Consider the following 442,157-nt stretch of genomic DNA (forward strand, 5'->3'; position numbering starts at 1 on the left):
GTTCTTGTTTCCGAGCACGAATTCCACGGCGCGGTACTGGTACGACTGGAACCCCGATGAGTTGCCGAGAACGCCCCTGAACTCCGCATACTCCGCCGGCGTCAGTGTCGCCAACACCGACCACTGCTCGGTCAAGGTGGCCTGAATATGTTTGACACGTGCGATCCGCTTGAACGCAACCCGAATATCGTCGGCAGCGATCGCTGCTCTGGCCGCCCGAATCTCGTGGAGAAACAGCTTGAGCCACAACTCGCTGGTCTGGTGCTGAATGATGAACAAGAGTTCGTCGTGGTGTTCCGGCTCGCTCACCGGGTGCTGCGAATCCAGGAGGGTGTCGAGTCCGAGGTAGGCCCCGTAACTCATCTTCTCGGAAAAATCGGTGACGACGTCGTCTTCGATCTTTCGTGTGCCGTCCGTTGCCGACATCTGCGGTCTCCTTGTCAGAATTTCGCCGGGGTCTGCGGAACGATCATGGCCACCAATGCGGCAGCGCTCGTCGCTCCGACCAGGACTCCGAATGCAGCCATGTACGAGAACTGGTCCACCATCCATCCCATCACGAGCGGGGTGATGAAACCGGCGAACTGACCACAACCGTTGATCAAACCCATTCCGGAACCGAGGAATTCGGCCGGAAGTGCCCGCAACGGCATCGCGAAGATCGACATCGAACACAGACCGCTGATGCCTAGAGCCAACGTCTCGTAGAACGTGAACATCGCGACGGTGTCAGCGGTGGTCATCAGGAACAACAGGACTGCCGACGTGGCCATACACGGAACCAGAAGGATCCTGGCCCGGTCGTGGAAGTACTTGTCCACCAACCGCCCGCCCACAATCGTGGCCAGCGCCGTGACGATGAAGGGGATTGCGGCAAAGATTCCCGTGTCGATCAGCGAGAGTCCCTTGTCGTTGAGCAGATAACTCGGCACCCAGGTCATCAGCCCGTACGCGGACATGTTGGCCAGGCAGAACAGAATCGCGAACTTCCACACCGACGCGGACTTGAACACGGCGGCGCGAGAGTGCTCGCTCGCCAGAGGTTGCAAGGCTGCCTCGGGATCTTCCGAGATTTCCGTGTCCAGCGGTGCGGGCAGCACCAACCACACCACCGTGCCGATCACTGCGCCGACGATCGCCACCAGCCAGAACGCGTCACGCCACCCCACGGCCATGAGGACCGGCGCGATGATCAGCGGTGCGATGCCGGGGCCGAGGTTGTTGGCGCCGAGCATGAAACCCATCGCGGTCGCCCTGGTTTTCGGACGGGTCCGCTCAGCCAAAGCCTTGAACGACGCCGCTGGAAAGAGCCCCTGGCTGATGCCGAACATCGCACGCATTACCATCAGCGAGACGAGACCCCACGCGAACCCTGTCAACGCTGTGAACACCGACCACAGGATCAAAGCAACGATCAACAGGGGCCTGGGTCCGAAGCGGTCGGCCAACATTCCGCCGGGGACCTGCCCGAGCATGTAGAAGATCGCGAATACCGAGACCACGCCACCCAACTGCGTACTGCTGAGCGAGAATTCGTCGCCGATCATCGGAAGCGCAAGCCCGATCATGACGCGATCCACCATGTCGATCAACCAGATGGTACTGAGCAGCCCCACCGTAACGGTGGTCGTGCGACGAATCGACTTGTTGTCCATCATTTTTCGAACCGAACCGTCGCTCACCCGCGACGGTGCTTCCACTGTGACGCGTTCCGCCTTCATCAAGCCTCCCGAATTGTCTTGTGCCGCATGGACTGGAACATTGAAAAGACTGATGAAGTGTGACAGCGAACACGTCTACCGCATTGGTCCGTTTCACCAATAGCCGAAGCAACGTTTGGTCGGTCGGAACATGTTCTGCCCCAGGAGATGACAAATGCCGCCGGCGCACACGGCGTCGGCGGCATTTCGCGATGGAGTCGCTACTTCATCACGTGCGATTGGCGACTGCCACGATCGTCGAGACGCCTGCGGCTGCAAGCCGGGCATTGACAGTGATCAGACCGAGAATGTCGTCGACGCTGCCGAGTGTGTGCGAAATCGTACGATCCGAAATCCGTCGCGAGCCGGGAACAGCCTCGGCGAGTTCAGCTCCCGTGGTGGTGGGGTGAACGATCTCGAGGGTCCATTCGTCACGCAGCTCGACCGGCTTCAGTGTGTCGGCCTTACGCACTGCGCGCTCGGCTCCTGCTCGGATCTGCTCGCACGCCAGCGACGGCGGCAGCGAATTGGTTGCCGACCATCCATGTGCCTTCTTGACCTCGACGGTCTCGGTTGTCGGCGATGCCGCGTCGACCAAGCCGCAGATGATGTCGTCACCCGTCACCAGGCCGACGGGAACGCCCTGGGTGGCAGCGTAGAGGGTGTTGACGTCGGTCTCCGAGACGGACTTGCCGTCGAGGCGGACGTCGGCGAACAAGCTCGAGAACGTGTGCGCCAGGACGCCGGGCCCACCGGCTGGTGCGTGATAGCCGACAAACAGAGCGACGTCGTGATCGGACGTCAGTCCCTCCGCCATGCACTGCATCTTCGGTGTTCCGAAGATCAGACGCGCCCGTGGATCCAGGTCGGCGTGAAGCAGATTGTCCATCGTTCCGTGGCTGTCGTTGACCAGGACGCTCGTCGCACCGGCGTCGAACGCACCGGCGATCGCGGCATTGGTCTCGGCGGTCATGAGCATCTGCGCACGGTGGTAGCCGCCACCGCCGCGGATCGTCTGATCGAGCGTCGCGATACCCGCGATACCCTCCATGTCCACCGAAATATAGACGTGCATTCCTGTCCTCCATCGATCTCAATCGGCTGAATTGATAACTTCGCTTTCACCTTCACACTCGAGCGCATCCGTTTCTTGTCCGCTCGAACGGTGAGTCGGCCTCCATTTGGGACGTTCACACCAGAATCCGATACCCGAGCCGTGAAACCATCGGGACATTCGCCGGGCCAGGCGGTTCGACCAACGACAGGAGTGCAGCGCTGATGCAGGTCCACGACATCGTGTTCACCGGCGGCCGTGTCGTCGATCCCGCATCGGGGACCGACGAGGTTCGGGGCATCGCGATCACCGACGGCAAGGTCTCGGCGTGGGGTCGCGACGCGATCGAAGCCCGGCAGACGATCGACGTGACCGGTCAGGTCATCTGCCCCGGATTCATCGACCTGCACAGCCACGGACAGGAAATCGCCGAGCAGCGACTTCAGGCATTGGACGGAGTCACGACGGCCCTCGAACTGGAAGCCGGCGTCATTCCTGTTGCAAAGGCATATGCCCGGGCCGGCGCCGAGGGCCGCCCGATCAACTACGGCTACGCGACGTCGTGGGCGCACGCCCGAATGATCGAACTCTCAGGGGCCGATCCCGACGGCGACATCAGAACGCTCCTGCACCATCTCGGTTCCCCGAGCTGGCGGGGCGAGCCCACCGCCTCCCAGCGCGCCCACATTCTCGAACTCCTCGAAAACGATCTGGCCGCAGGCGCTCTCGGCATCGGCGTGGTGGTCGGGTACGCGCCGAAATCCGATCCGGTGGAGTACCTACAGGTGGCGGATCTCGCGGCCCGAGCCGGCGTTCCCACCTATACCCATGCGCGCCCGCTCATCTCGGCCGATCCGTCGAGCCCGGTGGATGGTGCCGTCGAAATCGCCCGTGCAGCAGCCGAAACCGGCGCACACATGCACTACTGCCACGTCAACAGCACCTCGGGAATGCACGTCGACCACGCGCTGTCGGTGGTGGCGCAGGTTCAGGCAGCCGGATCGCGCGTCACGACGGAGGCGTATCCGTACGGTTCCGGGTCGACGGCCGTCGGAGCTGCGTTTCTCGATCCCGACAAGCTGCACCTGATGAATCTGACACCACGGTCGCTGACATTCGTACCCACCGGTGAACGTATCGCGGACCGCAAGCAGCTGGAACATCTTCGGGCCACCGACCCCGGTGGGTTGGTGCTGGTGGAGTTCCTCGACGAGAACGACACCGTGCAGCGCGAATTCCTCGAACGGGCGATGACTTTCGATCGCGCCGCCATCGCGAGCGACGCGATGCCACTGACCTGGCCCGGCCGTTCGCCTGCCGACTCATTGCAGTGGCCACTGCCGGAGAAGGCACTCGGCCACCCCCGCGGCGCAGGCACCTATGCACGTGCGATTCGTACGCTGTACCGCGAGCGTCGGCTGCTGTCGCTGTCGGAGATCATCGCGCGCTGCTCGTTGATCCCTGCGCAGATTCTGGAGGAGTCGGTTCCCTCGATGGCGACGAAAGGCCGGATCAGCCCCGGTAGCGACGCGGACATCCTCGTTTTCGACCCCGAGCGAATCACCGACAACGCCACGTACATCGACGGCACCCGCCCCTCCACCGGTATCAGCCGCGTGCTGGTCGGCGGAGTACCCGTCGTCGAAGACGGTGTCGTGGTCCAGGACGCGTTGCCTGGTCGCCCGGTACGCCGCTCGTAGCCGGATCTCATTCTGACCTGCATAGTTCTGACAGAAAGTCACCACACATGAACACATCGTCTGCAATCAACGGCACAATCGATGCCATGACGGATTTCGCGAACCCCCCGATCGGTTGGCAGCACAAGGCCTTCGGCACCGACCTCGAAGGTCGCGACGGTTCCGACCTCGAGCCGCTGGGGATCTCGGCACTCGACGGCAACCTCCTGCTACCCGTGATGACACTCAACCGTGCAGCGATCGCGCACAATGTCGACCTCATGGCGCAGTTCTGCTCCGACCACGATGTGGATCTGGCGCCTCACGCGAAGACCACGATGAGCCCCGAACTGGTTCGACGGCAACTCGACGCCGGGGCTTGGGCGATGACAGCCGCAACCGTTGCGCAGGCACGCATTCTGCGTGAGTTCGGTGTGGACACCATCATCATCGCCAGCCAGGTTCTCGATCCCGCCGGTATTCGGTGGATCTGCGACGCCCAGGCCACCGACCCCGATTTCTTCGTCACCACCCTCGTGGACTCGGTCGAGAGCGTCCGCCTGATGGAACAGTTGATCGCGAAAGTCTCACCGGCCAGCCGTATCCGGGTTCTCGTCGAACTCGGCTACGACAGCGGACGCGCGGGCGCTCGCACTGTCGAGCAAGCACTCGACGTCGCACGCGCAGCATCGCAGGCACCTTCGTTGATACTCACCGGAGTCGAGGGGTTCGAGGGCATGATGCCCGGAGCCTCGGTAGCAGCCCGCCGTATCTCCGTCGATTCGTATCTCAAATCCGCGCGGGTTTTCACGGAAATCTGTGTGGCCGAGAACCTGTTCGAGAACAACTCCGCGAAGGCTCCCCAGCCACTGGTCACTTTCGGCGGCAGTGCGTTTCACGATCTGGTTGTACGCGAGCTGGCCGGCCGATGGGCACTCGACAACGGTGTACGCATCGTGCTGCGCAGCGGTTGCTACATCACTCACGATCACGGTCTCTATGCCGAAACTTCGCCGTGGGCTGACGGTCCGCGAACTCTGCAGGGAGCCGCAGAGGTCTGGGGCGTAGTGCTCTCCATACCTGAACCCGGACGGGTGATCCTGGGCTTCGGCCGCCGCGATGTCGGTTCCGACGCAGGCTTTCCCATAGTCCTGTGGCGCCGACGCGACGGATCCAACCGATCAGCGCGAGAGCTGACGATCACCGCACTCAACGACCAGCACGCGTACGTCGACGTTCCGGATGACTTCGACGTGAAGGTCGGCGATCTGCTCGGTTGCGGAATCTCGCATCCCTGCACCACATTCGACAAGTGGTCACTGATTCCCGAGGTCGATTCGGATTACCGCGTCGTCGGCACGGTGCACACCTACTTCTGAGGGGACCGGTTGCGGCAATCCGGCGTCAGTCGTCCTTCGGGTCACGCGGCAATTCGACGCGGAACGTCGTCCCCTGCCCGAGGGAGGTCTCGACGCTGACGGTTCCGTCGTGCGCTGCAACCAAAGCCGAAACGATGGACAGGCCGAGACCGGCGCCCCCGGTCTCACGGGTGCGAGAGGTGTCGGCGCGGTAGAAACGCTCGAAGATCCGCGCGGCATCCTCGTCACTCAAACCCTGACCGGTATCCGAAACCTCGACCACCGCGGAGTTCTCGGTCGTACCGACACGAACGGTGACCTGCGCATCCGGCGGAGTGTGTTTGATCGCGTTGCCCACCAGATTGGCAACTACCTGACGCAGCCTGGCCTCGTCACCATGCACTTCGGGCAGGCCTGGGCCGCCGGCCATCTGAAGTTCGACAGTTCGATCCGGTGCGATCGCTCGTGCCGCCTGTACCGAATCCGCCGCAACTGCAAGCAGATCCACAGGCTTTTTCTCGAGTGGACGCTGTTCGTCGAGTCTTGCCAGCATGAGCAGATCTTCGACCAGAAGTCCCATCCTCGACGCCTCGCCCTCGATCCGGTTCATCAGCGTTTCCGTATCAGTCATGGCGCCTTGGCGATACAACTCGGCGAACCCACGAATAGTCGTCAAGGGTGTGCGCAACTCGTGGCTCGCGTCGCCGACAAACCTACGCATCTTCTCCTCGGAACGCCGTGCCGATTCCTCCGAAGCCTCGGTCGCGGCAAATGCGTGTTGAATCTGCGCGAGCATTCCGTTGAGCGCCACGGACAGTCGACCGACCTCGGTGCGGTCATCGCGCTCCGGAACACGTCGATGAAGGTCGCCGGCGGCAATGGCAGCGGCAGTCTCCTCCACCTCGACAAGCGGACGGAGGCTCCGACGAACCACGAAATACGCTGCGCCGCCGAGGATCAGCAGGACAACCAGGCCGATGCCGAGTTGCAGGCCGACCAAGTCGTCGACGGTCTGCTCGTTATCCGTCAGTCGCACACCGATAGTCGTGGTCGTGCCGTCGCGGACCGTCGTGAGAACCCGCCAGTTCACGTCCGAACCGTCGCTCGATCCGACGGTGATCGGGCCGTTGGTGGAATCTTTCGACAGGTCGGGTTCGGTCGTCGTCGACTTGTCGTTCAGGATGATCACCCGTCCGTCCGGGGTCACGGTCCGAACGAAGAAGGGGCTGGGTGGGCGGGTGCCCGGGCCGACGTCACTGGGCGGCTGCAGATCTCTGCTGTGCGGCTTTGCCCAACCGTCGACCGCTTCGTACAGCGTTTTGTCGGTTCGCTGGGTCAGTGAATTCTCGAGAGCAGAAGTGACCGCTACACCCGACGCCAACAGACCCAGCGCGGCCAACACCAGCAAGGCCGCAACCAGGGTGAAGCGCAGCGGCAGTGAATGGAGACGGAAACGACCCCGCTTCGGAAGCTGATCGTTTTCCGCGGCGGCGATCATTGCCGCGGTTCACGCATCACGTAGCCGACCCCACGCAATGTGTGAATCAGCGGTGTCTCCCCCGTGTCCACCTTGCGCCGCAGGTAGGAAACGTAGGACTCGACAACTCCGACCTCCCCACCGAAGTCGTAATTCCAGACGTGGTCGAGAATCCGCGGTTTGCTGAGAACCGTCCCGGCGTTGACCATGAAGTATCGGAGCAGTGTGAACTCGGTGGGCGAGAGTGCAACCAACTCGCCCTTCTTCCAGACCTCGCGGGTGTCGTCGTCGAGTTCGATGTCGGCGAACTTCACCCGCGGCGACTGCTCCGGCGCGACCCCGCGACCGGCGCGGCGCAGGATGACCCGCAACCGCGTCACGACTTCTTCGAGGCTGAACGGCTTGGTCACGTAGTCGTCCGCGCCGAGGGTCAGGCCGCTGATCTTGTCGTCGAGCGAATCCTTCGCCGTCAGAAACAGGACGGGCGCGTCCACACCGTCGGCGCGCAGGCGTCGAAGCAGACCGAAGCCGTCCATCCCGGGCATCATGACGTCGAGAACGATCGCGTCGGGACGGAATGTCCGTGCGACGTCCAGGCCTTGGGCGCCGCTCGAAGCAGTTGCCACCTCGAAACCCTGGAATCGGAGGCTCACGGAGAGCAACTCCACGATGGTGGGTTCGTCGTCGACAACGAGGATGCGGGCTTCGGGGGTCTTGTCGGTCACGAGAACCATCTTCTCCCCTGCCACTGGATTCCCGCTGTATGTTCCCTGGGAGCTTCCTGTGAACGGCCGGGTGCAGGTGAAAAGCTGACAGCAGGATCCCGGCAAGGATCCAGGCTTCGATCGGCTGGCAAGGCACACGTGACATCAGCGGATTCAGCTACTTCAACGCACGGTCGATGGAGACTGCATTCGCGGACGCTGCGGTGTGGGTCGCCGACGCAGTTCAGACAAATTTGGCCGGCTACGACTTCGTTCAGTGGCCGAGTCGAGGACGCCATCTGCTGGTTCCTCGACTTCGGGACGGGGAACCGGTGTGGATGGATCCGCACGGCGATGTGACGATAAGTCGTATCGGCGAGTTGTGCAAAAATTCGACGAATTATGCAGCAACGTAGCCCAGTTCAAATCGCTCAGCTCTACGGTCCTGTGGCGTCCGCGCTGGTCGGCGGTGTGGTGGCCGCGTACGCAGTGGCCGAGTCCCGAGTTGACGACTTCTCCTTCTCCGACGCCGGCGTTATCTCGGTGGTGATCACGCCGCAGTGGGCGGGAGCAACTGCCGCGGTGGTTGCGGCCGTCGGCGTAGCGCTACTGCATCGCTGGGGACGTGGCGGTCTCGCGAGTGTCTTCGCTGTAGTCGGCGCCCTCGCCATCGCGCTACCTGCATTCGTCCCCGTCTCCGCCCAGATTTCGGTGACTCTGAACGCAATCGGAGCAGGCGCTTTCCTCGCGGCAGCGGCATTTCCGACGAAGGGTCACCGCGGAGCACAAACCGCTCTCGGACTCGGCGTAACCACGACGACCCTGTACTTCGGCGCAGCGGACTTGTGGCGCGATCGCGTCCCCAGGTGGTCGCTCACACTTCCGGGCGATTCCTACCCCGTGCCGTCCACGGTTCCCGTCTGGATTCTGCTCGCCGCAACTCTTCTCGTGGGTGGAGTCGCCGCACTCTCACGACCGAATCAGGAGCCGGGCGACATCGACGCACGCCTGGTGAAGCTGGGAGTTGTTCTGCCCCTGGTATTCACGGCTCTCTATGTGTGGTTGGGCTCGACGACATCACCTGGGTCATGGGTGATCGCGGTGGTATTGGCGGTTGCCGTTACCGTCGCACTGGCTTGGCGGTTGCCGCCACACGACGGTCGTTTCGTACTCGTCGGAATGGCAGTCAGCGCGGTTTCGGTCAGCTCGATTTCCTTTCCATCCGACTGGACCTGGGCGATGCCCGCGGGAGCTGCTGCCCTGGCGTTGGGCGTCGTCGTCGACTGGAGAAGACCGATGCCGCAACTCGGGCTGGGACTCCTTGCCGTGACTGCACTCTCGGGATTGCTGGATGCCGCCCCGACCACGGTTGCCTACGTCCTCGTCCTCCCGCTTGCGCTGGGACTGGCCGTCACGTCATGCATGCCTGTTGCCGTCGGAGCAGTCTCGAGCGGGGCGATGTTGCCCGTCGCTTTCACGTTGTTCTCGGTTTCACCGACCTTCTTGGACCCGGGCTCGCGGGAATTCGGGTGGTCTACCGGTGTGCTCGTCGAACACGGACCGGCCGCCGTGAACACGCCGATTCCTCTGACTGTTCTCGCTGCGACGGCGACGATCGTGGTGGCCGTGTCGACCATCCATCTGAAGCGGGTTCGAACGGCGGTGGTGACCTAAATCGCCAGCTGATCGGGTCGGAACGCAGAATTCTGTTGCTATGGTTGGGTGGTCAACGACGACATCCGGACGAGCGCACCGTACCCGGCCAGCGAAAAGACGGTGCCTTGGGAGTTGTTCACCATGGCATGGATCGTGCTCGTCATTTCCGGACTTTTCGAAGCTGTCTGGGCTACCGCACTCGGTAAGTCCGACGGATTCAGCAAGATGTCGCCCACCATCGTCTTCGTCCTCGGCCTGATCGTCAGTATGGCCGGCCTCGCGTATGCAATGCGTACCCTTCCCATCGGGACTTCCTACGCGGTCTGGGTCGGCATCGGCGCCGCCCTGACTGTGGGATATGCGATGATCACCGGCGCGGAGTCCACGTCGATCGTCAAGATACTGCTGATCCTGGGCATCGTCGGCTGTGTCGTCGGTCTGAAGGTCCTTCACTGACCGGCGATCCTGGTGAGTGTTTGTGTGTTACCGGTTACAGTTAACGCATGAAACTGCTGGAGATGCTCACGCTTCCCCTACGCGCGGGCATTGCAGCCGCAGAGATCAGTTTGGGAATCGCCGAGCTGACGGTCACGACAGTTCGTATCGCCGTCGGTAATACCGGCGCCGTGACGGCGGGTGCTGCCGGCTTGGCAAGCCCCCGCGGACCCATGCAGATGATCCAGCAGTTGTCATCGCTCACCGCTGACGATCGGCCCATCGGGCAGGCCTTGGCCCCCGGTGGGCCACTCGATCGACTTCTCTCTCCCGGCGGCCCGGTCGACAAACTGACTGCACCCGACGGCACTCTCGAACGACTGCTCGCTCCCGGCGGACCACTCGAAAGACTTCTTGCCCCCGGCGGACCGCTGGATAGGGTGCTCGCCGAGAACGGCGCATTGGAACGCTTGCTCGCGCCGGACGGTCTCCTCGACCGAATGATGGCGGAGGACGGTCCGCTTGAACGCCTGACAGCGCAAGACGGTGCCGTCGAACGCCTGACTGCCAAGGACGGTGTCATCGATCGCGCACTGGCCGAGAACGGCATCCTCGAAACACTCCTGGCAGAGAACGGCGCCTTCGAACGGCTCATCGCCGAAGGCGGCCCGCTTGACCAGATCGTTGCACTGTCCGACACCTTGACTTCCCTCGCTCCCAACCTCGAGCGGATGAGCGCGAGCATCGAGGTCCTTCAGGAAACCGTCGGAATCCTCAGCGCTGCAGTCGGTCCACTCGGAGAACTTGCCGGCAAACTTCCCAATCGGTGGCTCAAGAGCAAGAGCGACCGCCCAGGGCCGGACCTTCCGATCGAATCGGCATAACAAACCGTTACTCGCCGATTACGCGGTCAGTTGTTGATCACGATGTTGAGGTTGATGATGATTCCGCCGAAAGTCAGGATCGTGTTGGCCAGGCCAACGGTCATTCCACTGTTCAGAGCCGCGATCAGTCCGTTCATCGTCGTATCCCCTTCACTGTCTACGGGTTACGCGTACAAGATTGTGCGCTGGCGCTGACAATAGGCCAAGTTCGTGACCTGCGCGCCATTGCGGAGAAAACTTGTACCCCGGTCGCAGTTTCCACGTTAACTGTTGCAGGACAACATAATTCCAAGATCGGCGCACTACCCGCTAACGGCCGAATCAAACATCACGATTGGGCATACGCAGACCACTTCACATAACCGTCCGCCCCATCAGACACTTGTCCACCGAAACAGAGTGCACAACAGTTAGTCCGGTGCAACAATGAGACGAATCGGACATGCCTGCGACGTGATGGGGAAGGGTGGTTGAGACAATGACGGCGCCGCGCATCGCCAGAGGACACCGCGGCCCCACCGGGGGCCGAAATTCCGCGTCGCAGGACAGCCTGGACGCCGCCTCGGACGCCCTGCAATCGCTGTACGCGCACCTCGATCCACATGCCCAGGCCGAGCAATTTCTCGAACAAGTCTGCAGGCATGCCGTCGATCTCATCGCCGACGCCGACATGGCCGGAATTACCATCGGCGGTTCGGACACGACATTCCGAACCGTAGCCGCCACCCACCAACTTGTTCGCACCGTCGACTCGATCCAATTCCGACTGGACTACGGACCGAGTGTGACGTCGTCACGCACGGGAACCGTTGTCCGCGCACATGCCAGCGAAGCCCACAGCCGGTGGCCTCAATTCGCAAGCGCGGCAAAGGCAGTCGGCGCCGTCAGCTTCTTGTCCATGCCACTGCCTGGCCGGGAACGCCCGCTCGGAACCCTCAATCTCTACAGCCACGACCTCCGAGGTTTCACCGGCGCCGACGTGGCATTGCTCCAACTGTTCGCCGTGACCTCGGCCTACGCGCTGCACAGCTCGCAGCGCCTCGACATCGCCAGAAAGCACGCAATGGACCTCGAGCGAGCACTCGAATCGCGAGGCGTCATCGAACAGGCCAAGGGCATCATCATGGGCACCCACCACGTCGACGCCGACCGAGCCTTCCGCATTCTCATCCAGGACTCGCAGCGCAGCAACGTCAAACTGCGAGTGATCGCCCAGCAGTACATCGACGGCGCGATCGACCCGCGCCAGGCTACGAACAAGCCCGAGACCAACTGAACCGGGCGCCTATCGGCACCTCAGCAAATACAGAGGCACCCACCACATTGGTGAGTGCCTCCTCTTTCGGAGCCTCCTGTCGGGATTGAACCGACGACCTTTCGCTTACAAGGCGAGTGCTCTACCACTGAGCTAAGGAGGCGAAGACCGACGCGTTGCCGCGACTGACTTTGCGGAGCCATCATATCCAAGCCGTCACGGTGGCCGCGCGCGGGTCACGTTAGATAGCGTGGGCCCCATGCGCAACTCCCACTCCGCCCCCTGATGGCGAAATTCACCGAAGTACTCACACGCCTGACGGGAAACCGGCAAGCCACCGTCGACACGGTCACGTCGGCTCCCGCACCGCTTCAACCGATCGACCTGACAGACGACGCCGTCGTCGCAGAGGTCCTGGACCTCGCGGTTCGGGTGGGCGAAGTCCTCCTCGCATCCGGAACCGCGGCCATGGACACCGCTGAGCAGGTGCAGTTCATCGCCGCCACGTACGGCCTTGCCCAGTGTGACGTCGACGTCACTTACAACTCGATTGTGCTCTCTGCCTATCGCGGCCCGACGCGACCGCCGGCGAGCACGATGCGCATCGTCCACTACCGCTCGATGGACTTCACGCGGCTGGCGGCCGTCGACCGTCTGACACGTCGTATCCGCCGTGAGGCGATCACACCGGACCAAGCGCACGACGCGCTCACAGCCATCACGACGGCGCCGCACCCGTACAACCGATGGACCGCGACCATGGCCTGGGCTGCGATGGCGGCTTCGGTCTCCGTCCTGCTCGGCGGCGGGTTCCTCGTTGCCACAGTCGCGTTTCTGACGACGATGGTCATCGATCGAGTCAACCGCGTACTGAACCGGTTCGGATTACCGTTCTTCTTCCAGCAGGTTGTCGGTGGTCTCATCGCGGCTGCGCCCGCCGCCACGCTCTATACATTTCAGGACCAGCTGGGGATCAGTATCCGGCCGTCGTTGGTCATCGCGGCCGGAGTGGTCGTTCTACTGTCCGGGCTGTCGTTGGTGGGCTCGGTCCAGGACGCGATCATGGGTGCACCCATTACAGCTGTCGCGCGATTCTTCGAAGTGGTGATGATGACGGGCGGCATCATCGCGGGCGTCGCAATCTCGTTGAGAATGACCGGGATGTTGGGTTCGACGCTTCCACCGATCAATGTGGAAGTCTCCACCATCACGCAGTTGCCGATCCTCATGCTCTCCGGTGCGTGTGCGTCGGTGTTCTACGCGCTCGCCTGCTACGCCGAGAGGCGTGCACTCACCGCGGCGTTCCTGGGCGGTGCGGCAGGCAGTGGTGTGTCGATCTTCGTGCAGACACTCGACGTCGGTCCCGTGATCGCCGCCGCAATCGCCGCAACCGTGGTCGGTCTTGCCGGTGGTCTGATGGCTCGCCGCGCACTGACGCCTCCGCTGGTTGTCGCGGTCGCAGGCATCACTCCGCTGCTCCCCGGTCTGTCGCTGTACCGAGGCCTGTACGCGCTGCTCAACGACCAGGTACTGATCGGATTGACTGCCTTGCTGTCGGCCTTCGGCATCGGCTGCGCCCTGGCCGCGGGCGTCACGCTCGGCGAATGGGGAGCGCGCACGCTGCGTCGTCCACGGATTCTGATGCGCGTGGACTCGCTACGTCGCCCGATGGTCCGCAAGCGCAGGCGTCGAGTTCCCGTCACCGAGAAGTAGGCGTCGTTCAAGCAGAAAGAGCTGGGCACCTGACGGTGCCCAGCTCTTTTCTGTTCACTCGGGGGGGTTCCGAGCGGTGAGAGAATCAGCTCTCGACTGCGTGCTTTCCACCGGCAGCCTGATCGGCTTCCATGGCCTCACGCAGGCTCTTCGGACGCATGTCGGTCCAGTTGGCCTCGACGTATTCGAGGCACGCCTTGCGGCTGTCTTCACCGAACACCACTCGCCAGCCGGCGGGGACCTCGGAAAACGTGGGCCACAGCGAGTGCTGGTCCTCGTCGTTCACCAGCACGTAGAAGCGGCCGTCTTCGTCATCGAAAGGGTTAGTGCTCATCTCGCCTCACTCGTTACGTACGTGTCTTGTGCGCCCAGACTAGCAAGCGCACCAGTTCGGTTCTGGTGGCTCAGCACCGACGCCAGAATCTCCCCCGCCCGCACTGCCACGTTCGACAGCAGCGACGACGTCAATCCGTGAGTCTGTTCTGTCCCACCCTGCAGATAGATACCGCCTGTCACGTCCTCCGTTACAGCCAGTCGATAATCCCGACTGACGTTACGCGGAACGGACGAATCCGGCACGAGTTCACCCAACAAATCGTCCAGAGGTGCCGGGGTGAAACCCGTGGCCAGAATGAGTGCGTCGCACGCCAGCGTGTCGGTCAAGCCGTCGAGATTGCTACGGACAGCCAGTTCGATGCCGGATTCGGTCTCCACGGCACTCGTGATCTCCGAGGCCCGACGCATGAACAGTCGCCGCGGCCCACGAACCATCTCCTGATACTCGGTGGCATACAGCTTGTTGATCAGTTCGATGTCGACGACCGAGTAATTGGTACTGCGGTGCAAATCGAGAAGTCGGCGTCGTTCCGCGGCGTCTGCACCGTGCAGCTGATCGACGGCTTCGGGATCGAAGATGCGGTTCGCGTACGGGCTGTCGTCTGCCGGGCTGTAGCCGTAGCGGGCAAAAACACTGTGAACTTCGGCGTTCGGGTAGTTCGCGTGCAGGTAGTCCACGATCTCCGCGGCACTCTGGCCGGCGCCGAGAACGACGAACCGGTTGTGTACGGGCTCCGGCATTGCTTCGAGATGGAAGAGGAACTGGTGATTGTGGAAGCACCGCGACGAAGGCGTCGCCCACTCCGGGATCCGCTCTTTCAGTCCGGCTCCGACAACGATGTTGCGCGCGATCACCGTTTCACCGTCGGCGGTGCGAACCGCAAAGCGATCGACAACGCCGTCGGAGTTCTTGATGCCCTCGACCCCGTCGACGGTTGTACCGAACTGCACGTCCGCGTCGACTCGTCGAGCTGCCCAGCACAGGTAGTCGTTGAATTCGTGGCGCGTGGGGAAGAAGGTCTGGTGGTTGACGAAGTCGACCAGTCGACCCTGCTCGAACAGATACGAGAAGAAGCTGTATCCGCTCTGTGGATTCCGGAACGTCACCAGGTCCTTCGGAAACGCGATCTGCATGGTGGCACCGTCGAGCAGCATCCCGGGATGCCACGCGAACTGAGACTGCTTTTCGAAGAACCGCGCGTTCACCCGATCAACGGCCGCACAATTTGCATTGTGTTCTTCGACAGCAATGGCCAACGCGAGGTTGGCCGGACCGAACCCGACGCCGACGATGTCGACAATGGCAGGTTCGGCGCTGGAGTCTCTTGGTGATTCACTCATTACAGGTAGTCCATCCCCGACGGAACGACCTGGTACGGCCGCCAATCGATGTCCCGAAGTAAGTAGCAAAGGCTACCCTTAATGAGGTGAGGGTATCAACACTGTGAGCCCCCGTATAGCGGTCGACCCCACGGAGCGATGCGACGTATGTCATAGTTTCGCCCCCTCGCTCGCGTCATCCCCTTCGGCGGCGACTGCAGCCTCGATCACGTCGACCAACTGACCTGCCCATACGCGGACTGCACCCGCATCGACGCGGTCGGCACGGAACCCGAGAGTTGCAAAGACAGGCCCATCGCCCACCGGCTCGTAAAAACTCAACGTCACATCCGCATGGGGCACTCCCACCGGAATCGGTACGAGAGAACCGAAGTCGCCGAGCCCGTCCAAATCCGCCTGCTGGTGATGGATCACCATCACCTGAGGTCTCATGGACGCCGGATTACCCAGCGCCTGCTCGACATACACATATGAGACGTCCTGATTGCTCAGCGCTTCCAGATTGTTTTCCCGGATGCGAGCCAGCAATTCTGCAAACGTCGGACTACCGGACGTATCCGTGCGCAGGAGAACAACATTGAAGAACGATCCGATCATCGGTTCGAGACGGGGATCCGACCTGCCCGCAACCAATGAACCGATGGGAAGATCAGTACCCGCGCCGGCCTTCGTGAGAACGCTGGCCAGTGCGGCCTGCAGGACCATGAACATACTCGTGCCGGTGCGCGCAGCCAGGGCGTCGATTCCGGCGTGCAGACCCGCGTCGATGTCGACGGCGATCACGTCACCTCGAGGCTCCGAGTCACCTTCCGGCAACGGAAGATTCACACTGGTCGGTATTCCGTCGAGCGCATCCCGCCAATATGCAAGTTGCTTCGACGCACGGCTGTCGACGTCTCGGGGGTCTCCCAACAGCTCGTCCGACCACACGGTGTAATCGGCGTACGTCAATGCAAGCTCGTCCCAAACCGGTTGATCTCCCTGCGACCGGGCTGCATAAGCAGAGACCAGATCTCCCAACAGCGGCACTACTGACCACTCGTCGACGGCGATGTAGTGCATGACGAGAAGCAGTGTCCTAGAGCCGTCTTCACCGAGCACCAGATGAACCCGCAACGGTGATTGCTCACGCAGATCCATCGGAAGTTGAGCCAGTTCGAACACCACTCGACCCACATCGCCGGCGCCGACATCGACCACATCGACAGTCGGACGCACCGATTCTCTTGCCACGACGATGCCGTCGACCTCGACGAAGGTGGTCCGCAGGGGTTCGTGCCGCGAAGTCACATCGTCCAAGGCGTGCCCGAGAATCTCCGGATCGATCTTCGATTTCAGGGTCAGCGCCAGAGCGTGGCTTGCTTGCGGTTGCGCGCCGGACGCGCGGAACAACTCCCATTGACGACGTTGCGGCGCAGACAGACCCATCGTCTCGGGACGTTTCGCCGCCGGCGCCAGGATCGGACGCCTACCTTCCGAACGCGCGACGACGGCCGCCAACTCCGCAACACTCGGCGCGTCGAATACGTCTCGAATACTGACGTCCACGCCGAACGCTTCCCGAATGCGACCGACCAGTTTCATCGAAGCCATCGAATGGCCGCCGAGTTCGAAGAAACTGTCGTGGACTCCGACGCTCGGTAGCTGCAGGATTTCCGCGAACGCAGCCGCAACCGTGGACTCCACTGCCGTGCGAGGAGCAACATCACCCGCCAGCTCCGACCAGTCCGGAGTGGGCAACGACTTGCGGTCGAGCTTTCCGTTGGGCGTCAACGGCAGCGGACCGTCAAGGGCGACAACCATGGTCGGAACCATGTAGTCGGGCAACGACAGTGCCGCGAGGTTCCGCACTGCCGTCGTGTCGACGACGACACCGGGTTCCGGTGACACGTAACCGACCAGGCGCGTGATTTCGCCCTGCCGATCCGCGACGACCGTTGCCTGCTTCACCGAAGGATGGGCACTGAGAGCTCCGATGATTTCGCCCAACTCGATTCGGAAACCGCGGATCTTGACCTGATCGTCGACGCGGCCGAGGAAGTCGATGTTCCCGTCAGAGCGCCACCGCGCGCGGTCCCCGGTGCGATACATGCGATCGCCCGCGGTGAAGGGATCGGCGATGAATCTCTGTGCCGTCAGATCGAATCGGCCCAGATAGCCTCTCGCCAGGCCGCGTCCCGCGATGTACAGCTCGCCGGATACTCCCGGCGGAACCGGACGCAGTTGATCGTCGAGCACGTACGCCTGTTCGTTGGGGTCAGGGATTCCGATGGGCACGGGACCGTTCCAACCGGGTTCTGCCTGCCACAGTGTGTTGTTCACCGTGGCTTCGGTGAGTCCGTACGCGGCAAGCAAATTCAGCCGCTCCGCCCATCGCCCGATCAGCTCCGGTGGCACCGTCTCGGTTCCGACCAACACGGTGCAGCCCTGCGGCACTTCACATCCTGCCGGCAGAGCGGCCAGCAACGAGGGAGGGATGATCGCGTGGGTGACACGATTGCTCGTCATGAAATCGGTCAGCGCCGGACCGGCAACTCGTGCATTCTGCGGCACGATCACCAGGGTGCTGCTCGTGCACAGTGCCATCGCCAGCTCGAATACCGCGACGTCGAAGCCGACCGAAGCGAACTGCATCACCACCGAACCCGGTACCAGTCGCATCCGAACCTCGGCTGTGGCAACAAGACTCGGAATACCGTCATGGGAGAGGACGGCTCCCTTCGGCTTGCCGGTCGATCCCGAGGTGTAGATGACATAGGCAGCGTGGCTGACGCCAACTGGTGGCCGGGGAGTTTCGACGATCACTGCCTCGTCCAGTTCCGCACGGATCAGCGGATCGTCCAGGAGGATTCGCTCGACGCCGACCACATCCTCGATCCGCGAGCTTTCCTCCGCAGTGGACAGAAGTACCGAGGCGCGGGAATCGGTGAGCATGTATGTGATGCGCTCGCTCGGGTGACTCAAATCCAGGGGTAGATACGCGGCCCCCAGCTTGAGCACGGCGAGGACCGACGCGACCATTTCCACCGAGCGCGGGACGGCAAGCCCCACCACGTCTTCGACCGACACTCCGCGGCGATACAGCACGCCGGCGATCCGATCACACTGCTCGGAGAGTTCGCGGTACGTGGCCTGCCCCGCCTCGTCGCGCACCGCAATCGCCTCGGGCGTAGCAACGACTCCACGCGCGAAAGCGTCGTAGAACGTCTCTTCCGGCACGTCGACGGCGGTGTCGTTGAACGAGGTGACAACTTGCTCGAGTTCGCCTGGCAAGAAGATGTCGATGTCGCCGATCTCGATGTCGGCCGATTCCACGACTGCCGCGATCACCGATTCCAATCGGCTCGAAATTCGCTGTGCTGTTTCGCGATCGAAGAGGTCGCTGCCGTATTCGAGTCGGACGTCGATGCAGCCTTCGTCGCCGAGGTACTCGGTGAAGTTGAACACCAGATCGAACTTGGCCGTGTACTCCTCGAGTTCGAACGAATCGCCGCCCATCTCCTCGCGGCTGTGATAGCCGACCATGACCTGGAACAGCGGATTACGTGCCAAAGTACGCGACGGATTGAGGCGCTCCACCACCGTTTCGAAGGGAACGTCGGCGTTGGCGAAGGCCTCGAGATCTCCCTCGCGAACGCGATCCACCAACTCCCGGAACGTCGGATTACCTGACGTATCCGTGCGCAGCACAATCGTATTGACGAAGAAGCCGACCAGTTCGTCGAGTCCCTGCTCACTACGTCCGGCGACGGGAGCGCCGAGGGGAAGGTCCTCACCCGCTCCAAGCGCAGTCAGCAACGCCGCCGACGCCGCGTGCAGAACCATGAACATCGAACTCCGGCTCTCGCGCGCCAGATCTCGCAGTGCAGCAGTTGTCTCCACGCCCAACCGTGTCACCACTGCACCACCGGAGAAACTCGGTCTGGCCGGTCGACTCCGGTCGGCGGGAAGCAGCAGTTCTTCGGGGGCTCCGTCCAAACTCTTCGCCCAGAAGTCCAACTGCGTGCTCAGGATGCTCGACGGATCGTCGGCGCTGCCGAGTAATTCCCGTTGCCACAGGGTGTAGTCCGCGTACTGAACCGGTAGCGGTTCGAAAATTGGATCTTCGCCCTGGATCCGAGAGGAGTAGGCCGACATCAGATCGCGCAGGAATGGCCGATCGGACCATTCGTCCGTTGTGATGTGATGCAGGACGATCACGACGATTACGGCACCGTCCACCTCGGCACCGTCTACTCGGATCAGACGGGCGCGAATCGGAATCTCGTCAGACAGGTCGAACGGACGACCCACTGCCACGGCAATTTCACCGGCGACACCGGATTCGTCTCGATGAACTGTCTCGACCGGAATCGTCGCCGATTCGAGAATTATCTGCTCCGGCGATCCGTCCACCAACCGGAACACCGTACGCAGGGATTCGTGTCGTTCCACGACGTCGCCGAGCGCCGCGGCGAAGACGTCCGCGTCCAGTGCGCCGTCCAAACGGAGCACGATCGGGAAATTGTAGGCCGCGGAGTTCTCCTCCATCTGTCCGATCAGCCACAATCGCTGTTGAGCGGCAGAAAGAGGAAGGTGGTCCGGCCGCGGCTTCGCTACCAGTACCGGTCGCGTCGCTCCCTGCTCGGCCACAATACGTTCCGCAAGTTCCGCCACCGTCGGCGCTTCGAAGAGATCACGCATGGTCAGACTGTTCGGAATGGCGATCCGAGCTCGACTGATCAGCTTGGTGGCCAGAAGCGAGTGCCCACCGAGGTCGAAGAAGTTGTCGTCGACCCCGATATCGCCCACATCGAGTACGTCGGAGAAGAGGTCGCAGAGGACCTCTTCCGTGTGGTTACGCGGTGCGATCGACTCCCCACTCCGCTCCCCCAGCACCGAATCAGCGGTGGGCAGTGCCTTGACGTCGAGCTTGCCGTTGACGGTCATCGGTAGCGTCTCCACCTCGATCACCACGGCCGGAACCATGTAGTCGGGTAGGAGAACTCGCGCCTGCGCGCGGTAGTCGTGCCCGGCGCCGAGTCGCACGGGCGTCACGTAGCCGACGAGCCTCTTGACTCCACCTGCCCCGACGTCGACCACCACTGCCGCTTGCCGCACATGTTCGTCGGATTCGAGAACGGAGACGATTTCGCTCGGCTCGATGCGGTGACCTCTGATCTTCACCTGATCGTCGGTGCGGCCGAGGAAGTCCAGGTTGCCGTCACCGCGTCGCCGCACGAGATCCCCGGTGCGGTACATACGTTCTCCGGTCCCAGCCGGATCTGCGACGAAGCGCTCGGACGTGAGCGCGAAGCGTCCGAGGTAGCCGCGAGCCAAACCGGCTCCGGCAATGTACAGTTCGCCGGCAACTCCATCGGGGACCGGACGCAGCCAGCCGTCGAGAATATGCGCGGCGGTGTTCCAGATCGGTTTGCCGACGGTCGGGGTGTCACTGTCGGACGTTCCGCCACCGAGCGTGTTGATCGTGTATTCCGTCGGACCGTAGAGGTTGTAGCCCACGGTTCCCTCGGTGTCGCGCAGCCTGTTCCACACCGAATCCGGAACGGCTTCACCGCCGAGCAGGACCAACGGCGGGCGGTGGTGTCCCACACCGTCGTCGAGAAGCCCGCTGTCGATCAGGTGCGTCGCGTAGGTCGGTGTCACGTTGACGACGTCGATGTCCAGTGCGTCGCAGTATGCAACGAGTGCCTCGGCATCACGACGCAGATCTTCGTCGCAAATGTGCACCTCGTGGCCTTCCACGAGCCACAGAAGTTCCTCCCACGACATGTCGAAGGCGAAGGACACGGTGTGCGCGATCCGCAGGCGCCGGCCCGCCGCGGCGATCACGGGTTCGAAAATCGCCTCGCGGTGGTTGAACTGCATGTTCGTCAAGCCGCGGTAACCGGTGACCACGCCCTTGGGCTTGCCGGTCGAACCGGAGGTGTAGATGACGTACGCGGGGTGGTCGAGTCGATGCGGTGCCCCCGGGGCGAATGCTCCGAGTTCCGACGCGGAGAGTGCCCGCGCCGAGATCGTCAGTCTCCTTGCTGCTGTATCAGGTTCGTCGATCACGATAGTGCGGACGTCCGCACCTTCGAACCTCGGTGAGGCCGAAACGGTTGTCAGCAACACGACAGGATCCGCGTCGTCGATCATCACGGCCAACCGTTCGGCCGGATGGTCGAGTTCGAGGGGTAGGTAGGCAGCACCCGTGCGCAATACCGCGAAGAGCGCGACGACCATGTCCACAGAACGTGGTAGGCCAAGAGCGACAATCTTTTCCGGGCCGGCGCCGCAATTGATCAGCAACCGCGCCATCCGGTTGATCTCGCCGTCGAGATCGGCGTAGGTCATCCGGCGCTTCCCGAACACGAGTGCCGTGTCGTTCGGTTGCGCCGACGCGACTTCTTCGAACAGGTCGGCAATGGTGCGCTCCGGCAACTCCCGGATCTGCGTCTGCTGCGCTACTGCGGGAACCGGAGACGCAACAACCGATCCCGCCATGTCCTGCGACCAACTCTGCAGCAGGTCGACGAAGTGACCCAGTAGGTCCTCGGCCCGGCGCGCGGTCACCAGATGCGGATGGAACTCGAACTTGACGTTGACGGTGGCACCCGGTGTGACCACGACGGTCAGCGGATAGTGCGTGTGATCGATACTGTCGCTTCCACTCACGTCGTGAGCGGCGTTGAGCGCGTGGACTTGCCTCTCGTCCACGAAGTTCTGCAGGACCATCAGCACGTCGAAGAGTTGACGATGCTCGGAAACACGCTGGATCGATGCTAAACCGAGGTAGTCGAAAGGCATCAGCGAAAGTCGATCCGCCTGTGTCCGACGAAGAAGTTCCTCGACGCTCTCGTTCGGATCCAGTTGCAGCCGAACGGGAACGGTGTTGAGGAACATGCCCACCACGGTGTCGATTCCCGGTACCTCCGGCGGCCTTCCGGCAACCGTGGAGCCGAAGACGACGTCCTGTCGACCGGTGGCCGACGCCAGCACGAGGGCCAGCGCTGCATTCAGTACCGTGTTGAACGTGACGCCGGACGCGGCAGCGCGCTCACGCAACGCACGCGAAAGCGTTTCCGACAGAACCGCATCGCGGCGATCCGGAAGCTGAACTTCGACGCCGGGCGCAGGCTCGGCAACAAGCGTCGGCTCCTCGAGTCCTGCGAGCGCTCCGCGCCACCCCTCGTCGGCGGCTGCACCGTCGCGATCGGCCAACCAGGCGAGGTATGTCTCGAACGACCCCTCGGGTTCGCCGAATGCGCTGTCGTCGCCGCCGGTATCGTAAAGCGCCAGAAGCTGACTGACGACAAGGCCGTTGGACCAGCCGTCCCACAGCAGGAACTGCCTGTTGATCACCAGACGATCCTGGCCGCCGGGCAGATGCAGCACACTCATACGCCACAGCGGCGGCGCGGTCAGGTCGAATGGCGTCACTCGGTCTTGGGCGGCGACGGCCTCGGCACGCTCACGAGCAACCGAGTCGTCGAGTTCACGGAGATCGTGGACGACGACCGGAACATCGAGTCCAGCGCTGAAGAACTGCACCGGCTCGTTCAGCCCTTCGCTCACGAAACCCGCTCGCAACGTGGGATTTCGTCGTTGAAGTGTCCGGGCGGCCGCAGCCAACCTGTCGACATCGAGGGTGTGCCCGAAGTCCATCGAGAACTGTGCCGTGTAGATGTCCCCACCACTGCTGCTGTCGCTGCTGCCCGCGTAGCCGGCTTGGAAGTACAGGCCTTCCTGCAACGGTGAGAGTGGGAGGATGCTGCTGACACCTGCCGGACTCGCATCGGCTATCGCGTCGATCTCGGTCTGACTCAGGTCGAGCAACGTCACATCGGACGGGGTCAGAATGGGAGGCCCGGCGTGACGCGCGGCCGCAGCCGCCAGATCGCCGAGGGCCGAAACCCAGCCGTCGGAGAGTGACTGCGCGTCGTCCTCGGACAAATCTTCACTTGCCCAGGCAAACTCGGCGCGGAGCCCCGAATCCACACTGACGACATTCACGATCAGTCGGTACGGGCCTCCCATGTCTGCGTCGGGATCGGTGGACAAGGCTTCGGATTCCGCTGCCAAGGACCATGCTGTCGATCCTGCTGTCGTCGTACGTCCGAGATAGTTGAACAGGATCTGAGATTCGGAGCGCCCCGCCAATGTCGATGCCGTGCGGGCATTCACGTATCGCAGCATCCCGTAGCCGATACCGCCGTGCGGAGCCGCCCGCAGGCTCTCCTTCACCTCGCGTAGCGTGTCCACCGGGTCGATTCCGCCGTGCAGTCGCATCGGGGCAATCGTGGTGAACCAGCCGACTGTTCGCGACAGATCGATGCCCGCCACCAACTCCTCGCGGCCGTGCCGTTCGAGATCGACCAGCAATTCGTGCTCACTGCGGCCGGTGGAGCGGCGCCAGCGATCGACGGACATCGTCAGCGCTGCCAACAGAACATCCGTTCCCTCGGCACCCACCATTGCCGCAACCGATCCAAGTGCTGCCTCGGAGATTGCTCCGTCCACCGTGACCGTGCGCCTCGAGCCTCCGGATACGACGGCATCGCCCGCGGCGTCGGGGATCAACTGCGCGCCCGGAGCGGTCACGGTCAGCCAGTGATCGAGTTCGGCGAATCGATGAGCACTGTATGCGTGTTCGGCCACCGTACGGGAGAAGGTACGGAGCGAAGTTCCGACGGCATCCAGTGCGGCGGGCTCTCCGGCTTCGACTGCCACCCAGGCCATCGCGAGATCCTCGAGCACGGTTCCCCAGGAAACCCCGTCCACGACCAGGTGGTGCGCGACTATCGCGAGTCTGCCCAGACTCTCAGCGCCGCAATCGAACCAGACCACCGAGACCATCCGCCCTGCAGACGGATCCAATCGACTGGTCGCAGTTTCAGAGTGCTCAGTGACGAGTCTTCGCAACTCGGAGTCATCCAGTCCCCGAGCATCAACGCGTTCGACCAGGTTCGCTGCCCGGACACTACCGGGTTCCTCGATCCGCGCCGACCACATCCCGCGGTCATGTCGGATCAAGGTTTGGCGAAGTCCGTCGTGGTGATCGAGCACGGCCTGCAATGCGCCGGTGATCGAACCGAGAGATGTTGCCGGAGAGTGGATCAGAACTGCCTGGTTGAAGCGGTCGGTACCACCCGTCCATTCGGACAAGCGGTGAACCACCGGCAGCGGAACCAGCTCACCCACGCCGATGTCGGCCGTGACGGTGGCATCCGAGGTGGCGACATCACCCACCGCTGCAGCGATCGCAGCGGGAGTGCGCAATTCGAAGATCTGACGCGGGGTCAGCACTACCGAATCACGACGAGCCAGGTTGACCAGTCGGATCGCCAGGATACTGTCGCCGCCGAGAGTGAAGAAATCGTCGCGCACCCCGACACGGGGCAGTCCGAGAACCGTCGCGAAATGCCCGGCGAGGAGGTCTGCAACGCCCGAGGAAACCACTCCCGTCAAGTCGCCCACCTGTGCCGCAAAATCCGGTGCAGGTAGTGCTTTTCGGTCGAGCTTGCCACTCGGGCTCAGCGGCAGCGACTCGAGCCGCACGAAGGCACTTGGCACCATGAACTCCGGTAGCACTGACAACAACTGAGCTCGAACCGCAACATCATCAGCATCTCCGACCAGGTAGGCGACCACCTGTGCGCGGTTGCTCGGACCGTCGGTTCGGACGATCACGGCACTTGCCGTGACTCCGGGGCACAGCGCCAATTGCGCTTCGATTTCGCCGAGTTCGATTCGGAATCCACGAACCTTCACCTGCTCGTCGGCACGGCCGAGGTACTCGAGAACGCCGTCGGCATTCCACCGCACGATGTCACCGGTCCGGTACATCCGCGAGCCGCCGTCGCTGTACGGATTCGCCACGAATCGTTCGGAGGTCAATCCCCCACGTCCGTGGTAACCACGCGCCAGTTGTGGCCCTGCCAGATAGAGCTCACCGGTGGCACCGGCCGGGACGTTCTGCAGGTAGGGATCGAGAACCAACAGGCCGGTGTTGGCGGCAGGTGCGCCGATCGGGACGCTGACGGCGTCTGCCGGAGTTTCCTGCACCGACGGCTGCCAACTGACGTCGACGGCGGCCTCGGTGGGGCCGTAGAGGTTGTCCACCAGAGTATTCGGCAGGATCTCGGAGACCTTGCGTGCAACGTGAGCGGGCAGTGCCTCACCGCTGCAGTTGACGATCTCGAGCGAAGAGCACAGTGCTGCTTTCGGCTCCGCGAGAAACACGTCGAGCATCGACGGAACAAAATGCACTCGGGTCACGGAATGTTCGACGATGACGTCGGCCAGATAGCCAGGGTCCTTGTGCCCGTCCGGCTCGGCCATCACGAGAGTTGCCCCCACCAGGAACGGCCAGAAGAATTCGGGAACGGAGACGTCGAAGCTCGACGGGGTCTTCTGCAGCATCCGGTCGGAGACGTCCATCGGACGTATCTGCTGTGCCCAGAGCAATCGGTTGACCACACCCTCGTGGTTGACCACAACGCCTTTGGGGCGACCGGTCGAACCCGAAGTGTAGATCATGTACGCGGCATCCGCGGGCGATCCTGGGACACTCAGCGGATCGGCGGGGAACTGCGCCGACTCCGATACCGTCACCCGCGGAACCGAACCCGAATCGAGTGAAGAGTCTTCCGACACCACGACGCACACAGGATCGGCGTCACCCAGCATGTACGTCAGCCGCTCCGCCGGGTAGCCGGTGTCGAGGGGAACGTATGCTCCCCCGGCCTTTCCGATGCCGAGTATCGCGACCATCAGATCAAGAGAGCGAGGCAAGGCCACCGCTACCAACGATTCGCGTCCGACGCCACGTTCGCGCAGCAGATGCGCAAAACGATCAGCGCGAGAGTGAAGTTCGGCGTAGGTCAACGACTCTTCACGGAAGATCACTGCGGTGGCTTCGGGCGTACGCCCGGCTTGATCCTTCAGCAGCTCGGTCAGCGTTGCGCGCGGCCGATCCAAGGCCGTGCCGACGCTCCCCGGCTGTGCGGGTGCCAGCGCGATCCGGCCGATGACCTGATCGAGATCGCGCGAGAGCTCGGTGAGTACGACTGCGAGAGTTTCGGCCAGCGACGCAGCGGCGTCGCCGTCCACCTGAGCAGCGTCGTACTTGAGCTCCAACGCCAATCGATCGCCGGGGACGACGATCAGGGTCAACGGGTAGGCCGGTCGCTCGTCGAATCGAATTCCCGTCAGTCGCACCGAGTTCGTCGGATCAGCGATTGCCGTGTCACCGAGTGGATAGTTCTCGAACACGACGAGTGATTCGAAGTCCTGCTCCAGTCCGCCGGTCCGTCGCAGTTCGGGTAACCCCAGGTACTGATGGTCGAGTAGTTCCGATTGTTCCCTCTGCCAACGGGAAAGCGCTTGCGCGGCTGTCTCTGCCGGATCGAACCGCAACCGAGCCGGCACGGTGTTGATGAACAAGCCCACCATGGACTCGATGCCGGGCAGGTCTCCACCGCGTCCCGATACGGTCGATCCGAACAGCACGTCTGTTCGGCCGGTCATTCGGCCGAGCACCAGCCCCCAGGCGCCGTGCACGAGCGTACTCAGCGTCAGGCCATGGGAGCGTCCGTTGATCGCCAGTGCGCGAGTATCACTGTCGGACAGCTCGACTCGGGTGGCACAGACGCCGCTGCTGCCCGCGCTCGGCGCGGGAAGTTCGACCGCGGGCCCGGGAGAGTTCAGCGCTTCTCTCCACACCGCTGCCGAGGCCTCGTGATCGTGGCGGGCCAACCATTCGAGATAGCTGCGGTACGGCGCCGGAGTCGGGAGCACCACGCCGGAGTCGCCAACGCTGTACGACGCCATCAGCTCCCGCAGCATCACCGGAACCGACCATCCGTCTGCGACCGCATGGTGAATCGACTGCAGCAGAAGGTACTTCTCCGAAGAGGCACGGACAAGCGTGTAACGGACGAGCGGCGGTTGCGCCAGGTCGAACCCGCGCGCGCGGTCGGCGGAAAGCAGTTCATCGACATCGGCGCCGGCCACCTCGACTACCGCCATCTCCACGACAGCGCTCGGGTGCACCACCTGCACGACCCGGCCGTCACCCAGGACCGAGAATCCGGTGCGCAGCGCCTCATGCCGATCGACGACGGATTGCAGCGCGCGGTGCAGCGCCGCACTGTCCACGGCTCCGGTCAGTTCCACAACCTGTTGCACGACATACTGATCGGCCCCCGGATCGGCAAACGCCGAATGGAAGTAGATCCCTTCCTGCAGCGGAGTGAGTGGGAGAATCTCTTCAGCCTTCGGTAACCCGTCCACGTCTGCCTGAGCGAGCGCCACCAGAGGGTAGTCCGAGGGTGTGGCTCCGCCGAAGGCTGCGAGCCCGGACACGGCCTCGAGCGAGTCCAGCCACAACCGCGCAAACTTGTCGATATCGCTACGCAGGAAGATGTTCGACGCCCAGGTCAGGGTGGCTCGCAGTCGTGGTCCACCGGCGGCGTCCTCGGCTACGACGTCGACAGACAACGCGTGTCCCAGCGGCATGGACGGATCGGCAGCACCGTCCATCGACACCGGGAACCAGTCCCCCTCCGCTGCAGCAGTACGTCCCAGGTAGTTGAGCACCACCTCCGGCGCTGCGACGCTACCCAACTGATCCGAGCTGCCCAGGTATCGCAATGCTCCGTACCCGAAGCCGGCGTTGGGGACGCGTCGAAGTTGCTCCTTGACGCTCTTGAGAACCCCCGCCAACTCGCCGCTCGCTTCGAGATCCGGAGCGGCTGTACCGATCTCGAGCGCCACCGGGAACACTGTGGTGAACCATCCGACGGTACGAGTCAGGTCGACGTGCGCAGCGCCGTCACCGCGAACGATGTCCTCGTCGCGTCCGTGCCCCTCCAGGTCGATCGTCACCGATCCGGCACCGCTCCAACGGGTCAGCGCCACGGCAAGTGCGGTGACCAGCACTTCGCTCACATCGGCTCCGAACGCCCGTGGGACACTGCCCAACAGCTGATCTGCAAGTTCTGGAGGTAGGGTGATCGACCGCGCTGCAGCGGTGCGCGCGAGGTCAACTGCCGGGTCGAGTGCCCGACGGCCGAGAGATGCCCGTTGTGCGGACGTCACCGAGTCCCAGAACTCGATTTCCGAGTCCAGTCGCCCGGCTCCGACCGCATCCGAGACGAGTTCGGCGTACCTTCGCACCGACGTGCCGACCGGAGCGAGTGCGGGTTCGTCGCCATTCATCGCTGCGATGCCGGCGCGCGCGAGGTCCTCGAGGATGATGCGCCACGAGACGCCGTCGACCACCGCGTGGTGGATGACCAGCAACAGCCGTCCGGGACCGGTCACAGGGCGGAACAGAACAGCGCTGACCATCGTGCCGTCGGCCGGATTCAGACGGCCGACAGCTCGCTCGGTCTCGGCGACGATCAGCGGTCCGCATTCTTCGAGCGGTGCCGGTAGTGCACGGGTCTCGAAGACCACAGCCACTTCGTTTGTCTCCGGGACGAGCAGTCTTCCTTCGGGCGTCAACGTCGCACGAAGTGCATCGTGGCGCGCCACCAGGGCGTTGAGCGCCGCCTGGACATGCTCGGACGTCAAGGCTGACGGCGTCTGAATCAGCGCTCGCTGGTGGAAGGTTCGTACTGCGTCCGACACTCCGAGAACCCTGGCGGCAATCGGCGTCGTAGCTACGTGGCCGATCGGTTGGTCCGCGTGGTCGACGATCTCAGCCACTCGGGAGGACTGGGCACGCGCCATAGCCTCGGCGGTGCGCAGTTGGAACACCTCGCGAGGACTGATCGACAAACCGGCAGCACGAGCCGCGGTCACGAGTGAGATCGCGACGATGCTGTCGCCGCCCAGTGCAAAGAAGTCGTCGGTAACGCCGACCGAATCGAGGCCGACTGCCGACGCGATCAACGTGCAGAACTGTTGTTCGACTTCGTTTCTCGCGGCGACGTGTGCACTCAGTTCGGCGAGATCGGGCTCGGGTAGCGCGCGACGGTCGAGTTTGCCGTTTGCCGTGAGCGGAAACTTGTCGAGGACGGTGACGGTGGTCGGGACCATGTAGTCGGGCAGCTTGCTCGCAGCCCACTCGCGAAGCTCACGTGAGTCGATCGCGAGGTTCGTCCCCGACGCTGCGCTCACGTAGGCGGCGAGATACTTTGCACCTGTTGGTGCTTGGCGCACCAGAACTGCCACGTGACGCACTGCGGGGTGCGAAATCACGGCGGCTTCGACATCCTCGAGTTCCAGGCGCATGCCGCGGATCTTCACCTGATTGTCCGTGCGTCCGAGGAAGTCGAGGGTGCCGTCGTCGGTCCATCTGGCCAAGTCACCGGTGCGATACATCCGGGATCCGGCCAGATCACCTGAGACGAAGGGATCCGCGACAAAGCGAGATGCGGTCAGCGCCGACGCGCCGACGTATCCGCGTCCCAGCAGGAAGCCCGCGGCGTAGAGTTCGCCGCCGGTGCCGATCGGAACCGGCTGCAGGTCGCCGTCCAACACGTACAGGCGAGTGTTGGGGTTCGGCCGCCCGATGGAGGTCGCGATTCGTTCCGCGTCCTCTCGGTAGATCACATGGGAGACACCGATGGTCGCTTCTGCCGGCCCGTAGCCGTGATACAGCGTCGTGGACAGTTGGGCACGGAACCGGTCGAAGAGTTCAGGCGTGAGAACCTCACCGCCGCACCACACGTGCTTCAACGAATCGAGCTGATCGGTCTCGTTCGCCAGGTCCAGCAGTATGTCGAGCATGGACGAGACCAGGTAGACGAAGGTGACCGATTCTCCGGCGATCAGGTCGAGCAGGTATTGCGGGTCGCGTTCCCCCTCGGGCTTCGCGATCACCAATCGACCGCCGGAGACGAGCGGGAGCAGGATCTCGTTGATCGAGATGTCGAACGAGAGTGGGGCTTTGAACAAGGAGGCATCGCCGGACCCGAACCCGAGAATCCGCTCCCGTTGCCACAGCAACCTTGCGCAGATTGCCTCGTGGCGGATCATGGCGCCCTTCGGACGTCCGGTCGAACCGGACGTGAAGATGACGTATGCGAGTTGGGCACCGTGAATACGAATGTCGGAGGTCATTGTCTCGGATAGGTCCGAGGGCCCGTCCTCGTACGCCCACGCGGAGAGATCGACCGGAACGGAGTCGTCTACACCGTCCGAGGTGAGCACCAGTGTGGCGCCCGCGTCGGCAAGTACCGATTCGCGGCGTTCGGCAGGCCATGACGGATCCAGTGGCACGAAGGCACCACCGGCACACATGACGGCCAACAACCCCACCACCATCTCGGCGGATCTCGGAAGCCCGATCGCCACAACGGTTTCGGTCGCGACACCGCGAGAGATCAAGTGCGCGGCGAGCTGTGATACCCGACTTTCGAGTTCGCCGTACGTCAGCCGGACGTCCCCGTCGACCACGGCGACAACGCCCCGATCGACAGAGAAGCTGCTGCGCAACAAATCCGGCACCGTCGTGATTGGCTGCGGCTCTGCGGTGTCGTTCCACCCGTGGAGCACGAGTTCTCTCTCCGCGAGCGACATGGGGTCGAGTGCCGAGATCGGAAGCTGCGGCTCGGCTACGAATCGATCGAGGAACTGTTCGATTCTCGCGGTGTGATCGGCCAACTCCCTGTCGAATCCGGCCGGGGCGCGGACGTCGATCTCGATCGGCTCCCCGTCCTGACCACCGCGCACACTCAGATCCAGGTCACTGACTCGACCGGTTACCGAATTACGCACGCGCACCGGGCATCCGCCGAAGGTGAGTGTGTGTTCGAACATCATCGAGTTGATGCCGGGGCCGAAGACCTGACGGTCGGGATCGATCGCCCGAATGTCGCGAGCAAGATCCTCACCCCGGTACCGCCCGTGCTTGAGAATCGAGACCAGGGCGGTGTCGAGACGAGTTGCCAACTGGCCGATGCTTTCCGAGCGTTCTACCCGAATACTCAGCGGCAAAATCGTCGACGCCATCGAAGGAGTGCGACGCATGTCGCGCCCCACCCGAGCGGCCATCGGTACCGAGACGACAACGTCGTGCTGTCCCGTGGTCCGCGCAATGTACGCGATCAGCGCGGCCATGGGGAGACGAGTTCGTCGAATCCCGGCGTCGGCCGCATAGCGATAGAGCTGTGCCGCGCGATCAGCGTCGAGCGTGAGCATCGCTGAGATCGGCGGCAGCGAATCATCCACCTGCCCATGCAGAATCCGCGTCGCTTCCGGTCCGGATTCAACGCGCTCGGCCCAGTACTGACGGTCGGTCTGGAATCGCGGAGAGTTCCGGTAATCCAGATCGGCTGCAACCACGGCGTCGAGTGACCACTGCGGCGCGGCAGTCCCGAGATTCGGATCGTCGTATCGCTCGGCGACGTCGGCGACGATGAGCGAGATGCCGTACCCGTCGACCACGCTGTGGTGATAGCGCTGATACCAGATGACTCGGTCGTCAGCGGTCAGCAGAAGCACCTGCCGGAACAGCAGATCGTCCGGACCGAAGACCCGAGCCATGTCGGTGTCCATCCACGACTGCGCAGTCGAATCGGGATCCGCCTCTGCCCGAAGGTCGAGAATTTCCACGTCCCAGCGCGCATCCGGAATCGGCACCTGGATCAGCTGGTTGTCGGCATCGACCTCGAAGTGCACGAACAGCGCTTCGACGCGTCCGACGCTGGCCTCGATCGCCGCTGCCGCGCGCTCGATGTCGATCGTGCCGTCGACCTCGACGACAAGTCCGATGTTGTAGACCGGACTGCTCGGATCGACGTTCTGAGCAACCCACACCTCACGCTGAGCGGCCGTCGCCGGGAGCGCTGCGTCCAGATCGGCACCGCCCGATACCGCCGGGTGAGCTACCTGAGAGTGGTCAGACATCAAGAATCCGATCATCGTCGTTCATGCTCATCGAACGACGAACACCCTCGCAAGTTTAGGGTAGGCTACCCAGGAACGTGAAGGTGCGCTCCCGCCCTTGTCAGACCTGTTCCCACGGACCGAATTCGAGCAAAACGTCAATTGCTGTCTTACCGTCTTGCGGCCGAACGACATGTTCGAGGGCATAGACCCTCGATCCCTCCGCAGCGCGAGCGAGATCGGAAATACCGGGCAGAATGGTCGGTTCGGGTGGACCGCCCACACCACGATGGAAGTTCTCGATGGAATGCCCCAAATAGAGGACCCGTCCGCCGGGCGTCAGCCACTCCCCGACGCGATTCAAGGTTGCGGCCAGATGGTCGACCTCGAGGTGAAGAAAGCTGACCAACACTAGGTCGACCAGCCCTTCCGGCTGCCACTCGGTCGCGTCGCCGACCTGCCAGTCGACAGCCTTGTCCCCGTCACTCGCCCGTGCCAGATCGATCGCCACCGACGAGTAGTCGACCGCAGTCACCGACCAACCTTGCCCAGCCATCCACCGCGCGTGACGGCCGTCGCCGCAGGCCAGATCGATCGCGGTGCCCGGTCTCAGATCGGAAATTCTTGTTGCGACGGTTCCCGCCGGGTCGACTCCCCATGGCTCCGTCACCGCTCGGTATCGCTCGTCCCAGTCGCGTGCGTCCATGATTGCTCTCCCATATCCGTTTCACCGTTTCAGATCGGACGGTGCCCCCAGCAGCATAGAGAACCCTCGAATGTGACAGATCGATACCCGTGGGGGTATACAGGTGACGGACAGGAATACCCCCACCCGTATCAGGAGTGAAGATGTCAGCGACCAGAACAGTCACCGCGGACCCACCCACCCGAGCCGACGGCATACTTGCGCGTCTCGGTCGATCGATGGCGACTCACACCCGCCTCGTCGTCGGCGTCTGGTTGATCGCGTTGATCGCACTCGGCGCCGCAGCACCCAGCGTCTTCACCTCCCTGGCCGGCGCGGGTTGGCAGGCAAACGGATCCGAATCCGTGCAAGTTCGCGAGTTGGCCGAGCAGCATTTCGGTGGAAATTCCTCCGCCGCAGTACAAGTGGTCGTTCACTCGGATTCTCTACCCATCACGGATCCGTCGATGCAGCAAACCCTGGCCGCGGCAACGGAAATCTTTTCCGCGGACCCTCGCTTCGGCGAAGTGATCGCCCCGCAGCCCGGTATGACCATCAGCCCGGACGGACATACCGGCATCATGGTCGCGGGCGCCAACGCGAGTACCGACGAGATGGTCAGCGCGGTAGACGAACTCGGCAAGAAGCTCACGGGCTTGTCCACCGACACGATCGAGGTGTACCCGACGGGTGCGTCGGCGTTGTGGAGCGATTTCAACAAGGCCAATCACGAAGCCATGATCAAAGCCGAAATGATGTCGTGGCCCGTCACTCTCGCGATCATGGTGTTGGCCTTCGGCTCCCTGGTTGCCGCGGGTCTACCACTACTGCTGACGCTTGCGGGCCTGGTCGCTTCGGCGGGCGGGCTTGTAATCCTCAACGAGATCACGCCGATTTCCGTGTGGGCCATGAACTTCGCGATGATGTTCGCTCTCGCGCTGGGCATCGACTACGCACTCTTCCTCGTCGCCAGGTTCCGGGATGCATTGCGAGCCGATCCGGATCCAAGGGCCGCCGTGGCTCAAACCATGGACACCGCCGGCAAGGCTGTGGTCCTTTCCGGCCTCACAGTTCTGGTCAGTTTGTCTGCGGTTCTCATCGTTCCAGCCCCGGCCGTACGCACGATGGCTGTCGGAATCATGCTCGCTGTGATCTTCGTTCTCGCCGCAACACTCACCCTGTTGCCTGCCGTGCTCGGCAGGATCGGCGCGAAGGTCAACGGCGGTTCTCTACCGTATGCAAAGCGCCAGCAGCACCGCTCCCCGATGTTCGCAGGTTGGGCATCATTGCTGCACAAGCACCCGTGGCCATTCGGCTTCGGCGCCTTACTCATCCTGATCGCACTCGTTGTTCCGGTCTTCGGACTGAAGGTGGCAATGCCCTCCATCGCCGTGGTTCCCGAGGACGACCCGGTTCGCCAGGGCTATGAACTGGTGCAGCAGCAATTCGGGGACGGCGCCCCGGGGATGTTGCAGATCGTCACGTCCGCCGACGATGCAGCCGACACCTCACGAATTGCCATGAGCGTTGACGGCGTGGCCATGGTCACCCCAGCGCAACAAGCTGCCGACGGGTCCGATCTTGTTATGCTGCAAGCAGTTCCCACCGTCGACCCGTCAGATCCTGCGATGGAAACCATCCTTGCCGACCTTCGGTCGCAACTGCCGGAATCGGCGCTCGTCGGCGGCGCTCCGGCCGAAAATCTCGACCTTCAGCAGGCACTCGACGACTACCTTCCCATCGTCGTGGTCGTGATTCTGACGCTCGGATTCCTGTTGCTGCTGATCGCCCTCCAGGCGCCTTTGATCGCCTTGATCGGCACGCTGGTCAGCCTGCTGTCCACTGGGGCCGCATTCGGAATCGCGAAGCTGATCTTCCAGGACGGTCACGGAGCAGGCCTGCTCGGCTTCGATCCCCAGGGGTTTCTCAACGGGTGGGGTCCGGTCTTCTTCTTCGCCATGATCTTTGCGATCGCGATGGACTACACCGTGTTCCTGCTTTCGAGTGCCAAGGAGCACTACGAACGCACAGGTGACCCCGAGATCGCACACATCGACGGCCTCGCGCATTCGGGTCGGGTCATTGCGGCGGCAGCAGCGGTGATGGTTGCGGTCTTCTTCACTTTTGCGCTCGCAGATCCGCTGCCGCCCAAGGAGATGGGCATCATCCTCGGCGTAGCTGTGCTCCTGGACGCAGTGCTCGTCCGCTTGGTGCTGCTGCCCGTTCTCCTACGCCTCACCGGCCGGGCAGCCTGGTGGGCGCCGGCATGGCTGCGTCGCGTCCTGCCGAACATCAGCTTCTCGCATGGCTGATCGTGTACCCGACATCACTGTCCTACTGATACCCCCAGGGGTATGATGGGGACAGGAGAAATCAAAGCCGGCGACAGTGACAGCCCACGACGAGGAGTGCGCAATGACAACACCCACAGAACCGATAGCGATCGCAACCAAGGTCACCGGAACCTTCGACGACGTCGTCACCCGCACGCGTGGCGCTCTCGCCGAGCAGGGCTTCGGCATCCTGACCGAGATCGACATGCAGGCAACACTCAAGGCGAAGCTGGACGAGGACATGGAAAAGTACCTGATCCTGGGTGCCTGTAACCCGCCGTTGGCCCATCGGGCAGTTTCGGTGGATCGTCAGATCGGCCTCCTGCTGCCGTGCAACGTCGTCGTCCGCGAAGATACGACTACCGAGAATTCGTTCTTCGTCGAAGCGATGAACCCTGCTCTCATGGTTCAGGTTTCCGGCGAACCCGGCCTCGAGTCCGTGGCAGCCGACGCAGCCGTCAAGTTGCGCGCGGCCGTCGACTCGCTGATCTGACACCGCAGTCGGATCAAACACTGAATCAAGCAGTGACATGCCCCCAGGGGTACCCTTGACCGCAGCACGAACACTCGAGAAGGGGCCACCATGACCGGCGACGAAGAGAGCATTGCGCTCGTATTGAACAGACTGCGTCGTGCCCACGGCCAACTTGCCGGGGTCATCTCGATGATCGAGAACGGCCGCGACTGCAAGGACGTCGTCACGCAACTCGCCGCCGTGTCCAAGGCGCTGGACCGAGCAGGGTTCAAGATCGTCGCTTCCGGGCTGCGTGAATGCCTGAGCGGTGACAGCGCGGAAGGTCAGGAACCGATGACCGAGGCCGAACTCGAGAAGCTGTTCCTGGCACTGGCCTGAAACATGAGAAGGGCCTGACCTGCAGTTAGCAGGTCAGGCCCTTTCTCGCGTGCGGAAAACTACTTCGCCAGGAAGTCGATCAGCACCTTGTTCACGGCCTCCGGACGCTCGAGGTAGCCGTAGTGCCCGGCGTCGGGAATCTCTTCGTACGACGCCGTCGCGATGCAGTCCGCCACCTCGCGGGAGAGGTAGGGCGGGATCATGCGGTCGTCGGCGAAAGCGACGGACAGGCACGGGCGCATGATCGACTTGTACGCACCCCGTCGATCGAAGGCGCGGTCCATACCGAGCTGTGCGCGAACACCCGGTGACGTTGCGCCGCCGGTGAACTCGAAGATATCCATCCAGTCGCGCGCCGAGTGATCGTCTGCCAGCGTGGCCGGCGAAAGGTTCATCACCGCGGTCACTGCGGCACGGTACTTGGCCGGCAGAGCGACTCCACTGTCGAACAACTGGCGCTCACCCTCGGTCAGGACCTGCTGGAAATGATCCATCCGGGCGTGACCGGCGAGGAACACTGCTTTGCGAACCAGATCGGGCCTGGCGAGCGTCAGTTCCTGCGCCACCCGGGCGCCCATCGAGGTTCCGATGACATGGGCCGGACCGCCACCGAGGTGCTCGATCAGTCCGGCGGTGTCTGCGACCATGTCGGGCATCGTGATGCCGCCGAGGCTCTCGCCGGACGGTGCGATTCCGCGGTTGTCGAAGGTGCATACTCGGTAGCCTGCGGCCACCAGTGCCGGAGTCTGGTGCAGATCCCAGACGCGGCCGGGGCTGCCGGTCCCCATGATGAGCACCACCAGATCTCCATCACCCTTGACCTGGTAATTGATGGGGATTCCGTTGATTGTGGCGACCGTCATGTCAGCCTTCCTCCTCGTACGTGTGATCAACAATTTTGGTTGGATAGCCTAAGCTGATGGGCGGTCGTGTGACCGCAACCCCAGCCCATGCTCGTCCAGGAGGACCCCCGTTGAGAGTCGCTACGCTCGGATACCAAACCTGGGGCCACCGTACCCTGCAGGCCTTGATCGACTCCGATCACGAGGTCGTGCTGGCAATCACACACCCGAAGAGCGAACACGTCTACGAACAGATGTGGGCGGACTCGGTTGCAGATCTGGCGGCCGAGAACGGTGTACCCGTTCACGTGGCGAACAAGCCTGACGACGCCTTCAAAGCCGCGCTGGCCGAAGCAGCTCCCGACATCATCGTCGCCAACAACTGGCGTACCTGGTTGCCTGCGGAGGTCTTCGACGCACCCAAGTACGGCACCCTCAACATCCACGATTCGCTGCTGCCCAAGTACACGGGATTCTCCCCGCTCATCTGGGCTCTGATCAACGGCGAAGAAGAAGTCGGGCTCACGGCGCACCTGATGGACGAGGAACTCGATGCGGGCGACATCGTGCTGCAGCGTTCGACGACGGTCGGCCCGACCGACACCGTCACCGATCTGTTCCACCGCACGATCGACATGATCGGCCCCATCACACTCGACGCCCTGGATCTGATCGCGTCCGGCCGTACCGACTGGACGCCACAGGACCGATCGCAGGCCACGTTCTTCCACAAGCGCGCACCGCAGGACAGCCACGTCGACTGGTCCTGGCCCGCCGAGGTCATCGAGCGTTTCGTCCGGGCACAGTCCGATCCGTACCCCAACGCTTTCGCCGAGTTCAAGGGCCAGCGCATCCGCATCCTGAAGGCGTCCGTCTCACGCGGGCACTACGGCGGAACCCCCGGCCGAGTGTTCATCCAGGAAGACGACGGCATGGTGATCGTCGCGGGCCCCGACGCGTGGTCGGGCAAGAACAAGGGACTGCGGATCGAGCGCGTCCGACTCGACGACGGCAGCGAGTACACCGCCGCCGAGTTCTTCCCCCACGGCGGCGGGTACCTCACCTGATCGCCGGATCAGACCCCCTCAGTACAAAATCCAGTACAAACCCCTCAGTCGCGACCTTCCCAGGCCGCCCACAGTTGTGCGTAACGCCCGCCCGCGGACACCAGTTCGCGGTGCGGGCCTTCTTCTACGATCTGTCCGTGTTCGAGCACGATCACTCGGTCGGCGCCCGCAGCCTGCGTAAGCCGGTGTGCGACAACCAGAGTGGTGCGGCCCTCCGTAGCGGCGTCGGCAGTCGCTTCCAGTTCCCGCGCTCCGGCGCTGCCCGCCTCCGCTGTTGCCTCGTCCAGTACGGCGACGGCGGGATCGGCCAACACCAGTCTCGCCAAAGCCAACTGCTGCGCCTGCGCCGCTGTCATCTCGTGTCCGCCTTCGCCGACGACGGTCAGCATTCCCTCGTCGAGAGCCTCCACCCACTCGTACGCGCCGACCGTCCGCAGTGCCGCGGCAACGTCCTCGTCCGAGGATTCGGGAGCCGCCAATCTCAGATCCTCGATCAGGGGTCCGGCAAAGACATGGACCTCCTGACTCACGATCGCGATGTGGCGTCGTAGGTCGTCGAGGTCGGCAAGCGGGACACCGCCGATCGACACCCGGCCCGACGTCGGAGTGATCGAACCGGCAGCAATCGCCGCGAGCGTCGTCTTTCCGGCTCCGGTCGAACCGACGAGCGCCACGCGCTCCCCCGCTCGCAGTGTGAGGCTCACTCCGTGGAGAACCTCATGACCACCGTCGTAGCTGTGCCGAATGTCATCCAGACGCAGCGAACCGTCGGCCGGAACGGAACCTGCATCCGTCGAAGGCTCCGTTTCCTCGATCTCGACGACGCCGACCAGTCGCGCGAGGCTGGCGCCGGCCGACTGCACTTCGTCGAAGGTGTAGAGCAGCGAGCCGATCGGGTTGAACAGGCGGTGGAACAGCAGGGCAGCAGTCGTCGTCTGGCCGACTGTCACGACGTCCTCACGGACCAGCAGGAATCCGACGACGAGAATCATGGACAGGCCCACGAATTCGGCGCGGTTACCTCGACCGGCGAACCTCGTGAACAGGCCGAACACTCCGACTGCCAGATCGCGCGCTTTTGCCGACGCCGCATCGATCTGCCCGAGGTGTTCCTTCTCGAGGCTGTACGCGCGGACCGTCTTCGCACCCTGGAGACTGCTGATCAGCGCTTGTGAACGAGCGCCCATCGCTACCCGCTCGGCTGCGTAAACAGGAGCCGAGCGTGGCAGGTACCACTTGAGCGCCAGCGCGTACATCGGCAGCGCGACCATTCCGGCCAGACCGAGTCGCCAGTCGAGTCCGAGCATGGTCACCATGCTCAGAGCCACGAGCAGAACCGCCGCGATCATGCCGGGAACCACGTCGGACACGGCCTTGGCGATCACCGACACGTCGTCGCCGACACGCGAGAGCAGATCGCCCTTACCGACCTTCTCGACGGTCTGGATCGGCAGTCGCAGTGCCCGGTCCACGGTCCGCTCTCGCAGATCCGCCAGGATCGTCTCACCGAGCCGCTTGATCAGATAGGCAGCCACACCGGTGAACACACCGCCCACGATTGCGGCAGCGGCGATGATCACGACCACCCCGACGATCGTCGACGTGGGCGCGTTGTCCCGGACCCGGTCGACCAGGACGCCGAAGACGTAAATCGGCACCAAGGCCATCGCCGACGCCGAAGCCGCGACGATCAGGACCAGCAGGCTCTGCATCCGGTGTTCGGTCAGCGCCGCCCGCAACCACTTCCAGGTCTGGCGACCACTCGCGATCGGCAACAACTCGCGCTCTGTCACCTTCTCTGCGTTCTCCCCGGCCGGCATTTCGGTTGTCGTGTCCGTGGCCGTCACCGCAGCACCGCTCCTCGGTAGTTCGCGTCGCCGCGAGAGAGTTCGGAATGTGTGCCGATCGAGGCGATCACTCCGTCGTTCAACACGATCACCCGATCCGTCACGGCCAGCAAGGCGGGGCTGCTGGTGATCAATACCGTCGTGTGGATGCCACCGGCACCCTCGTGCCGCAGTTCTGCGATTCCTTCGGCGATCGACGCCTCGGTAACCGCGTCCACCGCCGTCGTCGGATCGTGCAGGACCATCACGGGTGCCTGTGCCACCAAGGCGCGCGCGAGGGCGACGCGTTGCCGCTGGCCTCCCGACAAACTGGCGCCCCGATCGGTCACTTCGAGGTCGAGACCGTCCGGATGTGCGTCGACGACATCCGCCGCTGCCGACGCCACCAGAGCACTCTGGATGTCGAGAGCAGCGGCATCACCGGCGCCCGCGGTGACGTTCGACGCAAGCGACCCGGAGAACAGATCGGTGATGTGCGGCTCCACCAACACCGTCCGACGTGCCAATCGCAAGTCCATGTCGGACAGGCTGATTCCGCCAACCCTCACCACTCCGCGATACGCGTCCTGCGCCAGCTGACCGGACAGGACCGCGACAAGGGCGTCGGCGTCCTGCGGTTGGTAAGCCACGACGCCCAGCAGTTCTCCGGCAGGCAGATGCAGATCGATGCCCTTGAGCGATTTGTACTCGACTCCGTCGAGAGTCAGGTCGGTGCCTTCCAGTTCGGTCTGCGAACCCGCGCCACGCAGTGGCTCCGCGTCCAAGACCAGTGCCAGTCGATCCGACGACGCTCGCGCCACCGCGAAGTATCCGGGAATGGACGCAAGCAAGCCGAGCGGTTCGATGATGAACTGCGCAAGCCCCACCACGGTGATCAGTTCACCGACCGTGATCCGGCCCTGCAACGCGAAGTATCCCGCGAAGCCCGCAACACCGACCGCGAGCAACGCACTGACGGTCGCGGCAACGCCGGTGTAGATACCGGTCGCCTTGGCCGTGCCGATCGTCGATGCGAGCGCTTGACGGCTGACCGTGCGGTAGCGCGCCGACGCGGTCTTCTCGCCGCCGATACCGCGCAGCGGACGCAATCCGCTGACCAGATCCGTAGCCATCGCCGACGCCCGAGCGATCGACGCCTGCTGGCCGGTGGCCCTCGACGTGATGAGAGGCGCCGCCAATTGCAGCAGACCGAGAATGACCGGCGTTCCGATCAGAACGGCCAGCCCCAGCCAGAGGTCGATCCACACCAACGCCACCGCCGACGCCACCGCAGCTGTCAGGGCCGCAGCGGCGCGCGGGACGATGTCCGCGATCCACGAAGTCTGCTCGGCATCGGATGTCGAGACTGTCAGCAATTCACCCGAACGCAGATCGGTGCGCACCCCACGCGGATCGAGGACGCGGTGCGCCACCTCGAGCCGGAGGCGATGAGCCTCCTGCTGCATCGCGGTGACGATGAAGCGTGCGCCGAAGCGCCAGGCGGCCGTCAGAACGAGAAAGAGAGCCGCGAGACCGACGATGGAGACGATCAGGGCCGTGGTGTCCGAAGTCTCCACCGCACGGTCGATGATCACACCGATGGAGATCGGCACCGCCGTCTCGGTCAGTTGGTGCAGACAGACCAGAACCGTGCCGATGGCGAGCGGGCCACGGTTACGGACGAGGACACGTCGCAGAATCGCAGCACCGCTGTGATTGCCACTATCCGGCTCGTCCGAGTCGACGGTCACACTCGAGGGGGTCGAACTCATGGAACTCCAAGCATCGATGGAAGCGATAAAGTTGAGTACAGAGATAAGTAAGTCGACCCTAATACATGAGCAACTAGCGTCGACACGCCCAGTTCTCATAGAGTCGCGAGTAAGAACCATTGCTTGCGCCGTGCAGGCAAGCACGAGAGGAACATGATGGCTGAGAACACGACCGTCGAAACCGAGATCGCGGACGAGGACCTCGAGCCCGTAGCGGACGAAACTGCTCGTCAGGCACAGCGCGTCGTCGCTGCCTACGCGGAAGATGCCGACGAGTGCAGGATGCTGCTCTCGATGCTCGGTATCTCCCCCGCCGCCAAGCTCGACTGAATCTTTCCCTCACCGACCGAGAAGGAACCACGTGCCTGTCAGTCCGGATTCGACCAGTTCAACCCTTTCTGACAGCGCACCTGCTTCTTCGACCGGTGAAGCCGTGTCCGGGCAGGCTGAGTTCGTTGTCGTAGCGAACCGCCTGCCCGTCGACTTGGAACGGCTTCCCGACGGCACCACCCGCTGGAAGCGAAGCCCCGGCGGACTGGTCACCGCTCTCGAGCCGATCCTGCGCAGCAATCAAGGCGCGTGGGTGGGCTGGGCGGGGGTGGCGGACGCCGAGCTCGACCCCATCGTCGAAGACGGACTCGAGCTCTACCCCGTGCCGCTGAGCGCCGAGGAGATCAACGAGTACTACGAGGGATTCTCCAACGCCACCCTCTGGCCGCTCTATCACGACGTCATCGTCAAACCCGAGTACCACCGCGAATGGTGGAACGCCTACGTCGAGGTGAACCGGCGATTCGCCGAAGCCACCTCCAAGGCAGCGGCACAGGGCGCGACAGTCTGGATCCAGGACTACCAGCTGCAGTTGGTACCGAAGATGCTGCGGATGCTGCGCCCCGACCTGACCATCGGCTTCTTCCTGCACATTCCGTTTCCCCCGGTCGAGCTGTTCATGCAGATGCCGTGGCGCACCGAGATCGTCGAAGGCCTCCTCGGCGCCGACCTCATCGGCTTCCACCTTCCGGGTGGCGCACAGAACTTCCTGTACCTGGCCAGACGCCTTGCCGGGCAACAGACTTCACGTGGAACCGTCGGCGTCCGCTCCAAACTCGGTGTGGTGCAAGTAGGTTTCCGTAGCGTCCGCGTCGGCGCCTTCCCTATCTCCATCGACTCCGGCAAGCTCGACGAGCTCTCGCGCACCAAGGCAATTCGAGACCGCGCCAAGCAGATTCGCAAAGAACTCGGAAACCCCAAGCACATCATGCTGGGCGTCGACCGCCTCGACTACACCAAAGGCATCGACGTCAGGCTCGCTGCGCTCCACGAACTTCTCATGGAGAAGCGCATCGATCCCGCCGACACCGTCATGGTGCAGCTGGCGACCCCGAGCCGCGAACGCGTCGAAAGCTACGTACAGATGCGCGGAGACATCGAGCAGAAGGTCTCCCGGATCAACGGCGAGTTCAGCGAAGTCGGCCGCCCCGTCGTCCATTACATCCATCGGCCGATCCCACGCGACGAACTGGTCGCGTTCTTCGTCGCCGCCGATCTCATGCTCGTCACGCCGCTGCGTGACGGCATGAACCTCGTCGCGAAGGAATACGTCGCCTGCCGCAGTGATCTGGGTGGTGCATTGCTGCTCAGCGAATTCACCGGTGCCGCAGCAGAACTCCGCCAGGCATTCCTGTGCAATCCTCACGACCTCGACGACGTCAAGGATTCGATGGAGAAGGCCCTCAATCAACCGCGCGAGGACGGCCGGCGCCACATGCGTGCGCTACGTCGTCAGGTCCTGACGCACGACGTCGACCGCTGGGCGCGCTCGTTCCTCGACGCGCTCGCACACGGCGGTGCCGCAGGCCCGGCGCTGATCGCCCCGGCCGAAGCACAAGACCACTGAGGACAGTGCACAAAGGCTGGGGCCGCGGAGAGTGAATCTCCGCGGCCCCAGCCTCTTTCGTACCCGACTCCAGCCTTCGTGTGTTTGATCAGAAGGGTTGGACGTTGTTCACGAGCCAACGCCCGTCCTGCTTCTCCAGACTCATCTTCACGCGACTGCCACTGGCAACGGCTTCGGGCGATTCCGAAGACGTCGTGATCTGATTGAGGAACAGCATCGTCGTCGCGCTGTCTGCCTCGGCGTCGAGAACCGCGGCACCCTGGACGACTACCTGAACGGTCAGCGACTTTTCCTTGGCTCCCGGAATGATCACCGATTCGATCAGGTTGGTGAACGTGCCCTGGAAATCGCCCGTCAAACCGTCTGTGGCCGCGTGCAACTGCTGGTCGACGTTGTTGTAGTCGTACTGGAACATCGCTACCGCCTGATCGGAAGAGGCCTGTGCCACTTCGTCTCTGGTCTGATCGATCGCTGCGGTGTCACGCGTTCCGTCCGGACCGAAGTAGAGATACGCCGACACTGCCGCCAACGCGATGGCCACTGCACTGATGACGCACAGGATGATGGCGAGCGGTGAGGCGCGCTTCGGCTTCGGCGAAACTTGCTTGGACGTCTCGGGGTTCACTTCTGGGGTCATGGCACAAACTCCACATTCGAGGCAAGCAACTGCCCGTCGACGTCGCACATGGTGATTCGGAGTCGGTAGTTGCGTTCAGCGGGCGCTTCGTCGCCGTTCTTCTGCATCGCACGCACCGCGACCAATGAAGTCCCGCAATCGCCGTCGGATTTCTCGAACCCGGCTTCGAGCACCTCGCCGTCGGTCTGAACTCCGGCCTGCCCGAGGACGTTGACAAACGAATCCTTGCGTCCGTCGAACTGCGACTTGAACTCGTCGGTGGTGCCGGCGAGGAACTTGTCGAGGTCGGCAGCCGCTGTATCCGCGTGCAGTGTCGTCAGATTCAGTGCGGTGGTCCGGGCACCGGCCACGTAGCGGGCTCGGTCCTCGTCGGCATTGGACGCCTTGTTCCGGTCGACGAGAAGAAACACCGTCAGGGCCGCAAGAGCAACAGCGATCACCGAAGCAACGGCGATCCCGACTACCAGCCCGGCCTTGGGCTTCGAACGAACAGGGGTGTCCACAGCAGTTTCTGCGGGGGTTTCGGCGGTACCGGTCGGCTCAGCCTCGGTCGTGACCTGATCACCGCTGACGACCTTCTCAGGTGGAGTATCGGGCTTGCCCAAAGCAACTGGCGCCGCCGCCTTCTGCTCAGCTGGCTTCTGCTCGGCCGGCTTCTGCTCGGCCGCCTTCTGCTCGGCTGGCTTCTGTTCGGCCGACTTCTTTTCGGTGGGCACTACTACCGCGGCAGCGTCTGCATCCGCACCCGTGGGTCCGGCGCTGCGGGACGCGCGACGGCGCACCCGCTGCCCGGCCTGTGGATCTTCGTCTGTCATCAACCCTGCTGACCCTTCATGAACTGTTCGAGACTGACGTCGCCGCCACCGAGGTTCGGTTGCGAGTACGTCCTTCCGTCCGGCCCGATGTACGTGCCTGTAATCGGATCGTACCGACGAGCCGAGACCGAAGGCGTCGACGTGTACGAGCTCGGGGTCGCGGTAATCGGTTCCGGAGGCCCGGATTGCGGGTTCGTGCCCATCGGCACGTAGCCGGAACGGCACTGTTCGACCGTCGGCGCACGACGTCCCGGATACTCCTCGCAGGGAAGGTTTCTCGCGCCGCGCACGGCGATCGGCGAATCCTGGGCAACCTGGCAGAAGAGATCCGACGGCGTCTCGATCGGTGATTCGTCCTTCGGACTGCGCCACTGCTCTGCGGGCAGGAATCCTGTAGTGCACGGCGGCGGGTCGTTGACCTCCATGTGGAAGTCCACCAGTGCACCATCCGCAGCCGGGCCGGAGCCTGCCACCGTGACCAGCGCCGCGGCCAGCGGCGGGTAGATGACCAGAATCTGCTCGATCGCGTTGTTGTAGATCACGCCGACCTGTCCGACGGACACGAGGTTCGCCAGAAGAATCGGCAATGTCGGCTGCATGTCTTGCAGAAGAGCATTCGCCTCCGCCGCTGCCGCCGGCCCCTTCTGGATGACGGCACGCAGATCAGGGTCGCTGGCTCGGAGCTGATCGGTGAACGTCACCAGATTGCTTGTCCAGGAACGGATGGCGTCGCTGCTGACCACCTGGGTGTCCAGGAGTGGACCGGCCTGCTCGATCAGGGTCTTGGTCGCGTCGGAGTTGTTGTTCGCCTCCTCGACGAACAGCCGAGCCGAGTCGATCAGCTTCTGCAGATCCGGGCCGGCACCGTTGAACGCCTTGAAGGATTCGTCGATGACAGTCTTGAGCTTGGTGTCGGAAATGCTCTGCAGCAACAGATCTGCCTGATCGAGCATCGCGCCGACATCCTGCGGAATGCTGGTTCGGTCTTCGGGAATCACCGATCCGTTTTCCAGATGCCCGTCGACCACGATCGCTCCGGAGCTGTCGGTGTGCGGAATCAGATCGACGAACTGCTCGCCGATCGCCGACACACTCTTGACCGCAGCGTCGACGTCCGAGGGCACCTTGACGCCGCTCTCGAGGGACAGACGCGCATTCACGCCCGTTTCCGACAACTCCACCGCGTTCACGACGCCGATGGTCTGACCGCGGTAGGTGACATTCGAGTTCTTGTACAGCCCACCGGTGGCGGGCAATTCGACGGTGACGTCGTATCGGCCGATACCGACCATAGCGGGAACACGCACGTACTGAGTGGCCATCACTATCAAACCGACGACCGTCAAGACGGCGAAGATGATGAGCTGGATGCGGACGAACTTTGTGAGCATCATGGTGCCGGTGCCCCCTGAGGAAGTCCTGGAATGTTGATCGGCGGAAGTCCCGGAATCTGAATGGTATTCGGATCCGCTGCCGGGGCCTGCGCAGCGGGAGCCTGTCCGGCGGGAGCTTGGGCCGGCGGTGCGGCAGGCTTGAGCGGATCGCTCAACGGGTTGCCTGTCTGTCCGGCGAGCCCGGCCTGCTTACCCAACACACCTTCCGGGCCGGAGAGTGTTCCGGCCAACGGAGTTCCGGTGAGGAAGTTCGCGTCGAGTCGGGGCAGCGAGATGTCGATGGTCATCGCCAGGTTGGCATAGTCACCGCGGATGACGTTGTCGATTCCGTTCTGTGGGAACGGGAACGTCAAGAGGACTCCGAGAACCTGAGTGAGAGCGTTACCGGAATCCGCCAAGGCCTTCAGAGTCGGCGAAAGAGCCCGAACGTTGGTCGCGAAATCGTCGCCGCTCTCCTGGATGACACGGCTCGCCACCTCGCTGAGACCACCGAGGGAGGTCAACGCGTTGGTTATGTCCTGACGCTGAGCGACAAGAATCTCGAGTGCCGGCGGAATACCTTCGAGCGCTTTGTTCAAGGTGTCGTGCTGTGCCTGGACGGTCGAGGACAGTCGATCGAGTCCTTCCATCGCCGAAACGATGTCGCCTCGTTGCTTGTCCAGACTTCCGACCAGCTGATCGAGCTGAGGCAGGAGGTCTCGAACGGAATCTTCACGCCCACCGAGAGCGGCGTTGAGTTCCTTCGTGATGTCCTGAACCTGAGCGAGACCGCCGCCGTTCAGTACCACCGACAGCGACGACAGCGTCTGTTCCGTCGTCGGGTAAGCGCCCGCCCGCTCGATCGGAATCAGGTCACCGGCTTCGAGTCGGCCCTCGGGCTCTTCTCCAACCGGCGGCGCCAACTCGATGTGCTGAGAGCCGAGCAAGCTGGTCTGACCGATTTTTGCCGTCGCGTTGGCCGGCAACTGAACCTCGGGATTCAGCGACACCGTCACCAGAGCGTGCCAGCCTTGAACCTCGATGTTCGAAACGCTTCCCACTGCCACGTCATCCACCCGGACGGGCGAATTCTGCGACAGCGTAGTCACGTTCGGCATCTCGATCTGAACCTCGTATGCGCCTTCGCCCCGGCCTTGAGTGCCTGGCATCGGCACCGAGTTGAGACCGTTCCATTCACAACCGCTGGCGCCGAGAGCCACTGCCGTGGCCAACACCGCAACCGTGGTCTTGCGAGCTACCCGCATCAGTTCCCTCCGCCCATGTTGAAGAGTTCGGCGAGATCCTTGGGAACACTCGTCATGGGAGCACCCGACATCGGTCCTGCGACGGTTTCCGGCTGATTCTGACTTGCCGCTTCCAATCCCGGTTCGGTGTAGACGATCTGATCCGGGAAAGCCTGCACGCCCGCGACCGGGTTGAACAGGAATCCGGGGTAGTTGCCGATCATCGTGCTGAGCACCGGCCCGAGGTACTGCTTACACAGGTCGGCACTGTTCTGGGAGTTACCACTCTCGATACCTTCGATGGAACCACAGATCCACTGGATCGGATTCTTGAAGTTACTCAGTGCAATTGCGCCGGTCATACTGCCCTGAGCCGGCTTGTAGATCTGATAGAAGTTGGCAAGCGACGTCGGTCCGGAGTGCAGAACCTGCTCGATCTCCGGGCGCTTGTCCGTCAGTACCTGAGTGGCATCGGCGAGACGCGCAACCGATTCGCTCAGTCCCTCGCTGTTGTCCTTGACGAACCGCTGGACGTCGCCGACGGCCAGGTCGAGATCACTGAGGGCTGTACCCAACTCGTCGGAGCTGCTTGCGAGAACGCTTGTCACCGAAGCGAGGTGACCGCTGAACTGCACGATCTGCTCGTTGCTCGAGGACAACGCAGTGACAAACGCCTGCAGGTTCCGAATGGTGGAGAACAAATCGGTCCGGCCTTCGGACAGCGTGTGCATCGTGGCCGAGAGTTCGCGCAGCGTCGACCGAATCGACTCACCGTTACCGTCGAGGTTCGTTCCCACGGTGTCGATGAATCGACCGAGGGAACCCTGATCGTCCAGACCCTCCGGTCCGAGTGCGTCCGACAGTTTGGTCAGTTCGGTCTTGATCTCGTCCCACTCCACCGGAACGGCGGTGCGCTCGATCGGGATCTCGCCGCCGTTGGGCATCTGTTCCCCGCCGGAGTACACGGGGGTCAATTGCACGAAGCGTGCGGACACGAGGCTTTGAGCAACGATGAGCGCCTTGGCATCTGCCGGAACGTCGACGCTCGAATCGATCTTCATCTCGACGTAGGTGTCCCGATCACGCGGTTCGATCTTGGTCACCTTGCCGACGTTGACACCGAGCACTCGCACGACATCGCCCTCGTAGAGACCGGTGGTCGAGACGAAGTGCGCGGAGATCTTGGTCTTGCCCAGGCCTGGGATGAAGAGGTAGGCCGCACCGGCGACGAGCAGCGCGACCAGCACACCCGCTCCGATCAGCACCCACTTCTTGCGTGGGTTGGTGGAGCCCTGTGGATCCTGTGAAGTCATGGTCTCGGTCATTCTCCCGGCCCCCTGATCGTCGGTGGAATACCGGGGAAGAAGTCTTCCAGGTCGCCCGGAACCTGCTCGGGCGCGACGCTGGTGTCCACCAGGGTCTTCCACCAGTTGCTCGGCAGAATGTTGATGATGAAGGCGTCGAAGAACGGGCCGCTGGCCACGGTCTCACCGAGCGCGGTGATGTACGGTCCGAGTCCGTCGAGCGCTCCCGCGATGTTGTCCTTGTTCTGCTGGAGAACCTCGGCGACCGAATTCAGCTTCTCGAGGGTCGGCCCCATCTGAGCCTCGTTCTCCTGCACCAGCGCTGACAGTTGACGTGAGACTGCGCCGGTGTTGACGATCAGTTCGCTGATCGCGTCACGCCGCAAGCTCAGTTCGGCAAACAACTTGTTGCCGTCGACCAGCAACGAATCGATCTGACCGCTTCTGTCGGAAAGGATCTTGGTGACATCTTCGGCCCGCGAGAGCAATTGGAGCAGGCTCTCGTCGCGTGAGTTGATGCTCTGCGAAAGCCGCGTCATTCCGTCCAACGCGGTGCGCAGTTCGGGCGGAGTATCGGCCAGCGTGTCCGAGATCGCGTTGAGCGAATCGTTGATCTGTTCCGTGTCGAGTTCGGACACCGTTGTCCCGAGGTCACCCAGAGCGTCGTTGAGCGAGTACGGGGAGTTGGTGCGCTCGATAGGAATCGGCGTGTCCGTCCGCAACAGTCCGGATCCTTCCGGCCGTACCGCCAACGACTTTCGCCCGAGAACCGTGTTGGTCTTGATATCAGCCGCTGTCTGCTCGCCCAGGGCGACACCGTCCTGAACGGTGAAGGTGACCAACACCTTCTGGTCGTCGAGTTCGACGTCGCTGACCTTGCCGACCTTCACGCCGGCCATGGTCACGTCGTCGCCGGTGACCAGGCCGCCGGCATCTTGGAAGTACGCCGAGTAGCGAATGCCACCGTTGATGAACTGGAGTTGATCGTATTGAAGCGCGGCACCGACGGTTGCCACCGCCAGGACGAGACCGATGACACCGATCTGTACCGGATTACGTTCACGGGTTGGGGTCATGAGACTTTTGCGCACCTTCCCGTGTCCTGAACTGCCGTGGGCAAGATGATCGTCGTCCCGTCGGGTCCGGAGAACTTGAAAGTGTTGGCGCACAGATAGAACTGGAAGAACGCTCCGTACGTGCCCACTCGGATCAGCTTCCGGTAGTCGGACGGCAGACGATCGAGAGCGGTGTTGATGTCGTCCTTGCCCAGGTCCAGCTGCGTCATCGTTCGGTTGGTCTCCCCGATCAGCGTCTGGATGTCCGGACGTGTCGCCTGCAGCAACGACGCGAGATCTCCCGTGGCACCGGCGATCTCGGTGATCGAATTACCGATCGGGCCACTGTCCTTCGCCAATCCACTGACCAACTGCTGGAGCTGATCGATCGTGGTAGAGAACTGATCGCCCTTGTCGTTGATGGTGCCGAGTACGTCGTTGAGATTGGTGATGACGTCCCCGATCAGCTGGTCTCGGTCCGCCAACGTGCTGGTGAACGAACTGGTGTTTCCCAGCAACGAAACCAGCGTTCCGCCCTGGCCCTGGAGTACCTGCAGCAGGGCCCCGGAGAGGTCGTTGACCTGCTGCGGGTCGAGCGAACGAAGCAGCGGCTTGAATCCGCCGAGCAGCAGATCCAGATCGAGAGCGGGCGACGTCTGATCGACCGGAATGGATCCACCTGACGAAAGCGTCTCGGTGGAACCGGCGCCCTCGAGCAGTTCCATGTAGCGATCGCCCACCAGGTTCTCGTAGCGCACAGTCGCTTTGGTGCTCTTCATCAGCGAGTACTTGGTGTCGACGTCGAACTCGACCTCGGCCTGGTTGGAGTCACCGATGGACACTCCGGTGACCGACCCGACCGGAACACCGGCGATACGTACCTTGTCGCCGGACTTGAGTCCCGAGACGTCCGAGAAAGTGGCGTGAAATCCGTTGCTGCTGCTGAAGCGCACCTGACTGAAGACGATCGCCAGTCCGGCGAAGATGACCGCCATGACGACGGTGAAAATCAGCAGCTTGACCGTGGTCGGTCTCATCACTTCCCGTCTTCCTGCTCGTAGGAGTCACCGAAGAGATACTGGAAAATGGTCGGCACGGTAACGCGCAGTTCGGTGTTGGGAACGAAAGGCACGTTGCCGGTGTTGGTGACTGCGAACGGTGCATGCCCGTCGACCTTCGGATCGAATTCGGGCAGACCATAACAATTGGGTCCACCGGAGGCCGCGACCTTGGGGAGAGATTGCGGATTCTGGTACGCCTCGGCGCCGTACATGAAGCTCGCACTCAGCATCAGCGCCGCTTTGTCCCCGGTGCCTGCCAGTGGCTCGAACTTGATCCGACCGTCGTTCAACCCGACGATGAAGCACGTCAGACCCGACGAGTACTTGTCGAGCAGGGTCGTCGTCGCGGTCAGAGTGTCGAGGGCGGTGGTCAGGTTCTGCTCGTTGTCGGTCAACAACGCGTTGCCGGTGTCCGCGAGGCCGGTGACGTTGAGCAACAGCAAGTCGAGGTTTGCCTGCTCGGCCACGATCGATCCGCTTGTCGCGGTGGCATTGTCGAGGATGCGCATCAGATCCGGTGCCACGTCGGCGTACAGATTAGTGACATCGGCGGCGCCGACCAAGTCTTCCTGGAGCTGCGGCAGAACCGGATTCATCTTCTTCAGATAGTTGTCACCGAGCTCGAGAACCTCACCCAGCGACTCGCCGCGCCCGTTGAGTGCAGTGGAGATCGCGCCGAGTGTGGCGTTGAGCTTTTCCGGTTCGATCTTCGCGAGCACGTCCGAAAGATGTTCGAAGACACTGTTGAACTCGACGGTGACGCTGTCCGAAGCGATGACAGCACCCTCCTGGATCGGCTGGGTCGACGGATCGTCGGGAATCACGATGTTGACGTACTTCGCACCGAACACCGTGGTGGTCTTGATCTCCACCCGGGCGTTCGACGGAATCTTCGACATCTGGCCCGGATCCATCGCCAACTTCAGGTTTGCCTGGTCCCCAACGAGTGAGATCGACTCGACGCGGCCGACCTGCACTCCGCGCAACTTCACCTTCGCATTCGGTTCCATGACCAGGCCGGCACGCGTGGACGTCACGGTGATGGGCGTGCTCTTGGTGAACCCACCCGAGAACATGGTGAGAGCAACGGCGACGATCGCCACGAGTCCGAGGACCAGGCCGGCTGCGGCCAACTTCTTGTGCCATCTGGGTACGGTCATCGCTTGCCCGCCTATCCCGACAGGTTGAAGTTGCCGGACCCGCCGTAGATGGCGAGTGAGATGAGCAGGGTGACCGTGACGACCGCGATCAACGAGGCGCGCACTGCGTTACCCACCGCGACACCGACGCCGACCGGGCCACCGGTTGCGTTGAAGCCGTAGTAGGTGTGGATGAGCATGACGGCCAGCGCCATGACTATCGCCTGGGCGAACGACCACAGTATGTCCGTGGGTATCAGGAAGGTCGTGAAGTAGTGGTCGTACACGCCGCCGGACTGGTTGTAGAGGAACACCGTCGCAAAGCGGCTGGCGACGAACGACGCGATGACCGCCAGTGAGTACAGCGGGATGATCGCGATCATGCCGGCCATGACGCGGGTGCTGACCAGATACGGAATCGACGGGATCGCCATCGTCTCCAGCGCGTCGATCTCTTCGGAGACGCGCATCGCACCGAGCTGCGCGGTGGAGCCGGCGCCGATGGTCGCGGCGAGGCCGATTCCGGCGATGACCGGCGCTGCGATGCGAACGTTGATGAAGGCGGCGAAGAAGCCCGTCAGTGCTTCGACGCCGATGTTGCCCAGCGAGCTGTAGCCCTGAACGGCGATGGTGCCACCGGTGAACAGTGTCAGGAATCCGACGATCACGACGGTGCCACCGATGACGGCGAGCGCACCGGTGCCCATGCTGATCTCGGCGATCAGTCGCAGAGTTTCACGTGGATAGCGCATCAGCGCCTTGGGAGCGTGACCGAGAGCCTTCGCGAAGAACAGCGCTTGATCACCGATGCTGTCGATACTGCGAGAGATCGAGCCGATCTGTCGACGTGTGCGCGGGAAGCGTCCCGCTGCGGCCAACGCCATCAGATCTCCTCCCGTCTGTCGTTTGTCGTTCTGTCCACTTCGATCTCTCCGACTGCCGTGGGCCTCATCCGGCCGTCAACTTGATACCGATGGTCGTGATGAGCACGTTGACGACGAAGAGCGCCATGAACGCGAACACGACGGTCTGGTTGACCGCGTCACCGACGCTCTTGGCGCCGCCTTTGACGTTGAGTCCGAGGTAGGCCGCAACCAGGCCGGCGATCATGCCGAACAGCCCTGCTTTGACCATGGAGAGCATGAGCTCACCGAATCCGGTGAGCAGTGTGATGCCGTTGACGAACGCGCCGGGGTTCACGTCCTGGATGAACACGGAGAAGACGAAACCGCCGAGGATGCCGATGGTGCAGACCAGTCCGTTGAGGAGCAGCGCCACTCCCGTCGACGCGAGCACCCGGGGAACGACCAACCGGTGGATCGGATTGATCCCGAGCACCTTCATGGCGTCGATCTCTTCGCGAATGGTTCTGGCCGAGAGGTCCGCGCAGATGGCGGTTGCGCCGGCGCCGGCGACGATCAGCACGGTGACGATGGGGCCGACCTGTGTGACGGTACCGAGCGCAGCGCCGGCACCGCTGAGGTCGGCTGCACCGATCTCGCGCAAGAGAATGTTGATGGTGAAGCTGACCAGCACAGTGAACGGGATTGCGACCAGCACCGTCGGCACCATCGAGACTCGGGCCACGAACCAGGCCTGATCGATGAACTCTTGCCGCTGGAAAGGGCGGGAGAAGACTGCCCTCAAGGTTTGGGCGGACATCTGAAAGAAGCCACCGACCGCTCGTAATGGCACCTCGACGAGGTCTACCATTCGCCCTCCTCGTCCTTGGTTGCCGCAGTACTGTCTGTTCTCATAGTCCAGCCCCCGACAGCTTGTGACTCAGGTCATATTAACTAGAACGTGTTCACCTGTCAAAAACAAGTGTCCAACTCTAAGGAGTAGCCTCACGGCGCCGATCCGAAACCGGAAGATCGGAGACATGGGAAGCATCCCTTTTCGATGCGATTTTCGCCGAAATATCCTGGAAATTAATACTTTTGAATGATCGGCGCCTTTCGGCGCCAGGTTCGAAATTCAGCCATGCGAGAGCCTTGACTGGGCACGCCGATCGAATATCGCATCGTTCGCAGGAATGCAAAATTGGAACACAGTCCAGTTTTTTCGAGACCGTTGGTCTCGTTACAGAACGCAGGCAAACTGCCGCGCCCACCGACTCGTGAACACGCTATTTCTACCAGGAAGTGGACACGTAGACCGTCTGAGTGTGAACAACGGTTCTACGTGTCGCGCACCCGAGAATCAGCGCCGTCGATCAGCCCAACGCGCGCAGGGCCGCCGATGCCGAGAACATCTTTGCCGGGTCACGGTCAGCGAAGTAGTCACCCATCACCGCGGACAGCGTTTCCGGCGACCAAGAATCTCCCTCGGCGTCGAACCGCTGCTCGACGACGGGCGCCGCCATCAGCGCAACCATCGGTCCGTACACCACGAATACCTGACCGTTGACGGCGTCGGCCGCCGGTGACGCCAGGTACGAGACGAGCGATGCCACATGCTCGGGCGAGAGCGGATCGATGCCGTCGGCCGGCGCGTCACCGAACACACCTTCGGTCATCGACGTCCGTGCCCGCGGGCAGATCGCGTTGGCCCGAACGCCGTAGCGCGAGAGCCCACGTGCGGCCGACAACGTCAGCGCCGTGATTCCGGCTTTTGCAGCGCCGTAGTTGGGCTGCCCTTCCGGTCCGAGAAGGCCCGCCTCCGAAGAAGTGTTGACGATGCGCCCGTACACCGGCGCCCCGGCTTCCTTGGATTTCGCCCGCCAGTAGGCAGCGGCGTTGCGGCACAGGAGGAAATGGCCGCGAAGATGAACTTCGAGTACCAGATCCCAGTCTTCGTCGGACATGTTGAACAGCATCCGGTCGCGTACGACGCCGGCATTGTTGACGACGATGTCGACACTGCCGAACTGCCCCTGCGCTGCTTCCATCAGTGCGTCGGCGGTAGAACGCTCACCGACGTTGCCTGCCACGAATTCGACTTTGGCGCCGAGACCGCGGATCTCCTCGAGCGTTGCTTCGACGGCCTCGTTCGGGGCCAGATCGTTGACGACCAACGACGCACCGGCCTTCGCCAGACCGATGGCCTCGAACTTTCCGAGCCCCGATCCGGCACCGGTCACGATGGCGACCTTGCCTTCGAGACTGGTTTCTGGGCTGTTCACAGCATTCATCGAAGCGCTCTCCCGGTTCTCTGCGGTCGTGTGTCGAGTTACCCGGCTCGATTGCCGTGACCCACGAGTTCGCAACTTTAGAACGTGTTCTTGTTTTGGGCAACCATCGTCACGGATGTTCGGTCAGTGCCGCGCGCGGGCACTGAGCGATCGCGGAACGGACATCCTCCCAGCGATCCTCCGGTGGGCGCACAGAACTGATCACGAGCTCCTCGTTGTCGTCGAGGTCGAAAATATCGGGCGCGATCCCGACGCACACACCGTTTGCCTCGCAACGGTCCAGATCAACCCTGACCTCCATGGCGATTCCTCTTCTCTACTCACAACTGCTCACACGAACACGGATACGAAACGAGTGCCGCAGGGCTGTGCCGCACACCGTTCCTGGCGATAACACTAGAACCTGTTTCAGTCGTGTGCAATGATTCGAAAAAGTACCGAGAACGGACGTCGAACGATCCGCCGGAGACGGCGAGGGCGCCCCTTGTCGCCGATGAACGCATCGATAGAACCTGTGTCAATCGAATGGTTGACGCTTTGATTCGTATCTCTATGGAGAGGTAACCATGCACATCACCTACACCCCTGAGCAGCAACAGCTCCAGGAGGAGTTGCGTGCCTACTTCGCACAACTGATGACTCCCGAGCGGCGTGAAGCGCTCGCCGCCACGACGGGTGAGTACGGCGAAGGCAATGTGTACCGCGAAGTCGTCGCGCAGATGGGCCAGGACGGCTGGCTCACGCTGGGTTGGCCGAAAGAGTACGGCGGACAGGAACGCTCCGCGATGGACCAGCTGATCTTCACCGACGAAGCTGCCATCGCCGGTGCGCCGGTGCCGTTCCTGACGATCAATTCGGTAGCGCCGACAATCATGCATTTCGGTACGGACGAGCAGAAGGCCTTCTTCCTGCCCAAGATCTCTCGCGGTGAGCTCCACTTCGCGATCGGCTACTCCGAGCCCGAGGCCGGCACCGACCTGGCCTCTCTGCGCACGTCGGCGGTCCGTGACGGTGACGATTACGTCATCAACGGGCAGAAGATGTGGACCAGCCTGATCCAGTACGCCGACTACGTGTGGTTGGCGTGCCGCACCGATCCGGAAGCCAAGAAGCACAAGGGAATCAGCATGCTGATCGTCCCCACCACGGCAGAAGGCTTCTCCTACACACCGGTTCACACCATGGCCGGCCCCGACACCAGCGCCACCTACTACCAGGACGTACGGGTCCCGGCGTCGTCGATCGTGGGTCAGGAACACGGCGGCTGGGCACTGATCACCAATCAGCTCAACCACGAGCGCGTTGCCCTCACCTCGGCCGGACCGATTCTGACCGCGCAGCGTGAGGTCCGTGAGTGGGCACAGAACACCAAGCTGCCCGACGGCCGACGCATGATCGACCAGGAATGGGTGCAGATCAATCTGGCTCGCGTGCATGCCAAAGCCGAGTACCTGAAGTTGATGAACTGGGAAATCGCCTCCGCAACCGATCACGCTCCCGGCCCCGAAGCTGCGTCCGCCAACAAGGTGTTCGGTACCGAATTCGCCACCGAGGCTTACCGCTTGCTGATGGAAATCCTCGGATCCTCCGCCACGATCAGGCAGAACTCCCCCGGAGCCCTTCTGCGCGGCCGCATCGAACGTATGCATCGTTCTTCGCTGATCCTGACGTTCGGCGGCGGTACCAACGAAGTGCAACGCGACATCATCGGAATGACAGCTCTGCGGCTTCCCGCATCGAAGCGATAAGGACCCACGATCATGGAATTCACCCTTACCGAGGCCCAGCAGGACCTGTCCGGCCTGACACGATCCGTAGTCACCGAACTGGTCACCAACGATCGCCTTCGTGAACTCGACGCCGCGGAAGACCGCTTCGACGCCATCTTGTGGAACGCTCTGGCCTCGGCCGGCGTCCTCGGTGCGGCCCTTCCGGAGTCGGTCGGCGGAGACGGATTCGGGGTCCTCGAGCAGTGCAGCATCCTGGCCGAACTCGGACGCGGTGTTTCAGCCGTTCCGTTCCTGACGTCCATCGTCGGATCCGCCGCAGCGATAGCGGAATTCGGCTCGGACAAGCAGCGAGACGAATGGGCGAGCGCCGCCGCCGCCGGCGAGAAGATACTCACCGCGGCCCTCGCCGAGGAATACAACGACGACCCGGCCCACCCCGTCACGCGTGCCGAGAAGACCGCCGAAGGTTGGCGCATCGACGGAGCCAAGATCACCGTCGACAGTGCACCGCTCGCAGATCTGTTCCTCGTCCCCGCCATCACCGAGGACGGCGTCGCGGTCTTCCTCGTCGAACCGTCGGACGCGGGCGTGAGCATTACCAGGCAATCGACCACAGATTTCTCGAGCGCGGGTCTCGTCGAATTCGATTCGGTGCAGATCCCGGCCGATCGTGTTCTCGGCTCGGTTGCCCAGGGATCGGACATCGCGGCGTGGATCGTCGAGCGAATTCAGCTCGGTTCGACCGCCTACCAGTACGGAGTGCTCGATCAAGCGTTGAAGCTGACCGCCGAATATGCCACCGAGCGTGTGCAGTTCGGTCGACCGATCGGTAGTTTCCAGGCCGTGGCCCAGCGCCTCGCAGACGGATACATCGACGTCAAGGGTGTCCGTCTGACTCTGTGGGCTGCCGCGTGGCGTCTGAGCGAAGGACTTCCTTCCGACGGCGCTGTACAGACGGCCAAGTTCTGGGCTGCAGATGCGGGACACCGTGTCGGGCACACTGCGGTTCACGTTCACGGCGGTGTCGGTCTGGACGAGGACCATCCGGTTCACCGCTACTTCCTCGCGGCCAAGCATCACGAGTTCCTGCTCGGCAACGCAACGGATCAGCTTCGCGCGCTCGGCAAGGTACTTGCCGCAGTCCCTGCCTGAGTGCGTCCCACCGAGTGGAAATCCATGACCTGGTCCGAGACGAATCGATGATGATGCAGCTATGAGTCAGAGCCCCACTGTTTCCGATCTACTCCTCGGAGTCAGCGAGATCGACGACCGCGGTCTCCGTTTCGAGGACCAGGTCATCACCTGGCGCGAGCACGTTCAAGGCTCGTTCGATCGAGCAGCGCTGCTGGACACGCTGCTCGATCGAACGCGCCCCAGGCATTTCGGACTTCTGATGGAGAACGTCCCCGAGTTCTCGTTGCTGCTCGGAGCGGCATCGTTCTCGGGTTCGGTCGCCGCCGGGCTGAACACGACTAGGCGCGGCCCGGCATTGGCGCGAGACATTGCGCTCTCCGACTGCCAGGTCATCTTCACCGAGAACAACCAGGCACATCTACTCGACGACATCGATCTCGGCGACGTCCGGGTGATCAACGTGGATTCTCCGGCCTGGGCGGAATTGTTGGCGCCCTTCGCCGATACGCCGGCCTACGCGTCGACGGCGCAGCCCGACGATCTGTTGATGCTCATCTTCACTTCCGGAACCAGCGGTGATCCCAAAGCGGTTCGGTGCACGCACCACAAGTTGGCCTCTCCCGGCGTCATGCTTGCCGATCGTTTCGGGCTCGGCGCCGACGACGTCGTCTACATGGCGATGCCCATGTTCCATTCCAACGCGATGATGGCGGCGTGGACGGTCGCGCTGCACGCTCGTGCGGGAATTGCCATGCGACGCAAGTTCTCCGCTTCGGGTTTTCTACCCGACGTTCACAAGTACGGAATCACGTACTCCAACTACGTCGGAAAGCCGTTGTCCTTCATCGCTTCCACCCCCGAGGTGCCGAACGAGCGGGACAACACCTTGAAGATCATGTACGGCAACGAGGGTTCGGCGCCCGCCGTCGCCACCTTCGTCCGGCGCTTCGACGCTCGCGTCATCGACGGGTTCGGTTCCACCGAGGGCGGCATTTCGATCTCCGCGGCACCGGTTCCCCGGCCCGGCGCCCTCGGACTGCTCCCGGACGGCGTCAAGATCCTCGATCCCGAGACCGGAGCGCCATGCCCGCCTGCAGTCTTCGATGCCGACGGCCGGATCACCAACGCCGACGAGGCAACTGGTGAACTGGTCAATGTCACCGGCCCAGGCACATTCGCCGGGTACTACAAGAACCCGGAAGCCGACGCCGAGCGAATGCGCAACGGCCAGTACTGGAGTGGCGATCTGGCGTACACCGACGTCGACGGTTACGTCTACTTCGCGGGACGCAGTTCCGGTTGGCTGCGAGTGGACGGCGAGAACATCGGTGCCGCACCCATCGAACGCTCCCTGGTCGGTTACCCGGGCTTCGCGCAGGTGTCCGTGTACGCAGTCCCCGACAGCGACGTCGGCGACCGCGTCATGGCGTCGGTGATTCCGGTCGGCGATGTCGACAACTTCGACCCGGCAGCCGTAGCCGAATACATCGATTCCCGGCCGGAACTCGGGCCGAAGCAGAAGCCGACCTTGATCCGAGTGTGCAGTGAGTTCCCGAGAACGGCGACGTTCAAGGTGGTCACTCGAACGCAGAGCGCCGAACGCTGGAACACCTCCGATCCGGTGTGGATCCGACGGCGTGGAGAATCCGACTTCCAATTACTCACTCCCGAAATGGCACTCGGCCTCGAGAAGACGCGAGAGCCCGTCTAGCCCGATATCTCAGTAGTGCTGAGCAAGCGGTTTGTGCGCCGACACCGTTTTGTAGAACTCGGTGAGCCGAAGCTGTGATGCCGCTGCATCGTCGATCACCACCGTCGCGTGTGGATGCAGTTGGAGGACCGATGCCGGGCACACCGCGGCCAGCGGCCCCTCGACGGCAGCGGCAATCGCAGCGGCCTTGTGCTCGCCGGTCGCGATCATCACCAGATGCTTTGCTTCGCAGATAGTTCCGAGGCCCTGGGTGATCACGTGCCGTGGTACGTCGTCCGGACTCTCGAAGAACCGGGCGTTGTCGGTTCGAGTCTGTTCCGTCAGCGTCTTGACCCTGGTCCTCGAATTCAGTGAGGACGTCGGTTCGTTGAAACCGATATGACCGTTGCCGCCGATGCCCAGAAGTTGAACGTCCACCGGACCATTCGACGCAATCGCCCGGTCGTAGGCCGCCGCGGCGGCAAATGGATCCGGCGCGGTTCCGTCGGGGCTGAATACCCTTGCCGCGTCCAGGTCCAGGTGACTCACCAGCTCGGTGCGGATCACCTGGGCATACGACTCCGGATGGCCTTCCGGCAGGCCGACGTATTCGTCCAACAGGAACGCCTGCACGCCGGCAAAACTCAACCCTTCCTCGCGGTGACGGCGCGCGAGTTCGCGGTACACCGAGAGCGGTGAAGATCCTGTCGCCAGGCCCAAAGTCCGTGCACCTGAATGCACCGCGTGTTCGAAGATGTCGGCAACAACGGTGCCGGCCGCCTCCGCACTGTCGACAATGACAATTTCCATCGGTTGATTCCTCAGCTTTCGGTGTAGTTCATGAGCCAGTTCCCAGCGGCCATGACGGCGCGCGTTTCGAGTTCTGGACCGGTGACGATCAGATCGGCCCGGCAACCCGGCACGAGATCGCCGACTATTCCGGCCAGCCCCATCAGCGCAGCAGGCGTTGCCGTCGCTGCGATGACAGCCGAAAGCAGATCGACGCCCGCGTGATTGACGGCTCTGCGGACAATGTCCATCAACCGACTCGTCCCGCCGGCAATGGCCGTGTCCCCCTGGCCGGCCAGCCGCGCCACGCCACCGACCACGTCGACGTCGAGAGGTCCGAGTGGGTAGCGCCCGTCGGGCATTCCCGCCGCAGCCATCGCGTCGGAGACCAACGCGATCTGATGCGGACCGACCAGATCGAACACCGTCGCCACCGTCTCGTCGGCGAGATGTACTCCGTCCCCGATCAACTCGACCGCCATCTGTCCTTTCGCGGCCGCGGCAAGACACGCCGCCACTGCGCCGGGAGCGCGATGATGCATCGGAGCCATACCGTTGAACAGGTGAGTGGCACTGAGCGGTGCATGCGCCGAGTGTGCGATCGAACGTGTCGCAATCGGGTTGGACGCATCGGTGTGTCCGATACTCACGACGGCCCGGTGACGCTCCAGCAATGAGGCAAGTTCGCCGAAGTGTGCTGTCTCCGGAGCGATCGTCATCGAGCGGATGTGCCCGCGGCCGGCTTCGAGCAGCGACTCGAGCAGAGCCGGGTCGCCGTCGAGAATGCTGTCGGGATCCTGGGCGCCACAACGGAGTACCGACAGGAATGGACCTTCCAGGTGAATTCCGGCCAGCGTGCCCTCGTCCACCAGTCCTGCCAGGAGCTCGATGCGACTGCGCAGGATCTGCGGCGGCGCGGAGACGAGCGAGCCGATCACCGAGGTCGTGCCGTTCGTCCGGTGGTGATCGGCAGCCACGGTGGATCCGAACTCGTCTGCCTCGGGGAAACCGAATCCGCCGGCGCCGTGGCAGTGAACGTCCACCAACCCCGGGATGATCGTTGTCCCCGCAGCTGCCCGTTCGGGTAACGGATCGGTTCGCTGCGACGCGGGCCCGGCCCACACCACACGATCACCGGAAATCTCGACGACACCGTCCGGAAGCAGTTGCCCACCGGTCACCAGTTGTCCACGAAGAATTTGTCCACGATGCATCACGACATCACCTGCGGTACAACGGGAACTTCGGTATCCGCGATCGACAACTCACGGAGCACGGCGTCCGCGAGCACGTAGTGCCCTTGTTCGTTCGGATGGAATGCGTCAGCCAGGAGAGCCGGCGGTGGGCCCTCGGGAGAATGGGCCGTCCACTGCGCGTAGTGGTCGACGAACACCACGCGCGTCGAGGCGGCAACCTGCCGCACGACCTCGACGTACTGAACCAATCCCGCTCTGGTGGGCGCATTCTCGACGTCGATCGGTGGCGGCGTCTGCAGGATCGGCACCGCACCGATCGCTCGTGTCCGGAAGATCGTGTCCAAGAGGTCGTCTCGAAACCGCTCCAGTCCTTCTTCGCCATCCAATGCGTCATTCGTACCGAGCATGATCAACACCACCGAGGGTTCGAACACCTCGATGCGGTGTGCGAAACCCGCACGCACATCGGAGGATCGATTGCCGCTCACCCCGGTGTTGACAAGGACGTGGTTGAACAAGGAAAGCTCACCACGGATGCGCTCGGCGCAGTGTTCGACGTAACTTCGATGACCGTCGGTGTGCGTCAATCCCTGAGTGATGCTGTCGCCGGTGAAGACCCACCGTATCGGCGTCGAGGAGTCTACGAGCAAAGTCTCCAGTCGAATCCGTTCAGCAGTCCTGGACTTCAAAGCCTTCGACGTCGGGGTCACACCCTCTGCCTTCCGGCGCCCGATACTGCGGCTGCAAATTTCGACGTGATGAACGCCGGATCCGTGATTGCGGTTCCGACAACCACCGAGTCTGCACCCAGGGCGATGGCGCGTGCCGCATCCTCCGGGCTGTGGTACCGCCCCTCGGCGATGAGGACTGCATCTGGAAGTGCCTGCCGCAGTTCCGAGATCAGCTCCAGGTCCGGGCCGGCCAGCCGTCGGCTGTTCTCGGTATATCCCGCCAGTGTGCTGGAGATGACGTCGGCGCCCGCCGCGGCGGCAGCGATGCCGTCCTCGAGTGTTCCACAGTCGGCCATGACGAGGCCGCCGCGATCATGGACCGCGTCGACGGTGTCGGCAAAGGTCAGCCCGTCCGGACGAGGCCGCAGCGTGGCGTCGGCAGCCACGATCTGCGCACCCGAATCCACGACTTCGAGGGCTGATTCCCTTGTCGGCGTGATGAACACGCCCTCCGAGCCGATCTTCGTCAAACCGATCACCGGTACCTTCACTGCCGACACGACTGCGGCGACATCCGGGGTTCCGCCCACACCGCCGCAGCGGATCGCCACTGCTCCGCCGTCGACCGCGGCGCGGGCCATCCTCTCGATGGTCCCGGTGTCGCGCAGGGCATGGCCGTGTCCGGCCTGACAGGACACGATCAGCTTCCCGCTGATGATCGTGAGCAATTCTTCCACAGTCACGGTGTTACCTCGATTCGTGTTGCGGCGGCCAGTAGCGCAGCGCCGACGAGCGGCGCATCGGTGCCCAAACGGGCAGGAAGAATGGCAGTTTCGGCAATGGGGCCCATCGCTTCCACCCGGAAAGCGGAGGTCAGCGGCGACAGGAGGTCGGCTCCGATCTGGGCTGCACCGCCGCCGATGACGATCACCTCGGGATCGAATGCGGTGGCGACGCCGGCCAGGACGCGGCCCAGCAGAGTACCGGCGTCGGAGACCACGGCACGGGCGATCGGATCGCCCGAGTGCATGAGCGCCACCACTGCCTGTAACGGTTGAGTGGGCACACCCGCCCGCGCTGCGTACTCGGCTGCCATCGCCGGGCCAGACGCGACTGCCTCGAGGTGATCGGTTCTGCCGCAACCGCAACCTATCGCCCCGGAAACCGGAACCAACAGATGCGCGAGTTCGCCGGCTGTTCCGTGGGCACCGTGGTACAGCTGACCGCCCACGGTCAACGCGCCACCGATTCCGGTACCGATCGAGACGAACAGTGCAGAGGTTCGACCGCGTCCGGCGCCGATCATGTTCTCGCCGTGGGCCATCGCGCGCACGTCGTTGTCCACCGTCACCGGTAGGCCTGAGTGTGCCTCGAGTTCTCCGCGAACCTCGGCGCCACTCCATCCGGACAGAATGTCGGAGGCGAACACGACGCGGCCACGCACCCGATCGATGATTCCCGGTGCACCGACTCCGATTCCGGCTACCGTGTGATTCGCCCTCAGACGGTCGATCAACGCGGTAGCGGTCCCGAGAACGGCTTCCCTACCCGCCGTCGGTGTTGCCGCACGAACGGTGTCGATCACGTCTCCGTCGGACGTCACCACCGCGGCAGCCACTTTGGTGCCGCCGATGTCGATACCGATCCATCGCTTCTGCCCAGATGTCATGTCAGAGGAGCCCGGCCTGTTCCAGAACGACCTTGATCGTTGCGGTCTCGGACTCGTCGAGCGAGAGCATCGGCGCGCACATCGTGTTGCCGGTGATGACGCCGCGCAGGGCCAGAGCCGTCTTGAACGCGCCCAGACCCGCGGCACCGGCACTGACGCGACCCGGTGTCGGCGCCTCGACGATGGAGAACAGATCGGTGAGTCGATCCTGCTCGGCCTTCGCTGCGGCCCAGTCTCCTGCCTGCGCAGCGCGCCACAGTCGTACGTAGCCGTGCGGGTCCACGTTGGCCAGGCCGGGCACTGCGCCCGAAGCACCCATCAGCAGGCATCCGTCGACGACTACCTCGTGCCCGGTGAAGACGGCGAAGTTTTCGAGCCCGGCCGACTGACGGAGCAACATACGGAAACTGACGTCGTCGCCGCTCGAATCCTTCACGCCGGCGATGACTCCCTCGCGACCGAGCTCGACCAGCATTGCCGGGCTGAGCTTGCTGTGGACACGAACCGGGACGTCGTAGGCGAACAACGGAAGATCCACTGCGGCGTGGATGGAGCGGAAATGCGTTGCCGTCTCGGCTGCATCGGTGATCGCGTAGAACGGCGCCGTCGCGACGATGGCATCCGCACCAGCCTCGCGCGCCTGCTCGGCGACGGCGATGACCCGGTTGGTGGTCATGTCGTTCACTCCGACGAGGACCGGTACCTGGCCGCCGACGTGACCGATGGCCGTCTGCACCACCTGGGCGCGCTGAGCGTCGGTGAGGTAACCGACCTCACCCGAGGAACCGAGGACGAACAAGCCGTCGACTCCGGCTTCGATCTGCAGTGAGAGCAGGCGTTCGAGCGACGTGGTGTCGACCTCGCCCTCGAGCGTCAGTGGTGTGACGATCGGCGGGACGATTCCGCTGAAGGTGGTGGTTTCCGTGCTCATGGGGTCTCCATATGTTGGTTGTCGGATTGAGTTGTGGGTGCGGCTGTCAGGGAGAAACGGAGACCGGCTGACCGCTCGAGGCGGACAGATAGGCAGCATCGATCACGCGCATCGACGCGCGGGCGTCTGCCACGGTGTAGTCGGGTTCGGTCCGTGTGGGAAGTCGATCGAGCACGTGAGAGAGAAAGCTCGACACCGCGTTGTCCGAACCGAAGCCGCCGATGGGTAGTGCGGTCACGTCTCCCGAGGCCGCGAAGTGGGTCACCGCGGGTTTGTCGTCGTCGGAACTCGCGTATCCGTGGGATCCGAGGACGCGAACCGTCGCGGTATTCGCGCCGAAACCCGGTGCTGCGGGGATTCTTCCGACGGTCACCGTCGCGGTGACGCCGTTTTCCAGGGCGAGCGAGATCAACGCCGTGTCTTCGACTCCGAACTGCTGGTGGCCCCCGCCGTAGAGTGTGCTCGTCTCGGCGTACACCTCGGTGACGTCCAGGCCGGTGAGGTATCGGAGGTAGTCGGCGGCGTAACCGGCGAAGTTCACTACTTCTCCCCCGCCGGAAAGCGCGGGATCCACCACCAGTTCGGGACGCTCGACAGACGTCGCGAAATGTGTTCCGCTTGCGAGGAACTCGATGTCGACGTGGCGCGGCAGTCCGAGATTTCCGGCGTCGATCCATCGGCGCAGTCGCCGGAGCGCAGGTGAATGAGTGCGGTTCACCACCGTGCAGATTCGCCCGTTCGACCGTGCGGCTTGCTGAACCGCCGCGGCCTCCGCCTCGTCGACGCCCACCGGCTTGTCCACCAGGACGTCGAGTCCGGCGTTCAATGCGGCAATCGCAAGCCGCGCATGCCTGGTCGGCTCACTGCAGATGATCGCCAGGTCAATCCGTTCGGGGTCGAGCAACTCGCCGAGTTCGTCGATCCACTCGATGTCTGCGGCCTTTGCCATCGCGATCCCGTCCTCACGAATCCAATCGGAGACCGAGGATTCGTCGGAGGCCCCGACCAGGCTCACTCGAGGATCGGATCGCAACAGGTCCGCATAGGAGCCGGCATGCCTGACGCCGCTGACAAATCCGACGCGGATCGAACCGGTGCCGGTCATTGGTTTTCTCCGATCGAGACAGCGCGGCCGGTGTCGAGCGATTGCTGGGCAGCGATGGCAGTCGCGAGAGCTGCACGCACCTGCCAGTTCTCGACTATCGGGCTCGCGGAACCGTCGAGAGTGGCGATCCAGTGACGCATCTGATGCGACATCGCGTCCTCGATCGACGACGGCGGCGCGTTGGTCGTGTCCGTCATCAGTCCCGGGTCGTCGCCGGTGTCGTGCGCGAGCGTGCCGGAAGTCCCCGACACCACGATCCGACGCACCATCTTTCCCGATTGTGGTAGCGCGTAGGCCAATTCGATCAGAGCCAGCGATCCGTCCTCGAAGCGAACGGTCAGATGGAAGCTGTCGTGCACGGGCATCCCCGCCGCGAAGGTGGGGAAACTACGAGCGAACACACGGGTCGGACGACGACCGATCAGCCACGTCACCAGATCGAGTGCGTGGGTTCCGTTGTGAACGGGGTGACCACCCGAACGTTCCTTGTCGTGTTGCCAGCCTCGCCAGCCCCCTGGCCAGACATGGCCGGAGTACCAACTGAGATGGATCAACCGGGGGTCGCCGATGGCACCTTGTGCAACCGAGTTTCCGATCGAGGTGATCGACGGCTGGAATCGTACGGTCTGTCCGACCATCAGTGAGGTGCCGCCACCTTCGGTGGCCTCGACCATGGCGTCGAAGTCCGCGACTGTCAGCGCGGCCGGCTTCTCCACGTGCACATGCTTTCCCGCGCGGCCCGCGGCTATCGTCACGGGTGCGTGGTCGGGAGTGGCCCCGACGACGTTGACCGCCTGCACGCTCGGGTCGGCGAGAATCTTCGCCAGATCGGTACTGGCCTTCGCGCCCGGCGCCAACGCCGCAACCGATGCGGCCCGGTCCAAGTCACTGCCGAATACGTAGGCGACTTCGACCGACGGGATGCGCGCCAAGGCGCTGACGTGGTCCCGCGCGATTCCGCCGCTACCGATGACGGCTACACGCACCGTCACTTGGCACTTCCCGAGAGCGCTGCCGGTTCGCCGCCACCGAGTCGCACCTGTTCGGCGACGACGAGTGCGCGTTCACGTGCGTACGTCAACGGCGAGTCGGGATCAGCCTTGCCGTCGAGAACTGCTGCCATCTCGTCGATTTCGGCACGAATCGCAGCCTGCATCCACAGCGAGGATCCTCCGTTACCCGAGTTGTACTTCTGCGTCCTGCTCGCAGCGTCGATCAACGATTGGTTCTCGGCGTCGATGTCGAAGATCGGCCACGACTCTTCGACCTGTCCCCCGCGCAGTCGGCTGACCCGGCCGGTGTGGAAGTCCGCGTGGACCGAACCTTCGGTGGCATCGACCGTCAGCTGCCACGACGAAGTGTGTGAACGCGTCGAGATGGTGTGTCTGCCGATCGCGCCGCCGGCGAACGACACCACTGTGTTGCGGAAGCCGTCGTCCGCGGTGGCGATGCTCGACACGGCAGTCACCTCGCCGCCGAGCCAGCACATCAGGTCCAGTTCGTGAATCTCGTGAGTCAGTTCTCCACCCGTTCGGCTCTTGTCGAGCTTCCACCACTGTGGATCTGCGCCGTCGGTGTCGATCCAGCGTGAGCGAGACGTTTCGATCGCAGCGACCTCGCCGAGCTCCCCCGACGCCAGCAGGTCCGCCAGACGTCGTACACCCGGCATCATCCGCATGATGTGCCCGACCATCAACGGCGAACCGCTCGCGTCAGCGCTCGCGATCATGTTCTGCGCATCGACCAGTTCGACGGCGAGTGGCTTCTCGACAAAAACTGCCTTGCCGTGTTCGAGCGCCGCGATGGCAGGTTCGGCGTGCGCGTGATTGGGCGTCGCGACGACAACGAGGGCCAACTCCGGGTGAGCGGCCACCGCGTCGTGATCGTCTGTCGGGGTTGCCGAGAACTCTGCGGCGACGTCCTTGGCCCGCTCGAAGTCACGGTCGCACAGCATCGTCAGTTCGAAACGTGGATGGGCAGCCAGCTCGCGAGCGAGGGAACTACCGAAGAATCCGCAACCGACCACACCGACTTTGTATCGGGTCATGAAGTCTCCAAAGATTGGATGAGGGATGTCCTATGTTATACGGCCAGCGTCATCGCTCGTCAATTCGACGCCGGTAACACAGTCTTCATCTATGCAGGTGAGCGCACTATTTTTGGCTCGAATCCGGCGAAACATCGAAGTTCGGCGCCGCCAGTTCCGAAGATTCTCTAGACGCTTTCTGATCCACAATGTAAGTTACGCAACATCGGACGTCGAACATAGGACATCCCCTATCCACTCCCTTGATGTCCCGCTCCCCGCCTTGGAGGCCGCCTTGAAGAACGAACGACCGCTGAGCTCCGCGTTCACCCGCCGAGACCTGTTCCGGTACACCGGGCTACTGGGAGCTGCAGCAGGTATCACCGCGACTCTCGCGGCCTGTGGCGGCGGGCCGTCGTCGACCTCGGTTGTCGGCGGTTCCGCGAGCACCGGCGATCTGACCACCGCCATCGGATACGGCAACGACCAGAGCTTCGACCCGATGCAGACTGCATCCGGTTTCCTCATGGCAGCGGTCAACCACGTCTACGAGGGACTGCTCGAAAACGATCCAGGCACCGGTGAGACGTATGCGGCGCTCGCACAGGCCGTCCCGACCGACGCCACTGCCTCGAGCTGGACCATGAAAATCCGCGAGGGAGCAACCTGGCACGACGGCACTCCGGTCACCTCGGACGACGTCGTCTTCACCTTCGATCGCATCCTCGATCCACAGCAGAACGTACTGATCCGCTCCTTCTTCTCCTCCTGGCTGCAGTCCGTCACCAAGGTCGACGACCAAACGGTGACCCTGAACTTCAACTACCCGTTCAGCGCTGCCGCACAGCGTCTCTCGATCGCCAAGATCATGCCCAAGCACGTCTTCGACGGCCACTGGGACGAGGCCAAGTCCGGAACGCTGGTCGTCGGTTCCGGTCCGTACAAGCTCAAGAGCCACACCCCCAAGAGCAACACAGCTTTCGAGGCCTTCGAGGCGTACAACGGGCCGCGTCCGGCCAACTTCGCGACCATGAACTGGCTCTCCATCGTCGACACCTCCTCACGCATCGCGCGCGTCTCGGGCAACAATGCCGGTGCACAACTCGCCGACAACATCCCCGTCGCCAACGTCCCCACTCTGACCTCCGGTGGGCGCACCGTCGAGGGCAACCCGGGCATGAACCTCATGTACCTGCTCTTCGACACGACTCAGGCACCGTTCGACGACGTTCGTGTTCGCCAGGCGATGTTCTATGCGATCAACACCCCGAAGATGATCGAGATCGCCCTCGGCGGCAAGGCAGCACCGGCCACGAGCTACCTGTACGAGCGCAACCCCGACTACGCGCGAGCGTCCACCGTCTACTCGTACGATCCGGACAAGGCCCGCTCGCTCCTCGCTGCCGCCGGTGTCAGTGGCCTCGACCTGACGCTGCTCTCCACCAACGTCAGCTGGTTGGCCGACTGCTTGCCGACCATCAAAGAGTCTTGGGACGCAGTCGGATTCAACACGACACTCGAACCGCAGGACACCAGCGCCATGGTGAGCAAGCTCAACAGCGGCCAGAAGTTCCAGATCGCCGCCGGTACGTCCAACCCGCAGGCATTCGGCAGCGACGTCGACCTTCTCGTCCGCTACACGTACAGCAAGGGCGGCTTGTGGACGAAGACCTACGCCAAGTGGGACGACACCCCCGAAGCGCAGAAGATCTACGCCACCATGGACGAAGCCACCCGCGAGACCGACCCGGCAAAGCGCAGCACCCTCGTGCAGTCGTACCTGAACCAGATCGCCGAAAATGCTGTCTACTACCCGGTTCTCCATCAGGAGCTCCTGACTGCGTGGGATCCGAAGAAGATCGCCGACGTCACTCCGCTGCCGTACCCCGGCGTCAACCTGCTTCAGGCGAAGCCGGCCTGATACCCGCCCGCTCGGCCGTTTCCCACAACTGAGAGATCCCCCGATGGCAAGAGTCCTCCCCATGCTGATCAGGCGATTACTGATACTGATCCCCCTGATCCTCGGCATCATCGCGTTCGTCTTCATCGTGATGCAGTTCGCGCCCACCGATCCCGCAACCGCGGCGTTCAACGGTGGCAACCCGACTGCGGAACAGTTGCAGCAGTTCAAGGAAGAGAACGGACTGCTCGATCCGCTTCCGCTGCAATACGTTCACTTCGTGACCGATCTGGTCAGCGGCAACATGGGTGACAGTCTGATTTCCGGTACCCCGGTGTTGGATTCGATCTCCACCGCTCTGCCACTGACCATTCAGCTCACGGTTCTCGGACTGGTGATCGCCATCGTGCTCTCGCTGATCTTCGGCGTCACCAGCGCACTGTTCCGCGATCGTTGGCCGGATCAGGTCATCCGAGTGATCTCCCTCGGCGGTGTGGCGGCACCGTCATTCTGGTTGGCACTGCTGATGATTCAGTACCTTGCTGTCCAACTCGGATGGTTCCCTACCGGTGGCTACGTCAATCCGAGCGACTCCGTCAGCGACTGGCTCTGGTACATGGCGCTCCCGGCGCTGTCCCTGTCACTGCCCGTCGCAGCACAACTCACGCGCATCATCCGCACGTCGATGGTCGAGGAGTTGGACAAGGACTACGTCCGGACCGCGATCGGCAGCGGCCTGCCCTATCACGTGGTGATCGGACGGAATGTGTTGCGTAACGCGCTGATCAACCCGCTCACCGTCCTGGGCCTCCGTGTCGGTTACCTCCTCGGTGGCGCTGTGGTCATCGAGCAGATCTTCGGCCTGCCCGGCATGGGTCAGCTCATGATCAACGGCGTCACCAACGGTGACCCCGCAGTCGTTCAGGGAGTTGTCATCGTCATCGCGGTCGGCTTCGTCGTCGTCAACCTCGCCGTCGACATCCTCTACCTGCTCGTCAATCCACGACTTCGGAGCGCAGCATGATGAGAAGAAAACTCACCGAGAAGCTTTCGCGACCCGGCATCACCTTTTCTCGCTTCCCCCTCTCTGCCTGGCTGTCGATGGCGGTTCTCGCGATCATCGTGCTCGCCTGCCTCTTCGCGCCGCTGATCACGCAGTACACCCCACTCGAACAGGCGGTAGGTACCGCGGGCCCCAGCGCCGACCACTGGTTCGGTCAGGACAGCCTCGGCCGAGATCTGTTCAGCCGCTTGCTCTACGGCGGACGCTGGTCGCTGACCATCGGTCTCGGTTCCACCTTCCTCGCACTGTGCGCCGGCGCTCTCATCGGATCGGTGGCCGCAACGAGCCGAAAAGGCGTCGACGAGACCATCATGCGAGTGCTCGACGTGGTCATGGCGTTCCCGGGCATTGCGCTCGCTGCCGTACTCGTCGCGGCCTTCGGTGGTTCGATCCCGGTTCTGATCGTCACTATCGCGTTCCTCTACACACCGATGGTGGCTCGCGTCGTTCGCGCGAATGTTCTCGCTCAGTACGGTGAGGACTACGTCGCGGCCGAAAAGGTCATCGGCGCAAGAACTTCACACATCGTCGTCAAGCACGTCGTAGCCAACTGTGCTGCGCCCGTTCTCGTCTTCTGCACTGTCATGGTCGCCGACGCCATCGTGCTCGAGGCCAGCCTGTCGTTCATCGGAGCAGGTGTGCGTCCCCCGGACCCGTCGTGGGGATCGGTGATCGCCGACGGCAAGAACATGGTCCTTCTCGGTGGTTGGTGGGCAACGGTGTTCCCCGGTCTGCTGATTCTTCTGACGGTGCTATCCCTCAACGTGCTCGCCGAGGGCCTGACGGACGCGATGGCCGATCCGAGTCTGAAGAAGACCAAGAAGACGCCCTCCGCACTCCAAGCAGCGCAGACCGCCGCAGCGGGGGAGACCTCCAACGAACTCATTCTGGAGGACGAAGCCGCATCGGTCGTCAACACTCCGGAGTTGATCGACGACTTCGCCGACCCGAGCGTCGTGAAAGATGTCCTGAAACCGGCCGCCGAGCCGACTCCTCTCGAAACTCACCTGAAGATCCTGGCCGAAACCGAGCGATCTCGGTCCGATCGTCTTGTGTACGAGGGCGATGCCGCACCACTCCTCGAGGTCCGCAATCTCACGATCCGGTTCCCGGAACGCTACGGAGACACGGCGATCGTCGACAACGTGAGCTTCACCGTCCGCCCGAACGAGACGATGGCGCTCGTCGGCGAGTCCGGTTGCGGAAAGTCGCTCACGTCGCTGGCGATCATGGGTCTGCTACCCAAGACGGCAGTGGTGACCGGCGAGATCCTGTTCGACGGAGTCAACGTCCTCGAGCTGAACAACCGGGAGCGAAACAAGCTACGCGGACACGACATGGCCATGATCTACCAGGATGCGCTGAGTTCACTGAACCCGGCGATGCTGATACGCGCGCAGTTCAAGCAGCTCACCAAGCGCGGCGGTACCCGCACAGCCGAGGAACTGCTCGAACTCGTCGGACTCGATCCGGTGCGCACTCTCGCCAGCTACCCACACGAGCTTTCCGGTGGTCAGCGCCAGCGCGTTCTGATCGCCATGTCGCTCACCCGCAGTCCACGGTTGATCGTCGCGGACGAGCCCACCACCGCCCTCGACGTCACCGTCCAGGCCCAGGTCGTGGACTTGCTCAACGATCTTCGGGAAAAGCTGGGATTTGCAATGGTCTTCGTCAGCCACGACCTGGCACTCGTAGCCTCCCTGGCCCACAAGATCACGGTGATGTACGCCGGTCAGGTCGTCGAGTCGGCGCCCACGAGTGATCTGCTCGTCGATCCCCGCCACGAATACACCCAGGGCCTTCTCGGTGCCGTTCTCTCTATCGAGGACGAAGCGCCGCGACTGCATCAGATTCAGGGAACTGTTCCCTCGCCCGGAAACTTCGCGGCGGGTGACCGTTTCGCCGAGCGTTCCACTCGCCCGGACTCCGACCCCCTCCGTAAGCCGGAGATGGTCCGGGTCGACGGGACCGAGCATTGGTTCGCCGACCAGTCCGCGACTCCCATACGTACAGAATCGGAATTGGAGAGCGTGCGATGACTACAGCTGAAGCACCCATCCTGGAACTGAAGAACATTCACGTCGTCCACAAGACCCGTTCGGGATCACTGTTCAAACCCGGCACGGTTCACGCGGTCAACGATGTCAGTATCGACGTACGACGAGGGATGACGATCGGCATCGTGGGCGAGTCGGGTTGTGGCAAGTCCACTCTGGCCAAAGTCATGGTCGGACTGCAGAAGCCGACGTCGGGCGACGTGGTCTTTCGCGGCCGAAGCGCTCTGACCCGGTCGGCCGGCGTGCGCAAGGAGTTCGGCCGGGCGATCTCGATCGTCTTCCAGGATCCGGCTACCGCGCTCAATCCCCGAATGACGGTGGCCGACATCCTCACCGATCCACTCGACGTCCACGGCATCGGCAACCGCGCGAGCCGAACCGCCCGAGTTCGCGAGCTGGTCGGTTTGGTCGGACTCCCCCAATCTGCGCTCGAAGTCATCCCGAGCCAGATCTCCGGCGGTCAGCGGCAACGTGTCGCGATCGCGCGTGCACTCGCGCTCGAACCTGACGTCATCGTGGCCGACGAGCCGACGTCGGCGCTCGACGTCTCGGTGCGAGCGCAGATCCTGAATCTGCTCAGCGACATCAAGGCTCGGTTGGGGCTCGGCATGGTGTTCATCTCGCACGACATACAGACGGTGCGGTACGTCTCCGACACCATCGTCGTCATGAACGCCGGGCGGATCGTCGAGCAGGGAACGGCCCAGGAAGTATTCGACAGCCCGTCCGATGCGTACACGGCCAAACTGCTGGGTGCGGCGCCCAGCCTCCTGCAACGCACCGTTGACGTGGGTTGACCAATGGAGCGGATGACCGGACATAGGATGAAGGACGTTCGTATCAGAAAAGGGGAATCGATGTCTGTCCGGAGTGGCACACAGGGCGCTCGTTTCAGCGCGCAAAACCGCATGCGCGCACTTCAGACGGACATCATGAACTTGATCCTCGAACGCAGGCTCTCCCCCGGCGACCCGATGCCCACCGAGGCCGAACTGTCCGAGGAATTGGGTATCGGCCGAAACACGCTCCGGGAGGCGCTCAAGGTTCTGCAGGCCTTGGGCGTCGTCGAGATCCGTCACGGCTTCGGAATGTTCGTCGCCCCTAGCAACTTCGACGCTCTCGCCGACGGCCTGACCTTCCGTGGCCGGTTGTCCTTGCAGGGCACCGGGCACGAGGCGATGGAACTGGTCGACATTCGTCAGGCACTCGAGACCGGACTGATCGGTGCGGCGATGGCCGAGATGACGTCGGCCGACCACGCCGACCTCGACGAACTCGTCACCGGCATGGAGGTCCGTGCCGCTGCCGGGAAGAACTTCTCCGACATCGATGCGACCTTCCACTCCCGCCTGTACTCCCCTCTCGACAACCAGGTCCTCGGTCAGTTGATGGACGTCTTCTGGCAGGTGTACAGCGAGATACAGCAGGCCATCGGGCATTCGGATACGCCACTGATCGACATCGCGTCGAAGCACCGTGCGATTCTCGATGCGATCCGTACGGGTGATGCAGTCGAGGCGGCGCACACTCTCGATGTGCACTTCGGTGGCCTGCGCGAGCGGATCGCCAGTCTCCATGCGTCCGAAGCGCAGTAATTTCGAAACACGTGATTTTGCTCCGCTGGCTCACCATCGCGCCCGTTCTTCCGGCAAAATTACGGGTATGAAGAACCCGAACCTGACGCCTTCGCGCGTTCTCGCAGTTGTCCTCGCTGCCGCCCTGGTCATTTTCGTGATGGCACGCCGCCGCGACGACGGCGCCCTCAGCCGCGGAGAATGGTTGTCGGACACCGTCGGACCGGACGACCTCGCCGGCTGAAACGACGTGTGCCCTCGGCCGAAACTCGGCCGAGGGCACACGCACGTGTCATCTACTACTTCATCGAATCCAGTCGGGTTCGCGCGTCCTCGAACCCGGATACCAGCTCTGCCATGACCTCGGCGACCGGGCGGATCTCGTTCATCCGTCCCACGATCTGACCGACGGGCATTGCCACAACTTCCGGGTTCTCCGATGCAGCGATTCTCTGATGAGCGTCGCTGACCAGAAGGTTCTGCAGCGGCATCGGCAAGGGCGCCGGTGCTCCCGGGTTCGACCAGGCTTCCGTCCACTTGGTCTTGAGCAACCGAGCGGGCTTACCCGAGTAGATGCGCGAACGAACGGTGTCGGCCGACGTCGCGCCCAACAGTGCACGCTGAATAGCGGACGGGCCCTCGCCCGATGCACTGCCGAGTTTGTATTCGGACGTGGTGAGCCAGTACGAGCCCATCCACACTCCGGACGCACCGAGTGCAAGTGCGGCAGCCACCTGACGGCCGCTGCCGATACCCCCGGCAGCCAGCACAGCAGCTGAATCACCCAGTGCATCAACGATTTCCGGAACGAGAACCATCGACGCAATTTCGCCGGTGTGACCGCCTGCCTCGTAGCCCTGCGCGATCACGATGTCGACACCGTTCTCGACGTGACGACGCGCATGCTCGACGGCGCCGGCCAGCGCTGCTACCGGTACGCCCTTCTCGTGCGCCTGATCGATGACGTCCTTCGGCGGTGATCCCAGCGCATTCGCAATCAACGCAATCCGGTGTCCCAGAGCAACATCGACGTGTGACCGCGCCACCGAGTGAAGCCATCCCAGTACGCCGGTCGCATGCTCGACGTCGTCGGAAAGCGGCGGCACACCGAGCTCGTCGAGCGTGCGGTTGACGAAGGCGCGGTGCTCCTCCGGAATCAGCTTGTCGAGATCGACGGCGCCGCCCTCGGTCGGCACCTTGGCCGGCATGACGATGTCGACGCCGTACGGCTTACCGTCGGTGTTCTCGTCCATCCACGTCAGTGCGGCTTCGAGCTCTTCCGGGTCGTTGAACCGGACGCAACCGAGCACGCCCAGACCTCCCGCGCGGCTGATCGCGGCCGCGACGTGCTCGGAAGGAGTGAATCCGAAAATCGGGTATTCGATGCCGAACTTGTCGGCGAGATCCGAACGCATCAGGCTTCCACGCTTTCGTTTGCGGACGCCACAGGAGCGCCGTTTCCGTTGTGATCATCGGCCTCGCGCGATTCCGTTTCGGCCTTCGCCCAGCGGTAGTCGGGCTTGCCTGCCGGGTTGCGCTTGATCTGGTCCACGAACCACACGCTGCGCGGAACCTTGTATCCGGCAATCTCTTTGCGTGCTGCGGTGGCGATGTCGTGCAGCGTCGGCGACGTGCCTTCGCGTACCTGGACCACTGCGGCAACGCGCTGACCGAAGCGCTCGTCGGGGATACCGACCACCAGGACGTCGAAGATGTCCGGGTGCGCCTTCAAAGCGCCCTCGACCTCTTCCGGGTACACCTTCTCGCCGCCGCTGTTGATCGACACCGAACCGCGGCCGAGCATCGTGACCGTGCCGTCGGCTTCGACCTGCGCATAGTCGCCGGGGATCGAGTAGCGAACGCCGTTGATGGTGCGGAAGGTTTCGGCCGTCTTGACCTCGTCCTTGTAGTAGCCGAGCGGGATGTTGCCCTTGCGAGCGAGCATGCCGCGCTTGCCCGATCCGGGTTCGACCTCGTTGCCGTCGTCGTCGAGAACCGTTGTGGAGGCGTCGATCTTGACCGTCGGACCGCCAGTGTGCTTCTGGCCCTTGCTCAGCACGGCGAGTCCACCGAAGCCGGTCTCGGATGCTCCGATGGAGTCCGTCAGCAGGCGGTTGGGCAACAGTTCGAGGAACTGCTCCTGGATACTCGGCGAGAAGAGTGCAGCACTGCTGGCCATCACGTAGAGCGTCGAAAGATCGTACGGCTCACCGGTCTCCGGGTTTCCGGCGATGAGTGCGTCGAGCATCGGACGGCCCATCGCGTCACCCGTGATGAAGATCAGGTTGACCTTGTGCTTGTCGATGTTCTGCCACACCTCGTGGGCGTCGAATTCCGGGTGCATCAAACAGGTTCCGCCGCCGAAGAGGCTGTGGAATACCGCCGACTGCGAACCGCCGTGAATCATCGGGGGGATCGGGTAGCGGATCATGCTCGGGTTGGCGGCGCCGACCTTCGCCATCTCGTACTCGTCCTCGACCGGAACTCCGGTGACGAAGTTGATGCCTCCGCCGAGAACACGCCACCAGTCCTCGTGACGCCACATGACGCCCTTGGGACTTCCGGTGGTGCCGCCGGTGTAGAGCATGAAGATGTCGTCGTTGCTGCGCTCTTCGAAATCACGCTCACCCGAACTCTGCGCGAGTGCGTCCTCGTAGCCGATGCCGAAAGCACTGAAGTCCAGATCGGTGCCGTCCTCGACCACGATGACGGACTTGACCTTGGGAGTGTTCGGCAGGACGTTCGCGACCTTGTCCGAGTAGCGGCGCTCGTGAATGAGCGCAACCATGTCGGAGTTGTCGAAGATGTACTGCAACTCGTTCTCGACGTACCGGTAGTTGATGTTGACCATCACGGCCCGGATCTTGAAAACCGCGACCATGGCCTCGATCGCCTCGATGACGTTCCGGCAGTAGATGCCGACCTTGTCACCCGGCTGAACGCCATGTTCACGCAGGTAGTGACCGAGGCGGTTTGCTCGGTCCTCCAACTGTGCATAAGTCATCTCGCGGTTGTCCGAGACCAGCGCAACGCGGTCCGGAACGAGGTCGATTGCGTGCTCTACGAAGTCTGCGATGTTAAGGGCCACGAGTTCAAAGTAGAACGTGTTACCGTTTCTGGCAAGACCCAATTTGAGAGCCAGCTCACAGACCCGCCAGGAGCCATCAGTGTCCACTTCGACGACCGAAAAATCAGACATTTCGGAAACCGCGCCGCATTGCCTCGTGGAGAAGCGTGGCCACGTTCTCATCGTGACCATGAATCGCCCCGAGCGTAAGAACGCCATCACCGGCGAGATGATGGCGATCATGGTCGACGCCTGGGATCAGGTCGACAACGACCCCGAAATTCGTGTCGCCATCCTCACCGGTGCGGGAGGCGACTTCTGCGCCGGCGCCGACCTCAAGAACATGTCCGCCAAGCCGCCGGGAGATTCCTTCGCGGGCGGTGGCGTCGACATGTCCAAGATCGAAGGCCTCCTCAAGGGCCGTCGGTTGACCAAGCCACTGATCGCCGCCGTCGAGGGTGCAGCTATCGCCGGCGGAACCGAAATCCTGCAGGGCACCGACATCCGCGTCGCGGGTGAGAGCGCCAAGTTCGGCGTCTCCGAAGCCAAGTGGGGGCTCTTCCCGCTCGGCGGTTCCGCAGTGCGTCTGGTGCGACAGATTCCGTACACGATCGCGGCGGACATCCTGCTCACAGGTCGTCACATCAAGGCTCCGGAGGCCAAGGAGATCGGGCTCATCGGCCACGTGGTCCCGGACGGCCAGGCCCTCGACAAGGCGCTGGAGCTCGCGGACCTGATCAGTGCCAACGGCCCCCTCGCCGTGCAGGCGATTCTCAAGACCATCCGCGACACCGAGGGCATGCACGAGGAAGAGGCCTTCCAGATCGACGCACAGCTGGGTATGAAGGTGTTCATGAGCGCCGACGCCAAGGAGGGCCCGCGGGCTTTCGGTGAGAAGCGGGCGCCCCAGTTCAAGGGTGTCTGACCCACCCCTTCCCTCCCTCTCGGTGCACCCTCTCGGTGCACCCGTGCCCTATCCCGTCCCACTCTGCACAGCACCGCTCCCCACACCACCGCTCTGCACACCACCGCTCTGCACACCACCCCCCCGATCGCGTGAACGTATCGCTCCCCTTCTCTGACAAGGGGAGCGATACGTTCACCCTCCGGGTCTGGCACTGATTGACACCCTCGGACGCGGCCGTGACGCGGCCAGCGCAAAATGCGCACGCAGGTCGCTTATCACGCGCTCGGGCTCTGCGCGCAACGCGCTCGGCACAGTCGGAAGCACGATGATGCCCGCGTTCTGCATACGAGTCCGACGCTCGACCGTCGCCCGGTAGTCCCCAGGTGACAGATGCCAGTCCAGTGAATCGATGTCCCACGCAAAAGCCACAGAATCGATCCACCCGTCGGGCATTGCAATGAATTTCCCGTTTGCGTCGCAGATCTCACGGTTGAATACCATTTCGGGCAGCCCGGTTCTCCTCCACAGCTCGCGGGCCTCTGCCTCCGGCACCGAATGCACGTTGGCATCCACCTCCCGCAAAACTTTACGGGGCAATGCGCTACCGCGAATACTTCCGGCTTCCAACTCTTTGGACAGATCACGAACCACAACGTCACCTCGTTGAACGACGTCTGCAATCAACGCGCGAGCACTATCCAAAGTCTTGCATCGCCGTGCAGCATCGAGTACCGCCCGAACCAGTGGCGCGCAATCAATTCCGCTGCGTGTCAGTGGCGTCGGCAGCCTTACAGTCCTTTCGACCACGACGAATCCGGTCGATTGCACCCTGCGATGCATGGGCATCAAGATTTGAACCTCGCCGGAGTGCGGACGATAGCCATGCTGCGCCATGGCGGCTTTTCCAGTGACCATCGATCCGCGGCCGCAGAACATCAATGCAGCGATCGTGCGCTGGCGCGGCGTCGGATAACCGTTCCCCAGCAGAACTATGCCGGGAAGCATTCGCTGCCAAGTACCGCCCGTGCGGCATCGCCCGGCAATCGCTGTGTCCGACACACCCAGTCTGGTCAGCTCTGCCACGCGAATTACGCCATCCGTGCTCGCAACGATCAGCAAACTCGGATCGTCTCCCCATTCGCCCCTTCTCATGGAGACATCATGGGCTTTCCCGGCCGCGCAGGCCCTTGCCAATCAGGCATTTACACCGACCTGTGGATAACCCTCCGCCCTGTGAACGTATCGCTCCCCCTGTCAGAGAAGGGCAGCGATACGTTCACGCGATGCGGTAGATGGCTGGCGACGGCACCAGCGCTCGAAAAAAGGGGGGTACCGCTCGAAAATGGGGGCGCCCGCTCAACCACCCACCGCGGCCGCGAGCTCTCGCACATGGTCGGCGTCGCGGCAGGTCACCAGCAGCATCGTGACTCCGGCTTCCTCCCAACGCTTCACGTCTGCGCGCACCTCGTCGACGTTGCCGATGATCATGGTCTCGGTGATCATCTCGTCGGGGACGACGGCAGCAGCTTCGTCCTTGCGGCCCGACATGAAGAGGCGACCGATCTCGTCGACCTCCTTCTCGTAGCCCATCCGCTTGTAGACCTGCGCGTGAAAGTTCAACTCCGGGGCGCCCATTCCGCCCACGTAGAGGGCGGTCATCGGCTTGAGAGCAGCGATGGCAGCGGCGCGATCGTCGGTCACGATGACCTGGCACGTGGCGGCCACCTCGAAGTCTTCGCGACTACGACGGGCCCCGGCGCGCGCGAACCCTTCGTCGAGCCACTTGTTGTACATCGGGGCCAGGCGCGGGGTGTAGTAGATCGCCAGCCAGCCGTCGGCGATTTCACCGGCGAGCGCGACGTTCTTCGGCCCTTCGGCGCCGAGCCAGATCGGGATGTCCGCACGCAGCGGGTGCGTAATGGGCTTGAGCGGCTTGCCAAGTCCCGAACTACCCGGTCCCGCATACGGCAGAGGGTAGTGGGGACCGGGGCTGGTGACGGGCGCTTCACGGGCGAGGACCTGGCGCACGATCGAGACGTATTCGCGGGTGCGCGCGAGCGGCTTCTCGAACGGCTGGCCGTACCAACCTTCGACGACCTGCGGTCCGGATACGCCGAGCCCGAGGATCGTTCGCCCACCGTTGAGGTGATCGAGAGTGAGCGCGTGCATGGCACAGCTGGTCGGTGTTCGCGCCGAAATCTGTACGACGGAGGTGCCGAGACGGACGTTCTCGGTGCGCGATCCCCACCAGGCGAGCGGGGTGAAAGCGTCCGAGCCCCACGACTCCGCCGCGAAGACCGCGTCGAATCCCGCGCCTTCCGCGGCCTCGATCAGTTCCGGGGCGTTTGCCGGCGGCTGTGCGCCCCAGTATCCGAGTTGCAACCCAAGCTTCATCGCAGGCCTCCACATTGCCGGTGATCAGAAGTGACTCTTGCCACAATCTCTAGAACCTGTTCTACTCGATCTTGTGACCATCGGAAAGAGCGGGGTGGCCGACAAGCCCCTGAGCGCACCATTGAATCTCCATTTCGACTACACCAGATCGACGGGACCGACCATCGGCGCGTTCGTGACTGCCCTGCGTGATCGCAAGGTGATCGGCGCACGCGGGTCGAACGGTCGTGTCTTCGTTCCGCCACCGGAATTCGATCCGGACACGGCCGAGCCACTGACCGACTTCGTCGGAGTCTCCGACGGCGGAACGGTCGTGAGTTGGACGTGGATGCCCGAACCCATCGAGGGTCAACCACTGACGAAGCCTTTCGCGTGGGCCCTGATCAAGCTCGACGGCGCGGACACGTCCATGCTCCACGCAGTCGACGTCGACTCCCCCGACGACATCAGCACCGGCCTGCGGGTTCGTGCTCGCTGGGCGTCGGAGCGGATCGGGCAGATCAAGGATATCGAGTGCTTCGAACCAGGTGAGAGCGAAAATGGAATCGCGACAGTCGATTCCAGCGCCGATCCTGTCACCATGATCACGACGCCTGTCGACCTGCACTTCATGCATTCCGCTTCGGCCGAGGAGAGTTTCTACCTCCGCGGTCTCGCAGAAGGCAAGCTCATCGGTGGTCGCAGCGGACCCGAAGACAAGATCTACATCCCACCGCGCGGCGCCAATCCCACCAACGGGAAGCCGACGAGCGAGCAGATCGAACTGCCGGACAAGGGAATTGTCACCACCTTCTGCATCGTCAACGTCCCGTTCCTCGGGCAGCGAATCAAACCGCCCTACGTGGCCGCCTACGTGCTTCTCGACGGGGCCGACATTCCGTTCCTGCACTTGATTCTCGAATGTGATGCCGCGGACGTACGGATGGGCATGCGCGTCGAAGCCAAGTGGAAGCCTCGCGAAGAGTGGGGTTACACCCTCGAGAACATCGAATACTTCCGGCCGACAGGTGAACCCGACGCCGAGTACTCCACCTTCCAACACCACCTGTGAGGCTCCTGAAATGACTTCTGCAGACATCGCAGTCGTGGGCTTTGCTCAGGCACCCCACGTCCGCGAAACCAACGGCACCACCAACGGCGTCGAGATGCTCGTCCCGTGCTTCCAGCAGCTCTACAGCGATCTGGGAATCACCAAGTCAGACATCGGCTTCTGGTGCTCCGGATCTTCCGACTACCTGGCCGGACGAGCGTTCTCCTTCATCTCGGCCATCGACTCCATCGGAGCGGTCCCGCCGATCAACGAATCTCACGTCGAGATGGACGCTGCGTGGGCCTTCTACGAAGCGTGGATCAAGATCTTGACCGGCGAGGTCGAGACCGCGCTGGTGTACGGCTTCGGCAAATCCTCCGCCGGGCACCTGCGCAAGATCCTGTCCATGCAGCTCGATCCGTACCTCGTCACTCCGCTGTGGCCCGATTCGGTCTCGATCGCAGGACTTCAAGCCCGGCTCGGACTCGACGCGGGTAAGTGGACACAAGAGGACATGGCGGAGGTTGCCGCTCGTAGCCGTCGTCACGCGCTGAGCAATCCGAAGGCTCAGCTCGCAGGTGAGGTCGACATCGAGGCCCTTCTCGCCAGCCCGTTCCTCGCGGATCCGTTGCGCGCACACGATTGTGCGCCCATCACCGACGGCGCGGCAGCAATCGTCCTGGCCTCGGGTAACCGCGCCCGCGATCTCTGCGAGCGGCCGGCGTGGATCACCGGACTCGAGCATCGCATCGACTCCCCCAACCTGGGTGCACGTGACCTGACCACCTCACCGTCCACTACGTCGGCAGCCAAGGCGGCAACGGGCGGCGAGGTCGGCAACATCGACGTCGCCGAACTGCACGCACCGTTCACTCACCAGGAATTGATCTTGAAGGAAGCGATCGGACTGACCGACGCCACCACGATCAATCCGTCCGGCGGTCCGCTCAGCGGCAACCCACTGTTCGCCGGTGGTCTGGAACGAATCGGCCACGCCGCCAAGGCAATCTTCGACGGCCAGGCGAATCGCGCTCTGGCCCATGCAACAAGCGGCCCTGTGCTGCAGCAGAATCTGGTAGCAGTCTTGGAGGGACGGAACTGATGGCCGGAACGCCTCAACTCGCGGCCGTGCTCGGCACCGGCCAAACTCACTACGTCGCAAAGCGTCACGATGTCTCGATGGCGGGCTTGGTTCGTGAAGCCATCGACGCCGCGATGCTCGACGCCAACGTCGGCTGGGACGACATCGACGCCGTCGTCATCGGAAAGGCCCCCGACTTGTTCGAGGGTTCGATGATGCCCGAACTCGCCATGTCGGATGCTCTGGGCGCAAACGGAAAGCCGTTGCTGCGTGTTCACACTGCCGGATCGGTGGGCGGTTCGACGGCTATCGTCGCCTCCAGCCTGGTCAAATCCGGTGTCCACAAGCGGGTTCTGACGGTTTCCTGGGAGAAGCAGTCCGAGTCGAACGCCATGTGGGCGCTGTCCGTACCGGTTCCGTTCAACATGCCCGTCGGCGCCGGTGCCGGTGGATACTTCGCGCCGCACGTCCGTTCGTACATTCGTCGATCGGGCGCACCGGAGCACATCGGCTACCTCGTCGCTGTGAAGGATCGACTCAACGGCAGCCTCAATCCGTATGCGCACTTGCGGCAGCCGGACATCACTCTCGAATCGGTACAGGCATCTCAGATGCTCTGGGATCCGATCCGCTACGACGAGACCTGCCCGTCCTCGGATGGCGCGTGCGCTCTTGTGATCGGCAACGAGGAAGCGGCCGCACAGGTCGAGGCCGAGGGTCGTTCGGTCGCGTGGATCCACGCGACGGCGATGCGCACCGAGCCGACCTTCTATGCCGGACGCGATCAGGTCAATCCGCAGGCCGGCCGTGACGCTGCAGCAGCACTGTGGAAGTCAGCGGGAATCACCGATCCGCTCAACGAGATCGACTGCGCCGAAATCTATGTCCCGTTCTCGTGGTTCGAGCCGATGTGGCTCGAGAACCTCGGCTTCGCGGAGGAAGGCCAGGGCTGGAAGCTCACCGAGGCGGGTGAAACCGCGATCGGCGGCAAGCTCCCGGTCAATGCCTCGGGCGGTGTTCTCTCCTCCAACCCGATCGGCGCCTCGGGCATGATCCGTTTTGCCGAGTCGGCGATGCAGGTCATGCACCGCGCCGGCGATCACCAGGTAGCCGATGCTCGCAAGGCTCTCGGCCATGCCTACGGCGGTGGCTCGCAGTACTTCTCGATGTGGGTCGTCGGCTCCGAACGTCCCACCACGTAAGCAGCAGCACACACGCCGATCAGGAAGAGGCCGAAGATGAAGTACACCGTCGGGGTTGCCATGAACCCCTTGGACCAGTTAGCCGGTATCGCCAAAACTGCCGAGGAATGCGGCTTTTCGTCGATCGCTCTCCCCGATTCACTGTTTTTCATGGAAACGCAGGCGGCGGATTACCCGTACACCCCGGACGGGTCTCGGATGTGGAATGCCGAGACCCCCTGGGTCGATCCGCTCATCGCCGCGGCTGCAATGGGCGCGGTGACCGAGAAGATCGAGTTCTACACCCAGGTGCTCAAGCTGGGTAGCCGCAATCCCGTCCTGCTCGCGCGGCAGGTCGGTTCCGTGGCCGCATTGACGAACAACCGTTTCGGCTTCGGCGTCGGAATCGGTTGGGCTCCGGAAGAGTTCGAGTGGTGCGGCGCTCCGTACAAGCGTCGGGGCGCACGTGTGGACGAGATGATCGACGTCCTCAAACTGATCCTCGGCGGCGGCATGGTCGAGTATCACGGTGAGTTCTTCGATTTCGATCGCCTGCAGATGAGCCCGGCCCCCACCAAGCCGGTTCCGTTCTACGTCGGCGGCCACACCGAGGTCGCACTCAAGCGTGCTGCGCGAGTCGGCGACGGTTGGACCTCGGCGATGATCAAGTTCGACGACCTGGTGGGTGTGATCGCACGACTACGCGAACTGCGCTCCGAGTACGGCCGCGAGAACGAGCCGTTCGAAATCCAGACGGTGTGCATCGACCGTTTCGGCAAGGACGGTTACGCAGAGCTCGAAGATGCCGGCGTCACGGACATCATCACCGTGCCTTGGGTTTTCGACGGAATCGGATTCGATGCCCCACTGGAGGCAAAGCAGGATTCGATGCGTAAGTTCGCCGAGCAGTACATCAACTGAGGAGCCGCGATGACCGACGAACACCCCGCCCGCGTCGCGGGTAACGCTTCGCGCGCCGCAGCGAGTGGCAAGAACAAGGAAGCCTGGCTGGACCTCTTCGCCGAGGACGGTTGGGTGGAAGATCCGGTCGGGCCTTCGGGCTTCGATCCCGAAGGCAAAGGCCATCACGGGCGCGAAGCGATCTCCAAGTTCTACGACATGACGATCGCGAACGCGGACAAGCTCGAATTTCTGATCGACGATTCCCTGGTGTGCGGCAACGAGAACGTCAACATCGGCAAGATCCGAACCACCATCGGCGGCTCGATCATCGACGCCGAGGGCGTGTTCGTCTACCGGGTGAACGACGACGGCAAGATCGCGTCGCTTCGAGCATTCTGGGAAGTGGACCGTGCGATGAAGACGGCACGCAAAGCCTGAGAACCCACAGTACGAGCGCGGCCCCGGTCATCGACCGGGGCCCGCGCTCGTCGTATTCGAATCAGCCTGTCGTACTTGCACCGAGAACCTCGAAATGGTTTCCTGGTTCCCAACGTCGCGTGTCGATGACGGACTGCGTCAGGCATGGAGGCGTCGTACCGCAAGGGGTCACTCATGACCATTTCGTTCAATCACACCATCATCGCCGCAAAAGACCGACAAGAGTCTGCGTGGTTCTTCACTCACATGTTCGGTCTTCCAGGCCCAGTCGAAGCCGGCTACTTTCTCGGCGTTGAACTCGAGCACGGCGTGACGTTGGACTTCGCACAGGTGGAAGAAGGCGCCGAGGTTGCGTCTCAGCACTATGCCTTCCTCGTCTCCGAGGATGACTTCGACGGCATCTACCAGCGGATACAGGCGTTGAAACTGGATCACTGGGCCGATCCGCGCCAGTCGAGTACCGGCTTCAACACCAACGACGGTGGGCGTGGGGTCTACTTCCTCGACCCGTCGGGACATTTCCTGGAAGCCATCACCAAACCGTACGGCGGCTGAATTGGAGATTGAACTACAAACGGCGGCGCCTACGGGAGATGAGGGATCCCGCAGACGCCGCCGCAGTTCCAGGTTGCCAACAAGTGGCTTCCCGGAACGTCTACTGTAGTTCTGCGTGTTCGAGAGTGCAGAGGCAACTCCCGAAAACCTACACAGAACCTACTCGCCGGTTACCAGGTCAGTATATGTCCGGATCAGTGTTTGACCGGGCAGCCCGATGTCTTGTAATCAACCTGAAACTCTTTGATGCCGTTGAGCCAGCCCGAGCGAAGGCGTCGGGGATCCCCGAGCCTGGTGATGTCGGGTAGGTGATCGGCGATCGCATTGAAGATCAGATCGATTTCCAGACGGGCCAAGTTGGCGCCGATGCAGTAGTGCGCACCGGTGCCGCCGAATCCGAGGTGCGGATTGGGGTCACGCATGATGTCGAACTTCGTCGGGTTCTCGAAGACGTCCTCGTCGAAGTTGGCCGACGCGTACATCATCACGACGCGATCGCCCTTCTTGATCTTCTGTCCGCCGAGTTCGGTGTCTTCGAGCGCGGTGCGCTGGAAGGAAGTCACCGGGGTCGCCCAACGAACGATCTCGTCGGCCGCCGTCTTGGGGCGTTCCTTCTTGTACAGCTCCCACTGGTCGGGATTGTCGAGGAAGGCAACCATGCCGTGTGTGATGGCATTGCGAGTGGTCTCGTTACCCGCGACCGCAAGCAGGATCACGAAGAAGCCGAATTCCTCTGGGGAGAGCTCATTTCCGTCGATGTCAGCTTCGATGAGCTTGGTGACGATGTCATCGGCGGGACACTTCTTGCGCTGATCCGCCATCTGGTACGCGTATCCCAGAATCTCCATCGAGGCTGCCTGCGGGTCGATGTCGAACTCGGGATCGTCGTACGACGTCATCTGGTTGGACCAGTCGAAGAGCTTCATTCGATCTTCCTGCGGCACACCGAGAAGCTCGGCGATTGCCTGCAGCGGAAGTTCGGACGCGACCTGAACCACGAAGTCACCGGCACCGCCGGCAGCCGCGGTCGTGACGATCTTTTCGGCACGCTCGGTCAGTTCCTCGCGCAGGCTGTTGATGGCGCGCGGGGTGAATCCACGAGATACCAGCTTGCGCAGCTTGGTGTGCTCCGGAGCGTCCTTGTTGATGAGAATGAATCGCTGCATCTCGACGTTCTCACGCGGGATGTCGTCGGCGAAGCGAGGAATCGCAGTGTTCTCGTGGGTCGAGAAGATGTCGCTTCGCTGCGAAACTTCCTTGACCTCTTCATGACGGGTGACCACCCAGAAGCCCTCGTCCTGGAATCCACCGATTTCCGGGGGCTGCGGATTCCACCACACGGGGGCCGTCTTCCGGAGTTCGGCGAACTCCTCGAACGGCATGCGTTCCGCGTAGATGTCGGGGTCCGTGAAGTCGATTCCCTCGGGGAATGCGGGCTGTGCCACTGATGTCTCCTGCCCTAAGCCTTTTCATCACAGGGGTGATGGGGATCCGTGATGTGTAACACGTTCTACTCTCATTGAAACACAAGCCTGCTTACTAGGAAAGGAAACGTCGGCAGGTCTTGCTTCCCGCAGAGAACCTGTTCTACTTTTTCATTACAAGGAAAGGAGCCCGCTGTGGGCACACCAGTAATCGTCGAGGCTGTCCGTACACCGATCGGCAAGCGCGGAGGTTGGCTCGCCGGTCTGCACGCCGCCGAGATCCTCGGAGCTGCACAAAAGGGAGTTCTCGACCGGTCGGGAATCGACCCGTTGCTGATCGAGCAGGTGATCGGCGGCTGCGTCACCCAGGCCGGCGCTCAGTCCAACAACATCACGCGCACGGCCTGGCTGCACGCCGGACTTCCGTGGCAGACCGGCGCAACCACCGTGGACTGCCAGTGCGGTTCGGCCCAGCAGGCGAACCATCTGATCGCCGGTCTGATCGCCACCGGCGCCATCGACGCCGGTATCGCCTGCGGCATCGAAGCCATGAGCCAGGTTCCCCTCGGCGCCAACGTCGGCGATCAGGCCGGACCGCGCCGACCCGCGACGTGGGACATCGACATGCCCAACCAGTTCGAAGCTGCAGAACGCATCGCGCGTCGACGCGGACTGACCCGCGACGACGTCGAAGCCCTCGGCGTCCGCTCGCAGGCGCTGGCCAAGCAGGCTTGGGAGGAAGGACGTTTCGACCGCGAGGTTCTCGAACTCTCGGCACCCCAGGTCGACAAGGAAGGAAACCTCACGGGCGAGACCAAGGTCGTCAATCGCGATCAGGGCCTGCGCGATACGACGGCGGAGTCCCTTGCCCGACTGAAGCCCGTCCTCGAAGGCGGGATTCACACGGCCGGAACGTCTTCCCAGATCTCCGACGGCGCGGCCGCAGTCCTGCTCATGGACGAGGACAAGGCTCGCGCGCTCGGATTGAAGCCGCGCGCCCGCATCATCGCCCAGGCGCTGGTCGGCTCGGAACCGGAATTCCACCTCGACGGACCGGTGCAGGCAACCAGCCGTGTCCTGGAGAAGAGCGGAATGAAGATCGGCGACCTCGATCTGTTCGAGATCAACGAAGCATTCGCATCCGTCGCACTGTCCTGGGCTCAGGTTCACGAACCTGACTTCGACAACGTCAATGTCAACGGCGGCGCGCTCGCTCTCGGCCATCCGGTCGGCAGCACGGGATCTCGCTTGATCACCACCGCACTGCACGAACTCGAGCGTCGCAACGGCTCGACTGCTCTGATCACGATGTGCGCCGGCGGCGCACTGGCCACCGGAACCATCATCGAGCGTATCTGAGATGACTACTCCCCCAGCCAAACCCAAGGGACTCGACGCTCCGGCGACGGTCAAGATCATCAAGTGGATGTCGAAGGCAAACGTCGCCATGTATCGCGCCACCGACGGGCGGCTGGGTAGCAAGTGGCGGGTCGGCAGCGCGTTCCCTCGCGGGCTGCCGATCTGCCTGCTGACCACCACCGGTCGCAAATCCGGCGAGGAGCGGATCAGCCCGCTGCTATTCCTCGAGGACGGCGAGAACGTGATTCTGGTGGCGTCGCAAGGCGGTCTTCCGAAGAACCCGATGTGGTACCTCAACATCAAGGCAGACCCGGTGGTGACGGTGCAGATCAAGTCTCGGATCCGCTCGATGAAAGCCCGCGTCGCGACCGAGGACGAGCGTGCTCGGCTGTGGCCGAAATTGACGGCGATGTATCCGGATTTCGACAACTATCAGGCCTGGACCGACCGGGTCATTCCCGTCATCGTGTGCGAGCCACTGAAGAATTAAACGGACTGTTTACAACAAAACGTTTACATCGACCAGGGTTCGTGCCACCCTGGGTTCATGACCGATGACCAGTTCAGACCGATCGATTCCGGCCGCGAACGCGCAAATCGCGAGTACGCCGGACTCTTTCGAATCAGCGAGCGCCACGGCGCGACCCCAAGCCAGCGCGCGCGGCAATCTCATCCGGAGATGCTCGAGCCCTACGGCGCGGTGCGCGTCGTGGCTCGTCTTGCGGGTGGCACCGACACACCGCAGCCGAACGAACCCGAGGTCGACGATGCCGACGTCATGGCCGCGTTGACTCTGATCCCCAAGGCCCGAGCCGAAATGGAACAGCTGGAAGCACTGTTCCTCGGGATTGCCCGCGAACGGGGCATGACCTGGCAGGACATCGCTTTCGGGCTGGGACTCGGAAGCACTCAAGCCGCCCGCCAGCGCTACGAACGGCTCGTTCGCCGCACCGGAGGCTGAACGCGTGCCATAACCGGCGAGTTGGAGCACTATTGACTCGTACGGTCCGCACGGCGTTTCGACAGAGCCTCGAACACAGCAAGGAGTCGCATATATGACGACGCATATTCAAGATCAAATCCTGGACCGACGCGAGATCACCTCAGCCCTCGTGCGTGCGCTGGAGCGTCGCCACGAGGTGCTGGACGCAGTGGTCGACAGCAAGGACCACCAGGAGGCACTGACCACCGTCGCGGAACTCCTCGGCACGTCGGAAGCAAATGCCGAAGCAGTTCTGAGCCTCAAGTTCAGCGCACTGACCAAGGCAGCGCGCGATCGCATCCAGGGCGAGCTGGAGAATCTCGACGCCACTCTCGAATGGACGACGCTCGATCGTCCCGCGAGCAGCGGGCAGAACTTCACCCTGCGTCCGTTCAGCGACAGCGCAGAAGACAAGGCACTGTTCACGATTCGCTCGGCCGAGCAGCTCGGCGAAGACGGCAAGCCGTGGAGCGAGGATCGGATCGAAGCCGAGCGCGTCGGCGGTCTCGGTCGGATCGACGACGAGAGCGCTGCCTGGTTCGTCGCCGAGGACGTCTCCGGTGACGGCCCGAAGAGCGTCGGCCTGGTATTCGGCGAACTCGACGGCCAAGAGGTGAACGTGGCGATCTGGATCGCGCCGGAATCTCGCAAGAAGGGCTACGGCACCGCCTGCGTGAAGCATTCGCGGCGCGAACTCGCAGCTGAGTTCCCCGGCACCGTGTTGGTGGTTCGGGCGCCCGCGTAGGCGGCACGCCGCCTGTGAGTGGTTGAGGAGTTCCTGCACTCCTTAACCACTCACGGGGCCGGAGGCCCTACGCCCCGTACACCGGCGTCGGAATCTCCGCCTTCTCCAACAGCGTTGCCACGACGGGCCCGATCTCCTTCGGGTCCCAGCGATCTCCCTTGTCCTCGCTCGGGCCGTGACGCCAGCCCTCCGCGACGGTGATCTTTCCGCCCTCTACCTCGAACACCCGGCCCGTGACGTCCTTGGACTCGGCGCTACCGAGCCAGACGACCAGCGGCGAGATGTTCTCGGGAGCCATGGCGTCGAAGCCCTCTTCCGGAGCTGCCATCGCTTCTGCCATCGCCCCGCCCGCGCCGACAGTCATGCGTGTGCGCGCAGCAGGCGCGATCGCGTTGACACTGACTCCGTAATTCTTGAGCTCGGCGGCGGCCTGGATGGTCATCTCGGCGATGCCGGCCTTGGCCGCGGCGTAGTTGCCCTGGCCGATCGAACCCTGCAGTCCTGCACCCGAACTGGTGTTGATGATGCGTGCGTCGACGGTCTTGCCTGCCTTGGCCTCGGCGCGCCAGTAGGCAGCAGCGTGACGGAGCGGCGCGAAGTGCCCCTTGAGGTGCACGCGGATCACCGCGTCCCACTCGCCCTCGCTCATACCGACCAGCATGCGGTCCCGCAGGAAGCCTGCGTTGTTCACGAGTACGTCCAGGCCACCGAAGGTGTCGATCGCGGTCTTGATCAGATTCTCGGCGCCCGCCCAGTCGGCGACGTCGTCTCCGTTGACCACTGCTTGGCCACCGGCGGCGATGATCTCCGCGACAACCTGCTCGGCCGGACTCTCACCGGTCGCGGAACCGTCGGCACCCGCACCGATGTCGTTGACGACAACCTTGGCGCCCTCGGCAGCAAATGCCAATGCATGCGCACGTCCGATACCGCGGCCAGCCCCGGTGATGATGACTACGCGTCCGTCGACCAATCCACTCATATTTGTCTCCTAATGCACTCTGCTCGGGCTTGTCGGCTCCGCTTGTGTGCTAACTTACCAAGCAATCGCTTGGTTTGGTACACAGACGTAAGGAATCCCGATATGGGCATCAGCACCTCCTCCGACGGAACCGGCATCACCACGGTCACCATCGACTACGCGCCGGTCAATGCAATCCCGTCCAAGGGATGGTTCGAGCTTGCCGACGCCATCCTCGACGCGGGCAAGGATCTCAACACTCACGTAGTGATCCTGCGAGCCGAGGGACGCGGATTCAACGCCGGCGTCGACATCAAGGAGATGCAGGCCACCGAGGGATTCGACGCGCTGGTCGCCGCCAACCGCGGTTGCGCCGCGGCCTTCGCGGCCGTCTACGACTGTGCTGTACCCGTCGTCGTGGCCGTCAACGGATTCTGTGTCGGCGGCGGCATCGGACTCGTCGGCAACGCGGACGTGATCGTCGCTTCCGACGACGCGATCTTCTCCCTCCCCGAGGTCGACCGCGGCGCACTCGGCGCTGCCACACACCTCTCGAGGCTGGTGCCACAGCACATGATGCGCACGCTCTACTACACCGCACAGAGCGTCGACGCACACACACTCAAGCAGTTCGGCAGCGTCTACGACGTGGTCCCGCGCGAGAAGCTCGACGAGTGCGCTCGCGAGATCGCCGCGAAGATCGCCGCCAAGGACACCCGCATCATCCGGTGCGCCAAGGAAGCCATCAACGGCATCGACCCGGTGGACGTCAAGGGCAGCTACCGCCTCGAGCAGGGCTACACCTTCGAACTCAACCTCCTCGGCGTGTCCGACGAACACCGCGACGAGTTCGTCGCCACCGGCAAGCCGCGCGAGAACGCAACCCAGAAGGAAGGCTGAGACAAACATGGCTAGCAAGCGTGACAAGACGAAGTCGCTCGACGAGGTAGTCGGCGAACTCCGCAGCGGAATGACGATCGGCTTGGGCGGCTGGGGATCTCGCCGCAAGCCGATGGCCTTCGTGCGTGCGATTCTGCGTTCGGACGTCAAAGACCTGACCGTGGTCACCTACGGCGGACCGGATCTCGGACTGCTGTGCTCGGCCGGCAAGGTCAAGAAGGCGTACTACGGTTTCGTGTCCCTCGACTCCGCGCCGTTCTACGACCCGTGTTTTGCCAAGGCACGCACCGCCGGTGAGATCGAAGTCCGCGAGATGGACGAGGGCATGGTCAAGTGCGGCCTCGAAGCAGCTGCCGCTCGCCTTCCCTTCCTCCCGATCCGCGCCGGCCTGGGTTCGGACGTCCGCAACTTCTGGGGCGACGAACTCAAGACCGTCACCTCCCCGTACCCCGAGGCCGACGGCCGCTCCGAGACCTTGATCGCGATGCCTGCGCTCAACCTCGATGCGTCGTTCGTTCACCTCAATCTCGGTGACAAGCACGGCAATGCCGCGTACAACGGCGTCGACCCGTACTTCGACGACCTGTACTGCATGGCCGCCGAAAAGCGATACGTCTCCGTCGAACGCATTGTCGAGACCGAGGAACTGGTCAAATCCGTTCCACTGCAGAACCTTCTGCTCAACCGCATGATGGTTGACGCCGTCGTCGAGGCACCCAATGGTGCGCACTTCACGTTGGCCGGCGAAAGCTACGGCCGCGACGAGAAGTTCCAGCGTCACTACGCCGAGTCCGCCAAGACCCCCGAGTCGTGGCAGGCGTTCGTCGACACCTTCCTCTCCGGCAGCGAAGAGGACTACCAAGCCGCAGTAAAGAAGTTTGCCGATTCATCAAAGGCAGGGGAGCAGGCAAAATGAGCGAATCCACCGTCACCCGCGCAGAGTACGTTGTTCTCGCTTGCGCTGAAATCTTCTCCGGTGCAGGCGAAATCATGGCCAGCCCGATGTCGACGTCGTCCACCATCGGCGCTCGCCTGGCTCGACTCACCACCGAACCCGACCTGCTGATTACCGATGGTGAAGCCCTCATTCTCGAGGACACTCCGGCCGTCGGAACAAAGGGCCCCGTCGAAGGATGGATGCCTTTCCGCAAGGTGTTCGACGTCGTCGCTTCCGGCCGCCGTCACGTAGTCATGGGCGCCAATCAGCTCGATCGCCACGGCAACCAGAACCTCTCCGCCTTCGGCCCGCTTCAGCAGCCGACGCGTCAGATGTTCGGTGTGCGCGGCGCCCCGGGTAACACCATCAACCACGCGACGAGCTACTTCGTCCCCAAGCACTCCAAGCGAGTGTTCGTCGACAAGGTCGACGTGGTGTGCGGTGTCGGCTACGACCAGATCGATCCCGAGAATCCGGCTTACAAGTACCTGAACATCCCCCGCGTCGTCACCAACCTCGGTGTCTTCGACTTCGGCGGACCAGGAAACACCTTCCGCGCGTTGAGCCTTCACCCCGGCGTCACCGCCGAAGAGGTAGCCGAGAACACCTCGTTCGAGGTTGCCGGACTCGCCGAGGCCGGTATCACCCGTGACCCCACCGTCGAAGAACTTCACCTCATCCGCGAAACCCTCGATCCGCGCAACCTCCGGGACCGTGAGGTCTCGGCATGACCCCCACCCTGAAGACCGCGCTGACCGAACTGGTCGGTGTCGAGTACCCGATCGTGCAGACGGGTATGGGCTGGGTTTCCGGTCCCGCTCTCACGTCGGCAACGGCTAACGCCGGTGGTCTCGGCATCCTGGCTTCGGCCACGATGACGTACGACGAGCTCGAGCACGCGATCAAGAAGACGAAGCAGCTCACGGACAAGCCGTTCGGCGTCAACATGCGTGCCGACGCCACTGACGCCCCGCAACGCGCGGATCTGCTGATCCGTGAAGGCGTCAAGGTCGCGTCGTTTGCGTTGGCTCCCAAGAAGGAACTGATCGCCAAGCTCAAGGACCACGGCATCGTCGTCGTGCCCTCGATCGGTGCCGCGAAGCACGCGGTCAAGGTTGCATCCTGGGGCGCGGACGCCGTCATCGTCCAGGGCGGCGAAGGTGGTGGCCATACCGGCGGTGTGGCCACGACATTGCTTCTCCCCTCGGTTCTCGACGCGGTCGATATTCCGGTCATCGCCGGTGGCGGATTCTTCGACGGCCGCGGGCTGGCTGCCGCACTGGCGTACGGCGCTGCCGGTGTCGCGATGGGAACGCGATTCCTTCTCACCAGCGACTCTTCGGTGCCCGATTCCGTCAAACAGGAGTATCTCAAGCGCGGACTGACGGATACGACTGTCTCCCGCAAGGTCGACGGCATGCCTCATCGTGTGCTCAACACCGACCTGGTCAACAGCCTCGAAGGTTCCAGCTATGCAACCGGTTTGATCGCCGCGGCCAAGAATGCCACGAAGTTCAAGGCCATGACGGGCATGAAGTGGTCGACCCTCGCCAAGGACGGTCTCGCAATGAAGCGGTCGGGTGACCGCACGCTGATGCAGATCATCATGGCAGCCAACACACCGATGTTGCTCAAGGCCGGACTGGTCGAGGGCAACACGGAAGCCGGTGTTCTTGCTTCGGGTCAGGTTGTCGGCATGATCAACGATCTGCCCAGCTGCAAGGAACTGATCGAAAGCATCATGGAAGGTGCCGCGGGGCGTATCGACGCGCTTGCGGCTCTTCGCTGACACAGCTCTATCCGAGTGCGTCTCCCCCACTGTGCTTTACGCGTAGTGGGGGGAGGCGCACTCTTTGCGTTTGTCGGACTATCCCGTCTTCTCCTGCTCGAACCCGTCGATCATTCCGAAATACTGCGAGATCGCTGCTGCCGCCATCTGTACGGGAGCGGCGTTCCTCTTGTCTATCGTGCCGCGAATCAAGGGCCCACAAATCGAGAGACCTACTGGCATGTGGTCGAGCACCCCGATTCGCGCGGCGATACAGCCCATCCCGGAATTGCAGATTCCGAACGCAACTGCGTGTTGGCGAACGTCATTGGCGTTGTGCGACGATGCCACCGATCTGTTGCCGGCGCTCAACAGTGACTTCCCGATGGTCGACGCTTGCGCTGGGATACGTGAGCCGACGCGAGTCTGAAGGTCGGGGACCATCAGGCTCCCGATCTTCTGGATGTAGCGCACATGGTTTCCCTCCAACACCCCGAGGTGCACGGCGTGTCCAGTCACGAAATGCAATTGCTGAAGTAGGGGCGTAACCACTCGATCCACTTTGTTTCGATACAGCGAGAGCGCGCCCAGATCTCCTAGCTTGTCGCCTATCTCGTACTCGAGTCCTTCGCGGCGTAGCCAGTTCATCCTCACGAGTTTCAGTAGCATCCGGTGCACGGACGATCGCGGAATCCCGGTTCGGCGCGCGACCTCCCCCAATGTCAGCCGAGGCGCGTCACGAAAGCAGTCCACCACCACCGACAGTCTGTCGAGAGTTGACATGGGGATGGACTCTTCGGTGATCGGTCCGACCAACATCGATGTCTCCGTTCCGGTGGCCCGCCGCTTCGGCAGCCAACATTCGTTCCGCCCATCTGAGCTTCCGTGGACACACGACGCCAGTACGTTTCCCACGCAGCGGGAGATGCATCTGCATGGGCTCTCACCAGCACCTATACCGATGATCGGTCATGTTCGTTGAGCCCGAATCCATCCCTCGTCACAGTGATGACCGGAGCCCATCAGATCATGCGGCGCCGAGCAGAACGCTTCAAAATCAGGAGGACACATGAATGCTTCATCCCCGTCGACAGGCGTGATCATCACCGGCGGCGCATCCGGAATCGGATTGGCCTCCGCCCGCGCGCTCGCGGCGATCCGACGCCCAGTCGCTCTCTGGGATATCGACGAGGCAAAAGCGGTCGATCAGGCAGCCGTGATCTCCTCCGAATTCGGCATCGACGCCATCGGAGTGGGAATCGATCTCACGAGAGCGGACGACTACGCGGCCGCATTGGCCACAACCCGTTCCTCACTTCCCTCCATCGGCGGACTTGTTCACTCCGCCGGGGTCGTCGATATCGGATCCCTCGAAGGAGTGACGCTCGACGTGTGGGAGACGGGTATCAACACCCATCTACGTCCGCTCATCCTGTTGGTTCAACAGTTGATGCCTGATTTCACGGCCAATCCCGGTTCGGCAATAGTCGGAATCGCTTCGATCAACGCAACTTTGGGCAATGCAATCAACCCTGTCTACTCCGCTGCAAAGGGTGGGATGTTGTCGATGGTCCGATCGCTGGCGGACCGACTGGGCCCGGACGGCATTCGGATCAACTGCGTCTCTCCCGGACAGATTCTGACCCCTCTGCTTCAGCCGACCGTAGACGCATTGGGTGACGGGGCATTCGAACGACGCATCCTCCTCGGCAGGCTCGGTCGCCCGGAGGAAATCGCACACGCTGTCCGCTTCCTGCTGTCCGACGAAGCAAGTTACATCACCGCAACGGAATTGGTTGTCGACGGCGGCAACGTCTCGTCGCAGCGTATGTGACTTGCCCAGAGATTTACCCCCCTTCGACTGTCGTACAACGTCGCTCGGTCCAGCCCACCGGGTGCACTCACGAAAGGAAGAACATGACAATTGCGGATGTCAATGAATCGGAAGAGGTTCGCATCATCGACCAGGGAGAACCTCCCACTCGATTTGCCCGCGGATGGCACTGCCTCGGCCTCGCCAAGGACTACAGCGACGGGAACCCGCATTCCGTCGAAGCTTTCGGTACCAAACTGGTCGTCTTCTCCGACTCGCATGGCGAACTGAAGATCCTCGACGCGTACTGCCGTCACATGGGCGGCGACCTGAGTCAGGGCACGGTCAAGGGCGATTCAGTCGCCTGCCCCTTCCACGACTGGCGTTGGGGCGGCAACGGCAAATGCACCGCGATCCCCTATGCACGCCGCGTTCCACCGCTTGCCAAAACTCGCGCCTGGACCACCCTCGAACAAGACGGACTGCTCTTCGTCTGGCATGACCCCGAAGGCAATCCGCCTCCGGCCGAAGTCGCCATACCGACAATCAAAACTCCGGACCACGAATGGACCGATTGGGTATGGAAGTCAATCGTCATCGACACCAACTGCCGAGAAATCGTCGACAACGTCGTTGACATGGCGCACTTCTTCTACGTGCACTTCTCGTTCCCCACCTATTTCAAGAACGTCTTCGAAGGACACGTCGCCATCCAGGAGCAGAGCGGCATCAACCGCGACGACATCGTGACCTGGACCGACCCCGACGTACCGAAGTTGGTGTCGAATCTTTCGACAGCGGCCTACCACGGACCGTCGTTCATGATCGACGACTTGCGCTACGTCTACGAGAACTTCACGACCGATTCGGTGCTGATCAACTGCCACTACCCGGTGAGCCCGAACAAATTCGTACTCATGTACGGCATTACCGTCCAGAAGTCCGCAGAGATGCCCGCCGAGTTCGCCGATCAACTTGTCGACGCAATGATCGGGTACATCGGCGTCGGATTCGAACAGGACATCGAGATCTGGAAGAACAAGACCCGTATCGACAATCCACTGCTCTGCACCGAGGACGGCCCGGTCTACCAACTACGCCGTTGGTACGAACAGTTCTACGTGGACGTCGCCGACATCACCCCGGACATGGTCGACCGATTCGAATTCGAGATGGACACAAGCAAACCCATCGAAGTGTGGAAGCAGGAAGTCGCTGACAACATCGCACGCAGGGCCGCCGCAGGAGTAGGGCAATGACCATGGAACCGCTGGACTGCGAGCGGTGCGGAACATACGTCCTCGTGGAGAAGAACAGCTGGCATCACACGTCGACCCAGTGGCGATCAGATTCGCGCACGGCATGTTTGGAGTACCGCGACGATGCTGAACCGCCGAGAATTCGATCCGGAAGTTGTTCCGCATTGAGAAATTCCATCAATCAGGCAGCTACCGACGGACGCATAACAGTTCCCGAATGACAATCGTCCTCGCGACCTGAAGGCTCACGTCATAGCGGCGGCCAACTGCTGAGACAACGTACCTTTGTTCTCCACCTCGACGGTGTCGCAGCCCTGCCAACGCGCAGTTCTCCGAAGGAGTTCCGCCAACCGCGGCGCAGTGTCGGCGTCCGCGGTGGGTTCGGCCCACGCCGCGCGGACAAGCAGTCGACGGTTCTGACGGTCGTTCTTCAGATCGACTCGGGCGCAGATCTTGTCGTCGATCAAGACCGGAAGCACGTAGTATCCGTGAACTCGCTTGTGCGCCGGAGTGTAGATCTCGATCCGGTAGTGAAAGTCGAAGAGCCGCAACGCTCGATCGCGTGCCCACACTACCGGGTCGAAGGGTGACAACAACGCTTCCGCACGGATGGACCTGGGACGCTTCGCTCGCGGATCGATCCACACCTCCCTTGCCTTGCCTCGACGCTCCCAGCCGTCGACGGACACCCGGCGCACACTGCCGGCATCTTCGAGTTCCTGCAATGCCGTTCGTGCTTCTGCGCTGGGCAGACGAAAGTAGTCGGCGATGTCGTCGAGGGTGCCGAGACCGTGTGCCTTCACACCCCGCAGCACCAGTTCGCGTATCGCCTCCGACCGCTCGACGTGTGCGTCGAGTATCTCGGGTGCAAGCATCTGCTCGGCCAGGCCGTAACGACGCTCGAAACCGGCGCGCCCCGCCGAGACCACCTCGCCCCAACGGAACAGCGTCTCCAGCCCGACCTTCACGTCGGACCACCCCCACCACGGACCGCGCCGTGTGTTCGCCTCGTGTTCGATCTCGCTCGCCGCCATCGGACCGTTGTCGCGCAACTCCTGCCGCAACCAATCGAGGAAGACACTCCGATCGGAAGCCCACCCGTCCTTGTCACTCAACGCTTTGGCGCGAAACTGGTCCATCCGCCAGCGGAACAACGGCCACATGTCCACCGGCAAGAACGTTGCTTCGTGACCCCAGTATTCGAGGTATCCCGAACCGGGGGTGAAGGCAAGCTGATCGAGTCTGGATTTGTCGTATGCGCCCAATCGCGCATAAACGGGTAGGTAGTGACTGCGTTCGAAGACATTGACCGAGTCGATCTGCAGCACCTGCAGCCGGTCCATCACGCCGACCAGATTGCGACGCGTCACCGTCCTGGGATGCGATTTGCCGAATCCCTGAGCGGCAAGCGCTATGCGACGGGCAGCTGCCAGTGACACGACTTCGCTCATAGTGGGCCAGACTACGCACACCCACCGACACGCTTCAGGCGGCCGAAGCCCGACGGCCGAACAGTACTGCCGACATGAACACCTGCAACATGGCCGCGTTCTCTGCGGCAGCGTCGAACTTCATCATGCGGCCGACATCCGGGACCAGGTTGAGCGCAGCGTGAACTACGAACTTCGCCTCTACTGCCGACAGCTCAGGACGAATCTCGCCGAGCACTCGCGCCCATTCGACCACGTAAAGCTTCTGGCGATTCTTCAGATCGCTTCGATGACTCGGCAGAAGGTTGTTCATCTCGGAGAAGTAGACCGACATCAATTCGTGCTGTGCAAACGACAACTCCACGTACATCGCCGACAGTGACCGGAGCACTTGTTCGTGCGAAGTCGCGGAGTCGAAGACCGCTGCCGTCGCCAAGTCCAAGCGATCTGCAGCTCGATAGAACACGGCGCCGAGAAGCTCTGCCTTGCTGGGAAAGTAGCGGTACATACCGGATGCGTTCAAGCCGGCGGCCGCGGCGATCTCTTCGATGCTGACGTCGTGATACCCGCGAGAGTCGAAGAGGCGCACGGCTTCCTGCAAGAGACGTTCACGTTTGTTCGTGGTCACGGTTCGTGGTAACGAGGACTGCTCCAAGCGGCTAGCGGTGATTGCACCCTCACCTTGATCTATCGCCAGACACGCGTCGAGCAGAACCTTCTCCATCGATCGCTGGGGCAGCAACAGGTTATGGACGGTGATGCTGCCGATGACGCTGAACATCGCTGCCACGACAAGGGTCTCGTCCCTCGCCGTCATCGCGGGTTCGGAACGCGAAAGATACCGGGCTACTCGGCGATTGACCGCACTGGCTTGCGCTCGAACGGATTTCCGATCATCGGCGTCGAGAAACCGGCTCTCCCAACGATAGATTCCGGCCGTACGCCGATTGCGGATCGTCGTTCGTATCACTGCAATCAGATCTTCGCGCAACCGCTGCGCATCGGTTGCCGCAGGCGCAACCGAAACGGCATCGAGGGCACTGGCGAGCGCTCCGGTCAACTCCAGTGCCGCGTGGCGGAACATCGCGTACTTGTTCGGAAAGTGCCGATAGAGCGCCGAACCCGAAATACCGACCGCCGACGCGATGTCGTCGACACTGACAGCAGGATATCCGCGCTCACTGAACGCGATTGCCGCTGCTGCCGCGATCTGCGCCTTGCGGTCCTTCGGTCGCCTCTTGACGGAGTCGGACCTCGGCTGCCGAACAATCCCATTCGACGTCTGCGCGTCGACGAACTGATCGTTCAGGCTCACCGTGTACCCCACTCTCCAGCCCTCACGCACGAAGCACTTCGATCCGCCTGCTCATCAGACGAGAATCAGCATAAGCATGATTTTGAAAACTCGTACACCGATTTCAGCACATCGCGCGTCTAGAGTTTCATACATGCAGGTAACGCTGCCTTTGATCAGAACACACCACTCGCCCTTCGCCACCTCCCCCGTTGCTTCCACCGAGAATCTTCGTTAACAAAACGTTGCCTGTGGCCACCAGCAGTGGGTAGGGTCACCGCTCGAAGCATCCAGCCCGCATCCACGAAGCAATCCGACTGACAGATTCGGAATATTCGTAAACATACACAGGATGTCGATATGAACAGTTCCGATATCTCCACGTCAATGAAGGAAACTCGGTCAACAGGGCTGACAGTTCGACGAGAATTTCGGTTCACATAATGCTTGCTTGGACACATATATGTGTGAGATGCTTCACAGGCAGTTCGCTCGACCGCCAGCGCTCGAACAGTTCGAACTCCGTGCCGAACACTGTTGATCTGCAAAGGAATTCAATTAGATGACGTACGAGCTGCCAGCCGCGAAGGGCCCGGTGCGAGACGTAGCGTTACAGGGGGGCTATCTGATCGGATTCTCGGTTCAGGCACTCTTCGGTCTGTTCACGGCAATCCTGCGCAGACGACTCTCGTTGCACGAGACGGTTACTCAGACCCTGTTCATCGGTCGCGTCAGCACCGGCCCGTCGCTGCTTCTCATGATTCCGATCGGTGTATTCATCGCCGTCTCGGTCGGTGAACTGGCCGGCCGGATCGGAGCCGGTGGATATTCCGGAGCTGTCGTAGCTTTCATCATCGTCGGTCAGGCCGCGGCGCTGGTGTGCGCGTTGATGATGGCCGGTGTCGCAGGATCGGCGATCTGCACGGATTTGGGTTCACGAAAGATCCGGGAAGAGATCGACGCGATGGAAGTGATGGGCATCGACGTGATCGAGCGCCTCGTCGCACCGAGATTGGTTGCGGCAGTGATCGTCTCCCTTGCACTGTGTTCGATGGTCACCTTCGGCGGTGTGATCGCGTGCTACCTGTACCACATCTACGTCCAGCATCTTCCGGCCGGAACGTTCATGGCAACGTTCAGTCAGTACGGGCGATCCTCCGACTTCGTCATGGCTTTGGTGAAGGCTGCGGTCTTCGGCATCGCTTCGACTTTGGTCGCCACCTTCAAAGGTCTACATGCAAAAGGTGGCCCACGCGGCGTTGCCGACGCAGTCAACGAAGCCGTCGTCATCGCGTTCGCGCTCGTCTTCATCGTGAACACAGTGTTGTCCGCGCTCTACACCGTAATCGTCCCGGCAGTCGGTGAATTCTGATGTCGCTCGTCGATCTCCGTGTTCGAGCACGTCAAGCGAGCAGACCCCTGCGAACCGCGGGCGACGGCCTCGTCTCCCTCGGTCAACACGTCACTTTTTACGTCCGCACTATCGCATCGATCCCCTTTGCGCTCACCAAGTACCGCAAGCATGTACTCGGTCAGATCAGCGAGGTCAGCTTCGGCACGAACTCCTTGTTGTCCGGCGGCGGCACCATCGGGATCGTCTTCGCGATGTCGCTGGCCGCGGCGATGATGTTGGGCGTCGAGACCCACCGGGGCCTCGAGCTTGTCGGGATGACCTCGCTCTCCGGCATGCTGTCCGCGGTTGCCAACACCCGTGAACTGGCCCCTGTTGTCGTCGCGATCGCGTTGGCCGCCAAGGTCGGAACGGGTTTCACCGCCCAGATCGGGGCCATGCGTATCTCCGACGAAATCGACGCGCTGGACTCGATGGCGATCCGATCGATCCCCTTCCTCGCGGGTACCCGGGTGATCGCTGCCATGATCTGTGTCATCCCGATCTACATGATCGGACTCCTGGCCAGTTACCTCTCGACCCGACTGGTCGTCGTGTTCTTCAACGGCGCATCGGCAGGTACTTACGACTACTTCTTCCATCTGGCGATCTCTCCGCAGGATCTCCTGTACTCGGGTCTCAAGGCCGTGGTGTTCGCCGCTGTTGTCGCGCTGGTTCACTGCGCGTACGGCTACTATGCCTCCGGTGGTCCGGCCGGCGTCGGGCAAGCGGCCGGGCGCGCGCTCCGGACTGCGATCCTCGCGATCGGAATCCTCGACGTACTGATGACTTTCGCGCTGTGGGGCCTCGTGCCCCAGATCCCGGGAATGGGGGTCTGAGCCGTGGACAGACTCACTACACGCACGAAGATCGTGTACGCCCTTCGCGGCGCGATCGCCATAGTCGTCACCGTCGCCGCCGCCGTGACAATGGTTCTACGCGGTTCGGGAAATCTCGAGCAGAGCACCGACATCTTCGTCGCTGTTCCAGCCACAGCCGGTCTCATCAGCGGTGAAGCTCCGGTTCGGTACCACGGCGTCAACGTCGGCCGAATCGGCGAAATCGAATCAGGTACCGCCGAATCCGTTGTGCAGTTGCAGATTCAGACCGATGACGCGTCGAAGATTCCCGCTGACGTGGTGGCTCGCGTTGTTCCACGCACGTTCTTCGGCGACATCTACATGCAGCTCGTGGACAGTCCGAATGAGCAGGGCCAGACGACTCTGGCGGACGGAGACGAGATCCACATGGACGACGGTCCCGAAGCCGTTGCGCTCTACGACGTGTACACCAAGTTGGTGGGCGTCCTCACTGCGATGCAGCCCGAGAAGTTGCAGACAGCCCTGACTGCGCTGGGCCAGGCGCTCGACGGAAAAGGAGCCGAGATCGGTACCACGATAGACAATCTCAGTGCCGCGTCCGGCGTACTGACACCCGCCGCACACCAATTCCTCGAATCGACACCCGAATTCAAGTCGGTCGTCGACGCGTTGGACCGTGCGACCCCCGACATTCTCGATACCTTGGCAGCCGCCACAACCGTCTCGAACGACATGGTCGCCAACAGAGCGAATCTCGAGTCCTCGATCGGCGCGGCCGCAGTCTTCGCCGCTACCGTCGACGATTTTGTCGGGGCGAACAACCGAAACATCATCACTGTGATCGATTCCGCCGGAAAGATACTCGCAACCACCGCGGCCAATCCCGGAGGACTGCGTTCCACCCTCGCCAATGCCAGTACGTTCGGCGCCGCGGGCGCTCGAGTCTTCGCCACCGGAAAGTTCGACATCACAGCAGTTGCCACGTTCGCCGAACCGCTCCCATACACGGGTGATGATTGCCCGCAGTACGGTGACTCGCGCGGAGCACAGTGTTCGGGCTCCAACCTGACGCCTGAACAACCCGTCAGTGCCCCGGTCGTGGGCGGCGTAGCCGAAGCGGCCCCCCTGCGGTACCTCGAAGATCAACTACTGGGCGGATCGCCGGAACCCTCGGATACCCCCAACCCGGCAACAACACTGATGTTGGGGCCGATGGTCAGAGGTAACGAGGTGACCGTCCCGTGAAGGTCCGTCCTGGCCAGGTAATTCGGTTGTCACTCTTCTGTCTCACCGGCGTCGCCTGCGCGTCGTTCGTGGCGAACACGTTGTCGGTCCCGGTTCGCGGAAGCACCGATTCGTACTCGTTCGAGTTCACCGACGTCGAAGGACTCAACCCGGGCAACCCGGTCACCATGTCGGGTGTGCGTATCGGCCGCGTGGACTCGGTTGCGTTCGCCGACAACGGAGGCGGGACGAGCAAGGCGATCGTCGACGTCGAAATCGAGTCGCGATATTCCCTCGAGTCGGATGTCCGTGCCGCCGTGCGCTACGGCGACATGCTCGGTGCTCGATATCTGGCACTGACGCAAGACGACAGCGCAACAACGGTATCCGCACGACAGCTCGAACCAGGTGACACGATACCGCTGGCGCAGACAACACCGCCGATCAACTTGACGGCCCTGATGAACGGGTTCAAACCGTTGTTCGCCGCGCTGCAGCCCGAGCAGGTCAACACGCTCACGCGAAGTTTTGTCGAAACCTTCAACGGCCAGGGCAAGGCAATGACCACCCTGCTCGACCAGATCGCGACCATGAGTTCCGGCCTGGTCGACCGTCAGGACGTCTTCGCGCAACTACTCACGAACATGAACACCCTTCTCACCTCCGTCGACGAGCGTCAACCCGAATTGGTCGGTCTGTTGGACGGTTTGAACGATCTGAGTACTTCCGTCGTCGGGCAGAACGATCAACTGGTCTCGCTCTTGGATCAGGGAAACCGCACTGTCTCGTCGTTGGCTCAGATCATGGCCGGGTCGAACGGCGCATTCGGTCAGACCGTGCAACAACTCGAAAGTGTCACCGGGAGTTGGATTGCGAGCACCGACGAGTTCAACAGACTTCTCGTCAACCTTCCCCAGTTCGCCGACGCCGCCAACCGGATCGGAAGTTACGGAAGTTTCATCAGCCTGTATCTGTGCAATTTCACTCTGAAGGCAGGCGACATGGAAGCCAACATCTTCGGTCCGACACACTCGCCGGTGTGCTCATGATGTTCCTGGTCAAGCTGATCGACGTGTTCGTCGGCATCATGCTCTTCCTGTTCAAAGGGGATCGCCGTCGCAGCGGTAGCGGCACCGCTCTCGCCCTGGGCAGTCTCGGAATCTTCGTTCTGGTGGTGGGACTCGGCGCCGCCTTGGGCATTCCGAAGCTCTGGTACAACGTACGCACGTCGGCATACACAGCCAAGTTAGCCAATGCCAGCGGGCTTTCCGACACCGATCCGGTTTACGTGGCCGGGGTTCCCGCGGGCCGAGTGGATTCGATCGACCTTGCCGGCGACCACGTCGTCGTCAACTTCCGCTTGGACAAGGACCAGCCTTTGGGAAACCAGAGCACGGCGACGGTCAGGCTCAAGACGGTCCTCGGCAAGCGCTACCTGGAGATCGTGCCGGCCGGAGTGGTCGACGACTCCGAGGCGCGGGTCATCCCGCTCTCCCGCACAACCGTGCCGTACAGCCTCGACGACGTCAGCAGTGATGCCACCACTGCGGCAACAGGCGTCGACCTACAGGCGATGGAGTCCATGATGAACACCCTTTCGCAGGTGATTCCCACTGATTCCGATCAGGTGGGCCGGGCTCTGGCCGGAATCAGCGGCGCCTCGGCGGCTTTCGCGCAGAACAGTGAACAGATCGACCAGATTCTCATCATGTCTCGTGAGCTGTCGGACATGGCTGCGGCACAAACCGATTCGATCGTCGGTACTGCGGCCAATGCTCAGACGATCGTTCGAACTCTTGCGATGCGCAAGGACGCACTGACTCAGCTGGTCGACAACCTGACAATCATCATCTCGAAGCTCTCCACCACTTTCGTCGATCGTCAGGACGAGTTCGGAGCCATGACCGACAACCTCGTCGCGGTCACCACCACGCTGAAGAACAACGCAGATCAGATCGACCTGCTGTTGACTCGTCTTCCTTCCGCGCTGCGTTCGGTCACCGATTCAACCGGCACCGGCAATTGGACCGACGTCAACGCGCCGGCGGCCGTGATCCCGGACAATCTGCTCTGCGCGCTCGGCATCATGGAGGGCTGCAAGTGAATACACGAAAAGCCGTCACGGCCATGCTGGTAGTGACCTTGGCGATCGCCCTGCCCGGTTGGTACATATTCGGACGAACAGATCAGTCCAAGACCGTCTACGCCGATTTCAGCTACGTCGGCGGAATCTACGAGGGAAGCAAGGTCACCGTCCTCGGAGTCGGCGTCGGGACGGTCACGTCGGTGGAACCTCGCGGAACTTCTGTTCGAGTAGCGATGTCGATGCCCGACTCCGTGGACCTGCCCGCCGACGCCTCGGCCTATGTCCTCAATCCATCGGTGATCAGCGATCGACACATCGAACTCGGCCCGGCGTACACCGGCGGAGAGACACTGAAAGACGGCGACCAGATTCCGATCGAACGTGCCCACTCCCCCATAGATTTCGACGGCTTGATGGGAAGCGTCAGCACTTTGGCCGACGCATTTGCCGGGGATGGGGGCAATCTCGGCGATCTCGTGAGCCGCGGCGCCGCCGGGTGGCAGGGCCAGGGCGATCAATTCAACACCGCAATTCGCAACCTCAGCACAGCAACCGGAGTTGTCGGCGCTCGGTCGGAAGACATCGGTGCCCTTGTCGACAATCTCAACACTTTGATGAATGCTCTGGACGCACGGCAGGTCAGCCTCGACGAACTTGTCGGCGACCTCGGCGTCCTGGGTGATCAATGGGCGAGCCAGAACATGGACATCTCACAGCCTCTGCAGGATCTGCAGGTGGTCTTCGACCAGTTGAACAGTTTCATGACAACTCACGGCGATGATGTCGGTGCCATAGCCGACAACGTGCGAGTTCTCGGTGACACTCTGGCTGCCAAAGAACCCGGCCTCGCCGAGTTCATGGACCTGGTGCCGTTGATGATGCAGAACCTCTCCCAGACAATCGGTCCTGATCAGCGCGGGCGCATTCGGCTCAACGTCTCGACTGCATTGACTCAGTTCGCGGTGGCGAAACCGCTGTGCGACACCTACAAGTTGCCGATCTGCACCGGAGCCGGGTTCACGAATCCGATTTCCTTCCCCCTCAGCACTTCTGATCCGCTCGGCATCGCCTCCGCGATTTCCGGCGGAGCCGTCCCCGGAGGTGGCAATTGACGCGGCAATCGGTTCGAATAATCGCCGGTATCGTGATCATCGGTGTGGGTTCTGCGGCCGTGCTCGCCTTCGGCGGCTGTAGCGCAGGCATTCAAGACCTACCCCTGGGTCGTTCGGCCGACGGTGACGCGTACAACGTGGCGCTGCAGCTGGCCGGCGCCGACGGCCTGGTGTTGGGAGCAGACGTCCGCAGCGGCCAGAAAGTCATCGGTCGAGTATCCGCGCTGTCAGCCGATGTCGTCGGAGCCGATGTGACTCTGAGTCTGGACGCCGCGACGCCATTGCCCGACAACGTCGAAGCTTCCGTCGAACTCCCGTCCGCACTTGGCAATCCGTTCATCAGACTCTTGGTGCCGGAAGTTCCGTCCGGCTCCACGCTCAGCGACGGAGACACAATTCCGGAGTCTCGCACCGAGATCGGTCCGCAGGTCGAAAGTGCGCTTGCCACCCTCGGCACGGTTCTGACCGGAAGCGGCATCGACCAACTCGATACCGTGGTGCGCGAGCTGAACACCGCGTTTTCCGGGCGCTCCGGTGAAGTTCGTTCTCTGACCGAGACCCTCACCTCGCTCATGGCAGAGGCAAGCAGTCACCGCAGCGAGTTCGACGAGGCCGTCGACCTCGCTGCCCGGGTCTCCTCCCAACTGGCCGGCCAACGCGTAGTTGTCGACAACTACCTCGATTCCGTTCCACAGGTGGTGTCGATTCTCGTGGGACAGAAGGATCAGATTGCGAGCCTGTTGAACTCGACCGTTCAGCTCGCCACCAACGCAAACACCATTCTCGACTCGTCTCCCAACGGCCTCGACGCGATGCTGCACGATGCGTCGACCGTTGTCGGGACTCTGGATTCGTTCAACTCGGAGATCGGCCAGACGCTGACGAACATGAACGGGTTGCTCGAAAACTTCACCGGTGCAGTGCAGGGTGACTACCTCGTTTTCGACGGCGCCCTGGATATTCCGGGAACGATCGACAAGCTCTGGAGCGGCGGTATGGCCGGTCAATCGATCGCACCAGCGGGAACTCTCACCGATCTACTTCAGGGAGGTCCGCGTTGAGTCGCCTTGCGCTTGTTCAACTTGTCCTGTTCGCTCTGATCGCTGCTGTGGTCATCCCTTTCGGGATCGTCTACGTGGTCGGCCCTCAGGGTTTCGGGGGTCAAATCCGGCTGCACGCCAACATGTCCGACGCCTTCGGACTGACCAAGGGCACGGTCGTCACGTATCGCGGCGTACAGGTGGGGAAAGTGAGTGAAGTCGAACTCGACGCAGGCACCCGCACGGCTCGGGTGGAACTCTCACTCAACGACAACACCGAGATACCTACCGACAGCGTCGCCAAGGTGACGATGGGGACCGCAGCCGGAATTCAGAATGTCGACATCTACCCCAACACAGACCACGGCCCGTATCTTAGGGACGGCGACGAGATCGCCATGCCCGCGGATCAGCAACCGGTCCAGATGAGCCAGTTGATGCTTCAGGCGTCCGGTGTCTTGGAAGGGATTGATCCACAAGCGATCAGCGACATCGGGACCGAGCTGGGGAATTCGTTCAACGGGCTCGGCCCGAGCTTGGCGACGATGATCGACAACGGTGGGACCATGTCGGCGCAGTTGAACGACCAGTCGGCCGAACTCGCTGCGCTGCTGTCGCGAACCTCCACGTTGGTGGAATCCATCGCGACACAATCGGATTCGTTCGTCCGGGGAATGGCAGCTGCCAAGAACTTCACCGAACAACTCGAATCCAACGCGCCGGTGCTGATCTACCTCACCGATCATTCGCCCGCCGCCCTGAACAGCGCTCAACAGTTGTTCGACAAGTACCACAACACTTTCGGAGCGGTCCTGGCCAATCTCGTCACTGTCGCACCGATCATCTCCGACCGCACAGAGGCCCTGGAAACCGGACTTGTCACGATTCCTGAAGGTCTCGCCAAACTGGCATCCATCGTCAAAGGCGATCGCGCCGACTTTGCCTTGGTTGCGACCCAGGGGCCGGTCTGCAACTACGACACCCCTCGGCGTGAGGTCGGCGATCTGTCTCCCACCAGTCCGAGTCTGGCGATGTACTGTCCCCCCGCCGACGACCTGGTCCAACGCGGAGCACAGAATGCTCCGCGTCCGAACGACCTCGGTTTGCAGAACTCGACCGTCCCGGGCACTCCGATCGGACCGCCCGTCGTCGCAGATCCGATTCTCGTCCCGACCGGAGTCGACGCCCTGAACTACTGGAGATTGATGTTGGAAGGACTGGGAAATGGCACACGGTGACAACGCACTACTCGACGAGACAGAAGCCGAGGTGGCCGAACATCCGACTTCTCCGTCGCTACTTCACCGCCTGAAGGAGCCACGCAACGCACTGATCTCACTAATGGCGGTAGCGCTGGTCGCAGCATTGGCGGTGCTCGGATTCCAGATGTACTCGGCGAATCAGGAAGACACGCTGCGGCAGGAGGCTTTGGACACCGCACGGGATTACTCAACCATCATGTCCTCCTTCGATTATCAGAACCTCGATGTCAACAAGGACACCATCGCCTCGATGTCGACCGACGAGTTTGCCGGCACCTACCGAACGATGGTGGATTCCCTGAGGGAAGTCGTTGCCGGGGGCCAAGGTCAGGCGAGCGCGACGGCGACAGACGTCGGCATCGGATCACTGGACGATTCGTCGGCCAAGGTGCTCGTGTTCGTCGACCAACAAGCCAAGAATGTCGCAGCGCCAGAGGGAAACACACAGAAGTACCGCATGGTCGTGTCCCTGGTCCGCTCGGGCGACCGGTGGCTCGTGAGCAACGTCGAGACCAAGTAACTCACCACACGCGGAGGAAGATCCATGCCCACTCACTACCTGGATTCGGAAAAGTCCGAGTCGTCGCTTCGCACCGATCAGACACGCATCACCATCACGGCCGAGCGTAGACGGTGGGCACATAAGCCCGCACACATCACCGACGCACTCGATTTCTGGTCGTTCGCCGGAGCCGCTGCCAACGTCATCCTGCAACTCGGTTGGCCCGAGGTGGCGTACGGCGTCATGGAGAGCAAGGTCGAATCGGGTGCTCTGACAGCGCATCCGTGGAAGCGTGCACGAACCACGACGCAGTACCTGACGGTCGCGATCCTGGGTGACGAGGAAGAGCGAAAGGCTTACCGCGAGGCCGTGAACTCGGTGCACCGACATGTGAAGTCGGATTCAAACAGCCCGGTCAAGTACAACGCCTTCAATCGCGAACTCCAATTATGGGTTGCTGCATGCCTGTTCATCGGTTTCGAGGACAGTCATCAGTTGCTGCACGGCAAGATGTCCGAAGAACAGGCGGAGTCGTTCTACAAGTCCGCGTCAACTTTGGGAACGACGCTGCAGGTCACCGAAGAGATGTGGCCGGCCACACGTGCCGACTTCGAGCGCTACTGGAACCTCGGTTGCGAACGCGTCGTCATCGACGAACGCACCAAGCAGTACCTGATCGACTTGGTCAACCTACAGATGATCGCGTGGCCTATACGCCTGGTGTTCCGAAACTTGTTGCGGTTCCTGACGGTCGGATTCCTTCCACCGATCTACCGCGACCAACTCGATCTCGAGTGGACCGAAGACGACCGCCGCCGGTTCGAACACCTCTTCATTTTCGTGTCGTTCGTCAACAGGTTCATCCCACGCTCCGTTCGTCAGGCCGGCAACACCATTCAGATGCGCGACATTCGCCGCCGGATCAAGGCGAGCAAGAATCTCGTCTGAGCCAGCGGCGTGTTATTCGTTGTCAATTCTGCTGCCCTACAGGTAAATCGGGCCGGTCGGTCGACAACAGATCACGGCTGGACATGGGTTCCAGCACGACTGAAAACCGGGTCGAAAAGCCGACAAACCGGGCTGATTGAGTGTCACATTCGCCGCATATCGACGCCGTCGAGGCACGTTTCAGGTGACTTACATCACATTTTATCTCGTTTATGTAACGCCGGGAGAGGTGGCGTATCGCCATGCGACCTGGGAAAACACTCTTTGATGCATTTCTGTTGCACAAACATGTGTCGACACGCCGACCCGTGACCAATCCGTAATCATCTCTTATGGTTGGTGACAGCCCGATCAACCGGGCATTACCGAATCGCCACCGCCCGTCCCACCCCGCGGTTCGGACTCGACAACATTCCTAGTGGTGGGAGCGGAGCTGAGACGGTCACCGTCCTCCGTCGGCGGGACTCGAGAGGATTTACCGAAAATGACCAAGACCACCGTTACCCGTGCACTTGCCTCTGTCGCCGCAGCCGGAGCCCTCGCAGCCGGAGCCCTCGGATTGAGCGCAGGCACCGCATCCGCAGCCACCCACGACTGGTCGGGTGTCGCAGAATGCGAATCTTCGGGCAACTGGGCCGCGAACACCGGAAACGGCTACTACGGCGGACTCCAGTTCAGCCAGAGCACGTGGGAGGCCTACGGCGGAGCGGGCAGCGCCGCCAACGCCAGCCAGGCAGAACAGGTCCGCGTTGCTGAAAACGTCCTTGCCGGTCAGGGCGCCGGCGCGTGGCCGGTGTGCGGACAGTACCTCCGCTGACCCCAGTTCGAGTAGTGCGTCACTGCCCGGTGTTCGTCGAGAATTCGACGGGCCCCGGGCAGCGTCGCACTAGCGACCTTCATGCCCCGCCTGATCCGGCCCCTCCGCCGCTGCTGTTGAAAGACATTACGGCGGTACGTGATCCGTCGGGATGACGCGGAGCGAGCGAGGTGTACTGACTCGCCTTCCGATCACGCATCAGCCCTCGGAGAGCCATCCACAATTTTTGGGCCGCCCTCGCCAACCGGTTGTGAGAACTGACCGGCGCAGCCGTAGAAGCGTACGGGATGGGGTCCTTACGCACGTAGTGCTCCATAACCCCAGCGTAGCCGTGTTTCGATGCCGAAATGTTCGTTTTCAATCGCTACCTCGCATCCCTCACGGCGACCGAACAAATCGATCCGGTGCACTCGATGGCCCATCCTTGACCAGGCGTGCAAACCGGTCGGGTAAATCGCGTGGCCGAACACTTCTCGACCACTGTGTGACAAGAGGCGGTCAACACTCCACCACTCGAAGTGCTCGACCAGCTCGGCGGCCAGCGCTTCGCGCCCCAACGACCCACAGGGCTCGAATGCGGTCGCCACCGGCACGAGGAAGTAGTCGTTGATCGCACCGCCCCAACCCGGCAATATCGCCGGGTCACGGATCTCCTCATGCCACACATGGGTGGCTGCGCCGTAGTCGCGCAAGCCGATCTCCTCGTCCAATTCGCGCGCGAGCGCCTCGGACGGGGTTTCGTCTCCTTCCAAGCCTCCGCCCGGAGGACACCAGACCGTCAGCCCTCCCCCGGGCGCGATGAATCGGTAAAGCAGAAGACGGGACTGGTCGTCAACGACCAACCCCCTGGCCGAATGCCTCAGACGCATGAGTGCCACTGTAAGCCAGCAGGTCAGGCCATAACGGCCAACTCCGGCAGTCCGGCAACCACAACCGCGAGGTTGTATCCCGACATCCGCAGTTCTCCGTTGTCTCCGGTCCTCGCGTACTCCGCATGCCCGAACGCCCGCTCGTGTTTCACTCCGTCCGGGGTGATCCCCTCGGCCGTGGACAACCGATGGAACTCGGTGCGCGTCGGATCGCCACCGAAACGGCCGAACCCCGCGATACTGTCGCCTTCCGCTTTCATGACGTAGACGTGCCGGTCGGCGATACCGAGGTCCGACTCCACCTTGGCTCGCACCCCGGGTGAACCGTAGAACACCACGTCGTCGACCGCTGCGCTTGCCCCGCGTTGCAGCGCAAGAGAAGTCGCGAGGGATCCGTAGGAGTGGCCCAACGCGGTGATATGGACTCCGTCGTTGACCGACGCGGCACGAAGACCGTGAAAGAAGCTACCCAATGCGTCGGCGGCTATGCCTGCTTTGGACGATCGACTGACGTCGAAGCTGGCCCGACCGATGTCGAACTTTCCCGGCCCGATCACCTGTGGCGCGTCGTATCCGATCCAGGCGATGGTGGCCACGCTTTCCTTTCGGCCGGCCAGTTCGAGTTGCCGCATCGCCGCGGCTCGTAATCGCGTTGCCTCTCCGACCATTCCGCGCATCGAGTCCTTGACGTTGGTGTTCAGTCCGGGAATCGTCACGGAGATGTGATCCGCTGTGTCCGGATCCCCGATCGCAATTGCAGCGAAGCCTCGTTCGCCCGAGCGCATGTCCATGAGCAGTAACCGTCGATCAGGTTCGGCGCGAAACAACTCGTCGAGCGCGTCCAGATCCTCGAGTTTGCGTTCGGCGTACCACTGGCCCGCCCCGGTGTTACTCAGTCTGCCGCCGAAGAACTCGCGGTGAAGTTCTTGCGATATTCGGACTGAATCATCTTGCAGCCGTGCTCGTTCCGATTGAATTCGATCGAGGTTGGCCGGGCTGCGAATCGCAGCAGGAATGCCGTCGAGGTTGGCGATCAGGCCTGGTGCATGACGCAACATCTGACGCTGCCGATCAGGGCTGAACGCTCGCCACTCCTCCCCCACACGCACAGCTTTGTCACGGAGGTCGGTGCCGACCTGAGACCGCAGAGACAACGCATGATGAAGATCCGCGCTGACCAGCAGTGCCTCACCGATCAGTTCTCGAACTGCGACCTCGAGCAACTGGGCGTGCACGTGGAGCGGGTGACCGTCGGCGATGGGCGCAACGGCAGAGACGGTTCCATCCTGACGAATATGCAAGTCGTCGGCGACGGCCTCTTTGCGCAGCGTATCCAGCCGTCGACGGATGTCGCGAACGCGGTGAGCGACCAGAACGCCTTCCAACCCAGCAGACAGTTGATCCAAGGCTTCGACGTCCCATACGTCGATATCTGTGAGATCCACTCGGGTCAGGACGAACGAGCAGCGATCCGAGCCTGTACTTCCGGGCGACGCAACGGAGGGACGGTCTGAGGTGGCTGTCTGCGAGGCGGCAACGCACTGAGCAGGCGCGTCGTCGTTTCGGTCACCTCACGCACCGCCTGTTCGAAGGCGTCTCGGTTCGCGTCGGACACCTTGGCTATTCCGCTCACCTTACGTACGTATTGGCGAGAGGCCGCTTCGATCTCCTCCGGCGTAGCAGCGGGCTCGAGTCCACGAAGTTCAGTGATGTTTCGGCACATAATTCGACGATAACCCTGCTCACCGACGCCGTCACGGTTCGATACATCAATGTATCCAAACTGCCACGCAGATCCGGGCATCACGGTAGTTTCAGTGAAATTCCCCCAGTGACTGGAAGTAGCCACTAACTCATGGACTCTGCACTCACCTCCGTCGGCCTACCCGCCGCACTCGCCATCATCATGTTCGGCCTCGGGCTTTCCTTGACGGTCGGAGATTTTGCCCGCGTGGCAAAAGCGCCGAAAGCCGTCTCGATTGCCCTGATCTGTCAGTTGTTGTTGCTCCCGGCCGCGGCCTTCGGTCTGGTCACGTTGTTCGACCTCGACCCACTGCTCGCTGTCGGCATGATGCTCCTCGCCGCATCACCGGGCGGCACCACGGCAAACCTGTTCAGCCATCTGTTCCGCGGCGATGTCGCTCTCAATGTGACACTCACTGCGGTCAATTCGGTGATAGCGGTGGTCACCCTTCCGCTCATCACCAACTTCGCGTTGGGCTACTTCGAACCCGAGGACGCGGACGGCACCCTCGGACTGCAGTTCACGAAGGTACTTCAGGTCTTTGCCGTCGTACTGATTCCTGTCGCCCTCGGAATGTGGGTTCGATTGCGCTCGAGCGCCTTTGCCGAGCGCATGGACAAGCCCGTCCGCATCGGATCCGCGGTGGTTCTGGCACTGGTGATCGTCGGAACGGTTGTTTCCGAGCGCGAGAACATCGCGGACTATCTCGTCGACATCGGCGTCGTCGCTGCCTTGTTCTGCCTACTGAGCCTCTCGATCGGTTACGTCGTTCCCCGGATATTCGGCATCGAGGATCGTCAGGCCATCGCCAGTTCCATGGAAATCGGCATCCACAACAGCACGTTGGCGATCACCATCGCCGTCAGTCTCCTCGACAACGTGCAATTGGCAGTGCCGGCCGCGGTGTACGGCGTTCTGATGTTCCCGCTCGCTGCAGCCTTCGGCGCCGCCATCACCCGAAAGTCACGGACCATGGCCGAAATCGACTAATATCAGGCGGTTTTCGATATAGGTGATCTGGTATCGCCAACCCTACGATCGATACGGACTCAGACCGAAGGGTATCGAAAAAATGCTGACCAACACACCTACCGTGCCGGACGAACGCGTCTGGCAAGAGCTAGTCGACGCACTTACCCGTCGCCAATTCGGCATCGGAGCCGGGATGGCAGCAGTCGCAACTATTCTGTCGTCCTGCAGTTCCAGCGACGGTTCAGGGGCCGATGATGACGCTCAAATGCGCACCGTCACCACGCCGTTGGGGACCTACGACATACCTACCAACCCCAAGCGGGTCTTGGCCGTCGACGCCCGAACCGACCTCGAGCTCGCCATTGCCCTGGAACTACCGGTGTTCGGATACAACATCTCGCCCGTCACCAAGTGGGTTCCCGCCGACGGCTCGGCCGAATACCTCAGCGACAAGCCCAATCTGGAGCAGATCCTCGGACTCGCACCCGATCTCATCATCTGCGTCAACGCCGACAACGAGTACTGGCCCGCTGCAAAGCTCCAAGCCATCGCTCCTGTCCTGACGACCGAATCGAAGCAGACGTGGCGGGAGAACCTGACCCGGCTCTCCGATTGGCTGGGCCGAACACCCACCATGGATCGCCTGATCACCGACTATGACGCTCTGATCACCGACATTCGCACTCGACACGCTTCCGCGATCGCGGGCAAAACCGTCGCAAGCTTGTCCTACAGTCCGGACAAGGCCACGATCTACATCGACAGCCTGCCCGTGTCGGAGGAAACGGGAAAGAAGAATCGTCAACCCACCGACATGACGCTCGCCGATATCGGCGGAAGAACATTGAACACAACCGGTTTCGACAATCAGGGACGACTGAGCATCGAAGAGATGGATCGTCTGCAAGGCTGCGACGCGTTCATGGTTTCTGTCACAGACAGCAATGACACCACCTTCGAACAACTCTCGGACACCAAGTTGTGGCAAAGACTTCCGGCTGTGCAGGCCGGGAACGTCACCGTTCTGCAAGGAAGTACGTACTACGGGTCCATCTACACCAACATGTACGTCGCCAAGGGCTGGGACGATCTCTATTCGACGCTCGACTGATCAGACTTGTCCGTGGAAATGCCGGCCGCTCCCGCGCGGTCGGCATTTCACGTTTCGAGGTCGATGCCCAACGCTCCGGAGAGGGTCCGCAGACAGATCACTCTCAACTCTTCCTGCGGTATGGAAGGTTGATCGAGCCAGTCGAGGCAGACAGCTCGGACGAACGCGATCCATCCCCGAACTGCAACGGCAGCGAGCTGTCTTCTTTCGCCCTCGAATCCCAGTGCATCGAGGATTCGAATCTGCTGCTGTTCGAGTTCGCGCTCGACAATCGCCCGGATACCGGCCTCGGCCGAGAGCGTCCCGACGTTGATGGCGCGCACTCCCCTGCTGTGCGACTTCACGTACGCGAAGTAGGCGTCCAACCCGGCTGCCACCTGTTCGCGCACCGGTAGCGTCGCATCGGGTGCGGTCACCTCGAGCAGGTGCTGCGATTCGCGCTCGACGATTGCGGCGAAGAAGTCTCGCTTGGTCGGAAAATAGTGGTACATCAACCCGCGCGAGACGCCCGCAATCTCGGCGACCTCTTCGATCCACACATCCTCGTACGAGCGATCGGCAAAAAGTTGCGCGCCGATGTCGAGCAACTGCGTGCGCCGCTGCTCTCGGTCCAGGCGTTTTCGTGGTGCGACCATAGGCAAGTCAGATTACTACTTGACACCGATTCAGTAAGGCGTACTTTGCGTACTAGACATCAATTCAGTAAGCGATCTCACCCCGGGGGACACACAATGAGCGTCGACACCACTCCAGAGGCGACGACCGATGCTCGGATCCCGCATCCGGCGTGGCGCCTGCCGGTCCTCGGGGACGTTCTCGGGATCAATATCCGGACACCGCTGCAGAACTCCGTGAGCATCGGCCGCGAACTCGGCCCGATCTTCGAGAGAAATGTCCTGGGAAATCGCTTCGTCTTCGCCTCGGGCGCGGACATGGTGGCAGAACTGTCCGACGAGTCCCGGTTCGCGAAGCACCTTGCACCTGGAGTCAAAGCACTCCGCGGAATCGGCGGCGACGGCCTGTTCACGGCGTACAACCACGAACCCAACTGGGGCAAGGCGCACAATCTCCTGGCACCGGCGTTCAGCCAGACTGCGATGCGCTCGTACCACCGCACCATGCTCGACGTGGCCGGCGAGTTGGTCGACCATTGGGACAGTCGTGAAAGTGACTCCCCCATCGACGTCTCCGCAGACATGACCAAGCTGACGCTGGAGACCATCGGACGCACTGGATTCAGCTACTCGTTCGACTCCTTCGAACGTGAAGAACAGCATCCGTTCGTCAAGGCAATGGTCGGCGCACTCTCCCATTCGCAGCGCACGACGTTCCTGAAGTCGACCGCCCTCGGGCGAGTGCTCGCACGTCGCGCCGATCAACGTGACGAGGTCCGCAAGGCGTACATGGCCGAGGTTGTGGACGAAGTTATCCGTGCCCGGCGGACAAGTACCGAACCGGGGCCCGAAGATCTTCTCGAACTGATGCTGCGGGCGGCACGCGAGAACGATCCCAACCGTATCGACGAACTGAACATCCGCCATCAGGTCGTGACCTTCCTCGTCGCCGGACACGAAACGACTTCCGGCGCATTGTCGTTCGCGCTGTACTACCTGTCACGAAACCCTGACGTGCTGGCCAAGGCGCAAGCCGAGGTCGACAAGGTATGGGAGGGCGAGGAGCCCGCCTTCGAGAAGATCGCGAAACTTCGATACGTACGACGCGTCCTCGACGAATCATTGCGTCTGTGGCCGACCGCTCCCGCCTACGGGCGCGCGGCGCTCGAAGACACGACGCTCGTCGGCAAGTATCCGATGAAGAAGGGCGATTGGATGCTCGTGCTCATCCCGTCACTTCATCGTGATCCGGTGTGGGGCAACGATCCCGAGGCGTTCGATCCGGATCGCTTCCTGCCTGCCAACATCAAAGCCAGGCCGGCGCACGTGTACAAGCCGTTCGGAACAGGTGAACGCGCCTGCATCGGAAGACAATTCGCTATTCACGAAGCGGTCCTCGTGTTGGGCACCATCTTGCAGAAATACACGATCGAGGCCGATCCGGACTACGAGTTGAAGGTAGCCGAACGGCTCACCCTGATGCCCGAAGGCTTCAACTTGACGGTCCGCCGACGCTGACCTCGCAAAACTGCGTCGCGCAACTCGGTTGAACAGTCCCGAATGCGGTAATCCCTGAGGTGGCAGCAGCGAGCACCGGCGCACCCTGGGAGTTCACATGACAAAGAGGCCTGCAGTGGGAATCGTCTTACTCTCGGCGGCATTGGCCACGGGAGCTTGCTCGGCAAGCGTCGGGACGCCGCAAGTGGACAAGTCCGAAGTCGCAAGTCAGATCTCCACTCAACTAGCCGAGAAGATCGGCGAGCCACCCGACGACGTGACGTGTCCGGAGAACCTCGACGCCGAAGTCGGCGCATCGATCACGTGCATCCTGACCGAGCAGGGCACCGAATACGACGTCACAGCTACCGTGACCAGCGTTGACGGTGAAAGTGCGAACTTCGACATCAAGGTCGCGGATGTGCCGAACAACTAACTGCTGTGCGCCTTTATTAACCGCCGGGGGTTAATAAAGGCGCACAGCAAGGCGTCAGAGCCGCTCGATAATCGTCGCGTTCGCGGTGCCGCCACCTTCACAGATGGTCAGCAGGCCGTAACGACCGCCGGTGCGCTCGAGTTCGTTGAGCAGGGTTGCCATCAGCTTGGTGCCGGTCGCGCCGAGCGGGTGACCGAGTGCGATCGCGCCGCCGTTGACGTTGACCTTGGCCGGATCTGCGCCGATTTCCTTGATCCAGGCCAGGACGACCGGGGCAAAAGCTTCGTTGATCTCGACGATGTCGATGTCGTCGATGCTCAGGCCGGCCTTCGCGAGAGCATGCTTCGTGGCCGGGATCGGCGCACTGAGCATGAAGATCGGGTCGTCGCCGCGTGCGCTGAGGTGATGAATCCGGGCGCGGGGCTTGAGGTTGTACTTCTCCACCGCTTCCGCCGACGCCAGCAGCAGCGCACTCGCACCGTCGGAGATCTGGCTGGCCACTGCTGCGGTCATGCGTCCGTCTTCGACGAGAACCTTGAGCGTCGCCATCTTTTCGAGGCTGGTCTCGCGGGGTCCTTCGTCGACGGTCGCGTCGCCCATGGCGACGATCTCGTTGTCGAAACGACCCGCGGCGATTGCAGCCTTGGCGCGCTCATGGCTCTGCAGGGCCCACTTCTCGAGCTCTTCGCGGCTGATGTCCCACTTCTCGGCGATCATTTCGGCGCCCTTGAACTGCGAGACCTCTTGGTCACCGTAGCGCTCGGTCCAACCGACCGAACCCGAAGTCGGCGTGTCGAATCCGTACTGCTGACCGACGATCATCGCTGCCGAGATCGGAATCTGGCTCATGTTCTGAACGCCGCCGGCAACGATCAGATCCGCGGTGCCCGACAGGATGGCCTGAGCGCCGAAGTGCACTGCCTGCTGGCTCGAACCACACTGACGGTCGACGGTCACCCCGGGAACGTGCTCCGGGAATCCCGCTGCGAGCCAGGACATACGGGCGATGTTGCCGGCCTGGCCGCCGATGGCGTCGACGCAACCGAAGATCACGTCGTCGACGTCACTGGGGTCGATACCGGTGCGCTCGACCAGTGCCTTGACGACGTGCGCACCGAGATCGATGGGGTGCACGCCGGACAGCGCGCCGCCCCTCTTGCCGATCGGTGTGCGAATGGCGTCGACGATGTAAACCTCGGACATAGCGTTAGCTCCTAGTTTCGTTGTGCAGCAATAGTTCTTGAAGTTGATTCAGCAATAGCGTCTGAAGTTGTGGCCGGATCGGAGAGCCCGTCGAGCACGATCGCGAGATATTGAGCCGCGACGGCGTGCGCCGAGAGGGATCCACCCGGGCGGTACCAGCGAACCGCGACCCACACGGTGTCGCGCATGAAGCGGAAGACCAATTCGACGTCGATGTCGGAGCGGAAGGTCCCGTCCGCGACGCCGGCTTCGAGGACGCCGACCCACAGGTCCCGGAATTCGGTGTTGCGCTCGGCCAGGTAAGCGAAGCGCTCGTTCCCGACGAGGTGCTTGACCTCGTCCTGGTAGATCGCCACAGCCGAATGTGAGGCGTCGATGGCCTCGTACGACGTCACGACCAGTGCTTCGAGCGTCGCGCGACTGTCCAACCCCGCCGCGACGATCTCGCGGTATTTTCCGAAGAGTTCGTCGAGGAACTGGTGCAGGATCTCGTCGACCATCGACTCCTTGGAATCGAAATGGTGATACAGGCTGCCGGACAGGATCCCGGCGGCGTCGGCGATGTCGCGGACGGTCGTCGCGCGCACTCCGCGATCGGCGAAGAGCCCCGCCGCGATCTCGAGCAGCTCGTCGCGGCGCCCGGACTTGCCGTTTGATTCGTCGGAATTTCGAGGTGGCGTCATGTATTCAATCCTATCCAGGGCCTTCCCCTGTGCGCGGTCAGCGAGTCCAGGGACTCCTTAACCGCGCACGGGGACGCTAGGCCCTCTGCGAAGAAACGGAGACGATCTCGCCGGTCATGTAGGTGGAGTAATCGCTGGCGAGCATCGCGATGACCGTTGCGATCTCCCAGACCTCCGCGGCGCGGCCGTAGGCCTCACCGGAAGCCAACTGGTCGAGCAGTTCCTCACTGGTGACCTTCGCCAGGAACGCGTGACGCGCAATGGAAGGCGAGACCGCGTTGATACGGACTCCGTACTCCGCTGCTTCGATGGCGCTGCACCGAGTCAGCGCCATGACGCCGGCCTTGGCTGCGGCGTAGTGCGCCTGGGAATGCTGCGCGCGCCAACCGAGAACGGACGCGTTGTTCACCAGAACACCGCCGTGGGGAACGCTCTTGAAGTACCGCAGGGCTGCGCGCGTCGAACGGAAGGTGCTGTTGAGGGTGATGTCGAGAACGCGATCCCACTGATCGTCCGTCATGTCGACGACGGGAGTTTCGCCGCCAAGGCCCGCGTTGTTGACGACGATGTCGATACGTCCCAACTTCTCGGCCGCGCCGACGAACAACGCGTCGACCTGCTCGGTGCTCGATACATCGCAGATGATCGATTCGACCTGCTGACCGGGGAATTCGGCCTTCAGCTTCTCCACCGTCTCACCGAGTCGACGCTCGTGGAAGTCGGAGACGAGAACGTCGCCGCCCTCGAGAAGCACCCTGCGCGCAGTGGAGAAACCGATGCCGGTTCCGGCTGCGGCGGTGATGATCGCCTTCTTGCCCGCGAGCAGACCGTGGCCCGGGGTTTCCTCCGGCGCAACGGAAAGCGGGGACGCGGCTTTGGTGTCAGACATTAACGAGCCTCTCGAGGAAGACCGAGCACGCGCTCGGAAATGATGTTGCGCTGAATTTCGTTGGAGCCGCCGTAAATCGTGTCGGCGCGGGTGAAGAGGAAGAGGCGTTGCCATTCGTCGAGCTCGAGGTGCTCGGGATCGGTGATGTCCGAGGCATTGCCTTCGGAATCCGCCCACGGTGCAACCAACGACGACGCACCCTGCACGTCCATCGCCAGCTGTCCCAGATCACGATGCCAGTTGGCCCACAACAGTTTTGCGACGGACGCTTCTCCGCCACCGGTTCCGGCGTCGACCGCGTCGAGAGTGCGCATCGCGTGGGCGCGCATCACGCGCAGTCCGACCCACGCGCGGGCGATCTTTTCGCGAATGTGCGGATCCTGGTCACTGCCATTGGCTTTCGCCAGGTCGACGACGCCTTGGAGCTCGCGGGCAAATCCGATCTGCTGTCCGAGCGTGGATACACCGCGCTCGAAGGTGAGCAGCCCCATCGCGATCTTCCAGCCCTCGCCGGGTTCCCCGACCACCAGATCGGCATCGGTGACGGCGTCGTCGAAGAAGACCTCGTTGAACTCCGATGTGCCGGTGAGCTGCTGAATGGGCCGAACTGTCACACCGGGCTGATCCAACGGGACAAGCAGGAAGCTCAACCCCTGGTGACGCTTGGAGCCCACCTCGGTGCGGCAGACCACGAAGCACCACTGCGCGACGTGAGCCAGTGAGGTCCACACCTTCTGGCCGTTGATGATCCACTTGCCGTCTTCGAGGCGTGCGGTCGTGGAGACGTTCGCGAGGTCGGAACCGGCGCCGGGCTCGGAGTAGCCCTGCGACCACAGTTCACTGACCGTGTTGATGCCAGGAAGGAATCGGCGCTTCTGCTCGTCGGTGCCGTACGCGATCAGCGTCGGGCCGAGCAGCTCTTCACCGATGTGGCTGACGCGAGCGGGCGCACCGGCCTTCGCGTACTCCTGATGGAAGATGACCTGCTGGGAGATGCTTGCTCCCCGCCCGCCGAACTCCTTCGGCCACCCGAGGCACGTCCACCCCGACGCTGCGAGGTGCTTGTCCCACTCGAGTCGTTGCTCGAAGAACTCGTGCTCACTGCCGGGGCCGCCCTTACCCTTGAGCTGGGCGAATTTGCCCGTCAAGTTCTCGGCCAACCACTGCGCGACCGTGGCCGCAAACTCGTCGTCCGTCATCTGCCCGTCCGGGCTCTCGCTCTGGTCCACATATGTAAGATAACCTACCAAGCACTTGCTAGGTAGCGTGTCAGGTAGGAGTCCAGTGACCGAACAACCGAGAACCATCCCATCAGCCCTCATCCGGGCCGCCGAGGAGTTCGGTGAGCGCGCGGCTATCGCCGATGGCGACACCCGACTGACCTTCGCACAGCTACATCAGCGCGTCCGCGATTTCGCCGGCGCACTGATCAACCGTGGGGTGAAGGCAGGCGACCGCGTCGTCATCTGGGCGCCCAACACGTACCACTGGGTGATCGCCCTGCTCGGCGCTCAGTACGCCGGCGCAGCCATCATCCCGATCAACACGCGCTACACCGGCACCGAAGCACTCGACATCATCGAGCGCGTCGACGCAGCTGCCCTGGTGGTCGTCGGCACGTTCCTCAAGGCCGATCGGTACCAGCAGTTGCTCGACGCCAATCCGGACCTGAGGATCCCCACCGTCATCCAGGTACCGATCGACGGGGACGACGACCGTGACGGCGTCATCGAGTTCGAGGACTTCCTCGCGCTCGCCACCGACGCCGCCCGCACCGAAGCCGACGCGCGTGCTGCGAAGGTGCAGCCAGACGACGTCAGCGACATCCTCTTCACCTCCGGCACCACGGGACGCAGCAAGGGTGCGATCACCGCGCATCGTCAGTCCATCGCTGTCGCCAAGTCGTGGGGTGAATGCGCCGAGGTCACCGCCGACGACAACTTCCTCATCATCAGCCCGTTCTTCCACACCTTCGGATACAAGGCCGGAATCCTGGTCTGCCTGTTGAACGGTGCGACGATCGTGCCGGTGTCCGTCTTCAACATCGACGACACCCTCGCATTGGTCAGCAGCGAGAAGATCAGCATCCTGCCTGGCGCCCCGACGATCTACCAGACCATCCTCGATCATCCCCGCCGCAGCGAATACGACCTGTCCTCGCTCCGCATCGCGATCACGGGCGCAGCACCCGTGCCGGTTGCTCTCGTCGAGCGCATGCAAGCAGAGCTTTTCGACGCCGTCCTCACGGCATACGGTTTGACCGAGGCAGTGGTCGCGACCATGTGCCGCACCGACGACGACCCGGTCACCGTCTCCACCAGTTCCGGCCGCGCGACAGCCGATTTCGAGGTCAAGATCGGCGACCAGGGTGAGATCCTGCTTCGTGGACCGAACGTCATGCTCGGATACCTCGACGACCCCGAATCCACCGCCAAGGCAATCGACGCCGACGGCTGGCTGCACACCGGAGACGTCGGAACCCTCGACGAGCGTGGCTATCTCGACATCACCGACCGTCTGAAAGACATGTACGTCAGCGGCGGATTCAACGTCTACCCCGCCGAGATCGAGGGCATGTTGGCTCGCCTGCCCGGCGTCCACGAGTCTGCTGCCATCGGCATCCCCGATCACCGGATGGGAGAGGTGGGCCGCGTCTACATCGCCCAACTCGACGGTGCCGGCCTCACCGAAGAGTCGGTGATCGCCTTCCTCAAGGAGAAGATCGCAGGCTTCAAGGTGCCCCGCGAGGTGCGCTTCGTAGATCATCTGCCCCGTAACCCTTCGGGCAAGGTCCTCAAAACGGTTCTGCGCGAGGAACAATCATGACCGTTCCCTTCGAAGCCGACGTCGTGACCTACGAGGTTCGTGACTCGGTCGCCGTCGTGACCTTGAATCGACCCGACTACCGCAACGCCCAGAACTCGGTGGTCACGTACGCCCTCGACGCGGCATTCCAGCGCGCCGTCGAGGACGACGACGTGAAGGTGATCGTCCTGGCAGGCAACGGACCTCACTTCAGCGCCGGACACGATCTGGGAACTCCGGGACGCGACCATCACGTCGAGTACGAGAACAAGGCCACCATGTGGTGGGATCACGTCGACAAGCCAGGCGGTGACCAGCGTTTCGCCCGCGAGATGGAGGTCTACCTGGGCATGTGCCGCCGTTGGCGGGAGATCCCCAAGCCCACCATCGCGATGGTCCAAGGCGCCTGCATTGCCGGTGGGCTCATGCTCGCCTGGGTCTGCGACATGATCGTCGCGGCCGACGACGCCTTCTTCTCCGATCCCGTTGTCCGCATGGGCATCCCCGGCGTCGAATACTTCGCGCACCCGTGGATGGTCGGTTCACGATTCGCCAAGGAAATGCTCTTCACCGGCGATCGGTTCACCGCGCAACGTGCATACGAAATCGGCATGGTGAACCGCGTCGTCGCCCGCAAGCATCTCGAGAAGGAGACGTTCGAGCTCGCCGGACGTATCGCCGAGATGCCGCGCTTCGGACTGGCTTTGACCAAGAAGGCCGTCAATCAGTGCGAGGATCAGATGGGGATGCGCAACGGCATCGACTCCGTCTTCGGTCTGCATCACTTCGCTCACGCTCACAACGCCGAAGTCGGCAAAGACTCGCTTGGTGGTCTCGACGCCAAAGCTATGGCTGCCAGTGCTCGCGCACCGCAGGAAGGAACAAAATAGTGGATCTCGTATTCGACGACGCCACAACCGCATTCCGTGACGAGGTTCGCTCGTTCCTGGAAGCGAATGTGCCCGCGACTCCCCTGAAGTCGATGGATACCGCCGAAGGCTTCGAAGAGCACCGTCAGTGGGAGCACACACTCGCCGACGCCGGCTACGCCGTCGTCTCCTGGCCCAAGGAACTCGGCGGACGCGATGCGTCCCTGCTCGAATGGGTCATCTTCGAGGAGGAGTACTACCGCTCGGGCGCGCCCGGCCGCGTAAGCCAGAACGGTATCTTCTTGTTGGCTCCCACACTGTTCGAGCATGCAAATGCCGAGCAGTTGGCTCGCATCATGCCGCGCATGGCTCGTGCCGACGACATCTGGGCCCAGGCCTGGTCCGAGCCCGAGTCCGGTTCCGACCTCGCAAGCCTGCGTTCGAGTGCGAAGAAGGTCGACGGCGGCTGGCTGCTCAACGGTCAGAAGACGTGGAGCTCACGCGCGAGTTACGCCGACTGGGGCTTCGGCTTGTTCCGCTCCGATCCGGATGCGCAGCGCCACAAGGGCATCACGTATTTCATGTTCGACCTCCGGTCGAAGGGTGTCACCGTTCGCCCGATCGATCAGCTCGACGGTGAGCCCGGCTTCGCCGAGATCTTCCTCGAAGACGTCTTCGTTCCGGACGACCCGGCCAACCCAGGTGAGTCGGGTGTGATCGGCAACGTCAACGAAGGTTGGCGCGTCGCGATGAGCACCGCGAGCAACGAGCGCGGCCTCTCGCTGCGCAGCCCCGGCCGCTTCCTCGCCACCGTCGACCGCCTGCTCGAGCTGTACAAGTCCAGCGGACGCACCGACGACAGCGCTCTGCGCAACCAGGTCGCCGACGCCTGGATCGGCGCTCGCGCTTACCAACTCAACACCTTCGGCACCGTCACCCGTCTGGCCGACGGTGGACAGCTCGGCGCCGAGTCCTCGATCAACAAGGTCTTCTGGTCCGAGTGGGATATCGCCACCCACGAGACTGCTCTCGAACTTCAGGGCCCTGAAGCCGAGTTGGCCGACAACTGGATGGACGGATACCTGTTCTCCCTGTCCGGCCCGATCTACGCAGGCACCAACGAGATTCAGAAAAACGTCATCGCTGAGCGTCTGCTCGGCCTACCGAAGGCGGACCGATGAGATTCGCGCTCGACTCCTCCCACCAGGACTTCGCTGCAAGCATCGATGCACTGCTGACCAAGTCCGACATGCCCGCCGTCATCCGTTCGTGGAACGACGGTGACACCGAGCCGGGCAAGAAGCTCTGGCAGCGCCTCGCCGAGACCGGCGTCAACGGTCTCGTCATCTCCGAAGAGCACGACGGTCTCGGCGCCGACGCCGTCGACCTGGTCGTTGCGCTCGAACAGCTCGGTCGGCACGCAGTACCCGGACCGGTCGTCGAAACGATCGCCGTGGCGCCGACGCTCCTGGCTTCCGTTGCACCGGAACGTCTCTCTGCTCTCGCCGAGGGTTCGCTGGCAACCGTCGCAGCTCCCCCGCGCACACCGTTCGCGCTCGACGCCGATGCGGTGGATCTGGTTCTGCTAGCGCAGGACGGTGCCGTATCACTCGGCGTCCCTGGCGAAGCCAAGGCATCAGTGGATCTCTCCCGCAAGCTCTACGAGGTTTCCGCCGGCGAATCACTGGGCTCCGCCGACTTCTCGGCCGCCTTCGACATGGGCGCTCTTGCCACTGCCGCGCAGTTGCAGGGCCTGGGCCAGACACTGCTCGAGGTCACCACCGAATACGCGAAGCAGCGCAAGCAGTTCGGCAAGGTCATCGGACAGTTCCAGGCCATGAAGCACCACCTGGCCGAGGTTGCCGTCTCCCTCGAGATGGCTCGCCCCCTGCTGCACGGCGCCGCCCTGTCGGTTCGCGATCAGTCGGCCGACGCCTCGCGTGACATCTCTGCGGCCAAGGTCGCGTGCGGGGATGCTGCGTACAAGGCCGCTCGCGTCGGACTCCAGGTTCACGGCGCCATCGGCTACACGATGGAACACGATCTCTCCTTGTGGCTCACCAAGGTACGGGCGCTGCTCACCGCGTGGGGCACACCGTCCGAGCATCGCGCACGCGTCGTCGAAGCGCTGGTTGCATCATGAGCATCGACACCGAAGACCAGGCAGCATTGCGCGCATCGGTACGCGATCTCCTGAGCAAGCATTCCGACTCCGCTGCCGTCCGCGCCGCCATCACCACAGAGATCGGCTACGACGCCGCTTTGTGGAGCAAGCTGTGCGAGCAGATCGGCGTCGCCGCGTTGGCGATTCCGGAGGAGTTCGACGGCGTCGGAGCAGGTTTGGGCGAGGTACACGTGGTCCAGGAGGAATTGGGCCGCACGCTGACCCCGTCACCGATGCTGGGTTCGGCGATTCTTGCCGCACAGGCACTGCTGCTTTCCGGTGACGACGACGCATGCTCACGACTGCTGCCCGGTGTCGCGTCCGGCGAGAGCACGCTGGCCCTGTGCTGGGCAGGTGCCGCGGGTTGGAGCACCTTCGGCGTCGAGGCAACCGAAGACGCGTTGACCGGCACGGCGTCGTACGTCCTCGACGGACACGTCGCAGACACCCTGCTCGTTCTCACGGCCGACGGGTTCTACGAAGTGGATCCAGCGGCCGAAGGCGTCTCCCGCCGACGCGTCCCCACCATGGATCCGACGCGAACGCTGGCGGAGGTCACGTTCTCCGGTGTTCGTGGTCGGCCACTGGAGTGGTCCGAAGATCTGGTCGATCGGATCCGAACCGTCGTTCTGATCGCCTTGTCTGCTGAACAGGTCGGAGCGGCAGCAGCGATCGTCGAACAGACCGTGGAATACACCAAGTCGCGCAAGCAGTTCGGGCGCGCGATCGGTTCTTTCCAGGCCCTCAAACATCGGATGGCCGATATGTACACGTTGGTCGAGACGGCGAGGTCGATGACGTACGCCGCCGTGGCGACGCAGTCGGCGGACGACGCGGCAGTGGCGAAGGTCTACTGCTCGGAAGCCTTGCAGCAGATCACCTCCGAAGCGGTTCAGTTGCACGGCGGAATCGCAATCACCTGGGAGCACGACGCTCAGCTGTACTTCAAGCGTGCACACGGCAGCGCTCAGCTCTTCGGTCAGCCGAGCACCTACCTGCCGAGCCTCGCGCAGGCAGCGGGCCTCTAGGAGACGTCGGTGCTTGTTCGCTCGGGATTGCGAGCGAACAAGCACCACTGGTGCCCAGTCAGTGGAATGCCCAGCAGATTAATAGCTCTGGATCGCGCAGAATCGGTCACCAGACAGCTGTCCATCCCACAGACCGGAGTTTTCTCGTGAATCGATTCGACGACAAGCGCGTCCTCATCAGCGGCGCAGGATCCGGAATCGGCCAGGCCACCGTTGCCCGCATCCTGGCAGAAGGTGGCACCGTCGTCGCCGCCGACATTTCCGAGACCGGCCTCGAACAGACGCTGAACACCGCGAAGGACGCAGGACACTCCGATCGCCTGACCACGGTGAAGGTCGACATCTCCAGCGAAGAGTCTGTTCGCGAACAGGTCGGCGCTGCGATCAAGGCTCTGGGCGGGCTCGACGTGCTGGTCAATGCGGCGGGCATTCTGCGCTCCGCGCACACCCACGAGATGACACTCGATTTCTGGAACACCGTCATCGGGGTCAACCTCACCGGAACATTCCTCATGACGAGGGAGTCCCTGCCGGCACTGCTCGAAAGCGGAGCAGGCGTCGTGGTCAACTTCAGTTCCACATCGGCGACCTTCGCCCACCCGTATATGACGGCATATGCGGCGTCGAAGGGTGGAATCCAATCCTTCACGCACGCACTTGCTCTCGAGTACAGCAAGCAGGGTCTTCGCGCCGTGGCCGTCGCACCCGGCAGCATCGCGTCGGGCATGACGTCCGATCCCGGCTTCCCGGCCGACATCGACTTCACGCTGCTCGGCAAGCTGGCCCCGGCAATCGGTGAGGGTTTCGCTCCCCCGTCCGCGGTCGCCGGCGTGATCGCGATGCTCGCTTCCGAGGACGGCTCGTTTGTCACCGGAACGGAAATCCGCATCGACGGCGGCACGCATATGTGACCACTTGCTGTGCGCCTTTATTAACCGCCGGCGGTTAATAAAGGCGCACAGCAGCGAGGCGGCATACTTATCTCGTCGCCCGGAACCGGTCCGGCGGTACGACGTGCGGTGGGGAGCCAGCGGTGAGCGAGTCAACAGGCACTACGAACCTCGAGCCCGTGCTGATCAGTCCCGTCGTCTGCGGAAAGATCCGCACCTGGTCCGAGGACGAGACCCGCTTGTGGAGCGTCGACGATCCCGCGGCGCTCGGCGCACTGTTGGGACGCGGTCTCGTAGCCCGTACGACCCTGCCGGACAACAAGTTCCGAGAGGTTGCGTTTCTGGATACCCAGACCCAGGCCCTCACTGTGCAGCCGCGCTTCGCTTCCCCTGACAGCACTGCACTTGCCGCACCGTTCAAGCTCACCGAGGCGTCGGCCCCGACGTCCGACGCTTGGGAAGATCTCGAATCGGTACTCGCGTCGGTCGCGATCTCCGCTGCTGGACGTGGCGAATTCTGGCTCGCGGAACTCGGCGGGTGGGATGCTCCGCACGAGCCGAACTGCCTCTTCACGACCGTCGACGAATCGGGACTGGCCAACGCGGTCATGGAGGCCACCCCCGCGCCCGCCGGAACCGGCGTCTGGCCGGAGGTTCCGAGCGGACAAACCGGCGTTTCCGTTTCGGCACCAGCCTCACAGGACACCATCGAGGCTGCCGGAATCTTCGCGGTATCAGCGATCGAGACGTGGGGCGTCACACCGTGGGACATCAACCTCACTTTCGGCAAACTGGTCGATTTCGCCTGATCAGCGGCGCCGACACGCGGCGGTGAGTTGTACGTCTCCCCTCAGCCGACGGCTCACGGTTCGTCACAACACGCCCGATGGCGACGACATCGGGCCCCTCGGTGGGCATACTGAGGGAACTGGGGTTACTCCCGGTCACAAATACCCGTGGATCCGCGTCGGGGCGGGTGCGGTCCGACAACACGCGAGCAGCCACAGACACTGGCGGCTCCGAAAGGTTCAATCATGGCAACCGACCAATTACAGACGGTTGTATTGCACGGCGACCAGCTCAAGTACGTCGACCAAGGCAGTGGCCCCGTTGTGGTGCTCATTCACGGCCTACTGGGCGCGCACTCCAATTGGGAGCCGCAGATCGAGACGCTCGCGCGTCATTACCGCGTGATCGCCCCTGATCTCTTCGGACATGGTGCGTCGGACAAGCCTGCCGGCGACTATTCACTCAGTGCTCACGCCGCCACCGTTCGCGACCTCCTCGAAGCCCTCGATATTCCGTCGGCCACCCTCGTCGGTCACTCCCTCGGTGGTGGGATCGCGATGCAGACGCTGTACCTGTTCCCCGACCGGGTGGAGCGGCTGTGCCTGGTGGCCAGCGGCGGACTCGGCCCCGAGGTGAGCCCACTCCTGCGCGCGGCGACTCTGCCCGGCAGCGAACTGGTACTTCCCGTTCTCGCGTCCAGGACGCTGACCGACGTGACGGACAAAGCGCTCGGACTTTTCAACAAGATCGGCCTGTTCAAGCTCGGTGCCAGCGCGAGTGAGGCCCGTAAGAGCTTTGCTTCGGTATCGGACGCGTCGACACGTCAGGCATTTCTGGCGACCGCGCGATCGGTCATCAACTACAGCGGCCAAACCGTCAATGCCACTCCGCATTTCGCCAACTTCAAGAACCTGCAGGCACTACTGGTGTGGGGCGAGGAAGACACCATCATCCCCAACGCCCACACCGAGAATGCTCGCGCCGAACTACCGCTGGGGCGGGTGGAGATATTCGAGCGCGCCGGGCATTTCCCGCACCTTGACTATCCGGATCGCTTCGACCGTGTCTTCTCCGAATTCATGACGGACTGCGGAGTCGGTATCGGCACCGGACCCAAGGCCGTCAGCAGCTGAACTAGCTCCCCGCAACCAGCTCTTCGAGGTAGCTCGCCACCCCGTCCTCGTCGTTCGTGGGCAAAATTCGGTCGGCGAGCTCGATGACCTCGGCTCTGGCGTTGGCGGGCGCCAGAGCCGTTCCGGCCCAGGTCAGCATCGCAACGTCGTTGAAGGCGTCACCGGCCGCGGCAACTTCCGACGCGTCGATGCCGTCGATCGCGCACAACTGCGCGAGAGCGCTGGCCTTCGAGACGCCCGCTGCAGCCATTTCCATGTACGGAGCCCCGGAGTGGGTCAACTCCACACCCTCGATGCCCGCAGCGACCGCAGTTCGGTACAGGTCGGCGCTGGAAACCTCCGCATGCCGGGCCACGATCTTGACCATCGGCTCCACGTCCAGCGGCAGCGTATCGGCGAGCACCATCTCGTGCAGGTGCCGGTGATGGTCCGCGAACTCGCACAGAGCGGCATACTCCGGCTCGGCAAAGAACTGCGTGGGTCCGACGTTCGCGAACACGACGCCAGGAATCAGAGCACGAACCTGCTCCATAGCTGTTGCAGCCAAAGATGTTTCGATCGAAACGGTGTCGACGATCTCCGGAGTCCCGTCCGCCAGGTCGAGAATGACAGCTCCGTTGGCACACACAGCTTTACCGCGAAATCCGCACGAGCTCGCTAACGTGTGTACCGAATGCCTGGCCCGGGCCGTCGCCCACACAACTTCGATCCCCGCGAGCCGCGCGTTCTCCATGGCCTGCGCGGTGCGCGCCGAAATCGTTCGGTCGGAGCGCAGCAGGGTGCCGTCGAGGTCGGTTGCGAACATACGAATACGGGTCACCAGACAATGATGGCAGTCCGTTCGCAGCCCTCACCAACTACGTGACATGGGCCGTTGCTCTGTCAATTACTTGCTTGGGCCTCGAGAAGGTGCCGACGCATCTCACCGAAGACCACACCCAGCCGCTCGACATCTCGCGGGCTCAGCAGGTCGAACATGCTCTCCCGTACAGCGGCCACGTGCGCCGGGCTTGCCGACGCCAATTTCTCGGCACCCTGGTCGGTCAGCTCCGCATTAGCGCCCCTCTTGTCGTCGACACACTCGACCCGGCGCACCCACCCGGCACCGACCAATCGATTTACGGCCCTGGTCACACCACTTCGGGTAGCCATCACAGCGTCGGCGAGCTCACTCATGCGCAGTTGCCGGCCGGGCGCTTCGGCGAGAGCGACCAGCAGTTCGAAATCGGTGAAGGAAATGTCGGAGTCTCGCACCAACTGCTGATCGAGCACACGCTGCAGCAGTCGCGTCGAGTCCAGATACGCCCGCCAGGCCGATTGCTCCGAGTCGGTCAACCACCGCACTGATTCCATAACGCCAGCATATCCGAAGTAGTTGACAACAAAATCAAATGAGCTATTCTCGATGTAGTTGATCAGTCAACTACTTGTTCGAAGTGAAGATTCAACCGGGAGGCGGGCGCCATGAGCGACAACAACGCAGTGCAGTTCGAGGAACGCCGGGCCGAGATCAGGGATCGACATCTGCTCCCCGCCGACAAACGACCCGCATCGACCGCACGCGGCCTGCACCATACGGCCCTGATCAGCAGTGACGTCGAACGAACCGTGAAGTTCTACCAGGATCTCCTCGGATTCCCACTCACCGAGTTGATCGAGAACCGTGACTATCCCGGGTCGTCGCACTTCTTCTTCGACATCGGCAATGGCAACCTTCTGGCCTTCTTCGACTTCCCGGGTCTCGACGTGGGCCCGTACCAAGAAGTACTCGGCGGCCTCCACCACATCGCGATCAGCGTCGAACCTGCCAAGTGGGCGAAGCTACGTACCAGACTGACCGAGGCCGGCGTCGAACTGATCGAGCACAGTGAGGTTTCGCTGTACTTCCGCGATCCCGACGGCGCTCGACTCGAACTGATCGCAGACCCACTCGGTGAGATGTACGGCAATCACGTCCTCTGAAAACTTGCTCTCCCCCATACCATTCGGAAGGCACACCATGACCTCCACTCTGTCGCAGCCGAACCTCGATATCCGTCGATCCGGGGATCGCTTCAAGTCCAATGCCGGCTGGCTGGACTCCAAGCACTCGTTCTCGTTCAGCAATCACTACGACCCGAAGAACACTCACCACGGTCTTCTCCTGGTCAACAACGACGACATCGTCACGCCCGGAATGGGATTCGACACCCACCCGCACCAGGACATGGAGATCGTCACCTGGGTACTGAGAGGTTCTCTCGTACATCAGGATTCGATGGGGCATTCGGGCGTCATCTACCCCGGTCTCGCCCAGCGGATGAGCGCTGGAACGGGAATCCTGCATTCGGAGAAGAACGATTCGTGGCGACTCGGTGACGTGGCGGGTGCGCATTCCGACAAGCACAGCGACCCGGTTCACTTCATCCAGATGTGGGTCGTCCCCGACGAGGCCGGAATCACGCCCGGATACGAGCAGTTGGAGATCGACGCCGAATTGCTTGCCGGTGGACTGGTTCCCGTCGCGTCGGGCATGGACGCGTACGCCGATCACTCGGCAATCCGGATCAAGAACAAGTACGCCGCGATGCACGTTGCGCGTCTGCAACCCGGACAGCCCGTGACCCTGCCCGACGCACCGTTCCTGCACGTTTTTGTCGCCGACGGTCAGGCCGCCATGGAAGGCGTCGGAGTGCTCGAACAAGGTGACGCGGTACGCGTGTCCGGCGGCGGAGGTCAGCAGCTCAGCTCCGATACCGGGGCAGAGGTCATCGTCTGGGAAATGCACGCCACCGTTTCGCAGGGATGACATGAAGCCCTTCTCGTACGACGCTTCACCGGCTCGAATTGTCTTCGGCCAAGGGATGATCGATACGATCGCCGAAGAAGTGCGGCGGCTCGGCCGTAGCCGAGTGATGGTGCTGGCAAGTCGTCGACTCGACGCGGTTGCCGCCGCCGTGACCGAATCTCTCGGCGACATGGCGGTGGCCCGCTTCGACGGCGCTGTGATGCATACTCCGATCGAAGTCACGACAGCCGCGCTGAGACTTGCCGAGAACCATTACGTCGACACGGTCGTGGCGATCGGCGGCGGTTCGGCAACCGGGTTGTCCAAGGCATTGGCACTACGAGCGGGGTTCGATCAGATCGTCGTTCCGACAACGTACGCGGGATCAGAAGTCACTCCGGTGTTGGGTGAAACAGAGAACGGACGCAAGACAACTCGCTCCTCTCCCCACATCAGACCGGAAACCGTCATCTACGACGTCGACCTCACTCTCGATCTGCCGCTGGATACCACCGTCACCAGTGCCGTCAACGCGATGGCGCATGCGGTTGAAGCGTTGTACTCCACCGAGTCCAACCCGATCACGGACTTGATGGCGATCGAGGCGATCTCCGGGATCGCCCGTGCGCTGCCGAGCATTGTCGATGATCCGAAAAATCTGGAAGGTAGGGCCGAACTACTGCAAGCAGCCTGGTTGGCCGGAACCTGCTTGGGCACGGTCGGTATGGGGCTTCATCACAAGTTGTGCCACACCCTCGGTGGCAGCTTCGGTTTGCCGCATGCTCCCACCCACACCGTTGTCCTCCCCCACGCGATGGCATTCAACGCGCCTGCTGTCCCGGATGTGATGTCGCGAATAGCGACTGCTCTGGGCGCATCCGATGCCGCTACCGGCGTTTTCGACCTCGTCACCGCGTGCGGCGGACCGACCACTCTGCGAGAACTGGGAATGAGTCACGATCAAATCGAAAATGCAGTCGAACTCGCCACCTCCGCCGCGTATCCGAATCCGCGTGAGATCACCCCGCCGGGCCTGAGCGAACTCCTCGAGAACGCCTGGTCCGGGCGTCGACCCGCCATCAGGTGAGAACTAATCAGGCAGTACCGCCTCGAGGCCTGACGTGTTCGAAGATCAGAATCGTCTCGGTCGCAGCAACCGCTGGATGTGCCGAGAGATTGTTGACGACGAAGTCACGCAACTGCGCCGAATCCGTCGTTGCGACGTGCAGCATGTAGTCGTCGACACCGGCAACGAAGTACACGTTGAGCACGGAGTCCAGCTTGGCGAAATCGTCGCCGAGCCGGTTGAGGTGCGACCGTGCGTTGGCCTGCAGTCGAACTGCGATCATCGCCTGCAGATCCATTCCGAGAGCGGCGGGGTCGATGTCCGCGTGAAATCCCCTGATCACGCCGTTGTCCACCAAGGCGCGCACACGGCCGAGGCATGTCGACGGCGCAATTCCCGCGATCGCAGCCAGCGCATTGTTCGGAATCCTCGCGTCTTTCGCCAGCTCTTCGAGCAGAACCCGGTCGATCTCGTCCAACTTCATTGCTGCCCGAACATGCTTCGGCGAGGCGGCCGTCTGAATACCGATTTTTGAACTTTCGCGCACCATGAATACAGCCTAGAGAATTATCTTCACTTCTCTTCACTATCTGGCGACGAAACTTCATGCTTGCCACCTGCCATTCGAAGAAACAACAGACTCAGTTCGGAGCCGTGTCATGAAGGTCGGAATCCCCCGCGAGATCAAAAACCACGAGTACCGCGTGGCCATCAGCCCAGCAGGCGTCCACGAACTGGTCGGCCGAGGACACGAAGTCGTCATCGAAACGGGTGCAGGCGTCGGCTCCTCGTTCAGTGACGAGGATTTCAAGGCCGCGGGCGCGCAGATCCTCGGATCTGCCGATCAGGTCTGGACGGACGCAGATCTACTCCTGAAGGTCAAAGAACCTATTGCAGAAGAGTATTCGCGACTCCGTAAGGATCAGGTTCTCTTCACCTACCTGCACCTGGCGGCGTCGAAGGAATGCACCGACGCGCTCCTGACGTCGAAGACCACCTCCATCGCCTACGAAACAGTTGTCGGTTCCGACGGTTCACTGCCCCTCCTCGCCCCGATGAGTGAAGTAGCCGGACGCCTGGCACCGCAGGCGGGCGCCTATCACTTGATGCGTCACGGCGGCGGACGCGGAGTGCTGATGGGCGGCGTACCCGGAGTGCGCCCCGCCAAGGTCGTGGTGATCGGTGCGGGAGTCTCCGGTAAGAACGCCATCGCCGTGGCCTACGGCATGCAGGCCGACGTCACCGTTCTCGATCTGTCGATCGCTCGCCTGCGGGAAATCGACGAGCTGTACCACGGCCAGGTCAAGACCATCACGTCCAACAGCCTCGAACTCGAACAGGCTGTACTCGACGCCGACCTCGTCATCGGCGCGGTGCTGGTCCCCGGGGCGAAGGCGCCGACTCTCGTCTCCAACAGCCTGGTGGCGCGTATGAAGCCGGGTTCTGTCCTGGTCGACATCGCCATCGACCAGGGAGGCTGCTTCGAGGATTCACACGCGACCACGCACGCCGATCCGACGTACCAGGTTCACGGTTCGGTCTTCTACTGCGTTGCGAACATGCCCGGAGCCGTCCCCCGTACGTCCACCTACGCACTCACCAACGCGACGCTTCCGTACGTCGTCGCATTGGCAGACAAGGGGTGGAAGGACGCGGTCGCGACAGTTCCCGGCCTGGGGTCAGGTCTGAGCACACACGACGGCCTGCTCCTGTCCGACAGTGTTGCAGCGGCGCATGGGTACTCGGCTACCACTCTCTGACCCACGCAGCTCTGACCCAGGCAAGGACAGCTCGAGATCGCTAGCCTTGATCCATGAGCATTCCTGACATCACGCTGAATTCCGGAACCACGATCCCGCAACTCGGCCTCGGAGTCTGGCAGGCCACCAACGCCGAAACCGAGCATGCAGTACGGTTCGCACTCGACGAGGCCGGCTACCGGCACATCGACACCGCTGCCGCCTACGGAAACGAAGAGGGCGTCGGACGAGGTATCGCCAACTCGTCCGTCGCGCGAGAGGACATCTTCCTCACCACGAAGCTGTGGAATGCGGATCAGGGCTACGAGCCGGCGTTGAAGGCTTTCGACACCAGCATCGACAAGCTGGGCGTCGACTACGTCGATCTCTACCTCATCCACTGGCCTCTGCAGGACAACGACCGACTCCTCCGCACGTGGGACGCACTCGAAAAGATCGCGGAATCGGGCCGCGCCAAGGCAATCGGGGTGTGCAACTTCGAGCCGCATCATCTGCAGCTTCTCGTCGAACGCGGTGGATTGTTGCCCGCAGTCGATCAGGTGGAACTGCACCCGCATCTCACGCAGCACGCCATTCGCGACAAGGCCGCCGAGCACGGGATCAAGGTCGAATCGTGGAGCCCACTCGGCGGTACCAGTAACGCAGGTTGGGGTAAGGCGTCCAAGCCCAACACCCTGCTCACCGACCCGATCATCACACGAATCGGTGACCGCCACAGCAAGACTGCCGCGCAGGTCCTGATCCGTTGGCACCTTCAGAACGGCCTGATCGTCATCCCGAAATCCGTACACGATGCTCGAATCGCTCAGAACATCGACGTATTCGACTTCGAACTCACCGATCTCGACCTGAGCGAAATCGACACTCTCGACGACGGCACCCGCGTCGGCGCGCATCCCGATGAACTCAACATCGGTGCACCGAACTGATCAAGCCGCTCGTTTGGTGGGGCGAAGCGCATCGAATCCGTTTCGCCTCACCATCGTTCCGAGGGTCTTCCACCACGGCCGAGCCGGATCCGGCTCGCTTCCGTCGCCCATCCGGTGCAGCTGATCGGTATGCCACTGCAGGTCGAGTGCACCGTCGAGCATCGAGATGTCGGCAACCTTCCCCAACAACTTCCGCGCTCCGAACTCAACAGTCGGCACGGTCAATCGTTCCCGATCCGATTCCAGGAGAACGGTTGCCGCGTCGGGGATCGTGATCGTCGGCCGGCCGAGGCCGATCACGTCGCACGCGCCGGAAGCCAGTGCCTCGACCATCGCCGATCGCGAGCGGAAGCCGCCGGTGACCGCCAAGGGAATGTCGCCGGCAATCGCTCGGACTGTCTCGGCGTACTCGAGGAAATATGCCTCTCGATCGCGAGTGCTCTGCTTCTGCGCTTTACCCATCATGGCCGGCGATTCATAACTGCCACCGCTGATCTCGATGAGATCCACCGACTCTTCGGTCAACGCGCGCACTACTTCTCGCGACTCGTCTTCCGAGAATCCACCTCGTTGGAAATCAGCCGAGTTGAGCTTGACCGAGACCGCGAATCCCGGAGCAACGGCAGAGCGTATGCGCCGAACGATCTCGATCAGAAAGCGTCGTCGACGCTCAGGATCTCCACCCCACTCGTCCGTCCGCTGATTGGACAAGGGCGAAAGGAACTGCGCAACAAGATAACCGTGCGCTGCGTGTATCTGCACGCCCCCGAAGCCGGAGGACTCGGCGACGCGAGCGGTTTCCGCGAACTTGTCGATGATCTCGTCGATCTCAGCGGTCGAGAGTTCTCGCGGCGTCGCCATTCCCGGAATCTTCAGCGCGATCGCGCTCGGGGCGACCGGTCTACCTCTGCTGGCAATCGGGTTGGATTGCCGCCCTGGGTGGTTCAGCTGCATCCAGATCTCGGCGCCGCCGTTCTTGGCGGTCTTGGCCCAGGCAGTCAGTGCTTCGGCATCACGATCGTCGTCGACGACGACATTGCCCGGTTCGGCGATCTGCGATCGATCGACCATGACATTGCCGGTAATCAGCAAACCGAACCCGCCACTGCCCCAACGACCGTACAGCGTTTCCAAGCGAGTGGACGGTCCATGAGTGCGGTCACCCAGAGCCTCGCTGAGCGCAGCTTTCATCGTGCGATTCCGCAGGATCTGCCCGCAGGGCAAAGTCAACGATTCTCCGAGCGTGGTCATGGATGCCTCTCGTATGAAGGGAAGAAAGTCAATGGCGTGGCGCAGAACCGAAGTGCCGCTTGGTATCGCGCACGAAGCTCGAGAAGATCAGCGAGTTGACCGGTAGCCCGCCGCGCACCGCGAGCGACAGCTTCGGACGCGGCGAGAATGCAAAATTCCACTGCAGTCTCGAACCCACTGCGAGCTCGTCGACGCGGTAGTCCTCCGCGAAGGATTGGAACAGCGGAACATTGGACTGTTCGACGTAAAACGAGTGCCGACGCGTTTCGTCGTCCCAGGTGATGAACTTTTCGCGCATCTGCATCGCACCGCCGCCCACCTCCGCGATTCGGCGCGTGCCGACGACGTAGGGGCGCGGCGAGGTATAGTGCACTTTGGTGAGCAGCCGGCACCACGACAAAGGCTCGTCCGCGGTCAGACCAGCCCAGACGTCATCCGGTTCGGCGGTGAGGTCGATCGAGTACGTGAAGATATGCGGTGCCGTGTCGAAGAAATCGACACCGACCGGTTCGAGGTCGAACCAATGTGTCATCGCCTACTCCTGCCCAATTAGCCGTTACATGAAGTTACGGATACTTGACGACCGAAGTCAACCCCCGAAGGCTCAGCCGGACCAAGCCTCAGAACGAGAGAGCCCCTGCAGTGAAGCGATGACCTGTTCGAGCGGCTCGATACTTCGAGTCGTCTGGCACACCGCCACCGCACCTTCGACCGACGTGATCGTCAGGTTTGCCATCGATTTTGCCTGCACTGCAGGATAACCCGCAGTTTCGAGTTGCGATTCGATCAACTTCTGCCATCCCAGCATGACCTCAGCCGACACTTCCGCGACTTCTGGCTCACTGGCACGCGCCAACCCGCCGGCAATCACCGGGCAGCCGATCGCGAAGTCCGAGCGTGTGAGATTGAGTCGCCAGATGTCTCCGACCGCTTCGATCACGTCGGCCGTGGAACCGGTAGCCGCAGCCGAGCTGATCCGTCTGGTGATGATCGCACCGGCCGCGCGCACGGCTTCGACCATCAACTCGGTCTTACCGCCAGGAAAGTGGTGGTAGATCGACCCACGGGGTGCGCCGCTGTGCTTGATGACGTCACTGAAGGACGTCGCGTCGACACCGTTGCGGCTGATCAGTTCAACCGCACTGCGAATCATGCGATCACGTGAGCTCAGCTCTGCCATGTCACAGATCCTTCGGCCGTCGGTACACCTGTCGACTCATACGCTACGTTATGTATGACGACCTACATAGTGATGGGATGAAACAATGAGTGACGAGACAACCGCGACCGTCGATCCGGCGCAGATGACAGGCCTCGAACTTCTCCGCTGGATGGGAACGCAGGTCAACGACCGACCCAGCATCGGACGCCTCCTCGGCATGGAGATGCGCGAGGTCAACGAGGGATCCGTCAGCTTCGCCCTGACCCCGCGCGCCGATTTCAGCAACCCGCTCGGCACTGTGCACGGCGGCATCTGCGCAACGCTGCTCGATTCGGTCATGGGCTGCGCGGTACACACGATGCTTCCCGCGGGCGTCGGCTACACGACCCTCGAACTCAAGCTCAACTACATCCGCACTGTGCCTCTCGACGGTGACGAGCTGACAGCCCACGGCAGTGTCATTCACGTGGGCGGGCGCACCGCGACCGCAGAGGGCAAGGTCCTCGACAAGAACGGCAAGTTGGTGGCGCATGGAACCACGACGTGCATGATTTTTCGCTGAGCCGACGAAGGATGGCGAGAATGTAGCTGAGCCGACGAAGAATGGCGAGAATGTAGCTGAGCCGACGAAGGATGGCGAGAATGTAGCTGCGCCCGACGTGAGCAGGGTGCGAGTGCCGATGTACGATCGGCTCGTGACCCTGCTCACTGCGCACCTCTGGTGGCCCGACCGCTGACGGTCAGCCGCAACTGCGTGCTGCCCGGACCGATATCGGGTGGTCCAGCAGGCTCCTCTCAGGATCCCCGATCCGGCAAATGCCGTACGCGTCGTCGCTACGACCGCCAAGATCAGGTACCGAATCCACGAAGGAGAGTTAGTTGACCACCACCCCACTCAACCGTTCGCTCGAGCCTTTGGGCGTCTCCATCCCGTCGAAAGTGCCGACGCACTGGTACAACCTGGCGGCTGACCTCCCCGAGCCTGTTCCCCCGCACCTGCATCCGGGCACTCGTGAGCCGCTCGGCCCCGAGGACTTGGCGCCGCTGTTCCCGATGAACCTCATCGCGCAGGAAGTCGCAACCGAGCGCTACATCGAGATCCCGGAGACGGTTCGCGAGATCTACGGCATGTGGAGGCCCTCTCCCCTGTTCCGCGCGCATCGACTCGAGCGCGCTCTCGGCACACCTGCCCGCATCTACTACAAGTACGAAGGCGTGAGCCCGGTCGGTTCACACAAGCCGAATACTGCTGTCGCGCAGGCTTACTACAACGCAATCGAGGGAACCACCAAGCTCACCACCGAAACCGGTGCGGGACAGTGGGGTGCGTCGCTGTCGTTCGCGGGCGCGCTGCTCGGACTCGACGTCGAGGTATGGCAGGTTCGCTCGTCCTTCGATTCGAAGCCGTACCGACGCATCCAGATGGAGGCGTACGGCGGAATCTGTCACCCGTCGCCTTCGGACCTGACGGAAGCCGGACGCGCACTGTTGAAGTCGCATCCCGACACCACCGGCTCGCTCGGTATGGCCATCAGTGAGGCCGTCGAGGTCGCTGCGCAGGATCCGAACACGCACTACTCACTCGGTAGCGTGCTGAACCACGTCATGCTGCACCAGACCGTGATCGGTCAGGAAGCAATGGTCCAGCTCGAAGAAGCCGGCGACGCCGTCCCCGACACCGTGTTCGGTTGCGCCGGCGGCGGTTCCAACCTCGCCGGACTCACCTTCCCGTTCCTGGGACGAAACCTTCGCGAAGGCACCAAGACTCGTCTGGTCGCCTGCGAGCCGTCGGCATGCCCGTCCCTCACCCAGGGCGAGTACCGCTACGACTTCGGTGACGTCGCCGGCCTGACGCCGCTGCTCAAGATGCACACTCTGGGTAAGGATTTCGTACCGCCGGCCATCCATGCCGGTGGCCTCCGCTACCACGGCATGTCGCCGATGGTCTCGCACGCGGTCAACCTCGGACTCATGGATGCAATTGCCGTCGATCAGGACGACGCACTCCAGGCAGGTCTGATTTTCGCCCGCGCCGAAGGAATCATCCCGGCTCCGGAATCAACCCACGCGGTTGCCGGCGCTATCGCTCACGCCCGTGCCGTCACCGAACCCGAGGTGATCGTGATCGGGCTGTCCGGCAACGGTCAGTTGGATCTTCCGGCGTACTCGCCGTACGTCTGACGCCGTCGGTGTGGTGGTCTCGTGCGTACGAGGCCACCACACTTCGTCACACCGAGCACGTGGGCTCGATCTCGCGATCGACATCGTGCCGGCCGTCCGCGAAACGAACCGATCAGTTTGATCGATCGGTTACGGTCTTTCGATGCAGCTTCGGTTGAAGGAACATTGGAAACTGGTCGCACTCGGACTGGCATTGCTCGTGGCGATCGCGTTCATCGTCGTATCGGTAATCTCCGACTCCAGTGATGCGGCATGGCCGAAGCAGAAGACAGGCGGTCCGATCGTCGAGCAAGGCGTTGTCGACGTAGACCTCTCCGATCCTCCGCAACAAGCCTGGGAACTCGATGTCCGAGCGCTCACGGACAACCCCGGGGACGTGCTGCTGTCGATGCCTTCCACGCTCGATGGCTACTACGGCTACGGCAACACGTACCAAGTCGGTGACGTGCTGGTGGCCGCGACTGCTTATCCGCTTCCCGAGACCGACGAGTCTTCGTCGAGTCAGGGAGTCGGTGCCGTCACACTCGTCGGGGTGAATCCCGACGACGGAAGTCCGCTGTGGAAAACGCGAATCGGCGGAGTCATCGGCCAGTGCAGTCAGCAGAACGAATCCACGATCATCGCGTGCTGGGGCGATCGACGGATGATCTTTGTCGATACCGCGACCGGAACTCTGATGTCCGACCTCGGAACCGACTTCGATCTCAATGGCGCCACCATCGCCGGAGACACCGTGTACACGTCCGGCGAAAGGATGGACGGAACGGTTCGAACACGAATTCTTGCCAGCGGCACCACAACCGATTTGACTGCCAACTTCGTGCGTACCTTCGAACCAAGTGAGAAGTTCGGAGCCGTCTACACGGTCCCTCACACCGACACTGTCATTGCGATGGAACAGGGCGACGGCGGGGACCCGCAGTACCGCTATCGAATCTACGATCTGCAGTCCGGCGCCGAGCGATTCCGATTCGAGGGCGATTCGCTTGTCCCTACCGGGAACGGATTGTTCCTCACCAGTGTCGGCGGCCGGTCGGGATATGCCGGAACCCAAAACCTCTTGGCTTCCGACGGATCCACGATTCGTGCGATACCGATTTCCTCGTACTCATCGTCGTCCTACCCGAGTAAGCCCTCGACGGCGGCGCCGATGTTTCTCGGCGACGGCGCCTACGATCCGGAGTCGGGTGACGAACTCTGGCGCAGTTCACAAATCGTCAACACCGCGACGGCCGGGACAGGAAGCACCATCGCCGCAGTGGTAGGAAAAACAATCCTCGTCACGTCGCCGGAGACCCGCACAATCTCGGGTCTCGACGTCGAGAGTGGCCGACAACTGTGGCAAACACCCTGGCAAGACGCGTACTGGGTTCGAAGCGGTGCGACTGATGGCGATCACTTCGTCTTCAGCGACTACACCGGCATGCATTCGATCAGGGCTCGCGACGGAAAGATGATGTGGTCGGTCCCCCTTCCGCCAGAGGTCGATCCGCGCGGAGTCGTCGTCTCGAATGCCGGCAAAAACGTGTCGTTCTCCTGGCAAAACCACTTCACCGTTTGGCGTTAGGCCGGCAACATCACCGATACCGTGTCGTACTGACCAGCCGGCTCAGCAGCAAGCAAATGGCTAGACGTGCAGCATCAATGGCCACAATCCAGTCTGGCGCGTTTGTTCAATTTCGGGGGAACGATCTCGAACAACTGCATGTATCTCCGCGACTCCCATTTCGGAAAGATCAGACCAGACCTGCAGTGAAGGGGTGCGTAAAAATCGCACCGACTCAGGTATCTGATCCAACCCAACCGTAAAGGGAGCCAACGGGATGGTCGCGAAATCCCCAATTTGCAGTCGGCAACAAATAGTCCAGTTTGCGCGCAAACATCTGCGTACCGGGGGACCGAACTCAGACCAAATTCGTCGTCATTTCGGTTTGCAAAAACGCGCGTTCTTCACGCAGCTCGACACCCATCTGGACGATTCTGCACTTTCAATGCCCGAAAAAGTTGCACTCCGCCGCATCTGCCGACAGGAGAATAGAAGGTGCCCTTTCAAACGTATGAACGTCTCAGCAGGTCAAGCCAACCCACCCCGGCCGATGTACGACGCGCTTCCTTTCCCACCCCAGAACCATCCCGCTTGACGATCGAAAGCCCCGAACTACGTTGAGCCGCTAGATTCTTCCGCAGTCCCCTCTTCTCGGTTGGGATCATCGGAGATCCAACAGCCGCGCGACTTTCAGACTCAAATGCAATGCCAACCGGTCGTCGCCGTTTGCCAAGTCTGCGCGTGTTATCTCCTGAATTCGCCGCAAACGATAGTACAAGCTCCCTCGATGCACACAGAGCGCCTCGGACGTTCGCTTTACGTCACCGGCATTGTCCAAAAAGCTCTCCAGCGTCGCGAGAAGAGCCTCACTTTTTGAGTCCTCATGGCTGAGCAAGGACTGCAAACCTGAGTGAATACTGTTCTCGAGTCGATCCTCCGACAGTTCGGCCAGAAGTCCGTAGACGCCGAGATCCCGATAATGCACAACATTTCCGAGCACCTTGACGACCTGGGCTACATCTGCGGAGCGTCTGGACTCTTCGTAGGATTCGCGCACGTCTGCAACCGAGGTTCGCGGTTCACCGATACCAACCCAACATTCGATGTTCTGGCGCCCACTTTCAGACAAGACTCGCTCCCGGGCTGCCACGATCAACGAGTCCAGATGGGTTTGAGTCGAGCGTTCGGCCACCGATACGATCAACAGACTGTGGTCGGGGCGGTCGAGTTGGATTGCACTGTTCCGCGGGAGCCTCCGACGAAGCTGATCGACGCCGACGGCAACACTCAGACGATCTCTTTCGGTCAATGTCGACTGGTCGCCAGGACGGAGCAACACAGTGACCACGACTGCTGGACCCGCAGCCAACAAGCCCTCCTCGGCCAACCTGTTTGCCGCGTCCTCGCGCAGCGACCGCTCGCCCGACAGGACGTCTCGAGTAAGTTCCCGCTCCCGACTTCGGGACAACTCGTCCAGCAACTGTTCGCGGTGGAGGATCATCGCTGCCGCATCAGCCGTGCGCCTCAAGACCTCGGCTTGATCCTCGTCAACTTCGCCCTCCGAAGTCAACAGCCAGACGAAGCCCAGCAGCGCATTGCGGTACCGGATCGGCATCCCGACCCGGCTAAGGGTCAGCCCTAGTTCTTCGTTGACGGGAACAGTGAAGAGATCGAGGGCTTCACGGCCTCCACTCGCGTAGATGAAGTCTACGATCTCGCGTGAAACATTCCGCTGTAGAACGGAATTCATTCTGACTGAATCGACGGCACTGTCATGCGAGTTGTACGCGAGCAGACGAATCTGTACATCATCGATCGCAACGGAACGGTCCAGTCGGCGCCCGGTAGTGTCCACCAAATGCTGTAGTTCTCCGACCATGGTCGAACTGTACGAGCCCCCTCTCCGGTTTGCAACATATGCCCAAATTTCTACGTAGAAAATTGAACACATGACAGTGATGCAACTAACTTTTGCGCCATAGGCTCGCTTCATGCCAAGCACTCGAGACCCGTGACGTCTTCACTCGGTCCACAAACCGGCAGAAGTGGCAGCGACGAGAGCTGTTGCAGCCGTGGGATTTGCATAGTGGGGCGCGAGGCCGGCCGGCACGATCTCCCTCAGACGAGGTCGCCTCCGACCCGAAATCGACAAACGACCTTCGTTCGCCAGTTCAACATCGAATCCCACCGACCTCTTTCAATGTCGAATACCTCGAATGACATCGGTGACCGTGATGTCGCAAAGCCGTTGCCATTCAGCATATCCCGAGAGGAATCATCATGACCGGCACAGCGAATGCTCCTGCAGGGCATCAAACCGAGACTCCACCTGGACGTCGATCGGCGCGCCGTAGGGCCCTGATCGCCGGGGCGACAGGCAACATCGTCGAATGGTTCGATTTCACGATCTACGGTTTCACTGCCGCAGTTCTCGCGACAGTGTTCTTCCCTCCGGAGTTCGGCAGTGGCGCACTGCTTGCCACCTTCGCTCTTTACGGAGTCGCCTTCTTGGCCAGACCTGCCGGCGGCATATTCTTCGGACGGCTTGGTGACCGCCTCGGCCGACGGAGGTCACTGTCCCTGGCAATTACGCTCATGGGCTGCTCGACGGCGGCAATCGGTCTCCTACCGACGTACGCTTCGATCGGTGTTGCCGCACCGCTGTTGCTGCTGCTGTGCCGATTGGTTCAAGGATTCTCGGCCGGGGGCGAATACACCGGAGCTGCCACCTTCGTCGTCGAGCATGCGCCGTCCCACCGCCGAGGCTTGTACGCAGGGATAATCAGCTCTTCGTCATTTGTCGGCAGCATCTTGGCCACGGTCACAGTCTTGTCATTCAGCTCGGTCGGCGCTGAGCACTTCGCCGACGGAGGATGGCGTTGGCCGTTCATCATCGGAGGCGTTGTCGCCATGGTGGGCCTGTTCATGAGGCTTGCCGTCGAGGAGACTCCGGCGTTCAAGGAAATGCAAGAAAACGATTCCCTTCCAAACCGCCCACTCGCAGATCTGTTCCGCAATCACTGGCGGACTCTGCTCACGTCCTTCGTGTACTTCGCCTCGCTCGGTGTCGTTACTCATATGCTGCTCGGCTACATGCCGACATTTCTGGTTCTCTCAGCCGATGTTCCGAGCACGGTTGCACTGCTGATGACAACCGGCGCTTTGGTTCTCGCAGTACCGCTGTTCATCTTCTTCGGCGCCACAGTCGACCGAATCGGCCGGAGGCCACTCGTCAGAATCGGCATGGTGATGTCAGTTTTCGTCTCGGTGCCCAGCTACATGCTCATCGGTACCGGAAACATTTTCGCGATTGCCGTTGCACTGGCTTCTCTGGTCCTCGCGCTTTCCTTACTCGCGTCCGCTTTGCTCGTAATTCTCGAAATGATGCCGACGCATGCGCGATTCACCGGCACGGCAATCCCCTACAACATCGCATATGCACTTTTTGCAGGGACCGCTCCTCTGGTGTGCGCAGCACTGGTCAACGCCACTGGAAGCGATCTGTCGCCTGCCTTCTATGCGACCGCCATCGCTTTGATCGCGCTTCCCATTCTGTGGCGAGGGATTCCGGAAACGAAAAACTGGTCTGCCACGCAGGGCAGCCCGACGAAACATTTCTGACAACGGACGCGCCACGGCTGTGATTTTTTGCGCAGCTGTCGATAGCGTTCCGATGGCCGCCACGAGAGAGTTGAGGACGACGAACACCTCTGGACTTTCAGGTGCCAAATTCATTAAGACAGAGCCGAATCCGAGAAGTCGGGATGAAGCTCTCCAGAGGAAGTCGACGGCGTCGGAATTACCAGAACCCAAGCTTGCCGGATCGAACAGCTGTGCTTTCGATCCGGCGAAGCCATCAGTAGAAAGAGAGGCCGAAAGTGCCTACCGACAAGACCGATGCAGTTGTGGTCGGAGCTGGAGTGATCGGCAGCTCCATCGCCTACGAACTGGCCGCTCGAGGCTACGAAGTCCTGGTCATCGACAAGTCTGGTGGTCCGGGCTACGGCTCGACCAGTGCATCCAGTGCGGTTATCCGGTTCAACTACTCCACATTCGACGGTATGGCTGCGGCTTGGGAGTCGCTGCATTGCTGGCAAAACTGGAACGAGCATCTCAACGCGACAGTCGACGGCGCGCTTGCGAAGTTTCGGCAATGCGGGATGGCACTGCTCGATGTCGACGTCGCGCCCCACGCGCGCACGATCGGATTATTCGAGAAGATAGGAATCGATTACCAGCTTTGGGACGCAACGACACTCGTCGAGAAGATTCCCGGTATCGACGCCGGCAAATACTATCCTCCGAAGCCAGTCGACTCGGAGTCCTTCTTCGCAGATGCCGAAACCACGCTCGGCGCGCTGTACACACCTCAGGCGGGGTTCGTCGACGACCCGCAACTGGCTGCCGCGAATCTTGCTGCGGCAGCACGTTCGCACGGTGCAGTTTTCGCATACAACACGCGTGTAGTGGCAGTCGAGCAGTTGCCTGACGGCATCTGGCAGCTAGGGCTCGACGACGGGGAAAGTGTGAAATCCAAGATTGTCGTCAATGCCGCCGGCCCCTGGTCAGGAGCGTTCAACAAGCTGTCGAACGTCGGGGCCGACTTCAAGGTTTCGGTTCGGCCCTTGCGCCAGGAAGTTCATCACGTCACCGCACCCACTGGCTACAACGACGACGAGATCCTCGGCCCGATGATCGCCGATTTGGATCTCGGAACCTACATGCGAGCCGAACCTGGAAACGGATTCCTTGTCGGCGGAACCGAACCGGATTGCGATCCGCTCGAGTGGATCGACGATCCTGATACCGCCAACCCGAATCGCACTGTTGCCCGGTTCGAAGCGCAGGTTTTCCGCGCCGCCAGGCGTTTCCCCACCCTGGAGGTCCCGTCACAACCGAAAGGTATTGCCGGCGTGTACGACGCAGCATCCGACTGGACCCCGATCTATGACAAGACAGACAGGCAAGGTTTCTACGTCGCCATGGGCACCAGCGGGAACCAATTCAAGAATGCCCCTATCGCTGGGCGCCTCATGTCCAGGATCATCGACCAGGTGGAAGCTGGACACGATCACGACGCTGATCCCCTGACCTATGTCGGGATGCACACCGGGCTCGAAATCGACCTCGGCGCATTCTCCCGCCTTCGGGCACCCAATGCCGAGTCGACCGGGACCGTCATGGGTTAGAAGTGTTGTCCGGCTTGGAGAATCGATAGCCGCGACAACTGAATAGACACGGCTGTGGGTGTCCACCACGTGGTGGACACCCACAGCCGACTTCTCCTTCAACGGCGTCTACGGAAAATCGCCCGTCGAACGTGTCAGCGTGCACATCGTCGCCGGGACGAACAGCTACCGTGCATGGCATTTTTTCAAGTAGCTCAGGAACGATGCCTGCAGCCCGGTTACGTGCGTCTCGTGCAACAACGCGGTCGAAACATCCTGCGACCGTCCCTTGCCATGCAACTGCTCCACGACGGCGAGAACGTTGCGTGACAGTCCGCGATAGATCGGAATGGGTCCAGTCAGTTCGGCTTCGTTCAGCGTGACGTGCAGCTGCGGAACAACTGAGCCCACGCCACGCTCGGGCAGTGCCTCGACCAGTGTGTGGATCTGGCTGTCGGCGTTCACAACTCCGGGACTACCCGCACCGAAGGTCGCGAATGGGGGCGCGTCGCGCAGCCATGCGTAGAGGGCGAAAAGGCCTCCGTACGAGTACCCGAAGAGTCCGTGCCCGGACTCGCTGACACGTAGCTCCGACGAGTACAGGCGAGGGTGGAGTTCGTTGGTCAGGAAGTCGAGGAAGACGTCCGCGTGGGTGTCTGCCAGCTCCTCGAGGTAGGCGTCCACATACTCCTGGGTCATTGCACCCGAGTCGCGAGCAGCGGCAAGAGTGGCCGTCATTTCGTCGCCTACCGGTTCCCCGGGCGGCACGAGATCGCGGTTGCGTAGTCGTGCCCAGTTGGCAGCTTCTTCACCGGCATAACCGACGCTGACCTGGATGTACGGGGCGATCGTCAGATACGGGTCTGCCTGCGTGACGATGAGCGGGGCGGTAAGACCTACAGCCCAGTTGCCGTCCATCACGTATATCAGCGGTAAGGGATCCGTGGAGTCCGCGTAGCCGGGGGGTGTGGTCACCCAGATGCCGTAGCTGTACCCCGACTTCGCCGTTATTTCGAAGTACTCCGTGTCTGCAAAACATCCGTGCAGCATTGCGCTCATCGAACCTCTCCCTTCACTACGTGGCCGGCCTTCACGACGAGAACAGCCATGTCCGGATCGGCGAACACCTTGGCGTCGTGGAGCGGGTCTTGCTGCCAGGCGACCATGTCCGCCTGCATTCCGACGCGGATCGTCCCGACGCTTTCCCCGATACCGAGGATGTCGGCGTTGACGCTGGTGGCCGATACGAGAGCATGCATCGGCGACTCCAACTCGGCCCGCAAGCGCAACTCCTCGCCTCGGCGCTGCTGGTGCGGCCCGATGAGGTCCGAGCCCAGGCCGATCCTCAGGCCTGCTGCGCGAGAGACCGCGAGCGCCGAGGCCATGCGTTGACGTACTCCGGCGGCGCGGTCTCGTATTGCCGGGTCCAGGTCCATGCTCTCGGTGTCCGTCAACTGCTCGACCACGGCGAAGGTAGGGACCAGAGCCACGTCATGCTCGCGCATCAGCTGGGCGGTCTCTTCGTCGATGTCGGTGCCGTGTTCCACGCACCGGACACCGGCTCGCACTGCGTTGCGAATGCCCGCATTGTTGTGCGCGTGCACCGTGACGTAGGTGCCCCGCGACGCTGCTTCTTCCACTGCCACGGAGATTTCCTCGACGGTGAACTGTGTGTCGGTGAGGCTGTCATGGCCTCCGACGACACCGCCGGTGACGCACAGTTTCAGAAATGTTGCGCCTCGGCGGAACGATTCGCGCACGTTGCGTCGTAGCTCGTCGGCATTACCCGACATCAAGGACAAGGCGCAGAGCCCGGGAATGTGGTGCATGTTCCACAGCTCGGTCGGCTCCCATGCGGCCCCGTAGTAGCCGTGTCCACCGGTCTGGCACTGCACAGGACCGCACGAGAGGACACGCGGACCACGCACCTTGCCGCTCGCAATAACGTCGACGACTCCGCCGTCGATGCCACCGACGTCTCGCACCGTGGTGAAGCCCGCGTCGAGGGCATCGCCCGCGGTGGCGAAGATGCCCGCAGCCAGTTCGGCTGCCGAGAGCTCAAACCCGAATTGCCTTCGGATCGGACTCGAAATACCCAGGTGCACATGAGCATCGATCAGCCCCGGAGTCAGAAGCATGCCGTCCAAGTCAACTGTCGTCGAACCCGACGGCGCCTGTCCGATCGCGGTGACAATGCCGCCACTCACGCACACGTCGACTTCGACCGGGTCGGTGCCCGATCCATCCGCGACCATGCCGCCGGCAAACCATACGTCAGTCAAAGGGACCTCCCGAGCATTGGAAACCACTCTCCTAAACACTGGTGAATTCGATATGCGGTACCGTACTCAACAGTGGTGAACCCGTCAATGGAGGTAGCGTGAGATCGCCGGTTGGGGAGGGTCGAGAGCGACTGTTGCAGGCACTGTTCGACGAGTTCGGTGAAACCGGCCCAAGCCCGAAGCTGTCGATGCGCCAAGTAGCGGAGCGGCTCGGAGTGCACCACACGCTGCTGACCTATCACTTCGGATCACGACCGGGGCTCCTCAGCGCCGTGCTGTCGGAAGCTCGCCGCCGTGACAACCTCGTCATCGCCGCGATGGGCAAGGATCTCGGGTTCGCGGCCCTGTGCAGGGCGATCTGGACCTTCTACTCGAACGCCGAGCACGAAGATCGAAGCCGCACCTTTTTTCACCTGGCCGGACTTGCGGTTTACGAGCACAAAGCATTTCAAGATTTCGCCGCCGACCTCGACGATTTGGCGCACCTCCTCGAAGCGGCGGCCCTCCGCGAAGGGTTCACAATGGTGGACGCAAAGCAGCAGAGCATCATCGCAACCGCATGTCTGCGAGGACTGTTGCTACAGAGGTTGCTCACCCCCGACGCCGAGGTCGACGCGGCAGCCGAGCGCTTCATCACCTCGTTGACAGCGTCCACCACGTAAACCCCTCATACACAACCGATCACCCCCGTTCGAGATCACCGGCGCGGGGGCGTTTTCCCTGGGCTCGGGCATGTTTCGGCGTGAGACGGTTCCCTGAGCCCCGGTTGAATGATGGTCGATCACCCTTTCGACATCTGTACGAGCGAAACGCCGAAAGATGCGACAAGTGAATGTATCCCGGCTCAGCAGACACACGACATCATCGACAAGTCCGATGATTCACATGAGTTTCGAAAGTCAGGATTGAATTGTGACCATTGCCTTCCGTGCCGCAGAGTTGAACAGCGCAAGTGGGATCTTCCAGCAAGCACTGCTCGGCCAACCCAGTGCAGAGCCACTCGGCGGAGACATCATCACTCGTGCAGATGTCGAGTTCACCAGTGACGACGGCCGCATTCAATCCGGAGTCTGGGAGAGCGAACCGGGAAAGTCGCGGTGGGAGTTCCTCACCCGCGGCGAGATCATCACCATCGTCTCCGGCGCCATGACCGTGGAGGAGGACGACGGCGATCCCGTACATCTCGTTGCCGGTACGAGTGCAATCTTCCCAATCGGATGGAAGGGTACGTGGACGGTCACCGAGACCGTACGCAAGGTGTTCGTCGTATACAACGTATGACCGAGAGAATCCGCAACATCCGACTTTCACGGCCCGTCGTACGGACGGATCTCACGACGCAGCCCACTTGCCCTGAGTACCTGTCGCTGCACTCCCGCCCTCACGGAATCCTCGGTGCCGATTACTCTCACATGGTTTCTGGCGCGAGTGATCGCCGTGTACAACAACTCCCGAGTCAGCAGTGACGACGCCTCGGCCGGCAACATCACCGATACGGTGTCGTACTGGCTGCCCTGGCTCCGGTGAATCGTCATCGCGTAAACCGTCTGCACCGACGAGAGTTGGCTCGGGTGAATCAGAAACGCATCACTGCCCCGCTGGAATGCGGCAATAGGCACGCCATCCTCACGCTGCACGATCACCCCGGCATCCCCGTTGTAGATCTTCGCCTCGTAGTCGTTGGCCGTCACCAACAGGGGTTGGCCCGGATACCACCGCGTCGGGTCAAGAAACTGCCCTGATGCCGTGCCGACCCACTCCATCGCCTGCTGCGCCCACCTCCCGACACCGTACGGTCCGTCACGGTGGGCGCACAGAAGGCGGTGCGATTCCAAGCCTTTCAGCGCGCCGATCGCATCACCCACCTCGGCCGACGCCGTCACCACCTCTGAACTCGCAACGATGTCGGCGCGCAATGCGTCAACATCCTCGGGCGAATGGAAGGAGACGGCTGGATCACCGCTGCGCAGGATACGCAGAACCTCAGCGGAATCTCCCGCTCGAACTGCCCTGGCCAACGACGCGATGGTTCCGTCGAAGCGGCGCCCGCGTGAGAGTTGAATGATCCCGCCCCGCAGACGATCCTGTTCATCCGCACTCAATGCCTCTTCGGAACCAGTGGCCGTGAGATCGTCACCCACCAACTGTGTCAGCGTCGGATTTCCACTGACCTTTACCGGGCGGGCGACAAGATCAGCAAGAACAGCGCCCGCGTCGACTGAGGTCAACTGATCGGGATCGCCGACGAGCAGTAGCCGGGCATCGGGGCGAACGGCTTCGAGCAGGCGCGCCATCAACGTGAGGGAGACCATCGACGTCTCGTCGACGACGACCACATCGTAGGGAAGTCTGTTGGTCGCATTGTATTTGAAACGACTCGAACTCCCCCGCTGCCAACCGAGTAGGCGGTGCAGGGTCATGGCCGCGAGTTCTTCGGGAAGGCCAAGGCTCGCGGTCTGCTCACGTACGGACTCCTGCAGCCGTGCTGCGGCTTTACCCGTCGGTGCGGCCAGACCGATGCGAGCATTCGAACCCAATTCCTCCGACAGGAGAGCGAGAATACGTGCGACCGTATGGGTTTTGCCGGTTCCGGGCCCACCGGCGATGACGGTGGTCCACTGTGTCGCGGCGAGAGCAGCTGCTATCCGTTGACGATCCGGCGCGATGGTCGGCCCGTTCTCGTCGACGAACAGCGAATCCAGCCGCGTTCGGACCGCTTTCAGGTCGGCGGGCGGCCACGTGGACGCCCGCTCGTCGAGCACTCGCCGAATCGTCTGCTCCTGCAGAAAATATCGATCGAGGTAGAGGAGTTCACCGTCGTCCGTGTCGACCAACCGGAGCGGTCTGAGAGGTCCGGCGTTTCCGCCGATCACCAGAGGGCTCAGCCGAAGGGCGGCAACGATCTCCGACGGTTCGGGCCACGGCAACGACGTGAGTTCCTCCTCCGTCGCATTGTCGACGCTCACATCACGCATCCGTTGCAGATCGAGGCACACCGAACCTGAGCGCACAGCGCGGACCGCCAACGCTGCGGCCAGCATCACCTCGTCCGACGTTTCACCGCCCAGGCTGCACACTCTCGTCGCGACATGAACATCGGCGGCAACCAGAACCCCGGCTTCGTTGAAGATTCGCACGATCCCTTTGGCGCGCTGCGCCAATTGCGCCTCGGTCATCGAATCTTCTCCCCTACTGTGTGGGACGCATCAAGACCGGCCAGCAGATCCGATAGTTCAACCGTCAGCTGAGCAGGCGGTTTCCATTCGAAGACACCGCATTCCGGCGGGCTGTCCGGGCCGAGCATCCCACGCACGAATTGATACTGCGCGCCCCCGAGATGACGGTGCGGATCGTAGTCGGGCAGGCGCCACCGCAGATACCGATGCAGTGCAACCGAATACAGCAGTGCCTGCAGCGGATAGTGCGAGCGCATCATCTCCGTCGCCATGAGTTCACGCGTGTAGTTGGCAGCCGTCAGATCGCCGCGACCGATCCGGTTGGTCTTGTAATCGACGATCACGAACGACGGGCCCGGGATCCGCAAGACTGCGTCGATACTGCCCGTCAGGAATCCGCGCATCGGTGACGTCTCGACACGGTCCAGATAGTCGGCGTACGACGCCAGAATGTCGTCGGAGGAAAGGTGGCGCCTCAACAGTTCCGATACTCCGCGGAGTGTGACACTCATCGACACCGGATCGTCGCCACCGGCCAGTGGGAGTTCGAAATCGAGTTCGGGAAGACGATCTTTCGGCGCGATCGTGGCCAAGGTTCCGAATCCCAAGGGAGTCTGCATCACCAGATACAGCGCATCCGCGAGTGCTTCGGAGTCGACCTCGGCCGCCCGTACCGAGACCGCCTCGGCGCAACGCCTCCCGAGTTCCGCTCTCAGATCTGCCACAGCCGTGTCCACCACCTCGAGCACCTCATGCACCAGCGTGCCGAATGCGGCGCCCGCGGGAAGTCCGTTCATGGGTGAAGGGAACGCCTCCAGGGGCGAGGGGGTAATGCTCCCGAGGTCTACGGAATCCTCTGGCTCGTCGTCTTTTTCGGGATCCTCGACCTCACTGCCCGTGGTCGTGACCGCGTGGTGCGCTCCGGCGGTGAGTGCCGAGTACGACGTACGACGCCACAGAGTGTCCAGGTCTCGATCGAAACGCGCCGCGGCCAGTTCGGTCACGTCCGCAGCCGCTCTGGACCAGTGGACGGGCGAGGGCGGATGGGGACCAACAGGTTCCACCGAGATCACGTCGGACGCTGCTGCCGGCCAGGTTGCGAGCCGTGCTGCGGTTGTACCGTCGTCGAGCACCTTCACTACCCGAGCAGGTTCGGCGATGCCGGGTGTACGTCCGAGCATCAACCGGTGCAGCGGCGAGCGGGAGGTCCCGTAGCTGGGTGCCCACCAGAGCACGAGTTGGCACTGCGCCCGGGTCAGCGCCACGTACAGCAGCCGCAGTTCTTCGCCCGCTTCTTCGGCCTCCGCAACAGTCTTTCTGGCGTTGTACCCCGGGCCTTCCTGCCCGCCGACGTCGAGGATGCGGCGTCCCTCCGGGTCGTGCAACAGCTGCGTCGGCGAGTTGAAGCCGCCAACGCTCTCCCAACTGAACGGGACGTAGACGATCGGGAACTCGAGCCCTTTGGTGGCATGCACCGTAGCGATTTGCACTGCGGCAGCGTCACTGTCGAGGCGGCGGCTTCGATCGGTGGCGCTCCCGGACGTCGGGTCCTTGATCCGATCGGAAAGCCAGCGAACCAGTGCGCTCAACCCGAACGCTTCCTCGGTCGCGACGCGACCGAGGAGTTGTGCGACGTGCCGCAGATCGGTGAAATCTCGTTCGCCGGACGGGGCCGCGAGTACACGCTTCTCCAGATTTGTTTCGGCAGAGATTCTTTCGAACACAGCCGCAAACCCGACGCGTGCGAACAGCCCGGAATAGGAGCGCAGTTGACCTGCAAGTTCTGCAACGACGTTGTCGCCGTCCTTGTCCAGTTCTTCGGAGGTGCGCCCGAAAATCGGCGAGAGGGCCGTCAACCGGACACGATCGGAGCGATGGGGCTGCTCGATCGCCTGCAACAGCCACAGCCACTGGGTCGCACTGGGTGTCGCGAAAACACTGGACCCTCCGGTCAATACGGAAGGTACACCGACGGCATCGAGAGCATCGCGGATCATCGCCACGTGCTTGTGGGTGCGCACCAACACCGCGACGTCTCCTGGTTCGACCGGGCGTGGATCACCGTCGACTGCCAAGCGGGCATCGCCGCCCAGGAGCGCGACCACGTCTGCTGCGACGTCGTCCGCGACGCGACTGCGAAGTCTGCCTACGGCCGGAAATCCCGAACGATTGAGCGGTCCGGCTCCGGTACGGGGCAGATGGCGTACACGCATCGGCACCGGGCCGAACAACCGAGACTTCTTGTGCGAAGCCTCCACTGAATGCGCGACGATGCCTTCGTTGCCGAGTGCGGCACCACCGTAGAGGTGTTCGAGTGCCGCCAACAACCCTGGGTCACTACGCCAATTGGTGGTCAACTCCTGGTGCGCATCCGCCTGATCGACCGCATCGAGATAACTCAGGACTTCTGCCCCGCGGAACGCATAGATGGCTTGTTTGGGATCACCGACCAGGACCAGGGTGGTGTGTCCGTGGAAGGCCAACCGCAGAATGTCCCACTGCAACGGATCGGTGTCCTGGAACTCGTCGATCAACACAACCTTGAACTTTTCGCGCACCCGACGACACGCGACGGGACCGTATTCCGGATCGGTCAATACACCGTGCAACAGCGTCAGCAGATCGTTGAAGTCGCGAATTCCTTTGGTCCGCTTACGTCGTTCGACCTCGAGGCGAGCAGCAGCCGCGAAGAGGACGCGCTGACCGGGTGCGGTCTCCTCCTCGCCGTCGGGTTCGAGAATTGCCTGACCATCGCCGACTGCGCTTCGGGCGATGGCCAGCGCGTCCTTCGTGGAGAACGGTGGAGACGAGTCCGTCCGGCTGTAGCGGCTGAGGTACAAATCCGAGACGACCTCACTGATCAGGTCGTCGACCGACTCCACAAAAGTTGTGTCCGGTTCACGTTCCCCGGCGATGCCCAGCCCGTCGAGCATCCTCTGACAGAAACTGTGGGTGGTCGTGATGGTGCCGGCGTCGAACTCCGCGAGAGCGCGCAGGAGTCGGCGACGCCGCACGCCGATCTCCTCGTCGTCAGCTGTGGCGAGGTACGCCACCAGATCATCATCCGACCGCCTCGCCGCCTCCGGGTCGACCAGAGCGGCGGACACTCCCGCGAACCGTTCTCTGGCACGCTCACGAAGTTCCTGAGTGGCGGCCCTACTGAATGTCACCAGCAGAACTTGCGATATGTCGGCGAGACCTTCGGCAACACAACGGGTCGCGAGTCCGACGATCGCGTAGGTCTTGCCAGTTCCGGCGCTCGCTTCCAACACCGTAGTGCCGGTCGGTAGTGGCCCCAATAGATCGAAGTCCACGGGTTACTCCGCTCTTTCGTTGGTCAGCAACGGATCCCACAGTCGTCGGGCGAGAACTCCGAATCGAGTCGGTTCCTCGGCCCAGACGAATTCGTCGTCCGACGGCGGATCCGCAGCCAACTCCGCCAGTGTTCGAGCTTCTCCGAAAACGTAAGCGTTGCTTGGATCGATCATCTCGCCGTACTGCCCGGTCCACTGGGTGTCCGCACCGTTTGTCGCATCGTCGACCGACTCGCCACCAAAGCGTCGGCGCGCATATTCGGCTGAAGTAGCGGCCCACATCGGCAACGGACGCTGCAGCCCCCGCTCGCGTAGGTCCACCAGTTGCTGCAGGATCTCGACCGCATTGCCTGGCGCATCGAGCACCGACCGTGCCGCTGCGATCTTTCCCCGACCCCGTCCGATCGAGACTGCATCGAGCGCACCGGGTCGTCCGTGCGCTTTCAAGGCGAGCAGGTTTATCCAGGCCGTCATCCGATGTTTAGGCGCCAGTGAGGAATACGACGCTCCCACCACTGAATTGCCGTGCACACCGGTTACCGTTCCGGTGAGACGACGCCCGTCACCGAGGTCGATGTCGACGTCGACGGCCTCGGAGTCGCCCTCGAGGTGTGGCAATGCAAGACCGGCAAGTTGGTCTACCACCCACTCGACGTTGCCCAGAACCGTGGCGCCCAGGTTGTAGGGCGGCAAAGTACCGCGGCGCCACTCGGCTGCACGGAAATCCGCCGAGCTGCGTCCAGCCAAGCGCGAGAGAAGCATTCGGTCACCCAGAGCCCAGGTGGACAGTGGATCGAGCTCGGTTGCCAGCGAATCCGCGATGTCGTCGTCGAGTTCCGGTACCCGGACGCCGAGGCGTTGGCGCAGAAAACCACGCGCGGGATGTACCAGGAAGTTCACCAAGTCGGCGATGTTAACTTCCTTCGGATGCACCTCGGGTAGCTCGGCCGACAAGACTGTCGGCAATTCGACCGGTGTTCCGGAGGCAGCCCTCGCACCGGCCAGCGCTGCCGTGTCGAAGCTGAACGGCTTGTTCGGCGCGAAGTTTCGATTGTCGAACGATTGCAACGGATGCCGTGTCAGCACCCCGTTCACAGCGTCCGGACCCACCGTCGCACTGAGTACGTCGAGAAGGCCACTGAGGGGGATCGCCGGTGGTCTGACGACACCGGTGACCGGATCGGCACCAGTATACAACAGAATCAGATGTTCGCCCGCAGACATCACGGCATCGAGAAGCAGTTGCCGGTCTTCACTGCGCAGATCGCGCTCCCCCACAACGGGATCACGTGACAAGATGTCGTCGCCGTCGACTCCACCGGTTCGAGGGAACACCTCGTCGTCGAGTCCGATCAGCACGACCACGCGATGCGGTACCGAACGCATCGGAACCATCGTGCACACCGTCAGTTCGCCGGTTCGGAAGTTGGCACGCGTCGGTCTGCCCGCGAGGCTGCGCGAGAGCATCGCGCGAACATCGGCCAGACGTAACACCGTCTCTCCGCCGAATTCCACAGCAGCTACCAGTTCGCGGTGGGCCTCCGCGCTCTGCCAGGAATCTGCGGGCGCTGTGTCGGTCAGCAGATCCAGGGCCCGCATCAGCACACGAAGCCATTCGGCCGGTGAATGTGGGCCGGCAAGATCGCGAAGCGAGACGGCCACGCGATCGACGAACTCTGCGAAACGTCCAGTCAGGTCGATGTCTGTGCCGTCCACGTCATCGAGTGGTAGCGCGAGATCCAGCCAGGCATTTTCCGATTCGTCCGCGCTGACCCCCAACAAGATTCGGTCCATGGCGGTGTTGAAGGTGTTCTGCGGAAATGCGTCGAGGCCGAACGTGGCACGCTGCCGACTACCGATTCCCCAGCGAGCACCCGCTTCCGTCGTCCATTCCCGCAGTCTTTCCAACTCGTCGTCGCCCCACGAAAAACGTGTGCGGACAGGCTCGGTCGCGGCCAGGTCGAGAACCTCACTGGCTGTGGCCCGGCCGTCGGCCAATTCGAGGAGAGAGCCGAGAACGGCCAGGACAGGATTGGTCTGACGTAATCCGCGGTCTGCCAGCCTTACTCGAAGAAGATGCCCGGGGTGGCCATGGACGCCTTGTCCGAATGCAGCACGAACCAAGGGTGCGTACGTTTCGACGTCCGGGCACATCACGAGTACGTCGCGTGGCTGCAATGTCGGGTCGTCCTCGAACAATCGGAGCAAGCATTCGCGGAGCACCTCGACCTGCCGTGCCGGCCCGTGGCAAGCGTGGACCTGAACTGTCCCATCCGGTTCCGCTGCAACGCTGGGAGCACGATCTGCGATGACATCGGCCTTGACCGTCGCCAGGAGGGATCTCGGGCCGGCTGGTTCGGGAAGATGCACCGACTCGAACTCGGCGGCACCGAGGCTGATCTGAAGTTCACGAACGTCGCGAGCAAGACTCGACAGCAACGGATTGGCGGATATCAGCGCTGACCCGTCTTCCGAACGTCGGATCGTGCTCTCACTTCGAGGCTGCATGCGCGAGCTCATCTTGGTCCACAGCGCGGGGCTGGGATGCGGGAGCCAGATGTGCACGTCCCGATTCGCACTGAGTGCGCTCAAGATCATTCGCTGATCGACCGGCAGCCGGGTCGGTCCGAAGACCGACAGGCGTTCCGGTAGGTCGACCAAGGCCGGGTCCTCGACCAGCGCGCGACTCACTTGCCCCAGTCGCTCTGCGGGCCCCGGAACGTCGATCTTGTCCGCGACGATGCACCACAGACGTGCCTGCCATTCGAAATCCTCCGACAGCGCCAATCCGTGTCCGTCGGTCAACCGCCCGGCGGCCCAGTCGATCAGCATCTGCGGGCGTTGCGCGGCATAACTGCGGAAGAGTTCGGTGACATGTGTGGCGGAGGCAAACCGTCGACCTTCACGATGGCCTTCGAGATGTTTCGCCAGGACTCCGCACCAGGGCTCGCCGAGGGACTCGTCGATCACATCGAGAACCGTCCACACCAATCGCGTCGGCGACCATGGGTCGTCGTCAGCCGTGATTCCACTGACCGCGGCCACGGACTCCGCGACCAGGCGCGCGGGTGAAGGAAACGCGATGTTCGCAGAAATTCCGTCCACTGCTGACGGTCCGGACGTGCCTAGCTGGGAGGACAGCCGCTGATTGAGCCAACGCTCGACGCCCTTGGCCGGCACCGCAACAGTTTCCCGGGCGAATGGATCCGACAGCGGTGTACGGAGGAGCGTGGCCAACGCCGAGACCAAGGTGTCCGAACGCTCGGCCCGGTACAACTTCAGCAATCTTCGCTCCCCTCACTCCGTCCAGACGTCCATCTCACCACGGCGCTGTGACAGGAGACGCCGAACCAGCCTCACGCAGCGGTGACGCGCAGGCAACATGACCGCAACCGGACGTTCGTACTGTGCGGGAATGACCAGTCCCGTCACCACACCTCGCCCCGCTGGAACCGGTCTCGACATCTCCGGCCTCGGCAAGACCTTCGAGATGGGTCGTCGGTCGGTGACCGCGCTGACCGACGTGTCCCTTCAAACCAGCGAAGGCTCTTTCCTGTCTCTGCTCGGGCCGTCCGGATGTGGGAAGTCCACCGTTCTCCGCATCCTTGCGGGCCTCGATAGTCCGACGTCGGGAACGGCCCTTGTCAACGGACAGTCGCCGGCCGAGTTACGCAAGCGCCGCGAACTCGGAATCGCCTTCCAGGATTCGGCTTTGCTGCCGTGGCGAACAGTGGCCTCCAACATCAAACTGCCCCTTCAGGTTGCCGGCATCGATCCCGACCCCGACCTGATAGCCGACCTGATCGCTCTCGTCGGCCTCGAAGGATTCGAGAAGGCCAAGCCCGCTCAATTATCCGGCGGTATGCGTCAGCGTGTGTCAATCGCGCGTTCGCTCGTGGTCAAGCCGAGTGTCCTGCTACTCGACGAACCCTTCGGCGCGCTGGACGACATGACCCGTCAACGGCTCAACATCGAATTGCTCAGGATCTGGACCGAGAAACCGGCGACCACGTTGATGGTGACTCACGGAATCGCCGAAGCCGTGTTCCTCTCCGACGTCGTTGCCGTCATGACGCCGCGGCCCGGACGGGTCCTCGAAGTCGTGCCGATCGACCTGCCGCGCCCGCGTACACCCGAGATGATGCGTACACCCGAGTTCCACGAGATCCACGACTACCTCTCCGGACTGCTCTTCGGAAAAGCTGGCGTCGCATGACAATTACCGATATCGAGAACGTCGCGACCGCGGCGGCGCAGCCATCTGTGCCGCGCCGGATCCGATTGAAGCGTCCGACGTGGTTCGGTGGTGCAGTCGGCATCTGTGGACTGATCGCTCTCTGGTGGATTCTGGCGGCAGCCGGTGTTGCGGGAGGCACGATTCCGACGCCGTGGGTGGTTGTCTCGACGATGTTCGACGACGGTTGGTCGCTGTACGGACCCAATTTCACCGTCACGGCTTCCGGTGCGCTGCAGGGCTTTCTCTGGGGAAACCTGCTGGCGATCACGCTTGCCGTGCTTGTCGTTCTCATTCCGCCCATCGAGGGATTGGCCACACAACTGGCGATCCTGAGCTACTGCACACCGCTGTTGGCGCTTGGCCCAATCATCCTGGTCGTCTTCGGCGGCCGGACCCCCACAATCTTTCTCGCCGCAATGTACTGCTTCTTCACCACGATGGTCGGCACACTCGCCGGCCTGAGATCGGCCGACAAGACGAGCCTCGATCTCGTCGCCGCCTACGGCGGTGGGCGTTGGCAGAAGTTCACCAAAGTTCAACTTGTGAGCGCACTTCCGAGCACCTTTGCTGCCCTCAAGATTGCTGCACCTTCGGCCGTACTGGGTGCAATTCTCGGCGAGTATCTCGGCGGGGTGGACAGCGGGATCGGCGTCGCACTAACGGCCGCTCAGACGTCGTACAACGTCCCGCGAACGTGGGGAATGGCTATCGCCGCCGCCTTGCTCGCCGGTCTGGGGTACGCCGTCGTCGCAGCGATCGCCCGGCTCGTCACGCCGTGGACCAGCGCTCCGGGAGCACAGAAATGACCGCGGTACGAGGAACATTGAGATTCCTCGCCCCGATTGCCATCGCCTCGGCGCTGTTGCTTGTCATCTGGGTGGTCTTCCTCAACGCCTTCCCCCAGGTCGGCCCGCGTGTGGGAAAGACGCCGGCCGACGTCTGGGAGTACCTGTTCTCCGGCCCAAAATCCGCCGACGCTCGTTCGGGCATCATCGACAACCTGTTCATCACTCTGCGCGACGCCGGTGTCGGCTTTGCCGTCGGAATGACTGCCGCGCTCGTGGTGGCATCGATCTTCGTCGTTTCCCGCACTGTCGAACAGACTTTCATGCCCGTTGCAATGCTTCTACGATCTGTTCCTCTCGTTGCGATGACCCCGATCATCGTCCTGATATTCGGCCGCGGAATCGTGGGTGTGACAGTCATGGTTGCGATAGTGGTGTTCTTCCCAGCCCTCGTCATGATCATGGTCGGTCTACGTGCCGCTCCGGCTCAGGCACAAGACCTCATCGCTGCCTACGGCGGGAGTCGTTGGACCGCATTGCGAATGGTGTCCGTGCCGTCCGCACTTCCGGCTGTGTTCGCCGCTGCACGAGTATCCGTACCCGGCGCCTTGATCGGAGCACTGATCGGCGAATGGCTCGGTAGCGGCCAAGGCTTGGGTTCGAGCATGATCAAAGCCATTCCGCGCTACCAGTACAACGAATTGTGGGCATCTATCGTGGTGATCACCGTGGTGTCGATCGTCCTCTACGCCGTGGTCGGGATCGTCGAAAGCATCGCTCTGTCTCGTTTCGGTCCTTCGGCGGGCAAGTCGTGACATCTGTTAACACGACCTCAACAAACTCTCTCTCCCAAGCAAACTGAACGAAACCGACTGGCCCTAGTGTTCCGATTCATGACGCCATTCAAGCCCGTCCGCCAGCTGGACCGCAGGGCCTTCTTCCGCTACTCCGCGCTGACCGGCATCGCAGTCGCCGGTAGTGCGTCATTGCTCGGGTGTAGCAGTGACTCCAGCAGTTCGAGTGGCGGAACCACGGACGACGGTTCCGAATTCGGAACAGTTGCAGTGCAGTTGTCCTGGATCAAGAACATCGAGTTCGCCGGTGAGTACTTCGCTCTCGACAAGGGGTACTACAAGGATGCAGGGTTCGGGAATGTAGACCTGGTGGCAGGTGGCGCAGCCGGCACCGGCGTCGAAGCCGGCCTGGACACCGGCAAGGTGTGGATCGGAATGTCCGCACCGCAGCTCACAGCCCCCGCCGTACTCGACGGACTGGAGGCAAAGATCGTCGGTGCGACATTCCAGAAGAATCCGTTTGCGATTGTCAGTTCCGCTGCGGCACCGATCAACTCACCACAGGACATGATCGGCAAGAAGATCGGCGTCCAGGATTCCAATCAGCTCGTCTTCGGAGCTCTCCTGGCAGCAAACGGCCTGACCGAAAGCCAGATGACGATCGTGCCCGCGCAGTTCGATCCGAGCCCCTTGGCGAACGGCGAGGTGGACGGCTGGGTCTCCTACGTGACCAACGAGCCGATCACACTGGCCGCCAAAGGTTTCCCCAACGCCCACTTCCTCTTCGCGGACTACAACCTGCCGTTGGTCGCCGAATCGTTCACGGTTCTCCAGTCCACCATCGACAACGAGAGGGACAAACTCAAGGCATTCCTGAAGGCCGAGATCCAAGGATGGAAGGATGCGGTCGCCGATCCGGCAGAGTCGGCACGGCTTGCCGTCGAGGTCTACGGCAAGGACCAGAACCTCGAACTCGAAGAGCAGATCAAGGAAGCCACCGCACAGAATGATCTGGTGGTGTCGGCAGATACCAAAGCCAACGGGTTGTTCACGATGACACCCCAACTGATCGAACAGAACATCGCGGCACTGTCGAAAGCGGGGCTGGAGATTACGGCGGAGCAACTGTTCGACATGTCGATCCTCGAAGAGGTGTACGCCGAGAATCCGGAGCTGATCTGACTGCCGAGCGTCAGCGAACCTCCCGCGCGAGTACGCCCGAGATGAATAGCTGTACAAGGACCTCGGCCTTGTACCGGTCATCGGACCCAGCACCGATACAAAGGTTCCCGATGCCTTTGAGCACGTTGTACGCATCGACCCGCGAAGCAGTGCCAACGGACTCGAGCGCTGCCGCGAGGAGGGAGTCACATACCGGAACGAGGCGGTCGACGAAGTAGATATGCAGAGCGTCGGACCCGGCGCTGTCTCCTTGCAGTGCACCGGCGAGCCCATGCTTGGTTACCAGGAACTCCACGAACAAAGCCACCCATGCCCGCAAAGCCGCCTCGGGCGTTGCACTCTCCGCGAGCATCTGTGGGCCCGCGTCCGCACACGCCTCGACTTGGTGTCGGTATACGGCTACCACCAACTCGGGACGCGTCGGGAAGTGGCGGTAGATCGTCCCCATGCCGACGCCGGCCTTCGCCGCAATCTCCCGCACCGGAGCGTCGACTCCGGACTCCACGAACACTGCTGCCGCCGCGTCGAGCAGCGCCTGCTCGCTTCGACGTGGGCGACCGACTTGCTTGGGAGACGCGACGCGCGACTGCTCGTCCTGGGCATCAGCCATGTGCACTCCTCGCTGACTCACAACATATGTTTGCATTACGGAACAACGCTCCGTAATGTTGCGGAGCGACGCTCCGATAAACAGTATCGCAGGGTGCAGCCTCAGCAAGGAACTTGCCATGACCTCATCAATGATCGACACTCTTAACGGCATCATCGGCGCCGGCACCCCGGTCGTCTCCGTTGCCCCCGTCGAGTTGTTCGCCCCCGATCGACCTGTCCCGCTGGAAGTACGTGTGTCTGCTCCGGCAGCAGGCACGAACCTCCCCGTTGTGGTGTTCTCCCACGGCAACGGCTGGAACCTCGATGGATACTCGCCACTCACGGCATTCTGGGCATCCCACGGATTCGTGGTGATCCAGCCGACACATTTGGACTCGCGCCGGAACGGTTTCGGGTTCGACCACCCGGTTTTCCCGACGATCTGGACCGAGAGAATCGCGGATCTCACACGCATCCTTGATCAGCTCGACACCATCGAATTTGCCGTGCCCGGGCTTGACGGCCGCATCGACCGCAGTCGAGTTGCCGCCACTGGTCACTCCTGGGGCGGGCAAACCGCTCAGTCACTCCTCGGAGCAAGGATCTTCGACGAGGCCGGCCAGGTCGGCCAGGACATGTCCGACAGTCGCGTCACCGCGGGAATCCTGTTCGCGGCAACCGGTCTCGGCGGCGAGAACCTGCATCCGTTCGCGCAGGCGAACTTCCCGTTCATGCGCCCCTCGTTCCAGGAACTGACGACGCCGACACTCGTCGTCGCGGGCGACCACGACCAGTCCAAGATGTCCAGCCGCGGACCTGACTGGTTCACCGACGCCTACACGCACAGCCCCGGAGCCACCGACCTCCTGACCTTCTACGGTGCCGAGCACGCACTCGGTGGAATCGTCGGATACGAAGTCGCCGAGACCACCGACGAGAACCCAGAGCGGGTCGCCGCCATCCAACGGATGAGTACTGCCTACCTTCGGACCGCGTTGCGCATCGATGAGACCAGCTGGCCAGCGGCCCGGGCCGCATTCAGCGACAACGCCGACCCGATCGGCCGAGTCGACACCAAGTAATGCGGCAGTGATCCAACTTATTGGCCGAAGTTGAACCTGAGATTCGCATTTATCAAGGTATTGAGCCGCTTTCGCATTCTGACAACCTCTGCCTCGGGCGGTATCGGATCGTCCAAGAAAAGCGTCCAACGCAGCATCGTGCTGTTTCCGACCGCCTCGATGTCGAATCGGATGACGGCGTCGGGTCGGTCCGGCCAGATCGACGACCAGATCACCAGCTCCGGTTCTTCAGCCCTGACGATCTCCGGTGCGATCTCGCTCTCGAGAAGTTCCAGCCAGTGCCGGGCGGGCTGGCGGTACGGATCGATCAATGCCTCGAACATGAAGCGCGCAGGCGGCGGCTGGCTCCGGCGCCTCGTCGCGACTTGCAGCATGGCACGAGCGTAACCGCCTCTCAAGGGCATACCTCTGCCTTCGCAGTGCTGGATCCACGAAAACCGGGATAAACCGGGCATCGACGGAGGACACTCAGGAGCACATCCGTCTGGGAGGGCCGCTCATGCGTAAACGCCATCAGGTTCTGTTTGCAGTGTCCGCAGCGATCGGACTGTCGCTGACGCCGATCAATGCGTCGGCAACACCGAGCACGGGAGTACACGGAGAAATCCTCGGGCAGGTGACTTTCGACGGCAAGGACTACATCCTGCGCCAGATCACCATCGACCCCGGCGGTTCCACCGGTTGGCACTTCCACGACGGGACGCTCTACGCGCTGATCGCGCAGGGCACGTTGAGCCACTACCGATCCGATTGCTCCGTCGACGGGATCTACAGCGCCGGAAATACTTTGATCGAACCGAGCGGTTCAGATCATGTGCACATCGGAAACAACTCGCAGACAACACCATTGGTACTCGAGGTCGTCTACGTCAATCCGGCGGGCAGCCCCCTCTCCGAAGATGCTGCGCCTCCCAACTGCCAACTACCCGGCTGACGGCGCCGAAGCGGTAAACCGCACCGGCATCGATTCGAGACCGGACACGAAGTTGGCGGCACGCCGCTGCAACGGCGCGTCGGTGGCAAGTGCCATTCCCGGCAGCCTGGCGAAGAGTTGCTCGAACATGATCCGTCCCTCGAGCCTGGCCAGCTGATTACCCAGACAGAAATGAGATCCGAAGCCGAAGGCCACGTGCGGATTCGGTGTGCGGCCGACATCGAACCGTTCGGCGTTCAGGAACACGGACTCGTCGAAATTTGCCGATTCGAAGAGCAGCAGCATCTTCTCACCTGCCTTCAGCTGCGCGCCGAAGAAATCGGTGTCACGGGTCAGGGTTCGAGCCATGTTCTTGATCGGCGAGGACCACCGCAGCATCTCCTCCATTGCCAAGGGAATGGCATCGGGATCGTCGACTAGCTCCCGGCGCTGGTCCGGATGGCGCAGTAGCTGTTCCATGCCGCCGCTGAGCACGTGCCGTGTGGTCTCGTCACCGCCGATCAGGATCAGCAGGGATTCGTTGACGATTTCCTGATCGGAGAGGGCTTCGCCGTCGACCGCACTGTGAATCAACGTGCTCACCAAATCGTCGGCCGGGTCGCTCCTCCGCTCGGCGATGGTTCGCATCATGTACGCGGTGAAATCGACGTACGCAACCATCATGGCCTGCAGTTGATCCTGGGAAGCGTTGCTTCCCAATGCCTTCACCAGATCGTCCGACCACCGCAGAAACAACGCGCGTTCCTCCGGACGGACACCCAACATGTCGCCGATGATGGCCATCGGCAGCGGTGCCGCCAGGTCTGCGACGAAGTCGGCTTCTCCTTTCTCACAGACGGCGTCGATCAGTTGATCGCAGATCTCCCGGATACGGCCGGCCTTGGCTTCGACCTTCTTACGTGTGAAACCCGCATTGACCAAGCGTCGACGTGTGAGGTGCTGCGGGTCGTCCATGTCGATCATCTGCGGCAATGGACCGGTTTCGGGGCGGATGCCACCGGCGTTGGAGAACAGTTCGGGATCCCGCTCGGCTGCGACGACGGCGTCGTAACTCGCGGCCGCGGTGATTCCGTTGGCGTCGTCTCGGTACACGGGCTCGTGATCACGCATCCAGGCGTATGCGTCGCGCACATTCCCGAGGTCTCCGCTGTAGAAGCGTCCGTCGATCAAATCGAAGGTCGGTCTGGTAGCCATCACTCCACCTCTCGCACAACCCTTGCCTCAATAAGTAGAACCTGTTCCTATATAGCGTGGGGCGTTTTCACCGAAGCCGGACCGGAAAACCTCCAGAAGCAGCACGCGAGCCCGGCGGAGCAACGACCAGGAGACACGCATGGACGACGACACCGCCTCAGCGGGCATACCCACTTTCACCGGCACATCGATACTGGTGACCGGCGGCGGTAGTGGCATCGGCCTGGGCATCGCTCGTTCGCTCGTTGCGTCCGGCGCTCACGTCACGATCTGCGGACGCAACAAGGAGAAACTCGATGCTGCCGCCGAATCGATCCGGCAGGCGACTGCCGCAGGATCGGTCAGCGTCTCCCCCGCCGACGTCACGATCGAGACAGACGTCGTCGCCGCTGTCGCCGCGGCGGTGTCCGTCACCGGAAAGCTCGACGGAGTCGTGGCCTGCGCCGGCGGGAACGAAACCATCGCACCGGTCACGCAACTCGACGTCGACGCCTGGCGCCGCACCGTCGACCTCAACGTCACGGGGACCATGCTGACGATCAAGCACGGCGCGCGGGCACTGGTGGCAGGAGGCGGTGGATCCATCGTCGCGATCTCGTCGATCGCCAGCAGCAACACACATCGCTGGTTCGGCGCGTACGGAGTCTCGAAATCCGGCGTCGACCACCTGGTGCAGTTGGCAGCAGACGAACTGGGCGCCAGCAACATTCGTGTCAACGCGATCCGCCCGGGGCTGACCCGAACGGATCTGGTCGCGCTCATCACCGACGGTGGCCCCATCCTGGACGACTACCTGGCCAACACGCCGCTCGAACGCGTCGGCGAGGTCGAGGACGTCGCCGGACTCGCTTCCTTCCTCCTCGGACCGCACTCCACCTGGATCACCGGGCAGATCATCAACGTCGACGGAGGCCAAATGCTGCGCCGCGGACCGGATTTCCGCTCGATGCTCGAACCCGTCTACGGCTCCGACGGACTCCGCGGGGTGGTGGCGCCATGAGCTACACGATTCTGGGCAAGAAGGTCGAGATGCCCGTCGAAGTTCGCACCGCGTCTGCCTTCATGGCGTTGTACTCGGTACCGAGCACAACCGCGCAGTCGATCATCGATTACACCGGCTTGACCGTGCTCCAGTACCGTCCCGGCCGGGCGCTGTGCGGCCTGGTTTTTGTCGACTACATCGACGGGGATCTGGGGCCGTACAACGAATTCGGAGTGACGTACATGGTGCGCAGCCACACTGCGCCTCCCGAAACCTCGGTGCTGGGAGATCTACGTTCGCTCGCTGCCGGAACTGCAGGGGCACTCATTCACGAGTTGCCGGTGGACGGCGAGTTCACCAAGGCCGCCGGCCGGGAAATCTGGGGATTCCCGAAGGTGCTCGCCGAGTTCGACACCGAGCACGTCGGCTCGGTAAAGCGCGGATCGGTCTCTCGCGACGGCAAACTCATCACACAGTTGAGTGTGAAATCCGGCGTCAGCGTGCCGGGCGGCGGAGCCAACATGTCGTTGGCCGCGTACTCACATCTCGACGGCGCCACCAGGTGCACGTCGTGGGACATGGCACCGACCGGCGTCAAATCGCGCCCTGGTGGAGCCGAGGTTCAACTGGGCAGTCACCCGATGGCGGCGGAGCTTCGGAAACTGGGACTCCCCCGCCGGGCCCTGATGACCACGACCATCAAGAGCCTGGCGATGACGTTCGGGGAGGCCACAACAATCTGAGTGTCGGCCGACGGCACCCCTTTCGGTCACGTGTGACTCGGGCTACACTCCTGGACGGTTGACCAACTCGCGTCAGACCGCTCGAAAGGACACTCGTGCAGATCACCCGACGCACCGTACTGGCAGGCGCTGCCGCCGCACCTGCGCTCGCCGCTCTGTCGACGAACCAGGCCGTCGCAGCTTCGCCGGCACGCACCGTTTCACCCGCACGCACCGACAAGTCGTCGGCGTCACTGCAGGTGGGCGTCGGAATTTCCGACGTGACCGGACCGGTCGCCGAAGTCGGCATGATGGGCTACTCGAGCTTCGATCAACGCGCCGAAGGCCTGCACCAGCGAATGCGCGCACGCGCCTTCATCTTCGAGTCCGGCGGGTCGCGGGTCGCCTACGTGTGCGTCGACAACTGCATGATCTTCCAGTCCGTTCACGACGAGGTCCTGCGCCGACTGGCCGGGAGGTTCGGTGACATCTACGCCGAGCGCAACGTCATGTTGACGGCCATCCATTCACACGCGGCATGTGGTGGGGCCTCGCACAACTACGCGTACAACCTCGCAGTTCTCGGCTTCGAACTGCAGGTGTTCGAAGCCGAGGTCAACGGCATGGTCGAGGCGATCAGCGCTGCGCACGAGAACCTGGCGCCAGGCACGGTCCGTTTCGGGCGGTCCGATCTCACCGATGCCAGCGTCAACCGATCGCGAGTGGCGTTCGATCTCAATCCCGAAGAGGACAAGGCCTACTACCCCGGTGGCAACGACCACCACATGCGTGTCATGCGGATCAGTCGGGGCAGCAAGGACATCGGGGCGATCAACTGGTTCGCCACCCACTGCGCCTCGCTCACGAACGAGAACCATCTCATCTCCGGGGACAACAAGGGCGCCGCGGCGTACTTCTGGGAGCACGACGACCAGGGCGTGCGCTACCTCGACGGCGACACCAGCTTCATTGCTGCGTTTCCGCAGACCAACAGCGGCGACATGTCACCGAACCTCTTCCTCGAGCCCGGACGCGGACCGACCGAAGACGAATTCGAGAACGCACGCATCATCGGGCTGCGCCAGGTAGCGGCAGCTCGAACTGCCTTCGACGCGGCGTCCGACACCGTCACCGGTGGCGTCGACAGTCGGATCATGTACCTGGACATGGCAAATCAGGTGGTGAGCGGAAGATTCACCCCCGACGGACGCGAGCACCGCACCGCTCCGGCCGCGATCGGCGCGGCAATGAGCGCCGGAAGCGTCGAGGACGGACCGGCAATCCCGATCTTCCCCGAGGGCACCCGAAACCCCATGATCGACGCCCTGGGCGGTATGGATGCTCCTGTGCCTCAATGGCTTCAGGATGCACAGGCGCCCAAACTCGTAGTCGTTCCGGTCGGCCTGCTGCCACCGGGAGGATGGGTGCCGAACGTACTCAAGATCCAGATCCTGCGGATCGGTCAGTTCTACATCGTCGGTGGCCCTGCGGAATTCACCATCGTCTCCGGATTACGAGTGCGTCGAACCGTCGCCGAGGAGCTTGGGGTTCCCCTCGAGAACGTCATCTTCCAGGGATACGCGAACTCGTACTCGAGCTACTGCACCACACCACAGGAATACGATTCGCAGCAGTACGAGGGCGGTTCGACGATGTTCGGTCGTTACACACTGCCGGCCTATCAGCAGGGGTATGCCGCCCTTGCAGCCGCGATGCGCGACGGCACCGAACCTCCTCGCGGCCCCGCTCCGGCCGACCTGTCCGGGTTCCAACCCAGCTTCGGACCTGGCGTCGACTTCGACGAGCCCTTGCCGGGAACACAATTCGGCGACGCAACCGTCCAACCCGGCGACACCTCACCGGGTGGGCAGGTTGCCGTCGAGTTCGTCACCGGCCACCCCAAGAACGACACTCACCGAAACGGGACCTTCTACGAGATCCAGCGCAATACCGGCGGATCCTGGACACGGGTCGCCGACGACAACGACTGGTCCACCAAACTGCACTGGCGCCGGGTCGGGAGCAACGGTTCCGTCGTGCGCATCACGTGGGATGTTCCGGCCGATACTCCGGCGGGTACGTATCGAGTCCAACACTTCGGTGCGTCGAAGGCTCGGGGTAGCGGCGCGATCACGCCTTTCTCCGGGGTGACCGCCGAATTCCGCCTCACCTGACCCGCGTGAACGTATCGCTCCCCTTGTTGGACAAGGGGAGCGATACGTTCACGCGATGGGGTCAGAGCGCAATGGACAGGTTCAGGCGGCGGTCGGGTGCAGCGAGGTGGTCGGCGTCGACGGCTCTGACGCTGCCGGGCGGTCGATCTTCGCCGCGACGAGCAAGACCAGCAGACCGGCGACGGTGACCGCCGCCCCCATCCAGATCGGGGAGGTGAAGCCGAGTCCCGCGGCGATGGTGATTCCGCCCAGCCATGCCCCGAGTGCGTTGCCGACGTTGAAGGCGGCGATGTTGGCACCCGATGCCATGGTCGGTGCTGCCAACGCGTAGTTCATGATCCGCATCTGCAGACCGGGAACCGTCGCAAAACCGAAGGCGCCCATGAAGAACAGCGAGATCACAGTCATGACCTTGCTCTCCGCGGTGGCGGCGAACACGATCAGAACGACGGTCAGGATCGCGAGAATCCAGACCAGCGCCTTCGTGAGCGAACGGTCGGCCGCCTTGGCGCCGAGGAAGTTACCGACGAACAGGCCCGAGCCGAAGAGGATGAGCAGCCACGGAACGCTGGACGTCGCGAAGCCGGTGACCTCGGTGAGGGTGAAGGCGATGTAGGTGAAGGCTCCGAACATTCCGCCGTAGCCGAGGATGGTGATGGCGATCGAGAGCCATACCTGCTTGTTGCGGAATGCCCCCAACTCTCCGCGCAATCCGCCACCGGTCGTGCTGGCGGGCGTCGTCGGGACGAGTGCTGCAATTCCGATCAGGGCGATGACGCCGATGACGGTGATGGCCCAGAACGTCGAGCGCCATCCGAGTTGCTGGCCCAGCAGCGTGCCGAACGGAACGCCGAGAACGTTGGCGATGGTCAGGCCCGCGAACATCATCGCGATGGCGCCGGCGCGCTTGTTGGGCGCGACCATGTCGGCGGCAACCACCGAGCCGATTCCGAAGAACGCACCGTGGCACAGCGCCGCGACGATGCGTCCGCCCATCATGACCTCGTAGGAGGGAGCGAGCGCGGACATCAGGTTGCCGATGATGAACAGCACCATGAGCGAGAGAAGGACCTTCTTGCGCTCGAAGCGGGTGACGGCAGCGGTCAGGAGGATCGCGCCGATCGCCACCGACAGTGCGTAGCCCGAGATCAGGTAGCCCGCGACGGACTCGGTGACCTCGAAATCAGCCGAGACCTCGGGCAGGAGGCCCATGATGACAAATTCGGTGAGGCCGATCCCGAACCCGCCCATAGCGAGGGCAATGAGACCCAATGGCATCTCGATGTTCCTTTCACAGATTTACGCGTAAGCCGTTAGCGGGCGTGTGCATTAGTTGCAGGCGCGCTATAAATAGTTGCACGCGCGCGCTACATGCGCAAGCTGGTAACCTGGAGTCGCAGGAAACGGACAAGGAGAATCACATGGGGATCGCCGACGACGCCGTCGAAATCCGTTCGCAAGGGTGGCGCACGCTCGCAGCACTGCACGGCGCCCTCGACACCGAACTGGAACGCGCGCTCCAGCGTGAGCACAAACTGTCCGTCGTCGAATACACCGTGCTCGACGCACTGAGCCGCCAGGATGGCTGGCACATGCGGATGGCTCAGTTGGCTCGCGCTGCCGCACTGAGCAGCAGCGCCACGACGCGCTTGGTCAATCGACTCGAAGATCGAGGACTATTGACGCGCATCCTGTGCGCCGACGACCGTCGAGGCATCTACACCGAGCTGACGCCGGCCGGCCGCGAGCTTCTCGAAAGCGCACGGCCGACGCACGACGCCACCCTCGAAGCCGCACTCGACGAGGCATGCAAGACACCCGAACTCGCGCCACTGGTGCGCGCCCTCCACGAGCTTCCCGTCGGCTAGAAGTCTGCCGGAAGCAGGGCACGCTCTTTGATGCCCGAGACCACCTGAGCGACAAACACACTCGCATCGACGACCACCCGCCCACCACGCGCGGGGACCAGAACGTCGACGGTGCCGCCGTGCACCTCGTTGTCTCCGATCACCGCGATGTACGGGTCACGGTGAGTGCGTGCCTCGCGGATGCGACGTCCCAACGATCCGTCAGGCGCGATCGCCACTCGAACATCGCGAGCCTCGAGATCGGCCCGCAAACGCTCAGCCTCAACCTGGTGCCGGTCGCCGACGGGCAGAATCGAGACTTGGTTGGGTGCCAGCCACGGCGGCATCCGCCCTTCGAACCTTTCGATCAAAAGCGCAGTCATGCGTTCCATCGATCCGAGCAAGCCCCGATGGATCATGACGGGGCGAGCCTTGGATCCGTCCTCAGCGGTGTACTCGAGGTCGAACCGCTCCGGTTGATTGAAGTCGAGTTGCACGGTCGAGAGTGTTTCCTCGCGGCCGTGCGCGTCTCGCACCTGGACGTCGATCTTGGGACCGTAGAACGCTGCCTCCCCCTTCGCTTCCACGTACTCGATCGAGCGTGCATTCAGCGCCCCGCGAAGGTGATCCTCGGCGTCCGCCCACTGCTCGTCGGTGCCGAGGTACTGCCCCTCTCCCCCTCTGATCGAGAGGCGGTACTTCCGTTCGGCAATCCCCAGAGTCGAGTAGCAGCGCTCGATCGCGTCGAGCGCGACGATCACTTCCGCTTGCACTTGTTCGCGACTACAGAAGACATGTGCGTCGTCGAGATTGATCTGTCTGACTCGACTCAATCCGCTGAGAACTCCGGAGAGTTCGGTACGGAACATCGAGCCGAGTTCACGAACCGGGAAAGGTAGCTCGCGATAACTACGACCGCGAGCGGCGAATACCTGAGCGTGATGGGGACAGTTAGCCGGACGAAGGAGAAATGACTCTCCGCCTATCTTCATTTCGGGAAACATGTCGTCCGAGAACTTGGACCAATGCCCAGATCTCTCGTACAACTCTTTTTTCGCCATAATGGGGGTATAGACACCCCGGCATCCGGATCGCGCTGCTTGTTCGGCGGCGAGCTTTTCGAGTTCGTTCCTGATGATCGCGCCGTCCGGTAACCAGAGTGGGAGGCCGGCCCCGACGGTGGGGGTGGTGGCGAAAAACTCCAGGTCGCGCCCGAGTTCGCGGTGGTCAACGCTCATGAGAGGTCTCCAAATCGTTCAAGGGGAGACGCACACGGAGCGACGAAACAGGAAAGCCCCGGGGCGATAACTCCCGGGGCTGAAAGGGTTCGGTCAGCAGTTGCTAAACGATGCGCCGGAAGAGAACCGGCGTCGTCGTGTTGTGCGCAATACTGACCATGTACGTGAGGTTACATCAACTTCCTACCCACCTACAGCCCGAATTGTCGGGCCTCTATGCTGACGCAACTGGGAAGGCGCAGCAGTAGCCAACGAAACACCCACGAAGAGCGAAGTTTCGGCAATCATGTCCGAACGTGAGGTTCTCGGATATGAGGAGGATGTGCGACGGTGCCGGACCACTTGCTCGAACAGTTGATCACCATTCCTTTGTTCACCGGAATCATCGGGTACATCACCAATTGGTCGGGCGTCCTGATGCTGTTTGCGCCGATCAACTTCCACGGGATCAAAGTGCCCGGCCTCAAACTGCTCTTCCCGTTCCTCCCCCGACGCGTCCAGGTGATCCCCGCGATCACCAGCGACGGCAGATTCGGTTGGCAAGGCATCGTCCCCTCGCGGGCGGAGAAGATGGCGTCGATCGCCGTCGACAAATCCCTCGCGAAAGTCGGCAGCATCGCCGATTTCTATCGCGTCCTGGACCCGGACAGCATCGCCGAGCACTTGGTGAACATCTCCCGCAGTGAAGTGCGCGGCGTGGTCACCAGAATCATGACGGCCGAGAATCCTCAGCTCTGGCACAACCTTCCGACGTCGGTGAAGGAGGCCGTCTTCCGCAAGGTGGAGGACGATCTGCCGGCCAGCGTGCGCATGATCACCGACCGCATCGAAGAGGACATCGACGAGTTCATCGACGCGAAGCTGATGGTGATCCGCTACCTCTCCTCGCACCCCAAACTGCTCAATGACATCTTCCGCACGATGGGCAACAAAGAGCTCAGGTTCATGCAGAACTTCGGCTTCTACTTCGGGTTCCCGATGGGCTTCGTGCTCGTCGGAATCCTCCATCTGGTTCCGCAGTGGTGGGTGCTTCCCATCGGCGGTGTGATCATCGGATACATCGTGAACTACCTCGGCATCACGATGATCTTCGAGCCGATCACCCCCAGCCGTTGGGTGCCGTGGCGGCAGGGACTGTTCCTGAAACGCCGCACCGAGATCATCGCCGGGTACGCAAAAACCCTCGCCGATCACGTCGTGACGCTCGAGAACATCGGCACCGAACTCCTCGAAGGTCCCCGCTCGGACCGAACGCGGCGGATGCTCGATCAGGTACTGCGCGAATCCGTCGACGACGCAGCCGGCTGGGCAAAGTCGGTGGTCAAGATGACCGTTGGTTCGCAGAGCTACAAGCGTCTGCCCGGCCTGGCCACCACCGAAGTGCTCGACCTGTACCCAAGGGTCTTCGAGGACGCGGAGTTCGCCGAGAACCAGTCGGAGAAGATTCGTGTCTTCGTCACCGAACGCATGAGCATCCTTTCACCGGAAGATTTCAGCGAACTACTACGCTCAGCCGTCAAGCAGGACGAGTGGCTGTTGTTCGTACACGGGGCCGTGCTGGGCTCGTTTGCCGGTTTCCTACACCTCGCAATATTCGGAGTATGAGCATGAGTGAGCACGACCATCGCATGATCGTCGAAGCGGAATCGTACGACTGGGCTGCGGACATCACGCCGGTCGAATCCGTCGAAAAGCGTCTGATCCGTAGCCTTGTCGGGCTGACCGCCACGACGACGCTCACGTCGATCAAGCTGACGGGTTGGGCCTTCGGAACGGCGAAGGAGGCGACACGGCAAATCGTTCAGGCTGCCGCCGAAGCCGCGGCAGAGGCCGCTGAATCGGCCAATGTTCAATCCGAACGTCGGGCCGAGAACTCCAACGGAGACGGCTCGCGGACCGAGAACCTACGGGCGGCAATGGCAACTCGTACCAATCGCAAGCAGAGCGTCGAGGCCACTCTCGCGGCGCTGCGGGCACGCGGCGACAGGTTGCTGGACCGTTCCGCGGACGTGACCGATCGTGACGATCTGCACCCGGCCTACGACCGGATCCTCGACGAGATCGCACCCGACGAAGCTCGAATTCTTCGGTTGTTGGCCACCTCCGGTGCGCAACCGAGCGTGGACGTACGCACGGCGCGGCCGTTCGGTGTCGGCTCGGAGATGATCGACGAGGGTCTGTCGATGATCGGAGAACTGGCGGGCTGTCGACATCTGGACCGCATCAGCGCGTACCTGAACAACCTGCATCGGCTCGGTTTGGTGGCGTTCTCACGCGAGCCCGTCGAGGCCGACCGGTACCAGGTGGTCGAGGTGCAGCCATCGGTGATCGAGGCGGTCAAGCGCGCCGGCCGATCGAACAAGATAGTGCGTCGTAGCATCCTGTTGACGCCGTTCGGTGACGACTTCTGTCATACCTGTTTTTCGCTGTAGGGCCTCCGGCCCTGTGCGCCTTTTTGGTAGTTACCACTACCAAAAAGGCGCACAGGGGGCTTGCCCCCTACAGCCAGGTATCTTCTGTCGTGGTCGTCAGGAACGCTTCCAGATCGTCACGCCAGGTGGCCGGAACAGTCTTGTCCGGCTCGATGCCCGTGTACTGCCCGCGATAGAAGAGCAGCGGGCGTTCGGTCTTGATCTCACTCATCGACGAAACCCGACCGAAGACGACGTAGTGATCGCCGCCGTCGTGGACGGTTTCCACCGTGCAGTCGATGTGCGCAAGGGACTTGTCGATGATCGGCGAGCCCAACGGCGATGGTGTCCAATCGATGCCGGCGAACTTGTCCGGCTCACGCGACCCGAAACGAGCACACACCGCCTGTTGTTCCTCCGCCAACACGTTGACGGCGAACTTCCCGGTCCGCTCGATTGCCGCCCACGACCGAGAACCCTTGGTGGGGCAGAACAACACCAAAGGTGGGTCGAGTGACAGGGCAGCGAAAGACTGACACGCGAACCCGACCGGCTCACCGTCGTCGACTGTCGTGATGATGGTAATACCCGTGCAGAACTGCCCGAGAACCGTGCGGAACTGGCGTGGATCGATCGCCTGCTCCGCACTCACCGACGCATCGGGCGAACTCACGGCTTCATTCCCACCGTGAAGTCGTGACCCCACAGGCTCACGGCCGTGCTTTCCCTCGCGATCCAGTTTTCGTCCTCTACCTCTAGCCCCTCACAACCGAATTCGATGTCGAACCCGCCCGGAGTTTTCATGTAGAACGAGAGCATCTCGTCGTTGACGTGGCGACCGAGAGTCGCCGACATCTTGACCTTCTTGCGCAGTGCCCGGTCGAGGCACAGTCCGACGTCGTCGGAGTTCTCCACTTCGAGCATCAGGTGCACGATGCCCGTCGGGTTGGGCAACGGCAGGAACGCCAAGCTGTGGTGACGCGGGTTGCAGCCGAGGAACCTCAGCCACGCCGGCTCGCCGTCCGCGGGCCGGCCGACCATCTGCGGAGGCAGACGCATCGAATCGCGAAGCTTGAATCCGAGTACGTCGCGGTAGAACCGCAGCGAAGCATCGTCGTCATCGGTGGTGAGCACGACGTGGCCGAGGCCCTGCTCGCCCGTCACGAACCTGTGCCCGTACGGGCTCACGATCCGGCGGTGTTCGAGAGCAGCTCCGTGGAACACCTCGAGGGAGTTGCCCGAGGTGTCCTCGAACGCGATCATCTCGACGACGCGACGGTCCTTGAGCTGCTCCGCCGTGCCTTCCTTGAACGGAACACCGGCTGCCGACAACCTGTCACGGATATCCTGCAGCTCAGCGGCATTCGCGGTTTCCCAACCCGAGACGAGCAGACGGTCCGTGTCGTTCGGAACGATGACAAGACGCGCCGGGAAGTCGTCCATACGCAGATACAGCGATTCCGCGTCGACGCCCTTGCCCTCGATCATTCCGAGGATCTTGAGTCCGTATTCGCGCCACGCAGCCATGTCGGTGGCCCCGATGCGCATGTACGCCAGAGATCGAATACCCATCATTTACCTCCGTCGAGCAGGAAGTCGGTTGCGAGCCGGTTGAATTCGTCGAACTTCTCGAGCTGCGCCCAGTGACCGCAACCGCCGAAGACGTGGAGTTGCGCGCGCGGGATCATCTTGAGCGCAACCAGTGCGCCGTCGAGGGGGTTGACCCGATCCTCACGGCCCCAGATCAGCAACACACGCTGTCGAAGCTTGTACGCCTCGCGCCAGAGCATGCCGAGCTCGAAGTCACCGCTGGAGAAGGACTTACCCATCGCCTTGGCCGCAGCCAGCGACTCGGGAGTGCTGGCGGCAGCAAAACGTTCGTCGACGAGTTCCGGCGTGATCAGCTTCTGATCGAAGACCATGATCCGCAGGAACGCTTCGAGGTTCTCCCGTGTGGGCTGGTAGCTGAACTTCCCGAGGTTCTTGACGCCCTCGGTGGGGTCCGGCGCAAACAGGTTGACACTGAGACCGCCGGGGCCCATCAGAACGAGGCGACCCGCACGGTCCGGGTAGTCGAGCGCAAAGCGAACAGCAGCGCCACCACCGAGCGAATTACCCAGCAGGTCAACGCGACCGGTGATCTCGAGCGTATCCAGAAGATCATTGAGCGCCGACGCACTGTGCACGAAGTACTGCGGATGCTCCGTCGGCTTGTCGGACTGCCCGTAACCGGGCTGATCGACGGCGATGACGTGAAAGTTCTTCGCCAACACCGGAATGTTGCGGGCGAAGTTCGACCACGATGACGCGCCTGGGCCACCGCCGTGCAGCAGCACGATGGTCTTGTCGTTTCCGACGCCCGCCTCGTGGAAGTGCAGTTTCAGATCGGGGCGCACTTGCGCGAACCGCGAAGTGGACTCGTAGGTGAGAGCTTCTTCGGTGGTTGTCACTGAGCCTCCTCTAGACCATCGTGTCGGTGATCGGCAGACCGAATTCGCCGGTTCCGAACATGACGTATGCGCGTTCGGGATCGTTCGCGGCGTGGACGCGACCAGCGTGAGCGTCACGCCAGAAACGCTGAATCGGAGTGCCGTTCTGCAGCGCCGTGGCACCAGAGTTCTCGAAAAGCTTGTCGATCGAGGCGATCGCACGGCCAGTGGCGCGCACCTGGTCGCGTCGAGCGCGCAGCCGCAGTTCCATCGGAACCTCTTCGCCTGCAAGGATCAACGCGTACTCGTCGGCGACGTTGCCGGAGAGCTGACGCCACGCGGCGTCGATGTCGCTGGACGCCTCGGCGATGCGCACCTTGGCAAACGGATCGTCCTTCGACTTCTCGCCGGCGAAGGCAGCGCGCACACGCTTGCCCTGGTGCTCGACGTGCGCTTCGTAAGCTCCGTAAGCCATTCCGACGATCGGTGCCGAGATCGTCGTGGGGTGAATGGTTCCCCACGGCATCTTGTAGACCGGCGCGGTGTTGTTCTCGAGGCCCGGGGCGGTCAGTTCGCTCATCGCCCGGAAGCTCAGAACGCGATGCTTGGGAACAAAAACATCCTTGACCACAACGGTATTGGAGCCGGTTCCACGCAGACCGACCACATTCCACACGTCGTCGATCTGGTAGTCCTCGCGAGGAATCAGGTAGCTCACGAAATCGACTGCGCGGCCGTCCTTGAACACCGGACCACCGAGAACGGCCCAGCTGGCGTGGTCACAACCCGAAGACCACGCCCACGCACCGTTGACTTTGTATCCACCCTCGACTACTTCACCCATACCCATCGGGGCGTAAGAGGACGAGATGCGAACGTCAGTGTCGTTGCCCCACACGTCTTCCTGTGCCTGCTGAGAGAAGAGGGCGAGGTGCCAGTTGTGTACCCCGATGATCGAGGAGACCCACCCTGTGGAACCACACGCGCTGGCGATCTTCTTGACCGCGGAGTAGAACAGCACCGGATCGGCTTCGTATCCGCCCCACTGCTTCGGCTGCAGCAAGCGGAAGAAGCCTGTTTCCTGGAGAGCCTTGATGGACTCGTCGGGGATACGACGCAGATCCTCGGTCTCCTGTGCGCGCTCGCGCAGTGCCGGCAGTAGTGCGTCGAGCCTCTGCATCACCTCGTGGCTGTCATGGTTACCCACTTCGACGCTCCCGTCTTCCTCGATCGGTTGGTTCACTTACACTTGAGACTAGAACACGTTCTCTTTTCTGTCGAGACGCTGACAAAGGTCCCGTTTGTGGCCGCAATGCTGTAACAAGTGCCCCCAAAATCTGGCGGAACCGGATCGAGTTCTATAACGTGTTCTACTAACAGCTAGAAGGGATGTGAGGTCACAATGGCGCAGATTCGCGAGATCGACGTCGGAACGGTGCAAACTCGTTTCGCCCGCGGTTGGCACTGCCTGGGTCTACTGAAGACCTTCAAGGACGGCAAACCGCACGCGATCGAGGCTTTCGGTACGAAGCTCGTGGTGTTCGCCGACAGCAAGGGCGACATCAAAGTTCTCGACGGATACTGCCGTCATATGGGTGGTGACCTCACACAAGGCGAGGTCAAGGGCGATTCCATCGCCTGCCCCTTCCACGACTGGCGCTGGGGCGGCAACGGCAAGTGCACCGGCATTCCTTATGCCCGCCGCGTGCCTCCGCTCGCACGCACCCGCGCGTGGACGACCCTCGAGCAGAACGGTCAGCTCTTCGTCTGGAACGACCCCGAGGGCAATCCGCCGCCCGAAGAGATCGTGATTCCTCGTATCGAGGGCGCGTACAGCGACGAATGGACCGACTGGACCTGGAACTCCATGGTCATCGAGGGGTCCAACTGCCGCGAGATCATCGACAACGTGGTCGACATGGCGCACTTCTACTACATCCACTACGCCTTCCCGACGTACTTCAAGAACGTCTTCGAAGGTGAGATCGCCACTCAGTACCTCAACACCACGGGCCGTCCCGACATCGGAATGGCCTCCCAGTACGGCGGCGACACGCTGCTTCGCTCCGAAGCTGCGTATTACGGACCGTCGTACATGGTCAATCCCCTGTGGAACAGCTACAGCGGATACGAGGTCGAGAGTGTTCTGATCAACTGCCACTACCCGATCAGCCCGGACTCGTTCGTGCTGCAGTGGGGCGTGACGGTGAAGAAGCCGACGGGTGTCTCCGACGAGATGGCCGACAAGTTGGCCGGCAAGTTCACCGAGGGCATCAGCGAGGGATTCCTGCAGGACGTCGCGATCTGGAAGAACAAGACCAAGATCGAGAATCCCCTTCTCTGCGAAGAAGACGGCCCCGTCTACCAGCTACGACGCTGGTACGAGCAGTTCTACGTGGACAAGGCCGACGTCACCGAGAAGATGACGCAGCGCTTCGAGTTCGAGGTGGACACCACCAAGGCAAACGAAGCCTGGCACGCCGAGGTCGAGGAAAACCTCGCACGCCAGAAGGCCGAGAAGGAAGCTGCAGCAGAAGCGGCAAAGAAGGAAGCAGAGGTCTAGTCGTGAGCGCCTCGATCGGAACCGACGCACGGTGGGCTCGTTGGGCCAAGGCACCGGACTTTGCCGGGCAAACGGAACGGCTCGAGGCGATCGCGGCCCAGACGATCGAGGACAAGCACGAATACCTCGACTCGGGTCTGCAGGAAGTCGACTGCAAGGCATGCGGCGCGTGCGTACTGGTTCGCAAGAACACGTACAAACACACCAGCGTTCAGTGGACTTCCGACCCGGCGCTGCGTTGCCACACCTTCAAAGAGGCAATGGCTTCCGGGCAGTCGTCGGCATTGAAAGACGGATGCCCGAAACTGCACGACAGCATCGCCGACGCGGTTAGGGACGGCACCATCACGGTGCGTGATCCCGAGGTCAGCTGACCTGATTGTGTAGAACGAGGGCCGACCCACGGGTCGGCCCTCGTTTTACGTTCCAGCGCCCGCGCGTCCGTCAGGCAGGCGGTCGCACCTTTCGTGCAGCCACCGCGTAGACGTCGCTCGACGTGGTGAGAGAGTTCTTTCCGCTGGCCGCCGGCACTCCCCCGCGTAGATTCACGGCCCAGTTGAGCGCACCCAGCGGTCCACACCCGCTGGCTCCCGGCGCCGCAAACACCGCATCCGAATGTGGGACTGCCGGGAACACTGCACCGGGGAACTCACCGATAGCTTCCGACGGAGGGTTTCCGGTTGTGGTCAGGTGAAGGTTGATCGGATTCGAAACCGAACCGATGTAGCAATCGTCACCGAGCAAGGGATTAGACAGTTTCAATCGAACAGGCATGGTGAGTTCCTGCTCGAGAACCTTCAGATCCGGGACTCCCACCGATTCCACCGTCGCGCTGATCTGAGTCAGTCCCAGCGGAGTATCGATCCCGAGAGCACCTCCGGGTACCGAAATCGGATTGGAATAGACCCCGTTGGACCCGTCCTGCTTGGCGACGAACGTCTCGATGAAACTGTTGTCCGGCTGGGTCGCGTATTTCACTCCGCCCGCAACCTTGAGGCTTCCGTCCGGGATCGGCACCGAAAGTGCGCCCAATTTCATGGTCCCTCCGCGAACTACGACGCTGGCGCACGTCGTCACCTCGAGATCCTCGATCGGGCACGTGCCCCAACCGTCGAAGGTCAACGGATCAACCGCTGCCGCACCGGAGGAACCGAGCGATCCGCTGCCGGAAGACCCTGACGATGATTCGTCGGCAATTGCCACACCTGCACCGGCCATGACAAATGTTGCAACTAGCGCGACTGTCGACATCACTCGAGATTTGTTGCGGCTCTTCATCTTCGAATTCCTCCACCGTTGACGGAAATTCACGAGAGCCACCCCCTGCGGATCGCACCTCGATCTACGCCCGGCACGCTACCGAGAAGTGAGACGCGGATTCACACATAACGACGATATTTCCCACCAAAGAACTACGGCGATCACGCTCGATCGAACTTCCGTCCTAGCCCGGAAACCGTATCGATCCTGTCGGCTCAGTTCGGTTCGACTGTGCCCGAACCGATGACCTGATCGAGGAACGGCCCGAACATCTCCCCCAGGTTCTCGGCGATCTGATCGGGGGTACCGAAAGACAACGTCACGTGACTGATCGCCAGACGCACTATCGTGCTGCCGAACATCTCGGCATGGATGCGGTCGACGTTCGCCCAACTGGTCATGAAGATCTCGGCCAACCTCGCGCTCGCATGTTCGAGCAGCGGAGTCCCGTCAGTGGTGACCAAGCTCAGCAGGTCGTGCTGCGGCCGGGGACCGACAATGCTGACCACCATCGGATCCCGTGCACCGGCGTCGAAGAAGGCACGGAAGGCTGCCGAGACCGCGCCACGCGGATCCGAATGATGCAGCGTTACTTCGCGTTCCACCTCTTCGAGGAACTCGTCGACGAAACGGATGAGGTATCCGGACGCCAATCCCTGGCGGGACGTGAACTCCTTGTACAACGTCTGCCGGCTCATGCCCGCAGCTTCCGCGATATGCGCCATCGTGATGTCGTTCCACGATTTCTCGGTCAAGAGTTCGCGTGTGGCGTCGAGCGCTGACGCACGGAGGAGTTGACGAGCTGCCTCGTGGTACGGGACACGGGCACGAGCGGTGGACATATCGGGAAGATTTCCATCGCCCGTGCTCGGTGTCAAAACGGTGGACACGCAAGCCACAGAAGTCACGAGTGCACTCAGAGCACCGGTGAGGCGACAAGACCCGCCGCAAGTTCGGTCAGATCCCTGTTTGTATCGGCAAGTACGTCGGCGCTGATGTCCGGCGAGCGTTCGATAAGGGTTCGGACGGCGCGAATGTCCTTCGGCCGGCCCACGCTCACAGCACCGACGATATTTCCGTCGCGCATGCAGATCGCAGTGAAGTCATAGGAGTCCAAGTCTCCTCGAACAATCACGGTGTCGTCCGCGCCTGGCCAACCAGCTACTTGAAGGTTGCGGCCGAATTGGTTCGACCAACTCCAAGGGACGGATTCGAAGGGTTCTTCCTTCCCGACGATGGTCTTGGCAACTGCAACTGCGTGGTCCTGCGCGGTGTTCCAGTGCTCACCACGGTGCATGCCGCCGAGAAAACCGTTGGGCACGTTGGCCACATCGCCGATCGCGTACACATCAACGACGGAGGTCCGGAGGTATCCGTCTACCGAAATCCCGTTGTCCACCGCAATACCCGCCGCAGCAGCCACATCGGTATCGGGCAAGGATCCGATTGCGACGACGGCCAAGTCCGCTGTCCACTCGCGTCCGTCACGCGCACGTGCGGCGACGCCGTCGGCACCCGTCGTGAGCGTCTCGAGGTCAACTCCCGTCTGCAAGGCGACGCCCGCCGAGACGTGCAGCGCGGCGATCTTCTCCGCTATCGACGGTGGAAGCAGCCTGGACAGGGGCACCGGTTGCGCTTCGAGAACCTGCACACTGCAACCCAAGTCGCGTGCCGTTGACGCCACCTCCGATCCGATCAAGCCACCGCCGACCACCAATAGCGAGGATCCTTCGATCAGCTGGGATTGCAAGCGTCGCATGTCTGCGATATCTCGAAGATAGTGAACGCGCTCGGAATCTTCGTTCTCCAACCGTCGGGACCGTCCACCCGTGGCAAGAATCAGAACGTCGTAGTCGATGCTGTCACCGTCGGCTAAAAGTACTGTGCGGGAATCTGTGTCGATACTCGTGACAGTTGCGCCAATCCGAAGATCGATACCCTGCTCGTTCCAGAAAGTCGACGGCCGCAACCGAACCCGATCGAACGACGCTTTCCCGGACAGTAGCTCCTTCGACAGCGCCGGGCGGCGGTACGGCTCCTCAGGTTCGCTGCCGATCAGGATGATGCTGCCGCCGAACCCTTCCTTGCGCAGGGCCTGCGCGGCACCGGAACCGGCGATGCCCGTGCCCACGATCACGACGGTGCGTGTGTCGGGCTCACTGACCGCTGTCATCAGCGGTCCACCTCCACCATTTCGAAATCGACTTTGGCGGCACCACAATCAGGGCAGGACCAGTCTTCGGGAATCTCGTCCCAGCGAGTACCCGGCTCGATACCGTCGTCGGGCCAGCCGATCGCTTCGTCGTATTCGAACCCGCACTGGAGGCAGCGGAACAATTTGTAAGCAGTGGCAGTCTCGGACATCGGTTTTCCTTTCACCGGTGGGTATTTCGATCAGGATTGCGTGACGAGGGTGAAGTCGACCTTCTCGCGGACGCCGCAGTCGGGGCAGCACCAGTCGTCCGGAATACTCGACCACGGCGTGCCGGGCGGAAAGCCTTCTCGCGCAGCGCCTGTCGATTCGGTGTACGTGTAGTCGCAGATCGGGCAGATGTAGGCGTTCATGCGTTCACCCCGTAGGCTGCGAGGATCTTGGCCCGCTTCTTCGGCGCGATGTTGACCTGGGTGATGTCACCTCGGTAGTGCTCGAGAACGCGGTGGTCCATCACCTTGCGCCACAGGGGCGGAACTGTTGCGAGCATGATCATGCTGGCGTAGCCGCTCGGGAGCTGAGGGGCCTCTTCCATACTGCGAAGCGCTTGGTAGCGCCGTGTCGGATTCGCATGATGATCGCTGTGCCGCTGCAAGTGATAAAGGAAGACGTTGGTGCAGATGCGATCACTGTTCCAGCTGTGCGCCGGCGTGCATCGCTCGTACCGTCCGCTTGCGGTTTTCTGACGTAGGAGTCCGTAGTGCTCGAGGTAGTTGATCGCTTCGAGCAGCGAAAACCCGATGAACGCCTGGATCACGAGGTACGGCGCGATGCCGATCCCGAACACTGCAAACGCGACACCGAACAGAACAACCGACATGAGCCAGGCGTTGAGCACGTCGTTCTTGATGCTCCAGTGCGTGGTGCCCAAACGCTCGAAGCGGGTCTTCTCGAGATGCCACGCCGACTTCAATCCCCCGCCGACGCTGCGCGGCCAGAAACCGTAGAGGGTCTCACCGAAGCGCGAGGTCGCCGGATCTTCCGGAGTCGACACTCGCACATGGTGGCCACGGTTGTGCTCGAGGTAGAAGTGACCGTAAGCGCTCTGCGCGAGAACGATTTTGGACAACCAGCGCTCGACGCTCTCCTTCTTGTGCCCGAGTTCGTGGGCGGTGTTGATGCCGATTCCGGCCGTCACACCGATCGTCACTGCGAGTCCGATATTGGAGAGAACGCTCAAATCCCAACGCGCCCAGATGTAGCAGGACAGGAAGAAGGCCGTGTATTGCAGCGGCAGATAGGCGTAGGTGCACCACCGGTAGAAGCGGTCGTTCTCGAGTTCGTCGATCACCTCGTCGGGCGGATTCTTCCCGTCCTCACCCGCCAGGATGTCGATGACGGGAATGAGAGCAAAAGCGATCAGTGGGCCGGTCCACCAGAAGACATTCCATCCGGTGGCGGTAACAAGCCCCACGGCGATGAAAGTTGCCGATGACGGAATCAGCGCCAACAGCCACAAGTAGCGTTTCCGGTCTCTCCAAGTTGCGAGCCGACCATCTGGCTCGGTGTACACCAACGCCGCCATCGAATTCTCCAGTTCTCGTTCGGATCAGTGAGTGCGTCCTGCGCGGTAACCCGCGACACGAACAACATCTATGTATAGAGAGTGGACAAATGATGGCGTTTTGTCAACGATTTTTGAGGTAAAAGTTTTACAAACACGCAGATTTGTACATCACTAGGATGTGGCGGCAGATCAGCGTTCAAGGAATCGAGGGCGCAAAAGTGCGCCGAAAGGCGCTCGCGCCTCAGGCGGAACGTAGGCCGCCTCGCCATGCCGGGAATACAGGTGGTCGTCCTCGTATCGCGGATGCTCGATCGGCGACACAAGTACGTGGCCGGGGTTGCCCGGCCACCACTTCGGGGAAATCCGAGCGATTGCGTGGTCGGTTCGAGCAACCAGGTCGGTCGACGAGTTGTGCTCGTCGAACTCGCCCAGCGCGAAGCGACAGAACGGGCACCGGTACCCCGGCGGCTCATGATGCAACTCGCCTGCCTTCACGTCGCGATCTTCCCACGACCTCAACGTCTGCAACCCGTGCGGAAAGCCCCAAAATGCCCGATCTGCGCGAATTTCCCCAAAACAAAAGTTCGCTTACCCATACTGAAATGACCGACTGTCCCCGACGTGAGTGGGTCCTGATGGATACCGACGTATTGGTAGCGGGCGCCGGCCCGATCGGCTTGACCACCGCGATCGAGCTGCGCAGACGCGGCATCTCATGTCGAATAATCGACCCGCTCGACGAACCGCGGCAATACGCGAAAGCCGTCGGGATTCAGCCACGCACTCTCGAACTCTTCGAGAACATGGGGGTGCTCCGCCAGGCACTCGACGCCTCGACATTGATGCGCGGTCAGATCATGTACACGAACGGCGTCGAGGTCGGCCGCGTCGACCTCACCCTCCCCGAGGACGTTCCTTACTGGTTTCTCTGTCTGCCTCAGTACTCGACGGAGCGCATCCTCACCGAGCGCCTCACCGAGTTGGGAACAACCGTCGAACGCGGAGTCGGCCTCACTGCATTCGAACAGTCCGACGACGCCGTCACCTGCACCCTCAGCGACGGCAGTACCGTGACGGCTCAGTACCTGGTGGGTTCCGACGGCGCGCACAGCGTGGTCCGCAAAGGGCTGGGCCTGAGCTTCGACGGCGGCGCATTTGCCGAGAGCTACATGCTCGGTGACGTCGAAGTCGACTGGTCGATACCCAGCGGCTACTCCGTCCGCGCCAACCACACCAGCGACGACGGAACCACCGACGATCTACTCGTCTGCATCCCACTTCCCGGACACAAGCGGTACCGCATGTCGATGCTCGTTCCGGACGAGTTGATGCCGGACGAATCGTCGAACAAAGCCGCTGTACAACACGGTTTTTCAACCGGCAAGACACCTGAACTCCATCACATCCAGGCCGTGCTCGACAGACTCTCCCCAGAGCCGACAACCGCCTCGATGCTGCGATGGTCCTCGGTATTTCGCATCAGCCACCGCATCGTCGACGCTTACAGCCGCGGACGGGTTTTTGTCGCCGGCGACGCCGCGCATATTCATCCCCCGACTGGTGCTCAGGGTATGAACACCGGGATCCAAGATGCCCACAATCTCGCATGGAAGATAGCGCTCGCAGTCAAAGGTGTTGCAACAGCAGATCTTCTCGAGACCTACGACGTCGAAAGACGACCGGTTGGTGAAGAAGTCGTCGGGATGACCGTCCGAAATGCTCGAGAAGGAATCGGTTCGGGAGAGTCCTCGATCGACACGGCAATGCGGCGCCAGGCTCAATTGTTGATCGACTACTCGGAGAGTCCGCTGAACAGCGGGCGTGATTCTTCGAGTCCGCATGTCCAACCGGGCGAACGCGCACCCGATGCGCGCGGTTTGCGCCGAGACGGTGTTCAGTACCCAATTCGGTTGTTCGACTTGCTGTCAGGAGTCGACCACACGTTACTGCTGACTTCGGACGGATCCGCGGAGAGCATCAACAGCTTGGAGAAGGTCGCCGACGCCGCAATTCGATCAGCGCACGGCTTGCTGGACGTCTACGCGATAGTGCCACCGGGAACCGTGACCGTCGACTCGCTGGTGCCGATCATCGAGGACAACGCCTCGCAACTGTGCGCCGCGTATGGGGTCGAAGGTACGGCGGCGCTGGTCATTCGCCCCGACGGCTACCTCGGATTCCGTGGTCACCCGGAGAACGTTTCCGATTACTTCACGAAATTGTTTGCCGTCAATCAGGAATGAGCGAAGCGAACATCAACCGAATCTCGGGCGAGAGCTTCATCAACTCGACGTATCCACCCAACGGCCCGGCATCGAGGTAGGAGAACTCCATGCCGGCGCCCTCTACCCGACCTTGTTGCACCACCGACATTCCGCGACGCTCGGCCTCGAGCAACGTCGCCTCGTAATCGCCTGGAACCCAAGCCATGTGATGAACTCCGACGCCGTGAGTCTCCAGGAACTCCGTGTACAGGTTGCGTCCGGACACTGATTGGATCAACTCGAGCTGTTGGCTGCCCGCATATCCGATCGACACGTGAACGACATAGTCCGCGGGCTCACCTCGATACGTTGTGGTCTCGGGACCAAAGGCGATGTCTGGCATACGTAGCCATCGCTCCACTCCCCACTGCCGAGTGAACTCCTGTTCGGCGGCCTCGATGTCCTCGACCACCCAGCAGATTTGGAAGATCGGTCCCGAGACCAACGGGGTCATGCCATTTTTCCGTTGTCCACCGAGTAGACGGCCCCGTGTATCGCCGAGGCGTCGTCGGAGGCAACGAAAGCCACCATCTTCGCAACGTCCTCGGCTTCCATCAAGCCACGCGGCGAGGCAACCTTCATGACGAGGTCGAAGTCGACTCCGTCGGGGAAGGTGAATCCGGTGACTTGAGGAGTCATCATGCCGCCGGGGCAGATTGCGTTGACACGCAGAGACTTTCCGGTGAACTCCATCGCCATCGCTCGAGTCAGTCCGATGAGTCCGTGCTTGGCAGCGCAGTATCCAGCCGAGTACGCCTGCCCTTCCAGCCCCGCGATCGAGGAGACGTTGACGATGTTGCCGCCCCGCTCCAGCAAGTGCGGCAGTGCTGCTCGGGAAAGGAAGAACGGTCCGTTCAGATTGACCGCAAGGTCATGTGCCCATTCGGAATCCGCAATATTCGCCGTATGACGAAGCGAGTGCGATCCCGCCACGTTGACGAGGATGTCGATACCACCGAGTTCGTCGACACACGCTTGCACGGCCGCATCACACTGAGCGGAATCCGAGACGTCCGTCGCCGCGAAACGACGCTCTCCATCCGCGCCGACCACCTCGACCATCGACTGTCGCAGCTTTTCCTTGTCGCGGGCGATACCGAAAACCTGTGCGCCCCTGCGGTGGAGTATCTCGGCCACCGCGCGCCCCAACCCTGAGGACGCGCCGGTCACCAAGGCCACTTTTCCGGCCAGTACGTCTGCCATGGGCTAGGAAGCCGCTGCTTCGCGCTGGAGTTCCAGCGCAATGTCGATCAACTGATCTTCCTGTCCGCCGACCAACTTGCGCTTACCTGCGCGCACCAACAGTTCCGCGGACGACACTCCGTACCGCTCGGCCTGACGCTCGGCATGCTTGAGGAAGCTCGAGTACACGCCGGCATAGCCCATCATCAGTGCCTGACGATCGAGCAGGCACTCCTGCGGCATTGCCGGGCGCACAACGTCTTCGGCTGCATCGGCGATCGCGAAGAAGTCGATACCGGTCTTGACTCCGATCTTGTCGCAGACACCGACAAACGCCTCGACCGGGGCGTTGCCGGCGCCGGCACCGAACCGACGGGTACTACCGTCGATCTGCTTGGCTCCCGCACGAACTGCCGCAATGGAATTGGCGACGCCCAGGCCCAGGTTCTCATGTCCGTGGAAGCCGACCTGAGCGTCGTTGCCGAGTTCCTGAACCAGCGCCTCGACGCGATCGGATACCTGCTCGAGCACAAGTGCGCCGGCGGAGTCGACCACGTACACACACTGGCAACCCGCGTCGGCCATGATGCGAGCCTGCTTGGCCAGCTTCTCCGGCGGAATCGAGTGAGCCATCATGAGGAATCCGACTGTTTCGAGTCCACGCTCACGCGCGAGGCCGAAGTGCTGGATGGATACGTCTGCCTCGGTGCAGTGAGTTGCGATGCGGCAGATGGACGCACCGTTGTCCTGTGCGATGACGATGTCGTCCTTGATGCCCAATCCGGGCAGCATCAGGAAGGCGATCTTCGCGTTGGTCGCCGTCTCGACTGCAGCTTTGATCAGTTCCTGCTCGGGAGTCTTCGAGAAGCCGTAATTGAAGGAGGACCCGCCGAGGCCGTCGCCGTGAGTGACCTCGATGACCGGCACTCCGGCTCCGTCGAGGGCACCGACGATGGCTCGTACTTCGTCGACGGTGAACTGATGACGCTTGTGGTGGGAGCCGTCGCGCAGCGATGTGTCGGTGACGCGGATGTCCCAGCTCGAATCGAAATGAATCATGTCGCTCATGCCTTCACACTCAGAAGCTTCTGGGCGATTTCCTCGCCCACCTTGGTGGCTGCTGCCGTCATGATGTCGAGGTTGCCCGCGTACGGCGGCAGGAAATCGCCTGCGCCTTCGACCTCGACGAACGTGGTGACCGTTGCATAGCCACCGGAAACGACGCTCGGTTTGTCGAACTGCGGTTCGTTGAGCAACCGGTAGCCGGGCACGTACTGCTGGATGTCCTTGACGACGCGGTGAATGGAGTCGGTGATCGCGGCCTGATCGGCGTCTTCGGGGATAGCGCAGAAGATTGTGTCGCGCATGATCATCGGGGGGTCCGCGGGGTTGAGGATGATGATCGCCTTGCCGCGCTGTGCGCCGCCGATGGTCTCGATACCGCGGCTGGTGGTCTTGGTGAACTCATCGATGTTCGCGCGAGTTCCCGGGCCGGCGGACAATGATGCAACGGAGGCGACGATCTCGGCGTACGCCACGTCGACGACACGCGACACCGCGTAGACGATCGGAATGGTTGCCTGCCCACCGCAAGTGATCATGTTGACGTTGGGTGCGTCCAGGTGCTCACGCAGGTTCGCGGGCGGAACCACAGCCGGGCCGACCGCGGCCGGAGTCAGGTCGACGGCACGGATACCGGCGGCCTCGTAGCGTGGTGCTGCCTCGCGGTGCACGTATGCCGACGTCGCCTCGAAGACCAGGTCCGGTTTCTCCGCCTGGCTGAGCAACCAGTCGACGCCCTCGGCGGAGGTCTCGAGTCCCATCTTGCGGGCGCGCGCCAATCCTTCACTCTCGGGATCGATTCCGATCATCCATCGCGGTTCGAGCCACTCGGAACGCTGCAGTTTGTACAACAGATCGGTACTGATGTTTCCCGATCCGACGATCGCCACACTTGCCTTGGTCATGACTACTCCTACGTGAACTGAAGAGAGACGGAACCGAGGCCGCTGAACTCGGCTCGGAAGTTGTCGCCTGGATGAGCGTCGATCGCTCGCGTGCACGAACCCGGCAGAACGATGTCGCCGGCCTTGAGCCGAACTCCGAACGTGTCGACCTTCTGCGCCAACCACGCGACAGCGGTGACCGGGTTACCGAGAACCGCATCGCTGCGCCCCTCCGCAATCCGCTCCCCGTTGCAGGTCAGCACCGCGTCGATGGCCTTGATGTCGATGTCCGACGGGCGAACTCGTTCCTTGCCGAGGATGAACCCGGCGGAGGACGCGTTGTCCGCGATGGTGTCCGAGAGGCCGATCTTCCAGTCCTTGATCCGGCTGTCGATCAACTCGATGGACGGCGCATAGGCGACAGTAGCGTCGATGACGTCTTGTTCGGTGCACCCGGCGCCCGGCAGATCTGCTCCCAGAATGAAGGCGACCTCCACCTCGACGCGCGGGAAGCAGAAGCGCGACGTGTCGACCGGACGGTCCTCGAACTCTTCCATCTCGGCGAGCAGGTGACCGTAATCTGGCTCGTCGACGCCCATCATCTGCTGCATCGCCAGTGACGAGAGTCCGACCTTGTGTCCGACTACCTTTGCGCCACCGGCAACACGACGCCTGATGTTGATGAGCTGGATCTCGTAGGCGTCGACGACGTCGATGTCCGGATACGTGGCGATCAGCGGGCTGATCGGAGCGCGATCCCGTTCCGCCGAATCAAGATGGTCGGCAAGTTCGCCGCGGATCTGCGTCGAGAGCATCGTTCAGGCCTTTCCGACTGTAGAGAATGCGGCTGCGTGCTGACCGGCTCGTCGTCCGGAGAACACGCAGTCGGCGAGCGACAAGCCGCTCACATACGAGTTGGAACAGATACCGACCGCGGTACGGCCGGCGGCGTACAGACCAGGGATACCCTCCCCGGCCTCGTTTTTCACCATGCCGGACGATTCGTCGACCACCAATCCACCGAGCGTGAGCATCGGGCACGGATTCATCATGTTGGGCTTGATCGAGACGTCGTACATCGTGAACGGCGCAGACAGTATCGGCCTGACGAAGTCCGACGGTTTACCCATCGGATCAGGTTGTCCGGCAGCGGCAGCGGAGTTGTGCGCGTCGACGGTGGCTTGAAGGCCGGCGACGTCTATCCCCGCTTTGCGGGCGACCTCGGCAATGGTGTTGCCACGCACTGCAGTACGCATCATTCCGGTGGTCTGCACCCGCTGGAACCACATCGACTGGTCACCTATCTGCGATTTCGCTTCGCGAACGAGTTCGGAATCTGCCAGCAGCCAACCGATTCCGCTGCTCTTCTCCGCCATCGCCTGACCGAGAGCGGCACCGTAACGGGACTCGTCGACGATTCGCGCACCGGATTCACCCACCAAAATGGAACCGAGAAAAGCACTCGGCGGGACGATGAATCGCCAGGCGGACACATTGCCGAGCTTGTCGGTGGCTCCCCCGGCTTCGATACCGAGGTTGATGCCTTTGCCGTCGTCCCCGGACGTGCCGAGCGGGATACCGCCCTTGTAGGCGGGGGCATGGGTGCGCATCATCTCGCGATTGGACACGAAGCCGCCGGCGCTCAGGATCACGCCGCCGCGCGCCTGGATGCGAATCCGCTTGGCGTGCTTCTTCTCGATCTTCGCGATGAGTGCGTCGAGAATCGTGCGCAACTGCGGCGCGTAGACGCCGGGCTTGGAGGACAGGGAGCCGAGCGTCGCGTGACGGCGACGAACTCCGGCAGGTGCGTCACGCAGCGTCAGTGCTTCGACGCCGATCACCCGGCCGTCCTCGATGATCAGCCGGTCCGCTCGCGTCTGGCCGAGCAACTGGACGCCCTTCGCCTCCGCGGACTTCGCGAGCGGGCCGTACAGCATCTTTCCCGACGTGCCACGCCCCTTGGCGCGATGACCACGCGGAGCAGGTTTTGCGATGTCACGGAACCCGCCGGCCGATTCGCTACCCGACAAGTAGAGGTAGTGCTTGTTGCTCGGGTACGACGTCTTGTACGGACAGAGTGAGGCCTCGAACGGCACGCCGTGACTGCGCAGCCAGTCGATCGACGCCGGGCTCTCGTCGACGAACCGGCGCAGAGTCTGCGGCGTCACCGCGTCACCGACCTCGCGGTTCAGGTAGGCGAGCATGGCTTCGGGACTGTCCTCGACACCGGCTTCCTTTTGAATCACGGTGCCGCCGCCGGCGTAGTAGATTCCTCCGGAAATCGTGCTGGCACCACCACCGAGTGCTCGGTCGATTGCCAAAACCGACGAACCGGCCGCTACAGCTTCGAGCGCCGCACTGGCGCCCGCCACACCGAACCCGACCACAAGGACGTCAACCGAAGTATCCCAGGTCACACCGCACCATCCTCAATCTCACTGCAACGTGTTTCGTTATCAATGACAACGTCCGGAAATACTTCCTGGCAGAAAGCATGGACTGACACCCCCAACATTCTATAACGTGTTCTACATGAGCAAGCAGGAATACGACATCGTCGTCGTCGGCAGTGGTGCCGCAGGTATGACAGCGGCCTTGACCGCAGCCCACCAGGGCTTGAGTGTGGTCATCGTGGAGAAAGCCGCCCACTACGGCGGATCGACCGCCCGTTCCGGTGGTGGGGTCTGGATCCCCAACAACGAGGCACTTCAAGCGGACGGTGTCACCGATACACCGGAGGCCGCACGTTCCTACCTGCACAGCATCATCGGCGACGTTGTCGCTCCCGAACGCATCGACACCTATCTCGAGCGCGGTCCCGAGATGCTCTCGTTCGTGTTGAAGAACAGCCCGCTCGAGCTGCAGTGGGTTCCCGGCTACTCCGACTACTACCCGGAAGCACCCGGCGGACGCCTCGGTGGCCGCAGTGTCGAGCCCACCCCGTTCGACGGCAACAAGTTGGGCGCCGACCGCAAGAACCTCGAGCCCGACTACGTCAAGGCCCCCAAGAACTTCGTCATCACCCAGGCCGACTACAAGTGGCTCAACCTGCTGATGCGCAATCCTCGCGGACCCCTGCGCGCCATGAAGGTCGGCATGCGATTCCTCGCAGCGAAGGCCACCAAGAAGGATCTGCTGGTTCGCGGCCAGGCACTGGTCGCCGGTATTCGACTCGGACTTCAGTCCGCCGGAGTACCCATCCTGCTGAACACCCCGCTGACCTCCCTGTACACCGAAGACGGCGCAGTTCGCGGCGTCAACGTCATCGTCGACGGCGAGGAGCAGGTCATCCGCGCTCGCCACGGAGTCGTGTTGGGATCCGGCGGATTCGAGCACAACAAGGAAATGCGTGAGAAGTACCAGCGCGCACCTATCGGCACCGAATGGACCGTCGGCGCGAAGGCAAACACCGGCGACGGTATCCGCGCAGGCCAAGAAGTGGGCGCTGCAGTCGATTTCATGGACGACGCCTGGTGGGGCCCGTCCATTCCGCTGACCGGCGGACCGTGGTTCGCTCTCTCCGAGCGCACCCTCCCGGGCTGCATGATGGTCAACATGTCGGGCAAGCGCTTCGGCAACGAGGCGGCTCCGTACGTCGAGGCGACCCATGCGATGTACGGCGGTGAGTACGGTCAGGGCGAGGGCCCCGGCGAGAACATCCCGACGTGGATGATTCTCGATCAGCGCTACCGCAACCGTTACACGTTTGCCGGTATCACTCCCCGCTCCCCCTTCCCCGGCCGCTGGCTCAAGGCCGGCATCGTGGTCAAGGCGGGAACCATCGCCGAATTGGCCGAGAAGACAGGGCTTCCCGTCGCATCGCTGACCGAAACCGTCGACCGGTTCAACGGCTTCGCACGCAACGGCAAGGACGAGGACTTCGGACGCGGTGACAGTGGTTACGACGCGTACTACGGCGATCCCCGACTGAAGAACCCCAGCCTCGCCGAAATCAGCAAGGCTCCGTTCTACGCCATCAAGATGGTTCCGGGTGACCTCGGCACCAAGGGCGGAATCTGCACCGACGTCAACGGCCGAGCATTACGCGAAGACGGAAGCGTCATCGACGGCCTCTACGCGGCTGGCAACGCGAGCGCTCCGGTCATGGGCCACACCTACGCCGGACCAGGCGCGACCATCGGTCCCGCAATGACTTTCGGTTACTTGGCCGTACTCGACATCGTCGAGCGTGCGAAGAAGGCCGAGACAACCGAAGCACCTGCAGCTGAAAAGACGGCGGTCGACCATGCCAATTGATCCGAAGATCGCACTCGGCGCCGAGCTTGCGCCACAAGAGTTCTCGTGGACCCCGTCGGACGTGCAGCACTACCACTTGGCATTGGGGGCAGGTGCTCGTCCGCTTGATCCGAACGAGCTTCGATACCTCGACGACGAAAAGCCTCAGGTACTACCCACCTTTGCCACCGTCGCCGCCAACTTCCACGCCACCGAAGCACCGAAGGTGTCGTTCCCCGGCGTCGAAATCGATCTGGCGAAGGTAGTCCACGGAAGCCAGGAAGTGACTGTCCATCAGCCGATCCCGGCAAGTGGAAGTGGCCGCACCACAACTCGAATCGCCGAGATCTGGGACAAGGGCAAGGCCGCGGTGATCGTGCAGGAATCCGTCACGGTTGACGCCGAGGGCAACCCGCTGTGGACAGCTCGCTCGTCCATTTTCGCCCGCGGCGAGGGTGGTTTCGGGGGTGAACGTGGTCCGTCGGAGTCGATTACGCTTCCGGATCGCGAAGCAGATGAGACAGTGGTGACGCCTGTGCTTCCACAGCAGGCTTTGCTGTACCGGATGTGTGGTGATCGGAATCCGTTGCACTCGGATCCGCAATTCGCCTCCGCGGCAGGCTTTCCAGCGCCTATCCTGCATGGACTGTGTACTTACGGAATGGTCTGCAAGACCGCAGTGGATACCATGCTCGACGGCGACAGCAGTCGGGTAGCCGGATTTCGGGCCCGCTTTGCCGGGGTCGTATTTCCCGGCGAGAACTTGAGTATCCAGATCTGGAAAGACGATGGGCGACTCCTGATCTCAGCTTCTGTACTGGAGCGCGAAGCTCCTGCCCTGGCTGACGTAGTTCTCACTCTTGTCTGATACCAACCTGTCTGATACCCACCTGTTAGAACTCACCGTAGTTCTCGAACCCGATGGAGTAGCCCGAAGATGACGGCACAAGACGAAAAGTTCCGACTGTCCCGACGAGGTTTCATGGCCGCTGGAGCCGGCGCCGTGGCAGCGACCGCATTCGCCGGCTGGACGCCGGCCTACGCCGTCCCCGCCGGCTCTTCCGGCTCCGCGGGTGGTCCCGTGTCCACCCTCACACCGCCGCCTGCCTTCCCCGAAGGCATCGCGCTGTACCAGCAGGCATATCAGAACTGGTCCAAAGAGATCATGCTCGACGCGATCTGGACCTGTTCGCCCAAGACGCCCGAAGACGTAGTCCGCCTCGCGAACTGGGGCCATGCCAACGGCTACACCATTCGTCCCCGCGGTGCCATGCACGGCTGGACGCCGCTGACCATCGTCAACGGTGCGCCGGTCGACAAGGTCATCCTCGCCGACACCACGGTCCACCTCACCGGAGTCTCCGTCAACGCCGGTGGCAGCCCAGCCACCGTCACCGCAGGACCCGGCGCGACCCTCGACGCCATCACCACCGCACTGCAGGCACAGGGCCTCGGGTTCGCGAACCTGCCGGCGCCCGGTGTGTTGACCATCGCCGGCTGCCTCGCCGTCGACGCTCACGGCGCAGCGCTCCCCGCCGAAGGCGAAGCACACGTTCCCGGACAGACTTTCGGCTCACTCTCCAACCTCGTCACCTCCCTGACCGCAGTGGTCTGGAACGGCAGCGAGTACGCACTGAAGACGTACGCGCGTAGCGACGCGGCGATCAAGCCGCTGCTGACTCACCTCGGACGCACCTTCCTCACCTCCGTCACCTTGCAGGCCGCCCCCAACTACCGCATGCGCTGCGTCAGCCACACCGACATCGGTTGGCAGGAACTCTTCGGCGCCCGCGGAGCGTCCGGACGCACGTTCGAGAAGTTCGTCCGCGAAAACGGTCGCGCAGAAGCAATCTGGTACCCCTTCACCGAACGCCCGTGGATGAAGGTGTGGTCACTTGCCCCCACCAAGCCGCCGTTCTCGCGTGAGGTGACCGGACCGTACAACTACATCTTCTCCGACAACCTCCCGGAGCCGGTCACCGACATGATCGGCCAGATCAACTCCGGAAACCCGGGCATCGCACCGGCATTCGGGCAGATCATGTACGCCACCACCGTTGCCGGACTCGCCGCGACGTTCTCCAACGACCTGTGGGGATGGTCCAAGGACGTCCAGTTCTACATCCGGGCCACTACCCTGCGCCTGACCGAGGGCGGCGGAGCCGTCATCACCTCTCGCGCCAACATCGGCCAGGTCATCCACGACTTCACCCAGTGGTTCAACGGCCGCATGGAGTACTACCGCTCCATCGGACAGTTCCCCCTCAACGGCCCCGTCGAAATCCGTTGCTGCGGCCTCGATCAACCGTCCGAGGTCGAGGTCGACTCGGCAGGCGCCCCCACCATCTCGGCCATGCGCCCGCGCCCCGACCATCCGGAATGGGACACCGCCATCTGGCTCAACGTCCTCGGCGTCCCCGGAACCCCCGGAATGTTCGCGTTCTACCGCGAAATGGAACAGTGGATGCGTAATCACTACAACAACAACGACGCCACCTTCCGCCCCGAGTGGTCCAAGGGCTGGGCGTTCGGCCCCGACAAGCCGTACACCGACACCCCGATCATCACCCAGGGCCTCCCCCAGACCTACCGCGAGGGCGTTCCCTCGAGCGACAACTGGGACACCGCCAACGCCGCATTCAACGCGTTGGATCCGCACAAGGTCTTCAGCAACACCTTCCTGGACCAGTTGCTGCCTTGAGGTTCAAGTACTGAGCGCACACTCTGACAACTCGACGGTCGTCGCCACTCCCCTTACTTTCGGGAGTGCGGCGGCCGTCGTGCGTTGCAGTGAGCGGGATGAAGGAGTCCCCCCGCATCCCGACGAGGCAGCTGCCTCAATCGCGATCAGGATGGATCGCCTCGTGCATACTTTCCACTGCCCTGGCGTGAGTTGAGAGCTCGGACCGAGCCGACCGAATCGTGGCGCTGTCGCTGCGTGCCCCCGGCTCGGACGACGACGAGTCCTCTCCGGGGTTCGGCGCGCCACCAGCTGGATGCTCGGAGGAGCCGGTGCGCTCTTCCCTCTCCGCGCGGGCGCGCAACAACGACTCGGACTTCGGGGTACTTCGCATCGGAGCATTGTCCCAGATCCATCTCCTATGACTCACATTGAGCGCTCTCACCCCCGGCGACCAGGCCGTTCCTGAATATCAACACCTAGAATGTTCGCAACAAAATATCTACAGTGGTCAGGGTAGACATTCTCGCGAGGCTGTTGTATCTTTTTTCTCGTAGCAAGGAACGCGTCAAGAGATGCGGGAGAGATGAACTACCCGCAAGCAGTACCGCAGGGCAGGGACGTGCCGGGGCCGAATTCGTGTGTGAGTGTGTAGTCGGACCCGGCACCCCCCTTCAAAGCGGCTACCGGATGTCTTGTGCGAGTCCGGAAGTTCGAAAGAATGCAGTTATGTAAGTAAGTTCAACCCCATCCGGCCCCCGGCGCTCCTCGCGCCGGGGGCCCCGTCCGTTCAGCGAAAGAAGCGAGCCATTCCGGCAGATACACCACCGGGGGACCCCTCCGGCAGATTCGACGACGAGAACTATCCTGCGTACAGCATGGGACATGCGGCCGAGATCCTCGGTGTCAGGCAAGCTTTCCTTCGTAGCCTCGATGCCGCGAAACTGCTTACCCCACAACGCTCTGAGGGCGGACATCGCCGCTACTCCCGCTACCAGCTGCGCATCGCAGCCCGCGCGCACGAACTCGTAGCCAACGGCACGGCGCTCGACGCGGCTTGCCGCATCATCATCCTCGAAGACCAACTCACCGAAGCCCGTCGCATCAACGCCGAGCTTCAGCAAGCGCAGGACCTGCGAGAGGAACCGGACGCGGCACCCGAATGAGGACTGCACTGGAACAGCAGTTGCGCCTATACGGTCGATCTGACCCCTCCTCCTTCCAACTGCGGTAAATTCGGCCAATTGGGACATTGCTCGGCGTCGGTTGCTCGATTTCCACATCGAAGGGATCGCAGGCATGACTTCCTCCCACCACCGCGCTCGGGTGCGGCTGTCTGCTCTGTCGATCGCCTTGACCGTTGCCATTGCAACCGCTGCGTGCAGTTCCGACGATGACTCCGCAACAAACACGGGCAGCGCCTCTCCCAGCACCTCGAGCAGTCGGGAATCCACCGAGATCACGGACATCGTCCGCCGCCAAGTGGCCGACTTGGGCCTCAGTGCCGCTGTGTTCGGGGTGTGGCGAGGCGACGACGAGATTGCTCTCGGCGCCGTCGGAGAGTCCCCTGTCGGAGTTCTGGCGACAACCGACATGCAGTTGCGCGTCGGCCAACCGATGGAACCGATGCTCTCGACAGTCCTGCTGCAACTCGACGAAGAGGGAACGCTTCCCCTCGATCAACCGATCGCGAAGTGGGAACCGAACTTTCCACGCGCAGACACCATCACTCCGCGAATGCTGGCCAACAGCACGTCGGGCATCTCCGACTACGTGACCGATCCACAGTTCCTCAAACTCTTCACGGACAACCCGATGAAGGGCTGGACTTCTCGAGAGATCCTGGATCTTGCCAACTCCCGCTCGCCGTTGTTCGAACCCGGCACCAGTTGGGCGTACGCGCACAGCGACCTGACGCTGCTCGGCGACGTCATGGAGAAAGCGACCGGAAAACCGCTGGGCGAACTACTTCAGCAGCGCGTCTTCGATCTACTCGGGATGGACCACAGCAGCGTTGTACTCACGTCGCAGATGGACGAACCGATCCTGCACGGTTACACCAATGAACGTGGAGTATTCGAAGACTCCACTTTCTGGAATCCGACGGCGTTCCTGCACAGCGGAAACATGAACGCGCCTGTCGCCGACGTCGGAAAGTGGGTGCGCGCGCTGGGAACGGGAGAGTTACTCTCCGACAAGGCTTTCGAGCAGCAGATGGCGCCGACGACTGCGGGCTTGGGAAGTATGACGGCGGACAAGTTCTTTTCCTTCGGGACCGGGCACCTCGACGGCTGGCTGGTGATGAACCCGTCGTACGGCGGTTACAACGGTCTCGCGCTCTACTACCCCGATTCGAAGACGACGATCGTCGTCTACGCCACACTCGGGCCGACAACCAACGCGGACCTCAACAACGCCGTGTCGATGGGGAAGGAGATCGGAACCCTCCTCGAGCCGGATCACCCGCCGCAGGTACCGACGCCGTGACGCCCCACACACGCTGGTCGTAAACAGCGCCGGTCGGCAACTTCCTGTTTACGCACGGATTACCTCCAGGACTTATCGCCCCATCACCATTCTCTTCAGTACCGAACGAAACGCGTCGGACCGCGGGTTGTCTCGCCAGTGAACGAGAACGTAGATAGATGGGGACAGGCCCGATGAGGAAATACGCGATGTCAGTGGCATGCACGGTTGCAGTCACAGCGGGGGTGACTCTTGTGATGTCGGTACCTGCCGGAGCGGACCCGAATGACGGTGGGTCGTGCCCGGCCGGTGCGGTATTCGCGGTCGGCGGAACGTGGGATCCGACGGGACAAACGACGCAACCCGTCACCGACCGCTACGTCGCCCAGGGTTACGCCTCCAAGCCGGTGACCTACCCCGCCAGCTTCTGGCCGCTCGGCGAACAGACGTACGACCAGAGCGTTGCCGCCGGCGCCCAGACGCTTCGCACCGAAGTCAACGCTTTCCACGCTCAGTGCCCGGGCAGCGAGATCGTCGTCACCGGATACTCACAGGGAGCACGGATTGCCGGCGACGTTCTCGGTGACATCGCACGTGACGGATCCATTCCCCAATCGCAAGTCGAAGGCGTCCTCTACGCCGACCCTCGCAACTCGGCCGGGGGCATCGAAACCGTAGTGCCCAATGTCGTTCCGGGAGCGACGATGTCCGGAGCACGCGGCGGATTCGGAGACATCGCAGTGCAGGAAGTCTGCATCGAGGGTGACGGCATCTGCAACATGCCCAAGCCGCGTGATGCGCCCGAGGTGTTCGTGGATTCGGTCTTCGGCTACTTCACGAAGCACAACACCTACACGCCGATGATGTCCGAGCCCGCTCCGCCTGCTCCCCCGGCGCTGCCGCAGACACCGTCGGTGCCACTGCAACCGGCTGACGTCGCCACTGCGATCGTGACACGGGTCGTCGAGAACATCACTCCGTATCTGAGCGCTGCACTCGCCACCGTGCTGACGAAGTAACGCGACACCGCTTGTTCGGCTGACTGAAAGTCGACCGATTCGTACAAGTCGAGAGCAACCGCTATCAAGCACCATCGATCACATGCTCACCTTCATCGTCAGATACGGGTACGTCCCGTTCATGCTCTTGGGAATCAACGGAGCCGCAATCGCGCTCGCGGCATCCGGCGCGCCGAAATGGTCACTGGTGGCATTGATTCTCTTCGCAGTGGCCTGCTCTTTCGCGGCCGAACGGGCGCTTCCCTACGAATCTTCGTGGAATGCCCCGGGACCGGACAGGTTTCGCGACGCTGTCCATGCGTTTGTCAACGAATCCCTCATCTTGGTCAGCGTCGCGGTAATCCCGTTGATGGCCGCGGTGATTCCGTTCGACGGGCTGTGGCCGAGCGGTCTTCCGTTTGTCCTTCAGGTCGTCTTCGCAGTGTTGGTTGCCGATTTCGGCATCACCGTGGTGCATTTGATCAGCCACAAGGTTGGATGGTTGTGGCGTTTCCACGCGGTTCATCACAGCCTCGAACGGTTCTACGGTATGAACGGACTGATGAAGCACCCCGTGCATCAGACTTTCGAAACCGCCGGTGGCGTCCTGCCACTGATCCTCCTCGGGATGCCCGTTCCAGTTGCCTCGGCGCTCGCGGTTTGTGTCGCTGTCCAACTCCTGCTTCAGCATTCGAATGCCGACTACCGCATCGGCCCCCTGCGTCCGATACTCGCCCTCAACGCCGGCCACCGATTCCATCACCTGAAGTGGGCGGGAATCGGTGACGTCAATTTCGGTTTGTTCACTCTGATCTGGGATCACCTGTTCCGCACTTATTCTTTCGATCCGGAAAAGCGCTTCAGCAGTGACGATCTCGGAATGGCGGCCAAGCCCGACTACCCGGACGACTACCTCGGCCAGTTGGCCGAACCGTTCCGGAGACAGAACTGACGGACGAGGGGCGGAGATTCAGCCCGCGAGTACCCGTCGCATGACGGGCTTGGCTGCAAACGCACTGGCCAACACCAACGCGATCCCCACAGCCAGGGTGACGCCCAACTGAACCAGCGCCATCGGAGTGGTCAATACGGCTGCCCCTGCCAGTGGGAAGAGGAACAGCAGTGCAGCGCCGGCACCGGCCAGTGCCATCACCACCACGGGAGTGCGAACGTGCCGCATGCGGGCGCTGTCCATCACCTCGACAGGTGTACCGGCCAGAGTCAGACTCCGATACAGCTCACGGTTGTCGAGGATCCCGGATACCTGGGTGAGCGCAGACGAGATTGCCGCCAACGTGAATGTTGCTCCGAGAGTGAACAACACCCCGGTTCTCATGTCCGCGAACAGGAACTCCTGCCCTGGCTGCAAATCCTGCCCTTCCCCGTTGCCTATCGCGGCGAGGAGAGATGTGCCTGCGGCAACAAAGCTGGCCATCGTCACACCGCTGACCGTGCGCCACACAGCCTTCGGATTGTCCAAGACCCGACGCGCCGCAATCAGCGAAGCACCGTCTTTGGCGCATTTGAGCATGATCCGTCCAAGCAGCGAAATGACGAACGGACCGACCAACGCAACAACGCCGAAGCAGAGACCAAGGCCCACCAGGATTGCCGCGATGCTTGCCGCGGAGCCCCCGAATGCACTCCATCCCACAAGAACCCCCACCCCAGCCACCGCGAAGATCATCTTCGGTGCGGCGCTGGGATTGCCCGCCGTGACGCCCAACGGGCTCACGAACACCTGGCGCATCCCGAGCATCGACGTCAAAGCAGCCAGGATGGTCATTCCGAATACGATGCCCACCAGCGGAAGTGCGCCTACCCAAAGCTCACTCCACTCGAATGTCCGACCTTGAAATCTCAAGAGAGCTACGAGCGGCAACGCGAGGAGGTATCCCACCACACCGATCAACGCACCGGCCAAGCCCTGGATACCCGATTCCGCAGCGCACAGCGCAACGATCTGGCGAGGGGTGGATCCGATGAGTCGCAGCGAGGCAAGTCGTTCGTCGCGACGGCGCGCGCCCAAGCGGGCCGCCGCCAGGCCGAGAGTGACGGCTGGAACGATCATCAACACCGAAGCAACCCCTGCGAGTGCTAGGTACGCCTCGGCTTCGGGTTCGCTCGATCTGCCCGCAAATGCACCGTAGCCGCCGAGCACCGTCAGCAACAACGTCGTCGAGGCGGCAAAGGCCGTTACGGGAAGCGCGAAGGTACTCAGGGCCTTTCGGCCTTCACCTCGCACCGTCATCAATGCAACGCGCGCTGTGGCCTTCATGCCGCCACCTGTGTCCCGACGAGCGAACCGGCCTGCATCATCATCGTGCGATCACACCACCGAGCGACTTCGGCATCGTGAGTGACGACGACCAACGCAGAACCGATCTGTTGAGCCGAATCACGCAACACCCTCATCACTTCCCAACTCGTCTGCGCGTCGAGGGCACCGGTCGGCTCGTCTGCGAAGAGAACGGCGGGTTTGGTCACCAACGCTCGCGCAATCGCCACACGTTGCGACTGCCCACCCGACATCTGACCCGGGCGACGGTCCTGCAGCCCGTCCAGTCCCAATGGCGCAAAGAAGCCGTGCGCCGTCCGCTTGGCTTCGGCGATGGACAACCCGTTGAGCACCAAGGGCAAAGCGACGTTCTCGATCGCCGGAAGCTCCGGCAACAGTTGGCCCGATTGAAAAACGAATCCGTACGACTCGCGTCGGAGGCGGCTGCGGTCGTTCTCACCGAGGTTCTCGATATGCCTGCCGCTCAGCAGGATTGCTCCCGAGTCGGGCTTGACGATTCCTGACATGCAATGCAGCAGAGTCGACTTGCCCGACCCTGAAGGACCCATGATGGCCGTAGCAGTACCGGCGCGCACTTCCAGCGATACACCTCGGAGCACTGGAACGTCGCCGTACGACTTGCCCAGCGCGTGGACCGACAGGACTGCGGGTGCTTGTGCGTTGTTCATGATTCCACCTTCTCGTGAACCCCCTCGCCAGCACATCGGCCCAGCGCACGATCTTCGAACCGAGTGCGGTCCTACCGGAGGATGACCGGACCCCGAGCTCTGTCAGGGTCGTCACTATGATTTCCGACATGACCTGGTCCGGCGCCGTCCACATGGAGCCCGGAATTCTCATGTTCACCGGCGCAGTGGGATCCGCGCACATGCATTCGCATGCCGCTGTTCAGATCATGATCGTCGACGACGGGGACGTCACGGTCACGGACGGGGACGGCCACAGTGAAGTCGTGCGGTCCGTGGTCATTCCATCCGGGGCGGTCCACGCGTTATCCGCCTCCGAGGGTGCGCGGGGACGAGCGATCTACGTGGACTCCACCACGGGGATGGGCCGGCGCATCAGGCCGCCTGTATCCGAGCACGGTGGTGTGGCCGACTGGTCGGACCGTGGGCGGACCGCAGTAGCGATGACGGACCGTGGCGCTGATTCGGATCTGGAATACGCAGCGAGGCTGATCGATTCACTGTCCGAAAGTAGACAGCCGTCGAGCGTACGCGCTCTTCACCCTGCACTCGAGCATGCTCTGACGATACTGCCCGAGCGACTTTCGGGGCCGATAACGATGACGGACACCGCCGCGCTGGTCTCCATCTCGCCCGGCCGATTGGGAAGAATCTTCAACGATCAACTGCAGATGAGTTTTTCGACCTACATTCGTTGGTTGCGGCTACGACGCGCCATGGAAGTGATGAGCGGTGGCGCAAGCCTGACAACCAGTGCCCACGAGGCCGGCTTCACCGACAGCGCCCATCTCAACCGGATCTGCCACAGCATGTTCGGACTCACGCCCAGCGCCGCGACCGGCGATCTCACCTGGAATTGACGCTGCTCCTCAACTGATGCTGCCCACCGCCGACCTCGCCAGTAGCGACAGACGACTGTAGAGGCGCGCCAACCCCGGCACGTCCCGGAGGCTGCCTGCCACTTCTTCGACGTAAGCGTCGGCGTAGATCGTCAGCCGCGCATCGACGTCATAGAGAACATCGACGACATTCGCGAAACGGCGAAGGGCAAATTCCGACGCCTCGGCGAGCACCGGCACTCCGAAGATCACCCAGTCGTCGAAGCGGGCGGCGAGCGCGAGATAATCGGCAGCCGCGGTCGAACCAGCGCACAGCACCTCGAAATCGAACCAGACGACACCGTCTCGAATCGCCGAGCACTCCAATGTGCGTGTGCCTATCGTCAATTCGACACTTTCGCCCGAAGGCCGCGTAATTCCCGAGCCGACGAGGAATTCCCCTGTCGCAAAACGGTAGTCCCCGGCACCTGGCTGTCCCGCCGTCCGATAGTCGACGGAGCCACCCAACTCGATCACCTCGAGAGTCCGTTCGATCAACTCGATCGACGGAACGAACTGCTCGTGAAAAAGCGGATTGGGAAGAAGATCGGTCGGCGGAACATTGGACGTGACGACAACAGTCACGCCTTTCGCGACGATTGTGTCGAGAACCCTTGCCATGAACATGGCGTCGGCGACGTCGTCGATGTGGAACTCGTCGAAACAGAGCACGCGGATTCCATCGACGACGTGATCCAGTGCCACGCCCATCGAGCCGAGTTCATGCGCCCGAGAGTGCAGATCTGCAAAGAACCGATGAAAGTGAATGCGCCGCTTGCCGACCGGGAGCCTGTCGTAGAACTCGTCCATGAGCATCGTCTTCCCGCGGCCGACGCTACCCCAGAGATAGATCCCACCCCCGACCTCACCGCCCGAGATCCGGGCCTGCAGTGCGTCGAGGGCTTCGCGTGCCGCCAACTGCTCTTCGTCCAGTAGCATAAGACTCCTCTACGTCTGTAGAGTCGAGGCTAGTGATCGAAGGCAAATCGAGTCAATGTGACCCTCACGACGCACCATCTGCAACATTCAACTCCGGCAGCATGCAACATCGACAACAAGGAACGACATGAAGCCTGATCGCAGAGCCCTCATCGCGGCATCCGCCGTCACGATCATCGCCGAGCAGGGCCCGCGTGCACTCACCCATCGGGCGGTTGATCAGTCCCTGGAACTTCCTGCCGGTTCGACGTCGTACTATTTCCGCACTCGCGAGGCACTACTCGAAGCAACCGCATTGCACATCGTGCACCGGTCACGTTCGATATTCGACGAACTCCGCGAGAGGCCCAGCGATCCTGCTGCCCTGACGGCCGAGTATCTCGATGATCTTCTCTCGCACCGCAGACACGAATTGATCGCGAGATATGCACTGCTCTTGGAAACTCCCCGAGATTCGGCATTGCACCAACTCCTCGAAGACAGCCTGTTTTCACGGGAGAAGGCAAGGCCTGTCTTCGACATCGTTGGCGTTGACGATCCTGACGTCGCCGCCGCAAATTTTCTGAGCCTTCTGGAGGGCTTGATCTTCGACTACTGCCTCGGAGCGCGTAGCCGAGATCCCCGCTCCTCCGAAACCGTTCGGCAACTTCGGATCCCGATCGACATCTATCTGCGCGGAGTTGGTTCCGCCTGAAAGGTGTTGGTCAGCAGAGGCTTCCGGTGCATGGCCGTTGACCAGAGAACAGTGCCGCGACAAACGGGGTACTGTCTGGAACCGAAGCCGGAACGGTTCCCAGATGATCAGTGGGATAGGTATGGAATGCAAAGTCGACACCGTTGGCAGTAAGGTCGGCCGCGAACTTCAGTGTCAGCGGTGCCGGAACATCGATGTCCGACAACCCCTGACCGATGAAGAACGGGCGGTCGTATCCTGCGGTCGGCACAGTGAGCAGGTCACGCGCAGCCTCCATGAATACTGGATTGTCCAGCGACTTCGTCAGCACCTGCCCGAGCGTGACGGTGCCGTACTTCGTGCGCGCCTCGGTGTAGCACATGTTGTTCTCGACGTCGTCGAGGATGGTCTTGCCGAGCGGGGTCAGATACGAGTCGATGTCGATATCCGGCCGCGAAGCACGCAGTCCATCAAGAACGTTCGCGATGTAGACCGTCGAACCCTTGAGCGGAAGCGCCGGGAAAGCCGGACCACCGAGCGGTAGAAGATTCTCGATGTTCGAGGGGACACCAGTGGCGACAGCGCCGCGGTAGTCCAACTCCGGCGCGTAAGCAGTGGCAAGCGAAGCGGTGAACATAGTCGCCTGCCCGCCCTGCGACTGCCCCATCGCAACCCATGCGCTCGACAGGTCGTCGTCGACCGCACGAGCGGCACGCACCATGTCCACAACGCTGTGTGCAGCGGAACGACCGTCGAGATACGGGTGAACACCGGGTGTTCCGAGCCCCACGTAGTCGGTGGTCACGACCGCGTATCCCTGCTCCAGCCAGTGACCCAGATGCGTCGCGGTCCGTTCGAGTGGAACACTGCTGCTCGGCGCACACTGATCCGCGACACCCACCGTCCCGTGCGCGTAGGAGATGATCGGCCAACCACCCTCGGGCGGAGCTCCCTCTGGGCGATACACCACACCGGTACTCGTCATCGGCGCATCCTTCGGGCCCGTCGACCAGTACGTCACCTTCGTTGCGCTCACGGCACCCGGGATCACCCGGTCGGGACCGAGCAACTCCTGACTCACGACAGCACCCGGAGCATCGTTCGGTTCCGCTCCGGCCGGCGCCGCAACTGTCAACGCCACCAACGCACTCGCACTCAGTCCGACGAGCGTCCTACACAGTCGCTTACTCACGTACTTCTCCTACCGATTGCGGTGACGATGCATATGTGGTGATCGGCCCCACATCAGCTGATCGAGTTCAGACCATAGAACAGCCTTACCATTTGGTCAACCTAAATTCCCGCTCCGCATCGACCGTCGTGACACGCCTGCTCGGGTAGGGTGGCGGTGTTCGATACGTGCAGGTCCCCCGCGAGATCAGGAGGCCGAAAGGCTCTCTCATGTCAGCACCTGATCTCCCGACCTTCCCTGCTTCGCAGCAGAAGTCGGTGGCCGCGATCCTCCGAGCAGCAGGTTGCGTCTTCGCCGAAGACGAGGCTCGCCTACTTCTTCACACCGCACGCTCTCGCGATGAACTCGACGCGATGGTCGACCGACGAGTTGCCGGCGAACCACTCGAGCCCGTCCTCGGATGGGCCGAGTTCTGCGGCTTGCGCATTCACATCGACTCCGGAGTCTTCGTCCCACGCCGGCGCACCGAGTTCCTCGCCCGGCAGGCCTGCTCACTTGTCACCACAGGAAGCGTCGTCGTCGACATGTGTTGCGGCTCAGGAGCTGTCGGTGCTGTCCTGCAGTCGACGCTCGACGCCGTCGATTTGTACGCGGTAGACGTGGAACCGGCCGCAGTGCGGTGCGCTCGCCGAAACATCACACCGCCCGAGCGTGTACTCGAGGGCGATTTATTCGGACCACTGCCGACGAAATTACTCGGTCGCGTGGATGTCGTCGTCGCCAATGCACCTTACGTCCCCACCGAATCGATCAGGCTGATGCCGCCCGAAGCCCGTCTTCACGAACCGCTGGTCTCGTTGGACGGCGGTACCGACGGACTGGACCTGCAGCGTCGCATCATCGCGGACGCCGCGCCGTGGCTACGACCTGGTGGCTGTCTTCTCGTCGAGACGAGTACGGAGCAGGTCGAAATGACTGTTGAAACATTCACTCGGGGAGGGTTTCTCACTCGGGTAGCAACCTACAGCGAGACCGCGTCGACCGTGGTGATCGGTCAGCGTTGAAGGCGATCGGATCCTGGCGTGGACCACTCCCGAGCGCGGGCGGCAAAGCCGTCGACAAAAAGCCCGAACGCGCGATCGACGCGGGCCCGGTCCCCGGTGGCCAGAAGATCCATCGACAGACCCCGCATTTGCGAGAGCAACAGAGTAGCGACAGAGGCAACATCGTCCTCGGGGCAACCCGCTTGTCGTAGACCGGCTTCCAGTGCCTCGATCCAATCGCCCACAAAACGGTCCAGGAACCGCCCGTAGCGGTCGCGGTCGCCGAGCGCGAGGGCGTAGATCTCGACCATCACCCGGAACCGCGGCAGGACCTCCGGCGTCGTACGTTCGGTCCACCACGCAGTCAGCACTGTCGCCGGATCGACCCCCGGTTTCATCGGCACCGCAATCGGAATGGACTCACCACGCATGTTCTCGATGACCTCGGAGAGCAGATTCTCCTTGCTATCGAAATGGTTGAGCAACGACGCATGCGACACACCCACGGCCTTGGCGAGCTGCCTCACCGTCAATTCCCCGACACCGTTGTCGATGACGTAGCGGGTCAGCGCGTCGAGCAACTCCTCACGTCGCCCGGCGTATCTCAGGCTGCGTTTGTCGATGCGTTCGGGCTCCGGCACATATCCACCCTACCGGCCGGAATCACCAGGTCAGCGGCTGACTGCCTTCTGATACCGACGAATAGCGAACGGCACGAAGACGATCAGCAAACCGAAAGTCCACAACAACGACGCGATGACCGGATTCTGCAGCGGCCACGCATCCGGAACCGTCATCGCAGGATTGGTATTGCCGAACAATTCACGCACCGCCTGAGTAACCGCCGACACCGGATTCCATTCGGCGATCACTTTGAGCGGGCCGGGAAGATTGGTGGTCTCGACAAAAGTGTTCGCGATGAACGACAGCGGAAAGATGACGATGAAGCTCGCGTTGTTGAATACCTCCGGTGTCCGGATCCAAAGCCCGACAACAGCCATGACCCACGACAACGCGTACGCGAAGAACAGAAGCAGCGCATAACCCGCCACCGCTTCGAGGAAACTGGAGTGAATCCGCCACCCGACCAGAAGACCGGTCAACGACATGACCACCAAACTGATGACGTTGATCAACACGTCACTCGATGTTCGGCCGGTCAGCACGGCAGACGGAGCCATGGGCAGCGATCGAAATCTGTCGATGATTCCTTTCTGAATGTCTTCGACCATCCCCAAACCAGTCCAGGTAGCACCGAATATGACCGTCTGCGTGAAGATTCCGGCGATCAGGAATTCTCGATACGACGTGCCCGGGACCGAGATCGCACTGCCGAACACATACGCGAACAAGAGCACGAACATGATCGGCGACAAAGTGGTGAACACCAACAGGTCCGGAACGCGCTTGATCTTGATCAAGTTTCGCCTGGCGATGGTCAAACCGTCTTCGAGCGCCATCTGCACGGTCATTTCTGATCCTCCAGTTCAGCCTGGTGCCCGGTCAGTGTGAGGAAGACATCGTCGAGAGTGGGCCGGCGCAGGCCGACGTCGAATACGCGGATGCCTCGTGCCGACAGAAGATTCAGCGCCGCGACCAACGCGTCGGTGCCGTCGTCGACAGGAACGGTGACGCGACGGACATTCTCTTGAACCTGAATGTCCCCCACGGCAAGCGAGCGCAATTCCTCGCGGACGATGTCGAGATGCTCGACCTCGTGCACACTCAGTTCAATGCGCTCACCCCCGACCCGCGCCTTCAACTGATCTGCAGTACCGCGCGCGATGACCGAGCCGCGGTCGATGACGGCGATCTGGTCGGCCAACCTCTCGGCTTCCTCCATGTATTGCGTCGTGAGCAACAGCGTGGTCCCCTGAGCCACCAACCCTTCGATGACGTCCCAGAGACCGAGTCGCGCCCGAGGATCGAGGCCGGTGGTCGGCTCGTCGAGAAACAACACCTGTGGCCGAGCAACCAATGCGCCGGCGAGATCCAGACGTCGCCGCATTCCACCGGAATAGCCCTTGACCGGCCGATCTCCAGCCTCGACGAGATCGAACTGCTCGAGCAATTCACGCGCTCGGGCCTTACTGCTTCGGGCGCCGAGGTGATACAGCCGCCCGACCATGTCCAGATTCTCGTAGCCCGTCAGGTACTCGTCGACCGCGGCGTACTGACCCGAAGCACCGATCTTGGATCGCAACGCCCGCGCATCCTCGACCACGTCCAGCCCGGCAACCTTGGCGCGTCCACCGTCGGGAATGAGCAGCGTCGTGAATATCCTTACCGCAGTGGTTTTTCCGGCGCCGTTGGGGCCCAACAGAGCCATCACCGAACCCTCGCGCACTTCCAGGTCGATGCCGTCCAATGCCGTGACGTCGCCGTACTTCTTGACCAGCCCCTCGGCCACAATCGCTTCGGTCATGAGCCCTCCCGCATCGGTAATCCGTCGGTAGTCCGTTCCCCAGTGTGACCCAGGAGGCCGACACATTCCAGGAAATTTCGTCAGTTGCCCGGCTGCAATCACCTCCCTGGTTTCGCCGGTGCCTTTCGGCCACGAGGTACGGAACAGACCACACGTCCCAGTCCTGTCCAATACAGCCGATAAATTTCACCGACCTTTCGACGGATATATACAGGAAAGAAAAACCCGAAATTCTTGAACAAAGACCGCTTTCAGGTATTCATGATGAACGCGGCAGCGTTACACTCGTACAGCAAGTGACACTCGGGCCGGTGACAGTTGACTTATGGTGTCGAATCTCGAATTACAAATCAGACAGAGGCCGAAAAGAATTGAATCACCGATTCAGTGCACGCGGGGAAGACTCACACTTCGGGGGATCGAGAAAGGCTGACTGTGCCATGAGTATCAGAACTCGATACATCCGAACTCCGTGGATCCGAAAAACGGCGAAATATTCCTTCGAGACCATCTGCTTCACCCTGGCCGTGATTGTCGCGGCCGCACTGATCGCCGCGTACAACACACAACCACGCTCCGCGTCGACGTACACGCCGGCCTCGTTCTCGGCGAATCCTGAATCTGCAGCGCTGCCCTTCGACATTCCACCCAAGTCGGCACTGAACGGAAAGTTGGTTTTCGCTCACTACTTCCCGCCCTATCCGGTTTCGATCGACAATGCGAATCCGTCTGGCGATTACTATGCGACACAATATCTTACGGTCAACGGCGAGAACAACAAACACGTTCGCTACGGAGGATTCCTCCGCGATCGGCCGACACCGCGGCAACCCATCGCCGATACGCAGTGGCGCCAACGCGACCTCGAAAACGAAGTTCGTTCGGCAATCGCCGCGGGCATCGACGGATTCTCCGTCGACATCATCGCCAAGGCAACCGACACCAGTTGGTGGGGTTCCACCGTGCCCACCGCCCTGATCAAAGCGGCCGCAGCAGTCGATCCGAATTTCAAGATCATGCTCATGCCTGATATGAACGGCGCGTTCAAAAACATGACCGCAGCTCAAATGGCAGCAGAGATGAAACCGTATTCGACCATGGCATCATCGTTCAAATTGAACGACGGACGACTAGTGATCTCGCCATTTCTTGCCGAAAACAAGACTGCGGGCTGGTGGTCGGAGTTCATCACTATTATGAAAAATTCTTACGGAATAAATGTGGCATTTGTTCCGGTTTTCCTCGACGCAGCAGCCAACCGGAATTCTTTTGCATCGATCAGCTACGGGATGTCGAATTGGGGTAACCGCAATCCGGCAGGAAATCCGCTCTCGGGATCGAACCCGAACTCTCCGATGGGACTTGCCGCTGCCGCTCACTCCTTGGGAAAGATATGGATGCAACCAGTCGCCTTCCAAGATGTTCGTCCGAGTCAGTCGATCTACGACGAGGCACAGAATTCACAAAATCTGCAGAACATGTGGCAGATTGCGATTGCGTCCAACAGCGAATGGGTACAGCTCGTCACCTGGAACGACTACAGCGAGGGAACGTCGTTCGCACCCAGCGCCGGCCATGGGCGCGCGTTACTCGACATGAGTTCCTACGGGTTGTACAGCTTCCGCACCGGCGCCTCACCCGCGATTGTTCGCGACACCGCGTATCTCGTCTACCGCAATCAGTCGGTCTCCGCGGTCCCCGTCAATCGCTCTGCTGCCCCTATGACACTGCGCCAATGGTCATCCCCCGCTCGCGATACCGTCGAGGTTCTCACCTTCCTGACCGCTCCCGCAGTCGTCAAAGTGACTGTTGGAACCACGATCACCACCTGCAATGCCCCGGCCGGGATGAGCAGCTGCATCGCCCCGTTGAAAGTAGGTTCCATCAAGGCCTCTGTCGTTCGCGGCACTACCGAGGTGTCTCGGGTGAGTTCGCACGCGGCGGTAACGGCCACACCGTACAACCAGAATCTCGAGTACCTGGTCGATTCCAGTCGGAGATAACGGTGACGACGAAGATCGGTTTCGGCTGCAATTGGTAGCTCGGGCCGCGAGACCGCCCCCGTCCGCTCCACCTTCACTGCCAACGTCACCGCGGCGGCCAGTGCTGATACGCCCGCTCCGATCCAGTACAAAACCGCGAACGAATGCAGTGTCGGCACAGTGCTCGCACCGATCACCACCGTCGAACCGGCCAATACCGCAGCCGCAACAGCGCTTCCGGTGGAGGTACCGACCGAGCGGAGCAAGCTGTTGAATCCGTTGGCCGACGCAGTCTGACGGATCGGTGCCGATTCGGTGATCAGCGTCGGCATGGCTGCCAGGGAAAATGCAACACCGGCGGACACCACGGCAGCGCCGATCACGATATTGACCAGCGTCGGCGTCAACAGCACACGCAAGACGTATCCGATTGCGATGACGATCGCTCCTGAGGCCAACGTGGCCTTCGCTCCCCATCGCCTCGTCACCTTCGACGACACCGGCGCCAATCCGATCATCAGAACTCCGCCCGGCATCATCGCCAGTCCGGCTTCGGCGGCTGAGAGTCCGAGACCGTCCGCCGACGCGACGGGCGACTGAAGTTCCTGAGTTGCCGCCAACGCGCTGATGAACATGGCAAACCCGAGCAAGACTGCGCAGACGTTCGAGACCAAAATCGGAGCACGAAGGGAAGTCCGCAGGTCGACCAGCGGTGCCGGCGTGTGCAATTCCCACGGAATCCATCCACAGAGCAAGACCACGCCGGACGCGATCAGAACCAGAACCTCGGGGCTTGCCCAGCCCCATTCGGTTCCTTTCGAAACGGCCAGCAGCAGTGCAGTCATAGCGAGTGTGAGGACCGTGGCCCCCAGAAAGTCGAAGCGTCCGCGACTCTTCACATCCGATTCCGGCACCACCAGAGGCAAGACGACTATCAGTACGACCCCGAATCCACCAGTGACCCAGAAAAGCGCGGGTAGTCCCCAGTGCGCCGAGATCACCCCAGCCATCGGCATTCCGAACATGCCGCCGATCCCCAACGTCGCACTCATGAGAGCTACTGCACCACTGAGCTTTTCCGGAGGAAGGACATCTCGCATGATGCTGATTCCGACGGGCAGAAGTGCCGTAGCGAACCCCTGCAACGAGCGCCCGAGGATCAGTAACCAGAAACTCTGGCTGAGCGCAGCAACCATGCAGCCGACGATCATCACGGCAAGGCAGACGAGCATCATCGCGCGCTTTCCGAACATGTCGGCGAGTCTGCCGATGAGAGGGGTCGCGACGGCACCGGTCAGCAATGTCGAGGTCACCAGCCACGAAGCGGTGGCCGACGATACTCCCGATGCCGTCGCGAACTCGGGCAGCACCGGCACCACCAAGGTCTGTTGCAGCGCGACCACCACGCCGCTCAGACTCAGGACGCCGACGACCCACCCGGTCCGCGCTTTCGCGCGAACGGTCTTGTCCGTCAAGCGTTCGAGCGAGCGGCGACTCCGGCGTCGACAGGAACCACGATGCCACTCATGTGGGCACTCGCGTCGGCGGCGAGGAACAGGACTACTCGCGTGATCTCGAAGGGATCCAGCCAACCGACCGGCTGCGCATGCAGAGTCGCGTACACGGGTTCGACGTCGTCTGCCGTCGGCGATTCGAGGTCAGGCCGCATCATCGCGTACATCATGTCGTTGTGAATCATCGGCGTCGAGATGTTGCCCGGTGCAATAGCATTCACGGTCACACCCGAGTTTGCCAGTTCGAGCGACACACTCTTCGTCAAACCGATGACGCCCCACTTGGAGGCGCCGTACGCAGCCATCTGGGTGCCACCGGAGCGACCCATCATCGAGGAAATCGTGATGATGCGACCGTAACCACGTTCCGCCATTCCACCTGACACGGCCGCAACGGTGTTGAACACACCGGTCAGGTTCGACGAGATGACTTCGTTCCACTGCGCCGACGTCATCGACGTGATCGGAGCGGGCACGGACACACCGGCATTCGCGACGGCGATGTCGACACGGCCGAACTCGGCTTCAGCGCGGGCAACGAGCGCGTCCATTGCGTCGCGATCAGCAGTGTCTGCCTTGACGGCAATGCACCGACGACCGGTGGCTTCCACCAAACGAACGGTTTCCTTCAGATCCTCCTCGTTTGCGAGGGGGTAGGCGACGACATCACTGTTCTCGCACCGGTCGCAGATCACGATGTCCGCGCCACGCTCCGCGAATGCGACAGCGTGGGCGCGCCCCTGACCGCGTGCGGCGCCGGTGATCAGTGCAACTTTTCCTTCGAAGCTGCCTTCGAGGCTGTTCATGCCGTCTCCTAGTTCGTCGTATGCAAGCGTGCGCTGTACTGCATGCGTACTCCGAACCCGCCCGAAAGAAACAGTCGATCCCGGACAGCGGGAATCCAGCCGGTTACTGGTAAACGGCGGTCTCGAATTCCAGGTATCCGTTGATGGATCCAGGGTCCGCGAACGGCAGAATCTGCGTTGCCCAGAACCCGCCGACGCCGGTCTGCCGGTCGATCCAGTAATAGAGGTTGGCAAGACCCGCCCAAGCCAGCGATCCGGCCGGCCTACCGGTGGGTGCCACCTCTTCATTTGTCATGAAGGAGTATGCCCATCCCTTGGGTACACCGGGGAAGAATTCCGCATCGTTGGACAGCGTCGGGAGAACTCCGGGCAACAACCCCACGTGCTGGCCTTCGAGCCCGTTCTGAACGGCTGCAGCTACCGTCTCCGGCGACAACACGCGACCGGATGTGCCCGCGCCGTCGTTGAGCCACATACGAATGAACTTCATGTAGTCGCCGACAGTGCCGTGCAAACCGTGACCACCCATGTGCACCTCGGGTTCGGCCGGAAGCTCGAATCCGATGAGCGGAGTGAGGCTTCCGTCGCTCTCACGCTGATGGATCGGCGCAAGTCGATCCTTCATCGACGGGCTCATCGTGAATGCCGTATCGGCCATCTCGAGAGGTTCGAAGATGCGCTCACGCATGACATCGCCGAGTCGATGACCTCGAATCGACTCGACGACCTGTCCGGCCCAGTCGATGTTGGTGCCGTACTCCCACTTCTCACCCGGGTCGAAGAGCAGCGGTGTCGTGAGCGCCGCTTTGCTACACGTGATCACGCTGGGCTGCCCATGTTCCTGCGAGAGCCGGTTGTACGACTCGTTGAAGAAGTCGTAGCCGAACCCTGCAGTGTGAAGGAGCAGCATGCGAGTGGTGATGTCACGCTTGGGTTCCCGAAGAACGGGGTTTCCGCCGGCGTCGAAACCGTCCAGGACCTTCAGCTCACCGATGTCGGGAACATAGGTCGCTGCAGGTGCATCGAGATCGAGCAACCCCTCCTCCACACATTGCAGGACAGCGGTACCGGTAATCGCCTTGGTGGTGGAGAAGAGCGCAAAGGTTGTATCGAGGGTCATCGGTTCGCCGTGACCGAGAGCCCGCTCACCGGCTGCACCCTCGTAGATGTTGCCTTCTCGATCCGTGATCATCGCGACGACACCCGGGACTCGGTCAGCCCGCTGAGTTGCTCGCGCCAGCACGTCGTCGAGGTGCTGCTTCGAAAGGGGCTTCCGCGCAATATCTTCGATCGTCACTGCATTTCTCCATCCGACTTGCAACTTGTCTTGTCGAACAGAATGTAACGGCGATCACACACCCGGCTCTGCCTCGAAACGGCAGGAAAACTGTCTCGTTTCGGCAGAACCGGGCAGAGTCTGGAGTCAGCTCTGGGGCGCTCCGATATTCACCAGCCAGGAAATACCGAATTTGTCTGTACAGGCGCCGAATTCGTCGCCCCACATCTGCTTCTCGAGCGGAACGCTGACCGTACCTGTTCCCGACAGTTGCTCCCAGTACCCGCGCAGCACATCGCCGTCGTCGCCGCTGAGGCTGACCGTGATGTTGTCGCCGGGGTTGTACGGCATGCCGGGCGGAGTGTCGGCACCCATCAGGGTGTATCCCTGATCGGTTTCGAGCATTCCGTGCATGATCTTGTCGCCGCCTTCACCGGGATTGCCGAACTCACCGAACGTGCTCAGCGCCAGCGTGCCACCGAAGATTTCTTTGTAGAACTCCAACGCCTCACGGGCATTGCCGTTGAAGCTGATGTACGGATTGAGTCGAGTTGCCATGACGTACTCCTAGCTCGTGGGATTGCTGTCACGTTCGATTTCAATCCTTGCAGAACGCTCCGACACGAAACAACGGATCACGGCAGTTCATCGAGTGCGTAAACCGATCGTCATGACCATTCAAACAACTGCCCTCAGAGTGGGTTCCGAGTCTCGGAAGGCAACTCTCCGAACCGTTTCCGGTAGGCGGCCGCAAACATGCCCAGATTGACGTAGCCCCAGGCGTTTGCGATCTCCGAAACGGTTCTCCCGTCGGAACGCAACAGTTCGCTGCGTACCCCCTCCAGCCGACGCGCGCGCAATCGTTGCCCCGGCGTGGTGTCTCGGTACCGTCGAAATCCCGCAGTGAGCGCCCGGACACTGACACCCACCGCAGCCGCGACCTCCGACGCCGTCGGCACCGAGCGAGCAAACGTATCGATGTACTCCTCTGCCGATCGCACGTAGGCCGGTTCGGCGGAGGCGACGTCGACGCCGAGTTGCAACCCGGCCTGCGTCGCCCACTCGTCGAGAAGCTGAGCCGCGATGAGTTCTTGAACCCTGGCACCCAGCCTTTCGCTCGACATCGCCTCAGGCGACTCTGCAATTGCGCGAACGACGTAGTCCATCAATGCCAGCCAACTCGAGCCCCGCCCGCCAATGGTGCACTTGTGCCGCCACAGACGGTCGTCGGGAAACGACCCGAACCATTGCATGGCGTGATCGGCGACAAGCTGATGCGGCACAGTGAGATTCAGCTGCAGATGATCTTCGTCGAATTCGACGAAGTAGTCGGTCCGGCTACAGTCGGCGACAAAGGTCTCCCCCACGGCAGTATTCACCGCAGTTCCTCCGCCGAGGGCATGTCGACCGTTGCCTCTGATAGTCGTCAGAACCAGAATGTTTCCGGCCTCAGGCGAACATTCACCGACGGAGACCGGAATCCCGTAACAGAATCTGGTGACGTCGATCTTGCCGACTGCCGCGGAGTACATGTCCGAAGCCGGCTTCAACCGACTTCCGATCGGCGTGACCGTATACGGCATGTAGATGTTGTCGGACCACTCCTTGATGCGGTCCCAGTCCCGAGAAAAGGCCTGGTGATGCTGCATAGTGGGCCGGCCGGCCGCGTCGATGAGCAAGGCATCCTCGAACATGGTTCGAGTATCGCACCAGGGCCCGGGAAGGTCACGCGAAGTGAGATGACGTGATCTCTGGCTGTACGGCGGCGGGTCGTGTTGCAGCAAAAAGCAGCGAATCCACCGCGGTCCCCCGGATCACCATGTGTGCCCTCATTCGCCCCTCCTCCTCCATTCCGATTTTGGTGAGCACCGACGCCGACGCCGAATTCTCCGGACGACACGTTGCCTGCACTCGCTGTGCTCCCAGGCGAGCGAAGGCGAGCGAAGGCGAGTCCCAGGACCGCACGCCCCGCCTCCGACGCATAGCCTCGCCCTTGGAACTTCGGGTTCACGACAAAACCGAGTTCCGCCCGCCGGTGCGCGGCGGATACTTCCCACACAGCTACCGAACCGATGACCGTTCCGTCAGCCTTCGACGTGATGGCCAGGGTGAACGTTCGACGTTCGACGAGCGCAGCTTCTAGTGCAGCGTCAGCCAGGAACGCCCTGGTCACCGCAGGGGTGTTCGGCCCCCAATCAACATATCTACAGACGGCAGGGTCGGATGCGTACTGATGGACGGCACCTTCATCCGCGGCAGTGAAATCTCGAAGAACAAGGCGTTCCGTAGTCAACGTGAACATCCAGCGATCCTAGAGCGAGCCCAAAAGCACCTCTTGACTCGAACGCATGTTCGAGTATGATTTGGGGAGGGGATCGGGGGATTCAATGAGCGTCTTGTTGTCGGATGTGGTGTCAGGTTCTGCGGTGGGGTTACGTGGACGCCTGTGGCAGTTGACTGCTGCCGAGTTGCGCGCTGCTGCGGTGTCGGCGAGCGCGGAGATTCTTCGTCTCGAAGCTGTGCGGGTGGCGGTGGTCGACGAACTCTCGATGCGCCCGGATGATCAGGTGATCGCCAGCCGCGGGGTCGGTTCGTGGTTGGCGGCCAACACGATGCTGCAGGTTCGGGACGGGAAGAAGATCGCCGCGCTGGGTGCCGCTTTGCGGCCGTTTCCGGCGGTCGCGGCTCGGTTCGATGGCGGGGATTGCTCGTTCGATCATGCCGTGTTGATCGTGGCGTTCTGTGAATCACCACCGAAAGGCATGCCGGAGGAAGCGCTCCCTCGCTGTATCGATTTGTTGTTGGCTGCCGCGTCCGGGGTGGAGGCGACGACCACGAAGGTGCGGAACGTGATCGCGACCTTGGAGCGGTTGTTCGAATCGGATGAGATTCCACCCGCCGAGGATGTCGATCTCAATGAGTTGCGGATCGCGTCGACATTGAACGGTCGGGTGGTGGTGCGCGGCGATTTCGACGCCCTCACCGGCGAAATGCTGCTCTCGGCGTTGTCGAATCTGACGATGCCCACCCCGGCACCGGACGGAACCCCCGACGCCCGGTCGGCGGCAAAACGCACCGCGGACGGGTTCACCGAACTGATCCGCCGCTACCTCGACTGCGCCAAAACCGGAACCGACGGCGGCCAACGCCCGCACGTGAACGTGCACATCAACGCCCGGGATCTCGCTGAGCATCGGGACTGCGCCGCAACACCCTCCACTGCTGATGGTGAAACGTCTGCGTCGGATCTCGATGTCGGGCACATGCCCTGGCTCGGACCACTGTCCGTATCGCAGACCAGACTCCTCGGGTGTGACTGCTTCCTCTCCACCGTCCTGCTCGACAATCACGGCGCGCCCTTGGATGCGAAACCAGGAAAGAGGTTGGTCAACGCCGAACAACGGACTGCGTTGATTGCCCGCGACAGAGGCTGCGCCTTCCCGGGCTGCACATGCGTGCCCGCCTGGACGGATGCGCACCATATCCGGCACTGGGCCAACGGTGGCCCGACGGTGATGAACAACCTGGTCCTGCTGTGCCGTTCACACCACCGACTGATGCACCGAAAATCAGGGTTCGTCGGGAAATGGGAAATCCGAATAGGAGTCGACAACAAACCCTGGTTCATCCCGCCGCCCTCGATCGACCCCGGGCAGCAACCCAGGCCGGCGAACACCACCTTCAAAACGTGAGAGGTCAAACCTCTTTGGCGACAACAGAACACGGACCGAGCACCGCATCGAAGGAGACCTCGATGCGGTGCCAACCGGCCGTGACGCTTGATGAAGCTGTGCCCACGATAATCAGCGAGTCAGCACAAGCCCCGATGTCGGAACGCCCGTTCCCGCAGTCACCAGTACATTCTCGACGGAGTCGACCTGGTTGACCGAAGTACCGCGGATCTGCCGAACACCCTCGGCGATACCGTTCATCCCGTGAATGTACGCCTCGCCGAGCTGTCCACCATGGGTGTTGATCGGAAGCTTGCCTCCGAGTTCGATTGCGCCACCGGCGATGAAGTCCTTGGCCTCTCCCCTACCGCAGAAACCGAGTTCCTCGAGCTGCATCAGAACATAGGGCGTGAAGTGGTCGTAGAAGATCGCCGTCTGCATGTCCGACGGGCGCAGCCCACTTTGTGACCAGAGCTGATCGCCGACAAGGCCCATCTCCGGTAGGCCGGTCAAACCGTCGCGGTAATAGCTGGTCATGATGTATTGATCTGCCCCGCTGCCCTGTGCGGCGGCAGCGATAACGGCAGGGGTGTTCTTCAGATCTTTGGCTCGTTCTGCCGAGGTGACGACGATGGCGATGCCGCCGTCGGATTCCTGGCAGCAATCGAGGAGATGCAAAGGTTCAGCGATGAATCGCGAGTTCTGATGGTCCTCGAGGGTAATCGGTTTTCCGTAGAAGAACGCCTTCGGATTGGTGGCTGCATGCTTACGGTCGGCGACGGCGATTCGACCGAAGTCCTCGCTGGACGCTCCGTATACGTGCATGTATCGCTGCGCGACCATCGCGACAAAGGATGCGGGAGTACCCAATCCGTGAGGATAGGAAAAGGCGTTGTCCGTTCCCGACGAATTGACCTGCGCCACAAGGCCGGAGTTCACCTGCCCGAAACGGGCACCCGATCGCTCGTTGAACGCGCGGTAAGCGACGACGACGTCTGCGACGCCGGTGGCAACAGCCATGGCGGCCTGCTGAATCGTCGCCGCAGCGGCACCGCCTCCGTAGTGAATGCGGCTGAAGAACTTGAGGTTCGGAATCCCCACCGAACGAGCCACTGCCACTTCGGTGTTGGTGTCCATGGTGAACGAGGTAAGACCGTCGACGTCGGCGGGTGTCAGACCGGCGTCGTCCAACGCGGCTTGAACAGCCTCGGCGGCCAGTCGCAGTTCACTGCGACCGGAGTCCTTCGAGAAATCCGTGGCTCCGATTCCGACGATCGCTGCCTTGCCGGACAATGCGCTCATTCAATGTCTCCGTTTTCAATGTCTCCATTCGAGCCCGACGCCGGAAATGCCAGTGTGACCTGTGCGGTGATGTGATCTCCCAGGCTGTTCTTGCCGACCACCGCGAGCGATACGAGATCCTCGTCGTAGGAGGTCACCGTTCCGGAGAGCGTCAAGGTGTCGTAGGCGTACCAGGGGACTCCGAGGCGGAGTTTGATCGACGTGAGTACAGCCCGCGGTCCTGCCCAATCGGTCACGAATCGCTGCACCAAGCCGGTGTCGGTGAGGATGTTGACGAAAATGTCTTTCGAGCCGCGTTTCTGTGCGAGATCGCGGTCGTGGTGAACATCTTGAAAATCGCGGGTAGCGAGCGCCGCCGAGACCACAAACGTCGGGTCGCCGTAAATCGAAAGCTGCGGAAGAACCTCTCCCACAGTGATATCCGTCGTCGAAGTCATCGTCACTCCTTCACCGCAGAAACCGCAGACACCGAAACCGGCTGCCAGGCGTACAGAGTCCAGGGAGTTCCCCCGGTCTCTTCGTCTCCGGGGAAGTCGAGGTAGATCGCCTCCACCTCCATCCCGATCGACACACTCGATGGATCGATACCGCGCAATTCGCCGAGCATCCGCACACCCTCGGGCAGTTCGACCAGGGCCACGACGAACGGCAACGACCGACCAGGAACCTTGGGGGCGTGGTGAACGACAAAGCTGAAGACCGTTCCCCGACCTGACGCGACCACGTAGTCGGTCTGCTCCGACTTGTCCTTCCAGATCGCGGGCACCGGCGGGTGCTGTACCGACCCGTCCGCACGCAGTTGAATACGTAACTCGTGTGCGGCGACACCGTCCCAGAAGAACTGCGTGTCGAGGGATGCTGTCGGACGCAGCATTCGAGATGCGTCCAGGTCCGCAGGCACGTCAGTGGAGGAACTCTCGCTGACTGGCGGCGCGAACTTCAAGATCCGGAACATCATCTCCGAGACCAGTTCTTCGCCGACCCGCCAGAAGCTGCGAGTAGTGAAGAACCATCCTTGACCAAGACCTGTTTTCTTGGGTCCCACAACGTCTTCCAACACCGAGGAGATGGTGACTTCTTCACCCGGCTTCAAGTAGCGGTGGTAGATCTGATCGCAGTTGGTCGCGACGACGGACGTGAATCCGGCCTCGTCGAGGATGTCCGTCATCCGGCCCAACGGATCGTCGGCTTCTCGAATTGCCCCCAGACCGCGCATCGTCCATACCTGCGCCATCGCCGGCGGCGCGACTATTCCGTCGTGTCCGGCGGCGCGGGCGGCCGATTCGTCGACGTAGATCGGGTTCTCGTCACCGATCGCCTCGACCCAGTTGCGGATCATCGGCAAGTTCACGGGGTCCCGGCCGGCGCGAGGAGCGCTTGGCCCGTCCTCTCGAACCCGCTCGGCAGCAGTGAGAATGGGATCTGACACGATTTGTTTCCTATCTCGGAACGCGGGGAAGCTTCAGGCCGGCGGTAGCGATCAATTCGCGCATCACCTCGTTGACTCCACCGCCGAAGGTGATCACCAGGTTGCGCTTGATCTGCATGTCCAGCCACTCCATGAGATCAGCTGTTTCGGGATCGATCGGATTTCCGTACCGTCCGACGATCTCTTCCGCGAGTCGACCGACTCGCTGGATGCGTTCGGTCGCAAATACTTTGGTTGCCGAAGCGTCGGCAATGTCCACCGACTCCGAATCACTCGATGCCACTTGCCAGTTGAGCAGTTCGTTGAGGCGATACGTCGCGTGAATCTCACCGAGCGCGCGTCGTACGTCAACGTGATCAAGCAGGTTTTCACGCTTGGCCCAATCGAAGACGTGGTCGTAAATCCCTGCGACACGACCTGCCGGACCGAGCATGACGCGCTCGTGGTTGAGCTGCGTCGTGATCAAGCGCCAGCCCTGATTCTCCTCACCCACAAGCATGTTCGCCGGAACGCGAACGTCCTCGTAGTAGGTGGCGTTGACGTGATGCGCACCGTCGCAGGTGATGATCGGGGTCCAGGTGTAGCCGGGATCTTTGGTGTCCATGATCAGGATGGAGATGCCGCGGTGCCGTGAATCGGCAGACCCTGTCCGCACGGCGAGCCACACGTAATCGGCGTCATGCCCGCCGGTGGTGAAAATTTTCTGGCCGTTGACGACGTACTCGTCACCATTTCGTGCCGCCGAAGTGCGCAGTGCTGCAAGGTCGGTGCCGGCTTCCGGTTCGGTGTAGCCGATCGCGAAGTGCACTTCACCGGCGAGGATCGCGGGCAGGAATTTCTGCTTCTGCTCCTCGCTGCCGTACTTCTGCAGGGTCGGACCGACGGTCTGCAACGTCACCGAAGGCAGTGGGACATCCGCCCGCACAGCCTCGTTGACAAAAATCTGCTGCTCGACTTCACCGAACCCACGTCCGCCGAACTCCACCGGCCAGCCGACGCCGAGCCAGCCGTCCTTGCCCATACGACGGATGACCTCGCGATAGGTAGGGCCATGCCGCTCCACGCGCATGATCTTGGCCTCTTCGGGCGAGATCAGCGTCGAGAAGTAGCGTCGAAGTTCAGCTTGCAATGCGCGCTGACTGTCGGTCAGATCGATGAACACCGGGCCCCCACGAGGTCGAGTCGCTGCGAAGCACCGCCGAGCAGGCGTGCCAGGTCTTTTGCAGTCGAGTAGTAACGATGAAGTGGATACGTGACGTCGACGCCCAGACCACCGTGCAGGTGGTGAAGCACCTGCATCGTGGCAGGCACTTCTTGGGCGATCCAGTACGCCATGACGTCGAGGTCCGACTGGGCGTCCAGGCCCTCCGACACGCGCCAGGACGCCGACAACGCCGCGACATGAAGGGTCCGGGAGGTGACGTACGCGTCGGCTATCTGTTGTGAGACTGCCTGGAACGTGGCGAGCGGCTTACCGAATTGCTCACGCGAGCCGACATGTGCCGCAGTGAGATCGACGGCGCCGGACACCAAACCGTCTGCAACGGCTCCGATGCTTGCCGTGGCGATCCGGTACAGCGTCTGGACGGCTTCCTCGCCGGCACCGAGAAGTTCACCGACTGCCTCGTCCATGGTGACTGCGAACTCCGGACTGCCGGACGCACTGGGAGTCGGCGTCAATGCGACGCCGGCGGCGGTCGGATCGACGAGAACGACTCCGGCGTCGGTGGGCACAAGGATTCTGTGTGCGCTCGCCGCGAAAGGCACGGCAAGCACCGTCCCGCTGACGCGATACCAGTCGCCCGACTGATGGGCGGTGGTCGACGGCTGTGCCGGGAACTGCTGACCCGGCTCACCGAGCGCCGCGGTGAACACCCGTCCGGCGCCGACTCCGGTGAGCAATTCGTCCTGTTGAGCGTCGGTCCCCAGAGCGACTATGGGGAGTACACCGAAGCCGAGGGTTGCGAGAGCCGGAATTGGAGCGGCGGCCCGGCCGACCTCGACGAGGAGGGAACCGACGTCGGCGACGGAGAGTCCCTCGCCGCCCAGACGCTCGGGCAGGGCCAGCGTGAGCAGGTCGGCATCGGCGAATGCCGCCCAGAGCGCGTCCGGCTCCAGTTCGCGGGCAAGGAGCGCGGTAGCCACCTCGGCTACCGCTTCCTGGGTTTCATCGGGAGTGAAGTCCACGCTGGCAATCCTGTCTCTGATGTAGAACGTGTTCTAGTTGTATCACCAACGTGGACATTTCTAAAGGTCTCTACTCACGCCGTCTAATCACGGGGCAGGCCCAGAATTCTCTCCGCGGCGACGGTCAACAGAATCTGCGTGGTTCCGCCGGCAATCGACAGGCAGCGCGTGTTGAGGAACTCACGCGAAAGCGGGCCCTCCACCCACCCGGCAGTACCACCCAATTCCATGGCGAACTCCGCGACATTCTGACGCTGGCGCACGCCCACCAGCTTGCGGACGCTCGAAGCCGGGCCCGGATCCTGACCATCCAATTGCCGCAGTGTCGTGCGCAATTCCAGCAGTGAGCCCACCATGGCGGTTCCGATCAGCCCACCGAGCTTGTCTGCAACCACAGGATCGGGGTCGCCGGCCAGCTCGAGCAATTCCTCCATCGCACCGCCGAGCGAAGAGCCACCGCTCATTGCGACCCGCTCGTTGGCGAGGGTCGTTCGGGCCAGTTTCCAGCCTCCGCCGAGCTGGCCGACGACGCACTCGTCCGGCACGAAGACGTCGTCGAGGAAGACTTCGTTGAACAGGGCATCGCCGGTGATCTCACGCAGCGGCGAGATCCGAATCCCGGCCGTCTTCATGTCGAGAAGGAAGTACGTGATGCCCTTGTGTTTGGGCACCTCGCGATCGGTCCTGGCGAGGCAGATGGCCCAGTCAGCTTCACGCGCAAGCGAAGTCCAGACTTTCTGGCCGTTCAGCTTCCAACCGCCGTCGACCTTTTCCGCGGTCGTGCGCAGTGCCGCAAGATCCGAACCTGCACCGGGTTCGCTGAAGAGCTGGCACCAGGTGATCTCGCCCTTGAGCGTCGGAGTCGCAAATCTTTCGATCTGCTCCGCACTGCCGTGCTCGAGGATGGTCGGCACTGCCCACCAGCCGATCACCAGATCGGGTCGGCCGATACCGACGGCCGCCAATTCTTCTTCGATCAGAATCTGTTGCGCGGCCTTGGCGCCCCGGCCGTACGGCTTGGGCCAGTGCGGTGCAAGGTAGCCCGATTCGGCCAACGCGTTGCGCTGCTCGGATTCGGGCAGCGCCACCAATTGCGCTACCTCTTCGCGAATTTCGGACCGGTCGGATTCGAGCTCACTCAAGTCGATCTGAAGGTGACGCCGTGCGCCGCCGATCGTCAATTCCGCGACGCGTGCGCGCCAATGAGACGATCCGCCCAGAATCTGCCGGAGCGACAGTGCTCGACGAAGGTAGAAGTGCGCCTCGTGCTCCCAGGTGAATCCGATGCCGCCGAGCACTTGAATGCAGTCCTTTGCCGTGTCGACAGCGGCATCCAGCGACACCGCGGCGGCCACTGCTGCGGCGATCGGAAGTTCGTCGCCCGACTCGGCAGCGACCGCACCATCCCAGGCGACGGCTCCGGCATTCTCTACGCGACACAGCATTTCGGCGCAGATGTGTTTGATCGCCTGGAACGAGCCGATGGGCTTTCCGAATTGTTCGCGAATCTTCGCGTACTCCACCGCAGTACGCAGGCTCCACGCCGCAATTCCGGCAGCTTCGGCAGCCCCAAGTACCGCCGCTAGGTCGGAAACCGATCCTGGCGCAATGTCATCGAGGATTCGGTCGGCATCGACCGTCACTCGATCGAAGGAGACTCGCGCCAGTGGTCGCGACTTGTCGATCGTGTCGACCGCTTCGTAGGTCACGCCTTCGCCGTCTCCGTCGACGAGAGCCCAGACGACACGCGAGCCTTCGTCTTCGGACACGACGCCCGCCGACACGAGTACCGATACGCCCGAATCGCCGCCCCAGGCGTAACCTCCTTCGCCATGAAGCTCGATGCCGCCGGACGCATTCGCCGTTGCCGCAACTGGACTTTCGTCCAATACGACGGCACACGGCAGCGCACCGTCGGCGAGCGTTTCGGACCATCGCTTGGCAGCGGGCGACGAACTACGCCCCACCACCAGAGCTGCGAGTGCAGTCGTGAGAACAGGACCCGGCACGAGTTCGATTGCCGCCTGCTCGAGCATTGCTGCGAGATCGACGATTTCGGCCCCGGCTCCGCCTACCGCTTCGGGAACGGCGACCGAAAATATCCCGAGAGACGCGAACTCGGACCATTTCTCCCGCCACGAAACTGCTGGTCCACGGCGTACCATGTCCATCGGCGTGGCCGAGCGAGCCCAGGCCTCTATCGATTCCTGGACCGCCCGCTGTTCATCGGTCGTGGCGATTGTCACAACTGGTTCCCGCCTCTCGATAAGTGACACAATTGTTTAGAACGTGTTCTAATATGACACCTGGCCAAGAGTCAAGGCGCGAAGGAATTTGTCGATGACCACAACATCCCGATCCCGCTCCAACGCGGTTGCTTCTGCAACGCTCGGGGACGACGATCTCAGCTCCAACGCGCAACGTGAACGCCGCAAGCGGATTCTCGACGCAACACTCGCCTTGGCGTCCAAGGGGGGCTACGAGGCTGTTCAGATGCGCGCCGTGGCCGAGCGTGCCGACGTCGCAGTCGGAACGCTCTATCGCTACTTCCCGTCCAAGGTTCACCTACTGGTGTCCGCCCTGGCACGCGAATTCGAGAAGATCGATTCCAAGGGCAAGATCCCGCCTGGAACCAGTCCGCTCGAGCGGATGCAGCTGATCCTCAGCCTCATCACCCGCGCGATGCAGCGCGATCCGCTCCTCACCGAAGCGATGACTCGCGCGTTCATGTTCGCCGACGCCTCCGCAGCGGCCGAGGTCGATCAGGTGGGCCAGTTGATGGACCGCCTCTTCGCACGAGCGATGACCGAAGAGGAGCCAACCGAAGAGCAGTTGGCGATCGCGCGCGTGATCTCCGATGTGTGGCTGTCCAATTTGGTGGCATGGCTCACGCGACGCTCTTCGGCTACCGATGTCGCCAATCGACTGGAATTGACGGTTGAACTGCTGCTCGGTGACGGAACTCGGAAACCCGAATAGACATCCTTTGTCGCATCTGTCATTTTTGCACTGATCGGCCGGAAACGTATCGAGCCAGGAGTCGCTGCATCACCTAGATTTGAAGAGGTGAGCGCACAAGATCTGTCCATCGAACTCCGCCGAGCGCTGTCAGGCGTGGCACGCACGCCGCGTCTGCTCGTAGCCTCCGACTACGACGGGACGATGGCACCCATCGTCGCCAACCCGGACAAGGCGTATCCCCGGGCGGAAACGGTGCGTGCGCTTCGCTCTCTCGCCAGCCTCGCGTCGACGACGGCTGCCGTGATCTCGGGCCGCGCCCTCAAGGATCTGGCTGCGCTGTCCCGACTTCCCGCCGAAGTGCAATTGGTCGGCAGCCACGGCTCCGAGTTCGACATCGGATTCGTTCACGCGATCGACGCCGACGCCAGGAAACTGCTCGACGAGATCGTCACCGAGTTGGGCCGAATCGCCGCCGACACCCCTGGGGCAACGGTGGAGAAGAAGCCCGCCAGCGTTGCACTGCACGTACGCAACACCAGTGCCGACGACGCCGAGAAGGCGCTCATCGCCGTCCGCACCGAATCGGCACTCTGGCCAGGCGTTCAGGTCACCGAGGGCAAATCGGTGGTCGAGTTGGCTGTCATCGCCACCGACAAGGGGCACGCACTCGACTTGATTCGCCATCAGGACGGCGCAACCGCTGCCGTCTTCATCGGCGACGACGTGACCGACGAAAAGGCGTTCAGCAGGCTTCAGGGGCCGGACATCGGAATCAAGGTCGGCAGCGGGGACACCGTCGCCGACTATCGCGTCGACAGCACCGAGGACGTCGCTGCTGCTCTGGCGTTCCTGCTCGACGAGCGTCGTACGTGGCTTTCCGGCGCCGACGCTCCGCCCATCGAGCGGCTCTCGATGCTCGCCAGTCCGCGCACCGTCGCTTTGGTGACCCCGGATGCGACGCTGACCTGGTTGTGTCACCCGGAACCGGATTCAGCGGCCGTCTTCGCACACCTTCTCGGCGGAACCGGGGCCGGCCACTTCTCGGTCGGGCCTCGACGCACAGCCTTGCCGCTGAGCCAGAAGTACATCGACAGCACGATGACAGTTCAGACCCGCTGGGCGAGCCTGTCCGTCACCGACTACCTCCCCCACGACGTCCCACAGGGACGAACCGACCTGACCCGCATCATTTCCGGTCAGGCCGACGCGATCGTCTCGTTTGCACCCCGTCCCGAGTTCGGCCAGGGTCAGGTCACGCTCGAGGTCGTCGACGAGGGCATTCGGGTCCTCGGCACCAACGAGCCGTACGTGCTCCGCTCCCCCGGTGTGCTGTGGAACATCGCCACCGACGGAAACCAGCAGACCGCCCACGCCATCGTCGAGCCGTCCAAGGGTGACGTCGTCCTCGAATTGCGCTGCGGAACAGAAGAAATCGGCCCGTCCGACGTTCCGGAGCTCGAGCGTCGAGCGACCTCGGAGGCCTACTGGTCCGATTGGGCCAAGACGCTCGAACTCCCGAAGCTGAAGCCGGACTTGATGAAACGCTCTGCACTGACCTTGCGCGGGCTGGTCCACGCCGATTCCGGTTCCATCATGGCTGCCGCGACGACGTCCCTGCCGGAAGAGATCGGCGGAGTCCGCAACTGGGACTACCGCTATTGCTGGTTGCGCGACGCCGCCCTCACCGCAACAGCTCTCGTGAGCGTCGGATCCACCGACGAGGCCGAGAACTACCTGGACTGGGTCCACCGCGTGCTCGAAACACTGCCGGGACCCGAGCGCCTGCACCCCCTCTACACGCTCCACGGGACTTCGCTACCGCCAGAGGCCGTCATCGATTCACTCCCCGGATACGCCGGCTCCCGGCCGGTCCGCGTCGGAAACGCCGCGAATCAGCAGGTTCAACTGGACGTGTTCGGCCCGATCGTCGAGCTCATCGTCGAACTGGCGAATGCACGCGAAAAGGCCGGTGATCCCGATCCTTTGAGCGACCGCGACTGGGAACTGGTGTGCGCCATGGTCGAAGCAGTGCAGCGGCGCTGGTTCGAACCCGATCACGGCATCTGGGAAATTCGCGACAACCCGCGCCACCACGTCTATTCCAAGGTTATGGGCTGGGTCACCGTCGACCGCGCCGTCGATCTTGCGACCCGCTTTTCTCGCGAGGCCCTGCCCGAGTGGGTGGAACTGCGTGACCAGATCGCCGACGAAGTACGACACAAGGGCTGGAAGGACGACGTCCAGTCGTACACCGCAGCCTACGACGGTACCGATCTCGACGCGGCGACTCTGCACATCGGGCTGTCGGGGCTGATCGATCCGACGGATCCGCGCTTTGCAGCGACCGTCGTAGCCACCGAGGCCGAACTACGCAGCGGCTCAACGGTATACCGCTACCATCACGACGACGGCCTGCCCGGCATCGAAGGTGGATTCCATCTCTGTGCCGCCTGGCTCGTCGAGGCATACCTACTGATCGGGCAACGCCTGCAAGCAGAGGCACTGTTCGACCAGTTGGTCGCGGCAGCGGGTCCCACCGGACTGCTCGCGGAGGAGTACGACCCCATCGCGGAACGCTCACTGGGCAACCACCCCCAGGCGTACAGCCATCTGGGCTTGTTGCGCTGCGCCCAACTCCTGGCGTGAGCGCTACCCCTTGATCCGACCTGATGTTCGCCCGGCCAGTAGTTCGGTGTCGAGCATCTCGACTATCGGAACGCCGGATCCGGACGGCGACATCAGGAGCGCACCGGCACGCCGGCCCTTCTCTTCCTGGGGCTGGCGCACCGTTGTCAGTGATTCGCGCAGCGCCTCGTCGACGCCGTCGAATCCGGTGATCGACAGTTGGCCAGGTACATCTATGCCCTGCCAGCGCGCCCAGTCCAAGGCGCCGAGAGCCAGCACGTCGGTGGTGCAGACCAGTGCGGTGATCTCGGGGTTGGTCGCGAGAGCTTCCGCCGCCGCCGAGTGCCCGGACTGCGATGTGTGGACGTACCGCTCGATCACGGTGAGTGAGAGTGGGTCCATGTCGGACGCCACCATCGCGTCGCGCACTCCTTCGATCCGCTCACGCTGGACGTGGAAGTGTGGGGACTTGAGTCGTTCCTGGCTGACGACGCCGTCCATCCGGTCGCGCCCCAGCCTCATGCAGAGCACGCCGATGTCGCGGTGGCCGAGCCCGATGAGGTAGTCGGCGACCTTGCGCATGGCAGCGCGGTCGTCGATGCCCACGAGGGATGCACCGGGAATCTCGCGGGGCTGGTCGCAGACGACGATCGGAATGTGACGCTCGAGCACGGCAGCGAGATACGGGTCGTCGTCGGCCACCGAGTAGACGACAAAGCCGTCGACGCCCGCCTGCTGGACCACGGCCGCAGCATCCACCTCGTCGCGCCCGGGCCCGGCCGGAATGAGCAGCAAGCCCTGGCCGGCGTCCTCACATGATTCCGAGAGACCGGCCAGGAAGCTCATGGCGGCCGGGTCGCGGAACGAATAACTGAGTGCTTCGGTGAGCAGGAGACCGACGGCGCCGGCTTTGCGAGTTCGCAAGGAGCGGGCGACCGGATCAGGTCCGGGGTATCCGCGTCGCTTGGCCGCTTGGAGCACTCGATCCCGCAGCTCGACGGAGAGCTGATCGGGTCGGTTGTACGCGTTCGAGACTGTAGTTCTCGACACATTGAGCTCGGCGGCAAGCGACGCCAAAGTGGCTTGACGGCGTGGCTGACGGGACCGGGGCATAAACGGACGTTAGCCGTAGTGCCCGCAGACGGCGCGTTGGGGCTGAACCGAAGGTGAACTACCAGCGACTATGCGCTAATGTGTAACGGTAACGGTTTCCAATAGCATTTAGCCCAGCCTTTGTTCAGGAGAAAAGCACGTGCGTTCGTCGTCGAAATTCCGCACCGCCACCGCCCTCGCGGCCGTCTCGGTCGCCGCAGCATTCGCGCTCACCGCGTGCAGCTCAACCTCCTCGAAGGACGACGGCATCACCGTCGTCGCATCGACGAACGTGTGGGGCGACGTCGCGCAGGCCGTCGCCGGCGACAAGCTGACCGTGACGTCGATCATCAACGAGCCGTCCGCGGACCCGCACTCGTTCGAGGCGACTCCCGCCGATGCCGCCAAGATCACCGACGCATCGCTCGTCGTCTACAACGGTGGCGGCTACGACCAGTTCATCACCGACGTCCTCGACGCAGGCAAGGGCGAGCAGAAGACGGTCAACGCCTACAACCTGCTCGACGGCGGCATCCACGCCGGCGAAACCGCGGGCGAATCGCATGACGGTCACACCCACGGCGCAGTCAACGAACACGTCTGGTTCGACATCCCGACCGTCGACGCCGTCGCACATTCGGTGGCCGATCAGCTGAGCGCTCTCGATCCGGACAACGCGGCGACCTACGAGGACAACGCGAAGGCATACAGCCAGAAGCTCGCCGGCGTCACAGCGATCACCGATTCCATCGCCGCTGCCCACGCGGGCGCACCGGTGGCTCAGACCGAGCCGATCGCGCACTACCTCCTGGTCGCAGCTGAACTGAAGGACGCAACTCCCGAGGAGTTCACCAGCGCCATCGAAGACGGCAACGATCCGTCACCGGCCGCAATCGCCGCAACCCGCCAACTCCTCTCGGAGAAGCAGGCCCGCGCATTGGTCTACAACATCCAGACACAGGACAAAGTGACCCAGGATATGCGCACCACCGCCGAAACCGCCGGAGTGCCCGTCGTCGAGGTTACGGAGACTCTCCCCGAGGACCTGGACTACATTCAGTGGCAGACGCAGACCGCGGAGTCGCTCGCAAACGCCCTCTCTGCCCAGTAATTATTTGCCCCACCATTTCCGAGAAGAACCGATCGGCTTGTGACAGAAACTTCCGCGAATACTCCTGTGCCCCCTGGTAACACCGTGCCTTCTGGTAACATCGCGCCTTCAGCGGCCTCCGTGCCCGCTGTGACGCTGAAGGACGCTCGATTGTCCTTCGGCGCCCGCACATTGTGGGACGGGCTCGATCTCGAGGTACAGCCAGGTGAGTTCATCGCCGTACTCGGGCCGAACGGGTCGGGCAAGACCTCGCTCCTGAAGATTCTGCTGGGCCAACTACAACTCAGCGGCGGTAGTGCACAGATCGTCGGCACGCCGGCACGGGCCGGGAACTCACACGTCGGGTACATCCCGCAGCAGAAATCGATCGACGACGGCCTCCCGCTCCGCGGCCGCGACCTGGTCGGCCTCGGCGTCGACGGTCACCAGTGGGGTACGGGCCTACTGCGTCGGGGTCGTCGCCGCAAGATCGTCGACGACGCCATCGCACAGGTCAGCGCCCAGTCGTTCGCCGACGCTCCCATCGGTTCCATGTCCGGCGGTGAGCAGCAGCGACTGCGAATCGCACAGGCTTTGGTCGGCGACCCGCGGATCCTGTTGTGCGACGAGCCGCTGCTCAGCCTTGACCTCGCCAACCAGCACCTGGTCTCGACGCTGATCGACAAGCGGCGGCGCAGCCATGACACCGCGGTGCTGTTCGTGACGCACGAGATCAATCCGATCCTGCCGTTGGTGGATCGAGTGCTCTATCTGGTGGACGGTAAATTCCGGATCGGGACGCCGGCCGAAGTGATGACGTCCGAGGTTCTCTCGGATCTGTACAACACCGACGTCGAAGTGTTGCAGGTTCGTGGCCGCCTCGTCGTGATCGGCACCGGAGACGCCATCGACGCGCTCGGCAGCGCAGGCGGACTACGCCCGGGAGAAGGCGTTCACCATTCTGATGAGGATCACCACCAGTGAGTAACAAGTTCACCGACGCGATGTCGCGGATGTTCGACGTGTCCGCCACCGTCGACCTACTGCAGTACGACTTCGTCCAACAGGCGTTGATTGCCGGTGCCATCCTCGGATTGTTGGCCGGCATCATCGGGCCGCTGATCGTGAGCCGTCAGATGTCGTTCTCGGTGCACGGAACGAGTGAGCTGTCACTGACGGGCGCATCCGCCGCACTTCTCGTCGGTGTGGGCGTCGGCTTCGGTGCCATCGTCGGATCCGTGGTCGCGGCAGTGCTGTTCGGACTGCTCGGAGCCAAAGCGCGCGACCGAGATTCGGTGATCGGCGTGATCATGGCTTTCGGCCTCGGCCTGTCGGTGTTGTTCCTCTGGGCGTACGACGGTCGCACGGGAACCAGCTTCTCGTTGTTGGTCGGACAGATCGTGGCGCCGGGAAACAGCGGTCTCGAACTTCTGCTGCTGTGCGCGGTCATCGTGATCGGCACACTCGGATTCATCTACCGCCCTTTGCTGTTCGCAAGCACCGACCCCGAAGTTGCTGCAGCTCGCGGTGTTCCGGTCCGGGCACTGTCGATCGTGTTCGCAGTGTTGGTCGGCATCACCGCAGCACTCGGCGTACAGATCGTCGGTGCTCTGCTGGTGATGTCGCTGCTGATCACCCCCGCAGCGGCCGCCGCGTACGTCACGGCAAGCCCACTCAAGGCCACGATCCTCTCCGTCGTGTTCGCCGAACTGGCAGCCGTCGGCGGCATCCTTCTCTCGCTGGCCCCCGGCGTTCCCGTCTCGAGTTTCGTCACCTCGGTCTCGTTCGTGATCTACCTGATATGCCGACTCTTCGGATCCGCACGTCGCAAGAATGCCGGACGGATTCCGGCGCACGCCTGAACACCGAGAGCCCATACCTACCTAGAATCGAGGTATGGGCTACAGCGTTGATCTGAACAGCGACCTCGGCGAGGGCTTCGGAGCCTGGACCCTGGGCGACGACGACGCCATGCTCGAACTTGTCACCAGCGCGAACATCGCCTGCGGATTCCATGCCGGCGACCCGACAACGCTGTTGGCGACTTGCGAATCCGCCGCCGCCCGCGGCGTCCGGATCGGCGCGCAGGTGGGGTACCGAGACCTCGCCGGTTTCGGCAGACGCTTCATCGACGTCTCCCCGAAGGACCTCACCGCCGACGTCATTTATCAAGTGGGGGCACTCGACGGTTTGGCTCGTGTCGCCGGATCGCGGGTCACGTACGTCAAACCCCACGGCGCGCTCTACAACGCAATAGTCCATCACCGACGGCAGGCGCGGGCCGTGGTCGCCGCCGTCGTTGCCTACGACAGTTCGCTACCTGTTCTCGGACTACCAGGTTCGGTGTTCCTGGAAGAGGCGCGCGAAGCCGGTCTCGACGTGGTCGCCGAGGCTTTTGCCGATCGTGCGTACACGGCGGAAGGCACCTTGGTCCCCCGCACCGAGTCGGGCGCCGTTCTGCACGACCCGACGCTTGTTGCAGAACGGGTTCGGCGAATGGTCGTAGACGGCGAGTTGGACGCAGTCGACGGGAGCACGTTGAAAGTCGCTGCCGCATCGGTGTGCGTGCACGGTGACAGTCCGGCAGCCGTCGACATGGCCGTGGCAATCCGCGCTCTCCTCGAATCTTCCGATGTCGAGATCACGCCGTTCACATGATCGCGATCCTGCCCGCCGGTGAATCCGCAGTCCTCGTCGAGTACGACGAACTGCCGAGTGTGCTGGGCAACTTCAGGGCTCTCGACGCCAGTCGGATCCCCGGAGTGATCGACCTGATTCCCGCGGCGCGAACCATCTTGATCGAGTACGACAACACGATCACCGCGCACCAACTGGTGGAGAAATGGGTACGTGGGGCCGTACCGATCGAACTCACAGCAGACGAGAGCGGGTCTGCTGTCGAGATTCCGGTCCGCTACGACGGCCCCGATCTCGTAGAGGTGGGCAAGCTGACCGGCCTCGGGGTCGACGGTGTGATCGATGCTCACACGTCTGCGTCGTGGACCGTCGCGTTCATCGGTTTCGCCCCCGGCTTCGCGTATCTGACCAGCAACGAGAGAAAGCTCGAAGTTCCACGTCGATCGGACCCGCGCAGGCAGGTCCCGGCCGGTGCAGTCGGGTTGGCCGGACCGTTCTCGGGCGTCTACCCGCGTAGCTCCCCGGGCGGCTGGCAGTTGATCGGAACGACGGAACTGTCGGTGTGGGATGCCGAGCGCCGCCCGCCGGCGCTGCTTCTACCCGGCACCACAGTCACCTTTGTCCGTGCATGATTTTGGTGCAAGCATGATTTTGGTGTCTTCACCGCGCTGTTGCGGGACAATGGATTCATGGCCTGGCTCGAGGTTGCGCGTACCGGCCCGCTCGCCACAGTTCAGGACCGCGGGCGGAGAGGCTACGGCGCCCTCGGGGTCGGAAGATCCGGCGCCGTCGACATGATCTCGCACGACAGCGCCAACAGACTCGTAGGCAACACTTTTCGAGCAGCAACCATCGAAGTCACCGCTGGGGGTTTCGCTATGCGGGCCGTCGGTTCGATGACGGTGGCAGCGACAGGCGCGCGGGTGCCGCTGGCCGTCGACGGACGGCCGGCACCTGACTACGCGAGCATCCATCTGGGTAGTGGCAGCATTCTCGAATTGGGTTACAGCACAACCGGGTTGAGAACGTATATCTCTGCACGCGGTGGCGTCGACGTCCCGCAGGTACTCGGAAGCAGATCCACCGACACGCTCTCCGGACTCGGGCCGCCGCCGCTCGCCGCCGGCGATCTAGTCCTCCTCGGGGCCGAGGAAGGGACGTGGCCCACCGAAGAGTTGATTCCACCGCCCGCACCTGCACTCGGCGCGGTTCCGATCGAGATCACGCTCGGCCCCCGAAATTCCTGGTTCACCGCCGCATCCGTTCACGCGCTCCTTCACACCACGTGGAAAGTCACCGAACACACCAACCGAGTCGGGGTCCGGCTACAGGGCCAAGGGCCTTTGCATCGCTCACGCACCGGGGAATTGCCGAGCGAAGGCGTCGTGACGGGATCCATCCAGGTGCCGCCAGGCGGCCAGCCCGTCGTGTTCCTCGCCGACCATCCCGTGACCGGCGGATACCCGGTCATCGCCGTCGTTTCCGACGCCGGGATTGCGTCGCTGGCACAGCTGCGGCCCGGCAGCACCATTACCTTCAAGGCCACTACTCGGCCGTCGTAGCGCTGATAGTCTCAGCCGCGCCAGCAATGCTGCCGGCGGCGCTCGGCCGTCGCCAGAACCTGAAGGACTGTCACACTATGAGCCCTAAGAGCAGCACACTTGCTCTCGGAATAGCGTCACTGATCACTGCTGCACTCGTCTTGTCCGGATGCAGCAGTTCGGAAAGCGGCGACGCCGTCTCCAGTGATACCAACACCAGTGAGACCACTGCTTCCGAAAGTTCTGCATCCTCGCCGTCTGCCGCTGCCGCGACGCCGACTTTGCGGGACGGAACACCGTTCATCGGTGAGCGGACGACGATCGAAACCGGCGACGACCCCGAAGCGCCGAGCATCAGCGTCAGCCTCCCGCCGAGCTGGACTCACGGCGAGAACATCCCCGCCGGCGTTACGGACGCGTTGTCCAGCAACAGCCAGGAACCCAGCGGTTTCATGCCGAACACCACGGTGACGGTCGAAAATCAAGGCACCGCAACAAAAGACGAGGTTCTTGCCGCTGCGCGTGAAACGATCGCCACTCTCGACGGGTGGACCGAGGTGAAGTACACCGAGATCGACGTCGACGGACAGCAGGGTTTCCGCCTCTCCGGAACCTGGACCGCCCCAAACCTGGACGTTCCGCTCTACGCCGTCATGACGGTCGTCGCTTACCAAGCCGACGACAACTCGCCGGTCTACCTGGTCAGCTTTGCAAACCAGTTCACCGACACGACGAACATGCAGACCTCCAACCAGGTGGAAGAAATCAACACCTCGATCGAATTCGGCTGAGCACCTGATGGTTTGAATACCCGATCACCGAACAACCGCGGCGGGCCGAGACTACGCCAGTCTCGGCCCGCCGTTTCACAACTCTCGCCTAGCTCGAACCGAACAGGCCGCTGAGGGAACCGAGGCCACCACTCAACGAGCCGAGCGATCCGGTTCCGCCACCGGTTCCGGGGCCAGTGGGATCAACCGGATCAACGGGATCGACCGGGTCAACCGGATCGACCACATCCGCGGCGCGGACAGTGATGGACGGGCCCAAGTTGGCGAAATTCGCACTCGACTGGAATCCGTTGCCCATCACCGTGGCACCTACCGCCAATCCACTTCCGTACACGGTTCCCGGCGCACACGAAGCAGTGACCGTGTAGCTGGTCTTCATGGTCACCGGTTTGCTGCCGTTGTTGATCCAGCCGGCACTGGTCACCTCGAGCGTCGTGGCGGTCAGTTCCGGCGTTTCAGCGGTTTCGGTCATCGTCCCGCCAACGTGAAACTTCGTGACCTTCGCCGAGCCCGGGACAAAGGTCAAGCATGCGGCATGCGTCTCGGTGAACCTGCTGATATATCCGTCGATTCCGCCCTTCTTCGACACTGTCGTGTAGGTGATCGTGTCACCGACCTTCGGGGATGCATTGTCCACGGTCCGAGTAAATGTGTAGGCACCGGAAGTTGCTGTCTCGGCAGTCGCGACTCCCGCACCCAGCGCGCTTGCGCCCACAGCAAGAGCGATCACCCCCAAACCAACACCAACGGTGGACAGATTACGATTCCTGGATCCGAACTTTGCCACGAACAATCTCCACTCTGTGAGGTTCCAGGACAACTGAATTCGTTGATTACTGAAACTTGTTGCAACCCGACTCTCGAAGTACGATACAGTCGACCTGGACATTCGCCCAGCTTTTCGTCGAAATAAGCGACAATCAGTTAACGGCAGGCAATCGACACCGAAAAGGTCCTCTCAATTCGGACTTTTCCGTAAATTCTGCCGAACTGATACATAGGCAAGCGTCCGATAGGTTTCAATGGTTACCGCGGCGCAACCTTTGAAGAGTCATCCCATCGCCGTCAGCGTGAACCCCTCGAACGGAGAATTTCATGTCACGTTTTTCAATGCGCAAAACACTTACCGGAATCGCAATCGCTGCGCTTGCCACCAGCGGACTCGTGATGACCGCAGGCACCGCGAGCGCCGATGCCACCCACCCGTCCGCGGCAACGGTCAACTCCTCCAACGTCCGAATCACCAAGAGCATCGTGGGCGACGGCGAAGTTGCACCCGGCGGCAAAGTCACCGTGCGCACGGTCATCTCCACAACAGGCCACCCCGAGCGTTACGTCGACCAGTTCGTCGACCGCTACCCCGCCACGTTCAAGTACATCCAGGGCACGGCAACGGTCAACGCGTGGCACTTGATCGGCGGTCAGAAGACCGAATCCGTCACGCCTTCGGTTGACACTGCCGCCCGAACCGTGAATGTGCCCAGCACCGGCTGGCTGATCTCACCCACCGGAAGCAAGACCGTGACGATCGAGGCGCAGTACCTCGTCGCCGACGATGCACCGATCGGTTCGTACCAGGAAATGTCGAGCTCGATCGGTATCTCGACGTTCAATACCGAACAGAACATCAGCGGCGTCTACGCCAAGATCCGCGCCAAGAACCCCGGCGAGGCGGCCGCATCGGGCTCGGCAGATCTGGGCTTCGGCTCTTCTGACGGCGAGGGCGGAACCGGTTCGGCCGGATCCTCCATCCTCGACAACCCGGCCGGCTTCATCTCCGACATCATCAGCGGTGTCCTGGCCAACGGCAGCTGATTCACTCGCTCCGCCTGCTCCACCTGTAAACACTCCGTCGGGGAATGTGTTCGAGGGTGGCATCGAGTCTTCGGACTCGTTGCCACCCTCGATCTTTTGTGGCGATCACACTCCGTCGCGCCTGCATCAAAGAACCAAATAGGAAAGCATTACCTAAGTCATTCGCGGTATGATCCACCGATGAGTTCCACAGGATTTCCGTACTGGGCTGTGCCGGCAGGCCGGTACGTTCCGCTCCCCTTCTCGATGACGACGTCCACCATCGGGCGTGATCAGAAGCGCGCGTGGCGTGAGATCCGCCATCCCGAACACGAACTCCTCTGGGGCGCTTCCGGCGAGATGAGCGCGTACATCGACGACGTTCGTTGGCAGATACCACCGACGGTCGGCATGTGGATTCCGGCTGGAACTCCACGGCGCATCACGCTCGGCGCATCCACCGAGGCTCGTTTCACCTATTTCCGGCCCGAGTCGTTCCCCCACCCGTGGACAAAACCCGCGATCATCGGCATCGACGACGTCGTCAAGACGATGCTCATCCATCTGCACCAGCGAAATATGCCTACCGAGGCTCGCTTGCGCGCCGAATCCGTAGTCTTCGACACGCTCGCGCCCATCGAGGCGGCTGATGTCGCAGTACCGATGCCCGCCGATCCCCGGGCCCTCGCCGTCGCACGCCGCCTGATCGCCGACCCCGCCGATCAACGCGGGCTTGCCGATTGGGCCTACGTGGTAGGCGGAAGCCCCCGCACCCTGAGCCGCGTGTTCTCTCAAGGCACGGGGATGTCCTTCACCGAGTGGCGAATTCAAGTTCGCGTCCGCGCTGCGATGTCCTATCTCGCTGCGGGCGTTCCTGTTTCGACGGTAAGCCGTCGCGTCGGATACGAAACCCCCAGCGCCTTCACCAGCGTGTTCCGCAAGGTCACCGGACGCACACCGAAGAACTACTACTCGGACGCGTGCGACTTGTCAGCCTAACTGGTCAGAACCCGTTCATCTTCGAGACCAGTTCCGCGAAAGCATATTTGACGCTCAGCGACGTGGGTGACGCCAAGGCCATGACTCGCGCCAGACCGAGCTGCTGAATCAGCCTGCCGTCCTTGACTGCCGGCAGGTCGGCAAACAACTTGTCCCCCATCAATCCGGGGAGCCCCTGCCCACTCGCGTCGTTGAGCACGATCACGTCCGCGTCCAGTTCGTTGTACTGTTCGCGCGATGCAGTCACCGACCCCTGGGTGTCGCCGCACAGCTCTGCGCTTCCGGCCGACTGCTTCAGTCCGAGCTGGGACATCAGGATGACTCGGCCGTCGTCAGCGCAGTAATTGGTGAGGCCGTCGATGTTTCCCGAGAGGAAGGTCAAGGTTTTCCCGTTCAGATTCGGGGATCCGGCAGCCAGGTCGGCTATGGAATCGTCAGTTTCCTCGATCAGCTCGGCAGCCCGCTTCGGTTGGCCGAGTACTGATCCGATGGTCGACAACTGTTCCTGCCACGTGGTCGCCCATGCGGTCTCCTTGAACGGAATGGTGGGTGCGATCTGGGAAAGACGTGCATAGTCGTCTTCGGTGATTCCCGAGACCACTGCGATGATCACGTCCGGCTCCAACGCCAGGATCTGCTCGAACGGCACACCGGACGTGCTGTCGAGCAACGTGGGTTCGACATCGCCCAACAATTCTTCGTCCCACGGCAGGATGCCGTTCTCCAAGCCTGCCCCACTGAACGACTCCATGGCGACGGGTGTCTTGCCCAGTGCGAGGACCGAATCCTGGCTGTTCCAGCCGATCGTCACGATCCGCTGAGGTTCGGTCTCGATGGTGGTCGACCCGTACGCGTGATCAACGGTGACCGGCAGCGCGCCGGCCTCGGCCAACTGCGTCGTGCCCTCCGCCGCTGTTGACTCGGTGCTGCTCTGGCAGCCTGCGAGCAGGGCAATCGCGGCCAACGCAGCCACTATTCGGGTAGTGCTCTTCATCTTCTGTCAGCTCTCTTCGCAAACGTACTTTGTTTCGACCAGCCAGGTATATCGAGACCCGATCCCGGTAATGGGGTGTCGATACTCCATCTGTCCGCTGCCGCGTAGCCCTTGGCATCTGCGAGCACTTTCCGCACTCGCACCGGCTCTACCGTAGAACTGCACAACGAGTGTTCAGATCTGGGCGAGGAGTTTCACGAGTGTCAGCGCTGCCCGAAACTCGTTCCGGTCCGATGGAGATGATCCGAGTCGGATCATTCTCCTCCGGACGCGGCCCGCGACTGGTTGCAGCCGTCACCGGGCAGGCGTCGTATCAGGTAGCTCAAGCCCTCATCCCGGTGCTGATCGGCACCGTCGTCGACCGGGCAATCGGAAAGTCCGACAGCACAGCACTTCTCGTGTGGCTTGCGGTGCTGTGTGCTCTGTTCGTGGGACTCGCTCTGTCGTGGCGCATCGCAGTTCGCCTGAACACGCAGGTCTTCGTCTACGGCGAACACGACCTACGACTGAATGCTGCCAGACGAGTACTCGATGCCAGGGGGATGAAAGCTCAGCGTTCGACCGGTGAAGTTCTCACCATCTCTACCTCGGATGCCTCACACGTCTCGGGCTTCTCCTGGGTTGTCGCCGAACAGGGCTCGGCATTTGCGGGGCTCGCCGCGGCAGTGATTTCGCTTGCCTTCGTCTCGTGGCCGCTCGCACTGATCGTCGTACTCATCACCGCTGCGCAGCTCATATTCATCCACAAGATCAGCGGTCCGTTGGACGAGCGCGTGTATGCAGAGCAGAAGAAGGCAGCCGAGGCAGGCATGCTTGCAACGGATTTCACGCTGGGACTGCGGGTACTGAAGGGTTTCGGGGCTGAACCCACCGCCCTGTCGCGATACGTCAACGCGAGCCGGGAGTCGATGAAGGCAGCGATCCGGACGGTCAGAGCAATGTCCAGCCTGACCGCGCTCAATTCCGGGGTCTCCGCGTTGGTGCTGGCTTCGGTTGCGCTTGGAGCCGCGTGGATGGCGCATCAAGGCACGATCACCGTGGGCAACTTCGTCACCGTTGTCGGCTTGAGCAGAGTGATTGCCGGTCCGATGGAAACGCTGGGGTTCTTCGGTGCCGAACTCGCTGCCAAGCGAGGTTCCGCGCGCAGACTGTCCGAACTGTTGGCCGAGCCACACCTGATCGAATCGCTGGCCCCCACGGCCGCGACCGAACCTGCCAGAACTGAAGACGCCCTATTGATTTCGGCGGACAACGGAACCGTCGTCTCAGCTCGCCGCGGAGAAGTGGTGGGTGTGCGCGCTGACGATTCCGCCGACCGACTGGCACGACAACTCGCCTATCAGACCCCGCTCGCCCCCGACTCTTACTTCGTATTCGGCACCGATGCAACCGACCTCGGCCCGGACGGAGTTCGTGATCAGGTGTTCGTCTCCGCCCATGAAGGAACCGTGTTCACCGGCACCGTCTTCGACAATCTGGCTGCACCGAACGTCGACTCGTCGGCAATGACGTCATCTGCGCTCGACGACGTGTTGACGCATCTGCCCGACGGCCACCTCTCCGAGGTAGGCGAGCAAGGAAAGAAACTCTCCGGAGGTCAACGCCAACGCCTTCTCCTCGCCCGCGCTCTCCATCAACCCCAGCCGATCCTGGTCCTTCACGAACCCACCACTTCCGTGGACTCTGTCACCGAGCATCGAATTGCACACTCGCTGAGAAACTTCCCCGACAAGGTCATTCTGGTGATCACCTCGAGCCCGACCCTGCTCCATTCGTGTGACCGTGTCGTCACGATCGACCACGGCGTTCGGGAGGGAGAGTCGCTGTGACCGATACCCTTCCGGATGCATCTGCTGTTCCGGTTGTATCTGCCCTGCCGATCGCGTCGACCAAGCAGACCGTCCGCGCATTGATCGCACTGCTTCGGCCACGCAAGCGAGCGCTCGCACTCACGACCGTCGTACTTCTCTCTGCTACGGCCTGCGGCCTGTCCACCCCGGCACTGCTCGGACTCATGGTCGATGCGGTCACGGAGGGCAAACCGTTTGCCTCACTCCTGCGTATCACCGCGTTCATGCTCGGCGCAGCGGCAGCAGGGGTTGCGCTGACCTGGTGGAGCACACAGCTTCTGGCGAACGTCGCGCAGAACGTGCTGGCCGATCTTCGTGAGGACGTGTTCGCCGCCACCCTCGCGCAGCCGTCGTCACTGGTCGAGGATGCCGGAACCGGTGATCTGATTTCCCGGGTCTCGGGCGACGTCGAAGCGGTAAACACCGTCATCGCGCGAGTACTACCCGCCACCGTGTCTGCCCTGTTCATGATTTCACTGACGCTTGTCGGTGTGGGAGTGATCGATTGGCGCTTCACCGTGGCAATCGTTGCCGTTGCGCCGATTCACTATTTCGCTCTTCGTCATTTCCTCCGACGCTCCGGACCCGTCTACCGACGCTCTCGCGCTGCGCAGGCCAGGCGGGGACAACAGCTCATCGAAACTCTCGGAGGCGCAGGCACTGTCACTGCCCTGCGGCGAACAGACGAGCACATCGACCGAATCGCCGAGACCTCCGAGCATGCCATCAGCTTCGACATGCAGGCAGTTCGCCTGCGCACCAACTTCTTCGCCCAACTCAACGGCGCCGAACTGCTCGGACTGGCCGCCGTCCTGAGCGTCGGCTACTGGCTCGTGACCACAGGCTCGGTGTCCATCGGGGCCGCTACCGCCGCCGCCCTCTACTTCCACAGTCTGTTCAGCCCCATCGCGGTATTTCTCTCGAACATCGACGAATTGCAGGATGCGGGTGCCAGCCTGGCTCGCCTGATCGGAGTCACCGCGATGCCCGGGCGGCCCACGAGCATTCCTGCCTCGGCTCGGTCCGAACCCATCGGCGTCGAGGTGGACCGGGTTTCCTACTCGTACGACAACTCCACCCCGGTGATCGATTCGATCTCGATCTCGATCGCACCGGGGGAACGAATCGCCGTCGTCGGAAGCAGCGGCGCCGGAAAGACCACGCTCGCCAAACTGATTGCCGGCATTATTCCCGTCGGGGACGGGCGAATCACCGTCGACGGCACACTGATTGACGACCTGAGTGATGCCGAACTTCGGCACGAAGTCGTCCTCGTCAGCCAGGAAGTTCACGTGTTCGTCGGGACGATCGCCGACGATCTCCGGTTGTGTGCACCAGATTCGGACGATGCGAAGATCGCCGAAGCCGTCGACACGATGAAAGCTCAATGGATTCATGAACTTCCGGACGGACTCGAGACCAGGGTCGGGGCCGGTGGGTACCAGTTGACGGCGGCGCAGGCACAGCACATAGCCCTCGTCCGACTGGCTCTGCTCGATCCTCCCGTCGTCATCCTCGACGAGGCGACTGCCGAAGCCGGAACCACCGCAGCCGGTCTACTCGATCAGGCAGCCGAGCTCGCAGTCACCGGCAGGACCGCCGTGGTGATCGCACACCGGCTGAGCCAAGCAGTCCGCGCCGATCGCATACTCGTCATGAGCGGTGGCCGCGTAGTCGAGAGCGGGACACATGACGAACTGATCGGCGCGGACGGTTCCTACGCTGCACTGTGGGAAGCCTGGTCGGTGCGGAGCTAGAACCCCGCCAGACTCACCCGAAAGCCGTTACAACTCAGCTGCTACGACGCCTGCGGGCGATGTCCGCCAGGACGACTCCGGCGGCAACCGAGGCGTTGAGCGACTCGACCGGACCTGCCATCGGAATCGACAGGATCGCGTCGCAGTTCTCGCGGACGAGGCGCGAAAGGCCCTTGCCCTCGGAACCGACCACGATCACAACGGGACCGCTGCCGTCGAAATCGTCGAGAGTGGTGTCGCCCTCGGCGTCGAGACCGACGACCTGAACACCCTTCGATGCCCAGTCCTTGAGCGTGCGGGTGAGGTTGGTTGCCCGAGCAATCGGCAAACGAGCGGCAGCGCCGGCGCTGGTGCGCCAAGCGACAGCACTCACGCTCGCGCTACGACGCTCCGGAATCACGACGCCGTGTCCACCGAAAGCTGCGACCGAGCGCACGACGGCACCCAGGTTGCGGGGATCGGTGATGTTGTCCAGCGCGACGAGCAGCGGCGGCTCGGCATGCTTGCGTGCCTCCGAGAGAAGATCGTCCGGGTGCGCGTAGCGGTACGGCGGAACCTGCAGGGCGATGCCCTGGTGAAGACCGTTGGCGCTGAGGCGATCCAGATCGGTGCGGGGGACCTCGAGGATCGAGATGCCGGCATCCGCAGCGAGCTGAACGGATTCCTTCAGTCGATCGTCGCTCTCGGTGCCGACGGCGACCCACAGTGCAGTCGCCGGAACGCCGGCGCGTAGGCACTCGACCACCGGGTTGCGTCCGAGCACTGTCTCGGGACCGTCGAGAACCTTGCGGCCCGGACCCGGACGGCCACCGCGGCCCTGCTTCTCGTCGGCACGTGCGGCGCGCGCTGCACGCTTTGCCGCGGGATGCTTGGTGCGTGCCTCGGCGGGCGGCGTAGCGCCACGCCCTTCGAGACCGCGACGGTGCTTACCGCCGGAACCGGCAACCTGGCCCTTCTTGGTGCCGCCCTTCCGGACTGCGCCGCGCCTGCTCGAGTTTCCAGCCATTGTTACTGCCCTGCCTTAAGGGACCATTCGGGTCCGTCGGGAGTATCGGTTACTTCGATACCCGCCTTGATGAGGCGATCGCGAACCTCGTCCGCCACCGCCCAGTTCTTTTCCGTACGTGCCTGCTGCCGACGATCGAGATCGGCCCGCACCAACACGTCCAAAGCTTCCATTGCCGTCTCGGTGTCGCCACCGGACTGCGTCCAATGCTCGTCGAGTGGGTCGACGCCCAGGATCGCGAGCATGGCCCGCACCTGGCCGGCAGCCACCCGAGCCGCGTCGAGATCACCGGCAGCGAGCGCGGAATTACCCTCGCTCGCCTTGCCGTGAATCTCGGCCAACGCGATCGGCACCGACAAGTCGTTGTCGAGAGCCGCCGCGAAACCTTCGGTCCACGTACCGAGTTCGACGCCGCCCGCACGCTTGTGTGTGCGCAGGACGAACGACTCGAGCCCCTGGTAGGACTTCGCACTTTCGTCCAACGCCTCGTCCGAGTACTCGAGATTGGAACGGTAGTGCGCACTACCGAGGTAGTACCGAAGTTCTTGCGGACGAACCTTCTTGAGCACGTTCGGCACCGAGAGAACGTTGCCCAACGACTTGGACATCTTCTCGCCACTCATCGTGACCCAGCCGTTGTGCAACCAGTACTGAGCGAAATCGTCGCCGGCGCACTTGGCCTGCGCAATTTCGTTCTCGTGGTGCGGAAAGACGAGATCGCGTCCACCACAATGGATGTCGAATGCCGCCCCGAGATAGAACTCCGCCATGGCCGAGCACTCGAGGTGCCAGCCCGGACGGCCGGGTCCCCACGGTGTCGGCCACGAGGGCTCACCGGGCTTGACGGCCTTCCAGAGGGTGAAGTCGCGAGGATCGCGCTTGCCCTCGGCCGCACTCTCGCCCTGATGAACGTCGTCGAGTTTGTGGCCGGACAGTGCGCCGTACTCGGGGTAGCTCTGCACGTCGAAGTAGACGTCGCCGCCCGCCGCGTACGCGTGGCCGTTCTCGATCAGGCGTTCCATCATCTCGACCATCTGCGTCACGTGACCGGTGGCCCGCGGCTCGATGGACGGCGGCAGCACACCCAGTTGGTCGTAGGCCCACGTGAACGACCGCTCGAACGTCGCCGCCCACTCCCACCAAGGTCGACCGGCGCCGGCGGCCTTGTTGAGAATCTTGTCGTCGATGTCCGTCACGTTGCGCACGAAGGCAACGTCGTTGCCGTGCGCCAACAGCCAGCGTCGCAGCACGTCGAAAGCGACGCCGCTACGAACGTGTCCGATGTGAGGATCACCCTGAACTGTCGCCCCACACAGGTACACCGATGCATGTCCGGGGGCCAACGGAACAAAATCCCGAAGGGCCCGCGTACCGGTGTCGTATAGGCGCAGGGTCACGACCAGCGATCTTACCTGTCGTGTTCGGTTGTCATGACCAACGCGGTGGCCATGGCGGCGATCCCCTCGCCTCGACCGGTCAAGCCGAGGCCGTCCGTGGTGGTCGCGGACACAGAAACAGGCGCGCCCAGTATCTCGGAAAGCACCTTCTGCGCCTCGTCGCGACGCGGCCCGATCTTCGGACGGTTGCCGATGACCTGCACCGCGGCGTTGCCGACGGCGAACTGGTTCTCTTCGAGCAGTCGGCGAACCTCGGCAAGCATTCGAGCGCCGCTCACGCCGTCCCATTCGGGCCTGCCGGTGCCGAAAACCGAACCGAGGTCACCGAGGCCCGCCGCAGAGAGCAACGCGTCACACAGCGCGTGGACGGCGACGTCGCCGTCCGAATGGCCCGAGCACCCGTCTGCTTCCTCGAACAGCAACCCGGCCATCCAGCAAGGACGACCGACCTCGATGGGATGAACATCCGTGCCGAGACCGACGCGCATCTAATTTCCGTCCTGTGAATCCGCACTCAACGCTGTCTCCGAGCTCAGGAGCGCCCGTGCAAGGACCAGGTCGAGCGGAGTGGTGATCTTGAAGGCGAGGGCGTCGCCGGGAATCGTCTGCACCGAAACACCGAGACGCTCGACCAGAGCGGCGTCGTCGGTCGCGGCGACGTCACCGGCGTCGTACGCACTGCGCAGGACGTCGGTGGAGAATCCTTGGGGAGTTTGAACCGCACGCAACTCCGAACGCAGAGGCGTACCGGTGACTGCGCCGAGTACGTCGACCGACTTGATCGTGTCGGTAACCGGAAGTACCGGGATGACAGCGGAGCTGCCGGCTCGGAGAGTACCGACGACGCGCGCGATCAACGCCGGCGGTGTCAATGCCCGTGCGGCATCGTGCACGAGTACAAAATCTGCGTCGCCGGCAGCACTGAGGCCGGCTCGAACCGAATCGGTTCTTTCGGCACCACCACCGACGACGTCGACGTCCGCTGCACGACCGAGGTCGGCTACGACGGATTCGACCAGTTCAGGCGGCACAATGACAACAACGCGGTCGATCGCTCCGGATTTCCGGAGTCCATCGACCGCGCGTGCAAGCATGGTGCACCCACCGAGTTCGACAAATGCCTTGGGCAATTTCTCGCCCAATCGCACTCCCCGACCTGCGGCAGGTACCAGGGCTACTACTGCCACTGTCAGCTTTGTTGTGTTGCAGTCAGGACGCGGCCGCGAGGACCTCGTCGAGAATGGTCTCTGCCTTCTCGGTGTCAGTGCCCTCGGCGAGCGCGAGCTCTCCGACGAGAATCTGACGAGCCTTGGCGAGCATGCGCTTCTCACCAGCGGAAAGTCCGCGGTCCTGTTCACGACGCCACAGGTCACGAACAACTTCTGCAACCTTGTTCACGTCACCTGAGGCAAGCTTCTCGAGATTTGCCTTGTATCGACGAGACCAGTTGGTGGGCTCTTCGGTGTGCGGTGCTCGCAGAACCTGGAAAACCTTGTCGAGGCCTTCTTGGCCGACCACGTCACGAACTCCGACGTACTCTGCGTTGTCTGCAGGAACCCGTACTGTGAGATCGCCTTGAGCGACCTTCAGAACCAGGTACTCCTTCTGCTCACCCTTGATGGTGCGGGTTTCGATAGCTTCGATCAGCGCCGCACCGTGATGGGGGTATACGACGGTGTCTCCGACCTTGAAAATCATGTGTCCCGTGCCCCTTTCGATTCCACTAGTTTAACACGTGAAAGAACCGACCACTCATCAACTGTGCAGGTCAGGGGCATCCTTGCTCGAGCGTAGGGGTTGACAGGGCTTGTTGTACGTGCATTCAACTGGTCTGGAGCACCCCTGCGTAACGGACTGAAAGCCCACGCAGACAACCGTTGTGGCGACCCGACGGCCAGCCCGCGGGACCTTATCTACTACTCTGCCTAGTGGAGTGCGAACCTGACGCCGTGGAGGACAAATCGTGACTGCTATCCGTAAGCCGACTCGTCGAGTCGCTACCGCCATTGCACTGGCTGCAGGCGCAGCCATCGCGCTGTCCGCTTGCGGTTCCGGACAGGTGAGCCAGACCGCCGTCCAGCAGGCCGCCGTGAACGGCAACAGCGCCGACCTCGGTGAGATCGCACTGCGCAACGTGCACATCGCTTACCCCTCGTCCGAGGAGTACAGCATCGAGCCGGGCGGCAACGCCGTGCTCGCGTTCACCGTCGTGAACGACAGCGCCGAGACCACGGACAAGCTCGTCAGCATCACCACCGATTACGCAGCACGCGTCATCGCAGGTGAAGAGGTAGGTGGCTTGACGATCAAGCCGCAGACGTCGCTGCAGGCCGGTCAGTTGCCCGCAGGCGAAGGCGCCGCGACCGAGGCCGAGACCCAGATCAAGAACAACGAAGAGAACGACGACGCACCCGCTGCGCTCACTCTCGTCGTTCTGCAGGACATCAAGGCAGGCGTTCGCCCCGGCTTGACCGTCCCGATCACCTTCAAGTTCGAGAAGGCCGGATCGGTTACCGTCGACGTGCCTGTCGACGCAGGCCCGCAGCTCGAGCGCAACGAGTCGGACAAGTCACCCGACGTTGCAGAAGCTGGGCACTGAGCCTCGAATCACCAAGGCGCACAATGCGCCTCGCAGAACAACTTCAAAATCACACTAGAGGCGGGGTCCATGTCGGACCCCGCCTCTAGTCTGTCCCGGTGGCCAAAGTGAAATCGAACTACCGCTGCTCCGAATGCCAGTCGGTAGTGCCCAAGTGGGTCGGTAGATGTCCGGACTGCGATTCGTGGGGCTCGATGACCGAGGTCGCCGTAGTGGCACCCGTCGCCAGTCGCGCCGGCGCCTCACTCGCCAAAGCAGGATCAAGCGCCGTGCTGCCTACGACGCCGGCCACGCCGCTGACACAGATCGACAGCACCTCGACGCAGGCCAAACCCACGGGGATCGGTGAGTTGGACCGCGTCCTCGGCGGTGGCGTCGTACCGGGTTCGGTGGTGCTGCTCGCGGGCGAGCCCGGCGTCGGAAAATCGACGCTACTTCTCGAGGTCGTCTACCGCTGGGCGATGCGCAGCGCGGATGATCGAGCGTTGTACGTCACGGGCGAGGAGTCTGCCGGTCAGGTTCGACTTCGGGCAGATCGCACCAACTCTGTCCACGAACGGATGTATCTGGCGGCCGAATCCGATCTCGCGACCATCCTCGGCCACATCGAGCAGGTCAAACCGACACTGGTCATCGTCGACTCGGTGCAGACCATGCTTGCTGCCGACGTCGACGGGGTCGTCGGCGGCGTGACTCAGGTCAAGGCCGTCACCAGCGCCCTGACCTCCCTGGCCAAGGCCAGTGGAATCCCGGTGCTTCTGATCGGCCACGTCACCAAGGACGGCGCCGTCGCCGGTCCGCGCTCGCTCGAGCATCTCGTGGACGTGGTTCTGCACTTCGAAGGTGACAAGCACTCCACCCTGCGCATGGTCCGCGGCGTGAAGAACAGATTCGGTGCGGCCGACGAGGTCGGATGCTTCGAGCTGAGCGAGCAGGGCATCAACGAGATCAGCGATCCGTCCGGCCTGTTCCTGCATCACCGTGAAGAAGCTGTGGAAGGCACTGCCGTCACCGTGATGATGGACGGTAAGCGACCTCTACTCGGTGAAGTTCAGGCGCTCGTCGCCGCCACGCCGCTACCGACACCCCGCCGAGCCGTCAGCGGGCTCGACACCGCCCGTGTGGCCATGGTTCTGGCCGTGTTGGAACGCCGCGTCGGAGTGTCGATCTCGAAGGCCGACGTCTACGCCGCGACCGTCGGCGGTATGCGGATGACCGAGCCGGGTGCCGATCTGGCTCTCGCCATTGCGGTCGCTTCCGCCGTGAAAGCCAAACCCGTCCCCAAGGGGCTCGTCATCCTCGGCGAGGTCGGACTCGCCGGGGAGGTTCGACGGGTTGCCGGGGTGAACCGACGGCTGATCGAAGCTGCCCGACTGGGATTCACCAGCGCCATCGTGCCGGTCGATTCCGGCCCGAACATTCCCGGCATGCGCGTCAACGAAGTAGCGAATCTGGCCGAGGCACTGGCCTACGCCGGATTGATGGGCGGCAAACAAGCCCCGTCTCGCCCCAAGCTCACGCCGGTGAAGTGATCGTCGTTCGGCCGACTACCTCGTCAGACCGACGAGGTGCCGAACGGGGACGTCGGTTCGCCGTCCACGAACTCCTTGGTTTTGGCGAAGTGTTCCGAGGTGATGGTCAGGAACAGTCCCCGGGAGGTTCCCACCACCGTGTCCGGATCCGCTGTCGGACCTTCGACGATCACCGCTTCTGCACTGGTGTAGACCTTGCGGCGTACAACGCCGTCGATGCGAGCCCGGAATTCGAGCACCGATCCCAACGGGATCGGCCGGGCGAAGTCGATCTCGAGGTGCCCGGTCACCACCGGCGAGCCGAGAGCCATACATGCCATACCTTGAGCCTCGTCGAATGCCGTCGACAGAATGCCGCCGTGAATGACACCTGGACCGCCCTGATACTTCTTGGCGACCTCCAGACGACCGGTCACTTCCAGTCCGTTACCAGCCCTGAAACTCATCGCCATTCCCGCAGGCTGGTCGTCGCCGCAGCCGAAGCATTTCGACCAGTGCTGAGGCAGCTTCTCGCCGGCGGCCGGAAAGAATTCGACCGGCTCCGGGACAGTCAGGTCATCAGGCAGGGTCCAGGTACTACTCATGGATAGGTAATCTAAACGGGGATCCGTCCGGCGCAGGCATCGGACCCGACCGAAGTGACATCGACCTCAGCAGGGAGTTTCTCAATGATCAGTGCGATGGCGGACACACAGTCGTCGTCGGCATTGCGAGAGACCATCGCCAGGTTGGCGCCGGGTACCGCTTTGCGAGACGGGCTCGAACGAATTCTGCGCGGCCGTACCGGCGCGCTGATCGTCCTCGGATACGACGAGGAAATGGAAGCGCTGTGTGACGGCGGATTCAACCTCGACGTGGAGTTCGCACCGACCCGATTGCGCGAGCTGTCGAAGATGGACGGCGCGGTTGTCCTCTCGACGGACGGCACACGCATCGTGCGTGCCAACGTCCAGCTGGTTCCCGATCACAAGATTCCCACCGTCGAATCCGGCACGAGGCACCGCGCTGCCGAGCGCACGGCAATTCAGACCGGCTATCCCGTGGTCTCGGTCAGTCAGTCGATGTCGATCGTCAGTGTGTACGTCGGCGGCATCCGGCACGTCATCGACGGCTCGGCCACCATACTTTCGCGCGCCAACCAGGCCGTCGCGACGCTCGAACGATACAAAGCGCGACTCGACGAAGTGACACGGCAACTGTCGGTCGTCGAGATCGAGGATTTCGTGACTCTGCGCGACGCGTTGACCGTCGTACAGCGCTTGGAAATGGTTCGCCGCGTGTCGATCGAAATCGAACAGGATGTCCTCGAGCTCGGCACCGACGGTCGCCAGTTGGCACTGCAGCTCGAAGAACTGGTCGGCGACAACGACATTGCACGTCAACTCATCGTTCGGGACTATCTTGCCGGTCCCGAACCCATCGGCACCGCGGCGATGGACAACGTCCTCGTCGCACTCGATCGCGTCACCGACGCCGATCTACTCGATCTCACGACTCTTGCGCGTGTTCTCGGTTATCCAGGCACGATCGAAGCTCTCGACACTCCGATGACTCCTCGCGGATATCGCGTGCTGATGCGTGTACCTCGATTGCAGTTCCATCAGATCCACCGGTTGGTCGGATCCTTCGGCACTCTCCAGTCGCTGCTGGCCGCTACGGCTGCCGATCTGCAGTCGGTCGAGGGCATCGGCGGGCTGTGGGCTCGTCACATCCGTGAGGGACTTTCCCGGCTCGCGGAGACGTCGATCACCGGATCCTTCAACTAGCGGGCCTGTTCGGGCTTGCCCGCGCTCATGCGATGTTGAACGGCTCCGGGGAGCTTCGCAGTGCACCGAGCTGCCCGACAACCGTGTAAGCGCCTGCGCCCACCGGATTGCGCTCGGGGTTCTGCGCGGTCGCGCACTCGGGGGTCGACGTCGTGGCCGACCAGGCGACCTTGAACGCAGCTTGCTCGCCGGGCGCGAGATTGCGTACGTCGGCTGCGGGCTGTGGGTAGCAGTCGACGTTGGACCACAACCGGGTCTTGCCGTCGATGCTGTAGACGAGCACCTGCTGAAGGCCGCCCGCCAGATCTCGATCACAGGGTGCCGAACCGATGTTGGTGATGACGATCGTGAACGACGGCTCTTCGCCGGGAGCGAAGGTCGCCTTGTCTGCGGTGGCCTTGACTGCCAGCGACGAGTCGGCGCACTGACCGGCCGGGACCGGAGCCCCGGTGGTCGACGAAGAGGAGGAAGAAGACGAAGACGATCCCGAAGCCTGCGTGCCCGAGCCACCTGATCCACCGGCAGCGCCGCCACCCGAGCCACCGCCACCCTCCGGCGCGTTGGAACCGGAAGGGTTGGGGGTGAAGGAGACGTCCGTCGTCAGCGAGGAACTCGCAGCGGCCGAATCGGCCTCCGGGGTATCACTTCCACCGCCGAAGAGGGCGGACGCCGCCCAGATGATCAACGCCAGTGCAATGACGGCGGCACCAATGGCCAGCGCCCGGCGACGCCAGTAGATCTCGGGGGGCAGTGGTCCATTAGGTTCCAACACGGACTCAACGGTAGTTGGCGCAGGGTCCACTAACCGTCAGCTGAGGCGGCGTGTCGGTACCCATTGTCTGCTGCCAGGTACCACTGCCCCGGAAGATCTAACCCTCGACGGTCTCGACGCTCTCGCCGATGTCGCCGACCGCGCCCTGAACTCGCATGTGACCGTCGGACAACGTGTACGTGACGCCGACGATCGCGCACGCACCCTTGTCCACCTTGTCGGCGATGATCCGCGACCTCTGCATGATCAGCGAGCCGGTCTCCACGACGTGACGGCCTTCGAGTTCGTCCACGGTGGACAAGCCCTCGTTGCGGCCCATCAGGATGGACGGAGCAACACGCTCGACCACACTGCGGATGAATCCGTCGGGAACTGCGCCCTCGTCCAGGGCGTCGAGCGTTGCCTTCACGGCACCGCAACCGTCGTGCCCGAGGACGACGATGAGCGGCACGTTGAGCACGTGAACCGCGTACTCGATGGAACCGAGCACCGAATCGTCGAGCACGTGACCTGCAGTGCGCACGACGAACATGTCGCCGAGACCCTGGTCGAAGATGATCTCGGCGGCTACGCGCGAATCACCGCAACCGAACAGCACCGCTGTGGGGTGCTGCCCATCGACGAGTTTCGCGCGGTCCGCGATTCCCTGGCTGGGGTGAATGGACGCGTCGTTGACAAATCGCTCGTTGCCTTCGCGAAGGGACTTCCAAGCGGAAATGGGGCTTGATCGTGGCATTCACTCATTGTGCACCCGCCGCATTTCGGGCTCTCGCCGGGAAGGTTGCGTGGACGCAAACGAAAGTTCCGCGTCGACATTCGCGCCCGGTGATGAAGTGGCCGAAATGGAACTTACTTCAGAGTCAGTTTCCTGATACCGTCTCCGAACGTGACCTGGAGCACTTCGAGCTCCCGAGTGTGATCGAAGAAACCCGACCAGAACGATTCGGCCGGAGAGGGGGATGGCGTGAGCACCGAAGCTACGACGACCGGGAATGGAACAACCGGGGAAACAACTGCTGTCTCCCCCGCCAAGACGAACATGTTCTCGAACCTGCTCTCCGAGATCGGACTGCTCTTCACCTTCACCGTTCGCGTGTGCGTTGCGGCGTTCACATCTCTTCGACACAAGCGCCTCGCCTGGCGTGAGGCGCTCGACCAGATGTGGTTTCTCGCCCACGTCACCTCGGTCGCGTCCGCTCTGGTGATGATTCCCCTCGGTGTCGGGGTAGCACTGCAGATCGGTGCGCTCGCAGATCAAATCGGCGCGGGTGCGTACAGCGGTGCCGTCGTCGCGTTCCTCATCATCGGACAGGCCGGCCCCCTGGTGTGCGCCCTGATCATCGCCGGTGTCGGCGGTTCCGCAATCTGCGCAGATTTGGGAGCGCGAACGATACGCGAGGAAATCGATGCACTCGAAGTGCTCGGTCTACCCGTGCTCGAACGCCTGGTCGTACCCCGGATGATCGCCATTGCCGTCGTCTGCCTCCTACTGAACTCGATAGTTCTCGTAATCGGTTTGGGCGCAAGCCTCTTCGTTCACGTCCTGATACTCGACGGCAACGCACAGAGTTTCCTGCGCAATCTCGTTCAATTCAGTCAACCCAGCGACTTCGTCGTCTCCGGCATCAAAGCCGTTGCCTTTGCTCTCATCTCGGGAATCGTGGCCTGCTACAAGGGCCTGACCGTCAAGCGCGGAGCTCAAGGCGTCGGCGACGCAGTCAACGAGACCGTCGTGCTCTCGTTTGTCCTCGTGTTTGTCGCCAACCTCGCAATTACTCAGTTCTACCCACTGTTCGTCACGGTGAAAGGTGCCTATTGATGCACCTGCCCATCGCAATTCGTGCCAAGCGGGTCAGTTCGCGGACCGTCGACGGCCTGAGCCGACTCGGCGATCAGTTCACGTTCCACGCGCGTGTCATCACCTCGATTCCCGCAACCCTCAAGCGCTATTGGCGTGAAGTCGCCCGTCTCGTCGCCCAGGTGGCATTCGGTTCGGGCACCCTGCTCGCCGGAGGCGGCAGCGTCGTCGTGATCTTCGCGATCTCGTTCTTCGCCGGTTCCCAGATCGGACTCGAGGGCTACCGCGGACTCAACCTCGTCGGCCTCGCACCGCTGTCCGGCGTGATGTCCGCCATCGCGAATACTCGCGAGGTGGCACCACTCGTTGCCGCAATCACCCTGGCAGCCAAGGTCGGAACCGGATTCACCGCGCAGCTCGGAGCGATGCGGATCTCCGAGGAAATCGACGCGCTCGAAGTCATGGCGATTCCCTCGCTGCGGTACCTGGTCACCACCCGAATGATCGCGGCGCTCATCGCGGTGGTCCCGCTGTACCTGGTCGGCCTGTTTGCTTCGTACATGGCAACGGCGCTTGCGGTGATCCGGGTCAAAGGCCAGTCGGAGGGAACGTACGGCTACTACTTCAGTCTTTTCCTCTCTCCCAACGACATCTGGTTGTCCTTGATAAAAGTCATGGTGTTCGCGGTCGTAGTGACCCTCGTGCACTGCTACTACGGTTACACCGCGACGGGTGGACCCGAAGGCGTCGGACGAGCCGCCGGACGAGCGTTGCGCACCAGCATCGTCTTCCTTGCATTCACCGACGTCGCGATGACCATTGCGCTGTGGGGACTCAAACCTCACGTACCCGGGCTGACCGGATGATCGTCACGAATTCCAGCCGAATCACCCTGGCACTGCGGGGTTTACTCGCCGTGGTCATCCTGATCCTCGCCTACGTCTTCTTGTTCAGCAGAGGTACGGACTCCACCGGTTCCACACCGCAGGTCAGTGCTGTCGTCCCCGCCAGTGCCGGTGCGCTGCGAGTCGGTTCGTCGGTTCAGTACCGCGGCGTCGTCGTCGGCGCTGTGGCCGAGATCGAGCCGGGCACCACCGCTTCGACTGTCTCACTCGCGATCGACGAGGGAGCGTTCGAGGACATACCGTCGACAAGTCAGGTGCGACTGATGCCCCGCAACATCTTCGGTGACTTCTTCGTAGACCTGATTCAACCTGACGGACTCTCGCGTGGTCCTGCTCTCGTGCCGGGTACCGAGTTGGTATCCGATCAGTCCGAAGTCGCGGTCCAGCTCTACCAATCGATCTCACGGATCTACTCGCTCGTTTCTTCTCTCGACCCCGCCGACATCAACGTCGCACTCACGGCAGTCTCGGACGCGTTGAGCAGCAAGGGAAACCAGATCGGCGAATCGCTCGATTCAGTCCACCAAGCGTTGGTCGGTGCGCAGCCCGTCATCAACGGACTCGGTGACGACCTCGACGACATAGCCACCCTCGCCGACAGTCTCTCGACGAGTGCGCCGGACATGCTCGCCGCATTCGAGAACTCCATCACCACATCCAAGACCGTCGTCGAGAAATCCGACGGGTTGGCGGGGCTTCTGCGTGCCGGCACCAGCACGGGAGCTGCTGCCACGAGTCTGATCGGTGACAATCGCGACCGCATGATCACCTTGGTCGACGACGCCGATTCCCTCACCGGCGCAATCACTTCGCGGCCGGACCACATCACCACCTTCTACAACGGCCTGCGCAATCTCACGATCAAGCTCCCGCCCGCGTTGGCGAATGGTCCGTGGCTCAGCACCGATCTACGGCTGTCCGTCACAGATCTGTATCCGTACGGAAAGACCGACTGCCCAGAGTACGACGGAACCCGCGGACCCAACTGTCCTGCCGCCGCGACCGCGTTCGGCGGAACCGTCGGCCCGGTCGGCAGCCCTGCCGAACAGTCCATGATCTCGGCCCTTACCCAAGGCGGTACAGCTTTGGACACTCTCGTGACGGGGCCGGTATTTCGCGGCACGACGGTGGTGGGCGGATGAGCGTGAAGAAATCTCTGATCAGGTTCGGACTGTTTGCTGCACTGTCGATTCTCGCCACCGTGGTTGTGGTGAGCACCCTGATCAACCCAGTCTACGGGTCGAGTTCGCAGTACCGGGCCGTCTTCGTCAATGCCTCCGGCCTGGTCACCGGCAGCGATGTTCAGATCGCCGGGGTGCGAGTAGGGCGCGTCGACAGCGTCGAGCTGGTGAACAACCAAGCCGTCGTCGGCTTCGAACTCGAATCTGCACAACGTATTCCGTCCGACGGTCGCGCTGTGGTGAGGTACGCAGACCTGTTGGGAGCGCGAACAATTTCGATCGAACCCGGACAGGCCGAACGCGCAACAGGCAACTACCTCTCCCCCGGGGCCACAATTCCCGTGGAACAGACTCAGCCGGCGATCGACCTCACCGACATCCTCGGCGGATTCCGTCCCCTGTTCGACGCACTTGACCCCGCAGAAGTCAACGAACTTGCCGCACAGGTCGTCCAGGTATTCCAAGGACAAGGTTCCACCATCGAAAGCCTGCTGGAGCGCACTGTTGCCGTCACCGAGAACTTGACGTCCCGGGACGCGATCTTGGACCAACTACTGAACAACCTCGACCGGGTCCTTACCGTGACCACGACGAATCGACCCAACTTCGTCGAGATGATCAACACGCTCGACACACTGGTCGGCGGTTTGGCACAGGACCGCCAACAGATCTCGGCCGCAGTGGATTCCGCAGGCGCCCTGACTTCTTCACTTCAGGACTCGGTGACGCGCGTGGAACCGGACTTGGCTGGCGCGCTGACTTCGATCGATCAGTCGGCCAGCGTCGTCGTCGACAACCGTGAGTCGCTGGCGACCGGTATCACCGCTTTCGATCAACTGTTCACCCAGTTGGGGATCGCGATGAGCTACGGAAGCTGGGCGAACATCTACATCTGCAACTTCCGGCTCAGCGCGCTGGACCAATCGGTGACCCTCGGCGGCCCCGAGCGTTCGGCGGTGTGCCGATGAACTGGCTCACCGTCAAGAACCCGGTCCGCAACGGAATCATCTGCATCCTCGTCGGAGTCGGTGTGGTTCTGGCCGCACTCGTTGTCCCTCAACTGATCTTGAAGGTCAAGACCAACGAGTACCACGCCGTCTTTACCAACGCCACCGGGTTGACGCAGGACGATCCGGTCAACGTCGCGGGAGTCCCGAGCGGGGTGGTCACCTCGTTGGCGGTCAGCGGCAACTCGGTTGAAGTCACCTTCCGACTCGACGACGGCGTCACTCTCGGCGAAGACTCCCGTGCGGACATCAAGATCTCGACTCTGCTCGGCCGACGCTCGCTCGACGTCACTCCGAACGGATCGCGCTCGTTACCCACAGGTTCGACCATCCCCATCGAGAACACGAGCGTTCCGTTCACTCTCGACGATCTCGGTCGAGGAGCACAATCCACGTCGGAAAACCTTGATCTGCAACAACTGCGAAATATGCTGACCGTGGTGTCCGACAACTCACCGGACGATCCCGAACTCATTCGCCGCTCACTCGAGGGAATCGACGCACTCTCCGGAGTAGTCAACGACAACGACGTTGCGCTCCGTTCCCTTCTCACCGGAGCGCAGCAGACGACCGCAACACTGATCGAGCAGAAGGACACTCTGGAAACCCTTCTGGGGAATGCGGATCTGGTGATGTCCACGATCGCCGACCGGCGAGATGTGCTGAATGCGCTTGTACAAGACCTGAATCAGTTGAGCACCACACTTGCCCAGTTCCTGGGCGACAACCAGGCTTTGGTCGACTCGGTCATGGGAGACATCCACGTGGTGACGGGAGTTCTGTCCGAGAACGAACAATCACTGACCACACTGCTCGACAACTTCGCCCCCAGCGTCCGCTACGTCACCAACGCGACCGGTAACGGCAACTGGCTCGACCTCAACTCGCCCTCCACCCTCATCCCGGACAATTGGTTGTGCGTCGTCGGGCTCGTTCAGGGGTGTCGATGACCACGACCGTCAAGAAACTCGCCGTGCTGGCAGCGATTGTGATCTGCGCGATCGGTGCCGTCCTGTTCGTCACGCGTGACGAACACAGACTCACTCTCACCGCCGAATTCACCTCGACCGACGCTATCTTCACCGGGAACACAGTGACGATTCTGGGAGTTCCCAGCGGGAGGGTCGAGAGCGTCACGCCGGAAGGGTCCCGGGTACGAGTGGCGCTGAGCCTGCCATCCGGAACACGTATACCCGCCGACGCGCAGGCCTGGGTCCTGTCTCCCTCGGTCATCAGTGACCGCACGATCGAACTCGGGCCCGGCTACGAGGACGGTGAGTTCCTCACCGACGGCGCGGTGATCCCTCTCGAACGCACTCACTCCCCGCTGACGTGGGACCAACTCACCGCATCGGTGAACGAATTGACGGTGGCGCTCGGCCCTGGCGCCGACGGCGGCGGGATCGGTGACCTCATCGGAGAAGGCGCCCACGCGTTGGACGGCAACGGGCAAGCATTCAACGATGCCGTTCGGTCCATCTCACAGGCCAGTTCGGTACTGGCGGGTGCAAGTCCCGACATCTCCGAACTGGTGAAGAACCTGAACACCCTCGTGCAGTTGATCGCGGACAACCAGACCAAGGTCGACTCCCTGTCGAACTCGGTGACAGTCACCGCCCGCACGTTCAGCGCCCAGCGAGAAGACATCAGCGGGGCGCTCGATTCCCTGACCACGTTGCTCGGACAGGTCTCAGCGCTACTCGCCGAACACGGCGAGGCGGTCACCGCCGATCTGGGTACGCTCGCACAGTTGGCCGGTGCAGTCGCGACCAAACAGGATCAACTGCGCGAGATCATCGAAACGGCACCAACGGGATTCGAGAACGTCGCCAACCTCGTCACCGAAGAAGGCCGAGCCAGAGCACGATTGAACGTCGCCACCGATCTCTCACAGTTCGACACGACGCGAGAACTGTGCGAGAAGATGCCGATACCGCTGTGCACAGGGCCGGGAATCGTCAATCCCATCGAATTTCCTTCGGCAGGCAGCTCCGACCTGGCACGCATCCTCGGTGGGGGCAACTGATGGCGTCGAACAAGTCCGTAGTGAGCGTTGTCGTGGCACTTGTCATCGCGGCGCCATTGACCGGCTGCAGTCTCAACTTCCAGCACCTCCCCCTCGGACGCGGTCTGCCAGGAGAGTCGTACCCGCTGAACATGGAATTCGTCGACGCGTCGTTACTTCCCGTCGGCGGTGAGGTGCGGATCGGCCAGGCAGTGGTCGGCAGAGTCATGTCGATGAGCGCGCAAACCTTTGCAGCCGTGGTACATACCGAAATCGCGTCGGACATCGAACTACCTGTCGGCACCCGCGCTCGGATCGAACTGTCGACCCCGATCGGCGATGCGTTCGTCAACCTCGAAGTTCCGGTCGATCCAGCGGGCCCCATTCTCGAACCAGGTTCCACCATCGAGCGATCGGAGACCGTGCGCGGACCCGATGTCGCACAACTGCTCGGCGCCGTCGGAACTCTGTTGAACGGCAGTGGGTTGGCGCAGGTCAAGAACATCGTCAGTGAGGCTGATCAGATTCTCGACGGCAGGGAGGAGACGATCCGCGATCTGCTTGCACGCCTTGACACTTTTCTCGGAACACTTGACGACCGAAAGGAATCGATCAATTCGGCACTGGATTCACTGAACCGGCTCAGCGCTCTGATCGGAGACGAGAGCGCCACCATCGACGAAGGCTTGCGCACACTCACACCCGCATTGGGCGTGATCGCCGACCAACGACAACCGCTCCTCGATCTACTCGACGAAACCGATCGGCTCAGTACCGCAACCAATTCCGTACTCGACCAGTCGGCCGACCAGATTTCCGAGATCACCGGACGACTGTCACCCATCCTCGACCAGTTCTCGGCAATGGGGCCGACACTGGGTGAGACGATGGCCAACCTGGACAACGCAAGAGTGCTCCTCGAGCGTGCCAGCCCAGGCGATTACGTGAACATCGACCTCGACGTCGATGTCGAGGGCACCGTGACCGGAGTGCTCAACGAGATAATCCCGGGCGCCGCACCGCCACTGCCACCTCTGCCCGCCTCCGATCGGGAACTGCCGATCACGACACCCCTGCAAGGAGGAACGCGATGAAGAACCGAACCGTCTATTTCGAGATCGCCGCCTTTCTCCTCATCGCGGTGGTCAGCACGACGTACGTACTCCGGCAAGTCGGTGCCGGAGATCCGTTCACCGGAACCTTCTCGGTCATCGTCGAATTGGAGAACGCGGCCGGAATCGCTCCCGGTTCGGAAGTGGCCTATCGCGGAGTCACCGTCGGCGACGTCGAGTCGGTGGAGGTGGACTCTGCCCAGGACCTCGTCGTGATGACGTTGAGCATCGCCGCCGACAAACAGATCCCCAACGATTCGCATGTGGCCATCAGCCAGGACACCGCCGTTCCGGTATTGAAAGTTCAGTTGTCCTCGCAGACCGACGGCGGCCCGTATCTGGTTGAAGGTTCCGTCGTTCCGACTGAGCGCACTTCGATCCCGGTCGCGTTGGGAACCGTGATTGCGAATTTCAACGCTGCTGCCGACACCGTCGATCCGGCAGACCTGCGAACCCTCTCGCACGAACTCGGCGAGGGATTGAACGGATTGGGTCCGGATCTGCAGGCGCTCGTCGACAACTTCGACGTGCTCGCGCGCACTGTCCAATCCGATCAACCGCGTGTCAACACACTCGTCGAGAACTCGCGCTCACTGTTCACTGCGAACGAGGAAAATGTTGACGCTCTTCCCGAAGTTGCACTCACACTTCGCCAATTGACAGATCAGGTACGAAACTCCGATCCGCAACTGCGCACACTCCTCGATCGAAGCCCGAGTGTTCTCGACAATCAGATACTGCCTCTCATCGAACAGAGTCGTGAGCCGTTCAGTCTGCTGTTGGCCAATTCTCTCGTCTCCACTCAGATCGTCACTGCACGGATGCCCGCCGTCGATGCCTTGTTGGTGGTGGTGCCCAAAGGATTCGAGAAGTTCGGAAGTATCGTCAAAGACGGACGGGCACAGCTTGATCTGATCACAGCACTCGGACCGGTCTGTATCTACGACACGCCCCGGCGATCGGTACAGGACACCTCACCGACCACGCTCGACAAGAACCAACACTGCGCGGACCAGTCGGGCCGGATTCAGAATCGCGGATCGCAGAACGTCCCCACCGGAACTGGAACGATCGACGGGGTTGCTGAATACGATCCTGCCCTCGGAACGGTCGCAGCCGGTGACGGAACGTCGATTCGTCTGGGCCTCAACGGTGGTCAGAACACCGTTCTCGGTGACAACTCGTTTGCCGCACTACTAGTACAAGGAACGCAATGACCGAGACAACCGAACCCCAGACGCCCACAATCGTCGACAAGCCCAAGCGGCTTCGCAAGCAGACCGTAGCGATCGTTGCCGGCGCCCTGGTCGTGGTCGCGGCGCTCGGATGGGGCGCACTCGCGACCTGGCAGAAATCGGTCGACGAAAACGCGCGTATCAGCGCCCTGGACAGCGGACGGCAATTCGCCACTGATCTTGCGACGTACAACTTCCAGAACCTCGATCAGAATCTCTCCGTGGTCCGTGACAATTCTGTCGGCGAATTCGCCGGTCAGTACGCCCAGGTGGCAGCCAACCTTCAGAATATGATCGTGCAGTATCAGGCGACCTCGTCCGCTCAGATCATTTCAGCCGGGCTGGCGAGCAGTGATCGCGACAACGCCGAGGTTCTCGTGTTCCTCGATCAGACGATCACGAACACCAACTCCCCCGATCCGAGAATCGACCGCAACCGGATGCAACTTTCGCTGGTCCGCGAGGACGGCGAGTGGAAACTGAGCAACGTGCAGTTGTTGTGACTTCGTCGCGGCGTAGTATCTCCCCGAGCATTATCGAGCGATAGCTAGGGGACCACGTATGGCCACGAAAGATTCGGCGAAGGACGCCACAGCCAGTTGGCGACGGATCGAGCCGCTCGAGCTGACTCCTATCCTGGAAGCCGCCCTCGAAGGATTCTACGACAACGGGTTCCACGGTACTTCGATACGCGAGATCGCACGCCGCGTCGGCGTGACGATCCCCGCCCTCTACTACCACCACCAGAGCAAAGAAGGGATCCTCCTTGCTCTGCTGGAGATTTCGACCAGTGACGTCCTCGCTCGTGCCCACAGCGCGTACGCCGACGGCGGAGACGACCCTCGACAACAGCTCACCAACGTCGTCGAAGCGATCGTGCTTCGTATGACGACCCGCTCTCGGTTGGCAGCCCTCGAGGGGGAAGTGCGCTACCTCAGCCCCGAACACCGACAGCGATATCGTGTCGTACGCAAGGGCGTCGAAGAATTGGTGCTCGGCATAGTCACCGAGGGTTCGGAACGAGGTCTCTTCTCAGTAGCAGACGTGCCCGAGACCACCCGCGCACTTCTCGCGATGTGCCAGTCGATTCCGCGCTGGTATCACGCCGAGGGAGAACTCACCCCGGAAGAGGTAGCTCAGAAGTACGCCGTCATCGCACTGAATACGGTTGGATGCAAGCCCGGCCGCAAGCGTGCACGTTGATTCTCATACTGTCGAATATCGCGCCCGAAGTTCGCGCTTGAGGATCTTGCCCGTAGCACCCAACGGAAGTTCCGTGACTATCTCGATGGACTTGGGGCACTTGTAGCCGGCAAGTCGGCTTCGAACGAAACCTGAAATCGAGTCGGTATCGAGTTGATGCCCTGCAGCAGCAACTACGACGGCTTTGACCGCCTCGCCCCACAGTGGATCCTCCACTCCAATGACGGCAACTTGGGATACTCCCGGATAGTCGGCGATGACCGATTCGACTTCGATGGGATAGACGTTCTCTCCACCCGTGATGATCATGTCCTTCATCCGATCGGTGATGTAGACGTAGCCCTCGCTGTCGACCCGTCCCACGTCGCCGGTATGGAACCACCCGTCGGTATCTATCGCAGCGGCAGTCTCTTCCGGCCGTCGGTAGTAACCTTCGGTCGTTTGCGGAGACCTGACATAGATCTCGCCGGCCTCGCCGACCGCAACTTCCTCGCCTTCCGGTGACATCACCTTCAAGTCCACCCAGGGGTAGGGTTTTCCGACCGAGCGCAGCAGTCCGACCTTCTCGCCGTCCACCGCATGGTCACAAGAATCGAGTTGTGTTACTGCTCCATGCGTTTCGGTCAGCCCGTAGACCTGGAACAGGGGCTTGCGGAACGTCTCGAGAGCTCGCTTCAAGACCCATGGTGTGATCGGCGAGGAACCGTAAGCGATGGATCGGAGAGTTGCGAAATTGCGCTCTCGCGCGCCTGGTACGTCGACCAGCATCCCGATGACGGAAGGCACGAGAAAGGTATTGGTGATACTCATCCCTTCCAGTACTTCCAACAGACCGGCAGGTGTGAATTCTGGGAGAACGACGTTATGGGCGCCATTCGCAAGTCCCACGAGCGCCCAACCCAATCCACCGATGTGGAACAGGGGCATCGCACACAAGCTGACCGAGGATTCGTCGAATCCCCATGGCCCGCCGGTTCGCGTGCATGCCTCCAGGTTCCTGTTGGATGTGAGAACACCTTTGGGTTTTGCCGTCGTTCCGGATGTATACAGTTGCAGTACAACGTCGTCCAGGCTTCCGCGCCATCCCGGATCGACCGAACTTGCGCCTGCCGATCGCGCTTCGTAGTCGAACTCCTCGGAACCGTCGATCTTCACGACACGCAGCTTCGCCCCTTCCGATGCCTGCACCGCCGAGACCACACCCTCGAATTCACTGTGGAAGAACAACACACGAGCGTCCGCGTCGGCGAGCACCTCGGCAACCTCGGCTCCGGACAACCTCCAATTGATCGGGATTGCCACTGCCCCGATCTTCGCTGCCGCAAGTACGATCTCGACGACTTGAGTCGAGCCTCTGTCCACCACGGCCACCCTGGTTCCAGATCTACAACCCAGGTCGAGAAGAACGTTGGCCAGCCGACTGGTGCGGAGGTCGAGCTCGGCAAACGTCATCGACCCGTCTCGACCTGTCAACGCGAGGGCGTCTGGTCGTGCAGCAGCGTGGCGTCGAGACTCATCGGCAAGGCGATATTGCGAGCACATCGTGAAAAGCCCTTTCTGGATTGGACGTAACTTCCGGCCCGGGCGCGTGGACGACACCGGGCGCTATCAGAACCGACGAACTCTCGACGAGCTATTGCATCGCCTCGATGTGTTTCATCACGTCCGGGTACCGACGTAAGTGGGCACCGCCGTTGACATCGAGAACCTCGCCCGTGATCCACGAAGAAGCATCGGAAGCGAGGAAGAACACCGCTTCGGCAACGTCGCGTGGCAACCCATTACGTCCGAGCGGAGTGTTCTCGGTGAAGTCCGCCTGAATAGCCGGCACACCGGTGAGACCCTCGACAAGTGGCGTTTCGACAAGACCTGGCGAAACCGCGTTGACGCGTATCCCCCGGTCTCCGAGTTCGAGTGCCGCAACCTCGGTGAGCATGGCGAGGCCAGCTTTGGCGGAGCAGTATCCTGCAAAACCTGCAGCCGCCTGGCGTGCGTTCAATGAGGTAATGGAGACGATCGATCCACCGGCAGTCATGGCACGCGCCGCGTGCTTGATCACGAAGAAACCTCCGGTGAGACAGATGTCAACGGTTCGCCGCCAACTTTGCGCCTCCAAATCCGTTATGTAGCCCGGCAGATTCACCCCGGCACAATTGACCGCGATATCCAGCCGACCATGCTGCGCCTGGGCCCCCTCGAATATCACCTTGACCGATTCTTCGTCGACGACGTCGACCCGGACTGCTTCAGCTCGCCCACCGAGTTCTACGGCGCGTTTCCGCCCGCCTTCGATGTCGATGTCGCCTATCACGACGCTCACACCTTCGGCAGCCAGCAATTGCGCTGTTGCCCAACCGATACCGGATGCTCCGCCGATCACGACGGCTACTGCACCTTCCATTCGCCCCGGCATCAGCGAGGAATGTTCTCGTAGTACGGGACAACGATTTCGTCAGTACTTGTGACGTCACCGAGCATCATCGTCGTGATGGGGTGGACTACGTGCGGGTCCACCTCGACGTTGATACATGCGGGAACTCCCGCGTCGAACGCGCGTTTCATAGCGTCGGCGATGGAGGCGACATCCTTAACACGCTCACCGTATCCACCGAAGGCCTCGGCGACCTTCTCGTATGCGCTGTCTGCGAGTTCGGATACGACAATTCCTTCGTCCCCGTACACCGCTTCCTGGCCGTGGATCGACATTCCCCACACTGCATTGTTGAATATCACTGTCACAACAGGTATTCCATGACGGGCCATTGTGTCGAATTCCTGGATGTGGAATCCTGCCGCGCCGTCACCGGTAATGAGCACAACGGGTGATTCCGGTCGTGCCCGATGTGCGCCGATTGCGAAACCGGGCCCCACACCCAGGCATCCGAGGTAGCCGAGCCTCAAGACACCACCAACCTCTTCGGTGGTAGTGAAGAACTCGCCCCACGACGGCGCCTCGGCACCGTCCATCACGAAAGTAGTACCGGGCGGGCAGGCTTCGACGATCGCGCGCGCTGCAAAGTACGGATGCGCCTTACCGCTTTCCGTCGCTTCGTCCTCGAAACCATGCCGGTGCGCATGTTTCGCACTGGTGGCGGCATCGACCCAGGCACTCCAATCGGGCCATTGACGTTGATCAGCAGCAGTTTTCAAAGCGATGAGCGCTTCTCGACAGTCGGCAAGTATCGGAACGTCCACGTCCTGCATACGCCCGATTTCGGACGCGTCGACGTCGATCTGGACCAACCGCGCACCGGGGAACAAGCTGGTGCGTCCGCCGGTGAACATCCCGGCTCGGGCACCGACAACGAATACCACGTCGGGGGTCGGATACCCAAGGGCAGGTAACGAGCCGATCGCCAACAGTCCGCCGCCGGCCAGTCGATGGCTTGCGGGTACCGCTCCATCGGACTTCCCGGGGTAGAACACCGGCACGTCCACCGTTTCCGCGAACGCCACCAGCGCCGCGCTCGCATGGGAGAAAGTGACGCCACCTCCGATCACAATGGCGGGGTTCGTCGCTTCACCGAGCAGATCGAGAGCGGCCTCGACCGCTGCAGCAGTCGGACCCGACCTCGCACTCACGGTGTAGTTCACCGGAAATCTCACGGTGTCTTCGTCGGCTTCACCGAACATCACGTCGATCGGCACTTCGAGCAGCACCGGCCCCGGAATTCCGGTCGTCGCCTTACGAATTGCCAGAGCAACTATCTCGGGGACGCGTGCCGGATCGGTGATGCGGTATGCCCACTTGGTCACCGGAACAGCTGCGGCAATCTGATCGAAACCACCCTGAAGCGGATTCGTCTCGGTCTCACGCATCGGCGGAGCACCGACGACGAAGATAGTCGGCGTGCGATCGAGGAGTGCATTGGTCAGCGCGGTGTAGACATTCGTGAAGCCCGGGCCGGAGGTGACTACACAAACGCCGTAATTGCCCGTCACTCGCGCGTACGCATCCGCAGCGTGTCCCGCAGTGGCTTCGTGTCGGGTGTCGGTGAGCCGGATGCCGTGACGTCGACAGGCTACAAGGAAAGCATCCAAGTGCCCTCCGTGCAGGGTGAAGACCTCGGTTGTGCCCGCTTCAGCTAGTGCTCTGGCAAGTAATTCGCCACCGTTGACAATCATGTATTTCCTTCCGGAGTTTGCCGCTTGATTAACGATCGCTAAGTCATTCCACTGTATCGTGGGTCACAGTGCGACGCCAGAGTGGCATTATGCGAACACATGGCACGAAATTCCCCTCAAACCGATCGAATCGTCATGCTGACCGAACTGCTGGCATCCGACCCCACGGCGGGGCGGAGCCTCGCCGATATCGCACGACACCTCGGCGTCGCAAAGGCGACCTGCTACCCCATGGTCGTCGCTCTCGCCGAGGCCGGCTGGCTCGTCCGTCACCCGATCCGCAAGACCTACCAACTCGGCCCGGCGCTAGTCCCCATCGGCCAAGCCGCTTCCCGCGCAATCGATGTCGTCGATCTTTCACGCACCGTCATGCAAGAACTGGCCGACACATCCGAACTGGCCTGTCTCGGATTCATCCGATCCGGCGCCGACCTCGTTGTCGCCGAGGCAATTCAACCGATCTCCAAGCGCAGCGGAACTCTCGGCTTGCGCATCGGCGACAATGTGCTGATGGCACCTCCACTGGGTGCAGGCCTTGCCGCATGGTTCGACGAGAACGACCTCCACGAATGGTTTCTCCTCGGCAAGGAGGCATTGGACACGGAGGCCGCACTTCTACGGTCGGAGTACGAGCCAATCCTCACGGCCATTCGAGAGCGCGGGTTCGCCGTGGAATGCCTTCGCCAACAAGAACGTTCAATTTCCGACGCCGTCGCCGAGATGCGCGGCCCGGGAGTCGGCGGCCAGAGGGCAGCACTCGCACTGAGAGAAGCGCGACGTCTTCTGTCCGCGGATGTCGCGGTCGGAACACTCGACCTCGACGCCAATTATCAATTGCTGTCCGTCAATGCCGTCGCCTTCGCCCAGGACTCGACACCGGCGCTGATCCTCTGCTTGGTCGATGCCCCGTCCTCACTGACCGGGGAGCGGATCGCCGCACTGGGCAAACTTGTGCGTGAAGCCGCCGATCAGGTCACCACTCTCATGCACGGCCGGACACCTCGACCATTGACATCCACAGGCGGAGCAACATAGCTTGTGAGTCAAATGACTTATATAACGATCGCTAAGTCAATGAGTGTGGCGGTTTGCCTACGTCCACGTGAGCGCCCCGATCCCCGCACACCCACCCACCGCAAGGAGCCTGCATGATTCTCACTCACTCCGCCCTTTACATAGACGGAACCTGGCAATCACCGACGACTTCGGACGCCATCTCGGTGCACTCGGCCAGCACAGAAGAGAAGATCGGCAGCGTGCCGGGCAGCGCACCAAACGACGTCGATTCTGCCGTCGCGGCGGCGGGCCGGGCCTTCCGGACGTGGTCGCGACTCGAGCCTGCCGACCGAGCCGACGCCTTGGATCAATTTGCCGCAGCCTTGGGGCGTCGCGCCGACCTCACAGCCCGATTGGTCAGCCAGCAGAACGGAATGCCCGTATCGATCTCCACTGTCGCTGAAGGACAGGGACCTTCAGGGCTTTTGAGCTATTACGCCGCGCTTGCCCGCACGACCGAGCTCGAAGAACCCCGTCACGCGCTGGCCGGAACGGGAACCACCATCGTTCGGAAAGAACCGATCGGTGTTGTTGCCGCGATTGCACCGTGGAACTTCCCATCTCTTCTCGCAATGATGAAAATCGCCCCCGCGCTCGCATCGGGATGCACTGTCGTACTGAAGCCGTCACCCGAGACCTTGCTCGACGCGTTCGTCCTGGCGGAGGCCGCAATGGAGGCCGGTCTTCCTGCCGGTGTTCTCAACATCATCACCGGCGGACCCGAAATCGGCAAATACCTCGTCGCTCATCCGGGTGTACACAAGGTCGCGTTCACTGGCTCTACACCGGCAGGCCGACACATCGGAGCAACCTGCGGACAACTTCTGCGTCCGGTATCGCTCGAACTCGGCGGCAAGTCCGCCGCAGTCATTCTCGACGATGCGGACCTCGACGCGACGATGGCAGGTTTGGCGACGGCATCGTTGATCAACACCGGACAAACCTGCTACGCCTCGACAAGAATTCTCGCGCCCGTCGGACGCTACGAGGAAGTGCTCGATGCCGTCACCGCAATGGTCGAGTCGCTGCCGGTGGGCGACCCGTTGGATCCCACCACCTTCATCGGCCCTCTCGTGAGCGCCGGGCAGCGCGAACGTGTCGAGTCCTTCATCGCCGCAGGCACTGCGGAAGGCGCACGGATCACGACCGGCGGATCACGACCGCGCACACTCGAACGCGGATGGTTCCTGGAGCCAACCGTTTTCGGTAACGTCTCCGCAAACCACACGATTGCAACCGAAGAGATCTTCGGCCCCGTACTCTCTGTCATTCCATACACCGACGAGGCACAGGCCATCGCAATCGCCAACGATTCCGAGTACGGCCTCGGTGGAACCGTGTGGACTGCCGACTTCGACCGCGGGATGGAAATAGCCCGCTCAGTCGATACCGGTTCGTTCGGGATCAACGGCTACACACTCGATTTCGGGGCACCGTTCGGAGGCACCAAGGCGAGCGGCATCGGTCGCGAGCTTGGACCGGAAGGCCTGGCCGCATACTTCCAGACCAAATCGATCTTCACCACGGCCTGATTCGTCACCTGCGCCATGAGTGGCCGGAAATCGTCGAGCACATGATGATTGCACACTTACTTAACGATCGTTAAGCTAGGTTCAATGCAGTAACCGCTACAGAAGATCAAGGAAGTATCCAGTGGCCGTGCGATCCAGTGACCAGTACCGAAAAGGGCTCAGCGACGATCGCCGAGTCTTCTACCGAGGCAAGAAAATTTTCGATGTCTACGCCGAACCCGAACTGACTCTCGCAGTAGATCATTCGGCACTGTGCTACGACATCGCCGACGATCGACCCGACCTCGCGGTCACCGATGTCGACGGCGACCCAGTCAGCGCGTTCTACGTGGCGCCGACATCTGCGGACGATCTGATTCGTCGCGGCGCCCTGATCGAGGAAGTATCGCGGCGCGGCGGCGGAACCATCGTCCTCAAAGAGGTGGGCAGCGATGCGCTGTTCGCCCTTCTTCGTGCAACCAGCGGTGAAGGTCTCGAGAATGCGCGCGCTTTCTACAAGCGGGTCTGCGACGGCGATCTCGCACTCGCCGTCGCGCAAACCGACGTCAAGGGTGACCGGTCACTTGGACCGCGCCAACAGGCAGACCCAGACCTCTACCTGCACATCGTCGACGAGGACGCCGACTCCATCACCGTGCGCGGCGCGAAGTGCCACACTTCGTTCTCGGCGAACGCCGACGAGTTGATCGTGCTGCCCACCCGCGCGATGGGCCCCGAAGACGCCGACTACGCAGTGTCCTTCGCCATCCCGATCGACACACCAGGTCTCGAGCTGTACGTCTCTCCCTACGCAGCCGGAGAACGCAACTCCTTCGAATTTCCGATCTCCACGAAACACAAACTCCTCGAATCGCTCACCGTCTTCAACGATGTCCGAGTACCGAAAAATCGAGTCTTCCTCAACCGTCAACCCGAACTTGCCGGACCACTCGCGTTGGCGTTTGTCGATTACCACCGTTTCACCGCCATCAACTACAAGTTGCCCCTACTCGACATCATGGTCGGAGCAGCTTCACTGATCGCCGAGGCCAACGGCATCAACAAGGCAGGCCACGTGAAGGGCAAGATCACCGAACTGATCACCTGGAGCGAGACCGTGCGCGGACTGGCTCAACTCGCCGCCGTTCGATCAAAGCCAGGAGCACACGGTGTCAGGCAACCAGATCCGCTTGCCGTCAACATGGCCAAATACCACTTCGCACATGGATTCCACAACGCGGTCGCCATCCTCACCGATCTCTCAGGTGGCCTCCTCGCCACCGGCCCCGGCGGTGAAGACTGGGAGAATCCCGAAATTCGTGTAGTTCTCGAAAAATACTACGCTGCAGCAGTTCCTGCCGAAAAGCGTCTCCGTCTACTCAACTTCATTGCGGATCTGACCGCCCGCGACTACGGCGGATATCAGTCAGTCCTGGCCACGCACGCAGAAGGATCACTCGAGGCCGAGAAACTGCAGATCTCACGCTCCTTCGATCCGACGAGGGCACGCGAATACGTCAGTGACCTCGCCGGAATATCCCACCTCTGACCATTCGTCCCGAGAGAACAACAAGGATTTTCATGATCTCGACAGCATTCACGGAAACGTTCGGCGTTCGCCACCCCATCGTCCAAGGTGGAATGCAGTGGGTCGGCAGAGCAGAACTCGTCGCAGCCGTTGCCAATGCCGGCGCATTGGGATTCATCACTGCACTCACGCAGCCGACGCCGGCCGACCTGGCGAACGAAATCGCCCGATGCCGCGACCTGACCGACCAACCGTTCGGCGTCAACCTCACAATTCTGCCGTCGATCACGCCACCGCCGTACGACGAGTACCGCCAGGTGATCGTCGACTCAGGCGTGAAGATCGTCGAGACCGCAGGTTCCAATCCCGGTCCTCACCTGCCGATCTTCCATGACGCAGGAATCAAAGTGCTCCACAAGTGCACAACAGTCCGACATGCGGTCAAAGCACAGGATCTCGGTGTCGACGGAATCAGTATCGACGGATTCGAGTGCGCTGGCCATCCAGGGGAAGACGATGTCGCAGGATTGGTCTTGATTCCCGCTGCCGCAGAAAAGATTTCGATACCCATGATCGCTTCCGGCGGCTTCGCCGATGCACGTGGTCTGGTCGCCGCGCTGGCGCTCGGAGCAGACGGCATCAACATGGGTACGCGATTCATGTGCACCACCGAGTCTCCGATCCACCAGAACATCAAAGAAGCCATCGTCGCTGCAGACGAAACACAGACCGAACTGATCTTCCGACCACTCCGCAACACTGCACGCGTGGCAAGCAACATCGTCAGCCGAGAGGTTGTCGACATACTCTCCCGCGGCGGACAATTCGAGGATGTGCGCGACCTGGTAGCAGGAGCGCGTGGGCGAAGCGTATACGAAACCGGTAATCCCGACGCCGGTATCTGGACGGTCGGCACATCACAGGGGCTGATCCACGACATCCCCACCGTCGACGAGTTGGTCCAGCGCATGGTGTCCGAAGCAGAGGCCATCATCGGGGCACGCTTGCGTTCGATGACCGAACGCGTTTCCGTCTAGGACAGGAGAGCAACCCATGCGTCGAACACTGTTCACAGCCGACCACGAGGCCTACCGAGAGACTGTGCGCGAGTTCATTGCCCGCGAGATCACGCCTCACTACGACAGCTGGGAAGAAGCCAGGCTCGTCGACCGATCAGCGTGGCTCGCGGCCGGCAAGATGGGTATTGTCGGCCTGGCCGTCCCCGAACAATACGGAGGCTCGGGTGAACTCGACTACCGGTACCGGTACGTGGTCGCCGAAGAGATCGCCCGTACCGGCACCACCTCGTTCGGCGCCGGACTAGGCCTTCAGGATGACATCGTCATTCCGTACATCGCCGACCTCGGCACAGACGAGCAGAAAGCACGTTGGCTACCTGGTATGGCTGCCGGTGAACTCATCTGCGCCATCGCGATGACCGAACCGGGTACCGGCAGTGATCTGCAAGGCATCAAGACCTCCGCTGTTCGAGATGGCGACGACTGGATCTTGAACGGACAGAAGACGTTCATCACCAGCGGAATTCACGCCGACATCGTCATCGTTGCGGCCCGCACCGATCGCAAAGCGGGGTCGCGGGGATTCAGCCTCCTCGTGGTCGAACGCGGGATGGACGGATTCACCCGCGGTCGCAAACTCCACAAGGTGGGGTTGGCGGGTCAAGACACAGCCGAGTTGTCGTTCGACAACGTAAGAGTCCCGGCAAGCAACCTCCTGGGCGAGGAGGGCGGAGGCCTCATTCATCTCATGGAGCGTCTTCCCCGTGAGCGTCTGTCGATCGCCGCGAGCGCAATCAGTTCCGCGCGTGCGGCCTACGAATGGACCAAAGACTACGCGTTCGACCGCACCGCCTTCGGCAAGCCGATCGGCGACTTCCAGAACACTCGATTCGCCCTCGCCGAGATGCTGACCGAGATCGACGTGACACAGGCATACGTCGACAACGCAGTCCTGGCCATCAACGACGACCAACTGTCAGCAGTCGAAGCAGCACAGGCGAAGTGGTGGGCCAGCGAACTTCAGAAGCGCGTCGTGGATCGCTGCGTACAACTACACGGTGGATACGGCTACATGATGGAGTACCCGATCGCCCGGGCCTACGTAGACAGCCGAATCCAGACCATCTACGGCGGAACCACCGAAATCATGAAGGAGATAATCGGTCGCGACATCGCAAAGAGTTGATCAGCACCGAGAACGACCGTGGTCCCGAACATCCTGTGTTCGGGACCACGGTCGTTGTAAGCGCCGTTCTCGCTTCGTCTATCCGAAGACTGCTGCGCGCTTTTCCTGAAACGCCGCAACACCTTCGGCAAAATCACCACTACCCAACAGGTCGATCTGACCTACGCGCTCGCGTGTGAACGCATCACCGAGTTCGGTGAGCGTAGCGTCGTTGATCGCCTTCTTGGTAAACCGAAAAGCAGGGGACGACCCGGCGACCAATCGGTGGGTCAGGTCTGCCAATTCCACCGCGAAGGCGTCGTCCTCGCACACGTGTGAGACCAGGCCGCAGTCGAAAGCATCTCGAGCGGATAATCTTTCGGCCAGCAGCGCCATGCGCATCGCGCGCGCGCGACCGATCGACGCTGCCACCAGTGCGGTAGCTCCACCGTCCGGCATCAATCCCACCTTGGTGAACGCGAGCAGAAAGTAACTCGACTCCGCCGCGAGCACGAGGTCGCACGCCAAAGCCAGCGAAACACCCACACCTGCGGCAGGGCCTCGTACCGCAGCGACCACCGGAAACGGAAACTCTCGAATGGTCTGCACCAAGGCATTGGCGGCATCGATCGTGTCCGCCGACGGCGGACCGGACAACGTCACGTCCGCGAGGTCCGCGCCCGTGCAAAAGGCCTTGCCCTCTCCTTCGAGAACCGCCACCCGCACGTCCGAGGATTGTGCGTGCTCGACGAAGATCGTGGCAAGTCTCTCCAGGGTTTCGGTAGTCAACGCGTTCATTCGCGCTGGCCTGTTGACAACTATGCGGAGCACCCCGCCGTCTTGGCTCGCGTAGACATCCGGTCGCGTTTCGGTCATTGAAATTCCTTGTCAGTCAGACTCGATCGAGTTGTGCTACAAAAGTTGATCTTCGCGATCCATCGACGATGAGTAGGGGGCAACGTAAGAACGATCGAGAGAGGCTGTCGCGACATTCCTCACCTGTACTTCTTCCCTCAGCCGCCCAGCCAATCCTTCGTCACGACGGTGGTGTCGGCCCCGGGTGGCCGAGCACCTGACGGCTGCTCAGTCCTGGAACGGGAGAACCGCGGCGCGGGTGCCGCCTGCACTATTCCGTCGGCCTCGACAAGAGTTCCCCGCTGGGCAAGATGCGGGTGCAGCGCGGCTTCGGCGAGACTCAGGACAGGAGCAACACAAGCGTCCGTCGATTCGAACAACGCTGCCCAGGCGTCTCGCGTGCGCGACGAAAACGCCTCCGTGAACCGTTCTCGGATTGTGGGCCAACCCCTTCGATCCATCTGTTCAGGCAACGATTCCGGCGCGATATCCAGGCCTTGGAGGAGCGCCGCGTAGAACTGCGGTTCGAGGGCACCGACTGCTACGAACTTGCCGTCCGAACATTCGTAGGTGTCATAGAACGGCGTGGAACCGTCCAGGAGGTTGGTTGCACGTGAGTCACTCCACTGTCCGCTCCCTCGCAACGACCACATCATCTGCGCCAACACCGAAGTTCCGTCGACAATTGCGGCATCGACCACTTGTCCTTTGCCCGAACTCTCTCGCTCGTACAAGGCAGAGACGATTCCGAGGATCAAGAACATGGAGCCACCGCCGAAGTCCCCGACGAGGTTCAGCGGAACCGTGGGTTTCTCGGCCGGACCGATGGCGTGCAGGACTCCGGTCAGCGCCAGGTAAGTAATGTCATGCCCCGCCCGCTGCGCGAGTGGGCCGTCTTGGCCCCATCCGGTCATACGTGCGTAGATCAGCCGGCTGTTGAGTTCGGTGCACACGTCGGGACCGAAACCCAGCCGCTCGGTCACACCGGGCCGAAAACCTTCCAGGAGCACATCGGCTTTCGAGACGAGGGCTCTCACCAGCTCTCGGCCTGACTCGGTCTTGAGGTCGGCTTCCACCGACCGTCTCCCCCGCAAAAGTTGGTCCTGCTCCCGTGGCGAGATCTCGAGTCCACCAGACGGACGCTCGACTCGAACTACGTCCGCTCCGAGATCTGCAAGCATCATCGCAGCGTGTGGCCCCGGCCCCAACCCGGCGAGTTCCAGCACGCGAACACCGTGCATCGGGCCGCTCATCCGACGGATACCTCCCCTGAATAGTGTTCGCGCAGTTTCCCTTTGACCAGTTTTCCGGTCGGAGTTCGAGGTAGATCCGTACTGAACACGAGTCGCCTCGGCAACTTGTACTTGGCGATCTGTCCGCGCAAATGAGAAAGCAGTTCGTCGCGAAGCGCATCGCCGGCTTCGGCTTCGGGGACTGGCTCGACGACAGCCATCACTATCTCCCCCATCTCGTCGTCGGGCAACCCGATCACCGCCGCGTCCAATACCGAGGAATGCTCGATCAGCACGTTCTCGATCTCCTGCGGGTATATGTTCACACCACCCGAGATGATCATGAAGGACTTACGGTCGGTCAGAAACAGATAACCCTCCTCATCCATGAAGCCGACATCACCCGTAGTCGTCCAGGTCGGGTGGGCGGGATGCTGTGCTTCCTTGGTCTTTTCGGGCGCATTGTGATAATTGAAGGGCAATTCGTCACGTTCGAAGTACAGCGTACCCACCTCGCCGGAGGGTAGATCTTCGCCGTTCTCCCCACATACGTGGAGCACTCCCAGTGCGGCTCGCCCCACTGTGCCCGGCTTTCGCAGCCACTCGTCCGAGTGAACAATGGTCATGCCGTTGAGTTCCGTCGAGGAGTAATATTCGTCCAGAATCGTTCCCCACCAATCGATCATCTTTCGCTTCACATCGACAGGGCACGGTGCGGCTGCGTGGACGGCAAGTCGCAGAGACGATATGTCGTAACGGTCTCGGGTTTCCTGTGGCAGTTTGAGCATGCGCACGAACATTGTCGGCACCCACTGGCTGTACGTGACGCGATAATGCTCGATGTATTCCAGGGCCTTTTCCGGATCGAACCGATTCATCATCACTACGGTGCCACCCAGCGCCTGGACCGACGCGCACGTCCGGAGCGGAGCGGCATGATAGAGCGGCGCCGGGGACAGATAGATGTCGTCTTCGGTTACACCCCAAACACTTTGGTTCATTGTCGTCATCTGATCGCCGGGATCCTGTATCCGGCGATTCGGTAGAGCCGGTTTGATGCCCTTGGGACGGCCGGTTGTTCCCGACGAGTACAACATGTCGGCGCCGCGCGGTTGATCCGGGAGCGGTATGTCCGACTCCATGTCAGCCGCCTGGTCGAGGGAGTCGTATCCGTCTAGTTGACCGCCGAAGGAAAGCCTGGTCACCTGCCGGGGAACGAGTTCGGACAGCGTCTCTGCCAGCTCGCCCAGAGCAGCATCGACGATGACTACCTTTGCCTCGCAGTCCTCAACGATGTATGCACCTTCCGGAGCGGTCAGGTGCCAGTTGACCATCGTCAGGTAGACACCGGATCGCATAGCCGCCCAGTAGATGTCGAAGACCTGAACGTTATTGGTGGCGAGCACGGCCAGGTTGTCGCCTCGCCGCAACCCGAGTCCGTGGAGCACTCGCGCAATCCGAATCGAATTCGATTCCAATTGCGCGAACGTCACCGCTTCACCGGTCTCGGCAACGATTACCGCGGCCTTATCCGGGTTTGTCGCAACATACGCTCCGGGATACATGGTTTACTCCAAGGTTCGTTCGCTAAGGTCGTTTGTTCACAAAGTTGTTCGTGTAGAGATCATTCGAGAGACAGCGCGACTTTTCCTACCGCCGTACGCTCACGCAACGACTTCAATGCATCGGCGGCACGCGCCAAGGGGTAGAGGGTGGGCTCGGGCACCCTCAGAGCTCCCGACTCGAGCAGGGGGTAGAGCTCCTGCCATTGACGCGCCAGATACTTGGGATCAGTTTTCAGATATTCACCCCATCCTGCACCGGTAACCGAAATATTCTTCAGGAGAAGTCGATTGACTTTGACCGTGGGAATATCACCGCCGGTGAATCCCAAAACGACCAGGCGCCCGTTCGGCGCAAGGCTGCGCAGGCTGTCGGTGAAGCGGTCACCACCGACCGGATCGAGAATGATGTCGACACCGCGCCCATTCGTAATCCCTTGGACGCGTTCCTTCCACCCGTCGACCGACACGACGTGCGTTGCCCCGGACTCCGCGGCGATTTTCTCCTTCTCGCCTGTACTCACGACAGCGACGGTCTCCAGACCGAGCGCTGACGCGACATGCAACGCGGCCGTACCCAATCCACCGGCCGCGCCGTGAATCAGGACGGTCTCGCCGGCACGGTATCGCGCGCGTTCGTCGAGGGCGAAATGCGCAGTCAGATAATTCAGGAGAAATCCCGAGCCGGCCGAGAGCGAGACCGCATCAGGCAGAGCAAAGACATTGGACGGCGCGACCGCAACGGTCTGCTGCCACGCACCTTCCCCGGCCGTAAGCACGGCCACGCGCCGCCCGGGTGTGAAGCCGGACCCGGGTGGCGCGCTCCGAACGGTACCGGCGCCCTCAACCCCTAGCGCGCAGGGTAATTCGCGCACCGTTTGGTAGCTGCCCGTGGTCTGGAGAAGATCGGGGAAACTCACTCCGGCGGTGTGCAGATCAATTACCACCAGTGCCGGATCGACAGGTTCGTCGACATCGACCAACGACAGACCTCCGGGCCCCGTCGCCTCCACCAAGTGGACTGCTTTCATTCAAACTCCTCGGACTGGTCCCGGCGACTTCGTTGACAAACGGAATCCGCCGTAGCAACAGTTTAACGATCGTTAAGTAGGACTCTACGGCGACAGGCAGACCATGGCAATGGCGTCTGCCCGCGGGACGCCCCCGGGCCGTCGTCCTCGACGATGTTCGCGAAGCCACACTGGCAGGGAGCGGTTTTCGATCAGGTCGTCAGTACAGGTAATCCTCGCCGCTGGCGCGCACGGTTATGTCACTGATGCTGATACCCCATGGTTGATCAATGATGTGAACAACAGCGTCGGCCAGATCGTCGGGCTTGATCAGCCAGTATTCGATGGAGTCGACGTCCTTCTGCCCGGGGCTGAGGGTGCCGTCGGTTAGATGCCCGACGTTCTCCATGTAGGTTCCCGCACGTTGACCGGTGAGACCCAGGATCGCGTTCTCATTGACGATCCAGCTCGCCAAGTTTGTTCCTGTCACGCCTGTGGGCTTGACCGTCGTCACCTTGATCTTGCCCTTGGCTTCGATTCGCAGTGAATCCGAGATCGTGGTAACTGCAGCCTTGGTCGCGCTGTAGACGCCGGAACCGTCGATGCCTGCGTTTCCGAAGATCGACGAGATGTTGACGACTTGACCGCGTCCCTGCTCGATCATCTGGTCGTATACGGCGGAGATTCCGTTCACGACGCCCTTGATGTTGATGTCGATTGCCTTGTGCCACTTCTGCCACGCACGTTCGTGATCGGCGAAATACGCGAGAGGCATGACGCCTGCGTTGTTGACGAGTACGTCGAGCGCTCCGTACTCCGAAATGCCGTGCTGCGCCGCAGCGATGACCTGATCCATGTCGGTGACGTCGGCAATCTTGTAGGTACCGGTGAATCCCGCGGCCGCGATACCGTCGAATACAGTCTTCAGGCCCGCCTCGTTGATGTCCACGCCGACGACTTTGGCGCCCTGCGCTGCCACCTTCTCGGCGATGAGTTGACCGAACCCACCGCCTGCACCGGTGATGAGAATGACCTTGTCCTGCAAGTACTGAGACATAGCTGTTTCCTCTTGTTCTGGATCTCGGGTTCGTTGTGGGTCAGACGATGTCGATGGCATCGAGGACTGCGGCGACGGTCTTGCGGTCGCCGGAAACCTCGACGGCAGACCGCCATGCAGATCGGGTGGTCCCCCACCGCAGGAATTCGGTGGCCTGGGTGGTCGCGACGTTCTCCGGCACGTCGTCAGCTTCGGTGACGGTCACTCCCCCATCGACATGAGAGATGACGAAAGTGCGCTCGGTGGCGCCGTTGAGGCGCAGTGCCACAGGCGATGTCAAGGCGGCGGCGACAGCTTCGCCGCACATCTGCGGGAGCCCCGCAACCATCCAGTCGATCGCCGGATCGACAGCGGCCGCCACGTCGATCTCACCGTGAGGAAACGGTCCGAACGGCGACAGAAGATCCGACGTCAAATGGACGAGATGGTCGAACGACACTGCGTCACTGAGCTGATGAAGGCGATAAGTCCCGAGGTCGAGCATCTCGAGTGTGTTGTTGCGAAGCTCCTCTGTCTGCAGCGCGGCCAACGTCGCGAGTCCCGCTTCGGATTGTTCCCGGTAGTAGTCCAGGATCTGCTCGTGCGGTAGATCGGCACGCTCGCGGACGGCAGCATCGTTGAGCCGCTCGGACTTTCCACTGGGGTTCGGCGGGAACACCAGATCCGGATCGGCGATGAAGTTGAAGAAGAACGCCATGTGACCGATGAGATCGTGGACGCGCCAACCGTGGCACGCACTGTCTGCTTCCCACTCGGTCGTGCCGAACTGCTCGGCGATTTTCACTGTGTTTTCTGCCAGCGCACGAGCGCCGGCGAGTCCTGCGTCGGACATGGTGGCTCGATTCTTACGAGGATGCGAGGAAAATGGATTTGAGCTGCTGGTACGCCGCGAGCCCTTCGGGACCGAGTTCACGACCCAGGCCGCTGGCTTTGACTCCACCGAACGGTGAACCCCAGTCGAGGTTGAAGGTGTTGACACCGAACGAGCCGGTCTCGACACGTCGAGCAATTGCGATACCGCGTTCCTCGTCGGAGGTCCATACAGTCCCACCGAGGCCGTACTCGGAGTTGTTGGCAAGCGCGACAGCCTCATCGACGTCGTCGTATGAAATGACTGACAGCACCGGCCCGAATACTTCCTGCCGTGCGATGGTGCTGTCGTTGTCGACATCGGCGAACACCGTGGGCTGCACGAAGAATCCGGTGTCGAGGTCGGCGGGGCGTCCGCCACCCGTGGTGACAGTTCCGCCCTCCGAGCGTCCCTGGTCGATCAAGGACAGCACACGTTCCTGTTGCCTTGCGCTCACCATCGGGCCGACGAACGTCGACGGTTCCATCGGGTCGCCGACCTGCAGACCCTCGGCCATCGCGGTAATGGCGTCGACGTACGTCCGACTATGGCTGCGGGGAACCAAGATTCGAGTCGACATATAGCACGTCTGCCCACTGTTGAGCAGGGATGCAGTTGCCAGACCGGTTACCGTCTCCTCGACATCCGCGTCGTCGAGGACCAGGGCCGCCGACTTGCCACCCAACTCCAAGGTAACGGGGCGAAGCATACCGCCACACACCGTGCCGATGTGTCGACCGGCCGCAGTGGATCCGGTGAAGGCTACCTTGTCGATCCCGGGATGCGCCACGAGATACTGACCGATCTCCGGTCCGCCAGTCACGATGTTGATGACACCCGCGGGAAGTTCTGCCGCAATGGCGGCCTCGGCCAATATATAAGAGTCCAAGGTGGTTTCGGGAGAGGGCTTCAGCACGACGGTGCATCCCGCAGCAAGAGCCGGGGCGATCTTGAACATCGAAAGCACAGCCGGGAAGTTCCAGGGCGCGATGGCAGCAACGACACCGATCGGCTCGCGTCGCACGATTGTCGTACCCGGCATCGGTTGGCTGGCCCGTCGCTCTTCGGTAGGCATCGACTCGGCGAGGCCTGCGTAATAGCGCAAGAGCTGGACGGGTGCGGCCCCCTCGGCGAAACGGGCGAGCTCGATAGGCATGCCGTTCTGGTGAGTGACCGCCGACGCGCGGTCTTCGGATCGTTTCTCGAGTTCGTCGGCGAACCTGCGGATGACACGCGCACGTTCTGCGGCGGAAAGATCGGCCCAGTCATTCCGTCGCAACGCTTTTCGAGCCGCTGATACAGCTGCGTCGACATCCGTCGATACGGAGGCGGGGAACGAGCCTATCTGCTGCTCTGTGAAAGGTGATACGGCTCGGATGATTTCGGAAGTATCCGGTGCTCTCCACAGTCCATCGATGAACAGTGCAGTGCGGTCGGTGAGTGTTGTCATTTCTGGCTCCTCCAGGGATGGCGCTCGACGTTGAACCAGCCAACCTGTGTTGATCATCACTGCTCAGGCGACGAGAAAATTGACATCATGCGCCAATTTATTTACATTTCGACACATGGCAGATCTGATCAGTGCCTCGTCGCTGACGCGACTGCCCGAGTTGATCTCCGAACTCGGTGGAGATCCGTACGAATTCCTCGACCGCGTGGGCATCGATCCGGCCATCATCGGCGCGTACGACCACTTCTTGCCGTTCAGTGCCTTGTCCACGCTGCTCGGACTCTGTGCGGATGAATTGGAGTCGCCCGACTTCGCACTCAGGCTCGCAGGCAGACAGGACCCGGACATTCTCGGTCCGGTTGCCATCGCGGCCCGCAGTGCCGAGACAATCGGAGATGCGTTGCATGACGTCGCCCGGTACGCGCACGTGTACAGTCCGGCGTTGGCGGTCGATCTGACAGTCGGCGACACCGAGGTGTCCTACGGACTCGATACCGTGCTGCATCGACTTCCGTATCGGTCCCACGTCGTGGAACTGGCGATGGGCGTAACGCTTCAGACGTTCCGGATGATGGCCGGCCCGGATTTCCATCCGACGCACATCTCGTTTCAACATCCACGGATCTCCGAAATACGCAGGTACGTAGAGCATTTCGGTTGTTCCGTCGAGTTCAGCTCGGATCGGAATCTGTTGACCTTTCCGCGCGGAGTCATGCAGCGCCACCTGCCCCGGGTGGATCCGTTGGCCTACGACTTCGCCGTGCGTTTCATGGCGGGTCGAGATCCGGATGTCGCGTTCCACGACGCGGTGTCGGCTTTGATCGTGCGTTCCCTGCCTGCGGGTGCAGCCACACTGAAGCAAGTCGCGACATTGATGATGCTGCACCCGCGAACATTGCAGAGACGATTGGCGTTGGAAGGCAAGGCGTTCGAATCGCTCGTCGACGATTCACGACGCGAACTTGCTCTCGGTCTTCTCTCGAACAGAGACGTGTCCCTCTCCGAAGTGTCACGCCAACTCGGCTATTCCGAACCGAGCACCCTCACTCGAAGCTGTAGGCGTTGGTTCTCCACAACGCCCCTGGAGAAGCGGAGGGCACTTACCCGCCGCACTGGTTGACCGCATGAGCTACAACGCCGACGGTTCGAAGGTCGTAGCGGCTCACCACCGGGGGCGTGGGAGATGGGATGAGAACAGATCTGGCATTGCGTCACTGCAACGGTCGGGAAACACCGCCTCTCGCTTTTCCAGAAACGCCGCAACACCTTCACGAACGTCAGCCTGAGCACCGCGAGCATTAATTCCGATGCTCTCGACGCGATGCGCGACCATGGGATGTTCGACTCCCAGCATGCGCCAGATCATCTGACGCGACAGGGCAACCGATACCGGCGCGCTGTCACGGGTCAGGCTATGCGCGAGCGCCGTCGCCTCCCCTGGAAGATCTTCGCGCGAATGCAGTCGGTAGACCAACCCGGCCGAAAATGCTTCCGCAGCAGTGAAGATCCGTCCGGAGTAGATCCAGTCGAGGGCTCGCTGGAGCGGAACCAGTTTCGGCAGCAACCACGACGAACACGACTCGGGCACGAGTCCTCGCCGATTGAAGACGAAACCCATCCTGGCGTCGTCGGCGGCCAAGCGAAAGTCGGCCGCAAGAGTCATGGTGATACCCACGCCGACCGCCGGTCCGTTGATGGCCGCAATGATCGGCTTCAATGAATCGAACATTCGCAGGACGACGCGTCCGCCGCCGTCCCGACGTAGATCGTCACCGTCCCGACGTAGATCGTCACCGTCCCGACGTAGATCGTCACCGTCCGCGTCAGTTCCGTTCGACTCGGCGCTCCATTCGGAGAATGTCTCTGCCCCCGAGGACAGATCTGCCCCCGCGCAAAACGCGCGGCCCGCTCCCGTCAGGATCACCGCGCGCACAGCGTCGTTCGCGTCGGTGGAGTCGAACGCTTCGATGAGCTCGTTTTCCATCGTCGTGGTGAATGCGTTCAGCTTGTCCGGTCGATCGAGGGTGATCACGGCGATACCGTCTTCGATACTCATCGATATGTGTTCCACAGGTACCTCTTTCTCCGGGTGGCGATCAGCGAACGATAATCGGTATTCTGCCCATATCGGCAGTTCAAGACGGTTCCTTTCCATCAGGTGTGTCCCGCGACTGTTCGGCTCTAAGCTGGGCAAGACGCAGGCACCGAGGAAATGAGAAGGAAACCGAACAATGAGTGGGGCGAAGACAGTCGTTGTCCGGCAACTCATACTCGATTCCGCTGTCCGAAACATGAACGAGCGCGGCTATCACGGGACGTCCATGCGTGACATCTCCGCCGGCGCCGATCTCACTGTCGCGTCCATCTACCACCACTTCAAATCCAAGCAGGAAATCCTTCAGGAAATCATGATTCGGGCGCTCCACGACGCCATCAGCATGACCCGCAGTGCACTGCTGCGCTCCGGCGGCGACCCGAAAGACCAACTGCAAGCAATCGTCCGCGCTTGGGTCATGTTCCATACGACCAGGCGCGAAGACGCCCTCGTAGGAGCGACAGAATTGCGCAGCTTGGACGAATCGGGTCACCGTCTGGTCGTAACCCTGCGTGACGAGCAGGAAAGCATGTTTCGCGACGTAGTCGAACGCGGCATTGTAGAAGGTGCTTTCCACACTCCCTTTCCCCGAGATGCCGTGCGCGCCATCATCAACATGGGGCAGCAAGTCTGTGTGTGGTGGCGCGTCGACGGACCGATGAATGCGGAAGATATCGCGTCTCGGTACTGCGCATTGGCGACCGCGATGATCGAATCAAGCTGAGCTGGGCGACACCTCCGCCAAAGAAGATCTGAAGGGTCGCATTGGCTGAAGCCACTCAACGCCGTCGATGTGCGAGACCAGCGTGCCTCGACTTTCGTCCGCACCCCCGCCGCTCGAATCGGTATCTCCATTCCTGAGACCTGCATCACTGACTAATCATCATCTCAGGCGAACGATCGTTTGGCAACAGATTTCGAATCGCACCCTCCTTGCGGAGAAAGTCGCTGCAAAAGCGCACTTTTCCCGACTATTGACATTTAACGATCGCTAGGTCAATGATGACTCGCAGCCGAACGATCGTTTGGCAAATTCGGAACGAAGGAGTGCGGGCCACATGACCACCTCCGCGTTGCCACGAGATGACGCTGCACACGTCGCCGGCGGCCTCGACGTGGTCACCTTCGCCACCCGACCTTGCGAGCGCCTCCGGTACGGCAATGGCGGCGAGATATGACTTCTCGTATCGAAGAACCCACTCGCACTTGGATATTGCGTCACCACCTTTCGACCCAATACCCGGCTAGCACGATTCCGTCTGGTGCCGGCGCTCGGGACAAGCTCGTCGTCGGCCGCACACCGAACTTGCCGCAACTCACGTCCTGACCGAACTCAACTGAACGACCCCACAGAGAGCGAATCGCGATGACCAACAACACCGAATCTGCGGTGGAGCGCCCGGGCAGATCTCGGCGCGCGTCCTTTGCAGCCGCTATCTCCACTTCCCTGGAGTGGTACGACTTCTTCATCTACGCGACTGCCGCCGCGCTCGTGTTCAACTCGACGTTCTTCGCCACCGACAGCGAGGTGGTCGCTGCAATGAGTTCGTTTGCCACCGTCGCAGTCGGATTCATCGCCCGTCCTATCGGTGGTGTGCTCGCCGGTCATTTCGGTGACCGGTACGGCCGAAAGCCGGTGCTCGTTGCCGCCGTGGTCCTCATGGCGGTGGCAACCTCCTTGGTTGGTTTCGTCCCCAACACCAATGTCGTGTGGCTTGCCCCGGCCATCCTCGTGACGCTGCGAATCTGCCAGGGCTTGGCCGTGGGAGCACAGTGGGGCGGGGCCGTATTGCTGGCCACCGAGAACGCACCGGCGGACCGCCGCGGGCTCTTCGGCAGCTTCGCCCAACTCGGTGTTCCGATCGGTGTGGTGCTGGGCAATATCGTGTTCCTGGTCCTGACAGCAACTCTTGCGGCTGATTCGTTCCTCTCCTGGGGATGGAGGATCCCGTTCTGGATCAGCTTGGTCATGCTTCCAGTGGCATTCCTCATCCATCGCTATCTCGAAGAAACCCCCGAGTTCAAGGCACTCGCAGAAAAACTCGCCGAATCTCCGGTCGTTCGGAAGTCCCCCATTCTCGAAGTGCTCAAGAAGAATCCAGGCACAGTCCTCGCTGCAGCAGGCGCCAATGCCATCGGCGTGATCTTCTTCTACACGATGATCACCGGTTCGGTTCAGTTCGCGACCACCTACCTGGAAATACCGCGGTCGACGGTCCTCACCTACATCCTGATCGCATGTGCAATACAGATTCCCCTGGTTCCGCTGGCGGGATATCTGTCCGACCTCTACGGTCGCAAACTGGTCTTCGGCCTCGGCACCGCAGCCATGATGCTCTGGGGTATCCCGATGTGGCTGATGATCGGTGGATCCAGCCCGGACACGATCTGGCCGTTTGCCGTCGCGGTTATCGTCGGCGTAGTAGCAATGTCCCTCCAAACTGGCACGCAGGGAACACTATTCGCTGAACTGTTCCCACCGGAGATTCGATTCTCCGGCGCTTCACTCGGTTATCAGATCTCCGCAATCATCGGAGGTTTCGCGCCGATGATCATGGTGATGCTGATCAACGGAAATCCGGACAACGCATGGAAGGTCGGTTCCTTCCTCGCCGCTGCCGGTGCTATCGGATTGATCTGCCTCTACGTGATCATTCGCCGATACTCCGGAACCTCGCCGACCGTAGCAAGCACCCGTGTGGAGACCGCGAACGCTCAGTACGCATCATGATCAACCTGGGGTGAGTGGTCTCGATGCCACTCACCCCAGGTTTTCGGGTACGAGAAATCACTGTCGGCGACTGCCGATAAAGTGGCGTCCACAAGTCGACGTGTCCTTCGTCGACCAGGAGCACAGGTTCGAGGAGTGTGTCGGTAGCAGTGGCAGTGGAATCTTCGGTGCTGCTGAAGTGGTACTCCGAGACGGCTCGCGACCTGCCGTGGCGACGCGAGGGCGTCAGTGCCTGGCAGATCCTGATGAGCGAGATCATGCTCCAGCAGACGCCGGTGGTGCGCGTTGCGCCAATCTGGGAAGAGTGGGTCGAGCGCTGGCCGGTGCCGTCGGCGATGGCAGCGTCGAGCCAGGCAGAGGTGCTTCGCGCGTGGGGCAAACTCGGTTATCCACGACGCGCGCTGCGGTTACACGAATGCGCGGGCGTCCTGGCTGCCGAGCACGGTGACGTGGTCCCGGAAGACGTCGATACCTTGCTCTCGCTACCGGGAATCGGTTCGTACACCGCCCGCGCCGTCGCGTGTTTCGCCTACGGACAGCGAGTGCCTGTGGTGGACACAAACGTACGACGCGTAGTTGCGCGAGCCGTCCACGGCAATGCGGAACCCGGGAACCCGTCCAACACGCGAGACCTCGCCGACGTCGCGGCGCTGCTGCCGAGGACGCGTGCGCGCGCCGCCACCTACAGCGCAGCTCTCATGGAACTCGGTGCACTGATCTGCACGGCGCGGAACCCGAACTGCGAGAACTGCCCTTTGCCGAACTGCGCGTGGGTCGCTTCGGGCAAACCGGCACACACCGGACCACCCAAGAAGGTGCAGAAGTTCGCGGGCACAGATCGCCAGGTTCGTGGAAAATTGATGGCCGTTCTTCGCGAGAGTCACCGTCCGGTCGAGCGCGCGCAACTCGACATCGTCTGGCCGGCCGATCCGGGTCAGCGTGACCGTGCGTTGCATTCACTGCTGGTCGACGGACTGGTCGAGCAGACCGACGACGGCCTGTTTGCGCTGGCCGGAGAGGGTACGGCTTAGCCGACTCGCAGCGGGGTGCATTCTTCGGCTGTGGGTTCGTCGGTCTGGAGCGGTGCGACTTCCGGATCAGAACGCCGAAGTACTGCAGGAACGGCAGGCACCACTGGATCGCAAGGCGCAAGTGTCGGAATCTGTAGGGCAGCGCCGGGCGGGGGCCCGCTGGTGGAGGTCGCCGACTCGGCGCCGATGTTCGGGCTATCCGTGGACACCGCGCGCGACCCGTCTGGGGACAGCGCGATCAGCAACCCCGTCAACATGAGTAGAAGCGGCAGTACTATTGCCGCCGCCCACCGGACCCTGTTGACGGGCCGGACAGCCATGCCGCCACCGGACCGAACTTCGCTTCCGCGATCAGCCGCTACCAGCGCAGCCCCTATCGCCAGTTGGGTCCGCTCGCCGAGAAACAGGAAGCCGAGACCTGCCAGTTCAGCGGCTTCCGCGGACGGCTGCCGAGAGTCTTCCTTCACGAGCATCGCGACGAGCATCTTGGGCACAGGGTCTCGTTCGGCGACGAGGAGGTCCAATGTCGCAGCAAATGTCGAGCTGTCCGCAAGCAACTCGGCCGTGTCGTAACGATGCGCCGAGTCCACGACGCCTGCTCTCGGGTCGACGGCCGCGATCACGGTCTCACTGCCGTCCGGCCAGAACGCGAGAATCGGCGAAACACCAATGAGAGCGTCGACCGTCCGCAGGTAGGCAAGCCGTGCGTCGAGACCGTTGACCAACTCGATGTTCTCGAAAGGACTGGAGGACAACGAATCCGAGACAAGTTCGCGCACGTCCGCACGCTCGCACATCACTCCGACGACGGTGGGGCACAGATTCGAGCGCAGAGCTCGACCGGTGGCGACCTCGGCCGCGGAGGCGAGTGCGCGCGCCGACGCTTGCGGAGAGGGAACAGTCCCGTCTGCACCCCAGGGGTGACGGAACTCGTCGATCGAGCCAAGAAGGGGTGTGTCCGCATCTACGAGAGCTGTTGAAATTGACTGATTTTCGAATACAACGCCCAGGCTTTCACGCACTGGATCCTCCATTGACTGCTACTGACTGTTACGAGTGTTGCCATTCCTGCGAAGCAGTATCAGAACGTCAGGCCACCGACCGCCATTGCACCTGGTTCCAGCACCACATCCACCGGCGCTCGGCCGTCGACCGTGACGCGATACGTCCCCGGTAGCAGTCCGACAAACGAGAAGTGACCCTCGAACGGTTTCACCGTCCGCGCTGTCGCGTGCCCGCATTGATCGACGCCGTCGATCACCACCGCCTCCGAGATGCCCGATGTCACCAGACCTGAGATTCGTCCATCTGCCGAGACAGCAGCCCACTGGCTTCTCTGACCACCAACAGAAATCCCGTACGGATCACACACTCCCGGGGTGGTCGCCACCCGCACCGTGACATCGCCCGACCGCACGCGAACCGCCCCCCGATCTGCGGTGACCAGTGCAGCGATCGGTAGACCGTCGGCGTCTTCCCGCTTTCCCGCAGTCATCGTCGCCGTTCGGGTGAAGTACCGGTCCGCGTCCAGATTGCCTATCAGGCAACGTAATCCGACCTCGTCGACACCCGAGCCGTCTTCGCAGTAGTCAGGCACGGACGGCAGAACGAAACCTCGAGGCACCGGAAGTTGCACGACCACGTCGGCGAGCGGGTTGCCCCGGACACCGATGTCGATGACATACGTCACCGGATCACCCTCTCGGACAATGCCGTTGGACGGTCCCGAATCGAGCCCTGGACCGTCAGCGGGATCGAAGGGCGGTGCACCGTCAATCGCCGTCAGCTCGACGGTGAAGGGAGGCACGAACTCTCCCTCGGCCGCCAATCGAACATCCGACTGCATCGGCAGCAAGCCGAGCGCAGCAGCGCCGACCACCAGAGCTCCGGTCACGACAACTATGCCGATACCTCGCACTCCTCGGCGCCACGCTCTCGGCCGGAGTCCGACGACAACGGCCTTCGACCGCACCTCTGACAGACGAGTTCTCACGACGCTCCTTTCGATGTCTGACTCTCTCGGGCCTCCGACAGGCGCTCGCGGCCACATTTGGCGAATCCCGAGCTACGTTCAATAGAAGTCGCTCGAGGTACTCGAAAGCCAATGGTGACGGCGTGATTGTGTGGGTGAACTTCTCTCAGCCGGGGTGAATTCCCGGGTGAATTGCCCGGGATGGCACGCTCTGGATTCGCACCAGCTACGCTCCTCCCTGTAGATAGATGGATCGAGACAATCCGCCCAAACTCTTCAATCATTGCGGGGCGCGAAAGCAGAAAGGGTCCGCGCTGATGTTCGGGATGGACGGCCACGACTGGGCAGCTATTCCCGAAAGGCGCACCCTCGCGACGTCGATTCCCCGGCAAGCGCTCTTCGACAAACTTGACCGACGTGCCGCGCTGACAATCGTCCGTGCACCGAACGGCCACGGGAAATCGTCGTTGATCGCATCGTGGCTGCGCGCCCATTTGGCATCCGAACGAATACTCGTCTGGGTCTCGGCCCCACGGCCCTCGTCGACACTCGAAGATTTCTGGGCCGTTGTCCTCGATCGAATCCACGCTGCCGGAATCGCACTGCCCGACGTCGACGATCTCGCCGATCCTTTCACCGCTGTCGCCAAATCCCTGAACGCCCTCAGCCGCCCCGTGCTGCTCGTGCTGATCAGGCCGGATCTGATATCGGAACCAGAGTTGGACGATCAGTTGATCGAACTCCTCGCCCTCTGTCACAACCTGGACCTCGTGGTCACGCTCTCGGGCTTCGGCATGTTCTCCGAGCCGTACCTGCTCGACACGGACCACGAGGTGATAGGCGCGAGTGAGCTGTTGTTCACAAGAGCCGATACCGCCCATTTGCTCGCACAAGCTGACGTAAACACGACTGACGGTGATGCCGAACAAATCACATCCCTGACAGGTGGGCTGCCAGCGCTGGTTCGTGTCGCCGTTCCCGCCGTCCAGACATCGGGTAGCCGCAACCGCGAGCAGATGATCAGGAAGAACATCGCGCAGGCGATCGACGACTACGTGAACAAATCCGTTCTCATGACCGCTGATCATGTGGAACAACTCGAGTTCCTGCTCGCGACGGCCTTTGCGCGATCGATCACCGTCGACATCGCCGCCATGCTGTTCGAGTCCCAACACCCTGAGGATGGCGAGACCGTTCATCAGATTCGCGTGCGCCTGGCGATACTGGAGACAGCCGGGTTGTTGTCACGGGTCGAGACCGAAGCCGAAGAAACCTGGGAGCTGCCTCCCGCCATTCGTCGATCGATACTCGCGCACCGAAAGCGCGCTGGAGCCGATCCGGCGCAACGTCTTTCGTTCCTCGCACACAACCGACTCGACCACGGTCATCACGCGTCGGCGCTGGACTACGCGGTCGAGGCACAGAACTGGACCCTGGCAGTAGACATCGTCGAGCAACACTGGGTGACGATGATCGTCCACAATCTGGACTCGGTTCGCTCTGCTCTCCAACGGATTCCGGCGGAAGCAGCGGACAAACACTCTGCCGTGGAGGCAGGGCGCGCACTGTTCACGATGCATCCGAGCGAGCGCTCGACGGTAGTCGACTTGCTACCCGAATCGCCGGCAGAACTGTGGGCTCTCGGCGCTGAAGCCGGCGCGAAGGACGCCTTGAGCATTGCCTGCGTTCAATCGATCATGCTCAGGATGGCAGGCGAGTACGGGCTCGCAGCGGAAACCACCAGGCGCCTGTCTCATCTCAGTCGCAGTGCGCTGGAGAACAACCCGGAAGCGGTCAGCGCACAGCTCCCTCTCATGCGACTTCAATGGGCGATCAATTTTCAATTGAGCGGCAGGTTCACAGAATCCACGATCAAGGCTCGAATGGCGTACCACGGCGCCCTGTCTCATGGAGTCGACTTCATCGCTCGTAACTCTGCGGGAAGTGCCGCCCTGAATTGGGCGCTGGCTGGTGAGCCGCGGCAGGCCACACACTGGTCCGAACTCGAACAGAAGCATCCGGACCCCGGCGGTTGGCTCGAACCTGTGGTCAAGATCGCCGGCCTGACAGCACGGGCGCTCACTGCTCTCGACACACTCGACTTCGACGACGCACGTCTCGCATTGACCGAACTCGGTCTTCCGTCCGACACCGAGGAACTGTGGGCATTCGTCGTCTATGCGCATTGCCAATTCGCCTTGACCTCCGGCGACCACACTGCGGCACTACTGTTGCTCCACAATGCGATCGAAGCACATTCCAAGCAGTACACGGCTACATCTTTCGCGCTTCCTCTGTTGCAATCCGCAGAGATCGATCTCTTGCTCGCTCTCGGACAGGGGAACAATGCCGTAGCACTGGCCAAGGAGATCATCGATCCTGCCGCCAATCCGTGGACGCTCACGTCGGTGGCGCGTTTACGTCAGCGGATCGGCCAGAACGAGGCCGCGGTGGCGCTGTGTCACCAGTTCGACTGGTCTGGCGTATCCTATCCGCGGGCACAGATGGCATCGCTTCTGGTGCAAGCGGTTGCCCACTCCGAGCTGGGTGAGCCACGCCTCGCCTCTCAGGAGTGGTCCAGAGCGTGCAGCATCGCGGATCAGACCGGACTTCTACGTTCGTTCGCGACCATCGCATCGGCGGACGTCGAGAAACTCGAATCGATGGCCGAAACGAAATCGCGTGCACTCGCCGAGTTCTCGAAAAGGTCGCCTGCGGAATCATTTCCGGAATTCGTACATATCGTGGAGCTGACCGAACGCGAACAGAAAGTCCTCTCACTCCTGGCGCTCGGCATGGGGTCGGCTGCGATGGCCGACAAACTGTACGTGTCCGTCAACACCGTCAAGACTCAACTGCGCACTCTCTACAAGAAGCTCGACGTACACAATCGAAACGAAGCGATCACGAGGGCACGCCAACTGCGCTTGCTGTAGTCGGGGTCGGATCTGATTTCGGACTACATTCTGTAGGCATGAGCACCGATTCCTGCGTCTTCTGCAAGATCGTCGCGCTGACCGAGCCGGCGATTCTCGTTCACGAGAGCGAGACAACTCTCGCATTCCTCGATGCACGGCCGGTGAGTCGCGGACACACCCTGGTGGTCCCCAAGCGTCATGCAGAGAACCTCGATGCTCTCGAAAGTCACGAAGGCGCAGAGATGTTCCGCGTCGGCACGCTCATCGCCGGAGCTCTACGCCGCTGCGACATCGCCGCTGACGGAGTCAACTTTCTCGTCAACGACGGGCGTGCCGCGGGCCAAACCGTGTTCCACTCGCACCTGCACGTCGTCCCCCGCCATCGCGGCGACAAGGCGAAGTTCGCTGCTGGACTCCTCGCCAGGCGAGCCGTCGAGCTGGAGCAGGTGGGCGCGTCGATCCGAAGTCAGCTCACGGTCTGAAGGAATTCCGTCACCACTTCGCGATAGCGCTGCGGTTGATCGTCGTGGACCAGGTGGCCTGCATCGGCAATACGTACGTACCGAGTTCCCGGCCTCTCGGCCATCTCTCGCATCTGTCCCTCAGGGGTGATGGTGAACTCTCCCTCGATCAGCAAGGTCGGCACCTCGATCGCCTTCCACTGATCCCAGAAATGCCTCGTGCCCCACTCCTCCGAGATGTCGCGGAAGGTCGACACGTCGCCGTGCAGGTACCACCCGTCGTCGCGGCGGTCGAAAGAGTCGAGAAAGTACTGGCCGGCGACGGGGCCGAAGAATTCCTTCATCGCCTCCTCGGAAGCAAACGGCTGCGGCCACGCCGAGATCATCTGCGCCCAGTCCGCAGCGGTGCGTCCACGAAAGTCCGGGGCCATGTCTTCGAGGACCAGCGCACAAACCTTTTCGGGATGCGCGGCGGCGAAGCACCACGCATGCAGAGCCCCCATCGAATGACCGATCACGATCATCGGCTCCTCGATGGACGCAACCGCCGATGTCAGGTCCTCGACGAATGCCTCGGTAGTCAGTGCCGCTGGCGCCGGCCTGCCGTGACCGGCAGCGTCGAAGGTGTAGACGTGGCCGAACTCGCGGATCCACGGCACATGGCGACGCCACGTTCGGGAGCTGCCCATGAGGCCGTGCAACAACAGAATCGGTTGTCCCGTTCCACCTTCGTCATGCAACACGAGTGTCACGGTACGCGGTGAAGGTGCGCGGGTAATGTCGCTTGCATGGCAGTCGTGAAGATCAATGCAATCGAGGTCCCCGAGGGCGCCGGCCCCGAACTGGAGAAGCGCTTCGCAGCACGCGCTCACGCAGTCGAGAACTCCCCGGGCTTTCTCGGATTCCAACTCCTCCGCCCCACCGCCGGTGAGAGCCGCTACTTCGTGGTGACTCAGTGGGAGTCCGAGCAGGCGTTCGCCGATTGGCGTGACGGCCCCGCCCGTGAAGCCCATTCCGGCGAGCGCGCGAAGCCCGTCGCTTCGGGTGCGTCGTTGCTCGAATTCGAAGTTGTCCTGGACGTCGCCGCAAAGAGCTGATCTCGAGCGATTGTGCCTGCCTTGGCGGGCACAATCGACGGTCATCTCGGCTTCACGCGTTGACACGGTGCGGGCTGTAGTGCAAAAGTTCGCATGTAAACGCGATGGTCCGACAGGAATCCGGTGAAAGCCCGGAGCGGTCGCGCCACTGTAATTCGAGGTGAAGTGCCTTTTTCGGCACGACTATTTCGACAGCCAGACACTTCGGCCATCGCATGGACCTAGGGGACGCGAAAATCCCAGGAGGCTTCGATGGCTCTCGCCTATTCTCCCGATACGTCGATCGATTCGACTCGTCTTGCTTTCCTCGCCGCTGCAGTAGTTCTGTTCGCGATGCTGGCTCTCTACCTGGTCGGGTTCGACCAGGGCGCTATCTCTCGCACCGGCATGTACATGCATGAATTGATGCACGACGGTCGACACTTGATGGGCCTGCCGTGCCACTAGTCGACAATTTCACGAAGCTTCTCATTCGTGGTTTGTTGGCTGGTCTGATCGCAGGCATCCTTGCCGGCGGAGTTGCATTCGTGCTGGGTGAACCGCACGTCAACGCTGCCATTGCGATCGAAGAAGCCAACAGCGCCACCGGTGAGGTTTCCGGCGAAGCCGCTGGGCATTCGCACGGTGACGAAGAAGAACCACTGGTGAGCCGCGACGGGCAGCGCGCCGGGCTGTTCCTGGCCACGGCGCTTGCCGGACTGGCGCTCGGGGCGATCTTCTCGGTCGTTGCCAATTACGCTCGACGACTCACCGGAATGTCCGGGCCGTTGTTGGCGATCACCATCGCCGTCTGTGGTTGGCTGGCTATCGAGGCTGTCCCCTTTTTCAAGTACCCGGCCAATCCGCCGGCCGTCGGAGATCCCGACACCATCAACCAGCGCACACTGCTGTGGCTGGCCGCCGTGATTCTCGGGCTGCTGTCCGTCACCGCGGCAGCAGCGGCTGCAAAGGCAGTTTCCGGGCACGAGTTCCTCAGTGTGCGCATCGCTGCTCCGGTGGCTGCGTTCCTGGTGATCGTCGCGATCGGTTACGTCTCGCTTCCCGGCATCAACGAGGTGGGCGAGGACTTCCCGGCAACTCTGCTGTGGGAGTTCCGACTTTCCTCGCTCGCTACGCAGGCGACGCTCTGGCTCGTACTCGGGTTGGCATTCGCCTTCCTTACCGAGCGCGCGACCAAGAACACCGAAGTAGCAAAGAAGTACGCCCTTCGCTGAACCTGCTGTGCGCCTTTATTAACCTCCCGCGGTTAATAAAGGCGCACAGCAGTTCTTTTTCAGCTCAGATGATGCACTTCCTGCAGTCCGTACACCGGTGTCGGGATGCCCTCGTAACGCGCCTTCAATTGCAACGCCAAGTACAGCGAGTAGTGGCGCGACTGATGCAGATTGCCTCCGTGGAACCACAGCGCTTCCTGCTGCGTCGGCTTCCACATGTTGCGCTGCTCGCCTTCCCACGGTCCCGGGTCCTTGGTGGTGTTCGACCCCAGGCCCCACACCTTGCCGACCTTGTCGGCGGTGTCCTGACCGATCAGGTCCGCCACCCAGCCGTTCATCGAGCCGTAACCGGTCGCGTAGACCACCACGTCGGCAGGCAATTCCGTACCGTCTTCGAGGATCACGCTGTTCTCGGTCAGCTCACGAATGTTGCCGTGCGCGAGCTTGATGTCTCCATTGGCAACCAGTTCGGCAGCGCCGACATCGATGTAGTAGCCCGAGCCACGGCGTAGGTACTTCATGAACAGGCCCGAACCGTCGTCGCCCCAGTCGTGCTCGAAGCCCGCCTTCTCCAGGCGATCGTAGAAATCCTTGTCGCGCTCACGGATTGCGTCGTACACCGGGATCTGGAACTCGTGCATGATCCGGTACGGCAGCGAACCGAACGTGAGGTCCGCCTTGTGTGTCGTCATGCCGGCGGCCAGTGCCCGCTCCGAGTACAGATCGCCCAAGCCCAAATCCATCAGCGAATCCGACTTCACGATGTGCGTCGAGCTGCGCTGCACCATCGTGACGTCGATACCGTTCTCCCACAGTGCGCCGCAGATGTCGTGCGAGGAGTTGTTGGCCCCGATCACGACGACCTTCTTGCCCACGTACTGATCCGGGCCGGGGTGCTTGCTCGAGTGGTGCTGATCGCCGAGGAACTTGTCCTGCCCGGGGAACGTCGGAACATTGGCCTTGCCGGACATACCCGTCGCCATCACCAACTGCTTGGGACGCAACGTCAGCTTCTCGCCGTTGCGGTTGACCTCGACGGTCCATTCCTGGGCCTTCTCGTCGAACGACGCCGAGGTGCAGGTCGTGGAACTCCAGTACGGAACCTCCATGACCTTGGTGTACATCTCGAGCCAGTCGCCGATCTTGTCCTTGGGCGCGAACACCGGCCAGTTGTCGGGGAACGGCATGTAGGGCAGGTGGTCGTACCAAACCGGATCGTGCAGGCACAGGGACTTGTAGCGTCCGCGCCACTGATCGCCAGGTCGCTCGTGGCTGTCGATCACGATGGCCGGTACTCCGAGCTGACGCATCCGGGCGCCGAGCGCGATGCCGCCCTGGCCGCCGCCGACGATCACGACGTAAGGCTGTGTGGTGTAACCGAGTTCGCGGTCTTCGATCTCCTTCTGCTCGGCCCACGTGATGCGGTTCGGGTCTGCCCCATGCTTGGCGCCGCGCGGACGACGAGTGCCCTTACCTTCTTCGTACCCCTTCAACTCCTGCAGCGACGTCAGCAGGGTCCAACCTTCATCTCCCTTCAAACGAAGGTGTCCGTGCGCGCGACCGGTTGCAGTCTCGAACTCGATCCAGGCTGACGTGACGCCGTCGGCTTCGTCGGGTGTCTCGGTGGTCCGGAATCCCGAAGGATCGGTGTCGTCGAGTCGCGCGGAGAGCATGTCGGCGATCTGCTCGCGACCTTCGACGGTCTTGATGTTCCAGGTGAACGACACCAGGTCTCGCCAGAAGCTGTCGAGTGCAAATTTGCCTGCCACACGCTCGATGTCACGAGCCACGAGGGCCGACTCGAAATCCGCCAGCCAGGCGTCGACGCGCTCCTGAGGTGTCACCGCCGTCAACTTCACCTCGGGGGTGACTGCGGAATCGATGGTTTGCGTCATCACTTCTCCTTGTTTGTGAATGTGACACACAGCACATCCCATAAGTGGCCCCGGTCACAAGCGTTGCAGTCTGTTGCAATCAGTGGACGCGGTGCCGGCGTCCGATACCGGTTACCCGCACCGATGTGCGGGCAACCGACTCACCCCTCAGCAGGCTTGAATCTGCCGAGTCCCAGCGACTGAAATCCCACAACGTAGAACAACGTCCACAACACGGCCCAATCCACGAAACCCAGTGCATTGCCGTGTAATCCGTCGACAACTGCCGGCTCGTGAAGAATGTGCTCTGCTGCAAAGCGGTAATAGAACAAGAATGTGACCACCGCGAGCACAAACGTGAGCAGCGCGCGGATCGCCAGGTTGACCCCGTCCGCAAAGCCCGTGGGTTTGTTACCGAAGGCGTTGGCCCAGAAGATCATCCAGAATGCCCAGCACACACCGAGCTGCGCCGGGAACTGATGGACCACACCACCCAACTCGGCAACGGCATCGCTTCCCAAAAGTGCCTTCACCACTGGAAGCGCCACGAAGTACAAGCCGGTTCCCACGGCGAAGTTACCGATCGTGGCTGCGAGCGCCGTCTTTCCCCCACCGCCGAACAGTCGCCACGGCCAGTTGTCGAGCGTCTGGCCAGTCAGGATCACGACCACCACGACGCAGTAGAACCACCCGAGCACGGTGTCGACGGTCATCAACGGATCCGTGGCGGACAGCGACACGGACGGCAGACCGAACACGAAGTACAGCGCCAGCGTCGGGACGGCGACAAACGCGATCTCACAAACCCACCAACGGCTGCTTCATCCCCAGGGAAGTCCACGGCCAATGCTGCCAGTTCAGGACCACCATCACCCAGGTCCCGAAGCCGAAGAGTACGAACAGCGCACCCGCGAAATATCCGAGGCCGCCCTCACGATCGGCCGCGAAATCCGGGTACAAACTCCCCAAGCCGTTTGCCAGGAGCCACGTCACCACGACGGCGAAGACCGCGGTCGCGACCATGATCGCCAGGCCTTTCGCCGGCTGCGGGAGTCGGTCGAAGCCGGCGAACTCGCAATTGAAGCCGATGAACACCACAAAAAGGATTGCCCAGAAAAGCGCCGCGTTGAACGGCAGAGGATAGAAACTCCAGGGACTGGTGGTCGGATCGGCCAGAAGGTACCAACTCGCCACGGCCAGCACGAGAACGATCACGAGGTTCGCGATCCCGAACCCGATCCAGCGGCGTGACGGTTGTCGGCTCGGCGTGGCCGGTTCCGTGGGTGTGTCGACTGTAGCGGTCATGTGCCCTCTCCCAGATTGTCTCGCAAGATGATTCGCGAAGTGGTGGCGCAACTATGGAGCCGTCGCGCGGGGTACCGGGAGGGTTGCCGAGGGTTGCAACTGCTGTCCGATTTTCCGGAATTGCAACACGGTGCAACCCTTCCGCATTGTGGTCGCCGTCACATACAAATCACTCACCGGTTCACAACCGACTGGTTCACTGCTTACGAGGAGAATCTGCATGAGCATCACGGGCAAGGTAGTACTGGTCACCGGCGCCGGCCAAGGCATCGGACGCGGAATCGCTCTCCGCCTCGCCCACGACGGCGCCGACATCGCGTTAGTCGACCTCGACCAGACCAAGCTGGATGCGGTTGCCGACGAGATCAGACGGATCGGCCGTCGTGCAACGACGTTTGTCGCCGACGTCAGCGATCGAGCGCAGGTCAACGCAGCCGTCGAACATGCACACCAGGAATTGGGCGGATTCGACGTCATCGTCAACAACGCGGGAATCGCTCTCGTCGGCCCGATCTCCGACGCGACGCCGGAAGAGGTCTCCAAGATCTGGAGCGTCAACGTCGACGGTGTCCTGTGGGGAATTCAAGCTGCAGCAGCAAAGTTCCAAGCTCTGGGTCAGCGCGGAAAGATCATCAACGCGTCGTCCATCGCCGGCCACGACGGGTTTGCCATGTTAGGTGTTTACAGCGCAACAAAATTCGCGGTCAGGGCCCTCACTCAGGCTGCGGCCAAGGAATACGCGTCCGACGGAATCACCGTCAACGCGTACTGCCCCGGCGTCGTGGGCACCGACATGTGGGTGACGATCGACAAGAGGTTCGCCGAATTGACCGGTGCACCAGAGGGCGCCACCTACGAGAAGTTCGTCGGCGGAATTGCGCTGGGTCGAGCTGAAACCCCCGACGATGTCGCCGGTTTCGTCTCGTACCTTGCCGGGCCCGATTCCGACTACATGACCGGTCAGGCCGGTCTCATCGACGGCGGCCTCGTCTACCGCTGACCGCGGTGTCTTCACTGAAAGCGGTGTCTTCGCTGAAAACGGTCTCTTCGCTGAAAAAGCGGTTGCCCGAGCCCGCGATGCCGCCCGGCGAGGATCCTCGCGACTACGCGAGGACCCTCGCCGCGGTGTACGACGCGACGATGGCCGGAGACCGCGCACCGGCCCGCCCCAGGGACGTGGTCCGCCAATCGTGGCAACGCCTGCGCGAGTTAGGTATCGACCCCGAACACAACCGGGTCGAACCGTCCATGGACGTCGCCGAACTCGATCTCCGTCGTCGTGAGTCCGGACTGTACGACGTGCTCGACGACGTGACGCGTGGACTCGAATCGGTTACCGCGAGCGGTGAGAACATCATGGTCGTCGCAGATCTTCGCGGAACTGTTCTGTGGCGCAGCGGGTCCCATCGAGTACTGGACCAAGCTGCGCGTCTGGGATTTGTCGAGGGTGCGAACTGGGCCGAGGACAGCGTCGGCACCAACGCCATCGGAACGGCATTGGTGTCACGACAGGCGGTTCAGATCTTCTCGGCGGAACACTATGCGCGCAGCCATCATCCGTGGACCTGCGCGGGGGCACCCATCCGCGATCCGCGGGACGACCGTGTCATCGGCGTCGTCGACATCAGTGGTCCCGCCAAGACCGTCCACCCCACCACACTCGCTCTGGTCGACGCCGTCGCACGCCTCGCGCAATCACACCTGCGCGACAAGCATCGGGACAATCTCGATCAATTGCGTTCTGTTGCAGGGCCGATGCTTGCTCGTAGCGGATCACCGGCATTGGTGATCGATACTCATGGCTGGGTAGCGGCGGTCGATGCGCTACCTCATCGCTCGCGCGTGCTGCTCCCCGCGGCTTTGGCTCCCGGCAGGACGTGGTTCCCCGCTTTGGGTCTGTGCGAACTGGATCCACTTCCCGGCGGGTGGGTGGTCCGGCCGATCGCCACCGGCGAGAAAATCAGTGCGCCCACGGTGCATATCGATCTGCGCGATTCCGAGAACATGTCGGTGACCGTCACGTCGGGGTTGGGCGAATGGGCCTACTCCCCGACCCAGCGGCATGCGGAGATTCTGTTTCTCCTCGGATCCGAGAGGCGTGGACTGACCGCATCGCGGTTGGCGCAGGATCTTTTCGGTGACCCGGCCCGCACGGTGACCGCGCGGGCCGAGATGTCGCGTCTGCGCAAGAACCTTGCCGGAGTTGTTGCAGCGCAGCCGTACCGGTTCGTCGATGCAGCGCACGTCACGCTTTCCTGCCCCGACGACGGTGCACATCTGTTGCCGTTCTCGAACGCCCCGGCAGTTCGTGCCGCTCGCCTTACTCAGGCCGGTTCGGAGGCCTGAGTAAGCAACTGCAGAAACACCTCTTCGGGTTGAGCGCCGGATACTGCGACCGCACGGTTGGCGACGAAGAACGGAACGCCGCTGACCTGCAGTTGGCGGGCCATGGACAGATCTTCGCGAACAGCCTCGGCTGCGGCATCGGAGCCCAGTTGCTCGCGCACGACGTCGGCGTCGAGGCCGACGCTCACGGCCAGTTCGACCAGCACCTCACGGTCGTCGATCACCTTGCCGTCGCTGAAGTGCGCTTTGAACAGCGCTTCGAGGAGTTCGTTCTGCCGCTCACCCGCGAGATGCAGCAACCTGTGCGCATCAAAGGTGTTGGCGGCGATCACAGTGTCGAAGTCCAAGGTCAAGCCGACCTCGGCTGCCGTCGCGCTGACGTGGGCGAACATCTGACGTACCTGTTCAGGCGCCATCCCCTTCATCTCGACCAAGGCGTCGAGTTCGGTTCGTCCCTCTCCCACCGGGGTCTCCGGAGCGAGCTGGTACGAGCGCCAGATGACGTTGACGCGGTCCTTGTTCTCGAAACGATCCAGAGCCGAAAGGAACCTGGTCTTTCCGATGTAGCACCACGGACAAGCGACGTCAGACCACACTTCGATGGTCACGTCTTGGTCAATCACGATTTGATCAGTCACCGAAGGTGCAACAACGAACAGGGCCGGGATTAGTCCCGGCTCGCGTCACGAGGTCACAGAATCACGTGACCAGACCACACCGGAACGCGATCAACGACGCACTCACCCGGTTGGGCACACCCAGCTTGCCGAACAGCGAAGAGATATGCGTCTTGACGGTGGTCTCACCGAGGTACAGTCGCTCCGCGATGACGCTGTTGGCCGCGCCTGTCGCCAGGATTGTCAGCACTTCGCGCTCACGCTCGGTGAGCGAAGCGAGGGGAGTCAGGTCGGGTGCTTGCCGACGCGGCGCCGAGGCCACGATGGCACGTAGAGAATCGGAGCTGAACAACGAGTGGTCCGACGCCACCACCCGTACTGCCTGCTGGAACGCCTGTGGGGCCGCGTCCTTGCTCAGAAAGCTGTGCGCGCCCGCCTCGACCGCCTGCACGACCATGTCGTCGACGTCGAAGGCGGTCATCGCAATGACCTTCGGCGGATTGCTCATGGTCATCAACTCTCGGGTGGCCTCCAAGCCACCGACCCGTGCCATCTTCAGATCCATCAGCACCACGTGCGGACGAAACCGAGTGACTTTGGCTGCGACCTGATCGCCGTCCTCGGCCTCGGCAACCACCACGATGTCCGGCGCTGCTTCCAGGATGTCCTTCATTCCGCGCCGAACCCAGGCGTCGTTGTCGACGATCAAAACTGTGATGCGCGAGTCAGCGTCCATAGTGCGCTCAGATTACCCAGAGCCCCCGACAGTCGGAGGGTGGGAGGGTTACGACGACCAGGGCACCCAGCAACTGACGAGGAAATCGTCCCCCAGCGCGCCTGCCTCCACCTTGCCGCCGATTTCTCTTGCCTGTTCGGCCAACCCGCGTAAGCCGGACCGCGAACCGATCGACGTCATGGGTGCAAGCTCGCTCAGCTTGTTGCGTGCGAGGATACGAATTCCGTCGTGCGGCGACCCGGTCACCGAAATGACGAGCATCTGGTCGCTCGCGTACTTCTGGACGTTGGTCAACGATTCCTGAACGACGCGATAACAGACGTGCCCCGCCAGCATTCCGACATCACCCGGGAGCAACTCCGATTCGAGACGGCAGTGAATGCCCGCGGCGCGTGCACCGTTGACCAGATCGCCGATCGCGTCGATCCCCTGGTGCCCGCCGTGTTCGCGGCGATCACCGCTTCCCCTGAGCACTCCGACGATTCCCTTCAATTCGTCCAAAGCCTCGTGCGCGGTGGTTCTGATCATCGCAGCGGTGTTGACGACCTTCTCGGGATTGTCTGCCGCGCTGACCTGTAACCCACCGGCGAACAACGAAATCCGGCTCAGACTGGCCGCGATCGTGTCGTGCATGTCGCGCGCGATCCGCGTTCGTTCCTCGGTGCGAATCATCTCGTCGCGCATCACGTCTGTTTTCTCGGTGGCAAGATCCCGTACGTGCTCTGCCTCGACGAGTTCGGTTCTGGTCCGAATCAGGAGCGAGAGCGCCACGACGATGCCGACCATGACGGCTGCGACGAGCCACGGGATCCAGATGGCGACGTCGTATTGAACAACCGCCGAACCATCCTTGGGTTTCATCGTTCCCATCGTGAGAACGGAGTACTCACGATTGCGAAAAGCGTCGTAGGTCAACGAAATTCCGCACGCGACGAAGACAGCTGCCGCAGCGGCAGCAAGCCGAGGCCCACGCGCGATCCGAGCAACGGCGAACAATGCGATGAGCGCCGCCGTCGCATCGGTGGGGAAGAACAACGGGCCGACCAGCGTGATCGCCAGAACCACCCAGGGATACTGATGGCGCCACACAAGCGATATCCCACCGGCCACGCCCAGGACGAACCCGATACCGACCAATACCGGTGGCATATTTCCCGACGCGCCTGCGATGCCCACCGTCATGAAGGAACAGAAAAGGCTGAACGCGACAGCGGCGGTAGTCCATACGCGTCGTCGCACAACGGTTCCTTTGGTGGTGATCACCGAGCAAGCGTATCCACCGCCACCGACGCCTCGAATCAGCCGAACGGGTGGACGAACCGCCAGGCTCCGACCGAAAGGATGAGGCGGACCGATCTTTCGACCGAAGCGGTGAGCAGTCCTCACATCGTTGACTTGTGCCATACCAACTCTCGAAAGGCGCACATCATGCGATCACTCCGCACTCCCCTCGCCCTCCTCGCCGTCGGCGCAGCCCTGTTCGCAACCATCGCCTCGGGCGAGACCGACGAAGCGAAGAAGGTCGACGACAACGGTTCTTCCGCCGCACCTGCGGCCGCCTTCGGAATCGGTGACGTCGTCGAACTGGGCGACTGGCGCGTCCAGGTACACGGCGTCGTCGATCCCTACGTCTCGACCAATCAGTTCATCACCGCTGATCCCGGAAACCGCTACGTCGTGGTCGACACCGAGGTCACCAACAACAGTGACAAGCCGTCGACGGTCTCGTCGATGATGTGCTTCGAACTGCAGGACTCGGCAAACAAGTCGTACAACATCACGTTCACCGACAGCAGCACGTCGAGTGTCGACGGAGAGCTTGCGCCGGGCGCTGCCAAGCGAGGCGAATTGGCGTACGAGGTCCCCGAAGCCGCCACCGGTCTGCGCCTTCAGTTCAAGTGCGATCTGTTCTCGTCCGGCTCGGCAACCATCAACCTGTCGTGAATCGTCCGGGCGATCTGCTGCTGAATCCGTGGGCACTGGTCTCGGTGGCCGTCATCTTGATCAACGACCATGTACTCAAAGGGGCATTCGGGAACACGATGACGGGCAAGCTGTCCGACGTCGCCGGTGTGTTCCTGCTTCCCCTGCTTCTGCTCTCGGTTCTCGAGGTGCTCAGGCGAAGTCTGGTGGGGCGAGCAGCGATCGCCTGGTCCATCGCGGTCACGGGGATCGGCTTCGCCGCCGTGAAGGTGATACCGCCGATCGGCGACGCATACGAGTGGGTGATCGGGTTTCTCCGCCTGACCGCAGGAGGATTCCGCGGAGATCTCTTGCCGATCCTGGTCTATCGCGATCCCTCGGACCTGTGGGTGCTCCCGATCCTGTTCGCGAGCTACCTGGTCGTCACACACAACCGCACTCGGGCGCCGGAGGGGGCGCCCGAGCGCGAGATGATCAGTCCAGGGCCGCATCCAACGTGATGTCGACGCCGGTCAGTGCCTTGCTGACCGGGCATGTTTCCTTGGCCGCCTGGGCAACCTTGGCAAAACCGTCGGCGTCGAGGCCGTCGACCTCGGCGCGAACGGTGAGCTTGATTCCGGTGAGCTTGAATCCGACCGTGTCGGGGCCGAGTGACACGTCCGCGGTGATGTCGAGGCTCTGCGGGGTCCCGCCGGCCTCGGCGATCAGGGCCGACAATTGCATCGCATAGCAGGACGAATGCGCCGCGGCGATGAGTTCCTCGGGGCTGGTGGTTCCGCCGGCCTCCTCAGCTGCGCGCTTGGGGAACGACACGTCGAAGGTGGCGACGCCCGAGCTGGTGAGTTCCACCTGTCCCGATCCGGCCTCGAGGGTGCCGTTCCAGGCGGTGCGTGCGGTACGAGTTGGCATTGCTGTCCCTACTTCCGTCTTCACATGATTCGGTGAACGCCTTGCGATCACGAACCTACCCGCGATACGTGAAGTCACACCTACTGTTTCGGACGGGACTACCCGAGGAGCGTCGCGGACAGCAGTTTCTCGACGCGGGCCTGCGCGGAGTTCTCCGAGGAAAAGTGCACGATTCGGCCGATGTCGAAGACCAGTCCGAGCGCCGCGTGGACGAGAAACCGCGCTTGGACGATCGACAACTCCGGACGCGCCTCGACACACAAGTGCGCCCACTCCTCGACGTTCAAACGCTGAATGTTGCGCAACTCGGTCCGTGATCGATCCGGCAAGCTGCCGATCTCGGCAAAGTACACGGCCAACAGTTCGCTGGTTCCGAACGAAACCTCGACGTACATCTTCGCCAACGTCTCGACGGCCGCGAGAGGAGTCTCCGACTCAGCCAACGCCGAGCCCAACGTCATAGTCAGACGATCGGACGCCCGGTGGAAGGCCGCAGCAAGAAGGTCGGCCTTGCTCGCGAAGTGCCGATACACACTCGACGCGTTGATACCCGCCGCGGCACCGATCTCCTCGATGCTCACGTCGTGGTAGCCGCGCTGATAGAACAGCAACACTGCTTCCTGAAGCAGCACTTCACGTTTCGACGTCCGTACGAGGCCTGTTTTGCGTTCGGACGCCCCTGCCCTCGCGCCGTCCTCCTCGGCAGCGGGCAATTCGACGCCGATGACGGACCAGCATGCCGCAAGAATCAGCGCTTCGATCTGCTTGGCGGACAACGCGGATCGATGACCGGTGATACTGGCGATCACACTGAGCACGGCGGGCGCGATGAGTTCTACATCCGCCGGGTCGAGTTCCGGACGAACCGCTGCCAGCGGCTCGGCGATCCGAAGATTGAGCGTGCGCATTCCCACCCGCAATTGCTCACGATCCTCGTCGACCAGGTACCTGCCCTCCCATCGGTAGAGCCCTCCCCGACGCCGATTCTCGATCGTCGCGCGGATGACACCCACCATCGTGGAGTTCAACTGCTCGCGTGGATTTTCGTTTCCGTGCACAGCTGGATCGCTGGCATCCAACAACGCCTGCGTCAGGTTGTTCACGGTGTAGACGAACAGCGCGTATTTCGTGGGGAAATGACGATAGAGGGCCGGACCGGAAATTCCGACCTTCGCTGCGATCTCGTCGATACCCACCGCATGGTAGCCACGTTCGCTGAATGCTTCCGCAGCAGCGGCCGCGATTTGTGCCTTCCGATTCTTCGGACGCGTCCGTGGTGCAGGGTCGCTGCCACGCACGGAGACGCGTGTCTGTCCGGGCACCTGACCCTCCACTTCCGTTGCTTTCTCTTGCACTGCCTTCGTCCGCTGCACCGCACTTCCACGGGCGCGAGTCCGAACGGATCATGTTAACCGTCGCGAAGGTCGCAATTCGCGCCCGGTACTGCTTCACCCGAAACCCTACAACGCAGTTGTAGCGGCGGACGGATTCCGGAAAAAGAGTCTTGACACCCGCTCTCTCAGCGGTGTTATGTTAGTGACGATTCGCACAACCTCGCACGTAGTCCGCTGGCGGGCTCGTTCCCTGCGGCGTGAGGTCTTCTTCGCCTGCAAGAGGGTTCGATGCCGAATGACCGACCGTAAGAAAGTAGTTGTGAGCAAATGATTCGCACTCGCTTCACCGAAATGTTCGGCGTTGACCATCCCATCGTACAAGGGGGCATGATGTGGGTGGGACGAGCAGAACTTGTTGCGGCCACGGCAAATTCCGGCGCCCTCGGGTTCTTGACGGGCCTCACTCAACCCACACCGGAAGACCTCGTCAAGGAAATTGCTCGAACCCGCGATCTCACCGACAAGCCTTTCGGCGTCAATCTCACTATTCTGCCGTCGATCACGCCGCCGCCGTACGCCGAATACCGCCAGGCGATCATCGAATCCGGGATCAAGATCGTCGAAACCGCCGGTTCCAATCCGATCGATCATCTTCCGCATTTCAAGGACGCGGGCGTGAAGGTTATCCACAAGTGCACTGCAGTTCGACATGCGGTCAAAGCCGAGAGACTGGGCGTCGACGCCGTCAGCATCGACGGCTTCGAATGCGCCGGGCACCCAGGCGAGGACGACATACCAGGGCTCATTCTGATTCCGGCGGCCACGCAGCAACTCACGATTCCGGTGATCGCTTCAGGCGGAATCGCAGATTCACGTGGACTCGTCGCGGCGCTTGCGCTCGGAGCAGACGGCGTCAACATGGGAACTCGCTTCATGTGTACCGTGGAATCCCCTGTAGCACAATCGGTTAAAGAGCAGATTGTCGCAAACACCGAACGCGACACCAAGCTGATCTTCCGGACCCTTCACAACACAGCGCGCGTAGCCGCGAATGCGATCAGTGCCGAGGTCGTCGACATCGAAGCACGTGGCGACGCGCAGTTCAGCGACATTCAGCATCTGGTAGCCGGAGCCCGCGGACGCAAGGTCTTCGAGGACGGTGACCTCGATGCAGGCATCTGGTCCGCCGGACAGAGCCAAGGATTGATCAACGACATCCCGACCGTCGCCGACATGATCGACCGCATGGTCTCGGAGGCCGAACACCTCATCACCTCACGGCTTTCCGGATTCGTCACGGCTGTGAGCGCGGCATGACCGCCACCGCCGAGACGGGCTTTCGCTCCGAAATCACCGACGGTGTACTGCGATTGACCTTCGACCGCCCGAAGCGGATGAACGCGATCGATCTGCCCACGATGACTGCTTTCGCAGCTGCCGTCCACGACGGCGGCGCAGACCCGGCCGTTCGCACCATCGTCATCACCGGATCCGGTCGAGCGTTCTGCACCGGAGCCGACCTCGCCGCAGCGGCCGTCAACCCCGCAGACCCGAAAGTCGTCATGGATGCGGCGACTTCGCTGATTCGCGCCATCACCAGCGCCCCGGTCCCGGTGATCGCCGCGGTCAACGGCCCGGCCGCCGGCGTCGGAGTGTCCATCGCTCTCGCCGCGGACCTGACGTACGCCGCATCGAGCGCCTATTTCCTCCTCTCCTTCGTCAACATCGGCCTGATGCCCGACGGCGGCGCCAGTGCGTTGGTACCGGCAGCGATCGGACGCGCCCGAGCGGCCGAGATGGCATTGCTGGGCGAGCGAGTTTCCGCCGAGGACGCAGAGCGGTTCGGGCTCGTGTCCCGCACCGTCGCCGACGACGCGTTCGACGCACTCGTCGACTCCGTCGTCGATCGCACGTCGAAGGCTCCCCGACGCGCCCTCGAACTCACCAAGCGCGCGCTCAATGCGGCGACACTGGACCGCCTCGATGCTGCGCTGGAGCTCGAAAATACCGGCCAGGCAGAACTTCTCACTGGCGAGGACTTCAAAGAAGGCGCGATGGCGATGCTGCAGAAACGCGCGCCCCACTTCAAGTAATCACTGCGAATTTTCGTTAACAAAACCACTGTACGAATCGACGGCTCACTGTAGCCTGAGTCACACAATCACCCACGCATGAGAGGAACCCATCGATGGCCTCCACCGGTGCAGTCTCCGAGGCGCAGCGTTCACGCCGCACCAACTGGAACAATCAGATCGCCAGGCATGCGCAGATGATTCCCGATCGCACCGCACTGCGATTCCTGGGCGATTCCATCACCTGGAGCACCCTCGACGCACGCGTCGAGAAGCTGGCGGACGCTCTTGCCCGACGCGGCGTCAGCTTCGGCGACCGCGTGCTCATCCTGATGCTCAACCGCCCCGAATACCTCGAGGTCGTGCTCGCGACCAACGCACTGGGCGCCATCGCTGTTCCGGTGAACTTCCGTCTGACACCACCCGAGGTCGCTTATCTGGTAAACGACTCCGGCTCCAAAGTCATTGTCGCCGAAGGACCGTTGGCTCCGTTGGCCGGAGCTGCGCGAGCCGCGTCCGAGGGTATCGACATCTCCATCACCGTAGGCGCCCCCGCCGAGGGTGACAGCCTGAACTACGAGGACTTGATCAGCGAAGAGGGCGAGCCGCACGCGTTCGTCGACATCCCGGACGACACGCCTGCACTCATCATGTACACCTCGGGAACCACCGGTCGCCCCAAGGGCTCGGTGCTCTCCCACTCCAACCTGTCTTCGCAAGCATTGACCTGTATCAGGGCCTTCCACCTGTTCAATGCCGATTCCATCGGCTTCTGCGCGTCGCCCATGTTCCACATCGCAGCCCTCGGTTCCATAGCGCCGAGCCTGCAACTCGGCACGACCACGGTGATCCATCCGGTCGGCGCATTCGACCCTGGTCAACTACTCGACATTCTCGAAGCCGAGAAGGTCACCAGCTTGTTCCTCGTGCCCGTGCAATGGCAGGCCGTGTGCGCAGTACAGAAGGCGCAACCTCGAGCACTGTCGCTGAAGAACATCTCGTGGGGCGCCGCACCGTCGTCCGATACGATCCTGCGGGCAATGGCCGAAACCTTCCCGGACGCATTCAATGTCGCGGTCTTCGGTCAGACCGAGATGTCGCCCATCACTTGCGTTCTCGACGGCGAGGATGCGATTCGTAAGCTCGGATCCGTCGGTCGGGTCATCCCGACCATCTCGGCCAGGGTCGTCGACGAGAACATGGACGACGTGGCACCCGGTGAAATCGGTGAAATCGTCTACCGCGGGCCCACGATGATGAGCGAATACTGGAACAACCCCACCGCCACCGCTGACGCCTTCCACGGTGGATGGTTCCACTCCGGCGATCTCGTTCGAGTCGACGACGAAGGCTTCGTCTACGTCGTGGATCGCAAGAAGGACATGATCATCTCCGGCGGAGAGAACATCTACTGCGCGGAGGTGGAAAACGTTCTCTACGAACACGAATTGATCGTCGAAGCGGCCGTCGTCGGCCGCCCCGACGCCAAGTGGGGCGAGGTGCCCGTAGCGATCGTCGCGATGGCGCCAGGTTCAGCCGTGGACCTGACCATCGAGGAACTGAGCAGCTTCCTCAACGATCGTCTCGCGCGCTACAAGCACCCGAAGGACATCGTCGTCGTGGAAGCACTGCCGCGCAATGCAAGCGGCAAGGTCGTCAAGGGTGAACTGCGAGAGAAGGTTCGAGCGGTCGACGCAGTTTCCTGACTTCACACGCAAACGGGCGGCACCTCCAGCGAGGTGCCGCCCGTTTGTGTGGGCCCGTCAAGCACTCGGCGAATGCAACTTCCGATGCAGTTCTCGCACCAGCGGAACCAACTCCGGCACCGGGCCTTCGACCGGGACGTTCGGCGCAACCTCGTTGACGGACAGAGACTTCACCGGCGCCGGGGACACACCCCACTCCGCGAGCCAGTCGCCGAGTTGAGCCGAAGAGCAGATGTAGACGATACGTCCGAGGCCCACCCACGCGTGCGCGGCCGAACACATCGCGCAGTGCTCTCCCGAGGTGAACACCGTTGCCGTCGAACGCTCTTCCGGCGTCAGGTACTGAGCCGCCCACCGAGCCAGCTCGAACTCGGGGTGGCGAGTGTTGTCGCCGCCCGCGATCCGGTTTCGATCTTCCGCCAGAAATGTTCCGTCGGCCGCTGCCAGGACGGAACCGAAAGGTTCGTCGCCCGCATCCAATGCTTCCGTTGCCAATTCGACGCAACGACGCAGGTGACCCAGTTCGATGTCGTTCATGTGTACGCCCTCTCCCGTGATACACGAAACGGGCGGCACCGGTGAGGTGCCGCCCGTTCGTTACCTACTCTGCTGTACTACTCTGCTGCGCTTTCGCTTTCGCCGGCCTTGGTCAGCTCGATCGGCGGTGCGTCCGGCACGTCGATCGGCTTCTTGGTGGGCGTGAACGTGAACTTCGCGTCCTCACCCGAGCCTTCGCCGTCCCAGTTCTCGACGTCGACGAGCACGATGTGGCCGGGTCCGATCTCTCCGAAGAGGATCTTCTCGGACATCTGGTCCTCGATCTCGCGCTGGATGGTGCGACGCAGCGGTCGTGCACCCAGTACCGGATCGAATCCGCGCTTGGCCAGAAGCGACTTGGCCTTGTCGGTGACCTCCATGGCCATGTCCTTGTTCTTGAGTGCCGCCTCGACGCGAGCGAGCATCAGGTCGACCATCTGAACGATCTGCTCGTTCGTGAGCTGATGGAAGACGACGATGTCGTCGATACGGTTCAAGAACTCGGGACGGAAGTGCTTCTTCAGCTCGTCGTGAACCTTGAGCTTCATGCGCTCGTAGTTCGACTCCGTGCCCGTTCCCGAGCTGAAGCCCAGGCCGACTGCCTTGGAGATGTCAGACGTACCGAGGTTGGACGTGAAGATCAGCACCGTGTTCTTGAAGTCGACGGTACGTCCCTGACCGTCGGTGAGACGGCCGTCCTCGAGGACCTGCAGGAGGGTGTTGTAGATCTCCTGGTGTGCCTTCTCGATCTCGTCGAACAGGACAACGCTGAACGGCTTGCGGCGCACCTTCTCGGTGAGCTGGCCACCCTCTTCGTATCCGACGTACCCGGGAGGGGCACCGAACAGACGCGAAGCGGTGAAGCGGTCGTGGAACTCGCCCATGTCGATCTGGATCAAGGCGTCGTCGTCGCCGAACAGGAAGTTGGCGAGCGACTTCGCGAGCTCCGTCTTACCGACACCGGACGGGCCGGCGAAGATGAACGAGCCCGAGGGACGCTTGGGATCCTTCAGACCTGCACGCGTACGACGGATCGCCTTCGAGACGGACTTGACCGCCTCTTCCTGGCCGATGATCCGCTTGTGCAGTTCCTCTTCCATGCGGAGCAGACGAGTGGTCTCCTCCTCGGTGAGCTTGAAGACGGGGATACCGGTCCAGTTGCCCAGAACCTCGGCGATCTGCTCGTCGTCGACCTCGGCAATGACGTCCAGGTCGCCCGCACGCCACTGCTTCTCACGCTCAGCGCGCTGAGCAACGAGGGTCTTCTCCTTGTCACGCAGGTTCGCAGCCTTCTCGAAGTCCTGCGCGTCGATCGCGGACTCCTTCTCGCGACGCGCGTCGGCGATGCGATCGTCGAATTCGCGCAGGTCCGGCGGTGCAGTCATCCGACGGATGCGCATTCGCGCGCCCGCCTCGTCGATGAGGTCGATCGCCTTGTCCGGCAAGAAGCGGTCGTTGATGTAGCGGTCGGCCAGCGTCGCCGCTGCCACGAGAGCACCGTCCGTGATGGAGACACGGTGGTGAGCCTCGTAGCGGTCACGAAGACCCTTGAGGATCTCGATGGTGTGCTCGACGGTCGGCTCGCCCACCTGAACGGGCTGGAAACGACGCTCGAGGGCAGCATCCTTCTCGATGTACTTGCGGTACTCGTCGAGCGTGGTGGCACCGATGGTCTGCAGCTCACCGCGAGCAAGCTTGGGCTTGAGGATGGAGGCCGCGTCGATAGCGCCCTCGGCCGCGCCCGCACCCACGAGGGTGTGCAGCTCGTCGATGAACAGGATGATGTCGCCGCGGGTGTTGATCTCCTTGAGAACCTTCTTCAGGCGCTCTTCGAAGTCACCGCGGTAACGGCTGCCGGCCACGAGCGACCCGAGGTCGAGCGTGTACAGCTGCTTGTCCTTGAGGGTCTCGGGGACCTCACCGTTGACGATTGCCTGAGCCAGGCCCTCGACCACAGCGGTCTTACCGACACCGGGTTCACCGATGAGAACCGGGTTGTTCTTGGTACGACGCGAGAGAACCTGCATGACACGCTCGATTTCCTTCGAGCGGCCGATGACCGGGTCCAGCTTGCCTTCGAGGGCAGCTTGCGTCAGGTTGCGACCGAACTGGTCGAGCACGAGCGAGGTGGACGGCGTGCCGGCCTCTCCGCGGGTGCCACCGGTTTCGGTGGGCTCTTTGCCCTGGTAGCCCGACAGCAGCTGGATGACCTGCTGGCGGACGCGGTTGAGATCGGCACCGAGCTTGACCAGAACCTGGGCTGCTACGCCCTCACCCTCACGGATGAGACCGAGCAGGATGTGCTCCGTACCGATGTAGTTGTGTCCGAGCTGCAGCGCTTCGCGCAGACTCAGCTCGAGGACTTTCTTGGCGCGCGGTGTGAAGGGGATGTGACCGGACGGAGCCTGCTGGCCCTGGCCGATGATCTCCTCGACCTGGCTGCGGACTCCCTCGAGGGAGATACCCAACGACTCCAACGACTTGGCTGCGACACCTTCGCCCTCGTGAATGAGGCCGAGAAGGATGTGCTCCGTGCCGATGTAGTTGTGGTTGAGCATCCTGGCTTCTTCTTGAGCCAGGACAACAACGCGCCGCGCGCGATCGGTGAACCTCTCGAACATCGCTCTCCCTCACACTCTCCGGCGGGCAGGTTCGAGACCGGATGTCTCGTCCCTGGTCGCCGCGTTTCGCTCCGGCACTACAGACTGATCGCCTCGCCGGTCAGCGGACTGACGTCCACGAATCGACAAAGGTTGCACGACCCCACTTATTACTCTAGAGGGCGCGAAGTCCACCTGCTGCTCCTCCACCCGATTGGCGGCGGAAGCCGGACTGCTTACCGTTCACAACGTCGCAGCTGAGGGAATCGTTTCCCGGTTCCTGTACGCCTGAAGCGAACAGCGATTTTCGACGCCTGATCAGCCGAATATCGGGAGTACCCGAGCGCACGGCACCTCACGCGGATTCGACGGATCCAGCGCGTTGAGTGTCAGAGTCGCCGTTCGCTGCGACGCCACCAGCGCGATGTGATCCGACAGGTCCTGTTCGCAACCGTCCTGAACAACTATGTTCGACGCGTTCGACGCGGCCAGTATTCCGCTGCTGTACGGAACGACCACTTGATCGAACCGAGTCACGATGTTGGTGTACTCGACGTCATCGGAGTAGACGCCCGCGTCGCGCAGTTCGGTGACGAAGGTGGCGTTGTCGAAATCCGGTCCCCCGACGCCTTCCGGCGGCCCGACCTCCGAGCCGTCCCACAACGGAGCGATGGAGACGATCTTGGAAACCTTCGCGTCGCCGCCGAGAAACTTGGCGTAGTACGCACTGACCGTCGTCCCCTGAGAGTGTCCGATCAGGTCGACCTTCGAGGCACCCGTCGCAGAGAGAACGTCGTCGACGAAGTCCGACAGTTGCCCTGCGCTGTCTCCGAGTGGTGCGAGACCGCCGGCTGCGGAAATCGGCCACGGCTGGTCCGTTCGATTCCCGAAGGTGAGCGCAAAAACGCAGTATCCCTCATTGGCCAGTACGGGTGCGAGTACGCCCCAATTGGTCTGACGGTTGGCCGCCGTCCCGTGCACCAGGACGACCGGATCAGGATGAGCAGCGGAAGGCGCGCACGAGAAGTCGTTGGTGCCAGGGGCCGATCCGCCCGGGTTGGTCGCTTCGAGGGCGATTCCACTGAGGAAACCGGACGGAACGGGAAGAGGTTCGTTCGCCGACGCAAGAGACGGCGCGGACGCGGCCACGGCTCCCGCCACAGCGAGAGCGCCCACGCATGTTCGAATCCCCACCGAAGGCCTCCGCACAGTGATCAACCCACGACGGGCAATACCGAGTTGCAAGGTACCGGCCGCTGATGCGCGGGGTCGAGTGCATTGAGAGCAAAAGTCGCGGCGCGCAGCGATGCCGCGATGGCGAGGTGATCGGAGATGTCTTGCTCACAACCGTCCTGGACGACGATGTTGGTGGCGTTCGGCCCAGGCTCCAGCCCATTTGTATACGGCAGCACCAGTTCGTCGTAGCGGGTCGTGATGTTCGTGTAGTGAACACCCGGCGCGTAAACGCCTCCCGCACGGAGATTTTCGATGAACTCCGAGCCTGCCCCCATGTTCAGACATGCCTTGCAGATCGGGAATCCGGCCTGCGCTGCCTCGGATACCCCGAGTTCGCGAAGGCTACGGCCGACACTTGCCTGCTCGTTTCCGAGCGTTCCCTTCCACAGCGACGCCACCGAGACGATGTTGTCCACTTTGTCGGCACCACCGAGGAACTTCGCGTAGTACCCGTTGATGATGGTGCCCTGGGAATGTCCGATCAGATCTACCGATGTAGCACCCGTGGCATCAAGTACTTGATCGACGAAATTCGACAATTGTGCTGCGCTGGAAGGAATTTCCTGCATTCCACCGATCGCCGACAACGGCCACGGTTGCTCGGGGAAGTTGCCGTACGTCAGCGCGAAGACGCAGTAGCCCTCGTTGGCGAGCAACGGCGCATAGGTGGCCCAGTTGGTCTGCCTGTTTCCACCCGTTCCGTGAACGAGCACAACCGGATTGGGATGTTCGGCAGTCGGTTTACACGAAAAGTCATTGGATCCCGGAGCTGAACCGCCAGGATTTCCCAACTCCTGAGGAACACCGGCAAGGAAGGCATTGGGCACGGGCAACGGAGCCTGAGCCGAAGCCACTGAGGTGAACCCGACGAGCATCAGAGCGGCAAGAACCACGCCCCCGAACAACCTGTTTCTGTGCACGACCGACTCCTCTACGAGAGATGCGAACCGTGCAGACGCTAACAAACTAGAACGCGTTATCAATCCGTTTCGGCAAAATGCGCCCAAATCCATTCGCGATCCATTTCAGACGGCCTTTTCGTAGGCTCGGCGCACCTCGGTGGAAATACGACCGCGGGCCGAAATCTCGAAGCCGGCACCCTTGGCCCATTCGCGGATGGCGGCACTCTGATCGCGGTCGGCAACGGGACGGGATTTGGTCACCGCTCCGTTGACTGATTTGGCGGAATTCGACTTTCTCGCATGAGGAATCCACTTTTTCAGTGCATCGCGCAGTTCCGCGGCGTGGGCGGCGGTGAGATCGATTTCGTAAGCAACTCCGTCGACGGAAAACTCCACAGTTTCGTCCGCGGGCGATTTTTTGTCCAGATCGTCAACCATCGTGACAACAACCTTTTTCACCACGACCATTCCTCCCCAGATCCTTCGATAAGCAGCGACAATAGCACCTGGACAAACGTCCTGTCTTGGCTCGTCAGGATGATTGGGACTTCTCGCCGCCGGGTATGCCGGTCGACTTGTCTTGCGACAAAGACAGTGCCGATACACTCCTCGCGACGCATCGGGGGATGCATCCAGACGGGGGAATCATGACAGACGACGGCTCGAGAAAAGACCTCTACCGAGCGCAATCTTCGCCTCCAAGAACAGCACTCTCGCCAGTATCGCTTACGGCGGACCCACGAATTTCACCATCTCCGGACGCCCTGCGATCCGGTACGCCGCAACCGTCACAAATATCCCGGCGGACAACGAATGCTATCCGCCCTCAGCACAATTCGATGTCGTCACCACACCCGGATACTCCACAGCCGAGGTCATGGTCTCCCTTGTCCAGTCGGATCAGGGACTACCTGACGCACTCAACCAGGGCACGATCGACCAAATCATCGCAACAATTCGAGAGTCCGAAACTCGGGCGACCGCGCATGGATGAATCCTTTGCCGCAGGCGAATGTCGTTGGGAACTATCGAATACCTTGGGAGCGCCTCAACTGAAAAAGGTTCGGCCGCAACATGTGCGGCCGAACCTTGATCGAAGTAAAGCTAGCGAGCGGACGGACGAACGATCGGGAAGAGGATCGTCTCGCGAATACCGAGACCAGTCAAAGCCATCAGCAGTCGATCGATTCCCATGCCGGTGCCGGTGGTCGGCGGCATGCCCTGTTCCATCGCGGCGAGGAACTCCTCGTCCAGCACCATCGCTTCGTCGTCGCCTGCCGACGCGAGGCGCGCCTGGTCGACAAAGCGCTCACGCTGGATGACCGGGTCGACAAGTTCGGAGTAGCCGGTCGCCAACTCGAATCCGCGGATGTACAGGTCCCACTTCTCGGTGACACCCTTCTTGCTGCGGTGATCACGGGTCAGGGGCGACGTCTCGACCGGGAAGTCACGGACGAACGTCGGCACGTACAGCTGATCGCCGCACTGGTGTTCCCACAGCTCCTCGACGAGCTTGCCGTGGCCGTAGCCCTTGTCCTTGGGAACCTCGAGGCCGACCTTCTCCGCCAGAGCGAGAAGCTCGTCGACCGTTGTATCCGGCGTGACCTCGGTGCCGATGGCAGCCGACAGCGACGGGTACATCTCGAGAACCTGCCACTCGCCACTGACGTCGTACTCGGAACCGTCGGCGAGGGTGAGGACCTGCGTGCCGAATGCTTCCTGCGCAACTTCCTGGACGAGTTCACGAATCATCTTCGCGGAATCGTCGTACGTGCCGTAGGCCTCGTACGTCTCGAGCATCGCGAACTCGGGCGAGTGAGTGGAGTCGACGCCCTCGTTGCGGAAGTTGCGGTTGATCTCGAAGACCTTCTCGATACCGCCGACGACGCAACGCTTGAGGAACAGTTCCGGCGCGATACGCAGGTACAGGTCGATGTCGAGGGCGTTCGAGTGCGTGACGAACGGGCGAGCTGCCGCGCCGCCGTGCAGCGTCTGCAGCATCGGCGTCTCGACCTCGAGGAAGCCGCGGCTCTCGAGTGCATTGCGCAGCGCACGGACAACTGCGACGCGCTTGCGGGCGTTGTCCCGAGCCTCGGGGCGAACGATCAGATCCGCGTAGCGCTGACGCACCCGGGACTCTTCGCTCATCTCCTTGTGAGCGACCGGCAGGGGGCGCAGCGACTTGGATGCGATCTGCCAGGCATCGGCCATCACGCTGAGCTCGCCGCGACGGGAGCTGATGACCTCACCGTGGATGAAGACGAAGTCGCCGAGGTCGACGTCGGACTTCCAGGCAGCCAGTGCCTCTTCGCCGACGCCGGCGAGGCTGATCATGGCCTGCAGCTGGGTACCGTCGCCTTCCTGCAGAGTCGCGAAGCACAGCTTGCCGGTGTTGCGCATGAAGATGACGCGGCCGACGACGCCGACCAGCACGCCAGTCGCCGTGTCCGGCTCGAGTTCCGGGTACTCCGCGCGGATCTGCGCGAGCGTGTGGGTGCGATCGACCGAAACCGGGTACGCCTCCTGCCCCTGCGCGAGGATCCGTTCACGCTTCTCGCGCCGGATACGGAGCTGCTCGGGGGTGTCGTCGACTGGCTGGGCTTCTACATCACTCACGGGGTACAAGACTACTGGGCCGTGTCCACCGCGTTTGTTGCTGGTAGCACCGCGGCCACCGCGAGCACGATTCCCGACAGCAGGTACAGCCCGACCCGAACGTGATTCCACATAGTCCAACCCGCCTCGTACGACGCCCATGCGGCCGCGTCGGTAGTGCTGACCGAGGCAAACGCGTCGTTGCGAGGGACGTGGTAGATCGCGGTCACCGCGAAGGACGCGAGCACCCCGACGCAACCGACGACAGCAAGGACCCAGCCGTCCGGTCTGGAGATCGCTGCCCAGATTCCTGCGGCGATCGCGGTGAAGGCCGATCCGACCAGCGGCAGCATCAACGCACTACGCGGCGCTTCGACGTTGATCGCCTGCATCGACGTGATCGCGGTATGTGCATCGACCGACCGCAGAGCGGGCATCACGAAGGACGAGAAGGCAAACAACGCACCACCGGCGACGAGCGCGCCGAGCGCAGTCACCCCGAGCAGCAGCTCCAAGAAAATCTCGGATTTCTTCACGGCCAGACCCCCGTTCGGGCAGCCTCGGCGGCAAAAGTGGTGAAATCTCGAGCGGGTCGTTCCAGGACCTCTTCGACGACGCCGGTCACACTTTGATTTCGTCCGTCGAGAACCTCGGCAAACAGGTACCTGAGTAACTCCACGACGTCACTCGGGACGCCGACCTCCGCCATGCCGTCGGAAAACTGTTTGAGTCCAATTCTTTCGAATGTCACGAGACGACCCGACGCCGTCGAAATCGCATCCACCGCCGCCGCGAAAGTGAGCAACTCCGGACCTGTCACCTCGAGAACTCGGCCGAGGAGGTCGGTTCGAGTCAATGCGGCCACCGCCACGTCGGCGAGATCGTCGACGTCGATGAACGGCTCCCCCACCTCACCGACCGGAAGTGCCAGGTGGCCTTCCCGAATCGGATCGAGTAGGTACCCCTCACTGAAGTTCTGGGCAAACCAACTGGCCCGCACCACAGCCCATTCCAGACCGCTGTCGGCGAGAACCTGCTCGGCTTTCTGCGCCGCCGGTTCACCGCGCCCGGACAGGAGCACCATGCGACGAACCCCTTCGCGGTACGCAAGCTCCGCGAACTCCTCGATGTGGGTGCTCGATTCCGGAACAGCCAGATCTGGCGCATACGTCACATATGCCACGTCGACGCCGGACACTGCTGGCTGCCACGTCGTCTGATCGTTCCAGTCGAAACGCGCCCCGGATGTTCTCGATGCGATTCGGGTACGGATTCCCACCGCCGTCAGCCTCTGCGCAACGCGCGCACCGGTCTTACCGGTACCACCGATCACTACTGCCGATTGAATGTCGCTTGTTGTCGTCATGCACTCATTCGACCGCGGAGCATCAATACGATCCATAGCCGAAGGTCGCAGAAACATACGCCAGCGTCTACGGTCGAAGCATGGATGCATTGTCGATGATGCTGGCCGGATCGCGGGCGGAGGGCGCTTTTCTACTGCGCTCGCTGCTCGATCCACCGTGGTCATTACGTATCGAGGACCACGCACCGATCACCGTGCTGGTTCTGGTTCGAGGCAGCGCGGTCGTCGTCTCCGACACCGGACAGACAGAAGATCTCGAGGCCGGCGACGTTGCACTGTTGCGCGGCCCCGATCCGTATACGGTCGCCGATCACCCGGACACACCAGTCCACGTACTGATCGACGAAGCACAGAATTGCGCTGCGGTCGACGGCACAGCACTCGAGGACATGTCGGTTCTCGGCGTTCGCACCTGGGGCAACTCGACCAGTGGTCAGACCGTCATGCTCACGGGCACATACCGTTTGGACTCCTATGTCAGCCGTCAGATCCTCGACAGCCTGACACCCGTCGCGGTAGTGCGACGCAGCATCGAAACCGCGCCGATGACAAACCTTCTGGAACAACAGATCGCCGCCGACGGGCCCGGACAGGAAGTGTTGTTGGACAGGCTCCTGGACCTGGTCCTGATCTCAGCGGCCCGGACCTGGTTCGCCGAGAACCCGAATCGATCACCGCGATGGATCAAGGCCTACGAGGATCCCGTAATCGGGCATGCCTTGCGGCTCATACACAATCGGCCGGAACACCCCTGGACGGTCGCGAGCCTGGCCCAGGAGTCCGGCAGCTCGCGAGCGGCCTTCGCGCGCCGGTTCACCAGCCTCATGGGGCTCGGACCTGTCGGCTATCTGACCGACTGGCGACTGTCCGTGGCGGCGGATCTACTCGCAGACCCGGCACGAACGGTGTCGTCGATCGCGCGAGAAGTGGGCTACTCAAGCCCCTTCGCCCTCACAACCGCGTTCACCCGTCATCACGGAATGAGCCCGAAGATGTACCGCCAGACCCGCTGTGCGCCTTTATTAACCGCCCGCGGTTAATAAAGGCGCACAGCAAATACCTCAATGAGCCGAAACCGTTGCCAGCTCGCGGGAGCAATGACGAACTCCGCTCAGCGCACCGAGCAGGCCGGCGGCCTTGATCGCCTGGTACCCGCCCACGAGATCGGTGGCCTTGTGCAGACCCAACTGCTGCAACGACGCTGCGGCCAGGCTCGAGGTGTAGCCCTCGGAGCAGACGATCACCCACTCGACGTCGTGGTCGGTGGCCAACGCGAGGTGTGCGCTGCTGGTGGGGTCGAGGCGCCATTCGAGCACGTTCCGCTCGATCGCGAGTGCACCGGGAAGAGTTCCCTCGATGGCGCGCTGCGCCTGCGGGCGAATGTCGACGAAGATCGCGCCGCGGTGGAAGGCTTCGGTGAGCTGGAAGACGTACATACGATCGATCTGTGCGCGAGCGTCGTCGAGCATTTGGTCGATGGTCATTTGGTGCCCCCCTCGGGCAGGTCGGTCAGCTCGGTACGGGTGCGGCGAAGTGTCCGGTGATCCGTCACTTCGTAGAAGGACATTGCCGTCAGCGGCGGCGAGTAGGCGTGAACACTCAGAGTCGGTGCATCAGAGCTGATTTCGATCGGAGCACCGGGAGCATCCGTCGAACGCACGACATCGTGAACCCATCCGAGCGGGAACGAAGCCTGATCGCCGGCGTCGAGCTGGCGTTCCACCAGGGAGTCACCGGCCCAACGGAATTCGGTGAGCGAACCACTGAGGACGGTCAAGGCGCCGAACGAGCCTGCGTGGTCGTGCAATTCGGTGTTGCGTTCGGGCACCCAACTGATGAGCCACACATCGACGTCGTCGTCCGCGTGCAAGCGGGTGGACCAACGGTCGAGCGTCGGGAAGGTGTCGGGGATGAGGTGATCGAAACGGCCGTCGAGCACGCCGTTTGCTCCCTCGTCGGTCAGCCGCAGCAGATCGGCCGGGCGAAGGCGGGTGGGCAACGACGCACCACTCGGGCGGCGTCCGGACGCCCCACGATTAGCGCTACGACCTGCGGAAACAGCACGGTCAGCAGTAAGAGTCGGGGCCAAAACAGAGAGATCTGCAGAATATGTGGATAGCACGAGCTAGCTCCAAGGAATGTGAATTGGTCAAGGCAGCGGTCAGCCTCGACAACACTCCTGAGCACCCATGCAGCGATTCACGAGCACCATTGTGGCATAACTTTTGCAATCGCGAAACCGCTGGAACGAAACCATCGATCAGGCGACGGGTCGTCGACCGGATCCACGACGCGCCTGATTGCGCTCGAAGACCAACCTCAGCCCCTCGAGGGTGAGGTCCCGTTCGAGGTGATCGATGGTGTCGGACTCGGGAATGATCAGCGGTGCGCTGTCCCCGGTCGCGATCACGGAGACGTCGTCACCACCGAACTCCGGTAGTTCGTCGCGGACGCGGTTGACCAATCCGTCGACGAGGCCTGCAAAGCCGAATACCGCACCGGACTGCATGCATTCGACGGTATTCTTGCCGACAACCGAACGCGGGCGCACCAATTCGACCTTGCGCAGCGCAGCGGACTGCGACGCCAAGGCATCGGTCGAGATCTCGAGTCCGGGCGCGATGCAGCCACCCAGAAACTCACCCTTGGCGGAAACGACGTCGACACAGGTCGACGTACCGAAGTCCACGACAATGCACGGCCCCTCGTAAAGATGGTGAGCGGCAAGGCTGTTGACGATCCGGTCGGCTCCCACCTCTTTGGGGTTGTCCACCAGCAGTGGCACACCGGTGCGAATACCCGGTTCGACCACCACATGGGGAACGTGACCCCAGTACCGCTCGAGCATCACACGGATTTCACGCAAGACGGACGGCACTGTCGACAGCGCCGCAACGCCGGTGATCTGATCGACATGAGAACCCAACAGCCCACGGAAGGTCAACGCCAACTCGTCGGCAGTCATCCGAGGATCGGTTCGCATTCGCCAGTCCTGCAACAGCTTCGAATACTCACCAGTCCCGGAGAACAGACCGAGAACGATGTTGGTGTTCCGGACGTCGACCGTGAGCAGCATGGATTACACCAGGCTGGATTCGCGCGAGGCCTCGAGCGTCGACAGCATGCGTGGGGTGATCAGACCCGAACCCTCCGGCGCGTGAGCCGGGTCGGAACCGAGTTCGATCTGCTTGTTGTCGGCATCGACGAAGACTACGCGCGGGGAGTACTCCTTGACTTCCTGCTCGTTCATCACGCCGTAGGCGATGAGGATGACCAGGTCGCCTGGCTTGACCAGATGCGCTGCCGCACCGTTGATTCCGATGACACCAGTTCCGCGCTCGCCGGCAATGACGTACGTCTCGAGACGCGCACCGTTGTCGATGTCGACGATGCACACCTGTTCGCCTTCGAGGAGGTCTGCGGCGTCCATCAGATCCTGGTCGACGGTGACGGAGCCGACGTAATGCAGGTCGGCGTGAGTCACGGTGGCGCGGTGGATCTTCGACTTCATCATCGTGCGAAACATATCCAGGTCCTTACTCGTGAAAAGTGCTCAGTGAGACAGCAGGTCGTCGATGGCGTCGGCGGATGGGTCGGTGTCACGCTCGAGGAAGCCGGTTCCCACCGCGACACCGACGTTGTCGATCAAACGGGTGGTTCCGAGCTTGGCGGCCACCAACAGTCGGCCGTCACCTCGCTCGGGCGCGGGGCCCAGATCGACGCCCCGAACCTCGAGGTAGTCGACCTCGATTTCCGGAACAGCTGCCAGAACAGCGCGTGCGGTTTCCAGGATTGCTTCCGCTCCCCCAGCCGCCGCGTGTGCACCGGCGATCAGAGCGGCGGACAGCGCGACCGCTGCCGCGCGCTGGTTCTCGTCGAGGTAGCGATTGCGAGAGGACAACGCGAGACCGTCGAACTCGCGAACCGTCGGAACTCCGATGATCTGTACATCGAAGTTGAGATCCCACACCATCTGACGGATGAGCGTCAGCTGCTGGTAGTCCTTCTCACCGAAGTACGCGTGATTGGGTACCGCGATCTGCAGCAACTTCGCCACTACCGTCAGCATTCCCGCGAAGTGAGTGGGGCGCGCTCCGCCTTCGAGTTCGCTACCCAACGGGCCCGGCACGATGGTGGTGCGCTGGCCCCGCGGGTACATCGTCTTGGCGCTCGGCGCGAACACCAATTCGACGCCCTCGGCGCGCAACAGGTCGAGATCCGCATCGAGAGTGCGCGGGTACGCGTCCAGATCTTCGCCGGCACCGAACTGGAGCGGGTTCACGAAGATGGAAACGATCACGACGGCGCCGGTGACCTTGGCCTGACGAACCAGTTCGATGTGGCCGGCATGCAGCGCACCCATCGTCGGAACGAGCGCCACCTGACGCCCGACACCTCGCAGCGCCCGCGAGACGCGCCGAAGCTTGTCCGGATCGTGGTGCACCGTCAGTTCGCCGCGCTTGTATCCGCCCTGCAGATCACTCACGACGGTCACCTCCCGTTTCAGTCAAGATGTCGAACAATTCGGTGGGGGCGCCCACCCGCTGGGCCGATCGCAAGGACATCGCCCGATAGCCGGCAGCGAGCTCCGGATCCAGGTCTGTCAGTACGCGCAAATGTGTGTCGACGGCAGCAGCGTCGCCGCGTGCCACCGGGCCGGTCAACGCCGAGGGACCGCGTCGTAGCGCGTTGTCCAAGGCCGCCGACAGCAGCGGCTGCAGGACACGCTCGGCCACTCCACCCGGATCGCCGTCGACCAACTGCTGACCGAGCAGCTCGTCACCTTGCAACGACGCTCGCAGGGCCTCGACGGCGTCGACCACGAGCGTGACCAGGTGATTACTGCCGTGAGCCAGTGCGGCGTGGTAGAGCGCGCGGTTCTCCTCGCGCACTCGGACGGGCTCGCCGCCGATCTCGAGGACCAGTGACTGCGCGATCGCGTAACCGATGTCGTCGGCAGCGGTGATTCCGAAGCATGCCGACGACAGCCGTGCGGTGTCCTCGTCGTGACCGGTGAACGTCATAGCCGGATGGATAGCCAGGGGTAGTGCGCCCAGTTCAGTGAGTGGAGTCAGGATCGCGATCCCGTTGGCACCGGACGTATGGGCGACGAGCGTGCCCGGCTTGACGGCATGGGTGGCCGCCAGACCTCGAACAAGATCCGCAAGCTGATCGTCAGGAACGGCGAGAATCAGCAACTCGGAACGAGCTGCGACATCGGCAGCCGGAAGAATTTCGGTATCGGGAAGCCGCTTCACAGCGCGGGCAACCGAGGCGCTGGAGACGGCGGAGCAAGCGCTGACAACATGACCGGCTCGCTCCAATGCGGCACCGACAGCTGTTCCGACCCGGCCTGCTGAGACAATTCCTGCCGTCAATCGCGCAGGTGCAGGTCCATTAGTGATCCCGAAGGAAGTCACCGGATTCCTCTCGTTCGTTCCAGTCCCGCTCGGCGGGTACCAGACGTTCTGCGTCCGAGGATATCCTTCGCCCGAACCGTCATGCCATGGCCGGGCGAGTGATCTGCGACTCAGTCCTCTCGACGACGGCGTCGACCGGAGCCTTCGGACGGGTTGTTCGAACTCAGGTTTGCCATGATTTCGGCGACGGTCAATCCGTTGGAATGAGCACCACTGGCGGCATCTTCCGGGGCAGCACGGCGACGACGTCGCGGCTCCGCGTCAGGCTCCGCAGCGGATTCGGGTTCAGCTTCCGCGACAGCTTCGGGAACAACCGCGGGAACAACCTCGGGCACCTCTTCGGCGACAGCGTCTTCGATGACGGCATCTTCGATGTTCGGGGCCTGGGCGGGAGCCTTGACTTCAGGCTCGACCGGCGCGACCGGCTCCGAATCCTTCTTCACCGGAACGTCTTTCACCGTTCGTGTCGGCGAGGAACTCACCGGAGAACTCGGTGCTTGGTTCCCGCTCTGGGGCTTCTGCGTCTCTTGTGGCTTCTGCGTCTCTCGAGACTTCTGGGTCGGGATGACGCGCGGCGCCACGAAGCTGCTGTCACGCCACGACGTCTCCGCGAACACGACGGTTGTCTCAGCAGTCACCGGATCGTCGTTGGGCGAAGCCAAGCCGCCGACGTTCGGTGCCGGTTGGCTGGGCCCGCTCTGGCCGGCGCCGGGAACGTACAACCCCGACGGTGCCGGCTGGTACGCGCCGTACGAACTACCGCCAAGTTCCGGCACTCGCGTCGAATCGGTCTTGAGCGCGGTCTGTTCGGGCAGCAGCCCACCTTCGAACAGTGCTTCGAGGTTTCGGCGCAGCGCCACCAATTCGGCGCGCAACCCGGCCAGCTCCTCCGCGTCCGCGGTCACCTCACGTCGCACGCGACCTTCGACGCTCAGTTCGTACTCGCGTCGAGCAGAAATTTCACGTTCGAGCTGCAGTTCGTACACGGTCTGCAGATCGGCAACCTTGGCTTTGTCCAGTGCCGACTCACGCCGATACTTGGTCATGGCGATAGCGCCGAGGGTGGCTGCCCACAGAGCGACGACCAGACCCACCCGAAGAAGCTGAACGCTGTTGCTGAAAATCAGAAACAGCGAAGCAATGACAGCAAGTGCCAGAAGAGCAGCAATGATCATCTGGCTCGCGCTGCGCTTGCTTCGGCGCGCAGACTTCGATCGACCAGAATTTGTCATGGTTGCCAGGGTACTTGCCGAGACCGGGGTCGCCACGTACCTCGGTGGGTGATTTGCCGACCAGGCTGTCAGTGCGCAGGCTTGTCAGGTGTATCTTCCGGCGTCTTGCAACAATGTTCGAGCCACAGAGCTGCCGCTACCAGCGCAATTGCGGCGCCCAACCCCACCCACGCGCCCGGCGTGTCGGAGGCTGCAGCCTGCAGAACCGAGCGCTGTGGGATGAGATACACCAGCACTCCGACCCAGACACCGACGGTAGCTGAACCGACCAAAGCGGATGCTTTGGCCAATGCCAGCGCTCGGGCGGCGGTGATCGGATGAAGCTGTCTGAGCCCGTCGCCGACCTGCCGGTTCTTGACGCGTGAACGAATGACAAAAGCGAAGACGGCCTCGGCAACGGCGACGAAGTAGAGCGACGCTCCCGCATAAACAGGGATGGGCGGCATCGAACCGTAGAACACGCGAATCAGAATCCAGGTGGCCACGGCCGCCACTGCGGCGAGTACCGCGAGTTCACTGATCCGGGTCGGCTTCAAACCCTTGTCGTTTTCGGTCACCGCGCAAGCACCACATCGGTAGTGCGGACACCTTCGCGCTCAGTGCTATCGAGGCCGTCGAGAATTTGTGCCACCGGCAACTTCTGGCCGTCGACGATCAGCGTCGCGTCAGGCTCGACGTCCAGCCAGGGAACGAGAACGAATGCCCGAAGATGCGCGCGCGGATGCGGAAGTGTGAGCACGGGATCGGAACTGACGACGCCTTCGCAGTCGACTACGTCCACGTCCAGGCTCCGTGGCCCCCACCGCTGTTCGCGCACCCGGTCTGCGGCTTCCTCGAGAGCTTGCGAGCGGCGAAGCCATTCAGCGGCATCGGCTTCGGGATCGTCGACCACCACCACCGCGTTGTAGAAATCCTGCTGCTCGACGCCACCCCACGGCGCGGTCGAGTAGACCGGTGAGACAGCAACGACGGCGCTGCCCAACCCGTCGACAACGGACTGCAGGTGAGCAACGCTGTCGCCGATGTTGGAACCGATCGACAGAACAGCGCGCGTCATGCCGATCGGGTCCGATGTGCGACGACGGCGACGTCCGCAAAAACCAGCGGAATCGGTGCCGACGGTTTGTGGACAACAACCTCGACGCTCTCGACTCGCGAATCTTTCATGACGTCGTCGGCGATCTCAGCGGCGACGGTCTCGATGAGATCGCGCGACGGGCCGGCGACTATCGCTGCGGCGGCTTCCGCCAACTCGCCGTAGTGCAGGGTCTGCGTCAGGTCGTCCGACGCCGCGGCGGGAGCCAAGTCCATCCATACGGTGATGTCGATGAAGAAGTCCTGACCGTCACGCTTCTCGTGGTCGAACACTCCGTGATTGCCGCGAACCTTCAGTCCGCGCAATTCGATTCGGTCCCCCATGTCAGGCCCTTTCTCGTCCACGGTTCCAGGCGTCGACCACGGCAATGGCGTCGAGCGAAGCTTGTGCGTCGTGCACCCGAACTCCCCAGGCGCCTTCGCGCGCTGCAAGGGCGGAGACCACGGCCGTCGCAGTCTCGCGGCCACCAGGTGGACGCGGATTGCCGTCGGGATCGCTGAGCAGAGACCCCAGGAACCGCTTTCGGGAAGCGCCGACCAGTACCGGGAATCCGGTCGCGTTGAACTCGGGTAGTGCGCGCAACAGTGCCCAGTTGTGGTCGGCGTTCTTAGCGAACCCGAGGCCGGGGTCGAGGATGATCGACGACGAATCGACCCCTGCCTTCAACGCCAGATCGACCTGCGACAGCAGTTCGTCACGGACGTCGCGGACCACGTCGTCGTAGTGATCGGCGCTGCCACGATGGACGTAGTCACCGGCCGAGCGCCAATGCATGAGGATCCAGGGCACTCCGGCGTCGGCCACAACGGAGGCCATGTCGGGGTCTGCGCGACCACCCGATACGTCGTTGACGATGCCTGCGCCCGCTTCGATCGCGGCGGCGGCAACGGAAGCACGCATCGTGTCGACGCTGACGCGAATTCCGGCTGCCACCAGTTCTTCGATCACCGGGGCAATTCGGTCCGCCTCGAGTTTCGGATCCACGCGGGTGGCTCCGGGACGCGTCGACTCGCCGCCGACGTCGACGATGTCGACGCCGATGCGTTGCAGTTCGAGTCCGCGAGCGATCGCCGCGTCACGATCGAGAAATTGACCACCGTCGGAAAACGAATCGGCGGTGACGTTCAGAATCCCCATCACGACCATCCGGGCCGGATCGCTGCCTGCAACGGGAGCCGCGGACATCTTGCTCACTTACGCAGGATGAGGTCCAGCGCTTCGGACCGCGAGGCCGCGCTGGATTGCAGGAGCCCACGAACCGCAGACGTGGTCGTGCTGGCTCCGGGCTTGCGGATACCGCGCATCGCCATGCACAGATGCTCGGCTTCGATGACGACGATGGCTCCACGCGGGTCGAGCTTGCGCATCAATGCGTCCGCGATCTGACTGGTCAGGCGTTCTTGAACCTGCGGACGCTTGGCGTACAGGTCGACGACGCGCGCAAGCTTCGACAAACCGGTGACCTTGCCCGACTTTCCCGGGATGTAGCCAACGTGAGCAACACCGTGGAAGGACACCAGGTGGTGCTCGCACGTCGAGAACATCGGAATGTCTCGCACGAGCACCAATTCCTGGTGCCCCTCGTCGAAAGTTGTGTTCAACGCGTCGTCGGGCTCGGAGTACAAACCCGCGAAGATCTCCTTGTACGAGCGCGCCACCCGGGCCGGCGTATCGAGCAGGCCTGGGCGCTCGGGATCTTCACCGACCGCGATCAACAATTCCCGTACGGCAGCCTCTGCCCGCGCCTGATCGAACGGGCGGCCCGTTCCGAGCGACACCAGTTCACTGGCCACATCATTCACCGACAACCGAACTCTCCTCGAGAATTGTTCACAGGTCCCCCGCCGCAGAGCCTAGTGGCGCAAGGTCAGCGAGATCCGTCCGGTCCGTCCCAGCGAACGGTGCTCGGTCCCTCGTCCTCAGCCGAATGATGCGGCGGAGGAGTTTGCGGCTGTTCCGGTGCGGGGCTCTGCCACTGGTTTTCACCCGACGGGTTTCCCCGGTTCGGATCGGCGAATGGTCCACTGTCCGGGTACTGCACCGGGTAGTCGGGCTGCGCGGGGTAACGACGGCCGGGGTGCGGCTGCTCCGGGTACGCCTGCTGCCCCGGGTGCGGTTGACCGTACTGCCCCTGATCGGGCTGGGGCTGACCGTGTTGGGGCTGACCGTACTGGCCCTGCGACTGGTTCGGCGGGGTCGGATTCTGTCCACCGGTGTACCCACCCGACTGCTGTCCAGGGTACGTCGGCGACGGGTTCTCACGCGGAGGCCAACCCGGTGCCGACCATCCGGCGGGCGCTCCGTAGTCGGGCGTACCCGGTTGCGGAGTCTGCTGCGGAGCACTCGGCTGCGGGTACGAAGGCTGTGCGTAGCCGTTCGAGGGTCCCTGGTTGCCGTTGTTGGGGAGACCACCGTTGGGGACACCGCTGTTGGGGACACCGCTGTTGGGTGCGCCTGCCTTGACGAGAACAGGTGCGGCAGCGGGCTCCGGCCAGGTTTCGCCGCGCTCGATCGCGAGTTCGCGAGGAGTCTTCACCGGCGGACGATCCGAAGGCGTGCGCCCACCGAAATCGTTGAAAGCCGTGATCCGCGGACGCTTTTCGACGCCGGCAAGGATCTTCTCGAGGTCCTTGCGAGTCAACGTCTCACGCTCGAGCAGTTCGGTAGCGATGAGGTCGAGCGCATCGCGGTACTCGTTGAGGATTGCCCACGCTTCGGTGTGCGCTGCCTCGATGAGGTTGCGCACCTCTTCGTCGATTTCACGGGCGATCTCGTGTGAGTAGTCGGACTGAACGCCCATCGAACGGCCGAGGAACGGATCCCCGCCCTCCTGTCCGTAGCGAACCGCGCCGAGCTTGGCACTCATGCCGTATTCGGTGACCATCGCGCGGGCGATCTTGGTCGCCATGTCGATATCGGACGACGCTCCGGTGGTGGGCTCGTGGAACACCAACTCCTCGGCGGCGCGTCCACCCATTGCCATGACGAGACGAGCGATCATCTCCGAACGCGTCATCAAACCCTTGTCGTCCTCGGGCACGGTCATCGCGTGGCCACCCGTGCGACCGCGAGCGAGGATCGTGACCTTGTAGACCGGCTCGATGTCAGGCATTGCCCAAGCAGCCAGCGTGTGACCGCCCTCGTGGTACGCCGTGATCTTCTTCTCGTGCTCGCTGATGATGCGACTCTTACGCCGCGGTCCACCGACAACACGATCCACCGATTCCTCGAGCGAGGCTTCGGTGATGACGGTTCCGTTTTCGCGTGCGGTGAGCAGCGCAGCCTCGTTGATGACGTTGGCGAGATCGGCACCCGACATTCCGACGGTCCGCTTGGCGAGACCTTCGAGGTCGGCGTTGGGATCGATCGGCTTGCCCTGCGAGTGCACGCGCAGGATCGCGCGGCGACCGGCGAGGTCGGGGGCGCCGACCGGAATCTGGCGATCGAAGCGTCCCGGACGCAGCAGTGCGGGGTCGAGGATGTCGGGGCGGTTGGTTGCGGCGATCAAGATGATGCCGGTGCGATCACCGAAGCCGTCCATCTCGACGAGCAACTGGTTGAGTGTCTGCTCGCGCTCGTCGTGTCCGCCGCCCAGTCCTGCGCCGCGCTGACGACCGACGGCGTCGATCTCGTCGACGAAGATGATGCAGGGGCTGTTCTGCTTGGCCTGCTCGAACATGTCGCGAACACGCGAAGCACCGACACCGACGAACATCTCGACGAAGTCCGAGCCGGAGATGGTGAAGAACGGGACGCCGGCTTCGCCTGCGACAGCGCGAGCGAGCAGCGTCTTACCGGTTCCGGGAGGGCCGTACAGCAGCACACCGCGCGGAATCTTGGCGCCGAGCGCCTGGTAGCGAGCCGGGTTCTGCAGGAAGTCCTTGATCTCGTACAGCTCTTCGACAGCCTCGTCCGCACCGGCGACGTCGGCGAACGTGGTTTTCGGCATGTCCTTGGTGAGCTGCTTGGCCTTCGACTTACCGAATCCCATGACTCCGCCGCGACCACCGCCGCCCTGCATCCGGTTCATGACGAAGAAGAAGATGCCGAACAGAATGATCATCGGCAGCACGAACAGAAGGATCGACGTCAGCCAGCTCTCCTGAGTGACCGTCGTGTTGAACTTGTCCGCACCGGCGCCTTCGACCTTGTCGAAGATTTGCTCCGACGCACTCGCGGGGTACTTCGCCAGGATCTGCGTCTTACCGTCGGTGGCGTCGTTGCCGTTCTTGAGCCACAGACGAACCTGCTGCTCACGGTCGTCGATCTGCGCCGACTCAACGTTCTTGGCGTCGAGTTGGGAGATCGCGACCGAGGTGTCGACGGTCTTGAAGTCGCGGGTGTCGTTGCTGAAGTAGCTGAAGGCATAGATCACCAACAGCACGACGGCTACGAGTAGCACGTTACGGAACACAGTCTTACGGTTCATACAGGTCGGCCGATGTGGCCGGTCCTTTCGAGAGTGCGGGTCTGCCAGGTCGCCTTCCGGCTGCCAACCGGACACCTGCAGGTTACCGCGATCGGCCCCATCGATGCCCGCCAGCGGCCGTGCCGCTTGGTTGGAACGGTCGTCACTGTGTTCAACGTGCGCATTGCCGATCAGGTTCCCGGGCTACGTCGCAGCACAGTTTCCTGTGAGCGAACATGCTCATAGTGGTTATCGTGCGTTTTTCCGACGCTTGTCCGTCGTTATTCGTCAGGCCGTGTCGGAGAGGATTCCCGCAACAGCGTCAGCGGCGCCCGATTGGTCACCGTCGATGATGCGGTGAGCGAGATGATCGAGTCGCGCAGACAGTCGAGCCGAGGATTCGGGCACGTCCGCCTGCTGGGCGATGGTCTCGTCGAGGTCAGCCAGTAAGCCACCTCCGGCCAGGTGCCTGACGCAGCGCCATGTCTCGGCGAAGTTTCTCGCGGTCCCGTCGTCGGTCAACATCGCGACCCGAAGCGCAGCGTTGGGATTCGACGCCGCCGCCCGAGCCAGGCCGGCCATGATCGCCTCCCTGGCGGCAGTCAGTTCGTCGACGGTTCGGTCCTGTAGCCGCACTCCCGAATCCGCAGACCTACCCGCGTCGGGCGTCGGAGCTTCACGAATCACCGCTCCGTTACCGTGCTGAATTTCGACTCTGCCCCGAATCTCGAGGGCCACGAGCGCTTGAGCCAGCGACGCGCGACTCACGCCGAGTTCGGCAGCCAGGCTGCGTTCGGGAGGAAGCCGATCGCCGGGCGAAAGGCCTTGAGCCTCGATGAAATTCGAAATGTGCTCGGCCAACTGCTCGTACAGGCGCGGACGCTTCAATCGTCCGGGCAGGCCCGAGCGCGAGCCGGGCGATGACGTCGAATTCATGCCTCGGAGTGTACTTGACAAATGGAGCAGTGGCAGAGAGGCTAGGCCAATTCCAAGTGATGCAGACCACAAGCTGGTCGCGAACGGATTGAGAGTTCGATGGCAAATGTCATAGCCCTGTCAGTACTTGTCCTGGTGTTCGTCATATCCACCGTGAGGTCGGTGAACATGGGTGCGCTCGCCCTGGTGGCTGCCTTCGTCGTCGGAACACTGGTCTTCACCGTCGATACCAGCGAGATCCTCGACGGCTTCCCGGCCAGCCTCTTCGTCATCCTGGTCGGCGTCACCTACCTGTTCGCGCTGGCCAGAAACAACGGCACGGTCGACTGGATCATTCACGCGGCAGTCCGCGCGGTCAGAGGACGAGTGGCCCTCGTGCCGTGGGCGATGTTCGCGGTGTGCGCGGCCGTGACCGCCATGGGCGCGGTCAGTCCCGCTGCCGTCGCCATCATCGCGCCGGTGGCAATGGGCTTCGCCACCCGCTACCGGATCCACCCCATGCTGATGGGCTTCATGGTCGTCCAGGGCGCAACGGCGGGCAGCTTCTCCCCTATCGGGATCTTCGGTGTGATCACCAACGACGTCATGCGTCAGAACGGCCTCCCGTCGAGCCCGGCCTTGCTGTTCGTCTCGACCTTCGCGGCCGCGGCCGTTGTTGCTGCCATCGCGTACGTCTCGTTCGGCGGTCGCGCGTTGATTGCGCGCGGCGCCTCCGAACGCGTGCTCGTCAGCGCAGTCGGCAATGCGTCTGGCGGGAGCGACACCATCACCGGTTCGGGTTCCGGCGACAGCTCGAAGGGTGGCGGCAAGTCCTCGGGTGGGACCGCTCCGCACGAGGGAGCACTCAACCTCGAGCGCCGACTCACCTTGCTCGGACTGGCGTCGCTTGCACTCGGCGCCTTGGTCTTCGACCTTGACGTCGGCTTCACCGCACTGACTGTCGCGGTACTTCTCACCCTGATCTTCCCGGCCTCCGCCCGCGGCGCCGTCGACAAGATCAGCTGGGGCACCGTGCTCCTCATTGGCGGAATCGTCACGTACGTCGCTCTTCTGCAGAACCAGAACACCGTCCAGTGGCTCGGGGATTCTGTTGCACACGTGGGGATTCCACTTCTCGCAGCCTTCTTGATCTGCCTGATCGGCGCGATCGTGTCGGCGTTTGCATCCACCACGGGAATCCTCGGCGCACTCATCCCTTTGGCAATTCCATTCCTCATGACCGGTCAGGTCAATGCAACCGGTCTGGTCATCGCGCTGGCAATCTCCTCGTCTCTGGTCGATTGCAGTCCGTTCTCGACCAACGGCGCGCTGGTGGTCGCGAACGCCGCTCCGGAAGAACGCGACGTGGTGTTCGGGCTGACGATGCGGTGGGGCATGACCATCATGGTGGTGACGCCGATTCTCGCCTGGCTGCTGTTCGTTGTTCCGTGGTCCGTCTGAATCTTCGCTCAAAGAAAGGGAACTCGCGATGAACAGCGAATCCACACTTCTGCGCTCCCTCGACCCCCGCATCTTCGACGATCACGGAGCGGCGGTCAGTTTCGGCGAAGGCGCAACCCTCTCTCGCGCCGACTTGTTTGCCGCCGCCACCGCGGTCGCCGATCAAATCCATGGTGCACAGCGAGTGGCAGTACAAGCCGCCGCCGGCCTCGAGACAGTGGTCGCCGTCGCCGGCGCACTGATCGCCGGTGTTGCCGTGGTCCCGATCCCGCCCGACTCCGGCCCGCTCGAACGTCAGCACATCATCGCCGATTCCAAGGCCGAACTGATACTCGGAGAAGGGCCGACGGATTCGAGTATCCCGTTGATTCCCATCGATATTCACGCGCGATCCGCGACGTCCTATCCCGAACCGAGTGCGGCAGCTACTGCACTGATCATGTACACCTCGGGAACCACCGGAGCTCCGAAAGGCGTTGTCCTCTCGCGAGCATCGATCGCAGTGGATCTCGACGCGCTCGCTCATGTGTGGAATTGGACGCCAGAGGACACACTCGTCCAGGGACTGCCCCTCTTCCACGTCCACGGGTTGATTCTCGGCGTGTTGGGCGCCTTGCGCGTGGGTTCGCCGCTGATTCATACCGTCAGACCAACTCCGGATTCGTATGCCGCAGCGGGTGGCTCGTTGTACTTCGGTGTTCCGACCGTCTGGTCACGCGTGTGCGGTGAGCCCTCGGCGGCGGCAGCATTGCGATCCGCGCGCTTGCTCGTGTCCGGAAGTGCACCACTTCCGGTTCCATTGTTCGAGCGGATGAAATCGCTGACCGGGTTGGCTCCCGTCGAGCGCTACGGAATGAGTGAAACCCTCATCACCGTCAGCACGACGCACGACGGCGAACGTCGCCCGGGTTGGGTCGGGCACGCCGTTCCGGGAGTCAGGACGAGGTTGCGCGGCGAGAACGGCGAATTGTCGGCGCACGACGGAGAGCAGCTTGGGCAACTGGAAGTTGCGGGCGCCGTTCTCTTCGACGAGTACCTCGGGAACCCCTCGAAGACAGCGGAATCCATGACCGAAGACGGCTGGTTCCGCACCGGCGACATCGCGGTGATCGACGACAGCGGATTCCACCGCATCGTAGGTCGCGAGTCGGTCGACATGATCAAGTCCGGTGGATACCGCATCGGTGCAGGCGAGGTGGAACAGGCACTTCTGGCATACCCCGGCGTTCGCGAGGCCGCCGTCGTCGGTGTGCCGGACGACGATCTCGGCCAGCGCATAGTCGCATTCATCGTCGGGGACGTAGCCGACTGCGCTGTGGTTTCGGACTTCGTCGCCGAATCACTGTCGATCCACAAGCGCCCACGCCAGGTTTGTCTGGTGGACAGCTTGCCGCGCAACGCTATGGGCAAGGTCCAGAAGAAGCTGCTGACGCCCTGAGTCGGGTTTGCGCCTGAACCCCGCCTCAGGCGCGAGCAGGCTCAGCCGCCGTAGACCTCGGGGTCCAGGGTGCCGATGTACGGCAGATCGCGGTACCGCTCGGCGTAGTCGAGGCCGTAACCTACGACGAACTCGTTGGGGATGTCGAAGCCCACGTCGCGGACGTCGACGTCGATCTTGACCGCATCCGGCTTGCGGAGCAGGGTGACGACCTCGAGCGAAGCGGGATTACGTGTCTTGAGGTTGCGCATCAGCCACGACAGCGTGAGACCGGAGTCGATGATGTCCTCGACGATCAGCACGTGGCGACCGGCAATGTCCTTGTCGAGGTCCTTGAGGATGCGGACGACACCCGAAGACGAGGTCGAGGATCCGTAGGAGCTCACGGCCATGAATTCCATCTGCGACGGGATCGGCAGGGCGCGGGCGAAGTCGGTCATGAAGAAGACCGCTCCCTTGAGGACGCCGATCAGCAGGAGATCCCCTTCGGGGGCGCCTGCCGGGTAACGCTTGGCGATGTCCTCAGCCAGTTCCGCCGTTCGTGCACGGATCTGTTCTTCGGAGATCAGTACCGATGCGATGTCGCCCTCGTACACGCGTCAAACCCTTCGTCGGTCTTCGAATCCGAGGATCAGCCTGCCACGTCGCCGGGCCGCCACCAACCTCGCCTCCGGTGTTCCGCCGCCGATCGCGACGCCGCCTTGCCCCCGCCAGTCGGTCACCAGGGCATCGACTGCGCGTAACTGTTTGTCCGTCAATGCTTTTGCGCCGCCCTGCAGCAGCCAGGCGCGCAGAGCGCGTCGACGGATTGCGGTGGGCGCTTCGGCAAGTGTGTCCACTTCCACTTCCCCGTCGACGACAACCCGTAGGAGTAGGGCCTCGGCGTACTCGTCGAGCGCCTCACCGTCCTCACGCAACTGCGTCGCGGTTCGGGCCAATGCTTGGGGAACTCCCCCGCCGAGAATTTCTTCGAGCAGCGGCAACGCCTCGTGCCGCAGACGTACGCGAGTGAACTCGGGATTGTTGTTGTGCGGGTCCTCCCACGGCGTGATTTCCAGGTCGACGCAGGCCGCCCTGGTCACCGATCGCCGGATGCCGAGTAGCGGCCGTCCCCAGGGAGCGTCGAATGCCGTCATACCTTGAATCGATCGCCCACCGGACCCGCGGGAGAGTCCGAGAAGCACGGTCTCGGCCTGATCGTCGAGCGTGTGTCCGAGTAGAACCGGGAGGTCAGTTCTGGCGCCGCGCAGGGCGTTGTACCGAGCCTCACGCGCAGCGGCCTCGAGACTCCCACCATCGGCTACGTCGACGGTCAGGACCGTCGCGGTCCGGCAACCCAGCGCCAGCGCCTGGTCTGCGGCCGAGCGTGCGACGGCATCGGAACCGACTTGCAGGCGATGGTCCACGATCAACGCGTCGACCGAATCGGCTTCCGCCACCGCTGCTGCGGTCAACGCCAATGAATCGGCGCCCCCGGACAGGGCGACGACCACACGGCGCCGCGGCTCGAATGCGAGCGTCCACGCCCGCACGGCCTGTCGCAGCGCCAGGAGGGCAGGCGTCTCAGGCAGCAGCATCTAGCCGAGAACGCGCATTACCCACGCGTCGGGATTGTCGATCTCGTCGAGCAACGGCAAGGTCTCGGGCCCGGTCCAGATGGTGTTGAACTGCTCCATGCCGACCTTGAGAACCACCGCGTCGACGAAGGCCTTGCCGCGCACGTACTGCGCCATCTTGGCGTCCATGCCGAGAAGCATCTTGATGATCCGCTGCACGGGGTTGGACTTGCGCTGCCGACGCTTGTCGAAGGCCGTGCGGATCGTTGCCACCGACGGCACCACGGCGGGGCCGACGGCGTCCATCACGTGGTCTGCATGCCCTTCGAGGAGGGTGCCGAGTACGAGCATCCGATCCAGCGCGTCACGCTGAGGCTCCGCCTGCGAGGCGCGCAGCAGTCCGATGATGCCGCCCGCCGTCGCACCGTCACTGGAGTCGGGTTCCTTCCGCGAGCGCAGCTCTGCAGCAAGGCGCCCGACAACGTCGGTCATCGACTCGTCCACCGTCGCACCAAGCGTTTCGACGGATTCCTTCATGTACTCCGCTAGCCACGGCGAGGACGAGAACTGAACCCGGTGAGTGACCTCGTGCAGGCAGACCCACAACCGGAAGTCACTCGGATTCAGCCGAAGGGACCGTTCGACGGAGACGATGTTCGGTGTGACCAGAAGCAGGGTGCCGTGCTCGCCGGTGAACGGGTCGTACTGCCCGAGGATCGCCGAAGACAGGTACGCCAGCATGGCGCCGGCCTGCAGGCCCGCCGGCTTTCCGACGATGAGATTGCCACTGCCGTCTGGATCCGCGCCGGTGAGATGCGCCATCGACCGCGAGGCCGCCGTGATCCACCCGGCCCGGTCCAGCACGTCAGCGGCCGGGACCGGTAGACCGTCGGCCAGCCCGGTCACTTCACGAACCGGCAGTTCTGCGCGCTTGGACGCTTCGGCGAGTTCTGCGGTTGCCGTCTCGGCCGTGTAGCGAGACATCGCGGGGCCGCCGCGCGCCAGTTTTATCCCGGCTTTGGCGGCAAGACTCCAGTCGACGGCACCACCGAGCGGAGCCGAGGCTTCATCATCTTGTGGAGTCTTTTCGGCCACTATTGGCACCCGCAATTCCTCAATGCTCCGGCAATCGCGTCCAGGGCAGGACGGCTCACTTCTGGCGGCCGGTCATTGGACATCAGTGCGAAGGTGAGCACTCGCCCGTTCTGATCGACCACGAACCCTGACAACGCGCTGGCCGTCGAGAGAGTTCCCGTCTTGGCCCGCACCCAACCCGCACCGGTTCGGTTTCCGGACGCGTAGCGGTCGGACAAACTTCCTGTTCCGCCGGCCACCGGAAGGTAGTCCAGCAGCGGACGCAGTTTCGGATCACCGTCACCGGCCGCAGCCGTCATGACGCGATCGAGTACCTGAGCGGGAATGAGATCGTCGACGGACAGTCCGCTGGAATCGTGCAGCGATACACCGGTGTAGTCGAACCCGGCCGCCTGCAGGGTCTTGCCGGTCGCGTCGACTGCTCCGGTGAACGAGGCTTCTATTCCGGAGGCAATCGCGACCTCACGCCCGATGGTCTCTGCGAGCACGTTGTCGGAATGTTCCATCATCTGCAGCAGCCGGTCGCTCAGCGGCGCCGACTGCACGGTGGCGATCGGCTTGGCACCGGCAGGCGCCGCGCCGAGACTCACGTTGGCGGGATCGACACCGAGGGCCTGAGCGAGGACCTTGCCCGCGTCCAACGCGGGCGTTTCCGAACGCGGCGACTCGTCTTGAGTGCCGTCGTACCGACCACCTTCGATCATCACCGATTCGATCGGGGTGATGTAGCCGGCCGCGATGTCAGCGGGGAACCATCCGGTGGCCATGTTGTCGCCCTTGAACAAGCTCGAGTCGACCACGACGCTGGTCACCGGCGTACCGGCAGCCTTGATCTGGTCGACGAGATCCGCGATGTGAGCAGCATTGGCGTAATACCCGCTCTGCCCCTTCGGCGTCGCGGTCAGCGTCGGGTCACCACCGCCGACCAGAACGACCTGCCCGGGGCTCGTTCCGGGAACCACCGTCGTGGACAGCCGGTGGTCGAGCGGCAACTTCAGCAGTGCCGCCGATGCGGTGAGCACCTTCGTCGTGGACGCGGGCGTCATCGGCGTCGACGGGTCTGCGCTCCACAGAATGTTTCCGGTGAGCGCATCAGCGACAACTCCGGTGAACTTCCCCAGATCCGGGTTGGCCACAGCCGGGCCGATCGCCGCTGCGATTCCCGACGCGCTCGGGATCGGTGCGTCCGTCGGGACGGGCACCACCTGGGGTGACGGCGTCACGAGCGCAGGCTGAGGCGACGTAGTCACGGTCGTGCTGCCCGCGGTGTCGTTCGACGTACCGAGTTTCACGACGACAACTCCGGCGACGGCCAGTACAACCACTGCACCGACCGCCAGAAGGATGCGGAAGTTACGCCGTCGACTCTCTTCCAACGAGCCGATCTTCTTCTTTCCTTGGCCCGCCAACGCCCCTCCGTCTGTGCTCTGCCTACTGGGTGGTCAGGCAACCTTATCCTTGACCCGATATCCTTCCGACGAATCATTACCGACACGACAGCGAGGAATCGGCGTGGAGTTCGACGTCACCATCGAGATCCCCAAGGGTCAGCGCAACAAGTACGAGGTCGACCACGTAACCGGTCGCGTCAAACTCGATCGCTACCTCTACACAGCTTTCGGCTACCCGGCCGACTACGGCTTCATCGAAAACACCCTGGGTGAGGACGGCGATCCGCTCGACGCCATGGTCCTGCTCCCCGAGTCGGTCTTCCCCGGCGTCATCGTCGAGGCTCGCGCAGTCGCGATGTTCAAGATGGTCGACGAGGCCGGCGGAGACGACAAGGTCCTCTGCGTTCCGGCCGGTGACCCCCGCTGGGATCACATCCAGGATCTGGGTGACATCTCACAGTTCGAGCTCGATGCGATCAAGCACTTTTTCGTCCACTACAAGGACCTCGAGCCGAACAAGCACGTCGAGGCAGCCAACTGGGTCGGCCGCGCCGAGGCAGAGGCCGAGATCGAGGCTTCGATCAAGCGTCTCGCTGCCAACGGCGGTCACTGAGCTCGAGTTCTCAGGCCTAACGAAAATCCCCGCACATCGGAAGATGTGCGGGGATTTTTGTGCTGTTTTTACTCGCCCTTGCAGTTCCTACTCACCCTTGCAGTTCCTACTCACCCTGGAAGACTGGCGGGCGCTTCTGGAAGACGGCGGTGATGGCCTCGGTCAGATCCTGCGAAGGCAGGAACGCCGCGTTCCAGGCTGCGACGTAGCGAAGGCTGTCGTTCACGCTCGCGCTGCGGGTGTGATCGAGCACGTCCTTGATCCCGTGGACGACGAGCGGCGGGTTGAGCGCAATCTCCTTGGCGGTCGCGCGCGCCGCTGCCAGTACCGCGTCGGCATCTTCGAAAACGTCGTTGACGAGGCCGATCTTCTCGGCGCGCGCTGCGTCGATGTCCTTGCCGGTCAGAGCCAACTCACGCAGGTGTCCGTCGCCGATGATCGCGGGCAGACGCGCGAGGCTGCCCATGTCTGCGACGATCGCGACCTTGACCTCGCGGATGCTGAACTTGGCATCGGCACTTGCGTAGCGGATGTCCGCCGCCGTGATCAGGTCGACGCCGCCGCCGATGCACCAGCCCTGCACAGCTGCGACGACGGGCTTGCGGCAATCTGCCACGGCATTGATGCCCGACTGCATGCGCTTGATCATGTCGTGGAACTTGGTGCGCGGGCCTGCCTGAGCCTTGTCCGCGAGGACGGCACCGAATTCACCGCTCATCGCCGGCAGGTCCAGTCCGAACGAGAAGTGCTTGCCGGAACCGGCGATGACGATTGCACGCACCTCGGGGTCGGCGTCGAGGTCGGCGAAGATTTCGGGGAGTTCACTCCAGAAATCCGGCCCCATCGCGTTGCCCTTGCTCGGCCCGATCAGCGTCACCTGGGCGATGTTGTCTTCGCGCTCGACGGTGAACGCATTCCAGCTCTTCTGTTCAGTCATTACTCAAGAGTAACTAAAGGTCCGGCTCAGCCGAAGACCGCTGCCTTCATCCGAAAATTCCTGCCTCGTCAAGTACCAGTACGACGAGGGTGACGGCCATCAGGGCGAACATGATGAGCATCGCCATCCTGGCCGCCCGCTCACTGGTCGGTGGGAAAACGCGCTGCGCCGGATGCTCGGCCACGTACTCGGACAAGGACATGGTCCTGGCACGTGAGCGTGTCGGATTCTGTACCGCTGCTGTTGTAGCCATGTCGGTGATCCTTTCAACTACGCAATCTCAGTCAGGTACCCCAAAGGTGAAGTACCCGACTGAGTTCGACTTCTCCAATGTAGACCCGCAGATCGAAGAAGTCAGCGTGAGTTTGGTGCGAATTACCTGAGAGTTAGTCCACACAGGGGATGCCGCCATTCGCGTCGGCCCGGATGGGTGATCCCTGCGCTCCCGTATCGGGAACGGTGCCGGCGGATACCGACGAGTCCGACTGCGCCGGAGCGGCCGAGAACACGGTCTGCGCATTGTCCTCACCGATCAGTACAGACACTGATTCGGCCGCTGCCTGCTCGTTAGGCACTGCGGCCACGCCCAACTGCTCGGCCAGCGCCTCTGCGACGGCTTTGGCGCCGACTCCATAGCTGACCACCGACTTTGCCGTCGCAACTGCGGTGCTCACCTCTCCGACTTCGACTCCCGACGCTTTCGTCGCCGCTGCCAACGCGGCGCCCAACCCGTCCGTCGCGGTTCCGTTGCGGATGTCCACAACTTCGTTCCCGGTCGAGACAGCAGTGTCCATCGCAGGTGCAGATGCCGAGTCACCTCCCGCGAAGATCCGCGACACTTCACTACGCAGACGCGCCGGATCGACCATGTTGACGTCCTGGCCGTCGACGGTCTCGTATCCCTCGACGGGCAGGGTGTAGAAGTCGATGTTCCCACCTGCGAGAGCGCTTGCCTGAGAAGCGAATCGGACGGGATCCATGGCAGAATCGATCACCACATCCTTCTTCACCACGTCGGCCAGTGCCGTCATCTTCGGAATGTTTCCGATGACGCCGGAGCCCTTCAAGTTGGCGATCACCGCGCTGATGAAAGCCTGCTGCCGGTGGGTGCGATCCAAGTCCCCGTTGTCCAGGCCGTGGCGTTGACGGACAAACGAAAGTGCCTGTGACGCATCGAGAGTCTGAACTCCGGCCGGGAAGTTGGCGCCCGAGAAGTCATCCTGCACCGGATTGTTAAGGCACACCTGAACGGGGCCGATAGCCGAGACGACGTCGTAGAAGCCCATCAGGTTCACTTCGGCAAAGTGATCGATCGGAACCTTGAGCAGATTCTGCACGGTGGTCAGTGTCGACCGTCTTCCGACTTCACGCGCTTGTTGTTCTCGTGCAGCAGGATCCGTCACACCGTCCGCTATGAGTTTGGCGTCCGCATCAGCCTTCGCCATTCCGTAGGCTTCCTTGATCTTGGCCATTCCGTAGCCGGGTACCGCGACGTAGTCGTCGCGTGGGATCGCCACTGCACTGGCCTTGCCGCCATCGCCCGGAACATGGAGCAGGATAAGCGTGTTCGTGTTGTATCCACCCACATCACTGTCCCCCGCATGCAGCTTGTCGGTGACGAACTCAGCCGGCAGGTCGCTGCCGTCCATCGCTTTACGACTGTCGAGCCCGATCAACAAGATGTTGGTATCCCCGTCGAGCGAACTGCCGGCGTCGTCACCGAGGGCGGAGAGCGCGTCCGATCGGTACAGCCCCGACGTGAGATCCGACTGCACGTACCAGCCGATTCCGACGCCCACCAGAATCGTCGTCGACAGGGACGCCGCCGCCAGCTTGCGCCCCACCGAGAGCGTCGACCGCTGCGGTTGACGCCTACGCCTGTGCCTGGTTGCCGAGTGTCGAGGTCGCGGTTCCACGGCCGACACGCTATCCACCGTTCCTGAGTAGAACCTGTCGATACCGGACACGGCTGGTCTTTCGCTGAAAGAACGCTGAGAATGAAGTCCGAATTAGGCAAATCTGCTCTAGGCTCCGCCCTGTGGACCGCCGACGCTTCCTCAGTGCCCTCGCAGCAGCAACTCTGACCGGAACCGCCGCGGTGACCATGGGAACCGCTTGTTCGTCACGTTCGGTCGGCACGGCAATCGCCGCAGCCGACGAACCAACCGACCCCGTCCCTGTCCCGGATCTCCCGCCTGCCTTGTTGCCGCCTCCACCGCCGTCTGCCCGGGTGCCGCTGCCCGCCGGCGGATCGTTGACCGCGTTACCCGGCGGTGGGGATCTGTTTGCCCTGACGGTTGACGACGGAGCCAGCTCCGAAGTCGTGCGCCTCTACACACAGTTCGCAAAAGACACCGGCATCCGTTTGACGTACTTCGTCAACGGGCTATACAACTCGTGGACCGAAAACGCCGGACTTCTCAGACCGCTGGTCGAGAGCGGACAAATTCAGCTCGGCAATCACACCTACTCGCACCCGGATCTGACGTCCGTGTCGAAGCAGCAGATCGCAGACGAGCTGACGAAGAACGGCACGTTCCTGCGCAACACCTACGGCGTGGACGCGGCGCCGTACTTTCGGCCGCCGTACGGAAGGCACAACGCGACAGTCGATTCCGTGGCCGCGAGCGTCGGCTACACCGTGCCCACCCTCTGGTACGGATCACTGTCGGATTCTTCGTTGATCACCGAGGAGTACATCCTCCAAATGGCGAACCAGTACTTCAATCCGGGGGCCATCGTGATCGGGCACCTCAACTATCTGCCCGTGACCCACGTGTATCCGCAACTGGTGGACATCATCCGGAGCCGAAACCTGCGGACTGTCACGCTCAACGATGTTTATCTGAAGCCGTGACGCCGTGGTGACCGCAGCCGACAACGAGGTCCCGGCCGACAACACGGCTCCGTCTGTGAAACAACGCACCGAGGCCTGGCTGCTCGCGGACATCACCGAGGAACCAGCCGGACATCTGGGGCCACACCGGATGGCGCCGAAGAAGGAGAAGCGCCACCCGTGGTGGAAGGTGATGTGCCTGACGGGTGTCGATTACTTCTCCACTCTCGGTTACCAACCCGGTATCGCGGCACTGGCGGCCGGCACGTTGGCTCCCATCGCGACAGTCGTATTGATCCTGCTGACACTCTTCGGCGCTCTACCGGTCTACCGGCGAGTGGCTCGCGAGAGTCCGCACGGCGAGGGTTCGATCGCCATGCTCGAGAAGCTGCTGCCCAAGTGGCGCGGCAAGATCTTCGTTCTCGTGCTTCTCGGCTTCGCGGCCACCGATTTCCTCATCACTATGACGCTCTCGGCTGCCGATGCCACGGCGCACCTCGTCGAGAACCCTTTTGCTCCAACCTTTCTCTCCGGACACACCGTCGCCGTCACCCTGGTTCTGCTCGCGCTCCTCGCTGCGGTATTCCTCCGCGGATTCACCGAAGCGATCGGTATCGCGGTCGGATTGGTCGCCGTCTACCTCGCCTTGAACGTGGTGGTCATCTCCGTAGGTTTGTGGCACATCGCGACCGCGCCGTCGTTGGTCACCGACTGGACGCGCGCCATGACCACCGAGCACGGAAACCCGGCGATGATGATCCTGATCGCGCTGATCGTCTTCCCGAAGTTGGCGCTCGGCTTGTCCGGCTTCGAAACCGGGGTCGCGGTCATGCCGCAGATCAAGGGCGAGCCGCACGACACGGAACAGAATCCACGTGGCCGCATCAAAGGTGCGCGGCGCCTGCTCACCACGGCGGCGCTGATCATGAGCGGATTCCTGCTGACGTCGAGCCTGGTCACCACCATCCTGATCCCAGAAAACGAGTTCCAGCCCGGAGGCGCTGCCAACGGTCGCGCGCTTGCCTTCCTCGCGCACGACTATCTGGGTGAGATCTTCGGAACCGTCTACGATCTCAGCACGATCCTGATCCTTTGGTTTGCCGGTGCGTCGGCAATGGCAGGGTTGCTCAATCTTGTTCCGAGGTATCTCCCCCGCTACGGCATGGCGCCGTCGTGGGCCCGCGCCGTGCGTCCGCTGGTCCTCGTGTTCAGCGTCATCGCCATCACTGTCACGATCTACTTCGACGCCGGTGTCGACGCTCAGAGTTCCGCGTACGCAACCGGTGTCCTCGTGCTCATCTCGTCGGCGACCGTCGCCGTTGCACTGTCCGCTCGTAAGCACGGTCAGCGAAAGCTGTTCGTGGGGTTCAGTTTTGTCGCAGTTTTGTTCGTCTACACGACGATCGCGAACATCTTCGAACGTCCAGACGGTGTGAAAGTGGCGTCGTTCTTCATCGCCGCGATCATGGTGGTGTCCTTCCTTTCCCGGATCTCGCGAGCCTTCGAACTACGGGCAACCTCCGTCGAATTCGACGAGACCGCGCTGCAATTCATCGCCGAGGCAGCCGAGAAGGGTTACCTCGCGATGGTGGCGCACGACGTCGACCGTCTCGACGAGGACGAGTATCGGCAGAAGGAATCGCAGCAGCGCGCCGAAAGCAACATCCCGGAGGCGGAGTCGATCATCTTCATCGAAGTCAACGTCACAGACTCCTCCGAATTCAGCACCGACCTTCTCGTCCACGGCCGACAGCGCGGTGAGCACCGGATTCTCTGGGTCGACAGCCCGGCCGTCCCCAACACCATTGCGGCGGTTCTCCTGCGGACGAGAGACATCACCGGCGTGATTCCCGACGTCTACTTCGAGTGGACCGAGGGAAACCCGATCATGTACCTGCTCCGCTTCCTGTTCATCGGTGAGGGCGAAACCGCTCCCGTGACCCGTGAGGTCCTCCGCCGCGCCGAACCCGACCAGTCCCGCCGGCCACACGTCCACGTCGGTTGACGCCCACTCCCACTAACCGCTCACAAGCCCGCTCGCGATTGCTGTCGAACATCGCTGCATCCAGGGCTGTGGTGGCCGAGGTGGCGGGCGACCAATGCGGGCGCGATGGTGAGGGGCGTCGTTCGTCATGGCGACCTTCCATTCGTGTCTGGGGGGCCAATCTCGGTCCCCTTCATGGATTTCGCCTTCTGACAACGGAAATTGCACCGGCAAGAGGGACTGGCGTGCAACTGGTGAGCGAAAAGTCTGTCCGCACGCGCGAGTGCAGATTGAAAGGCCTTTCGACCCGCAGGTGGACGGGACGATGCGACGGAGATCGAGAATGACCGCGACATACAATCGCGATCAGAGCGAAGCTCCAGGCCGAGATTCCGGCGCCGCTGTGATGGAGGGGTCAGGATGTTCGGTTGGAAAAAGAAGCGCAACGATTCAAAGATGACGCTCGACGATGTGATGTCGAAGCTCAGGCCTGACCTGAGTCGGGAATCACTCGGCGTCGGACCCGACTTTCCGGGCGTCGCCCCGAACCCGCTCATGAGCAGTGATGCACGCAAGCGCAATGCGGAACTGCGGACGGGGGTGCTTGCGCTCGGCGTTCTCGTCGACTGGCGGGAGGTCAACAGCAATCCACGCGTGGTCCTGATGTTCGACGTGGAGACCTCCGACGGCATCTTGTTCCGCGGTATCGCAGACGAAGACCTCACGATCACCGAGCTGACACGACTCGCCCCAGGACAGACGTTGCCCGTGCGCTACCGGCCGGCCGTCATGGACCACTACGTCGCCCTTGCCCGGGACGCGGACGCCGCCCACGTTCAGCAGCTCTCCGACGAGATCGCGACCCGCAAGCGGACCTGACCCGAAGCCTTGGCCGGATCCTAGGTCGCCGGCACTCCGATGATGGCGTCGGCGGTCACACGCATGTCGATCACGACGAGACTGGTTGGTAGACGCATTCTCTCGGTTGAAAATAATATGTAGACCGGTCTATTGTTGGCTCATGGCATCCAAAGGAGACCTGACAAGGGCACGGCTCGCAGAATCCATGCTCGAGCTCATCCAGACCAGCGGCTACAGCGGCACGGGCCTGAACGCCGTGATCGAACACGCCGCAGCGCCGAAAGGGTCGATCTACTTCCACTTCCCCGACGGGAAGGAAGGCCTGGGCGTCGCAGCGATTGAGCTCGCCACGAAGGCATTCGGGACGCTGATTGCAGAGGCCGCGATTTCCCGGGTCGATGCGGCCGAGGCAGCACGCGCCGCGATCGAGGCCCTGACGACCATCGTCAGCGAGAGCAACTTCCGGCGGGGTTGCCCGGTCTCTGTCGTCACCCTGGAGATGGGCGCGGAGAACGAGCGTCTGCGGCAGGCGTGCGCCGCTGCCTTTGAGTCGTGGATCGCCCTGACAACCGCGTTTCTCGAGGCCAGCGGCGTTGTCCCCGACGAGGCCCGATCCCTGGCGACCGTTGTTGTGTCGACGATCGAGGGGGCGGTCATCGTCTCTCGCGCTACGCAAAACACGCAACCCCTGATTTCGGCCGCTGACATCGTTGCGGAGCTCATCAACCAGCGCTGCCAGACCGTTGGCGGAACGCGATGACTCCACGCGACGTCTCCCGTCACGCCCTGGTCTTCGGGGCCTCAGGTCTGGTCGGTCGGCACCTCGTCCTGACCCTCGCCGAGGCTGGTACGAACGTCACGGCGGCAGTTCGGACCGCCGAGTCCGGGGCCCGTGTCGAGCGATGGGTCAGAGAGCATGGCCTGACGCGGAGCATCAGCACGACGATCGTCGACTTCGACGCTCCTGAAATCGTCGCGGGTGGCCCATCGGCGTTCCCTTTCATCACAGAGATCCACAACTGCGCCGGGTCCTACCGATTCGGAATGACCGCCCAGGAGGCACGCAGCGCGAACGTCGGCATCGTCGAGAAGCTGATCGACTTCGCCAAGGACCTCCCCAACCTGCAGCGCGTGATCCACGTGTCGGGCTACCGCGTCGGCGGACAAGACCCCACAACGGTTCCATGGCCCGACGATCACCGCACCGCGGTTTACAAGGACCTTGGCGCCTACGAAGCGTCAAAAGTGGAATCCGACGCAATCTTCCAGGCCCGAGCCCTCAAGCACGGAGTTCCCTGGACCATTGTCAATCCGTCCAGCGTGATCGGCGACAGCGCCACCGGGGAATCCGACCAGCACATCGGGCTGGCCAGCACAGTCGAGCAGATTTGGAACGGCACCGCAGCAGCGTTGCCTGGAAACGAATCGACGTTTCTCCCGATCGTCACGGTCGACTATCTGGCGGCCTTCATGACGGCAGCTGCGGTCGATCCCGCTGCTGAGGGCATGGCCTACTGGGTTCTCCACGACGACACCCCACCGCTAGCGGACCTGCTCACACACGTCGGTCGGCATCTCGGTGCGAAGGTCCCGCGGGTCAGGATTCCGATCGGCGTCATCAAGCGGCTCCCGCAGCAGATCACCAAGGCCGATCCCGAGACCCTCACCTTCATGTCCGCCGACCGCTATCCGACAGAGTCGGCCGTCGAGTTCGCCGACAGACACGGGATCCTGATGCCCGACGTGCTGGTGTCCCTCGAACGGTGGGCCGACTACCTGGCAGCGCATCGGTTTGGTGCCGTCATGTCCGCCGACCGTCGATTCGTCGACGTCGGCGGCCTGAGGACATTTGAGCTCGGCGTACGAGGATCGAGTCGGGTGATTCTTCCCGGCATGCCCGTGAACGCGGACACGTGGGCAGAGGTAGCTGCCGGCATCGAGGGGCGGGTCGTCGACTTGCCCGGCCTCGGCCTCAGTAGCGGGGCCGGCGTTCAGGACTGGGATGAGTGGCTGCCGGCGGTAGTAGCTGGTGAACCTGCTGACCTCGTCGGCCACTCCATCGGTGCGGCTGCTGCAGTAGTTGCGGCTGACCGGTTCCCGGCGCAGGTGAAGTCCCTCACGTTGATCGCACCGTTCTTCCTCCAGGCCCCGATGGGTTCCTCGGCCAGACTGAAGCCGCTCGTACGCGCCTACTTGCGACACGCAGACCCGGCACGGCTCTCACGCAAACTGACCGGATCAGAAGCGAGCGCGGATTCTCTCGTTTCCAGTCTCAGTGACCTCGAGCGAAGCAGTTCCAAGAGCGTGGCCGAGCATCTCGCCCGTGCGGGATCGAAGCGGTGGCGTGCTGAACTCCAAGAAGCGCTTAGGCGATTCAGTGGCCAGGTCCGCATCATCACAGGAAGCAAAGACCCAATCGACCCGGCCGCGGTTGCGCAGCTCGAGTCACTTCCGAACATCAAGCTGATCTCGCTGCCGGGTGCCGGGCACCATCCGCAACTAACCCATACCGATGCTCTCGTCGATCTGCTCGAGGGATCGCTCGCGTGACATAGACGCCTGCGGTTTCAGCAGCTGACAGAGATACGGGCATCCAATCTGTAGCTGGCCAGTCTGTCGGTGACCATCACACTCAGCACAACTCCAGTCCTTTGAGCAGTCGACGTAAGAGCTTCATGGCTGCCGAAGTGTTCACCAGGGCGTCAGTAAAACTGCGTTCCGCTTGAGCTCGCATGGAGTCACCTAGGAGAGCGCTATCCGCCATTCCCACGGCAATGGAAGCCACCGAATCCCACCCCAGCAATCATCTGAAGCCTCCTCGAATGCGTTGTTGCTCCGGATCAGTGACAACCGGGGAGGTCGACGGGCCGTGCAGTATTCGAATCGCGCAGTGTTCCTTCACTTCAATTGCAACGGAGGGGAGCGTTGAGTGGCTCGAGGCCGCATCACCGGAACCCGATACGAGTAGCGAGGCAACATGATCGGCGGGGCCGGCGCTGCAGCTTCGAGGGTGCCCGCCGCGAGCCTGGTGAGCAACACCCCATCGCCGACGGCATCAACCTCGTCGGCATCAGGCGGGTCCTCGAACTCGAGGACAGCACCGCAGCACTACGCCGCGACAACGCGCAAACAACACTGAAATCCGCACAGCCAGAAGGACACACCGCACAGTAAGGACCACCGCCATGGAAAACGACCGCGTACCCGCAGCCGTCGACGCGACACCCGACGCCGACTACATCGAACAATCAATACCCGTCGTCCAGGACGAAAACCTCTGAGTGAGTCACGGCACCTCATGGAGAGTTCGCCGTTCACACACCAAACGGCGCAGATAAACCGTGGAAGATCGTGACGTCTACGAGCTACTTCCGAGGCCGCGAGCGCTTGCGTCGCCCCACAAAAAGAATCGCCGAGCTACTTGCGTTCGAATGGCGTAGCCGCGAGGACGGTTACGTGAAATTCCGGTTTCCCTGCCATCGCCGCCGCCATACGGACTCACATGTTCAACGTCCCCACATCACTACGCCCCTTCCGTCGAGCCGGCCACGCCCGAACTGCCTTCCGCCCGGAGAAAACCGCCAACGCTCCCGTCGCCAATGACAGCGAACTGCTCAAAGCCACGATCAGCGTCGGACTCGATCCGACCAAGTGACCACTCGAACCCCGCCACAACCTGACCGTCTGCCCCACAGCGTATTCGTGCGCGCTGGAGCACTCGACGAACGATTCGATGTGGTCCACCTCGTCCTGCGCCCATCCCACCGTATAGGTGCGCGGATGCACACAACGGCCCAGCGTGGCACCGTCCTCCACGTCCAGCACCCTCGCTTCGACAGCAGGACCCATACCACCGGAGATCGACTGCACAGCAATGCTGAACGTCACCACCGCGCAGATGAGTGCTGCCAGAGCAAGTATCGACAATGCGGCGACGATCCACATCCCCCTCCGCTCGCCCACCGTATCCACCCTCGACCTCATAGATTCTTGATATGACATCTACGGCCCGATACAAAATCGAGCCAACCGCGAACTCGCGCGGAGCCTCCACGACTGCCAGCGAACGAGACACACTCCCTGCCCATTGCAGGGGCCGACGCCGAGAGCCTCAAACGAGAGCCGACCCTGTCAAGCCGCTGGTCGCCTTTCGGAGACGGCGGGATCGCCAACCGATCTCCGTGAAGTTGCATCAGACGCAACGTTATTGGCCTCTTTTCGGGACAGATTGCTCGCCATCTCCTGTGGTCATCGGCGCCCGGTTGAGTCGGCTTCGTCAGCGAACCTTGTCGGGTGGAGACCGTGTCGGTCAGCTCGTTACGCCGCGTTAAGAACCTGAAAACTCGGGGAGCAAACCTTCCTTTCCCAGGTGAAGCAGTGAATTATCGATATGGTCGCGCATCTGGTTACCGCGCGGCATGTCGAGCGCGCCTGAAAGCACAACGGGCCGGGAGGTCACATGCTGCTACATCAATCGATCGGGTTGGAGCGCTTCAACGAACTACCGCGGCAGAAGGCGGTTCACGCATTGTTCGAGTGCTGCTGCTCGCTGACGTGGGCCGGGTGGGTCAGCGACGGACGTCCGTTCGCCGACCACGCGGAGATCCTCTCGCGCGCCGAGGACGCGATTCTCAACCTCTCGGACGTCGACGTCGAACGCGCCCTGCAGTGCCATCCACCGGTCGGCGTCCGTAGGAACAGCGTGCCGTCCCACCTCGAGCAATGCTCGATCTGGGTTCCGGACGACGCCGTCATGGCAACCATCTATCGCGCCGGCGAGGAGTACGAGCGGAACTTCGGCTTCCGGTATCTGTGGTGTTCGCACGGCCACGACGCCGACGACCTGCTCGAGAACATCGGCCAGCGCATGTCCAACGAACGGTCCGTCGAGCGCAAGGTCTGCGTCGACGAGCTCGCCAAGATCACGCGGACGAGGATCGAGCGCATGCTCGGGCCCGAGGACGGTTATCCCGAGTACTGAAAAGAAAAGCGGGTGCAGCGCTTTCGCGCCGCACCCGCTTTCATGCTCTGAATCGATCAGAGATCGAACTCGGCCGGAGAGATTCCGACTGCAAAACACATGTCGCGTACGACGCCGCGCTCGTGCTCGTCGAAGTTGCCGTCCGCGCCGCCGATGATGATGCCGATCTGGATGACCGCGCGGGCCTGATCCTGCTTCGACTTGAGCTTGGCGATGGTCGCGGTTGCCTCGACCTTGCCGAACTCGTAGTCCGAGGACAGCTTGCTGCAGTACCAGTCGAACTGCTCACGAAGCTCGTCCGGCGAGAAGACCGCGAGCGACTCGTTGCTCATGATCAGCGCGGCGGTCTTCTGACGCTCCGACGGATCGATCGAACCGTCTGCGGCGGCGATCAACGCGCACATTGCCATGCTCGCGTTCTTGAATTCCTTGTTCTGGAACTGGCTGGTCTTTGTCTTGAGCTGGCCGTTCATCTCCTGAGCCTTAGCCTTCAACTGATCCCAGAATGCCATGAGTCTCCTCGAGTATTGCCGCCACACACCGCGCGTGGTCGTACCACCACTCTGCCTGTGCGCTCGGCAATCCGCCATCGGCCACTAGGTGCGGTCGAACACTGCCAGAATTCGCGACTCGGAGATCGGGTCGAGCACGTCCGGGGTGAAGTGCCATTGCGTGCGGGTCCACGGATCGTGAACCTCCGTCTGCCCTGCTGCCGAAAGATGTTGGCACCCCTCGGACAGTGCGGCGACGGATTCTTCCGCGAAGTTCGACTCGTCCTCTCCGACAATCAGTATGGACAAACCGATTGCCGGCCCGCGTTCGGCGAGGAACATGATGGTCTGTGCGTCTTCGGCGGAGTATCCGTGCGGGAAATCGCTGAGGATCAACAGGCGCAGGGAACTCGGCCCGTCGGCGACGCCACTCATTCGCGCGAGTTCGCCCATGTCGACGGCCTCGGCCAGTGCCCGCAAGCGCGCCGAGATCTCGGTGTGAGCGGTGATGACCGGGCCCGCGAGCATCGGTGCCAGTCGGTCGGTCAGTGGCGTCAGCGAGCCGGTCAGATCGACGACGTCGAGTAGCGGCATCGGGCCGGCGGCCATGACACGCACGGTGACGGCACTGATCAGACCGAGCGCTGCTTTGCTCGACGTGCTGTCCACCCAGATCGGCCGGCGCAATGGCAACGGGACGCAGTACGGAACGGTGAGTGTGCCGCGGTCCGGAGCCGACAGCTCGCCAAGACGCATTCCGTCGCTGACGGCTGTGATCTGGGCCGGATCGGTTGTACCCGCCCACGACACCGACTTCCACGACGCCATCGACCGTGGGAGCACGCCGTCGATCACACCGAGTTCGTGCGCAAGCTGAGCGCTGTCGCGGGCGTGGTTGTCCCGTGCGAGTGAGACGAGGTCGTCGTGACGCTTCTGTGCGGCATCGCGCGCCGCCACTCCCGCTGCCGAGTTCCGCAACGACGGATCTGCGACGGCAGCGGTCAGATCCTCGTCCAAACGGGCAAGCGCGTACTCACTGCTGGAGACGAAGGAAGCGGCAGAACGCGAGGCGTCCTCGAAGATCATCCACGCACGCTCGAGGCCGCGGCCAACCTCCAACGGCTCCACGGCGGAGTCCCACGCGGGCGCGGCTGTCGGAGCGGGTTGCGCCGGCTCGTCGTCGACCTCGACGCCATGCACCGAGATCAGTTCCGCCAGACCACCCGCATAGCCCTGCCCGACGGCCCGGATCTTCCAGGCACCGGACTTTCGGTACAGCTCCCAGCAGATGACCGCTGTCTCGGTACCTGCGGTGGGGATCGCGAATTCGGCCAGGACCGAACCGGATTGATCGCTCAGGGTGGCGGAGAGCCCGGCCGTGCGAAAGGCTCCCGCGGCCGTCGCTGCCGGATCCACGCTCACGATGCACAACACCGCTGCCGCATCGGGGTGAAGTCGATCGAGCTCCACCCGGATGCCACTCTCGTCGAGTTGCACTCCAGCGGTGGACGGTTGGTTGTAGAACACGAAGTCCGCGGACGTCAATGCCCGCAGGTTCGCGTCCGCTACCAGCGCCGACACGTCGAACGGCGTCTGGCTCTCGGCTCGAAACGTCACCACGGGCGCCTGCAGCGGCGCGTTCTGTCCGGGAACAAAAGTCATACCCACAGCAGCGAACTATGCCATGACCGGGCTCTCTCGGTCAGCCTTGCACGTCCGCCACCACTAGATCGGCGACCGCGGTCATCCCAGCGTCCGTGAAGTGCAAGCGCTGCGCCGTCGACTCCGAGAACAGGCCTTCGAACCAACGCTGATCTGCACTCGCACATGCGTCGTGCCCGCCGGCGATGCTCGCCGCCGCAATGTCGACAGTGCGCACACCGTGGGCGTGGGCGACCTCGTCGAACTTCGTGTTGTAGCGAGCGAAGTAGTCCATGAACCAGGATGCGTCGGCGTCTGAGAACGGAATGTTCGGCCAGCATCCGCGAGAGGAGATCATGCCGCCCTCACCGATCAGGTAGATGCGAGCGTTAGGCGCGCGCTGCGTGACCGCAGTCAGGATGCGATCCAATTCTCCGGCAGCCCGGTCGATTCCGGATTGGGCTACGGAATTCGCGAGCGGGTCGTACCGGCATCCACGATCGGTTCCTGGCCCCGGAGCGACGCACAGGGGGCCGAGGAAGATGCTGTTGGAGTCGTTGCCGCCGATCGAGATGGTGATCAGGTCGGTGTCCGGGTGAACGGCATCGAGTTGGACAGGCCAGTAGTTCGGAATCAGCTGTGGAGTGTCGATGATGTTCTCGGCGCGTGCCGCGCTGCAAGAGACGTCGGTGAACTCCGCGACCTCGAGTGCCCGAGAGATCTTGCCCGCGAAGTTCTCGTACGAACGCGAACAGGCGTCGGGGTACATCGGTTCCAGCCTTGGACCGGAGGCACGGGAGTCACCGAGGGCGACGTACTTGATCCCGGTGCCGGATACTCCTGACCGAGTTTCCGACTGGGGCACCGAAGCCTGCGCGATCCCGGTGCTCACGAGCGCCAGCACAACGCCTGCGACGGCCGCCGCCCGACCGAGAAGTTTCCCTCGAATGATCATCTACTGTGCCAAGTCCTCTCGCGCACGGCCGCTCGACTGACGGCTCGACATGCCGCATGAGGTTAACGCACAGAGGGGGAAACGATGTCCGGTTCGACGGACGGCGATCGAAATCACCTACCGCCGAACCGGATTCATCTCGACTATGCAGTCTCGACTCAAGCAGTGAGGAAACGGCCCAGCTGCGGCGCAGCTTCTCCTGCGTGCTTGGCCTGGATACCTTCACCGATGGCCTGCAGCTTCCATTCACCGTTCACGCGGTACACCTTTGCCATCACCATTCCGGTGAAAGCCATGCCACCCTGGAGCGTGTATCGAGCGAGCTCGGAGTTGGTGGTGCTGTCCACGAGACGGCAGAACGCGTTGGAGACCTGCTCGAACGTGTGTCCGCGGTACGAGGTCACGGTGAAGATCACGGTGGTCACGTGAGCCGGGACCCGCTGCAGATCGACGAGCATGACCTCGTCGTCGCCGTCTCCGTCGCCGGTGAGGTTGTCACCCATGTGACGGACCGAGCCGTCCTTGGACGTCAGCTGACCGTAGTAGCAGACGTCGACGAGGTTGCCGTCGGCGTACAGGAGTGCCGAAGCGTCGAGGTCGACGTCGGCGGTACGGCTTCCGAACAGGCCGCTCTTCTTGATCGGATCCCAACCCAGACCCATCTGGATCATGGTGAGCGCGACGCCGCCCTCCTTGCGGAGTGTGACCTTCTGTCCCTTGGTCAGGCTGACGGGGCGTCCCTTGACCAGGCTCACCTCGGGCTGCTGCGCCGGCGGCTGGTTCTGCACGGGAGGCGCCGGGGGTGCCTGGTTGTACGTCGGCTGCTGGTTGTACGCAGGCTGCTGCGCCGGCGGGTAGGCCGGCGGCGTCGGTCCCTGGTTGTAGGCAGGCGGCTGGTTGTACGCGGGCGGGGCCGGCGGAACCGGCGGCGCGTTGTACGAAGGCTGCTGCTGCGGCGGCTGGTTGTACGCCGGCGGTGTAGGAGCGACGGACGAGGGCGGGGTGATCGGCGCCGGAGCCGCGACCGGAGTGGGCGGCGGCGGCGCGGGCGCATCGTCGACGGACACACCGTGATCGGTGACCAGCGCGGCAAATCCACCCGCGTACCCCTGGCCGACGGCGCGCACCTTCCATGCACCCTGGCGTCGGTACACCTCGAGCGCGATGACGATGGACTCGGTGGTGAGGCCGTCGATCACGTACTCGTACAACACGTTCCCGGCCGCGTCGGAGACCCGAGCGGTGGGTGCAGCAGTGCGCCCGAAGTTCGACGAAGCGTCGTCGAGCGTGATGACGGCGCGAACCTGCTCGATATCGGCGGGTACGCCGGCGAGTGAGACTCGGAGTGAGGCAATGCCACCCGGGTTGGGTACCAATTGCACGCCGGGTCCGGTCGGCTGGTTGAAGAAGACGAAGTCGGCGTCGGAACGAACTTTTCCGTTGCTCGTCACGAGGAGTGCAGACAGGTCAGCGGCCGCAGCCAGCTGAACCGAGACAACTACATCCGAGACGTCCAGCGGGCCGTTCTGCCCTTTGGCAAGCGATACAGACAACTAAATCCCCTTCATAGAGAGCGTGTATTACCCGAGCGCGGAAGAGAACCACCGCAAGATCTCCGCGCTCGCTGCGATACCGGACCTTTCTGTCACAGTAACGGTCGGCCGTTGCCAATTCAGTTCTTCCAGCTCACCGTGCCTGGGCCGGATCGCGAAATCGGAGTATTCGAGCATGTCCGCATCCAATGCGCCGTCACCAGCCGAGATCACGACGGCGGACTGATCCAGATCACCCGACTCGACCAGTCTGCGGCGCACCTCTGCCAGCGCTCGTGACTTCGAGACCGCGTCGGGCATCGTGTAGATCTTGCGGCCTTGACGCGAGACATTCCAGCCCCGCGTCACGCACCACCCATTCCATTCGGTTTCGAAATCACTCGGCATCACGGCCAGATCGACGACCAGGTATGGAAACAGGTCGTCGGCAACACGAATGGAGCTGACCCAACTCGAGTCGATCCGCGATTCCAGTTCCGCCTGAACCTGCGGCAACTCGGCGCCGGACTTACGGGTCGAACGGTCGATCTCGTTTCGCCAGTCGCGATCGGCCTCGCCGTCTACGAGGATGTTTCCGCCGTTGCTCGTGATCGCGTACTTCCACGGTCCGCCGGGAAGATCGATCCGCTGGAACTGCGCAATGGTCCTGGTCGTCGTCGGAATCACCGGAACCCGCGAGCTGAGCGCGGTCAGCAGTTCGATCGATTCGACGCTCATGTGCGAGAGCGGACCGCCGTTGTAGTACTCGACGCACAGCGGGCTCGGTGCCGAATCCAGGTCGGAGCCACTGGGATCGCCGCCGATCGCGGCCTGCGAATAGATCATCGTGCGGTCCAGATCCGTGGCGATCAGGACCTGGGACGCAGCGGTGTCCACACGGCTCACGTGATGTCCTTGATCAGGCCGACACACGAGTAGGCGAGATCCGGGACGACCTCGACCGGGACCCCACGGGCCTGTGCCAACAACCGGATGTGTGCGTGCTCCGGGGCTTCGAGTTCGCGCACCAGAACCTTCCAGGGAAGCCGGCGCAGCAGCACCCTGGTTGTTTCTCCGACACCGGGTTTGACGAAGTTGACCGTCGAGATCCCGTACTCGGCCTGCACCTTCTCCACCGACTCCCAACCGGCCCAGGTCGGCGTCCGATCGGAATCGAGCACTGCAGCAAGAGAATCCGCTGCGTCGCCGCGAACCGAATCGAACTCGGCCGAGACCACGTCGAGCAACCTGTTGGAAACGTCGACGTCGGCGAGGTCGGCGTAGAACTTGGCGCCGTGGAAATCGCCGGGCCCGATGAGGGTGTCGTTGAGGACAGTTCGTGAGACCAAGCCGGACACCGTCGAATTGAGGCACGCCGACGCGATCAGGAAGTCGTCACGGGTCCCGTACGTTCGCACGCAGTGTCCGGGGTCGGCGAGAACAGCCAGATCGGAGTCGAACTTCGCTCCGCCTGCCTCGTGGTACTCCGTCAACGCTGCGTCGAGTTCGCGGGCGATGGCGCCCTTGCCCGTCCAGCCGTCGACGAAGACGACGTTCTCCGAGTCGTGATGGTGCGCAAGATAATCGAGTGCGACGGAATCGATTCCTTTGCCACGGACGATGGACACCGCATAGTGCGGCAACGTCAACCCGCGGGTCTGCTGGGCCCAGCGCCGCATCAGAATCCCGATCGGTGTTCCGGCCCGGGCGAGTGAGACCAGCGTGATGTCACTCCCCCGCTCGGCCAAGACCAGGTCCATCACGGTCCCGACAGCGCGCGCCAACCGTGGAGCGCTCTCGGCGAGCACCGTCTCGAAAAGATCCCGGTATGCCTGATCGGGTTGGTACTCGATGGGGAGAGACTCGGCATAGTGCGCCTCACCCGACTGAATACGCTTCTCGCGCACGGATACATCCGCTTCGAGATCCACGTGCGAGAGATCCTTGAGCAGCCACTTCACTTCGCCCGGCGCGTACGAACCGAATTCGGGCCCGACCAATGGTTCGTTCATGACGAGCTCCCTGCTCTGGAATCTCGCAGCGCCGACGGATCGGCCCCGCGAACGGTGGCGATCAGGACGTCGGTGCCGGAGTTCCGCAACACCTCGACCACTCCGTCCATCGCCGTCAACCGATCGGTGTCGGCGGGCTCGTCGATGACCAGCAACGCAAGGGCGTCGACCGCCGCATCAGGCCACTGCGCGTTGTAGACGTATCGGGGTTCGTTCTCGCCCAGTTCGGGCGCCGGAAAGGTGAACCCGCGACGCAGCGGGTATCCCGGCACGTCAACGACGTAGGCGGGTGAACGCGTCGTGGTCTGGTAACGAACTGCTCGCCCAGAGCTTTCCAAGCCCGCAGCGATGCGCAGTGGCAGGTACATCAACTCCTCGTGACCGATCACGATCACAGCACGCGACGCGTCGATCGACGATTTGAGAATGAACACCGCTGCCTCGACGGCTGACTCGAATGCCGCGGTGTCGCCGTCGAGAAAGCCGTGCCTGCCACCGTCGGGGACATGTGCCGGCCACGGCAGATCCATCTGAGACAGCGTGCCGCGGCGATCACCGATCGGATTCAGATCCGGAGCATCCAGCGCCGTGACGCGCTCGGTCAGGCCGTCGGGCAGGACCGTCGAACCCGAAGCGAGAGAGACGTAGTCGATTCGTACATTCAACTCTGCCGCCGCGGCTTCGCCGGCGACTCGGTGTTCCTCGGTTCTCATGTCCACCAGCGAGGCCACGACGTAGCGGCTTCGCGGGCATTGCCCGTGCAGCGCCCGGATGGCATCGATCGCGGTGGCGCCGGTGGAGATCTCGTCGTCGACGAGGACCAGAGGCAGGTCGTTCTCGAACAGTTCGGCGGACGTCGGCTGCATCAGATGGCTCGTGGCGTGCGAGTGCCCCTCCTCGAACCCGGCGAGCGTCGTAGCACCTGGTACGTCGCGACGAGTCGAGTGCAGGTAGCAGTGAGCGCGCAGACGGGCCGCAACGCAATGACCCAAACCTGTTGCGGTTTCGGCAAACCCGAGCACGACGACGTCGACACCCTCACCGAGGGTTGTCCGCACCAGATCGCCGAGGTCGTCGGCAGCACCGATGACCACGGACGGCTCGGTGGGCACGTGCTTTCCCAGCACAGTGGACACCAGCAGATGAGCGCGACGCGGATTCCGCCGAAGTCCCGGGATCACCAGATCGGGCACCGAATGCCCGAGTGACGAATCACCGTGAACGAGGTCCAAGCCGAATTCTGCTGTAGCCCAGGGAACGTCCTTGGACTGGACAAGCTCTGTCATCGATCGACCAACGCCGTCAGCAACTCGACGAACGTGATTCCCTTGTTGGTCACACCGAACACGTGAGCTCGGAGCGCAGTCTGATGGGCCCAATTGCGGTGCGGCTTCATCTCGTTCATCTTGTTCCGGTAGCCGGACGCCTGAACTCCCCCGGCGTCGGCACCGAGAATGTCGAGGGCATCGTGATATTCCTCGTGCGTGACAGCGGACAGTGCATTGACCGCTGCGACGTGCGACGGGTGGATGACCGTCTTGCCCTGGATTCCGTTGGCTCGGTCCAGCGCGATCTCACGGAGCAGACCGTCGAGGTCGCGGCTGACGAGATGCTGACGGAACCGGACGGCGTCGTGTTCCTCGAACGGGGTGGCGCGCAGCATCGGCCGGAACATGCGTTCGTGATCGGCGAAGTACTCCCACACGGGCCCGGTGATGACAAAACCCGAACCGTCCGCGCGCCCGAGATAGTTGACGATGTCGGCGATGACGTCGACCACCACGCGCACGTCGTAGATGGTCAGATCGCGGTCACGACGGATGCCGAAGGTGCTGCACATGTCGGTGGCGCCGATGCGGACGGCAAGGATGCGATCGCGGTGCTGCCCGAGAATCCCACTGATGGTGCGCAATTCGAGATCACGCGTATCGCGGTGCACCAGCGCGGGTGATTCGAGTACCGGCATCGCGTAGAGATGCTTGCCCAGCAGTTCGGATGCGTCCGCGACGGCGTCGAGAAACACGGGGCCGGACTCGCTGCCGAACTTGGGGATTACGAACCCGGTGAGCGCGGCGCGCCCCTCGGTCAACGACGCGGCGACCTTGTGGATGTCCGCGACTTCACGGACCCGTACGAACAGCAGCATGCCGACGGCGTCGGTGGACGCGATCTTGTCGAGAGCTTCGACCGCGTTCGCTCGCGCCGATTCGACCTCGTGATCGGCGACGGCATCCTCGAGATCGAGCACCATCGAGCTGACGCCCTCGGACGCACGCTTGCACACGATGTCGGCCAACCCGGCCCGGGTGGCAGGAACGTAGAGAGTTGCACCCAGAGCAATCGCGAGCAGATCCCTCTCGTCGGAATCCGCGAACGATCGAGGCGCATGCAGGAACAGTTGCTCCCGCACGTCATCCTCGAGATGTTGAAAGTGCTGCATTTCTCTTCTCTCTGTAACCGCAATCAAGTCCATGAAACGACCCCCTGTGACAACGCGTCGGGCAACTCCGATCCCCCGATCGGCCCGACCATTCAGTTTTTGCCGGCTCGCGCCCGCATCTTCTCGACAACTTCGGTGATGAACGTCGATACCGAGTCCAGCTGTAATACATACGACCAGTAGTCCGGATGAGTTCCCGACAGTGACGCACTCGCTCGCTCGATCCTTGCCAGTTGAGCATCGAGTACGGAGCCCCACTCCGCCACCAACCCTTGGTTAACAGCGAACATCTGGGCGTCTTTCAGCCGGAAACGAACCTCACGTTCCTTTTGGCTCGGATCTGCCCGGACTGCACGCAGAGTAGCGAGACGGTCCGTCACGGCGTCGGCACACGCTTCGGCGTCGGCGAGGTGCACGCGGGCTTCGGCCATCAAAGCCAGTGCATGTTCGGGGTTTCCCGCAGCCAGTGACTGCTTCGCTTCCTTGAGATCGATGTCGGCCTGATCGATATGCGCTCGGCTGCGACTGCTGTTGTCGACGAGGTCAGCGGAACTCGCGGCGTTGAACTCGCGCAGCAATGCGGAGTACGCCGGATCCAGGCGGTCCACTCGAGTGCGCACTGCCGACAACCTGGTCGAGACCGAGGAAATCGTCATCTCGGCACGGTGCTGGGTCGACGGGGCTTCTGCCAATGCTTCCTCGAGCGCCGATACCGCTTCGCGGACACTCTCGGCCCGCGTGCGGACTGCGTCGGCGCGACCGGATGAGCGCGCATTGTCGAGCGCTGCAACCGCGTCGTCGAGGTGTTCGGAGGCCGTCACCACCGACGGGTACTCGCGATAGCGCTGATCGGTGGCAGCCAGTTTTTCCCGGACGGCGTTCGCCAGGGTTCGGGCCTGCTGGCCGAGGACGGGAATGGCGGACATCGTGACCGTCGCCTGCTCGAGGTGCGCACGATGCCCGTTGTAGAAGGCGTCGACGCCCTTTGCCGCCTCGACGAGTTCGGCTACCGACTTTTCGAACGCCGCCCGAGCACCGTTCGGGTTCTGGTGGAGTACCTGATCGTTGCCATAGCGCTCGGATGTGTCGAGGTAGTCCGACGCAGCCTGGAAGCACCGATCCCGAACGGGTTCCCACGCAGCGCGCAGCCCTCGCTCGGGGTACAGCTCGGCGGAAGCGTCGACTGCTGCCGACGCGATGGTCTGCCGCTTGTCCATGTCGAGGAACGCCGAAACCATGGCCGTCTGCGCCTCCCGCGCACGACTGACCGACTCCCCCACTCTTGCCCCCCGATTGAAGCGCTCCGACCATCTTCCCACCACGATTGAATCCTACGGGTCCAGCACTTCGCTTCTCGGTTCGTAATTCTGCTGTTACGGCGAACACACCGGAACTGCGGTTAGGGTGGTGGAGGTAAACACACTCCCAAGACGACTTCGCGTCGTAGTGGGCCTTGTCTCTCCTCTTGAAAGGACCCCTGAATGGGCGTCAGCTTGACCAAAGGCGGCAATGTCTCTCTCACGAAGGAGGCCCCGAACCTGACTGCAGTGGTCGTCGGCCTGGGCTGGGACGCGCGTTCCACCACCGGAGCTGCTTTCGACCTCGACGCCAGCGCAATCGGCGCAGGCTCGAACAAGAAGGTCCTCTCCGACCAGCACTTCATCTTCTTCAACAACCTCCGTTCGCCCGACGGCTCGATCGAGCACAAGGGTGACAACACGGACGGCGAAGGCGAAGGCGACGACGAGCAGATCGACGTGAACCTCGCAGCGGTTCCCGCCGAGGTCGAGAGCGTTGTCTTCCCCGTCTCGATCTACGACGCAGAAGCTCGCTCGCAGTCCTTCGGCCAGGTCCGCAACGCGTACATCCGCGTCGTCGACAAGTCGAACGGCAACGAGCTCGCTCGTTACGACCTCTCCGAGGACGCTTCCACCGAGACCGCCATGGTCTTCGGTGAGCTGTACCGCAACGGTGCAGAGTGGAAGTTCCGCGCAATCGGCCAGGGCTACGCGTCCGGCCTCGCGGGCATCGCGCGCGATTACGGCGTCAACGTCTGATCTTCGCTCTCGACGAGCTGACTCGGGGAAGGTTCCGCAGTAGTCTGTGGAACCCTCCCCGTTTTCACGTTCGGATGCGGTGAGAGACCGCTTGCAGTAACCACTCTGCATTGACCAACTAGAAAGGGCCACGCTCCGTGGTACTGCGAATATTCGGTTTATCCATCGCAATTTCGATCCTCGCGATGATCGTTGCGTTCATCTACGGCGGACCCGAGGCACTGTTCCTCGTCATCATCCTGTCGATTCTGGAAATCTCGCTTTCCTTCGACAACGCCGTCATCAACGCCACTGTTCTGCAAAGAATGAGTGAATTCTGGCAGAAGATCTTCCTCACCATCGGCGTCATCATCGCCGTCTTCGGTATGCGTCTGGTGTTCCCGCTCGTGATCGTCTGGGCTGCATCCGGTCTCGGACCCGTAGCTGCACTCGACCTCGCACTGAACCCGCCTGCGGACGACGCCGCGTACTTCGCCAACGGCGAGCCGAGCTACGAAACCATCCTCACCGACGCTCACCCGCAGATCGCTGCCTTCGGTGGCATGTTCCTGCTGATGCTCTTCCTCGGATTCATCTTCGAAGAGCGTGAGATCACCTGGCTGTCCTGGCTGGAGAAGCCGCTCGCTCGCATCGGCAAGCTCGATCAGCTCTCCGTCGTCGTGGCCGGCATCGTCCTGGTTCTCAGTGGTTCTTTCCTCGCTGCTGACGACAAGGTCTCCACCGTCATGATCTCGGGCGTTCTGGGCATGATCACCTACATCGCGGTCAACGGATTGGGTGAACTGTTCAATCTGCCGGAAGAAGGCGAAGAGGAAGAAACCGCCAAGTCCGGCGGCCCCACGCAGCTCGCGAAAGCGACCGGTAAGGCCGGCTTCTTCCTGTTCCTCTACCTCGAGGTCCTCGACGCGTCCTTCTCCTTCGACGGCGTCATCGGCGCATTCGCCATCACGGCAGACCCGATCATCATCGCCCTCGGCCTCGGCTTCGTCGGCGCGATGTTCGTCCGTTCCATCACGGTCTTCCTGGTCCGCAAGGGCACGCTCTCCGATTACGTCTACCTCGAGCACGGTGCGCACTGGGCCATCGGCGCTCTGGCCGTCATCTTGATGGTGTCCATCGGCGTTCACATCAACGAGATCATCACCGGCCTGGTCGGTGTCTTCTTGATCGGCGCTGCTTTCATCAGCAGCCTCATTCGCAACAAGCGAATCGCGAACGAAGATCCGAAGTTGGACGAGAACACTCCGGCAACTGTCTGACGTTCTTTTCACGAAACGCCCGCGACCAATTGGTTGCGGGCGTTTTGTTTGTTATGCCTGAATTGAAACTCTCTGCATTCCCAGCCGCGCGCCAATTGTTCAGCCGCGCGCCAAATTCAGCCTGCGGCTGAACAATTGCCCTGCGGGTGCGAAAAACCTATTCGTAAGGGAAACCATGAACGAGATAGTCATAGAGCGCGCAACGGACGAGGACGCCGCGGAAATCCTTGTTCTACAACGCTGTTGCTGGGTTTCGGAAGCAATCTCCAACAACAGCATGGACATACCCCCGCTCCACCAGGACCTACCCACGGTCCGAGCCTGGGTTCAGGAGTCGACTGTCTGGACCGCACGACGCGGCGGCCGGCTCGTCGGGGCCGTGCGAGGAACCGCGGACGGAACCGCATGGCAGATCGGTCGCCTCATGGTGGCACCGGACTTGGCGGGCAACGGCCTCGGCCGACGCCTCTTGCAGCACGTGGAACAGAACGCTCCGGAGCACATCACACGTTTCGAGCTGTTCACCGGAAGCAGGAGCCTGCGGAACATTCGCCCGTACACCCGAGCGGGCTACTCCCAATTGCCGCCGGACCCCAGCCACATCCCCGGAGTCGTCTACCTGTCCAAGCCAAACGCCATCAACTCCGACTGAACGGCGATACTGACTTCTGTGGTGAACATTCGCGTCGCAGCGCAGACAGACTTGCCGTTCTTACGTGAGCACGACTCGCACGTCGCTGCCGAGGAACTCGCGTCAGTGGTCCAACGCGGCCGGATACTCATCGCCGAGGACAACGGTAATCCAATCGGATGGCTGCGCTGGGGCTTGTTCTGGGACGAGATTCCGTTCATGAACATGCTGACCGTCCTGTCTTCGAACCGCGGCCAGGGCATCGGGCGCGCTTTGGTCACAGATTGGGAAAAACGCATGAGCCGCGCGGGACACTCGCAGGTCCTCACCTCCACACTCGCCGACGAATCAGCCCAGAACTTCTATCGCGCAATGGGATATACCGACGCGGGAGTTCTTTTACTCCCAGGCGAGTCCTCCGAAATCTTCCTACGTCGAGACCTCGATACGACGACCGATCTGACCGATCCCCACATTACCCACGAGTAATATATGGTGGTCGTCACACCACGATCTCAGGGTGGGGCGTGGCACACCAATGTGGAGGACGAGTATGTCGTCAAGGGTCTTATCTCGCGCAGTTGTCGGAGTACTCGCGCTTGCACTGACAGGCGTCGGCGCACCGGTAGCGCTCGCGCAGCCAGTCCTTGCCAAGTCCCCCGATGACGGTTTCTACAGCTACGACGGCGCGGCACCCCTCTCGTCGTACGCCCCGGGTGCGGTACTCGAGACTCGCACCGTGCCGTACACCGTGCTCAACATCCCGACCCCGATACAGGCAGTCCAGGTTCTCTACCGATCAACCGACGCCCTGGGACAGCCGTCCGCCAACGTCACCTCGATCCTGCGCCCGGCCAACGCCCAACCGAACAAAGTTGTTTCGTACCAGTCCTTTTACGATTCGCTGAACCCCGACGACAGCCCGTCGCGAGCCATCGCGGGTAACACCCCGATCGGCGACTGGACTCCCAGCGGACGCAACTTCAACATCGGCGGTACCTTCACGTCCATCGAGGCAGCCTTGTTCGGGCCGCTCTTCGCATTGGGCTACACGATCGTCGTCCCGGACACCGAGGGCCCGGATGCAAACTTCGCTGCCGGACCCGAATACGGGATGATGACGCTCGACGCTCTGCGTGCCGCCCGCGATGTCCCGGAAACCGGAATCACCGACGACGCAGAGATCGCGCTGATGGGTTACTCCGGCGGAGCGATCGCCACCAACTGGGCTTCGATACTCGCTCCCGCATATGCACCGGAGATCAACGACAACTTGATCGGTGCCGCGCAGGGAGGCGTGCTGGTCAATCCGGCCAACAACCTTCGCTACGCAAGCGGAAGCATCGGGTGGGGCGGCGTTGTCGGCATGGCAGTCGTCGGCGTTGCGCGTTCGTACGACATCGATTTCGGAAAGTATCTCAGTGACCGTGGACGCGACGTCATGGCTCGACTCGAAGACGCGTCCATCGGCAATGTGCTGGCACAGTATCCCGGACTGACCTGGCAGGATCTGGTCAAACCCGAGTACGCCGATCCCAATACGGTTCCCGAGTACGTCGATGTCGTGAACAAGATCAACATGGGCACCGCGGCGACACCGACCATTCCGATGTTCATCGCGCAGGCGGCCAACGGCACCATCGAGGGCACCCAACCCGGCGGCCCCGGTGTCGGAGCGGGAGACGGCGTGATGATCACGGGCGACGTCCGCACCCTCGCACGCAAGTACTGCGACGCCGGCCTGGCGATTCAGTACGACCAGTACGACACCATCAGCCACTTCCTCGGCGCCATGCTCTGGCTCCCCGGTGCGCTCGCCTGGGTCGACGACCGCTTGAACGGCAAGCCTGCACCGTCCAACTGCGCGAACATTGCACCGGGGAACTCACTTGCGCCGCAAGAACATGCGCGCTGACTGACAGCGACCCCGAATCTACTTCGACGGTTCCACCTCCCACCGAACGTGAGTCACCAACGGTTCAAGGCTAAGTCGGCTGACGGCGGATTCCAGGAGTCCGTCGTCACGCTCCGCGGCGGCCAGTTCGGCCACCACCCGCACGCGGTCGCTGTCCGGGATGTCGAAGGACTGCACTGACCGGAGCTGAAACTCGGGCCTCGAAATGGACTGCACGGTAAGACCTCTGATGTGAGCTTCGGCGTCGCCGTGACAGGTCACCTCGAAGGTGTAGTCCGCGGGTGGTTCTTCGCGTCCGGTTCGGGCAGGCTGGTGATCCATCATCCGACCCAACGGCCTCAACAGCGTGTTCGCCAACATGATTGCGCCGGCCCCGAACACCGCGACCCAGTACATTCCGCCGCCTGCCAGTGCGCCGACTGCGGCAGTGGCCCACAGAGTGGCGGCAGTGTTCAGGCCGGTGACCGACGCACCCTGCTTCATGATCACTCCAGCACCGAGGAAACCGATCCCCGAGACGATCTGCGCTGCGACGCGCGTCGGATCAGCGTCCGGCCCCTGAAACCCGTACGCGCCCATGATGACGAAGAGCGTCGCACCCAAGCTCACCAACGCGTTGGTTCGCAGACCCGCCATCCTTGCGCGCCATTGCCTTTCGATCCCGACGGCAGCGCCGAGGACGAGCCCGAGCGCTATCCGCACAAGGATGACGTGGATTTCCACGGTGAACTCCTAGAGCCAGGTCGCGAATCGACGGATGAACATTCCCTTGGCCACCTGCGTGACGACGCAGTATGCCGCGAGAGTGAGGACCAGCCACGGGAAGTAGTTCAACGGCAGTGAAACCAACCCGAGGGAATGACCCCAGGACGTGAACGGGAACACCAGCGCGAAGACGCAGGCAGCGCCCGTACTGAGCAGTACCGGCAGCGATGCACGCGACTGGATGAACGGGATCTTGCGAGTGCGGATCATGTGAACGATCAGCGTCTGCGAGATCAATGACTCGATGAACCAACCCGATTGGAACAGCGCTGCATGCTCGGGAGAGTTGGCGGCGAACACGAACCACATCAGCGCGAACGTCGAGATGTCGAAGATCGAACTGATCGGGCCGATGAACACCATGAACCGGCGAAGGCTCTTGGTCTCCCACTTGCGGGGCTTCGCGAGGAAGTCGTCGTCGACACGATCCCACGGGATCGTGAGCATCGAGAGATCGTAGATCAGGTTCTGCAACAACAGAACTACGGGAATCATGGGGATGAACGGCAGCAAGGCACTGGCGACGAGCACCGAGAAGACGTTCCCGAAGTTCGACGACGCAGTCATCTTGATGTACTTCTGGATGTTTCCGAAGGTACGACGCCCTTCGATGACTCCTTGTTCGAGTACACCGAGGTCCTTCTCCAGCAAGATGATGTCCGCGGATTCGCGGGCGATGTCCGCCGCTGTGTCAACGGAGATGCCGACGTCCGCAGCCCGCAGTGCGGGTGCGTCGTTGACACCGTCACCGAGGAAACCAACCGTGTGGCCGACCCGGCGCAGCGATTCGACAATGCGTGCCTTCTGCATCGGATCCGTCTTCGCGAATACGGTTGTCCGCTGCACCAACTCGTCGAGGGCGTCGTCGCTCAACGCTTCGATCTCGGCGCCGGAGACCACGGTCCCGACATCGATACCGACTTTGCCGCAGACGGTTTCGGCGACCAGTTCGTTGTCACCCGTCACTACCTTGACCGCGACTCCGTGGCTCGCGAGGGCTTCGATCGCCCCGGCCGCAGATTCCTTCGGCGGGTCGAGGAATGCCAGCAGACCGACCAGGGTCATGCCCTCTTCGTCGGCCGTCGAGTACTCGCGGCGCTGCTCTTCGACGACTGTCTTGGTTGCCACCGCAAGCACTCGCTTGCCTTGACCGTTCAGCTCCGCGACCAGACGGTCGACTCGGGCCAGCCATCCCGGTGTCAATTGGTGGGTCACCCCGTCCAGTTCCACCGATTCACAGACCGAAAGGAGCTCTTCCACTGCACCTTTGGTTACGATCAGATCGGCGTCTCCGTGGTCGACCACCACGGAGAGTCGACGGCGCTTGAAGTCGAAGGGAATCTCGTCCACCAACCCGTGCCGACGCGAGATCTCCTCGACCACTTCGGGACCGGCGGCCTCGATCACCGCGTCGTCGAGAAGACTGCGCAATCCGGTCTGATTCACGGAATTGACCGCCGCTAGCCGCAATACGTCCTCGGACTTACGTCCGGCAGTATCGAGATGCTCACCGAGAACGATGCGGTCCTCGGTGAGAGTTCCGGTCTTGTCCGTGCACAGAACGTCCATGGCACCGAAGTTCTGAATCGCGTTGATCTGCTTGACGATCACCTTCTTGCGCGACATGTGGAGCGCACCCTTGGCCAGGTTCGCCGTCACGATGAGCGGCAACATTTCCGGAGTCAACCCCACGGCGGTGGCGACGCCGAAGAGTAGTGCTTGGCTCCAGTCCTTGGTCAGTCCGTTGATGATGAACACCGCGGGAACCATGATCAGCATGAACTTGATCAGCAGATAGCTGACACTGCGCACCCCGACGTCGAAGCTGGTTTCGGGTCGCTTGGACGCCAATTGTGCTGTCATGGCACCGAAGTAAGTCCGCTTGCCGGTGTGCACCGCAACGGCGGTGCCACTGCCCGACACGACGGAAGTACCCATGAACCCGATGTTCTCGGCTTCGAGCAGCCGATCGACGTCGATCCCCGACGACGGGTCCGCCGACTTCTCGGCCGGCATCGATTCACCGCTGAGCATGGACTGATTGACCTGTAGATCCTTGGCCCGGATAATGCGGACATCGGCCGGGATCATGTCGCCGGCGGCAAGCTGGACTACATCCCCCGGCAGTAACTGCTCGATCGGAATCTCAGCCGTGACCACGGTGTTGTTGATCTTGCGGGTGGCCGCGACGGTCGTCGTAACCATCGCCTTGAGCGCCTCGGCGGCGCGACTCGAACGGTATTCCTGCCAGAACCTCAGTGAGACACTGACAAAGATCATCAACCCGAGAGTGATGATGCCCTCGTAGGAAGGACCGTCCTCGGGGTCCGCCCAGACCACGTCGGTCCCGACCATGATCAGGGCGAGGAATACCAGGATCAGGATGAACGGGTTCTTGAAGGCTCCCGCGAACTGCACGATTGCCGGCGCCGGGCGGTCGTGGCGGACATCGTTGCGCCCGTATTGCCGACGAAGATCGTCGATCTGATCGTCACGAAGGCCGTTGGCCGTCGTGGTCAGATCCGCGAGAACGGTGCGCGTGTCCGAGGCCGAGAAGTCGACCAATTCCTGTGCGCTTTCCTTTGCCAGGACTGTTGAATGTGTTTGTTGTGCAATGTTTCTCGTGGGCCGTGGCCGCAATGCGAGAACGGAAAATGACATGACGAATCTCCTCGGCTGCCCGAACACGCCGGACCATGCCAGTGCATGAGGGCAGCAGAATGCGCTGAGCGACAATGGAAGTCGTCAGCGGTCGCGGCAAAGCCGCGCAGATGAAGCCGAGGATGCAAAGAGTCAGTGACTGAAGAGCAAAAGACCGGGGTGAGCATCGTCGGCAAGAACAGAAGGATGGGTCGAATATCGACTCGGCGGGTCGTCCACGATGGTCACCTCCTGAAAGTTCGGGGCGTCCGATGACGCCACACAAGTACATGCGCACAGCACACGCCAGGAGAACCGAATATCGACGTACTCTCGCCTTCGCCGGAAGAAACCGGCATCAAGCTGCGAAAACACCTCCACGTCCGAGTTTTGGCACTGCACGACGTGTCCCGATCAAGACCGGGAAGCCACTTTGGATCACCCCTTAAGCCGGGGAGATCTGTCCTAACCTTGGGCGTCTCTCGACGTCGTGAGATCAGTGGCCTGTGTTCGTGCAGAAGCCTCACCTAACGAGGTACTGCACCCAGAGGGTAGTTCTCAAATCTGTTGCCTGTCAACCGAGCAACTCAGACGGCGGGCAATCCTGCCCGTGCGACGGCGCCGGCGAAGAGTGCCGTCACGGCGGCACCCATGACGCTCTGATCAACCTCTTCCGGATCCACGGAGTGTTCGAGAACGAGCCCGGATATCAACGCCATCAACGAGATTGCAGTGGTCCGCACATCGAAGGAATCGTCCACTCCCCATTCACGGGCACGTTCACCGATCAACTCCACGAGTTGACTGCGCAAGTGGCGACGCTCACGTAAGTACGCCTGAGCGATCTGCGGATCACGTCCGGCGAGCACTCCGAATTCGAGGACGAGCAGTGACCACCCCGGGTCGTCGACCATCCATGTTGCAATGGCCTCGCCACCTTTGCCCGCCGCGTCGGCCGGGTTCATCCCGGCGATCTCGGCAAGCACACGGCCGGCCAGTTCGAGAGACCGTTGCGCGAACAGTTCGGCGAACAGATCTTGTTTCGACTCGAAGTTGGAGTAGACAGCCCCCTTGGTGAAGCCCGCGCGGCGGGCAACTTCAGTGAGACGTGCAGCACTGAATCCGCGCTCCGCAAACTCTTCCGCCGCAGCGTCGAGCAGTCTTTGCCGCACCACGTCACGTCCGGGGCGGGTTACCGGCGTCCAGTCCGGTTGACGAGATTCAGTCACGATACCTAGAGTATTCAATACCTCGGGTATTGACAAGCTCTTTACTTTCGACAAGATCAGGACTCTTTCGTGACCACTACGCATCCGGCACACGACGCACCAGACAACAGCTCCACCCACGACGAACACCACCACGACAATCTGCTCGTGAAATACGGCGCGCCCAAGGTGATGGCCGCGCTGTTCGTCGGCGTGCTCCTGCTGCAGATGGGCTTCATCCTCAGCTACGTCGCCGCCTTCCATCAGCCGACTCCGCGAGACATCGAAATCGCGGTCATCGCCGATCAGGGCACACCGGACGGCATGGATCAGCAGATCGCCGACAAACTCAACGCCATCGACGGCAGCCCGCTCGACGCTCAGGTGGTCGACAGCACGGCGACCGCTCGCCGCATGATCAACGACCGCGAGATCCAGGGCGCGTTTGTCATCAACCCGGCCGGACCGGACACCCTGATCACCGCGAGCGCGGGAGGCAGCTCCATCGCGACGTCGCTCGAAGCGGTGTTCACGAAGGTCGAGGCGACACAGGACCGACAGTTCGTCGTCCGCGACGAGATCCCCGTCGGAGCCCACGACAACCGCGGCCTCTCCGGCTTCTACCTCTCGGTCGGCTGGGTCGTCGGCGGCTATCTCCTTGCGGCAGCCATCGGACTGTTCATCGGTGCGCCGAAGACTCTCCGCCAGGCAAGCGCACACACGGGCGTGATCGCGATCTACTCGATCATCTCGGGAGCCCTCGGCGCCCTCATCACCTCACACGTACTCGGAACTTTCGCGGGCCACTGGTTCCCGCTCTGGATCCTGGGAACAGCCGTGGTGTTCGGCACCGCCATGTTCACACTCGGATTGCGCGCCGCCATCGGCGTTCTGGCAGTCCCGCTGGCTATCGCCGTCTTCGTGATCCTCGGCAATCCCAGTGCGGGAGGCGCATTCGGCTCCAACGTGATTCCCTCGTTCTACGCCGCCATCGGCCGGTGGATCACACCCGGCGCCGGCACCGAAGGCGTCCGGAGCATCGTCTACTTCAACAACGTCGGCGTCGGCCAGCCTGCTCTGACGCTGTTCCTTTACGCGCTGATCGGTGCGGTCATGCTGTTCGGCTTCACGATCCGTCGTAACCGAAAGTCCACCGACACGACGCCGACTCCAGCTGTGGCGAACGCCGACTAGTCCTAGTCTGAACTCATGACGAGCCTCCTCCACCCCAACGCCTCGCACGTCGCCGAAACACTGATCTCGCGGGGTCACCACGGCGTCATCGTCACGCAGCCCGACGCCACGCACACCGCGGCCGAGGCAGCGGCGGCCGTCGGGGTGGAGGTAGGCGCGATCACCAAGTCACTGGTGTTCCTTCTCGACGACGATCCGGTCCTGCTGCTGGTCTCCGGCGCGCATCAGGTGAATCTGAAGGCCACCGGCGAACGCCTCGAAGGCAAGCTCACGCGGGCGCCGCTGGAGATGGCGAAGTCGGCGACGGGCCAGCCGATCGGTGGGGTCGCTCCGCTCGGGCATCCCACCAACCTGCCGACGTACATCGATACCGCCCTCGAGCAGTACCCCGAGTTGTGGGCAGCCGCCGGGCACCCCAACACGGTCTTTCGCACGACGTACTCCGAACTCCTCCGAATCACCGCCGGCCTCGCCGTCGACATGGACTGAAGCACTTCAGCCAGCCCGGTCCGAAACCACTCAGACGTGCGTCCACCTATAGTTGGACGCACCATGTGCACTGCAACCAGGACCCCGGCCGGCAACCACTGGCGTCGACGGCACGTAGATCTGTGCCGCACCGACGCATGTCTGTGTATGCCGAGCGCAGTCACCTCGACCACACCGCACACCTCGAGTTCCAGCCGGAGAGTTCCCGTTGTCTGACAAGCCGAATGCCGTTTCCAGCCACACCACCCCCGACGTCCCCGAAGTAGCGGCGACGCCCGAGTTGTCCACCGGCATCTGCGCCGGTGACTACCGCGCTGCGCTTCGCCGCCACCCCGCCGGTGTCACCGTCGTGACCCTCGATTCGGGTACCGGCCCGGTGGGTTTCACCGCCACCTCGTTCTCGTCCGTCTCCCTCGAGCCGCCGCTCGTCTCGTTCAACATCGCGGAGACGTCGTCGAGCATCAATGCACTCAAGGCAGCCGAGTCCTTGGTGATCCACCTTCTCGGCGAACATCAGCAGCATCTGGCCCAGCGCTTTGCGCGTAGTGCCGATCAGCGTTTTGCAGACGAGTCACTGTGGGCAGTGCTCGACACCGGGGAACCGGTGCTGCACGGCACCCCCAGCTGGATGCGCGTCAAGGTCGACCAGCTGATCCCTGTCGGCGACCACACGCTGGTCATCGGACTCGTCACGCGGGTTCACGCCGAAGAAGACGACGAATCCGCTGCCGCGCCGCTGCTCTACCACGAGGGCAAGTACTACCGCCCGACTCCGTTAGGTCAATAGACAACTGTGCGCCTTTATTAACCGCCCGCGGTTAATAAAGGCGCACAGCAAGTTAGAGCGCTACGTACTTGGTATCGAGATACTCGTCGATACCCTCGGTTCCGCCTTCACGGCCGAAGCCCGATTCCTTGACGCCACCGAACGGCGCCGCAGCATCGGAGATCGCGCCGCGGTTGACGCCCACCATGCCGGTGTCCAGCTTGGCCGAGACGCGCATCGCACGGTCGATGTCGCGGGTGTAGAAGTACGCCACGAGGCCGTATTCGGTGTTGTTCGCAGCCGCGATCGCTTCGTCTTCGGTGTCGAAACCGACCACTGCCGCAACGGGTCCGAAGATCTCTTCCTTCAGCAGGCGCGCGTCGGCGGGCACCTGATCCAGAACGGTCGGGGTGAAGAAGAAGCCGGCTCCTTCGGGTGCCGATCCACCGGTGCGAACGCGAGCGCCCTTGGACACCGCGTCGTCGACGAGTCCGGTGACGGTTGCGAGCTGCTTGGTGTTGATCAGCGGTCCGATGTTGGTGCCCTCGGCGTCACCGGCGCCCACCTTCAAGGCCGCAACCTTGGCGGTGAACTTGTCGGTGAACTCCTCGCGCACCGAGTTGGCGACGTAGATGCGGTTGGCCGCGGTGCAGGCCTCGCCGCCGTTACGCATCTTCGCGAGCATTGCGCCGTCGACAGCTGCGTCGATGTCGGCGTCGTCGAAGACGATGAACGGTGCATTGCCACCGAGTTCCATCGACGTGCGGAGCAGCTTGTCAGCAGCATTGCGCACCAACAACTTTCCGACGCCAGTGGAGCCGGTGAAGGTGACCTTACGCAGACGCGCATCTTCCATCAGCGGTCCACTGATGGAGGCCGCGTCGGACGTCGGGAGGATCGAGAGCACACCGTCGGGCAGACCGGCATCGGCGAACACCTGACCGAGGAGCTGCATGGTCAGCGGCGTGTCCTCGGCGGGCTTGACGATGATGGTGCAACCGGCAGCCAGCGCCGGTCCGATCTTGCGTGTGCCCATGGCGAGCGGGAAGTTCCACGGGGTGATCGCGAGGACCGGTCCGACGGCTTCCTTGGTGACCAGGATGCGACCGTTGCCGGCCGGAGCCTGCGTGTAACGTCCGCCGATGCGTACTGCTTCCTCGCTGAACCAGCGCAGGAATTCGCCGCCGTAGTTGACCTCACCGCGGCTCTCTGCCAACGACTTACCCATTTCCAGGGTCATCATCAGCGCGAAGTCCTCGGCGCGGGCGTGCAGCAATTCGAAGGCGGTGCGCAGAATCTCGCCGCGTACACGTGCCGGAGTGGCCGCCCAGTCTTCCTGCGCCGCAGCGGCGAGGTCGAGCGCACGGATACCGTCGGCAGCGGTGGCGTCGGCTACCTGGGCGAGTTCCTCACCCGTTGCCGGGTTGTAGACCGCAAAGGTCTTCTCGGCCGGGACGAGCTTGCCGCCGAGCCAGAGACCCTTGGGTACCGAGTCGAGAAGATCCGAGACGTTGGACATGTCAGTTCCCCTGTGCTGCAGTGCGAATAGCGGTCTCGAGGACGGTCAACGCGTCGTCGAGCAGCTCTTCGGAGATGACCAGCGGCGGGAGCAGACGGATGACGTTGCCGTAGGTACCGCAGGTGAGGATCACGACGCCGGCAGCGAGGCATTCGGCGGCGATCTTCTTGGTGATGTCGGCGTCCGGCTCCTGCCCACCGGGCTTGACCAGCTCGATGGCGAGCATCGCGCCGCGACCGCGAACGTCACCGATGACGTCGAGTTCCTTTGCCAGTGCGTTCATTCGGCCGACGACGGTCGACTCGATGGTGCGTGCGCGGCCACAGAGGTCGAGCTCACGCATCTGGTCGATGGACGCCAATGCAGCGGCGCAGGCGACGGGGTTACCGCCATAGGTGCCACCGAGGCCGCCGGGGTGGACAGCGTCGATGAGCTCGGCGCGGCCCGTGACAGCGGCGAGCGGCATGCCGCCGGCGATGCCCTTGGCGAGCGTGACCAGGTCGGGGACGATGCCCTCGTGATCGCTGGCGAACCAGGCGCCGGTACGAGCGAAGCCTGCCTGAACCTCGTCGGCGATGAAGACGACGCCGTTCTCCTTGGCCCACGCGACGAGCGTCGGGAGGAATCCTTCTGCGGGAACGATGAATCCGCCCTCGCCCTGAATGGGCTCGATGAGGATGGCGGCCGTGTTGGCAGCACCGACCTGCTTCTCGATCATCGTGATGGCGCGTTGTGCGGCCTGCTCACCGGTGATCTTGGAGCCGTCGACGTTGAGGCCCTCGCGGTACGGGTAGGACATCGGGACGCGGTAGACCTCGGGGGCGAACGGACCGAAACCGCTCTTGTACGGCATGGACTTCGAGGTCAGTGCCATCGTGAGGTTGGTGCGGCCGTGGTACGCGTGGTCGAAGACGACGACTGCGTCGCGACCGGTTGCGTGACGGGCGATCTTGACGGCGTTCTCGACGGCTTCTGCGCCGGAGTTGAACAGCACGGAACGCTTCTCGTGGTCACCGGGGGTGAGCTCGGCGAGACGCTCGGCGACCTCGACGTAGCCCTCGTACGGAGCGACCATGAAACAGGTGTGGGTGAAGTGCGCGACCTGATCCTGAACTGCGGACACGACGGCCGGGTTGGAGGCGCCGACGCTGGTCACCGCGATACCGGCACCGAGGTCGATCAGCGAGTTGCCGTCGACGTCGACGATGACTCCGCCGTCTGCGTCGGCGACGTAGACCGGGAGGGTGGATGCGACGCCGGCGCCGACGACCTTCTTACGGCGTTCGGCGAGCGCAGCCGAGCGCGGGCCCGGGAACTCCGTGACGATGCGACGCTCCTGCGGAAGCCGGTATTCGATTGCACTCATGTGACCACCCTCTCGGTTGTGTATTGCATTCGAGTATGCGACGCGCGAAGCGTCGCAAGCACTGCCGAAATGGATACCCGGAGCTCCAGGGCTACTCCATATCGGCAACGACAGCTAGCCTTGATCAGGTGACGGTTCCGATCTCGTGGCTCTTGCGCCAGAAACACCTCTCGCTGGCTCTGCTCACCGACCGAGCAGCTGCCACCCACCCCGTCACGTTTGCGCAGGCCACAGAGCTGACGGACCCCACCCCGTGGCTTTCCGGCGGCGAATTGGTGCTCACCACCGGGTTGGCACTGGTGGGCGCGGACGCCACCGACTACAGCGAGTACATCGACCGTCTGGCCGCCGCAGAAGTATCGGCTCTGGGTTTCGGGACCGGCCTTTCCCACGAGAGTGTGCCCACAGACCTGATTGCCGCCGCCCGCAGCCGCGGACTCCCCCTGCTGGAAGTGCCGTTCACGACCCCGTTCGCGGCAGTCACGCGCGCGGTGATGACCCGTCTGAGCCAGCAGGAATACGAATCGGTACTCCGCGCGGCAGAAGTACAGACGCGCATCACCCGCGTTGCACTGCGCGGTGGCGTGTCGGCGATCGTGCGTGAACTAGCCACGGCCACAAAAACTTCGGTGGCGTTTGTCGGTGATCGGATCACCGCGGTGCATCCGGCAAACCAGAAGTCGTTGATCACCGAGGTTCGCGCGGTCGCGGCCACCACCCGCGATCCCAACGCTCCGGCGTCGATCTCGCAGAGCACACCCGAACGGACGCTGACACTGTCCCCCGTCGGCGTCACCGACAGTTGGCACGGCTACCTCGCCATGGCGGGCGCCGGGCCCCTGAGCAATATCGACAGAGTGTTGCTCGGGCATGCGGTCTCGCTGCTCACTCTCGAACTCGAGAAACCGGTTCGACTACGGGCCGAGCGAACTCGACTCAACGCCATGGCTTTCGGGCTCTTACTCGACGGCCGAATCCCCGAGGACGGTGTGCCGTCGTACTTGGACGAAGCGAGCGACACGCACGGCAACGTCCGTGTCGTCCACGTTCGCGGATCCGGACTCGGCCCCGTTCTTCGCGAACTCGACAACGCTCTCGCGCGAGCAGGCCGGCCATTGTTCGCGCAATCCGAGGACGGTTCGCTGACCGTCCTCCTTCGCGGAACCGACACAATCGACACTGCCAAAACACTACTGGCGCAGCTCTCCCCCACCGAGGCGAAGACGGTGCGTGCCGGAATCAGCACCCCTCACCGTCTTCTCGACGCACCCCGCGCACTCGTCCAGGCCCGCGCCGCGGCCAACCTCACGACGGCTACGGCGCGCATTCTCGAGTTCGACGCTCTGAGTGGTTCGACGATTCTGGCATCCGAGTCTGCCCGTGAGGCATTGATCGCCATGGCTGCGGACACCATCCCGGTGTTGACGGAACACGACCAGGCACACGGAACCGCACTGGCCGCGTCTTTGCGCGCCTATCTCGAGGCAAACGGCCAATGGGAATCGGCCGCAGCCGAACTCGGTGTTCATCGGCACACCCTCCGAGGTCGCATCGCACGCATCGAGGAACTGCTGCAATGCGACCTCGGACAGGCCAGGGTCAGAGCCGAACTGCTGCTATCGCTACTCGCCTGGGAGGGCCGCTGAACCCTCCTCCGCGTGCACCGAAGCGAAGCTCGACGCACCGCGGACGAGTAGTTCGAGTTCGGCGTCGACCGTGCAGAGACGGGCGGTGTCCAGCGCTCCACTGCGGCTCACGCTCGACATCAAAGCCGTGAACCGTCGCACCGCTTGCGGATTGGCGGCGGTCCACAACTCGACGACCTCCGGAATACCTTCACCGAGCGCACCGGACACGAGGTCTGCGAAACGCGCCGTCAACCTGGCGTGGACGGCAGCGCTGCCCATGACCTCCCAATGCGAGGCACCGACGGCAACGTCGACGCCCCCGAGAACATCGCCCAGGTCGAGAGCGTCGGAGAGTTCCCGATAGATCGCGGCTGCGGCCGCGGCCGTCGTATTCTCCTGCAGTGCAATGTCTGCCAGGGCGAGTGCTCCGAAAGACGCCTCGATGCGCTCGCTTGCCGACAAACCGTCGGTGAGTTCCCGCACCGGGGCTGCCCACCGATCGATGTCGGCGCGCGGGTTCACGGTGAACCGGCCGGCAGCACCCGGGCGGCGCAACACCCAGCTCATTTCGGATTCCAACAGCTGCTGCAAGCGATCGAGAGCCTTCAGCTGTTCGGTGGCACTGAGATCGGAGTTCAGGATTTCACGTCGAAGGTCCTCCGTTCCAAGCACTTCGCTGACTACGGCGTAGGCCAGAGCCGCTTCCGGACTGCGAACTCCGAGGTGTTCCTCGAGCCGGAACAGCACGCCGGGGCCGACGCGGTTGACCAGTTCGTCGACCACCGAGGTGATGATGATGTCGCGGCCCAACCGATGTGCGCGGACTGCGTCCGGTGCGGCCTCGACGACGGAGAGCGGGAAGTACTGCGGGAGACGATCGGCGAAGATCTGATTGTCCGGGACCGTCGATGCGCCCAGTTCCGCAGTCAGTACGTTCTTCGACTGCGCCACCAGCACAGCAAGTTCCGGCCGCAGGAGACCCTGCCCGGCACGCGCCCTGACCGCCAGCGCCTTGGCGTCGGGCAGAGATTCTTCCAGTCGCTTCATGGCGCCCGCCGAGACGAGGTTCTCGATCAACCGTTCGTGCTGATCGAGTAGGGCGGGAGCGCGGTGCTCGGCCAGGCTGATCGCGAGGGTCTGATCTTCGCTGGCCTCGAGTACCGATGCGGCTACCTCGTCCTGGGCCGCCGCAAGTAGTTCATTGCGCGAGGTCGCGTCCAACTCTGCGAGTGCGATCTTGATGTTGACCTCACGGTCCGAGGTAGCCACGCCTGCCGCGTTGTCGATGAAGTCGGCGTTGATTCGTCCTCCGCCAGCGGCATATTCGATGCGGGCACGTTGGGTGAAACCCAGGTTGCCGCCCTCACCCACCACGGTTGCACGCAACTCGTCAGCGCTGACGCGAACTGCGTCGTTGGACGGATCGGCCGCGTCGACGTTGCTTTCGGTCGACGCTTTCACGTAGGTACCGACGCCGCCGTTCCACAACAGGTCCACCGGAGCACACAGGACCGCTCGGATCAGTTCCTGCGGGGTCAAGTTCTCCTCGGTGATTCCGAGGGCCGCACGCGCCTCGAGCGGAAGGCGGATCGACTTCGCGCTCCGCGGCCAGACGCCACCGCCCGGCGACATCACGGTGCGATCGAAGTCGTCCCAGGACGAGCGCGGCACGGTGAAGAGGCGAGCGCGTTCGGCAAAGCTCGTCTCGGTGTCGGGGTTCGGGTCGATGAAGATGTGGCGGTGATCGAATGCCGCGACCAAACGGATCTTGTGCGAGAGCAACATTCCGTTGCCGAACACGTCGCCGGACATGTCACCGATGCCCGCGACGGTGAACGGATCGGTGTCGACGTCGAGGTCACGCTCGGCGAAGTGGCGTCGTACCGCTACCCAGGCGCCGCGAGCGGTGATGCCCATCGCCTTGTGGTCGTATCCGGCCGAACCGCCGGAAGCAAAGGCGTCGCCGAGCCAGAAACCACGCTCGACGGCGATGCCGTTCGCGACGTCCGAGAACCGTGCGGTCCCCTTGTCTGCTGCCACGACGAGATAGGAGTCTTCACCGTCGTACTCGATTACTTCTGCCGGGTGTACCGCAGCGCCGTCGACGATGTTGTCCACCACGTCCAGCAAGCCGCGAATGAAGGTGCTGTACGACTCCTGCACCTGCGCCGGGGTTGGTGACGACGTGCCCCGAACCACGAACGCGCCCTTGGCACCCGAAGGAACGATCGGGGAATTCTTCACGCTCTGGGTCTTCATGAGGCTCAGGGCCTCGGTGCGGTAGTCCTCGTATCGATCCGACCAACGCAGGCCGCCACGGGCGACGGAGGAACTACGCAGATGAACGCCTTCGACATTGGGTGCGCTGACGTAGATCTCGCGGAAGGGAACGGTCTTCTGCGGGGTGGAGAGCAACTGCGAGTCGATCTTGAACGACGCGTACGGCAGCGGGTCGCCGGACTTTCCACGCAGGTACCAGTTGGTGCGCAGAGTCGCCTGCAGGAACGAACGAACGCCGCGCAAGACGCGATCCTCGTCGAGAGTGTCTGCACCGTCGACTGATTCGTCGATGGCCGCCGCCGCGGTGGCCACTGCTGTCTCCCGCAATCCTGCTACGGCGGGATCGAAACGCGCAGTGAAGAGTTCGATTGCCTGCCGTACGAAGAGTGGCTTCGCTGCCAACACTCCGACGATGTAGCTCTCGGACAACCCGATACGAGCCTGAGCGAGGAAACGGCACGCAGCGCGCAGCAACTCTGCGTCGCGCCACGTGATGTCTGCTCGTCCGATCAGACTGGAGAATGCGTCCATCCGGGTCTGTCCGGCGATGACGGCTTCGAAGGCGTCCGCCATCTTCTCCAGCGCACTGCCGTCGAAGGTGCTCGGCTCGAAGGTGAAGTAGTGCGCCGAACCCAGAACGGTCGGAAGGGGGCGGTGCGTCGAAACTCGGAGTCCGAGGGACTCGAAGTTCTCGCACAGATCGGAGAGGGAGGGCTCTCCGGACGGCCACAGCACCACACAGGTCAGATCGTCACTGCTCAGGGCATCGCTGTTCAAGTCGTCGCCCTGACGGAAGACGAGTCGCTGGCCCGCTGCTGCCAATTCGGCGACCAGTTCGAGCGCCGGGTCACCGGATCGATCACCGCCTGCCGGTCTCGATTCTGCAGCTGCGGTCTTGGTCGCCGATGATGTGCTCGCCATTGAACACCCTCCTGGAAATTATTGGATCCGAACACTTTCCAGTGTTGCGTGGATCACCGGAAAGAGGTCGTGCCCGATAGGAGTACCAACCCCCATCGGGCACGACATTTCGGCAGTTGCGGTGAGCTCAGTCGCCCAACCTGATCGGAGCAAGCTCCTCGAACACGTCGCCGGGTCCGGGATTCTCGGCAGGCGCAGCGCCGCCGAGATGGTTGACGACGCCCCATACCGCGTTGATCGCGGTCTGGATCGCGCCCTCAGCCCAGCCGGCGGTCCACGACACGTCGTCACCGGCGAGGAAGATTCCCCGATGACGCGGTTCGAGATCATTCTGCACGAAGTGGGAGAACAGGCGCTCCTGGTAGCGGTAGTGTCCCGGAAGGTTCGCCTTGAATGCGCCCATGAAGTCGCGCTCGGTTTCCCACGACAGCGTCACCGGGCTCGAGATGATGTGGCTGCGGAAGTCAACGCCGGGGTAGATCTCTTCGAGAGAGCGCAGCATGATGTTCATGCGCTCGGTGGCGTCGAGCGCCAGCAGCTTCAGCGAATCGTCCGACCAGGTGTACGACAAGCAGATCAGGCCTGGCTTGCCCTCGCCTTGATCCAGCAGGTAGGTGCCGCGACTCATACGGTCGGTCAGTGTCATCGACACCGAATCACGGCCGGTCACGGGGTCCTTGTCCTTCCAGAACGGGCGGTCGACGAGAACGAAGACCTTGGTCGAACCCATGTAGTGAGTTCGCTCGATCGCAGTCCAGTGGTCGATCGGGAACAGATCGTCGTCACACCTGATATTGTTCAGCAGCATCCAACTCTGCACTGTCACAACGGCACTCGCATACGTGCGAATGAAACCTTCGGAGTCCGTCACCGTGATGTTGCCGGGCTCGGTACGCCGGAGTTCGGTGACGCGGGGACGCGTCTCACCGTCGTTGAGCGAAGCGACCGTAGTACCGGCAGGCCAATGCGCCATGTGCGCCGGGGCGCGGTTCCACAACCGCATCGGCAGCTGCTGCGATCCACCGACGATGCCGCGGTGGTCGTCGTCGGCGGCCGTGATGACCACACGAAGGATTTCGAGGATCGAGTTGGGGTAGTCGGTATCCCAACCGCCCGTACCGAATCCGACCTGTCCGAACACTTCCCGCATGTGGAAGGACTTGAAGTGCTTCGACGCGGCGAGGAATCCGTAGAACGTCTGGTCGTCGTAGCGCACCACGAGGTCGTTCCAGATCCGCTTGATTTCTGCGGTGTCGCGGTCACGAATGGCCTGCTGCAACGGAATCAGATCGGCATGCTCTTCGAGAGTGCGCTGCCAGGCCTGCGCCACCTCGGTGTAGATCGGCGGCAGATCCTCGAGAGTGTGCGCGTAGTGGCTCTCGCCCTTGAGATCGATGACGGTGCTCGGCGTGACCTCGGCAAGGGGATTGGGGAACTCTTCGGTCTGCAGACCCAGTTCGTTCAGGTAGTGGAACAACGTTGTCGACGACGGTGGGAAACGCATTGCGCCCATCTCGGCGACAACCCCGGGGTGCCCGTCGAACTCGACCGACCGCATCCGGCCACCGATCTGATCAGCTTCGTAGACAATCGGTTTGAGACCGATCTTGAGCAACTCGTAGGCCGCGATCATGCCGGAGAGTCCGCCACCGATCACGGCAACTTCGGTACCCAGTGCCAGATCGGGCACCGAGCCGAGTCCCGCCGGACTGGAAACGTAGTCGTCGTACGGGAACGGAAAATCCGGTCCGAACATCGTGAGGGGCGGCTGCTTGCCGGGTTCCGAGGAACTGTCCGGAGCTACTGGGATGGTCATCTACGGTTCTCCTTGGAGACAGTCGTGACAGGAAGGTCTGGATACAGATCGAGGCGTCGATCGTCGAGATGTGTATTGAGAGTGCGCGATTGCGCGACGGTGGCGGCGGCGATGTCCGCGAAGAGCAATTCCTGGTCGCCGCCGGCCCTCGCCAACTCGGCACCGTCGGGCGCGATGGCGCACGAGAGACCGCAGTAGGTCAGCTCGGTTTCGGCACCGCAGCGATTAACGTAGGTGACGAACATCTGACTCTCGTATGCGCGGGCCGGAACCACTTGCTGCGCAATGTGTTCGTAAGGAGTCATCAAGCCTGTCGGCACGATGAGCCATTCTGTACCGGCGTCGGCGTGTGCCCGAACCGCTTCGGGAAACTCCACGTCGTAGCAGATCAACAATCCGCAGCGGATACCCTCGAAATCGAACCCGACCACCAAGGTCTCACCTGGCCGAAAGTGCTCACGGTCGAGCGTGCCGAACAGATGCGTCTTGCGGTAGTGCGCAAGCGAAGTGCCATCGCGGTCCACCACCTGCACGCTGTTGTAGACGTCTCCCCCGTCGAGTTCGGGGTAGCCGTAGACGACTGCGATGCCGGCACTTCGAGCAATCTCGGCGACGGAATCGAAGATAGGGCCGTCGGCCGGCTCCGCGCGTAGCGACACCAGTTCACCGATGTCGTAGCCGGTTGCGGACATCTCCGGCGTCAGCAGGATCTTCGCACCGGATGCCGCAGCCTCGCGGGCAGCAGTGTCGATTGCAGCGAGATTGAACTCCACCGACGCAAAGGTGTCCGGGGTGGTGAGCGGACCTTGGAACAGGCCAACTCGAACTGAATCGACATGCATGGTGCGCTCCTTCAGGAGTTCCGTGACGCCAATTTTCGACGGTGTGTGTGACGGGGACAACTACCAGCGTGACGGGTGCCGCCAATCATGTCAACTCTTGTTTCCTAAGAATCAACATTCACGGATTCGAGTCTCACGAAGACGACGCGCGGGGCCCTTCCGGCAATGCCGGATTCAAGACCCACAGAACCTTCGCCGGAACCGAGCCTTCGGCCTGAAAACTATGGTTGTGCGTCGGCGTGAATGTGAAGGAATCGCCCGCCGCAAGTACGACGTCTTCGGCATCGACGGCCTCACCGTTCGGATCCGTCCGACCGCCCTCGAACGAGACCCGCAAGCCGCCCTCGAGCACGTGCACGAAGTTCACGTCGATCGGCAGACTGTAGAACTCCCGACCACTTCCGCCGCCTGGTTCCAGCTCGCCGAGCAGCACCTGAATTCGACGCTCGTTGGTAGGCGTGAGCAGGTACTCCGTCATCTTTTCGCCACCGAAGCTGATTTGCGGCATGGCGTCGGCGCGGACCACTTCACCGGCGGACGCATTCTCGAACAGGGATCCGACGGGGATCTCGAGCACCGCGCACACCTTTATCAGGGTCGCCACCGACGCGTTGACGTGATCGCGCTCGAGTTTCGAGAGATACCCCTTGGTCACACCACAGGCCTCGGCCAGGTCGTCGAGGGTCAACCGCTTCGATTGACGTGCCGCCTTGAGCCTCGCCCCGATGCGCGGTCCGACCGGCTCGACCGCTTCCTTCGCCTTGGCCACTGAACCCACTCCTTCACGACCGCCGTGTCCCTTTCAGGAAACAGGGGTTGACAACCGAGCCTCTTGAAGAAACCATACTTGCTCAGAGAGCTACATCACTGAAGGGCGCCCGGTGTGCGCCGAATCGAGAGCAGGGACCTCTGCACATGGCTACCAACAACCCCGGATCGTTCATCGGACCCGTCGACGCCACGCGCGTCCCCCGCTACGCCGAGCCGACCACCTTTGCGCGTCTCCCGCGCCTGGACGAGGTCTCGCGCGCCGACGTGACGATCCTCGGCATCCCCTTCGATTCGGGTGTCAGCTACCGCCCCGGTGCCCGGTTCGGTCCGGGCCACATCCGCGCTGCGTCGAAGCTGCTGCGTCCGTACAACCCGGCGCTGAAGGTCTCGCCCTTCGCCAACCAGCAGGTAGCCGATTTCGGCGATATCGGCGTCAACCCCTTCGACATCCAGGAAGCTCTCACGACGGTTCAGTCCGCCGTTACCGACCTGCGCGCCGACGGGTCCTCCGTGCTCACGCTCGGCGGCGACCACACCATCGCACTGCCGATCCTGCGCTCACTGGCCCGCGATCACGGCCCGATCGCCGTCCTGCACTTCGACGCTCATCTCGACACCTGGGACACCTACTTCGGTCAGCCTTTCACCCACGGCACCCCCTTCCGCCGCGCCAGCGAAGAGGGCCTGATCGACATGGAGCGCTCGCAGCACATCGGCATCCGTGGACCGCTCTACAGCGAGAAAGACCTCGAAGACGACCGCGTCCTCGGTTTCCAGGTGATCCGCAGTGACGACTACGAGGTCGACGGCGTCGCCAGCATCGTCGAGCGCATGCGTAAGCGCCTCGACGGTGGCCCGGTGTACGTCTCCGTCGACATCGACGTACTCGATCCCGCCCACGCTCCGGGCACCGGAACACCCGAAGCGGGCGGCATGACCTCTCGCGAATTGTTGAACACACTGCGTGGGTTGGTGGGACTCAACGTGGTCGGCGCCGACATCGTCGAGGTAGCGCCGGCGTACGACCACGCCGAGATCACCGGTATCGCAGCGGCTCACGTCGCTTACGAGTTGCTGTCGGTACTCGCACTCAATCGCTGAAGCAGCACAACGGTATCCGTCGTGTGATGCATCTCGGGGTTCGCGGGAAGATCACGTTCCCGCGACTCCGAGACCAACACCTTCCAACCATCGGTGAACAGCGACTCCACGTATTCGGGTGTATGGAGCATGGCCCGATGGTGCTCGGTCGGCGACTCGTGAGGTGAGTGGCCCACGATCAGCAAATGCCCGCCGGGCGCGACCAGATCTCCGAGAGCACGGAACAATTCCCCGCGCGCGGGTTCGAGCATGTGGAAGAACTGCGCGGACACCAGATCGAACGAGCGCCCCTGCGGATCCCACTTCGTCAGGTCGGCTTCCAGCCATTCGATGTCGACGCCTTCGCCCTCGACGTGAGCCTGGGCGCGGCTGAGCGCAACCGACGAGATGTCGGTGCCGGTGACCTTCCACCCGCGACGCGCCAACCACAAAGCGTCGGCACCTTCGCCGCAACCGACGTCGAGTGCCGTGCCCGGTTCCAGGTCGGAGGCTTCGGCAATCAACTGTGGGTTGGGATTTCCGCTCCAGCGTGCGGGGCGTTCCTCGTACAGCGAGTTCCAGAACTGTGCGTCCGCCTTGGCGTACGGATTCTCGGTGGTTTCAGAGTTTTCGTGGTGATTGTGGCGTTCGTGGCTCATGCACCCAGGATGAACGACCTTCCACAACTCACGCAACCATCTTTGCTGAAACAGCAATTTCTTCATTTCGACGCCCTGCTAACGTCACGTCGTGGCCGGTGGATTTCCCGTGTTTCGTCTCTACTGCAACTCAGCAGGCCCATACGCTTTGTGTTGTGCGCATTTCCCCGAGTTCACCGGTTCGAACTCGGACGAAGAGTTCAGCGTCCGGCAGAGCTTCGACCGCGCAGTCGAGAAGATTCTGCGCGATGCATCCTTCGAACCGACTACCTTGACTTTGGTCGGCGAGCAGCAGGGCTATCCCGTCGGAGACCGACTGTTCGATACGACAGTTCCGCGTACCGGAACCGTCTCGTACGCGTTCCAAGAAGCCGGACCGCCGTGGATCGTTCTCGGCCTTGATGTTTCGGCGGACGAATTCTGGTCCGAAATCGACGACGACGCAGACCTCCACGGTCTCGGCCCCACCTCCCCGTTGAGGTCAGTTCCAGCAACCGTGCTCACGGAGACCGGGTGGCCACGACGAAGTGACCTCGACTCCCCGTGAACTGAACCAGAACTCCAACCTTCGTGAAATCGAACAAAAATCCGCCCGATTTTCGTGAGGATCGACCGAGATGCCCGTCACGGCCTGCGCCAAGATTTAGCGGTCACACTCGACTGCGCCCTCACGATTCACTCCCGGGCCCCGGCTCCTTCACGGAGGCACAATGAAACACCGCTCCTATTCGACGCTTGCCGCGACCGCAGGGCTCGCGCTCGTATTGTCGGCTTGCAGCTCGGGAGGCACGTCCTCGGGCTCCGGCGGCGGTGAGCCTCTGACTGACGGAACCTTCCGGTACGCGTTGCAAGGCGATCCGGGTGCACTCAACCCGATCATGTCCGGCTCTGCGGCAACCGCGGAAATTTCGAAGCTGGCGTACGACTCCCTGGTCTACCAGGATCCTGAAACCAGTGAATTCAAACCATGGTTGGCCGAGAAGTGGGAAGAAACGCCGACCTCCGCGTCCTTCACCATTCGTGAAGGCGTGACCTGTACCGACGGGTCGACGCTGACTGCACAGACCGTCGCGAACAACATCAACTTCGTAGCCGATCCAGCCAAGGGTTCACAACAACGCGGCACCACAGTTCCCATCGGCGCTTCGGCCACTGCCGATCTCGCCACCCGCACCATCACGGTAACCACTCCGGCGCCGACCCCGTTCCTCCTCCTCACCATCAGTCGCCTCCCGATCATGTGCGATGCCGGACTCGAAGATCCGACCGCCTCGAACAACAAGTCGCTGGGCTCCGGCATGTTCGAAGTCACCGAAGTCTCGGCCAATGACCACTACACGTTCGAGCGTCGTGACGGTTACAGCTGGGGGCCCGACGACACCACCTCCGACACACCGGGTGTCCCCAAGACAGTCATTGCTGTCATGGCACCCAATGTCAGCACCGCAGCAAACCAGCTTCTCTCAGGCGAACTGAGCGCATCTCCGATCGCCGGTCCGGACAAGGATCGCATCGATGCCGCCAATTTCGACTCGGTCCAGCGCCCACTTCCCGCCGGTCAGATGTACTTCAATCAGATTGCGGACAATCCGACCAGTGATCCCGCCGTTCGAAAAGCTCTCGTCCAGGCTGTCAATCTCGACGATCTCGCTGAAGTCATCACCGGCGGCCAGGGCACCCGTGCAACAAGTCTTGTCTCCGTCGAGCCCCGAGCCTGTGTGTACGACTCTGTCGCAGGCAACATTCCGGACTTCGACCTCAGCGCAGCAAAGGCAACACTGGACGCTGCAGGTTGGACCGCCGGCTCCGACGGCAAACGAAGCAAGGACGGAAAGCCGCTGACCCTCCGCCTCTTCTACGCTGCCGGCGAAGATGCGCGCAGCGCGGCAGCCGAGCTCACCCAGTCGGCATGGTCCGACCTCGGTGCGACCGTCGAGGTGACAGGAGCCGACCAGACCAAGGTTGTCGACGTCATGCTCAGTGGCAAGGACAACAACCAGTGGGACATCGCGTGGATCCAGATCAACAATTCGGTTCCCAGCGGGTTCGTCCCGTTCTTCTCCGGTCCTGCTCCGGCAGCAGGTAAGAACTTCTCTTCGATCAACAACCCCGCCTACGAAGCAGCCGTTGCCAAGGCCTCCGGTTTGACCGGCGAAGCAGCGTGCGCGGAGTGGGCAGACGCCGAATCACAGATCACCAAAACGGTGTCCGCAGTCCCCTTTGCAGATACGGTCTTGAGCTTCTACTTCAACAAGGCCGGACTCGCATTCGGTAAGACCTTCATCGGTTCTGCGTTGCGCCTCTACCAGTAGGCCGGTCGACCGAAGGCGGTGCGTCAACGAGATACGTCAGATCCTTGTGATCTGACGTATCTCGTTGCCACACCGATCGTCTCGTTGTCGAGTTCGACGTAGGTCAGCTGAGGAATGCTGGACGCAAGTTCAGTGAAAGCCCACATCGCAACGTTCTCGAATGACGGACTCGTCCAGAGCGTCCGTGTCGACAAACCATCCACGTTCTCCGAGTTGGTCGTCCTCGAACGAGAACGCCACTCGCATCGTCACGCGAAATCCCTCGGCAGGCATCAGCGGCGGCAAGTTCTTCGCGTCCCGCACCGGTGCCGGAAGCCCCTGCCTCACAGCGAATGTACGACGGATCTCGATACTGAACATGCGCACCAAGGTATCAATGTTCATCACAATTCTATGAGCGGACCAATCGCGCAATCGCGTCGTTCGCTTCTTTGATCTTCGCGTCCGCCTCGGGCCCACCGGCAACAGCGGCTTTGACGACGCAGTGGCCGATGTGGTCCTCGAGCAGGCCCATGGCCACCGCCTGGAGGCCCTTGGTCATCGCCGACACCTGCGTCAGGATGTCGATACAGTACTTGTCCTCGTCGACCATGCGCTGCAGGCCGCGAGCTTGACCTTCTATGCGACGCAGACGCGCCAGGTAGTCGCCCTTGGCGGTGATGTAGCCGTGCGAATCACTCGTGCAGCATGCATCGCCGGTCGCATCACTGCCTTGGGCACTGTTTGGAGCACTGCTTGGCGCACTGCCCACTTCTGTCGCTTCCGACATTCGATGTCCTCCTGTTCGTCAACGCGTGACTTCGCAACAATTCTCGTTACCGGGGCGATGTGCGGAGACTCTTCGACTTCCGTTGTCTTGCAGAGCAATCACTGCGCACATCGCCACGCATTTCGCTACTGCACGAACAGATGGATGCATGGCGATTGCCCATGCCCGTTTTCCCTTTGCTGCGAAACTCATTCGGTTTCAGTGCCCGTGGTGCGCGTGGCTCGAGTGTTCGGCCCCAGACGTGGTCGCATTGTCGGCCGTCAGCGTGAATTCCGCCGTACGCACCACTCCGCCGTGCTTGAAGTCCAAGAACAACCGGTAATCCTCGGCGCTCGGCATGTTGGCGTAGAAGGTGATTGCCGGTCCGGCCGGCGTGACACCGTCACCGGGGTAGCCGTCCGGATGGACATGGAGATAGGCGAGGTCGGAGGCACGCAACGCGACCAGATGCCCGTATGCGGCAAGGTAGGGCTGCAAGTCTGTGACCGGGATTCCGTCACGACTGACCGAGAGCGTGAGCTTCGATGTCTGGCCGGCATGGGCCGCGCCTTCGAGGGAGACGGTATAGCCGTCGACCGTCGTGGCGGCAGCAGCAGCGGGCAACGGCCGAGGATCGTAGGATCCGGCGACGCGCACATCCGCACTGAGCGTGATTCCGTCACCACCGTCCGGAGTGAAATCAGCGAATACTCGATAGCCTCCCGCATGATCGAAATCGACTGACACATGCCAGTTTCCGTTCTCGTCCAATTCGGGATGCACGTGCTGGAATCCGGTCAGGTCCAGACCGACCACGATCAGATGCAACTGCTTGTCGTGGGTGTCCGTGTACCGGATCAACGGAGTTCCAACCGGATCCAGGATCCGGAACTGCAAGGGGACATGGTTGCCGACGGCCGCCTCCGACGTTGCCAATTCCAGTGTGTAGCCGTTGTCGCTGAACATCTTGCCCTCCAAAGTTTGGGTCGGCAGCACTTTCGTTGCCGTCTGCGTCAGGTTCTGCACTCCTTGACATCGAACCTGTTGCAATTTGTACCATACCCCCCTAGGGTATGCAACGAACTACTCGAACACCCTGAATTCACTCGAAGGAGATCCGATGCGCATCTACGCAGAGCGCCGGCCGAATGAGTTCCAAGAGCAGCATTTCCCCGTGCACCCAACGAAGCGCTGCGCCGATGTCACCCAGGCCCGCTTACGACACCCCTTGACCACACAAGCATCACCTATACCCCGTACAGGTAAGGAACTCAGAATGTCCACACAACCGAAATCCACCCGTAAGTGGTGGGCGTTGGCGTTGATCGCCGCCGCTCAGTTCATGGTCATCATGGACACCTCCATCATCGGCGTCGCTCTCCCCCAGATGCAGAGCGATCTCGGCTTTTCCCAAGAAGGCCTGACCTGGGTCTTCAATGCGTACGTCATCGCGTTCGGCGGGCTACTCCTCCTCGGCGGCCGCCTGTCCGACCTGTTCGGCGCCCGCAGAGTGTTCTCCGCTGGTTGGCTGATCCTGCTGATCGGTTCCGTTGTCGCCGGTGCCGCCGGTAACGTCGCCGTCGAACTTGCGGGCCGTGCAGTCCAGGGCGCAGGCGCCGCACTCATCGCGCCGTCGGCGCTCACCTTGCTGATGATGCTGTTCGGCAGCACGCAGAAAGAGATGACCAAGGCGCTGTCCATCTACGGCGCTGCCGCCCCGGCCGGCGGTACGGCCGGCGTGTTCCTCGGCGGCGTCATCACCGAATACACCAGCTGGCCTTGGGTGTTCTACCTCAATATTCCCATCGCTGTCATCGCGCTGATCGCTACTCCCCTCCTGATGCCGAACGCACCGGCACGTACCGGGTCGATCGACTTCCTCGGCGCACTCGCTGTCACCGCAGGTCTTGCTGTCGGAGTCTTCGGCATCGTCAGAGCGCCTGATGTCGGATGGGGATCCGGGCAGACGTGGCTGGCGCTCGCCGTTTCGGCCGCTCTGTTGGGTGCATTCGTATTGATCCAGTCGAAGCGTCGGGAACCTCTGGTGCGTCTGGGAATCTTCAAGGCGCCCAACCTCGGTGCCGCGAACATCGCTCAGCTCGTGCTCGGCGCCGCCTGGATACCGATGTGGTTCTTCCTGAACCTGTACCTGCAGCAAGTGCTCGGATACAGCGCCTTCCCGGCCGGTGCGGCGCTGCTGCCGATGACGATCTTCGTCATGCTCGGCATGGTCGTCGTGGCACCACGGGCCATGGCACGCTTCGGTGCAAAAGCGATGATCGTGACCGGATTGCTGGTACTGGGAATCGGTTTGGGTTGGATGTCGTTGATCCGGCCCACCGGCAACTTCTGGGTCGACGTACTGCCGGCGTCGCTCGTGGCTGCGGCAGGTATGACGCTGGCGTTCATTCCCTCACTCGGTACGGCGATTTCGGCTGCACGCCCGGAAGAGGGCGGATTGGCTTCCGGCATCGTCAACGTCAGTTACCAGGTCGGCTCGGCTGTCGGCCTCGCGGTGATGACCGCGATCGCAGCAGTGTTCGGCGCTGATCAACTCGGCGACCTGACGGAGTTGACGAACGGTTTCTCCGCCGTGTTCCTCGGAGCAGCCGCCATCGCAGTGGTTGGCGCAGCAATCACCGCGATCGTGATGCGGTCGACCAAGGTCGACGATCCTCGAACCGTTCAATCCACCGTCAATTCTTGACCAACTCCGGTGGTGGGTTCGGCCGGCTGTCACCAGCCGAACCCACCACCGGCGGAACCACTTAGGACTCGTTATGTCGCGCCTTGCATCTCTCACGCCCACCACCGCTGTCTGTGCATCTAAAGACCTTCTCGCCGAACTCGTGAACCGTCACGGACAGGTCGGTGACATGGTCGCGGCGATGGCTCATTCGCCCGCCGTACTGGGTGGCTATCTGCAACTCAGCCGGGCAATGAAGCGAGCGAAACTCAGCCGCAAGATCACCGAGCGAATCTCTATCGCTGTGCAGGTCCAGCAAGGTTGCGCTGTTTGCCTCGAAGCCCACGTCGCCGCCGCGCACGCCAACGGCGTCGAGGCGGACGAGATCGAGCGTGCCCGCGCGGGCACCTCGGCCGATCCCGCCATCGCGGCAATGATCGACCTCGGGCTTCGCGTCTATCGGGAGCCTGCCTCGATTTCAGACGAACACATCACGGGCCTTCGAGCGCACGGCTACGGTGATCGCGAGATCGCCGACGTAGTCGGAATCGTCGCCCTCAATGTCCTGACCGGAGCTTTCAATCTTGTCGCGGGAGTGAAACCAGATGAACCGGATCGCTAACTCCGCACCGGAACGGAACAGCCTGCGTCTGTTCTTGATTCGCGACTATCGCCTGCTCTTCAGCGCCCAGATCATCGCGCTGTTCGGCACCGGGTTGGCGACGGTTGCCCTGGGTCTACTCGCCTACGAACTCGCCGGACCGAGCGCCGGAGCCGTGCTGGCCACCGCGCTGACGATCAAGATGTCCCTGTACGTCGTGATCGCTCCACTCGCGGCGGCGTACGTAGACCGGTTGCCGAGACGGGCTTTCCTCGTTGCCCTCGACGCCATTCGCGCAGCGGTCGTGATCGCATTGCCCTTCGTCAGCGAGATCTGGCACATCTACGTGCTGGTAGGTGTTCTCCAAGCTGCATCGGCAGCGTTCACTCCCACGTTCCAAGCGGTCATCCCTGACATCGTGACCGACGAGGCCGATTTCACCCGCGCACTGTCGGCTTCGCAGGTCGCTTACACGATGGAAAGCCTGCTCAGCCCTGTTCTTGCCGCAGTCGCACTGTCCTTCATGACATTCAACCTGTTGTTCGTCGCCACCTCCGTGGGCTTTGCGGTCTCGGCACTGCTCGTGCTGGCCACCCGAATCCCCAACGCTCGTCGGAGTACTCACCGCAAGGCGTGGGATCGGATCGCGTCGGGGGTGCGAATCTTCGTGACCACACCGCGACTGCGCGGCATCATGGCACTCAATCTCGTGGTGGCAGCAGCCGGATCGATCGTGGTGGTCAACACCGTCAACTACGTCCGCGACGAGCTCGGTGGAACCCAATCCGACGTGGCGTGGATGCTTGCCGCGTCAGGCACCGGCACGTTGGTGACCGCGCTGCTTCTTCCACGCGTTCTCGACAGAACCGCTGAACGCACTGTGATGACAGCAGGTTCCGTTGTCTTGGTCGTCAGTGCCAGCGCGGCAGCAGCCCTCGCCGTGGCGGGTGTATTCACGTGGATGCTCACTGCCGCAGTGTGGGCACTCGTCGGCGCCGGGATGGCCATGATCGTCACGCCGACCGGAAAAGTACTTCGGCGCTCCGTCGACCCCGCAAGTATTCCGGAGGTGTTCGCAGCCCAGTTCTCCCTGTCGCACCTTGCCTGGCTTGTCACCTATCCGATCGCCGGATGGGTTGGTTCGAGCGCGGGATTTGCGGTCACCTGGAGCATCCTTGCAGCGCTTGCCGCAGTGGGAACCGTTGCAGGATTAGCACTTTGGCCTCGGGAGACGGTTGCTGAATTGCCCGGACAGGCGACGTACGAAACCACCCGAGGCGAATGCACCTTGACGGCTACCCAGTGGCGTGCGCTCGCCCCGTCTGACGTCGACGGTCCGACTGAACCCCGAAGCGCTACAACGAAAGTGGTGGTGCAGCCATCGCCTGCACCACCACTTTTCGCTCAGCTCACGTCAGCATACTTCCTGGGATTTGCGTCGAACCGAGGACCACATCCCTTGCAGCAGAACCAGTACCGATTTCCTTCGAAGTCACGAAACAGGCCTTCCGCTTCGGCACGCACCTTCTCGATCACGCTGCCCGGCATGACCCGACATTCGACGAGTTCACTACTGCCAGCGGTGAGTAGGTCTTTCCCACCGGTCGGCATCGCCGAACCGACAGCGCCGACATCGCCTTTGGCGTCAGACTTCGGGGTGTTGCCACAGCCACAACTGCTCATTGGGATTCCTGTTCTTTTGCTGGACGGATGTGGCCCGGAAAGCGAGCCCGACACAATCAATATACCCCCTATAGGTATATTGGAGATAACTTGAAGGTCTGCGCGTACAGCATCTCAGCACATAAACCATTGCAGGAGAACGAATAATGCGTCCCCAGTCTCGGATCACCTACAGCATCATGACACACTCAACCTTATACCTACCGGGGGTATAGGGTAGGTCTGGCATCGACCATCCATGTCCGCGTGGTCGTCGACGAAGAGGAGCAATGAAGAACTTGAAAGCAATCGGCAGCAGCCGATTCGCCGTAGTTGGAGCTTTGCTGTTGGTCGGCATGCTTTGGGGAAGCTCGTTCCCCCTGGTTGCTGTGGCAGCACCAACTCTCGGCGCCGTCGGCACGACGCACGGCCGCTTCATTGTTGCAGCGTTGGTTCTCGCGCTGATAACTGCTTCCAGCAGATCGACCTGGCGCGCGGTCGGTCATCGGTTTCCTGCATTCCTACTGCTGGCTGCCCTCAACGTCGCTGGGCCCCTGACACTTGTCGCAACTGCGATCGTCGGCCTCAACTCGTCGACGGCGTCGATCCTGAATGCCACGACTCCGATGTTCACCGTATTCGTCGCCGCTTTCTGGCTTCGACAAAAGATCACCTGGCGAAAACTCTCGGGGGTCGCGATCGGCATCGTCGGCGTCTCGGTGCTTGTCGGCGGAATTCCGTCAACGATCGACAGTCGCGCAATGCTGGCCATTGGCGCATCTTTGACCGCGGCGCTGCTGTACGCAGTCGGAGGTGTCTACGCACGAAAGTCGTTCCAGGACACTCCACCCCTGACGCTGGCCCTCGGCCAGCAACTTGCCGCGGTCGCCCTCTTGGTGCCGGTGTCCGCCGTCGCTCCCCCTCCGGGGCCCATAACCGTCGGCCCACTCATCGCCGTGGTAGCCCTGGGGCTGGGGGCTACCGCCGGTGGCTACCTGGTCTACTTCTGGATAATTCGTCAGGCGGGTCCAGTCGCGGCATCGGCCGTCACGCTTCTCGTTCCGATTTCGGCATCAGCTATCGGAGTGCTGTGGTTGCACGAACCTGTCACCTTCGCGCTCGTCGGCGGGCTCGTCGTCATTCTTGCCGGAGTCGGCTTGCTCCTGGATCTTCCACCGACGCGAGATCCATCCCGCAGGGTTGCCCCGGGGTGGGCGGCTAGCGCGGACAAACGGCCGGTCAGCGGCTGATCGGAGCCGTCCAAAGTCCGACCAGCGCGTCGACGAGATCGGTCGTGAAGTCCTCCCATGACGTGACCGCGTCCGGCCCCTCTTCGGCAAGCGTGCGCTCACGTTCGGCGAACATGTGCACGATCGCATTGCGTCCGATGTCCGCGCGGGCGCGTCGAACACTCATCGGCATGTCGGCCAGACAGTCAGAGAGTCCCCGAAGCGTCTCCTGCAGGGTGGGCGAGGCCAGTACCTCGTCGTAGACGATTTTCCGCAGGACCGGGTCGGTGAGAATCTGCGCGCTGAACCGCGCATACCAGGTCGGGCCACCCATTTCGGCGTAGTGATCGGTCGACGCCCGAACCAGACACGAAATCCAGTCACGAACATTTGTGGACCCTTCGATCTCACGCAGCAGTTCGCCACGGTTCTTCTCGACCTGCTGGGAATGCTTGTTCACGATCGCGCGGACCAGATCGGTCTTGGTTCCGAAGTGATATCCGACGGCAGCATTGTTGCCCTGACCTGCCGCCTCGCTCACCTGACGGTTCGAAACCGCGAAGACTCCATGTTCTGCGAACAACTGCTCGGCGACGGCGAGAATGCGGTCTCGGGTTGCAGCAGAGCGCGCGGAATTTGCGGCGCCGCCGACATCGGCCGACGCGTCCTCAGTCCTCGTAGTCATGGACACCATCATCCTCGACCATCCGAAGCTGCTCGGCACCGGAGATATTCGTCACGATCGGAGACACAGCCTTCCGTTAAGTCAGTCACTTGATTTAACTTTAGTTCAAGCAACTGACTTAAACCATTATTCGTTCTTCCTCCGATGGAGTTACCGCAATGTCGTCAACCACTTCACCACCACCGACAACGCCGCCACAGACAACGAAGTCGCCAGCCACCACCGCAGTGGTGGCTGTTCTGGCGTTTTCCGGCATCGTCGTCTCGCTCATGCAGACGCTGGTGATCCCGATCATCCCGCATCTGCCCGAGTACCTGAACGCGCCGGCGTCCGATACCGCGTGGGCTGTGACCGCCACGCTGCTCGCAGCTGCCGTCGCCGTCCCGACCATGGGCCGCTTGGGCGACATGTTCGGCAAACGGCGTCTACTCCTGATCAGCATGGCGCTGTTGGTCACCGGTTCGGTGGTCGGAGCACTCAGTTCGAGCGTTATCCCCCTCGTTGCCGGCCGAATCCTGCAGGGCCTTGCTGCCGGCGTCATTCCGCTGGGCATCAGTGTGATGCGCGACGTGCTTCCGCCCAAGAAGCTCGCCGGCGCTGTTGCGATGATGAGCGCTTCACTGGGAGTCGGTGGCGCTCTAGGTCTTCCGATCGCGGCTTTGATCGCCGAGTACGCCGACTGGCACGTCCTGTTCTGGGCGTCAGCCGTGCTCGGCGCTCTTGCGGCCGTTCTTGTTGTCGTCCTGGTCCCCGAATCGACGGTTCGCACAGGTGGCACGTTCGACTTCGGCGGGGCAATCTCGCTCTCAGCCGCCCTCATCGCTCTACTACTGGCCATTTCCAAGGGTGGCGACTGGGGTTGGACGAGCACGCTCACGCTTTCCCTGTTCGGCGCCGCGATCCTGATATTCGGATTCTGGGCTTGGTGGGAACTACGCACCCCCAAGCCGCTGGTGGATCTACGCGTATCCATCCGCCGCCAGGTGCTCTTCACCAACCTCGCATCGATCGTGTTCGGATTCGCGATGTTCGCCGCCAGCATGGTCTTTCCCCAGGTAGTCCAGTTGCCTGAAGTCACTGGTTACGGCCTAGGCGGTTCGATGCTCACCGCGGGTCTGGTCATGGCTCCCTCCGGCATCATCATGATGCTGATCTCTCCGCTGTCCTCACGTATCACCAATTCGCACGGCCCCAAGGTGACGCTCATGCTCGGCGCCGTTGTCGTCGCAATCGGTTACGGCATCGGCATTTTCGCCATGCACTCGATTTGGGAACTGATCGTGATCGCCGTGATCATCGGCGCCGGTACCGGTATGGCTTACGGCGCGATGCCCGCTCTCATCATGGGGGCTGTTCCTCCGTCCGAGACCGGTGCAGCCAACAGCTTCAACACCCTGATGCGCTCCCTCGGTACATCATTCGCCAGCGCCATCGCGGGTGTCGTCATCGCCCAGATGACCATGTCCATCGGTGGGGCAACGCTGCCGTCGGAGAACGCTTTCCGCGTCGTCATGGCCCTCGCTGCCGGATCCGCCGTCGTCGCACTCGTCCTGGCCGGTTTCCTCCCTCGGTTCAACAGCTCCAACTCCCGCAAGGAGATTGGTAGCCAGCACACCGATACGTCCCCGACCCCCTCGAAGGAATCCGTTCCGACACACTGAGCCAGCGCGCAATACACACTGCGCTGTACACACAGCCCGGCCCCGGCGGAGTCCAACTCCGTCGGGGCCGACGCGTTTCACACATTTTGCTGTTGATACACCTGCGGACGACAGTTTCGTGACATGCTCCGTTGAGATGGGTGCTCGTTCGATACTCGGGGAAAGGATGCCGCGATCGCCGCTCCTCGTGCTGACGTAGCCCTTGCTGTCGCCGCCGCTGCCGTCCTGGGCATAGGCGTCGGTGTCCTTCTTGCCGATGTCGTCGCCGGCCTGGCTGCAGGTGCGGGTGCTGCGGTGGTATTTCGGTTTGCTCTTCGGATGATCAATACCCGAAAGTGAGCGTTTGCCGAGGGTCCTACTTCAGGACACGGATCGCCGAGCCCGGAAGGATTCCGCTCGATGGCGGATAGATCGACGTTGCCCCGTTGAAGAACATGTGAGCGGGAGTCGTGGATACCGGCAGCAGGTCGACGTCCTTGAACAATGCCCGCTCACTTTCCTCCCAGACCTTGCAGGACTCGTCACCGGGAAGAAGCGAAGCCTCAGTGGACAATTCGATGTACTTCTTGTTGTCGAGGGAAGCGAAGTTCACTCCTTCAGGTTTGGGCGGGCCGGTGAAGTACTTGGCAAAGATGCTCGGCGTATCACTCCCCAGCGTCAAACCGATGGAAACGTCCCACGACGACAGGTCGGTGGTGCTGAATGTGTTGGCGATGACAAAACTGTAGTCGCCGCCGGTCAGTTTCACTCTCGCGCCCAGTCCTTCCCACTGTGTTGCCACGTATTCCGCGGCGGCAGAGTTCGTATCGCGTGAGTTGTTGAAAATCACGTTGAGGGCAAGCGGTCGCCCGTCCTTCGTCAGGATGCCGTCGGGACCCGCCTTCCAACCTGCGTCGGACAGCGTTTTCTTTGCTGCGTCGACGTCGAACTCGGGAATCGTTCCTTCAACACTGTTGTAGTCGCAGGCAAGGGGTTCCGAAACCGCGAGGGCACGTGCGCGGGTTCCTTTACCGCCGGTGGTGATCTCGGTGTAGTCGTCCAGGTCTACTGCCTGCACGAGGGCCTGCCGTACAGCACGGTCTGCCGTGGGTAGGGCCGCGAAATGATTGAAGATGAACTCGCCGGACAACGTGGTGTAAGTCTTCGAATCCAGACCCGCGGCCAAGACTCGTTCCTCGTCCGAACCGGTGACCGCTGCGGCATTCACTCCGCCGGTGAGAACAAGATTCGCCGTCGTACTGGGATCGGTGACAATCTTGATCGTCACTGTTTTCGGCACTCCGAGAGTGTCGGAAGTGGTCTCGCCGTTCGGACTCCAGGTGTAACCGTCGCGGCGTTCCATCGTGATGTGATCGTTCGGAACAACTTCGGTGACCTTGAACAGACCCGTTCCGTTACTACTCGAACGGATGCTGGCCGGATCTTCGAGCGTCGCAGCGCACGGAAGCCGCAACGCGCCGATTCGAGAGAGCAGGAAGGGCGCTGGCTCGGCGGTAGTCACCGTCAGTTCGTCACCGTCCGCTGAGGCCGAAGTCGACATCGGCACAGTGGATCCGCGTAGCGGTGAAGCGTTTTCAGGATCCATGACCCAGTTGATGTCATCGGCCGCGGTCTGTGCGGTGAAGGAAGTGCCGTCGGCACAAGTGATGCCCTTCTTGAGCACGAACTTCAGCGTGTTCCCTTCTTCACTCCAGCTCTCCGCCAGATAGGGACGCACAGTGCGTGTTTGCGCGTCGATGTCGATCAACGAATCGTACGAGTACGCGTTCACGATCTGAGTCGACGTAAGGTTGGTGATCAGAGGGTGCAGATTTCCGGGATCGGCGTTGATGACAGTCGTGAAACTGCCGTCCTTTGCATACTCACCGACTGAACCTTCGGGACTGGATGCGCCGCCACACCCGGCCAGGGTGAAAACGCCAACGCTGATAACTGCTGTCGCGGAGACAGAACGGGCTTTCATACGAGCCGCCATCTACTAGGAGTTGCCATGGCGACAATCGTGCGGGACTGACGTGGTCTGTATCTCGTTGAAGTTCCCCATACAGTCGGCCGTACTCTGTTCGATTGTCACTATCGACCGGGCAAGCGCAGACGCTAAGTACGACGCTGCCGTTGACGGTGATTCGCGACGTTGATTCGGTTGCCGCACAACGCCGGCATGCAGTAGCGGCGTCGCCCTCCACGGCTTGTATCGACGAACACCCCGTTGCACGTCGGCGAGGCGCATGGGCGGAATCGTTCGTACCCCAATGTGCGCAGAGTCCCCAGCAACGAGTAGCCGATCAACAGCGCAAGTTCGCCGGTGAGATTGATTCTGCTGTCCGGTACCGCATTCCATCGATAGTCGGACCGGGCATCAGGCACGAGTCGGACGTGATGCGGAACGGTCTGCAGGAGTCGATGAGTGCGATCAACGAGCTCATCAGAAGTCGGAGCATCGAGAATCGAACGAATCCCCTCTCTGAGTTCCTTGACCTCAGCAAGTTCACCGCTGGTAAGCCGACGTCCGTTGGTGAGCGCATCCGGCGAGAGTCCATGTTCGTCCAGTAGATCGTGAAGCGCCTGAGGGGCAGCCAACGCGTCACCTGCCTCCACCCACACGCGGGGCGAGGTATTGACCAAGTCGGTCGCAAACGACGCACCGGCGACGTAATCGTCTAAAACTACTTGCATCCCTTACCGTCCTGCCCTACCGTAATTGAATAACCTAACTTTACACCTTACGGAGGCGGCGGGATGGAACACTGCGCAGACCACAGGCTGCCCGAGATACTCCTCGACACCCACAACCGATTACGCCGCGCCGGCACCGTGGCGTCGGGGACACCCGTCGTTGCAGCCGATCTCTACTGGTCGATCGGAGCGCTCGCCCAATGCCTGACCGCGATGGACGAGGTCATTTCACAACTGGGAATCAACGCCCGAAAGCAGTTGCGAGCTGGAAAGTTCGATGTCCAGAGCGGACCGTTCGAAGGACAACCCGACGCTGCCCTGCTCACCGCAGTTCTTGCGCTCGCCCGAGCATCGAGCAGTTGCGAACCAGTTCAGACGGCAATCGGCAATGCCCAGATCGCGGTGAGCGATCTCGTCGTCTCAAGGCCCACCAGCGCCTGACACTCGGGCGGGCCACCCACCCCAGTAGAGACTGTATGGTTGGTTTTCGGCATCCGCCGAGAGCGTCGAACAGCAGGGACCGGGTTTTCACTGTGAGTACAGGGACATCAACGATCTACGAGGACAGGACCGTCCGGATCGACGATCAGGGCGTCACGATCCGCCACTACTACTTTCCGTTTGTCAGCAAGTTCGTCCTGTACTCGCAGATCGAATCCGTCGACCTCGGAGTCATGTCATGGCTGAGCGGACGCCTACGAATCTGGGGAACAACAGATTTCAGCTCGTGGTACAGCCTGGATCTTTCACGCCCGTGGAAGGAGACCGCGGTGGTACTCACTCTCGCCGGCCACGGATCGCCTTCGTTCAGCCCCAAGGACGCCGATCGCGTCGAGACCGAAATCCGCAGTCGCATCGAATCACACGCCGCGAACTGACTAGCGGAACTCGGATTCGACGGTGACGATCTCACTCCAGTCGGTTCGATCGAACAACCGCGCCAGCGCAGTGAACAGAACTTCCGGGTCGACGACGCTCTCGGGTGAGTGCACACCGATCCGATCCGAAATCGTTCCGTCGGCGAGCCGGGACACCACCTGAGCAAGGCCGAGCGCCAAGGGGATTCCGGTTGCACCGGCCATGTCCGACAGCAACTCCGACACCGGTGAATCGTCTGCAATCCGGGCCACGACGCGCATCTCTCGACCTTCGAGCGCCCCTGTCGCCGAGGCGAAGAACAACGGCAAGGATCCGTGGCCGGCGCGCGTGAGCATTCGAGGCGCAGCACGGATCATCCGTCCGAGCGAAGGCTTGCCCAATTCTTCAGCGGCCGAGTCGAGATCGATTCTCCCCTTGTCGATGTCGGCGCGGAGAACGTCGAGAAACGCCACGGTTTCCGGTGTGATGACCATCAGATTTGCCGAATGCCCCGCAGGATTGATGGTCCGATGAAACATCACCGGCTCCGGATGCCCGACCACGTAAGCGTTCCCCCGACGTCCGCCGGGCAGTTCGAGTGCGATGGAACGCAACGGTTCTTCGTTGACGATTCGCCCCGCACGAACCACCGGAACCTGGCCGCTGATCTGTTGCATCCAGTGAACGGCGGCTGCACTCAATGTGTCCACCGACTCGTCCTCGCCCTCGACATCAACCGGCCAGGCTGTATACAGATCGTCGACCACGTCCAATCGCGAGACTGCCATCGCGGCCAGGAGGTTACTCATCCCGGGACTTGCGCCCATGCCGACTACCGCACAGATTCCGGCTCCCCTCGCGGCACAGTCCAATTCCAGCATGTCGACGGCCGGCTCCCAGTCGTCGCAGATGTCGAGATAGTGAGTCCCGGTCTCGATCGCTGCCTGGAGAATGCCGACGCCGAAACGGAAGAACGGTCCGACCGTATTGACGACCACGTCTGCGCCGTCAAGCAATTCACGTAGCGTGCGACCGTCCGTGACGTCGATGCTGCGCGCCTCGACTTCCGCTGACGCCTGCGCCAGTTCAACTGAAAGACGCTTCGCAGCATCGATATCGCGATCCGCGACTACTACCTTGCCGATTCCCGGCAATGTTGCGGCCAGACGAACTGCTGCCGAGCCCATGGCACCGGCACCACCCAGTGCGACAACCGTGATTCCGTCAGCCATGAATTCCCTCCAAAAATGCAGTCTGATCCGCTAGACAGCCGGGAGCGAAGATCGAACGGGGAGCAAGGACGGCCACCAGAGCGGACCTCACTTCCGAGTCTTCGAGATCCTTGTCCACGATCGAATGCGTAGCGTCGGGGTACTTCTTGACCACCAATTGCCCTGGAGTGTCCAACAATTCGCGATACACCCTTTCGGTATCAGCCACGTCGACGTTGACGTCTTGTCCGCCGATGATCAAGAGCACCGGAACCTTCACGGTTTCGAGATCGGCTCGCGCATCCGAGAGGTAGTTCTTTCGGATGAAGTTCCACCGGTCTTCGGTGAGACCGTCGGCCTCGCCGGAGGCCACGAGATCGTCGAACGATGCATCACGGGCCAACTGATCCAAGTTCTTCGCACGATCGACCCGCGCTTTCTCGAACTCGTCGGCCGACGCATTTCTCTCGGAAAGTTCGGCTAGGGTATTGAATTCGCCTTGTTGGAGCCAGTTGATCGCGGGACCCACGGCAATGACGAACGCTACGTCCGGGTCGAGGTTCACCACCTTGGGCATCACCCACCCTGCCTGGCTTGCACCCCACAGACCGATCCGAGACGGATCGATATCCGAACGTCCCCGCGCCCACTCGATTGCCGCTTCCGTTTCTGCCGCGCGATCGTCCATGCTCTGGTCGAGCCAATTGCCCGGTGCCCCATTCACCCCCGGCTTGTCCCAGGAGAGTGACGCGTACCCCGCCTTTGCGAACGCCTCCCACACCGGTCGATAGAACGTCTCATGTGTTGCATCGACCGGGCCGTCTCCGTGGACGAAAACCACGAGCCCGAAGGGACCGTCACCGTGTTCGGGCAGTGCAAGGACTCCCTGGAGCGGCACCGATCCCCCGGTGATCGTCACTTTTTCCTCACGGATGTCATAGGTGTTCTGGTACAGCGTCCAGCCCACCAGAGTCGCGATCAGAACAACGACCACCGCCAGGGAAGTAACCATCCACCTGCGTAAACGAGGCTTACTCTTGCCCTCGCTCATCGATTCCGCTGCCATCTTCCCGCCCTAACGTACGAATTTGAAACGATCGTATTGCATTCGATAGTACAGTTGTGGGCGAAGATGTCGAGAAGCGAGGAAAGGACATGGCGATGACCGACAGGGACGTCGATGTACCCACGAGGATCTTGATCGAGGGACTACTGCGCACGGACGGAACTGTCGACGGGCACACCCTCTATGCCACCGCCGACGCCCTCGGCAAAACTGATCAACAGGTTCGGCTGTGCATCAAGCGGTTGGTCACCGAGGGGAAGTTCACTCAGGAAGGTCGCGGGCGGCAGGCCACGCTACGAGCAACGCCGAAAGCCCTGCGCGAGATGGAACCCGACGTCGAATTCGTTCGGCTGGCCTATCGACAAGACCGCGACACTGTGACGCCGTGGGACGGGTACTGGCACCTGGCCGGATTCGCAATTCCGGAGTCGTCACGGAAAGGGCGAGATGCGCTGCGCACCAGGGTCGTTTACCTCGGCGGCGCGCTCGTCCAGGGCGGTCTGTACGTCTCGCCGCACGCCTGGGAACCGTATATTCGCGATGCGGCCGCCGAACTCGACGTCGAACAGCACCTGTCTTCTCTCACCACTCGAGATCTGAAAGTGGGCACTCTCGAAGACCCCGTGAAGATTGCCGCGCAGTTGTGGCCACTGGACCAGATCGCTGACGGATACGAACGGCTACTCGACGTAGCGACCGCACGCCTGCACAAACTGCAGAACAGTCCGGGTACCGATGCTGTCACGATGACCATCGAACTCGCGGCGGAATTCACGCGAGCCATGGAACCGGATCCGCTGTTGCCGCCGGAACTACTGCCCACCAACTGGATCGGCACGAGGGCTCGGTCGATCACTGCGCAGTGCTGGACGCTTCTGGCACAGGTGGACGGTGCCGACGAATTACCGTCGCTGTTCCACCTGTACGCAGATGCAATCGGTGACGATCAGGACGCAAGCGTGCGCTGACGGGGCGGCAGTCCGAAACGCCCGAGAACCTCGTCGACTGCGGTGGACGGTGTGACAAGTCCGCGATCCTGAAGCCACGGAATGGTGCTGTCCACCAGATGCTCGAGCGTGCGAGGCAATGCGAGAGGCAGCAACGTAACGCCGTCGGCGACCTCCGCAGCTCGGATATCGGCGATCAAACTGCCGAGACCGGAAGGCGTTCCGACGTAATGAAGCGAAACGGGAACCCGCGGCGAGGTCAACGCGCTGTCCAACTGCGCAAGCTCCTTACGAGCGGAGCGAGCCTCCGGCGCGATCAGAATCTCGAGATCGACCAGCACTGCGACGCTGTCGGGATCGCGTCCTTCTTCGGCGACGGCAGCGCGTATCCGTGCGCGTTCGAGCTGTGCCTCACGCAGATCCGCAGCGCGAATCCGAACCACATTGGTAGGGAATGAAGCCAAATCGAGAGCCTTTTCACCCTCGGTGAGGTCCACCCAGTAGTCGCCGCCGATGATGGGCAGGTTGCCGGGTGCGCCCTCAGCGGCCGGATGGTGACCGGATCCGGTCAACTCGACCGCTACGTGCAGAGAATGCGAAGCGAGTGAAGACATGTGAGACCTCCGAAAATCAGAAAAGTATGGGATGAGCGAGACGAATCGTCAGCTCGAACACATTCCTGAAGAGGTGCGGCACAGATCGACATGGCGACGGCACCACTGACCGAGAGTGATGCTCACTCTCGAAGGGGTGGCGGGAAAATCCGCTGGTGCCATGGCTGCCATGCTAGTTGTCCGTTCGAGTTTTCGGGGACCGAGCTCAGCTCAGACGCACTCGGCTGCGCCGGCATTGTCGTCTGCGGCTCCGAGGAAGGGGCGGGTCTCGGGCACAGGGTTCCACGCACCTGCCGTCTTCGCGTACTTCCAATCACGCTGATTCGAAACCAGGATGTTCACGGCGTCGACCAACCGCGTCACGTCGTCCGAGCTGCTACCGAGGCCGAGGCTGGCGCGAACTGCACCGCCGGAGAGGCCGAGGCGCGCGAGAACCGGATGTGCGCAGAAGCGACCGTCGCGAACTCCGATGCCGTGCTCGGCGGAGAGGAATGCGGCGATCTCGCCCGCTTCGAATCCGTCGACGGTGAAGGTGACGATTCCGACGGCGTCGGGAGCGTCGTTCCACAGTCGCACGAGTGAGACGCCCTCGATGGCGGACAAGCCGTCAGTGAGCTGGGCGGTGAGCGCCTTCTCATGCTCGGCGATCACGTCGAAGTCCAGGGCGTGCAGGGTTTCGCAGGCGGTCGCGATGGCTGCCGCACCGAGCACGTTGGGGGAACCCGCCTCGTGGCGTGCGGGCGCGCAAGCCCACTCGGTGGATTCGATGGTCACCTCACGCACGGCGCCGCCGCCGGCGAGGTACGGCTGAGCTTCGTCGAGCCAGTCACGGCGGCCGACGAGAACGCCGGCGCCGAAGGGCGCGTACAGCTTGTGGCCCGAGAACGCTACGTAGTCGACGCCGCATTCCTGCAGGTCGATGCGACGGTGGGGAGCCAACTGAGCAGCGTCGACGAGGATACGTGCGCCGCAACGGTGAGCGATGTCAGCCAAACGTGCAATCGGCAGGATCTCACCGGTCACGTTGGAGGCCCCGGTGATTGCGAGCAGCGCGGCAGGCTTGGTGCACAGTTCACCGATCAGACGCTCGATCGTTTCTTCGATGGTGTCTGCGGCGGTGACGATACGAGCGTCGTTCCACGGCAACAGGTTTGCGTGATGCTCGACGTCGAGGACGACGGTGCTGCCGGGGACGCACTGCGCAAGCAGGTTCAGCGAATCGGTGGTGTTCCGGGTGAAGACGACAACCTGATCGTCGGCACAGTTCACGAAACGAACAACGGATTCACGAGCGTTCTCGTAGGTGAGCGTGGAGATCCGGGACGCGTAGCCGGCACCGCGGTGGACGCTGGCGTACGTGGGCAACAATTCGGCGATACGGTCGGTGACCTGGGCCAATGCCGGCGCGCTGGCCGCGTAGTCGAAGTTGGCGTAGGAGCATTCGCCGCCCTGAACCAATGGAACCTGCAGGTCGGCACCCGAAACCTTGGCAATCGCGGTGGTGTAGCAGGTGTCGGCACTCAATACAGCAGTCATCGAAGACAATCCTCACGTTCAAGGACTCGTTCGTCGGGAGATGGCCCCGGAAGAGTCCGCGCTTGCCGCATTCGTTTTCGAACGCAGCCGGGTCGTCACCCGGAGCACCCCACCGCGGAGGAGGGTTGCCGACCAGCAAGCCGGGGCTGAACACTGGTACTCGTGACCTGGCAACGAGGATGGCAGGAACCTCCCGCGCTTGTCAAGACGAAGCTGCGAAGACCGTCGTCACGGCGCGATCGTCCGGCAGGCGAGGTGGAGCGCAAGCCTGGTTTCCGGATCGGCCAGATCGACCGAGAGAAGGCGCTGAATTCTATCGATCCGACTCGATACCGTGTTGCGGTGCAAGCCCATTCGGGTTGCGGTGTGAGCCAGAGACGATTCTTCGTCGAGGTACGTCGACAGAGTCTCGAGCAACTCTCCATTGGAATCGCGTAGCGGTGCGAGCAATGCCGCAGCCGCAGGCTGGAAGGTGTCGGTTCGCGTCCACGCCAGCAGCAACTGCGCCAGCCCGAGGCGGTCCACGTGCAGGAATCGACCTGTTTGAGATCGGGAACCGGCGAGCCGAGCGGCATCCCCGGCCTCCGACAGGGACGAACCGATTCCAGCCGGACCGTCGTGTGCGCGTCCCACACCTACCCAGGTCTCCATCGTGGGTTCCAACCTGGCCTGAGCTGCACGGATGCACTCGGCGATCCTGGTGATCGCCTCCGGTCGCGGCTCACCTGGCAGAGTCGTCCACGCCGCCCAGCCGTCAGCCTGTTCCACGACATTGGCGTCGATTCCCTCGGCGGCGAGAGCATCTGCAACCTCGCTGCGTCTTGCCACCAGGTCGACCTCACCGACCGCCAGGACTTTGATGCCGATGTGCCATCCGTCCAGCATCCAACCCGCGTCGAGTGCGCGCCGGAGCAGTCCGGGTGTGGCGTCTGCTGACGTGTCGATCAGTTCACCGAGCAACGCGCTACGCCGGCGCGCTTCACGCTCGTCGACCATGCGCGCAACGGCCAGTCGGTGCCCGGCAGCCAACGAGGCCACGTCGAGAACCACTGAGAGAGAAGCCTCTTCGACGCTTTGACGCACCGGGAGCAGCACCGCCAGCCAGGGCTCTCGGGCTGCGCCGGACATCACCGGGCACGCAATCAGGACCCCGCCGGAGTCCAATTCGACCGTGGTGGGCGCCCCGCGACCCGACAACATACCGGCAGCTGCTCGATCAGCGTCTGACAACAGGTCGGCGCCGGTCATCGGACGTCCGGACGAGTCCAGGAGAAAGAATGAACGCTGAAAAGTGTTCAGTAGCACCGACAGAAAATTCTCGACGCTTCCTCCGGCTCGTTGGCCCGCGTGTGTCGCCCGCAGTACTGCGTCGGCCATCACCGCCCGCGAATTCGAGAGAAGATCACGAAGATCCACGCTGAACTGCCACGGGTCGGATACTCCGAGCACCACCAGTCCGAGCCGATCGGCAAGCAACGAGAGATTCGCATCCTCCGCCGCAGCGCTGTGCACAGCGACCACCTGGCAGCCGGTCGCCGCTGTGCGCCGAAGGAGAGCGTCGAATCTCCACTCCCCGATGTCGATTCGATCGAGAATCACCAGAACTGATCCTGAACTCGCCGCACCCGACACGGCCTCGGCCGACTGTGCCGATTCCCCGGTGAGTGCTCCCACTGTCGTCACGACGGGATCACCCTCCCCGGCAAGTCGATACAGCCCGACAAAGGCCGGGTTGTTCAGCAACGCCGAAACACTCGCGCTCATCGCGCCTCCATCAGCACTGCGTCGTGGTCGATCCCGAATGCCCGCGGGCCGACAACTTTCAATCTGCCCACTTCTTCCGCCCACCACTGTGGACCGGGAAGAACCAACACGGCCACATCGTGCCCCTGGTGCACGGATTCACACGAGACGAAGGCGCCGGTCCGCACGTCGAGCAACGTCACGATGTCCGGGCACGTTGCAATCATCTCGCCGTCCAACGCGACGGTCAGGAACTCACTCTCGAATTCGACTCGTATCACCGCAGAATCGTGTTCGAGAATCACGCTGCCCCGACGATCGCCGGTGTCCGGACGACTACGACGGACCGCACGCACCCGGCCAGTCCCCATTACCAGGGCCCCGGAGCTCTCCGCGATCTCCTGCCAACTGCCCAGGGCCCCGATGTGCTGACCCAGTTCGTATGCTCGGGAGAGAGTTCCCGGAATGCACGCCTCCTGCACCGTCCGCGCATCGATCGACGCGATCGCCAGAGCGCCCCAACCGCTGGTTCTCCCGATCAACGACCGCACTGCTACCTCGGCGCCGAGCACATCCACTCCGTCGACGACGGTAATGAGGCCGCCGGGCTGGGCGAGTGTGACCGGGCACAATTCCAACCCGGCTGCGGCGAGAGAGAAGTGATCGAGCCGCGGCATCGCTCGACCCAGCAGGTCCGCGTCGACCACGGGAATTCCCAACGCCAACGCCGCCGCAATGCCGGAGAGAGCGTTGAGTCCACCGCCTTCGAAAGTCATCACCGCGGTCGGACGCTTCCCGGTCCAGCGCGTCAAAGCTGCTGCAGTATCTGCAAACTCACGCCCGGAGGGCAATTGCTCCTCCAAGGCCAGGGCCGATCCGACGATTCCCACCGGCATCACCAATGCCTCCTCCGGCAACTGGTCCGGCGCGATGACCTCCACCGAAGTAGACGTCATCAGTGGACGCAGCAATTCCACGAACAAGCGTGGATCGCCGCCCCCGCCGCAGCCCAGGACCACCGCCCCCGCTGCGATCGCGTCGAGGTCGGCCTCCCGGACCGCGTGCAGCCTGCTCACGGCTCGCTATTCTGCCAGTACAGGTTGCTCGAGTGTCTCCACCGGCAGGAACGGGCGATCGAGCCCGAAGCTAGCCGGGCCGAAGACCGCCAGTGCCTCCGGGGTTCTCATGATGGGTGGGGTCGCGATCCCGATGACCGCAACGCGCTGCCCGTACCGCAAGCCCTCGGTGGTGATGGGTTCGGCGGTATCGGCCTCGACGATGCAGATCAGGTCTGGCACGATCGCCACCATCACTCCGGATTGGACGGCGATCAGATTTTCGTTCTGGAACTGAACTTCCAGCTCTTCGTCTCCGACGCCGGCGATCCGCACCGAACCGCGAGCGAACCCCTCATCGGTTCGCCTGTCGACATCGATCACCTTGCCGTGAAAGAGAACTCGCCCGTATCCGTAGAGCGTGTCGGCGAGACTGTCGACAAGCGCCTGCACCGGGTCCACCCGCTGCTCACGTGAAAGTCTGATGGACCGGCCGATGGTCATGGCCAACGACAGAGTCCGTGGGATCGCCGTCCGCTTCACATCTGCACCCGTCATCGAGTACTGCGCGATGTGCGCCATCCCACCGAACCTCGACGTCACCCCGCGGGCGAGGCCCTCCAATCTGCTGTTGTCACTTCCGGTGTCGAAGATCGCCACCTCGTCGTGCTCGTTCGCCATGGCGAGCGGACTCGCCGAAATCCCGTACACCGAGAAGGTTTCCATCTCGAGCTGAGGAAAGGCTCGTCCCATCCCGTCGGCGTCGACAACCGGCAGGCCGCGCCGCGCGGCCACCAGCAACGGAATCATCGAATTGATTCCGCCGCACTCCATCGGCATCGTGGCATCTGCAGTTCGACCCGTGTGCTTCTCCAACGTGATCAGCGCCAGCTCGGGTTCGGTTCCGCGCGGCATCTTCTCGACCACGACGGTCGGTGCACCCATCTGCGCGACGGGGATCACCCACGCGTCGTCGTCGAGCTCCTCCGGATCCAGAATCGTGATTTCACCGGCTTCCCCGAGCGCCTGCGTGACCAACATCTTGCCGACGAACGGATCTCCCCCGCCGCCGGTCCCCAACAAGGCTGCGCCCCTGGCGAGGTCGTCGAGGTCTGCCGTTCGTAGTGTCCAACTCATCGTGAGCCTTCCTGACCGGTGGAGACCAGACCACTGTGCAGTGCCAAGTCACCGACTGCCTTCACTCGAATACGTGTTGCGTTGCCCGGCAGATACGGAATCGGGACCTCGTCGAACTCCACGATCTGCACCGACTCGGGCCGTGCGCCTGCTGCGACTGCCCGATCGATCGCCTCCTGGCGAGCGTCGTCGGCAAGAATCTGCCTGCGCCCGTCCCGTACCGCTTCGACTCGATCTACCTCACCACTGACCTGCGCGATCGCAGCGCCGATCGCATTGGCAACGTCGAAGCGCTCAGGACGAATCACCGTTCCCAGGCCGGGAAGTTCGTGCTCCAGTAAAACCGATCCCCCGCCAACCGCCACAACGGGAAGTGGATCCGACGTGGTCCGCATCTGTTCCACGGCGTCGGCGACCCGGCGCGAGATCCGGTCGAGTGCCGTCGACACCAGGCCGCGGTCGAGGTGCGCCACCGCACTGCGATCTCCGACGTCGGCCAAGCCTGCCGCGACGGCTATGTCGGTGGCCGTCAACGTGTCACCGCCGAATACGAGTGCCCGTGAACCCAATTCGTATCCCACAGATTCGGGTCCGACTGTGAGTCCGTCTGCATCCACCAGCGAACCACCACCGATACCGATCGAGAAGACGTCCGGCATACGGAAATTGGTCCGTACCCCGGCGACCGTCACCTCCGTGGTGGCTTCTCGCGGGAAACCGTTGGTCAATACGCCCACGTCGGTAGTGGTACCTCCGATGTCGATCACCGCACAGCTGGCCAGACCGGACAGCACAGCGGCGCCTCGCATGGAGTTGGTCGGCCCCGAAGCGAAAGTCGCCACCGGATAACGCCTCGCGTACTCGATGTCCATCAAGGTTCCGTCGTTCTGGCTCAGGTACAGCGGCGCGACAATGCCGTGCTCGACCAAAGATCGGGCAAGACCGTCGACGATGTGATCGGCGAGCTCGCGCAGCGCAGCATTGATGATGGTCGCGTTCTCCCGCTGAAGTAGACCCACTCGACCGATCTCGTGCGAGAGCGAAATTGCGACGTCCGGGCCGAGTTCCTCACGCACGATCTCCGCGGCGGCCGCTTCGCATTCGAGATTGACCGGAGAGAACACCGAAGATATTGCGACCGAACGAGTACCGCTGCGAGCCATATCGGCGGCATGGCGGCGAATCTCGTCGGGGTCCAGCGACGAAATACGACGACCGTCGAACTCGTGCCCACCGTGAGCGAGGTAGCGCCTTCCTTGCACAGCGGAGACCAGGTCTCGCGGCCACCCCACCATCGGCGGAAGCGCCGCGGTCGCCGGAAGCCCCAATCGCAGAGCCGCTGTCGGTGCAAGTCCGCGTTGCTCGATGAGAGCGTTGAGAAAGTGCGTCGTGCCGATCATCACTGCTTGAACAGCGCTGGGAGAGAACGAGTACTGCTGCTGCAGCGCCGTCAGAGCTCCGCCGATTCCGCCGGTGATGTCCTTGCTGGTCGAGTGTTTGACATGCCCGATGACGGTGGTCCCGTCCATCAGGACCGCGTCGGTGTTCGTACCACCGACGTCGATTCCGATTCGCATCGCGAACTCCCTTCTACAGTGTGTGCCGTGCTAGTGCGTGAGCGCAGATTTCCCCGAAGTCTCTTGCGGCGCTTCGGTTGCGGTGCGTCCGACTCCGCGAATCAGGCCGAGTCGACCCGCGACGACGTAGAGAACGAAGGCCGAGGCCACCGCGTTGATCGACGGCAGGCCGAAGGTGCTGTAATGACCGATCAGCGCCGAGACGATCCAGATCACCAGCGTGGCCGGTACCCAAGTGGGTGCCGAGTTCGGGAGGGTACCCGCAGCTCGACTCTCCTCCAGATCCTTGCGCCATGTCTTGACGATGAAGTATTCCGCCACCATGATCCCGGCGATCGGCGGGAATCCGACGCCCAACAGGATCAGGAAGTCGGTGAACGAGTTCAGGATTCCGGCAGCCGCGAGGACCGAACCGGTGATGCCGACAACTGCTGTGACAACTGCGCGATTGATCCGTCGACCGAACACGACGTCGATGAAGTTCACGACGCCGAGCCCCGAGCTGTACAGGTTCCAGTCGTTGATCTTGAAGGTGCCGAGAACGATGATCAGAACGCCGACCCAACCGACCGACGAGAGAATGATCGTGGCGATGTCGGAACTGCGAACGGCATGGGCAAGAAGAACACCGGTCAGCCCGATCACGTATTCGCCCAACGTTATTCCGACGAGCGTCTGCTTCACGACATCGCCTGCCGTGCGGTTGAAGCGCGTCATGTCAGGTGTGATCACTGCTCCGGCAATGAAACCGCCTGCGACGATGGTAGTTCCGGCGAGGAAGCTGAGCTCCGGCCCGGCCGGCGCAGATGTCATCAGATCTGACAGCGAGTGATTACGCAGTTCGGCGATGACGGCCCAACCGACCAGGATCAGGAACAGCGGAACGGTGATGTTGGCGATCAGTTGCATGGATCCGAACCCGCGAAGGACTATCGCGGTGATCAGGAGACCGAAGGCCAAAGCCCACGCCCACAACGGCAGAAACGGCATGATTCCGTGCAAACCTGATGCAGAGACAGCAGATTGAATGCCGAACCAACCGATCAGGCTGACCCCGATCACCAAACCGATCACCGCGGAACCTGCGTGCCCGAATCCACACCAGCGTGCGACCACCGATGTGTTGAGCCCTTCACGAACCCCGATGATGCCGATGAAAATACAGACGACCTCGAGAATCACCGCCCCGACTGTCAATGCCCAGAAGGCATTCCAGAACGTCATTCCGTAGCCGAGCGTCGCACCGAGCAAGAACTGTGCGAGTGCCGATACCTGACCGAATCGCTGTACTGCCACCGAGAACCACGAATATCGTGCTTCGTCGGGAACGCGGGTGAGCGCGTAGTCGTCACCGTCGGACACTTCACCGCCGGCGGCGGTCGTTGACGTGTTTTTCATGACGGACTCCTCGAATAGTTGGGAAGTGTTCTCGGAGAAGACGGTACGAATGTGGCCAGGGTCACGCCTATGGGCGAATTGGCGTTTCTTCGTGTTACGACAATGCATTTCGCACAGTCGTCATTTCACACAGTCGCCAAATCGCACGGGTCTAACGCAACGCGTACCCGCCGTCGGGGTACAGCGTGGAACCCGTTGTGTACGTGTTGGTGAAGAGATAGAACACCGCTTGTGCAATCTCGTCTTCGTTCCCGACGCGGCCGAGCACGTTGTTCTCGGCACTCCAGGTGAACGCGGCCTCCCGAACCTCCGCCGGGCGCTGAGCCCACAGATGCCCGTCGATGGTTCCGGGAGCGACAGTGTTGACGCGGATCGGCGACAGTTCGACCGCCAGCCCCCGCCCGAGCCCCTCGATTGCCGCGTTGGCTGCAACGTATGCCGCGGCAGCTGCGGGTGGCCGCACACTGGCAGCGCCGGACATGAGGACCACCGATGCGGTGGGTGTCAGCTTGTCGAGCGCAGCGTGCACGACGCGGTACTGCCCCCAGAACTTGGAGGTGAACGGCGACGCCGCTTCCTCGACGCTCTGTTCACGGAACGAGCCGACCTGGTAATCGGCAGCCGTGGTGAAGAGCGCATCGACGCTGGGGATGTTGGTGAAGAACGCTTTCACCGAGTCGTCGTCGGAGGTGTCGACGGTGAACCAGTGCGCCGCCTCACCCAGCTGCGCGGCCGCTGCTTCGAGCTTGGATGCGGTTCGGCCGCCGAGAACTACCTGCGCACCGGCGTCGACGGCAAGCTGCGCCACTCGCAGCCCGATGCCTGTTCCGCCGCCGATCAGTACGACGGTCTTGCCTGAGAGAGGAGAAGGTGTCGTTGTCATGCAGCGACTGTAGGGCTCACCGAATTGTCCCGACATGTGCAGAACGCACAGATTTCACTACGGCACAGTGCTAAGTATCGAGACTTAGCTGTTAGAGGACACCGCCCCGGGGGATCTCGCTTGACGACGTTTGCTGCGTCGAAACTGCCTTCACATGTACTCCTCCTTCGAGTTCGCCTGTAACAAAACAACTCCCACGACCGAAAATGTCGGTGAACCACAACAGCGAAGGGAAGTAACGACTATGGGATCAGCAGACGTCATGGCCTGGCTCGCCGAGGGTTACCTCGCCGGCGATCCGATTCGCTATCCGCTCTACGTCGGATCGATGTTCCTCGCGATGCCGTTCCAACTGATCGGCGTAATTCTGGGTCACCCCTTCTGAATCGTCACATCAGGCCAGGGCGGACGACGTAGAACGGCCAGAGTTGCGATCACTGCGGCCGCCAACCCGATGAACTCCCCCATCAAAGCCGCCCTGGTGTGATCGACGGCCGGTGACCACGACGGCTCACCCTCGTGGATCGAGAACACTCCCACTGGCACCGGTATCGGGTCGCGGCGCCACCGCCGGTGTAGACGCGAAACCGTGATGATCGTCGATCCGTCGCTGGTCTGGTGCGGTTCTCCGAAGATCGTCGAGGTCCCTGATTCCCCTCGAAATCGCTCCACCGCATCACGAATCTCCATGATCTCCATCGTCGCATCGAAACCGCAGCACTGTGCGAGTATCGATCGATGGCCGAGTGGTGGAATCCGAGCAGGCGCGTCGAGCGATGGTGGCAGACGATTGGCCTCGTCCTGCTCGTAGTCGTAATCGGTCCGAGCACCATCCATACAGTGACCACGGAACCGACAACCGGTAATTGGGTTCGCCTGGCAATCTGGCTTTTCGCGACGGCCGGATTTGCCTACGGCACCGTCCAAGCCTGGCGAAACAGGAACAAACCTCAGTCGGTGTGGTGGGAAGGGACGACTGCCCCCACCGAAATACCCGCCGACGACGTCCGTAGCGCACTCGCGTCGACAGACGACCGCATTCCGGCAATCAAGGCACTACGCGAACTGCATCCGGGCTTGGGTCTGAAGGATGCGATGGATCTGATCGACGCTCAGCGGGGCGAACAGGGCCCGCATCACTGATAGTTGCGACCATCACAATCACAGTTAGGTATCGACACCTGACCGCCACGATCGGGCAAGCACACCAGGAGTTAACCACCTGACAGACAGGCTGTTTCGCCGAGTTTGACAAATGTGGTCAATCGGTGAGCGTCGACTCGACCGATTCAACTCACCGTACCAATCGAATTCGCCGTTCAGCATTCCACTCATGGCCCAATGCCACTATTACCCAACGATTTACAACCGGAACTACGGTATCCAGTGAGAACTTTCGCGACAGTGCAGCATCTTTCGTCCAGTTGAGTTGACCGAAACTTGACGTTACGTTGAATTTCAAAGCAATAGCCCGGTCTTGACCTGCGATGGTGTGAGCGCAACGCCCACCTACGCGTGACACGTGGCTGCCCGTATGGGCGCTGTGAATGCCTGAACGTTCGAGGAGTGGAATGACTGCGGTCAAAACTGCGTGGCGTGAACTACGGAAACCCGTGTTCATCCCCGCGTCGATAGTGATCTTTGCCCTGATCGCCTTTGCCGTGATCTATGCGGGAACCGCTGCGGATGCTTTCGAAACTCTCAACAACGTGATCAGCGACGGCGTCGGCTGGTGGTACATCCTCTCGGCTACCGGTTTCGTGATCTTTGCGCTGTACTGCGGAATCAGCCGCATCGGCAACATCCGATTGGGGCGCGACGACGAGCAACCCGAGTTCGGCATGCTCTCGTGGTTCGCGATGCTCTTCAGCGCCGGGATGGGCATCGGCCTCGTGTTCTACGGAGTGGCAGAACCCCTTTCGCACTATGTGAACCCTCCCGTCGCCGGGCAGATCGCGGGATCCACGGACGCCGCAGCCAATCAAGCGATGGAACTGACGCTGTTCCACTGGGGCCTTCATGCATGGGCGATCTACGTCGTCGTCGGCCTTGGTCTGGCGTACATGACCTACCGCAAGGGTCGTCCGCTCTCGATCCGTTGGTTGCTCGAGCCGCTCCTCGGACGGGCTCGCATCGAAGGAAAGATCGGCCACGCCATCGACGTCGTCGCCATCGTCGGCACGCTGTTCGGTGTCGCGACGTCGCTGGGCTTCGGTGTCCAGCAGATCTCGGCCGGCCTCGACTACCTCGGCTGGGTGGAGACCGACAACTGGTTGGTCATCACCATCATCGTCATCGTGACGGGCATGGCCACCTTCTCGGTCGTCTCCGGCGTCACCAAGGGCCTCAAGTGGCTCTCCAACATCAACATGATGCTCGCTGCCGCGCTGGCACTCTTCGTCCTGATTCTGGGACCGACGCTGTTCCTCATGCAGTCGTGGGTGCAGAACCTCGGCGGATACGTCCAGGCCTTGCCCGAACTGATGCTGCGTACGTCCCCGTTCGCCGAAGACGGCTGGCAGGGCGCATGGACCATCTTCTACTGGGGTTGGTGGATGAGCTGGGCACCGTTCGTCGGCATGTTCATCGCGCGCATCTCACGCGGCCGCACCATCCGCGAATTCGTCTTCGGTGTGCTGCTGGCCCCGACGCTGGTCGGTTCGTTGTGGTTCACGATCTTCGGTAACTCCGGCATTCTGCGTCAGCGCAACGAGGGCACGATGCTCGACGCATCCGGCGCAGTGGACACCAACACGTCGTTGTTCACGCTTCTCGACGGACTTCCGCTCGGAACGATTTCGAGTGTTCTCGCGATCGTCGTGATCGTGTTCTTCTTCGTCACGTCCGCGGACTCCGGCTCGATCGTCATCGACATCCTCGCGACCGGTGGCAGCTTGGAGACCTCCAAGATCACGCGTGTCTACTGGACGTTCCTCTCCGGTGCCGCGGCCGCAGTTCTCCTCATCGTGGGTGGCAGTGGATCGCTCACGGCGCTGCAAACCGTTGCCATCGCCACGGCGGTACCGTTCTCGGTCATCATGGTGCTGGCATGTCTGTCGATGCTGAAGGCGTTCCGATACGAGGTCGCTTCGGCACCACGCTACCTGCGGGTTTCTACAAATGCCTCGGCATCGACCGACGTTCCGCAACCCACCGAAAAGCGGCTCCGCGATCTGAAGATCTCGTCGACCTTCGCCGGGCTGACCCCGTCACAAAGCGGAATCATGACGGATCCCTCCGACGCCCACATGCTCGTCGCGGTCCACGAAGTTCCCGCCCATGCGGTCAACATCGACCCGGATACCGGCGCCGTCGACTTCTCCGAGGAATCGAAGGTCGTCGATCCGCTGGGCGGAGAGGTGTTCGACACACCCGAGTTCGCCGACTCGGCAGAAGGCCACGCGCAAGCTGCCAGTACGGACTGACCGGCACGTTCGGCATGTTGCATTAGGCATATCTGTTCACCAACTCGCAAACTTGTCATGAGACTTTCAACTCGACAGTTCGCAGGACTCTAAGTTTCGTGAGTAGAACAGGACCAACGGGTTTGCCACTCCAGTCGCAGTCGGAGACGGAACAATCTTTCGGGATTCCGTCCGTATTCCTACGGTCGGCGCATGCACCTGCGCCGCGCACGCTCATCGACATCGTGCGGGCCTCAGCCGAGGCCAACCCGGAAGCACCTGCCATCGACGACGGCGACACCACACTGTCGTACTCGGAGTTGCTCGACGAGATCGAGCTCGGTGCGCGCTGGCTCGGTGATGCCGGCGTCGGCGCAGGTGACCGCGTCGGAATCAGGATGCCGTCAGGTTCGCGTTCGCTGTACGTCGCGATCCTGTCGATCCTCGCGGCGGGCGCCGCCTACGTTCCCGTCGACGCCGACGATCCGGAAGAGCGCGCCGAGTTGGTGTTCGGCGAGGCGCAGGTAGCGGCGATCATCACCGGCGACGGAATCCAGCCGGGGACGGCGCCGAAGCGGCTCGAACATCCACCGGTTCGCGAACCCGAACCCGAGGACGACGCCTGGATCATCTTCACCTCAGGATCCACGGGCACCCCCAAGGGCGTCGCGGTCACTCACCTCAATGCCGCGGCGTTCGTCGACGCCGAGGCGCGCATGTTCCTCCAGGACGAGCCCATCGGGCCTGGTGACCGCGTCCTCGCGGGGCTGTCCGTGGCATTCGACGCGTCCTGCGAGGAGATGTGGCTCGCGTGGCGTCACGGCGCCTGCCTCGTCCCGGCGCCTCGTTCACTGGTTCGCAGCGGCATGGACCTCGGCCCGTGGCTGGTCTCGCGTGACGTCAGCATCGTCTCCACTGTGCCGACGCTTGCGTCTCTGTGGCCGGCCGAGGCCCTCGAAGCCGTTCGACTCCTGATCTTCGGCGGCGAAGCCTGCCCACCCGAACTGGCAGAGCGCCTGGCCGTCGAGGGCCGCGAGGTCTGGAACACTTACGGCCCCACCGAGGCAACCGTCGTCGCCTGCGGCGCACTGATGGACGGCAAGAGCCCCGTCAGCATCGGCCTCCCCCTCGACGGCTGGGACCTTGCCGTCGTCGACGCCCAGAGCAATCCCGTCGCGGTCGGTGAGGTGGGCGAGCTGGTGATCGGCGGCGTCGGCCTCGCCCGTTACCTCGATCCCGCGAAGGACGCCGAGAAGTACGCGTCGATGCCCTCGCTCGGGTGGGATCGCGCCTACCGAAGCGGCGACCTGGTCCGGCTCGAGACCACCGGCCTGATGTTCCAGGGCCGCGCGGACGATCAGGTCAAGCTCGGCGGCAGGCGCATCGAACTCGGTGAGGTCGACAACGCCTTGCAGAACCTGCCGGGTGTGAGCGGCGCTGCCGCAGCCGTGAAGAAGACGGCAGCCGGCAACCAGCTCCTCGTCGGATACATCGCCAGCACGGATCCCGACTTCGATCTCAAGGCCGCTCATGCGCTGCTCAGCGAGCAGCTACCAGCAGCCCTCGTGCCGCGTCTGGCGTTGATGGACGAACTTCCGACGCGTACGTCAGGCAAGGTCGACCGCAATGCGCTGCCGTGGCCGTTGCCCGGCGCCGGTGAAGATGCCGGGGCCGCGTTGGGCCTCGACGGCACCGCCGCCTGGGTTGCCGGTCTGTGGGGTTCGATCCTGGGCGCGCAGATCACCGGACTCGACGACGACTTCTTCGAAGTGGGCGGCGGATCCCTCTCTGCGGCTCAGCTGGTAACCGCCCTGCGCGAGCGGTTCCCCGAAGTGACCGTCGCACAGCTCTACGACCACCCACGGTTGGGATCGCTCGCCGAATATCTCGACGAATTGGCACCCACCGAAACTGTGGAGCCGCGCATCGTCGCTCCGACACCCTTGAAGACTCAGCTCGCGCAGATCGCCGTCACCGTTCCGCTCACGACGCTCACCGGACTGCAGTGGGTGACGTGGCTGGCGATCGCGAACAACGTCCTCGGCTGGTTCGTCGACGTCAGCTGGGCGCCCACGGTCTCGTGGTGGTGGATCCTGTTGGCGTTCATCGTGTTCATCACGCCGATCGGCCGTATGACCATCGCCGTCGTCGGGGCGCGCCTGCTCCTACGCAAGTTGGAGCCAGGAACGTACCCGCGAGGTGGTAGTGAACACCTGCGTCTGTGGATAGCGCTCCGACTCACCGAAGCCAGTGGCGCAGCCAACCTTTCGGGCGCACCGTGGATGCTCTACTACGCCCGCGCCCTCGGCGCCGACATCGGCAGCGGCGTCGATCTCCACACACTTCCTCCCATCACCGGCATGCTCGAACTCGGTGACGGCTGCTCCGTCGAACCCGAAGTCGACCTCTCCGGCCACTGGATCGACGGCGACGTCATTCACATCGGCGAGATCAAGATCGGTGACGGCGCCTCCGTCGGTTCACGCTCGACGCTTCTGCCCGGCGCGCGTATCGGTCGCGACGCCGTCGTCGAACCCGGATCTGCGGTGTTCGGCCGAGTGAAGGCAAACCAGCAGTGGGCCGGCTCCCCCGCCACCAAGGTCGGGAAAGCGAATCATCCTTGGCCTGCCGAACATCCGAAGCGTGCACCCGGCTGGGTGCCGGTATACGGTGTCACCTCGGTCTTCCTGGCCGGTATGCCGATCTTCGCGCTGATGGCCGGGATCGCATTGATCGGTTGGTGGATTCGCGACACCGACACGCTCGCGAGTGCAGTGCTCCAATCGCTGATCATGCTTCCCGTCGCGACCATCCTGAGTTTGCTCGTCTTCGCAGTCGTCACCCTTGTGGCCGTTCGTCTTCTCTCGATCGGGCTGACCCCCGGTTACCACCCTGTCCGCAGCCGCATCGGCTGGCAGGTGTGGGCGACCGAACGCCTGCTCGACTCGGCCAGAACCTTCCTCTTCCCGCTCTACGCGAGCCTGCTGACACCGGGATGGCTCCGCCTTCTCGGCGCCAAGATCGGCAAGAACGTCGAAGCCTCCACCGTGCTCCTCCTTCCCAAGTTCACGACGGTCGCCGACGGCGCATTCCTCGCTGACGACACCATGGTTGCGAGCTACGGCCTCGGCGGCGGCTGGATGCACATCGAACAGGCGAAGATCGGCAAGCGCGCGTTCCTCGGCAACTCCGGTATGACCGCCCCCGGTCGACGCGTCCCCAAGAACGGTCTGGTGGCGGTTCTGTCGGCTACCCCGTCCAAGGCCAAGTCCGGATCATCGTGGCTGGGTAGTCCACCGGTACGTCTGAGAAGGGCTGCCGGAGACACCGACGCCGCCCGCACGTTCAATCCGCCCATGCGCCTCAAGATCGCCCGCGGAGTGGTCGAAACCTGCCGACTGATCCCCGTCATGGTCACGTTCGGCATTGGTCTCGGTGTTCTGTTTGCACTCGAAGCACTGGTCGGCGCAGTCGGATTCTGGTTCGCGGCTCTGCTGAGCGGCGTAATTCTGCTCGTCGCCGGAGCAGTGGCGGGCGCGATCACCATCGCCGCCAAGTGGATCGTCGTCGGACGCATCGCCAAGGTCGAGCATCCGCTGTGGAGTTCGTTCGTCTGGCGAAACGAGGTAGCCGACGCCTTCGTCGAGACCGTCGCGGCGCCGTGGTTCGCTCGCGCGGCGACTGGTACGGCCGTACTGAACATCTTCTTGCGTGGACTCGGGGCCAAGATCGGTAAGGGCGTTTGGTGTGAGTCGTACTGGCTACCCGAGGCAGATCTTGTGACTTTGGGCGACGGAGCGACAGTGGAACGGGGGTGCGTCGTGCAAACTCATCTCTTCCATGATCGGATCATGTCCATGGACACCGTCACTTTGGGAGCAGGAGCAACGCTGGGACCGCACTGTGTCGCGCTACCCGCAGCCGGCATCGGCGCGGGAGCGACGGTAGGGCCTGCATCTCTGGTGATGCGAGGTGACACCGTTCCGCCCTCCACCCGCTGGCAGGGCAACCCGATTGCACCGTGGGTGGCGTCGTGAAGCCGAACCGAATGCTCGAGGAGCCGATCGATCCGTACCTGCCGCTCAACGGCAACCGCGGGTACCGCGTGTCCCGGTACGAACTGGAACTGACGTACAAGGTCTTCAGCAACCGTCTCGCCGGCAAAGCTGTCATCACCGCTGTCACCACCGAGAGCCGATCCAAGTTCAGCTTCGACCTCGCACAGAACCTGCAGGTGTCCAAGGTGTCCGTCAACGGTGCCCGCGGCACCAAGTACGCGCACTTGAACAACAAGCTGATCCTCACGCCGTCTACCAAGATCCCCGCGGGCGGTGCCCTGTCGGTCACCATCGCGTACAGCGGCAACCCCGAGCCGATCAAGAGCCTGTGGGGCGAAGTCGGCTGGGAGGAACTCGACGAAGGAACTTTGGTCGCAAGTCAGCCCAACGGCGCGGCGTCCTGGTTCCCGTGCGACGACCATCCGATTTCCAAAGCGTCGTACCGAATCTCGATCACCACCGATTCCCCGTTCTATGCCCTCGCCAACGGCAAGCTGATCCGCAAGCAGACCCGTGCGAGTCAGACGACGTGGGTCTACGAGCAGACCGAACCGATGGCAACCTACCTGGCAACCATTCAGATCGGTCAGTACGAGCACCGACAAGTGAGCGCCGGGCCGGTACCGGTCTTCGCCGTTCACCCACCTCGGCTGCGCGCAGCGTTCGACGTCGACTTCGGGCGCCAACCCCAGATGCTGGAGGTCTTCGGAAAGCTGTTCGGCCCGTATCCCTTTGCCGACTACACCGCTGTGGTCACCGACGACGAACTCGAAATCCCCATCGAAGCGCAGGGACTCTCGATCTTCGGAGCCAACCATTGCACAGGCAGGCGCGGTTCCGAACGTCTTGTCGCACACGAGCTTGCCCATCAATGGTTCGGCAACAGCCTCACTCTCGGGCAGTGGTGCGACATCTGGCTGCACGAAGGCTTTGCCTGTTACGCGGAGTGGATCTGGTCCGAGAATTCCGGTGGTCCGTCCTCGAACCAACTCGCGACAAACGCCTATCAAGGGCTCGGGCGTAAATCTCAGGACTTGATCGTCGCCAATCCCGGTCCTGCCCTGATGTTCGACGATCGAATCTACAAGCGGGGCGCATTGACTCTGCACGCCCTGCGCGGCGTTCTCGGAGACGAGAAGTTCTTCGAACTGATCCGTCAGTGGACCACGAAGCATCGGCACAGCACGGTCAGTACCGAGCAATTCACCGATCTCGCTTCACGTTTCACCGACACTCCATTGCGCCCACTGTGGGATGCATGGCTGAATCAGCGCTCTCTGCCTCGTCTCTGACGCTCTCTCACCGCGATATCACCACGCCGAAACATTCCGAATGCGCCGATTAGCTTTGTCTTACCTTTACTATAGAGGTGGGCCGAGGGACGACCCCGACAACACAATTCTCAGGGCACGCTTCCTCGACAGGTAGATCGGGGGATCGATGTTCGTTGTATTCACAATATGTTTCGTAATCGGGGTCGTCGCCCTGATCGGAGCCTTTGCCGTCGGCGAGGTTGCAGATCTGGGCGGCGGCCACGCAGACGGGCTGCCATTTCTGAGCCTGACAACCTTGGCCACAGCACTTTTCGGCTTCGGCGCCGGCGGCGTAGCTGCCACTCTCGCGGACGCTCCGACATTGGTAGCGGCGATTGCAGCACTCGCACTCGCCGCCGTTCTCGTTGTCGTCACGCGCGGCCTACTTCTCCCCTATCTCATTAAGCAACAAGATAATTCGCACATCGGACGAGCTTCGTACTCCGGGCTGTTGGGCACGGTCACCCTCACCATTGCAGCCGAAGGTTGGGGAGAAGTCTCGTTCGTCGACGCCGAAGGCAATCGCGTGCAGGCCAAGGCCGTCAGTGCACAGCCGATGGCGCTCACCACCGGCACCACCGTCTACATCGCCGATGTAGACGATCAATACCTTCACGTCGTCACGGTTGACGACGCGATCTAAGGACTCGATACATGCTGCCAATCATCATCATTGCGGTTGTAGTCGCAGTAATCATCTTCATCGTTCTCCCCGCGATCTACGTGAAGAACTACGTCAAGGTCCCGCCGAACGAAGTGGCGGTCTTCACCGGACGAGGCAAGCCGAAAGTCGTCCGCGGCGGAGCCCGGTTCAAGATTCCGGGAATCGAACGCGTCGACATCATGTCGCTCGAGCCGTTCAACGTCAGCATCAATCTCAAGAATGCGCTCTCCAACGACGGTGTTCCGGTCAACGTCGAGGCAGTCGGCCTGGTACGAATCGGTTCCGCCGACGAAGCGGTTCAGACAGCGGTGCAACGATTCCTGACCTCCGACCTGGACGAACTCCAGCAGCAGATCAACGAAATCCTCGCCGGCAGCCTGCGCGGAATCACCGCAACCATGACGGTCGAGGATCTGAACTCCAACCGCGATTCGCTCGCACGCAGCGTGGTCGAGGAGGCAGGCGGCGACCTCGCACGCATCGGCATGGAAGTCGATGTCATCAAGATCGCGGGAATCTCCGACTTCAACGGCTACCTCGAATCGCTCGGTCAGCGCCGCATCGCCGAGGTCAAACGTGATGCCGCGATCGGAACTGCTGAAGCAGAGCGTGATTCGCAGATCCAGTCGGCAAAGGCGCGACAGGCAGGCTCCGTCGCACAGGCCGAGGCCGACACTGCGATCGCGAGTGCAAATCAGAAGCGCGACGTCGAACTCGCTCGCCTTCGAGCACAGACCGAAGCCGAGAACGCCGAAGCCGACCAGGCCGGACCACTCGCGCAGGCAACGGCCGAGAAGGCCGTCGGCATCGCACGTGAGCAGGCCGAGGCGGCCCGCGTCGAAGCTCGCACCGAGGTCGAGCGTCGTCGCGCCCAGCAATCGGAAGCGGCATTGCAGGCAGATGTCATTGCACCGGCCGAGGCCGAACGCCAAGCCTCCATCGCACGCGCAGAGGGTGAGCGACAGGCCGCGATCCTCCGCGCCCAGGCACAGGCCGAGTCAGCAAGGCAGGCCGGCGGGGCTCAGGCCGATGCACGAAAGCTCGTCGCCGACGCTGTTCGCTCCGAGCAGCAGGCTGATGCCGACGGCCTTCGAGCACGTCTGGAAGCCGAAGCTGACGGCCGCAAGGTAGCGGCCGACGCCGTTCGCGCCGAACAGCAGGCCGAAGCGGATGGTTTGCGCGCCAAGCTCGAAGCCGAGGCTGCCGGTAAGCGTCAGATCGCCGAGGCGCTCAATTCCTACACCCCGCAGGCCGCGCAGTTGCTCACTCTGCCTGACGTTCTGGCAGCACTGGTCGACGCCACCGCAGCAGCAGCGAAGCCGGTCGGCGACATCGATCGGATCTCCATCGTCGGCGGCAGCGACGGGGCGCAGGGTTCGATCGGCTCGATCCTGGGCATCAGTCCCCAGGTGATTGCCGGTGTCATCGAAACTCTCGAAAGCTCAGGCGTCGATATCACCGGTTTGCTCAACGGCCTGAACAAGACCGCATCGGTTCCGGCCGGTTCGGTACACAATTCGGTCCACAGTTCGGAAAACGGTTCCGCAACTGTAGACGCGTGATTTCGCCCCGGTCCGCCGACTCTCGCAGGGGTCGGCGGACCGGCTTCACGCGCTCGGCAGGTGTGAACGCGACTTGAAGAGAATCAGAATCAAGCAGGCAGCGGCGGCGGCTGATCCGAACAGCAGAGTCACCGTGTAGCTCAGTGCCGGAATGCTTTCCGACAGCATCGCCAGCAACGCAGGCACCGCGAACCCGATGTAGGTGATCGAGTAGAACACCGCGGTCAATCCTGCCAGATCGTCCGGCCCCGCGATTCGCTGGATCTCCAGCAACCCGGACACCAGTGCCATGCCGTACCCGCAACCGAGGATCGCTGCAGCCACGATCGCGATCGCCACGGTCAGCGTCGACGCAACCAGAGCAGCACCGGCCATACCGACCACCAGAAACACCAGAGCCACAACGGCGCCACGAGCACTGCGGTCGGTGTCGATTTTGCGCCCCAACGACTGAATCGCGAATCCGCATGTCAGCGCGACCATGCACAGCAGAGCCGAAAAGGCCACGGGCGCATCGCCACTGTGCCCGGTCATGAGCGCCGGAATAACTGCATACGCGACACTGGCGGCACCGAACACCCACGGCGCCAACGGAACAACGACGTAGAGGAATCTGCGGTGACCTGCCGAGGGGATCTTGAGGTCGTCGATCAACCTGCGACGGTCGGATTTCGCCTGTGCCGGTCGTGTTTCGGGCGCACGCCACAGCGCCATGGCGGCGAGGACGGTGATCGCGATGTGCAGCACGTACGCCAACACACTCGGCATGGGCGCCCACTGCGCCAAGATTCCCGCAGCACCCGCTCCCAAGGCGAAGCCCGCGGTCAGACTCATCGCTGCTCGCCGAGCACCTGCGCCTTCCGACGCCGTCGGATCCCAAGGTTGCGTGGACAACTCCTTGACCCAGGAGCCGCCGACGGCCATACCGATCCCCAAGGCGATGCCACAGAGGATTCTTCCCAGGATGAGAGCAGCGGCGGAGTCCGCCCCGAAAGCGAGCAGCGTCGAACCGGCGATCGCGATGATCGGCGAGGGGAGCATGATCGGGCGTCGACCCAATCGATCGGACAGCGGGCCGCCGAGCAGCAGGGCCGGCACAATTCCGACGACGTAGGCGAAGAGGAAGAAATCGACCATCACCGGCGAATAGCCGTGGTCGAGTCGGTACATCACCAGCAGTGGGGTGAATTCGTTTCCGCCCCAGGCAGCGGCGAACATACTGGCGGCAACGGTCAGCCACAGCCACTTTCCGCCGGAGATGCGTTCACCCTCGAGACGAGTTTCGGCCGCGGTCCCAGCGCCGATCGTTTGGGTGCTCATCACAGAGTTCCTTCGAAGCCGAGGCCGTGGACCTGGCGCATGTGTGTGAGGACGGCAGTGTTGTATCCGTCGGCATCGCCTGTGTCGACGAGGTCGGTAAGCGCGGTGTGATCGGCAAGGATGCGCGAGAGTTGGCCGGGGTCGCGTGAGATCGACCGGGCTGTCATCCGTCGTTGCCTGTCGCGCAGACTCGCGTAGAACGAGTCGAGCAAAGGGTTCCCACCGGCGGCAACGATCATCTTGTGGAAGTCGGCATCGATTGCGCTGAACGCGGCCACGTCCCCGCGATCAGCAATCTCACGTTGCTCGATCAGATTCGCGCGCAACGCTGCGACAAGCGCTTCCCGTGCGTGCGGTCGGACCGACACCACTCGAACGCTCTGAGTCTCGACGAGCTGTCTGGCACTGACTACGTGTTCCGCTTCCCCATCCGCGACCGGGACGATCAGCGCCCCCTTCTTCGGATAGAGGCGCATCCAACCTTCCGACTCGAGACGCAGAAACGCCTCACGCACCGGCGTTCGGCTCACATTGGTCCGTGCAGCGATGTCACCCTCACTGATCAGCTCCCCGCCGGCGAGCTCGCCGGAAAGGATCAGCTCCTTGACTTCGCGGAAGACGGTTTCGGAAGCGGAATACAACATAGACACAAGATGTATTTATACTCCACGCTGGCGCAACGCAGACATCCGGGTCGCCGATCCGAACATCTCGGTCCGATGCGGCATCGATCCAGTTAGCATTGCAAGGTGCCAGACAGAAGAGGAATCAGTTCGCGATGAATGGCGCACGCTCCAGCCTTCGAGGACTGATGCACTCATGACATCGCAGATGAAGTCGATGAGGACGCTGACCCGCGAGTGGTTGATTCTTCCCGATCAATACGACCGCTTCACTCGCTATCTCCGCGACAACGGCCTCACGACCGCCACCCGGCTATTACTTGGCATCATTGTCATCGGACTGGGAGTGTGCGCACTACTGAACAGATTCAGCCCTGCCGGTCCGACAAGCACGATTGCGCTGTTCTTCAATACTGCTGTCGTGATCTCGTGCTTCGTAGTCGGAGTCTCATGGTGGGTCTTCGGCCCCACAAAGCGTCGCTCGTTCGGTTTCGTGGTCTTCTGCGACATCGCGGTCACGATCTCCGTCGTTGGAGATTCCTCCCAGCTCGCACGATTGCTCACCTGTGTCATTTTTGCTCTGGTCGGCATCTACATCGCCTACTTCCACAACCCGAAGTTGCAGATCGCGCACATAGCTTTCTCGCTTCTTGTGATCGCGGTGGCTGCGCAGCCAATTCTGTTCGGGCCGGATCGCGATCCAGCCCTTGGTGTTTCGAAAGTACTGGTCGTCATCACCGCGTTGGTGGTCTGCGCATTCATCTCGCAGATCGTGCTGACGATGCTCAGCATGGATGCTTCCAGTTCCGACCTCGATCCTCTCACCGGCCTCTTGAACCGTCGTGGCCTCGACCGCCACGTCGAGAAGGTACTCGAGGGGTTCCAGCGTCAAGAATCTGCGGCACTACTCGTGATCGCGATCGACATCGACCGGTTCAAGACGATCAACGACGTGCACGGCCACGACGTCGGCGATCGCATCATTCTCCGGGTATCGCAGCGGTTATCCGCCTGGGCACACGCCGATGCTGTCGTCGCGCGGGTCGGTGGCGACGAATTCATCCTCGTCCAAAGACTTTCCGTGCCAGCCATCGGACCGATGCTCAACTCGATCGGACCGGCAATGCACTCGAATACCGACGAGATACCGTCGACTTCGAGCATCGGAATCGCCGTGCGTACCCACAAATTCGTCGCCGGAGAAGACCGCGCAGCAGCGTTCACGGACATGCAGAAAGTCGCCGATTCGGCGATGTACGAAAGCAAGAGACTCGGCGGCGGACGCGTTCACACGATCGTCACCACCGCCGGCAGGTAGCAGTACGCACAATTTCAGTAGTAGACCGGCCCTGGCACTCCTCCACCCGCTGCCACTGCGTCACCGGTGATCGCGATGCTTCGCGGCGATGCCAGGAAGGTCACGACATCGGCTACCTCTTCGGCGTCGATGATCCGGTGTATCGAATTCGTCGCGATACCCCGCTCCACCTCCGCCTGCGAGCGGCCGGATTCTTCCGACTCGCGCGCAATCCGCGCGGTCAACCTCTCGGTCCGCGTCACGCCCGGATGGACGACGGTGACGTTGATTCCCTTGGGGCCCAGCTCGTCTGCAAGATTCTTGGTCAGCGCAGACACACTGACGTTGCGGATCGTGTGGGCGATCGAGGTTGCCTGTCTGGCACCCAAACCGCTGATGTTGATGATCCGACCCCAACCCTGATCGATCAGATACGGCGCTACAGCACGCGCAGTACGCAGGTAGCCGAGCACTTTCACTTCGACTTCGTCTCGCACGACGTCGTCTGTGGTCGCCTCGAAATCCGTCGGCTTTCCGGCGCTGAACGGAGTCGCTGCGGAGTTGACCAGAATGTCGACGCCGCCGAACTCCTTTACTACTTGCCGCACCGACGCCTGAACCGCGTCGTCGTCTCGCGTATCCGTCACGACTCCGATCGCACGAATTCCGAACTCCGAAACCAAATCTCGTGCAACGCTTACGACGGTTCGCTCAGTGCGCGCGAGTATCGCGATGTCGACCCCTTCAGCGGCCAGACCTCTGGCGATTGCCAGACCGATCCCCTTGCTACCACCGGCAACGATCGCACGCTTTCCAGACAAGTGAAGATCCATACCTGCGACACTATCCAACAGGCGGTCCCCGATCTCTACGAAGAGGGATCGGGGACCGTCGGAATCATTCCTGTGTCTCAGACCATCAGATCCGCGTACAGGTAGACGTTGTCGGCGTAGTTGCCCACACCGTCCTCGAATTGCAGTTCGCCGCCGCAGGTTACGACTGCCAACTTACGAGGGCCCTCCGGGCCGGCCAGCACGCTTTCTTCCACACCATCGGCCTTCGGGCGCGTCGTCACCGCAGTCACCTTCCACGACGTGCTCTTACCCGTCGCGTCGGATGTACGGATCACTTCACCCGGCTCGATCGTGCCCAGGTCGAACAGCGCGCCGTTACCCTGGCCGGTCAGATTGACGTGTCCGGCAATCAAGGTCGTGCCGGTGGCGGAATCGAGAGATGCACCGTCGAGCCAGATTCCGACGTTCTTGACGTTCTCCGGCGGAGTGAGAACTCCTTCCGGCACGGTGGCGTCCACGATCGGCGCCTGAACACCGACCGGGTCGAGCGAAAGGGTGTTGGGAGTCATCAACGCATCCGTAGGCGTTGCCGGATTCACGGAGTGCGACATGACAACTCCCGGACTCGGCGGGATCGCAGCATCGTCATCGGAGGATCGCAGGCCGACGAAGGCCATGGAAGCACCGGCGACCAACACCGCGATGAGAGCCAGAATGAACGCGACACGACGCCCTTTGCCTGGACTCGCGGGCTGATCGTGGTTGGGATCGTCGTATGGATTGGATGGATTGGGATCCGACTCGTACATGGTCATCGAACTGTCTCCTGCGGGATGAGGCGCCCCCGGCACCTCGTGCGAATTGACGCCCCCTGCGTCTGATCAATGTCGGCACCGATCACACGAAGCGTGATCGGTGCCGACGTCTACTACACGTGCCTGGTGTCAGGATCGCTTGCGGCGGAGAGCAACTGCTCCGGCAGCAGCCATTCCGACAAGCCCGAGCCCCGTCACTGCGACGGCGACGTCGCGGCCTGAATTCTGTTCAGCAGCACCACCGTCGATGGCAACCGGGCGGGGGCCAGTGGCCGGCTTCGGAGCCGACGGCGCCGGAGTTGCGGGAGTTGCAACCGGCTGCGACGGAACAGGTGCACCCGGAACTACAGGCACGACCGGCACAATCGGCACGATGGGCACGATCGGAACAATCGGCACGATCGGAACGACCGGGGTTGCAGGCGTCGTGGTGGCCGGTGTGGTCGTTGCCGGTGTCGTTGTTGCCGGCGTGCTCGTTGCCGGTGTCGTCGTGGGTGCTGCTGCATATCCGACGCTGGCAGATGCATTCATCGAAGCCGGCCGAACGGTGTCGAACGACGCGAAGATCTGGCACTGTGCGCCTGCCGTGTTCCAGTGCAGGTTCTCGACCGAATCCGGAATGACGCTTGCAGTCACCGAGTAGTCCCCGCCGGCCGCAGCGGTGAGGCAAAGATCAACAGCAGTCGGTGCGTCGCCGCGGCCGTCGACCGTCAGTTGATTTGCAGTCAACGTCGCCGTGGCGTTGTCACCACAGACGGTCAGTTCGGTGCCCGCCGAGGACTGAACAGTGATCGGCTTCCGGTACATATTCGTATTCAGGGTGAAAACGGCAGTCTCGCCGGCCTTCAGAGTCCCCGTCGCGGGTGTCTTGCGAACGAGGTCGAGCGTCTGCGTGACGTTCATGATCTCGACGATGCGAGCTCGCTCGTCGTCTCCGATGTTCCTGTCGCACAGGCTTTTGAAATCGGCCATCAGCGGATTGTCGTAGTCCGAGACACACCACACAAGCGTCTGCCGCGCCGAACGTGCATCCTCGCTGCCATTTCCCGAAACGACACCGTCGAGTTTGGCGGGATTCTGCAGCAACCAACTGATGACAGCGAGATCGTCGGCTGACAGATCGGGATTGCCCGAAGACGGCACCGTCGCACCCATCTCGTCGTTGTGCTTGTCAACCGGCAAACCGTTCTCGTCGACACCGGCACACGGATCGAGATCGAAGTCCGTGCAGTACATCCATTCCGACTTCGCAATTCCGTCGACGTCGCGGACACCGCAGACCGGAGCATCCACCGCGGCCGAGGTACCCCGATCGGTGGTGCCGTACATCGGCACGATGTTGCCGTCGTTGTAGTGATCCAGCCGAATGCCGGAGATGTCGAGCATCTGCTCCGAGGGCGTGTACTCGGTGCCCTCACACAACCCGGCGGTGAACGCCGGAGCGGCCGCGGTTCGCACCGGCATCGGCGCGGACACAGCTGGCGAAGCAAAAGCAACGCTACTACCGGCGACCGTTACGGCAATAGCTGCAGTTAGCGAGAGCCGGAGAACAAGCGGCCTACGCCGTGAACCAGACACAGTCATCAAAGCTTCCCTTTCAAGACATTTCGGTAGCGGGACGGTTGCCTGGATTCCCAATACCACGCCACCCAGCGCTCACTTCCGAGAGGATCAGCCGATCACTTTTGGCAATCAGCCAGTTACTGAATGGCAATGTAGTGCATGTTTCAAGAAAGATCACCCAATCGTCGAGCACCCAGGGCGCAGCTTGGACATTCGGATGACGAGTTAGCCATGAAGATGACTGAACCTTTGTCCAACCGCACAACAATCGCGATCCCCCCAAAATCTGCTCATCCAACCGCGACATTCCCGACATTTCGCCAACGCTAGCCAGTCGGTAACTTGGACATTCTGGGGAAACTCACAGGAAGGGGCGTTTTCAGCTCGCGCGCAAAAGAAGGGGCCCGCTATGCGGACCCCTTCGCCGGAAACTTCCGACCGAGACTGCTTTGTCGGGATTCGGGCAACTTGTAGATGCCCCAGAACAATCTCCACTCACATTATGTGATTTGCCTCACATTCAAAGAATCTGTTGGTTTTGTTCACACCCTGAACCAATCTTTTGGTCCTCTTTGCGTCGATTATCCAGATCTCCGACGGCGGAACCCTGCCCTGCCCTGCCGGAGAGCGGAGCACGAGCCTCGGATCAGTCTCGGACCGGAGGCGCCTTCCTCGTGGTAACCGCAATGCGATTCCACGCATTGATCGTCAAAATGACGCTGATGAGCTGAGCCAGTTCCACGTCCGAGAATTCGCCGGCAGCCTCGCTGTACACCTCGTCCGGAACGAAACCGTCGGTGAGGACTGTCACGGCCTCGGTCAAGGCGAGCGCGGCTCGTTCACGATCGGAGTACATCCCTCGCGCTTCTTCCCACGCGTTCAGTAGGTAGAGCTTCTGCTCCGTGACGCCGACCTTTCGGGCGTCGCGAGTGTGCATGTCCAGGCACCATGCGCAATGATTCAGCTGCGACGCACGCGTGAGGACCAGCTCGACGAGCGTCGGCTCCAGCCCCTTGCGTGCAGCGGCATCCAACGCAATCATCGCCTTGTAGACCTCGGGCGCCAGCTTTGCGATATCCAGTCTTTGTCCTGTTGCTGTAGTCATAACTCAAACGGTAATCCCGGAAAGACCCGGAAACATGGTTCAATCCGGTGGTGAATTCGTGGGCCAATCTTGGGTTCGATCTACATATCGAGCTGCCACAGGGAATCGGGGTTCGCGCTGCACTGCTTCAGACCCTTCGCGACGCGATCGACAGTGGACTGTTGAAGCCCGGCACCAGACTCCCACCTTCCCGCACCCTCGCGCTCGACCTCGGAGTTGCCCGAAACACCGTTGCGGACTGCTATGCCGAGCTCGCCGCAGCTGGGTGGCTTGTCACACGGCCTGGTTCCGGGACCCTGGTCGCCACGCTCGCCAGCACACACACCCGCGAGGTCGAGCCATCACCGACTCGACGACGCTGGACCTACAGCCTTCTCCCTGGATCGCCCGACGCGTCGGCGTTTCCCCGCACTGCATGGATTTCGTCCGCCAGACGTGCTTTGACCACCGCGCCGACCGACGCGTTCGCGACTACTGATCCCAGGGGCCGAGTCGAACTCCGAAACGCCCTCACCACATACCTGAGCCGCACCAGAGGCGTTCGCGTCGATCCGAACTGCATTGTGATCAGTGCCAGCTCGGGTCACGGGATCTCCCTCCTTGCCCGCGCACTCGGAGGAACAATTGCGGTCGACGCTTTCTGCCTTCACCTGCACCGGCAGTTGCTCGCCGACGAAGGGCTGCTGACAGTTCCCATATCGGTTGACCAATCAGGCACTTGCACAGACGAATTGGCGTCTACTTCTGCTGAGAGTGTTCTGCTGACGCCGACCCATCAGTTCCCTCTCGGCGGTCCCCTCACACCGGCGAGGCGCGCGACCGCTCTCGAATGGGCCACGACTACGGGTGGCGTCATCATCGAGGACGACTACGACGGCGAATTCCGTTACGACAGAAAACCTGTCGGTGCACTCCAAGGAATCGCACCGCAGCACGTTGCGTACCTGGGCACTGTCAGCAAGACACTGTCGCCGGCAATTCGCATCGGATGGATGGTGTTGCCGGACAGGCTGATCGAACCTGTCCTCGCAACAAAGGGACCCTACGAACGCTGGGTAAGTTCAACGGATCAATTGACCTTGGCGGACTTCATCGAATCCGGAAGATTCGACAGCCATATTCGAAAGATGCGCACCTCGTACCGACGACGACGCGATCAACTGGTTGCGACACTTGCGCAGCAAGTACCCCAGGTCAGGGTCGAGGGGATCTCCGCGGGACTTCACGCTGTGATCCGTCTGCCCTCCGGCACCGAACAATCTGTTCTTGCAGCGGCCCAGGCGCGCGACCTCGGGCTCGAAGGGCTGTCGGTCTTCCGACATCCCGACGTGTCGTCAGTCGGCGGTGACGGCATCGTCGTCGGCTACAGCACGCCGACGCAGTCGCAGTACTCGAGGACGCTGGATGTGCTCTGCGAGGTGCTGCAGGCGACTCTGCGATAACGCCTGTCGGATCTGCCCATCCGCTCACCTGCCCTGCCCTGCCCTGCCCTGCCCTGCCCTGCCCTGATGGTGTGAACGTACCGTTCCCCTCGCTGAAGAGGGTGAGAGTGTCGTTCACTCGATCCCGGACGGGGTGGTGAGCCCGCTGTGCTCCCGCCCCTGATGGTGTGAACGGTACGTTCGGTCGATCTGAGGCGACGGACGTGCCGTTCGCCCGAAGTCGGGGGGGTGTTTTGGGTACGAGAAAGCCCCCCAACCAGTACTGGTTGGGGGGATTCTCTAATGTGTGTTCGGCGGTGTCCTACTCTCCCACACCCTGTCGAGTGCAGTACCATCGGCGCTGAAGGGCTTAGCTTCCGGGTTCGGAATGGGACCGGGCGTTTCCCCTTCGCTATGACCGCCGTAACTCTATGAAACTGTCACAGTAACCTTCTTCTGATCACCTGGTTTCACCACCCGTCAACACCAGTTTCTGGTGTTGGGGGATGGAGAAAACAGGGTTTCTCATCAGTATCTGTGTGTTGTTTCAGATACCGCACAGTGGACGCGTAGCTTCTTTGTGGTAAGTCCTCGGCCTATTAGTACCAGTCACCTGCATGCATTACTGCACTTCCAGTTCTGGCCTATCAACCCGGTGGTCTGCCGGGGGCCTTACCCCCTCGAGGGGGTGAGAAACCTCATCTTGGAACAGGCTTCCCGCTTAGATGCTTTCAGCGGTTATCCCTTCCGAACGTAGCTAACCAGCGGTGCTCCTGGCGGAACAACTGGCACACCAGAGGTTCGTCCGTCCCGGTCCTCTCGTACTAGGGACAGCCTTCCTCAAGTTTCTAACGCGCGCGGCGGATAGAGACCGAACTGTCTCACGACGTTCTAAACCCAGCTCGCGTGCCGCTTTAATGGGCGAACAGCCCAACCCTTGGGACCTACTCCAGCCCCAGGATGCGACGAGCCGACATCGAGGTGCCAAACCATCCCGTCGATATGGACTCTTGGGGAAGATCAGCCTGTTATCCCCGGGGTACCTTTTATCCGTTGAGCGACACCGCTTCCACTTGCCGGTGCCGGATCACTAGTCCCGACTTTCGTCCCTGCTCGACCTGTCAGTCTCACAGTCAAGCTCCCTTGTGCACTTGCACTCGACACCTGATTGCCAACCAGGCTGAGGGAACCTTTGGGCGCCTCCGTTACATTTTGGGAGGCAACCGCCCCAGTTAAACTACCCACCAGGCACTGTCCCTGAACCAGATCATGGTCCGAGGTTAGAGGTTCAATTCGATCAGAGTGGTATTTCAACAACGACTCCACGATAACTGGCGTCACCGCTTCACAGTCTCCCACCTATCCTACACAAACCGAACCGAACACCAATACCAAGCTGTAGTGAAGGTCCCGGGGTCTTTTCGTCCTGCCGCGCGTAACGAGCATCTTTACTCGTAATGCAATTTCGCCGAGTCTACGGTTGAGACAGCTGAGAAGTCGTTACGCCATTCGTGCAGGTCGGAACTTACCCGACAAGGAATTTCGCTACCTTAGGATGGTTATAGTTACCACCGCCGTTTACTGGGGCTTAAATTCTCAGCTTCGCTCCCGAAGGAACTAACCGGTCCTCTTAACCTTCCAGCACCGGGCAGGCGTCAGTCCGTATACATCGTCTTACGACTTCGCACGGACCTGTGTTTTTAGTAAACAGTCGCTTCTCACTGGTCTCTGCGGCCCCACCCAGCTCAGACAGTAAATGTCGTCACCAGACAGGGCCCCCCTTCTCCCGAAGTTACGGGGGCATTTTGCCGAGTTCCTTAACCATAGTTATCTCGATCGCCTTAGTATTCTCTACCTGACCACCTGTGTCGGTTTGGGGTACGGGCCGTGTGAAAGCTCGCTAGAGGCTTTTCTCGGCAGCATAGGATCACTGAATTCGCCTCAATCGGCTACGCATCACGTCTCAGGCTATGTGCGACCCGGATTTGCCTAGGTCACGCCCTACACGCTTACACCAGTATTACCACTGACTGGCTCAGCTACCTTCCTGCGTCACCCCATCGCTTGGCTACTACCAGATCAGGTCCCATGCATCCACCAACTCGAGACCCGA

General features: G+C 62.3%; 393 protein-coding genes, 1 tRNA gene, 2 rRNA genes, 5 pseudogenes and 4 riboswitches (2 of these 405 cut by a window edge). Of the genes and pseudogenes, 188 read left to right on the forward strand and 213 right to left on the reverse strand.

What is annotated here, in order from left to right; genetic code table 11:
- The 3 genes from G4D79_RS00515 to G4D79_RS00525 all read right to left on the reverse strand — a co-directional run.
- On the reverse strand, positions 1-426 hold the 5' end (the start) of the coding sequence (locus G4D79_RS00515; protein ID WP_019747028.1) for a tryptophan 2,3-dioxygenase. Its footprint begins 432 nt before the window's first position; the window shows 426 of its 858 coding nt (coding positions 1-426); its start codon is at positions 424-426; its stop codon lies beyond the left edge, outside the window.
- 14 nt (positions 427-440) lie between these two features.
- Positions 441-1,721 carry an MFS transporter gene (locus G4D79_RS00520; RefSeq protein ID WP_099697015.1) on the reverse strand — a complete coding sequence of 427 codons (1,281 nt, stop codon included), beginning with the start codon at positions 1,719-1,721 and terminating at the stop codon, positions 441-443.
- A gap of 208 nt (positions 1,722-1,929) precedes the next feature.
- Complete coding sequence (locus tag G4D79_RS00525) at positions 1,930-2,775, reverse strand: M55 family metallopeptidase (RefSeq protein WP_007734371.1); 846 nt, start codon at positions 2,773-2,775, stop codon at positions 1,930-1,932.
- 203 nt (positions 2,776-2,978) lie between these two features.
- Between G4D79_RS00525 and G4D79_RS00530 the strand changes: the two genes are divergently transcribed.
- Positions 2,979-4,454, forward strand: a complete 1,476-nt coding sequence (locus tag G4D79_RS00530; protein WP_099697016.1) for an amidohydrolase family protein — start codon at positions 2,979-2,981, stop codon at positions 4,452-4,454.
- A gap of 47 nt (positions 4,455-4,501) precedes the next feature.
- Positions 4,502-5,812 (forward strand): alanine racemase, encoded by a 1,311-nt coding sequence (locus G4D79_RS00535; RefSeq protein ID WP_042449526.1) that lies wholly within the window; start codon positions 4,502-4,504, stop codon positions 5,810-5,812.
- Positions 5,813-5,837: 25 nt separating this feature from the next.
- Here G4D79_RS00535 and G4D79_RS00540 read toward each other — a convergent pair whose 3' ends face one another.
- Both G4D79_RS00540 and G4D79_RS00545 read right to left on the reverse strand, forming a co-directional pair.
- Complete coding sequence (locus G4D79_RS00540) at positions 5,838-7,289, reverse strand: cell wall metabolism sensor histidine kinase WalK (RefSeq protein WP_214514215.1); 1,452 nt, start codon at positions 7,287-7,289, stop codon at positions 5,838-5,840.
- The gene (locus G4D79_RS00545) at positions 7,286-8,002 is read right to left on the reverse strand and encodes a response regulator transcription factor (RefSeq protein ID WP_007734368.1); all 717 of its coding nucleotides are present in this window, start codon (positions 8,000-8,002) and stop codon (positions 7,286-7,288) included. Before G4D79_RS00545 ends, G4D79_RS00540 begins: the two co-directional genes overlap by 4 nt.
- Positions 8,003-8,374: 372 nt before the next feature.
- On the opposite strand from G4D79_RS00545, the gene G4D79_RS00550 reads away from it, so the two are divergent.
- The 4 genes from G4D79_RS00550 (at position 8,375) to G4D79_RS00565 (ending at position 12,223) form a co-directional block, all read left to right on the forward strand.
- Positions 8,375-9,646, forward strand: a complete 1,272-nt coding sequence (locus G4D79_RS00550) for a hypothetical protein (RefSeq protein ID WP_099697017.1) — start codon at positions 8,375-8,377, stop codon at positions 9,644-9,646.
- A 43-nt stretch (positions 9,647-9,689) separates the two neighbouring features.
- Positions 9,690-9,755, forward strand: a riboswitch (guanidine-III (ykkC-III) riboswitch).
- 14 nt (positions 9,756-9,769) lie between these two features.
- Positions 9,770-10,084 (forward strand): multidrug efflux SMR transporter, encoded by a 315-nt coding sequence (locus G4D79_RS00555; RefSeq protein WP_099697081.1) that lies wholly within the window; start codon positions 9,770-9,772, stop codon positions 10,082-10,084.
- 47 nt (positions 10,085-10,131) lie between these two features.
- Complete coding sequence (locus G4D79_RS00560) at positions 10,132-10,947, forward strand: hypothetical protein (protein WP_003945831.1); 816 nt, start codon at positions 10,132-10,134, stop codon at positions 10,945-10,947.
- Between the two features lie 478 nt (positions 10,948-11,425).
- Positions 11,426-12,223: a GAF and ANTAR domain-containing protein gene (locus tag G4D79_RS00565; protein WP_003945473.1), complete on the forward strand. Its 798-nt coding sequence runs from the start codon at positions 11,426-11,428 to the stop codon at positions 12,221-12,223.
- A gap of 70 nt (positions 12,224-12,293) precedes the next feature.
- Here the strand turns inward: G4D79_RS00565 and G4D79_RS00570 are convergent.
- Positions 12,294-12,365: transfer RNA gene (locus G4D79_RS00570), tRNA-Thr, on the reverse strand.
- A 122-nt stretch (positions 12,366-12,487) separates the two neighbouring features.
- Here G4D79_RS00570 and G4D79_RS00575 point away from each other — a divergent pair.
- The gene (locus tag G4D79_RS00575; protein ID WP_007734361.1) at positions 12,488-13,915 is read left to right on the forward strand and encodes a threonine/serine exporter ThrE family protein; all 1,428 of its coding nucleotides are present in this window, start codon (positions 12,488-12,490) and stop codon (positions 13,913-13,915) included.
- Positions 13,916-14,000: 85 nt separating this feature from the next.
- Here the strand turns inward: G4D79_RS00575 and G4D79_RS00580 are convergent, their stop codons facing one another.
- The 4 genes from G4D79_RS00580 to G4D79_RS00595 all read right to left on the reverse strand — a co-directional run bounded on the left by G4D79_RS00580 (position 14,001) and on the right by G4D79_RS00595 (position 33,122).
- The gene (locus tag G4D79_RS00580; RefSeq protein ID WP_003945538.1) at positions 14,001-14,249 is read right to left on the reverse strand and encodes an MbtH family protein; all 249 of its coding nucleotides are present in this window, start codon (positions 14,247-14,249) and stop codon (positions 14,001-14,003) included.
- The gene (locus tag G4D79_RS00585; RefSeq protein ID WP_007734359.1) at positions 14,246-15,592 is read right to left on the reverse strand and encodes a lysine N(6)-hydroxylase/L-ornithine N(5)-oxygenase family protein; all 1,347 of its coding nucleotides are present in this window, start codon (positions 15,590-15,592) and stop codon (positions 14,246-14,248) included. Before G4D79_RS00585 ends, G4D79_RS00580 begins: the two co-directional genes overlap by 4 nt.
- A gap of 150 nt (positions 15,593-15,742) precedes the next feature.
- Positions 15,743-32,452 carry a non-ribosomal peptide synthetase gene (locus G4D79_RS00590; protein ID WP_214514216.1) on the reverse strand — a complete coding sequence of 5,570 codons (16,710 nt, stop codon included), beginning with the start codon at positions 32,450-32,452 and terminating at the stop codon, positions 15,743-15,745.
- Positions 32,453-32,537: 85 nt separating this feature from the next.
- On the reverse strand, positions 32,538-33,122 hold the full coding sequence (locus G4D79_RS00595; RefSeq protein ID WP_054188087.1) for a bifunctional 2-polyprenyl-6-hydroxyphenol methylase/3-demethylubiquinol 3-O-methyltransferase UbiG: 585 nt from the start codon (positions 33,120-33,122) through the stop codon (positions 32,538-32,540).
- A 143-nt stretch (positions 33,123-33,265) separates the two neighbouring features.
- Here G4D79_RS00595 and G4D79_RS00600 point away from each other — a divergent pair, with 143 nt between their 5' ends.
- The 3 genes from G4D79_RS00600 (at position 33,266) to G4D79_RS00610 (ending at position 36,287) form a co-directional block, all read left to right on the forward strand.
- A complete protein-coding gene (locus G4D79_RS00600; protein ID WP_083059399.1) occupies positions 33,266-35,413 on the forward strand; it encodes an MMPL family transporter in 2,148 nt (715 codons plus the stop codon).
- Between the two features lie 103 nt (positions 35,414-35,516).
- Complete coding sequence (locus tag G4D79_RS00605) at positions 35,517-35,927, forward strand: DUF302 domain-containing protein (RefSeq protein ID WP_003945447.1); 411 nt, start codon at positions 35,517-35,519, stop codon at positions 35,925-35,927.
- Between the two features lie 90 nt (positions 35,928-36,017).
- Positions 36,018-36,287, forward strand: coding sequence for a metal-sensitive transcriptional regulator (locus G4D79_RS00610; RefSeq protein ID WP_007734349.1), 270 nt, complete (start codon positions 36,018-36,020; stop codon positions 36,285-36,287).
- Between the two features lie 59 nt (positions 36,288-36,346).
- On the opposite strand, the gene G4D79_RS00615 is transcribed toward G4D79_RS00610, so the two are convergent.
- On the reverse strand, positions 36,347-37,150 hold the full coding sequence (locus G4D79_RS00615; RefSeq protein WP_003945829.1) for an alpha/beta fold hydrolase: 804 nt from the start codon (positions 37,148-37,150) through the stop codon (positions 36,347-36,349).
- Positions 37,151-37,260: 110 nt separating this feature from the next.
- Here G4D79_RS00615 and G4D79_RS00620 point away from each other — a divergent pair, with 110 nt between their 5' ends.
- A complete protein-coding gene (locus G4D79_RS00620) occupies positions 37,261-38,196 on the forward strand; it encodes a methionyl-tRNA formyltransferase (RefSeq protein ID WP_007734348.1) in 936 nt (311 codons plus the stop codon).
- A gap of 44 nt (positions 38,197-38,240) precedes the next feature.
- On the opposite strand, the gene G4D79_RS00625 is transcribed toward G4D79_RS00620, so the two are convergent.
- Both G4D79_RS00625 and G4D79_RS00630 read right to left on the reverse strand, forming a co-directional pair.
- Positions 38,241-40,016: an ABC transporter ATP-binding protein gene (locus G4D79_RS00625; protein WP_042920544.1), complete on the reverse strand. Its 1,776-nt coding sequence runs from the start codon at positions 40,014-40,016 to the stop codon at positions 38,241-38,243.
- Between the two features lie 23 nt (positions 40,017-40,039).
- Positions 40,040-41,794 carry an ABC transporter ATP-binding protein gene (locus G4D79_RS00630; protein ID WP_099697019.1) on the reverse strand — a complete coding sequence of 585 codons (1,755 nt, stop codon included), beginning with the start codon at positions 41,792-41,794 and terminating at the stop codon, positions 40,040-40,042.
- Positions 41,795-41,950: 156 nt separating this feature from the next.
- Between G4D79_RS00630 and G4D79_RS00635 the strand changes: the two genes are divergently transcribed.
- The gene (locus G4D79_RS00635; protein WP_164490548.1) at positions 41,951-42,124 is read left to right on the forward strand and encodes a hypothetical protein; all 174 of its coding nucleotides are present in this window, start codon (positions 41,951-41,953) and stop codon (positions 42,122-42,124) included.
- Positions 42,125-42,227: 103 nt separating this feature from the next.
- A complete protein-coding gene (locus tag G4D79_RS00640; protein WP_085989962.1) occupies positions 42,228-43,691 on the forward strand; it encodes a trehalose-6-phosphate synthase in 1,464 nt (487 codons plus the stop codon).
- Between the two features lie 88 nt (positions 43,692-43,779).
- On the opposite strand, the gene G4D79_RS00645 is transcribed toward G4D79_RS00640, so the two are convergent.
- The 12 genes from G4D79_RS00645 to G4D79_RS00700 all read right to left on the reverse strand — a co-directional run bounded on the left by G4D79_RS00645 (position 43,780) and on the right by G4D79_RS00700 (position 55,753).
- On the reverse strand, positions 43,780-44,328 hold the full coding sequence (locus G4D79_RS00645) for a hypothetical protein (protein WP_007734345.1): 549 nt from the start codon (positions 44,326-44,328) through the stop codon (positions 43,780-43,782).
- Positions 44,325-45,143 carry a hypothetical protein gene (locus G4D79_RS00650; RefSeq protein WP_083059395.1) on the reverse strand — a complete coding sequence of 273 codons (819 nt, stop codon included), beginning with the start codon at positions 45,141-45,143 and terminating at the stop codon, positions 44,325-44,327. Before G4D79_RS00650 ends, G4D79_RS00645 begins: the two co-directional genes overlap by 4 nt.
- Positions 45,143-46,537: an MCE family protein gene (locus G4D79_RS00655; protein ID WP_020906318.1), complete on the reverse strand. Its 1,395-nt coding sequence runs from the start codon at positions 46,535-46,537 to the stop codon at positions 45,143-45,145. The genes G4D79_RS00650 and G4D79_RS00655 overlap by 1 nt, the downstream gene beginning before the upstream one ends.
- Positions 46,534-47,781, reverse strand: coding sequence for an MCE family protein (locus G4D79_RS00660; RefSeq protein WP_007734342.1), 1,248 nt, complete (start codon positions 47,779-47,781; stop codon positions 46,534-46,536). Before G4D79_RS00660 ends, G4D79_RS00655 begins: the two co-directional genes overlap by 4 nt.
- Positions 47,781-49,085: an MCE family protein gene (locus G4D79_RS00665; RefSeq protein WP_007734341.1), complete on the reverse strand. Its 1,305-nt coding sequence runs from the start codon at positions 49,083-49,085 to the stop codon at positions 47,781-47,783. Before G4D79_RS00665 ends, G4D79_RS00660 begins: the two co-directional genes overlap by 1 nt.
- A complete protein-coding gene (locus G4D79_RS00670) occupies positions 49,082-50,140 on the reverse strand; it encodes an MCE family protein (RefSeq protein WP_054781758.1) in 1,059 nt (352 codons plus the stop codon). Before G4D79_RS00670 ends, G4D79_RS00665 begins: the two co-directional genes overlap by 4 nt.
- Positions 50,137-51,156 (reverse strand): MCE family protein, encoded by a 1,020-nt coding sequence (locus G4D79_RS00675; protein ID WP_054188084.1) that lies wholly within the window; start codon positions 51,154-51,156, stop codon positions 50,137-50,139. Before G4D79_RS00675 ends, G4D79_RS00670 begins: the two co-directional genes overlap by 4 nt.
- A complete protein-coding gene (locus G4D79_RS00680; RefSeq protein ID WP_050655760.1) occupies positions 51,156-52,340 on the reverse strand; it encodes an MCE family protein in 1,185 nt (394 codons plus the stop codon). Before G4D79_RS00680 ends, G4D79_RS00675 begins: the two co-directional genes overlap by 1 nt.
- Positions 52,341-52,351: 11 nt before the next feature.
- On the reverse strand, positions 52,352-53,203 hold the full coding sequence (locus G4D79_RS00685; RefSeq protein ID WP_003945759.1) for an ABC transporter permease: 852 nt from the start codon (positions 53,201-53,203) through the stop codon (positions 52,352-52,354).
- 64 nt (positions 53,204-53,267) lie between these two features.
- Complete coding sequence (locus G4D79_RS00690) at positions 53,268-54,032, reverse strand: ABC transporter permease (RefSeq protein ID WP_003945687.1); 765 nt, start codon at positions 54,030-54,032, stop codon at positions 53,268-53,270.
- 502 nt (positions 54,033-54,534) lie between these two features.
- A complete protein-coding gene (locus G4D79_RS00695; RefSeq protein ID WP_007734334.1) occupies positions 54,535-55,452 on the reverse strand; it encodes a 3-oxoacyl-ACP reductase in 918 nt (305 codons plus the stop codon).
- A gap of 109 nt (positions 55,453-55,561) precedes the next feature.
- Entirely contained in the window at positions 55,562-55,753 is a 192-nt protein-coding gene (locus G4D79_RS00700; protein WP_007734330.1) for a ferredoxin, read from the reverse strand.
- A 265-nt stretch (positions 55,754-56,018) separates the two neighbouring features.
- Between G4D79_RS00700 and G4D79_RS00705 the strand changes: the two genes are divergently transcribed.
- The 3 genes from G4D79_RS00705 (at position 56,019) to G4D79_RS00715 (ending at position 60,027) form a co-directional block, all read left to right on the forward strand.
- Positions 56,019-57,200: an acyl-CoA dehydrogenase family protein gene (locus tag G4D79_RS00705; RefSeq protein WP_003945878.1), complete on the forward strand. Its 1,182-nt coding sequence runs from the start codon at positions 56,019-56,021 to the stop codon at positions 57,198-57,200.
- Between the two features lie 12 nt (positions 57,201-57,212).
- Positions 57,213-58,334 (forward strand): acyl-CoA dehydrogenase family protein, encoded by a 1,122-nt coding sequence (locus G4D79_RS00710; RefSeq protein WP_064443137.1) that lies wholly within the window; start codon positions 57,213-57,215, stop codon positions 58,332-58,334.
- A gap of 61 nt (positions 58,335-58,395) precedes the next feature.
- Positions 58,396-60,027, forward strand: a complete 1,632-nt coding sequence (locus G4D79_RS00715; protein WP_042920426.1) for a long-chain-fatty-acid--CoA ligase — start codon at positions 58,396-58,398, stop codon at positions 60,025-60,027.
- Positions 60,028-60,036: 9 nt separating this feature from the next.
- Here the strand turns inward: G4D79_RS00715 and nagB are convergent, their stop codons facing one another.
- From nagB to G4D79_RS00760, 9 genes are read right to left on the reverse strand one after another with little or no spacing between them, the layout of a single operon-like run.
- Positions 60,037-60,816 (reverse strand): glucosamine-6-phosphate deaminase, encoded by a 780-nt coding sequence (gene nagB / locus G4D79_RS00720; protein ID WP_099697020.1) that lies wholly within the window; start codon positions 60,814-60,816, stop codon positions 60,037-60,039.
- 11 nt (positions 60,817-60,827) lie between these two features.
- Positions 60,828-62,009, reverse strand: coding sequence for an N-acetylglucosamine-6-phosphate deacetylase (locus G4D79_RS00725; RefSeq protein WP_235867741.1), 1,182 nt, complete (start codon positions 62,007-62,009; stop codon positions 60,828-60,830).
- Positions 62,009-62,701 carry a GDSL-type esterase/lipase family protein gene (locus G4D79_RS00730; RefSeq protein ID WP_042449509.1) on the reverse strand — a complete coding sequence of 231 codons (693 nt, stop codon included), beginning with the start codon at positions 62,699-62,701 and terminating at the stop codon, positions 62,009-62,011. The genes G4D79_RS00725 and G4D79_RS00730 overlap by 1 nt, the downstream gene beginning before the upstream one ends.
- On the reverse strand, positions 62,698-63,405 hold the full coding sequence (locus G4D79_RS00735; RefSeq protein ID WP_047269588.1) for an N-acetylmannosamine-6-phosphate 2-epimerase: 708 nt from the start codon (positions 63,403-63,405) through the stop codon (positions 62,698-62,700). The genes G4D79_RS00730 and G4D79_RS00735 overlap by 4 nt, the downstream gene beginning before the upstream one ends.
- On the reverse strand, positions 63,402-64,331 hold the full coding sequence (locus G4D79_RS00740; protein WP_058039191.1) for an ROK family protein: 930 nt from the start codon (positions 64,329-64,331) through the stop codon (positions 63,402-63,404). The genes G4D79_RS00735 and G4D79_RS00740 overlap by 4 nt, the downstream gene beginning before the upstream one ends.
- Position 64,332: 1 nt before the next feature.
- Positions 64,333-65,262 carry a dihydrodipicolinate synthase family protein gene (locus tag G4D79_RS00745; protein WP_007734313.1) on the reverse strand — a complete coding sequence of 310 codons (930 nt, stop codon included), beginning with the start codon at positions 65,260-65,262 and terminating at the stop codon, positions 64,333-64,335.
- A 46-nt stretch (positions 65,263-65,308) separates the two neighbouring features.
- Positions 65,309-66,367, reverse strand: a complete 1,059-nt coding sequence (locus G4D79_RS00750) for a Gfo/Idh/MocA family protein (RefSeq protein WP_099697022.1) — start codon at positions 66,365-66,367, stop codon at positions 65,309-65,311.
- The gene (locus G4D79_RS35185) at positions 66,364-67,359 is read right to left on the reverse strand and encodes a Gfo/Idh/MocA family protein (protein WP_099697023.1); all 996 of its coding nucleotides are present in this window, start codon (positions 67,357-67,359) and stop codon (positions 66,364-66,366) included. The genes G4D79_RS00750 and G4D79_RS35185 overlap by 4 nt, the downstream gene beginning before the upstream one ends.
- Complete coding sequence (locus G4D79_RS00760) at positions 67,356-68,414, reverse strand: Gfo/Idh/MocA family protein (RefSeq protein ID WP_099697024.1); 1,059 nt, start codon at positions 68,412-68,414, stop codon at positions 67,356-67,358. Before G4D79_RS00760 ends, G4D79_RS35185 begins: the two co-directional genes overlap by 4 nt.
- 274 nt (positions 68,415-68,688) lie before the next feature.
- Here G4D79_RS00760 and G4D79_RS00765 point away from each other — a divergent pair, with 274 nt between their 5' ends.
- The 6 genes from G4D79_RS00765 to G4D79_RS00790 all read left to right on the forward strand — a co-directional run bounded on the left by G4D79_RS00765 (position 68,689) and on the right by G4D79_RS00790 (position 75,231).
- Positions 68,689-70,314: an ABC transporter substrate-binding protein gene (locus tag G4D79_RS00765; protein WP_007734285.1), complete on the forward strand. Its 1,626-nt coding sequence runs from the start codon at positions 68,689-68,691 to the stop codon at positions 70,312-70,314.
- A gap of 43 nt (positions 70,315-70,357) precedes the next feature.
- On the forward strand, positions 70,358-71,317 hold the full coding sequence (locus G4D79_RS00770) for an ABC transporter permease (protein ID WP_003945671.1): 960 nt from the start codon (positions 70,358-70,360) through the stop codon (positions 71,315-71,317).
- On the forward strand, positions 71,317-73,395 hold the full coding sequence (locus G4D79_RS00775; protein ID WP_235867749.1) for a dipeptide/oligopeptide/nickel ABC transporter permease/ATP-binding protein: 2,079 nt from the start codon (positions 71,317-71,319) through the stop codon (positions 73,393-73,395). Before G4D79_RS00770 ends, G4D79_RS00775 begins: the two co-directional genes overlap by 1 nt.
- Complete coding sequence (locus tag G4D79_RS00780) at positions 73,392-74,210, forward strand: ABC transporter ATP-binding protein (RefSeq protein ID WP_099697026.1); 819 nt, start codon at positions 73,392-73,394, stop codon at positions 74,208-74,210. The genes G4D79_RS00775 and G4D79_RS00780 overlap by 4 nt, the downstream gene beginning before the upstream one ends.
- Before the next feature lie 60 nt (positions 74,211-74,270).
- Positions 74,271-75,008 carry a FadR/GntR family transcriptional regulator gene (locus G4D79_RS00785; protein ID WP_050655749.1) on the forward strand — a complete coding sequence of 246 codons (738 nt, stop codon included), beginning with the start codon at positions 74,271-74,273 and terminating at the stop codon, positions 75,006-75,008.
- Positions 75,009-75,075: 67 nt separating this feature from the next.
- Positions 75,076-75,231: a hypothetical protein gene (locus G4D79_RS00790; protein WP_180279553.1), complete on the forward strand. Its 156-nt coding sequence runs from the start codon at positions 75,076-75,078 to the stop codon at positions 75,229-75,231.
- A 55-nt stretch (positions 75,232-75,286) separates the two neighbouring features.
- Here the strand turns inward: G4D79_RS00790 and G4D79_RS00795 are convergent, their stop codons facing one another.
- Positions 75,287-76,402 (reverse strand): nitronate monooxygenase family protein, encoded by a 1,116-nt coding sequence (locus G4D79_RS00795; protein WP_003945863.1) that lies wholly within the window; start codon positions 76,400-76,402, stop codon positions 75,287-75,289.
- On the reverse strand, positions 76,402-78,075 hold the full coding sequence (locus G4D79_RS00800) for an acyl-CoA synthetase (RefSeq protein ID WP_039973409.1): 1,674 nt from the start codon (positions 78,073-78,075) through the stop codon (positions 76,402-76,404). Before G4D79_RS00800 ends, G4D79_RS00795 begins: the two co-directional genes overlap by 1 nt.
- Before the next feature lie 79 nt (positions 78,076-78,154).
- Here G4D79_RS00800 and G4D79_RS00805 point away from each other — a divergent pair, with 79 nt between their 5' ends.
- Positions 78,155-78,979 (forward strand): crotonase/enoyl-CoA hydratase family protein, encoded by an 825-nt coding sequence (locus G4D79_RS00805; RefSeq protein ID WP_007734275.1) that lies wholly within the window; start codon positions 78,155-78,157, stop codon positions 78,977-78,979.
- A gap of 174 nt (positions 78,980-79,153) precedes the next feature.
- Here the strand turns inward: G4D79_RS00805 and G4D79_RS00810 are convergent, their stop codons facing one another.
- Positions 79,154-80,113, reverse strand: a complete 960-nt coding sequence (locus G4D79_RS00810) for a hypothetical protein (RefSeq protein WP_007734274.1) — start codon at positions 80,111-80,113, stop codon at positions 79,154-79,156.
- 204 nt (positions 80,114-80,317) lie between these two features.
- Positions 80,318-81,355: an LLM class F420-dependent oxidoreductase gene (locus G4D79_RS00815; protein WP_099697027.1), complete on the reverse strand. Its 1,038-nt coding sequence runs from the start codon at positions 81,353-81,355 to the stop codon at positions 80,318-80,320.
- A 73-nt stretch (positions 81,356-81,428) separates the two neighbouring features.
- Between G4D79_RS00815 and G4D79_RS00820 the strand changes: the two genes are divergently transcribed.
- The 6 genes from G4D79_RS00820 (at position 81,429) to G4D79_RS00845 (ending at position 86,543) form a co-directional block, all read left to right on the forward strand.
- A complete protein-coding gene (locus tag G4D79_RS00820) occupies positions 81,429-82,406 on the forward strand; it encodes a Zn-ribbon domain-containing OB-fold protein (protein WP_019746979.1) in 978 nt (325 codons plus the stop codon).
- Between the two features lie 10 nt (positions 82,407-82,416).
- Positions 82,417-83,487 (forward strand): thiolase domain-containing protein, encoded by a 1,071-nt coding sequence (locus G4D79_RS00825; protein WP_003945801.1) that lies wholly within the window; start codon positions 82,417-82,419, stop codon positions 83,485-83,487.
- Complete coding sequence (locus G4D79_RS00830) at positions 83,487-84,668, forward strand: thiolase domain-containing protein (RefSeq protein ID WP_007734272.1); 1,182 nt, start codon at positions 83,487-83,489, stop codon at positions 84,666-84,668. Before G4D79_RS00825 ends, G4D79_RS00830 begins: the two co-directional genes overlap by 1 nt.
- Positions 84,669-84,704: 36 nt before the next feature.
- A complete protein-coding gene (locus G4D79_RS00835) occupies positions 84,705-85,568 on the forward strand; it encodes a TIGR03619 family F420-dependent LLM class oxidoreductase (RefSeq protein WP_099697028.1) in 864 nt (287 codons plus the stop codon).
- Between the two features lie 9 nt (positions 85,569-85,577).
- On the forward strand, positions 85,578-85,988 hold the full coding sequence (locus G4D79_RS00840; protein WP_007734269.1) for a nuclear transport factor 2 family protein: 411 nt from the start codon (positions 85,578-85,580) through the stop codon (positions 85,986-85,988).
- A gap of 174 nt (positions 85,989-86,162) precedes the next feature.
- Positions 86,163-86,543: a VOC family protein gene (locus G4D79_RS00845; protein WP_020906296.1), complete on the forward strand. Its 381-nt coding sequence runs from the start codon at positions 86,163-86,165 to the stop codon at positions 86,541-86,543.
- Positions 86,544-86,737: 194 nt separating this feature from the next.
- Here the strand turns inward: G4D79_RS00845 and G4D79_RS00850 are convergent, their stop codons facing one another.
- The gene (locus G4D79_RS00850) at positions 86,738-87,988 is read right to left on the reverse strand and encodes a cytochrome P450 (protein ID WP_007734267.1); all 1,251 of its coding nucleotides are present in this window, start codon (positions 87,986-87,988) and stop codon (positions 86,738-86,740) included.
- Positions 87,989-88,162: 174 nt separating this feature from the next.
- Between G4D79_RS00850 and G4D79_RS00855 the strand changes: the two genes are divergently transcribed.
- The 4 genes from G4D79_RS00855 (at position 88,163) to G4D79_RS00870 (ending at position 91,053) form a co-directional block, all read left to right on the forward strand.
- Complete coding sequence (locus tag G4D79_RS00855; RefSeq protein ID WP_003945509.1) at positions 88,163-89,326, forward strand: steroid 3-ketoacyl-CoA thiolase; 1,164 nt, start codon at positions 88,163-88,165, stop codon at positions 89,324-89,326.
- Between the two features lies 1 nt (position 89,327).
- On the forward strand, positions 89,328-89,816 hold the full coding sequence (locus tag G4D79_RS00860) for a nitroreductase family deazaflavin-dependent oxidoreductase (RefSeq protein ID WP_058039197.1): 489 nt from the start codon (positions 89,328-89,330) through the stop codon (positions 89,814-89,816).
- A 57-nt stretch (positions 89,817-89,873) separates the two neighbouring features.
- Entirely contained in the window at positions 89,874-90,287 is a 414-nt protein-coding gene (locus G4D79_RS00865; protein ID WP_099697029.1) for a DNA-binding protein, read from the forward strand.
- Positions 90,288-90,381: 94 nt separating this feature from the next.
- Positions 90,382-91,053, forward strand: coding sequence for a GNAT family N-acetyltransferase (locus G4D79_RS00870; RefSeq protein ID WP_003945460.1), 672 nt, complete (start codon positions 90,382-90,384; stop codon positions 91,051-91,053).
- Between the two features lie 67 nt (positions 91,054-91,120).
- Here the strand turns inward: G4D79_RS00870 and G4D79_RS00875 are convergent, their stop codons facing one another.
- Positions 91,121-92,035 (reverse strand): SDR family oxidoreductase, encoded by a 915-nt coding sequence (locus G4D79_RS00875; protein WP_003945561.1) that lies wholly within the window; start codon positions 92,033-92,035, stop codon positions 91,121-91,123.
- 102 nt (positions 92,036-92,137) lie between these two features.
- On the opposite strand from G4D79_RS00875, the gene echA20 reads away from it, so the two are divergent.
- The 4 genes from echA20 to G4D79_RS00895 are packed head-to-tail and all read left to right on the forward strand — an operon-like array spanning position 92,138 to position 95,640.
- The gene (gene echA20 / locus G4D79_RS00880) at positions 92,138-92,914 is read left to right on the forward strand and encodes a (7aS)-7a-methyl-1,5-dioxo-2,3,5,6,7,7a-hexahydro-1H-indene-carboxyl-CoA hydrolase (protein ID WP_003945611.1); all 777 of its coding nucleotides are present in this window, start codon (positions 92,138-92,140) and stop codon (positions 92,912-92,914) included.
- Positions 92,915-92,921: 7 nt separating this feature from the next.
- On the forward strand, positions 92,922-93,830 hold the full coding sequence (gene ipdA / locus G4D79_RS00885; RefSeq protein WP_099697030.1) for a cholesterol ring-cleaving hydrolase subunit IpdA: 909 nt from the start codon (positions 92,922-92,924) through the stop codon (positions 93,828-93,830).
- Positions 93,827-94,582, forward strand: a complete 756-nt coding sequence (locus tag G4D79_RS00890) for a CoA-transferase subunit beta (RefSeq protein WP_042920450.1) — start codon at positions 93,827-93,829, stop codon at positions 94,580-94,582. Before ipdA ends, G4D79_RS00890 begins: the two co-directional genes overlap by 4 nt.
- The gene (locus G4D79_RS00895) at positions 94,579-95,640 is read left to right on the forward strand and encodes a nitronate monooxygenase family protein (protein ID WP_007734249.1); all 1,062 of its coding nucleotides are present in this window, start codon (positions 94,579-94,581) and stop codon (positions 95,638-95,640) included. Before G4D79_RS00890 ends, G4D79_RS00895 begins: the two co-directional genes overlap by 4 nt.
- Positions 95,641-95,718: 78 nt before the next feature.
- On the opposite strand, the gene G4D79_RS00900 is transcribed toward G4D79_RS00895, so the two are convergent.
- A complete protein-coding gene (locus tag G4D79_RS00900) occupies positions 95,719-96,438 on the reverse strand; it encodes an IclR family transcriptional regulator (protein ID WP_058039199.1) in 720 nt (239 codons plus the stop codon).
- Between the two features lie 250 nt (positions 96,439-96,688).
- Here G4D79_RS00900 and G4D79_RS00905 point away from each other — a divergent pair, with 250 nt between their 5' ends.
- Together G4D79_RS00905 and G4D79_RS00910 are read left to right on the forward strand one after the other, a co-directional pair.
- The gene (locus G4D79_RS00905) at positions 96,689-97,453 is read left to right on the forward strand and encodes an SDR family NAD(P)-dependent oxidoreductase (protein ID WP_058039200.1); all 765 of its coding nucleotides are present in this window, start codon (positions 96,689-96,691) and stop codon (positions 97,451-97,453) included.
- Between the two features lie 83 nt (positions 97,454-97,536).
- Entirely contained in the window at positions 97,537-98,691 is a 1,155-nt protein-coding gene (locus tag G4D79_RS00910) for a Rieske 2Fe-2S domain-containing protein (RefSeq protein WP_099697031.1), read from the forward strand.
- A 245-nt stretch (positions 98,692-98,936) separates the two neighbouring features.
- Here G4D79_RS00910 and G4D79_RS00915 read toward each other — a convergent pair whose 3' ends face one another.
- Together G4D79_RS00915 and G4D79_RS00920 are read right to left on the reverse strand one after the other, a co-directional pair.
- Positions 98,937-100,142: a winged helix-turn-helix domain-containing protein gene (locus tag G4D79_RS00915; RefSeq protein ID WP_099697032.1), complete on the reverse strand. Its 1,206-nt coding sequence runs from the start codon at positions 100,140-100,142 to the stop codon at positions 98,937-98,939.
- Positions 100,143-100,176: 34 nt separating this feature from the next.
- The gene (locus tag G4D79_RS00920; protein WP_223304659.1) at positions 100,177-101,436 is read right to left on the reverse strand and encodes a TetR/AcrR family transcriptional regulator; all 1,260 of its coding nucleotides are present in this window, start codon (positions 101,434-101,436) and stop codon (positions 100,177-100,179) included.
- A 541-nt stretch (positions 101,437-101,977) separates the two neighbouring features.
- On the opposite strand from G4D79_RS00920, the gene G4D79_RS00925 reads away from it, so the two are divergent.
- The 11 genes and pseudogenes from G4D79_RS00925 to G4D79_RS00975 form a co-directional block, all read left to right on the forward strand.
- Entirely contained in the window at positions 101,978-102,787 is an 810-nt protein-coding gene (locus G4D79_RS00925) for an ABC transporter permease (RefSeq protein ID WP_003945485.1), read from the forward strand.
- Positions 102,787-103,644, forward strand: a complete 858-nt coding sequence (locus G4D79_RS00930) for an ABC transporter permease (RefSeq protein WP_003945491.1) — start codon at positions 102,787-102,789, stop codon at positions 103,642-103,644. Before G4D79_RS00925 ends, G4D79_RS00930 begins: the two co-directional genes overlap by 1 nt.
- Positions 103,645-103,647: 3 nt before the next feature.
- Positions 103,648-104,871, forward strand: a complete 1,224-nt coding sequence (locus tag G4D79_RS00935) for an MCE family protein (RefSeq protein ID WP_099697033.1) — start codon at positions 103,648-103,650, stop codon at positions 104,869-104,871.
- A complete protein-coding gene (locus tag G4D79_RS00940) occupies positions 104,868-105,899 on the forward strand; it encodes an MCE family protein (protein ID WP_099697034.1) in 1,032 nt (343 codons plus the stop codon). The genes G4D79_RS00935 and G4D79_RS00940 overlap by 4 nt, the downstream gene beginning before the upstream one ends.
- On the forward strand, positions 105,899-106,954 hold the full coding sequence (locus G4D79_RS00945) for an MCE family protein (RefSeq protein WP_099697082.1): 1,056 nt from the start codon (positions 105,899-105,901) through the stop codon (positions 106,952-106,954). The genes G4D79_RS00940 and G4D79_RS00945 overlap by 1 nt, the downstream gene beginning before the upstream one ends.
- Complete coding sequence (locus tag G4D79_RS00950; protein WP_003945762.1) at positions 106,951-108,048, forward strand: MCE family protein; 1,098 nt, start codon at positions 106,951-106,953, stop codon at positions 108,046-108,048. Before G4D79_RS00945 ends, G4D79_RS00950 begins: the two co-directional genes overlap by 4 nt.
- Positions 108,045-109,109 carry an MCE family protein gene (locus G4D79_RS00955; protein WP_007734227.1) on the forward strand — a complete coding sequence of 355 codons (1,065 nt, stop codon included), beginning with the start codon at positions 108,045-108,047 and terminating at the stop codon, positions 109,107-109,109. The genes G4D79_RS00950 and G4D79_RS00955 overlap by 4 nt, the downstream gene beginning before the upstream one ends.
- Entirely contained in the window at positions 109,106-110,326 is a 1,221-nt protein-coding gene (locus G4D79_RS00960) for an MlaD family protein (RefSeq protein ID WP_099697035.1), read from the forward strand. Before G4D79_RS00955 ends, G4D79_RS00960 begins: the two co-directional genes overlap by 4 nt.
- Positions 110,313-110,870, forward strand: coding sequence for a hypothetical protein (locus G4D79_RS00965; protein ID WP_047269603.1), 558 nt, complete (start codon positions 110,313-110,315; stop codon positions 110,868-110,870). The genes G4D79_RS00960 and G4D79_RS00965 overlap by 14 nt, the downstream gene beginning before the upstream one ends.
- Positions 110,871-110,894: 24 nt before the next feature.
- Positions 110,895-111,800, forward strand: a complete 906-nt coding sequence (locus G4D79_RS00970; protein ID WP_099697036.1) for an oxygenase MpaB family protein — start codon at positions 110,895-110,897, stop codon at positions 111,798-111,800.
- 484 nt (positions 111,801-112,284) lie between these two features.
- Positions 112,285-112,611, forward strand: a pseudogene (locus G4D79_RS00975) (transglycosylase family protein); the annotation flags it as partial.
- Positions 112,612-112,913: 302 nt separating this feature from the next.
- Here G4D79_RS00975 and G4D79_RS00980 read toward each other — a convergent pair.
- Genes G4D79_RS00980 through G4D79_RS00990 form a run of 3 tightly spaced genes read right to left on the reverse strand, consistent with a single transcriptional unit; the run spans position 112,914 to position 115,209 of the window.
- The gene (locus tag G4D79_RS00980; protein ID WP_235867742.1) at positions 112,914-113,486 is read right to left on the reverse strand and encodes an NUDIX domain-containing protein; all 573 of its coding nucleotides are present in this window, start codon (positions 113,484-113,486) and stop codon (positions 112,914-112,916) included.
- 23 nt (positions 113,487-113,509) lie between these two features.
- On the reverse strand, positions 113,510-114,931 hold the full coding sequence (locus G4D79_RS00985; protein ID WP_099697037.1) for an alpha/beta hydrolase: 1,422 nt from the start codon (positions 114,929-114,931) through the stop codon (positions 113,510-113,512).
- Between the two features lie 5 nt (positions 114,932-114,936).
- Complete coding sequence (locus tag G4D79_RS00990) at positions 114,937-115,209, reverse strand: DUF2277 domain-containing protein (protein ID WP_003945457.1); 273 nt, start codon at positions 115,207-115,209, stop codon at positions 114,937-114,939.
- 132 nt (positions 115,210-115,341) lie between these two features.
- Between G4D79_RS00990 and G4D79_RS00995 the strand changes: the two genes are divergently transcribed.
- Together G4D79_RS00995 and G4D79_RS01000 are read left to right on the forward strand one after the other, a co-directional pair.
- Positions 115,342-116,220 carry a bile acid:sodium symporter family protein gene (locus G4D79_RS00995; RefSeq protein ID WP_003945620.1) on the forward strand — a complete coding sequence of 293 codons (879 nt, stop codon included), beginning with the start codon at positions 115,342-115,344 and terminating at the stop codon, positions 116,218-116,220.
- Between the two features lie 82 nt (positions 116,221-116,302).
- Positions 116,303-117,313, forward strand: a complete 1,011-nt coding sequence (locus tag G4D79_RS01000) for an ABC transporter substrate-binding protein (RefSeq protein WP_058039309.1) — start codon at positions 116,303-116,305, stop codon at positions 117,311-117,313.
- A 47-nt stretch (positions 117,314-117,360) separates the two neighbouring features.
- Here G4D79_RS01000 and G4D79_RS01005 read toward each other — a convergent pair whose 3' ends face one another.
- Positions 117,361-117,948: a TetR/AcrR family transcriptional regulator gene (locus tag G4D79_RS01005; RefSeq protein WP_003945528.1), complete on the reverse strand. Its 588-nt coding sequence runs from the start codon at positions 117,946-117,948 to the stop codon at positions 117,361-117,363.
- Positions 117,949-118,044: 96 nt separating this feature from the next.
- Here G4D79_RS01005 and G4D79_RS01010 point away from each other — a divergent pair, with 96 nt between their 5' ends.
- Together G4D79_RS01010 and G4D79_RS01015 are read left to right on the forward strand one after the other, a co-directional pair.
- Positions 118,045-119,445 carry a cytochrome P450 gene (locus G4D79_RS01010; RefSeq protein ID WP_007734205.1) on the forward strand — a complete coding sequence of 467 codons (1,401 nt, stop codon included), beginning with the start codon at positions 118,045-118,047 and terminating at the stop codon, positions 119,443-119,445.
- A gap of 97 nt (positions 119,446-119,542) precedes the next feature.
- Positions 119,543-119,860, forward strand: coding sequence for a DUF4333 domain-containing protein (locus tag G4D79_RS01015; RefSeq protein WP_020906277.1), 318 nt, complete (start codon positions 119,543-119,545; stop codon positions 119,858-119,860).
- A 54-nt stretch (positions 119,861-119,914) separates the two neighbouring features.
- Here the strand turns inward: G4D79_RS01015 and G4D79_RS01020 are convergent, their stop codons facing one another.
- From G4D79_RS01020 to G4D79_RS01035, 4 genes are all read right to left on the reverse strand, one after another.
- Entirely contained in the window at positions 119,915-121,063 is a 1,149-nt protein-coding gene (locus tag G4D79_RS01020; RefSeq protein ID WP_007734192.1) for an acetyl-CoA C-acetyltransferase, read from the reverse strand.
- An 11-nt stretch (positions 121,064-121,074) separates the two neighbouring features.
- Entirely contained in the window at positions 121,075-121,746 is a 672-nt protein-coding gene (locus tag G4D79_RS01025) for a TetR/AcrR family transcriptional regulator (protein WP_003945807.1), read from the reverse strand.
- 76 nt (positions 121,747-121,822) lie between these two features.
- Positions 121,823-122,635 carry an SDR family oxidoreductase gene (locus G4D79_RS01030; RefSeq protein WP_003945582.1) on the reverse strand — a complete coding sequence of 271 codons (813 nt, stop codon included), beginning with the start codon at positions 122,633-122,635 and terminating at the stop codon, positions 121,823-121,825.
- Entirely contained in the window at positions 122,635-123,864 is a 1,230-nt protein-coding gene (locus G4D79_RS01035; RefSeq protein ID WP_007734188.1) for an acyl-CoA dehydrogenase family protein, read from the reverse strand. Before G4D79_RS01035 ends, G4D79_RS01030 begins: the two co-directional genes overlap by 1 nt.
- Positions 123,865-123,919: 55 nt before the next feature.
- Here G4D79_RS01035 and G4D79_RS01040 point away from each other — a divergent pair, with 55 nt between their 5' ends.
- The 8 genes from G4D79_RS01040 (at position 123,920) to G4D79_RS01075 (ending at position 132,313) form a co-directional block, all read left to right on the forward strand.
- Positions 123,920-125,461: a FadD3 family acyl-CoA ligase gene (locus G4D79_RS01040; RefSeq protein ID WP_007734186.1), complete on the forward strand. Its 1,542-nt coding sequence runs from the start codon at positions 123,920-123,922 to the stop codon at positions 125,459-125,461.
- Positions 125,458-126,330 (forward strand): enoyl-CoA hydratase, encoded by an 873-nt coding sequence (locus tag G4D79_RS01045; RefSeq protein WP_064688590.1) that lies wholly within the window; start codon positions 125,458-125,460, stop codon positions 126,328-126,330. Before G4D79_RS01040 ends, G4D79_RS01045 begins: the two co-directional genes overlap by 4 nt.
- Entirely contained in the window at positions 126,330-127,490 is a 1,161-nt protein-coding gene (locus G4D79_RS01050) for an acyl-CoA dehydrogenase family protein (protein WP_007734181.1), read from the forward strand. The genes G4D79_RS01045 and G4D79_RS01050 overlap by 1 nt, the downstream gene beginning before the upstream one ends.
- Positions 127,487-128,452 (forward strand): acyl-CoA dehydrogenase family protein, encoded by a 966-nt coding sequence (locus G4D79_RS01055; RefSeq protein ID WP_007734178.1) that lies wholly within the window; start codon positions 127,487-127,489, stop codon positions 128,450-128,452. Before G4D79_RS01050 ends, G4D79_RS01055 begins: the two co-directional genes overlap by 4 nt.
- Positions 128,449-129,501: an acyl-CoA dehydrogenase family protein gene (locus G4D79_RS01060; protein WP_021332412.1), complete on the forward strand. Its 1,053-nt coding sequence runs from the start codon at positions 128,449-128,451 to the stop codon at positions 129,499-129,501. Before G4D79_RS01055 ends, G4D79_RS01060 begins: the two co-directional genes overlap by 4 nt.
- A gap of 146 nt (positions 129,502-129,647) precedes the next feature.
- Positions 129,648-130,412, forward strand: coding sequence for an SDR family NAD(P)-dependent oxidoreductase (locus G4D79_RS01065; RefSeq protein ID WP_042449451.1), 765 nt, complete (start codon positions 129,648-129,650; stop codon positions 130,410-130,412).
- A 122-nt stretch (positions 130,413-130,534) separates the two neighbouring features.
- Positions 130,535-131,200 (forward strand): hypothetical protein, encoded by a 666-nt coding sequence (locus G4D79_RS01070; protein ID WP_099697038.1) that lies wholly within the window; start codon positions 130,535-130,537, stop codon positions 131,198-131,200.
- A 225-nt stretch (positions 131,201-131,425) separates the two neighbouring features.
- Positions 131,426-132,313, forward strand: a complete 888-nt coding sequence (locus G4D79_RS01075) for an alpha/beta fold hydrolase (RefSeq protein WP_099697039.1) — start codon at positions 131,426-131,428, stop codon at positions 132,311-132,313.
- 1 nt (position 132,314) lies between these two features.
- On the opposite strand, the gene G4D79_RS01080 is transcribed toward G4D79_RS01075, so the two are convergent.
- Positions 132,315-133,133: an HAD family hydrolase gene (locus G4D79_RS01080; protein ID WP_099697040.1), complete on the reverse strand. Its 819-nt coding sequence runs from the start codon at positions 133,131-133,133 to the stop codon at positions 132,315-132,317.
- Between the two features lie 62 nt (positions 133,134-133,195).
- Entirely contained in the window at positions 133,196-133,666 is a 471-nt protein-coding gene (locus G4D79_RS01085; protein WP_099697041.1) for a MarR family winged helix-turn-helix transcriptional regulator, read from the reverse strand.
- A 111-nt stretch (positions 133,667-133,777) separates the two neighbouring features.
- Between G4D79_RS01085 and G4D79_RS01090 the strand changes: the two genes are divergently transcribed.
- The 3 genes from G4D79_RS01090 to G4D79_RS01100 are packed head-to-tail and all read left to right on the forward strand — an operon-like array spanning position 133,778 to position 136,167.
- Positions 133,778-134,275 (forward strand): VOC family protein, encoded by a 498-nt coding sequence (locus G4D79_RS01090; RefSeq protein ID WP_007734170.1) that lies wholly within the window; start codon positions 133,778-133,780, stop codon positions 134,273-134,275.
- 37 nt (positions 134,276-134,312) lie between these two features.
- Entirely contained in the window at positions 134,313-135,101 is a 789-nt protein-coding gene (locus tag G4D79_RS01095; RefSeq protein WP_020906267.1) for a pirin-like bicupin family protein, read from the forward strand.
- A 1-nt stretch (position 135,102) separates the two neighbouring features.
- Entirely contained in the window at positions 135,103-136,167 is a 1,065-nt protein-coding gene (locus tag G4D79_RS01100) for a maleylacetate reductase (RefSeq protein WP_099697042.1), read from the forward strand.
- A gap of 7 nt (positions 136,168-136,174) precedes the next feature.
- On the opposite strand, the gene G4D79_RS01105 is transcribed toward G4D79_RS01100, so the two are convergent.
- A complete protein-coding gene (locus G4D79_RS01105; protein ID WP_003945867.1) occupies positions 136,175-136,696 on the reverse strand; it encodes an Lrp/AsnC family transcriptional regulator in 522 nt (173 codons plus the stop codon).
- Between the two features lie 109 nt (positions 136,697-136,805).
- Between G4D79_RS01105 and ald the strand changes: the two genes are divergently transcribed.
- Both ald and G4D79_RS01115 read left to right on the forward strand, forming a co-directional pair.
- Positions 136,806-137,906: an alanine dehydrogenase gene (gene ald / locus G4D79_RS01110; protein ID WP_003945541.1), complete on the forward strand. Its 1,101-nt coding sequence runs from the start codon at positions 136,806-136,808 to the stop codon at positions 137,904-137,906.
- A 53-nt stretch (positions 137,907-137,959) separates the two neighbouring features.
- Complete coding sequence (locus tag G4D79_RS01115) at positions 137,960-138,835, forward strand: aldo/keto reductase (protein WP_099697043.1); 876 nt, start codon at positions 137,960-137,962, stop codon at positions 138,833-138,835.
- On the opposite strand, the gene G4D79_RS01120 is transcribed toward G4D79_RS01115, so the two are convergent.
- The 3 genes from G4D79_RS01120 to G4D79_RS01130 all read right to left on the reverse strand — a co-directional run bounded on the left by G4D79_RS01120 (position 138,836) and on the right by G4D79_RS01130 (position 141,266).
- Positions 138,836-140,086, reverse strand: a complete 1,251-nt coding sequence (locus G4D79_RS01120) for an NADH:flavin oxidoreductase/NADH oxidase family protein (RefSeq protein WP_007734160.1) — start codon at positions 140,084-140,086, stop codon at positions 138,836-138,838.
- A gap of 28 nt (positions 140,087-140,114) precedes the next feature.
- On the reverse strand, positions 140,115-140,618 hold the full coding sequence (locus G4D79_RS01125; protein ID WP_099697044.1) for an SRPBCC family protein: 504 nt from the start codon (positions 140,616-140,618) through the stop codon (positions 140,115-140,117).
- A 72-nt stretch (positions 140,619-140,690) separates the two neighbouring features.
- On the reverse strand, positions 140,691-141,266 hold the full coding sequence (locus G4D79_RS01130; RefSeq protein ID WP_003945856.1) for a TetR/AcrR family transcriptional regulator: 576 nt from the start codon (positions 141,264-141,266) through the stop codon (positions 140,691-140,693).
- Between the two features lie 85 nt (positions 141,267-141,351).
- Between G4D79_RS01130 and G4D79_RS01135 the strand changes: the two genes are divergently transcribed.
- The 3 genes from G4D79_RS01135 to G4D79_RS01145 all read left to right on the forward strand — a co-directional run bounded on the left by G4D79_RS01135 (position 141,352) and on the right by G4D79_RS01145 (position 144,996).
- Complete coding sequence (locus G4D79_RS01135) at positions 141,352-141,810, forward strand: PaaI family thioesterase (protein ID WP_003945940.1); 459 nt, start codon at positions 141,352-141,354, stop codon at positions 141,808-141,810.
- A 317-nt stretch (positions 141,811-142,127) separates the two neighbouring features.
- On the forward strand, positions 142,128-143,429 hold the full coding sequence (locus G4D79_RS01140) for a TrpB-like pyridoxal phosphate-dependent enzyme (RefSeq protein WP_003945451.1): 1,302 nt from the start codon (positions 142,128-142,130) through the stop codon (positions 143,427-143,429).
- Between the two features lie 142 nt (positions 143,430-143,571).
- Complete coding sequence (locus tag G4D79_RS01145; RefSeq protein ID WP_099697045.1) at positions 143,572-144,996, forward strand: PQQ-binding-like beta-propeller repeat protein; 1,425 nt, start codon at positions 143,572-143,574, stop codon at positions 144,994-144,996.
- Between the two features lie 640 nt (positions 144,997-145,636).
- On the opposite strand, the gene G4D79_RS01150 is transcribed toward G4D79_RS01145, so the two are convergent.
- Positions 145,637-146,854, reverse strand: a complete 1,218-nt coding sequence (locus tag G4D79_RS01150; protein ID WP_099697046.1) for a CdaR family transcriptional regulator — start codon at positions 146,852-146,854, stop codon at positions 145,637-145,639.
- Positions 146,855-147,255: 401 nt separating this feature from the next.
- Here G4D79_RS01150 and G4D79_RS01155 point away from each other — a divergent pair, with 401 nt between their 5' ends.
- Together G4D79_RS01155 and G4D79_RS01160 are read left to right on the forward strand one after the other, a co-directional pair.
- Complete coding sequence (locus tag G4D79_RS01155; protein WP_081557363.1) at positions 147,256-148,596, forward strand: MFS transporter; 1,341 nt, start codon at positions 147,256-147,258, stop codon at positions 148,594-148,596.
- Between the two features lie 257 nt (positions 148,597-148,853).
- The gene (locus G4D79_RS01160) at positions 148,854-150,164 is read left to right on the forward strand and encodes an FAD-binding oxidoreductase (RefSeq protein ID WP_003945449.1); all 1,311 of its coding nucleotides are present in this window, start codon (positions 148,854-148,856) and stop codon (positions 150,162-150,164) included.
- Positions 150,165-150,329: 165 nt separating this feature from the next.
- Here the strand turns inward: G4D79_RS01160 and G4D79_RS01165 are convergent, their stop codons facing one another.
- Both G4D79_RS01165 and G4D79_RS01170 read right to left on the reverse strand, forming a co-directional pair.
- A complete protein-coding gene (locus G4D79_RS01165; RefSeq protein WP_070161117.1) occupies positions 150,330-151,202 on the reverse strand; it encodes an alpha/beta hydrolase in 873 nt (290 codons plus the stop codon).
- Complete coding sequence (locus G4D79_RS01170) at positions 151,199-152,425, reverse strand: amidohydrolase family protein (protein ID WP_235867743.1); 1,227 nt, start codon at positions 152,423-152,425, stop codon at positions 151,199-151,201. Before G4D79_RS01170 ends, G4D79_RS01165 begins: the two co-directional genes overlap by 4 nt.
- A gap of 98 nt (positions 152,426-152,523) precedes the next feature.
- On the opposite strand from G4D79_RS01170, the gene G4D79_RS01175 reads away from it, so the two are divergent.
- Complete coding sequence (locus G4D79_RS01175; RefSeq protein ID WP_007734140.1) at positions 152,524-153,087, forward strand: TetR/AcrR family transcriptional regulator; 564 nt, start codon at positions 152,524-152,526, stop codon at positions 153,085-153,087.
- Positions 153,088-153,337: 250 nt separating this feature from the next.
- Positions 153,338-153,706, forward strand: coding sequence for a cupin domain-containing protein (locus tag G4D79_RS01180; protein WP_058039220.1), 369 nt, complete (start codon positions 153,338-153,340; stop codon positions 153,704-153,706).
- A 26-nt stretch (positions 153,707-153,732) separates the two neighbouring features.
- Here the strand turns inward: G4D79_RS01180 and recD are convergent, their stop codons facing one another.
- Genes recD through recC form a run of 3 tightly spaced genes read right to left on the reverse strand, consistent with a single transcriptional unit; the run spans position 153,733 to position 162,200 of the window.
- The gene (recD, locus tag G4D79_RS01185; protein WP_099697047.1) at positions 153,733-155,601 is read right to left on the reverse strand and encodes an exodeoxyribonuclease V subunit alpha; all 1,869 of its coding nucleotides are present in this window, start codon (positions 155,599-155,601) and stop codon (positions 153,733-153,735) included.
- Positions 155,598-158,915, reverse strand: a complete 3,318-nt coding sequence (locus G4D79_RS01190; RefSeq protein WP_099697048.1) for a UvrD-helicase domain-containing protein — start codon at positions 158,913-158,915, stop codon at positions 155,598-155,600. Before G4D79_RS01190 ends, recD begins: the two co-directional genes overlap by 4 nt.
- 3 nt (positions 158,916-158,918) lie before the next feature.
- The gene (recC, locus tag G4D79_RS01195) at positions 158,919-162,200 is read right to left on the reverse strand and encodes an exodeoxyribonuclease V subunit gamma (protein ID WP_099697049.1); all 3,282 of its coding nucleotides are present in this window, start codon (positions 162,198-162,200) and stop codon (positions 158,919-158,921) included.
- Positions 162,201-162,297: 97 nt separating this feature from the next.
- On the opposite strand from recC, the gene G4D79_RS01200 reads away from it, so the two are divergent.
- The 4 genes from G4D79_RS01200 (at position 162,298) to G4D79_RS01215 (ending at position 165,913) form a co-directional block, all read left to right on the forward strand.
- Entirely contained in the window at positions 162,298-163,131 is an 834-nt protein-coding gene (locus G4D79_RS01200) for an ABC transporter ATP-binding protein (protein WP_003945415.1), read from the forward strand.
- Positions 163,128-163,958: an ABC transporter permease gene (locus G4D79_RS01205; RefSeq protein WP_003945560.1), complete on the forward strand. Its 831-nt coding sequence runs from the start codon at positions 163,128-163,130 to the stop codon at positions 163,956-163,958. Before G4D79_RS01200 ends, G4D79_RS01205 begins: the two co-directional genes overlap by 4 nt.
- Positions 163,955-164,752, forward strand: coding sequence for an ABC transporter permease (locus tag G4D79_RS01210; RefSeq protein WP_099697050.1), 798 nt, complete (start codon positions 163,955-163,957; stop codon positions 164,750-164,752). The genes G4D79_RS01205 and G4D79_RS01210 overlap by 4 nt, the downstream gene beginning before the upstream one ends.
- 78 nt (positions 164,753-164,830) lie before the next feature.
- Complete coding sequence (locus tag G4D79_RS01215) at positions 164,831-165,913, forward strand: ABC transporter substrate-binding protein (RefSeq protein WP_172403422.1); 1,083 nt, start codon at positions 164,831-164,833, stop codon at positions 165,911-165,913.
- Positions 165,914-165,923: 10 nt separating this feature from the next.
- Here the strand turns inward: G4D79_RS01215 and G4D79_RS01220 are convergent, their stop codons facing one another.
- The gene (locus tag G4D79_RS01220; protein WP_007734129.1) at positions 165,924-166,523 is read right to left on the reverse strand and encodes a TetR/AcrR family transcriptional regulator; all 600 of its coding nucleotides are present in this window, start codon (positions 166,521-166,523) and stop codon (positions 165,924-165,926) included.
- A 118-nt stretch (positions 166,524-166,641) separates the two neighbouring features.
- Here G4D79_RS01220 and G4D79_RS01225 point away from each other — a divergent pair, with 118 nt between their 5' ends.
- Positions 166,642-167,586, forward strand: a complete 945-nt coding sequence (locus G4D79_RS01225; protein WP_099697051.1) for an alpha/beta fold hydrolase — start codon at positions 166,642-166,644, stop codon at positions 167,584-167,586.
- A 17-nt stretch (positions 167,587-167,603) separates the two neighbouring features.
- Here the strand turns inward: G4D79_RS01225 and G4D79_RS01230 are convergent, their stop codons facing one another.
- On the reverse strand, positions 167,604-167,960 hold the full coding sequence (locus G4D79_RS01230) for a hypothetical protein (protein WP_050655893.1): 357 nt from the start codon (positions 167,958-167,960) through the stop codon (positions 167,604-167,606).
- Positions 167,961-168,085: 125 nt separating this feature from the next.
- On the opposite strand from G4D79_RS01230, the gene G4D79_RS01235 reads away from it, so the two are divergent.
- Positions 168,086-168,520 carry a cupin gene (locus G4D79_RS01235; protein ID WP_050655887.1) on the forward strand — a complete coding sequence of 145 codons (435 nt, stop codon included), beginning with the start codon at positions 168,086-168,088 and terminating at the stop codon, positions 168,518-168,520.
- Here G4D79_RS01235 and G4D79_RS01240 read toward each other — a convergent pair.
- Positions 168,509-169,714, reverse strand: a complete 1,206-nt coding sequence (locus G4D79_RS01240; RefSeq protein WP_099697052.1) for a cytochrome P450 — start codon at positions 169,712-169,714, stop codon at positions 168,509-168,511. The two genes, G4D79_RS01235 and G4D79_RS01240, sit on opposite strands and share 12 nt — an antisense overlap.
- Positions 169,715-169,853: 139 nt before the next feature.
- Between G4D79_RS01240 and G4D79_RS01245 the strand changes: the two genes are divergently transcribed.
- From G4D79_RS01245 to G4D79_RS01255, 3 genes are all read left to right on the forward strand, one after another.
- Entirely contained in the window at positions 169,854-170,714 is an 861-nt protein-coding gene (locus tag G4D79_RS01245; protein ID WP_099697053.1) for an SDR family oxidoreductase, read from the forward strand.
- Positions 170,711-171,439, forward strand: a complete 729-nt coding sequence (locus tag G4D79_RS01250; protein ID WP_099697054.1) for an acetoacetate decarboxylase family protein — start codon at positions 170,711-170,713, stop codon at positions 171,437-171,439. Before G4D79_RS01245 ends, G4D79_RS01250 begins: the two co-directional genes overlap by 4 nt.
- A 95-nt stretch (positions 171,440-171,534) precedes the next feature.
- Positions 171,535-173,592: a neutral/alkaline ceramidase gene (locus G4D79_RS01255; RefSeq protein WP_020906162.1), complete on the forward strand. Its 2,058-nt coding sequence runs from the start codon at positions 171,535-171,537 to the stop codon at positions 173,590-173,592.
- Positions 173,593-173,673: 81 nt separating this feature from the next.
- On the opposite strand, the gene G4D79_RS01260 is transcribed toward G4D79_RS01255, so the two are convergent.
- Positions 173,674-174,870, reverse strand: a complete 1,197-nt coding sequence (locus tag G4D79_RS01260; protein WP_099697055.1) for an MFS transporter — start codon at positions 174,868-174,870, stop codon at positions 173,674-173,676.
- A gap of 143 nt (positions 174,871-175,013) precedes the next feature.
- On the opposite strand from G4D79_RS01260, the gene G4D79_RS01265 reads away from it, so the two are divergent.
- A complete protein-coding gene (locus G4D79_RS01265; protein WP_003945852.1) occupies positions 175,014-175,460 on the forward strand; it encodes a MarR family winged helix-turn-helix transcriptional regulator in 447 nt (148 codons plus the stop codon).
- Here the strand turns inward: G4D79_RS01265 and thrS are convergent.
- Positions 175,457-176,677, reverse strand: a complete 1,221-nt coding sequence (gene thrS / locus G4D79_RS01270; protein ID WP_099697056.1) for a threonine--tRNA ligase — start codon at positions 176,675-176,677, stop codon at positions 175,457-175,459. The two genes, G4D79_RS01265 and thrS, sit on opposite strands and share 4 nt — an antisense overlap.
- A gap of 330 nt (positions 176,678-177,007) precedes the next feature.
- On the opposite strand from thrS, the gene G4D79_RS01275 reads away from it, so the two are divergent.
- Together G4D79_RS01275 and G4D79_RS34420 are read left to right on the forward strand one after the other, a co-directional pair.
- Complete coding sequence (locus G4D79_RS01275) at positions 177,008-178,282, forward strand: DUF445 domain-containing protein (protein WP_007734105.1); 1,275 nt, start codon at positions 177,008-177,010, stop codon at positions 178,280-178,282.
- Positions 178,283-178,284: 2 nt separating this feature from the next.
- Complete coding sequence (locus tag G4D79_RS34420; RefSeq protein WP_003945623.1) at positions 178,285-179,109, forward strand: Abi-alpha family protein; 825 nt, start codon at positions 178,285-178,287, stop codon at positions 179,107-179,109.
- A gap of 67 nt (positions 179,110-179,176) precedes the next feature.
- On the opposite strand, the gene hsaB is transcribed toward G4D79_RS34420, so the two are convergent.
- Genes hsaB through hsaA form a run of 4 tightly spaced genes read right to left on the reverse strand, consistent with a single transcriptional unit; the run spans position 179,177 to position 182,724 of the window.
- A complete protein-coding gene (gene hsaB, locus G4D79_RS01285) occupies positions 179,177-179,761 on the reverse strand; it encodes a 3-hydroxy-9,10-secoandrosta-1,3,5(10)-triene-9,17-dione monooxygenase reductase subunit (protein WP_003945677.1) in 585 nt (194 codons plus the stop codon).
- Positions 179,758-180,660, reverse strand: a complete 903-nt coding sequence (hsaC, locus tag G4D79_RS01290; RefSeq protein WP_058039228.1) for an iron-dependent extradiol dioxygenase HsaC — start codon at positions 180,658-180,660, stop codon at positions 179,758-179,760. Before hsaC ends, hsaB begins: the two co-directional genes overlap by 4 nt.
- Positions 180,660-181,538 carry a 4,5:9,10-diseco-3-hydroxy-5,9,17-trioxoandrosta-1(10),2-diene-4-oate hydrolase gene (hsaD, locus tag G4D79_RS01295; protein WP_019746906.1) on the reverse strand — a complete coding sequence of 293 codons (879 nt, stop codon included), beginning with the start codon at positions 181,536-181,538 and terminating at the stop codon, positions 180,660-180,662. The genes hsaC and hsaD overlap by 1 nt, the downstream gene beginning before the upstream one ends.
- A 10-nt stretch (positions 181,539-181,548) precedes the next feature.
- Positions 181,549-182,724, reverse strand: a complete 1,176-nt coding sequence (gene hsaA, locus G4D79_RS01300) for a 3-hydroxy-9,10-secoandrosta-1,3,5(10)-triene-9,17-dione monooxygenase oxygenase subunit (RefSeq protein WP_039973406.1) — start codon at positions 182,722-182,724, stop codon at positions 181,549-181,551.
- A gap of 195 nt (positions 182,725-182,919) precedes the next feature.
- Here hsaA and G4D79_RS01305 point away from each other — a divergent pair, with 195 nt between their 5' ends.
- Positions 182,920-184,080, forward strand: a complete 1,161-nt coding sequence (locus G4D79_RS01305) for a Rieske 2Fe-2S domain-containing protein (RefSeq protein ID WP_003945847.1) — start codon at positions 182,920-182,922, stop codon at positions 184,078-184,080.
- A 2-nt stretch (positions 184,081-184,082) separates the two neighbouring features.
- Positions 184,083-184,454: a hypothetical protein gene (locus G4D79_RS01310; protein WP_099697057.1), complete on the forward strand. Its 372-nt coding sequence runs from the start codon at positions 184,083-184,085 to the stop codon at positions 184,452-184,454.
- Between the two features lie 70 nt (positions 184,455-184,524).
- Here the strand turns inward: G4D79_RS01310 and G4D79_RS01315 are convergent, their stop codons facing one another.
- From G4D79_RS01315 to G4D79_RS01345, 7 genes are all read right to left on the reverse strand, one after another.
- The gene (locus tag G4D79_RS01315; protein ID WP_075832140.1) at positions 184,525-185,358 is read right to left on the reverse strand and encodes a hypothetical protein; all 834 of its coding nucleotides are present in this window, start codon (positions 185,356-185,358) and stop codon (positions 184,525-184,527) included.
- A 197-nt stretch (positions 185,359-185,555) separates the two neighbouring features.
- The gene (locus tag G4D79_RS01320; RefSeq protein ID WP_007734097.1) at positions 185,556-186,182 is read right to left on the reverse strand and encodes a TetR/AcrR family transcriptional regulator; all 627 of its coding nucleotides are present in this window, start codon (positions 186,180-186,182) and stop codon (positions 185,556-185,558) included.
- Positions 186,183-186,256: 74 nt separating this feature from the next.
- Positions 186,257-187,513: an NAD(P)/FAD-dependent oxidoreductase gene (locus tag G4D79_RS01325; RefSeq protein WP_064688611.1), complete on the reverse strand. Its 1,257-nt coding sequence runs from the start codon at positions 187,511-187,513 to the stop codon at positions 186,257-186,259.
- Positions 187,513-187,704: a rubredoxin gene (locus tag G4D79_RS01330; protein WP_007734094.1), complete on the reverse strand. Its 192-nt coding sequence runs from the start codon at positions 187,702-187,704 to the stop codon at positions 187,513-187,515. Before G4D79_RS01330 ends, G4D79_RS01325 begins: the two co-directional genes overlap by 1 nt.
- A 30-nt stretch (positions 187,705-187,734) precedes the next feature.
- Complete coding sequence (locus G4D79_RS01335; protein ID WP_007734092.1) at positions 187,735-187,905, reverse strand: rubredoxin; 171 nt, start codon at positions 187,903-187,905, stop codon at positions 187,735-187,737.
- Positions 187,902-189,077, reverse strand: a complete 1,176-nt coding sequence (locus tag G4D79_RS01340; protein ID WP_099697058.1) for an alkane 1-monooxygenase — start codon at positions 189,075-189,077, stop codon at positions 187,902-187,904. Before G4D79_RS01340 ends, G4D79_RS01335 begins: the two co-directional genes overlap by 4 nt.
- 171 nt (positions 189,078-189,248) lie before the next feature.
- Positions 189,249-189,554, reverse strand: a complete 306-nt coding sequence (locus G4D79_RS01345; RefSeq protein ID WP_099697084.1) for a hypothetical protein — start codon at positions 189,552-189,554, stop codon at positions 189,249-189,251.
- A gap of 140 nt (positions 189,555-189,694) precedes the next feature.
- On the opposite strand from G4D79_RS01345, the gene G4D79_RS01350 reads away from it, so the two are divergent.
- A complete protein-coding gene (locus G4D79_RS01350) occupies positions 189,695-191,302 on the forward strand; it encodes an FAD-dependent monooxygenase (RefSeq protein WP_099697059.1) in 1,608 nt (535 codons plus the stop codon).
- Here the strand turns inward: G4D79_RS01350 and G4D79_RS01355 are convergent.
- The 6 genes from G4D79_RS01355 to G4D79_RS01380 are packed head-to-tail and all read right to left on the reverse strand — an operon-like array spanning position 191,289 to position 196,868.
- A complete protein-coding gene (locus tag G4D79_RS01355) occupies positions 191,289-191,777 on the reverse strand; it encodes a VOC family protein (RefSeq protein ID WP_099697060.1) in 489 nt (162 codons plus the stop codon). The two genes, G4D79_RS01350 and G4D79_RS01355, sit on opposite strands and share 14 nt — an antisense overlap.
- Complete coding sequence (locus G4D79_RS01360) at positions 191,774-192,526, reverse strand: SDR family NAD(P)-dependent oxidoreductase (RefSeq protein WP_099697061.1); 753 nt, start codon at positions 192,524-192,526, stop codon at positions 191,774-191,776. The genes G4D79_RS01355 and G4D79_RS01360 overlap by 4 nt, the downstream gene beginning before the upstream one ends.
- A gap of 3 nt (positions 192,527-192,529) precedes the next feature.
- Entirely contained in the window at positions 192,530-193,573 is a 1,044-nt protein-coding gene (gene dmpG, locus G4D79_RS01365; RefSeq protein WP_007734084.1) for a 4-hydroxy-2-oxovalerate aldolase, read from the reverse strand.
- Positions 193,570-194,472 carry an acetaldehyde dehydrogenase (acetylating) gene (locus G4D79_RS01370; RefSeq protein ID WP_047269619.1) on the reverse strand — a complete coding sequence of 301 codons (903 nt, stop codon included), beginning with the start codon at positions 194,470-194,472 and terminating at the stop codon, positions 193,570-193,572. Before G4D79_RS01370 ends, dmpG begins: the two co-directional genes overlap by 4 nt.
- An 8-nt stretch (positions 194,473-194,480) precedes the next feature.
- Entirely contained in the window at positions 194,481-195,266 is a 786-nt protein-coding gene (locus G4D79_RS01375) for a 2-keto-4-pentenoate hydratase (protein WP_003945480.1), read from the reverse strand.
- A gap of 3 nt (positions 195,267-195,269) precedes the next feature.
- Positions 195,270-196,868: an FAD-binding protein gene (locus tag G4D79_RS01380; protein WP_099697062.1), complete on the reverse strand. Its 1,599-nt coding sequence runs from the start codon at positions 196,866-196,868 to the stop codon at positions 195,270-195,272.
- A gap of 115 nt (positions 196,869-196,983) precedes the next feature.
- Between G4D79_RS01380 and kstD the strand changes: the two genes are divergently transcribed.
- The 3 genes from kstD (at position 196,984) to G4D79_RS01395 (ending at position 201,388) form a co-directional block, all read left to right on the forward strand.
- Positions 196,984-198,708, forward strand: coding sequence for a 3-oxosteroid 1-dehydrogenase (gene kstD, locus G4D79_RS01385; RefSeq protein WP_007734077.1), 1,725 nt, complete (start codon positions 196,984-196,986; stop codon positions 198,706-198,708).
- Positions 198,698-199,555 carry a MaoC/PaaZ C-terminal domain-containing protein gene (locus G4D79_RS01390; protein WP_099697063.1) on the forward strand — a complete coding sequence of 286 codons (858 nt, stop codon included), beginning with the start codon at positions 198,698-198,700 and terminating at the stop codon, positions 199,553-199,555. The genes kstD and G4D79_RS01390 overlap by 11 nt, the downstream gene beginning before the upstream one ends.
- Before the next feature lie 69 nt (positions 199,556-199,624).
- A complete protein-coding gene (locus G4D79_RS01395; protein ID WP_099697064.1) occupies positions 199,625-201,388 on the forward strand; it encodes a cholesterol oxidase substrate-binding domain-containing protein in 1,764 nt (587 codons plus the stop codon).
- A gap of 136 nt (positions 201,389-201,524) precedes the next feature.
- Here the strand turns inward: G4D79_RS01395 and G4D79_RS01400 are convergent, their stop codons facing one another.
- A complete protein-coding gene (locus tag G4D79_RS01400) occupies positions 201,525-201,761 on the reverse strand; it encodes a hypothetical protein (RefSeq protein WP_143542656.1) in 237 nt (78 codons plus the stop codon).
- Positions 201,762-202,245: 484 nt separating this feature from the next.
- Here G4D79_RS01400 and G4D79_RS01405 point away from each other — a divergent pair, with 484 nt between their 5' ends.
- The 4 genes from G4D79_RS01405 (at position 202,246) to G4D79_RS01420 (ending at position 205,783) form a co-directional block, all read left to right on the forward strand.
- Entirely contained in the window at positions 202,246-202,533 is a 288-nt protein-coding gene (locus G4D79_RS01405) for a MerR family transcriptional regulator (protein WP_003945791.1), read from the forward strand.
- 133 nt (positions 202,534-202,666) lie between these two features.
- A complete protein-coding gene (locus G4D79_RS01410; protein WP_180279554.1) occupies positions 202,667-203,854 on the forward strand; it encodes a serine hydrolase in 1,188 nt (395 codons plus the stop codon).
- A 188-nt stretch (positions 203,855-204,042) separates the two neighbouring features.
- Complete coding sequence (locus G4D79_RS01415; RefSeq protein WP_003945630.1) at positions 204,043-204,852, forward strand: PE-PPE domain-containing protein; 810 nt, start codon at positions 204,043-204,045, stop codon at positions 204,850-204,852.
- Positions 204,853-204,934: 82 nt separating this feature from the next.
- On the forward strand, positions 204,935-205,783 hold the full coding sequence (locus tag G4D79_RS01420; RefSeq protein ID WP_020906136.1) for a sterol desaturase family protein: 849 nt from the start codon (positions 204,935-204,937) through the stop codon (positions 205,781-205,783).
- Positions 205,784-205,801: 18 nt separating this feature from the next.
- On the opposite strand, the gene G4D79_RS01425 is transcribed toward G4D79_RS01420, so the two are convergent.
- Positions 205,802-207,109: an FtsX-like permease family protein gene (locus G4D79_RS01425; protein ID WP_054188044.1), complete on the reverse strand. Its 1,308-nt coding sequence runs from the start codon at positions 207,107-207,109 to the stop codon at positions 205,802-205,804.
- Positions 207,106-207,798, reverse strand: a complete 693-nt coding sequence (locus tag G4D79_RS01430; RefSeq protein ID WP_020906134.1) for an ABC transporter ATP-binding protein — start codon at positions 207,796-207,798, stop codon at positions 207,106-207,108. The genes G4D79_RS01425 and G4D79_RS01430 overlap by 4 nt, the downstream gene beginning before the upstream one ends.
- 128 nt (positions 207,799-207,926) lie before the next feature.
- On the opposite strand from G4D79_RS01430, the gene G4D79_RS01435 reads away from it, so the two are divergent.
- Positions 207,927-208,676, forward strand: coding sequence for an AraC family transcriptional regulator (locus tag G4D79_RS01435; RefSeq protein WP_063315161.1), 750 nt, complete (start codon positions 207,927-207,929; stop codon positions 208,674-208,676).
- Between the two features lie 9 nt (positions 208,677-208,685).
- On the opposite strand, the gene zapE is transcribed toward G4D79_RS01435, so the two are convergent.
- Positions 208,686-209,633: a cell division protein ZapE gene (zapE, locus tag G4D79_RS01440; RefSeq protein ID WP_063315040.1), complete on the reverse strand. Its 948-nt coding sequence runs from the start codon at positions 209,631-209,633 to the stop codon at positions 208,686-208,688.
- Between the two features lie 127 nt (positions 209,634-209,760).
- Between zapE and G4D79_RS01445 the strand changes: the two genes are divergently transcribed.
- Positions 209,761-210,327, forward strand: coding sequence for a TetR/AcrR family transcriptional regulator (locus G4D79_RS01445; protein ID WP_063315041.1), 567 nt, complete (start codon positions 209,761-209,763; stop codon positions 210,325-210,327).
- 10 nt (positions 210,328-210,337) lie between these two features.
- Here the strand turns inward: G4D79_RS01445 and G4D79_RS01450 are convergent, their stop codons facing one another.
- The gene (locus G4D79_RS01450) at positions 210,338-211,498 is read right to left on the reverse strand and encodes a lipase family protein (protein WP_063315042.1); all 1,161 of its coding nucleotides are present in this window, start codon (positions 211,496-211,498) and stop codon (positions 210,338-210,340) included.
- A 209-nt stretch (positions 211,499-211,707) separates the two neighbouring features.
- Between G4D79_RS01450 and G4D79_RS01455 the strand changes: the two genes are divergently transcribed.
- Positions 211,708-212,502: a putative protein N(5)-glutamine methyltransferase gene (locus tag G4D79_RS01455; protein WP_063315043.1), complete on the forward strand. Its 795-nt coding sequence runs from the start codon at positions 211,708-211,710 to the stop codon at positions 212,500-212,502.
- On the opposite strand, the gene G4D79_RS01460 is transcribed toward G4D79_RS01455, so the two are convergent.
- From G4D79_RS01460 to G4D79_RS01470, 3 genes are read right to left on the reverse strand one after another with little or no spacing between them, the layout of a single operon-like run.
- On the reverse strand, positions 212,493-213,122 hold the full coding sequence (locus tag G4D79_RS01460) for a TetR/AcrR family transcriptional regulator (RefSeq protein ID WP_003945703.1): 630 nt from the start codon (positions 213,120-213,122) through the stop codon (positions 212,493-212,495). The two genes, G4D79_RS01455 and G4D79_RS01460, sit on opposite strands and share 10 nt — an antisense overlap.
- 30 nt (positions 213,123-213,152) lie before the next feature.
- A complete protein-coding gene (locus tag G4D79_RS01465; RefSeq protein ID WP_003945537.1) occupies positions 213,153-213,953 on the reverse strand; it encodes an ABC transporter permease in 801 nt (266 codons plus the stop codon).
- Complete coding sequence (locus tag G4D79_RS01470) at positions 213,950-214,906, reverse strand: daunorubicin resistance protein DrrA family ABC transporter ATP-binding protein (protein ID WP_003945489.1); 957 nt, start codon at positions 214,904-214,906, stop codon at positions 213,950-213,952. The genes G4D79_RS01465 and G4D79_RS01470 overlap by 4 nt, the downstream gene beginning before the upstream one ends.
- A 440-nt stretch (positions 214,907-215,346) precedes the next feature.
- Between G4D79_RS01470 and G4D79_RS01475 the strand changes: the two genes are divergently transcribed.
- Positions 215,347-216,909: a glycoside hydrolase family 71 protein gene (locus G4D79_RS01475; protein ID WP_099697066.1), complete on the forward strand. Its 1,563-nt coding sequence runs from the start codon at positions 215,347-215,349 to the stop codon at positions 216,907-216,909.
- 227 nt (positions 216,910-217,136) lie between these two features.
- Here the strand turns inward: G4D79_RS01475 and G4D79_RS01480 are convergent.
- From G4D79_RS01480 to G4D79_RS35385, 7 genes and pseudogenes are all read right to left on the reverse strand, one after another.
- Positions 217,137-218,363 (reverse strand): annotated as a pseudogene (locus G4D79_RS01480) (MFS transporter); the annotation flags it as partial.
- A complete protein-coding gene (locus tag G4D79_RS01485; RefSeq protein ID WP_003945658.1) occupies positions 218,360-219,208 on the reverse strand; it encodes a mycofactocin-coupled SDR family oxidoreductase in 849 nt (282 codons plus the stop codon). The gene G4D79_RS01485 and the pseudogene G4D79_RS01480, both read right to left, overlap by 4 nt.
- Positions 219,209-219,311: 103 nt before the next feature.
- Positions 219,312-220,451 carry a serine hydrolase gene (locus G4D79_RS01490; RefSeq protein ID WP_180279557.1) on the reverse strand — a complete coding sequence of 380 codons (1,140 nt, stop codon included), beginning with the start codon at positions 220,449-220,451 and terminating at the stop codon, positions 219,312-219,314.
- A 180-nt stretch (positions 220,452-220,631) separates the two neighbouring features.
- On the reverse strand, positions 220,632-221,042 hold the full coding sequence (locus G4D79_RS01495; RefSeq protein WP_047269632.1) for a VOC family protein: 411 nt from the start codon (positions 221,040-221,042) through the stop codon (positions 220,632-220,634).
- A 134-nt stretch (positions 221,043-221,176) separates the two neighbouring features.
- Entirely contained in the window at positions 221,177-222,178 is a 1,002-nt protein-coding gene (locus tag G4D79_RS01500) for an AraC family transcriptional regulator (protein WP_099697067.1), read from the reverse strand.
- 31 nt (positions 222,179-222,209) lie between these two features.
- Positions 222,210-222,467 carry a GNAT family protein gene (locus G4D79_RS35380; protein WP_328590081.1) on the reverse strand — a complete coding sequence of 86 codons (258 nt, stop codon included), beginning with the start codon at positions 222,465-222,467 and terminating at the stop codon, positions 222,210-222,212.
- Positions 222,457-222,786 (reverse strand): annotated as a pseudogene (locus G4D79_RS35385) (GNAT family N-acetyltransferase); the annotation flags it as partial. The gene G4D79_RS35380 and the pseudogene G4D79_RS35385, both read right to left, overlap by 11 nt.
- An 85-nt stretch (positions 222,787-222,871) precedes the next feature.
- Between G4D79_RS35385 and G4D79_RS01510 the strand changes: the two are divergent.
- Positions 222,872-224,176, forward strand: a complete 1,305-nt coding sequence (locus G4D79_RS01510) for an HNH endonuclease signature motif containing protein (RefSeq protein ID WP_099697068.1) — start codon at positions 222,872-222,874, stop codon at positions 224,174-224,176.
- Positions 224,177-224,287: 111 nt separating this feature from the next.
- On the opposite strand, the gene G4D79_RS01515 is transcribed toward G4D79_RS01510, so the two are convergent.
- From G4D79_RS01515 to G4D79_RS01540, 6 genes are all read right to left on the reverse strand, one after another.
- Positions 224,288-225,457, reverse strand: a complete 1,170-nt coding sequence (locus G4D79_RS01515; RefSeq protein WP_003945661.1) for a lipid-transfer protein — start codon at positions 225,455-225,457, stop codon at positions 224,288-224,290.
- On the reverse strand, positions 225,454-225,894 hold the full coding sequence (locus G4D79_RS01520) for a MaoC family dehydratase (RefSeq protein WP_007734018.1): 441 nt from the start codon (positions 225,892-225,894) through the stop codon (positions 225,454-225,456). The genes G4D79_RS01515 and G4D79_RS01520 overlap by 4 nt, the downstream gene beginning before the upstream one ends.
- 2 nt (positions 225,895-225,896) lie before the next feature.
- Positions 225,897-226,889 (reverse strand): bifunctional MaoC family dehydratase N-terminal/OB-fold nucleic acid binding domain-containing protein, encoded by a 993-nt coding sequence (locus G4D79_RS01525; RefSeq protein WP_180279558.1) that lies wholly within the window; start codon positions 226,887-226,889, stop codon positions 225,897-225,899.
- Between the two features lie 7 nt (positions 226,890-226,896).
- The gene (locus tag G4D79_RS01530; RefSeq protein WP_058227266.1) at positions 226,897-228,048 is read right to left on the reverse strand and encodes an acyl-CoA dehydrogenase family protein; all 1,152 of its coding nucleotides are present in this window, start codon (positions 228,046-228,048) and stop codon (positions 226,897-226,899) included.
- Positions 228,033-229,073 (reverse strand): acyl-CoA dehydrogenase family protein, encoded by a 1,041-nt coding sequence (locus tag G4D79_RS01535; RefSeq protein ID WP_050657065.1) that lies wholly within the window; start codon positions 229,071-229,073, stop codon positions 228,033-228,035. Before G4D79_RS01535 ends, G4D79_RS01530 begins: the two co-directional genes overlap by 16 nt.
- An 83-nt stretch (positions 229,074-229,156) precedes the next feature.
- Complete coding sequence (locus G4D79_RS01540; RefSeq protein ID WP_099697070.1) at positions 229,157-231,319, reverse strand: acyl-CoA dehydrogenase; 2,163 nt, start codon at positions 231,317-231,319, stop codon at positions 229,157-229,159.
- 94 nt (positions 231,320-231,413) lie between these two features.
- Between G4D79_RS01540 and kstR the strand changes: the two genes are divergently transcribed.
- Complete coding sequence (kstR, locus tag G4D79_RS01545; RefSeq protein WP_003945752.1) at positions 231,414-232,052, forward strand: cholesterol catabolism transcriptional regulator KstR; 639 nt, start codon at positions 231,414-231,416, stop codon at positions 232,050-232,052.
- A gap of 87 nt (positions 232,053-232,139) precedes the next feature.
- Positions 232,140-234,680 (forward strand): trehalose-phosphatase, encoded by a 2,541-nt coding sequence (gene otsB, locus G4D79_RS01550; RefSeq protein ID WP_007733998.1) that lies wholly within the window; start codon positions 232,140-232,142, stop codon positions 234,678-234,680.
- 3 nt (positions 234,681-234,683) lie between these two features.
- Here the strand turns inward: otsB and G4D79_RS01555 are convergent, their stop codons facing one another.
- The gene (locus G4D79_RS01555; RefSeq protein WP_007733995.1) at positions 234,684-235,772 is read right to left on the reverse strand and encodes a LacI family DNA-binding transcriptional regulator; all 1,089 of its coding nucleotides are present in this window, start codon (positions 235,770-235,772) and stop codon (positions 234,684-234,686) included.
- 139 nt (positions 235,773-235,911) lie between these two features.
- Between G4D79_RS01555 and G4D79_RS01560 the strand changes: the two genes are divergently transcribed.
- From G4D79_RS01560 to G4D79_RS01590, 7 genes are all read left to right on the forward strand, one after another.
- Positions 235,912-236,862: a metal ABC transporter solute-binding protein, Zn/Mn family gene (locus G4D79_RS01560; protein ID WP_099697071.1), complete on the forward strand. Its 951-nt coding sequence runs from the start codon at positions 235,912-235,914 to the stop codon at positions 236,860-236,862.
- 84 nt (positions 236,863-236,946) lie between these two features.
- Positions 236,947-237,825: a metal ABC transporter ATP-binding protein gene (locus G4D79_RS01565; protein ID WP_235867745.1), complete on the forward strand. Its 879-nt coding sequence runs from the start codon at positions 236,947-236,949 to the stop codon at positions 237,823-237,825.
- Positions 237,822-238,703 carry a metal ABC transporter permease gene (locus G4D79_RS01570; protein ID WP_003945811.1) on the forward strand — a complete coding sequence of 294 codons (882 nt, stop codon included), beginning with the start codon at positions 237,822-237,824 and terminating at the stop codon, positions 238,701-238,703. The genes G4D79_RS01565 and G4D79_RS01570 overlap by 4 nt, the downstream gene beginning before the upstream one ends.
- A 34-nt stretch (positions 238,704-238,737) precedes the next feature.
- Positions 238,738-239,499, forward strand: a complete 762-nt coding sequence (locus G4D79_RS01575) for a LamB/YcsF family protein (protein WP_099697072.1) — start codon at positions 238,738-238,740, stop codon at positions 239,497-239,499.
- The gene (gene pxpB / locus G4D79_RS01580) at positions 239,496-240,110 is read left to right on the forward strand and encodes a 5-oxoprolinase subunit PxpB (protein ID WP_082845682.1); all 615 of its coding nucleotides are present in this window, start codon (positions 239,496-239,498) and stop codon (positions 240,108-240,110) included. Before G4D79_RS01575 ends, pxpB begins: the two co-directional genes overlap by 4 nt.
- A 57-nt stretch (positions 240,111-240,167) precedes the next feature.
- The gene (locus G4D79_RS01585) at positions 240,168-241,040 is read left to right on the forward strand and encodes a biotin-dependent carboxyltransferase family protein (protein WP_050657005.1); all 873 of its coding nucleotides are present in this window, start codon (positions 240,168-240,170) and stop codon (positions 241,038-241,040) included.
- A gap of 77 nt (positions 241,041-241,117) precedes the next feature.
- On the forward strand, positions 241,118-241,810 hold the full coding sequence (locus G4D79_RS01590; protein ID WP_039973380.1) for an LpqN/LpqT family lipoprotein: 693 nt from the start codon (positions 241,118-241,120) through the stop codon (positions 241,808-241,810).
- A gap of 88 nt (positions 241,811-241,898) precedes the next feature.
- On the opposite strand, the gene G4D79_RS01595 is transcribed toward G4D79_RS01590, so the two are convergent.
- Complete coding sequence (locus G4D79_RS01595) at positions 241,899-242,597, reverse strand: hypothetical protein (RefSeq protein ID WP_235867815.1); 699 nt, start codon at positions 242,595-242,597, stop codon at positions 241,899-241,901.
- A gap of 308 nt (positions 242,598-242,905) precedes the next feature.
- Between G4D79_RS01595 and G4D79_RS01600 the strand changes: the two genes are divergently transcribed.
- Together G4D79_RS01600 and G4D79_RS01605 are read left to right on the forward strand one after the other, a co-directional pair.
- Complete coding sequence (locus G4D79_RS01600; RefSeq protein WP_003945935.1) at positions 242,906-243,625, forward strand: hypothetical protein; 720 nt, start codon at positions 242,906-242,908, stop codon at positions 243,623-243,625.
- A 180-nt stretch (positions 243,626-243,805) separates the two neighbouring features.
- The gene (locus G4D79_RS01605; protein ID WP_099697737.1) at positions 243,806-244,603 is read left to right on the forward strand and encodes an AraC family transcriptional regulator; all 798 of its coding nucleotides are present in this window, start codon (positions 243,806-243,808) and stop codon (positions 244,601-244,603) included.
- Positions 244,604-244,607: 4 nt separating this feature from the next.
- Here G4D79_RS01605 and G4D79_RS01610 read toward each other — a convergent pair whose 3' ends face one another.
- Positions 244,608-245,597 (reverse strand): iron-siderophore ABC transporter substrate-binding protein, encoded by a 990-nt coding sequence (locus G4D79_RS01610; RefSeq protein WP_234550914.1) that lies wholly within the window; start codon positions 245,595-245,597, stop codon positions 244,608-244,610.
- 200 nt (positions 245,598-245,797) lie between these two features.
- Here G4D79_RS01610 and G4D79_RS01615 point away from each other — a divergent pair, with 200 nt between their 5' ends.
- Both G4D79_RS01615 and G4D79_RS01620 read left to right on the forward strand, forming a co-directional pair.
- Positions 245,798-247,426, forward strand: coding sequence for an ABC transporter ATP-binding protein (locus G4D79_RS01615; RefSeq protein WP_099697738.1), 1,629 nt, complete (start codon positions 245,798-245,800; stop codon positions 247,424-247,426).
- On the forward strand, positions 247,423-249,204 hold the full coding sequence (locus G4D79_RS01620) for an ABC transporter ATP-binding protein (protein ID WP_047269645.1): 1,782 nt from the start codon (positions 247,423-247,425) through the stop codon (positions 249,202-249,204). Before G4D79_RS01615 ends, G4D79_RS01620 begins: the two co-directional genes overlap by 4 nt.
- 34 nt (positions 249,205-249,238) lie before the next feature.
- On the opposite strand, the gene rlmB is transcribed toward G4D79_RS01620, so the two are convergent.
- Genes rlmB through carD form a run of 5 tightly spaced genes read right to left on the reverse strand, consistent with a single transcriptional unit; the run spans position 249,239 to position 253,305 of the window.
- Positions 249,239-250,210, reverse strand: a complete 972-nt coding sequence (gene rlmB / locus G4D79_RS01625) for a 23S rRNA (guanosine(2251)-2'-O)-methyltransferase RlmB (protein WP_003945749.1) — start codon at positions 250,208-250,210, stop codon at positions 249,239-249,241.
- A gap of 2 nt (positions 250,211-250,212) precedes the next feature.
- On the reverse strand, positions 250,213-251,607 hold the full coding sequence (cysS, locus tag G4D79_RS01630; RefSeq protein ID WP_003945830.1) for a cysteine--tRNA ligase: 1,395 nt from the start codon (positions 251,605-251,607) through the stop codon (positions 250,213-250,215).
- 11 nt (positions 251,608-251,618) lie between these two features.
- Positions 251,619-252,095, reverse strand: coding sequence for a 2-C-methyl-D-erythritol 2,4-cyclodiphosphate synthase (ispF, locus tag G4D79_RS01635; protein ID WP_003945901.1), 477 nt, complete (start codon positions 252,093-252,095; stop codon positions 251,619-251,621).
- Positions 252,096-252,794, reverse strand: coding sequence for a 2-C-methyl-D-erythritol 4-phosphate cytidylyltransferase (gene ispD, locus G4D79_RS01640; RefSeq protein ID WP_039972758.1), 699 nt, complete (start codon positions 252,792-252,794; stop codon positions 252,096-252,098).
- A gap of 22 nt (positions 252,795-252,816) precedes the next feature.
- The gene (gene carD, locus G4D79_RS01645) at positions 252,817-253,305 is read right to left on the reverse strand and encodes an RNA polymerase-binding transcription factor CarD (RefSeq protein WP_003945666.1); all 489 of its coding nucleotides are present in this window, start codon (positions 253,303-253,305) and stop codon (positions 252,817-252,819) included.
- A 265-nt stretch (positions 253,306-253,570) separates the two neighbouring features.
- Between carD and G4D79_RS01650 the strand changes: the two genes are divergently transcribed.
- The gene (locus tag G4D79_RS01650) at positions 253,571-254,206 is read left to right on the forward strand and encodes a copper chaperone PCu(A)C (protein ID WP_003945942.1); all 636 of its coding nucleotides are present in this window, start codon (positions 253,571-253,573) and stop codon (positions 254,204-254,206) included.
- A 98-nt stretch (positions 254,207-254,304) separates the two neighbouring features.
- Positions 254,305-255,738, forward strand: coding sequence for a DNA repair protein RadA (gene radA, locus G4D79_RS01655; protein WP_003945739.1), 1,434 nt, complete (start codon positions 254,305-254,307; stop codon positions 255,736-255,738).
- Between the two features lie 23 nt (positions 255,739-255,761).
- On the opposite strand, the gene G4D79_RS01660 is transcribed toward radA, so the two are convergent.
- The gene (locus G4D79_RS01660; protein WP_003945494.1) at positions 255,762-256,322 is read right to left on the reverse strand and encodes a PaaI family thioesterase; all 561 of its coding nucleotides are present in this window, start codon (positions 256,320-256,322) and stop codon (positions 255,762-255,764) included.
- A 96-nt stretch (positions 256,323-256,418) separates the two neighbouring features.
- On the opposite strand from G4D79_RS01660, the gene disA reads away from it, so the two are divergent.
- The gene (disA, locus tag G4D79_RS01665) at positions 256,419-257,504 is read left to right on the forward strand and encodes a DNA integrity scanning diadenylate cyclase DisA (protein ID WP_024487741.1); all 1,086 of its coding nucleotides are present in this window, start codon (positions 256,419-256,421) and stop codon (positions 257,502-257,504) included.
- 25 nt (positions 257,505-257,529) lie between these two features.
- Here the strand turns inward: disA and G4D79_RS01670 are convergent, their stop codons facing one another.
- Together G4D79_RS01670 and G4D79_RS01675 are read right to left on the reverse strand one after the other, a co-directional pair.
- Positions 257,530-258,276: a DUF4232 domain-containing protein gene (locus tag G4D79_RS01670; protein WP_099697794.1), complete on the reverse strand. Its 747-nt coding sequence runs from the start codon at positions 258,274-258,276 to the stop codon at positions 257,530-257,532.
- Between the two features lie 97 nt (positions 258,277-258,373).
- Positions 258,374-259,012 (reverse strand): carbonic anhydrase, encoded by a 639-nt coding sequence (locus G4D79_RS01675; RefSeq protein ID WP_003945421.1) that lies wholly within the window; start codon positions 259,010-259,012, stop codon positions 258,374-258,376.
- 228 nt (positions 259,013-259,240) lie between these two features.
- Between G4D79_RS01675 and G4D79_RS01680 the strand changes: the two genes are divergently transcribed.
- Genes G4D79_RS01680 through G4D79_RS01725 form a run of 10 tightly spaced genes read left to right on the forward strand, consistent with a single transcriptional unit; the run spans position 259,241 to position 268,722 of the window.
- Entirely contained in the window at positions 259,241-260,095 is an 855-nt protein-coding gene (locus tag G4D79_RS01680; protein WP_235867816.1) for an ABC transporter permease, read from the forward strand.
- Positions 260,095-260,940 carry an ABC transporter permease gene (locus tag G4D79_RS01685; RefSeq protein ID WP_003945610.1) on the forward strand — a complete coding sequence of 282 codons (846 nt, stop codon included), beginning with the start codon at positions 260,095-260,097 and terminating at the stop codon, positions 260,938-260,940. Before G4D79_RS01680 ends, G4D79_RS01685 begins: the two co-directional genes overlap by 1 nt.
- Entirely contained in the window at positions 260,901-262,121 is a 1,221-nt protein-coding gene (locus G4D79_RS01690) for an MCE family protein (protein ID WP_308252585.1), read from the forward strand. Before G4D79_RS01685 ends, G4D79_RS01690 begins: the two co-directional genes overlap by 40 nt.
- Positions 262,118-263,128 carry an MCE family protein gene (locus G4D79_RS01695; protein WP_099697741.1) on the forward strand — a complete coding sequence of 337 codons (1,011 nt, stop codon included), beginning with the start codon at positions 262,118-262,120 and terminating at the stop codon, positions 263,126-263,128. Before G4D79_RS01690 ends, G4D79_RS01695 begins: the two co-directional genes overlap by 4 nt.
- Entirely contained in the window at positions 263,125-264,117 is a 993-nt protein-coding gene (locus G4D79_RS01700; protein WP_235867817.1) for an MCE family protein, read from the forward strand. Before G4D79_RS01695 ends, G4D79_RS01700 begins: the two co-directional genes overlap by 4 nt.
- The gene (locus tag G4D79_RS01705) at positions 264,114-265,193 is read left to right on the forward strand and encodes an MCE family protein (RefSeq protein ID WP_037132219.1); all 1,080 of its coding nucleotides are present in this window, start codon (positions 264,114-264,116) and stop codon (positions 265,191-265,193) included. Before G4D79_RS01700 ends, G4D79_RS01705 begins: the two co-directional genes overlap by 4 nt.
- Positions 265,193-266,266, forward strand: coding sequence for an MCE family protein (locus G4D79_RS01710; RefSeq protein WP_058227253.1), 1,074 nt, complete (start codon positions 265,193-265,195; stop codon positions 266,264-266,266). The genes G4D79_RS01705 and G4D79_RS01710 overlap by 1 nt, the downstream gene beginning before the upstream one ends.
- Positions 266,263-267,501, forward strand: a complete 1,239-nt coding sequence (locus tag G4D79_RS01715) for an MlaD family protein (RefSeq protein WP_042923604.1) — start codon at positions 266,263-266,265, stop codon at positions 267,499-267,501. Before G4D79_RS01710 ends, G4D79_RS01715 begins: the two co-directional genes overlap by 4 nt.
- Positions 267,498-268,022, forward strand: coding sequence for a hypothetical protein (locus G4D79_RS01720; RefSeq protein ID WP_099697743.1), 525 nt, complete (start codon positions 267,498-267,500; stop codon positions 268,020-268,022). The genes G4D79_RS01715 and G4D79_RS01720 overlap by 4 nt, the downstream gene beginning before the upstream one ends.
- A gap of 58 nt (positions 268,023-268,080) precedes the next feature.
- Positions 268,081-268,722 carry a TetR/AcrR family transcriptional regulator gene (locus G4D79_RS01725; RefSeq protein ID WP_042451878.1) on the forward strand — a complete coding sequence of 214 codons (642 nt, stop codon included), beginning with the start codon at positions 268,081-268,083 and terminating at the stop codon, positions 268,720-268,722.
- Between the two features lie 3 nt (positions 268,723-268,725).
- Here G4D79_RS01725 and G4D79_RS01730 read toward each other — a convergent pair whose 3' ends face one another.
- The 3 genes from G4D79_RS01730 to G4D79_RS01740 all read right to left on the reverse strand — a co-directional run bounded on the left by G4D79_RS01730 (position 268,726) and on the right by G4D79_RS01740 (position 272,847).
- The gene (locus tag G4D79_RS01730; RefSeq protein ID WP_054826798.1) at positions 268,726-270,264 is read right to left on the reverse strand and encodes a long-chain-fatty-acid--CoA ligase; all 1,539 of its coding nucleotides are present in this window, start codon (positions 270,262-270,264) and stop codon (positions 268,726-268,728) included.
- Positions 270,265-270,355: 91 nt separating this feature from the next.
- Positions 270,356-271,135, reverse strand: a complete 780-nt coding sequence (locus G4D79_RS01735; RefSeq protein WP_064443083.1) for an SDR family NAD(P)-dependent oxidoreductase — start codon at positions 271,133-271,135, stop codon at positions 270,356-270,358.
- Positions 271,135-272,847 carry a thiamine pyrophosphate-binding protein gene (locus G4D79_RS01740; protein WP_054826796.1) on the reverse strand — a complete coding sequence of 571 codons (1,713 nt, stop codon included), beginning with the start codon at positions 272,845-272,847 and terminating at the stop codon, positions 271,135-271,137. The genes G4D79_RS01735 and G4D79_RS01740 overlap by 1 nt, the downstream gene beginning before the upstream one ends.
- Positions 272,848-272,946: 99 nt before the next feature.
- Here G4D79_RS01740 and G4D79_RS01745 point away from each other — a divergent pair, with 99 nt between their 5' ends.
- The 5 genes from G4D79_RS01745 to G4D79_RS01765 all read left to right on the forward strand — a co-directional run bounded on the left by G4D79_RS01745 (position 272,947) and on the right by G4D79_RS01765 (position 279,147).
- Complete coding sequence (locus G4D79_RS01745) at positions 272,947-273,882, forward strand: helix-turn-helix domain-containing protein (RefSeq protein WP_064111553.1); 936 nt, start codon at positions 272,947-272,949, stop codon at positions 273,880-273,882.
- A 113-nt stretch (positions 273,883-273,995) separates the two neighbouring features.
- The gene (locus tag G4D79_RS01750; protein ID WP_064111555.1) at positions 273,996-275,435 is read left to right on the forward strand and encodes an aldehyde dehydrogenase; all 1,440 of its coding nucleotides are present in this window, start codon (positions 273,996-273,998) and stop codon (positions 275,433-275,435) included.
- A 121-nt stretch (positions 275,436-275,556) separates the two neighbouring features.
- On the forward strand, positions 275,557-276,963 hold the full coding sequence (locus G4D79_RS35190; protein WP_099697744.1) for a 4-hydroxyphenylacetate 3-hydroxylase N-terminal domain-containing protein: 1,407 nt from the start codon (positions 275,557-275,559) through the stop codon (positions 276,961-276,963).
- A 32-nt stretch (positions 276,964-276,995) separates the two neighbouring features.
- Entirely contained in the window at positions 276,996-277,979 is a 984-nt protein-coding gene (locus G4D79_RS01760) for a nitronate monooxygenase family protein (RefSeq protein ID WP_042451892.1), read from the forward strand.
- Between the two features lie 16 nt (positions 277,980-277,995).
- Positions 277,996-279,147 carry an acyl-CoA dehydrogenase family protein gene (locus G4D79_RS01765; protein WP_054826793.1) on the forward strand — a complete coding sequence of 384 codons (1,152 nt, stop codon included), beginning with the start codon at positions 277,996-277,998 and terminating at the stop codon, positions 279,145-279,147.
- Positions 279,148-279,225: 78 nt separating this feature from the next.
- On the opposite strand, the gene G4D79_RS01770 is transcribed toward G4D79_RS01765, so the two are convergent.
- The 7 genes from G4D79_RS01770 to G4D79_RS01800 form a co-directional block, all read right to left on the reverse strand.
- Positions 279,226-280,002, reverse strand: a complete 777-nt coding sequence (locus G4D79_RS01770) for an enoyl-CoA hydratase (RefSeq protein ID WP_042451896.1) — start codon at positions 280,000-280,002, stop codon at positions 279,226-279,228.
- Positions 280,003-280,139: 137 nt separating this feature from the next.
- The gene (locus tag G4D79_RS01775) at positions 280,140-281,234 is read right to left on the reverse strand and encodes a CaiB/BaiF CoA-transferase family protein (protein ID WP_042451899.1); all 1,095 of its coding nucleotides are present in this window, start codon (positions 281,232-281,234) and stop codon (positions 280,140-280,142) included.
- On the reverse strand, positions 281,231-282,778 hold the full coding sequence (locus G4D79_RS01780; RefSeq protein WP_064443077.1) for an acyl-CoA synthetase: 1,548 nt from the start codon (positions 282,776-282,778) through the stop codon (positions 281,231-281,233). Before G4D79_RS01780 ends, G4D79_RS01775 begins: the two co-directional genes overlap by 4 nt.
- Before the next feature lie 59 nt (positions 282,779-282,837).
- On the reverse strand, positions 282,838-283,806 hold the full coding sequence (locus G4D79_RS01785) for an NADPH:quinone oxidoreductase family protein (RefSeq protein WP_064443076.1): 969 nt from the start codon (positions 283,804-283,806) through the stop codon (positions 282,838-282,840).
- A gap of 199 nt (positions 283,807-284,005) precedes the next feature.
- The gene (locus G4D79_RS01790) at positions 284,006-284,842 is read right to left on the reverse strand and encodes an SDR family oxidoreductase (protein ID WP_019749697.1); all 837 of its coding nucleotides are present in this window, start codon (positions 284,840-284,842) and stop codon (positions 284,006-284,008) included.
- Positions 284,843-284,882: 40 nt separating this feature from the next.
- On the reverse strand, positions 284,883-285,674 hold the full coding sequence (locus G4D79_RS01795) for a maleylpyruvate isomerase N-terminal domain-containing protein (RefSeq protein ID WP_099697745.1): 792 nt from the start codon (positions 285,672-285,674) through the stop codon (positions 284,883-284,885).
- Positions 285,675-285,687: 13 nt separating this feature from the next.
- Positions 285,688-287,142, reverse strand: a complete 1,455-nt coding sequence (locus G4D79_RS01800; RefSeq protein WP_073512052.1) for an aldehyde dehydrogenase — start codon at positions 287,140-287,142, stop codon at positions 285,688-285,690.
- Between the two features lie 115 nt (positions 287,143-287,257).
- On the opposite strand from G4D79_RS01800, the gene G4D79_RS01805 reads away from it, so the two are divergent.
- Positions 287,258-288,262 carry an AraC family transcriptional regulator gene (locus G4D79_RS01805; protein WP_042451915.1) on the forward strand — a complete coding sequence of 335 codons (1,005 nt, stop codon included), beginning with the start codon at positions 287,258-287,260 and terminating at the stop codon, positions 288,260-288,262.
- 42 nt (positions 288,263-288,304) lie between these two features.
- Here the strand turns inward: G4D79_RS01805 and G4D79_RS01810 are convergent, their stop codons facing one another.
- Positions 288,305-289,213 (reverse strand): crotonase/enoyl-CoA hydratase family protein, encoded by a 909-nt coding sequence (locus G4D79_RS01810; RefSeq protein WP_099697746.1) that lies wholly within the window; start codon positions 289,211-289,213, stop codon positions 288,305-288,307.
- Positions 289,214-289,373: 160 nt separating this feature from the next.
- Here G4D79_RS01810 and G4D79_RS01815 point away from each other — a divergent pair, with 160 nt between their 5' ends.
- The 3 genes from G4D79_RS01815 to G4D79_RS01825 all read left to right on the forward strand — a co-directional run bounded on the left by G4D79_RS01815 (position 289,374) and on the right by G4D79_RS01825 (position 292,999).
- Positions 289,374-289,961, forward strand: a complete 588-nt coding sequence (locus tag G4D79_RS01815) for a TetR/AcrR family transcriptional regulator (protein ID WP_099697747.1) — start codon at positions 289,374-289,376, stop codon at positions 289,959-289,961.
- Positions 289,962-290,603: 642 nt separating this feature from the next.
- A complete protein-coding gene (locus tag G4D79_RS01820; protein WP_042451923.1) occupies positions 290,604-291,968 on the forward strand; it encodes an MFS transporter in 1,365 nt (454 codons plus the stop codon).
- Between the two features lie 149 nt (positions 291,969-292,117).
- The gene (locus G4D79_RS01825) at positions 292,118-292,999 is read left to right on the forward strand and encodes an A/G-specific adenine glycosylase (RefSeq protein ID WP_007726916.1); all 882 of its coding nucleotides are present in this window, start codon (positions 292,118-292,120) and stop codon (positions 292,997-292,999) included.
- Here G4D79_RS01825 and G4D79_RS01830 read toward each other — a convergent pair.
- A complete protein-coding gene (locus G4D79_RS01830; RefSeq protein ID WP_235867819.1) occupies positions 292,996-294,021 on the reverse strand; it encodes a hypothetical protein in 1,026 nt (341 codons plus the stop codon). The genes G4D79_RS01825 and G4D79_RS01830 overlap by 4 nt on opposite strands.
- A 59-nt stretch (positions 294,022-294,080) precedes the next feature.
- Positions 294,081-294,992, reverse strand: coding sequence for a hypothetical protein (locus G4D79_RS01835; protein WP_065456167.1), 912 nt, complete (start codon positions 294,990-294,992; stop codon positions 294,081-294,083).
- 227 nt (positions 294,993-295,219) lie between these two features.
- On the opposite strand from G4D79_RS01835, the gene G4D79_RS01840 reads away from it, so the two are divergent.
- Both G4D79_RS01840 and G4D79_RS01845 read left to right on the forward strand, forming a co-directional pair.
- Entirely contained in the window at positions 295,220-297,907 is a 2,688-nt protein-coding gene (locus tag G4D79_RS01840; protein ID WP_099697748.1) for a LuxR C-terminal-related transcriptional regulator, read from the forward strand.
- A gap of 38 nt (positions 297,908-297,945) precedes the next feature.
- Positions 297,946-298,371 (forward strand): HIT family protein, encoded by a 426-nt coding sequence (locus tag G4D79_RS01845; RefSeq protein WP_003945905.1) that lies wholly within the window; start codon positions 297,946-297,948, stop codon positions 298,369-298,371.
- Here the strand turns inward: G4D79_RS01845 and G4D79_RS01850 are convergent.
- Positions 298,356-299,093 carry an alpha/beta fold hydrolase gene (locus tag G4D79_RS01850; protein ID WP_065352849.1) on the reverse strand — a complete coding sequence of 246 codons (738 nt, stop codon included), beginning with the start codon at positions 299,091-299,093 and terminating at the stop codon, positions 298,356-298,358. The genes G4D79_RS01845 and G4D79_RS01850 overlap by 16 nt on opposite strands.
- A gap of 45 nt (positions 299,094-299,138) precedes the next feature.
- Here G4D79_RS01850 and mhuD point away from each other — a divergent pair, with 45 nt between their 5' ends.
- The 3 genes from mhuD (at position 299,139) to G4D79_RS01865 (ending at position 300,661) form a co-directional block, all read left to right on the forward strand.
- On the forward strand, positions 299,139-299,447 hold the full coding sequence (gene mhuD, locus G4D79_RS01855) for a mycobilin-forming heme oxygenase MhuD (RefSeq protein ID WP_007726927.1): 309 nt from the start codon (positions 299,139-299,141) through the stop codon (positions 299,445-299,447).
- 88 nt (positions 299,448-299,535) lie between these two features.
- A riboswitch (cobalamin riboswitch) is annotated at positions 299,536-299,675 on the forward strand.
- A 24-nt stretch (positions 299,676-299,699) separates the two neighbouring features.
- A complete protein-coding gene (locus G4D79_RS01860; protein WP_003945915.1) occupies positions 299,700-299,894 on the forward strand; it encodes a CbtB domain-containing protein in 195 nt (64 codons plus the stop codon).
- Positions 299,885-300,661 (forward strand): CbtA family protein, encoded by a 777-nt coding sequence (locus G4D79_RS01865; protein ID WP_099697749.1) that lies wholly within the window; start codon positions 299,885-299,887, stop codon positions 300,659-300,661. Before G4D79_RS01860 ends, G4D79_RS01865 begins: the two co-directional genes overlap by 10 nt.
- A 59-nt stretch (positions 300,662-300,720) precedes the next feature.
- On the opposite strand, the gene G4D79_RS01870 is transcribed toward G4D79_RS01865, so the two are convergent.
- Together G4D79_RS01870 and G4D79_RS01875 are read right to left on the reverse strand one after the other, a co-directional pair.
- Positions 300,721-302,556: an NAD(P)/FAD-dependent oxidoreductase gene (locus tag G4D79_RS01870; RefSeq protein WP_099697750.1), complete on the reverse strand. Its 1,836-nt coding sequence runs from the start codon at positions 302,554-302,556 to the stop codon at positions 300,721-300,723.
- Positions 302,557-302,696: 140 nt separating this feature from the next.
- Positions 302,697-303,840, reverse strand: a pseudogene (locus G4D79_RS01875) (hypothetical protein).
- 220 nt (positions 303,841-304,060) lie between these two features.
- Here G4D79_RS01875 and G4D79_RS01880 point away from each other — a divergent pair.
- A complete protein-coding gene (locus G4D79_RS01880; RefSeq protein ID WP_081558742.1) occupies positions 304,061-304,840 on the forward strand; it encodes an acetoin reductase in 780 nt (259 codons plus the stop codon).
- Positions 304,841-304,917: 77 nt separating this feature from the next.
- Complete coding sequence (locus tag G4D79_RS01885) at positions 304,918-306,186, forward strand: GAF domain-containing protein (RefSeq protein WP_020968367.1); 1,269 nt, start codon at positions 304,918-304,920, stop codon at positions 306,184-306,186.
- Here G4D79_RS01885 and G4D79_RS01890 read toward each other — a convergent pair.
- From G4D79_RS01890 to G4D79_RS01900, 3 genes are all read right to left on the reverse strand, one after another.
- Entirely contained in the window at positions 306,165-306,809 is a 645-nt protein-coding gene (locus G4D79_RS01890; RefSeq protein ID WP_007726933.1) for a DsbA family protein, read from the reverse strand. The genes G4D79_RS01885 and G4D79_RS01890 overlap by 22 nt on opposite strands.
- 76 nt (positions 306,810-306,885) lie before the next feature.
- Positions 306,886-307,539: a response regulator transcription factor gene (locus tag G4D79_RS01895; protein WP_076948562.1), complete on the reverse strand. Its 654-nt coding sequence runs from the start codon at positions 307,537-307,539 to the stop codon at positions 306,886-306,888.
- Between the two features lie 48 nt (positions 307,540-307,587).
- Complete coding sequence (locus G4D79_RS01900) at positions 307,588-308,943, reverse strand: sensor histidine kinase (RefSeq protein ID WP_054781748.1); 1,356 nt, start codon at positions 308,941-308,943, stop codon at positions 307,588-307,590.
- Between the two features lie 24 nt (positions 308,944-308,967).
- Between G4D79_RS01900 and G4D79_RS01905 the strand changes: the two genes are divergently transcribed.
- Both G4D79_RS01905 and G4D79_RS01910 read left to right on the forward strand, forming a co-directional pair.
- On the forward strand, positions 308,968-309,483 hold the full coding sequence (locus G4D79_RS01905; protein ID WP_003945701.1) for a DUF4352 domain-containing protein: 516 nt from the start codon (positions 308,968-308,970) through the stop codon (positions 309,481-309,483).
- Positions 309,480-309,962: a hypothetical protein gene (locus G4D79_RS01910; protein ID WP_064111334.1), complete on the forward strand. Its 483-nt coding sequence runs from the start codon at positions 309,480-309,482 to the stop codon at positions 309,960-309,962. The genes G4D79_RS01905 and G4D79_RS01910 overlap by 4 nt, the downstream gene beginning before the upstream one ends.
- Here the strand turns inward: G4D79_RS01910 and G4D79_RS01915 are convergent.
- Both G4D79_RS01915 and G4D79_RS01920 read right to left on the reverse strand, forming a co-directional pair.
- Complete coding sequence (locus G4D79_RS01915; RefSeq protein ID WP_007726950.1) at positions 309,937-310,371, reverse strand: OsmC family protein; 435 nt, start codon at positions 310,369-310,371, stop codon at positions 309,937-309,939. The genes G4D79_RS01910 and G4D79_RS01915 overlap by 26 nt on opposite strands.
- 98 nt (positions 310,372-310,469) lie before the next feature.
- The gene (locus tag G4D79_RS01920; protein WP_233405645.1) at positions 310,470-311,693 is read right to left on the reverse strand and encodes a TetR/AcrR family transcriptional regulator; all 1,224 of its coding nucleotides are present in this window, start codon (positions 311,691-311,693) and stop codon (positions 310,470-310,472) included.
- A gap of 339 nt (positions 311,694-312,032) precedes the next feature.
- Between G4D79_RS01920 and G4D79_RS01925 the strand changes: the two genes are divergently transcribed.
- From G4D79_RS01925 to fadD5, 3 genes are all read left to right on the forward strand, one after another.
- On the forward strand, positions 312,033-313,022 hold the full coding sequence (locus G4D79_RS01925; RefSeq protein WP_019746804.1) for a nitronate monooxygenase family protein: 990 nt from the start codon (positions 312,033-312,035) through the stop codon (positions 313,020-313,022).
- Complete coding sequence (locus G4D79_RS01930; protein WP_003945899.1) at positions 313,019-313,798, forward strand: enoyl-CoA hydratase; 780 nt, start codon at positions 313,019-313,021, stop codon at positions 313,796-313,798. The genes G4D79_RS01925 and G4D79_RS01930 overlap by 4 nt, the downstream gene beginning before the upstream one ends.
- A gap of 95 nt (positions 313,799-313,893) precedes the next feature.
- On the forward strand, positions 313,894-315,483 hold the full coding sequence (gene fadD5, locus G4D79_RS01935; RefSeq protein ID WP_099697751.1) for a fatty-acid--CoA ligase FadD5: 1,590 nt from the start codon (positions 313,894-313,896) through the stop codon (positions 315,481-315,483).
- A 57-nt stretch (positions 315,484-315,540) separates the two neighbouring features.
- Here the strand turns inward: fadD5 and G4D79_RS01940 are convergent, their stop codons facing one another.
- The 8 genes from G4D79_RS01940 to G4D79_RS01975 all read right to left on the reverse strand — a co-directional run bounded on the left by G4D79_RS01940 (position 315,541) and on the right by G4D79_RS01975 (position 324,719).
- Positions 315,541-316,020: a nucleoside deaminase gene (locus G4D79_RS01940; RefSeq protein ID WP_054825400.1), complete on the reverse strand. Its 480-nt coding sequence runs from the start codon at positions 316,018-316,020 to the stop codon at positions 315,541-315,543.
- A gap of 77 nt (positions 316,021-316,097) precedes the next feature.
- Positions 316,098-318,641 carry an ATP-dependent Clp protease ATP-binding subunit gene (locus G4D79_RS01945; protein WP_003945604.1) on the reverse strand — a complete coding sequence of 848 codons (2,544 nt, stop codon included), beginning with the start codon at positions 318,639-318,641 and terminating at the stop codon, positions 316,098-316,100.
- Positions 318,642-318,938: 297 nt separating this feature from the next.
- Positions 318,939-319,796, reverse strand: a complete 858-nt coding sequence (locus G4D79_RS01950; protein WP_099697753.1) for a triacylglycerol lipase — start codon at positions 319,794-319,796, stop codon at positions 318,939-318,941.
- Positions 319,797-319,834: 38 nt separating this feature from the next.
- A complete protein-coding gene (locus G4D79_RS01955; protein ID WP_047269726.1) occupies positions 319,835-320,731 on the reverse strand; it encodes a triacylglycerol lipase in 897 nt (298 codons plus the stop codon).
- Positions 320,732-320,881: 150 nt separating this feature from the next.
- Positions 320,882-321,220, reverse strand: a complete 339-nt coding sequence (locus G4D79_RS01960) for an Lsr2 family protein (RefSeq protein WP_003945673.1) — start codon at positions 321,218-321,220, stop codon at positions 320,882-320,884.
- 642 nt (positions 321,221-321,862) lie between these two features.
- A complete protein-coding gene (gene lysS / locus G4D79_RS01965; protein ID WP_003945834.1) occupies positions 321,863-323,374 on the reverse strand; it encodes a lysine--tRNA ligase in 1,512 nt (503 codons plus the stop codon).
- Positions 323,375-323,385: 11 nt separating this feature from the next.
- The gene (locus G4D79_RS01970) at positions 323,386-323,889 is read right to left on the reverse strand and encodes a DUF1772 domain-containing protein (RefSeq protein ID WP_099697754.1); all 504 of its coding nucleotides are present in this window, start codon (positions 323,887-323,889) and stop codon (positions 323,386-323,388) included.
- Entirely contained in the window at positions 323,886-324,719 is an 834-nt protein-coding gene (locus tag G4D79_RS01975; protein WP_099697755.1) for an NAD(P)H-binding protein, read from the reverse strand. Before G4D79_RS01975 ends, G4D79_RS01970 begins: the two co-directional genes overlap by 4 nt.
- An 80-nt stretch (positions 324,720-324,799) precedes the next feature.
- Here G4D79_RS01975 and G4D79_RS01980 point away from each other — a divergent pair, with 80 nt between their 5' ends.
- Positions 324,800-325,759: an AraC family transcriptional regulator gene (locus G4D79_RS01980; RefSeq protein WP_099697756.1), complete on the forward strand. Its 960-nt coding sequence runs from the start codon at positions 324,800-324,802 to the stop codon at positions 325,757-325,759.
- Between the two features lie 21 nt (positions 325,760-325,780).
- On the opposite strand, the gene G4D79_RS01985 is transcribed toward G4D79_RS01980, so the two are convergent.
- The 14 genes from G4D79_RS01985 to G4D79_RS02050 all read right to left on the reverse strand — a co-directional run bounded on the left by G4D79_RS01985 (position 325,781) and on the right by G4D79_RS02050 (position 337,811).
- Positions 325,781-326,203 (reverse strand): rhodanese-like domain-containing protein, encoded by a 423-nt coding sequence (locus tag G4D79_RS01985; RefSeq protein ID WP_099697757.1) that lies wholly within the window; start codon positions 326,201-326,203, stop codon positions 325,781-325,783.
- The gene (locus tag G4D79_RS01990) at positions 326,200-326,718 is read right to left on the reverse strand and encodes a cysteine dioxygenase family protein (protein WP_058039264.1); all 519 of its coding nucleotides are present in this window, start codon (positions 326,716-326,718) and stop codon (positions 326,200-326,202) included. The genes G4D79_RS01985 and G4D79_RS01990 overlap by 4 nt, the downstream gene beginning before the upstream one ends.
- 261 nt (positions 326,719-326,979) lie before the next feature.
- Positions 326,980-327,795: a type III pantothenate kinase gene (locus tag G4D79_RS01995; protein WP_007726991.1), complete on the reverse strand. Its 816-nt coding sequence runs from the start codon at positions 327,793-327,795 to the stop codon at positions 326,980-326,982.
- Positions 327,796-327,798: 3 nt separating this feature from the next.
- Positions 327,799-328,245 (reverse strand): aspartate 1-decarboxylase, encoded by a 447-nt coding sequence (panD, locus tag G4D79_RS02000; protein WP_003945761.1) that lies wholly within the window; start codon positions 328,243-328,245, stop codon positions 327,799-327,801.
- A gap of 27 nt (positions 328,246-328,272) precedes the next feature.
- On the reverse strand, positions 328,273-329,205 hold the full coding sequence (panC, locus tag G4D79_RS02005; RefSeq protein ID WP_180279602.1) for a pantoate--beta-alanine ligase: 933 nt from the start codon (positions 329,203-329,205) through the stop codon (positions 328,273-328,275).
- Positions 329,198-330,139: a Rossmann-like and DUF2520 domain-containing protein gene (locus G4D79_RS02010; protein ID WP_099697759.1), complete on the reverse strand. Its 942-nt coding sequence runs from the start codon at positions 330,137-330,139 to the stop codon at positions 329,198-329,200. The genes panC and G4D79_RS02010 overlap by 8 nt, the downstream gene beginning before the upstream one ends.
- A gap of 110 nt (positions 330,140-330,249) precedes the next feature.
- Positions 330,250-331,371: a DUF6779 domain-containing protein gene (locus G4D79_RS02015; RefSeq protein WP_180279603.1), complete on the reverse strand. Its 1,122-nt coding sequence runs from the start codon at positions 331,369-331,371 to the stop codon at positions 330,250-330,252.
- Between the two features lie 68 nt (positions 331,372-331,439).
- Positions 331,440-331,907 (reverse strand): DUF3180 domain-containing protein, encoded by a 468-nt coding sequence (locus G4D79_RS02020; protein WP_180279605.1) that lies wholly within the window; start codon positions 331,905-331,907, stop codon positions 331,440-331,442.
- A 17-nt stretch (positions 331,908-331,924) separates the two neighbouring features.
- The gene (gene folK / locus G4D79_RS02025; protein ID WP_042923562.1) at positions 331,925-332,428 is read right to left on the reverse strand and encodes a 2-amino-4-hydroxy-6-hydroxymethyldihydropteridine diphosphokinase; all 504 of its coding nucleotides are present in this window, start codon (positions 332,426-332,428) and stop codon (positions 331,925-331,927) included.
- Positions 332,425-332,790, reverse strand: coding sequence for a dihydroneopterin aldolase (gene folB, locus G4D79_RS02030; RefSeq protein ID WP_003945780.1), 366 nt, complete (start codon positions 332,788-332,790; stop codon positions 332,425-332,427). The genes folK and folB overlap by 4 nt, the downstream gene beginning before the upstream one ends.
- A gap of 1 nt (position 332,791) precedes the next feature.
- The gene (gene folP / locus G4D79_RS02035; RefSeq protein ID WP_020968349.1) at positions 332,792-333,652 is read right to left on the reverse strand and encodes a dihydropteroate synthase; all 861 of its coding nucleotides are present in this window, start codon (positions 333,650-333,652) and stop codon (positions 332,792-332,794) included.
- Positions 333,653-333,657: 5 nt separating this feature from the next.
- The gene (folE, locus tag G4D79_RS02040; RefSeq protein ID WP_019746783.1) at positions 333,658-334,275 is read right to left on the reverse strand and encodes a GTP cyclohydrolase I FolE; all 618 of its coding nucleotides are present in this window, start codon (positions 334,273-334,275) and stop codon (positions 333,658-333,660) included.
- A gap of 59 nt (positions 334,276-334,334) precedes the next feature.
- A complete protein-coding gene (gene ftsH, locus G4D79_RS02045; RefSeq protein ID WP_099697761.1) occupies positions 334,335-336,896 on the reverse strand; it encodes an ATP-dependent zinc metalloprotease FtsH in 2,562 nt (853 codons plus the stop codon).
- 267 nt (positions 336,897-337,163) lie between these two features.
- Complete coding sequence (locus G4D79_RS02050) at positions 337,164-337,811, reverse strand: FadR/GntR family transcriptional regulator (RefSeq protein ID WP_070161950.1); 648 nt, start codon at positions 337,809-337,811, stop codon at positions 337,164-337,166.
- Between the two features lie 99 nt (positions 337,812-337,910).
- Here G4D79_RS02050 and G4D79_RS02055 point away from each other — a divergent pair, with 99 nt between their 5' ends.
- Entirely contained in the window at positions 337,911-339,251 is a 1,341-nt protein-coding gene (locus G4D79_RS02055) for an SLC13 family permease (RefSeq protein WP_099697762.1), read from the forward strand.
- Between the two features lie 28 nt (positions 339,252-339,279).
- Positions 339,280-340,689 (forward strand): acyl-CoA synthetase, encoded by a 1,410-nt coding sequence (locus tag G4D79_RS02060; protein WP_099697763.1) that lies wholly within the window; start codon positions 339,280-339,282, stop codon positions 340,687-340,689.
- A 41-nt stretch (positions 340,690-340,730) separates the two neighbouring features.
- Here G4D79_RS02060 and hpt read toward each other — a convergent pair whose 3' ends face one another.
- The 4 genes from hpt to dacB are packed head-to-tail and all read right to left on the reverse strand — an operon-like array spanning position 340,731 to position 344,749.
- Positions 340,731-341,285, reverse strand: a complete 555-nt coding sequence (hpt, locus tag G4D79_RS02065; RefSeq protein ID WP_003941159.1) for a hypoxanthine phosphoribosyltransferase — start codon at positions 341,283-341,285, stop codon at positions 340,731-340,733.
- A 3-nt stretch (positions 341,286-341,288) separates the two neighbouring features.
- Complete coding sequence (tilS, locus tag G4D79_RS02070; RefSeq protein WP_099697764.1) at positions 341,289-342,266, reverse strand: tRNA lysidine(34) synthetase TilS; 978 nt, start codon at positions 342,264-342,266, stop codon at positions 341,289-341,291.
- Positions 342,267-343,340 (reverse strand): zinc-dependent metalloprotease, encoded by a 1,074-nt coding sequence (locus G4D79_RS02075; RefSeq protein WP_099697765.1) that lies wholly within the window; start codon positions 343,338-343,340, stop codon positions 342,267-342,269.
- Entirely contained in the window at positions 343,340-344,749 is a 1,410-nt protein-coding gene (gene dacB / locus G4D79_RS02080) for a D-alanyl-D-alanine carboxypeptidase/D-alanyl-D-alanine-endopeptidase (protein WP_099697766.1), read from the reverse strand. Before dacB ends, G4D79_RS02075 begins: the two co-directional genes overlap by 1 nt.
- Positions 344,750-344,852: 103 nt before the next feature.
- Between dacB and G4D79_RS02085 the strand changes: the two genes are divergently transcribed.
- Positions 344,853-345,344 carry an inorganic diphosphatase gene (locus tag G4D79_RS02085; RefSeq protein ID WP_003941181.1) on the forward strand — a complete coding sequence of 164 codons (492 nt, stop codon included), beginning with the start codon at positions 344,853-344,855 and terminating at the stop codon, positions 345,342-345,344.
- A 106-nt stretch (positions 345,345-345,450) separates the two neighbouring features.
- Here G4D79_RS02085 and G4D79_RS02090 read toward each other — a convergent pair whose 3' ends face one another.
- The 3 genes from G4D79_RS02090 to G4D79_RS02100 all read right to left on the reverse strand — a co-directional run bounded on the left by G4D79_RS02090 (position 345,451) and on the right by G4D79_RS02100 (position 348,197).
- Entirely contained in the window at positions 345,451-346,281 is an 831-nt protein-coding gene (locus G4D79_RS02090) for a crotonase/enoyl-CoA hydratase family protein (protein WP_007727023.1), read from the reverse strand.
- Between the two features lie 46 nt (positions 346,282-346,327).
- The gene (locus tag G4D79_RS02095) at positions 346,328-346,534 is read right to left on the reverse strand and encodes a hypothetical protein (protein WP_124568973.1); all 207 of its coding nucleotides are present in this window, start codon (positions 346,532-346,534) and stop codon (positions 346,328-346,330) included.
- 133 nt (positions 346,535-346,667) lie between these two features.
- Positions 346,668-348,197 (reverse strand): LCP family protein, encoded by a 1,530-nt coding sequence (locus G4D79_RS02100; protein WP_235867820.1) that lies wholly within the window; start codon positions 348,195-348,197, stop codon positions 346,668-346,670.
- A gap of 122 nt (positions 348,198-348,319) precedes the next feature.
- Here G4D79_RS02100 and G4D79_RS02105 point away from each other — a divergent pair, with 122 nt between their 5' ends.
- The 6 genes from G4D79_RS02105 (at position 348,320) to G4D79_RS02130 (ending at position 355,136) form a co-directional block, all read left to right on the forward strand.
- The gene (locus tag G4D79_RS02105) at positions 348,320-349,138 is read left to right on the forward strand and encodes a polysaccharide deacetylase family protein (RefSeq protein WP_099697768.1); all 819 of its coding nucleotides are present in this window, start codon (positions 348,320-348,322) and stop codon (positions 349,136-349,138) included.
- 4 nt (positions 349,139-349,142) lie between these two features.
- Positions 349,143-351,122 (forward strand): amino acid permease, encoded by a 1,980-nt coding sequence (locus G4D79_RS02110; protein ID WP_099697769.1) that lies wholly within the window; start codon positions 349,143-349,145, stop codon positions 351,120-351,122.
- Positions 351,123-351,557: 435 nt separating this feature from the next.
- Positions 351,558-351,980: a hypothetical protein gene (locus tag G4D79_RS02115; RefSeq protein WP_228232423.1), complete on the forward strand. Its 423-nt coding sequence runs from the start codon at positions 351,558-351,560 to the stop codon at positions 351,978-351,980.
- A 142-nt stretch (positions 351,981-352,122) separates the two neighbouring features.
- Positions 352,123-352,722 (forward strand): TetR/AcrR family transcriptional regulator, encoded by a 600-nt coding sequence (locus G4D79_RS02120; protein WP_039972767.1) that lies wholly within the window; start codon positions 352,123-352,125, stop codon positions 352,720-352,722.
- Complete coding sequence (locus G4D79_RS02125; RefSeq protein ID WP_083055957.1) at positions 352,719-354,512, forward strand: alpha/beta fold hydrolase; 1,794 nt, start codon at positions 352,719-352,721, stop codon at positions 354,510-354,512. Before G4D79_RS02120 ends, G4D79_RS02125 begins: the two co-directional genes overlap by 4 nt.
- Positions 354,513-354,887: 375 nt before the next feature.
- Entirely contained in the window at positions 354,888-355,136 is a 249-nt protein-coding gene (locus tag G4D79_RS02130) for a hypothetical protein (RefSeq protein ID WP_198165748.1), read from the forward strand.
- A gap of 324 nt (positions 355,137-355,460) precedes the next feature.
- Here G4D79_RS02130 and G4D79_RS02135 read toward each other — a convergent pair whose 3' ends face one another.
- On the reverse strand, positions 355,461-355,925 hold the full coding sequence (locus G4D79_RS02135) for a hypothetical protein (protein WP_136472130.1): 465 nt from the start codon (positions 355,923-355,925) through the stop codon (positions 355,461-355,463).
- A gap of 496 nt (positions 355,926-356,421) precedes the next feature.
- Between G4D79_RS02135 and G4D79_RS02140 the strand changes: the two genes are divergently transcribed.
- Positions 356,422-356,943 (forward strand): 2-oxo-4-hydroxy-4-carboxy-5-ureidoimidazoline decarboxylase, encoded by a 522-nt coding sequence (locus G4D79_RS02140; protein WP_003941084.1) that lies wholly within the window; start codon positions 356,422-356,424, stop codon positions 356,941-356,943.
- A 56-nt stretch (positions 356,944-356,999) separates the two neighbouring features.
- Here G4D79_RS02140 and G4D79_RS02145 read toward each other — a convergent pair whose 3' ends face one another.
- From G4D79_RS02145 to G4D79_RS02185, 9 genes are all read right to left on the reverse strand, one after another.
- Positions 357,000-357,455, reverse strand: coding sequence for a tellurite resistance TerB family protein (locus G4D79_RS02145; RefSeq protein ID WP_099697770.1), 456 nt, complete (start codon positions 357,453-357,455; stop codon positions 357,000-357,002).
- 84 nt (positions 357,456-357,539) lie between these two features.
- Positions 357,540-359,096 carry a TerD family protein gene (locus G4D79_RS02150; RefSeq protein WP_083745009.1) on the reverse strand — a complete coding sequence of 519 codons (1,557 nt, stop codon included), beginning with the start codon at positions 359,094-359,096 and terminating at the stop codon, positions 357,540-357,542.
- A gap of 40 nt (positions 359,097-359,136) precedes the next feature.
- Positions 359,137-360,030 carry an SGNH/GDSL hydrolase family protein gene (locus tag G4D79_RS02155; protein WP_042922710.1) on the reverse strand — a complete coding sequence of 298 codons (894 nt, stop codon included), beginning with the start codon at positions 360,028-360,030 and terminating at the stop codon, positions 359,137-359,139.
- 158 nt (positions 360,031-360,188) lie between these two features.
- Positions 360,189-361,583, reverse strand: coding sequence for a TerD family protein (locus G4D79_RS02160; protein WP_039972770.1), 1,395 nt, complete (start codon positions 361,581-361,583; stop codon positions 360,189-360,191).
- 27 nt (positions 361,584-361,610) lie between these two features.
- A complete protein-coding gene (locus tag G4D79_RS02165) occupies positions 361,611-362,468 on the reverse strand; it encodes a hypothetical protein (RefSeq protein ID WP_007727039.1) in 858 nt (285 codons plus the stop codon).
- Entirely contained in the window at positions 362,465-363,574 is a 1,110-nt protein-coding gene (locus tag G4D79_RS02170; protein ID WP_003941082.1) for a cysteine protease StiP family protein, read from the reverse strand. Before G4D79_RS02170 ends, G4D79_RS02165 begins: the two co-directional genes overlap by 4 nt.
- Positions 363,571-364,860, reverse strand: coding sequence for a phosphoribosyltransferase family protein (locus tag G4D79_RS02175; protein WP_099697771.1), 1,290 nt, complete (start codon positions 364,858-364,860; stop codon positions 363,571-363,573). Before G4D79_RS02175 ends, G4D79_RS02170 begins: the two co-directional genes overlap by 4 nt.
- On the reverse strand, positions 364,857-366,014 hold the full coding sequence (locus G4D79_RS02180; protein WP_070161536.1) for an HpcH/HpaI aldolase/citrate lyase family protein: 1,158 nt from the start codon (positions 366,012-366,014) through the stop codon (positions 364,857-364,859). The genes G4D79_RS02175 and G4D79_RS02180 overlap by 4 nt, the downstream gene beginning before the upstream one ends.
- Positions 366,015-366,106: 92 nt before the next feature.
- Complete coding sequence (locus G4D79_RS02185) at positions 366,107-367,252, reverse strand: hypothetical protein (protein ID WP_007727045.1); 1,146 nt, start codon at positions 367,250-367,252, stop codon at positions 366,107-366,109.
- A gap of 243 nt (positions 367,253-367,495) precedes the next feature.
- On the opposite strand from G4D79_RS02185, the gene G4D79_RS02190 reads away from it, so the two are divergent.
- The 5 genes from G4D79_RS02190 (at position 367,496) to G4D79_RS02210 (ending at position 371,876) form a co-directional block, all read left to right on the forward strand.
- Positions 367,496-368,071, forward strand: coding sequence for a TerD family protein (locus G4D79_RS02190; RefSeq protein ID WP_003941199.1), 576 nt, complete (start codon positions 367,496-367,498; stop codon positions 368,069-368,071).
- A 137-nt stretch (positions 368,072-368,208) separates the two neighbouring features.
- Complete coding sequence (locus G4D79_RS02195; RefSeq protein ID WP_046377871.1) at positions 368,209-369,330, forward strand: DUF475 domain-containing protein; 1,122 nt, start codon at positions 368,209-368,211, stop codon at positions 369,328-369,330.
- A gap of 175 nt (positions 369,331-369,505) precedes the next feature.
- Positions 369,506-369,982, forward strand: a complete 477-nt coding sequence (locus G4D79_RS02200) for a GNAT family N-acetyltransferase (protein WP_099697772.1) — start codon at positions 369,506-369,508, stop codon at positions 369,980-369,982.
- Between the two features lie 18 nt (positions 369,983-370,000).
- Complete coding sequence (locus tag G4D79_RS02205; RefSeq protein WP_007727049.1) at positions 370,001-370,450, forward strand: GNAT family N-acetyltransferase; 450 nt, start codon at positions 370,001-370,003, stop codon at positions 370,448-370,450.
- Positions 370,451-370,514: 64 nt separating this feature from the next.
- A complete protein-coding gene (locus tag G4D79_RS02210) occupies positions 370,515-371,876 on the forward strand; it encodes a lipase family protein (RefSeq protein ID WP_064074530.1) in 1,362 nt (453 codons plus the stop codon).
- An 18-nt stretch (positions 371,877-371,894) separates the two neighbouring features.
- Here the strand turns inward: G4D79_RS02210 and G4D79_RS02215 are convergent, their stop codons facing one another.
- The 3 genes from G4D79_RS02215 to G4D79_RS02225 all read right to left on the reverse strand — a co-directional run bounded on the left by G4D79_RS02215 (position 371,895) and on the right by G4D79_RS02225 (position 376,453).
- On the reverse strand, positions 371,895-372,599 hold the full coding sequence (locus tag G4D79_RS02215) for an MgtC/SapB family protein (protein ID WP_003941187.1): 705 nt from the start codon (positions 372,597-372,599) through the stop codon (positions 371,895-371,897).
- A 9-nt stretch (positions 372,600-372,608) separates the two neighbouring features.
- Entirely contained in the window at positions 372,609-375,302 is a 2,694-nt protein-coding gene (mgtA, locus tag G4D79_RS02220) for a magnesium-translocating P-type ATPase (protein WP_099697773.1), read from the reverse strand.
- 347 nt (positions 375,303-375,649) lie between these two features.
- Positions 375,650-375,823: riboswitch (M-box (ykoK) riboswitch) on the reverse strand.
- A gap of 45 nt (positions 375,824-375,868) precedes the next feature.
- Positions 375,869-376,453, reverse strand: coding sequence for a TetR/AcrR family transcriptional regulator (locus G4D79_RS02225; protein WP_029254386.1), 585 nt, complete (start codon positions 376,451-376,453; stop codon positions 375,869-375,871).
- 126 nt (positions 376,454-376,579) lie between these two features.
- On the opposite strand from G4D79_RS02225, the gene G4D79_RS02230 reads away from it, so the two are divergent.
- From G4D79_RS02230 to dszD, 3 genes are all read left to right on the forward strand, one after another.
- Positions 376,580-377,683, forward strand: a complete 1,104-nt coding sequence (locus G4D79_RS02230; RefSeq protein WP_099697774.1) for a hypothetical protein — start codon at positions 376,580-376,582, stop codon at positions 377,681-377,683.
- 15 nt (positions 377,684-377,698) lie between these two features.
- Positions 377,699-378,172 (forward strand): YbaK/EbsC family protein, encoded by a 474-nt coding sequence (locus tag G4D79_RS02235; protein WP_003941167.1) that lies wholly within the window; start codon positions 377,699-377,701, stop codon positions 378,170-378,172.
- Between the two features lie 208 nt (positions 378,173-378,380).
- Positions 378,381-378,959, forward strand: a complete 579-nt coding sequence (gene dszD / locus G4D79_RS02240; protein ID WP_003941189.1) for an NADH:FMN oxidoreductase DszD — start codon at positions 378,381-378,383, stop codon at positions 378,957-378,959.
- 52 nt (positions 378,960-379,011) lie between these two features.
- Here the strand turns inward: dszD and G4D79_RS02245 are convergent, their stop codons facing one another.
- Together G4D79_RS02245 and gabT are read right to left on the reverse strand one after the other, a co-directional pair.
- Entirely contained in the window at positions 379,012-380,457 is a 1,446-nt protein-coding gene (locus G4D79_RS02245) for an NAD-dependent succinate-semialdehyde dehydrogenase (RefSeq protein WP_099697775.1), read from the reverse strand.
- Position 380,458: 1 nt separating this feature from the next.
- Positions 380,459-381,823, reverse strand: coding sequence for a 4-aminobutyrate--2-oxoglutarate transaminase (gene gabT, locus G4D79_RS02250; RefSeq protein ID WP_007727077.1), 1,365 nt, complete (start codon positions 381,821-381,823; stop codon positions 380,459-380,461).
- A gap of 128 nt (positions 381,824-381,951) precedes the next feature.
- Here gabT and G4D79_RS02255 point away from each other — a divergent pair, with 128 nt between their 5' ends.
- Complete coding sequence (locus tag G4D79_RS02255) at positions 381,952-383,469, forward strand: PucR family transcriptional regulator (protein WP_064111427.1); 1,518 nt, start codon at positions 381,952-381,954, stop codon at positions 383,467-383,469.
- Here the strand turns inward: G4D79_RS02255 and G4D79_RS02260 are convergent.
- The 4 genes from G4D79_RS02260 to G4D79_RS02275 form a co-directional block, all read right to left on the reverse strand.
- A complete protein-coding gene (locus G4D79_RS02260; protein ID WP_099697776.1) occupies positions 383,446-386,652 on the reverse strand; it encodes an NAD-glutamate dehydrogenase domain-containing protein in 3,207 nt (1,068 codons plus the stop codon). The genes G4D79_RS02255 and G4D79_RS02260 overlap by 24 nt on opposite strands.
- 127 nt (positions 386,653-386,779) lie before the next feature.
- On the reverse strand, positions 386,780-388,468 hold the full coding sequence (locus G4D79_RS02265; RefSeq protein WP_007727084.1) for an NAD(P)/FAD-dependent oxidoreductase: 1,689 nt from the start codon (positions 388,466-388,468) through the stop codon (positions 386,780-386,782).
- Entirely contained in the window at positions 388,465-389,310 is an 846-nt protein-coding gene (locus tag G4D79_RS02270) for a carbon-nitrogen hydrolase family protein (protein ID WP_054827723.1), read from the reverse strand. Before G4D79_RS02270 ends, G4D79_RS02265 begins: the two co-directional genes overlap by 4 nt.
- 133 nt (positions 389,311-389,443) lie before the next feature.
- The gene (locus G4D79_RS02275) at positions 389,444-390,079 is read right to left on the reverse strand and encodes a helix-turn-helix domain-containing protein (protein ID WP_083291611.1); all 636 of its coding nucleotides are present in this window, start codon (positions 390,077-390,079) and stop codon (positions 389,444-389,446) included.
- Between the two features lie 146 nt (positions 390,080-390,225).
- Here G4D79_RS02275 and speB point away from each other — a divergent pair, with 146 nt between their 5' ends.
- Positions 390,226-391,182 (forward strand): agmatinase, encoded by a 957-nt coding sequence (gene speB / locus G4D79_RS02280; RefSeq protein WP_003941134.1) that lies wholly within the window; start codon positions 390,226-390,228, stop codon positions 391,180-391,182.
- Here the strand turns inward: speB and G4D79_RS02285 are convergent.
- Positions 391,146-391,820, reverse strand: coding sequence for a bifunctional 2-polyprenyl-6-hydroxyphenol methylase/3-demethylubiquinol 3-O-methyltransferase UbiG (locus tag G4D79_RS02285; RefSeq protein WP_099697797.1), 675 nt, complete (start codon positions 391,818-391,820; stop codon positions 391,146-391,148). The two genes, speB and G4D79_RS02285, sit on opposite strands and share 37 nt — an antisense overlap.
- Before the next feature lie 91 nt (positions 391,821-391,911).
- Between G4D79_RS02285 and G4D79_RS02290 the strand changes: the two genes are divergently transcribed.
- Together G4D79_RS02290 and G4D79_RS02295 are read left to right on the forward strand one after the other, a co-directional pair.
- Positions 391,912-392,367 (forward strand): hypothetical protein, encoded by a 456-nt coding sequence (locus tag G4D79_RS02290; RefSeq protein WP_235867821.1) that lies wholly within the window; start codon positions 391,912-391,914, stop codon positions 392,365-392,367.
- Positions 392,368-392,530: 163 nt separating this feature from the next.
- Positions 392,531-394,132, forward strand: a complete 1,602-nt coding sequence (locus G4D79_RS02295) for an ABC transporter substrate-binding protein (protein ID WP_003941166.1) — start codon at positions 392,531-392,533, stop codon at positions 394,130-394,132.
- Positions 394,133-394,261: 129 nt separating this feature from the next.
- On the opposite strand, the gene G4D79_RS02300 is transcribed toward G4D79_RS02295, so the two are convergent.
- The 3 genes from G4D79_RS02300 to G4D79_RS02310 form a co-directional block, all read right to left on the reverse strand.
- Positions 394,262-394,516, reverse strand: a complete 255-nt coding sequence (locus tag G4D79_RS02300) for a hypothetical protein (RefSeq protein ID WP_235867822.1) — start codon at positions 394,514-394,516, stop codon at positions 394,262-394,264.
- Between the two features lie 7 nt (positions 394,517-394,523).
- Positions 394,524-394,901: a metal-sensitive transcriptional regulator gene (locus G4D79_RS02305; RefSeq protein ID WP_020906032.1), complete on the reverse strand. Its 378-nt coding sequence runs from the start codon at positions 394,899-394,901 to the stop codon at positions 394,524-394,526.
- 198 nt (positions 394,902-395,099) lie between these two features.
- A complete protein-coding gene (locus tag G4D79_RS02310) occupies positions 395,100-395,846 on the reverse strand; it encodes a hypothetical protein (RefSeq protein WP_250887497.1) in 747 nt (248 codons plus the stop codon).
- A 310-nt stretch (positions 395,847-396,156) separates the two neighbouring features.
- Between G4D79_RS02310 and G4D79_RS02315 the strand changes: the two genes are divergently transcribed.
- From G4D79_RS02315 to G4D79_RS02325, 3 genes and pseudogenes are all read left to right on the forward strand, one after another.
- Positions 396,157-397,587 (forward strand): MFS transporter, encoded by a 1,431-nt coding sequence (locus G4D79_RS02315; protein WP_042452056.1) that lies wholly within the window; start codon positions 396,157-396,159, stop codon positions 397,585-397,587.
- 73 nt (positions 397,588-397,660) lie between these two features.
- The gene (locus G4D79_RS02320) at positions 397,661-398,188 is read left to right on the forward strand and encodes a carboxymuconolactone decarboxylase family protein (protein WP_099697778.1); all 528 of its coding nucleotides are present in this window, start codon (positions 397,661-397,663) and stop codon (positions 398,186-398,188) included.
- Positions 398,172-399,493: pseudogene (locus tag G4D79_RS02325) on the forward strand (MFS transporter). The gene G4D79_RS02320 and the pseudogene G4D79_RS02325 overlap by 17 nt, the downstream one beginning before the upstream one ends.
- Positions 399,494-399,571: 78 nt before the next feature.
- On the opposite strand, the gene G4D79_RS35195 reads toward G4D79_RS02325, so the two are convergent.
- Positions 399,572-399,850 carry a YHS domain-containing protein gene (locus G4D79_RS35195; protein ID WP_003941173.1) on the reverse strand — a complete coding sequence of 93 codons (279 nt, stop codon included), beginning with the start codon at positions 399,848-399,850 and terminating at the stop codon, positions 399,572-399,574.
- Between the two features lie 269 nt (positions 399,851-400,119).
- On the opposite strand from G4D79_RS35195, the gene G4D79_RS02330 reads away from it, so the two are divergent.
- Positions 400,120-401,079, forward strand: a complete 960-nt coding sequence (locus tag G4D79_RS02330; RefSeq protein WP_099697779.1) for a DMT family transporter — start codon at positions 400,120-400,122, stop codon at positions 401,077-401,079.
- Here G4D79_RS02330 and G4D79_RS02335 read toward each other — a convergent pair.
- Positions 401,069-401,743 (reverse strand): TetR/AcrR family transcriptional regulator, encoded by a 675-nt coding sequence (locus tag G4D79_RS02335; RefSeq protein ID WP_047269737.1) that lies wholly within the window; start codon positions 401,741-401,743, stop codon positions 401,069-401,071. The two genes, G4D79_RS02330 and G4D79_RS02335, sit on opposite strands and share 11 nt — an antisense overlap.
- Positions 401,744-401,901: 158 nt before the next feature.
- On the opposite strand from G4D79_RS02335, the gene G4D79_RS02340 reads away from it, so the two are divergent.
- A complete protein-coding gene (locus G4D79_RS02340) occupies positions 401,902-403,404 on the forward strand; it encodes an MFS transporter (protein ID WP_099697780.1) in 1,503 nt (500 codons plus the stop codon).
- A 355-nt stretch (positions 403,405-403,759) separates the two neighbouring features.
- Here the strand turns inward: G4D79_RS02340 and G4D79_RS02345 are convergent, their stop codons facing one another.
- Together G4D79_RS02345 and G4D79_RS02350 are read right to left on the reverse strand one after the other, a co-directional pair.
- Positions 403,760-405,367 carry an ABC transporter substrate-binding protein gene (locus G4D79_RS02345; protein WP_063315175.1) on the reverse strand — a complete coding sequence of 536 codons (1,608 nt, stop codon included), beginning with the start codon at positions 405,365-405,367 and terminating at the stop codon, positions 403,760-403,762.
- A 134-nt stretch (positions 405,368-405,501) separates the two neighbouring features.
- Positions 405,502-406,080 (reverse strand): CGNR zinc finger domain-containing protein, encoded by a 579-nt coding sequence (locus tag G4D79_RS02350; protein WP_042450527.1) that lies wholly within the window; start codon positions 406,078-406,080, stop codon positions 405,502-405,504.
- 63 nt (positions 406,081-406,143) lie between these two features.
- Here G4D79_RS02350 and G4D79_RS02355 point away from each other — a divergent pair, with 63 nt between their 5' ends.
- Positions 406,144-406,521, forward strand: a complete 378-nt coding sequence (locus G4D79_RS02355) for a hypothetical protein (protein ID WP_047269695.1) — start codon at positions 406,144-406,146, stop codon at positions 406,519-406,521.
- A gap of 92 nt (positions 406,522-406,613) precedes the next feature.
- A complete protein-coding gene (locus G4D79_RS02360) occupies positions 406,614-406,958 on the forward strand; it encodes a hypothetical protein (RefSeq protein WP_099697781.1) in 345 nt (114 codons plus the stop codon).
- Here the strand turns inward: G4D79_RS02360 and G4D79_RS02365 are convergent, their stop codons facing one another.
- Positions 406,959-408,170, reverse strand: coding sequence for a saccharopine dehydrogenase family protein (locus G4D79_RS02365; RefSeq protein WP_099697782.1), 1,212 nt, complete (start codon positions 408,168-408,170; stop codon positions 406,959-406,961).
- Positions 408,163-409,161, reverse strand: coding sequence for a S9 family peptidase (locus tag G4D79_RS02370; protein ID WP_180279604.1), 999 nt, complete (start codon positions 409,159-409,161; stop codon positions 408,163-408,165). Before G4D79_RS02370 ends, G4D79_RS02365 begins: the two co-directional genes overlap by 8 nt.
- A gap of 143 nt (positions 409,162-409,304) precedes the next feature.
- Between G4D79_RS02370 and G4D79_RS02375 the strand changes: the two genes are divergently transcribed.
- Positions 409,305-410,183 carry a DNA-binding transcriptional regulator gene (locus G4D79_RS02375; protein ID WP_054187927.1) on the forward strand — a complete coding sequence of 293 codons (879 nt, stop codon included), beginning with the start codon at positions 409,305-409,307 and terminating at the stop codon, positions 410,181-410,183.
- Here the strand turns inward: G4D79_RS02375 and G4D79_RS02380 are convergent.
- The 8 genes from G4D79_RS02380 to G4D79_RS02415 form a co-directional block, all read right to left on the reverse strand.
- On the reverse strand, positions 410,162-410,776 hold the full coding sequence (locus tag G4D79_RS02380; RefSeq protein ID WP_003941149.1) for a hypothetical protein: 615 nt from the start codon (positions 410,774-410,776) through the stop codon (positions 410,162-410,164). The two genes, G4D79_RS02375 and G4D79_RS02380, sit on opposite strands and share 22 nt — an antisense overlap.
- Before the next feature lie 210 nt (positions 410,777-410,986).
- The gene (locus G4D79_RS02385) at positions 410,987-412,312 is read right to left on the reverse strand and encodes an aminotransferase class V-fold PLP-dependent enzyme (protein WP_099697784.1); all 1,326 of its coding nucleotides are present in this window, start codon (positions 412,310-412,312) and stop codon (positions 410,987-410,989) included.
- A 53-nt stretch (positions 412,313-412,365) separates the two neighbouring features.
- Positions 412,366-412,480, reverse strand: a riboswitch (SAM riboswitch).
- Between the two features lie 60 nt (positions 412,481-412,540).
- The gene (locus tag G4D79_RS02390; RefSeq protein WP_099697785.1) at positions 412,541-414,076 is read right to left on the reverse strand and encodes a CdaR family transcriptional regulator; all 1,536 of its coding nucleotides are present in this window, start codon (positions 414,074-414,076) and stop codon (positions 412,541-412,543) included.
- A complete protein-coding gene (locus G4D79_RS02395) occupies positions 414,073-415,131 on the reverse strand; it encodes a DUF917 domain-containing protein (RefSeq protein WP_058227984.1) in 1,059 nt (352 codons plus the stop codon). The genes G4D79_RS02390 and G4D79_RS02395 overlap by 4 nt, the downstream gene beginning before the upstream one ends.
- 6 nt (positions 415,132-415,137) lie before the next feature.
- Positions 415,138-416,247, reverse strand: a complete 1,110-nt coding sequence (locus tag G4D79_RS02400) for a DUF917 domain-containing protein (RefSeq protein WP_050655919.1) — start codon at positions 416,245-416,247, stop codon at positions 415,138-415,140.
- The gene (locus G4D79_RS02405) at positions 416,244-417,824 is read right to left on the reverse strand and encodes a hydantoinase/oxoprolinase N-terminal domain-containing protein (RefSeq protein WP_099697786.1); all 1,581 of its coding nucleotides are present in this window, start codon (positions 417,822-417,824) and stop codon (positions 416,244-416,246) included. The genes G4D79_RS02400 and G4D79_RS02405 overlap by 4 nt, the downstream gene beginning before the upstream one ends.
- A 30-nt stretch (positions 417,825-417,854) precedes the next feature.
- Positions 417,855-419,222, reverse strand: coding sequence for a cytosine permease (locus G4D79_RS02410; RefSeq protein ID WP_099697787.1), 1,368 nt, complete (start codon positions 419,220-419,222; stop codon positions 417,855-417,857).
- A 151-nt stretch (positions 419,223-419,373) separates the two neighbouring features.
- The gene (locus G4D79_RS02415) at positions 419,374-420,105 is read right to left on the reverse strand and encodes an SDR family oxidoreductase (RefSeq protein WP_042922757.1); all 732 of its coding nucleotides are present in this window, start codon (positions 420,103-420,105) and stop codon (positions 419,374-419,376) included.
- A 244-nt stretch (positions 420,106-420,349) separates the two neighbouring features.
- Between G4D79_RS02415 and G4D79_RS02420 the strand changes: the two genes are divergently transcribed.
- A complete protein-coding gene (locus tag G4D79_RS02420) occupies positions 420,350-420,490 on the forward strand; it encodes a hypothetical protein (RefSeq protein ID WP_003941170.1) in 141 nt (46 codons plus the stop codon).
- On the opposite strand, the gene G4D79_RS02425 is transcribed toward G4D79_RS02420, so the two are convergent.
- Positions 420,478-420,942: a hypothetical protein gene (locus tag G4D79_RS02425; RefSeq protein ID WP_372455471.1), complete on the reverse strand. Its 465-nt coding sequence runs from the start codon at positions 420,940-420,942 to the stop codon at positions 420,478-420,480. The genes G4D79_RS02420 and G4D79_RS02425 overlap by 13 nt on opposite strands.
- Positions 420,943-420,945: 3 nt before the next feature.
- Here G4D79_RS02425 and G4D79_RS02430 point away from each other — a divergent pair, with 3 nt between their 5' ends.
- The 6 genes from G4D79_RS02430 to G4D79_RS02455 all read left to right on the forward strand — a co-directional run bounded on the left by G4D79_RS02430 (position 420,946) and on the right by G4D79_RS02455 (position 431,106).
- The gene (locus G4D79_RS02430) at positions 420,946-421,248 is read left to right on the forward strand and encodes a ribosomal protein L7/L12 (protein ID WP_232329970.1); all 303 of its coding nucleotides are present in this window, start codon (positions 420,946-420,948) and stop codon (positions 421,246-421,248) included.
- 428 nt (positions 421,249-421,676) lie between these two features.
- A complete protein-coding gene (locus G4D79_RS02435; RefSeq protein ID WP_050655916.1) occupies positions 421,677-423,530 on the forward strand; it encodes a BCCT family transporter in 1,854 nt (617 codons plus the stop codon).
- Between the two features lie 122 nt (positions 423,531-423,652).
- Positions 423,653-427,546, forward strand: a complete 3,894-nt coding sequence (locus G4D79_RS02440; protein WP_099697788.1) for a Pls/PosA family non-ribosomal peptide synthetase — start codon at positions 423,653-423,655, stop codon at positions 427,544-427,546.
- 11 nt (positions 427,547-427,557) lie between these two features.
- Positions 427,558-428,859, forward strand: a complete 1,302-nt coding sequence (locus tag G4D79_RS02445; RefSeq protein WP_050655931.1) for a M1 family metallopeptidase — start codon at positions 427,558-427,560, stop codon at positions 428,857-428,859.
- 148 nt (positions 428,860-429,007) lie between these two features.
- Positions 429,008-429,523: a DUF1449 family protein gene (locus tag G4D79_RS02450; RefSeq protein WP_064443044.1), complete on the forward strand. Its 516-nt coding sequence runs from the start codon at positions 429,008-429,010 to the stop codon at positions 429,521-429,523.
- 11 nt (positions 429,524-429,534) lie between these two features.
- Complete coding sequence (locus G4D79_RS02455; protein ID WP_003941083.1) at positions 429,535-431,106, forward strand: flotillin family protein; 1,572 nt, start codon at positions 429,535-429,537, stop codon at positions 431,104-431,106.
- Positions 431,107-431,151: 45 nt separating this feature from the next.
- Here the strand turns inward: G4D79_RS02455 and G4D79_RS02460 are convergent, their stop codons facing one another.
- A complete protein-coding gene (locus G4D79_RS02460; RefSeq protein WP_070161580.1) occupies positions 431,152-432,426 on the reverse strand; it encodes an MFS transporter in 1,275 nt (424 codons plus the stop codon).
- Complete coding sequence (locus G4D79_RS02465; RefSeq protein WP_007727164.1) at positions 432,426-433,070, reverse strand: GntR family transcriptional regulator; 645 nt, start codon at positions 433,068-433,070, stop codon at positions 432,426-432,428. The genes G4D79_RS02460 and G4D79_RS02465 overlap by 1 nt, the downstream gene beginning before the upstream one ends.
- A 175-nt stretch (positions 433,071-433,245) precedes the next feature.
- Between G4D79_RS02465 and G4D79_RS02470 the strand changes: the two genes are divergently transcribed.
- Positions 433,246-434,367: a GGDEF domain-containing protein gene (locus G4D79_RS02470; protein ID WP_099697789.1), complete on the forward strand. Its 1,122-nt coding sequence runs from the start codon at positions 433,246-433,248 to the stop codon at positions 434,365-434,367.
- Between the two features lie 14 nt (positions 434,368-434,381).
- Here the strand turns inward: G4D79_RS02470 and G4D79_RS02475 are convergent, their stop codons facing one another.
- The 4 genes from G4D79_RS02475 to G4D79_RS02490 form a co-directional block, all read right to left on the reverse strand.
- Positions 434,382-435,179: an SDR family NAD(P)-dependent oxidoreductase gene (locus tag G4D79_RS02475; protein ID WP_214514217.1), complete on the reverse strand. Its 798-nt coding sequence runs from the start codon at positions 435,177-435,179 to the stop codon at positions 434,382-434,384.
- A gap of 77 nt (positions 435,180-435,256) precedes the next feature.
- On the reverse strand, positions 435,257-435,955 hold the full coding sequence (locus tag G4D79_RS02480; protein ID WP_042922789.1) for a class F sortase: 699 nt from the start codon (positions 435,953-435,955) through the stop codon (positions 435,257-435,259).
- Positions 435,956-436,084: 129 nt separating this feature from the next.
- Positions 436,085-437,539 (reverse strand): hypothetical protein, encoded by a 1,455-nt coding sequence (locus G4D79_RS02485; RefSeq protein ID WP_235867823.1) that lies wholly within the window; start codon positions 437,537-437,539, stop codon positions 436,085-436,087.
- A 625-nt stretch (positions 437,540-438,164) separates the two neighbouring features.
- Positions 438,165-438,623, reverse strand: coding sequence for a carboxymuconolactone decarboxylase family protein (locus tag G4D79_RS02490; RefSeq protein WP_007727180.1), 459 nt, complete (start codon positions 438,621-438,623; stop codon positions 438,165-438,167).
- A 47-nt stretch (positions 438,624-438,670) separates the two neighbouring features.
- On the opposite strand from G4D79_RS02490, the gene G4D79_RS02495 reads away from it, so the two are divergent.
- Entirely contained in the window at positions 438,671-440,065 is a 1,395-nt protein-coding gene (locus G4D79_RS02495) for a PLP-dependent aminotransferase family protein (protein ID WP_099697791.1), read from the forward strand.
- Positions 440,066-440,353: 288 nt separating this feature from the next.
- On the opposite strand, the gene rrf is transcribed toward G4D79_RS02495, so the two are convergent.
- Positions 440,354-440,470, reverse strand: a 5S ribosomal RNA gene (rrf, locus tag G4D79_RS02500).
- Between the two features lie 153 nt (positions 440,471-440,623).
- A 23S ribosomal RNA gene (locus G4D79_RS02505) occupies positions 440,624-442,157 on the reverse strand; it runs 1,600 nt beyond the window's last position.

The organism is Rhodococcus sp. WY5, assembly GCF_018588185.1.
GTDB classification, from domain to species: domain Bacteria; phylum Actinomycetota; class Actinomycetes; order Mycobacteriales; family Mycobacteriaceae; genus Rhodococcus_F; species Rhodococcus_F qingshengii.

Bases quoted from the DNA above. Each gene is read 5' to 3' on its own strand.
- G4D79_RS01700 (WP_235867817.1), top strand. From the start codon at position 263,125: ATGAACTGGCTCACCGTCAAGAACCCGGTCCGCAACGGAATCATCTGC.
- G4D79_RS00645 (WP_007734345.1), bottom strand. From the start codon at position 44,328: ATGACCCCAGAAGTGAACCCCGAGACGTCCAAGCAAGTTTCGCCGAAG.
- G4D79_RS02015 (WP_180279603.1), bottom strand. From the start codon at position 331,371: ATGACAAATTCTGGTCGATCGAAGTCTGCGCGCCGAAGCAAGCGCAGC.
- G4D79_RS01415 (WP_003945630.1), top strand. From the start codon at position 204,043: ATGTCAGTGGCATGCACGGTTGCAGTCACAGCGGGGGTGACTCTTGTG.
- G4D79_RS00525 (WP_007734371.1), bottom strand. From the start codon at position 2,775: ATGCACGTCTATATTTCGGTGGACATGGAGGGTATCGCGGGTATCGCG.
- G4D79_RS01115 (WP_099697043.1), top strand. From the start codon at position 137,960: ATGAGCATTCCTGACATCACGCTGAATTCCGGAACCACGATCCCGCAA.
- G4D79_RS01320 (WP_007734097.1), bottom strand. From the start codon at position 186,182: ATGTCCACCGCTCGTGCCCGTGTCCCGTACCACGAGGCAGCTCGTCAA.
- G4D79_RS35380 (WP_328590081.1), bottom strand. From the start codon at position 222,467: ATGCGTCGGAGGCGGGGCGTGCGGTCCTGGGACTCGCCTTCGCTCGCC.
- G4D79_RS00925 (WP_003945485.1), top strand. From the start codon at position 101,978: ATGACGTACGAGCTGCCAGCCGCGAAGGGCCCGGTGCGAGACGTAGCG.
- G4D79_RS01955 (WP_047269726.1), bottom strand. From the start codon at position 320,731: ATGCTCGTCGGGTTCACCTCAGTGGCTTCGGCTCAGGCTCCGTTGCCC.
- G4D79_RS01510 (WP_099697068.1), top strand. From the start codon at position 222,872: ATGAGCGTCTTGTTGTCGGATGTGGTGTCAGGTTCTGCGGTGGGGTTA.
- G4D79_RS00705 (WP_003945878.1), top strand. From the start codon at position 56,019: ATGCACATCACCTACACCCCTGAGCAGCAACAGCTCCAGGAGGAGTTG.
- G4D79_RS00625 (WP_042920544.1), bottom strand. From the start codon at position 40,016: ATGCCGGCCGGGGAGAACGCAGAGAAGGTGACAGAGCGCGAGTTGTTG.
- G4D79_RS01095 (WP_020906267.1), top strand. From the start codon at position 134,313: ATGACCTCCACTCTGTCGCAGCCGAACCTCGATATCCGTCGATCCGGG.
- G4D79_RS01685 (WP_003945610.1), top strand. From the start codon at position 260,095: ATGCACCTGCCCATCGCAATTCGTGCCAAGCGGGTCAGTTCGCGGACC.
- G4D79_RS00790 (WP_180279553.1), top strand. From the start codon at position 75,076: ATGAAGAACCCGAACCTGACGCCTTCGCGCGTTCTCGCAGTTGTCCTC.
- dmpG (WP_007734084.1), bottom strand. From the start codon at position 193,573: ATGAGCGACATGATTCATTTCGATTCGAGCTGGGACATCCGCGTCACC.
- echA20 (WP_003945611.1), top strand. From the start codon at position 92,138: ATGGGCATCAGCACCTCCTCCGACGGAACCGGCATCACCACGGTCACC.
- G4D79_RS01240 (WP_099697052.1), bottom strand. From the start codon at position 169,714: ATGGCTACCAGACCGACCTTCGATTTGATCGACGGACGCTTCTACAGC.
- G4D79_RS02305 (WP_020906032.1), bottom strand. From the start codon at position 394,901: ATGTCGGAAGCGACAGAAGTGGGCAGTGCGCCAAGCAGTGCTCCAAAC.
- G4D79_RS02315 (WP_042452056.1), top strand. From the start codon at position 396,157: ATGTCCACACAACCGAAATCCACCCGTAAGTGGTGGGCGTTGGCGTTG.
- G4D79_RS00780 (WP_099697026.1), top strand. From the start codon at position 73,392: ATGACTACAGCTGAAGCACCCATCCTGGAACTGAAGAACATTCACGTC.
- G4D79_RS02260 (WP_099697776.1), bottom strand. From the start codon at position 386,652: ATGGCGAGCACATCATCGGCGACCAAGACCGCAGCTGCAGAATCGAGA.
- G4D79_RS01790 (WP_019749697.1), bottom strand. From the start codon at position 284,842: ATGTCTCAGTACTTGCAGGACAAGGTCATTCTCATCACCGGTGCAGGC.
- G4D79_RS00565 (WP_003945473.1), top strand. From the start codon at position 11,426: ATGACGGCGCCGCGCATCGCCAGAGGACACCGCGGCCCCACCGGGGGC.
- G4D79_RS01165 (WP_070161117.1), bottom strand. From the start codon at position 151,202: ATGAGCGCAATGCTGCACGGATGTTTTGCAGACACGGAGTACTTCGAA.
- G4D79_RS00870 (WP_003945460.1), top strand. From the start codon at position 90,382: ATGACGACGCATATTCAAGATCAAATCCTGGACCGACGCGAGATCACC.
- G4D79_RS01055 (WP_007734178.1), top strand. From the start codon at position 127,487: ATGAGATTCGCGCTCGACTCCTCCCACCAGGACTTCGCTGCAAGCATC.
- G4D79_RS01605 (WP_099697737.1), top strand. From the start codon at position 243,806: ATGAGTTCCACAGGATTTCCGTACTGGGCTGTGCCGGCAGGCCGGTAC.
- G4D79_RS01220 (WP_007734129.1), bottom strand. From the start codon at position 166,523: ATGGCTGATGCCCAGGACGAGCAGTCGCGCGTCGCGTCTCCCAAGCAA.
- ipdA (WP_099697030.1), top strand. From the start codon at position 92,922: ATGGCTAGCAAGCGTGACAAGACGAAGTCGCTCGACGAGGTAGTCGGC.
- G4D79_RS01900 (WP_054781748.1), bottom strand. From the start codon at position 308,943: ATGGCACAAGTCAACGATGTGAGGACTGCTCACCGCTTCGGTCGAAAG.
- G4D79_RS02060 (WP_099697763.1), top strand. From the start codon at position 339,280: ATGAACAGCGAATCCACACTTCTGCGCTCCCTCGACCCCCGCATCTTC.
- recD (WP_099697047.1), bottom strand. From the start codon at position 155,601: ATGACCGAGGCGCAATTGGCGCAGCGCGCCAAAGGGATCGTGCGAATC.
- G4D79_RS01130 (WP_003945856.1), bottom strand. From the start codon at position 141,266: ATGGCAGAGCTGAGCTCACGTGATCGCATGATTCGCAGTGCGGTTGAA.
- folK (WP_042923562.1), bottom strand. From the start codon at position 332,428: ATGACGCGCGCTGTTCTGTCGATCGGTTCCAACATCGGCGACAGCGTT.
- G4D79_RS00715 (WP_042920426.1), top strand. From the start codon at position 58,396: ATGAGTCAGAGCCCCACTGTTTCCGATCTACTCCTCGGAGTCAGCGAG.
- G4D79_RS02170 (WP_003941082.1), bottom strand. From the start codon at position 363,574: ATGAACGAACCATTGGTCGGGCCCGAATTCGGTTCGTACGCGCCGGGC.
- G4D79_RS00740 (WP_058039191.1), bottom strand. From the start codon at position 64,331: ATGACATCTGGGCAGAAGCGATGGATCGGTATCGACATCGGCGGCACC.
- G4D79_RS01785 (WP_064443076.1), bottom strand. From the start codon at position 283,806: ATGAAAGCAGTCCACTTGGTGGAGGCGACGGGGCCCGGAGGTCTGTCG.
- G4D79_RS00540 (WP_214514215.1), bottom strand. From the start codon at position 7,289: ATGATCGCCGCCGCGGAAAACGATCAGCTTCCGAAGCGGGGTCGTTTC.
- G4D79_RS00545 (WP_007734368.1), bottom strand. From the start codon at position 8,002: ATGGTTCTCGTGACCGACAAGACCCCCGAAGCCCGCATCCTCGTTGTC.
- G4D79_RS00980 (WP_235867742.1), bottom strand. From the start codon at position 113,486: ATGCGTCTGAGGCATTCGGCCAGGGGGTTGGTCGTTGACGACCAGTCC.
- G4D79_RS34420 (WP_003945623.1), top strand. From the start codon at position 178,285: ATGAGTGAGCACGACCATCGCATGATCGTCGAAGCGGAATCGTACGAC.
- G4D79_RS02095 (WP_124568973.1), bottom strand. From the start codon at position 346,534: ATGGCTACAACAGCAGCGGTACAGAATCCGACACGCTCACGTGCCAGG.
- G4D79_RS01840 (WP_099697748.1), top strand. From the start codon at position 295,220: ATGGATCGAGACAATCCGCCCAAACTCTTCAATCATTGCGGGGCGCGA.
- G4D79_RS00795 (WP_003945863.1), bottom strand. From the start codon at position 76,402: ATGCGTTCGGATCTCGCCGACAAGTTCGGCATCGAATACCCGATTTTC.
- G4D79_RS01265 (WP_003945852.1), top strand. From the start codon at position 175,014: ATGGGGATCGCCGACGACGCCGTCGAAATCCGTTCGCAAGGGTGGCGC.
- ispF (WP_003945901.1), bottom strand. From the start codon at position 252,095: ATGCGCGTCGGTCTCGGCACGGATGTTCATCCCATCGAGGTCGGTCGT.
- G4D79_RS01675 (WP_003945421.1), bottom strand. From the start codon at position 259,012: ATGCCACGATCAAGCCCCATTTCCGCTTGGAAGTCCCTTCGCGAAGGC.
- G4D79_RS01360 (WP_099697061.1), bottom strand. From the start codon at position 192,526: ATGGCAGACGTACTGGCCGGAAAAGTGGCCTTGGTGACCGGCGCGTCC.
- mgtA (WP_099697773.1), bottom strand. From the start codon at position 375,302: ATGTCATTTTCCGTTCTCGCATTGCGGCCACGGCCCACGAGAAACATT.
- G4D79_RS02455 (WP_003941083.1), top strand. From the start codon at position 429,535: ATGCTGCCAATCATCATCATTGCGGTTGTAGTCGCAGTAATCATCTTC.
- G4D79_RS02480 (WP_042922789.1), bottom strand. From the start codon at position 435,955: ATGACCATGTACGAGTCGGATCCCAATCCATCCAATCCATACGACGAT.
- G4D79_RS01430 (WP_020906134.1), bottom strand. From the start codon at position 207,798: ATGAACAACGCACAAGCACCCGCAGTCCTGTCGGTCCACGCGCTGGGC.
- G4D79_RS02330 (WP_099697779.1), top strand. From the start codon at position 400,120: ATGAAGAACTTGAAAGCAATCGGCAGCAGCCGATTCGCCGTAGTTGGA.
- G4D79_RS01725 (WP_042451878.1), top strand. From the start codon at position 268,081: ATGGCCACGAAAGATTCGGCGAAGGACGCCACAGCCAGTTGGCGACGG.
- G4D79_RS01715 (WP_042923604.1), top strand. From the start codon at position 266,263: ATGAAGAACCGAACCGTCTATTTCGAGATCGCCGCCTTTCTCCTCATC.
- thrS (WP_099697056.1), bottom strand. From the start codon at position 176,677: ATGAGCGTTGACCACCGCGAACTCGGGCGCGACCTGGAGTTTTTCGCC.
- tilS (WP_099697764.1), bottom strand. From the start codon at position 342,266: ATGCTGCTGCCTGAGACGCCTGCCCTCCTGGCGCTGCGACAGGCCGTG.
- G4D79_RS00930 (WP_003945491.1), top strand. From the start codon at position 102,787: ATGTCGCTCGTCGATCTCCGTGTTCGAGCACGTCAAGCGAGCAGACCC.
- G4D79_RS00815 (WP_099697027.1), bottom strand. From the start codon at position 81,355: ATGAAGCTTGGGTTGCAACTCGGATACTGGGGCGCACAGCCGCCGGCA.
- ald (WP_003945541.1), top strand. From the start codon at position 136,806: ATGAAGGTCGGAATCCCCCGCGAGATCAAAAACCACGAGTACCGCGTG.
- G4D79_RS00995 (WP_003945620.1), top strand. From the start codon at position 115,342: ATGGACTCTGCACTCACCTCCGTCGGCCTACCCGCCGCACTCGCCATC.
- G4D79_RS02485 (WP_235867823.1), bottom strand. From the start codon at position 437,539: ATGACTGTGTCTGGTTCACGGCGTAGGCCGCTTGTTCTCCGGCTCTCG.
- G4D79_RS00595 (WP_054188087.1), bottom strand. From the start codon at position 33,122: ATGGACGCACGCGACTGGGACGAGCGATACCGAGCGGTGACGGAGCCA.
- G4D79_RS01215 (WP_172403422.1), top strand. From the start codon at position 164,831: ATGACGCCATTCAAGCCCGTCCGCCAGCTGGACCGCAGGGCCTTCTTC.
- G4D79_RS01885 (WP_020968367.1), top strand. From the start codon at position 304,918: ATGCCGCCCGGCGAGGATCCTCGCGACTACGCGAGGACCCTCGCCGCG.
- G4D79_RS02385 (WP_099697784.1), bottom strand. From the start codon at position 412,312: ATGACTGCTGTATTGAGTGCCGACACCTGCTACACCACCGCGATTGCC.
- G4D79_RS01765 (WP_054826793.1), top strand. From the start codon at position 277,996: ATGCGTCGAACACTGTTCACAGCCGACCACGAGGCCTACCGAGAGACT.
- G4D79_RS02470 (WP_099697789.1), top strand. From the start codon at position 433,246: ATGACATCGCAGATGAAGTCGATGAGGACGCTGACCCGCGAGTGGTTG.
- G4D79_RS02300 (WP_235867822.1), bottom strand. From the start codon at position 394,516: ATGAACATTGATACCTTGGTGCGCATGTTCAGTATCGAGATCCGTCGT.
- G4D79_RS02365 (WP_099697782.1), bottom strand. From the start codon at position 408,170: ATGGCTGACGGAATCACGGTTGTCGCACTGGGTGGTGCCGGTGCCATG.
- G4D79_RS01860 (WP_003945915.1), top strand. From the start codon at position 299,700: ATGGCTCTCGCCTATTCTCCCGATACGTCGATCGATTCGACTCGTCTT.
- G4D79_RS01695 (WP_099697741.1), top strand. From the start codon at position 262,118: ATGAGCGTGAAGAAATCTCTGATCAGGTTCGGACTGTTTGCTGCACTG.
- kstR (WP_003945752.1), top strand. From the start codon at position 231,414: ATGACCACAACATCCCGATCCCGCTCCAACGCGGTTGCTTCTGCAACG.
- G4D79_RS02320 (WP_099697778.1), top strand. From the start codon at position 397,661: ATGTCGCGCCTTGCATCTCTCACGCCCACCACCGCTGTCTGTGCATCT.
- G4D79_RS01145 (WP_099697045.1), top strand. From the start codon at position 143,572: ATGCAGCTTCGGTTGAAGGAACATTGGAAACTGGTCGCACTCGGACTG.
- G4D79_RS00560 (WP_003945831.1), top strand. From the start codon at position 10,132: ATGAAACTGCTGGAGATGCTCACGCTTCCCCTACGCGCGGGCATTGCA.
- G4D79_RS01390 (WP_099697063.1), top strand. From the start codon at position 198,698: ATGCCAATTGATCCGAAGATCGCACTCGGCGCCGAGCTTGCGCCACAA.
- G4D79_RS00875 (WP_003945561.1), bottom strand. From the start codon at position 92,035: ATGAGTGGATTGGTCGACGGACGCGTAGTCATCATCACCGGGGCTGGC.
- G4D79_RS02235 (WP_003941167.1), top strand. From the start codon at position 377,699: ATGACGAGCCTCCTCCACCCCAACGCCTCGCACGTCGCCGAAACACTG.
- G4D79_RS00770 (WP_003945671.1), top strand. From the start codon at position 70,358: ATGGCAAGAGTCCTCCCCATGCTGATCAGGCGATTACTGATACTGATC.
- G4D79_RS01735 (WP_064443083.1), bottom strand. From the start codon at position 271,135: ATGCCGGGGCGAATGGAAGGTGCAGTAGCCGTCGTGATCGGCGGAGCA.
- G4D79_RS02350 (WP_042450527.1), bottom strand. From the start codon at position 406,080: ATGCAAGTAGTTTTAGACGATTACGTCGCCGGTGCGTCGTTTGCGACC.
- G4D79_RS02410 (WP_099697787.1), bottom strand. From the start codon at position 419,222: ATGAAAAACACGTCAACGACCGCCGCCGGCGGTGAAGTGTCCGACGGT.
- G4D79_RS35195 (WP_003941173.1), bottom strand. From the start codon at position 399,850: ATGAGCAGTTGTGGCTGTGGCAACACCCCGAAGTCTGACGCCAAAGGC.
- G4D79_RS02370 (WP_180279604.1), bottom strand. From the start codon at position 409,161: ATGGTTACTTCCCTGGCGGTGGTCGTTGTTCTGATCGCGACTCTGGTG.
- ftsH (WP_099697761.1), bottom strand. From the start codon at position 336,896: ATGAACCGTAAGACTGTGTTCCGTAACGTGCTACTCGTAGCCGTCGTG.
- G4D79_RS01905 (WP_003945701.1), top strand. From the start codon at position 308,968: ATGCGATCACTCCGCACTCCCCTCGCCCTCCTCGCCGTCGGCGCAGCC.
- G4D79_RS01030 (WP_003945582.1), bottom strand. From the start codon at position 122,635: ATGTCTGACACCAAAGCCGCGTCCCCGCTTTCCGTTGCGCCGGAGGAA.
- G4D79_RS02200 (WP_099697772.1), top strand. From the start codon at position 369,506: ATGAACGAGATAGTCATAGAGCGCGCAACGGACGAGGACGCCGCGGAA.
- G4D79_RS01800 (WP_073512052.1), bottom strand. From the start codon at position 287,142: ATGACAACACTCACCGACCGCACTGCACTGTTCATCGATGGACTGTGG.
- G4D79_RS01600 (WP_003945935.1), top strand. From the start codon at position 242,906: ATGTCACGTTTTTCAATGCGCAAAACACTTACCGGAATCGCAATCGCT.
- G4D79_RS02285 (WP_099697797.1), bottom strand. From the start codon at position 391,820: ATGAGCCACGAACGCCACAATCACCACGAAAACTCTGAAACCACCGAG.
- G4D79_RS02415 (WP_042922757.1), bottom strand. From the start codon at position 420,105: ATGACAACGACACCTTCTCCTCTCTCAGGCAAGACCGTCGTACTGATC.
- G4D79_RS01720 (WP_099697743.1), top strand. From the start codon at position 267,498: ATGACCGAGACAACCGAACCCCAGACGCCCACAATCGTCGACAAGCCC.
- G4D79_RS01930 (WP_003945899.1), top strand. From the start codon at position 313,019: ATGACCGCCACCGCCGAGACGGGCTTTCGCTCCGAAATCACCGACGGT.
- G4D79_RS00775 (WP_235867749.1), top strand. From the start codon at position 71,317: ATGAGAAGAAAACTCACCGAGAAGCTTTCGCGACCCGGCATCACCTTT.
- G4D79_RS00910 (WP_099697031.1), top strand. From the start codon at position 97,537: ATGACAATTGCGGATGTCAATGAATCGGAAGAGGTTCGCATCATCGAC.
- G4D79_RS01350 (WP_099697059.1), top strand. From the start codon at position 189,695: ATGGATACCGACGTATTGGTAGCGGGCGCCGGCCCGATCGGCTTGACC.
- G4D79_RS01100 (WP_099697042.1), top strand. From the start codon at position 135,103: ATGAAGCCCTTCTCGTACGACGCTTCACCGGCTCGAATTGTCTTCGGC.
- G4D79_RS00650 (WP_083059395.1), bottom strand. From the start codon at position 45,143: ATGACAGACGAAGATCCACAGGCCGGGCAGCGGGTGCGCCGTCGCGCG.
- G4D79_RS02210 (WP_064074530.1), top strand. From the start codon at position 370,515: ATGTCGTCAAGGGTCTTATCTCGCGCAGTTGTCGGAGTACTCGCGCTT.
- G4D79_RS00835 (WP_099697028.1), top strand. From the start codon at position 84,705: ATGAAGTACACCGTCGGGGTTGCCATGAACCCCTTGGACCAGTTAGCC.
- G4D79_RS01005 (WP_003945528.1), bottom strand. From the start codon at position 117,948: ATGGTCGCACCACGAAAACGCCTGGACCGAGAGCAGCGGCGCACGCAG.
- G4D79_RS01980 (WP_099697756.1), top strand. From the start codon at position 324,800: ATGGATGCATTGTCGATGATGCTGGCCGGATCGCGGGCGGAGGGCGCT.
- G4D79_RS01975 (WP_099697755.1), bottom strand. From the start codon at position 324,719: ATGACGACAACAAGCGACATTCAATCGGCAGTAGTGATCGGTGGTACC.
- G4D79_RS00680 (WP_050655760.1), bottom strand. From the start codon at position 52,340: ATGACCGTACCCAGATGGCACAAGAAGTTGGCCGCAGCCGGCCTGGTC.
- G4D79_RS01200 (WP_003945415.1), top strand. From the start codon at position 162,298: ATGACCGCAACCGGACGTTCGTACTGTGCGGGAATGACCAGTCCCGTC.
- G4D79_RS02335 (WP_047269737.1), bottom strand. From the start codon at position 401,743: ATGACTACGAGGACTGAGGACGCGTCGGCCGATGTCGGCGGCGCCGCA.
- kstD (WP_007734077.1), top strand. From the start codon at position 196,984: ATGAGCAAGCAGGAATACGACATCGTCGTCGTCGGCAGTGGTGCCGCA.
- G4D79_RS01395 (WP_099697064.1), top strand. From the start codon at position 199,625: ATGACGGCACAAGACGAAAAGTTCCGACTGTCCCGACGAGGTTTCATG.
- G4D79_RS00725 (WP_235867741.1), bottom strand. From the start codon at position 62,009: ATGCATCGTGGACAAATTCTTCGTGGACAACTGGTGACCGGTGGGCAA.
- G4D79_RS01470 (WP_003945489.1), bottom strand. From the start codon at position 214,906: ATGACCGAAGCGATTGTGGCCGAGGGGCTGGTCAAGAAGTACGGCGAC.
- G4D79_RS01075 (WP_099697039.1), top strand. From the start codon at position 131,426: ATGGCAACCGACCAATTACAGACGGTTGTATTGCACGGCGACCAGCTC.
- G4D79_RS01520 (WP_007734018.1), bottom strand. From the start codon at position 225,894: ATGACTTCGACGACGGATATCACTGTGGGAGAGGTTCTTCCGCAGCTT.
- G4D79_RS01375 (WP_003945480.1), bottom strand. From the start codon at position 195,266: ATGCTCTCGACGCAGATCCGCGGCGAACTTGCCGACCATCTTGATTCG.
- G4D79_RS00750 (WP_099697022.1), bottom strand. From the start codon at position 66,367: ATGACCGGCACCGGTTCGATCCGCGTCGGATTTGTCAGCGGCGTCAGG.
- G4D79_RS02150 (WP_083745009.1), bottom strand. From the start codon at position 359,096: ATGACTTTTGTTCCCGGACAGAACGCGCCGCTGCAGGCGCCCGTGGTG.
- G4D79_RS00665 (WP_007734341.1), bottom strand. From the start codon at position 49,085: ATGACCGAGACCATGACTTCACAGGATCCACAGGGCTCCACCAACCCA.
- G4D79_RS01945 (WP_003945604.1), bottom strand. From the start codon at position 318,641: ATGTTCGAGAGGTTCACCGATCGCGCGCGGCGCGTTGTTGTCCTGGCT.
- G4D79_RS00830 (WP_007734272.1), top strand. From the start codon at position 83,487: ATGGCCGGAACGCCTCAACTCGCGGCCGTGCTCGGCACCGGCCAAACT.
- hsaC (WP_058039228.1), bottom strand. From the start codon at position 180,660: ATGGGTATTCGATCTCTGGCGTACATGCGCATCGGGGCCACCGACATG.
- G4D79_RS01125 (WP_099697044.1), bottom strand. From the start codon at position 140,618: ATGACACATTGGTTCGACCTCGAACCGGTCGGTGTCGATTTCTTCGAC.
- G4D79_RS00990 (WP_003945457.1), bottom strand. From the start codon at position 115,209: ATGTGCCGAAACATCACTGAACTTCGTGGACTCGAGCCCGCTGCTACG.
- G4D79_RS01555 (WP_007733995.1), bottom strand. From the start codon at position 235,772: ATGCCCCGGTCCCGTCAGCCACGCCGTCAAGCCACTTTGGCGTCGCTT.
- G4D79_RS00865 (WP_099697029.1), top strand. From the start codon at position 89,874: ATGACCGATGACCAGTTCAGACCGATCGATTCCGGCCGCGAACGCGCA.
- folB (WP_003945780.1), bottom strand. From the start codon at position 332,790: ATGGGGGACCGAATCGAATTGCGCGGACTGAAGGTTCGCGGCAATCAC.
- G4D79_RS01845 (WP_003945905.1), top strand. From the start codon at position 297,946: ATGAGCACCGATTCCTGCGTCTTCTGCAAGATCGTCGCGCTGACCGAG.
- G4D79_RS01155 (WP_081557363.1), top strand. From the start codon at position 147,256: ATGACCGGCACAGCGAATGCTCCTGCAGGGCATCAAACCGAGACTCCA.
- carD (WP_003945666.1), bottom strand. From the start codon at position 253,305: ATGATTTTCAAGGTCGGAGACACCGTCGTATACCCCCATCACGGTGCG.
- G4D79_RS01455 (WP_063315043.1), top strand. From the start codon at position 211,708: ATGTCAGCACCTGATCTCCCGACCTTCCCTGCTTCGCAGCAGAAGTCG.
- G4D79_RS01400 (WP_143542656.1), bottom strand. From the start codon at position 201,761: ATGCGAAGTACCCCGAAGTCCGAGTCGTTGTTGCGCGCCCGCGCGGAG.
- G4D79_RS02390 (WP_099697785.1), bottom strand. From the start codon at position 414,076: ATGAGCGCGAGTGTTTCGGCGTTGCTGAACAACCCGGCCTTTGTCGGG.
- G4D79_RS02270 (WP_054827723.1), bottom strand. From the start codon at position 389,310: ATGCATGTCGATTCAGTTCGAGTTGGCCTGTTCCAAGGTCCGCTCACC.
- G4D79_RS01060 (WP_021332412.1), top strand. From the start codon at position 128,449: ATGAGCATCGACACCGAAGACCAGGCAGCATTGCGCGCATCGGTACGC.
- G4D79_RS02450 (WP_064443044.1), top strand. From the start codon at position 429,008: ATGTTCGTTGTATTCACAATATGTTTCGTAATCGGGGTCGTCGCCCTG.
- G4D79_RS02460 (WP_070161580.1), bottom strand. From the start codon at position 432,426: ATGAGCACCCAAACGATCGGCGCTGGGACCGCGGCCGAAACTCGTCTC.
- G4D79_RS00695 (WP_007734334.1), bottom strand. From the start codon at position 55,452: ATGAATGCTGTGAACAGCCCAGAAACCAGTCTCGAAGGCAAGGTCGCC.
- G4D79_RS00810 (WP_007734274.1), bottom strand. From the start codon at position 80,113: ATGAGAAGGGGCGAATGGGGAGACGATCCGAGTTTGCTGATCGTTGCG.
- G4D79_RS02445 (WP_050655931.1), top strand. From the start codon at position 427,558: ATGCTCGAGGAGCCGATCGATCCGTACCTGCCGCTCAACGGCAACCGC.
- G4D79_RS00520 (WP_099697015.1), bottom strand. From the start codon at position 1,721: ATGAAGGCGGAACGCGTCACAGTGGAAGCACCGTCGCGGGTGAGCGAC.
- G4D79_RS00670 (WP_054781758.1), bottom strand. From the start codon at position 50,140: ATGACCCCAACCCGTGAACGTAATCCGGTACAGATCGGTGTCATCGGT.
- speB (WP_003941134.1), top strand. From the start codon at position 390,226: ATGGCTACCAACAACCCCGGATCGTTCATCGGACCCGTCGACGCCACG.
- G4D79_RS01445 (WP_063315041.1), top strand. From the start codon at position 209,761: ATGAAGCCTGATCGCAGAGCCCTCATCGCGGCATCCGCCGTCACGATC.
- G4D79_RS02310 (WP_250887497.1), bottom strand. From the start codon at position 395,846: ATGTTCAGCGACAACGGCTACACACTGGAATTGGCAACGTCGGAGGCG.
- G4D79_RS01010 (WP_007734205.1), top strand. From the start codon at position 118,045: ATGAGCGTCGACACCACTCCAGAGGCGACGACCGATGCTCGGATCCCG.
- G4D79_RS01590 (WP_039973380.1), top strand. From the start codon at position 241,118: ATGAGCCCTAAGAGCAGCACACTTGCTCTCGGAATAGCGTCACTGATC.
- G4D79_RS01780 (WP_064443077.1), bottom strand. From the start codon at position 282,778: ATGTATCCCGGAGCGTATGTTGCGACAAACCCGGATAAGGCCGCGGTA.
- G4D79_RS02115 (WP_228232423.1), top strand. From the start codon at position 351,558: ATGACGCTCGACGATGTGATGTCGAAGCTCAGGCCTGACCTGAGTCGG.
- G4D79_RS02435 (WP_050655916.1), top strand. From the start codon at position 421,677: ATGACTGCGGTCAAAACTGCGTGGCGTGAACTACGGAAACCCGTGTTC.
- G4D79_RS01985 (WP_099697757.1), bottom strand. From the start codon at position 326,203: ATGACCATCGACCAAATGCTCGACGACGCTCGCGCACAGATCGATCGT.
- G4D79_RS01745 (WP_064111553.1), top strand. From the start codon at position 272,947: ATGGCACGAAATTCCCCTCAAACCGATCGAATCGTCATGCTGACCGAA.
- G4D79_RS00580 (WP_003945538.1), bottom strand. From the start codon at position 14,249: ATGAGCACTAACCCTTTCGATGACGAAGACGGCCGCTTCTACGTGCTG.
- G4D79_RS01925 (WP_019746804.1), top strand. From the start codon at position 312,033: ATGATTCGCACTCGCTTCACCGAAATGTTCGGCGTTGACCATCCCATC.
- G4D79_RS01045 (WP_064688590.1), top strand. From the start codon at position 125,458: ATGACCGTTCCCTTCGAAGCCGACGTCGTGACCTACGAGGTTCGTGAC.
- G4D79_RS01230 (WP_050655893.1), bottom strand. From the start codon at position 167,960: ATGCTGCAAGTCGCGACGAGGCGCCGGAGCCAGCCGCCGCCTGCGCGC.
- G4D79_RS01500 (WP_099697067.1), bottom strand. From the start codon at position 222,178: ATGTTCGAGGATGCCTTGCTCATCGACGCGGCCGGCCGGCCCACTATG.
- G4D79_RS00630 (WP_099697019.1), bottom strand. From the start codon at position 41,794: ATGAGTTCGACCCCCTCGAGTGTGACCGTCGACTCGGACGAGCCGGAT.
- mhuD (WP_007726927.1), top strand. From the start codon at position 299,139: ATGGCAGTCGTGAAGATCAATGCAATCGAGGTCCCCGAGGGCGCCGGC.
- gabT (WP_007727077.1), bottom strand. From the start codon at position 381,823: ATGAGTGCAATCGAATACCGGCTTCCGCAGGAGCGTCGCATCGTCACG.
- G4D79_RS01420 (WP_020906136.1), top strand. From the start codon at position 204,935: ATGCTCACCTTCATCGTCAGATACGGGTACGTCCCGTTCATGCTCTTG.
- G4D79_RS00590 (WP_214514216.1), bottom strand. From the start codon at position 32,452: ATGATCGGATTCTTGATGTCTGACCACTCTCAGGTAGCTCACCCGGCG.
- G4D79_RS00745 (WP_007734313.1), bottom strand. From the start codon at position 65,262: ATGAGCACGGAAACCACCACCTTCAGCGGAATCGTCCCGCCGATCGTC.
- G4D79_RS01325 (WP_064688611.1), bottom strand. From the start codon at position 187,513: ATGACAGCGGTCAGTGAGCCCGACACACGCACCGTCGTGATCGTGGGC.
- G4D79_RS00945 (WP_099697082.1), top strand. From the start codon at position 105,899: ATGTTCCTGGTCAAGCTGATCGACGTGTTCGTCGGCATCATGCTCTTC.
- G4D79_RS00555 (WP_099697081.1), top strand. From the start codon at position 9,770: ATGGCATGGATCGTGCTCGTCATTTCCGGACTTTTCGAAGCTGTCTGG.
- G4D79_RS00710 (WP_064443137.1), top strand. From the start codon at position 57,213: ATGGAATTCACCCTTACCGAGGCCCAGCAGGACCTGTCCGGCCTGACA.
- G4D79_RS01315 (WP_075832140.1), bottom strand. From the start codon at position 185,358: ATGAAGAGCCGCAACAAATCTCGAGTGATGTCGACAGTCGCGCTAGTT.
- G4D79_RS02175 (WP_099697771.1), bottom strand. From the start codon at position 364,860: ATGACAGAGCTTGTCCAGTCCAAGGACGTTCCCTGGGCTACAGCAGAA.
- G4D79_RS01760 (WP_042451892.1), top strand. From the start codon at position 276,996: ATGATCTCGACAGCATTCACGGAAACGTTCGGCGTTCGCCACCCCATC.
- G4D79_RS02090 (WP_007727023.1), bottom strand. From the start codon at position 346,281: ATGACTGAACAGAAGAGCTGGAATGCGTTCACCGTCGAGCGCGAAGAC.
- G4D79_RS01335 (WP_007734092.1), bottom strand. From the start codon at position 187,905: ATGAACGCCTACATCTGCCCGATCTGCGACTACACGTACACCGAATCG.
- G4D79_RS01465 (WP_003945537.1), bottom strand. From the start codon at position 213,953: ATGACCGTGCAGATGGCGCTCGAAGACGGTTTGACCATCGCCAGGCGA.
- G4D79_RS01995 (WP_007726991.1), bottom strand. From the start codon at position 327,795: ATGCTGCTCACGGTCGACGTCCGGAACACCAACATCGTTCTCGGTCTG.
- G4D79_RS00605 (WP_003945447.1), top strand. From the start codon at position 35,517: ATGACAACACCCACAGAACCGATAGCGATCGCAACCAAGGTCACCGGA.
- G4D79_RS00915 (WP_099697032.1), bottom strand. From the start codon at position 100,142: ATGAGCGAAGTCGTGTCACTGGCAGCTGCCCGTCGCATAGCGCTTGCC.
- G4D79_RS02465 (WP_007727164.1), bottom strand. From the start codon at position 433,070: ATGTTGTATTCCGCTTCCGAAACCGTCTTCCGCGAAGTCAAGGAGCTG.
- G4D79_RS00785 (WP_050655749.1), top strand. From the start codon at position 74,271: ATGTCTGTCCGGAGTGGCACACAGGGCGCTCGTTTCAGCGCGCAAAAC.
- G4D79_RS02245 (WP_099697775.1), bottom strand. From the start codon at position 380,457: ATGTCCAACGTCTCGGATCTTCTCGACTCGGTACCCAAGGGTCTCTGG.
- G4D79_RS01750 (WP_064111555.1), top strand. From the start codon at position 273,996: ATGATTCTCACTCACTCCGCCCTTTACATAGACGGAACCTGGCAATCA.
- G4D79_RS01090 (WP_007734170.1), top strand. From the start codon at position 133,778: ATGAGCGACAACAACGCAGTGCAGTTCGAGGAACGCCGGGCCGAGATC.
- G4D79_RS02340 (WP_099697780.1), top strand. From the start codon at position 401,902: ATGTCGTCAACCACTTCACCACCACCGACAACGCCGCCACAGACAACG.
- G4D79_RS01370 (WP_047269619.1), bottom strand. From the start codon at position 194,472: ATGACCAAGGCAAGTGTGGCGATCGTCGGATCGGGAAACATCAGTACC.
- G4D79_RS00530 (WP_099697016.1), top strand. From the start codon at position 2,979: ATGCAGGTCCACGACATCGTGTTCACCGGCGGCCGTGTCGTCGATCCC.
- G4D79_RS01235 (WP_050655887.1), top strand. From the start codon at position 168,086: ATGCGTAAACGCCATCAGGTTCTGTTTGCAGTGTCCGCAGCGATCGGA.
- G4D79_RS01585 (WP_050657005.1), top strand. From the start codon at position 240,168: ATGGCCTGGCTCGAGGTTGCGCGTACCGGCCCGCTCGCCACAGTTCAG.
- G4D79_RS02355 (WP_047269695.1), top strand. From the start codon at position 406,144: ATGGAACACTGCGCAGACCACAGGCTGCCCGAGATACTCCTCGACACC.
- G4D79_RS00615 (WP_003945829.1), bottom strand. From the start codon at position 37,150: ATGACGGTCGCCACAATCAACGGAATCCCCATCAATTACCAGGTCAAG.
- G4D79_RS00895 (WP_007734249.1), top strand. From the start codon at position 94,579: ATGACCCCCACCCTGAAGACCGCGCTGACCGAACTGGTCGGTGTCGAG.
- G4D79_RS01405 (WP_003945791.1), top strand. From the start codon at position 202,246: ATGGGACATGCGGCCGAGATCCTCGGTGTCAGGCAAGCTTTCCTTCGT.
- G4D79_RS00965 (WP_047269603.1), top strand. From the start codon at position 110,313: ATGGCACACGGTGACAACGCACTACTCGACGAGACAGAAGCCGAGGTG.
- G4D79_RS00655 (WP_020906318.1), bottom strand. From the start codon at position 46,537: ATGATGCTCACAAAGTTCGTCCGCATCCAGCTCATCATCTTCGCCGTC.
- rlmB (WP_003945749.1), bottom strand. From the start codon at position 250,210: ATGGCTGGAAACTCGAGCAGGCGCGGCGCAGTCCGGAAGGGCGGCACC.
- G4D79_RS00900 (WP_058039199.1), bottom strand. From the start codon at position 96,438: ATGTTGGTCGGACCGATCACCGAAGAGTCCATCCCCATGTCAACTCTC.
- G4D79_RS00635 (WP_164490548.1), top strand. From the start codon at position 41,951: ATGGCTGAGAACACGACCGTCGAAACCGAGATCGCGGACGAGGACCTC.
- G4D79_RS01775 (WP_042451899.1), bottom strand. From the start codon at position 281,234: ATGAGCGGCCCGATGCACGGTGTTCGCGTGCTGGAACTCGCCGGGTTG.
- G4D79_RS01000 (WP_058039309.1), top strand. From the start codon at position 116,303: ATGCTGACCAACACACCTACCGTGCCGGACGAACGCGTCTGGCAAGAG.
- G4D79_RS02295 (WP_003941166.1), top strand. From the start codon at position 392,531: ATGAAACACCGCTCCTATTCGACGCTTGCCGCGACCGCAGGGCTCGCG.
- zapE (WP_063315040.1), bottom strand. From the start codon at position 209,633: ATGCTACTGGACGAAGAGCAGTTGGCGGCACGCGAAGCCCTCGACGCA.
- G4D79_RS00610 (WP_007734349.1), top strand. From the start codon at position 36,018: ATGACCGGCGACGAAGAGAGCATTGCGCTCGTATTGAACAGACTGCGT.
- G4D79_RS00675 (WP_054188084.1), bottom strand. From the start codon at position 51,156: ATGAGACCGACCACGGTCAAGCTGCTGATTTTCACCGTCGTCATGGCG.
- G4D79_RS01225 (WP_099697051.1), top strand. From the start codon at position 166,642: ATGACCTCATCAATGATCGACACTCTTAACGGCATCATCGGCGCCGGC.
- nagB (WP_099697020.1), bottom strand. From the start codon at position 60,816: ATGGAAATTGTCATTGTCGACAGTGCGGAGGCGGCCGGCACCGTTGTT.
- G4D79_RS02400 (WP_050655919.1), bottom strand. From the start codon at position 416,247: ATGAGTTGGACACTACGAACGGCAGACCTCGACGACCTCGCCAGGGGC.
- G4D79_RS02420 (WP_003941170.1), top strand. From the start codon at position 420,350: ATGGGATCAGCAGACGTCATGGCCTGGCTCGCCGAGGGTTACCTCGCC.
- G4D79_RS01120 (WP_007734160.1), bottom strand. From the start codon at position 140,086: ATGACCACGCTCGGAGAATCGTTGACTTTGCCCTGCGGGCAGATCCTG.
- G4D79_RS01410 (WP_180279554.1), top strand. From the start codon at position 202,667: ATGACTTCCTCCCACCACCGCGCTCGGGTGCGGCTGTCTGCTCTGTCG.
- G4D79_RS01815 (WP_099697747.1), top strand. From the start codon at position 289,374: ATGAGTGGGGCGAAGACAGTCGTTGTCCGGCAACTCATACTCGATTCC.
- G4D79_RS01940 (WP_054825400.1), bottom strand. From the start codon at position 316,020: ATGAACGACATCGAACTGGGTCACCTGCGTCGTTGCGTCGAATTGGCA.
- G4D79_RS02375 (WP_054187927.1), top strand. From the start codon at position 409,305: ATGGCGATGACCGACAGGGACGTCGATGTACCCACGAGGATCTTGATC.
- G4D79_RS01105 (WP_003945867.1), bottom strand. From the start codon at position 136,696: ATGGTGCGCGAAAGTTCAAAAATCGGTATTCAGACGGCCGCCTCGCCG.
- G4D79_RS01495 (WP_047269632.1), bottom strand. From the start codon at position 221,042: ATGGCAACTCGACTCAATCCGTACATCAGCTTCAACGGCAATGCCCGT.
- G4D79_RS00660 (WP_007734342.1), bottom strand. From the start codon at position 47,781: ATGCGGGTAGCTCGCAAGACCACGGTTGCGGTGTTGGCCACGGCAGTG.
- G4D79_RS02380 (WP_003941149.1), bottom strand. From the start codon at position 410,776: ATGTCTTCACTCGCTTCGCATTCTCTGCACGTAGCGGTCGAGTTGACC.
- G4D79_RS02345 (WP_063315175.1), bottom strand. From the start codon at position 405,367: ATGAAAGCCCGTTCTGTCTCCGCGACAGCAGTTATCAGCGTTGGCGTT.
- G4D79_RS01210 (WP_099697050.1), top strand. From the start codon at position 163,955: ATGACCGCGGTACGAGGAACATTGAGATTCCTCGCCCCGATTGCCATC.
- G4D79_RS02120 (WP_039972767.1), top strand. From the start codon at position 352,123: ATGGCATCCAAAGGAGACCTGACAAGGGCACGGCTCGCAGAATCCATG.
- G4D79_RS00550 (WP_099697017.1), top strand. From the start codon at position 8,375: ATGCAGCAACGTAGCCCAGTTCAAATCGCTCAGCTCTACGGTCCTGTG.
- G4D79_RS00760 (WP_099697024.1), bottom strand. From the start codon at position 68,414: ATGACCCGATACAAAGTCGGTGTGGTCGGTTGCGGATTCTTCGGTAGT.
- G4D79_RS00890 (WP_042920450.1), top strand. From the start codon at position 93,827: ATGAGCGAATCCACCGTCACCCGCGCAGAGTACGTTGTTCTCGCTTGC.
- G4D79_RS01205 (WP_003945560.1), top strand. From the start codon at position 163,128: ATGACAATTACCGATATCGAGAACGTCGCGACCGCGGCGGCGCAGCCA.
- G4D79_RS01330 (WP_007734094.1), bottom strand. From the start codon at position 187,704: ATGTCCGAGACTGCCACTGCTTACAAATTGTTCCGCTGCCTCCAGTGC.
- G4D79_RS01795 (WP_099697745.1), bottom strand. From the start codon at position 285,674: ATGTCCGACGCAGGACTCGCCGGCGCTCGTGCGCTGGCAGAAAACACA.
- G4D79_RS01305 (WP_003945847.1), top strand. From the start codon at position 182,920: ATGGCGCAGATTCGCGAGATCGACGTCGGAACGGTGCAAACTCGTTTC.
- G4D79_RS01355 (WP_099697060.1), bottom strand. From the start codon at position 191,777: ATGACCCCGTTGGTCTCGGGACCGATCTTCCAAATCTGCTGGGTGGTC.
- G4D79_RS02050 (WP_070161950.1), bottom strand. From the start codon at position 337,811: ATGAATTCGACGTCATCGCCCGGCTCGCGCTCGGGCCTGCCCGGACGA.
- folP (WP_020968349.1), bottom strand. From the start codon at position 333,652: ATGTCCGCGGCTCCCGTTGCAGGCAGCGATCCGGCCCGGATGGTCGTG.
- G4D79_RS02140 (WP_003941084.1), top strand. From the start codon at position 356,422: ATGCTGCTACATCAATCGATCGGGTTGGAGCGCTTCAACGAACTACCG.
- G4D79_RS01135 (WP_003945940.1), top strand. From the start codon at position 141,352: ATGAGTGACGAGACAACCGCGACCGTCGATCCGGCGCAGATGACAGGC.
- G4D79_RS01915 (WP_007726950.1), bottom strand. From the start codon at position 310,371: ATGCCAACTCGTACCGCACGCACCGCCTGGAACGGCACCCTCGAGGCC.
- panD (WP_003945761.1), bottom strand. From the start codon at position 328,245: ATGTTTCGCACGATGATGAAGTCGAAGATCCACCGCGCCACCGTGACT.
- G4D79_RS02125 (WP_083055957.1), top strand. From the start codon at position 352,719: ATGACTCCACGCGACGTCTCCCGTCACGCCCTGGTCTTCGGGGCCTCA.
- G4D79_RS01880 (WP_081558742.1), top strand. From the start codon at position 304,061: ATGAGCATCACGGGCAAGGTAGTACTGGTCACCGGCGCCGGCCAAGGC.
- G4D79_RS02185 (WP_007727045.1), bottom strand. From the start codon at position 367,252: ATGGTTTCGGCGTTCCTCGACATGGACAAGCGGCAGACCATCGCGTCG.
- G4D79_RS02145 (WP_099697770.1), bottom strand. From the start codon at position 357,455: ATGGCATTCTGGGATCAGTTGAAGGCTAAGGCTCAGGAGATGAACGGC.
- G4D79_RS00585 (WP_007734359.1), bottom strand. From the start codon at position 15,592: ATGAGTGAATCACCAAGAGACTCCAGCGCCGAACCTGCCATTGTCGAC.
- G4D79_RS00600 (WP_083059399.1), top strand. From the start codon at position 33,266: ATGTCAGCGACCAGAACAGTCACCGCGGACCCACCCACCCGAGCCGAC.
- G4D79_RS00690 (WP_003945687.1), bottom strand. From the start codon at position 54,032: ATGGTAGACCTCGTCGAGGTGCCATTACGAGCGGTCGGTGGCTTCTTT.
- G4D79_RS02055 (WP_099697762.1), top strand. From the start codon at position 337,911: ATGGCAAATGTCATAGCCCTGTCAGTACTTGTCCTGGTGTTCGTCATA.
- G4D79_RS00685 (WP_003945759.1), bottom strand. From the start codon at position 53,203: ATGGCGTTGGCCGCAGCGGGACGCTTCCCGCGCACACGTCGACAGATC.
- G4D79_RS01435 (WP_063315161.1), top strand. From the start codon at position 207,927: ATGACCTGGTCCGGCGCCGTCCACATGGAGCCCGGAATTCTCATGTTC.
- G4D79_RS02265 (WP_007727084.1), bottom strand. From the start codon at position 388,468: ATGACCATCCCAGTAGCTCCGGACAGTTCCTCGGAACCCGGCAAGCAG.
- G4D79_RS00575 (WP_007734361.1), top strand. From the start codon at position 12,488: ATGGCGAAATTCACCGAAGTACTCACACGCCTGACGGGAAACCGGCAA.
- G4D79_RS01740 (WP_054826796.1), bottom strand. From the start codon at position 272,847: ATGATTGTCAACGGTGGCGAATTACTTGCCAGAGCACTAGCTGAAGCG.
- G4D79_RS01015 (WP_020906277.1), top strand. From the start codon at position 119,543: ATGACAAAGAGGCCTGCAGTGGGAATCGTCTTACTCTCGGCGGCATTG.
- fadD5 (WP_099697751.1), top strand. From the start codon at position 313,894: ATGGCCTCCACCGGTGCAGTCTCCGAGGCGCAGCGTTCACGCCGCACC.
- G4D79_RS01770 (WP_042451896.1), bottom strand. From the start codon at position 280,002: ATGACCGAAACGCGACCGGATGTCTACGCGAGCCAAGACGGCGGGGTG.
- G4D79_RS02180 (WP_070161536.1), bottom strand. From the start codon at position 366,014: ATGCAGCACTTTCAACATCTCGAGGATGACGTGCGGGAGCAACTGTTC.
- G4D79_RS00905 (WP_058039200.1), top strand. From the start codon at position 96,689: ATGAATGCTTCATCCCCGTCGACAGGCGTGATCATCACCGGCGGCGCA.
- G4D79_RS00860 (WP_058039197.1), top strand. From the start codon at position 89,328: ATGACTACTCCCCCAGCCAAACCCAAGGGACTCGACGCTCCGGCGACG.
- G4D79_RS01895 (WP_076948562.1), bottom strand. From the start codon at position 307,539: ATGGACGCTGACTCGCGCATCACAGTTTTGATCGTCGACAACGACGCC.
- G4D79_RS00825 (WP_003945801.1), top strand. From the start codon at position 82,417: ATGACTTCTGCAGACATCGCAGTCGTGGGCTTTGCTCAGGCACCCCAC.
- G4D79_RS02190 (WP_003941199.1), top strand. From the start codon at position 367,496: ATGGGCGTCAGCTTGACCAAAGGCGGCAATGTCTCTCTCACGAAGGAG.
- G4D79_RS01340 (WP_099697058.1), bottom strand. From the start codon at position 189,077: ATGGCGGCGTTGGTGTACACCGAGCCAGATGGTCGGCTCGCAACTTGG.
- G4D79_RS01575 (WP_099697072.1), top strand. From the start codon at position 238,738: ATGGGCTACAGCGTTGATCTGAACAGCGACCTCGGCGAGGGCTTCGGA.
- G4D79_RS00700 (WP_007734330.1), bottom strand. From the start codon at position 55,753: ATGGAGGTCAGGGTTGATCTGGACCGTTGCGAGGCAAACGGTGTGTGC.
- G4D79_RS00845 (WP_020906296.1), top strand. From the start codon at position 86,163: ATGACCATTTCGTTCAATCACACCATCATCGCCGCAAAAGACCGACAA.
- G4D79_RS02155 (WP_042922710.1), bottom strand. From the start codon at position 360,030: ATGATCATTCGAGGGAAACTTCTCGGTCGGGCGGCGGCCGTCGCAGGC.
- pxpB (WP_082845682.1), top strand. From the start codon at position 239,496: ATGATCGCGATCCTGCCCGCCGGTGAATCCGCAGTCCTCGTCGAGTAC.
- G4D79_RS02405 (WP_099697786.1), bottom strand. From the start codon at position 417,824: ATGCGAATCGGAATCGACGTCGGTGGTACGAACACCGACGCGGTCCTG.
- G4D79_RS01710 (WP_058227253.1), top strand. From the start codon at position 265,193: ATGGCGTCGAACAAGTCCGTAGTGAGCGTTGTCGTGGCACTTGTCATC.
- G4D79_RS01245 (WP_099697053.1), top strand. From the start codon at position 169,854: ATGGACGACGACACCGCCTCAGCGGGCATACCCACTTTCACCGGCACA.
- G4D79_RS01475 (WP_099697066.1), top strand. From the start codon at position 215,347: ATGAGTATCAGAACTCGATACATCCGAACTCCGTGGATCCGAAAAACG.
- G4D79_RS00840 (WP_007734269.1), top strand. From the start codon at position 85,578: ATGACCGACGAACACCCCGCCCGCGTCGCGGGTAACGCTTCGCGCGCC.
- G4D79_RS01425 (WP_054188044.1), bottom strand. From the start codon at position 207,109: ATGAAGGCCACAGCGCGCGTTGCATTGATGACGGTGCGAGGTGAAGGC.
- G4D79_RS01150 (WP_099697046.1), bottom strand. From the start codon at position 146,854: ATGGTCGGAGAACTACAGCATTTGGTGGACACTACCGGGCGCCGACTG.
- G4D79_RS01705 (WP_037132219.1), top strand. From the start codon at position 264,114: ATGACCACGACCGTCAAGAAACTCGCCGTGCTGGCAGCGATTGTGATC.
- G4D79_RS02490 (WP_007727180.1), bottom strand. From the start codon at position 438,623: ATGACTACAGCAACAGGACAAAGACTGGATATCGCAAAGCTGGCGCCC.
- G4D79_RS01610 (WP_234550914.1), bottom strand. From the start codon at position 245,597: ATGAAGAGCACTACCCGAATAGTGGCTGCGTTGGCCGCGATTGCCCTG.
- G4D79_RS00970 (WP_099697036.1), top strand. From the start codon at position 110,895: ATGCCCACTCACTACCTGGATTCGGAAAAGTCCGAGTCGTCGCTTCGC.
- G4D79_RS01085 (WP_099697041.1), bottom strand. From the start codon at position 133,666: ATGGAATCAGTGCGGTGGTTGACCGACTCGGAGCAATCGGCCTGGCGG.
- G4D79_RS01260 (WP_099697055.1), bottom strand. From the start codon at position 174,870: ATGCCATTGGGTCTCATTGCCCTCGCTATGGGCGGGTTCGGGATCGGC.
- G4D79_RS01870 (WP_099697750.1), bottom strand. From the start codon at position 302,556: ATGACGCAAACCATCGATTCCGCAGTCACCCCCGAGGTGAAGTTGACG.
- G4D79_RS01485 (WP_003945658.1), bottom strand. From the start codon at position 219,208: ATGAACAGCCTCGAAGGCAGCTTCGAAGGAAAAGTTGCACTGATCACC.
- G4D79_RS00535 (WP_042449526.1), top strand. From the start codon at position 4,502: ATGAACACATCGTCTGCAATCAACGGCACAATCGATGCCATGACGGAT.
- G4D79_RS01820 (WP_042451923.1), top strand. From the start codon at position 290,604: ATGACCAACAACACCGAATCTGCGGTGGAGCGCCCGGGCAGATCTCGG.
- G4D79_RS01805 (WP_042451915.1), top strand. From the start codon at position 287,258: ATGGCAGATCTGATCAGTGCCTCGTCGCTGACGCGACTGCCCGAGTTG.
- G4D79_RS02475 (WP_214514217.1), bottom strand. From the start codon at position 435,179: ATGGATCTTCACTTGTCTGGAAAGCGTGCGATCGTTGCCGGTGGTAGC.
- G4D79_RS01020 (WP_007734192.1), bottom strand. From the start codon at position 121,063: ATGTCCGAGGTTTACATCGTCGACGCCATTCGCACACCGATCGGCAAG.
- G4D79_RS01660 (WP_003945494.1), bottom strand. From the start codon at position 256,322: ATGAGTAGTACCTGGACCCTGCCTGATGACCTGACTGTCCCGGAGCCG.
- G4D79_RS01730 (WP_054826798.1), bottom strand. From the start codon at position 270,264: ATGTGCTCGCAATATCGCCTTGCCGATGAGTCTCGACGCCACGCTGCT.
- G4D79_RS01025 (WP_003945807.1), bottom strand. From the start codon at position 121,746: ATGACGCCACCTCGAAATTCCGACGAATCAAACGGCAAGTCCGGGCGC.
- G4D79_RS01515 (WP_003945661.1), bottom strand. From the start codon at position 225,457: ATGAGCGCATTGTCCGGCAAGGCAGCGATCGTCGGAATCGGAGCCACG.
- disA (WP_024487741.1), top strand. From the start codon at position 256,419: ATGGCGGACACACAGTCGTCGTCGGCATTGCGAGAGACCATCGCCAGG.
- G4D79_RS02425 (WP_372455471.1), bottom strand. From the start codon at position 420,942: ATGGATGGTGCTCGGACCGATTACGACTACGAGCAGGACGAGGCCAAT.
- G4D79_RS01250 (WP_099697054.1), top strand. From the start codon at position 170,711: ATGAGCTACACGATTCTGGGCAAGAAGGTCGAGATGCCCGTCGAAGTT.